We start from the raw sequence: 461,373 nt of genomic DNA on the forward strand, positions 1-461,373 counted from the left end.
CAAAAGCAGGGATAATTTTTTCAAGTTTTTTGGATTTGTATAAAGAAAAAAGAAGAGGGTAGAGGTTTGATTTATAAAAAAGCTCTTTTTTCAGTTTTTTTGTAAAAGCATATTCTTTTTCTTTTAAGTTTGCCACTATGGAAATATCACATTTTTTATAATCGGCGTCTATTAATGTTTTAATATTTTCTTTAAATGTCTTATTATTGCATAGTCTGCTGTAGATTGTTTCGTTACAGACATAAAAGTCTTCTTTTATTCTGTTTTCTTTCATTTTCGAATAAGAATATTTATAAAGATACGGTTTTATTATCTTTTTTATAACAATTGATGTGAAAGTGTTTATACTCCATAAAGCTTTTAAAAGGTCTTTTATGAACTTTCTTTCCGCTTTTAATCTCGGAGAATCCGTATATCCCATTTTTAAAGCAATGTCCCTTTGATATGTCAGCAGTACCGTGTCGATTTTTTTCTTGGCGGCCATATGTAAAAAAACACGGACTTTAAATAAAAACTCAAGAGATGTTCTGTATTCTTTAAAATCTTCTTCGCTGGCATATTTGGGCACGAGATAAGAATTGTTCGGATAATTAAAAATTACTTTATTAATCCAAAGCAGCGTATTTGAATCCCTTATACCTCCAAATCCGTCTTTTATATTCGGCTCCATAGAAATAGGGTATTTTTTGTGTCTTTGCTGCATTTCTTCATATTTGGCAAGGATATATTCTTTTTTGTTGTAGTTTCTTATTTTATTTAGTTCGTTTTGTATTTCGTACCATAAAAACTTGCTTCCGTATATAAACCTGCTTTCAAGCATGGCAGTTTTAATGGTTATATCTTCATTACTTGCGGGAAACAGGTCTTTAAGCTCGTGGACCCTGTGTCCAATTTTAAGACCCAGATCCCATAGCATAGTGATATAGTTTTCTATTATTTCTTTTAAATTGTAACCTTTTATATCTTTATAAACGATCATAATATCGATATCGGAATATATTGAAAGCTGTTCTCTTCCGTATGAACCTAAAGCGATTATTGAAATCGGAACGTTATTCAAAGGCGGCTGAAATTCATGGAATGTTTTTTTTAGAATATATTTATATATCAGACTGACAAATTCGTCCATTTTTTTCGTGTGTTTAACAAAAAAATCTTTTCCGCCTTCAACCTTTATGCTGTTTAGATACTCTTTTATCTCTTTTTTTATGGCTTTTGCTATTTCAAGGTCGTTTTCGGAGGTATAAATGATTTGTTGCAGTTGCATTTTCTCTCCTTTTATGTTATTTTATCGAAAATATTTTATAGTGGAGTTGCAATGAGTGTAATATTGGAAAAAATTTTAGAGAAAAACAGTGTAAGTGCTGAAGAAGCGGTAAAACTGTATGATTTGCCACTTTCTGAAACAGGAAAAGCAGCTCAAAAAATAAGACTGGAAAAATTCGGTAAAAAAACTTATTTTAATATAAACAGACATATCAATCCCAGCAATATTTGTAAAGATGTATGCAAATTCTGTGCTTTTTCCGCTCATAGAAAAAATCCTAATCCTTATACCTTAAGTATAGACGAATGTGTTGAAATAGCAAAAAACGCTTATAAAAAAGGTGCAAAAGAAGTTCATGTGGTTTCTGCTCATAATCCTGAAGTAGGATATGAATATTATATGAATATAGTTAAAGAAATCAGAAAAGAATTGCCCGATATTCATATAAAAGCTTTTACGGCAGCTGAAGTGAATTTTTTCAGTGAACTAAGCGGTAAAAAATATGAAGAAGTTTTAACAGATATGGCGTCTGCAGGTGTTGATTCCATGCCTGGAGGAGGAGCAGAAATATTTGATGAAAAGATAAGAGCTAAAATCTGCAAAGGAAAAGTCAGCAGTGACGACTGGTTTAAAATCCATAAAATTTGGCATAAAATGGGTAAAAAATCAAATGTTACGATGCTTTTTGGGCATATTGAAGAGAGAATTCACAGAATAGACCATATGCTTAGAATTAAAAAACTGCAGGATGAAACCGGTGGATTTAACGCTTTTATACCGTTGGTTTATCAAAGAAAAAACAACTACCTGAATGTAAAGAAATTTTTAACGGGTGTAGAAATTTTAAAAACGATTGCAATAAGCAGAATTTTGCTTCAAAACATACCTAATATTAAAGCATACTGGGTTACTACTACGCTTAATCTGTCGCTTGTGGCTCAGGAATACGGAGCAAATGATATTGACGGTACTATTGAAAAAGAATCTATAAATTCAGCTGCGGGAGCGGAATCTTCAAATGGACTGAAGTTAAACGATTTGGTGAATTTAATTAAGGACAGTGGCTTTATCCCCGTAGAAAGGGACAGCCTGTATAATGAGATAAAAATCTATTAAACGTATTTTTCAATTGTTTCGAGTAAAGTTACAGGCGAAATAGGTTTAATAATAACGTCGTTTGCACCAAGAGACATCGCTTCAATTTTTTTACTGTCGTCAGTAGTTAAAATAATAATCGGTAAATTAATGTATTCAGGTTTCGTTTTTATTTCTTTTAAAAATTCTATACCGTCCATAACCGGCATAACGATATCAAGAAGAATAATATTGATATCGTTGTTTTCTAAAACACTGAAAGCTTCAACACCGTTGCCTGCTTCAATAGCCTCGAAACCTTTTTTAGAAAGTATCTTTACGATCAGCTTTCTGTTAATAGGATCGTCGTCTACAACTAGTACTTTTTTATTCGGCATTGTTTTTATCCTTTAGTTATTACGTTTTGTATTGTTTCCGGTTTAAGATCGGTCAGAGTAATATCCGCTTCTTCAACCTCTTCATCGCCTAAAACAATTATTTTTTTAGGTTCTAGTTTTTTAAGAGATTTTATTAAAAATCTAATTTCGTCTCTTTTATCGAAATTTTCATCAATCATAATAATTGCATGTCTGTGTTTGCTTAATGCTTTTGTTAGTTCTTCAATATTTTCAACCGTAATTATATCATTAATTATATGTTTAATATAACTAGAAAGGAACGGGCTTGTAGTCGCCAATATCACTGAAGATTTTTCTTCAGGCTGTGTTGACTGCTGCACTGATTGCTCCGTTTTGTTTTCAGTTTCTTCTTTTTGTGGCACTTCTTGTGTATGTGCTTCGGTGAAGTGTTTACTAAAATCTCCGTGCGCGACTCTTTCCAAAATTTTAAGTAAAGCATCTTTTGAAATTGGTTTAGAAATATATTCATCCATTCCGGCACCTAGGAATCTTTCTCTATCGCCTTTTAATACGTTGGCTGTAACCGCAATAATCGGTGTATGGTCTATTTCTTCTTCCTGTTCAAATTCCAGTATTTCCTGAGTTGCTTCTAATCCGTCCATAACAGGCATCTGCACGTCCATAAAGATTACGTCGTATTTGTCCGGATTAATTGTATATTTATTAAATGCTTCAAGACCGTTGTTGGCAAGATCGCTTTCAATACCTAAAGATTTTAGTGTTGTCTGAAGCAGTTTTTGATTGATCGGATTGTCTTCAGCTATTAATGCTTTAAGTGAATAAATGTCTTTATGCTGAGGTTTTGCAGCTTGAGTTTTAGTAACGGTTTCTGTCTGTGCTTCGCTGATTGCCTCTAATGCTTTAAATACTTTAGAAGGAACGTTAGGATCGAATATTACAGCTTGGTAATCGAGTTTGTTAATTTCTTCTTTCTTTGCATAAGAAGCTACAAAAATTATCGGAATATTTACTTTTGCAAGCTCTTCTACCGTTTTTCTGTCGCTTTCTTCATAGAATACCATTACACCGTCAAATTTTTCTCTGTTTTGAAGAGTCATAAGCTCGTTTGCGTCATTGACTCCTACTTTTTCAGCTCCGAAATAAGAAAGATATTCTAATGTTGTTTCTTTTCTTAATGATTCGGTAACAGTATTTAAAATAGCGATTTCTTTATGAGCGAAAATATTTTTTGCAAATTTAGGAGTAGGGTCAACTATGTCAAACATAATGTCAAAATAGAATTTTGTACCTTTGTTAAGTTCACTTTCGAGATAAATTTTTCCACCCATCATTTCTACGTAAGATTTAACGATAGTAAGACCAAGTCCTGTTCCTCCGTATTTTCTGGTAACAGATTCGTCGGCCTGTGAGAAAGCATCGAATATTTTTTCTTTTTGTTCTTCACTCATACCTATACCGCTGTCTCTGACTTCAAAGTATATTTTTGCTTTATTGTCTATAATTTTTTCAAGTTGGATTTTAACGTGTATATGACCGTTGTTTGGTGTGAATTTAATAGCGTTACTCAGTAAGTTTGTAAGGATTTCTTTTATTTTAAGAATATCTCCCTTAATTACTGAAGGAATGTTTGGAGAAATTTGAGTTGTAAGTTCAATGTTTTTCTGTGCCGCCGGTGTACCGAACAGTTCAAGAGTGTTTTCAAATTCGTCAACAGCTTTAAAGTCTATTAACTCAAGTGAAACTTTATTACTTTCAATTTTTGAAACGTCAAGAATGTTGTTAACGATCTGTAAGAGGTTTTTCGCACTCTGAGAAATCGTATTAACATAATCTAACTGTTCTTCTGTGAGTTCTGTAGTGTTTAAAAGTTCTAAGAAACCTAAAATACCGTTAAGAGGAGTTCTGATTTCATGCGACATGTTCGCAAGGAATAAAGATTTTGCTTTGGTTGCCTCTTCCGCTTTTTTTACAGATTCCTGGGTGACTTTAATAGCTTCATCCACGATTCTTAACGCTTCGTTCATTCCGTCCGGAGTAGTGATGTCAACTTTAATTTCTTTACCGGTAATCGGAGTTAATGATGTTAATAAGTTAGAAAGTGATTTAATATGTCTTAAAATTGCTCTATGTAAATAGTAACCGATGATTAATAGCAATATTGCGATAACGAAAACGATGATGTTGATGTTTCTCGTTTTTACCGCATTTGAAACAATTTCATGAAGTCTTTTTGTAATATCGTTATTTAAATGGTGAATAGTCTGGTTAAAGAAAGAAATTCTTTTGGTAAATAAGTTAAAGTAGTCCAGTGAGTCAATCGGATAACCGTTAAATTCGCCTGTTAGGTAATATTCCTGGTTGGCTTGTTGTAAGTAGAACATTACCTCTTTGATCGCGTTTTCAATTTTATTAAATTGTTTTCCTTTGTATAATTCTCCTGCAGACTGGTGTTTTAAAACAGAAGTCAACAGAATGTTTGTATCATGGTAATACTTTAATAAAATGTGTTTATATTCTTTTTCACTGATAGGTTCGTCCGCAGTAATATAGTATGAACCAAAACCTCTAATAATACCGGTGTAGTCAACCATTTTTTCGAATTGAAGTTTTAATAAATAGTAAGGTTTTAATTCGTCAGGGAATCTTTTTAAGATTCTACCTTCGGTATTCATAAGCTGTGTTGATAACTGGGTATAGTAATTAAAGAATTCGTTTTTAATATAATTGTCTTTAAAATGATCAATGTTTCTTCTTATTTCAGGCATTTTATTGATAAGAGTAATTATCTGTTTTGTTTCGTTATAAAATTCCGGATTTTTTTTGATGAAGTTTTTAAAATCTCTAATAGAATTGTCAACTAAAACTCTTTTACTTTTGAGTAATTTTTTTGAATTTGGGAACTGCCCTTTTGAAACTGAATAAATAGAGCTCGTACCCCTTTCCTGACCGATGGCAACAAGCATGTTTTCAATTCTTTTTGCCAGTTCCAAATATTTTAAACTTTTTTCCGTTTTAACGTATTTCTGATAACTGTTGTACAGAAAATAACCACTGAATGAGATTAATACCAGTGAAGGTATCCAAATAGCTAATGCTAACAGTTTGGTTAATGACATTTTCATTGTTTAAGCTCCTTAAAATTAATTTTTTTACATTTTGCTCCGATTTTTTTCAATTCTTTTGCAGCTTTTCTGCTTCCGAGTATTTTTGCTCCGCATAAAAGTTTTATCGCTTTATCTTCGTTTTTATCTACACCCCAGCCGTTTAAGTACATGTTTCCGAGTAATGTGAAAGAATTGGCTGAAGGTTTGTTGTTGTCAATAGAGTTGTTAACAAGCTGTTTTAAATAACTGTAAGCTTCAATAAAGAGTCTTTGCGCTTTTTCCGGATCTGCTTTAATGACTTTTTTGGCTTTTCTTACATCTTTAAAAGCTTCAAAGTATAAATTTTGTGCAAACAGATTAACAGATAAAAAAACAGTAAAAATCAGTAATATTTTTTTCATTACATTCCTTTAACTATTTTTTCTAAATCTTCAATAGAGTCGATTTTTGTATTTAATAGCTTTTCGATATATTTTTTGTCTTTTTGAAATTGTGCTTCGTTTTGTGTATTCAGGTATGTCTGTATTGTTTTTAATATAATGTTTTCTACGAATTTGTCAGCTTGAACGTCTGTTGAGTCTTGTTTGTTTTCTTCTTTTTCTTCAGCCTGCTGTTCGGCTAAATTAAGCGATTCGTTTTCAATTAATTTATAAAAATCATCTGTAATTGCTTTGATTTTTTCTATATCCTCATGTGCTTTTGAGAGTTCGTCAAGTTTTTTAAGGACAAGAGCAATTTGTGAGAGTCTGAGATTAAGAGCTGCGCCTTTTAATTTGTGATAGCTTTCATGCAGGTTTGTGTAATCTTTTTTTTCTATAAATTTGTAAATGTCTTTTTTTTCTTCTTTTATTTGTTCAATAAGCTGGTCATGCCAGTTAAGCAGTTCGTTATAATCAAGCCCTAATTCTTCAGAAGCTTTTTTTAATTCTGAAATTATGGCTTTATTAAATTCTTCTTTGTTCATATTTAATATGTTTCTTATTTCTGCAAGATCGTCTTCAAAAGAAATTTCTATAATGCCGTCTTCCGGAACACTGAGTTCAGATTCTGATGTTTTTGCAATTTCTTCATGAGGTATTTCAAATTCTATTTTTTCTTCTTCAATATTAATTAATTTGTCTTTATTTTCTTTTTCTTCTTCGGGTTCAGGTGTTTTTTCTTCCGGAATATTTATTAATCCTATATCTAAAACGTTTTCTTCTTCTTTGTTTTCAGGTTTTTCTTCAGGAATTACAAGGAAATCTTCACTTTTTTCTTCAAATACTTCAGGCTCTTCTTTTTGTTCAATTTTAGGCTCAAATGCAGGTTCTAAATGCTGCTCTTCTAATATTTTAGGTTCAAAATGAGTTTCTTCCGGTTCTTCATATGTTTCTGATAAAGAAGGTGAAGGTTCAGTGATTTCTGTAAAGGCTGTTTCTGAAAGTTCTTCCGAGACAGAAAGATCGAATGTTTTTATATCATCGACTGTCAGCAGGTCTATTTCTTTGACTTTAAATAGATGCCCGTTTAAATTTAAAGGTTCTGACTGAATTGATGAAAGCTCCAGATTTAATGTGTTTACCATTTCAGATACTGACGATAAATCTGTGTTTAAGAGTTTTAACAGTTCTTTGTCAATAGCAGTAATTTGACCGTTTTTTGTAATAATTAACATCATTCTTCCTTTTTTTTCATTTCTTGGTAAAGTTGTTCGTATTTTGTTTTATCAGATTCCGAGACTTGCTTTCTTGTAGATATGTAGCCTATTTTTGTTCCGTTTTCGTCAAAAATAGGTTCTATAAAAACTTCAACCCAGTAATATTTTCCGTCTTTTCTTAAATTTTTTAGAAAACCTCTGAATTTATCGCCTTTTTCTATGGTGCTCCATAACTGTTTAAATATGGATTTCGGCATATCAGGATGTCTGATTATATTGTGGGGTTTGCCTATGAGTTCATTTTTTGAATATCCTGAGAGTTTGCAAAAGGCATTGTTTACATAAGTAATAATACCTTTTAAGTCTGTTTTGCTGATAATCGGTCGGTTTACGACGCCCGCATCTTCGAAGGTTACTTCTTCATTTACTGGAGTTGGTCTCATTATTAACCTTTAATTAATGATATGAAAATGACATTTTTGCTATTTTAACTAAAATTTAGTAAAATGCAAATAAAAAAAGGGATTTTTATGAAGGTTTTATTAATTAAAGATGTAAAAGGTTTAGGAAAAGCTGGAGAAATTAAAAATGCAAAAGACGGATATGCAAGAAATTTTTTAATTCCTAAAGGCTATGCGAAACTTGCAACGGATGAAGTTATAAAAGAATGGCAGGAAGAGCAGAAAAGAAAAGAAGAAGAATTAAAAAAAGAGCTTGCGGCTTTAAATGAATTAAAAAAGAAGATAGAAGACGTTATACTGCATATTAAACATAAATTAGGAGCTAACGGACAGCTTTACGGTGCAATTACTAATAAAGAAGTTGCGGAACATTTACAGCAAAAAGGTATTGAAATAGATAAAAAACATATTGATATGAAACAGATTAAAACTGTTGGTGAATATACCGTTGATGTAAAACTAGGACACGGAATACATGCTAAATTAAAAATTGTTGTTGAGGGTGAATAATGAATATTAATATGGAAGCTACAACCATACTGGGATATAAAAAAGACGGTGTTGCCGTTATCGGCGGTGACGGACAGGTGACGTTCGGACATACTGTTTTAAAAGGCAACGCTACAAAAATCAGAACACTGTATAACGGTAAAGTGCTTGCAGGATTTGCCGGCAGCACGGCGGATGCGTTTATACTGTTTGACATGTTTGAAAAAAACCTTGAAAACAGAAAAGGCGATTTGGTCAAATCGGTTATAGAGTTTGGAAAAGCTTGGAGGCAGGACAAATATCTAAGACGTCTTGAAGCTATGATGATAGTGCTAAATCAAAAACATATATTTATATTAAGCGGCAACGGTGACGTTGTAGAACCGGAAGACGGTGAACTTGCTGCAATTGGAAGCGGCGGAAATTACGCCATTTCAGCTGCAAGAGCTTTGGTAAAACATTCAGATTTGTCTCCTGAAGAAGTCGTAAAAGAATCACTTCATATAGCCGCTGATTTATGCATATATACTAATCATAATATTAAAATATTAAAACTTGAAAAGGAATAGAATGAGTATGACTCCAAAGCAGATAGTTGCGTATTTAGATGAATATATTGTCGGTCAGAAAGACGCTAAAAAGACAATAGCCATAGCTCTTAGAAACAGACACAGAAGAATGCAGCTGCCAAAAGAGTGGCAGGACGATATTATGCCAAAAAACATTCTTATGATAGGTCCTACAGGGGTTGGTAAAACCGAAATAGCAAGAAGAATGGCTAAAATGATGAAACTGCCTTTTGTAAAAGTTGAGGCCAGCAAATATACGGAAGTGGGGTTTGTCGGCCGTGATGTTGAGTCTATGATAAGAGATCTTGTTAATAATTCTATGAATTTAGTCAGAGCAGAAATGGAAGAAAATTCAAAAGAACAGATTGAAGAAAATATAATAGAAGAGATTACGAAAAAACTTTTGCCTCCTCTTCCGAAAAATGCTCCGGAGCAAAAACAAATTGAATATAAGCATTCTTTTGAAAAAATGAAAGAACGCGTTAGAAAAGGAGAAGTCGATCATCTTAAAATAACAATCGAAATTGAAGAAATGCCTGAAGGTGACGATAATCTTCCTCCGGAAATGATTAAAGCTCAGGAAAGTATCGTAAAAATTATAGGAATTTTTAATAAAAACAAAGAAAAAAAAGAAGTTACCGTAAAAGAAGCAAAAGAGCTTTTAAGACGTGAAGCGGCCGAAAAAGTTATCAGTAAGGAAGATTTAAAAAAAGAAGCCTTAAAAAGAGCGGAAAACGGGATTATTTTTATAGATGAGATAGATAAAATCGCTGCAACCGGAAATCAAAGACAGGATCCTTCAAAAGAAGGGGTACAAAGAGATTTGCTTCCTATAGTCGAGGGTTCTACCGTTAATACAAAATACGGATATGTCAACACGGATCATATTTTGTTTATTGCTGCGGGAGCTTTTCATGTAAGCAAACCAAGTGATCTTATACCTGAACTTCAGGGTAGATTCCCTTTAAGGGTTGAGCTTCAGAGTCTTGATGAAGAAGCGCTGTATCAGATTTTGACAAGACCTAAACATTCTCTTATTAAACAGTATCAAAAATTATTAGAAGTAGAAAAAGTTAATTTGGTATTTGAAGAAGAGGCACTTAGGGAAATTGCAAGATATGCTTATCTTGCAAACGAGAAAACAGAAGATATCGGTGCAAGACGTCTACATACTGTAATTGAAAAAGTACTTGAAGATATTAATTTCGAAGCTGATGAATATGCAGGAAAAGATTTTGTTATAGATGAAGCTTATGTTAAATCCAAACTTGACGATATAGTAGAAAGCGAAGAAATTACCAAATATATTTTATAATGAAAGGTTAATATGCCTAAAAGCGGATTTGTCGGTATACTTGGAAAACCGAATGCTGGAAAATCAACTCTTTTAAATTGGCTGTTAGGAGAAAAAATAGCTCTTGTTTCTCCTAAAGCAAATGCCAGCAGAAAAAGAGTAAATGCCATAGTAATGCATGGAGATGATCAGATAATTTTATTAGACACTCCTGGACTGCACGAAAAAGAAAAACTTCTTAATAAATTCATGCTCAAAGAAGCGCTTAAAGCATTGGGAGACAGTGATTTAGTGTTGTTTTTGGCTGATGTGAGGGATGATTTAAGCGGTTATGAATGGTTTTTAGAACTAAATACAAAAAATATCCCACATATTGTGGTTTTAACTAAAACGGACTTGGTTTCAAAAGAAGAAGTAGAAAAGAAAATAGAAGAATATAAGAAAATAGGCAAAGCTTTGGATGTAATTCCTATAAGCGCTGTTGAAGGAAAAGGAAAAGATGAACTTTTGGAAGCAATTGTGAAACATCTGCCAGAACATCCTTATTATTATGACCCGGAAATAATTTCCACCGAACATATCAGAGATATATATAAAGAGCTGATCAGAGAAGCTCTGTTTGAAAAATTAGGCGATGAACTGCCGTATGAAACGGATATTTTAATTGAAAAAATAGAGGAGTTTGACAATTTGGATAAAATATATGCTACAATTATCGTAGAAAGAGCCTCTCAAAAAGGCATGATCATAGGTAAAAAAGGCAGAAAAATCAAAGATATCGGTATTTATGCGAGGAAATTGTTAGAGGATTTCAGCGGTAAAAAGATATATTTGGAACTGTATGTAAAAGTCGTGCCTGGATGGAGCAAGAATAAAAAGATGCTTGAAGAACTTGGATATGAGGTAGAATTATGAAAAAACCAGAATTAAAAAAAATTAATTTTAAACCGGGATTTTTGAAAAAATATGATTATAATATCGATGATGTAATCGGCGTTAAGGGACATGACAGGTTCATTTTATATACAAAGAAAAAATTAATTAGAATTTACAGAGGTTCACTTAAATCCAAAGCTCTTTTATCTACATATATTCCTATTGAACATGCGATATTTTACAGTTTCGAAATAGAAAAAAACGTAATTGAAAAAGTCGATCTTGAACATTTCATTGAAACAAAAGTATATGAAGAGGCGGGTGTAGACGAAACAGAAAAATATATTATTAAATATAAAATAATCGACTCCATGAAAGATGAAAAAATAGTAACAGTAGAGGTTATTATTGTGCCTGCCGGTTTTATCGAAAACGGTTATAAAGATATATTAGATGAAACAGGATACATTGATTATATATCGTTCCCTGCGTTTGCGTATAAAGCGTTATATGATGAAAAGATTATTCAAAAAGCAAACGATCTATTTGTAGTGTTTTTATATGATAAAGTTTTCTTAACATTTTATAATGAAGGAAAACTGTTAAGCATTGTAACTATTTCAGGAGGATTGGATAAAGTTTATGAAGCGCTTGGGAAATTAAAAATCAAAAATTTTGATATAAGTGTTTTTGAAAAACTGCTGACTAAAAAAGGTGTAAACAGTTTTAAGTATACAAATGCTGAAAAAGCGGTTTTGGATATTATACAAGATGAATTTTTATCATTGGTGAATATAGTAAATTCACAGATAGAAAAAATAGGTCTTAAATATAATATTAGTGATATAGACAGAATATTTGTAACTTCAGAATACGGAAACATTGAAGCTTTAAAAGAATATATACAAAAAATCGTTGGAATCGATACTTTCGGATTTGATTTTTATGAAGAGTATAACCTTGACAGACTTTCTGTAAATCCGTTTTTATTTCTTGGAATGCTTGAAGCGCATAATGCTTACAGAAATGAAGATCAGGAATATAACTTTTCTCTTTTCTTAAGAAAGCCTACATTTTTTTACAGACCAAGCGGAAGACTGTTTTTAATTCTTTTTGCATCTATCATAGGTATGGGAATTTATCCGGCTTATTTATATTTTAACGGTATATCGTATGAGAATAAAAACCGTGTTTTACAGTCTGAATTAAGAAAATTAATAGTAGATAATGCAAAACTTAGCGGACAGATTAAAAATCTTAAAAAACAAGAAAAAAATATTATGACTGAACGTGAAAAATACGCAAAGGATATAGCATTTACTAAAAAATTTATTAAAGATATTTATCAGTTTAAATATTCTTATATTCCTAAATCAAGTGAACTTGTTGATATTACTTTACTGATGAATAAAGATAAAGTATATTTAGACCATTTAAATTACGATAACGGTGTATTTGAAATAAATGTTTTTTCTTTTAAGGACACTCAAATTCCTAATTTAATTGATGATTTGGTAAAAAAAGGTTTTAATGTCCAGACTGACGGGGTTACTTATTCCGGTAAAAAATATAAAGCCACTATTAGGATTGTAGAATGAAACTGATAAACAGAATAGACGATTATTTTTATAAAAAGTCTCCTAAAGATACGATGATGGTTTATTTAATGATTTTAGTTGTGATCGGTTTTGTTGTTTTTTATTTTCTTTTGCCTCAGGCTAAAAATTACAGAGATACTCAAATGAACATATATACTAAAACAAAATCTCAGCTCGTGTCACTAAAAACAAAAAGAAATGTTTTAAATGCACAGATAATTACACTCAGAAAAAAAATAAAAAACTTAATTCTTGAAAAAACTGCGCTTAAAAAACAGAAAGATTTTTATGATGAACTGGCAAATCTTTTAGATTTCGTGCAGTTTAATCAGTATAAGTGGGGCGAATTTGTAAAAGATTTAGTTAAAAATGCGAAAAAAGAGGGATTAAAAGTTTTAGGATTTACAAATAAAGTTTATAATAACGATAAAGGTTTGATTAATAAAAAAATGGAAATTAATTTAAATGTAAGCGGTGCATATAAAAACCTGCTTTATCTGATATATCAATATGAAGACTTGAGAGATTTATTAAGAATTGAAGGCATTACTATCGATAAAAACAAAAACTTTGAAGTAAAATTTACTTTATATGGGTATGAAAAATGAAAAAGTTAATATTAATAGCAGGGATCATAGCGTTTATCTATGCTAAAGGGACAACTCAAAAAGATATTTATTTGGATTATACGAATAAAATTATCAATTATGAGTTTAATATTAAAGATTTGAGTAAAGTAAAGAGTCCTTTTTATGAACCTCCTAAATATTTCCCTGGAGCACAGCCGGGAAGTAAAAATGCTCAGATTAAAAAAAGAGTTAAAATTACGCTTCTTTCTGTTTTCGGAGATAAAGCATATATAAAAATACAGGAATATTTAGGTGAACAGCTTATCAAAGTAAGTAAAAAATGGATAAAATTAAATGAAAAAATATATGACTGCAGACTTTCAAAACTTACTGAAACTGATGCAGTGTTTAAATGTAAAGATAAAACTCTTTATAAAACAATAAACCAAAAAATACCTATGTTAAGGGATAAACAATGAAAAAACTAGTACTGATTTTCTTTATGGCGATTTCACTGTTTGCAAATTGTGAAAATAAACTTTTTACATATTCAAACAGTATAAATACACAGGACAGACTAACAATACAGCAGTTTTTGGATCTGTTAGTGACAGAAAAATGCAATATAAATATAGTCTACGGTGATAAAGAATCTAAAGCGGTGGTAAAAGATAAAATGCCTTTTATCAGAGTTAAAAATTATACATTAGATCAGATATTAAATTTAATTTTATCTAAACGCGGGCTATTTTACAGTTTAAATGGAAATACATTAAATATCAGTTATTATAAAACTAAAACATATAAACTTGATTTTATTTCAAGCAACAGGGTAGGCGAGAGTAATTTGGATGCGACAGACAGCAAAGTCAAAAATGAGTATACGTTTGATTTTTGGGATAAGGTACAGGATAATATAGAAACCATATTAAAAAATACTTCAGATGAATATAAACCTCCTATTATTGACAAAGCAGTAGGGTTAATTACTGTAACAGGAACAAAAAAACAGATTGATGCAATAGACAAATATATAAACACAATGATGAACAGACTTACTAAAGAAGTGTTGATAGATGTTAAGATTTACAGTGTTGAACTTTCTGCTTCACATACAACAGGTATCGACTGGTCTCAGCTTTCTATCAGCCTTAATAAAACAAACGTGCCACTAAAAGGAACTTATATCGGCGGAGCACAGTCAGTATTTAGCGACGCTACATTTAATATTGCCGGTTTATTGAATTTCTTGGCACAAAACGGTAATGTAAACTCTTTATCAAACCCTAAAGTTGTTACATTAAATAATCAAAAAGCGATTATCAGTGTAGGTGATACTATTTATTATAAATACGCTTCAAAAGTAACGACAGACGCTAACGGTAATCCGAATACAGAATATACAATTGATAGCAAATTCGTAGGTGTAGTATTGGATATAACACCTCAAATCAGTGATAACGGTAATATTATTTTAAGTATTGCTCCTAGAATCAGCGCATTTAAAGACACTACGCAGCTTAATAATAGTTTAAGAGATATGCCGCCTGATACGTCAGATAAAACAATGTTAAGTATAGTGAAACTTAAAAATAATCAGACTTTAGTACTCGGAGGACTTATTACAAACGATAAGACATTACAGGTTAACGGTGTGCCAGTATTAAAAGAAATTCCTTTAATTAAATATTTATTCTCTTCAAGAGAAGAGGTTACATCAAGAAAAGAGTTGGTGTTTGTTATAACACCACATATAATTAATTTGAATAAGAAAAAAACATTAAGGGATTTAGGCTTTGGCAAACTTAAATAAAGCCAAAGAGGTTTTTAGAGACGTTGTTGACTTAAAATTTTATGTTCCGCTTTCGGCTGTAGAGAAAACAAAAAAAGATCTCTTAAACGCTTTAGAACAGAAAGAAAAAATGATTTTTGTAACGGGTGAAGCCGGAAGCGGAAAAAGTATGATATTAAAATCGGTATATAATCAGTTAAAAGACCAAAATAACGTATTTTATATTTCAAATCCTTATTTAGAGATAAATTCAATTTTGTCTATTTTAAAACAGCTTAGTTTAAACGATTATCAGATTTTTCTTATTGACGAAGCCCAGCTTTTATCTGAAGACACTTTTGAAAATCTTCGTATTTATGCCGATAAAGGCAATATAACTATAGTTTTTGCCACCCATGATACAGATATAAGAAAATTAATGCAGAAGAAGCATTTTCAGACTAGAATAAACTATATTTTAAAAGTAAATAAAGCAAACAGAGACGAACTTGAAAATTTTATAAAAACCAAACTTTTAAAAGCCAATTTAATAGATGTTGCAGAAATGCTTAAAAAGAAAAATTACAATCTTATTTATAAATACACAAAAGGCTCTTTAAGGGCGACTAATCAGCTTATGTTTAAATTATTCGATATTTTAGAATATTTTTATAATAAAAATCCTGATAAAGTTAATTTGGATAATTTATCAAATAAATACATTGAAATGGCTTATATGGATTTTAAGGAGTTTCATGCATAGATATGATGAACTTGAAAAAATGTATTACCGTAATAAAATAAAAAAATATACTTTTATTACGATTTCTGTTTTATTTCTCGCAGCCGGGACATATTTTGGAATTGATTATTTGTCAAAACCCAAACAAAACAAAACTCCTGAAATTAAAGTAGATTTTAAAAAAATAACAAACACAAAACCGGATAATGGATTAAAAGATAAAAATATCACCGTTAATGAAAAGAAAGCTGTTGTTAAAACTGAAAATAAAAAGCCCGTTGAAACAACAGTCAAAAAAAACAATACAGAAAAAAAACACCAAAAGATTGTAAAAAAACAGGCAAACAGTGAATCATTAACACCAAATTTGTCATTTGTCGTGCCAAAAATCAAACCTAACGATATAAACGCCGCAAAAGAACCGGTGCAAAAATTACAAAAAACACAAGTAGTTAAAAAAGAGACGCCGAAGAAAAAGGATAAAGTTACTACTGTTTCAAACAATATACAGGTAATTCCTCAAATTAAAGAAGAGACTATTAATATTAAGGATTTAATTAAAGCTTTTAATAAAGAACCGTCATATGATACGGCAATCGTGATTTCAAATTATTATTACAATAAGAATGATTTGGCTAATGCAAAACTTTGGGCGTTAAAAGCAAATAATATTGATCCTTCAAAATATCAAAGTTGGAAGATGTTTGCACTCATTTTACTTAAAAAAAATGATAAAATAAAAGCTAAAGAAGTTTTGAAAATTTATTTAAACGATTACGGAAATAATGACGAAATATATAAACTACTAAGGAGTATAGATGAATGAGAAAATTTTAAACCAGATTAAATCTTTGCCACCTTTACCAAAAAGCGTATTGGAAATTCAAAGAATCACAAACGACCCTAACTCTTCAATAAGCGATTTGATTAAAATTGTAAAAGAAGACCCAATGTTGACAGCAAACCTGTTAAAAGCAGCGAACTCGCCTTTATACGGTTTTACTAGACAGATTAAAAATGTTGATCAGGCTGTGTCGCTTTTTGGAATGTCAACTGTAAAAGGATTTGCAATTTCTTTTGCTATTAGAAACTCCCTTAAATTTGATTTAAGCGCTTATGGGATTAACGAAACAAAATTCCATGATGTGGCATCACAAAGAAACGCTATTGCAATTAACTGGTTCAAAAGAGACAGAAACAGACTTGATATTCTAGCAACCAACTCATTTTTAATCGATCTTGGTGCCGTGGTTATATCATTGATATTGAATAATGACGGTAAAAGTGAAAGTTTTAAAAATAGACTCGCAAGCGGAGAAGATAGAGAAAGTTTAGAAAAAGAATATGTTGGCGCCACTACTACCGATGTTACGACAGAGATATTTAAACACTGGAACTTCAGTGACGATTTAATTGAATCAATGAGCAATATAAATGATCCAAAAGGAAACTATAAAACTGAAAGCGCAGCTCTTTTGGTATTAAAAACTTTAGTTGACATGATAAAACCGTTTGATGAAGATAGTAAGAAAAAAGCATTTGAACTGGCGGAAAATTACGGTTTAGACACTGAGGCGTTACAGCTTGCTGTTGATCTGGTAAAAGGATAGTATTGAAAGAATTTGCATATAAATTAGTACAGGGTATCGCTTCAAAAGATGTGCCAAGGGATAAAAGGGACATAGTTAACGATTTAATTGCCCTTAGAATCGTCAGTGATTCTAAAATAATTAAATTAAAATCCAAATACAGAATAGGCAAAGTAGACGTAACAAAAAAAGGTTTCGGTTTTTTAATTCCGATCGGCGTTAAAGAAAAAGACTATTTAATAGAAGCGGAGCATTTAAACGGTGCAAGCAGAGGGGATCTTGTTATAGCCGAAAAGCTTTTTAATAAAAAAGGCAGACCTAAAGCCAAAGTTGTATATATTTTAGAAAAAGCTTTCAGTGTAAGTGTGGTTTATCTTACATTTGAATACAAAAATAACAAAAAAATACCTGTATTAAAAAATATAAAAACCGACCTTCAGACTTTTGTAGCCGAAAAGAAAAAAACATTAAAAAAACTGCCCGAAGGTGCAGTGTTTAAGGTTGATAATTATACGAATAAAATTATTGATGTGTTAGGGGTGCTGGACGATCCTTGGGTAGATGAAAAAATATCACTTGCTTTATACAATAAAAAAGAAGAGTTTAGCAAAAAAGCCATTGCGGAGGCAAAAGCTTTTGGAGACTATATCGATAAAGATTTATATCCTCATAGAGTTGATTTGACCCATTTACCTTTTTGTACTATTGACCCTCCTACAGCTAAAGACCATGATGACGCAATCTATTTTGATTTGGAAAATAATGAACTTTATGTCGCAATTGCGGATGTCAGTGAGTATGTTTTTGTAAACAGTAATATTGATAAAGAAGCAAAAGAAAGAGGGTTTAGTATTTATTTTCCTCATAAATCCGTGCCTATGCTTCCGAGAGAACTGAGTGAAAACATGTGTTCTTTAAAAGAAAATGAAGACAGGCTTGCCTTTGTGTTTAAAATAAAACTTAATAATAAAAATGAAGTTGTAAAAGAAGAACTTTTCGAAGCTGTAATTAATTCGAAAAGAAAGTATTCTTATGACAGAATAGATGAATTTCTTGACGGTAAATTTGAAAATACCGATGAAGTAGACACGGAAATACTCAAGTGGCTTATGCCTTTATGGACCAGGGTAAAACAGATTAGAACGAAAAGATTAAAAACAGGTTTGGATTTCAGCAGTGACGAAATAAAAATGACGCTAAACAAAGACGGCCTTATCGAAAGTATTGAGCTTGAAAAAGAAACGCCTTCACATAAACTGATTGAAGACTGTATGCTTTTAGCTAATAAAGCTGCTGCTAAAATGATGGATTTTGGAATATTCAGGGTGCATGAAAAACCTTCAAGCAACAGTATCGATGAACTTTACGAAAGTTTAGGAGCTTTGGGTATAAATGTAGATGTGGATGAAAAAGATTTTGTAAAAGTGGTAAGAGATATACAAAAGCAGGCTAAAATGATGGGTATTGAAAAAGAAGTGGATAAACTTATAATACGCTCTCAGCAGCAGGCCAGATATGATGCTAAAAATATAGGCCACTATGCTTTAGGATTTGAAAAATATACTCATTTTACATCACCTATAAGAAGATATTCGGATTTGACTTTACACAGACTGTTAAAAGCAATATTGAGGAATGATAAAAAACAGATGGAGTATATTCTAAGAAACATTGAAGCTCTTGTTGTGAAAATAAGCGAACTTGAAAGAGAAGCAATGAAAGTCGAGTGGGATTTTTATGACAGAAAATATGCCAGATATGCAAAAGAACATATAAATGAAGTTTACAAAGGAATAATTGAAGATACTGAAATACCTCCGATTGCAAAAATCACGGAAGATTTACTGTTAGGTGCAAGGGTGTTTTTAAAAGATAAGAAAAAATATAATCTGTTTGAAAAAGTGGATATTGAAATAGTGAGTTCAAATATTGCTACAGCTAAAATAAAAGGTAAAGTAAAGTTTAAGGAAATTGAAGAGTAAAGATTGTTCTTTACTCTTTTGATTGATACAGTGTCTGTCACTTTGTTGTTTAATATATGTTGTTTAAATAAAATAAGTATAAAAAAGAAAAGAAGGATTAGAAGCTGTAATCCATTCCGAATGCCATTAATAACGCACCGCCGTCTTTAAATGTACCTACATCATATGTGTGTGTTACTTTATTATAAACTTTTGCATCTCTTGATTTTTGTTTAGCATACAGCATAGAAAAACCTAAGCTCATTCTGTCGTCTACTTTGTATTTTAACCCGCCTGAGAAAATGTTTTTGTCGCTGTCAGGAAGACTGAATTCTATAGTGCTGTTTGGTACAGGCGTGTTGTCATAACTGTAACCAAGCATTGCTGTAAGTTTTTCAGTGCATTGATGTGTAATACCTATTCTATACGTGTTTGCGTTTTTCCAGTCTTTTGGAATAGGTGTACCAAACAGTGCTTCAACTGCCGGATCGCTGAAATCAAAATTTAAATCTTTATATCTTGACCAGAATGTTCTTTCGAATACAAATTCCACAGTTGTTTTATTAAATGTTTTTGCTAATGCTACGTTCAAAGCAGCAGGAATAGGAATTGTAACTTTACCAGGAGTATTGAACGTAATTAAGTTACCGCTTCCACCTAAAAGAGCGTCATTATAGTATCCGCTGGCATCACCTTTAAGTGTTAAGTCTACTTTTGAACGGTATGTCATTGCGAATTTTGTATCTCTATTATCGTTTTGAACTGATAATGCGGCATTCCATCCATAATCTGTAGAAGTTCCGTTAAGATAATAAGAATAATATCCTGCATACATAGCATTGGCTATTCCTTCACTTCTTACAGCTCTCAATCCAAAAGCGAAACCGATATTGTTATTAAATTTATATGCAACCGTAGGGTTGAACTCAACTGTTTTTAACGTAAATTCTTTTGCTCCTGTTTCAGGTGTAGGATCATCCCATTTTTTAGAAAGCCCTGCAGGCTCAGTAATTGAAAAACCGAATCTCCATCCGTTATGATCTCTTGAGGCAAAATGAAATTGAGGTACTAAAAAGTTTTCAGTTCTTGAGTTGTAAACCTGTCCGTTGGAATTTTCAAATTTAACAGAATATAAATGTATATAACTCATTAAGAACTCATAATTGTCTTTATTTGGATTAAATACCATATTGGCTGGGTTGTAATAAGCTGCGTCAGCACCGTGTGCATTTGCAACGTTTGCTGCGCTTAACGCCATACCGTTTAGCGACTGTTCAGGGATTTTGTAACCGTTTGCTAATAATAAACTTGAAGTAATTAATGATAAAGCTAAAATTTTCTTCATTTTCTCTCCTTTTTAATTATTGTATAATTATACAAAAAAGGCGCAAATGTATAAAAAAGATTTTGACAAACTGCCTGAAATTCCAAATTATTGTGTATTTTTCGGAAACAATTTTTATCTTCAGGAATATGAAAATAAAATATTGAAGAAATTTAAGAATGAAAATATATTAAAACTTTATTTCGACGAATACAATTTTGACACAGCTAAAACGCATTTATCAGAATCTTCTTTGTTCGGAGGTAAAAATGTTCTGATAATAAAACACAATAAAATTCCTCCTAATATTGACAAACTTGTAAAATCCGTAAAAGAAAGCTATCTGTTTTTCTTTTACTACGGAAATAAAAAACCGGAAGTTTTCGGTAAGAATTTTGTGAGATTTTTTGAACCGAATACGAGAGATATTATTGAAATGATAAATAGTTATGCAAAAGATTTAAATATCGAAATTACACATGAGGCTAAAATGTATCTGGCAAACAGTGTTGAGGCCATGTTTTTAAAAACTGAGCTTGAGAAACTTGCAAATTATTCTTCGAAAATTTCTTTGGACGATGTAAAAAAATTAGTTTTTGAATACAGGGAAGAGAGTTTTGAAGAACTTTTTATGCTTATATTAAATGGAAAAGAATTTTATGAAAACCTTAATTACTTTTTGGAAACAAATGATTTTAAGCGTATTATTCCGGCACTTATAAAATATATCAAAGATTTATATATGTATAATTTGTATATAAAAAAAACAGGAGCTTCAACACTGGAGGGACTTTTGGGATACAGGCTTCCGATTCATATAAATAATCAAAGAGTAAATTTAGCCATTAAATTTAAAGAAAAAGACTATTATGAATTGCTTAATTTTTTGTTAAATAAAGAATTGGAAATGAGAAGCAGTGAACGAAACAAAGAAGCTGTTTTTTGGGAAGTAATAAGTTATTTGAAAATATTCAGCTCTTTTTAAACATTTTTTTAAGCCTCTGAGCCGCTTTGGTCAGTCCCAGTTTCATTCCGGCAAATCTCATCATTTTTGCCATTTGTTTATATTTGTCTTTTTCATAACACGGGTTAGGGCATTTCCTGCATCTTGGTTTCGGATCATGAGGGCATTCCTGCAGTCTGTGAATGGCATAATCCAGAAGACTGTGACATTCGTCGCATAAATTTGCCGTAATTGACAAATCAAGATCTTTATATTTTATATTGTAAGTTTTTTCATACTGCCCTGTATGTTTTTCACTGCAGTATATCTGAAAAAACTTTTTAAGAGTTTCTACTTCACCTTTAAATTTTTCTGTTGTCATTTAAAACCTTTTTATTTCTACCCAGTAGTCGTCACCGGTTTTTTCTTTGAATTTTTTCATTATATATAATATTTCATAGCAAACATCAATTGTTTTAGGAGGTGTTTTTTCAAAAGAAATTAATGACACCTTGTGTGAAATGTTTTTTTTGTTAAGCATAAACGTTCTGTTGATGAGACTTGTCAGTCTGCTTCCGAATTCAACAGCAGATTTGCATTCCGTGTTTTGCAAAAGCAGTATATAATGATTTTTTGTGTAAGGGATTTTTAAGAAAATATCGGTTTTTCTTATATTGCTCAAGGTTTCTTTTATACTTTTTTCTGACGCTTTAATAATCATTATTGTATATTTAATTTTTTTAATTTCATAAAGATAATTTAGAAGTTCTAAGTATTCATTCAATTTCTTTTGCAGGGAGATAAATATTTTGAACTCTTTTTCATCCAGGAGGTATTGGTTTAGGCTTTCATTTTTTCTTTTATTCATAAGCTGCCTTTAAAGTTTTGTCTGATGGCTTCATAAAGAATGATACCACAACTGACGGCCAAATTTAAACTTCTTCCTTCTTTTGTCATAGGAATAGTTATACAGTTGTCGTAAAATTGTCTTAAAATGTTTTCGTCAATACCTTTGGTTTCGCTTCCGAATATAATATAATCACCCGGTTTAAATTCTGCTTCGAAATAAGGTTTGTCTGTTTTGGTAGTAGCGAAAAAACATCTTGACGTATCGGTGTTTTTTAAAAACTCTTCAGTGCTTTCCCATATGGTAAGATCCAGTTTGTCCCAGTAATCCAGACCGGCTCTTTTGACCGCTTTTTCACTAATATCAAATCCGATAGGTTTTACTATATGAAGCCTGGCTCCCGCATTTACGCAGAGTCTTCCAATATTTCCTGTGTTAGGAGGGATTTGAGGGTTGAAAAGTACAACATTAAACACGATTGGCCCTTTTTATCAGATGCTCGAAAATTTTTGCTACCGATTTAGGTTTTTTTAAAAAAATATTTCTTAGCCTGTCTTTTAATATCTGATATTTTATTTCGTCTTTATCGATTTTTTCATTTTTCATTTTTTATTTTCCATTTTCAGTTTACCCTCAGTCATTTATATTTAGAGAATAATGGTTTTATTGGCATATACGAATATCCTGTCTTCAATTGCTTTTTTAATAGCTCTGCTTAAAACTATTTTTTCTATATCCCTTCCCTGAACTCTCATCTCTTCCCAGTTCATTTCATGGTTGACTCTTGTTACGTCCTGTTCGATAATAGGGCCGTCGTCAAGATTATTGTTTACAAAGTGGGCGGTTGCGCCGATAATTTTAACGCCTCTGTCATATGCCTGTTTATAAGGATTCGCTCCGATGAAAGCCGGAAGGAAAGAGTGGTGGATGTTTATGATTTTATTAGGGAATTTTTCTACGAAATTAGGTGTCAGTATTCTCATAAATTTTGCAAGAATAATAAAATCCGGATTTGTCGGCTGTATTATTTCAAGCATTTCGTTTTCGTGTTCAACCCTGCTTTTGCCTTCGGCTGGAATATAATAAAAAGGGATATTGAATTTTTCCACAAGGTCTTTTAAATTGTCTCTGTTTGCGATGACTCCTATAATTTCGACATCAAGATCACCAGAATACTGTTTTATTAAAATATCGCCTAATGCGTGGGCTTCTTTTGTTGCAAGCAGGAAAAGTCTTTTTTTTCTTTTTTTGAAAATTTCAATATCGGCACAAGGAACAACTTTTAGAATCTCTTTTTTAAGTTTTTCTTTGTCAACCTCACCGGCAATAACCGCACGGAAAAAGAATTTGTTGTTTTCTTTGTCTACAAATTCCTGCTGTGTTTCTATATTGAAATCATTCTCAAAAAGCACTTTTGATATTTTATATACAAGGCCTTTTTTATCATCGCACTGGATTAAAAGAGTATATTTCATTTTATCCCTTTTTGAGTATGATTTTATCATATTTTTTTATTTCCTGCAGTATTGAAAGTCTTGGATTTTCAGGGTTTATCTGTTTTGGCCTGTATTTTTTATCCCATAAATTTTCTTTTTTAATCCATTCTCTGCAGCAGCAGTTGTTCAGTATGCTGAACGTTTTAAGAGGGTATTTAAGACTTAAGGCGTAAAGGAATCTGTTTGTTACCGTTTTGGGCAGTTTTTTTATTTTTATTTCTTTTTTTAATTTATTCGGAAGAGACAGAGATGTTATTAATAAATCTGCTTTTATATTTTTATAATATCTTAAATGATACAGAAAATAACTTTCAATAGGGTTGGTTTTGTATATTTTGGAAAGATGAAAAAATTCTCTTTTTGTAAAAGTGATGTTTAGAAGTTTTCGGGCTATATCCAGAGTAATAAAATAATAAAATCCGTAATACAGGTATTTACTGTTAAACATCTTTTCAAATTCCATAAAAATGCGTTCGCGAGAGAGTTCGTAAAGGTTGAGTTTTCGGCATATATTTACTGTGCCTTTGTCGATTTTAAACTTAAGTCTCGAAGCAAACTGCATGGCTCTTAAAACCCTCAGAGGATCTTCCGCAAAAGATTTGTCGTCAATATGTCTGATAATTCTGTTTTTTATATCTCTGACGCCTCCCCAGAAATCCAGCATCTCTCCTGTATAAATGTTTTTCATTAACGCATTCATGGTGAAATCTCTTCTTTTTGAAGCGGTTTTTTCATCCTGGGTAAGGCTCACTTCAAAACCTCTGTGCCCTGCAGATGTTTTCGTTTCCGTTCTCGGCAGGGATATGTCAAAATTTTTCCATTTATAAACGAAAAAACTTTTTCCAACACCTTTTGCACCTAGTTTTTGCATTAAAACGTCAAATTTCTCCGGAGCGATGTCATATACTTCTATGTCGAATTCTTTTGATTTTATTCCGAGTATTTCGTCACGTACGCAGCCGCCTACTAGGTAAACTCGGGAGGTAAAAGGGGAGAAAAAGTTTTTTAAAAATTCTAAATCTTTAAATTTTTCATTTTTCACTTTTAACTTTTCATTTCTGTGAGAGTTTTTCATCTATTTTTACAAGCAGGTATTCTAAAAAGTTCAGTGTTACATCCAGTTTTACGTCCAAATTTTCAGTATTAGGCGATTGAAGGCCTTCAAATAAAACAAGAATTCTCTCTTTAATGTGTTTTAAAAATTCTTTATCACACTTGCTTGCAGGAGAGAGTTCTTCTTCGCTTATTGCGCTTTCTTCTATTTCCTGAAGAGTTTCCAGTATGGTGTCTTTTAAATCCATAGCAATCCTTAAATTTCACTTAGCCATTGTTCGAAATCATATCTGTTAAGCTGATTGATTTCATTGAATTCTTTCAGTTTTAAAACATTAACGCCTTCAAAAAATTTTCTTTTTTTAAGCCTTTCAATGGCATCAATAATTTCCGGGTCTTCGTTTTCTTTCAGAAGTTCCTCGTAAATTTCAAGGGCTTCTTGTTTAAACCCTTGAGTTTCGAGTATTCTTGCGTAAGTTTTTGTTTTAGTTAGCGGCATGGTCTGCTATTAAACTTCCCATTTCACTTGTTGTAACAACCTCTTTAGCGTCAAATGCAGCCAAATCTTTTGTTCTGTAGCCTTCTTTGAGCACTGCTTTAATAGCGTTTCTGATTTTTTCAGCAGCGCTCGTTTCGTTTAAGAAATCAAGCATCATGGCAGCACTTAAAATTGTGGCAATCGGATTTGCGATTCCCTGTCCCGCGATATCTGGAGCGCTTCCGTGGATCGGTTCGAACAGTCCTACTTTTCCTCCTACGCTTGCACTCGGAAGAAGTCCGATACTTCCTACAATCATACTTGCTTCGTCACTTAAAATATCGCCGAATATGTTTCCGGTAAGGATAACGTCAAACTGTTTGGGATCTCTTACAAGCTGCATTGCCGCATTGTCGACATACATGTGCTCAAGTTCCACTTCCGGATAGTTTTTAGCGACTTCTTCTACAACTTCTCTCCAAAGTTCGCTTACTTCAAGGACATTTGCTTTGTCTACAGAAGTTACTTTTTTGTTTCTTTTCATTGCTTCTTCAAATGCGACTTTTGCAATTCTTGCTATTTCGTCCCTGCTGTAAACCATAGTGTTGTAGGCTTTGTTGTCGTCTTTGTATCTAGGCTCTCCGAAATATATTCCCCCGGTAAGCTCTCTTACGACAGTAAGGTCTACACCTTTGATGACTTCCGGTTTAAGGCTTGAAGCGTTAACTAGTTCGTCAAAAATTATAGCCGGTCTTATATTTGCAAAAAGTCCTAAAGATTTTCTGAGTTTCAAAAGTCCTGATTCAGGTCTTTTTTCTTTTGGAAGGCTTTCCCACTTAGGACCTCCTATCGCACCGAAAAGAATTGCGTCGGAATTTAAAGAGCCTTTAATGGTTTCGTCCGGACACGGATTGTCGAATACGTCTACGGCCGCACCGCCTAGAAGGTATTCGTTATATTCGAAATTAAAGCCTTCTTTACTTGCTACGGCGTCAAGTACTTTTATTGCTTCTTCTACTATTTCAGGGCCGATTCCGTCACCTTTTATAATGGCTATTTTATATGTTTTCATTTGTTTTCCTTTAGCATTTCTTTGGCAAAATTTATAAGCCCTCCGGCTGCGATAAGCTCTTGCATAAATTCCGGAATCGGAGTGAATTTGTAATCTTTTCCGGTGTCAACGTTATGGATAATACCGTTGTCCAAATCTATTTTTACCAAATCTCCTTCATTGATTTCATCACTTTCAAGAAGTTCAAAAATAGGCAGTCCCATATTAAAACTGTTTCTGTAAAAAATTCTGGCGAAACTTTTTGCTATAACCGCCGCAACACCTGCTGCTTTAAGTGCGATAGGCGCGTGTTCGCGGCTTGAGCCGCTTCCGAAATTGTATCCCGCAACTATAATGTCACCAGGTCTTACTTTGCTTGGAAATTCAGGATCTGCGTCTTCCATTACGTGTTTTGCAAGTTCATGAGGATCAGAAGTATTCAGATATCTTGCCGGAATAATCAAATCCGTATCGATATTGTCTCCGAACTTCCATACTCTTCCGGTAATTACATTCATAAAGTTCCTTTTTTTTGCTGAATTTTATCAAAAATGATTATAAAAACGAAATTAGAAAAATATAAAAACAAAACACACGGATAATATTAATATTTCAGGTATAAAGAAAATTAACATTTTTTTTGCAAGTTCTTTTGAAAAAAACAGAACAATAAAAAATTTAGTAAGCGTGTTGCTTATAGATGCCGTTGCTATTCCGACCGCGGCGTTTTGAATACTTAACGAATGTCTGCTAAGTTCGCCAAGAGAAAGTGTAATAGCGTCAACATCGGTAAATCCGGAAATAAACGAAATTATGTAAAGTCCTAAATTTCCGAAATGTCTGTTGGAGTATTCGACAAGTGCGTAAATTACAGCGAATATCAGTGCAAATTTTATCGCTTCACTTAGTTCAAGCGGGTTTTTTTCGAGTTTTTTCAGTGTCGTCTGTATGTTTTCAAGAGATTTTTTATAAAAATAGTAAGAAAACCAGATACCGTAAACAAATGCGGCAGTATAAGGTATTATTATGTATTTTATAATTGCTGGATTTGTTATATATGTTTCTATAAGCACTCTGGCAAACATCAGCGTATTGGCTATAGCTATCGCGGATGCATAGGTGTTTATAGAGCTTTTAGTGTCTTTAAACATTGCTGAAAGAGAAGCGGTAACCGCGGTAGAGCTGATAAATCCTCCGGCGGCCGCAGTGAAAAGTATTCCTTTTTTTTCTCCGAAAAATTTAATTCCCAGATATCCGATAAATGAAAGCGCCGCTATTATGACGGCCATCAGCCACGTTTTATACGGGTTAAACAGTTCTAACGGGCCTACCGGCTTATCCGGAAGAATTGGAAGCAGAATAAATGTCATTATCAATAGAAGAATTCCGGCGTTAATTTCTTTTTGGGTCAGGGTTGTTTCTATTTTTTTCAGTTTTGTTTTAAGATTTAAAATAACAACCGTAATTACGGCAATAAATATTGCGCGCGAGGTCTGGTTGTAAAATACCATAACACCTAAAAGAAAAGTTATAAGAGCTGCAATATGCGTAGTTGTCCCCTGTCTTGAATAATGATAAACCTTTAAAAAATACGCTGCCGTAACTATCAGCCCGAATATAAAAAAAGAAATAAGCAAAAAATATTCTACTTTGGTATTAACCCATGCGGAAATAAATCCGAAAATCGAAATCAGCACAAACGTTCTTGTACCTGCAAAGCCTTCTTCGTTTTCCTGGGAAAAAGAAACGCTTCTTTCCAGTCCGATAATGAAACCTAACACCGACGTAATCAAAAAAGCTTTTAAAATTTCCGTTTGCATTGCAATCCTTTAATATATTATATAAAAATTTTGATAAAATTATGCAAAAAAAGGATGAGTTTGAGAAAAGCCGTAGCGTTTACCGGTCCTAGCAACTCCGGAAAAACAACATTAATAGAAAAAGTGGCGAAGAAGCTTATAAGCTCTTATAAAATAGCCATTATTAAAAACGATCCTTCCGACAAGGCAAAGTTTGACACCGAAGGCAAGGACAGTTATAAGTTTTATCAGACGGGTGCAGAAGTTGTAGTTACATCTCCTAACAGGACAACTTATTTTTCACACAGACAAAAATCCCTTGACGAGATTGTTGAAATGATAAACGATTTCGATATTCTGCTGGTGGAAGGCCTTAAATATCTTCCGCTTCCGAGACTTGCCGTATTCAGAGGCGATGTGGACGATAGCTATTTCAGATATATTAAAGCCGTTGCCGTTGATGAGAGTGTGGATAAAAGTAAAATTCCTTCAAACATAGAAATTTTGGATTTAAACAATACCGATCAGATAATCGAGTGGGTTTTAAACAACGCCGAAGATATTTAAGGAGTTAAAATGACTGAAATTATAAATTCAATCCAAAAAATAGCCGTAGAAATCAAAGACGCTATCAAAACGAAAGATACGGGAAAAGTAGAGTCTCAAAACGCAAGTGGCGACGTTCAGGTTAAACTTGACGTAATCAGCGATGAAATCGTAGAAAAATATCTTTTAAAAACTTCAAGCGTTATCGAAATAATAAGCGAAGAAAAAGAAGACGCAATGCCGGCAAACCCTAACGGCAAGTATTTTGTTGCATACGATCCGCTTGACGGAAGCAGTCTTATTGATGTCGATTTAAGCGTGGGAAGCATATTCGGAATATATAAAGGCGGATACAGCGGTCAGAATATTGTGGCGGCAGCATATGTGGTTTACGGACCTAGAGTTGAAATGGTTGTTGCAAGAGATACGGTAGAACTTTTCAGATTAAATGAACAGACAAACGAGTTTGAATTTGTAAAAGAACTGAGACTTGAGGAAAAAGGAAAAATTTTAGGACCGGGCGGAACTCAGAAATGCTGGTATCCTTATCATAAGGAAATGATCGACAACTTCTTCAAAGAAGGATACAGATTAAGATACAGCGGAGGAATGGTTCCTGATTTACACCAGATTCTGCTTAAAGGCGGAGGACTTTTCGCATATCCGGGTACAACCGACAAACCTAAAGGAAAACTCAGAAAACTTTTCGAAGTGTTTCCTTTTGCATACGTTTACAATAAAGCCGGCGGACTGGCTGTAGACGGAAAAGGTGATCTTTTAGATCTGGACAGTGACGGTTACCATGATACGACACCTTGCTTTTTCGGAAGCAATTATGAAATAACGAAAGTTTTAAAAACATACGAAGGGGCAGACAAATGAGCGACAAGTGCAAAACATATTATTTAACGACACCAATATATTACGTAAACGATATACCGCATATCGGACATGCTTATACAACTATAATAGCCGATATGATTGCCAGATATTCAAGACTTAAAGGGATTGATACTTTCTTTTTAACGGGAACTGACGAACACGGTCAGAAAATTGAAGAGGCAGCTAAAAAAAGAGGAAAAACTCCTAAAGAATATGCGGATGAAATCAGCGGTAAGTTTAAAGCTTTATGGGATGAATTTGAAATAAGCTATGACAAATTTATAAGAACTACGGATGAAGCGCATAAAAAAGGCGTTCAAAAAGCGTTTTTGGATATGTACAAAAAAGGCGATATTTATAAAGATTATTATGAAGGACACTACTGCGTAAGCTGTGAAAGCTTTGTGGCTCCTTCTCAGCTGGTAAATGACGAGCTTTGCCCGGACTGCGGCAAACCTACGAGAATTATTAAAGAAGAAAGTTATTTTTTCAGACTTTCAAAATATCAGGACCAATTGCTTGACTGGCTAAAAAACAAAAAGCCTATTTTACCGGAAGCAAAAGCAAATGAAGTAATAAGATTTGTGGAAGAGGGACTCAAAGATCTTTCGATTACGAGAACATCTTTCGAATGGGGAGTTAAACTCCCTCCTGAAATTAACGACCCTAAACACGTTGTTTATGTATGGCTTGACGCACTGTTTAATTATTTAACGGCACTCGGATACGGCAGTGAAAACGACGAACTTGTAAAAAAATACTGGCCTGCAAAGCTTCATATAGTAGGTAAAGATATTCTTAAATTCCATGCGGTTTACTGGCCTGCGTTTTTAATGAGCATAGGCTATGAGCTTCCGAAAGTTATTGCTGCTCACGGCTGGTGGACAAGAGACGGTGAAAAAATGAGTAAATCCAAAGGAAACGTAATCAATCCTAAAGACGTGGCCGACGCATACGGGCTTGAGAATTTCAGATATTTTATGCTAAGAGAAGTTCCTTTCGGAGCGGACGGCGATTTCAGCGAAAAAGCGTTAATCGACAGAATTAATAACGATTTAGGAAACGATCTCGGGAACCTTTTAAACAGAATCATAGGAATGGCTTACAAATATTTTGACGGAAAAGTAACAAGCAAAAACGTTGAAAAATATTATGCAAACGAGTTAAACGAAGCAAGGGAAATCGTAAAAAACCTTGAAGAGACATATCTTTGGAAAATGCAGATACATAAGTTCCTTGAAGAACTTTGGAAAGTTCTTGCAATCGGAAACAAAGCGATTGATACGTATAAACCTTGGGAACTTATGAAAAACGGCGAAGAGGAAAAAGCGGCTGCGCTTATAGGGCTTATTGCAAACCTTCTTGCAATGACGGCTGTAAACCTTCACGCCGTTATGCCTAAAACAACTCAAAAAATCGCAAAATCTTTAGGTTTTGAAATAAACAGCGAAAGTTTCAAAAACATAATGGAAGGAAAGCTTCTGGATGATTTCGTAATTGAAAAAATACCTCCGCTTTTCCCTAAAATAGAAGAGCCTTTAATGAAAAAAGAAGAAGTAAAAGAAGAAAAACCTCAAAATTTAATCACTATTGACGAATTTTTTAAAACAGAACTTAAAATCGGAAAAGTTGTAGCAGCCGAAGAAGTTAAAAAATCAAAAAAACTTTTAAGACTGGAAGTTGACCTTGGAGAAGGAAAACCGAGACAGATTATAGCGGGAATCAAAGAATATTATAAACCTGAAGAACTGATAGATACTTATGTATGTGTTGTGGCAAATCTTAAGCCTGCAAAACTTATGGGAATGGTAAGCGAAGGTATGCTTTTAGGAGCTAAAGATAAAGAAGGGTTTGCCCTTATAAGACCTGAAAAACCAAAAAAACCCGGAACGCCTGTTAAGTAAGGTGAAGGTTTTAGTCAGGTTAAAGGATGAAGGTGAGTTTTTTAAGTTTAATTCGGATGAAGGATTATTTTGAAAATTGAAACATTAGTAAACTTAACCGGAGGAGAACTTCTTAACTCTCCTTATATCAGCGAAGTCACTTCTTTTACAAACCGTGTTGAAAATGTAGTAAGAGGCGGCTGTTTTTTTGTAACAGATAAAAATGATGTTCAAAAAGCGGTTCAAAGCGGTGCGTATGCCGTTATTTCCGAAGATTATGAAGAAATTACGGATCACGAAATAGCCTGGATTAAAGTCGGTTCAATACAAAAAGCGGTAATTGATATATTTAAATATGAAAATCTGCAGACAAAAATTTACTTTTGTGACGAAATAACGGAACATATACTCGATAAAATGAATTTAAACAAAGAAGTTATTGTTTTGCATACTTATGAAGATCTTTTAAGAGGTATGAATATAAAAGATAAGTATCTCGTAACTTCGGATAAAACGTTTAGAGACCTTTTTTCAAATGTTGAAGTGCTGCTTGCTGAAAATATTGAATTACAGCAGCTCAGCCTTTTTAAATCAAAATATCTTACTGAAGAAATTAACCTCCCTTATGTATATAAGGATGAATTCGCAAGAGCTTTAAAATTTTTTGAAGACCATAATTTAAAATATTCGCTTGAATTTGAACTTGAGAGATTTAAGCCTGTTTTTGTGGATTATAAATTAAGGGAAGTTGAATACGGAGAAAGTGAAAAAGTACTGATTAAAGGCATTAAAAACGACAGGTTTTTTTTCAAAGAACTGAATTATTTAATTGACAATACAAAACACGCAAAAACAGTAATAGTAAACGAAGAAAATAAGAGCGTTCTAAATGAAGGGTTTAATTTTGCAATGCTTGTTGATTATGATGTGGATACGCATTTAAACACAGATGAGGGGAGTCTTTTTTGATTAAAATCACAAAAATAAACACTCTCGGAAAAGGGAAATTTTTAGAACTTAAAGAGGTTTTTTTCGATTATTTCGGAAAGAAAAGAAGATGGGAAGTCTGCTCTTCGCATAACAGTGTGTCAATACTGATTTATAATACCGATCTGAACAGTTTAATTATGGTAAAACAGTTCAGACTTCCTGTATATATGAAAAACGGTGACGGGTATACTTTAGAACTGTGTGCGGGGCTTTGTGATAAAGATAAGCCTAATATAGAGATTGCAAAAGAAGAGGTTTTAGAAGAGTGCGGATATGATGTTGACGTAAAAAATATTCAAAGAATTACTTCCACATGGGCCAGTGTAGGCAGCAGCGCTGCTAGACAGGAGATATTTTATGTTGAGGTGGATGAAAGTATGAAGATAAGCGACGGAGGGGGAATAGACGATGAAGATATAGAAACAGTATTAATTCCCGCCGATGAAGTTTATGAAAAAATATTTGATGAAACGGTAGTTCTGACACCGGGAGCGAAATTTGCGATGCTTTGGTGGATATTTAATAAAGTTGGTAAGTAGATAAGTTGTGAAAATAGAAGGCAGTATAAAAAAGGAGAGGAATGAAGCATATATTCAGGGAATATGACATTAGAGGGATTTTTGAAAAAGACTTAACGGAAGAAATCGTAAAAAAAATAGGATATTTTTTAGGTAAAAAGATTAATGGGGAATATGTTTTTGTTAGTTACGATGCAAGGACACATTCACCTGTTTTACATGACTGGCTTGTAAGCGGTCTTAATTATGCAGGAAAGTCAGTAATAAGCGGGGGTATGCTTCCGACGGGAGCCAATTATTTTGCAAACTTCAGACCTTTATGTATTGAAAATAAAGGCAAAATAAATATTTCCGGGAGTATTCAGATTACGGGTTCACACAATCCGCCTGAATACAACGGCTTTAAAATAACAATCGACAAAGCGCCTTTTTACGGCAGGGATATATATGCTTTGGGTGATGAAATATTAAATAGCGATATAAAAATTGAAGATAATACGAATGTAATTAAATACGATTTGAAATCGGATTATATCGATTATATTTCAAACCAGTTTTCACATTTAAAAGGAATGGATTTAAATGCTGTGTTTGACTGCGGTAACGGTGTAGCCGGTGTGGTTCTCAGGGATATACTTGAAAAAACAGGCATTAAAAATTATGAAATCCTTTTTGAAGAGCCTGACGGAACGTTTCCAAACCATCATCCCGACCCGACCGAAGAAGAAAATCTTAAGGATGTGTATAGTGCACTTAAAAAAAGAAAATACGCTTTTGCTTTTGACGGTGATGCGGACAGGATTGCGTTTTTGGATCAGAAATACAATTATAAAGGCGATATTCTTGCATATTTCTTTGCAAAAAACATGGACAATCCGTATGTTATAAGCGAAGTAAAAGCCACTCAGGTAATGTATGATGAAATAAATAAAATAGGCCGTGCGATAATGTACAAAACCGGACACAGCAATCTAAAAACACTTCTGAAAAAAGAAAACTGCGACCTTGCGGCTGAAGTGAGCGGACATATTTTCTTTAACGACAGATATTTCGGAATTGACGATGCGGTTTATGTTGCATTTAGAATTATAGAGCTTATTAAAGAAAAATTTGATTTTGTAAAAGAATTTGAATCGCTTCCGAAAGTTTATAATACTGACGAAATAAAAGTAAAAACGACAGAGGACAAAAAGTTTAAAATAATCGATCAATTAAAAAGTTATCTGAATGAAAACAAAGATTCGTTAGAAATTAAAGAAATTGTGGATGTGGACGGCGTGAGAGTGATTTTTGAAAACGGATGGGGACTTGTGAGAGCGAGCAATACTACGCCGGTACTGGTAACAAGATTTGAAGCTATGGATAAAAATTCGTTAGAAGAGATTGAAAACAGATTAATGAAATCGCTGGAAAGATTTCTTTAATCTTTTCTTCTGTTTAAATAAAATAAGTGACAGACGCTGATTTTATTGATATGCAAACATTTAGCCTTTCTTTTTTATATATTTGAGCCAATAGATTTAGATTAATTCATAAGAAAAAGTAATGTTATTAAAGTTGATTGACTTACACTCAATTTTATTGTATAATATTGCAATAAAATTCCATATATAGTATAATTCAAAGGAGGGGAGATGAGTAAAAGTTTATATGAAGTGTTAGGTGTTAGTGAAAACGCATCTCAAGATGAAATAAAAAAAGCATATAGAAAACTCGCAAGAAAATATCATCCGGATATCTGTAAAAAACCGGAATGTGAAGAAAAATTTAAAGAAATAAATACTGCATATGAAATTCTGGGAGACGAGGAAAAAAGAAAACAGTATGATCAAATGGGCGATGCTATGTTTAACGGCCAGAACTTCCAGGATTTTTATAGGCAGCATAAAGACGTTGATTTAGAAGAAATTCTTTCTCAAATCTTCGGAGGCGGTTTTAGCAGACGTACAAGCGGAGGATTCGGCGGATTCGGTGGTTTTGACGGATTCGGCGGTTTTGGTGGAGGTTTTGCGCCTGATCTTGATATACATGCCAGAATCCAAATACCTTTTGATCTTGCCATGAAAGGCGGTGTTTACACCATTAATCTGAACGGCGAGAGTATAAAAGTAAAAATACCTGAAGGTATAAAAACAGGTCAAAAATTAAGAGTCAGAGGCAAAGGTAAAACCCTGCAGGGGCATAGAGGAGATTTGATTTTGGAAGTTGAAGTGACTCCTCATCCTGAATGGGAAAGAAAAGGGGACGATTTATACAAAAAAGTCGATGTACCTTTAAAAACCATGATGTTCGGAGGTAAAATAGGAGTTGATACATTCAAGGGACATATTAACGTAAAAGTACCTCAAAACTCAAAATGTTGTCAAAAACTGAGGGTTAAAGGATACGGTGTTAAAAACGGTAATTTATATTTAGAATTAAGACCTGTATTGCCTAAAGTTGAAGAACTTGATGAAGAGTTGGTAAAAATGATGAAAGAAAAGTTGCCTGAATAATCTTTAAAAGGAGGTGAGCATGTATAGTTATGACGAACCGGTATATTTAATAAGCGTGGTGAGTAAAATATTAAACATACATCCTCAGACATTGAGACAATATGAAAGAGAGGGGCTTATTAAACCAAGCAGAACAGAAGGTAAAATGAGACTTTATTCTCAAAGAGATATTGACAGATTAAAACTGATATTATCTTTAGTTAGAGATTTAGGCGTTAATTTGGCTGGAGTGGAAATTATTCTTCAGTTAAAAGAAGAAATTGAAGAGTTGCAAAAAGAAATAGAAAATCTTAAAAAACAACAAGGACAGATTCCTAGAAACAGAAGTGTTGTAATCAAAAAAGAAAATTATCAGCTGATATTAATTCCTACAAAAGAGGATTAAAAAAGATTAAACGGTAAAGTTATAGCTCTTTTAAACAAGGTAAAAGGGGATATTAATATATCTTTACCTATGTCTTCTTTAACTTTTGGATTGTTTATATCTCCTTTTACTATCATTTTTATATTTATACTTCCGTCTTTACCGAATAACAGATAGCTTAAACCTTTACCTATAATAGGGATTTTTTTAAGTTTCATTTTCATATTGGCAGTGATTTTTAAAAACATATAGTTTTTATTAAAATCAATATACCCTTTGGCGAAAAAGTCTAAATTATCTCCATAAATCTTAGCATCTTTTATATAAAGTATTTTCTTATAAAGAAGGTAGTTAATATATCCTTTTCTTATTTTATATCCTTTAGATGAGAATCCTGGTGACGAAAAAGAAAGCAAAGAAGGTATTGTATTTATAAATGCGATTATATTGTTCAAAGATTTAAGTTCTCTGACGATTGCGTTGTTTATGTAAATTTTGCCAGTATAAAAATTATCAGGCGATTTGACCATAATAAAATCAAGATTGATTTTGCTGAAAAAGTCGAATTTAGGCAAAAACGCTCTAAACTCTTCATTTGAAAAATTTTTACCTTCTAATAACAAATAACCCTGTTTTGTGTAACCTTTTACGGAAGAGTGTTTGTATATAGAATGGAAGTTAATGTTTCCGTGTTTATACATAACGGTTGCTGTCTGAGATAAAAATTTATGCTGTTTATACATTAAATTTGCGTTATTTGCATACATTTTGATTGTATAATTGTATTCGTTTGAATCGTTACTGTCTAGAAGAAGTGTTTCTAAAGGATATAGATTAATATCAAGGTTTATCAGTTTAACGTTTATATTGTTGTTTTTGACATTAATATCTATGTTATTGTTAAATATATCAATCTGCTTTTTACTTATGCTTATATTTAAAAATATTTTATTAACAATATTTTTAGACAAATCGGTAATCGGTTTATTTGTATGTTTGTATAAAATTGGGAGTTTTAAAAGCAGATATGTCGTAATGTCCGTAGTATCGGAAAAAGTCATTAAAAGCAGGCCGTTTTTTACAAACTGCTCAAACGGAGTGTATTTTAATACTTTGCTAAGCTGATTAATTATTAACATTTTTTTATCAAAGTCGATGTAAACCGAAGAGTTTTTTGCTCTTAGTGTATTTGTATTAAAATCTATTATTGCGGTTTCGTTATAATCTTTCAGTTTTATTATTTTGTTAATTTCAAAATCCACTTTTCCGTTTATTAAAAGTTTTTCTTTAAGAAAATCAATTAAACCGCTGCCTGTAAATTTTAAAGGCATGTCTTTTTGTAAAAACAGCTGAGCGTTTTGAGTGTAAAAATTCAAGCAGGTATTTGTTATATTTATATCTCCCATAGGCACAAACAGATCAAAATCAAACAGTTTTAATAATGAAAGTTTTGTTTTTACATGAGTAAATGATGAAATTTCTTTTGAAAAATCTATTGTAGAAGTTATATTGTTTTCTCCTGCTATTTGAGTAACAGGAATAGTTATTTTTAAAAATCTGTGCAGTATTTCTTTAATGTTTTTATTAAACAGCGCTTTTGAATGAAATGAGAGTTTTTTATTGACAAAAGAGATCTTGTTTATTTTTACATTGTTGATTTCAGCATTTTTTATATGAAGCGATTTATGTTTAATATCGGCTTTTATATTATGAAGATCGGTTTTATAAGAAAAAACTTTGCCCTTTATTTCATTAGTAAATACATTCATCAGGTTACCGAATATTTTTGAAGATTTCAGATAAACATATCTGTTTTCAAAGCGACCGTTGTCTATTGAATAATAAGTGTATTTGTCAAAAATGTTTAATAGATTGTTTGTCAGAAACAGTCTGTTTTTATCATATTCCGCAATAACGGTTTTAGTCTGCAGGTTTAAATTTTTAGGATTTTTAAAAATCAGCTCGGAATTTAGAAGTTTAAATTTGTAATTTTTATATTTTGCATTTAAAGCGTGGGCGTCTGCTATTAAGAAACCGCTGTGTATATTATAGAAAAGCACCGAATTTTCCAGTCTGACATTATCTAATCCGTATAATTTCGGTATTATGAGCTCTTTTGTGTGTAATTTTACTGTTTTGTTGTTTATTGTGAATTCGCTGTTTTTAGCATTAAGTGCGATGTTTTTGAAATTGATTTTTGCTTTTTTCAAATTTCCTTTTAAATTAAACAGATAATTATTTAAATCGGCATATATTTTTAAATTTAGATCTGATATATCGGTATTAAACAGTATATTTCCGTATGTTATATTTGGTGATGAAAAATTAATATTTAATATGTTGTTTTGCCTCAACAGGGCGTTTAATTTGAATTTGTTGTTATTGCATTTACCTTCACCGTTAAAACTTATACTGTGTTTTTTAAAAAAAATATTTATGACAGTGTTTTCGAAATTTATATCGTATTGAGGTATTTTAAGATATGAAAAATTTATATAAGAATTCTTGATATTAGGATTTATTACTGCTTTAAAATATAAAAACGGAGAATCAAATAAAATATTGTTTTTAATTAAATTGATTTTATTTATGTGAATTTTTCCGTATTCAAGGGAATTTACAGTTATTGTTTGAAATATGTTTAAAAACTTAATAACGGTAAGAGCCGTTTTATGTATGTTAACAACCTGTTTTGTATAATTTTTGGAGTTTTTTATTTTAATATCATTTATTTTAAGTACAATTTTATTATCTATTTTAAAAAAAACCGATTTGATATGAATATTTTTAATATTGATATTGTATAAATAAATACCTTTAAAAAGGGAAATGAAAATTATGAATAAAAATAACATTATTGTAAAAATTATAGCTTTTATTGAAGTGCTGCTTGTTTTCACTGTTTTTATCCTTTTTTACTTAACACGAACGGTTAAAACCGACAGGGTCGTACATATACCCAGCGGCAGTGTGAATTATACAATAAAATCATTAGAAAAAAGAGGATATAACGTAGGGTTTATTGACAAAATCGTTTTATATTTATTAGGTTCGCCTCAGGCCGGATGGATAGATTTAAAAAGCGAAAAACTTACGAAGTTAGATTTTTTATACAGGCTTACGACTTCTAAGGCGGCTTTGGTTAAAGTGACGATAATTCCCGGAGAAACAACCTATTATATTTATAAACTTTTAGAAAAAAAACTAAAACTGAAAAACATAAACTGCGGTTTTGACGAAGGCTTTTTAAAACCTGACACTTATTTTCTGCCTATAGGTATGAAAAAAAGGAGGGTTTGCGAATATTTAAAAAGAAAATCGCTAAATTATCACAAAGAAATAAGTAAAAAAATTTTTGGAAAATTTGAATACGATAAATATAAAAAATATCTGATCATCGCCAGCATTATTCAAAAAGAAGCTGCAAATACGGATGAAATGAAAAAAGTAAGTTCCGTTATTTACAACAGACTGAAAAAACATATGAAACTGCAAATGGACGGAAGTTTAAATTACGGAGAATATTCCCATCAGCCTATTACGCCTCAAAGAATAAAAAACGACAATACAAGATACAATACATATAAATTCTACGGCCTGCCTCCCGAGCCCGTATGCATTCCGAGTCCCGAAGCGATAATAGCCGCTATTTTCCCGGACAAAACCAAATATCTTTATTTTTACAAGTGCGGGAAAAGACATCTTTTTGCCACTACTTACAAGCAGCATCTGAGAAATATTAAAAGATGTAAAAAATAGTAAACATATAAGACCTTTATTGTTTACTTTTCGTAACACTGTTAAGCAATGAAAATAAAAAATTGTTACTTTTCGTATAAAAGGTGATAAAATTTAAACAATAAAAAAATAAAAGGAGATTACATGGCAAACAATCCTACAATCGTATGGACAAAGATTGACGAAGCGCCATACTTGGCTACATTCAGCTTACTTCCGATTATGGAAGCGTTTACAAAAGATGCTAACATCAACTGGGAGCTTAGAGATATTTCACTTGCAGGAAGGGTGATTGCAGAATTTTCTGATATGCTGCCTGAAAATTTAAGACAGTTTGACGAGCTTGCATATCTAGGTGATTTAGTAAAAAAACCTGAAGCAAACGTTATTAAACTTCCGAATATTTCAGCTTCAGTACCTCAATTGGTTGCAACTGTTAAAGAACTTCAGTCTCAAGGTTACCCTCTACCAGATTTTCCTGAAGAGCCTCAAAACGCAGAAGAAGAAAAAATTAAACTTAAATACCTAAAATGTGTCGGTTCAAACGTTAACCCGGTACTAAGAGAAGGTAACTCTGACAGAAGACTTGCAGAGCCTGTTAAAAATTACGCAAAAATGCATCCGCATAGCATGAAACCTGTAAGTCCTGATTCTAAATCTTACGTATCTCACATGGAGAAAAAAGACTTCTATGAAACAGAACAAAGCTTTACAAGCGACAAAGACCAGACTGTAAAAATCGTATTCGAAGACAACAATGGAAACAAAAAAGAACTTAAAGAAGTTCCTGTAGAAGCTGGAGAAGTATTCTCAGCTGCGACTTTAAACGTTAATGAACTCAGCAAATTCTTTGAAAAAGTAATCAACGAAGCAAAAGAAAAAGACATTCTGTTCTCTTTACACGTTAAGGGAACAATGATGAAAGTATCTGATCCTACTTTCTTTGACTATGCGATCAGAGTATATTACAAAAAACTTTTCGACAAATTCGGTAAAGAACTTGAAGAAATCGGATTCAATCCAAGAAACGGTTTAGCTGATTTATACGCAAAACTAGATAAATTGCCTGAAGATAAGAAAAAAGCTATTCTTGACACAATCGATGAAATCTATAAAGAACAGCCTAGACAATATATGGTTGATTCTGACAACGGTATTACAAACCTTCACAGACCAAATGACGTTATTGTTGACGCATCTATTCCTGCGACAATCAAAAACGGACTTAAAGGTTGGGGACCTGACGGTGAAGTGGAAGATTTAGTAATTACTGTTCCTGACAGAACTTACGCAACTATGTACAAAGAAATCGTAGCTGATATCGTTAAAAACGGACAGTTCGACCCTACTAAAATCGGTACGGTTCAAAACGTAGGTCTTATGGCTAAAAAAGCTGAAGAATACGGAAGCCATGACAAAACATTCTTCGCGCCGACTGACGGTAAATTCCTTGTACTTGACGGTGAAGGAAACACACTTTTCACTTTCGAAGTTGGAAAAGGTGACGTATTCAGAGCATATAGCGCAAAAGATATCGCAATTAAAGACTGGATCAGACTTGCTGTTGAAAGAGCAAAAGAAAGCGGTCTTCCAATTGTTTTCTGGCTTGACAGCAACAGAGCACATGACGCACAGCTTATCAGAAAAGTTCTAAAATATATGCCTGAATATGATCTTGAAGGTGTAGAATATTATATTATGGCGCCTCAAAAAGCTATGAGATATACTCTAAGAAGATTTAGAAACGGTGAAGGTACTATTTCTGTAACAGGTAACGTATTAAGAGATTATTTGACTGACTTATTCCCGATTATCGAAGTTGGTACAAGTGCAAGAACATTATCAATCGTTCCGTTGCTTGCAGGTGGTGGACTATATGAAACAGGTGCTGGTGGATCTGCTCCTAAACATGTTGAGCAGTTCATTAAAGAAGGTCACTTAAGATGGGATAGTTTAGGTGAATTCTTAGCAACTGTTGAATCATTAAAACTTGCAAGAAAACAGGGTGCAAACGAAAAATCTGAAATTATCGCAGATGCTCTAAACAGAGCAGTAGGTAAATATCTTGAAAACGACAAAACACCGAAAAGAAAAGTTGGTCAGCTTGACAACAGAGGAAGCCACTTCTACTTAGCTAAGTACTGGGCTGAAGAGCTTGCAAACTGCGGTGACAGCGAACTTGAAGCTAAATTTAAACCGATTGCGAAAGAGCTTAACGCAAACGAAGAAAAAATCTTAGCTGAAATAGCTGAAGCTGAAGGTAAACCGGCTGACATCGAAGGATATTATCATCCGAACGAAGAAAAAGTAGCTAAATACATGAGACCAAGTGAAACATTCAATAAAATTATAGATGCTTTAAGATAATCCCTTTTGGGATTATTTTCCTTTTAAAGGTTAAAAATGTCAAATAAAGTATCAATAGTAGGTGCAGGAAACGTAGGAAGTATTGTTGCTTATTCTCTTGCAATGCAAGGGCTTGCTCATGAAATTATTTTGGTCGACAGAGATACGGACAGGGCTAAAGGTAAAGCGCTTGATATGAGCCATGCAGCAAGTGCCGTGAGAAGCCATTCCATTGTAAGAGCTGCTGAAAGCTATGAAGACGTAAGAGGAAGTAAAGTTGTCGTAATTACGGCAGGTTTTCCAAGAAAACCCGGAATGACAAGAGAAGATCTTTTATTCAAAAACGCGGAAATTATGAGAGATGTTGTAACTCAGGTAAAAGAAGTGGCTCCCGATGCGATTTTGATTGTTGTGTCAAATCCTCTTGACGCTATGACTTATACAGCTCTAAAAGTTTCCGGTTTTCCTAAAAACAGAGTAATCGGAATGGCTGGAATTCTTGACAGTGCGAGAATGGCTTATTTTATTTATGAAAAATTAGGTTACGGCGCCGGACAGATCAGAGCGAGCGTAATAGGCGGGCATGGCGATTTTATGGTGCCTCTTCCGAAATATTCGACTGTAGCGGGTGTGCCGCTTAGCGATCTTTTAAGCCAAAAAGAAATCGACGAAGTTGTTGAAAGAACGAAAAAAGCAGGTGCCGAGATTGTAGGATACCTTAAAACGGGAAGCGCATATTTTGCGCCTGGTAAATCAACTGCTATTATGGTTGAAGCGATTCTTAAAGACTCTAAACAGATATTCCCTTGCGCAGCATATCTTGACGGTGAATACGGATATAAAGACATTGTAAACGGTGTGCCTGTAATGATAGGTAAAGACGGTGCTGAGAAAGTTATAGAAGTAACTCTTGATCCTTGTGAAAAAGAGCTTTTCAGAAAAAGCGTCGGTGCAGTAAAAGAGATGGTGGATATATTAAATAAAGACTTTTTAAAGGAAGAAAAATGAGAGTAGTAAAATATGACGATATCGTAAAATCAATAAGAGATATGATAATCTACTCAACGACTCACTTGGCTCCCGATATGCTTGAAGCGTTAAAAAAAGCATATGAAGAAGAAAAAAGTGAAGTGTCTCGTGCCGTACTTAAACAGCTTTTAGAAAATGCTGAAATTGCAGAAAAAGACTGGAAACCTTTATGTCAGGATACCGGTCTTGCAATTTATTTCGTAAAAGTCGGAGAAGACGTAAAAGTTGAAGGCGGAACTCTTAAAGATGCTATTTACGAAGGAACAAAAAAAGGTTATGAAGAAGGATATTTAAGAGCTTCTACTTGTGACTGTTTTACAAGAGCCAATCTTAAAGACAAAGCCGGATATAACCTTCCTCCTGTAATTTACTTCGATTTAGTTCCGGGTGATAAAATCGAAATCGAATATGCCGCTAAAGGAGGAGGAAGCGAAAACGTATCACGCGCTACTGTTTTAGCTCCTGCTCAGGGTAAACCGGGAATTAAAGAATTTGTTAAAAAAGTTGTAAGCGACGCAGGTCCGAACCCTTGTCCGCCGTTAGTAGTAGGTGTAGGTATAGGCGGAAGTTTTGATATGGCGGCTGTTATGAGTAAACATGCGCTTTTCAGAAGCATCGGTACTGAAAACCCTGATCCGGAAATGGCTGAGTTTGAAGCTGAGCTTAAAGAAGAACTTAATAAACTCGGAATCGGTGCAATGGGTATGGGCGGTACTCAGACTGTACTTGCTGTGCATATTGAAACATATGAAAACAGAATGTGTCATATTGCATCACTGCCGGTTGCTGTAAATATCCAATGTCACAGTTCTAGACATTCTCATATAACTATTTAAGGAGAAACAATGGCTGAATATAAATTAAAAACTCCACTTACTGACGAAGACGTAGAAAAATTAAAAGCCGGAGATATTGTATATCTTACCGGCGTAATTTATACTGCTAGAGATGCGGCTCATAAAAGACTTGTAGATTTAATAGAAAAAGGAGAAGAACTTCCGTTTGATTTGAAAGGAAGCGTAATCTATTTCGTAGGTCCGACTCCTCCAAAACCGGGTGATCCTATCGGAAGTGCAGGACCAACTACTAGTTACAGAATGGACAGTTATTCTCCTATTCTTATCGAACACGGACAAAAGGGAATGATCGGTAAGGGTAAAAGAAACGAAGCTGTAAAAGAAGCATGCAAAAAATATAAAGCGGTATATTTTGGTGCTACAGGAGGTGCAGGAGCACTTCTTGCACAAAGAATAAAAAAAGCGGAAGTTATCGCATATCCTGAATTAGGTCCTGAAGCGATAAGAAGACTTGAAGTAGAAGATCTGCCTGTTGTTGTCGTTAACGACTGTTACGGTAATGATTTATATGAACAGGGCAGAAAAGAGTGGGAACAGAAATAATTCATTTATAATATTTAAACTATTGAAAGGAGATTAAATGAACATACATGAATATCAAGCAAAAGAGATATTTAGAAAATACGGCGTTCCGACACCAAGAGGAGGAGTAGCGTTTAGCGGTCCGGAAGCCAGAAGAGTAGCTGAAGAGCTTGGCGGAAACCTTTGGGTTGTAAAAGCTCAGATCCATGCCGGCGGTAGAGGTAAAGCCGGAGGTGTTAAGCTCGCTAAAAGCCTTGAAGAAGTGGAAAAAATTGCTGAAGAAATGCTTGGAATGACACTTGTTACTCATCAGACAGGTCCTGAGGGTAAAGTAGTAAAAAAAGTATATATTGAAGAAGGTGCTGATATTAAAGACGAACTATACCTTGGTATGGTACTAGACAGAGCCCTTGAAATGCCTGTAATGATGGCTTCGACTGAAGGTGGTATGGAGATTGAAGAAGTAGCGGCAAAAACACCTGAAAAAATCATTAAAGTAGCAATTGACCCTGCAATAGGATTCCAGCCTTTCCATGCTAGAAAACTTGCATTCGGTCTTGGTCTTCCAAAAGACGAGCAAAGAGAATTTATTAAATTTGCAAGCGCGTTATATAACGTATATATGGATAATGACGCTGAAATGATAGAAATCAATCCTCTAATCAAAACTGGTGACGGTAAATTTTTAGCACTTGACGCTAAAATGGGATTTGACGACAACGCACTTTATAAACATCCTGAAATTGCTGAAATGAGAGACTTAGACGAAGAAGAGCCTACAGAAGTGGAAGCTAAAAAATACGGACTAAGCTATATTAAACTTGACGGTAACGTTGGATGTATGGTTAACGGTGCCGGACTTGCAATGGCTACAATGGATATTATTAAACACGAAGGCGGAGAGCCGGCAAACTTTTTAGACGTTGGTGGTGGAGCTAACCCTGAAACAGTTGCAAAAGGATTTGAAATTATTCTTAGCGATCCTAACGTTAAATCAATTTTTGTAAATATCTTCGGTGGTATCGTTAGATGTGACAGAATTGCTAACGGTATTTTACAGGCTACTGAAAAAGTAGAAGTAAACGTTCCTGTAATCGTAAGACTTGACGGAACAAATGCAGAAGAAGCTGCAGAAATTTTAAGAAATGCGAATATTAAAAATATTATTCCTGCTGAGAATCTAAAAGACGGTGCTAAAAAAGCTGTTGCGGCTGCGAAAGGAGAGTTATAATGAGTATTTTGGTTAATAAAGATACGAAAGTAATAGTGCAAGGGTTTACCGGTAAAGAAGGTACTTTCCACGCTGAACAATGTATGGCATACGGGACTCAAATCGTAGGTGGTGTTACACCAAATAAAGGCGGAATGACACACCTTGGAAAACCTGTATTCAATACTGTTGAAGATGCTGTAAAAGCTACTGGTGCTACTGTTAGTATGATTTTCGTTCCGCCTGCATTCGTTGCGGACGCTGTAATGGAAGCTGCAGATGCGGGAATCGAACTTGCTGTAATTATTACAGAAGGTGCTCCGGTTAAAGATATGATGTATGCAAAACATTACGCACAGAAAAAAGGAATGAACACAATCGGACCGAACTGTCCTGGTATCATTACTGCTGAAGAGTGTAAAATCGGGATTATGCCTGGTAACATCTTCAAAAAAGGTAATGTCGGTCTTATTTCTAAATCTGGTACATTAACTTACGAAGCAAGTAACCAGGTGGTAAAAGAAGGATTCGGTATCACTACTGCTGTTGGTATCGGTGGTGACCCTATAATCGGTCTTAGTTATAAACAACTTCTTCCGATGTTTGAAGCGGATCCTGAAACTGAAGCAATCGTAATGATTGGTGAAATCGGTGGGGATCTTGAAATTCAGGCAGCTAAACTTATTAAAGAACAGATTAGCAAACCTGTTGTAGCGTTTATTGCAGGACAGACTGCTCCTAAAGGTAAAAGAATGGGGCATGCCGGTGCGATTATCAGCGGAAGCAAAGGTACTGCGGCAGAAAAAATGGCAGCACTGGCAGAAGCCGGTGTATATGTAGTTGAATCTCCTGCAGATATCGGGGCAACTGTTGCAAAAGCTCTTCAGGAGAAAAAATAATCTTCAAACCCTTTTTTTGGGTTTTTATCTCTTTTATTTATCTTATATTTACTTCTAAAATACACAATAACGTTAAGAATGGTAATATTTATTGTTTTTTTTAGATTAGAGCATCATGTTTTTTACTAATTATTTTTTTGTTTTATTATCAAGCTGTTTATATGTAACATTTTTACACAATAATATAGGTTGTTATTTTTATTAAGAGTTTTTTAGTGTTAATTTTGGTATTATATATAACGTAAAGAAACGCTAAAGGAGTTTATATGGCATTAAATGTAGATTTTAAATTACCTGCTCCGGAAAATACGCCGGTATGGGTTGATGAAAGTAAATGTAAAAGTTGTGAATTGTGTGTTGATTTCTGTCCTACGGGAGTTTTAGAAATGGTACCTGATCCGCATAATATTTTAGGACAAATGGTAAAAGTAACACATCCTGAATATTGTATCGGATGTAGAGAATGCGAACTTGAATGTCCGGATTTTTGTATTTTTGTAGCAGAAAGAGATGAGTATAAATTTAAAAAATTAAATGAAGTTAAAAAGTTAAAAGGAGAAGCGTAATGCCAAGAGAAGTAGTAAGTACAGGAAACCAGCTGGCAGCTAAAGCGGCAATTGATGCTGGATGTAGATTTTTCGGTGGTTATCCAATTACGCCGTCAAGTGAAGTTGCTCATGAAATGAGTAAATTACTGCCAAAAGTTGGCGGACAGTTTATCCAAATGGAAGATGAAATCGCAGGTATTTCAGTGGCACTCGGTGCTAGTATGAGCGGTGTTAAGTCTATGACAAACACATCAGGTCCTGGTATTTCATTAAAAGCTGAGCAGATAGGTTTAGCATTTATTGCTGAAGTTCCGCTTGTAATTACAAACGTAATGAGAGGCGGTCCGTCTACTGGTCTTCCGACAAGACCTCAGCAGGGTGATATTCTTCAGGCACAGGCTCCTACACACGGTGATTATCAGTCAATTACATTATGTGCCGGAAGCTTGGAAGAATGTTATACTGAAACTGTAAGAGCATTTAATCTTGCAGAAAGATTTATGACTCCGGTATTCGTGTTACTTGACGAAACATTAGGTCATATGGTTGGTAAAGCCGAACTTCCTGATCTTGAAGAAGTTCAAAAAAATATAGTAAACAGAAGAGTATATGAGGGTGATCCAAAAGATTACAGACCTTATGACGTGCCTCAGGATGAACCTGCAATTCTAAATCCGTTCTTTAAAGGATACAGATACCATATTACAGGACTTCATCACGGACCTACAGGATTCCCTACAGAAGACGCTAAAATGTGTCAGGATTTAATTGACAGACTGTTTAATAAAATCTTGGCTCATAAAGATGAGATTGAAAGTTATGAAGAATTTATGCTTGACGATGCTGATATTGCAGTAATCGCATACGGAAGTGTGTCACTTTCTGTAAAAGAAGCAATTAAAGAACTAAGAAAAGAAGGTATTAAAGTAGGACTGTTCAGACCTATCACTATGTGGCCGTCTCCGGAAGAAAAAATTGCGGAAGTTTGCAAAAAATTCGACAAAGTTCTTGTAACTGAAATGAACAAAGGTCAGTATATTAAAGAAATCGAAAGAGTAAGCGGAAGAAGAGATTTCGAAACTCTATTCAAAGCAAACGGTAGACCTATATCTCCGGCAGAAATAAAAGCAAAATTAAAAGAAATGGTATAAGGAGCAGATAATGGCATTTAATTACGATTATTATTTAAGAACAGACAAAATGCCAACACTATGGTGTTGGGGATGTGGTGACGGTATTATTATGAAAGCAATGATCAGAGCTTTCGCTAAACTAGGATGGGATAAAAACGATATCTGCGTTGTATCTGGTATCGGATGTTCGGGAAGATTTTCAAGCTACATCGACGCAAACACTGTTCATACGACACACGGAAGAACTGTAGCATACGCAACAGGTATCAAACTTGCAAACCCTGATAAACACGTAATCGTTGTTGCTGGTGACGGTGACGGACTTGCAATCGGAGGTAACCATACAATTCACGGATGTAGAAGAAATATTGATCTAAACTTCGTATTAATCAATAACTTCATCTACGGTCTTACAAACAGCCAGGTTTCACCGACTACTCCAAAAGGTGCTTGGTCTGTAACAACTCAGTATGGAAATATTGACCCGACTTTTGACCCGGCGGAACTTGCTAAAGGTGCTGGTGCTACATTTATCGGTAGAGAAAGCGTTGCTGAAGCTCAAAAACTTGAAAGACTTTTTGTAAAAGGTTTCCAACATAAAGGATTCAGTTTCTTTGACGTTCATTCTAACTGTCACGTAAACTTCGGTAGAAAAAATAAATTAGCTCAGGCTAAACAAAATATGGACTGGATTGAAGGTAACTTAATGCCTAAAAACAAATGGGATAAACTAAGCCCTGAAGAGCAATATGAGCTTAAACAAAAAGGTGTAAAACCAAGAGGAATCTTACATCACGTAGAAGAGCCGGAATACTGTGAAGAATACTACAAACTAATCGACAGAGTAAGGGGCAACTAATGAGAAAACAATTAAGATTTACAGGGGTTGGAGGACAGGGTGTCCTTCTTGCTGGTGAGATTTTAGCAAGAGCTTACGTAAAAGCTGGAAAATACGGAGTTCAGGTAGGTACGTATACTTCTCAGGTTAGGGGAGGGCCTACTAAAGTTGATATTATTCTTGATGATGAGCCTATTCTTTATCCGTATGCGGTTGACGGTGAAATTGATTTCATGTTAAGCGTTGCTGATAAATCATATCAGTTATTCAAAGACGGTGTAAAAGACGGAGGAATTATTGTATATGAGCCAAATCTGGTTTATCCTACTGATGAAGATAAAAAAAGATGGAATATGTATCCTATCGAAGTAATTACAATCGCAAAAGAAAAAGTAGGAAACGTAATTACACAATCAGTTGTAGCGCTAGCAATTGCTACAAGAATGAACAATCTTGATCACGATCTTGTATTCCAGGCAATGATCGAAACAGTTCCAAGTAAAGCTGTAGAAGTAAATAAAAAAGCTTTTGAATTTGGATATCAAGCGGCGGAAGAGGCTTTAAAAACTAAAGCTTAATCTTCTTCCTTTTTATTTATTTGATATGTTATAGTGTCTGGCGCTATAGTTGATGGTTGATGGTTGATGGTTGATGGTTGATGGTTGATGGTTGATGGTTGATGGTTGATGGTTGATGGTTGATGGTTGATGGTTGATGGTTGATGGTTGATGGTTGATGGTTGATGGTTGATGGTTGATGGTTGATGGTTGATGGTTGATGGTTGATGGTTGATGGTTGATGGTTGATGGTTGATGGTTGATGGTTGATGGTTGATGGTTTTAAAGTGACAGACACCATATATTTTAGCGGTGTAGTTAAAAATTATAAGAATTATACTCGTATTTGTGTTAAATTATTTATTAGTATTAAAGTAATTAAAGTTAAAAAAGAGTAAAAGGATTATTTTCCTTTTACTGCGTCAAGCGCTCTTTGGAGAAGCTCTGCATGATAAACTTCCTGTCTTGATATAAACAGTAAGAAGTTACTAAGCTCATCGTTTCCGATTTTTTCCGCTAAAATCAGGCACTGTTTTTCAGCGTCCATTTCTTCTTCGATGTTTTCTTTCAAAAACTCTACTATTCCGATATTTTCATATTTTTCATGAGGAATAGGTCTAGGAAGCGTTAATACTCCCATTTGGCTTGCAAGTTCTGCAAATCTTCTTAGATGATAAATTGAATCGTATGCCAAGTCTGTAAATGCCGAATTTGCGTCTACTTCGTTTGAGTGGACTTTTAAATAACTGTAAATGGTAATAAGTTCGTATTCTTTGAATGTTTCTTCCATTAGGAAAAACACTAGAGCTGCTTTTGCGTTTTCTTCAAGATCTACTCCAGGCAGTTCTTTTGACTGATTAAATGCTGTAACAGTGCCTTCAAGATCCAGTTTTTTAAGCTGAGCTAGGAAATACTCGTCGTCGTTTTTAAATCTGTCTGTTGAAACTGTTTTGATTTCTTCATAGCTTCTAAGATTTTCTTCTAAATCGTTGATAAGCACTTCAAGCAAATCCTCTTCGCTTTGCACCTCTATTTTTTTGATTTCTTCTTCTTTGAAATCCATGTCGAATTTAACACCGGCTTTTACGGCATCTGCCATAGCCCATACCATGTGTCTGTATTTAAATACCGCAATGTCTTCAAGAAGCTTTTTTGCGCTCTGTTCTTTTACCATTACGGCAGCATAAATAAATTTGATAAAACTCTCATGCTGAAATCTGATTAATCTTTGCATGCTAATCCTTTTTTGTTTTAGTATATCCAATGGAGTAATAAAAAAAATTGATTTAAGTCAACTTTTGATGATTTAGGATATATTTTATCGCATTTTCATAACTTTTGGTGTTTGCTCTGCCTTTATACGCAATGTCGAAGGCTGTCCCGTGGTCGACTGACGTTCTAAGTATAGGAAGATTTAAGCTTACATTTATACTTTCATCAAAATAAAGAGCTTTAAGCGGTGCAAGTCCCTGATCGTGATACATGGCAATATACCTTCCTTTACCCGAAGAAAAAGCGGTATCGGGAACAAGAGGGCCGTAGTAGAAGTCTTTATTAATTATTTTATTGGCTTCTTTTATTGCAGGCAAGATCTCTTTAATTTCTTCATCACCCAACACCCCGCCGTCACCGGCATGTGGATTGAGCCCGAGTACACCGACTTTGTGAAAATTAGTCGAATTGTAAAAATCAATGAAAAATTTTATTAAATTTTCTTTTTTAACTCTTTCGGTCACATTTTTTAGCGGAATATGCTCGGTAAAGAGCGCCACATACATCTCTTCACATCCGAGCATCATAATAGCGTCTTTTTTAAAAACATCTCTTAAGACTTCAGTATGGCCTTTGTATTTAATTCCGGCTTTCATCCAGCTTTCTTTGTTTATAGGAAGCGTGGTAATCGCATCTGCTTTTTTATCTTTTGCCAGATTAACAGCCGCCATGAAGCTATCAAACGAATATTTTCCGGCATCTGCATCCACGGTTCCGGGTTTTATTTTAAAATCTCCTTCGACTTCAAAGATTTCAAAATCGTTCGGAATTGGCATATTAAGCAGTTTTGCAGCTTTTTTTAACATTTTTTCGTTAATGCAATATACCGGTTTTACCCATTGTTTTATCGTGTTGTGTGCTTTCAGGGCTATTTCAATTCCTACTCCGTTTAAATCACCTATACTAACTGCGATTTTTTGCATAAATTCTTGCCTTTTCGAGATCATCTTTTGTATCTATTCCGAAACTTTCGGTTTTTACCTTGATCATTGCTATTTTTTTACCGTTCTCAAGCACTCTTAACTGCTCCAGCTTTTCAATATGTTCAATAACACCGTTCATTGTTACAAATTCGTCAAGACTTTTTTTTGTAAATCCGTAAATACCGATATGTCCATAATACTGATGAGGAACGTCGTCGCGGTTATACGGTATTTTGCTTCTTGAGAAGTATATAGCGTCCTCGTTTTTATCCATTATTACTTTTACTAAATTAGGATCACTAGCGCTAATTTCGTCTATTTCTTTATAACAGCTCACCATCGAAAAATCCCTGTTTTTGATTTCTAATAGTTTTTCTTTCACCGCGGTTAATATTTCAGGCTCTAAAAAGGGCTCGTCTCCCTGCATGTTGATTACTATGTCATTGTCTTTGAGTTCCAGTATATCCGCCGCTTCTTTTATTCTGTCGCTTCCGCTTTTATGCCTGTCGCTTGTCATAACGGCGTTAAATCCGTATTTTTTGCATATTTGAATAACTTCTGGCGAATCCGTGGCTATGCATACGTCGTCCGCCTGTTTGGCAACTTCGGCGCACCATATTATCATCGGCTTGTTATTTATCTCGGCAAGAACTTTATTAGGAAGTCTGCTAGAGGATAAACGGGCGGGGATTATTATCATAATGAACCTTTTTAGTTATAATTTTACAAAAAAAAAGGCAATAAATGATTAATAAAATAAAAGAAAAAGTAAAAAGTTCAAAGAATATCGACGAACATAAAAAGGGTGTTATACTTGAAAAAATAGACGAATGGAGAAATGAAGATAAAGCTATGGCTCTTATTCCGAATCTTTTGATGAAATATTACGAAAAAGACATCAAGCCTATTTTAGACGAATTAGGACTTAGCAGTTAATGATCCTGTATCAGCCGAAAAACGGATACTGTTACAACAGCGACACTATGTTCTTATATGACTTTATTTCCGGCTTTAATATAAAAGGAAAAGTACTGGAAGTCGGAGGAGGCTGCGGTGTACTGGGACTTTTGATTAAAAGAGATTTTCCTGAAATTGAGCTTAGTATTGTTGAAAAACAGAAGGTTATGTTTGATTTTATCAATAAAAATATAGATGAAAATTCTTTGAAAGCGAATGTAATAAACGGCGATTTTCTTACATACGAATTTGATGAAAAGTATGATTTTGTCATTTCAAACCCTCCTTTTTATCAGGGAACGTTAAAAAGTGAAAATGAAATTATAAAAACCGCAAGGTATGAAGAATCTTTGCCTATGAAAGAGTTTTTTAAGAAGGTAAACGGAGTTTTGAAAGAAAGAGGGGAATTTATTTTTTGCTATGATGCAAAACGAATTGATGATATAATTTCAAATATTCCAAAACCTTTAAAAATTACGGATATAAGGTTTATGTATCCGAGATTGAACAAAAAGGCCACCCTGGTTATGGTAAGGGCCAAAAGACACGCCAAATCAATGGTAAACGTACATCCGCCTTTAATAGGTTTTGAAGGTGAGAATTATTCCAAAGAAGCAGCGGAAATATATAAAAAAGCGGCAACGAAAAGTATAAAAATTTAAATGAAAAGTGAAAAATGAAAAATGAAAAATTAATTTCAAAAGACGGATTTTCATATAAATTCGACCCTGAAGCCTGTAAAGAGTGCGAAGGCAACTGCTGTATAGGGGAGAGCGGTTATATTTGGGTGAGTCCGCAGGATATTAAAAACATTTCCGAATTTTTAAATATTGACGAAGAGCTTTTTAAAAAAACGTTTTTAGTGAAAGTCGGCTACAGATATTCACTAAAAGAAAAACCTTATAAAAACGGTTATGCCTGTGTTTTTTTTGAAAACGGTTGTAAAATATACAGTGTTAGACCTCAGCAGTGCAGGACGTTTCCTTTTTGGGATTATTATAAAAACAGAATTGAAGAACTCCAAAAAGAGTGCCCTGGAATAATTTTATCGGAAGAGACAAAATGAAAAAGGTCAGATTAGCTTTCGGATTAGTTTTACTGCTGCTGATTACGGGCTGCAGCGTAAAACAGCCGCCGGTAGGTAAAAAAGTTATTCCCGATGAAGACAACTATATTATAAAAGCTTTATTCTATGAAAATAACAATAAAGTGGACCAGGCGGTAAAAATATATAAATTTTTATATGAAAAGACAGACAAGCCGGTATATTATGAAAAAATGATAGAAGATCTCTTTTATCTGAAAAAATATCAAAAGGTAATCGCTTTAAGCGACAAATATTTGAAAAAAAGTTTTGATAAGAAAATTTTTATGTATAAAATTTTTGCTTTGCTTGAATTGAAAAAAGTAAATGAAGCCAAAAAAGAGCTGTTGACGAAACTTAATAAAAAAGACGATTTCTTTTATAAAATGATGGCGTTTATTTATTTAAAAGAGCATAAATACGCACAGGCGGCCCAGTATTTAAAATCCCTGTACGCCATGACACATGATAAACAGACGCTTTTACAGCTAGTCGATATTCTTATAAAACTTAAAAAATACAATGAGGCCTTGGCATATTTAAGAACTCATCTTGATATGTACGGATGCGAATATGACATATGTTTAAGACTTGCAATTATTTACAAACAGACTTACGATTATTCAAATCTTGCGACAATATATGAAAAAATGGGCAAATTTGACAGAAAATATCTTATGTTTGCTCTTAGAATATATCTTGATAACGGAAATTACAAAAAAGCTCTGCAGCTTATAAACAAAAACAATTTAGGCGACGAATACAAACTGATCGTATATGAAACAGCGAAAAATTACAAAAAAGCCGCTTTTTACGCAATGAAACTGTATGAAAAAACAGCAAAGCTTCCTTATCTGTTAAAATACTGCACTTATTCATATGAGGCAAATCCTACAAAAGCGACGGCTAAAAAAATTATTCCTAAACTGAAATATTTGCTTAAATTTTATCCGAGTGCATATTTGTACAATTTCTTGGGATATATCATGATTGATAATAATATAAATGTAAAAGAAGGTCTGAAATATGTTCAAAAAGCGCTTGAACTTCACCCTGACAACGAAGAATATATAGATTCTCTGGCATGGGGTTATTATAAACTGGGAAAATGCAAAGAAGCGCTTGAAATTATTCAAAACGTGCACTTAAAAGATAAAGAAATATTAAAACATAAAATTCTTATTAAAAAATGTGTAAAGGCTGAGAATGATATTAGAAAAAATCATAAATCAAACAAAAAAAGATCTTTTAAAAAGAAAAAATAAAGAAGATTTTAATAAGTGTCTTTCATTAAAAAGAGATTTTAGAGATGTTAAAAAAGCTTTAAAATCCACTTCGGACAATCCTTATAGAATTATTGCCGAAGTTAAGAAGGCCAGTCCTTCAAAAGGAGTTATAAGAGAAGATTTTTCTCCTGTGGAGATAGCAAAAGAATATGTTGAGGTGGCAGATGCGATGAGCATACTTACCGAACCTCATTTTTTTCAGGGCAGTTTGGAGTATTTAAAAGCAATTAATGAATTTTCTACAATTCCGCTTTTAAGAAAAGATTTTATAATAGACGAATTTCAGATAGCCGAAGCATACGCGGCGGGGGCTGATTTTATTTTGCTTATAGCAAAAGCGCTTAAAACGGAAGAATTAAAAAAACTGTTTGATTTTGCAAAAAATACGGGACTTGAAGTTTTATTTGAAATTCATGACGAAGCGGATTTGCAAAAAGCTCTGGAGGTTGGGGCCGATATTATAGGATTTAATCACAGAAACTTAAAAACATTTGAAATGGATATGGATTTAAGCAAAAAGCTTATACCTTTGCTTCCGGAAGGTGTTATCGTAGTGGCTGAAAGCGGAATAAACGATTTTGACACGGTAAAAAAACTTTCAAAAAACGGTGTGGACGCATATCTTGTCGGAGAGCATTTTATGAGACAGGACAACATAAAAGAAGCTGTTTTAAAACTTAAAGGAAAGATTTAAAATTACGGAACGGTTTTTGCTCTTATTCTTAAAAAAGGCCGTTTGAATGAAAAAATATCTGTTTTTAGCCGGATTAATCGCATTCGTTTTTTCAGGGTGCGCTTCACATCCTATGGACCCGACGATTAATATGAAACCTCCTAAGTATGTAGAACAGATGCCGAGTATGGACAGTGATATTCCAAGAAACGATCCGGGTTCTCTTTTTACCAACAGCGACAATCTTTTTTCTGATACAAAAGCTATGAAAGTAAACGATATAGTTACGATTGTTATTACTGAAGAGATCAAACAGTCTACTCAGGCAAGTAAAAAACTCAGCGAAGCAAACACCGATAACGGCGGACTTTTTGATGCGGGGCTTAGCGGCAGCGTTAATATAGGAGGTAAAGAATACAGAGTCGGAAAGACGGGGCTCAGTCTTAACTTGCCGTCTATGAATTCCGACAGATCTTTTCAGGGAAGCGGTTCTCAGCAGAGAAACGAAAGTTTTGAAACGACTATTACGGCAAGAATCGTTAAGGTGTTAAAAAACGGTAATTATTTTATAGTGGGTCACAGAGAAATATACGTTGACGGTCAAAAACAGATAATAGCGATAAGCGGCGTTATAAGACCTGAAGACATAGCGGCGGACAATACTATAGATTCCAAATATATTGCCGATGCAAAAATAGAATATAAAACCGAAGGCGATATTAAAAGATATACCGAACAGGGATGGTTTGCCAAATTCTGGAGCGCTATAGCTCCTTGGTAGGATTAGTCCAGAATATAGTTAGTTAAAGCATCGGCCAGTAAAAAATCGTAAGAATAAATTCTTTTTTCTTTTTTTAAAAGTTTGTTTTCTTTTACTAAAATCCCGGCTCTTTTTTTCTCTTGGGAATTTAAAATATCTTCATCAAATCCGATTATTGAGCGAAGTCCCAAAAATACTTTTTCTTTTTTTATATCATTATCGGTTAAATATTCATATTGGTATTTTGTCGGATCTTTCAGATATTCATGCACATCGTTTTGCGTATAATACCTAAAAATTCTCCATTCTCCATTTTCCATTCTCCATTTCTTAAATCCCACGGCTCCTGCGCCGATTCCAAAATATTCTTTTCCTTCCCAGTATCCTAGATTGTGTTTGCATGGGGTTCCGAAGTTTGATATTTCATACTGGCGGAATTTTTCTTTTATTTTATTTATAAACCATATTTCAAGCTCTTCATCGTATTTGCGTTTTGAAAAATCCCCTTCCCATTTGGTGTTTTCTTCAATAGTCAAAGAGTATGCGCTTAAATGTGTGACAGGCAAGCTAAAGGCGGTATTCAGGTCTTTTGTAAGCAATTCTTTTGTATCCAGCGCCGTTGAGTAGATCAAATCTAGATTAATGTTCTCAAAGCCTGCTTTTTTTGCGTTTTGAATTGCTTCTAAGGCTTGAGAGGGAGAATGGTTTCTGTTTAAAAATTTTAATTTTTCTTCGTCGAAGGTTTGTACCCCGAAACTTATTCTGTTTACTCCCAGGTTTTTGATATCTCTCAGCCATTCGTATGATGTGTTTGGATTGCATTCTATTGTAATCTCTTCGACATTTTTCAAATACGGGGAAATAAGCCCGAAAAGCCGCTCATAAAATCCTACATCCATTGTTGAAGGCGTTCCGCCTCCGATAAACACTGTTTTAAACTGTGTGTCCGAAGATATCTCATGTAAAAACTGGGTTTTTAATGCACTGAAATATTCTTTTTTTAAATGATTTATATTTGTGTATGAATTAAAGGCGCAGTAGTTGCATTTGCTGTCGCAAAAAGGGATGTGAATGTATAATAATGTAGAATTGAGAGTTGAGAATTGAGAATTATTAAATTCTTTTTCTTTTTCACTTCTTAAATTTTCCATTCTCCATTCTCCATTCTCAATTAATTCGTTATAATTTTACTAAAAAAAGGTGATGTTTTGAAAAAATATAGGCCAAATGTCGCTGCTGTTGTTCTTTCTTCAAAATATCCCGAAAAAGTGGAAATTTTAATAGCCAAAAGAAATGATGTTGATGCGTGGCAGTTTCCTCAGGGGGGAATAGACGAGGGAGAGAGCGAAAGAGAAGCGTTGTTAAGAGAACTTAAAGAAGAAATAGGTACAGACGAGGTTGAAATTTTGGCTGAAATGCCTGAATGGCAAAAATACGATTTTCCTAAAAGAATAGCTAAAAAAATGTATCCGTTTGACGGACAGAAACAGAAATATTTTCTTGTTAAATTAAAACCGAATGCAAAAATAAACCTGGATACGGAAATACCGGAGTTTGAAGATTATAAATTTGTAAACGTAAACGAAGTGTTTGATTATGTGAAATCATTCAAAAGGCCTGTATATAAGATCGTACTTGATTATTTTAAAAAGCAGGGGCTATTATAAGAAAAGGAGATAAATGTTAGTAGTTCAGAAGTTTGGCGGTACAAGTGTCGGTGATTTAGACAGAATACAAAATGTTGCAAATATAGTAAAAAAATATGCTGACGAAGGAAACCAGGTAGTTGTAGTAGTTTCCGCAATGGCGGGAGAAACTAATAAATTATTGGATTTTGCCAATCATTTCAGCAAAACTCCTCCCCAAAGAGAAGTAGACCTTCTGGTCAGCAGCGGTGAAAGAGTTACAAGCGCTCTTTTAAGTATTGCCCTTCAGGCTATGGGAAGAGACGCAATCGCTTTAACCGGAAGACAGGCGGGGATTAAAACAACAAGCGATCATACAAAAGCCAGAATTATGGATATTGATCCGAGCAAAATGCAAAAACACCTTGAAGAAGGTAAAATAGTAATAATTGCCGGTTTTCAGGGTATTAACGAAAACGGCGATGTTACCACACTCGGAAGAGGCGGAAGCGATTTGACGGCTGTTGCTATCGCTGGAGCGCTCAATGCGGATAAATGTGAAATATATACCGATGTTGACGGAATATACACTACCGATCCTAGAATAGAGCCTAAAGCAAAAAAAATAGACATGATTACATATGATGAAATGCTTGAGCTTGCTTCTTTAGGAGCGAAAGTAATGCAAAGCAGATCCGTTGAGCTTGCTAAAAAACTTAATGTGGATATAGAAGTTAAATCATCATTTAAACCAGAAATAAAAGGAACATTAATTACAAAGGAGACACCTGATATGGAGAAAGTTTTAGTTAGCGGTATAGCCCTTGATAAAAACCAGGCGAGAGTCAGTATTTTCGGAGTTGAAGACAGACCGGGAATAAGTGCGGAAATTTTCGGAAAACTTGCGAATAAAAACATCAACGTCGATATGATAGTTCAAAATGTGGGAAAAGACAATAAAGCCAACCTTACTTTCACAGTACCTCAGACAGAACTTGAACTGACAAAAGAAGTTCTTAAAGAATACGAAAACAAATCAGAATCAATCGAATATGACGATTCAATTGCCAAAGTCAGCGTTGTGGGAGTAGGAATGAAATCACACAGCGGCGTTGCGGCTACGGCATTTAAAACACTGGCAGATGAAAACATAAATATACTTATGATCAGTACAAGCGAAATTAAAATTTCAATGATTATAGATGAAAAATACGGAGAATTGGCAGTCAGAGCGCTGCATTCAGCCTATCAACTGGATAAATAATGGATATAAATCATTACACCTTAAAGCTTATAAGAGATAAAAACATCAAATGGATGGAAGAAAAGAGGCTTGAGTGGGTGCCTCTTGTTTCCGATTTTATTTCAAACGTAATTGAAGGTAAAAGCGTACTTTTAATAACGGATTATAAGCGCAAATGGTTTAGTGATTATCTTATTAACAAAATTAATAATTTTCAGGATTTCAAACCGTCGTTTATTCCTATTTACGATCTTCAAAAGCTTGTTCCTCAGCTCGAACACGCCAGGACGGACGAGCATTACGAAATGATTGAGGATATGCTCTCTATCAGTTTTAACGACAATTATATTTTCTGGTATATAGGTGTTGAAACGCCGAAACTCAGATTTGCAAGAAACAAACCGGATTCGTTTTTCTGGATTATGGATATGGATCTGCATAAAAATTTCTTTTTAAAATCTCTTGACGAAAATCTTGATAAAAAGCTGCTTGATCTGGCCGATATACTGAATGAAACACTAAAAGCCGCTATTTTCGGAGAGGTTGAAGTTTGAGCAAAATTATCATAACGGATGATTTTGAAAAAGCAGTAGAAGAGATAAAGCCTGACGAAACTGTAATAGTAAATGAACTGAAAGTTGAAGACATAGCGAAAATAAGGGATTTTGCTTATATTGCCAGCAGAAATAAAAAAACTATTTTAATTGCGGCTGAAAAATATTCTTCCGTATCTCAAAACGCACTTCTTAAACTTCTTGAAGAACCTCCTAAAAATATAGAATTTATACTGCTGGCAAAGTCGAAATACGCTCTTTTAGATACTATAAAATCCCGTCTTGTAATGGAAAAAAGAATTTATAACACCGTATTAGATTCAGATATAGATATTTCAACGATAACTAACGATAAAATTTTGGAAATTTTAAAAAGCGATTTGGATGTGTCTGAAATTAAAGCTTTAATTTATAAAATAATAAAAGAAAAAAATCTAAACGAAGAGCAGATGGAAATACTAGGCAATGCGATAAAAATGCTTGAATTGAATATTGACAAACAGGCGGTTATATCATTGATAATGCTCAGTATCAAGGAGAGGTTTTGAAAATATATAAATTAAACAGAGATACCGATCTGGGAAATTTATTAAAAAAAATAGGCGTAGATAAACCCGGAATAGAAATTATGAAAAAGAAAAAATGCGAAAATCTTTTTTTTATCAAAGACATAAGCTGCGGAGCCGCTAATATTTTAAAACAGGATGCTTTAAGCATAGGGGCGGAGCTAGCGGTTCCTATGGGTGTGCCTAACTGTAAAAGCGATAAATTCGACGCTGTTTTGATGTGTAATAAAAAACAGCTGGAAATCCTTGCTAAAAAAGAGCTTGCACAGCCTTTTAAATTAAAAGAGCTTGCCAAAAAATTAAAAGAGTTTATTAATCTTCCGAGTTTTCCGGTAAAAATTATGGGTGTGGTAAACGCAAACGACGATTCTTTTTTTGAAGGCAGCAGATTTCAGGGTACGCAGGCCGTAAAACAGATTGAGAGAATGATTCAAAAAGGTGCTGAAATTATAGATATTGGAGGTGTCTCAAGCAGACCCGGAAGCGTATATCCGGGTGTAGAGGAAGAATTAAAAAGAGTAAAACCGATAATCGATGAAATATATAAATCAAAACTGTATGAAAAAGCGGTTTTCAGCATTGATACTTTTGAAGCGGATGTTTTGGAATATGCGCTTGAAAGAGGATTTAAAATAGCAAACGATATAACCGGACTTGAAAGCGACGAATATGCAAAAGTAACGGCTAAATATGATGCAGCAGTGGTAATTATGCATAAAAAAGGTATTCCGGCCAATATGCAGGACAATCCCTATTATGAAAACGTTATTTTGGAAGTTGACGAATTTTTCACTGAAAGAATTGAAAAAGCAAAAAGTTTCGGAATTAAAGATATTATACTGGATGTCGGAATAGGGTTTGGCAAAAGGCTTGAAGACAACCTGGCTTTGATTAAACATATGGAACATTTTCTCCATTTCGGGTATGAACTTTTAATAGGTGCTAGCAGAAAGAGTATGATTGATATGATCATGCAAAAAGAGGGCGTTTCTACCGTTCCGGCCGACAGGCTTCCGGGAACTTTAATTATTCATACAGAAGCTGTCAGAAACGGTGCCAGCATAGTCAGATGCCATGACGTAAAAGAGCATTTGCAGGCTTTAAAAGTATATGAAGCAATCAGGGGTTTTGATGTATAGAAGACAGATAGAAGTACTCGGCGAAAACAATCAGCTTTTACTTTCCCAAAAAAAAGTGCTTATTGTAGGATGCGGCGGACTCGGAAACATTATCGCTACAACGCTCGGATGTATAGGACTTGAAAAGATATATCTCGTAGATTATGATGAAATCGAAATTCATAATATTCACAGACAGTTTCAGTTTACAAAAGACGATGTAGGAAAGAAAAAGGCTGATGTCCTTGCCGAAAGAATCGGCAGATGCGGCACCGAAGTGGAAGTTATACACGGATATTTTGATGAAAATATGGATTTGAGCGTTGATATTGTATTTGACGCAACGGATAATTTTGAAGTCAGAAAAAAAATAGATCTTTTTTCTAAAAAAAGAAATATTCCCTGGATATATGCAAGTGTGGAAGAATGGCACGGACAGGTAGGTGTGTTTAAAACCACTTCTTTTGAAATTTTCGCTACAAAAGAGCATAATGTAAAAGGACAGCTTCCTCCTATGGTTAACCTAATTGGATCATTGTCTTCAATGCTCGGACTAAAAACACTTATAGATCAACAGGATGAAATATTATATTATATTGATTTCAGGGAAGATTTGGAGATTAAGAAATTTAGATTTTAAAAACTTGATACCAGTAACAATTTTAAGTTTTTTTGTTTTTAGTTTCTTTTTCTTCCAGAACTTCAGAAAGATTATCCGCTTTGCTTATTTGTTCAAGCAGCATGCTGTTAAGTTTTGAAGACAACTCAAATATATATTTTTTGTCATTAGCTATTATTTTATCTATATCAACGTCAAGTCCGTCAATTACATCTTTCATAATTACATCCAGCGAATGCAACCCTTCAGGGTTTTTAGGCTTTGCAAGTTTTTGATACAGTGTTTCTTTAAACATCGTTTCAAGCTCTTTTTTATCTTCTTCGGTTAAAAATTTCATATTAAGGCTCTCCCACAAGTTTTTTTACGGCGTTTTTTATCCTTTTTTTCTGGATTTCAATTTCTTTTAATAATATCAATTATATCCAATTTGTCTAAAAAGTTTCAATACGTCAGTTGTTTCGGTTAAATTAATTAAACTTCAAAATTAAAGAGTGATATTGATCAGGAATTAGATTTTATTACAATTGTCAAACTAAGAAATAAAGAGAGTTTTTTAGAAGAGACTTTAGGCAAAGAGAAGAATAGAGTGTTTATTTAATTAAAACCATTCTCCTATTTTTCGTCCTATCAACGGGTCGAACAATGCAGAAAAAAAGAGAAACAGTACAATTTGTATTGCGCTGATTTCAATATTATTCATTAATTAATTCCCTCATTTGAATAATTGCCTGTTTAAGTCCTAAGAATACGGAATTTGCAATGATACTGTGACCTATATTAAGTTCAACGATCCCTTTTATATCAGCTATCGGTTTTACGTTTTGGTAATTAAGCCCGTGTCCCGCCGCTACTTCAAGCTCAAGTTCGTTTCCGAGTATTGTTGCGTCTTTAAGCAGTTTTAATTCAAGTTCAAGTTCTTTTTTCAGTGTTTTTCTATCCATATTTTCAAAAACATTAAAAGTGGTATGGTTTATGTTGGTATTTAACGCCAAATGCATGTTTGCGTATTTGCCCGTATGAAGTTCTATCATTTCAGCACCGATTTCGGCTGATTTTTTTATCTGTTCAAAATCCGGATCTATAAACAGCGATACTTCAATATCGTTTGCATGTAATTTATCGATTGCGTTTTTAATTTCTTTTTCAAATTTAATTACGTCAAGTCCGCCTTCGGTTGTAACTTCTTCTCTTTTTTCAGGTACGAGTGTGGCGCGGTGCGGTTTTAAAGTGCAGATAATATCTATGATTTCGGGATTGATAGAACATTCCATATTTACCGGTAGGAAGCTGTTTTCGCATATTCTTTTTGCGTCAAAATCGGTAATGTGTCTTCTGTCTTCCCTTAAATGGATAGTTACCTGGTCTGCTCCTGCTTCTTTTAAAATGTGCAGAGCCATTAAAGGATCGGGTTCGTTAATTTTGCGGGCGTTTCTGAGAGTGGCGATATGGTCGATATTGATTCCGAGTTTCATAAATATCCTTTTTTAAATTTTGTTATAATTTTATCAAAAAGGAATTAAATGAAGTATTATATCGGAACCGACCATGCCGGATTTGAAATTAAGCCTTTTGTAATAGAATATTTGGAAAAAAAAGGTATAGAGGTAGAAGATTTAGGAACATATTCTACCGAAAGCGTGGATTATCCGGATTTTGCTCATAAAGTAGCCGAAGCTGTTTTGGCTAATCCCGGAACAATGGGGATTTTAATCTGCGGAAGCGGAATTGGAATGAGTCTTGCTGCAAACAAACATAAAGGTATAAGAGCGGCTCTTTGCCATGATTATTATACAGCTGCAATGGCCAGAAGACATAATAATGCAAACGTTTTATGTTTCGGTGCAAGAATTGTAGGACTCGGAGTAGTAGAGTCTATTCTTGACGCATGGATTGAAAACGAGTTTGAAGGCGGAAGACACGAGAGGAGGGTCAAAAAAATTGATATTTAACTGGATTTTTTTAACAACGGTTATCGTTGTTATTCTTTTTTTGACTTTTAGAATGTTTTATTACAAACATTTGTATGAAAAGTCGGAAGAAAGACGTAAACAATTAAAAAGTAATTTAATTGACGCGGAAATATTAATTAAAAAGTACCAGATTCAGCTTCAGAGATCTTTAGGAAACTTAGAACTTTTGGATGATGAGGTTACTAAACTTAAAAACGATTTAAAATCGGTAAAAAGCAGAAACGCTCAAATGAGAACGGAAAACGAGCAGCTTAAACGTAAAATCAGAGAGCTTGAAAATAAAATCGAAGCTTTACTCTAATTTCATATTTTTTATCAGGTATATCAATAAAAGCGGAAGCAATATTACGTTTAAGAGCAGTTTGGCTAAATATAATGAGGCAAGATTAAGCATTGCATTTATAATCTCCTGCGTATGAGCTATATAAAAATGCGCACTCTCCTGTATTTCTTTAAGTGAATTCTTTGTATCGTTTATAGTATTTGATATTTTATCCCATATACTGTTTTGGGACTGTATATTTTGAGGTTCTATTTTTTTTGTATAAGGTTTAAGCGTCTGTATGTTTTTTGTGATATTAGGTTCGAAATAATATTTGTCAAAATAAGAAGATATAACTGCGCTAAACGGCAAAAACAGTCTAATTAAAATAAAAACAATTAGAGTATTTTTAAGAATTTTAGATTTATAAAACAGGTTAAGAAGCGCTAAAATAATAATTATTAACGTAAATACCGGAAGTTTTGAAAGTTCGTATATTATTTTTTCACTTCCCAGCGCCCAAAGAGAAAGGGTTAACAAATCGGAAAATCTCTCAGTGGCATCGTTGATAGGATCAAGCGCCTGTCCTAATGCCAGATTGCCTTCGATTCCGACTCCGACCGTTACCGAGCTTTCCTGAATAATGGAAACGGCTGCGTTTATGCTTCTTGTAACAGCATATGTTACAGCCGACTGTTTAAGAGATGAATTTAGATAACTGTTTGTGATTTTGTCGTATAGAGGAACACTTATAACTGTCAGTATGGCTAAAAGAGAAAGAAATAGAGCCTGTTTGTTTATTTTTTGCAGCAGCTCATTCATTTTTTCTTAGGCCTAAAAGCTGTCGGACTTTCTATATAATCTCCGCCGATCAGGTCTATTGCGTAAGGAATTGCGGGCCATACGGCTTCAAGGTTTTCTCTTATTGCTTTGGGAGAACCCGGGAGGTTTAAAATAAAGCTGTTTTTAACAACTCCCGCTGTACCTCTTGCGAGTATGGAAGTCGGAACATATTTTAAAGAATGCATTCTCATAAGCTCTCCGAAACCCGGAAGCTCTTTTTCTAGAACTTCTTTGGTCGCTTCCGGAGTTACGTCTCTTGGTGCAGGACCGGTGCCTCCGGTCGTGAGAATTAATGAACATTTCTCTTCTACCGCTTCTTTTAATGTTTTTACAATCGTTTCATAATCGTCGGGTATAAGTTTATAAACTGTTTCGAATTCGTTTGTTATGTTTTCTTTTAAAAAGTTTTCAATTTCTTTTCCGCTTTTATCTTCATATATTCCGGCACTTGCCCTGTCGCTCATTGTAATAATTGCGATTTTTAACATACAAATCCTTTTTTTGTAATTATATAATATATTGTTGAATAATTTTGTGTCTGTCACTTGTTATTGAAAAGTGAGGAATTATTCCTCACCTTCTTTGTCCGCAGTCTCTTTAACAGAGTTTTTTGCAATAGTTTCAAGATTTGAGTTGATTTTGAATATTACCATGATAATTTCAAGATATATTCTTACAGTAACCGCTCCTATAACGATAATAAGCAGTCCGCTTACAAAACTTTGGAACGTGAAACCGTAGTAACCCCCAAACATTTCAGCTATACCGCCGATAAAAACACCTAAAAGCATAAGCCAGTAAATAACTGTAATCGCAGTAGGCGTTATAAATCTGTTAAAGAAAAAAAAGTCTTTGATATTCATTTTTCATCCTTTCCCCTTTAATTAGCAAGGATGAAAGTGTAACATAAAATATGGAAGTTTAATGAGGAAAGAGAAAAAGAAGATTATTCAGCGTCGTAATCGATGCCTTCTTTTTCTTTAAGCATTTTAATAAGGTGCTGTCTGTAACCTTCAACCCATTTATCAATGTCGTCAACTTTGATTCTTGCAACTCCTGTTTCAAGAGCCGCTCTTGCAACTGCTGCAGATTCGTCAACGAATACTCTTCTGTCAAAAGGTTTTGGAAGGATGTATTCTTTTCCGAATGTTAAATCAGCTCCACCGTAAGCGTCTTTTACGTATTTAGGAACAGGTTTTTTAGCCAGGTCTGCTAATGCATGACATGCTGCAATTTTCATTTCCATGTTTACTGCGCTTGCGTGAGTATCAAGAGCTCCTCTGAAGATGAAAGGGAATCCAAGTACGTTGTTAACCTGGTTAGGGTAATCGCTTCTACCTGTCGCGATAATTAAGTCGTCTCTTACTTCTAAAGCAAGTTCAGGTTTGATTTCCGGATCAGGGTTTGCCATTACGAATAACATTGCGTTTGGTGCAAGTGTTTTAACCATGTCCTGAGTAATACAGTCAGCCACTGAGTTACCGATAACAGCGTCAGCGCCTTTAAGTGCGTCAGCTAAAGTTTCGATGTCTTCGTCAACCGCCCAAGGCTGTTTATATTTATTCAGATCGTCTCTTCTTGTAGTTACCGCACCTCTTGAGTCAACTAAAACGATGTTTTTAGCTCCCATTGCTTTGTACATTTCTGCTGCTGCCAGACCGGCTGCACCCGCACCTAAAATAACGATTCTGATGTCTTCGAATTTTTTACCTGTAAGTTCGCATCCGTTTAGAAGCGCTGCTGCAGAAATAATTGCAGTACCGTGCTGATCGTCGTGGAATACAGGAATATCGCATCTTGCCTGAGATTCTTTTTCAATATCGAAACATTTTGGAGCTTTGATGTCTTCTAGGTTGATACCTCCGAATGTAGGTGAAATAGCTTCTACTACTTTTACGATTTCTTCAGTTTCGTGAACTTTTAATTCAATATCGAATGCGTCAATATATGCGAATTTTTTGAATAATACTGATTTACCTTCCATAACAGGTTTACCTGCTACAGGTTTAAGAGTACCAAGTCCTAATACCGCAGTCGAATCTGAAACAACGGCTACAAGGTTTGCTTTGTTTGTATATTCATATGCAAGGTTTTCGTCTTTGTCTATTTCAAGACACGGAATTGCAACTCCAGGTGAATATGCGATTGATAAGTCTTTTGAGTCCCTTACCGGTTTTGTGACTTCGATTGCAATTTTACCAGGGACAGGTTTGGCGTGGTATTCTAATGCCTCTTCTTTAGTGAATACTGGTTTTGACATTTCGTCTCCTTTTATATTTTTGTTACAATTATATTCAAAAGTTACAAATATTTACAATTTTTATATTTTATTAAACGGCAAGTGTTACAAATCGTAAAGGAAAAAAATGATAATAGATACGCATACACATCTTGATAATGCCAAATTTATGGATGATGTCGATGAAGTAATCAAAAGAGCGGAGGAAAACGGCGTAAAAAAGTTTATAATTCCTGCCGCCGATCCGGCTGATCTGCCAAGAGCGATAGAGCTTGCAGACAAATATGATGAAATATATTTTGCGGTAGGATTTCATCCTGTTGATATAGATAAATATGATGAGAAACTTATCACCTGTTTTATAAACCATCCCAAATGTGTAGCGGTTGGTGAAATAGGGCTTGATTATCACTGGGTAAAAGAAGAGGAACAAAGAAAAAAACAGATAGAGATGTTTCACAGACAGATAGAAATTGCCAAAGAGTATAATAAACCTATAATAGTTCATATAAGGGAAGCCACTGAAGACAGTCTTAAAGTATTGGAAGAACATCCTCAAATCAAAGGAGTGCTTCACTGTTACAACGCTGCGGAGCAGCTTTTGAAGCTTAAAGACAGGTTTTATTACGGAATAGGCGGTGTTATAACATTCAAAAACGCCAAAAAACTCATAAACGTGTTTCCTAAAATTCCTAAAGACAGGGTGGTTATAGAAACGGATGCGCCTTATCTTACTCCGCATCCTTTCAGAGGAAAAAGAAACGAGCCTGCGTATACGGTTTATGTACGAGACAAAATTGCCGAACTTTGGGATGTTGAACCTGAAGAGGTTGAAGAAATAACAACAAAAAACGCAAAGGAACTTTTTAATATATGAAAAAGATTATTTTATTTTTAATGCTGTCTCTTTATTTAACGGCCGATGTTGTTACGAATAAAAACATACAGGTGCTTAATGCGTTAAACATAAATGATGAATTTGTCGAGAACAGAAGCCTGCAGAGGCTTTACAAAGAGTATGCAAAAAAGAAAAAAGAGTATTTTTTAAACGTTCTTCAAAACGGTTACGATTATCTGCCTTTAATTAAACAGTCTATTATTAAAAACAACCTCCCAAAAGAGCTTATATCGGTAGCAATGGCGGAAAGTTATTTAACTACATCTGCAAGGTCGGATAAAAAAGCTATAGGTTTGTGGCAGTTTATGCCCCAGACTGCAAAAAGATACGGTCTTAAAATTGACGAATATGTCGACGAAAGAAAAGATCCGGTCAAATCGACTGAAGCAGCCGTAGAATATCTGAGTTATCTTCACCATTTTTTCGGAAAATGGTATCTTGCGATAATGGCTTACAATGCGGGAGAAGCGAGGGTTGTCGAGGCGGTCGTAAGAGCAAAAGTAGATAAACTCTGTTTAAAACTCGGGAAAAAATGCAGACATGATAAAACTATTAGAAAATACAGACAGATCATCAGGGATTATCAACGAAGAGGCAGATATGCTTTCGGAAAACTTTATGAACTTTATAAAAAGCTTAGTTATATACATATCAGTCTGAATGATCTTTTAAGATATCAAAAAGGTTTAAAAAGGCAGTATCTTCCTAGGGAAACGAGGAAGTATATTTTAAAAATCATAGCTATGTCGTTTTTGTTTAACAGTGACGACTTTATACAGTATACGAATGCGTATCTTCTAAACAGCGGAGTGGTTTCAGACTTGAAAAGGGTTGAAGTGCCGGCGGGTACGTCACTTTATTATGTTAGTAAAATATTAAACGTGCCTTACAGGGAAATAAGAAAATATAACGAACATCTGAATTATTCGTTTACTCCGCCTTATAAATATTATATTTATATTCCGTATAAAAAACTGGCCATGTTTAAACTTAAATTTCATCCTAAACACTATTTTATGGTTTACAGGGTTAAAAAGGGAGATACTTTAATTAAAATTGCAAGAAGATTTGATACTAAAGTAAGATTTATTAAAGATTTTAACAGACTCGGACGATTTTTGCATATCGGTCAGAGGCTTGTTATTCCGTTAAATAATATTTATGTAAAATACAAAGTAAAAAGAGGCGATTCACTTAGAAAAATAGCAAGGGAATTCGGAATCGATTATAAAAAAATAATAAGGGTTAACGAACTTAAAAGCACAACAATCAGAGTAGGACAGATATTAAAAGTACCACAAGGACTGAGATGAAAAAAACGCTTTTATTAACGGCTGCAACTTTAGTGTTATTTACGGGATGTACAGAAAGATACGTAACCGAAGTATACAGCACGCCAGGAGTAAAAAAAGGCACACAAAAAGTTTACAGTGTAAACGGCAACGTATACTATCCTAAAAAAACGGTGCCAATAGGCTGGACTCAGACCGGAATTGCCAGCTGGTACGGGCCTAATTTTCACGGGAAATATACCAGTAATGGCGAAATATACAATATGTACGCTTTTACGGCCGCACATAAAACGCTTCCGATGGATACTATGGTAAAGGTTACCAATCTTAACAACGGCAAAAGCGTGATTGTAAGAATAAACGACAGAGGGCCGTTTGTAAAAGGGAGAATTATAGATTTGAGTTATGTCGCGGCGAAACAGATAGGTGTGGACAGAACCGGAACTGCACCTGTCAGGATAACCGTTATAGGATTTAAAGGTAAAAATTACGTAAACGGATATATGATTCAGGTTGGAGCGTTTTTACATAAAGGCGGAGCGGAATATACGGCTCAAAAATACAGGGAGTTAGGATATAATACGAGTGTCTTAAAAAAAGGCGATTTTTATAAAGTATTTATAGTAGGATTTAAAACATATTCGGAAGCTAAGAGATTTAAACTGTCTCATAAATTAAACGGATTTATCGTAGGAGAATAATATGACGGAAATAAAAAGAGAAACAAAAGAAACTAAAATAGAAGTAAAACTTGAAATTAACGGAAGCGGAAAATCAAATATTTCAACAGGCGTAGGGTTTTTCGACCACATGCTTGAAGCTTTGGCAAAACACAGCGGTATGGATTTGGAAGTGTTTTGTGACGGAGATATATATGTAGATTACCATCATACGGTTGAGGATGTGGGTATCGTAATAGGAGAAGCGCTGTTTAAAGAAGTGTATCCTATTGAAAATATAGAAAGATACTCTAATGCGGTGGCAGTTTTGGATGAAGCGGCCGTTGAAGTGGATATGGATATAGGAGGCAGAGCGTATCTTGTATATGAAATGCCAAGGGAAGGCGCTATTAAGGACTTTGATTTGGAACTTGTTGAAGAATTTTTTAAATCTCTTGTATTTAACTTTAAAATAGCTGCACATATTATATATAAAAGAGGCACAAACAAACATCATATTATTGAAAGCGCGTTTAAAGCGTTTGCCGTGGCTCTTAGAAGAGCGCTTGCTTATAGAAAAAGCGGGATTCCTTCAACAAAAGGCGTATTATGATAGAGCTTATCGTAATAGACGTTGACGGAACTCTTACAGACGGTAAAATATACTATTCAAACAGCGGAGACGAAGTAAAAGCGTTTAATATAAAAGACGGACTTATGATTAAAAGCTGGAATCGGCTTGGTAAAAAAAGCGCTATTATCACCGGAAGGGTTTCGAATATAGTTGACAGAAGAGCGAAAGAGCTTGATATTACATACGTAAAACAGGGTGTAAGAAATAAAAAAGAAGTTCTGGATTCAATAGTTGAAGAAATGGGGATTTCATATTCGGAAGTAGCCGTTATTGGGGATGATATGAATGATCTCTCAATGCTTAGACTCGTTAAAAAATCATTTGCGCCTTATGATTCTAATCCGTATATTTACGATTTTGTAAATTATCCTCTGAAAAAAAACGGAGGAGAAGGAGCTGTTGCCGAAATGATAGAGTTTTTGTTAAAAGAAGAAAAACTTTACGATAAGTTTTTGGCGTTATGGTAAAAGCAGTTTCTTTTGCCGTATTGGTATTTGGAATTATGCTGTATCCGTTATTAATGGGAGAGTATAAAACCACTCATACGGTTAAAGCCTCTGCAAAGCTTCCGGATGTCGAGTTTAATAAAGGGAAGTTTTATATATATAATGGTGAACTTCAAAAAGAAGGCAGTTTTAAAAAACTTGATATGTACAAAAAAAATTACATTGCGTATGATTTAAATGTTAAAGATTTAGTAAAATTAGAAGACTATAAAGCGGACAAAACGGTATTCGAAGACGATTTGGTTACCGGATATAATGTCTGGTATAAAAACAAAGATATAGAATTAATTACAAATTTAGCTTATTATAATAAAATAACGAAACTTTTAAGCGGCGGTAAATTTAAACTTTATTCAAAAGATTTTAGAGGATACGGTAAAAGTTTCAAGGTGGACGATAAAAAAAATCTGTATGCCAAAAATATAATATATTATTTAAAGGTTGAAAAATGAAAAAACTTTTTTTAATGTTGATACTTGTTATAAGTTTTGTAAGTGCTGAGGAGCTGAAAGTAACAAGCAAATATTTCCACTATGATATGGCAAAAAAAGAGAGTGTGTTTAAAGGCGACGTTAACGCCACAAAAGGAAAAGACAATATTCAGGCTGAGGAGATGATTGTTTATTTTGATAAAAATAAAAAACCTCAGAAATTTGTCGCTATAGGAAATGTCAGGTTTGTAATAGCACTTGATAAAAACTCAACATACAAAGGCAGAAGCGACAAGCTTGTATATCAGCTTCACAACGGAAATATAATATTAACAGGCAATGCCAAAATAGTTAAACTTGAAACAAACGAAAGCGTAAAAGGAAACAGAATAGTACTTAACAGATTTACTAAAAACGCAGAAGTAACCGGAGGTAAAAAACCGGTAGAAATCATAATAAAGGTTAATGAGTGAAAGTAAAATTTATAACATCGGCACCGTCGATTAATGAAGCAATTGATCCGAATTTTACGGAAGTTGCTCTTCTTGGACGAAGTAATGTGGGTAAAAGTAGCTTTTTAAACGCTTTTACCAATCAAAAAATAGCAAAAACATCCCAAACACCGGGAAAAACCAGACTGATTAATTTTTTTGAAGTGGAAGACGAAGGTAAAAAATACGTTTTGGTTGATCTTCCCGGATTCGGATATGCAAAAGTCAGCAAATCAATGCTGAAAGACTGGGGCAGAAATCTTGATGAGTTTTTAAAAAACAGATTTAATATAAAGCTTTTTATACATCTAAGAGACGCCAGACATCCGGATCTGGATATTGACAATAATGTGGATGAATATATAAATTCATTTAAAAGGAAAGATCAGCAGCTTTTGACGGTCTTTACAAAAATAGACAAATTAAAACAGAGCGAACTTGCAAAGCTGAGACAGAAATATCCTGACGCGCTGTTTGTTTCGAACATGAAAAAAAGAGGTTTTGACAAAGTTAAAAACAAAATTAACGAAATTCTGTGGGGTAATATATCAAATGAATGATTTAGTAATTAAAAAACCCACATTAAGAGAAATAATAGATATACAAAGCGTACTTGAACCGTATGTAAAAGAAGGTATTATTTTAAGAAGAGATGATGATGAAGTCGCTACCAATATACGTTCCTATACGTTGATTTACGATAAAGAAAAGCCGGTTGCTGTTGCTGCGCTGCATATTTTTTCTCCTTTTTTAGGGGAAATCAGATCTTTAGGAGTTGATAAGGATTATCAGGGAAAAGGGATAGGGAAGCTGTTGGTAAGCAGGCTTTTAGAAGAAGCAAAAAATATCGGACTGAAAGAAGTGTTGGTTTTGACGTATAAAAAGGAATTTTTTGAAAAAATCGGTTTTATCGAAATTGAAAAAGAAGCTATTCCGGATAAAAAAATATGGGCGGACTGTATAAAATGCAAATTTTTCCCCAACTGCAACGAAACGGCTCTGATAAAATACTTGTAAGACTGCTGTTAATTTACTTTGTAAATTTTTTCAGCAGTTTTACGCCGTTTTTTCCAATAATGCTTGGAGTTTTCCTGTTTTGTGAAAATTTTTTTATGGCTCTTTTGTTTATTGTTCTGTTTTCACTTTTTCATAATTTTAATCTGCTGTTTTTCAGTATGCTTATGCTGTTTATAAAATTTGTTTTGCTTGAAAGACTGAAAGATATTGTTGATTTTCATTATCAGGATGCCGTTGCGCTTTTTATTGTGTATTTGGCTTTGGGAATATATTTAAGAAACTTTGCGAACATCGAAACTTCAATGCTGTTTATCTACTTAATTTATAATTATGCGTTTGATTTGATAGCAATAAGGCTTTTAAAATGCGAACTAAAATCGTATTAAGTGTAATTTTCGCATTTTATATGCTTCTGATATACAGGGTATACGACCTTAGTATCAAATCAAATGAAAAATACAATAAACTTTCTTTGCAAAACAGGGAAAAAGAGATTTTAATACCTCCCGTTAGAGGTGTTATATACGATAGAAACGGCAAACCTATCGCTTATAACGAGCTGAGGTTTGACATTGCTTTAAAGCCTCATTTGAAAGATAAAGAACTTCATGATGCAATTAACGAGCTTGAAAAAACTCTAAATGACATAAATGCAACAAAGCTTCTTGAAATTTACAAAAAAGAAAATTCTCCGTATAATCATAAGCCTATAGTATTGGTAAAATATGTCAGTGAAGATAAAATTTACAAAGTGCAGCCGTTTTTGAGTCTGGACGACAACATTATTATTACACCTAGCTATTTAAGAAAATATCCGTATAAAGACGTGCTTTCCAATGTTTTAGGATATGTGTCAAAAGCCACTGTTAAAGACCTTCAAAGAAATAAAACGATTGAGCTCACACAAATTTCGGGTAAAAGAGGGATTGAAAAATATTATGACAATATTCTGCAGGGAACGCCTGGCGAAAAGACGGTGATAGTAAATGCAAAAAACGAAATATTAAAAGAAATTGCTTATAAAAAGCCTGTTTCCCATTCTCTTAAATTAAGCATAGACACCCAGCTGCAGTCCATGATTTATAATATGCTTAAAAAACAGAATAAAAAAGGCGCGGTGGTAGTGATGAGGACAAACGGGGAGATACTTGCCCTTGTTACTTATCCAAGTTATGACAATAATCTGTTTGTAAAAGGTATTGATTATAAAACATGGCATAAACTTCTGCATGATATATACCATCCTCTTTTAAATAAGCCCGTAAGCGGTCTTTATCCTCCCGGTTCTACCGTTAAGCCTGCCGAAGGTCTGATTGCTGCGGCCAGCGGAAAATGGAATCCTTGGAAAAAAATAGACTGTCCCGGATATATAGAAATCGGAAACAGAAAATTCAGGGACTGGAAACCGAGCGGACACGGTATGACGGATCTTGTAAAGGCTATTAAAAGAAGTGTCGATACATACTATTATCAGCTTGGTCTTAAAATTGGAATAAATTATCTGGCAAGCCATCTTAAAAAGATGGGATTCGGTCATAAAACTGGAATAGATCTGCCTAATGAAAAAGCCGGAATAGTGCCGGATAAAGAGTGGAAAATAAGAAAATACCATCAGCCGTGGTTTATAGGTGAAACGTTAAATGCGGTTATCGGACAGGGATATTTTCTGGCTACGCCTTTACAGGTGGCGGTTGATACCGCTTTAATTGCAAGCGGAAAGCTTCCAAAACCTTTTGTTGTAGAGTATATAGACAATAATAAAACAAAACCCGTATTAAAAGATGTGCTTACGAAAAGAGAAAAAAGATATCTCGGACTTGTAAGAAGAGGAATGTGGGCGGTTTGTAACGCACCCGGAGGTACTGCTACTAGACATATTACAACTAAGGTAACCATTGCAGGTAAAACGGGAACGGCACAGGTGTATTCTATACCTCAGGAGGTTAAAAGAAGAAAAAGAGAAGACGAACTTGCCTATTTTCACCGTTCACATGCGTGGCTTACCACATTCGGACCTTACAGACACCCTCAGGTGGTCGTTACTGTTTTAATAGAACACGGAGGCCATGGGGGCAGCGCAGCTGGAGGTATTGTAAGTAAAATTTACGACTTTTTGGTAAATAAAGGATTTATTAAAATAAAATAATTAAATTAGATATTTAGCAAATTCCTGTTTGTCTTTTTTAACACCTTTAAATATTTCATCTCCTATAATGATATCCCCGTTTTCTTCTCTGGTATAACTTACCATCATATCCGCCGCAGTTTTTTTAATTTTTTCCGGCGCATCATATTGTATAAGTCCTACCGGACCCGGAAATCCTTTTGTGTACATTTTTTTGAAAAGAGAGCCGCTGTAGTTTTTAAGTACCGGATTTTCTTCCGCTTTTCTGGAGATAATAACCTTAAATCCGTCTATATTAAAGTGTCTTCCGACTTTTAAAACATCTATTTCATCAGGTGTTAAATTTAGTGTTTTTGAAAAATCCTTTAATCTTTTGGAAAAATTGACGTCGGTAAGCAGGCAGCCTCCCGCAGGACTTTCGAAATGTTCCAGACCGTATTGTTTTGCCAGTTCGAGCTGAATTTTTCTGTCTCTTCCGCTTATTGCCAAAAGTTTCTCCCTATCAACCCATCCTTCTTTTTCAGGAACGCTTGGAGGAAGCAGCTTGGCGCTAAGAGGTCTTAGGACAAGTCCTTCTGCGTTGGCCAGTTTGTTTACGGCGTTCATTGCGGGGAGTCTCTGGCTCATAGGCCTTTGTCCCACAACTTCTCCGCTTATTATGAATTTGGCATCTGTTTTTTGCATATATTCTTTAGCGACTCTTATCATGTTGGCATGGCAGTCGATGCACGGGTTCATATTTTTACCGTAACCGTATACAGGGTTAAAAAGAATGTTTTTAATATAATCTTCTTTAGTGTCCAGTATTGTCAGTTTTATACCGAGTTCGTCCGCAAGTGTCTGCAGGTCTTTGATTTTGTTTTTATTGCTTTCAAATCCTACGTCAATATATACGCCTTCTACTTCAATATTCTGGTCTTGTATGAGTTTTATTGCCAGTGCGGAGTCCAAACCCCCGCTAAACAGTGCTATCGCTTTCAACTAATTCTCCTTTTTTTAACTGTAAAACTTTATAGTTTAGTATTTTTAATTTATGCATTTTTTCATCTGTTGGAAGGTTTGACGTTTTTAATTTCAGAATTTTATTCTGATAGTACGGAATCAGCAGTTTTATTATCTGTTTTTTTAATGCTTCCATATCCAGGCAGAGTATGTCTTCACGCAGCACAATATCTAAAAGCTCCGGATCGTCAAATTTTTCTTCGTAGACGAGTTTTAATTCTTTTTGATGTGTTTTAAATACGTCTGTGCTTAAATATTCAACGATTTCATCCATTATATGAGGATTTTCGTAAAGAGTTTTGATAATAGACGCTTCAGCTACTTCTATCCTCTTGTTCTGGGAAGAAACGCTTTGGCCTGAAGACCTTACGCTTAAAAGTTTTGGGTTAATCTGTAAAAACTGGGAAGCTTTTATTATAAAACTTTCCCTTATAATTTCAGGAAGTGTAAAAATGTATTCTTTAAGCTCGTCAACGGCGGCCTTTTTTTGAACCGGATTTTTTATATCGTATTTCTGTATTGTATAACTGATAATAAAGTCCAAAAACGGTATGGCTTTTTCAAAATATATGTTTAAATCGTCTCCGTTTTTAACTACATCCGCCGGATCCAGTCCTTGAGGGAAAAGAATCACTCCGCCTTCAAAAAAATTTTTAAACAGGAGTTTAGATGCTTTCAAAGCCGCGTTAATTCCCGCATTGTCATTGTCGTAAGAAAGAAGTATTTTGGAAGAAAGCTTTTGAAGCTGCGGCAGATGCTCCTGCGTAAGAGCGGTACCCAGTGTCGCTATTGCGGTATTGTATCCGGCCTGATGAAGCATTATTACATCCATATATCCTTCTACGATAATAGCCTGTTTTTTTCTTAAAATGTGTTCTCTTGAAAAATTAAGACCGTAAAATGTTTTTGATTTATTGAATATTTTCGTATTTGTAAAGTTAATGTATTTTGCAGGATGGTTTGATATTGTCCTGCCTCCCATTGCGATAATTTTACCGCTTGGGGAAAAAATAGGGAAGGTGATTCTTTCTATCAGCCTTGGATATTCCCCGTTTTCGGACAGAACTCCTAAATCTTTTAATTCTTTTATATTTAAATTCGCATTTTTAAAAAACTGGAACTGCTTTTTGCTGTCCGGTGCGTATCCGAGTGCGAATTTTTCTATAGTCGAATCTTTTATTCCTCTGGTTTTGAGATATTCGTAGGCAGTTTTATTTTTATAGAGCTCCTGGATATAAAAAGAGTTTACTTTTTCAAGTACATCCGTTCTGACAAAAGAAGAGCTTTTGGAATATTCGAGTTTGAAGTTGTACATACTTGCCAGTTTTTCCAGTGCTTCCGGGTATGAGAGCTTTTCAATGTCCATGACGAATTTAATTGCGTCTCCGCTGGCTCCGCATCCGAAACAGTGATATATCTGTTTTGCCGGGCTTACTATAAAACTCGGTGTTTTTTCACTGTGAAAAGGGCACAGGGCTGTATAGTTACTTCCCTGTTTTTTTAATTGGACATAATTGCCTACTACATCAACAATATCGACGATACTTTTTAGGTTTTCAATTGACTCTGGTTTAATCATAATGAAATTATAGTAAAATTTTACTAAAAGCAGTGCGAAGGAGCATTATGGATTTTAGAGATCCTCTTTTTAGCGTTATTATGTTTTTCGTAATCGTATTATTAAGCGTACTGATTACAATGGCGCTGGGAAGATTGAGGGAATATTACAGGGAAAAAAAGCTTAATGAGTTTTTAAAAGATTTTGAATATATAAAAATAGAAAACTTAAAACTGGACGAAGCATCAATAGATGCGTTGTATCTGTTGGCAAAAGCTTATGAAAAAGAAGGCGATTTTGAAAAATCCCTAAAAATATATCTTTGGATAAGTAAAAATATAAACAGTACTGAAATATTAAGACATATTGCCACTCTTTATTACAAAGCAGGTTTTTTGGAAAAGGCCAAAAAAACGGCATATCAGATTTTGTCTACAAAACCGAGAGATATAGAAACGCTCAAACTTTTACTGCTTATAGATGAGAAGCTTGGAAATCTTAATGAAATTATTAATGTGCTTGAAATATTTGAGGAACTTGAAGTCTCTTTAAGCGAAGAAAAAGCTTTTGCTCTTTTAAAGCTTGCTTTAAACGATAAGTGCAATATTGAATTTTGTAAAGAAATAAAAAGTCTGGATGATATATATAAAACCTATCCTTTTATACAAAGAGAATATCTCAAAACGCTGTTTAATAAAGAGCCTGAAAAAGCGTATAATGAAATTCCGGAAGATAAGGTTTATGAATATCTTGATCTGTACTGGCACAGAAACGATATACCGGATATTCCTAAATTTTCAAATGTTTTAGCAGCAAAGCATCTTAAAAAATGTAATAAGCAGGGACCTTTTGAAATAGAAATTTTAAAACAGGTAAAAAAAGATTTTGCGGATTTGGAATTTGAATATGTATGCTCAAACTGCAAAAAAGTATTTCCTCTTTATTCTACGAGATGTCCAAACTGCCATAAACTTTTTAAACATAAACTAATGTTCAATATCGTGGAAAAACAGGATTTAAAAAATATAGAGTTTTAGGTACACCTGTAAGCCGGGTTCTGTTTATGAGAGTATTTATCTAGGCGCACACCTTACGGTGCCGCTCATGCGAAGGGTAATGATGCAAGGCTTTACCATCCCTTCTTGCTGCGGGGCGGGTTTACCATGACGGAATATGTTGCCATATTCCCGGTGAGCTCTTACCTCACCTTTTCACCCTTGCCTGTGGCTAAAACGCCCATCGGCGGTTTGTTTTCTGTGGCACTTTCCCTCGTCTTGCGACGGCAGTCCGTTAGACTGACCCCTGCCTTGCTGCAGCCCGGACTTTCCTCTGGTCTCCCAGCACTCTCTCGGTGTACCTATATATAATTATATCAAAATTTACTGCCGCATATATATTCACAGTCTTCTAAAATTTTTGCTTCATGAATTTCTCCTGCAGGTACTTTTAACACATCTCCTTTTTTTAAGCGGTATGAGTTTTCTTTTGTATTGATAGTCATTTCGCCTTTTAACATAACTCTTATTTCTTCATAAGGATGAGAGTGCCAGTCGTAATATGTGCCTTTGGAATCAGACCATATAAATATGTTTTTGTAACCGTCTTTTTCAAGGTTGGCGACTGTTTTGTCAATATCCATAAAATCTCCTTGAAATTTTTAAAATTTTACCTAAAATACGACAAAACTCTTGACATTAAAAAATAATTTTTATACAATTTCAACACCTCAAGCGATGGGCTGTCGCCAAGTGGTAAGGCAGCGGACTTTGACTCCGTCATTCGGAGGTTCGAATCCTCCCAGCCCAGCCATTTTTTTGACGCGGGGTAGAGCAGCCTGGTAGCTCGTCGGGCTCATAACCCGAAGGTCGCAGGTTCAAATCCTGCCCCCGCAACCAAAAATTAATCAATATGGTGTCTGTCACTAAAAGAAAGTCAATAATGATATTTTTAACTTTTCTATCCAGTCTGCTAACTTTAAATATATATGCTTATCAAAGCAACTATCCGTTTAAAAATCTCCTGAAACAGTCCGTAAAGCTGCAGGCTCCTACAAGCAGATATAATCCTGAATATTCAATAGGTTACGGAAAATTCAAGCCCAGTATCAATAACAAATATTTTGTTTTGGATAAAAACAGAATAGTGTTTAAAGTGTGCGGTAATCATAAAAGAAGCGAGTTTCGTTTTAGAAAAGAATGGAAAACGGATAACAAAAACGGTGTTTTTTTACATGTATTGTGTAATGTATATCCTGTAAACTGTAACAGGGAATTTACTTTTTTACAGATTCATGCTGATCCAAAAAAGTCAAAAGCTCCTAATAAACCTCTTTTAAGAATAGTTTGGATTAAAAAATACAAAAATATAAAAAACGGAATATGGGCCGTAATAAAAAATAAAAACAGCTATTCAAAAATATATTTAGGTGTTTTACATAATCCTTTAAATATAAAAGTTGAAATCAAAAAAAATATTTTAAATATTTATTATCAAAAAAAATTAAAAGTACTGAAAGACGTTTTTTACTGGGAAAAGTATTACAGCTATTTTAAACTTGGGGTATATAATCAGTGCGAAGGTTGCAGCATAAGCGAATTTTATGAAATTGACACTAATACCATATTCTCTCAAGATAAAGCCCGTTAGGCGGTGCTAAATGCTTGGATATAAGCTCTTTTTTCGAAAGCTGTTTGTCTAAATCGTCCAATGTTAAAATGTTTTCGTTTATTTTCAGTATAAAATCCACAATAAGTCTTATCTGTCCTCTTAAAAAGCCGTTTCCGGCTATTTTAATTACAGTAAATGATTTATATTTGTAAATTTTCGTTTTGTAAATTTCTCTTATATATGAGTTAACTTCACTTCCGGTCTTGGCAAAATACTCAAAATCGTGTTTTCCTTCAAAACGTTTAAGGGCCTTTTTTATAAGCGGTATATCTATTTTTTGAGGATAATAAGTTATGTAATCTGAAGTATGAGGTGAGTAAACATGTGATAAAATGTATCTGTAGCTTCTTTTTTTGGCGTCAAATCTTGGATTAAAGCCGGCATTTGCAAATTCAAGTTTTTTAATATGGATATATGGGTGCAGGATTTTATTTAAAGAATTTTTAAGTTTGTTAATTTCCCAAAAGTCTGGGGCGTCGAAAGCAATTATCTGGTTAAGGGCGTGAACTCCTCTGTCAGTCCTTCCTGCATGTGTTACGGCTGAAGATATGTTTAGTTTTTGTAGAGAATTTTCAATTTCTCCCTGAACGGTGATTTTGTCAGGCTGTTTTTGCATACCGTAAAATTTGCTTCCGTCATAGCTGATAGCGGCTTTTAGTTTTAAAATGGCGTTTTCCTTTTAAAAGCGATATAACCTGAAATAAAAAACAGAATACTGATGAGTGTATTTATCCACAGCGATGACGTCGTTTTCGTAACAACTAAATATATTACAAGCAGGGCAATGGCAAATACCAGAGACCTGTTTTTGTGTATTCTGGAGTGAAAAAACGAAATAGGGGGAATAAAAAATATCAGACTGACAGGCAGCAGTGCAAAAGGAAGATAGAATCCGAAAAGTTTTTTAAACTTTTGAAAATATTCGGAGAATCTGAAAATCGAATAGTTGCTTTTAGGGATTTTTTTATTTATATACATAGTATCGAAATTTATTATTGCGTTTTTATCAAACGAATAAACGTTTCCTTTTTCAAGCTCAAAAGTCAAGTAGCCTTTGTCAGTTTTTAAATCGGCGTATTTTGCAAGGATTAACTGATTGTTTTTATTATTGTATAAAATAAGATTTTCGTATTTTTTAGCTTTTTTTGATGTTGTGAAAATGTTCCATTCTCCAAATTTTTGGGATATTTGAGATGTCTGGAAGTTAAACCTTGCTTCTTGCTGTTTTTGTGCTTTGAAATTTTTAAAAGCTATTTTTGCATAAGGAATGGAAACAAAGAGAATAATTAGATTTATTACAGTTAATAAAACTGAAAAATAAAAAAACGGTTTTAAAAGTTTAAACGGCTTCACTCCCAGTGAAAATAGCGCTACAAGCTCCTGTGTTTCGCTGTGTTTTGAAAAAAGTGAAACTATTGAAATAAAGAATGAAATAGATAATGCTATAAACAGGACTTTCGGAAGGGAAAGCATATACATTTTAAAAAGTTCCGCAAACGTTATGTGAATGTTTGAAGTGATATTTGCTATGGATATGATAATAACTATTGACGTAATTAAAAACAGAATCAGAAATATCATTAAAAATATCGGCCAGAAGCCTGATATAAGATATTTTGAAAGTCTATCCATATATGTTGCTCCATAATAATTCAAAATATCCGTTGAATATCCAGACGATAAATGTGCCTAACGCCAAAAAAGGTATAAAAGGCAGTTCAAAATCATTGTTTTTAATTCTGTTGTAAATTGAAGGCAGTATAGCTAGCGCCGAACCTATAAAAATAGCGATTAAGGCAAGTTTTACCCCCAAAAGCGCTCCCATAGTTCCCGCTACGATAATATCTCCCTCGCCCATTGCTTCTCTTTTTATAATATATGACACATAATATCTGATTAAACTCATGCCTCCCATTAATATCAATGCGTTTGTGAAATTGTTTAAAATATCGGTTGAATTAAAAAACGCTAGTGTTAATGCAAGCAGATTAAGTGAATCGGGTACCGCTTTATAGTCAAAATCTATCATACTCAGTGCCAAAAGAGTTGAAAATACGGCAAAATTAATAATAAAAAATATATTTAAACCGGTTTTGTAATAAACAATTACGGCTATTATGCCTGTCAGCAGTTCTATAATAGGATAACGCACAGAAATTTTTGCTCCACATGAAGCACATCGGCCTTTTAATATAAGCCATCCAATTATTGGAATGTTATGCCAAGGCTTTATTTTTGTGCCGCAGGCCGGACAGCTGCTAGGCGGCGATATTATGCTTTTTTGTTTAGGCAGTCTGTAAATGACTACATTTAAAAAACTTCCTATACAAAGTCCAAATAAAAAAACAAATAAAAGTTCAATATTCTCCATATTACATCTCCAGTTTTATATTCCGCCGAATCTTCTTTCTCTCAGGTGAAACGATTTTATAATTTTATCAAGTTCTTCGGGTGTAAAATCCGGCCAAAGAGTATTTGTAAAAAACATTTCGGCGTAAGCGCACTGCCATAACAGAAAATTGCTAAGTCTGATCTCTCCGCTTGTTCTTATTAAAAGATCCACGTCTCTGCTTATGTCCAGATTGTTTTGTATGTTTTCTTCTGTAATTTCTTCGTTTTTGTCTATTAATTTTTTAACGGCTCTTGTTATTTCGTTTTTGCTTCCGTAGTTTAACGCCAAAATTTGCGTAAGTTTTTTATTGTTTTTCGTTTTTTCTTTTGTGAGTTCGATTCTTTTTTTCAGTTTGTCGGAAAATTTTGAAATATCGCCTATTGTTTCAAATCTGATATCGTTTTTAATATATGTTTCAAGCTCTTTTTCCAGATAATTTTCCAGAAGTTTCATTAAAAATTCTACTTCCATTTTGGGTCTTTTCCAGTTTTCAGTAGAAAAAGCGTATAGCGTTAAATAGGATATTTCGTCATTCTGTGCACAGTATTCGGTGATTTTTCTGACCGTTTCGGCACCTTTTTTATGTCCTTCTATTCTTTTTAAACCTCTATTTTTCGCCCATCTCCCGTTTCCGTCCATAATGATAGCTATATGCATATATTAAACCTTTAAATTTAATAAGTTTTCAGAAAAATTATATAAAGGCGACACTTCTTTTTTGTATAAAAACAGTTCCAAAGAAAGCTCGTCTTTATATAAATTTATTAACTGCAGTGTAGCATTATAAGGTGAATAAACCGTTAACGAGTTTTCTGTTATCTCACCTTCGAGTTCCCCTAAATGATTGAATATTGCATAAAATTTTACCTTGTTTTTTGAGTATTTATACTGCATTAGGGCTTTTTTTTTCTCGTTGATTATTAAATGGTGGATTTTCTGTTCGTAAGCCATTAACATGTTGGTATAAAATATAAATTCAAATTTTGACACGGAATTTGACAAATGCTGTAAAATTTCCTGTTTTCCGAATGCATGCAGTGAGCTGTTTTCTTCGTTTGTGTTTTTTATTTCCAGTTTTTCCATCATTTCAAGCAGACGGGGCAGTTCTTTTAAATTGCTTATCTGCAGTCTGTTTTTGTTTTCTTTTATTTCGGCGAAATATTTTTTTCCGATAAGCAGGGGAATGGAGCTTTTTGTTTCGATTTCTCTGTTTCCGAGTTTAATAAGATATCTTATGGGATTGATCTGTTTTTTTACTTCTATTTTTACAGGTAGAGTTGCATTAAACTCTTTAATTTCTTCGAGTCTGTTTACAGCTTTGAGAATTTTGCCGAGTTTAGATATGTTTAACGGCATCGGCTATCTTCAAAGCTATGTTTTCTTTAGTGTCCTGCGTAAAAACAGTTTCCGAATTATTGGTGATGAAAATTATTTCGTTTTCATCGCTTCCGAAATCGTTTTTTGTAAGAAGATTCAGGCAAATGGCGTCAAGATTTTTCTTTTTTAAAGAGTTTTTTGCGTATTTGACTGCATTTTGTTCGTCTCGTTCCGCTTTAAAACCTATTTTTTTGAATTTTTGATCTTTCAGACTTTCAAGAATATCGATATTCTTGTTCATTTCCAAAATCATTTTTTCACCTATTTGCTCTTTTTTAAGTTTGCCGGAAGTGTATGAAGGTTTAAAATCTGAAATTGCGGCAGCCATAATTAAATAGTCGGGATCGGAATTTAATATTTCCCTGTAATAATCCTCTGCGCTTTGAACTTTTATCTGTTTTATTTCTTTGGTGATATTATGTTCTTTACTTGAGATAAGCGTTACGTCGGCTCCTTTTATATAAAAGGCTTTAGCCAAAGCTTCTCCCATTTTACCGCTTGAAAAATTGCTTATAAACCTTACATCGTCAATTTTTTCTATACTTCCGCCTGCTGTTACGGTTACTTTTTTATTTTGCCAAAATTCGTCTTTGTTTAATTCCCTGAGTGCTCTTAAAAATATCTCTTCCGGCTCGGCCATTTTGCCTATTCCTTCGTCGCCGCACGCAAGAAGTCCCGCATTTGCTTCAATTATATTTAGCTTTTTGAAACTTTCCTGGGTTGTTGGATGATTATACATATTTGTATTGGCGGAAGGAGCGAAAAGCACCGGTGCCGTACATGCCAGATAAGTCTGTAACAGCAGATTGTCCGCTATACCGTTTGCTGCTTTGTTTACTGTATTTGCAGTTGCGGGCGCTATTATATAAATGTCGGCCCATTTTGCATAATCAATATGATTCATTTCGCTTGACCAGTCTTCGTTTTGTTCTATTAAAACTTTTTGTCTCGTTAAGGTTTCGAATGTAAGGGGTGATATAAATTTTGCGGCCGCCTGTGACATAACCACCCTGACACTGTCGCCGTTTTTCACAAAGAGTCTTATAAGCTCGCATGTTTTATAAATAGCTATGCTGCCGGTTACTCCGATAAGAATATTCACTTCTGTCTCCCGAAAAACTTGTAGTAGAAGTTTTTAATTATTTTAAGAGGGGCTCTGCTGATTGCAAGAGAGCCTTTTTTTATGTCTTTGTTTACCGTGCTGCCCGCAGCAATCATTACATCGTCTTCAATTGTTACAGGAGCTATAAGCTGTGTATCGCTTCCGACAAATACGTTTTTGCCGATTTTCGTTTTGTATTTGGCTTTACCGTCATAATTGCACGTGATTGTTCCGGCTCCTATATTCGTACCTTCATCTATTTCACTGTCTCCGAGATAGCTTAAATGGCCGGCTTTTATACCTTTTAATTTAGAAGCTTTAACTTCTACGAAATTTCCTATATGTGTGTCTGTGAGTTCGCTTTTAGGCCTGATTCTCGCCATCGGTCCTACGCCGCTTTTTTTTATAACCGCTTCTTCTATTACGCTTAAAGGTCTGATTTCGCTTTCGATTATTACGCTTTTTTTAATTACACATCCGTTTCCTACCTCACACTCTCCCTCAAAACTTGAATAAGCGTCTATATAAATTGTATCCGGCAGATGCATTATTACCCCGTTCTGCATCCAGAAGTTTTTTATTCTCCTGCACATTATCTCTTCCGCGTGGGCAAGGTCTTTTTTCGAATTTACGCCTTTGAAGTTTTCTTCATTAACTTCGACTGCTTTTATTGTAAGGGCGTCTTTTGAAGCCATTTCGATTATGTCGGTTAGATAATACTCTTTTTGTTTATTGTTGTTTGAAAGTTTTGGCAGATATTTTTCTAAAACCGCTTTTTTAAACAGATATACTCCCGCATTCACATAAGGAATTTTGAGCTCTTCTTCGTTTGCGTCTTTTTGTTCGACGATTTTTTGAACTTTTCCTTCTTTTATTACTACTCTTCCGTAACCGTCGGGATTATCCAGTTTCATTACGCTCATGACGATATCCGCGTCAATTTCTTCGAATTTTTTTAGCTCTTCGGCTTTAATTAGAGGCATGTCGCCGTTTAATACCAAAACCTTATCTGCGCTGAGCGGCACTTCTTTAACCGCTCCGCCCGTTCCGGGAAAATTTTCAAGGTCCTGTTTTATAATATTTACCGGATATGCGTTTACGGTCTCGCTTACTTTGTCAAACTGGTGGTTTAATATAATGTCTATTTTATCTGTAAGTTTTAAACTTTCTTCTATAATGTATTCAATCATACTTTTGCCGCATAGCTTATGAAGCACCTTTGCAGTGGGGGATTTCATACGCGTTCCTTTACCTGCGGCTAAAATAATAATTTGAAGCATACAAATTTCCTTTTTTTGTTATAATTATAGCAAAAAAGGCTATTTTAATGGATTTAGCAAGTGTTATCGGGCTAGTAGGAGCGCTCGGTTTAATTATTGCCGCAATGGCAATGGGGGTGGGTATAGGTCCATATATCGACGGTCAGTCGGTGTTAATCGTTGTGCTTGGGTCAATTATGACGCTTTTTATTGCAAACAAAATGGAAATGATGACCAAGTTTGCAAAAGTTTTTATGATTGCCATCAAACCAAGCTATCAGCCAAATTACGAAGAATTGATTAAAAAACTTGTTGATTACGCCACACAGGCAAGACGCGACGGTATACTTTCACTTGAGCAGGCCGCCGCTAACGAAGAGGATGAGTTTCTGAAAAAGGGTCTTTCAATGGCCGTAGACGGAAACGAACCCGATACGATCAGAGAACTTTTGGAAATTGATCTTGAACAGATGGATGCCAGACATAAAAAGATGGCATCGATTTTTAACAGCTGGGCAGGTCTTGCCGGTGCGATGGGGATGATCGGTACCCTGGTCGGTCTTGTTGCGATGCTTCTTAACATGTCGGATCCTTCTGCGATCGGTCCGGCGATGGCGGTTGCGTTATTGACAACGTTATACGGTGCGATGATCGGGAATATTTTCGGAGGACCTATAGCCAATAAACTCGGACTTAGAAATGATGACGAAATACTTGCTAAAACAATGATAATTGAAGGAATTATGTCGATTCAGGCCGGAGACAATCCAAGAACGCTGGAAGCAAAACTGTTAAGCTTCCTGCCGCCGGCACAGAGAAAGTCACAATTTGAATAGGAAAATTTATGGCTAAAAAATGTAAGTGCGAATGTCCTGAGTGTATGCCCGAATGGCTTGCTACGTTCGGGGACTTGATGAGTCTTCTTTTATGTTTCTTCGTTTTGCTTCTCTCAATGTCTACGATGGATGCCAAAAAAGTTAAAGAAGCTATAGGTTCTTTAGCCGGGGCATTGAGCGTATTAGAAGGCGGAACACAGACAGAAATCAGCAGAAACAGAATTCAGCAGGCTACTCCTATTGAAAGAAACGAGGAAACTGCTCAGACCGTAAATAAACTTTCACAGGCTATTGCTGAATTTAAACAGTTTACAGCGGGAGGCAAAGGGCCGGCTATCACTCTTGAAGAGGGAGAAGAAGGCTTTTTCATAAGACTTCCTGCAGATATTACGTTTAAACCCGGAAGCGCGCAGATTACAAATGAGGACAGTCTTCTGTTTTTGAAAAGAATCGCGCTTATCATCAAAGAATATCTGCCTAAAAACATCGAAATTCAGGTAAAAGGTTTTACCGACAACGTTCCTCCTCCCCCAACGTCTCCTTATGCGGACAACTGGGAGCTGAGTGCGGCCAGAGCTTTAAGCGTTCTTAAAATATTAATCAAAGACGGTGTAAATCCGAAACAGTTGAGTGCCGCCGCATACGGGGAATATCATCCTATAGCTGCTAATGCGACACCGCAGGGAAGGGCTAAAAACAGACGGGTGGAAATATGGTTCTTCTCGAAGAAAAAACAAAATCAAAGTAAAATTGAAAAATCCGTATTAGACAAAGTTAAAAAATAGGAACGGCATGAAAAAACTATTCTTTTTACTGATTCCTATATTGATATTTGCGGCTGCGCCGCAGATTCCAACCGTTAATTTGTCTCTGACGGCACCGGAAACTCCTAAACAGCTGGTAAGCGTTTTGAATATTACCATTCTTTTAACTTTACTGGTGTTGGCTCCGAGTATTATACTTGTTATGACCTCTTTTGTGAGGCTTCTAGTAGTATTCGGTTTTTTGCGTCAGGCATTGGGGACTCCTCAGTCGCCGCCTACAACCTTATTGGTTTCTCTGGCTTTGGTATTGACGTTTTTTATTATGGAACCTTACGCAAAACAGGCTTACAATAACGGAATAAAACCTTATACTGAAAAGAAAATCGGCTATGAACAGGCTTTTGAACGGAGTATCAAGCCTTTTAAAACGTTTATGATTAAAAATACCCGTGAAAAAGATTTGGCTCTTTTTTTCAGAATAAGACATCTTCCAAATCCTAAAACGGTAAATGACGTGCCTTTGACTATTCTTGTTCCGGCTTTTATGATAAGCGAACTGAAAACGGCGTTTGAAATAGGGTTTTTGATATTTTTGCCGTTTTTGATTATAGATATGGTGGTAAGTTCCATTTTAATGAGTTTGGGTATGATGATGCTGCCGCCTGTAATGATATCGCTGCCTTTTAAAATACTGGTATTTATATTGGTGGACGGCTGGAATCTTATAGTGCTGGGGCTTGTCAAGAGCTTCCATTAGAGTGTTCATAAAAAATTGAAATTTAATAAAGGAGTAAAATGAACTGCAGCAGTTTTGGAAAATGCGGAAGCTGTGTACTTTGGCAAATGCCTTATGAAGAACAGTTAAAAATGAAAAGCGGACAGTTAAAAGAGCTTTTCAGTGAATTTGATATGCCCGAACTTGAAGTAGTGCACGGAAGCGACGAACATTTCAGGGCCAGAGCCGAATTCAGGGTGTGGCACGAGGGTGATAAGAGCTATTACGCTATGAGAAAAAGAAAAGAAGACGGAAGAGGTGTAATTCCGATAGAAGAGTGTAAAATAGTCGATAAGGCCATTTACGAGGTGATGACGCCTCTTTTAAATGAAATAGAAAAAAATGACAATTTAAGATTTAAACTTTATGAAATAGATTTTTTAAGCAACTCCAAAGGCGAGCTTATCGTAACGCTTATTTATCACAGAAAAGTTGATGAAACCATAGCGGAGGATATACAGAAGCTTAAAGACAAGTTTAAAAATATAGATTTCATAGTCAGGAAAAAAGGAAGAAAGTATGTTTTTGATAAAAACTATTTAATTGAAGAGCTTAATATCAATTCAAAAATTTACAAATATAAAATAATCGAAAACACTTTTTCACAGCCTAACCGGCAGATGAATCAGAAAATGATAGAGTGGGCAATGAGAAACTCGGAAGACTTAAGAGGCGATTTGGTTGAACTTTACTGCGGTAACGGAAATTTTACCATTCCGCTTAGTGAGAGGTTTAACAGGGTAATAGCCACTGAAATCAGTAAAGAATCAATTGAAGCGGCAACTTATAATGCGGAAATTAACGGAAGAGGGAATATAACTTTTCTTGCTATGAGTGCGGCTGAATTTTCAAAACTGTATAAAGACAAATCGCCTTTAATCACCAAATATGATTTAAAAAACGTTTTAATAGACCCTCCCCGTGCCGGGCTTGATGATAAATCCAGGGAATTTGTAAACGAATTTGACAATATTATATATATTTCATGCAATCCTGAAACCCTTAAAAGAGATTTGCAGACACTCTCAAAAGGCAGAGAAATAAAAGCTTTTGCCTTTTTTGACCAGTTTCCGTATACAAACCATGCCGAATGCGGCGTTATTTTGCAAAAAAGATAATTATGGCAAATTTGATAGATTTTAAAGATTTAATAGGGGAACTGTTTTTAATAGGTCTTTTTCTTTCACTTGCACTCGGTGCCGTTATTGCCGGAAAAATTCTGGATAAAAGGAAACGTATGAAAATACTTGTCGTGGGACTGGGCGGAGTCGGAGGATATTTGGCGTATAAACTGATAAAGTGCGGATATGATATCAATGTATACGCTACTGAAAAAACAAACGAAAAAGTCAAAAAAGAAGGACTTAAAATAATAGATGTCGATAAAGAAGATACCGTTTACCCGAGTGTCGGCATCGACGGGATTTACGATATTATTTTTATTACGGCTAAATCATACAGTCTTGATGAGGTTATAAATGAAATAGAAGGCCATTATCATAAAAACACCAGAATAGTTCCTATATTAAACGGAATAGGGCATTTTGAAAAATTTAAAAATATCGGGGCTAAGATTGTAAAGGCCTGTATTTATATTCTTTCGAATAAAAAAGACGTTAACGTTATTTATAAAAAAACACCGCTTTTTTATATGTGTCTTGAGAATGATGAGATATTGAAAAAAGTTTTTGAAAAATGCGATTTGAAAATCAAATTTTCAGACAGTATCGATAAAGACATATGGAAAAAATATCTCTTTATTTCAACGTTCGCGACACTTCAAAGTTATTATGACAAACCTACCGGCTGGATTATGGAAAATAAGCGTGAAGAGGTAGAAAAATTTTTGGATGAAGTAATAAATATAGCAAAGAGTTACGGTATAGATTTAAGTTCTGAAAAAGAAAAAGTTATCAATCAGGCGCTGAATATACCGTATGAAAGCAAAATGAGCATGCAGATCGATTATGAAAAAGGTAACAAAACGGAAGTAGACAATCTTACCGGTTTTCTTGCCGAAAAAAGCGATTTTATTAAAAAATATTACGATTTTTTGGCTAAATAGTTTTCTATAAGTTTTTTTGCCACGAGAGAGTCTATCCTGCCGTCTTTTTTATGTTTTATAACACCTTTAATTTCTTCTTCCACTTCCGCACTTGTATAACTTTCATCAATAAAAACGGTACTGCCGTTAAAATCCAAAAGCGAAACGAAGTGTTTTATTCTTCTTTGCATCTCTTCGTTTGTCATTGGCAGTCCAACTACCAGCACATCGGCTTTATATTCGTTTATTTTATCCATAACTTCTTTTGCCGCCTGATTTCTGTTTTTTCTTATGACAGCAGGCAGGGGCACAACAACGCTTCCGTTTGAAAACGCCACTCCTATACGTTTTAATCCTACGTCAATTCCAATAATTTTTTCCATATTTCAGCCTTTTGATCTGGTTTTAATCTTGCGTTTAACGGACTGGGACTTGGCAGGTATAATGGAGAATTGAGAATTGAGAATAGAGAATTTTTAAAATGTTTTTTTATTACGTTTTCCGCAGTTCTTGAAGTTACCGCAACTTTTTGTATATTCGTATATGTTTTTAGTAAGTTTTCAATATTACACGGTTTGATTATTTCCAGATTATCATCCCTTGAGTTTCCCTCTTTTCTCACACATTCGCATACTGCGTCCCAAAGGGCTATTTTGTGTTTTTTTAAAATTTCGATTTTTTCTCGGATGTTTTCAGGTTTTTTATCATTAAATATAATAGACAGTATATCCCAAAACTGGTTTCTAGGATGAGAATAGTAGAAATTGTTTTCAAATGATTTGATAGACGGAAACGTTCCTAGTATCAATATTTCACTGTCTTCAAAAACAACAGGTTTAAAAGGATGAATTAATTTTTCATTCTCCATTCTTCATTCTCCGTTTTCAGTTAAAATAAACTTTTCCGTTTTTTATTTCTATTTCACCGTTAAGTTCCATTTCATAAATTTTGTTTCCGAACCTGTTCAGAGCTTCGTTTAATGATAAAATGTCTGACTTTTCATCAATTCCCAGACTTTTACAAAAATCGTCCAAATCCCATATTACTTCGGCAAAACCTTTTTTTGCAAGATATCTTGTGCCGGAGCTTTCGTTTAAGCGCTGCGGTAAAACATATATTTTTTTATTATATTTCTGAGCCCATTCGAAACTTCTCATACTTCCGCTTTTGAGTTCCGCTTCCGCAATTATGACAAAATCGCTTATTTTTACAATAATTCTGTTTCTTTGTAAAAAAGTATGTTTAAAAGGAGAAAAGTTTTTTTCGTATTCGCTTATCGCAAGGCCGTTTTCATAAATGTTTTTAATAAGTTCCCTGTTTGATTTGGGATAAATTATATCAAGTGAAGAGGGTGAAACGAATATCGTATTGGGATACGCTCCTTCATGTGCCGCTTTGTCAATTCCCAAAGCGCCACCGCTTACAACAGTGTATATTTTTGAAAGTTTTCTTGCTAATAGTTTTACTGTCTCTTTTGAATATCTGCCGGCTCTTCTGCTTCCGACTATTGCGACTTTAGGTTTGTTTAAAAGTTCAATATTGCCTTTGTAGTACAGTTCAAAACCCGAATATTCTATTTTATTTTTTGGCAAGTTCATCAATATATACCACGTCTATGTTTTTAAGTAAATCCGTTGAATTTTTAAGTGTCTGCAGGGTTACGGAATGAGGATGTCCTATTGCTATGGCGTAACCTCTTTTTTTTGCGATTCTTATAGCTTTTTTAAGCTGGTTGCGTATATATTCAGGATTTTCTTCATTGTCCAAAAATATATTTCTCGAATATAATGGTATACGGTAGGTTTTGTCCGCAATTTGAGATTTTGAATACGGTGTTGTTTTCGAATCGACAAATCCCAAATGCTCAGTTTTTAAAGCCCTGAAGAGTTTTAGCATCGCTTCTTTGTTAGCGGTAAACGTGCTGCCTGTATGATTATTTATGAATTTTGCTTTTGGAAAGTCTTTTTTGACTTCTTTTATTCTGTTTAAAATAGTTGCGTAAGAATCGTTTATATTTAGAGTTTTAGGTTCCGGTTTGTTGAAGTGTATCGCTTCTAAAGGAAGATGAATCATATAATGGGAAAATTCTTTAGCGTAAATTGCCGTATTCGGATGTCTGTTTGTGGGAGGAAAAAACGAAGGCGTAACATGAAAAGGTATCGCTTTGATTTTATTAACCTGGCCTTTAAACGAAACATCGTCAATTATTATTACAAGTTTGGGCTTGTTCGAAACAGGAATAACGGGCTGAACTGTTTCTTTAGGAGGAAGTATTACCGTCGTATTGTGGGCTTTTTTATAGTCCATTATTTCTGACGGAACTGAAGCAGATGCGTTTTCTTTTTTTATTTTTGTCTGTGATTTTAGCTGTTTTATTTTTTCCTGAAGAATTTTTATGCTGTTTTGTGTTTTTTTTAGCTCTTTTTCGTAATTTTTCTGGGTATATACTATTCCGACTATAAAAGCGCTTAGTGAAAAAATAATTAGTATCAGAAAATAAATTATGTATTTAAGATTAAAAGAAGACTTTTTTGAAGTCTTTTTCTTTTTTCTATGAGTTTTTTTCATTTGTTAAGGATTATTTCCACTTCCAGAGTTTCTATGTCCTGGTTTGAGTTTGATTTAATGTGGACATCTTTTACGTTAAGGTATTTTTTAACGACATTGATTAAATCTTTTTTCATTTCATCAAGATTGTCGATTTTGGTATTTGCTCTTTCATAAGCAAGCATCATCATAAGTCTGTCTTTTGCTACGTCTTTTGATTTTTTCTTTTTGAATATGTCAAAAAAACTCATTTGAAAAGTCCTTTTAATTTGCCTAAAAATCCTTTTTTAGTTTTTAAATCTAAAAATTCGACTTCTTCTCCCTCAATTCTTTTTGCAATTCTTCTGAAAGCTTCTCCGACGATTGATTTTTCATTAAGTGCGATAGGTTCACCCAGGTTAGTCGATTTTACAATATCTTCGTCATCAGGAACGACACCTATAAGAGGAAGTGCGAGTATATGAAGCACGTCGTCAATTGAAAGCATTTCTCCTTTTTCCACAAGTTCGGGTTTTATTCTGTTTACGATTATATGTTTTTGAACTTCTTCGCCTTCCTGGGCTTTTTTGCTTTTTGCGTCTATTATACCTATAACCCTGTCTGCGTCCCTTACCGAAGAAATTTCAGGAGTCGTAACTATAAGTGCCCTGTCAGCAAGATAAATAGAATGTTCAAATCCGCTTTCAATCCCGGCAGGGGAATCTACCAAAATGTAATCAAAATCTTTTTTAAGCTCTTCAATCAGTTTTTCGACTTTTTCTTTATTTAGGACATTTTTGTCTTTTGTCTGACTTGCCGGAAGGAAGTGTAGATTTTGTGTTCTCTTGTCTTTAATAACAGCTTGTGCAAGATTGCAGTTTCCTTCCATTACGTCTACCACATCATAGACAATTCTGTTTTCAAGTCCTAAAATCATATCCAGGTTTCTAAGTCCGATATCGAAATCGACCGCTACGACTTTTTTGCCGAGTTTTGCCAACGCCGTTGCGATATTCGCAGTGGTTGTCGATTTTCCGACTCCGCCTTTTCCGCTTGTAATAGTAATAACCTGTGCCAAATTTTCTCCTTTTTTGTAACTTACAAAATCTACTTTATAAACTTTGTAAGTCCCAAAAGGGAGAGAAATTAGTTTTTAGTAGGGTCTACTATTTTGTTTTTAGTAATCCAAGGCATCATTTCTCTTAGTTTTTTACCTGTCTGTTCAAGAAGGCTGTTTTCTGTAAGCTGTCTTTCAGCGTTCATTCTTACATAACCCGCTTTTCTTTCAAGAATGAAGTCTTTAGCGAATTTACCGTTTTGGATTTCTTTAAGAATTTCTTTCATTGCTTTTTTGCTTTCTTCACCGATTACTCTAGGCCCGCTTACGTAGTCACCGTATTCAGCAGTATTTGAGATTGAATATCTCATGTTTGCCATACCGCCTTCATATAATAAATCAACGATTAGTTTAAGTTCGTGAAGACATTCGAAATATGCCATTTCAGGAGCGTATCCAGCTTCTGTAAGTGTTTCGAAACCAGCATTGATAAGAGCAGTTACACCGCCGCATAGAACTGCCTGCTCACCGAAAAGGTCAGTTTCAGTTTCGTCTTTGAAAGTTGTTTCAATAATTCCTGTTCTTCCTCCGCCGATTGCGCTTGCGTAAGATAGAGCCAGTTTTTTAGCTTCTTCACCGCCTTGATATACAGCGATAAGATCAGGAATACCGCCGCCTCTTACGAATTCGCTTCTAACAGTGTGACCCGGAGCTTTTGGAGCTACCATAATTACGCTTAAGTCTTCTCTTGGTTTAATTTGACCGAAATGGATATTGAATCCGTGACCGAATGCGATTGTTGCGCCTTTTTTAAGATTCGGTTCGATTTGAGAGTAGTAAATATCCGCTTGAATTTCATCAGGAAGAAGAATCATTACAACGTCAGCTTCTTTTACTGCTTCATCAACAGGAAGTACTTTAAACCCTTGAGCTTCAGCTTTTTCCCAAGATTTGCTTCCTTTTCTAAGACCTACTACTACGTCAACGCCGCTGTCTCTTAGGTTAAGTGCGTGAGCGTGCCCCTGGCTTCCGAATCCTATCATTGCAACTTTTTTGCTTTTGATTATATTTAAATCACAATCTTTGTCATAATACATATTTAGTGACATACTAAATCTCCTTTTTTTTGGAATTATAGCAAATAATTTGATATAATTGATTGTTTTAATAAAGGAGATGGTTAATGAGAAAAATAATAATACTTATACTTTTTTTAGCGTCATTATTTGCATCTCAAAATGATCTTAAAAATATGTCTTTGCTGCAGCTCTTTAATAACAAATATTATTCATATATATGTGATAAAAGATGGATTTTTATCAATAAATACAATAATAAAAGGGAAGATCTTCTTTCGCTGGTAGCATATGCCTGCTTGAAAAAAAGATATCTTACACCGGCCCTTGATTTGGCTAAAGTATTGAAAGTTACTAAAGAAGGGCGTAAAAACGCTACATATATTGTTACACTTTTTTTAATGAAAAAACTGATTATGCAGATAATTGACGATGATTTAAAAATAGGCAATATAAAACTTCCTAAAATTACGGATAACAGTTTAGGAAAAGCATTCGGTCTGATAGAAAACGGCTCTTTTAAAAGGGAAAAGAACACTCTGGAAATTAACGTCAGTAAAAATACTGTATATAAAGTATGGATAAGTCATAATAATAATGTTGTAATAGATACGATTTATAACGGCGAACTTAAAAATAGGGAGTATTATTGGTGAAAGCTGAAGAAAAATGGTTAAAAGAAAAAATAATCTCTGAAGAACAGTATAAAAAGGCGCTGGAGTATCAGCAAAAACATCCCGCTAAAAAATTTGTAGATATTTTATTTGAACTCGGATTTATTTCCAAAAAAGACTATCTTGAGCATGTTTCTAAACAGATGGGTATAAGATATATTGACGATTTGGAGCATGTAAGGCTTAGGGATATTAAGATACCTGTTAACATATTAAAACAGACCATGTCCGTTCCCGTTGAAGTTAAATACGATAAAGTTGTTGTCGCAATGGCTGACCCTCTTGACTGGAACGCACAGGCTCTTATAAAAAGATTTTTCCATGATAAAAATCTTGAAATAGTTTTAGGATTTAGGGACGATATCAGAAAAGTTATTAAAAAAGTAGAAGACAGGGAAAAAGTAAGAGAAATTTTAAATGATATAAAAAAAGAGCTTAAAGGGCAGGAAATAAAAGGCGACGAGTCCGCTATAATGAGGCTCATTAAATATATTATAGTAAGCGCAATAGAAAGAAACGCCAGTGATATTCATATAGAAGCGGAAGAAGGTGAAGCTGAAGTTAGAATCAGAATATTCGGTACTTTATATGAATTTTTGGATTTTGACGAAGAGATATTTTATGCAATTAATTCCAGAATTAAACTTTTAGCCGGTCTTGATGTAAGTGAAAAAAGAAAACCTCAGGACGGTTCTTTTTCAATGCAGTTCGGTAAAAACAAATTTGACTTCAGGGTGTCAACGCTTCCGACTATATGGGGTGAAAGCATTGTTATAAGGATACTCGATAAAAGAAGTATTTTAAAAAGAATAGATGAGATAGGTATAAGTGATAAAAATTTAAGTTTGCTTAAAAAAGCATTGTCGCAGCCTAACGGTATTTTCCTCGTTACCGGTCCTACAGGAAGCGGTAAATCTACTACATTATATGCTGCGTTAAATGAAATAAACAGTACCGATAAAAAAATAATTACTGTTGAAGATCCTGTGGAATATAAATTAAAAGGTATTCAACAGGTGCAGGTAAATCCTAAAGTAGGTTTGACGTTTGCCGGAGCTTTAAGAAGTATCCTAAGACAGGACCCTGATATTATAATGATTGGGGAGATTAGGGACCTTGAAACACTTGAAATTGCAATTAAAGCGGCAATGACAGGGCATTTAGTATTATCAACACTGCATACAAACGACGCTGTCAGCGCCGTTAACAGAATGATAGATATGGGAGCCGATTCGTTTTTGGTTGCAACAGCATTAATCGGAATAGAAGCTCAAAGGCTTGTAAAAACTATTTGTCCACACTGTAAAACAACGTATAAACCTGCCGATGTATATCTTGAACCTATAAAAAATATTTTGCCTAAAGATTCCGTTTTTTACAGAGGAAAAGGGTGTGAAAAGTGCAATATGACAGGATATGCGGGAAGAACGTTAATAACAGAAGTGTTTTTAAACGATGAAAATCTTGAATCGATGATATCAAAGAAAAAAGAAAAACTAGAACTTTTACATTATCTCAGAGGAAAGGATTATAAAACAATGTTTTATGACGGATTATTAAAGGCTTTGAAAGGTGTTACTACATTAGAAGAAGTATATAGGGTGGCTAAGCTATGAGATACTATAAAATAACATTTTTATATAAAGGAAATCAGCAGGAAGTGATTTTAAAATCTCTTAACAAAGCTGAAGCGATAATTGACGGTAAAAAAATAAATAAAGGTCTTCTTGTAAAAATAGAAGAAATACCTATGCCTTTGGAAGAAAAAATTAAGGTTGCAAAAGATATTTTTAAATCCAAAATTTTAAGAAAAAAACTTAATTATCCGTCGTATATCTCCTCCATCAGACAGCTGTCCGTATTGATAAAAGCAGGTATATCTCTTAAAGACGCGTTGGAAGATATTGCGAACAATACAAAAGACGCTTTAATTAAAGAAGTGTTTTTAAAAGCTGCGGAAGCGATTGACAGCGGTAAATCTTTATCAGACGTATTTGCGGAATATGAAGAGTACTTAGGTGGTATTTCTCTTGCAATGGTAAGACTGGGTGAACAGACCGGGGATTTGGTTATGGCGCTTGAAAGTCTTGCACAGATTTATGAAAACATGTATGAAAACAGAAGAAAAATGGTAAAAGCATTGCGTTATCCGGTTATTACGCTGTTTGCCATTGCTGCAGCATTCACGTTTTTGATTTTGGTTGTTGTGCCGAAATTTAAATCTATGTTTGATCAGCTGCATGCTCAGCTGCCGCTTCCGACTATTATGCTTTTAAAAACCGAAGATATTTTATCTAATTACGGATTTGTAGTTTTAAGTGTATTGATTATAATCATTGTAGCTGTTAATTTCTTTTATAAAATTTCTTTAGATTTCAAATATAAAGTAGATAAATTATTATTAAAAACATATTTAATTAACAAGATTATTTTATATTCATCTTTACACAGATTTTTAATGACTATGGCATCACTTTTGAAAAGTGGTATTCCTCTTGTGGACGCTTTAAAAATCAGTGAAGGTATTATTGCAAATGAGGTAATAAAAAGAAAAATTCAAGAAATTATTAAAGGAATTAATCAGGGTAGAAGCTTTGCTGAAATGGTTGCAGAGCAGGATTTAGTTAACTTTGTTGCTTTAAGAATGATCAGTGCAGGTGAAGAATCAGGGGAGCTTGATACAATGCTCGAGAGCGCAGCCGGATATTATGAAGACAGATTCCAGGATATTATTGATAATATGCAGGCTGCAATTGAACCGATTATGTTAACGGTAATAGGTGCATTGGTACTTTGGATTGCTCTTGGAATATTCCTACCTATGTGGGATTTGGCAAACGCCGCCAAAAATATTTAGTTTATTTTTCAAACTCTTCTAAGAGTTCTTCTTCATCTTTTGTATTCATTTTATAATTTTTATATTTAGGATCTTTAGCAACTTTATCTAAATCTTTTTTTAATTTATTGTATTCTATTTTTATATTCATTATTGCTGCGGCAACGCCCCAAAAAACTCCAAGCCATAAAGTCCAGGTATAGCCTGTCCATTTTTTTAATAATATTCCAATGCCTATTCCCATTAATATTGCTACGACAATGGAAATACCAAGAGAAAGCTTTTCTGCCCCCTCTACGGTTTTACCGAATTTTCCTTTTTTATGTTGTTTGTCATTCATTACAGGCTCGGTGCGATTTCTTTATATGCATTTAGTGTTGCTTCTATATCAGAATCTCTCATAACTGTGCATATAAAACCGGTTTCATATGCGCTAGGAGCAAAGTAAAAACCTCTTTTTAACATTTCGGAATGAAATTTTGCATATCTTTTTGTATCGCTCTCATTCACGTCGTCAAAGTTTTTAGGTTTTTTTGAGTTAAAGAAAAACCCAAACATGCTTCCTACAACGTTTGTCTGAATGTCTATACCGTTTTCTTTTGAAATTTCTTCAAAGCCGTTCATTAATTTTTTGGCTTTGGCTTCAAGGTCTTTATAAAGATCAGGATTTGATTTGAGTTTTTTAAGCATCGCAAGACCCGCATTCATGGCTACTGGATTTCCGCTGAGTGTTCCGGCTTGATATATCGGACCTTCAGGGCTTAACTGCTCCATTATTTCTCTTTTGCCTGCGAATGCCCCTACAGGCATTCCTCCTCCTATAACTTTGCCGAATGTTACAATATCCGCTTCTATACCGTATACATCGTAACTTCCTCTGAGACCTGCTCTAAAACCGCTCATTACTTCGTCAAAAATAAGTACCGCGCCGTTTTTAGTACAAAGTTCTCTAAGTTCTGCCAAAAACTCTTTTTCAGCCGGAACCAAACTCATATTTCCTGCAATAGGTTCTATAATAACACATCCGACGTCACCGTTTTCGAAACATTTTTTTACACTTTCAATGTCGTTGTATTTTGCAAGAAGCGTGTGTTTTGTAAAATCAGCCGGAACTCCGGGACTTGACGGTGTTCCGAATGTTGCCGCGCCGCTACCGGCACTTACTAAAAGCGAATCGCTGTGTCCGTGATAACAGCCTTCAAATTTGATAATATCGTCTTTACCGCTAACTCCTCTAGCAACCCTGATTGCGCTCATTGTAGCTTCCGTTCCGCTGTTTACGAATCTGATTAAATCCAAATGAGGGAAAAGATCAAGAACTTCTTTCGCAAGTTCCACTTCAACCGTTGTAGGTGCTCCGAAACTTACGCCTTTACTTACGGCATTACATATAGCACCTTCTATATCTTTATCGCAGTGACCGAAAATTAACGGTCCCCAGCTTTGAATGTAATCAAGATATCTGTTACCATTAATGTCAAATATATATGCGCCTTCTCCTTTTTCAATAAAAGGAGGCTCGCCGCCTACGCTTTTAAATGCTCTAACGGGAGAATTGACTCCTCCTACGATATATTTCTTAGCTTCTTCAAAAACACTCATCTCTATCCTTTTTATTTAATATTTGCTAAAATTATACAAAAAAAGGTTGCTTATGAAAATAGACGAAAGTTTGGTTAAGAGACTTGAAACACTTTCAATGGTGGAAATAGAAGACAAAACGGCAATGGCGAAAGATCTGGCTGAAATAGTTGAGTTTGTAGAAATGTTAAACGAGCTTGATACAGACGAAATAGACGCTACTTTTTCAACATTAAATAACCCGACCTATTTGAGAGAAGACGAACCTGTAAAAAATGATGTTATTGATGAAATATTAGAACATGCGCCAAAAGCGAAGGATGGTTTCTTTATTGTTCCTAAAATAATTGAATAAGGTAAAAATTATGGCACTTACATACTCCCTAGAACAGCTTTTAAAAAGTATTAAAGATTATAAAGCTTCGGATCTGCATTTAAATGTAAATGCGGAGCCGATGCTTAGGATTGACGGAAAACTAACACCTCTTAATCTTCCTAAACTCGATAAAGAAGATGTAATTGAACTTTGTTATTCTGTTCTAACAGAAAAACAAAAAGCTGCACTTGAAGACCAGTTAGAACTTGACTTTTCTTTTGAAATTCCTAAAGTTGCAAGATTCAGGGCTAATTACTATTTTGAAAGAGAAAATTTAGCGGCAGCATACAGGATTATTCCTGAAAAGCCTTTTACTTTAGACGAATTACACGCTCCTGCAATTTTCAAAAGAATAGTAAGAAGGGAAAAAGGACTTATTCTTGTAACAGGTCCAACAGGAAGCGGTAAATCAACGACCTTAGCGGCAATGATTAATGAAATTAACGAAACATTTGCAAAACACATTATTACAATTGAAGATCCTATCGAGTTTGTGCATGAACATAAAAAATCACTTATTTCCCAAAGAGAAGTCGGAAGAGACACGAAAGCGTTTTTAAATGCTCTTAGAGCTTCACTTAGGGAAGACCCGGATGTAATCTTAATCGGGGAGATGAGAGATAAAGAAACTATCGGCGCAGCAATTACTGCAGCTGAAACAGGACACCTTGTGTTTGCTACATTGCATACAAACTCTGCCGTTCAGACAATCAATAGAATTGTAAACGTATTCCCTGCAAACGAACAAGATCAGATAAGAACACAGCTTTCAATGGCTATACTTGCAGTAATTTCACAAAGTTTGCTTCCGAAGATAGGAGGAGGAAGAATTGCCGCTCATGAAATCATGATTAACAACCCGGCAATTGCAAACCTTATCCGTGAAAATAAAATTCCTCAGATTTATTCGCAAATGCAGCTTAATCAGGGTGCTACCGGAATGCAGACTATGAACCAGGTTCTTGCTGAATATGTAAGACGCCACATTATAGATAAAGAAACAGCTATGGCTTATACTACTAAACCGGAAGAGCTTAGAAAACTTATAGGCGTATAATGAAATTAAAAGTAAAAAATGAAAAGTGATCAACTGATTAATAAGGATGTATTGGTATCCTCATACGATTATAACCTGCCTGAAAATTTAATAGCCAGATATCCCGTAACTCCCCGGGATAGTGCCAAACTTCTCGTTTATAACAGAAAAACTGACAAAATTACACATACCGTGTTTAGAAATATACTTGATTTTGTGGGTGAATCTCATTTTATATTTAATAATACTAAAGTTATAAAAGCCAGAATTTTCGGAACAAAAGAAACCGGCGGAAAGGTTGAGCTTCTTTTAAACAGACCTTATAAAGACGGTTATCTGGTATATATAAGAGGGAAAGTGAAAGTCGGAACAAAACTTTTTTTTGATAAGGGACTTATGGCAGAGGTCGTTGAACTGCTTGATGACGGAAGCAGGGTGGTGAAGTTTAAAGTGAAAAGTGAAAAATGTAAAACTGAAAAAGAAATTGATTTTTTACAGTTAGTAAAAATTCTTGAAGAAATAGGGCATGTTCCGCTTCCTCCGTATATTAAAAGAGAAGATGAAAAAATAGACGAAAAAGAATATCAGACGGTATTTGCACGTAAAGTTGGAGCGGTTGCCGCTCCTACGGCAAGTCTTCATTTTACAGACGAGCTTTTAAATAAAATAGATAAAAAATCATATTTGACCCTGCATGTGGGAGCCGGTACGTTTAAACCGGTGGATGTGGAGGATATTAGAGAGCATAAAATGCACAGTGAATTTTTTGAAATACCGGAAGATACCGCAAGGATGCTTGATGGCAGTGAAGAGATAGTGGCAGTCGGAACGACCGTTACAAGAACGGTGGAATATTATGCAAGAACGGGTAAACTCTCAGGCGAGTGCGATCTGTTTTTAAACCCTCTGAATCCGCCAATTAGAGTAAATCATCTTCTTACAAACTTTCATTTGCCAAAATCTACTCTAATTATGCTCGTAGCTGCATTTATAGGAAGAAAAAAAACTCTTGAGCTATATGAAGAAGCCATAAAAAACGAATACCGTTTTTACAGCTACGGAGACGCAATGCTCATTATATGAATGTACAATGAAAAGTGAAAAGTTTAAATCACTTTTCACTTTTCATTTTTAACTTTCAACTATCTTATCTACCCACATACTAAAACTAAATTCATCCAATGCACCCATGGCTCTGTCTATTTCCACTCCGTCTTTTAAAGCAACAATTGTAGGAATACTTCTGATTCCAAACTGCATGGCTGCCTGCTGGTTTTTGTCTGTGTTGACTTTGATAAACTGGGCCTGAAGAGGAAAACTTCCTGCCACTTTATTAAATATAGGTGCAAACATCTGGCACGGACCACACCATTCAGCCCAAAAATCAATTATCACAGGAACTGTTACAGAGTTTACTATTTTTTGAAACTCGTCGTAACTGTCTACGGAAATGGCTTTATTCTCAAGCAGATTTCCTTTGCATACTCCGCATACCGCTTTTTTATATTCGTCTTTTTTAGGTAATTTATTTAAACTTTTACAATGTGGACATGCAATAACTATATTACTCATTCTCACTCCTTTATCAAAAAACTTTAGCGCTATTATATAAACTTTCGTATCAATTGTCAAATAAATTTGGTATAATTCTGTTAAGTTTAACTTTAAAGTTAAACAATGACAGCTGAAAGCTTATTTTGCTTAACAACGTTTAAATTTTGCTAAAAATTGCAAACAGCTATGGCTGCCCTTCGGGTAGGTGCAATTTTTTATATGCAAAAATTTTCACTAAATTTCGCAACGCTGTCATTTGTTTACTTTTACGTTAATGTTTATATAAGGAGATAAAATGTTCGGATTTAAAAAAGAACTAAAAAAATACGATTTAAGCGATGTTGAAAAATTCCAATACGCAAAAATTGTAACCGATAAAGGCGATATCTGGGTAAAACTTTTCCCTGAAGCTACGCCTAATACGGTGGCAAACTTCGCACATCTTGCAAAAGAAGGATTTTACGACGGACTTAAATTTCACAGAGTTATCCCGGGCTTTATGGCTCAGGGTGGATGCCCTAATTCAAAAGAAGGAGCATCAGGAATGCCAGGTACCGGAGGTCCGGGATGGGCGATAGAGTGTGAAACAGATGCTCCGAAACAAATTCACAAAAGAGGCTCCCTTTCAATGGCTCATGCCGGAAAAGATACGGGAGGCAGCCAGTTTTTTATCTGTTTTACAGACTGTCCTCATCTTGACGGGGTTCATACGGTATTCGGCGGTATAGAAGAGGGAGATGAAGAGAGTTTTAAAGTACTTGATTCAATCAAAAAAAACTATGAAATCAAAACTATAGAAATTTATGAAAAAAAAGATTAATTTAAGGATAAAGTGACAGTTTTTTTGCTGTCATTTTATTTAGTGTTTAATGTAACTGTATAAAACTTTGGATCAGATCTTTTATAACTGCAATATATATTTCTATAATTAGACAAATTGTAGTTTAAAAAAACAACCGGAAAACAACTTTCTCTTACCGAACCTTATCAAAAAAAACGTTCAACAAACATAAGGTGCCTGACACTTATTATTCATTTATTATTTTCTTCTCTTTGACTGTATTGTGTTTTATAATAATTTTATTTTTACAAATTACAAAGCAAAAAAGAAAAAAAGTTAAAGTTTGACGATTTTAGCTCCGTATCCCCCCATGTGCGGAGGTGCGTCGTGAAACTCTTTCACAAGAGGGTGGCCTTTTAAAAGCTCCGTAATTCCTTTGGCAAGGATTCCTTTACCCATTCCGTGATAAATCCATACTTCTTCGAGTCCTGCAAGAGCAGCGTTATTTAGATACTCTTCGGTTTTTTCAATCGCTTCTTCAAGCCTCATACCGTGAAGGTCGAGTTTAATGTCGACTTTGGAGGCTTTGGGTTTTATAATCTGTGCTTTTGCTTTTTTAGGTAGTCTATACGGCTCAAGGCTGTTTTTTGGAATCCAGAGTTTTTTACCGTCTATGTCTACAAGGGCGTTTTTGCCTTTTATATCGAGTATTTCCCCTATACTTGTAAAGTATTTGACTGTGTCGCCGACTTTAAATTCTTTATTAATTTCGCTTTTTTTGACTTTTATATTTGAGCGTATTTTGTTAGCTTCGTTAAGGGCCCTGTGTGCGTCTTTTACGGATTTGGCCCTTATGGCTTCTTTTGCTTTTTTAATTGCTTCATTGTATTCTTTTAAAAGGCGGTTTTTTTCTTTTTCTATGGTTTCGTTAAATTCTTCTTTTTGGCGGATCAGAGATTCTTTTAGAAGTTTAACGTCTTCAAGTTCGCTTTCAAGCTCTTTGATTTTCTGTTTTTGTTCGAATTCAAGAGCTGCCGATTTTTCTATAAGTACATCAAGTTTTTCAAGATCGTCCGAATATTCTTTTTTGGCTTTTTCTATGATGTTAAAAGGAATTCCATGTCTTTTTGCCGTTTCAAACGCGTAACTTTTACCGATGGTCCCTTTTATAAATTCATATGTCGGTTTTTGGTTTTTTTCATCGTAAATTGCTGCGAGAAGCTCTACTTCTTCATTTTGTGCAAGAAGCGTCGCAAGGCGTTTGTGGTGGGTTGTAATGACTATTCGGTTTTTTTTCATAATTTCTTCAATTATCACCTTAAAAAGACTCGCCGCCTCATTGGCGTCGGTTCCGAGTTCAATCTCATCCACGCCTATCAGGTAATTTTCTTTGAAAAAGACTTCTTTAAATTCTTTAATTCTACCCGCAAACGTTGAAATGTCGTTTTTTACGTTTTGCGGATCGTCGATTATCGGTTTTATCTCTTTAAACGAAGGAATTACGGAATTTTCCCTGATTTTCATAGGAAGCAGGTGTTTTGCCATATAAGCACTGCTCAGGATTGATTTTAAAAGCATTGTTTTACCCCCGGCGTTTACACCCGTGATAATCAGCACCTGCTTGTCCCATTCAATGTTTATAGGTTTACATTCGTTAAGGGCAGGGTGGCAGAAGTTTTTCAGCACCATTTTTTTGGTTTTGCTTGGCAGTATAAATTCAAGATTTTCGTTTTTAGCCATAAAAATACGGGCCTGGATGTGGTCGAATTTGTCAAATTCGCGGTTTATAAATTCTAAAAACTTAGTCCATTTTCTTAGTCTGTTTGAAAACTCTTTTGCTATTTCATATAGTATCTCTTCTTTTTGGCTTTTGAGGTTGTCTTCTTTTTCTTTTAGTTTTTCTATGGTTTTCGGGAAGATGTAAAAAAATCCGCTTTGGCTTCTTCCGAGAATTTCGGCGTTTATTACTTTATTGTATCCACCTCTAACTAAAAGTGTTTCTTCACCTCCCTGGACGTGTATCTGTTTGTCTACCAAAAACGGCTCAAGTTTTTTTGAATTTATATATTTGTATAACTGCTGGCGGATTTGGGCTTTTAGATCTTTTATACGTTCATTTATCATATCGAGTTCTTCAAAGCCGATTACCTCGCCTTTTTTATCGTAATGTTTGTCTATTTCAAGAATGTCCTGAGGGATTTCGATTTTATCGAACCACTCACTCAGATCCTGCCAGTTTCTTGTTTTGAGGTAAATAAAATAACGTATGATTTTCAGAAATTCAAAAATCTGGTCGTGTTTAAGCACACCGAATTTTTTAAGATGCATTATCTCCGTATCGAGGTTTTTTACACTCGGAGGAGCATTAAAATCCCTGTTTTGCAGTTTTTGGAGGTATTTGTAAAGTGATTCGATACTTCCCTGGATTTTATAATCCTTCTCCCTTGCAAAGAGGGATGTGAGTTTGTTTATGTATTCGACTAAGTCTAATTTGTTTATCATATGTTACCTTACAAAATTTATATAATCGTTTTTATATTTAACGTAATTTTCAGCGTTTTTATATATATTCGCCACTTCTTCATCGGTAAGCTCTCTTACAACCTTGGCGGGAGAGCCTAAAATCAGGCTTCTTGGCGGGAATTTTTTACCGCCTGTAACTAAAGCTCCGGCTCCTACTATTGATTCGTCTCCGATTTCGGCTCCGTCAAGGATTGTGGCACTCATACCTATAAGGCATGCGTTTCCGATTTTACAGCCGTGAAGCATTACGCGGTGTGCTATTGTTACGTCGTCGCCTATAATAGTCGGAAAACCGTCTCCTATTTTCTTTTCTTTTTCATAATGCGTTACGTGTATCATACTCATATCCTGAATGGATGTGCGTTTTCCGATTTTAATATAATGCACATCCCCTCTTATAACACATCCGAACCACACACTAGAATCTTCTCCGATTTCCACATCACCGATAATATCGGCACTCGGAGCTATCCATGCGGTTGTATGGATTTTAGGAAAGTCGTCTTTATAGCGTAAAATCATCATATCTCCTTATTTTATTTTCTTAAGCTCTTCAATTTTATCCCTCAGCATTGCTGCTTTTTCAAATTCGAGTTCTTTTGCGGCTTCGTTCATTTCTTTACGTAATTTTGCAATAATAGCTTTTTTCTCTTTGGCCGGAATTTTATTTTTGTTTTTCAGCTCTTTGGCTATTGCTTCGTATCCTTCTTCTTTTAGTGATTTGTCAAGTTTTCTAATTGTACTTTTCGGAGTGATTCCATGCTTTTTATTATATTCTTTTTGTTTTATACGTCTTGTGATTGTGGTTTTGATTGCTCTGTACATTGAGCCTGTGATTTTGTCTTTTATTTTTTCAAGTACATTTAGGTCGTCATCAAGTACTACAGGCTCTTCAATTTTTCCTGCAAACATCAATACCCGTCCGTTTACGTTTCTTGCCGCTCTTCCCATTGTCTGAATAAGACTCGTCTCACTTCTTAAAAACCCTTCCTTATCGGCATCAAGGATGGCTACAAGGCTTACTTCCGGAAGATCCAGACCTTCTCTTAGGAGGTTGATACCGATTAGCATATCGAATTCACCCGAACGAAGGCCTCTTATTATTTCATTTCTTTCCACCACGTCAATGTCAGAGTGCATATATTTAACTTTCAGTCCCATTTCAAGATAATATTTTTGAAGCTCCTCCGCCATTTTTTTGGTAAGAGTCGTTACAAGTACCTTTTCTCCTCTTTTAATTACTTCTTTGGCTCTGTCAAAAAGCGTTGCCACCTGGTTTTGGCTTGGAAGCAGCTCCACAATAGGATCAAGAAGTCCGGTAGGACGGATGATCTGTTCCGCCACGCATGTTGATATTTCAAGTTCGTATTCTCCGGGAGTGGCTGATACGAAAAGATAATGAGGGGCTTTATTTATAAATTCGTCAAATTTATAAGGTCTGTTGTCAAGCGCACTTGGCAGTCTGAATCCGTACTCCACCAATACTTCTTTTCTTGCCCTGTCACCGTTGTACATCCCGCGAAACTGAGGAAGGCTTACGTGTGATTCGTCCACTATTACAAGGTAGGGTTTTCCTTTTATTTCAAAGTAATCAAGTAAAGAATACGGGGTTTCTCCCGGTTTTTTGCCTGTAAGGTGTCTTGAATAGTTTTCTATTCCTTTGCATGTTCCGGTTGTTTCAAGCATTTCAAGATCAAACTCCGTTCTTTGTTTTAGCCTTTGGTGCTCTATTATTTTTCCCTGTTGTTCAAATTCTTTCAGTCTTTCGCCCAGCTCTTTTTCTATAGACTGTATGGCTTCAGCCAGTCTGTCGGCACCTACGATAAACTGGTTTGCGGCGTAGATTGTGATTTCTTTTAGGTCTTGCAGTTTTTCGTTTGTCATATAATCAATCGTATATATTCTGTCTATTTCATCTCCGAAAAATTCGACTCTTATTACGTCGTCTTCAAAATATGTAGGGAATATGTCTATTACTTCGCCGTTTACCCTGAAGTTTCCTCTTTCAAAATATTTGTCGTTTCTGGTGTAACCCATACTAAGAAGCCTCATCATAAACTGACGCTGGTTTATTTCATCGCCAACAGCTATTTTGGCTACCATTTTTTTATACTCAATCGGGTTACCGAGTCCATATAGGGCCGAAACGGATGCGACCACTATAACGTCGTCATATTCTAAAAGAGAAGCAGTTGCGCTGACTCTCAACCTCTCAAGTTCCGCGTTTATGGAAGAGTCTTTTTCAATAAAAAGATCCTGTCTCGGAAGATAGGCTTCAGGCTGATAATAATCGTAATAACTTATGAAGTATTCCACGTGGTTTTGAGGAAAAAATTCTTTAAATTCTGAATAAAGCTGTGCGGCAAGGGTTTTGTTGTGCGTAAGTATAAGGGTCGGGATTTGAAGTTTTTGAATGATGTTTGCCATTGTAAACGTTTTACCGCTTCCCGTAACACCTATTAAAGTATTGTATCTGTTTCCTTGCTTTATACAGCCGCTTAATTTTTCAATTGCCTGAGGCTGGTCGCCTGTAGGTTTGAAGTTTGAGTTTAATTTGAACAAAACGCTCCTTTTTATTATAATTGTGTTACTTAAGTTTGATAAAATTATATAAAAATAAAGGATAAAAATGGACCTACTTGGTAAATTAAATGAAAAAATAGATAATTTATTGAAAAAATACGAAGAACTGCAACAGGAAAACGAAAACTTAAAACTTGAACTTGAAAATACAAAAGAAATGCTTGCCGAAAAAGATACGGAACTTTTGGAATGTAAAGAAAAAATGGCGCTTAAAGAAATAGAACTTGAAGAAGTTGTAAGCAAAATTGAAGCAATTCTCGGCAAATGAAAAAAATATCCCTCTCGGTTTTAGGTGAAAAATTTGAAATAGAACTTGAGGATGAGTTTTTTGAATTTGTAAAAGAAGATCTGTTAAAAATTCAGCATCCGACCCCTAAAGAACTTCTTTTTTTGGTTTTAAAAAACAAAAAAGAAATTTTTGAAGTAAATAAAAAGATAAAGGATTTAATCTCTAAATTGGAGCAGAAATGAAAAAAGCTTTTACATTATTAGAAATAATATTTGTAATAGTTATAATTGGAATATTAGCCGGAGTTGCCGTACCGAGGTATTTTGCATTAGGACAAAAATCACATGAGGCAGTATTGATTTCTTTCGTAAAAACATTAAACAGGACAACTGGAGAAGATTTGTGGTCTAAAAGCATAAGTGAAAATAAAAACGGCAGTATTACACATCTTGAAAACAGCGAAGGTTATCAGTTCTTAAGCAGGTATATTGAAATTCCTCCAGAAGTTAATGCGTCTAGTATTGATTTGACAAGGTGTGGCAATGAAACATATAACACTGTAATGACAGCGGATGTAAAAGTTGCCGGAGAAGAATATAATATTACATGCAAAGACGGTACGGCTAAAAGTGCCCCTTACTTTAGATTAATAAGACTCAAAGACGGTAAAATACTTGTAAATCGTTAAAAATAATATTAAAATGAATATTGTGTGACACAAAAATGATATTTATTAAATAAAAGTTAAATAACTAACAAATAGTTGACAAATTTTCAATTTTATATGATATAATTGTAATAAATAAATTAAAGGAGTTTAAATGAAAAAAGCATTTACGATGATTGAACTGATTTTCGTTATTGTTATCTTAGGTATTTTAGCAGCAGTTGCATTACCGAAATTTTTAGGTGTAGCTCAACAGGCACATGAAGCAAATTTAAAATCATTTGTCGGTACATTAAACAGAACTGTGGCACCTACATTATGGAGTGATTCTATTAGTAGTAGTCATGATGGTAATATATCATATACTGCTTTACAATATGATAAAAATAATAATCCAGATGGTAATCTTACAAAATACATAGATATACCAAAAGAAATTTTAAAAATGGATTTATCATATTGTGATAGTACAACTTCATACAAAATTGTTGGAGATGCAGATAAAAATGTTGCAGGAAAAGATTATTTTATTGCATGTATAGGTGGTAATGCTAATCAGGCACCAAAATTTATTCTTTTAAGACAAACTGCAGGTACTGCACCAGCTAATTTAGGTGATGCCAATTCAACTGATATCAATTCTACATCAACAACTGCTTCATTTACTGGAACAAGTACTAGTGAAACAGGTACAATCTTAAAATAAGGGCTTTTGCTCTTATTTTAAATAACTTGAAGGTAGAAAATGAGAAAATCTTTTACGATGCTAGAGCTTATTTTTGTTATAGTTGTGATTGGAATACTTGCAGGAGTTGCAATCCCGAGATTGTTTAGCGGTGTAAGCGATGCCGAGATTGCAAAAGTAAAAACAGACGTAGCTACTATACGTACCGCAATATCTACTAAATACGGTAAAAACGTAATGGAAGGTAATGATGTATGCCCTACATTGGAAACTTCTACTACAGATAATCAACTTTTTGAAGGAATTTTAACTTATCCTATTAAGCAAAACAGCGGAACTGTAAAATGGGATGGTAACGGAACAGATTATAATGTTTCACTTGATGGTGGAAAGTTAGTAATCAAATTTCATTATGACAACAACACTGCAGATAACTGTAAATTCTCATGTGTGTCTAATTGTGATAAAATAGGTGAATGAAATATTATGACATAGCGGTTATAAATACTCCGAATACTTTTACTTACCAGTCTGAAAATGATTTAAATACAGGTGACGTTGTTGAAATTAAAGTTAGAAACAGAGAGGCTTTGGGATATGTGATAAAAGAAGTCCAAAAGCCTGATTTTGACTGCAAAGATGTTATATCTAAAATATATTCGTTTTCTCCGAATAAACAAAAAATCATCGATTTTATTTTTAAATACTATTTTGCTCCTCTGGGGGAAGCGGTGGGACTGTTTTTTATAAGTGAAAAATTAAAAGTGAAACATGAAAAGTTATGTATAAATGTTGATATTAATTTAACTGATAAACAACAGGAAGCATTGAAGTTTTTACAAAAAGAGGATGTTTCAATTCTTTTCGGTGATACCGGAAGCGGTAAGACGGAAATATATATTAAATTAATTGAAGAAGTGCTACACGGCGGTAAGCAGGCGCTTTTTTTACTCCCGGAGATTGCAATTACTTCACAGATGGAAAAAAGGCTTAAAAAATATTTTGGAAACAGCCTTGCCGTATGGCACAGTAAAATAACAAAAAAGAAAAAACAGCAAATCCTTTCCGGAATAGCAAAAGGTGAGATTAAAATTGTGGCGGGTGCCAGAAGTGCTCTGTTTTTACCACTTGAAGAGCTTGGATTAATAATCGTCGACGAAGAACATGACGACAGCTATAAAAGTGAACAGACTCCAAAATACAACGCAAAAGATCTTGCAGTATATTTCGGTAAGGTTTACAATGCCAAAGTGGTACTCGGAAGTGCGACACCTCTAATCAGTGATCTTTATAAATTTCCACATTTCAGACTGAAAGGAACGTTTTACAATACTAAAAAAACAAGATATTTCAGAAGCAGTTTTGATGATTTTACCATACAAAAAATAAAAGAAACAATTAAAAAAAATAAACAGGTTATAATATTCCTTCCGACACGAGCAAATTTTAAATATATGATATGTGCCGAGTGCGGCAAGGCTGTGAAATGTAAACATTGTGACGTGGCAATGAGTGTTCATAAAAACAAAAGGGCGCTTGTCTGCCATTACTGCAATTACAGTATGCATATTCCCTCAAGCTGTGAATACTGTGGAAGCGTGGAGTTTATAAACGAAAGAATGGGTACGAGTGAATTTTTGGAAGTTTTAAAAGAGATTTTCCCAGATGCCGTTATAGAAAAATTTGACAGGGACGTTATTACTTCCAAATCCAGAGTTGATAAACTGCTAAAAAGATTCGCAAATAAAGAAATAGATATTTTAATAGGTACACAGATGCTCAGTAAAGGCCATGATTATCCGGATGTTGCGCTCTCAATCGTGCTTGATATAGATTTTGTGCTTAACAGTGCAGATTACAGAGCAGGGGAGAGAGCATTTGCCCTGGCACGCCAGGTCGAAGGTAGAGCCGGAAGAAAAGAAGACGGGGAGGTCATTATTCAGACGCTGAATCCCGAATTTTTTGACAGAAGCTATGAGGAATTTTATGAAGAAGAGATACAAAACAGAAAAGATCTCGGATACCCTCCGTTTAACAGACTTATAAAAATAGAATTTCAGGACAAAGACAAAATAAAAGCCAAAGAAAAAATGGATAGGTTTTTACTCTGTCTTGGCAACAGGTCTGAAATTGTTGGATTCGGTGAAGCTCCTATATTCAAAATCAAAAATATATACCGATACCAGGTACTGCTTAAAGGCAAAAACCTTCATAAAATCATATATCCGTGTGTGGATATTAATGAAATGAAAGTGGATGTAGATCCGGTCAGCTTTGTTTAAGCTCTTCCGGATTTACTGCTACTTTGTAATTAGGATCGTCTTCTTCGTATGTGCAGTAAGGACCTGCGACTTTGAGGAGTTTTTTACACTCATTACTTAAGTGTCTGATTGTAAGTTTTTTGCCGTTTTCCAGATATTTTTTGGTGATTTTGTCTATGGCTTCAACGCCGCTTGAGTCTTTAACACGTACGTTTTTAAAATCCATAACTACTTCGTCAGGGTCGTTTTTAACATCAAAGCTTTCTATAAAACTTTTTGCACTTCCGAAAAACAGAGGGCCTTCAAATTCATAAATTTTTCTGTCGCCTTCCATTTTTGTTTTGAAATAAACTTTTGCGTGTTTCCATGCAAATACAAGTGCTGATATAATAACTCCGCTTATTACAGCCACCGCAAGGTCTGTAAAAATTGTGATCAGAGTTGTGGCTATTAAAACGAATGCGTCTTCTTTGGGCATTCTTTTGAGTCTGTCAAAACTTGCCCATTCGAATGTTGCAATACTTACCATAAACATAATTCCGACAAGCGCGGCAAGAGGAATCTGTTCTATATATTTTGCTAGTGCCACGACAAACAGAATTAAAAGTATGGCTGCAAATGCGGCACTGAGTCTTCCTCGCCCGCCTGATGTGTAGTTGATTACACTCTGTCCTATCATTGCACATCCCGCCATTCCACCGAAAAGTCCGCATGTTGCGTTTCCGGCTCCTAGAGCTATAGCTTCTTTGTTTCCGTTTCCTCTCTCACCGCTCATTTCTTCTAAAACCTCTAAAGTAAGAAGAGATTCGATAAGTCCTACAAGTGCCATAATAATTGCATACGGCAGTATAATTTTTAATGTCTCAAGATTAAGAGGTGCAACTGGGATGTGAAAATGAGGAAAACTTCCGCTGATGTGTGCTAAATCTCCTATTTTTTTCGTATCAAGGTTAAATATAAGAACAAGCGCCGTAACCGCAATTATAGCGCCGAGTCCCGCAGGGATGGCTTTTGTAAATTTAGGTAAAAACCACATAATTGCCATGGTCAATGCTACCAGAATATACATTATAGGGCCTTCATTTTTAAACATGGGAAACTGTGCCATGGCTATAATGATTGCCAGCCCGTTTACAAATCCGTAAACTACAGGCATAGGTACAAGACGTATAAATTTTGCAAGTTTAAATACACCTACAAGAATCTGAATAATTCCGGCAAGCACTGTTGCCCAGAAAAGATATTCAACACCGTGCGTTGCAACAAGAGAAACCATTACAACCGCAACGCTTCCCGTAGCGCCGCTTATCATTCCGGGTTTTCCTCCGAAAAGAGCTGTAATCAGACCTAAAATGAATGCAGTATATAAACCTACAAGAGGAGAAACTCCGGCTATGATACTGAATGCAATTGCTTCCGGGACAAGTGCTATTGCCACGACTGTTCCGCTCAGTAACTCGTTTTTTGTATTTTTTGCGTTATAATTTTGTAATATCTTAGAAAACAAGTATAATCCTTTTAAATTTTTCGAGGCGGAATTATAACATATAAGGTTGGTTAAGTTGTTGAGGTTAGAGAAGTTTTGAAGTTAGTTAAGTTTCAGAAGTTTATTAAATTGATGTAATTTAGCTTTACATATAAAATTAAATAACCTTAACAACCATAATAACTCTTAAAGGAACAAAATGTTTGAAAAAAAAGGCGAATATTACACCAATAAAGACGAAAATTTTTTAAAAGAGTCTGATTTGGTTATATACTGGAACGCAAAACCCAAAAAACTGATTAAAAATTACGCGGTAATAGGCGGCAGCGATGAGCATTCTAAAGTTGACGTACCAAGAGCCGATAAGGATCTGGCTTTGCTGCTTGCAAGGCTTGCTTATGTATTTAAGATATACGACGACAGGCTTGAAGATTCGGAAGAATTTGAAGATTTTGTAGATGTATTAAAAGGAGTCAGAGTTAAAACTCAGATCAAAAAACATCTGACTACTCTTGAAGAAATAAGCGGTGTTTTATATTTAATGGACAATTCAGAAAAAATAAGTATTATTATCGAAGAAATTGAAGAGGAAGAATTTGAAGCGTTAATGAGTTTTTTGGTGATGATGGGATTTTTTAGTAATAAAATAGGTATATTTTCAAAAAAAGACATATCCTATTATGATGAATTTTATTTTTATGAATAAGGAGAATTAATGCAGTATCTGTTAAATACATATTCCAGGTTTGATATATCTTTTCAAAAAGGACATAATGCGACACTCTGGGATGACAAAGGCGACAATTATATAGATTTTACCAGCGGTATCGGAGTTGTAAGCGTTGGACACGGCAATGAGAGACTTTCGCATGTTATTTGCGATCAGGCGAAAAACATAATCCATATATCCAATTTATATAGAATAAAACCGCAAGAAGAGCTTGCCAGAGAAATTGTAAACAAAAGCGGTATAAAAGGAGGGGTGTTTTTCTGCAACAGCGGAGCCGAAGCAAATGAAACCGCACTTAAAATTGCAAGAAAATACGGCGAAGTTAACGGAGAAATTAAAAGATATAAAGTAATTACGCTTGAAAATTCGTTTCACGGAAGAACAATTTCAACCTTAAAGGCTACGGGACAGCCGAAGTTTCATCAGTATTTCGGACCTTTTCCGGACGGCTTTACGTATGCAAAAGACATAGCTGATATTGCCAACAAAATTGATGATAAAACAGTTGCCGTAATGATAGAACTGATACAGGGTGAAGGAGGAGTTAATCCTTTTGACAAAGATGAAATTAAAAAACTCTCAGAGTTTTTAAAAGAAAAAGATATTCTGCTGATCGTAGATGAAGTTCAAACGGGAATTTACAGAACGGGGGAATTTCTAGCAAGCAACTTATACGGTATAAAACCTGATATTGTCACCATGGCAAAAGGTCTGGGTGGCGGAGTTCCGATCGGTGCGGTATTAACATCTCATACTGACGTTTTAAAGCCTGGAGACCACGGTAGTACATTCGGAGGTAATTATCTGGCTACAAGCGCCGCTTTGGAGGTTATAAAAATACTTGATGAAGAAAAAAGAAACGGAAAGCTGGATTCGACGATTGAATATTTTGAAAATAAAATGCTTGAAATGGCAAAAGAGTATCCCGATATATTTGACGGGGTCAGCGGATACGGGCTAATGAGAGCACTCAGGGCGAAAAACTCTCAAATCAGAGACGATATAGTGAAATTGGCATTTGAAAACAGACTGCTTGTTTTAAAAGCCGGCGATAAATCCGTAAGATTTTTACCTCCTCTGACTATTTCCAAAGAGGAGATTGACGAAGGTTTTGACAGATTGAAAGACGCAATAAATAAAATATAAAACGGAGAAGAGGTTTGAAAATTACTAAATTCGCACTGTTAATTTTTCCAATGTTTTTATTTGGAAACAGTCTGTTAAACGATTTAAAAAAACAGGAGCTTAATTACGATAAACAATATTCAATTCAGGACAGTAAAGATACCGAAAAATCATGGATAAATCCTTTAATGCTGCAGTATTCATATTCCAAAGACAACAGCATCGGCACGATTACCACTACAAAGACGTTCGGCATATCGGTAAATCAGCCTATTTTTAAATCAGGAGCGATATATTATTCGATAAAATATGCCAAAAACGCAAAAAGTTATAATTTAGGCAATGTCGAGCTTCAAAGAAGAGAGCTTATAAAACAGGCTCTCGATTTGGCGTATGACTATAAAATCAATCTTATTAATGAAGAAATAATCAAATTAAACATTAAAAACGCAAAAATAGATATACAGAAGAAAAAGGAAGAGTTTTTAAACGGCGTAGGAGATTCAACGCTTTTAAACAATGCTGTACTTACTCTGAATTCTCTGAAACTGAATTTAGAAGATCTGCAGATGAATTCAGACAACTTAAAATATTCGTTTGCTAACATTTCCTCACTTAATATTGATACGTTGAAGCTGCCTCAATTCAGAATTATTCCGATAAACAAGTATATTAATCACAATCTAGATTTAGTACAGCAAAAAAGACTTAAAAAAGTAAAAAAAGATCTATATAAAATGCAAATAGGCAACCAGCTTTTAAGTGTAAATCTGAATGCTTCACTAAACTGGCAAAAAGTTGATTACAAAGACAGTTCTCCTATACTGCAGGACAGTTCAAGCGACTATTACAGAGTCGGACTCAGTATAAATATGCCAATAAGTTTTAATGCGTTAAATAAGATAGAAAAAACAAAACTTGATTATCTTAAATCCCAAATTTTGATAACTGATAAAAAAAGAGTTTTGATTAATCAATATAACAGTATAATAAGACAGGTTAATGCTATAAATAAAAAAATAAAAATATATAAAAGCAACATAAAAATATACGAAAGTCTGATAAACTCCACACTGGATTCCATAGAAGCCGGAAATGCAACCAGACTTGACCTTGAGATTTTGCAAAATTCTAAAAAAACAATGTATTTAAATATACAAATATTAAAACTTCAAAAACAAAAACTGCTGTTAAACTTGTATTATAAACTTAATAATTTCTCACTTTCTTTTTGATTTCTTTGCCGTTAAACGGCCGTTATTGTAACGGCTTGTAACACTGAAGGAGTATTCACACAAAATTTATCCTATTTAATATAAGTTTTCGTTATAATACTAAATATTTACAAAATTAAAGGAGTGATATGAAAGTTGATGTTTTAATTGTCGGTGCTGGCGGTGCCGGACTTTATGCCGCATTAAGCGCGGCAGAAGAAGCCAAAGGAATGGAAATAGCAGTACTTACAAAAGTTTATCCAACAAGAAGCCACACGGGAGCTGCTCAGGGTGGTGTTAATGCCGCACTTGCTAATGTAGACCCGACTGACAGTGAAGAGCTTCATACATTCGATACTGTAAAAGGAAGCGATTATCTTGCTGATCAAAAAGCAGTTAAATACATGTGTTTTGAAGCTCCTAGAATTATCAGGGAAATGGAACATATGGGAGTTCCTTTCAGCAGATTAAACAACGGAAAAATTGCTCAAAGACCGTTTGGAGGGGCAAGTAAAGACAGAACATGTTACAGTGCCGATAAAATGGGACATGTTATGCTTCATACTCTTTATGAACAATGTATAAAACACGATATTAAGTTTTTAAATGAATGGTTTATGTTAAATCTTGTGCATGACGGAGAGAGACTTCAGGGTGTTACGGCAATAAACATTGCAACGGGAGATATTCAGTTTATTCATGCCAAAGCCGTTATCCTGGCTACCGGAGGGCACAGTAGAATTTATTGGGGGTATACTTCTAACGCTTTAGGATGTACCGGAGACGGAACGGCTGCTGCTCTTAGAGCCGGGCTTCCTTTAAAAGATATGGAATTTTTACAATTTCACCCTACAGGACTCAGAAAATCGGCAATTCTGGTATCTGAAGCGGCCAGAGGAGAAGGCGGACATCTTTTAAACAATAAAGGCGAAAGATTTATGAGTAAATACGCTCCTGAAAAAATGGAGCTTGGGCCTAGAGATTTGGTTTCAAGAAGTATTATGACCGAAATCAGAGAAGGCAGAGGATTTAAAGACGAAGAAGGAAGAGAATACGTACATCTTGACCTTACTCATCTCGGTGAAGAAAAAATTAAATCAAGACTTCCTCAGATTAGAGAACTTACAATTGATTTTGAAGGTATAGATCCTATAAAAGAACCTATTCCTATTAAGCCTACTGCTCACTATGCAATGGGCGGAATCCATACTGATGTGAGATGTGAAACTCCTATTGCAGGTATTTACGCAGCAGGTGAAGCACAGTGCGTAAGCGTTCACGGTGCAAACAGACTAGGAGGAAACTCGCTTCTTGATATTGTTGTATTCGGTCACGTGGCAGGAAAAGAAGCGGTAAGATATGCTGAAGGTACGGACTTTGCAAAAGGCGGTGCTTCTAAATTGGAAGAAGACGTAAAATTTATACAAGAGCTGTTTGACAGAGAAAGCAAAGAAACGTTAGGCGATCTAAGAGATGAGCTCGGAGAAATTATGTTTAGACATTTCGGTGTATTCAAAAACGAAAAAGAGATGCAAGAAGGTTACGATAAACTTAAAAACCTTATTGAAAGAGCCAATAAAAACCTTGCCGTTGAAGATAAATCAAAAGTTTTCAATACTGATTTACAGAGTCTGCTTGAATTTTATAATTTACTTGAAATTGCAGATGTGCTTGCTTATGCGTCATTACAGAGAAAAGAATCTAGAGGAAGTTTTTACAGGGATGATTATCCAAAAAGAGACGATGAAAACTTTTTATATCACTCAATGATAACTAAAAACAGCGACGGAAGCTTTAAATATGAAAAAGGTGAAGTCGATTTAAGTATTTACGAACCGGCTGAAAGAAAATATTAATGGAAAATTGAGAATGGAGAATGGAGAATTTTTAATTCTCAATTCTCAACTCTACATTCTCAATTTATAAAGTGGTCTCCCGGGCGGGATTCGAACCCACGACCTTCGGATTAGGAATCCGACGCTCTATCCTGCTGAGCTACCGGGAGGGAGTAGAATTATACCAAATATTTTATAAAGGATTTTAAATGGAAAAAATAAAATATGTAACAAAAGTCAAAAGATATAATCCTGAAACAAACGAAAGTTACTGGCAAGATTTTGAGGTTGAGGTTGAAGACAGTTTAACCGTTCTTGAACTTTTAATGTACATAAAAGACAAAATAGACGAAAGTCTGACATTCAGAGCATTTTGCAGAAGTGCTATCTGCGGCAGCTGTGCAATGATTATTAACGGGCGTGCAGGGCTTGCATGTAAAATTCAGGCAAAAGACAAAATTAAAAACGGTGTTATAAGAATAGAACCTTTAAATCATTTACCGATTGTAAAAGACCTGGTGGTTGATCAGGACCCGGCATTTAATAAACTTAAAAAAATTAAACCTTATCTTGAACCAGATCCTAAAAAAGTTCCTGATAATTTAAAATGCGAGTCTTTAGTTACTCCTGAAGAATTTGCGAAATACGATAAACAGACTGACTGTATTTTGTGTATGGCATGTTATGGGCAGTGTAATGCGCTTGAGGGTGAAGAGGCATATTTAGGGCCGTTCCAGCTTACAAAAGCATTCAGATTTATAATGGACAGCAGAGACGGTGTGGATGTGGAAGAAAGAATTAAGCTTGTAGAAGATGCAGGAATCTGGGACTGTGTACAGTGTCAGATGTGTTTAGCCGCATGTCCTAAAGGAATTAAACCTGGAGAAGATATACTCGAACTTAGAAGAATAGCTAAAGACGTAGGTGAAGACAATATTGCTACAAGAAGAGCAAAAGTATGGTTTGCTAACGTATTTGAAACTGGTCAGATTGACAAATGGCATTTACCTGAAGTTGCTTTCGGTGATGAAAAAGGTGAAGCTATAACCAATAAACTGGAAGAAGAATTTAGAAACAGAGGTATGAAAGAAGAAGAGTTCGGTCCTCAGCCTTTTGACGGTATTAAAGAATTTCAGAAATTTATTAAAAAACTTGAAAAGGAACTGTAATGAAAAAAATAGGTATTTATCCGGGATGTTGCTTTCAAGGAGCAGATATACATAATTATGATATAACGGAAGATTTTTTAGAAAAAATGGGCGTTGAGGGCGTTTTACTTGAGAGAAGCGCATGCTGCGGAGGCGGCGTTATTGATGAGACAAACAAAATGATAGTTTACGGGTTAAACGCAAGAAATATCGCTTTAGCTGAAGAAAAAGGCGTGGATTTATATACGCCGTGCAATACATGCTATATGATTATTGCAAAAACAAAACTTGCGCTTGATTCAGATCCGGAATTAAAAGAAAAAATAAATAAAATTTTGGCAGACGAAGGTCTGGAATATAAAGGTGAGGCTAAAATTTATCATACATTGAATTTAATTAGAGATTTTATAGGAATGGATGTGTATAAAAGCAAAATTCAAAGAAAACTCGGCGGTGTAAAAGTGGCTCCATATTACGGGTGTCATGTTCTTGCGCCTGATGAAGTTGCACTAGACGATCCTGAAAATCCTACTGTACTTAAAGAAATACTTGAGCCTTTAGGTGTTGAAATTGTAGAAGGTTATCAGCATGAACAGACATGCTGCGGATACCATGCAAGATTTACAAATCCTGATCAGAAAGAAAGACTTGCAGTAAAGCCTCTTGACGGTGCGAAAGAAGCGGGTGCAGATATAGTGACTACTCCTTGTCCTCTTTGTCATAAAGCGATGGATGGTTATGAAGAGCCTATTTTACAGGTTACTCAGCTTATAAACGTTGCTTGCGGGTCATCTCCTGAAGACGCTTTCTGGAATCTGAACAAAACGGAAGTTAAAATTTCTATAGGATAAGAGCTTTTGCTCTTTTTCTTTTTGTCAAATATAGTGTCTGGCGCTAATTGATTTATTTCTTTTATCTTATCTTTATATAATTTTTTTAAGTTATTCTGTTAATTTAAAATAAAATATATAAGTTTTAATAACTAAATTTGATAATATTCGATCAAAAAGGATTAACGATTCGTTACGACATAATTGAAAAAATCGGAGAGGGGAACAGGGGAGAAGTTTATAAAGCAAAACTTGAAGACGGAAGGATAGCCGCAATAAAATGGGCAAAAAATTATGAAATAGACAAAGAGTGGGAAATTCTTAATTTTCTAAACGGATTATGTGCTCCAAAACCGATATACAGGGGAAAACGTTATTTTATTATGGAGTATATTGACGGCAGGCCTTTAAAAGAATATGTCGGAAGCAAAGAATATTATGAAGTGTTAAAAAACGCATTATACAATGCTTATCTGCTTGATGAAAAAGGTGTTTTTCACGGACAGCTCGGCAGATATTATCATATTTTAAACACGCGAACGGGTGTAAAGTTTATTGATTTTGAAAGAGGCGTCTTTACACAAAATCCTAGAAATTTTTTGCAAATTATCGGATATTACTTGTTTAGGGATAAAAAATATGATAAAAAATATCTGAATTTAATCGTAGATCTTTACAAAAAAAACAGAAAAAAAGCGTTAAATAAAACAATAAGGCTGATGGATGAAAGTTAATATAAAAAGATTTTTAAACGGTAGAGTGTGGTTTGAAAATTTTGAAGTTGAATACAAAGAAGACGAGACAATACTTGAACTGCTTGACAGGACCAAAGAAATAGACAGAAGTATTACATATAGGAGTTTTTGCAGAAGCAGCATATGCGGTACATGTGCCGTGAAAGTAAATGATAAAACAGTACTTGCCTGCAAAACTAAAGTAAAAGATTTTATAGAACATGATGAAATCATTATAGAACCGGTTGACAGAAGCAGAATTATAAAAGATCTCGTAGTCGATCACAGTTATATAGAAAAAGCTATAAAACAAAACAAACTCTGGTTTGAAGATGAAATAAGAAGTGATCAGGAAAATCTGCAGACACCGCAGGAGTTTCAAAAATATGAAAAACAGACAGACTGTATATTGTGTATGGCGTGTCATTTTGAATGTGAAGCTCTTGATTATACACCGGACTTTGCGGGTCCATTTATATTTACAAAATACTTCAGATTTGTATTTGACAGCAGGGATAAAAAAGATATGCAAGAACGAATTGATTTAGCAAAAGATAGCGGTCTTTACAGTTGCATAAACTGTCAAAAGTGTGTTATGGTGTGTCCGAAAGGGATTGCAAGCGCTTTTGATATAAAAATGTTACAAAATTCTGACAAATCTTACAGCGAACCCTCATTCAGTCCGGAAAATTCAATGTTTTTTTAATTTAATTTTGTCATAATTATGTCACATTTGATATATAATTTCATTAAAAAAAAGGATGATTATGGCTGTTCGACCGCACGTTACTCCCAAATGGGAGGAAATAACATTTGAAGAAGAAGGACTGGATGCCAGGGCTCTTGTAACGAGAACGGATAAAAACGGTAAAATTACTTTTGCTTCAAAAGCATATAGAGATATGACCAAATATTCAAAAGACGAACTAATCGGAGCTCCCCACAGTATTGTAAGACATCCTTTAATGCCTGAAGCAGCTTTTAAAGATATGTGGGACACTATTGAAAGAGGAGAGCACTGGAGCGGGCTCGTTATGAATTTAAGGAAAGACGGAAAACACTATTGGGTGGAAGTTCATGTTGACCCTATTGACAGCAACGGAAATGTTGTAAGTGAGCCTGGAAAAATAGCAGGTTATGTTGCTATCAGAAGAGAGCCTACGCGTGATGAAATAAATGAAGCTTTAAAATTATATAAAGCAATGAGAAAAGCTGAACTTTTAGAAAAACTTCATTTAAAAGACTGGGAAAAAGAGCTTCTTAAAAAATTATAATATCAGACATCTGTCATATTGGCTTTATATACTTACATATAAAGTCAATAAGGATGGATTATGTCAAGAACACCAACAACTCCGATTTGGAGAGAAGTAAGGTTTGAAGAAGAAGGTTTTGACGCAAGAGCTCTGGTAACAAGAACAGATACGAGAGGTGTGATAACGTTTGCTTCAAAAGCGTACAGGGGAATGACGGGTTATTCTAAAAATGAACTGGTTGGAAGAAGCCACAGTATTGTAAGACATCCGTTTATGCCCAAAGCCGTTTTTAGAGATATGTGGGATACAATCAAAGAGGGGAAGCATTTCAGCGGACTGGTTATGAATATGAGAAAAGACGGAAAATACTACTGGGTTGAAGTAAGAATTGACGCAATTGACGCGAACGGTAATATTATCAGTTCAATGGCTTCGGTAGGAGAAAACGTACAAAATGGATATAATAACAAACAGATACACGGATATGTGGCTATAAGAAGAGAACCGACCAGAAGCGAGGTTAAAGAAGCCACAGAATATTACAAGCATTTGAAAAAAGAAGAATTAAAAAGTAAAATGTATTTAAAAGAATGGGAAAAGGAAATATTGAAGGTTTTATGAAAGAAGAGTTTTTTATAAAAAACATAAATTCCAAATACATCGGAGACGATGCCGCAGTAATACGAAATCAGGTAATAGCTAGCGACTCTTTTTTTGAAGACATACATTTTAAAACAGAATGGATGAGTCTTAAAGATATAGCTGTTAAAGCCAGTCTGGTAAATATTAGCGATATTGTAGTAATGAACGCTAAGCCTAAATATGCCCTTTTAAACATAGGTTTTCCAAAAAAGTATTCACTTCACGATATTAAACAGTTAACAGAGGGTTTTAATGAGTGCGCCGAAAAATACGGGTATGAAATAATTGGCGGGGATACGATTAGAAATGACAAACTGGCAATTTCTATGACTTTTATAGGAGAAAGTAAAAAACCTGTCTACAGAAAAGCAAAGCTTAATGAATTTGTAGCTTTTACTGGAACTTTGGGCAGTGTTAGAAAAGATTTGAATATTCTTTTAAGAGGCGGCAAGGTTCCTAGAAACTCTAAATTTATAAAACCTGTATTACGGAATAAATTTTTTTATAAGGCTGCTCCTTATATTACTTCCGCTCTTGATATAAGCGACGGACTTTTTAAAGAGCTTGAAAGAATTTCAAAAATATCAAAACTCGGATTTAAATTTTTTTATAATATAGATAAAAAAACAGGCTGCAGCGGAGAAGAATATGAAATACTTTTTACTTTTAATAAAAAACAGTTGCCAAAAATTTTAAATATTGCTAAACTAACAAGAACTAAAATTACAGTTTTTGCCGTTACAAAAAGAGGCACATACAGAAGCAAATGCAGAGAAAATCATTTTTAAGGTGAACAATGAATATATTTAAATACGCTTTTTCGGATCTGTTTGACTCAAAAATAATTAAATATTCATTCGCTCCTCTGTTTTTAAGCGTTATTTTTTGGGGAGTGGTTTTTTACTTTTTTTCAGGAAATATTGTAAGCATAGTTCATACCTATATTTCTTATCTGCCTTTTGGGGAGAGTATTAACAACATACTTGCCGGAGTGGGTTCAACAATAGTTTTGATGTTTTTGTATTACGAATTGGTTATTTTGAGTATAGGCGTATTCAGTTCGTTTTTTGTTGATAAGATAACTTCCAGAATAAATGAAAAATATTATAATCTGCCGCAAAAAGAGACCAGTATTATTGAAGGTGTTTTGGTGTCGTTAAAAGGTATGCTGAATTTTATTATATTTTTCATACTGACTTTTTATCTGCTGTTTATTCCTGTTGTAAATATTTTTTACCAGGCCTTTTTATGGTCTCTGGCTATTAAAAAGCCTTTAGTTTTTGACAGCAGTGCAATGTTTTGTGATTATAAGGAATTTGAGAGAAAAAACAATCTTAAAATCTGGTCTTTGATTTTTTTTACTTCATTTATATATTTTGTACCGATACTGTCTTTTTTCGGTTATACGCTTCAGCTTATTATAATGACTCATTTTGTATTGAACAAGTGTAAAAAAAACTCTTAAGGGAAAATAATCAAAAAAAATTTTCTTTTGCTATAATTTCGAATTAATATTTGAAGGGCAAAAATGATATATTCACATTCTCCCATAAACTTCCACTTTAATAAAAATTCAGAAAATTTTTTTGTTGAAGAAATTCCTCTTTATTCATTTGATCATACAGGTGAATGGTTAATGCTTAAAGTAAGAAAAAAAGACGCTACTACTAATGAAGTTGTGAGCCAGTTTTCCAAACTCGGCATAAATAAAAGGGATATAGGTTACGCCGGTCTTAAAGACAAAGACGGATTAACTGTCCAGTGGTTTAGCGTCCCTAGAAAAATAAGAGCTAAAATAAATGAATTTTCCCATCCAAAAATAAAAATAGTAGAGCAGGATTTGCATAGAAATAAACTTAAAATAGGACATTTAAAAGGCAACAGGTTTTTCGTAAGACTGAAAAAAGTCCTTCCCGTTGACGCTAAGAAAATAGAAAGAGTACTTATAGATATTAAAAAATACGGAATTCCAAATTTTTTCGGTTATCAGAGATTCGGTAAATACGGAGATAATTTTGAACAGGCGAAAGAATTTATTTTCGGTGACAGATATATTAAAGACAAAAGACTTCAAAAACTGCTTATAAGCGCCTATCAGTCAAAGCTGTTTAACGACTGGCTGATGGAAAGGATAAAGCTCAGCAATATCTTTGATATGAAAGAAGACGAGCTAAAATTTATGGGATATGAAAAAGAACTTATTAAGTTTATAAAAAAACAAAAACATCCGTTTAAACTTCTTCCGGGCGATGTAATGTGTCATTATCCTTTCGGAAAAAATTTCTATCTTGAAATTTTGGAAGATACTGAAAGGTTTTATAAAAAAGACATTGTTCCTACAGGTCTTCTGCCAGGTAAAAAAGCACTCCGTGCCAAAGATTACGCAAGAAAAATTGAAGAAAAATACGACGAACTGATTCCTGCAAACGGAGACAGAAGAAGTGCCTGGATTTTCCCTGAAATACTGGAAAAAACATATATAAAAGAAAAAGCCTGGTATGAATTTTCTTTTATTCTTCCTAAAGGAAGCTATGCTACCGTATTGGTTGAAATTCTTAAAAACGGTATTACCGATAATTTGATTACTTATAAAGGAGAAAAATGAGTTTACCCCGTTTAGCTACTACCGTTGCAACGGCAAGTGCTTTTATTTTAGCGGTGTCTAAGGTTATTGTCGGAGTAATGACAGGAAGCGTTGCTGTAATTGCCAGTGCGATTGATTCTCTTCTTGATATGGTTATCAGTATATTTAATAATATTGCAGTCAGAGTAAGTGAGAGTAAACCTAACAGCAGGTTTAATTACGGAAAAGGTAAAATAGAGGGTTTAGCGGCGCTTTTTGAAGGGCTGTTTATCAGTGCGAGCGGACTTTATATTATATATGAAGGTATCAGAAAAATAATAGATCATGAGCCTATAGTGAAAATTGACTATTCTATTTATGTAATGGTATTTTCAATGATTGTTACTTTAGCTTTGGTCAGTTTTTTGGCTTACGTAGTAAAAAAAACTAACCATTTAGTTATAAAATCCGATCTTTTGCATTATAAAACGGATTTAATTACCAACGGTGCGGTTTTAGTATCACTTTTGATTGTTAAACTTACAGGCTGGTATTATATTGACTTTATTTTGTCCATTTTAATAGGAATTTATATTATTAAAGAAGCAAGTGAAATTGTAAAAGAAGGTTTTGAAATACTCCTTGATGTTTCACTGGATTTTGAAACTGTAGAAAAAATAAAGGAAATTATCAAAAAAGAGCCTTTAGTGCTTGATTACCACTGTTTAAGAACTAGAAAAGCGGGGCATAGAAATTTTGTAGACGTGCATTTAGTTCTGACTCCGGATATGAAATTGAAACTTGCCCATACAATTATAGAAAATGTTGAGGAAAAAATAAGAAAAATCGATCCGGATAAAAAATGGATTATTAACATTCATGCAGATCCGTATGACGATTCGCATATTAATAAACTTCTTGAGGAGTGTGAGTGAAAATAAAAAATATTGAATGCCATCATAACAGTGATATAAACGTAATGGAGTTTAAGGATATAAAAAACAGCACTATTAATGATGTTTCTAAAATTTTTACAAAAAACAAAACAGACGTATTAGTGATTACAAAAGAAAAAAAACCGTATTATATATTGACGTCAAGTGATATTATTGACGCTTTGGTTGCGCACTTTGACAATATTCCTCTAAGCGATTATATTGAAAGATGCCCAAAAAGTCTGATAACGGTGTCTGAAGAGGAAACTGTGTTTGAAGCTTACAGACTTATGAGAAGTTATAAAATACACCATTTGATTGTTATTGACGAAGACGGATATTTTAAGAAAATAATTAATTTTTATGATTTTGCGTCATATCTTACTGAAATGGCTTTAAAAGACGAAATGACGGGATTATATAATAAGAGGTTTTTTGAATTTATTATAGACAGGTATAAATCGGAGGATATGGAAGTAGGAATTATCTTTTTAGATTTAGATAATTTTAAAAGAATTAATGATACTTACGGACATTTGTTTGGAGACGAGGTGATTAAAAAAGTAGCAAATGTAATCAAGCAGTCTATAAGAGATATTGATTATGCGTTTAGATTCGGAGGTGACGAATTTGTAATAATGATTTTTGCAGATTCGGATGTTTTATCCAAAGTAGCTAAAAGAATTGTTAACAAAATACGTAATGCAAATATGAAAAACGATATAAAACTTGAATGTAGTTTGGGATTTGCTCACAGACCAACCGACAGTGAGGATTTAGAAAAAGTTTTAAAAATTGCCGATAAAAGAATGTACGAAAATAAAAAGGCGGTTAAGAGTTAAGAACCTCTACCGCTTTTAGCATTTTTATTCCCGCTTCGTTTACGCTGTTTCTTCCCAGATATTTAGCTTCTCTAGCCGCGATATAAGCTTTGTCGAAAGTTTCTTTGCTAAGACCGGAAGCTTTTACCGCTTTTTTAATATTCTCAGGCAATATTCTGATTTTTTGTTCTTTTACATACATGCTGCCAGTATCGGCAATAGCTTTTACAACTCTATATATAGTCGGGTTAATTGGTGCTCCGAATCCTTCAGGCACTCCGCTCATTGCATCGTCCATTAATTTTCCGTATTCAGTTTCAATAATATGACCGTCAGGCATAACTTCAATAAAGCCTTTCGCTTCAAGCTTATCGATTGCTTCTAATATTTTTCTTTTTTCGTCTTCGTTTTTACCTTCAAGGATATTTTCACACGCTATTCCGGCATCTGGAATTATTTTAAAGATATCCATTTCGTATCTTGTCATAAACGGCATTTTTTCATGTGTTGCAAGCTCTTCATATAAAAGACCGGATTTGCTAGGTTCATATGTTCCAAGAATTCTTTCTCGTCTTGCTTCTTCTACCCATTCTCTATTAGGAGCACTGAAAATTTTATTAGAGATTGCAAGTGTTTTAACTGACCAGCTGTGAATTGCTCTTTCATCAAAATTTTGGTCTTGTAAAACTTTTTCACCGTTTTCAGTTACGAAATAAACAGCTTTGCCTTTTTCGTCAACACCTTCTGTAATAAGATTAAACGCTTCAAGTGAATATAAATATTCTCTTAAATCAAAGTTATCGTCAAACCATTTTTTCTTATCACTCAAATCTTGGAATTTTTTAGCGATTTCCTGTTTTTTCTTAGGCATTTCATCAAGTTTTCTTCCGTATTTTTCGATAAGTTTTTTGTATTCTTTTACTTTTCTGTCGATAAGTTCCGCTTTAATTTCATCGAATGTAGGTGTTTCTTCAGGGTTTTGAGTTGTTTTTTCTTCCCATATGTATTTTATTGTTTTAAGTGTTTCAATTTCTTCTTCTGAAATTGCAAATGTTTTTAAAGGTTTTTCAGTTTGGTCTTTATAGATTCTGTAAACTTCAAGAGCTTTTTCTCCGGCTTTTGTAAGCTGATCTACGTCGGAAACATAACCTAAAGCTTCAAGGTTTGCAAGTGAATCGATGTCGATTTCTTCTCCGTCGGCAACTTTTGCAATATCTTCTAAAATTGAAATATCAAGTACGCTTCCTTCGGCTGCCCAGCCTCCGTAAGTTAATGTTTCTTTTACTGCCTGTCCAAGTTCAGTAAATGTAAAATATTCTCCGACCGGAATTGAATAAGCTATTAGTCTCATAGCTTCAAGAAGATCTTTTTTATTACCTTCTACAGGTAAATAATGGGCATCAGTCGGACCCATAGGTGATTTTCTTATATATTCAGCTAACTTAGCGTCAATTACAAGTTCAGGATTTGTGATTTTATATGCTTCATATAAATCAAGAGCTTCTTTAGTTAGTTCGCCGTTTTGGGCAAAACCTCTTTTTTCAAGTTCGCTGTTTGAAATTGATGTAGTTTTGTTGTTGTTTTTTACTGCAGCATCAATCATAGCGATTATTTCACTGCTTACCCATTTTGCATCATTGTCTATTTGTATATTCTCCTTAACGCTGTTTAGAACGTTTGCTATAATGTTACCAGAATAAGTTAGTTCAATTTGTGCAGGTGTAGGGAATCTCACTATTCCGCTTAAATTTAACTCTTCTATTGCTTCATTGTTTAGATTTTTAACATCTAAAGTTTTGCTTTTACTGTTTAATAAGTCCAGTATTATATTTATTGAATGATTTTTTATAATCATCTTGCGCCTCCTGTTATTAATTTTTGAAATTATACAAACTAATTTAGTTTTAGTCAAGTAGACTAAATAATTTTAAACAAACTTTTTATTATGTTTTGTTATAATTCTGTTTGTAATACTTATACGGGGTGGGGTGTAATGAAAAAAACAGTGCTTTTGTTATTTTTTGTAAGCGTCTATGCATATAATACTTTATGGATTTATACGAATTTAAATTGTGACAGACCTATAGAAGAGTTAAAAGTAGGGTATCAGAAATATCATCCTTCTTACAGGATTAAAATATTAAAAGCTCCATTAAATGTATTAATAAAGAAACTTGAAACTCAAAAAAAAGCTGATATGTTTATTACGGACAATATTAATTACGTATATAAACACCCGGAGCTTTTTGATATATATTATAAGAAAATAGGTATTAAAAAACTTGCAATACTTTCCCTTGAGAGTAAAATAACTACTTTAAATATAAAAAAAAGGCAGCTCTCAATAGGATTTGTTTCTAACAGAATTTACAATATTTTTATGAATGTATTAAAAAAATCTAAGGGTAAAAGATTTTATCTGGAAGTTAAACTATTTAATAAAAAATATTTTTATCTAAATTCTACTCAGTGTAAAAAAGCATTATTACATGGTAAAGTAGATGTATGTATCGATTGGATAGGTACTGGTTTTTGGAACAAAAATAAAAAAATAAAAGCAAACGTAATTAACAGTGATTTTTATAATAAACACTATGTTTATGCGGTAATTACTAAATATTCAAAAAATAAACTTATAGCAAAAGAATTTATTGATTATGCAGAAGAAAGATTTAAAATGATAGGAAAAAGAAAATCCGGAAGTAAAATTATGAGTTTTCTTTCGCCGGATTTACCGCTTTAGCAATTAAAATTGATAGTCCGTATAAAAATAACAGCGGTGTTGCCATTGCCAGCTGACTGAATAAATCAGGAGGTGTTAATACTGCTGCAACTATAAATATTATAACAACGGCATATCTTGAGAACTCTTTTAAAGTCTGATCGGTTACTAAACCAAGCTTAGCCAGGAAGTAAGTAATAACCGGCAGTTCGAATGCTATACCGAAACCAATCATAATTTTAAGCGCTACACTGACATATTCGCTGATTTTAAGCATAGCGACAAAATCTTTTCCTCCGAAGTTTATTAACACTTTAAATCCTATAGGGAAAACAACGTAATAAGCAAACGCGGCACCTACAACAAACATAATAGTTCCGAATACTACAAACGGAATTATTAGTTTTTTTTCGTTATCATAAAGTCCCGGAGCGACAAATCGCCATGTATGATACAGTATTACCGGCAGGGTAATAAAAAAAGCTGTATATAATGAAACTTTAATCGCAGTTGTAAAAGGCTCCACGATATTAGTAAAGATCATTTCAGAATCCGCTTTTGTTTTAATAACGGCAAAAGCAGGATGAGCTATCCATAAAAATATCTGCTTCCAATAAATGAAAGCTATTATAAAAATAACAAAAAAACTGATTGTTATTTTAACAAGCCGAGATCGCAGCTCGGCTATGTGAGGTTTGATTTCCTCAAGCATTTACTTCTTTTTCTTTTTGAGATTCAGTTGTGTTAGCAGTTTTTTCTTCGATTTTTTCAGTTTTTTTAACGTCTGCCTCTTCTTCACCTTCTTTTACAGCATCTTTGAAGTTTTTGATACCTTTACCTAAACCGCTTGCGAGTTCCGGAATTTTTTTCCCTCCGAATAATAGTAATACTACCAATAAAATTACGATTACTTGCCAAGTACTTACACCCATGTTAGTCCTTTTTTAGAGAATTTTAGCATAAATTTATGAATAGGTGTTAAAGTTTGATAAAATTTTATTATATTTTAATTTAATTAACGAATACTTAATAAGTACTTAATAAGGAATTAATATGAAACTGGCGGTATTTGATTTTGATTCGACGTTAATGGACGGAGAAACGATAGACTTTTTAGCCGAACCACTGGGACTTAAAGAAAAAGTGGCTTCAATTACCGAAATGGCAATGAGGGGAGAATTGGACTTTTTTGAAAGTTTAATTATGAGAGTAAAACTCCTTGAAGGGCTTGAAGAAAAAAAGGTAAACGATATTTGTCACTCTTTACCTTTGATGCCGGGAGCTAAAGAAATAGTAAAAGAACTTAAAAAAAGAAATGTTACGGTTGTGTGTTTTAGCGGAGGTTTCAGAAATGCTACTTCATATGTTAAAGATCTGATAGGACTTGATGCGGACTTCAGCAATGTTTTGCATGCAAAAGACGGTGTACTTACCGGACTGGTCGGAGGAGAGATGATGTTTAGCCACTCAAAAGGCGATATGTTACAAAGAATTCAGAACATATTGGGAGTTAACGAAGATCAGACTATGGTGGTAGGTGACGGGGCAAACGATCTTAGTATGTTTAAACATGCTAAAACTAAAGTGGCGTACTGTGCAAAAGAAGTGTTGAAAAAAGAGGCTAATATTGTTATTGAGGAAAAAGATCTTACAAAAATATTAGAGTTCATTTAATTGGATAATTTAAGTAAAATTATAAAAATATTAATAGGAAGAAAAAGGGCGGGAAATTAAAAAACAAGGAGCAGAAATGAGTACAAGTATTTGGGTTGATTATCTTGACAGGGAGTTTTTGGATACCACATTTAAAGAGTGGGTTAATAGCGGGCTGGTAAACGGATTGACCAGCAATCCGGCGATATTTGCAAATGCGCTGAAAAAAGATATTTATAAAGAAGATTTTGAAAGACTCAAAGGAAAATCAAGCAAAGAGATATATGAAGAAATCGCCGTAAAAGACATTCAAAAGGCATGTGATATATTAGAACCGTTATATGATGAAGGAAATGACGGTTATGCCAGTATCGAAGTAGACCCTAGGCTTATTAACGATACAAGAGGAACAATAGACGAAGCGTTAAGACTGGTTGATAAAATACAAAGAGATAACGTAATGATAAAAATTCCTGCCAACGAAGCCGGAGTAAAAGCCATGGAAGAGCTAGCTAAAAAAGGAATAAATATCAATGCTACTTTAATATTTTCTCCTAATCAGGCGATGCAGGCGGCTGAAGCTATCAGCAAAGGCCCAAGAACGATTGACGGCGTTATTTCTGTATTCGTAAGCAGATTTGACAGAAAATTAAATCCGGTTTTAAAAGAAAAAAACCTTGCACAGGACAGAGTCGGATTTTTTAACGCAATAAAAATTTATAACCAGATAGAAAATATGAATATGCCAAACATTAGAACGCTTTTTGCATCTACCGGAGTTAAACAAGATTATCTTCCTGCCGATTATTATGTAGAAAACCTGTATCTTCCGCACAGCGTTTTAACATTGCCTTTGGATGTAATAGAAGCTATAAAAGATAAAGAGCTGGAAGAAAGTTTTCATTTTCAGACTAAACATATTGACGGTTTTTTCAGCTTTTTGACACCGGCCGGAATCAATATGCAAAAAGTGTATCAGGAACTATTTGAAGAAGGGGTGGAGGCATTTGAAAAAGCATTTGAGGATATGCTTAATTCTATTAAGGAATAAATATGACAAGAGAAGATTTAAATAAATACCTGCACGCTTTAATTAAATATGACGGAAGCGACTTGCATGTCAAGGCAGGGAACGGTATTAAAGCCAGGGTTCAGGGTAAACTGGTTACAATGGAGTCTCCGTTTTTAAAAAGGGAAGATGTTATTGAACTGTTAAAAATAATATTAAGAAGCAGGTTTGACGAGCTTGTAAAAAACAAAGAAATAGATTTTAATTATAAACTGAATGAAGATTACAGATTCAGGGGAAATGCATTTTTCCAGATAGACGGTCCTTCTATTGTATTCAGGGTAATACCTAGTAAAATACCCACTATAGAGAGTCTGAAATTTCCTCCGGCTTTACATAAATTTGCCCAAACAGAAAGAGGGCTTGTGCTTGTTACCGGGGTTACGGGAAGCGGTAAATCTACTACTCTTGCTGCAATGATTAATGAAATAAACGAAACTAGATCTAAGCATATTATAACGATTGAAGATCCGGTAGAATTCGTGCATAAAGACAAAAAATGTTTAATCAACCAAAGAAGTTTAGGAGAAGACACACTAAGTTTCAGCAAAGCTCTTAGAGCGGCTTTAAGGGAAGACCCGGATATTATTCTCGTTGGTGAGATGAGGGACAGAGAAACAATTGAAATAGCGCTTCATGCCGCAGAAACCGGACATTTGGTGTTCTCAACCCTGCATACTCTTGATGCAAAAGAAACTATAAACAGAATTATCGGGGTGTTTCCGGTAGAAGAGCAGGACAGGATAAGAATGGTGCTGGGATCAGTATTAGAAGGTGTCGTGTCACAAAGGCTTGTACCGACTGTAGACGGAAAAAGAACGGCTGCTATGGAAATTTTGGTTAAAACACCTAGAATTAAAGACCTGATTTTACAAAAAAGAGACAACGAATTAAAAGACGTAATAGAAGAAGGTAAAAAAACATACGGAACACAAAGTTTCGATCAGCATCTTGTCGATCTTGTTATACAGGGAAGGGTCAGCGAAGAGGTTGCGCTTGATTATGCGACAAGCAGGGACGACTTTATACTTAAACTTAAAAAAGCAAAACTTGAAAGCGGTATGGAAGTTATTGAAGAATCAAAAATCGGACTTAAAGACGGTTGAAAAATATAAAAATTTAGATATAATTTCAGTTCTAAAAAAATTAAGGAGAAAATATGCTTGAAGGAATTATCAGAGAGAGTACCTCAAAAGCTGAAACTAAAAAGCTTAGAAGGGATGGTTATCTGATTGCTAACATTTATGGTAAAGGTCAGGAAAACATAAATGCTGCATTCAAAACAGGTGACTTCATTAAATACTTAAGAAACAAAGAACATTTGGTGTTCCCTGTAAAAGTAGGGGATAAAGAAGTAAAAGTTGTTGTTCAGGAATATCAAAAAAACCCTGTAACTGGCGAAATTTTACATGTTGACCTATTAATGGCTCAAGACGGTGTAAAATCATATTACCATGTTCCGATTAAAGTTAAAGGTACGCCAATCGGTCTTAAAAACAAAGGTGTATTAATTTATCACAGAAGAAGAATTAAAGTTAAAGCCGCACCTGAGAATCTGCCTGATTTCTTCGAATTAGATATCAGCAATCTTGATGTGGGTGACAATATTCTTATCAGAGACATTGAAATGCCTGAAGGTGTTGAATGTTACTTAAACCCTTCAATTCCGGTTGTAGGTGTAATTAAGGCTAAATAATTTAAACGGCTTTTGCCGTTTCTTTCTTTAACTACTACATAAAGAGGTTGTATGAAACTCATTATCGGTCTGGGAAATCCAGGAGAGAAATATAAACTTACCCGTCACAATATCGGTTTTTTAAGTATTGACTATTTGATTGAGCAGTTTAATGCCAGAAAGATAAACTCTTCATTTAAAGGCGAACTTTATAAATCTGCAGATTTTTTACTACTTAAACCTATGACATATATGAATTTAAGCGGTGAAAGCGCGGTACTAGTAAAAAATTATTATAAAATTGATAATGAAGATGTTATTGTCATACATGACGATATAGATTTGAAAACGGGAGCTCTTAAATTTAAAAGAGGCGGTTCTCACGGCGGACATAACGGACTTAAATCTTTAGACCAGCATATCGGAAACGATTATTGGAGAATAAGAATAGGAATCGGAAGACCGGAAAGAAAAGAAGAAGTTGTAAAATATGTTTTAAGTAATTTTACGGAAGAAGAGCTTGAGTGTATGAAATCTCTTTTTCCAAAAATAGCTAAAGCCGTTACTGAAATAGACAAAGCGGCGAGTAAATATACTCAAAAAGAGTGTTAATGTTTTTTATTTTTATTTTAAAAAAATATTTAAAAAATTTTTTACTTATACTTTTTTCATTATCGTTTTTTTTCGTTATTGTAGATCTTATAGCAAACTATTCCAGACTGCCTGATTCTTCAAACCTTCAGGTCTTATATGTATATTATATTATGCTTTACAGTTTTGATATGTTTTATGCCCTTGCTCTGGTTTTTTCTTTTATACTTACGCTGTATTATATGATTAAATTTAACGAGCTTGTAAGTTTTTATTCGTTAGGTTTTACAATAAAAAAACTTTTAAAGCCTTTTATGTTTTTCGCCGTTGCTGTTTTTGCTCTGTTTTTGGTATTAGACAGCGGAAAATTTGCATATGTAAGAGAATATGCGAATTTTATATTAAACAATAATAAATACAGCAGTACGAATCTTTTTATTAAATATAACGATAAAGTTGTATATATAAAAAAAATAGAACCGATTTTGAAACAGGCGGACGATATTAAGGTTTTTTATTTAAAGGGAAGAAAAGTCACCAAAATAATTTCTGCTAAAAAAGCTCTGTTTAAAAATGATGTCTGGTATGCCAAAAAGGCTAAAATCACATATTTAAACGATAAAAGAATTGTTAATCTGGTAGATAATGTCTATTTTCTGAAAGATTTTAAACCAAAAATAATTTCAAATTTAAAAAATCTTAATTCTATTTCGTTTTATGACGCGTTTATTGCTATAAAACTTTTTAAAGACATAAACGTCAATACACTGCTTTCAATTGTCTTTTATAAAGTTTTTACCGCTTTGAGTCTTATTTCACTTTTGATAATTTTAATGTTTAAGACTCCCGTTCATCAAAGAGTTTCTAATGTCTCTTTATTTTTGGTAAAATCCGTTTTTTTAACTATTTTTACATGGGGAATTCAGCTTATGATATATAAATTTGCAAAACAGGGAGTATTGTCGCCTTATGTTTTGGTGATTCCTTTTGCGGTACTGTTTAGTTACGGAATATTTTTATTATATAAGGAGAAATAATGAATTTTAAAGAACTGGCTAATAAATACGATACGCCTCTTTATGTGTATGATTTTAATCATTTTGAAAATCAGTTTAATGAGCTTAAAAATGCATTTAAAGGCAGAAAAAGCATCATTTCTTATGCTGTAAAAGCAAATTCGAATTTAAGCGTTATTAAAAAGTTTGCATCACTCGGAAGCGGTGCGGACTGTGTGAGTATCGGAGAAGTAAAAAGAGCTCTTTTAGCAGGTGTGGATAAATATAAAATTATATTCAGCGGAGTCGGAAAAAGAGACGATGAGATTGAAGAAGCTTTAAAACTTGATATTTTAATGATTAACGTAGAAAGTGAAGCTGAACTGCAAAGAGTGGAAGAAATTGCGGAAAAACTCGGTGTCGTTGCAAGAATTTCAATAAGGGTAAATCCGAATATAGATCCTAAAACACATCCTTATATCTCTACAGGGCTGCATGAAAATAAATTCGGAGTCGATTTGGATACGGCAAAAAAAATGTATCTTTTCGCTAAGAATTCAAGATCTTTAAATCCGGTCGGAATACATTTTCATATAGGTAGCCAGCTTACAGAACTTGAACCGATTAAAGAAGCAAGCCAGATTGTGGCCGATCTGGTAAGAAGTCTTAAAGCTGTAAATATCGATATTAAATTTTTTGATGTTGGCGGAGGACTCGGCATTAAATATAAAGACGAAACGACAATCAAGCCTTACGATTACGCCCAGGCTATTTTATCAACACTTAGCGGACTTGATCTTACGATTGTCTGTGAACCGGGAAGATTTCTTGTAGGAAACGGCGGCTGGTTTTTAACAAAGGTTTTATATGAAAAAGTCAACGGAGATAAAAGGTTTGTTATAGTAGACGGAGCTATGAATGATTTAATAAGGCCTTCGCTGTATAATGCGTATCATAAAATAGAAGTGTTAAGCGAAAAAGACGGAGAGCTCAGCAGGGCAAATCTGGTAGGTCCGATTTGTGAAAGCGGGGATTTCTTTGCCAAAGATATAGAGATTCCAAGCACTAATCCTGGAGATCTTGTAGTTATTTACAGCGCCGGTGCGTACGGTTTTACAATGAGCAGCAATTACAATACGCGCCCGAGAGCCGCAGAAGTTGCAGTGGAAAACGGAAAAGACAGAATTATCAGAAGAAGGGAAACTTTTGAGGATTTAATTGCCTGTGAAATAGATTATCTCTGATACAGGAGGGGGAATGGAAGGATTTTTTATTGATGTTCAGGGGACGCTGATAGACGATAAAAACTTTCTTCCTCTTCCCGGAAGCAGAGAATTTTTAAAATATTTAAACAGTAAAAAAACACCTTTCGTTTTAATTACAAATAATACAAAAAAGCCTTCTGAGGAGTTTATCAGTTATTTAAAGAATTTAGGATTTGAATTTGAATATTATATTGACCCTTTAATGGTTGCAGGGGAATATATTCAGAATAAAACAATCGCTCCTTACGGACAGGAAAAATTCGTAAAAATCATGAAAAACAGCTTTAATCTTGATTATAAAAATCCGGATGCCGTAGTACTCGGGATTAAACTTTATGACAACGAAACAATTAGCGGTATAATTGAAAAACTGTTAAACGGTTCGGAATTAATAGGTATGCACCGTACATCTTTGTATTCTTACAATTCCAAACGATATCCAGGGCTTGGCGCTATACTTGAAATGCTTAAATATGCTACCGATACGGATTATGTAACCGTAGGTAAACCCAGCAGGGAGTTTTTTGACAGGGCTAAATCGTATTTAGGCCTAAATTATGATAAAATTACCATTATTAGCGATGATTTAAAAGGGGATTTGATACCTGCTAAAAAACTGGGTATGAAAACGGTATTGGTTTTAAGCGGAAAAATTAAAAGTGAAAAAGAGATAAATCAAAAACCGGATTTCATATATAAAAATTTAAAATTTTTACTGGAAAATTGGAGAAAGAATGGAAGATAAACTACTGCAACTCAGAAATCAGATAGATTCTATAGATAATGAAATTATCAGACTGTTAAACAAAAGAATGGAAATCGTAAAGAAAGTAGGGGAACTTAAAAATACAAGCAACGCTCCTGTCTACAGACCGGAAAGAGAAAAAGAAATTATTCAAAGACTTACAGAACTTAGCAAAAAAGAGGGCGGAATACTCGGATATGATGAAATAGAAGCCATTTTTCTTGAAATTTTTGCAATCAGCAGAACTCTTGAAAGAAAAGAAAGAATAGCTTTTTTAGGACCGGTAGGAACATATACGCATCAGGCGGCTGAAAGCAGATTCGGAGCTAATGCAAAATATCTTCCTCTTTTGAATATCGAGGCTGTATTTAAAGCGGTGTCTAACAAAGAAGCCAAATACGGAGTAGTTCCTATAGAAAACAATACTGAAGGCGTTGTAGGAATTACTCTGGATTCTTTAAAAAAATATAACGTTAAAATAGTTTCTGAAATATGTATGGATATACATCATTCATTTGCATCATGTCAGGATGATTTAAAAAATATAAAAAGAATCTATTCCCATCCGCAGGGTTATAACCAGTGTCTTAATTTTCTTGAAACCCACGGACTTTTGGATATAGAATTCATTCCTACCGAATCTACTGCAAAAGCTGCTCAAATGGCTGCAGAAGATAAACAAAGCGGTGCAATATGCTCTAAAATCGCTGCAAAACTTTATAATGTGCCGTTGCTTTTTGAAAAAATTGAAGACAATTTGGCCAATAGAACGCGCTTTATTGTTATCAGCGATTTTAAAACTCAAAAAAGCGGAAACGACAAAACAAGTGTAATTGCAAAAACATCTCATAAATCAGGGGCTCTTTTTGAACTTCTTAAAAAATTTAAAGACAGGGAAATTAATCTTTTAAAAATAGAAAGCAGACCGAATAAAGACGATACGTTTAATACATGGTTTTATATTGATTTTGAAGGGCATATTGATGATAAAAGTGTTCAAGATTTGATTGACAGCGAAGAAATGATATGGCTCGGCAGTTATTTAAGGGACTGTTAGAAATTTATAATAAATTTATTTAGTGAAATTTAAGGAGATTTAATGTTTGAAAAACTGAAAGATTTAAAAACATACGAAGCCGGAAAGCCGATAGAACTGGTCGTAAGGGAATTTGGAATAGAACCTAAAGATATAATTAAACTGGCAAGCAATGAAAATCCTTACGGTCCTCCTCCTAAAGCAATTGAAAAAGTAAAAAATCTGGCTTCGGAAATGCACAGATATCCTGATGACAGTTTTTTTGAGTTAAAAGAGGGACTGAGTTCAAAATTTAACATATCTGCGTCTAATATTATTATAGGTGCAGGAAGCGATCAGATTTTAGAATTCGCCGTTCATGCTGTCTCCCCTAAAAAGGTTTTAATGGCGGGTATTACGTTTGCAATGTATGAAATATATTCTAAACAGGTTGGAGCTCAAATTTTAAAAACAAAATCTATAACTCATAATCTGGAAGAATTTTATGAAATATATAAAGAACAAAAACCGGAAATAATTTTTCTTTGTGTGCCTAATAATCCTTTGGGAGAATGTATTGACGCAAAAGAAGTGTTTGATTTTATAGAAAAAATTGATGAAAACACTTTAATAATTGTAGACGGAGCATATCAGGAATTTGCCGCTTATAAAGATAAAGATAAAGAAATTAAACCTGAAGATATACTTAAATACAAAAACGTTTTATATACCGGAACGTTTTCCAAAGCATACGGTCTTGGCGGTATGAGAGTAGGATACGGCATTGCGAATGAGTATATAATCGAAAATCTTCATAAATTGAGACCTCCTTTCAATATAACAACCCTAAGTCTGGCAGCTGCGATAGAAGCATTAAAAGATGAAGAGTTTGTTAAAAACTCAATAATAAAAAACTTTGAAGAGATGGAAAAATATGTCAGTTTCGCAAAAGAAAATAATTTAAAATATATAGACAATTATACAAATTTCATTGTTTTATATATTAAAAATTCAACACAAATTGCTGAAAATTTATTAAAAAAAGGTATAATTGTAAGGAATATGGCCAGTTACGGATTTGAAGCCTTAAGAATTACTATAGGTACGCCTGAACAAAACGATAAATTATTAAATACATTAAAAGGTATGATTAGTTGAATTTTGAAGAACTTTTTAGGCAAATAATAGCATTTGCAAAAAAATTAAACAAAAGACAGAAAATTGTAATTATTGCCTCGATTGTCGCATTAGTGGCAATTATCTCTTTTTTGATAGTATTTAATACAAGCTCTTCTAAAATAAAAACAGGTTATGCGATACTTTTTGACAATCTTTCTTCCAAAGACGCTGCATTAATTGTACAATACCTTGAAAAAAAACATATACCATATGAAATACCTGAAGACGGAGTTATTGAAGTTCCTAAAAATGTCGTACAGAAAGTCAGAATAGATGTTGCCGCACAGGGACTTCCTAAAAGTTCTAAAGTGGGATTTGAGCTTTTTGATAAAAATAGTTTCGGAATTACTGATTTTGAACAGAAAATAAAATATCTAAGAGCTCTCGAAGGCGAGCTTGGCAGAACTATCGAATCTTTGGACGCGGTAGAAGAAGCTACTGTTAATATTGCCCTTCCTAAAGAGAGTGTATTTGTAGAAAACCAGACTCCTCCAACCGCTTCGGTAGTTATTAAACTTAAGCCGAATATGATACTTACTCCAAAACAGATTCAGGGAATAAAATATCTTGTAGCTGCTGCCGTTCCTAAATTAAAGCCTGAAAATGTAAAAATAATAGACCAGTACGGAAATCTTTTAGGAGAAAATGACGAACTTACACAGAATAACGAACTGTTAAAAGCGGAAATAGCTTATAAAAAAAGAATGGAAAAAGCTTTAGAAAACAATATCGTATCGATTTTAGCACCTGTGGTTGGCGGAAGAAATAAAGTAGTCGCAAAAGTTAATCTGGATATCGATTTTTCCCAGGTTAAATCAAAATCCACAATTTATTCTCCCGACAATGTCGTAAGAAGCGAGCAGACACTGGAAGAAAGCAGAATAGGATATAAACCTAAACAGGTCGGAGGTGTGCCTGGTGCGGTAAGTAATGTCGGACCGGTTCAGGGGACAAAAAATCAAAACGTGAAAGATAAATACACTAAATCAGAAACAACTACCAATTATGAAATATCAACAACTATTAAAGATGTAAAAGAGCCTCTTGCAAAAATCAAAAGAATAACCGCTGCTGTTGTAGTAGACGGACATTACAAAGTTACAAAAGACGGAAAAAAAGAATTTGTTCCTCTTTCAAAGCTCGAAATCGCAAATATAGAAAACTTGGTTAAAAACACTATCGGTTACGATCCGAAAAGAGGAGACAGCGTAAGTGTAAGCAGTTTTCAATTTAACGGAGCATCAAACGGCAATGCTCCGACATCGAAAGTAGGGCAGATTATGCAGACAGTGGAAATGTATTTAGGACCGTTTAGTGTAGTATTGAAATATCTGTTTTTAGCATTGGTTCTTTTTGTGTTTTATAAAAAAGTAATTACACCTTTTACGCAAAAAATGCTTGAAGTTGAGATTGAAGAAGAGCCGGAGTATGTTAGGCCTGAAATAGAAGTTAATGAAGAGGAAGTTGAATCTACTTATGATAAAATAAAAGAATTAAAAGAAAAAGTTGAACAGCAGCTTGGTATTTCAAGCGATGTTAATGAAGAAGAGCTGAAATATGAAGTCTTGCTTGACAGGATAATTAAAATGACTGAGGAAAAAACCGAAGAAGTTGCAAAAGTATTAGAAAATTTAATTAAAGAAGAAACGCATGAAGTATAAGGATTTATAATGGCACTTTCGGCACAGCAGCAGGCTATTCTTGACGAATTGTCAATGCCTGAAAAAATTGCGATCTTGCTTATTCAGTTAGGAGAGGATTTAACTGCACAGATTTTTTCGTATATGGATGTTAACGCAATTACTGAAATATCCAAATATATTGCCACCGCTAAAGCAATAGATAAAGCCATAGCTGCAGCGGTTTTAGAAGAGTTTTATGTTATTTTTCAGTCTAATCAGTATATTTCAAGCGGCGGTATAGAGTATGCTAAAGAAATTCTTTATAAAGCCCTCGGACCTGAAGAAGCTAAAAAAGTTCTAGATAAACTTGCTAAATCGCTTCAAAGCGAGCAGACTTTCGGTTTTTTACAAAAAGTAAAACCGCAGCAGCTTGCGGATTTTATAGTTAATGAACATCCTCAGACAATTGCACTTATACTTGCGCATATGGATCCTACCAGTGCTGCGGAAACTTTAAGCTATTTTCCTGATGAAATAAGAGCGGAAGTTCTTATCAGAATGAGTAATTTAGGAGACATTTCTCCTCAAGTGATTAAAAAAGTAAGTGCAATTCTTGAAACAAAACTTGAAGCTCTGACCGGTTATAAAGTTGAAATCGGAGGAGTTAGATTCGTTGCGGAAATATTTAACAGACTTGGACAAAAAGCAGCAAAATCAACGCTTAAATTCATTGAGCAGGTTAACAACGAACTTGCCGAAGAGATTAAAGAAAAAATGTTTACATTCGAAGATATTCTTAAACTTGACAATAACGCGATTCGCGAAATATTAAAAGAAGCTGATAAAAACCAATTAATGATTGCTTTAAAAGGTGCTCCTGAAGAGCTTAAAGAAAAATTTCTTGCAAATATGTCTCAACGTGCCGCTGCGGCATTTGAGGAAGAAATGCAGTTCTTAGGCCCTGTAAAAGTCAAAGACGTTGAGGCTGCACAAAGAAGTATCGTTGAAATAGTACAAAAACTTGCCGAAGAAGGCAAAGTATCAGTCGGAGCGGAGGAAGAAGTAATTGAATAGGATAGTAAACGGCGAAGCGGTGGAAAGACATATAATAAACCAGTATACATTTAAAAGTTTTGACGATAACGATGAAAGTGAAGAAAAAAGCATTCATAATTCTAAAAACGAAAATCAGCCGCAGCAGACAAATATACATAATAATGAACAAAACACACAAAATAATAACGATGAAGTGATTGAAAAACTTCTTCAAAAAATAGAAGAGCTCAGTAATAATATCGTAAACATTCAGACTAATTTTGAAAAGCAGCTTAATGAGTGTAAACAGCAAATAGAATCAGAGAAAAAAAAGGCGTTTGAAGAAGGATATAAAAAAGGTAAAGAAGACGCTTCTTCCGAAGTATCTAAAGAAATTGAAGAAAAAATAAAACTTCTCCAGGATTCGGTAAAAAAAGTAGATAAAATAAATGAAGTTTTTGAAGAGAAAATTCTTTCAATTGAAAAAGAGTTAATTTCGGTAGCACTTGATATAGCAAAAGAGGTTATTCAAAAAGAAGTTAGCGAAAATTCCAAAGAAATTGCATATAATCTTGCAAAAGCTTTAATGGAAGACATTAAAGATGCTACTAAAATAAAAATAAAAGTAAATCCTAAAGATGCAAAATATTTAAAAGAACAGGATTTACAAAATGTGGAAATAATCGAAGACGACGCCGTAAAAGAAGGCGGTGTTGTGATTTTAAGCGATATAGGAAATATTGACGCTCAGATTTTACAAAGATTTAAAGCAATAAAAGAAGCGGTATTGGAAGGTAATGAATGATAGATGTGAAACATAAAAGTATTCCGGAATTAGAAGAGACGGCACAGAAAATTAGGGAAAGAATTCTTGAAGTTGTTTCTAAAAAAGGAGGGCATTTAAGCTCTACGCTAGGAGCCGTGGAACTTATTATAGGGATGCATTATGTTTTTGATGCAGAAAAAGATCCTTTTATATTTGATGTTTCTCACCAGGCGTATGCCCATAAACTTTTAACTGACAGATGGGAAAGTTTTGATACGCTCAGACAGTTTGGAGGAATCAGCGGTTATACCAGACCTAGTGAAAGCAGATACGATTATTTCAGTGCGGGCCATTCTTCTACATCAATATCCGTGGCGGTCGGCGCCGCTAAAGCTATTAAATTAAAAGGAGAAAACAGAACTCCTGTAGTGTTAATCGGGGACGGGGCAATGAGCGCCGGTATGGTTTATGAAGCTTTAAACGAGCTTGGTTTTAGAAAATATCCCGTAGTTATAATTCTTAACGACAATGAAATGAGCATAGGCAAACCTATCGGGGCTTTAAGTAAATATTTAACAAGGCTGAAAGCCGGAAAACTGTATCAGGGCTTTAAAGAAAAATTTAAAAAATTTTTGGATTCTGCACCGAAAGACGTTAAATACATGGCTAAAAAAGTAGAAGAGATGTTTAGCGTTCACGGAGTTTTTTTTGAAGAAATGGGACTTGAATATATCGGGCCGATTGACGGGCATAATTTAGAAGAGGTTATTGAAACACTTCAAGTCGCAAAAAGTCTTAAAAAACCGGTAATAGTACACGCAAAAACCGTTAAGGGTAAAGGTTATAAGCAGGCGGAAGGATATTATGAACACTGGCACGGAGTAGGGCCTTTTGATTTGGAAACGGGAGAGCCTCTTAAAAAATCTTCTCTTTCCGCAACAAAAGTGTATTCTAATAAACTTCTTGAAATAGCTAAAAAAGATCAAAAAGTCGTCGGAGTAACAGCCGCTATGCCAAGCGGCACCGGAATGAAAGATCTGATGAAAGAATTTCCTGAACGTTTTTGGGATGTTGGTATAGCAGAACAGCATGCGGTAACGTCAATGGCGCCTTTGGCAAAAGAAGGGTTTAAACCTTTTGTTGCAATATATTCAACTTTTTTACAAAGGGGATATGATCAGATAATACATGATGTGTGTCTTGATAATTATCCTGTAAGATTTGCAATTGACAGAGCCGGAATAGTCGGTGCGGACGGAGAGACTCATCAGGGTGTTTTTGATATCGGGTTTTTAAGAATCCTCCCTAATATTACGCTTTTTGCGCCTAGGGATTTTGAAACACTTAAAAAAGCTGTGGAATTTGCATACGGTTTTGATTCCGGGCCTTGCGCGTTCAGATATCCAAGAGGCGCTTTTTTATTAAAAGATGATGTTTTCAAAGCTTCTGATTTTGAACTCGGAAAAGGCGAAATTTTAATCGATAACGACAAAATTATGCTGATAGCATACGGTAACGGAATCGGAAAAGCATACAGGATTCATGAAATTCTCAAACAGCAGGGATTAGAGAGCGGAGTGCTGGATTTAAGATTTGTAAAACCGTTTGACAAAGATCTTCTAAAATCTTTAAAAGCAGACAGATGGTATGTAATCAGCGATAACTCAAAAGAGGGCGGAATTGCTGAAATGCTTAGCGATTTTGCAAATGCGGAAAATATAAATGTTAAAATAGAAAGTTTTGAATACCCTGATGAATTTATTCCGCACGGAAATGTTGAAGAAGTGGAAAAACTTTTAAAAGTAGATGCTCAAAGCATAGCGGAAAAAATCAGGGCTGAAAATGGCTAAAGCAGTACTAGGAGGAGGATGTTTCTGGTGTCTTGACGCAGTTTTCAGACAGGTAGAAGGCATTAGAAATGTAACAGCCGGATATGCGGGAGGCAGACGTCCTGATCCAAACTATGAACAAGTCTGTACCGGTGTTACCGGGCATGCGGAAGTTGTTGAAATAGATTATGATGAAAATAAAGTTGATTACGAATACCTTTTAGATATATTTTTTAACATACACGATCCTACCCAGTTAAACCGTCAGGGAAACGATGTCGGTACACAGTACCGTTCGGTTATTCTGTATTTAAACGATGAACAAAAACAAAAAGCTTTGAAAAAAACAGAAGAGTTAAGATCCAAAGGAGTAAATCCTGTAACGGAAATTAAAAAACTTGACAAATTTTATCCTGCGGAAGAATATCATCAGAATTATTTCCAGAAAAATCCACAACAGCCTTATTGTGTGTATGTAGTGGCGCCTAAGGTTGAAAAATTTTTAAAGATGGAAAATGGAAAGAAAAAAAGTTAAAGAATTTAAAAGCACAATTTCTTATATTAAAATTAACAATAACGGAGCTTTGATAGTCGATAAGGAAAACAGGGTTTACGTTTACGACTCTTCATTTAAACTTATTAACGGATTTAAAATAAAGCTTCCCGAAAACAGACCCGAAGAGAATACAGTTTCGTGTGATGAGGAGTTTAATTATCTTTTGCTTTCCGTAAGCGGATATCCTCTTACCTTTTGGAACATAAAAGAAAAAAAACTTCTCGGTAAATTCGAATGGCATAAAGGAGACGTTTTATCTGTTGAAATAGGACAAAATTATTTTGTAAGCGGAGGAATAGACGGTAAAATTTATCTTTATTCTATTGAACTTTTAAAAATGGTATCCAAGATAGCAAAGCATAAAGATTTTATAAGCGATATTGCGTTCGGAGAAGATAAAATTTACGCAACGGGCTATGATAAAGCCGTTTTGTTTGTCGACAGTTCGTCTTTACGCAAAACTGTCAGATTTTTACATCTTAAAAAAGCTCTGAAAATCGAAAATAAAAATTATCTGATAAGCGCTTCGGAGTTTTCTGACGTTATAAAATGGGACAGGGATACCTGTGACGATACCGACAGAGTTGATTTATATAAAAAGTTCAGAGATTTTGCGCTTTATGATAATTATATTTTTGTTCTTACCGATTCAAAGGTTGTCTTATATGATTTGAAAAACGAAGTACTTGTCAATGATTCTTTTTTTGAAACCGATTCTCACAAAATTGTTGTATATAACGACAGAATGTATCTGGCTTCGGGAAATATTCTCGAAGAAGTGTGTTTAACCGACGAAAAAGAGCTTTTAGATACCGTTTTATCCGAAAATTATAAAAAAGCATATGAAATGATAGCTTTAAATCCTTTTTTAAAGAAAACCAAAGCATATGAAAAACTTGAAAAACTGTATATTGCAACTATTAAAAAAGCTATGAAATATTATGAAGAAGGTATGAAACAAAAAGCCCTTGAGCTGTTGAAGCCTTTTAGTGCCGTACTTCAAAAAAGAGAAGAAATAAATAAAATAATTACTCATTATGAAAACATACTTAAATTTGTAAAAGCGTTTGAAAACAGAAATTTTGCACTGTTTTATCAGCTTGCAAATCAGTTTGAAATGTTAAAAAACACGAAATATTACATGCTTGCTGAAAAAGAGTGGGAAGAAAGGTTCGAAAAGGCAAAGCAGCTTGCATCAGAAGGCAGAGTGTCGGAAGCGAAAGAAATACTAAAAGATTTTATTCCCGTTCCTCAGAAACTGAAACTCATTAATCTGCTACTTAAAGAAGCCGGTCTTTTCAGACTGTTAAAAGAAAAAATAGCCAATAAAGATTTTAAAGGATTCTTTGCAATAATAAAAGAACATCCGGAGCTTAAAGATACCAAAGAATATAAATCGGTAATTGAATATGGTGAAAAGCTTTATAATATGGCTGTTAAAGCCCTGGAGGAAGAAAATTTTAAGTATGTTTTAAAAATATGCACCGTATTGGAAGATATTGAAGGTTATGAATTAAAAGCAAAGGAACTGCTAAACAAGGCACAGGTATCGCTCGAGTTTTTAAGACTGTTTAACGAAGATAAAAACAGGGCATTTGAACTGGCAGAAAAATATCCTTTTTTGAAAAAATTAAAGGTCTACAGAGTTTATGAAGAAAAATGGCAAAAAAAACTTCTTAACGCTGAAAGAGAGGCGTTTAAAGGCAAAATAAAATCAGCTTTAGAGGAATTAAAAGAGTATGAATATATAAAAACGAAAAAACCTAGAATAACGAATATGATTAAAAGCGCATACTTGAATTATATAAAACACTCTAAAGACAAAAATGCAATTGAGAAATATATAAAAACATTCGGTAGGGATGAAGAAATTAACAATTTTTTAAAACAGGGTTAAATTAAATAAGTAATGGTACCGGCGGTGGGACTCGAACCCACATGGGCAGAGCCCATCGGATTTTGAGTCCGACGCGTCTACCAGTTCCGCCACGCCGGCAAGGACTGAAATTATATCGATAATTTATTTAAAATTCAAGAAAAAAATGTATTTTGATTGTTTAAAGAAAAGAAATTAGAATAAAAAAGAAAAAAAAGAACTTATTTGTTTAAAAGTTCTTTTAATTTTTTACCAACTTTGAATTTTACAGATTTAGTTTCAGGGATTTTAACTTCTCTGTTAGTACCAGGAACTCTAGCTACTCTTGGAGCTCTTGTTACAACTTCAAAACTTCCGAATCCGATAAAACTAACTTTTTTACCTGCTTTTAGAGCTTCTTCCATTGCTTCGATAGTAGCATCTATAACTGCGTTTACATCTTTTTTGCTAAGACCTGACTTTTCTGCTACCGCTGCGATTAATTCTGACTTTTTCATTTTTCCTCCTTTTTAGTTGGGTACAAAAAATTTTACTCTTTTTTTTTACCAAAAATCAAGTGTTTTGGGCATTTTTTGCTATAATTTTGTTAAAAAAGGTACAAAATGAATGCCTGTGAGCTTCCAAGCGCCAAAAAAAGCGATAAAAATTTATGCGAAGTCTTAAAAAACGCGAAAACGATAGTTGTGGTAGGGCTCTCTCCAAAAGAACACAGAGCATCTAATCAGGTTGCAAAATATATGCAGGAAAACGGTTATAAAATAATTCCTGTTTATCCGAGAGAAGAAGAAATTTTAGGTGAGAAAGTATACAGAAGTCTTGATGAAATTGATTTTGAAGTGGATATTGTAGATATTTTCCGTAAAGGGGAAGATACGCCTCCTATTGTGGAAAAAGCGGTAAAGCTGCCGGGAATAAAATGTGTTTTTCTTCAAGAAGGCGTCGCAAACGAGAAATCTAAAGAAATCGCCGAAGAAGCCGGTGTGTTTTATGTTGAGGACAGATGTATAATGGTTGATCATATCAGATGTAAGAAAGAAGGATTGTTATGATACCTTTTGAAGAAATAAAACAGGCTCACAAAAGAATAAAAAAAGTAGTTTATAAAACACCTTTTGCGTATGCTCCTATACTTTCGCAAAAAGTCGGAAACGAAATATACCTTAAAAAAGAGAACTTACAGATTACCGGAGCTTTTAAATTAAGAGGGGCTTTTAATAAAATAGCTTCTATTCCGGAAGAAAAAAGAAAAAAAGGCGTTATTGCCGCAAGTGCCGGAAATCATGCGCAGGGTGTCGCTTTCAGTGCTAATTATTTTAATGTTCCCGCCATTATCGTAATGCCTGAAGCTACGCCGCTTACAAAAGTAACGGGCGTTAAAGAGTTCGGAGGGGAAGTTGTACTTGCAGGTAATAATTACGACGAAGCTTATGAGTATGCGGTAAAACTGGCCGAAGAAAAAGGGCTTGAGTTTATTCATCCTTTTGCGGACGATAAAGTTATTGCAGGACAGGGAACAATCGGAATAGAGATGCTAGAACAGGTGCCTGAGCTAGATTATATTATCGTTCCTATAGGAGGAGGCGGATTAATCAGCGGAATTGCAAGTGCAGCAAAACAGATTAATCCCCATATAAAAGTTATCGGAGTTACCGCGGAGGGTGCGCCGGCTATGAGGCTGAGCTTCTTAAGCGGAAGCGTTCAGGACACCACTTTTGTGAAAACGATTGCTGACGGTATAGCGGTAAGGGATACCAATCCTAAAATGTTTGATCTTGTAAGGGAAGTGGTTGATGACATTGTTGAGGTTGACGATGAAGAAATCGCAAATGCGATTCTGTTTTTAATGGAAAGACAAAAAGTTGTCGTAGAAGGTGCAGGAGCTGTGGGAGTAGCGGCTTTACTGCATCATAAGATTAAATTTACCGCTCCTAAAAAAGTAGGCGTTGTGCTGAGTGGCGGTAATATCGATGTGACAATGATTAATCTGATTATAGAAAAAGGTCTGTTAAAATCACACAGAAAAATGAAACTGATTATCAGACTGGTTGATAAACCGGGAGCTCTTCAAAGACTGACTGAAATACTTGCGGCCGAAAAAGCGAATATAGTGCAAATAGGTTATGACAGAACGGATCTTAATCTTGCTATCGGAGATGCAAACGTTACAATAGCTCTTGAAACAAGAGGTCTTGAGCATCAGGAGGCTATTAAAAGAGCCCTTCATAAAAACGGTTATAAATTTGTAGTCGAATAGAATGATGGAAAATATCAGAATAAGGTAAATTCATATAGATAATTATAAAAGGAGAATTAATGAGTAAATATGAAGTTGTAATAGGTCTTGAAGTTCACGTTCAGTTAAATACTAAAACAAAGATTTTCTGTAACTGTGCCACCAGTTTCGGAGACGAGCCTAATACCAATACGTGTCCGACGTGTTTGGGACTGCCGGGGGCTCTTCCTGTATTAAATAAAGAGGCTGTCAGAAAAGCTGTAATGTTTGGAAAAGCGGTAAATGCCGAAATTAATAAAAAATCTATTTTTGCAAGAAAAAACTATTTTTACCCAGACCTTCCAAAAGGCTATCAGATAAGCCAGTTTGAGATTCCTATCGTAGGCAAAGGAAGTTTAACCATTGAAGTTAACGGTGAAACGAAAGAAATAGGTATTACAAGAGCGCACCTTGAAGAAGACGCCGGTAAAAACATACATGACGGCGATGTGAGTAAAGTTGATTTAAACAGAGCCGGAACGCCGCTTCTTGAAATAGTCAGCGAACCGGATATGAGAAGCAGCGATGAAGCTATCGCTTATCTTAAAAAACTTCACGCTATTGTCAAATACCTTGGAATCAGTGATGCGAATATGCAGGAAGGCTCATTCAGATGTGATGCCAACGTATCTGTAAGACCTAAAGGCCAAAAAGAATTCGGTACAAGAGTTGAAATTAAAAACATCAACTCATTCAGGTTTATTAAACAGGCGATTGAATACGAAATCGAAAGACATATTGAGGCGTATGAATATGACGAATACGAAGACGAAGTAGTACAGGAAACCAGACTGTTTGATTCTAAAACGGGCGAAACAAGAAGTATGAGAGGAAAAGAAGAATCTGCAGATTACAGATATTTCCCGGATCCTGATCTGCTGCCTCTTGTTGTTCCGGATGAGTTTTTTGATATTGAAATACCGGAACTTCCTGATGAAAAAAAAGAAAGATACATGAAAGAGTTCGGTCTAAAAGAATATGATGCTGGGGTTCTGACTTCAGAACCTGAACTGGCTGCATATTTTGAAGACCTTGTTGAAAGAGGATGTGAACCTGTTATGGCAAACAACTGGCTGGCAGTCGAGCTTTTAGGAAGACTGAATAAGGCCGGATATGCAATAGAAAATTCTCCTGTAAGCAGTGAAAAATTAGCAAAACTTATATTGAGAATTAAAGACAACACCATAAGCGGCGCAGGCGGTAAAAAAGTTCTTGATTTACTAATGGAAGAAGAAATAGAAGTTGATGTCGCAATAGATAAACTCGGATTAAAACAGGTAAGCGACGAAGGCGCCATAGAAAAAATGGTTGATGAAATTTTGGCGGCTAACGAAGATAAAGTGGCTGAATATAAAGCAGGTAAAGACAAACTGTTCGGTTTCTTCGTAGGACAGGTTATGAAAGCGAGCCGCGGAAAAGCAAATCCTCAAGTTGTAAATAAAATACTTAAAAGCAAGCTGTCTTGAGATTGAAAGAATACATTGTAAAAGCCCTTGTGGCTTTTGCTTTTTATATTGACAGTAATACCAGATATAAAAAAATCAAAGGCTTTTTCAGGCGTTTAATGAACGATGACGATTATACGCCAAAGAAGTTTTTTGATTTTTTTATGCTTTTTTTGGTTATTACAAGCGTTGGCATACTTTTATATGATATTAAACACGATCTCAATCCGTGGGTTGAAGAGTTTGACTTTTATGTTGTAACTTTTATATTTGCGATAGAATACCTTATAAGGCTTTGGGTATATAACGACACGCATAAAATCATTATTGAAGAGTATGAAGAATCCACTTTTTTAGAACGGGAATTTTCTCTTAAAAACGTAATAAAAAAAGCGCTTTTGAAAAAATGGGAATATATTAAATCTCCTTTTGCAATTATAGATTTTCTTGCAATTCTTCCCGGATTCAGAAGTTTAAGAATATTAAGAATTTTTGTTATTTTCAGACTGTTTAAAATATTGAGATATACGAAGAGTATTAATACTTTTATTGAGGTTTTGGCCAGTAAAAAATTTGAACTTACAATATTATTGCTGGCTGTAGGTTTCGTAACGTTTATAGGCGGTGCGGTCATATATGTTTTTGAAGCGCACATAAATCCTAAAATCGATACAATATTCGATGCGATATACTGGTCTTTAATTACCATTTCCACCGTCGGTTACGGAGATATTACCCCGGTTACCCAGGAGGGGAAAGTTCTTACTATGTTTTTAATCATAGTAGGTATCGGATTTATCTCATTCTCCACATCAATTATAGCTTCCGCTTTTACGGAAAAACTGAACGAACTTAAAGCGGACAGGGTTTTTAGAAAAATAAAACATATGGAAGACGTATATCTTATATGCGGATATTCTAACGAAGCGGAAATTCTTGCGGAAAGATTTAAAAAAGACAATATAGATTTTGTTGTGGTGGATATGGATGAAGACAGAGTTGAAAAATCTTCCCATAAAGGATATATTACATTAAAAGGCGATATTACACAAAAGACATTTTTACAGGTGCTTGATTTCAGCAAAATATCAAAAATATTCGTACTTACAAATAACGACATCAGCAACTCTTTTATCGTATTAAGTGTAAAAGCTTACAGCAAAGGAGCTGAAATTATTGCTCTGGCAAACGACGAAAGAAACGTAAGCAAAATAAAAAAAGCAGGAGCGAATCACGTAGTGGTTCCGTCTACCGTTACCGCTTTACTGACTGCGGAATATATAGGAAATCCTATTACTTTTGAAGTGATTGATGCGATTTTAACTGAAAGAAGAAATGCTATTATTGATGAAATTATTGTTATTAAAGATTCTATTCTTGACGGTAAACTTGTAGGAGAAATTGATTTTGACAAGTATAAAATTATTCTGTTCGGGGTATTAAAAAGGAACGAGTCTCCACTTCTTAATGAGACCTTGCAGATTGAAAAAGGCCATTTTTATTTTAACCCTCCTTTTGATTTGAAACTCGAAGAAGGAGATATTCTGGTTGTAATGGGTTACAGTGTGAGTGTGAATTACTTTAAATATCAGATTGAAAAGAGTAGTATATGAGAATAGCTATATTCGGATTTGACGATTTTGGGGAAAGAGTAGCAAGATTTTTAAATAAAAAAGATATCGTTATTGTGGTTTTGGATGAAAAAGAAGAAGCAAGAGCCAGGGAAAAGCTTTACGACGTAGTAAAGCTTCACAATATTGACGATGATGAAATTGCTAAAATAGAAGAGTTTGATATAGCTATAGCTGTTCTTCACGATGAAGATAAAAACCTGTTTTTATGTCTTACGTTAAGAGATCTGTTTCCTGATAAAAAGATAATCGCTAAAGTTGCAGACAAAGACAATGAATATAAATACAGACTTGCAGGAGTTAGCAAACTGATAAATCCTTACGAAGTTACGGCAAACAGAATTATGACTATACTGAAAAAACCTTTAACCCTGAAAGTTATAGAAGAAATAATTTTTCAGGACAACAAGCTCTCTTTTGCCGAAATAGTGATACCTCCTAATTCTTTTTTAGAAGGTAAATATATTAAAGATATATTTAAAGATATTTCTTCGTTATACAATCTGTTAATTATCGGTATGGTTGACAAAGAGCTTTCAGACAACGTGCAGTTTGTTACAAAAGGTTATAACCATAAAATAGACGAGGGCGATATTTTGGTTGTGGTCGGAGACGTAGAAGAAATTGAAAGATTTAAAAATGATCTTGAATTATTTCAACACGGAGGTATGATATGATATCCGTTATAGGTGCTGGAGCCTGGGGCAGCGCTTTATATTATGCAATTAAACAGGTGGTTTCTGATGCAGTAATCACTTCAAGGACGAAAAGAAATATTGAAGGTTTCGTTGATTTGGACAAAGCGCTGGAAAATGAATATATTTTAATAGCTATCGCTGCTCAGTCGATTAAAGATTTTTTAAAAAAAGTTGATCTTTCTGATAAAAAAATACTCGTAGCCAGCAAAGGAATAGATAACGAAAAACTTAAATTTTTAAATGAAATTTTTGAAGAATATGTGTCTCCTGAAAATCTCGCTTTTATTTCAGGACCTTCTTTTGCAAAAGAAGTTAAGGAAAACAAGCCAACGGCTCTTGTAATCGCTTCTAAAAATACGGATTTGGCTGAAAAATTTAAAACATTTTTCCCTAGATTTTTAAAAATATATATTGATGACGATGTGGCAGGCGTAGAAGTTGCCGGAGCATATAAAAACGTGATAGCCATAGCCAGCGGGATATGCGAAGGGCTGAATCTGGGGTCTAATGCAAAAGCCGCGCTTTTAGCCAGAGGACTTGTGGAAATGGACAGATTCGGAGAAAAGTTTGGAGCAAGAAAAGACACTTTTTTAGGTGTGGCCGGTTCGGGAGATCTGTTTTTGACAGCAAATTCCACTATGAGCCGTAATTACAGGGTAGGACTTAATCTTGCCAAAGGAAAACTTCTTAATGATATATTGGATGAACTTGGAGAAGTGGCTGAAGGGGTGTATACAACAAAAGCGATTTATAAACTGGCAAAACTGAACGAAGTTTATACGCCTATAGCAAACGAAGTATATAAAATTATTTATGAAAATAAAGAACCGTTAAAATCATTAAAAGATTTACTGAGCTGATCCCGTAAAAGGGAGAAGAATTATTATTATTGTGCTTTTTTAACTGCACCCGCAACTATTGAAAGAATAATTCCTGTCGCAATAACGCACATAGAAATTGCTATAAATCCGCTAAATCCCATTTTTTCTCCTTTTTTTAGTTTCGATTATTATAGCAAATAATGTGAATATGTGAATAATTTTTGTTAAAATTTGCTAAAAAAAGTGAAAATAATGAGGCTTGATCAGTATTTGGTAACAAATGAATATACATTTAGCAGAAACAAGGCGCAGGAAATTATAAAGAGCGGATATGTAAAAGTTAATGATAAAATCATTAAAAAACCGTCATTTAAAATTGACGAAAACGATAAAATTGAAGTTGTGCAAAATGACGGATACGTTTCAAGAGCCGCATATAAACTGAAAAACTACCTTGAAAAACACGGTATTACTTTTGAAAACAAGTATGTATTGGATATAGGTTCAAGTACCGGAGGATTTACGCAGGTTGCTTTGGAAGCGGGTGCTAAAAAGGTAGTAAGTGTGGATGTAGGAAGCGGTCAGCTGCATAAAACGCTTAGAAATAACCCTAAAATAGAACTTTTTGAAAACACCGATATAAGAGAGTTTATATATAATGAAAAATTTGACGTTGTTGTGAGTGACGTCAGTTTTATTTCACTGCTTAAAATTACTGAAAAAATAGATACACTGGCAAAAAAAGACATTATACTTCTTTTTAAACCGCAGTTTGAAGTAGGAAGGGAAGCCAAAAGAGATAAAAAAGGCGTTGTTACCGATATGAAGGCTGTAGAATCTGCCATGATTAATTTTGAAAATGAATGTAAAGAGCTGGGCTGGGAGCTGATAAGAAAAGAAGAGTCTAGTATTAAAGGAAAAGAAGGAAACACTGAATTTATATATCATTTCAAAAAAGTTTGATATAATCGCACAAAAAAGGTCTAATTTTGATAAGCAGATATCCTACAAGGAAAATAAAAGTCGGAAACGTCGAAATAGGAGGAGATGCTCCTATTTCGGTGCAGTCAATGACCTATTCAAAAACAAAAGATATAAAAGCTACTCTTGAGCAGATTAACAGGCTTTATTTTGCGGGTGCTGATATCGTCAGGGTAGCAGTCTTGGATAAAGAAGATGCAAACGCTTTAAAAGAAATTAAAAAAAACTCTCCCCTTCCGGTTGTAGCGGATATACATTTTAATTACAAGCTGGGACTTAAAGCCGCTGAAGTGGTAGACGCTCTTCGTATTAATCCGGGAAATATAGGCGGAAAAGAAAGAGTAAAAGCAGTTGTCGACGCATGCAGACAAAGAAATATTCCTATAAGAATAGGTGTTAATGCCGGAAGCCTTGAAGATCATCTTGAAAACAGATACGGCCAAACGCCTAAAGCCATGGTTGAGTCTGCTTTATGGCATATTAAATTTCTGGAAGATCTTGATTTCAGGGATATAAAAGTTTCACTAAAAGCCAGCGACGTTCAAAGAACGGTTGAAGCATACAGGATGTTAAGACCTCTTGTCGAATATCCTTTTCATTTGGGTGTAACCGAAGCCGGAACCAAATTTCATGCAACTATTAAAAGCGCTGCCGCGTTTGGCGCTTTGCTTCTGGAAGGCATAGGCGACACTATGAGGGTATCAATAACCGGAGAGCTTGAAGAGGAGATAAAAGTAGGCAAAGCGATATTGAAAGATTTAGGACTTTCAAAAGAAGGGGTCAATATTATTTCATGTCCTACCTGCGGGAGGATAGAAGTAGACCTTCCTCCTATTGTTGAAGCAGTGGAGGAAGCTACCAAAAATATAAAAAAACCTCTTAATCTTGCGGTTATGGGCTGTGTGGTTAACGCCATAGGAGAAGCAAAAGAAGCGGATGTTGCAATAGCCTGCGGCAAAGGTTACGGGCTTATTATTAAAAAAGGCGAAATAATAGGCAAATATAAAGAAAGTGAACTGCTTGAGAGGTTTTTGGAAGAAGTAAAAAAGGAGAGTGAATGAGCGCAACTACTATGATATATATCGTGGGGCTAAGTATTGCCTCTATGGCATTTATTTTTATTTTTATGCTGCTTAGAAAAATAGAAATTACGGAAGAGAGAATTCTTAAAATATTAGGCGAACATGCGGAAGAGATTAAAAAAGCGAAAAACGACGAGGAGCTTAAAGAACTGATAAGGGCACTTCCTAAGAAAAAAAGAACAAAACTAAAAACTCTTTTTGAATCTCAGGATCTGTATGATGCCGTTAAGCATATTAAAAAACACGTATTAAAAACTACTGACCGGGAAAATGGAGACGTAAATCAGGATTAGCCAAAACTTCGTCGATTACAATTTCGTAATCTTCTTTTGCGTTTTCGAGCATTTTGAATTTTTCTTCGTTTTCAGATAAAATAACACCAATATCAATAGGGTTTTTTGTGGCTTTAAGATTTTCTATTAATTCTTTGTCATCCGTTTGGATATATATACTTCTGTATTGCAAAGTTGCCAAAGAATCTTTGTAAGGATAAGTGATTTTTAAAATCATTAAAAACCTTTTTTTATAATTTTAACATAAATGCTATAAAAGGAAAAATAGTGGAACTTTACAACCTGGATATAGAAAGAGGGATACTGAGCGCCATATTGTTTGACGGGAAAATATATGAAGATGTGGCGTCTATTCTTAAACCTTCCGACTTTTATCTTCCTTTTCATCAGAATATTTTTGCGGCGATGGAGGATCTTTCTAAAAAAGATTATCCGATTGATGAAATATTTTTAAGAGACTATCTTACTAAACAGAATAAATTTGATGAAGAGCTTTTCTTGGAAATACTCGGAACGGCTCCTATTGAGGCTGTCGAAGCTTATGCGAGGGAAATTAAGGATCTTGCGGTTAAAAGGGAACTTATACATCTTTCCAATGAAATTAAAAAAACAGTTTTGGAAGACGATAAAAAAGCTATTGAAGAAGTAGAAGAAATACAGGGCAAACTCTTTAGCATCGCAACTTCCAATCTTGCCGGAGATTTTAAAAATTCACAGGTTATTATAGATGAAACGCTTGAATATATCAAAGCCCAGGTAAGCAAACAGAATAAAATCGTAACGGGACTTGATACGGGTTACGTTGAACTTAACAGAATGACAAGCGGTTTTGGAGAAGGTGATCTGATTATTTTAGCCGCAAGACCTTCTATGGGTAAAACGGCTTTGGCTTTAAATCTTGCTTTAAATGTATTAAAACAGAATAAGGGCGTGGCAATATTTTCACTTGAAATGCCGGCCGACCAGCTGATGCTCAGAATGCTGAGCTCAGCCGGGAAAATACCGCTTCAGGATTTAAGAAGGGGGAATCTCGATGACAATGAATGGAGCAAGCTTACGGCTGTTGCAGACGAATTAAGCGAAAAACCGCTGTTTGTAGATGACGAAGGTAATGTAAATATTCATACCATCAGAGCAAAACTCAGAAAGCTTAAAATTCAAAATCCGGAACTCTCTTTGGCAATAGTGGATTATCTTCAGCTTATCAATTCGGATTTAAAAGAAAGGCATCTGGCAATTGCTGAAATTTCAAGAAGCCTGAAACTTTTGGCAAGGGAGCTTCAGATTCCTATTATTGCGCTCTCACAGCTTAACCGTTCACTTGAAAGCAGACCTAACAAAAGGCCGATGCTGAGCGACCTTAGAGAATCAGGCGCAATTGAACAGGATGCCGATATAATCATGTTTATATACAGAGACGACGTTTATAAAGCGATGGAGGCGAAGCAGAAACAAAAAGAAGCAATGGAGCAGGGAAAGGCCGTTCAGATAGAGTTTAAAGAAAAAGAAGTTGAAGACGCCGAAATAATCATCGGTAAACAGAGAAACGGGCCGACGGGCACAGTCGAAATGCTGTTTCATAAGAATTATGTACTGTTTACAGATAAAGTCAGTGAAGTACAGGAAATTCAAATGAGCGAGGCTCAGATAGAAATACCTTCCATTTAGGGAATAGAGAATGATATATGGAGATTTTGTCAAAGACAGATAGATTAAAACCGCCGCTTTTTGCGGTATATTTTAAAATTACGCGATATTTTTCAGAAAATAAATTTTTAATTTTGGCTGCTGTTATTCTTATAACGGTCAGATTCCAGATCTCTTTTTTCAACTATCTTGATTTTAAATATCATAAGGTTCAAAATATAAACGCAAATGTGGTTAATCAGTATAAAAAACAAGGAAAAAGAGGCGATTATTATGTTTTGAAGCTTAGAAACAGAACGCTTAGTTTTTATACAACATCCAAAGAAGATTTAAAAAATCTGTTAAACGAAAAACTCTCTTTAAGCATTATAACGTCTAATATAGCTTTTAGCGGTTTTATGTTTACCTTTTATGCTCCGAGTTTTAATATTAAACTTCTGCCGGTTTCAAAGGCTGACGAATATATAGAAAAACAGCATCTGAGAAAAGAAACGGCAGATATTTTTAAGGCTCTGTTTTTGGGAGAAAGTATCACTCATAAAACGAGGCAGGAGCTGAGCACTCTGGGTGTTTCGCATTTAGTAGCGTTAAGCGGTCTGCATTTAGGCTTTTTGTCCGTGTTTTTGTATGTTTTTTTGACTCCGTTTTATAAACTGTTTCAAACACGTTTTCCATACCGGAACAGATTTGCGGATTTGGCCGCGGCTGTTTTTGTTATTGAATTTTTATATCTGTATATTACAGGATTTCCGCCTTCTCTTATCAGGGCGTATATACTTGAAATTGTTGTGTTTTTATATGCTTACAATCTTCAAAACCCTTTTTCCCTGAAAGTATTGATTACAGTGTTTTTTCTTTCTTTAATAATATTCGGAAGCAAAGTTTTCAGTCTCGGCTATTTTTTGAGTATATTGGGGGTGTTTTATATTTATCTGTTTTTCAGATATTACAGGCCTACGTTTATAAATTCTCTTATTTTGAGTTTTTATATGTTTTTGAATATGTTTGTTGTTTCGCATATGTTTTTCGGAAATTTCAATTTATACCAGCTTTTTTCTCCCGTTATAAACATACTGTTTACCCTGTTTTATCCTTTTGAAATTTTTCTGCATATGATAGGTTTCGGGGGAGTGTTCGATTCTGTTTTAGAAAAGTTTCTTCATTTTGGAGATTGCTTTGTAACGGTGAAAATCCCATTATGGTTTGGGCTGTTTTTTATATTGGGAAGTGTTTTTGCATTTTTTTCAAAAAGGCTATTTTATGGTATAAATCTGGTATCATTATTAATAATATTTTATGCTATAGGAGTATATGTTGTATAAATTTAAGACAGTAAAAGAATATGTTGAATATTTTGAAAAATTGATAGAAAAAGAACGTCTGGCGGAAAAAGAGTTTCATTTAAACGAGATAAAAAGGTTAAGCGGTAGCGAAAGACAAAAAAGAGGCCGTGCGGTGTTAGGGCTTAGAATGAAATACGTCGGAGAATTTCTGGATTTTAAAATATACAGATTTAACAGAAACAATATGCCCGAACATCAGATTAAAGCCGGAGATATTGTGCTTATAAGCAAAGGAGAACCCCTTAAGTTTAACCAGGAGGCGACTGTAAGCGGTGTTGGAAGAAATTTTATAGAAGTATATTCAAAAGAACCGATATTCCGTTCAAAACTTTACAGACTTGATCTGTTTGTAAACGATATAACTTTTAAAAGAATGAAAAAAGCGCTTGAAAAAATTGAGAATGGAGAATTGAAAATTGAAAATGGTGAGGAAATACTGCTCGGTAAAAAAGAGCCGAAAGTTGAAACGGTTGACGAAAAAAGCGATATTTTAAACGAATCTCAAAACATAGCGCTTAGCAAATCCATAAATTCAGACGTTTTTCTTATACACGGACCTCCGGGAACCGGTAAGACTACAACTCTTGCGGAGGTGATCAAAAAACATATAGGCAAAAAACTGCTTGTTTCCGCCGACAGCAACGTAGCTGTTGACAACCTGCTTGAGAAACTCAGGGAATATAATGTCGTAAGAATTGGACATCCTGCGAAAATGGATTCTAAACTTATGAAATATTCGCTGGATGTAAAAGTTAGACGCGATAAAAGATATAAAGAGGTTGAAAAAATAATTAAAAAAATCGATGATTTGAAATATCTGCAGGATAAAAGATATAAAAAACCGACTCCCGGAAGGAGAAGAGGTTTAAGCGATGAGGAAATATTAAAATATGCAAAAGAGGGCAAAGGGGCCAGAGGAGTACTGAAAGAATGGATGAGGGAAATGGCCGAATGGCTTAAAATTCAGAAGAATATAAATAAACTGTACGATCAGAAAAACGAAATAATCGAACAGATTATGAATGATGTTTTAAATAACGCTGAAATAATTTTTGCTACAAATTCGGCATGCGGAGGAGAATTTCTGGAAAACAGGGATTTTGATACGGTATTTATAGACGAAGCGGCTCAGGCGATGGAGCCTAGCAGCCTGATACCTTTTATTAAAGGTAAAAGTGTAATATTTGCAGGAGACCACAAACAGCTTCCTCCTACTATTTTAAGCAATGACGAAAGACTGAAAATAAGTATGTTTGAAAGATTCAGCGCTTTATATCCGAATGTTTTACATACTCTTGAAATACAATACCGTATGAATGAAAAAATAAATGAATTTCCAAGCTGCGAGTTTTATGAGTGCAAAGTAAAAACTTATGAAAAAATTAAGGATATAACGATAAAAGATCTTAATATCCAGCCGAGTGAAATGTACGGGGAGTATATACCGGCTGTATTTATAGACACATGCGGCAAATTTATGGAAAAAAACAAAAAAGATTCACCCTCAAAATACAATCCGAAAGAAGCTGAATTTGTAGTTTCACTCGTTGAAGAGTTTTTGAAAAACGGTGCTAATGAAGAGCATATAGGGATAATTACTCCGTATAAAGACCATGAGGAATACATAAAAAATTTAGTTAAGAGTGAAAAATGTAAAGTAAAAAGTGATTTGCTGGAAGTTAAAAGTGTTGACGGATTTCAGGGCAGGGAAAAGGAAATAATAATATTAAGTTTAGTCAGGGCAAATGAAAGAGAGGAAATAGGCTTTTTAAAAGATATAAGACGCTTGAACGTAGCGATTACCAGAGCAAAAAGAAAACTTATCATTATCGGAGACGCTAAAACGCTGATTGTCAGCCAAACTTATAAAAATTTGATAGAATACATAAAAAGCAACGGAAAATATATCACTTTAAAATGAAAGACGGAAAATGAAGGTAGAAATAACAAAAGAGGCTTTTAACAAGCTGAAAAGAAGAGTGCCCTGGATATATAAAAACGAAATAGTTTCAATACCTGAATGCGATAAAGGCAGTATAGCCGATCTTGTTTATAAAGGCGAATATGCGGCAACGGCGTTTGTTAATCCGAAAAGTAAAATTACGGCAAGGGTTTTGAGCTTTGAAAAAGTAAACATAGACAGGGAATTTTTCAAAAGCAGAATAGAAAAAGCGATTGAAAAAAGAAAAAACGGACCTGTTAAAAACGGTTTGTGGAAAATTAACGCAAGCACTACTAATGCTTTAAGACTTATTCATTCGGAAGCGGATTTTCTGCCGGGTCTTATAGCAGATAAATACGGAGACAATCTTGTTGTGAGTTTTACCACTGCGGGTATGGATAATTTTAAGGGAGTAATACTTGAAATACTGATTGAACTGTTAAATCCTAAAGGCATATATGAAAAGGCAGATAAAATCAGAGAAAAAGAAGGGCTGGAAGTTATTTCCCATACCATATACGGCAATGTAGATAATGAATTTATAATAGAAGAAAATGATAAAAAATTTTTGACAAACTTAAAAGAAGGACAGAAAACCGGATTTTTTCTTGATCAAAGAAAGAACAGATATTTAGTAGGGAAATTCGGGAATAAAAAAACACTGGATCTGTTTGCCAATGCGGGAGGATTTGGGATTTATGCAAATGCCAAATATACTAAATTCGTAGAAATTTCGGCACTTGCCTGTTCACAGATAGAAAAAAACTGTGAATTAAACGGAGTTGAGAATTACGATATTATTAAAGCGGACGTTTTTAAGTTTCTTGAAAAAGAAAAAGAAACGTATGATCTGATTATTATAGATCCGCCGGCCTTTGCTAAAAATAAAAAAGCGAGAAACGGGGCTATTAAGGGCTGGAAATATTTAATAGTAAACGCTTTAAAACTGCTTGAAGACGGAGGCTGTCTTGCACTTTTCAGCTGCTCACATTCAATAACTTCAAAAGATCTGCTGGATTTGGCGTTAAGCAGCAGTATTATTGATAATTCTTATTTGTCGGTTATGGAATTTTTAAAACAGGATTATGACCATCCTTATGTTTTGAATATACCGAATTCGCTTTATTTAACGGGAGTACTTTTAAGGAAAACAAAATGAAACTTTTATTTATCAGGCATTCTCTGGCAATGGAAAGGGAAGAGTTTAACGGACACGACTTTGAAAGGCCTTTAGTAGAAAAAGGTATAAAAAGAGCTAAAAAATTTTTCAAACATATAGAAAAAATATATCCGGAAATTGATTATATCATAACTTCTAAAGCCCTGCGCGCAAAACAGACTGCGGAAATTTTAAAATCTTATTACCCTAATGCTTTTTTTGAAGAAACTGCTTTGCTGTATCCGGGTGCGGGTATGATTGAACTTAAACAGGTTTTACAAAATAAAGAGGGTGTGGTGGCTATAGTTGGACATGAACCTGATCTTAGTAATTTCGTAAGAGAACTTATGTATGCGCCTAATTTAAAACTGAAACTCAGAAAACCTTCTCTTGCAGAAATAGAAGAGGGGGTTTTAAGGGCTCTTTTTCAATACAGACACTTTAAGGACGAAAATGCTTGAAAAATTAAAAAACGACAAATTCAGTGAAATAGCACTCTATTTTCTTTTTAAATCATATGATAAAAAAAGTTTAAAAGATTTTTTAAAAGAATACGGTCTGGAAAAATATGCTGAATTTTATGATGAATTTCATAACGCAGATATTTCTGAAGAAGAGTTAATGAAATATTTTGACGGCAATTATGAAAAGCTTTCACGTGAGCTTGCTTTGTTTTTTGCTCCTTTTTTACCGGAAGATTTTGTTTTAAGCAAAGATTTAGAAAAATTAAGACAGGAGCTTAATTCTGTTTACGGGAATGAAATAAGCGAAGCTATAATAAAAGCATTGGAGATTTTAAGTATGCTTTCTTATCCGGAAGATTTGGAAGAAAAAGAATATTTATTAAAAGAGGTTTTTAAAATAATGATACTGCTTTCTAAAATAATGATGTTGTTAAAGGACGGTGATGAAGTTAAGTGATCTGCAAAAACATATAAAAATTATAGACGAGCCTTTGGATATTAATCTTGAAATACCGCATTTGGCTTATATAGAAGCAAAAAAAGAAAATCCTAAAATACTGATGTTTACAAACCCTGTGGAAAACGGCAAAAAGTTTGATATGCCTGTTGTTATGAATATTTTTGCAAACGATGAGGTTGTAAGAGAGATATTTGGAAGAGACCTTGATGAAATAGCAGGTGAGATTGAAAGTCTTATTAAAATGAAACCTCCTAAAACACTTAGTGAAAAATTAAAAGCATTCGGAAAGCTGTTTGCAATTAAAAACACAATTCCAAAAACCATTAAATCCGGAGAGTGTCAGTACAGAGTATACCGGGGAGACGCCGCAAAACTTTCTAATCTTCCGATACTTAAAACATGGGAGCTTGACGGCGGGAAATTTATCACAATGGGACAGGTTTATACCAAAAGTCTTGACGGAAGTGTCAGAAACGTGGGAATGTACAGACTTCAGATATATGACGATAAAAGACTCGGACTGCACTGGCAGATACATAAAGACAGCGCACACTTGTTTTGGGAGTATAAAAAGGCAGGCAAAAAAATGCCCGTTTCAGTTGCAATAGGAGGGGATCCTCTGTGGACATGGTGTGCTACTGCGCCGATGCCTCCCGGGATATTTGAAGTAATGCTGTACGGATTCGTAAGACGCGAAAACCCTAAACTTGTCAAATGTATAAGCAACGATATTGAGATTCCAGCGGATGCGGATATTGTAATTGAGGGATGGTGTGACCCTAAAGAAATGGAAATAGAAGGAATGTTTGGAGACCATACCGGATATTATACGCTTAAAAAGCCGTTTCCGGTTATGCATGTAGAAACCATTACAACTAAAAAAGACCCTGTGTTTTATGCAACTGTTGTCGGAAAACCGCCTTTGGAAGACAAATATATGGGTTATGCGACAGAGAGAATATTTCTGCCTCTACTTAAAACCACTTCACCTGATTTAATTGATTACGCAATGCCTGAAAACGGGGTTTTTCATAACTTAATTCTTTGTAAAATATCTCCTAGATATCCCGGACACAGTATGCAGGTAATGCACTCTTTGTGGGGTGTCGGGCAGATGAGTTTTGTAAAACACGCGGTTTTTGTAGGTGAGGATGCGCCTGAACTTAGAGATTATGAAAACATAACAAGATATATACTTAACAATCTGGATCCTGAAAAAGTGCTTATAAGCAAAGGTGTTGTAGACGAGCTTGACCATTCAAGCGTAGAAGAACTTGTAGGCGGAAAGCTTGGAGTGGATGCAACGGCTGAATGTAAAGTGAAAAGTGAAAAGTGCAAAGTTTTAAGTGATGAAGAATTGTTTGAGAAAATAAAAGCGCTTGATGAGAGTGTGGAGGAAATTAAACAGTATATGACGGATACCAAAAATCCGGTATGTGTGATCAAATTCAATAAAACAAAGCCCGCAAGGGAAATTTTCGATAAGTTAAAAGAACTCAAAGAGCATTTAAGAATCGCGGTGTTTATCAATACTCCTGAGACGTTTAATCCGTATATGCTTGTATGGAGGGTGACTAATAATATCGATGCCCTGAGGGATGTATGGATTGAAGAAATCATAGGGATTGACGGGACAAACAAAAGTAAAATAGACGGATTTAACCGTGAGTGGCCGCCAGATGTCGATATAACACCTGAAGTTATTGAAAAACTAAAAGAAATGAACTTAATAGACGGAATATCAGAAGAGGATTTAAAAAAATATCAGGTTATTGAATAATCGTTTATTACTTTATGTAATAAAATTGACAAAAAAACGTAAATAAATTGTAAAGAAGCTGGGGTCTTGTGATAAAATTACAACAAAAAGAGGTGTATATGGATTTAGGCAACCTTTTTTTATTTAAAGGTCTCAGCGACGAGCAGATTAAAGAGATAGAAAAATTCACAATCGTAAAGAATTTAAAAAAAGACGAAATAGTCTTTTATGAAAAAGAAAATCCTGCGTATCTTCATCTTCTTATCAGCGGAAGTGTAAGAGTGTATAAAGTAGACAATAAAGGCAATGAGCTTGTAATACATAAATTTCTGCCCGTGTCTTTAATTGCTGAACTTGCAAATTTCGAAAATATGCCTTATCCCGCCAACTGTGCAATGGATGAAGACGGAATTATTTTAAAAATAGAATTTGAGCCTTTCAAAAAATTTATGAAAAACGGAGATGTCTGTTTTTCCATAATGAGTTCTCTTCTTAAAAAAATGAAATTTTTAGACGATCTTATTCAGGATAATCTTATCCTTGATACCGAAACAAAAATAGCAAAGTTTATATATGACAATGATGAAATGTTCGGAGAACTTAAACAGCACAGCATTGCCAGTCTTTTGAATATAAAACCTGAAACATTAAGCAGAAAACTTAAAAAATTTAAAGAACTCGGAATAATTGAAAATACCGGAAGCAAGTTAATAGTAAAAGATAAAGAAAAAATAAAAGAATTTTTTACATGGTAGCGTTTACCATTTTGAAAAACCCTGCCGTAACCGTATCAATTGTGTTAATATGATTTTCCAGCCAAGGTATAAACGCCTTTGTTAAATAATCTTTAAGATATTCAGTGTCATTTAGTCTGCTTTTAAGTTCTGTAAGTTCGTTTAATATTCTTTCATGCTCCATTTTATGAGGAACAATGGCAAAAAAATTGTATTTTTCCATAAGTTTTTCTTCAAAAGCAAAATGTTCTTTTACGTCATTTAAAAATTCTTCATAAGCTTTTTCTACGTCTTTTCCGTTTATGATAGCGTCATACAAACTGTTTACATAGTGAAGTTCTCTGTTGTGTATTTCGTTCATCGGTTCAAATGCAACCGGGTTTACTTTTTCTATGAGCATACTAATACCTTTTTGTCGTAATTATAGTATAAAAAGAGGCACAAAGGCCCCACAAAGGAGGGAGAAAAATTAAGAAGCAAGTTCTTTACCGAAATCTTTGTGAATATCACCGCTGATTACACCGAAGTTAAAGTTTTCAACTAAGAAGTTAACGATAGCTTCGTCGGCAAATTGAGGAGCGTTTGGCCCTATTAAAATATCTTTTATTCCAAGGCTTAATAATGCTAAAAGAATAATAATAGCTTTTTGCTCCATCCATAGAAGCGCGATTGATACAGGAAGATCGTTTACGTCTTCTACACCTAAAGCATTAGCAACTGCAAGAGCGATATGTACCGCACCGTTTGAGTCGTTACACTGACCAAGGTCGATATATCTTGGAATGTCAGTACCAGGTACAGTTCCGAAATCTACGTCGTTGAATCTGAATTTACCGCAGCTTGATGTGATAATGATGTGATCTTTAGGAACGGCAAGAGCCAGCTCTCTGAAGTAGTCTCTTTTTTTACCAGGTGCGTCACATCCTGCGATAACCCATACTCTTTTAAGTTTGCCTTCTTTAATAGCATCAAGAACTTTTGCTCCGTATGCGTCAAGAACAGTTTTGTAGTGGTGACCTGTTACAAGTTTTTCGTCACTGTCGAAACCTGTAATATCAGGCAGTTCTAAAGTCTGATCGATTAGCGGATCAAAATTATCGTTTTCGATTTTTTTAGCGCCTTCTATACCTACTATTTTATAAGTATAAAGTCTGTCGATATAGTTTTGTACTTTTTTAGATTTTTCAGGCGGCACGATACAGTTAGTATTTACTACACATGTTCCGTTCCATTTGCTGAATATTTCAGTCTGGTCAAACCAAGCTTTACCAATATTACCTTTTAGGTTTTTGAATTTTTTAAGATGAGGATATCCGTGTGCAGGAAGCATTTCAGAGTGAGTATATACGTTGATTTTATCACTTAATCCTCTTTCTTCTATTCTTTTTAGAAGTTTTTCAAGCATATCAAGGTTATGTCCTGAAACAAGTATACCTTTACCTTCGGCTTTGTTTTGAGTAACTTCAACTGGTGCCGGGATTCCAAGCGCTTTTGTATGAGCTTCACTTAGTAGGTCCATAACTTTAACACCCGCATTACCGACTTTCATTAGCTGCTGAATATGCTCGTCAAAGTTGAAGTTTACGTTTGTAAGCGTAAAATATAAAGTTTCAGAAATAACGTCGTCAATTTCTGTAAGAATTTGTCTTTCATCAGGATTGTTCATATCTATAAGTTCTCTTGCGTGCTCTCTGTACGCAGATAGACCTCTAAGACCGTATGTCATTAAATCCTGAAGTCTTGATTTTGTAGATGTTTTACCGCAAACACCTTTGCTTTCACCATGGACACCGCATCCGCCTGGTGCGCTCATTTCACATTGATTACAGAAAAACTGTAAATCACATGAATTATTTTTAGTTTCTTCTTTTTTTCCGAATAAACCGAACATTAGTACTCCTTAAAATTTTGTTACAGGAGTATTTTAGTCTTTTGGAAAGTTTAATGCATTGACTGCGGTCAATGAATCTTAAGATCAGAGAAATTTATATTAATTGTGTTGAATTTTTTGATATTGAAATTTAATCTTGTTAGGTAAGAAATAATAGCAACGCTTACACCCGTTGCGACAACAACATTGTAATCGTTTGTTATTTCAAGGGCTAAAACAATGGAAGTTAAAGGAAGTTTCATAAGCACTCCCATAAAAACGGCTGCCCCGATCGCAGCAAAATAAAAAGGTTCTATTTCTATATGCATTTTAAAAACAATTTCTCCAAACAGATATCCGACCAAAGCACCGATACTCATCAAAGGAACGAACATACCTCCTATCGCATTTGAATATATGGAAAAAGACGTGGCGAAAATTCTTAACAAAAGCAGTTCAACGATAAATATAATAGGAATGGTTTTTTCACTGTTTATAAGAAGTGTGACGATATTATGGCCTGTGAAGCCCGCGTACGGGCTTATTATCAGAATTAAAGCTATTACGCTTCCTCCAATGATTGCGAAAATGATGTCTTTGAATTTGCCGAATCTGTTAAAAAGTTTTAAATTTAAAACATATAGAATTTTATCTTGAAGAGTTAAATACAGATAAATAAAAAACGTTATAAACGGAATAAACGCCGCGGTCAGATATATATACCTGTCGTCTATTATTCTTCCGGCAGAATAGACGAAAGTAAAAGAATCGAGATATTTTACGGAAATGGTAAAAGCGCTCAGGCTTCCGACAATAATAAAAGAAATATAGCTTTTTACAAAATTATATGCAATACTTTCTATCGCAAACGCTATACCTGTGATCGGTGATACGAAAATTGCCGCAATACCGCTGCTGGCTCCTACGCTTATTAGAGGTTTTATAAGGTTTGCGGGAAATTTTAGCAAATGGTGGATTTTATAAGCGATCATAGCTCCTATAGCGGCTGAAGGACCTTCGTTACCCATTGAAAACCCGCTTCCGATTGAAATGGCTGAAGCTATAATCTTTAAAAAAAGATTTTTAATGGTGATCATTTCTTTTTCTTCACTTACGATTTCCGCTATTTCGCTTACTCCGTATTCTTTAACACTTTTGTCAAAAGAGATTATAAAATTTACAATTAAAATGGATATAATAGGAATTATAAAAACATACCATACCGGCAGATTAGGGATAGTGGATATAGGATCGCCTTTATAAAGTATTCTTGATATTATTTTTGCAAGGAGATCATATATAACGACAAAAATACCGCTTAAAAATCCGGTTAAGATTGATGCTAATAAAAAATCTCTTAAAAGGGCAAACTTACTTAAAGGCGCTTTAAAAAGTTTTATGATTTTTGTCATCATATTTTCCTTTTTACGTAAGTGTCAATTATAACAAAAATAAATAACGTTGAAACAAAAAAAAGGATAAAAATGATAAATATGATTTATAAAAAAAGCTGTCCGAGATGCGGAGGGGATATTTCGTCATATAATCTTGAAGCGGGAGTTTTTTGCGACAAATGTATGCAAGATTTACGAACCGACAATATAGCTGACATTGAAAACTGTGATATTATGAAAAATTATGAGCTTTTTTGTAAAGCAAGGCTTGAATTTAAAGAATTTGAGCTGTTTTTTAAAAATAAAACAGGCAATATATTAAATCCTGTTCAGCGGATGTGGGCAAAAAGATTTTTTCTAGGCAGTTCTTTTGCTCTGCTGGCGCCTACGGGAATAGGCAAAACAACATTCGGACTGCTTTTAAGCGCGTTTGTTAATAAATCATACATAATGTTCCCAACTAAACTGCTGGTTAAACAGGCTTTAAATAAATATAAAGAATGGGGAATAAACGCACTCGCATATACCGGTAAAAAAGAAGAAAAAGAAAAAATTAAAAAAGACGAATACGATATACTGATTACTACTACACAGTTTATGTATAAAAACAGATCTATTATAAATAAAAAATTTGATTTGATATTTGTAGACGATGTGGATTCTATTTTAAAAAGCGGAAAAAAAATTAACGACATACTGCTTTTGTTAGGCTTTGATGAAAAAACATTGGAAAAAACACTTGCATTAATAAAAGAAAAAAAATACGATGAAATTAAAAAATTAAATAAAAAAAGCATTTACGGAAACCTTATCGTATCATCGGCCACGGCTAATCCAAAATCAAAAAGAGTTCTTCTGTTTAAATATCTTCTCGGATTTGAAATAAGCAGACCTTCTTTTAATTTAAGAAATATCGAGGATTTGTACGAAGAAGAATGTTCATGGGAAAAATCTGCAAAATGGATAAAAAAACTTGGCAGAGGCGGTTTGGTGTTTTTGCCGGGAAGCGAAACAAAAGAAAAACTTAATGATTATATAAAATACCTGCAGGAGCATGATATAAAAGCATATTCATATGAAGAATTTGAAGAACATTTGGAAGAGTTTAAAGAGGGCAGATGCTGTTTTGCAGGATTTGCCAGTTACAGGAATCCTCTGGCCAGAGGTCTGGATCTGCCGGAACACATAAGATATACTTTATTTACAGGTGTGCCTAAGATGGTGTTTGATTTAAGCGAGACAAATTACAGGGCTTTATATTTTATAATGATTGAACTGCTTTCTGTATTGGCTGAGAGCGGAATATCAGATGAAGATATGGAAAAAATAAAATATGCGCTTGAATATCTGAAAAAGTATGTGTTTATAATTAAACCTTCAGGATCTGCAGAAGAAAAAATAGCCAAAATAACTGAACAGTTAAGGGGACTTATACAAAAATACGGCAGTTTGATAAAAAACTCTAAAGAAATTAATTTTGACGGAGAAAAAATAATAATAGCCGATGTTACAGGGTATATTCAGGCCAGCGGCAGAAGCAGCAGGTTTTATAAAGGACATTTGACTAAAGGGCTCAGTCTGGTACTTATTGACAGCCAAAAAGCGTTTTATTCTCTTCAGAAAAAACTAAAATGGTTTGGAAATATAGAGTTTAAAAATATTAAAAACGTTAATCTAAAACAGTTAATAAATGAAGTGGACGAAAGCAGAAAAGAGAATTTAAAAACAGCTTTTAACACTGCTTTTGTGATAGTTGAATCGCCTACAAAAGCCAAAACAATAAGCGGGTTTTTCGGCAATCCTTCAAAAAGGATAATAAATAATACCGCAGTATACGAAATTTTGCTGGAAAACAGGGTTTTGCTTATAGCTGCAAGCATAGGGCACGATTTTGATTTGGTTAAAGACGAAGGAGTATGGGGTGTTAAAGATTTTGTCCCTATATATGAAATTATAGAAAATAAAGAAGAGATTTTAAAAGCATTTAGAATAACTTCTTTTGAAGCTGCAGAGATATATGTCGCAACCGATCCTGACAGAGAAGGGGAAAAGATAGCTCTGGATTTGACGCTTAGTAACAAACCGTATAATAAAAACATAAAAAGAATGGAATTTCACGAAATAACCAAAACGGCTTTTTACAAAGCTTTAAATAATCCAAGAAATATAAACTTAAATTTTGTAAAAGCCCAGCTTTTAAGAAGAATAGCAGACAGATGGATAGGTTTTAAAATTTCGCTTTATTTACAAAAACTGCTTAAAAATAGCCGTTTATCCGCAGGAAGGGTTCAGACTCCGGTGTTAAAATGGATATGCGACAGAACGGAAGAGCTTAAAGAAAAAATTTTTACCGTAAGAATAACTGTTGATAATATAAACATAGATTTTGATTTTGACAAAAAAGAAGAAGCGGAAAAGTTTCTGATTTCTTTAGGAGAAAAAATAGAAATTAAAAAAATATCGTCGCAAAAAGAAGAACTGTTTGAAAGACCGTTTAACACTTCTTCTTTGTTGAAAGAAGCTTCGCAAAAATTGAAGTTTTCACCTCAGACCACTATGAAACTTGCACAGGATCTTTTTGAAAAAGGATTTATAACATATCACAGAACAGATTCTCACAGAATTTCCGATCTTGGAATATTGATAGCAAAAAGCTATATATCGGATAATTTCGGAATAGAGTTTTTTAAGCCCAGAAGTTTTGAAAATATCGGAGCTCATGAAGCCATAAGAACGACAGCGTCAATGGATATGAATGATCTGAGAGTTTTTATTCTTCAAAAGGGAATTGAGCTTTCAGACAGACATTTAAAACTGTATGATCTTATATTCAGGAAATTTATCGCTTCACAAATGAAAGAAACAACTGTTTTAAAAGAAACATTTTTAATTGTCACTCAGCAAAAAGAGTTTATAACTCAAATTCTAGAAGACGGTTTCAATCTTGTTTATCCTATTAAAACAGTGAAATTTACTGAAGGTGAAAAGGAAATTGACAAAACGCTTTTAAACAAACCGAAAGTAAAACCTTATACTTATGCAGAAATAATTGAAGAAATGAAAACGAAAGGAATAGGAAGACCTTCTACTTATGCCGTTATAATAGAAAAACTTCTGGAAAGAAAATATATAACAGAAAAAAAAGGTTATATTTTTTCTACCAGACTTGGCTTTAGGGTAATAAAAGAAATTTTTGAAAGCAAATATCAGAAATTTGTAGATGAAAAATTTACTGCTGCTCTTGAAGCATCGATGGATGAAATAGAAAAAGGGGAAAAAAGCTATGAAGAGGAAATTAAGAAGATTTTTTCTTTACTCTTTTAAGTTTTTCGATACCTTTTAAATCTTCTTCATTCCATTGGTAATATGTACCGAATACTCTGTCCCAGATATCTGTTGTAATACCGTGGTTCAAAAGCGGTTTTTTGTGGTGAACGAAATGAAACTCCTGCATATATCTCCAGTAGTGGCTTGTAAATTCGCGTCTGTGCATAATGTGATGCATGATTCCATAGTTAAAATAACCTAAAGCCATACCTCCGACTATTGCGAACGCATCGCTGCTAGGCATGAAAAAATGGAAAAGCCATGCAAAAAACGAAGCAATTACCGCACTCATAAAAAACGGCATAGCGTCATAACTAAACGGGTTTTGGTGATGATGCGCATGTCCTTCTATGAATACTTTAAAAGGATGATTTTTATGAAAAAGCCATGCATGAACGGCGTATTCTAGGAATGTGAAAAATATCACTCCCACAATAAAAAGCGCGATGCTTGCCCATATGTCCGTTGAGTAATATATACTCAATCCTAAAAAAACGACTGCCGTTAAAAAATCCACACATAGACTTAAATAATAGTTCCATTTAGAGGCCGTCATTTTTAAAATTAAATCTTTCATTTTCCTCTCCTTAAGCTTAACTTATAAGTTAATATAATCTAAAATTATATCAGAAAAAAGTGCCAATTTGATATAATTAAATAAAAAAAGGACATAAATGTATGAAAATAGAAAAGGTGCCGGAAAAATCCTTGCTAAGAGGCTCAAAAAACTGCAGGAAGAGGGTAAAATCAAAGATCCTGTGGTAGTAGCTCTTCCAAGAGGAGGAGTCCCTGTAGGCGTAGAAATAGCAAAAGAACTTAATGCGCCTTTGGATCTGCTTTTTGTAAAAAAAATCCCTGCGCCGGGTAATGAAGAACTGGCTATAGGCAGCGTAAGTGAAAACGGAATTATGTTTGTAAATGAAGCTTTGGTTTCAAAATTTGGAGTTGATGAAGATTATCTCAGGGAAAAAGGTATAGAAAAAATTCAGGAAATGGCAAGGTTAAGAGATAAATATAAAAAAGAGCCTGTATTACTGGAAGGTAAAGACGTTATTTTGGTAGATGACGGTATTGCTACGGGAGCCAGTATGTATCTCGCCGCACAGAGTATAGTAAGAGATATGCCTAATAACATCATTATTGCAGCACCGGTGGCGCCAAATGACGAGCAGGTTTTGAATATGCTGCAGAGTGTGTCTCATCATTTGGAGATTTTAGAAACACCTAATATGTTTATGAGCGTAGGCAAATGGTATGACGATTTTCATCAATTAAGCGATGAAGAAGTTCAAGAATTGCTTAAAGAAGTAAAATAGCATATTTGCTTTTTTCAGCCGTTTAGAGTTATAATATAAAAAAAGGAGGCTGAAATGGCAAAACTTACACAGTTTGAAAATGAAGTGGTCGGAAGATTTAAAGAGGCGTTAAATTTTAATAAAGAAAAAGAGGCACTTGCAAATATTGATTTGCATAAAACAAGAGAATTATTAAAAGAAGTAGGAGCCGTTTTACTTGATGTTACGCTTCCGCATTTAGTGGATCCTCAAAATGCCGAAGAAGCCGGAATAGTTAATGCGTATTATACTCCTTACCCGGAATTTGCGGATTATATAGATATATTGCCTGATGATAAAACACAGCCGATTATTGTAGCTTGCAGAAAAGCTTTTTTTGCCAGCAGAATAAAAGGTCTTTTAGATATACTGGGATATGAAAACGTTTATGTAATGACCGATGACATTAAATATCTTATAGAAGCACATTTAGCTCATACGGAAGGATAAACTTTCCTTCCGATATTAAAAGAAATTAATAAATTTATGTTTTTTGTTTATATAGTGACAGACACTTTTTTTGTAAAATAAAGGAAAAGGAGTGAAGAGACTTATTTTTTACCTCTTACATACCCTTCAATAATAAATCTAAGAGCGTTTAGTTTAATAAACCCTTCAGCGTCTTTTTGATTATATACGCTGTCTTCTTCAAATGTAGCGAATTCAGGACTGAAAAGTGATTTTGGTGATTTTCTTCCCACTACCGTTACGTTTCCTTTGTAAAGTTTAAGTCTTACAGTTCCTTCACAGTTTTCCTGAGTCTGGTCGATCAGTTTTTGTAGAGCTTCTCTTTCAGGACTAAACCAGAATCCGTTGTAAATAAGCTCAGCATATTTAGGCATAATTTCATCTTTAAGGTGAGCTTCGCCTTTATCAAGTGTAATGCTTTCAATTGCTCTATGGGCTTTTAGAAGTATTGTCCCTCCCGGAGTTTCATAGCATCCTCTGCTTTTCATTCCCACAAATCTGTTTTCAACTATGTCAAGTCTTCCGATACCATGTTTTTTACCGTATTCGTTCAGTGTTTCAAGAATTTGTGCAGGTGTCATTCTCGCACCGTTAATTGCAACCGCGTCACCTTTTTCGAAATCGATTTCGATATATTCAGGCTTGTCAGGAGCTTTTTCAGGTGATACCGTCCATCTCCACATATCTTCTTCAGGTTCCGCCCAAGGATCTTCCAAAATACCGCCTTCGTATGAAATATGAAGAAGGTTTGCATCCATTGAATAAGGAGATTTTTTGCCGTGTCTGTTAATCGGAATACCGTGTTTTTCCGCATATGCAAGCAGTTTTTCGCGGCTGTTAAGATCCCATTCTCTCCAAGGTGCGATTACTTTAATATCAGGTTTTAATGCATAATATCCAAGCTCAAATCTTACCTGGTCGTTTCCTTTTCCTGTCGCACCGTGCGCTACGGCTTCAGCTCCTACCTGTTTAGCGATTTCGATCTGTCTTTTTGAAATAAGAGGTCTTGCGATTGAAGTTCCAAGCAGATATTCACCTTCATAAATCGCATTTGCCCTAAACATTGGAAATACGTAATCTCTAACAAATTCTTCTCTTAAATCTTCGATAAAAATATTTTCAGGTTTTACACCTAGTTTTATTGCTTTTTCCCTAGCTTCTTCTACTTCCTCACCCTGTCCGATGTCAGCCGTGAATGTTACAACTTCCGCATCGTAAGTGTCCTGAAGCCATTTAAGAATGATACTTGTATCAAGTCCTCCACTGTATGCCAATACAACTTTCATTGAATTCCTTTAATTTTTTTCAAATTATACTAAAAATTAATTCTCCATTCTCCATTATCAATTCTCAATTCATAAAATATTGTATAATTTGACAAAAAAAGGGACGTTTTGAGAATAGACAAGTTTTTAAATGCGGTAAATATCGTTAAAAGACGCTCAATTGCCGATGAAATGTGCAAAGAAGGGGTTGTTTTTATCAACGGTAAAAAAGCTAAAAGCGCAAAAGACGTAAAAGTGGGTGATACGATAGAAATTCACTACTTAAGCGGAATTAAAAAATACGAAGTTTTACAGATTCCAGAGACCAAAACGATTCCAAAAAGTAAAAAACACGAATATGTTAAGGAGATTTGATGAGATGGAGTAGATTTTTTGCCTATACACAAAAAGAAGCACCAAAAGACGCAGTGGTTGCAAGCCACAAATATCTGGTAAGAGGCGGTTATATCAAGCAGGTTGCAGCCGGAATATACGATTTTGCGCCTCTTGGAAAAATGGTGCTTGATAATATCAGGGATATCATCAAAAGAGAAATGGATGCTTCAGGAGCGCAGGAAGTAATGCTAACATTTGTGACTCCTAACGAACTTTGGGAAGAGACCGGAAGGGCTAAAAAATACGGAAAAGAATTACTAAGAATCAAAGACAGAAAAGACCAGAGTTTCGTACTTGCTCCTACAAACGAAGAGAGTGTGGTTGATCTCGTTAGAGGAACTGTTAAAAGTTATAAACAGCTGCCTGTAAACCTTTATCAGATAAACCTTAAATTCAGGGATGAGGCAAGACCGAGATTCGGGCTTCTTAGAGGGCGTGAATTTATAATGAAAGACGCATATTCGTTCCATGCTACCGAAGAGGATTTGGACAGGGAATTTAATTTAATGGAAGAGACGTATAAAAATATTTTTACTAAACTGGGACTTGACTTCAGAGCCGTATGGGCGGACAGCGGAGCAATAGGCGGAAGCGGATCTAAAGAATTTATGGTGCTTGCGGATACTGGTGAAGATGACATCGTAGTATGCAGCAAGTGTGACTATGCGGCAAACATAGAAGTGGCTACAAGAAAACATGAAAAAAGAGAAAACCCTGTAAAAACGGAAGTAATTGAAGAAGTACATACTCCTGATATGAAATCTATTGAAGATGTGTGTAATTTTATAGGTGTTGATCCGTATTTCAGTATAAAAGCGGTTGTTAAAAAAGCTATATATGATGACGGGAAAAGTGAAATTATTGTCTTTTTCGTAAGAGGAACCGATACGCTGGAAGAAACCAAAGCTACAAATGCTGTAGGTGCGCTTGAACTTGTGGACGCAAGCGAGGAAGAACTTGAAGCTGTGGGACTTGTACCTGGATTTATCGGACCGTTTGGGCTTCCAAGCAACGTAAAATATATAATCGACGATGATTTAAGAATGGCCGAAGAGCTTGTATGCGGTGCAAATAAAAAAGACTATCACATCAAAGGCGCCGGGCTTCTTGATGCGAATCTGCTCGGAAACCTCACTGTATATAGGGATATAGCCGCTGTAAAAGAAGGGGACAAATGTCCAAAATGCGGAGCTCCTTTGAAAATAACAAAAGGAATTGAAGTAGGGCATATTTTTAAACTTGGAATCGTTTACAGTGAGCCTATGAACGCTACATTTTTGGATGAAAACGGTAAAGCTAAGCCGTTTATCATGGGATGCTACGGAATAGGGGTCAGCAGACTGATTTCCGCCGCAATAGAGCAAAACCATGACGACAAAGGGATTATCTGGCCTAAACAGATTGCTCCTTTTGTGGTTGATATAATAGTAGGGGATGTTAAAAAAGACGAGCAGTTAATTTTTGCTGAAGATTTGTATGATAAACTGACAAATGCGGGAGTTAAAACGATACTTGACGACAGAGCAGAGAGATTCGGGCCTAAAATTGCGGATTTTGAGCTTGTGGGATTCCCTGTATGTGTTATTGTCGGAAAAAAACTTAAAGACGGTAAAGTGGAAGTAAGAAATAGACGCACGGGCGAGAAGTTCGAGGTTGAAAAAGAGATGGCACTTGAGAAAGTGATGGAGATTATTAATCGCTAAAAAATTTCTTTTTTAGCGGAAGGATTGTTATGGGACTAATATATTTTTTGGTGTATCTTTTTTTGGAGATACTTTTTTCTTATGAGTTTGCAAAAGTTTTTACGCCTTTCGGGCTTTTTTTGGAAGTTCTTGTAACTGCGGTTGCCGGTATTACTATCATTAGAACCCTTAATTTTTCTATGTATGAGAGTATGCAGCGTGTTATGCGTAGGGAAATCAGCGAAGAAGAATTTATTTCAATAGGGCTTTTTAAGTTTATCGGTGCGATTTTACTTTTTATTCCGGGTGTTTTCAGTGATATGGTCGGGCTGTTTTTAATGTTTGAACCGTTTGCTAAATGGTTTGCAAAAAAATTCTTAAAAAGTAACACTGTTTATCATGGAACTCATTATTACAATGACGATTCTGATATTATAGATGTGGAAATAATAGAAGAAATCCCGAAAAAGGATTAAGATTTAAAGTTATTTACTTCTTTTAAAAGATTTTTAGTAATTAAATCAAGTCTGTTAACGATCTGATTTAATTCTGCTACTGCTTCTTCGCTTGTTAAGGCCTCTTTATTCAGATTGTCAATAATTTTGACCATTTCTTTTATAGACGCATAGATTTTTTCTGTTTCTTCTTTTGCTTTTTCCGATATGCTGATTGTCGTGTTAAGTTTTTCCATACCGTTATTTGATTTTTCTATCAAGCTGCTGGCTATATTTGAAAGCTTTTCGGAGTCTTGAGCATTGTTCTGTATTTCATTTTGTGTTTCCATAATCCCCTGTACAATAATGCCTATAGCACTGTCTATTTCGCTGAGACTCTTTTGGGTTCTCTCAGCCAATTTTCTTACTTCATCCGCTACTACGGCAAAACCTCTTCCATGTTCTCCGGCTCTAGCAGCTTCTATTGCGGCGTTTAGAGCGAGAAGATTTGTCTGATCCGCTATTTCTTTAATTATTGTAATGATTTCTTTTATCTGGTTTGACTGATCGGCAAGCATTGTTACTTTATTGGAAATTTCAAGCTCCTGGCTGGAATTGTTTTGAATGCTTGAGACTATTTCCTGCAGAGATTGAGCAAGGTCTTCAAGTACTTTTTGGGTGTTTTTGATGTCTTCCGATGTTTTTAAAACACTCTGTCTTGTTGTTTCTATATCTTCTTCGATATTGCCGGTGAAAGATTTTGCGTCGTTTAGAAGCTTGGTCTGCTGTTCAATGGAATTTTTAACTTTTTTCGTAACGCTGTCTGTCTGTTTTGTAATAGATACTGTCTGTGAAATCAGATTTTTTAACGAATTAATAATATTTTGAAGTTTTTCTAAAAATTTATTTATATTTGAAGATACGGTTCCTATTTCATCGTTAGAATCTATTTTTATTCTTTTTGTAAGATCACCTTCGCCCTGTGCGAGATCTTCAACTCTTTCGTTTAATTCTTTAATAGGTTTCGCAACGCTTTTTGAAATTATAATCATTAAAATAACTACAATCAGTATGTCGATTATAAGCATTGCCACAAGCTGGTAAATTAAACTTTTTTCGCTGGTTTTTATTGCGCCCTGTATTAAATTTAAGGGTTTACCGAGAATTGCGTATGCTACTGTGTTTCCGCTGAAATCTTTGATCGGAATGGAAACGCAGTAATATTTGTCTGTTTTTATGATTTTTTGAAGCGTTTTGTTTTTAAGGTCGTTGTAAAACGACTCGTCATAAGCGCTTTTTTTCAAAGCCATTACATAATTGTTCATAATTTCAGGAGCGCTTTTTAAAAATTTGGCTATGTTTAGATATTTTTTATTAAATATAATTAAAGTGTATATATGCTGTTTTTTTAAATCTTTGGCAATTGAATTTAAACCCTGCATAAATTCAACGCTTCCAATATATCTGTTATCGTCAAAAACCGGTGAAAGACCTCTTAGAACCAGTCCGGCTCTTCCTAATTCAATGGCAACCAGAGGTTTTTTATGTTCTTTTACCCAGACGATTGTTTTTCTGAATCCGCTTAAGTCATCTCCGTATTTATTCGGTTTCCATACCCTCAAAAAAGAATGCAGATCAGCTGTGTGTATATGTATTTTTATATTTTTGAATTTTGTATATTTTTTATATTCTTCTGTTAGTTTTTTAAGATCTTTCAATGCAATTTGTCTGTCGCCAGTTTTTAAAGCTTCTATTACGGCGGTATTCTGAGCTATTGAAATTGCGTTTGTGATTCCGACATCTTTTTTTGCTTCCATTTTAAGCTTAAAAAGACTTATCAGATCTTCTTTTGTGCTTTGAAATACTTCTTTTTTAATATTCTGCGTGGAGTTATAACTGATTATTATCATAATGACGATACCGATTATAATAGCGGCTATTAGAGGGTAGTGGATTTTTTTGGATATAGAGAGGTTTTTAAAAGACATGTTAAGCCTTTGGTTTTTACTTATAATTTTATTATAGCACGTTTTTTGCTTCATTGACTGCAGTCAATGGATAAAAAAACTTTTTTTGTCTTTTTATGTGTAAAAAATAAACACTCATTCATTAAATTTAATTATATCTGCACATTCTCTTAATTTTCATTTAAATTCGTTTTAAAATATGAATGATTAATCATTTTAAAGGAGTGAGAGTGGAAAATATTGTGTTTTTATTTCTCCTTGTGATTCTCGCACTCAAAATATTTGCTTTAACAAACAAAGAAAATGTTAAAAAGTCGTTTGTTGTTGCAAGTATTGCTGAGCTGTTTTATCTGGGAGTCGCAATTATTTCAAACAGCGCATTAAGCGCTGCGGTACTGCATATTGAATATCAGACGGTATTCAGAATTTTGGCGTTTTTGATGCTGTTTGAATTTTTTGCTTTTGCAAAAAGCGAAAAATTAAGCGATCTTGCCGGTGTAGGATTCGGCTGGAGCGGTGTAGTGTTCGGTTTTGCGATATTCGGCAGTTTGGGAGTGTCTTTAATTACTTCTAAACAGTTAATTCTAAATGCTTTTTCAAGTGCGGGGATGTTTGAGCTTGGGTATATGATTGTTGTAATCAATATCGTTCAGGCAGTTTATTTAATGTCCCTTTTTGAAACTATTGTATTTAAAAAAGGTGAAAAAACTGCAAAAATCACAAATCTGCTGCCTGTAGGTATTTTTACATTAGCGGGTATTGCGGTGTTTGTACTGCCTCAGGTTTATTTGATCATACCTAAATTATTCGGAAACATTAAACCGTTTACTTTGAGTTTCGGGTTTGATTTCAGCGGAATCAGAGGTATTTTTGCATTAATATTTGCTTTTATTGCATTTATTGTATTTTTATATTCATTCGATTATATACAAAAACATAAAAAATTCTATTATTCGGCTTTAGCCGTACTTTCAATTGCTTTAATAGAAGTTGCTCTTAGCGACAGTTTTGAAAGTTTTTATCTTTTCTGGGAGCTTATGACGATTTCTTCTTATCTTTTAATTATGCACAGCAGGGAAGATGCGGCGATTAGTGCTGCAAAAATATATTTTGTAATGTGTATCGGCGGTGCATATCTGTTGCAGCTTGCATTTTCTGATTTTTATGCGAACGGTATGGAGTATTTTACTGACGTTTCCGCCGTTTCTTTAAATATCGGAATACTTATGCTTCTAGGTTTCGGTGTAAAAGCTGGTATTGTGCCTCTTCATAAATGGCTGCCGGCAGCGCATCCGGAAGCTCCAAGCAGTATTTCCGCGCCTCTTTCAGGTATTTTAACAAAAGCGGGTATTTTTGGAATTATTACATTAATATACGTATTTAACTTCAATTCACAGATTTTTTCTTATTTGTTAATAGGTATCGGTCTTGTGACTCTTTTTTACGGTGAAATTAAAACTCTTTTTGAAAAAGACATTAAAAGACTGTTTGCGTATTCCACAATCGGTCAAATCGGTGAAATAGTTACTGTGCTGGGACTGATGAGCTCTCTTGCTCTCAGCGGCGCTCTTTATCATATAATCAACCATGCGGTGGTAAAAGACCTGTTGTTTTTAAGCGCCGGTCTTTTAATTATGAGCGCAGGTAGCAGAAACCTTGACGATTTAAAAGGTATCGGTAAAAAAATGCCTCTTTTGGCGTTTCCTCTCGGTGTAGGCGTTTTTGCAATAAGTGCATTTCCTCCTTTTGGGAATTTCAATTCTAAATTTTTAATGATAAACGCAAGTATGCAAAGCGACAATTATCTTGTTGCGTTTGGATTGATTATAGGTGCGGTTATCGGGTTTATAGGTATGCTCAGGGTGTTCAGATTTATCTTTTTATTAAACCCTGTCAGAGAATTTAAAAAAGTAGGGGGACTTAAACTCTGGGTTGTCTATTTACTGGCGTTCGTGTCTTTCCTTTTAGGTGTGTTTCCGAAAGAAGTGTTAAGTTTCATCAGTTCGGCTATTTATCAGACTCTGGCGTTAAACGTAAACACTCCTGATTTCGTGTTAAATCTGCCTTTAAGCGTAATAATTATGACATTGGGCGCTATTGTGGTGTTTTTCTTCGGTAAAACAAGTAAAAACGCAGGTATATTGGCGGCAAGTTTTTCGTTTATAGCGCTTCTTGAAATTTTCACTCATAAATTCAGTTTCGGTGTGTTTTTTGCCGGGCTAGTACTGTTTATGGCCGTACTTAATTTTACTTATGCAATACAGTATATGGACCACTCTCATAAACCAAACAGATTCTTTGCTAATTTTATGGTTATGATAGTAGGGATTTTAGGAGTGGCGCTGGCTAAAAACATTTATAATATGTTCTTTTTCTGGGAAATTATGGGCGGATGGGCTCTGTATATCGCACTTGTGCATGAAGAAGACGATTATTCGATAAGGGAAGCCAGCAAATATCTCGTATATAATTTTGCCGGTGCGGGAATACTTATGATAGGACTGTCCGTAATATTAAAATACGGAAACAGCTGTCTGGTATTTAAAACAATTCCTTTAACACATGAGGTTATATTTGCCATCAGTCTGCTTACAATCGGTTTCCTTGCCAAAGCGGCACAGCTTCCGATAAGAATAGATTATCAAATGCACCCTAAACCGGCACCGACTCCGATAAGCGGATATATTTCTTCCACAATGTTAAAAACAGGTCCTTTTATGCTTGTTAAGATGTTTTATTTCATAATTGCAGGAGCTGTTGCAATAAGACTCGCAAGTATTGGCGTAATCGGGCATATAGCTGCAACTGTGGGTGTTGTTACTATCTTGATGGGAGCGGCTTTCGGACTGCTTACTAACTCTATGAAAAGACTTCTTATTTTCTTAACGGTTGCCGAGATAGGATATATCATAGCCGGTGTGTCTCTTCTGACTAACGACGGTTTGGCGGGAGGACTTTTACATCTTGTAAATCATATGTTCTTTAAAGATCTGCTTTTCTTAAGTGCGGGAGCGATTTTCTATAAAACCGGAATTGACAACCTTGACGAAATCGGAGGGCTTGCAAGAAAAATGCCTATTACGTTTTTGACGTTCCTTGTAGCTGTGTTTTCAACAGCCGGTGTGCCTTTATACAGCGGTTTCGTTTCAAAATGGATGATTTATCACGCTCTTTTACAAAAAGGGTATGTATTCCTGGCCGTCATGACGCTTCTCGGAAGTATTATGATTTTGCTTGTGTTCGTTAAATTCCTGCATTCGGCGTATTTCGGTAAAGTTGAAAAAAGATTTATGAATGTCAGCAGGGTCGATTTGTATATGGCGGTTCCTATGGGAATACTTGCTGTTTTAAATATTCTTTTAGGTATTTTCCCTTCAATAATGCTTAAACCTATAAACATGGTGCTTGAAGGATTCGGATTTAATCCAATTTCATATACTTTGGCTTCTGTAAGTATCGGAGCCGATACGCTAAATATGGCAGACCTGTCAGTTTATCTGATAATAGCCATTATTATAGGCGGATCGTTAATTATGTATTTTGGCAGAAAAGAAAGAAATACGCATATATTCCTCTCCGGAGTCAGAGATTTGAGCGAAAGCGAAATTCATCTGCATTCACAAAACTATTACGAGCCGTTAATAGTGCTTATCTCTTCTATTATTAGAGTAACCAAAAGAATATTCGGTTTAAAAGGAGGTTACGTTGAACGCTAATTTAATAAACTTTTTTGTTTTTCCGGGAGGACTTTTTGCGGTGTTTTTAGGTCTTATACTTATCAGTATAGAAAGAATTTTGGTTGCAAGGTTTCAAGGACGTGTAGGTCCGGTTTTTTATCAGAATATAATCGATATTATAAAACTGTTAAATAAAGAAACGCTTATACCTAAAGACGCAAAGGATTTTGTATTTAAATTTGCGCCGCTTTTCGGATTTTCGGGAATGCTTGTTCTTGTTTACTTTTTACCGGTTCCCGGTGTATACGAAGGCGTAAAGGGTGATTACGATTTAATTATACTTATTTACTTTATGGCGCTTCCGGCTATTTCCCATATTCTGGGAGGTGGTGCATCAAGCTCTCCTTATGCGGCTATCAGTGTAAGTAGGGAGCTGAAACTTATGCTTGTTTACGAGTTTGTATTTATTATTATAGGTCTTACATTGGCAATATATGTCGGACACGGAAGCGGTGAATTTTCTCTTAAAAAAATAATGGATTACCAGATGCAGCACGGCTATTTCCTTTTTGACTGGAAACTTTGGCCTGCGTTTATTGCGTTTTTAATATTTGTTCTGGCTACTTTAGAAGTGCCTCCTTTTGAAGTTGCGCACCATAACCACGCTGATATTATGGAAGGTTATTTAATCGAATACAGCGGAGCTCCTCTTGCTCTTTTTGAAATTACCGATGCGTTAAAAATCGTTGTTTTAAGCATAGTGTTTCAGATATTCTTTTTCCCGAGCGTAATAGGGGGAGATGTCGTTATTAATTTATTGTGGTTTGTTGTTAAAACGCTTTTCCTTGTCGGATTTATAGCGTTGGCACATGCCTCTTTGGCATCTTTCAGAGCGGACCAGGAATTTAAATTTTTAATTAAAGTGCCTGTAGTGTTGGCATTTACATCACTTGTTTTAGTAATTCTTTCTGTTAAAGGATTAATATGAGTATTATAACCAGAAGTCCCTTTTTATTCAGAATAAATACGGGGAGCTGTAACGGATGTGACGTGGAACTGGCCACAACGGCTATGATTCCTAGGTATGACGTTGAAAGACTTGGATGCAGATATACAGGAAGCCCTAAACATGCTGATATTTTACTTGTTACCGGTCCAATTACAGCCAGAAGCAAGCCTTATCTGCTTGAAGTTTTGGATGAACTTCCTAATCCTTTTGTTGTAGTGGCTGTGGGAACGTGTCCTACAAGCTGCGGTATATTCAGAGATTCATATGCTATTGAAGGACCGCTTGACAAATATGTAAGAGTAGACGTAAACGTTCCGGGATGTCCGCCCAGACCGCAGGCTATAATTGACGGTGTCGCCAAAGCGCTTGAAATCTGGAAACAAAGAATAAGGGGTCAAAAATGAGCGGATTTTTAAAAATTGCTATAAGAAATCTATTAAAAGGTCCGACAACAGACCCTTATCCGTTTGGGCCTACATTTATACCGGATAAATTAAGAGGTAAATTAAGCGTAGACGCGAAAGCCTGCACCGCCTGCGGGACATGTGAGGAAGTGTGTCCTTCCGGTGCGATACATATAACAAAAAACGATAACGTATACGTACATACGACATGGTACAACACATGCTGTTACTGCGGGAACTGCGAATTTTTCTGTCCTACCGGGGCAATAAAACTGAGCAATGATTTTCATACTGCAAACACGGAAGAGGAGAAATTTAAATTTATTACGGTAGCTACGGTGCCTGAAGTAAAATGTGAAAAATGCGGAGAATATTTTATGGCGCCAAGCTATGAACTGCTTGAAAGAGCATATCCTAAAGTAAACGACAGTATTAATAGATTTTTAACACTATGTCCTAAGTGCAGACAAAAAGAAGCTTTTGAAAGGTTGCATCAATGAAAGAAACGTTAAAAAGAAAAGTAAAAGCGGAAATAAAAGAAAGACTCGAACCCGGTAATTATGAATTAAGAGAAGAGGTTGATGAAAAAGGAAACATTCAGCTTTGGCTGAAACTTCATAACAGAAAAGACATACTGCACGTTGCGCAGCTTGTAAAAGATTTCGGAGGAAGATGCGTAATTATAAGCGCATATAAAAAAGACGACCATCACGTGCTTGTATATCATCTGGATATAGACGGAATGCTTTTAAACGTTGAAGTAGAACTGTTTGATAATAAAGTTGATTCTATTACGCCTATTTTAGATTCCGCAAACTGGACTGAAAGAGAGTTTAAAGAAATGTTCGGAATAGAGCTAATAGGACATCCTAATCCAAAAAGACTGTTCCTTGACGAAAGTATAGCCGAGGGGATTTTAGGCGAATATATGCCGCTTTCTCAGGCGATGAACGGAGCGGCAACCTGCTGTATGTGGGAAAAAATTGAAAGTGAAAGGCATAATGATGAAAACTAAGATTCCTATTGGTCCGTTTCATATCGGTCTTGAAGAGCCTATATATTTTAAAATCGACCTGAAAGGTGAAACGGTTGAAAACGTAGATATGATAAACGGTTTTGTTCACAGGGGTATAGAATACCTTGCAATGCAGAAAAACTTTTTTCAAAATCTTATTTTAACTGAAAGGGTATGCTCTCTTTGTTCGAACAACCATCCTTTTACATATGTTATGGCTGTGGAAAAAATAGCAGGGATTGAAGTAAGCAAAAGAGCAAACTATTTAAGAGTCGTAGCGGACGAAGTAAAAAGAATAGCATCGCATATGTTTAACCTTTCAATGCTGGCACATCTTGTGGGACATCATTCTCTTATGACCCAGACAATGGAAGCCAGGGAAATTATGCAGGATATTAAAGAGTCTATCTGGGGCAACAGAATGGATATGAGCGCCAATACTTTAAGCGGTGTTAAATATGATTTGGATGAAGGACAGATTGAATATATCTTAAGAAGACTTGACGAACTCGAACCGCAGGTTGATGAGCTTATTGATATTTATTTCAACAATAAAATCGTAAGAGCCAGAACGGTCGGTGTAGGTGTTCTTCCTAAAGAAGACGCTTTGAGACTCGGTGTTACAGGCCCTACTGCAAGAGGCAGCGGAGTAAATAACGATGTAAGGGATAAAGCGCCGTATGCGGCATATGACGAACTGAAAGTAAACGTAATGCTTGAAGAAGACGGTGACGTTCATGCAAGAACAAAAGTAAGATGGAGAGAAGTAAAAGAATCAATAAGACTGGTGAGAGTTGCTATAACTAATCTGCCTGAAGGCCCTGTCGTTACTCAAAAGAGACCTCATATTCCTGCAGGCGAAGCGGTTACAAGAAGCGAAGCCCCTAGAGGTGAACTTATTTATTATCTAAAAACCGACGGCTCTCAAAAACCGGAAAGAATGAGATGGAGAGTTCCTACTTATATGAATTGGGAGGCTCTCAGGGTTATGATTCCGGGTAATAAACTGACTGACGTGGCTGTAATATTTAACAGTATAGACCCGTGTATTTCATGTACTGAAAGATAAGGTGAGTTTTGAAGTAGATAAGTGGATAAGTAGATAAGTGGGTAAGTTGTGAAGCAGAAATAATATAAAAGGAGAATAAATGGCTAATAAATTTATATTTGCAGACGCTACAAAGTGTATAGGATGTCTCAACTGCGAGCTTGCGTGTGCGGCAAGCCATATGGGAGTGAGTCTTGAAGAAGCATATGATATGGGGCTTAAAGGGATTGATCTTATTCATAGAAACACAGTAATAAAACATGCGAATCTTACGGCACCTATGCAGTGTATGCAGTGTGAAGACGCGCCGTGTGTGAATGCGTGTCCTATAGATATTATCAAATATGAAAATAATTATGTAAAAATTTATGAAGAAGACTGTATAGGGTGCAGAAGCTGTGCAATGGTGTGTCCGTTCGGAGCGATTGTAATGGCTCCTAGCGAATCTACCAACGTAACGGGACTGGTAGCTCTTAAATGTGATTTATGCGGAGGAACTGAGGGTGAACAGGCGTGTGTAAACGTTTGTCCTACGGATGCTTTGAGCCTTATAGACTATACGGAATACAAGGCCAGAAAACAAAACGAGGCATTTGAGAGATTAAATCAAAATGCATGAGTTATCCGTCGTACAGTCTATGATGAAAATAGTCGAAGAAGTCAGTAAAGGTAAAGAAGTTACCAAACTTGTAGTGAAAATTGGGAAAATGAGCGGTATTGAACCTCATTTTTTAAAAGAAAGCTTCGACTTTTTCAAAGAAGGAACTGTTTGCGAAACAGCTGAAATGGAAATTATAGAAGTAGATGTAAGAATTAAATGTTTCGGCTGCGGAAATGAAAGTGACATTAAAGGTTTTGATTTTCACTGTCCCGTATGCGGCAGCGAAAAAACAAAAATTATCGCCGGAGAAGAGATGCATATAGAATATATAGAAGTGAAGGAGTGAAAATGAAAAAAGATTACACAAGAATTCCTAAAAAAATACAGAGAAAAAGAGATGCAAAAGAAAGAGTAAAGGATTTTGATCCTATTTATCATGAATTCAACACCGAAGAAGCGACAGAACAGGCAAAAAGATGTATTACCTGTCCTGTTGACGTGTTAAGAGGGCTTGAAAGTGAATTTAATTTTTGCAGAACAGGGTGTCCTTTAAACAACTATATTCCACAGTGGATAAGGGAAGTAAAAAAAGGAAATCTTAAAAAAGCGTTTGAATTAAGTAATGAAACGTCTCCTTTTCCTGAGGTAATGGGAAGAGTCTGTCCTCATGACAGTCTGTGCCAGGGTGCGTGTACTATCGCTAAAACGGAACACGGCAGCGTTGCAATAGGCGCAATTGAAGTGTTTATAAGCGAAGAAGGATTTAAACAGGGGCTTAAACCTTATTACGGAGAAGATAAAAAAAGAAAAAAAAGAGTTGCCGTAATCGGAAGCGGGCCTGCAGGAATGAGCTGTGCGACTTATCTTTTAAGAGGAGGGGCCAATGTGGAAATATTTGAAAAATCAGACAGACCCGGAGGGCTTTTAACGTACGGTATTCCGAATTTCAAACTTCATAAAGACGTAATATTCAGAAGATTTAAATGGATGGAAGACGCCGGACTTAAACTTCATTTGAACACTCCTATTTTAACGGAAGAGGATTTTGAAAAACTTGTTGACGATTTTGATGCCGTATTTATAGGTGTGGGCGCTCCTAGCGGCAGGGGTGCGAGGATGGAAAACGAAGACGCAAACGGAGTGTATCACGTAATGGATGTGCTCACTCATGCACAAAAAAGAGTATTCAAAGATTTTGACGAATGTATATTAAAAGACAAAAAAGTCGTTGTTCTAGGCGGCGGCGACAGTGCAATGGATGCCGTAAGAACGTCTGTAAGAAGCGGTGCTAAAAAAGTTACTTGTGTATACAGAAGAGATGAGGCAAATATGCCCGGAAGCAAAAAAGAAGTGATTAATGCAAAAGAAGAGGGTGTTAATTTTATGTTTTATACTGCTCCAAAAGCCGTAAAAGTTGACGAAAACAACAATGTTGTGGGAATAATCTGTCAAAAAACCGAACTAGGGGAGCCTGATAGTAGCGGCAGAAGAAGAGTTCAGGTTGTAGAAGGGAGTGATTTTGAAATTCCTTGTGATATAATTATATTAGCCCTTGGTTTTGATAACGTAAAATTTGCTTGGTACGAGCATGCGGGTATCGAAACCGACAAATGGGGATGTCCGAAAGTAAATGAAAGATATCAAACCACAAATCCGAAAGTATATGCCGGCGGAGACGCGGTAAGAGGCGCGGATCTCGTTGTAACGGCTGCAAGAGACGGAAGAGACGCGGCATATGCAATTTTAGAGGATTTGGGATTAAAGGATTAATATGGTAGCAGTATATAAAAGCGACGTAGTAATTGTAGGTGCGGGACTTGCGGGTCTTGCCGCCGCAAGAGAACTCGTTAAAGCCGGTAAAAGTGTTACCGTGCTTACCAAGCTTCATCCACTGCGTTCACATTCCGGTGCGGCGCAGGGCGGTATTAACGCGGCGCTCGCGGATGATGACGATGTGGAACTTCATAAATTCGATACGGTTAAAGGTAGCGATTATCTTGCCGATCAGGACGCGGTTGAGCTTATGTGCGAAAAAGCGCCTGAGACAATCAGATGGATTGAAAGAATGGGTGCGGTGTTCAGCAGACGTGAAGACGGAAGAATAGCCCAAAGGCCGTTTGGTGGGCAGAGTAGACCGAGAGCTTGCTTTGCAAAAGACAGAACGGGACTTACTCTTTTACAGACCATGTATGAACAGTGTGTGAGAGAAGATGTTTTAATGCTTGATGAATGGTATGTAGCCGATGTGTTATATGAAGACGGAAAGGCGTACGGAGTCGTTGCTTATAACTTAAGAGATCTGACTCCCGCCATATTTAACGCAAAAGCGGTAATGTTTGCAACTGGAGGATACGCAAGGGCGTTTAAGGTAAATTCAAATGCTCACGCAAATACCGGAGACGGTCTGTCAATTTTAGCCAGACGCGGTATTCCTCTTGAAGATATGGAATTCGTACAGTTTCACCCGACAGGGCTTGCCGGAAGCGGAATTTTGATGAGTGAAGCGGCCAGAGGAGAAGGCGGAAGGCTCTTTAATTCCAAAGGTGAGCGTTTTATGGAAAAATACGCTCCTGAAAAAATGGAACTGGCTCCCCGTGACGTGGTAAGCCGTGCGATTATGAAAGAGATAATCGAAGGAAGGGGTGCAAAAGAGGACCCTTTTGCGGTATATCTTGATCTAACACATTTAGGGGAGAAAAAAATCAACGAAAGACTGCCTGAATTAAGAGATTTGGCATTAACGTTTTTAGGACGGGATATGGTTAAAGAGCCGATTTTAATTGCGGCTACGGCGCATTATTCTATGGGAGGAATTCCAGTCGACATTAACGGACACGTTAAAAAATCTGCTACAGAACTTACCGAAGGTCTGTATGCTGCGGGCGAGTGTGCGTGTGTAAGCGTTCACGGGGCAAACAGACTCGGAGCAAACTCTCTTCTTGAAGCACTTTTCTACGGAAGATGGACGGGACAGTCTATTCTTAACGATTTGGATAAAATTGAGTTAAGAGAAGCAAACGCAAAAGAAGCCGAAACCATGCTAAATGAAGTTAAGGGGCTTTTAAATTCAAACGGGGAAGAAAAAGTTTCTCATATAAGAAACGAGCTTCAGGAAACCATGAGCACAAAAGTAGGTGTTTTCAGAGAAGAAGCTACAATGCTTGAAGCAAAAGAAAAACTTAAAGAATTAAGAAAAAGATATAAAAATATCAAGCTAGACGACAAAGGCAAACTTTACAATACGGACCTTCAAGAAGCAATAGAACTTGGCCATATGCTTGATTATGCGATGTTTATAGTTGAAGGCGCCATTAACAGAAAAGAATCTCGCGGAGCGCATTACAGGGAAGATTATCCTAAGAGAGACGACGAACAGTTTTTAAAACATACTTTTGCATATTTAAAAGATGATGAGGTTGAAGTTGAATACGCTCCAGTAAAAATTACTAAATTCGAGCCTCAAGAAAGAAAATATTAAGGATTAAAGATGAAAGTAACGTTTAAAGTATATAGATATAATCCGGAAACAGATGATAAACCTCATTATGAAAAGTATGAACTTGAACTGAAAGACGACGGAGTTTTACTTGACGCTCTTAATCAGATAAAATGGGAAATTGACGGAAGCCTTAGCTACAGAAGAAGCTGCAGACACGGTATATGCGGAAGCTGTGCCGTTAAACTCAACGGTAAAAACGTTCTTGCGTGTAAGACAAGTATAAAAGAAGCCGTTGAGATGTTCGGCAGCACTTTAATTGTAGAGCCGTTAACCAAAAACAAAGAAAAAGTAATAAAAGACCTTGTGATAGATAAAAAAGATTTCTGGGATAAAAACGCAAAAGTAAAACCGTATTTGATTGCCGAAATAGACGAACATCCTGAAAGTGAAAATCTTATAAAACCGGCTCTTTTAGAGTTAATTGAAGAGGCGGATTACTGTATTGCATGTGGATGCTGTTATTATACGTGTGAAAGTATCAGGGCTAATAAAGATTTCTTAGGTCCTCAGGCTCTTGCAAAAACATACAGATTTACGGCTGATGTAAGAGATCAGGCTAAAAAAGAAAGACTTGAACTTGTTGATAAACTCGGAATCGGAATATGGGACTGCGTAAAATGCCAGGGATGTATAGAAGTGTGTCCTAAAGGAGTCGATCCGTTTACGAAAATCACACATCTTCATAACCAGGTATTTGAAGAGGGAGTGGCTAAAAGAAACGTTGCTACCAAACATGCTGAAGGATTTGTGCATTCTATTAAAAAACACGGAATTCTCGATGAGGGAATGCTTGTACTTTACAGCGAGGGTGCAAATGTTGTGCGTCATATGCCTGAAGCAATTTCAATGTTCATGAAAGGCAAAATTAAACTGCCTTGGCAAATGCCGAAAAGTGAAGGTCTTGATGAGATACAAAAACTTATCGAAATATCTCAAACTCACGAGTTAAAGGATTAATATGAAATATGCACTATATACGGGATGTACGGCAAAAGAATCGACACCGGAACTTTTAAAATCCACACTTGCCGTTGCAAAAGTACTTGGTATAGAAATAGAAATATTAAATGAAGCCAGCTGCTGCGGGGCCAGCCATCTTCAGGATTTTGACGAATTTTTATCACTTGTGCTGAATGCCAGAAACATCTGCCTTGCGGAAAAAAGAGGGCTTAAACTCGTGACGCTTTGTAATACATGTCAGCTAATGCTTGAAAACACTAAACAAAAGCTTGACAGTGATGAAGAAGTTAAAGCCAAAGTTAATGAAAAACTTGCGGAAGTAGGATACAAATATACCGGTGAATCAAAAATTCAGCATTTTTTATATGCGATTCTGGAAGATGTGGGTCTTGAAGAGATTTCAAAACATGTAAAAAAACCTCTTAATTTAAAAGTTGCCCCTTTTTACGGATGTCATATTATAAGACCTTCGAAAACGCATGACGGGGCAAATTTAAATGAAAATCCGTTTAAACCGAATGCAATTGAAAGTCTGATAAAAGTATTGCTGGGAGAACCTGTGGATTATGCGATGAAAACAAAATGCTGCGGTTTTCACGTTGATTTGCAAAACACTCCTGTGAGCGAAAAACTTACAGCAAGCGCTTTAATAGACGCTAGCGAAAGCGGTGCCGAAATGATGGTGACTCCATGTCCTTTATGTCACTTAAATCTTGACGTAAAACAAAAAGCGGCTGCAAAAGAAGCCAATAAAGAATTTAATATGCCTGTGCTGCATTTGCCGCAGCTTATAGGGCTTGCTTTTGGAATAGAGCCTAAAGAACTGGGATTACATCATCACGTAACGCCTGTTGAGGTTTAAAAATAAGAGGAGAAAATTTTTCTCCTTGTTTATAATTCGTTTTAATACATTTATTAAGTGTCTGTCACTGTATGCTATATATGTGTATATGATTGTTGATTTATAATGTTTTTTTAATTAGTTTAAATTAATATTTATATTATATTAAAACATTCATTTTTATAATGAATGCAAAAAAGAAAAATCAAGTTTATTTTTTTTCCTTGCATAAATGCCTGTTTCTTTTAAAGATATCTTTCATTTTTTCTATATCTTTTTCTTTAGAGTAGATGTGTTTTAGCATAAGTTTTTCACACTTATTATCGAAATTTATTTCAAAATCTTTGAAAAACTCTTTGTAATCACTGCATTTTTTTATGACTGCATTGTGATATATCAGATGTGATAAAGAGAGCAAAAACATTGAAAAGAAAAAGAATACGATACTAAATACTCTTATATCAAAAACATACGGGATTGCTTGAAAAGCAGTGATTACCATTAAGGCCAGTGAAAACAGCACCGCGCCAATATAGTATCCTCTTTCGCTTGTAATTGCGAATAGATAATTATTCATATTTTTTTCAATTTTAGAAATTTTAACTAAATTATATATTGCAAAAGCCGTAATTATTATGCTTACTGCAATTAATGTGTAATATATCATTTAAATAACCTTTACTTGATTTTTTCCGTGCTGTTTAGCAAGATACAAAGCGCTGTCAGCTTTTTTGAACAGTGACTTTATGTCATCCTGAGAAGAGATCTGTTTGCATGAAACTCCAAAACTGCAGGTAACTTTATCAACTTCCATAAAATTGCTGTGTTCTATTTTTTCTCTTAAGTTTTCAGCAATTTTTTCTGCAGTATTAATGTCTTCAACATTGTTTGGTATTATTAAAAACTCTTCACCTCCCCATCTGATGAAAATGTCGTCTTTTCTTAGATTTTCTTTTATGATTTCAGCTAAAATCTGTAAAACGATATCACCAACCAAATGGCCGTTTTTATCGTTTATCTGTTTAAAATTGTCAATATCAAGTATAATAAAACAGACTTTTTTATTTATAAGTTTCGGAAGAAGCTCTTTTAGATATTTTCTGTTATATGCTTTTGTAAGTTCGTCTGTATATATTTTTTTGTTTATTTCTGAAATGTTTTTGAAAGTAATGATTTTATGGTTTTTATCGGCGTTTTTATAAGAAATTTCGTAGGTTTTGACTTTATTGTCGAGTTCAATATTTACAATTGAGGGTTTTTCATCAAATATAAGATCAATTTTTAAATTTTCTTCCAGATCGTCAAGGGTTTTATAATCTCCGAATTCACTGATAAAAGTAGAGTTTTTTAATTTAATGTCATTGTCTTTTGCGAGTATAACGGCATCAGTCTGTTCTTCAAAGATTTTATTCAAGAGCTGCAGATTTTCTTCCGCTTCTTTTTTATGTTTAATAATTTCAGCTAAAAAGTTTAGTTTTTGATACAGCTTTTTTTTATCTACAGGCTTTGTGATATATCCTTCAACGCCTAAATCGATAGCCTGTTTTAAAAACTCTATATCGGTGAATGCCGTCAGTAATATTATATATGCGTCAGGGTTTATTGATTTTATTTCTTTAGCCATTTCAAGTCCGTCCATCTGCGGCATTTTAATATCGGACAGAATGATGTCAGGATTGTGTTTTTTATATAATTCCAGCCCTTCTTTTCCGTTTTTTGCTATATAAACCTCTTTAAATATTTTATTTAAAATTACCAAGAAACTTTCTCTGACACTGTCATCGTCTTCAACATACAGACAGGTCAGTTTTTTTAAATAATCATTTGGTTTGATCTTCATTTGTCGCCTCTTTGTATTTGATGTTGTTTTCTTTTAATTTTAGCATAAACCATTCATAAATTTCTTTTGCATTTTCTCCTGCAAATGAAATTTCACTGGTATAATCCAGTTTCGGCAGTGTAGAAAATTCTACTTCTTTTGGAATTTTTTTCATAATATCAAGCATTTCGCTTTCTTTTGCATAAGCAATTAATGTATAGCGTTTCTTAATTTCTTTTTTTGGTAAAAATTTTTCAATGGCTTCTTTTGTCATAGGATGGGCCATTTGAGGAAATCCAGGCATAAAAAAATATCTGTTTTTGATATTAAAACCAGGAAATCCGTTAACAGGATTGTTCCATAAAGGTTTTGCATCTTTTGGCCAGTATGCTAAAAGATATTTTTTGCTATTGTCTTCATTAGTAAATTTTCGGTCAATGATATTAACGAAATCTTTATTATATTCCATTTTATTGTCTGTAAAAATTTTTGCCGCAGTTTTTCTGGTAAAATCATCAGGCGTTGCGCCTATGCCTCCATAGCAGAAAAGCATAGAATCAGAGGTGTTTTTTATTAAAGAAAAAATATTTTCAAGCAGGTTTGGATCGTCTTTTACGGTAAAAGAGGAAAAAAGTTCATAGCCTCTTTGTAAGAGGGCGTCTCTTAAAAATTTGAAATGTTTATCTTCTCTCCTGCCGTTTAATATTTCGGTACCGATTATTACCTGAAAAATTTTCATTAAATTCCGGCTTTTTCTTTTATTACCTGTTCCATTTCGTCAACTATTTCTTCAATGGTTCTTTCACCGTTGATTTTAATAAGTTTGCCTTGAGACGTATAGAAATCTTCGATTTCTTTTAACGGTTCTAAAAACACTTTCATTCTGTTATTGAATACTTCGACATTGTCGTCAGCCCCTCTGGCTCTTCCTAAAACTCTCTCTCTTGCAACGTCTTCGCTTACTTCAACTTCTATAACGCTTACAAGTTCTATGTCTTTAGAGTTTTTAAGCATTTCGTCAAGCGCTTTCATCTGTTCAACGCTTCTTGGGAAACCGTCTATTAAAACGATATCTTTAGGCGCTTTTTCAATTGCGCTTTTAATTGTGTTGATTACGATTTCAAGAGGTACGAGATTTCCGTTGTCAATATAGCTTTTTATTGTTTTTCCTAGTTCGCTGCCGCTTGCCACTTCCGCTCTTAGTAAATCACCTGTAGAATAGTGAACGATTTTATCAGCGTTTCTTTCAGCTATAAGTTCCGCATCAGTAGTTTTACCGCTTCCAGGTGCTCCGATTATTAAAAACAGTTTTTTCATTATCTCTCCTTTGTTTTTTTTTATTATATTATACCACCAGCCATCAGCCATTCACCGTTAACTATCAACTCTCAACTATTAACCACTAACTATCAACCATCAACAATCACAATATCGGACATTCAAATTTTTTAACATAAATTTTTTTGGTCATTCCGCGTCCGAGAGCCAGTTTTCTTCCTTCTATATCAACTTCAATAGGGCCGAAAAGAGATTTGTTTATTATTTGCCCTATTTGACCTTTACTGATTCCCAGGTCGCTGAGTCTGTGTTTAAAATTACCGCATGATTTATCGAATCCTACAATTTTAAACACGTCACCTTTTTTTAAATTTGCCAGAGTTAAATTTGTAACTTCGCTTATTTTTTTATTCATTTTCCGCTTTTGGTTTTTTTACTCTGATATGAAGCTCTTTAAGCTGTGTTTTGTCGACTTCACCGGGAGCACCTGTTAAAAGACACTGTGCTTTTTGTGTTTTAGGGAATGCTATTACGTCTCTGATGTTGTCAGTTTTTGTCATAAGCATAATAACCCTGTCAAGCCCTAAAGCAAAACCTCCGTGAGGAGGTGCACCGAATTTAAGTGCATCAAGCAGGAAGCCGAATTTTTCACGAGCTTCCATTTCATCAATTCCAAGCATTTTGAATACTTTTTCCTGAATTTCCTCTTTATGGATCCTGATACTTCCCCCTCCGATTTCATAACCGTTAAGAACAAGGTCGTATGCAATAGACTGGATATTTTCGAAATCTTCTTCATCCCATGTATCCATATCCGGCATAGTAAACGGATGGTGAAGCGGAGTAGGGTTGCCGTTATCATCTTTTTCGAACATAGGGAAATCTACAACCCATGTAAATTTATATTCGTTTTCGTCGATTAATCCCATGTCGTTTGCTATTCTTACTCTTAGTCTTCCCATGTAATCGAGAACTGTTTTCTTATCACCCGCACCGAAGAATATAATGTCACCTGTTTCAGGTTTTAGTTTGTCTATCATTTTGTTTAGAGATTCTTCGCTCATAAATTTAACGATAGGACCTTTAAGCTCTTCTTCTTTTACCTGAATGTATGCAAGACCTTTTGCGCCGAATTTTCTGACATAGTTTTCAAGTTCTTTTAGCATTTTTCTGCTGTAGAAATTATCTCCGCCCGGAACTTTAAGCGCTTTAAATCTGTTATTTTTCTTATCTTTAGCAATAGTGCTGAAAATTTCGTTGTTTGAATCGATAAATTCGTCTATTACGTCTACCATAGGAAGGTCGAATCTTAAATCAGGTTTGTCGCTTCCGTATTTCTCCATAGCTTCGGCGTAAGTCATTCTTGGAATCGGAAGAGACACCTCAACGCCTGCCACTTTGAAAGCTTCTTTAATCATACCTTCGATTGCTGCGATTACGTCATCTTCTTCAACAAAGCTCATCTCAACGTCCACCTGTGTAAATTCAGGCTGTCTGTCTGCTCTGAGGTCTTCATCCCTGAAACATTTCGCGATTTGGTAATATCTGTCAAATCCCGCAACCATTAAAATCTGTTTAAAAAGCTGAGGAGACTGAGGAAGTGCGTAAAATTCGCCCGGATGGATTCTGCTCGGTACCAGATAATCCCTTGCACCTTCAGGAGTGGATTTAGTAAGAATAGGTGTTTCGACGTCTATAAATCCGTTTGAATCAAAATAGTCTCTTATTGCTTTTGTGACTTTGCTTCTTAAAATGAAAGTATTTAAACTGTTCGGGTCTCTCAGGTCTAAATATCTGTATTTAAGTCTAAGCTCTTCGTTTACGCTTTTGTCACCGATTTGGAAAGGTAAAACTTCGCTTTTGTTTTCTATGATAATTTCTTCGGCTACCACTTCGATTTTTCCTGTTTTCAGTTTAGGGTTTTCAAGGCCTTCGCCTCTTAATCTAACCAGTCCTTTTACTTTTAAAACATATTCGTCTTTAATCTCTTCCGCAACTTTGTGTGCTTTTGTACTGTCTGCCGGATCTGCTACCACCTGTACAATCCCGCTTTTGTCTCTAAGGTCGATGAATATAACTCCACCGTGGTCCCTGTGAGAGTTTACCCATCCTACAAGCTCAACTTTCTGACCAACAAGGTTTTCATTAACTTCGGCGCAATAATGAGTTCTCATTAAATTCCTTTTTTAGGCGCAATTATACCAAAATGTGCTATAATTTTTGCAAAGGATAAAAATGAAGGAAATAATACTTACGGTTTTTGTATTATTATTGGATTTTATGTATCCGGTGTTAAGTAAAAAACTGAAAATTTTTCTTTTTAAAAACAGAAAAAAACTTTCTTTCCGGCTTTTTTATTCCCGCGTAAATAAGATCGGTATTCCTCTGTTAGTGCTTTTAAATTTTAATGTTTTGACGTTTTGGCTTAAAAAATTTAACATTGCTTATGAAAATGCCGCTTTTTATATTAATCTTTTTCTGATTGCATGGGCTTTTTACGAAGTATTTAAATACATCGTATATACGATTATTTCTATAAAGCTTGCCCAAAAAGCCAATGTGAGGCGGGAGCTGTTTTTGCTTGTAATAAACCTTACGAAAGTGTTGCTTGTTATTGTGGTTTTCGTAATGATTCTGTCTCATTTGGGTGTTAATCTTACAGCAATAGTCACTTCCTTGGGTATCGGCGGTGTAATCGTAGGTCTTGCCGCCAAAGATACACTGAGCAATTTTTTTGACTCTATCCGGCTGGTAAGTGAAGACGCATTTCACCAGGGAGACTGGATTGAGACTAAAGATTTTGAAGGGTTCGTTACCGAAATAGGGCTGACTGCAACCCAGATAAGAACGTTTGACAATTCCCTTATAACGATTCCTAATTCCGTTTTGGCTAATCAGTGGATTAAAAACTGGTCAAGAAGAATAATCGGAAGACGTATAAAATTTTGGATTAAAATCAAATACACTACCGATACCAAAGAGCTAAACAGAGTTATTCAGGAAATCAGAACGATGCTTGAACATCATCCTCAAATCGTTACCGATAAAAAGATAGCTTTTCAGCTTAGAAAAAAAATGATGAAAAACACACTTTTTTCCATTGAAGACAAATACGGTGTAAGAAAAACACTTTTGGTATATCTTGACGAATTTGACGATTATTCTATGAATATACTTGTTTATGCCTTTTCAATTACGGTGGACTGGGAGAAATGGCTGAAAGTAAAACAGGACGTGCTGTATAAAGTACTGGAGATTATTAAAAATTCAAAACTTGAACTTGCTTATCCTACATCTGTTATATTTCACGACAGCAGGGATAATCTATGGAAAGAATAATTAAAAAGTATATTAAAAAACAAAATGAAAAAAATCTGCATAATTTAAGAATCGAGTGCAGGAAAAAGCTCTCTTTTTTACTAAAAGATGGACTGAGCGATGAAGGCTGCGAAAAAATATTAAAAAAATCTTCAAAGCTTAGAGATACGGATGTTATGCTCAAAATTTGCAAGAGTAAAAAGATTTTTAAAATATTAAAAAAAAGAAGAAAAAAACTAAATAAAAAATTTTTAAAAGTTCTTAAAACCGTAAAATTCAACGAAATAAAAGCAGAAAAACCCGTTAAAACCGACTTGGATACATGTAAAGAAATATTAAAAAAGAGTTTTTTAATAAAAAACGACAAACAGCTTCATAAACTGAGACTGAAAATTAAGGCGTGCAGATATACAAACAAAAAATATGAAAAAGAATTTAAAAAGATACAGGATATGTTGGGCAAAGCCCATGATTATTACAAATGCGAAAAAATATGCAAAAAAATGAATAAAAACTTTCTTTATGCATATATTAAAAAGAGAAAATTTATAATAAAAGCGGAAAAGGCCAGAAAAGAAATTCTTTCTATTCTGCCGCGCTAATTCCCATTCTTTTGCTTCTTTCCATCGCCTGTTGTGCCAGATATCTGTCGCCGAATTTTTCAAGATTGTCAAATTCCTGTTCAAATCCTTCGAAATGTCTTTCTTCATCGGCAATGATGGATTCGAAAATCTGTTTAGTTCCGGCATCTCTTGCCTGAGTGCATTCAACGGCAAAATCATTATACATTTCCATTGCCTCCTCTTCGCTTTTCATAGCCCATTCGAGCATTTTATGCGGTTCTCTTATATGTTCGACTTCATGAGCCGGTTTCATCTCGATTTCCCCACCTAAAAAGAGAATTCTTTCAGCGAATCTTTCGGTATGCAGCATTTCGTCTATTGCGGTTTTTTTAAATATTCCTGCAAGCAGGTCATATCCCAGATCATCCAGAATAAAATGAAAATACATATACTGGTGTATTGCGCTCAGTTCTTCAGCTACGGCTTTATTTAATAGTTCAATTGATTTTTTTTTGTCCATGTTAATTCCTTTTTTCTTATTATAGCATAAATTTATTAAATAATAATTTTTTTCCAATATATAATTAAAAATAATCATACTTATAAATTGGTATAATTAGAGAAAAAAAAGGCATGCTTTGAAAGCGGGATTTGTATTAAAACCGGTGGTTGACGATAATTTAAAACATCTCTATTTTAAAATAAAAGAAATTTTTGAAAAAAAAGGTATAGAAGTTTATATTGATATGGTTTCCGCAAAACTGATAGGCATACTCGGAATGGATTTTGAAAAAATGTGCCAGAGTGTTGATTTTCTTGTAACTTTAGGAGGTGACGGCACTCTTATTTCGGTTGCGAGGAGAAGTTATAAGTTCGATAAGCCGATTTTGGGAATAAATGCAGGCAAACTCGGATTTTTGACCGATATCAATCCAGACAATATTGAAGCGTTTTTGGATAAATTTTTAAAAGGAGAATACAGGGTTGATGAAAGAATGGTTATAGAAGTAAACTATCTGGATACAAAACTGTATGCATTTAACGATGTTGTGATAAGTAAAGACATAATATCATCTATGATTCATATAAACGTAGATACAAATGAGTCCCATCTTAACAGATATTACGGTGACGGTCTTATTATATCTACTCCTACGGGAAGCACCGCATATAATCTCAGCGCCGGAGGACCTGTGGTTTATCCTTTGACCGAAGGTTTTATATTGACTCCTATCTGTCCGCATTCATTGACGCAAAGGCCTCTTATACTTCCCAGCCATTTTGAAATAGAATTAGAAGTCGAAAACAACAATGCCAAACTTATAATAGACGGACAGGAAATTTTTGATATGAAGGGTAAAATAAAAATTAAAAAAGCATCCAATCCTGCAAAACTAATTCACAGAACCGAGAGGAATTATTTTGAAGTATTAAGGGAAAAACTTAACTGGGGAGACGGAAAGTAAATGAAAAGTGAAAAGTTAAAAGTGAAAAGCTGGAGGATTTTTAATGATTGAAAGGGTGTATCTTAAAGAATACGTAACGTTTGATGAGGTTGAGCTTGAGTTTAATGAAGTCGAGCTTGAGTTTAGTAAAGGTCTTATCGTTTTCACCGGTCCAAGCGGAGCGGGTAAATCTGTTTTAATGAGAGGTATTCTGTCTATATTCGGGTATTTTGATTTAAATGCGAAACTTGGGGAAGCAGTCGTTGATAATGATGTTGATTTAGAAAAGTACGGGCTTGAAAATGACGACGTTTTAATTTTTAAACAGATTAAAAAAAATAAAAACAGGTTTTTTATAAACAATCAGGCCGTAAGTAAAAAAACGGTCAAAGAGATTGCTGATATTTTTATAAATTATCTTTCTTTAAGAGAAATAAAAGAGTTTGAAAACGAAAATATTATAAGTGTATTAGATAAAATGATCAAAGATAAAAATTATAAAACGCTGATTAAAGAATACAGAGAACTTTTTTATAAATATATGAAAAACAAAAAAGAACTTGAAACTTTGAAATCTTTAGAAAAAGAGGCAGAAGAAAAAAAAGAGTTTTTAAAATTCGAATTGGAAAAAATAGAACAGATTGATCCTAAACCCGGGGAATTTGAAGAACTTATGCAAATCAAAAAAGATTTAAGCAAAGTTGAAAAAATAAAAGAAAAAATTTTTGAAGTTGAAAGAATATTTGATTTTGAACACGGTGTTTATGAATTGCTTGAAATGAGCGGGGTTGAGAGCGAATTTTTTTCAAACGCAATGAATGAACTGAGAATTGCAATAGATAAAGCTCAGGAAAAAGCCGAGTATCTAGAAAATGTTGATATAGAAGAAGTTCTTGAAAGGCTTTCAAATCTGCAGGAGCTTATAAGAAGATACGGCAGTATTGATGAGTGTCTTCAGGCTTATGAGAAAAAGAAAAAAGAACTCAACGAACTTGAAAATCTCAGTTTTCAGAAAGAAGAGCTGGAAAACAGTATTTTGAATTATGAAAGAGAGCTGCTGCTTTTAGCCGGAAAAATTTCCGCAAAAAGAAAAAAATCCGCCGAAGAGCTTAAGAATAAGCTTAATTATTATCTTGAAAAACTGTATATGCCTAAAGCGGATATTGTTTTTAATGAAACTGAATTAAATTCGCTGGGAAAAGATAAAGTGGAAATAATAGTAAACGATATAGATATAAATACAATTTCAACAGGAGAATTTAACAGACTCAGAGTTGCGCTGCTTGCGAGTATGCTTGAATATGAGGATAATGAAAAAACTCTTTTTTTAGATGAAATAGATGCAAATTTAAGCGGTGAAGAAAGTATGAGCGTAGCCGAAGTGCTTAAATATCTGTCAAGTAAATATCAGATCTTTGCCATATCGCATCAGCCACAGCTTGCAAGTAAAGCGAATAAGCATTTTCTTGTTGAAAAAAAAGAAGGCAAAAGTATCGTAAAAGAACTTACTTTTGATGAGAGAGTTCAGGAAGTTGCCAGAATAATAGGGGGAATTGAAAAATCGCAAAAAGCCGTAGAATATGCCAAAGAACTTTTAAAGGATGAAAATGGTTAATATACTTTTACAAAAAATAAAAGAGCTTGAAACGGAACTGCTTAATATCAAACAGAAAAATTCGGAAACAAAAGAGCTTATTACTTCTTTGTGTAAAGAGTGTAAAATAGAAAAATCAAAAAAAAGCGAATTTAAAAAGAAGCTTCTTAAAATAATTTCAAATCTTGAAAATGTACATATCGAGAAATTTTATGATGAAAATAATGCGTTAAAATATACCAGTTTTATAGAAATTGCAAAAAACATAAACAGCGGGTTTTTAGTAATTGTAGATGCCGATGTGAGCGAAGAAAAGAAAAAATTCATTTTAGGTTTTTTAATAAATAAAATATCACCGTTTTTTACACTGCTTGATAATAAAATCATTGGAATAATAGATGAAAAACAGTTAAAAGAGATAAGGGCTTTGCATAAGATACCTTTTTTCAATTCACAAACCGGCGAATTTACAGAAATTGAAATTTACAAGGTTGTTTTTGATACGGACGAATTTAACGCTTTAAGTATTGAAAAAGCAAAAAAAATATTTGACGAACTGCGTATCAGGCCGAGTTATAAAAACAAACATTATATTGAATATTCTTTAATAAAAAATAAGGTAATTGATTTTGAAAAAGAAGAGCTAAATAAACAAAAACAGAAATTTGCATTTGTATTTGATGAAAAATATCCAAATTTGGAAGTTATTTTAAAAAGAGAAATAAAAAACATTCCTTTTATATTAGCTGTACTTGAAAGAATAGATGAAGAAATGGAAGATATTAAAAAATCAAAAGGTATTGAAAATATCGTAAACAGAATGCTAAACTTCATAGAAATGAATTTACCGGAAGAGGGGATTTTAGAAGAAGTTAAGTTTTTAAGACAAAGACTTTCTTCTTAATTTTAGAAAAACAAGAATAATTTTCATTAAAGTAGGGGAGAAGGGTGAAAAGAGTTAATATATATAAAAATTTGTTTGAATTGCTGCTTGAAGATTATAATGAATATAAAGAAAAAAAAGATTATCAAAATCAGTTTCGCACAGGAATGGATTTTTTAGAATCATCGATAAAATTTTTTGCAGTTTTGAATATTTCGGTATTAAAGTCTTTAGACAAAGAAGCGTTTGAGAAAATAATAGTTAATAATCTCAAAGAAAAACCTTCTTTAGGTGATTTTAAGAGCTTGGCCGTTTTTCCTTTCGGTAAAAAAATCAGATCATCGGAATATTTGAAAAATGAATTTTATTTATTTTTGGAAAACATATTTAAAAAAGAAAAGATAAATTTAGAAATTGATACGATATATTCCTTAAAAGGTGAAGAAAATAAAAAAATAAAACTGCAAAATCTTTTTAATCTTTTTGAGCAGTATCTTGTAAGTTTCAGAAATCACTTTCAAGGGCATTCGGCCTCATTCAGAATTAAAGAAGAAAATGAAAAAGAACGACTTTACATTGAAAAAACAATAAATGTTATAGGTCAGATAGTTGATAAATTAAATAACCATCTTATAAAAGTGTTTGAAAATATATATTTCAAACAAAACGGATTTAAAATAACTGCAGAATTTAAAAATATTCAAATAGACCTTTTACCTCTTATTGCGTATATTCCTTGTAATAAATATTCATGTTGTCTTGATGATAAATGTAATAATAAAAAAGTAAGAGTTTTCTTTTTCAATGAAAAAGATATTAGTAAAATTAATTTTTTGGATTATGGGTATAATCATTTTTACAATATAAAAGATTTGGCGGATAATGAATTTATTCAAGAGATTGAAAATCTTTTGTCTTTTGTAGGTGACTTTAGAAAGAAACAGGTTATATTTGAAGAAGTAACCAATGAAACTAAACATTTAAATCTTTTGGATAATTTTGTCGGAAGAGAAGAGGAACTTAAAAAACTTAAATCTCATATATTCAGCAATATCTCACAGGCAACGTTTACTTATATTACCGGAAAACCAGGTATAGGTAAATCGGCACTTGTCGCTAAACTTGTGCAGGAACTAAAAAAAGAAACTGGTAATTTAGAAACTTTTATTTTCTACGCTCAAAGTTCAAATATGGGAGGAAGCAGAGAAGAAGAGCTTAATACAGTTTATTCTAAAATAGAAAGTGTAATTACTGCAGTTTTGAATTTAAAAGGACTTAAAAACGACTCAGAGAGTGTAGCTGACAAGTTTGATGTTTTGTTTAAAATGTATGAAAAAAATGCAAATAATCCTCTTTTGATAATAATGGACGGACTTGATGAATTTAAAGACTGGCAATATATAATTGAAAATATTCCTATGAATTTTTCAAAAAATATTCATTTAGTGTTTACAAGCCGTGATTATTCCGAGATGAAATCCGTGATAACCAAAAAAGCGGCTGATTACAGTTCATCAATTGTCAAATATAAAGAAAATGACAGGTATTACTTACAGCTTGATAATTTAAAACCGTATGAAGTTGAGGATTTGATTTCTATAGCACTTCCGAAAGAGATTAAAAAAAGAGAAGATTATAATGAAATCATCCAAATAATAAAAGAAAAGTCCGAATCACTTCCTTTGTATCTTGATTATCTTATGACTACACTTAAAAATTCCAAAATAAAACTTGAAAAGTTTAAAAAATGGAGTAAAAAACTTCCTGAAGGTATCGACGAGTTTTATAATGATTCTTTTAACAGGGCTTCAAATACGGCAATGAAAATATTGAAGTTTTTATATTTAACATTTCAGAATGTTTATAAAAGGGATATAAAAGTAATATTTAAAGATTTGAATATTATTAAAGACTATAAAGAATTTGAAAAAGCATTTAATGAAATAGAAATATTTTTATATGAAACTGATGGAAAAATCGGGTTTTATCATCAATCTGTAAGTGATGCGATAGAAAAATATTTAAACGACAACGACGAACTTTTTATACTTGAAAATGAAAAAATCAGGGAAATTTTATACATCAAACCAAGAAATAAATATATATATTTGGATAAAAGAAGTGAAACTTTTACATTGCTTGAAACGGTTATCAGATATATAAAAGGTTTTGATGAAGAAGATATAAAAGATTTGCAACACTTTTATAATAGTCAGTTTTATCATATGTATTATCAATATATACATTTTAAAATCTATCAGTCACTGCTCGGTTTTGATGATGTAAAAAACGGAAATTATTACAATCTGGTAAAAAAAACCGGTGTCGATCATAAAATAAAGCAAGAAATTGAAGAGTTTTTAAAATTATTTGACAGTAAGCAAAATAAATTTTTATTTGAAATAAAATATGCTTATGAACTTTCTTTTCTTATTAAAAATTACAAAAAAGTTTTGAAATATATGGAATTGTATCAGGACTATATTTATGATAAGTTTTTTGAAATTGTATTAAATATTAATAAACCCGAGTATATTAGAGAATTTATAAAACACAAAAACGATTGGATAAACAACATACCTCAAGAACTTAAAGATTTTTTTATAGAAATCATAGCCAAACAAGAGCATTTATCAGATGAGTTTGTTGAGGTTATGGAGTTTTTGGATGATGAGTATAAGGTTAAATTGATTGATAAGATAGATGTTGAACTAGCACTTGGAATTGTGGAAAAGATAAAGGATAAAAAAATTGATAAAAATGCCATAAATTTGAAAATAATAGAGAATAAAATTAAAAATATATTAGATGAAGGTTATAAAAACGAAGCATTAAAAAAAGTTATAAAGATTGATGATATAGAAAAAATAATCAAAAAAAATAATAATATAAAAACATTGAATAAATTATTGCAATATTTTTTTGATGTTAATGCATTGACACAAAAAAAAATTATTACAATGTTGATAAATAATAATTTGTTACATGAAGCATTTATTGTTGCAAAACATGTAAGAATAAAAAAAATTAAATTAGAACTTTTATTAAATATTGCAAAAAAAACTAAAGATATAAAATTATTAAATGCAATTTTAGAAAGTATAAAGACATATGAAAAAAATGATGAAGAAGAATTTGTTAAAGAGATTTTAATAGAAGTTTTATTAATAAAATTTCGGCATATAAAAAATTATAATATTTTAAATGATATTAAAATATTAATTAATAAAAATATAAAAAATGAATATACTAAGTGGAGATTTTTATTGGATATAGCACAAATAATTAATGACCAAAAGATGATGCTGAGTATTTTTGAAAAAATTGATGAAAAAATACAATCTATAAGTAAAAGTAATTTCTATTATAGTGATTTAATATATGATGAATCATATGAGTATATACATTTACCATTTTCAAAATTATTAATTAAAGTTATTCAAATATTAATTCGACAAAGTGCACTTGATATTTCTTTGTCCCTGGTAAATATTATTTCTATAGAAAAATATCGTTTAGAAGCATTGTCTATAATAATAAATAATGTTAAAAAAAAGGAAGAAGTTAAAAAAATTATAAATATAATTAAAGATTTTGATTTTGGAGAAGAAGATTATGTATACGAATCAAAAACTTTTGAAAATTTATTAAATAAAATCTACTTTTTCGGTATGTTTTATGAATTTAATAATTTTATAAACAGTATTAATCAAAAAGAAATACAAGTATTATTGTTGTTAAAAATGGCTCAAATTACAAAAAACAAACGTTTATTTAAAAGAGCGTTTTTATTAATAAAAGAGATGGATAATGAAATTAAAAAATATCATATTATTTTAAAAATTATTAAAATCATGATTGAACAAGGTTTTATTAAAGAAGTACTTGTTATAATTAATAAAATATATTTACATAATATTAATAGAGATGAATTATATTATTTGGTGATTAAAAAGATAATAAATCAACAAACAATTGAAAATATTTTATTACTAATTAATAAAATTGAAAATTCACAAATTAAGTTAAAAAGCTATTCAAGTATTATAGAATATTATAACAGAGAAAAAAAAATACTAAAAAATATATTTAAATTCATTAAAACTCATATTAAAAATAATGAATTAAAAAAAAGAAGATTTATAAATGTAAAATCAATTTTTAAAGAGAAAAAATTAAAAAGTTCGAATGTAAATAAAAATTGTGAAATTATAAAACAAAAAAAAGAATCTAAAAGCTCTGATGATATTATGAAAAATATTGAAATTATTATTTATTCTATTCATCAAAATTTAAAAAAATATATAAAAATTGAAAATGATTTATTAAAGGCAGAGAAAAAAAATAATTTAGAATTATATGAGAATATTCTAATTAATAGTATTAATGAAATTAATAAATTTAATATAAAAGAAGTAGATGTTGAAGATTATTTTTCAATGATTTTTAAAGTAATTAATAAAATTACAAAAGAAAAATTTATAAATAAAACTTTAGAAATTTTTGATAAAAGTGATGATGTTATTTTTATAATTGATGAATATATTGAAAATTATGATAATTTGAATGGTGAAAATGATAACAATATTGTTTGTATGGATATAAAAGAGTATAAATTAAAAATATTAATTCAAATTGCAAAAAAAACTAAAAATATTACATTATTTAACAAAGCCTTTAAAAAGATAAACGAATTTTCTTCTGAATACGTCAAAGAGTTTTATTTAAATGAAATTATAAGTAATTTAATTGAAATTAATTTAAAAGAAGAAGCATATAATGTTTTGAATAAAATTAAAGAAAAAGAAATTAAAATAAAATTATTATTTAAATTTGCTTTATTAACTAATGATAGATATTTAATTAAAGAAATATTATTAAATAATAATGAAATATTATATATATTTGATTATAATAATTTAATAAAAATAATGTTAAATTTTAATGATGAAGAAATATTACATTTAGCAATTAAATATATAGTGCTAATTATTATAACTAAAGAAAAAATTGGAAATACTTATGAGTTGTTAAAAAAGACATTAGATTTATTCAAAAGCAAACAAAATTTAATAATTTTTTCAAATATTATTGAAAATCCGTTATTACAAATTGAATTAATTAGAAGAATACATATATTAGAAACGTTGGATGTTGTTTCCATTTTATCACCTGAAGATGTTCTTGAATATTTTGAAATTACTGAAAGTAAAAAAAGTGGACTTGATATAATTATCGAAGAAACTAAAGAAAAACTTAAAAGTATGGATAAAAAAGAACAGAGAAACATTATTAGGGCGTTAAAAGAGAAATTTTTATCCGATGAAACGATTTTAAATGAATTTATAGAAAAATACGGGGATAAGTTTGATATTGAAGACAGGGACGATTTTATAGAAGAGTTTACTTTCGGTAATTTTAAAAAAGTATTTATTGAGGAATAAATATGACCAGACAGGAACAGATAAAATATATAGGTAATAATTCGGTAATATCACAATATAACGATAAATTGAATTTTCTTTCTTATTTTATAATCCCTCTTCCTCAAAGGTTTTATGAAAGAGGTATTTCAGCTGATGAACTTGAAAAGAGCGGATGGAGAATTTTGAATAATGAAAATAGGAGTTTGGATCCTTTAAATGAAATAAAAAAATATATTTACGAAAGCATGATTCCGTCAGTTGATTTAAAAAAATTACAGAAATTTAAACCTAATCTGCTTTTAAGAAAAGAGTTGGATAACAAAGAGTATTTTATTAATACTCAAACAGACGGTAAAAAAATTAAGATATTAATCAGCGAAATTGATGTGTGGATTTTAGATGCTAATATTGCTTTTTTTGTTTTAAAGTTTGAACTACCAGTTGAAAACAAAATATCTTTAAATGAAATTTCTTGTATGGTTAACAGAAATTTGAGGGATTTCAGGGATTTAATGGTTGAAAATAATAATATTAGGGTTAAATATCAAAAAGAAGTGTCAAATTTTATAGATTGGATATTTGAACTCACCAAAACAGGTGAAAAAACATTTTTAAACATTGAAAAAAATGATTTTGAAAGGTATGAATTTTATCCGATATACAATTCATCATATTATGCAAAAATGTTAACCGCTGTTCATGTTGATATTGATGAAGAAATATTAAAAAAAATAGAATCTGACTATGAGGAGGAACTGAAAACTATAGAAATTGACGGAACGGGTGTAATAGAAGAGGTACCTTTTTTATTGGCCACAACTTCAGAATTTTATCCACAAAAATTGTGGGAAGCGAATGAAAGCTATATAAATGAAACTGTCAGTAAAGGCGGAATAAATATATGGAAATACTGGTCCGGTCTTGCTGTTAAAGATTCATTAGCGTTTTTTTCGATAAACGAAGGTGGAGGCATGATTGTATCAGCTTGCAGGAGTGTTAATTATTTTATTTATATTTTAAATTTATACGTAAATTACAGGGTTAAATTACTGGAACATATGCTTATAGAAAATAAAGATTTTATTGATATTGAGAGTGACCTTAAAAAACTTGAAGAAGTGCAAAAATTGCACAATATGTTTATGAGTGAAGAAATAGCAGTTAAATTTCAGCCTAATGAAATACATAAATCAATAATGAAAGGTCTTGAGACAAAAGAGCTTTTCGATGAAGTAGAAGACAATATAAACAAAACTTATCAGCGAACAAAAGACAATACTGACATTCTTGTAGGTATAGGTATGGGGTTTGTAGGTATTGCGGGTACTTTTTTGTCAAAAGAGTGGCTTGTGAAAACTTTTAACGAACATCCTTTTGTTTTTTCATCCGTAAGTATATGTCTGATGGCTGCGATGTTTGCAATGATAATAAAAAGAAAATTAATTTATAAAAAAATTGCAGAGTTTAAAAAAAATATTTCAATAAAATAAGGAATAAGAATGAGTGAAATTTTTTTTAATGAAGATATGTTTGATGATTTTATGGATGATGATTTTGAATCTATTTTTGATTTTGTATCAACGGAAGAAGAATCCGAGGCGGTTAAATTGTATGAAAATAAAGATATTGAAGGTTTGAAAAATTTTATAGATAAATTAGAAAAAAAATATAGTGAGGAAAAAATAATTTTTTTAAAAGCACTTTATGCTAATTTGGCCGGAGATGTAAAAGAAAAAGAACTGATGATTAAATCATTGGAATGCTATGAATCCGGAGAATTAGAATACAATGCGGCAATAGCGGTTTATTTGGCAAATTTTTTAAAGAAATATTATAAAGATAAGGAAAGTCTGGAAAAAATAAATTCATTTATTATAGATCAGATAAATAAAAGACACAATGATTTTATTTTAATCGAAATGTCTAAAAAAATTGTATTTATTGTTTTTGACGCATTAAACTGGCTTAAAAATAATTTAGAGTTAAACAAGAAAGAAATTGTAATGTTGAACTGGTTTGTGTTGAAATTTATTAACATTTATTATCGATTTTTAGTAAATAATATGACTGATAAAGAAAAAAAAGTTTATTTTAATAATTATCTGAGAATTATATGGGAATTAAGGGATTACTTAAAAAAAGAAAATGAAAAACTATTTTCACCTATTTTTGAAGGAGTAGTTTGGAGTAAAATTAATTTTTTTTCAAAAAATGATGAAGAAATAATAAAAAATATAATGAAATTAGGTTTGGATAAGTCTTTAGCCGAAGAAATCTATATGTATGTTAAAGAAAATGAAGAAAACTATGAAGACTGGTTTTAAAGGAATATAATGAATAATTTAAAAAATTTCAAAGATAGATTTGATGATTGTTTTTTTGAAGATATTATTGATGAAATGAAAAAATTCAAATCTTCTTTAATTGTTGAAAAAAAGTTTAATATTAATAAACCAAAAGAAAATAATAAAGAATTTATAAATTATAATCCTTTAGAAATATCAAAAAAGCTTAAAAAAGTTCTTCCTAAATATATTTTCGGACAGGATCATGTTGTTGAAAAAATAGTTGATTCTTTTAAAAATAATTTGATAGATACAAAGGGTCCAAAAGCTACGTTTTTATTTTTAGGACCTCCTGCAACCGGTAAAACATATTTGGCACAGACAATAGCTAAAATATTTGAAGGGTATGAGTTTAGAGTTTTTGATATGGGTCAGTTTACCAGAGCTGACAGCGGTATGACTTTGTATGGAAGTGATTTTAAGTTTGCAAATTCTAAGCCCGGTTATTTGACTGATTTTGTCTTGAAAAACCCGAAATCCGTTATAGTTTTTGATGAAATAGAAAAAGCTCACAACAGTATTCAAAATGCTCTTTTACCAATATTTAACAACGGTAAACTTGTAGACCAATGCGGATGGGTGGAAAAAGACGGACAATATATTCCTTTTGACGGAGAAAAATCCAGAACTGATAAAAAATATCCCGCTTTTCCTGAAATACAGGAAGTGGATTTTAGTGAAACTGTTTTAATATTTACATCAAACGTAGGTAAAGAGCTTTATAATTCTAATTATTTTTGGGATATAGTTAAAGATGATTATAATAAAGCCGAACAGATGATTATCGAATCTCTGCATAAAGAAACAAAACTGGAAGAAGGGAGAGAAGTCCCTGCAATTACGCCACCGTTTCTTTCAAGACTAACAAGCGGGGAACTTTTATTGTTTAAAAAGTTAAATTTTGAAAATCTAATAAAAATAGTAAAAGAAGTATTAAACAAATACAGAATTCTTGTACTGGAAAAATATAATATATTTATTGAAGATCTGAGTGATGTTGTTTATACGTTATTACTTCTGAGTTATGCACCGAGAATTGACATAAGAAGACTTAAAAGCAAAATAGGAAGTGATTTTTTTGATTTGATTAGCGATTTTATTGTTGATAATAACTTGGAATTAAATGTAAAAAGAGAAGTAAAAATAGATATTTCAGAAAGTGTGAAAAAATTTTTTTATAATGAAATTTTACCTTTGACGAAAGAAGACATAATTAAATTTATGTTTCGAAAAAACCTAACACTTAGACTTAAAAAAGAAGTTGAGTTACACGGTAATGTTTTTATATACAAAATTACAAATGCCAGTTTTGAAAAAATAAAAAAAATGAGTGATTATGAAGATACGATTGTTTTTGAAATACCTAATGTCGGCTTTGATGACATAGCAGGGCATACAAAAGCAAAAAAAAGATTAAATGAAATTGTCAGACTGTTAAAAAGTCCTAAAAAACTGAAAAGTTTAGGAATTGATATACCGAAGGGAATACTTTTATACGGACCTCCGGGGACAGGTAAAACTATGCTTGCCAAGGCTATGGCAAAAGAATCCGGTTTGCCGTTCTTAGCTACAACAGGAACTGATTTATTAAATCTTGAAACAATTGACAAAGTTTTTGATACGGCAAAAGAATATGCGCCAAGTATAGTATTTATTGATGAGTTTGATGCAATAGGTAAAAGGGGAGTCAATCAGGGTAGAGAAATAATAATTAATAAATTATTGTCAAAAATAAACGGATTTGATGATATTGAAGATGTGTTTATTATAGCGGCAACAAATTATCCTGAAAATATTGATCCTGCTTTGTTAAGGTCCGGAAGGATTGATTTGAAAATTGAAATAAAAGCGCTTGATAAAGATGCAAGGAAATATTTTATAGAAAATATCATAAACAATTATAAATCAGAAGGTGAGTTTAATATTGAAAAACTTGTTACATTAACTACGGGAATGAACGGATCAGATCTGGAAAAGGTAAAAAGAGAAGTCGGGCTTGAAATGTTAAGAAACGGTAAAGAATATTTAGACGAAAAACTTTTAATTGAAATGATTAATACTGTAAAGTTTGGTGAAAAAATTGAAGATATAGATATAAGTAAAACACTTAAATCTACAGCAATACATGAAGCCGGACATGCAGTAATAAGTAAAATATTAAAACCTGAAGTAAAAATAGAACAAATTACTATTACTCCACGCAGTAAAGCGCTTGGTTTTGTTGCATATAATAATGAAGGTTTTTTTAAAAATCTAAGTAAAGAAGATATAAAAAAAGAACTACAAATCTTATTAGCAGGAAGATATGCGCAGATAAAAAAATATGGGATGGCAGGAATTGACAGTGGTGCAAGCAATGATTTAGAAAAGGCTACCAATCTGGTGTATATTGCAATTACAGAATTTGGTATGGATGAAGAAGTTGGTAATGTAAATTTATCAAATTTAAAAGATTTAAAAATAAGTCTGGATGAAAAAATTAGAGACAGAGTTTTAGTTTGGATAAAAGAGGCTGAAACGGAAGTTCAAAAGTTGATTGACAAAAATTGGGACAAAATTGAAAAAATTGCAAAAAAATTACTTGAAGAAGAAATACTTGATGAGGATGAGTTTTTAAAACTTTTGAATAAGTAAAAAATATGAAATTTATTAATGGTGCGACGGGAGGGACTCGAACCCTCACGGGCTAACGCCCACAAGGCCCTCAACCTTGCGTGTCTACCAATTCCACCACCGTCGCGCGGATTGAAATTATATCAAAATGATCTGTTATGTTCAATAGTGTTAAGGCTTTTTGCGTGTTTTTATTAAAGATGTGTTTTAATGTTTGAATTTTAAGTGTTGTTATAATTAAAAATAGAAAAAGTAAAATAAAAAAATTGATAATAGTGACAGACACTAGATGTTGTAAAAAATAAAAAAACCCGAAAAAGGGTTTTGATATTAACCTAAGAACGGGTTAGCGTAAAGTGCGATAAGTGCAAGTACAAGTGCGTAAATAACTTGCGCTTCGATCATCGCTAATGCGATGAACATTGTACCCATAAGTTTACCACCCATACCAGGGTTTCTTGCTGTACCAGCGATTGTTGCCGCAGAAGCGTGCCCCATACCGATTGCACCACCAAGTGCTGCAAGACCAAGACCTACAACAGCTGCTACTACGCTGTATGCTTTAATCATTGTGTCACCATCTGCTGCGAAAGCAAATGCTGCGAAAATTGCCATAAGAGCTACGATTTTTTTCATGTTTCTTCCTTTTGTGATATTTTATTACGCCACGTCCGTTCGGCTTGCGTATCCCTACTTAACACGTAACGCATTGAAATTATAACCAAAAATTTTGTAAATATTAATAGTTATTTAATATTTTTTAAAAAATTCCTTATTCTTTCTGCCGCAGTTTCAAGTTCATTAATATTTTTGGTGTATGCAATTCTGATAAAGTTATTAAAATCACCGAAATCAATTCCCGGAGTTGCAGCGACTTTAGCATCTTCAAGCAGAGTGTTGCAAAATTTAAGTGAATTGTCTGAGTATTTACTTATATCACACCATAAATAAAAAGCTCCTTCAGGTTTTGCTATAGGAAAAAGATCTTTTAGTTCGTTATATAAAAAGTCTCTTCTTTTTTGAAATTCGTCTTTTACTGTATTGAGATGTTGATAGTCAAAAGCTTCCAACGCTGCATACTGAGAAAGCGTAGGGGCAGATATCAGGATATTCTGAGCAATTATTTCCGCATTCCTTTTAAATTTCTCCGGCACTATCATCCATCCGATTCTCAGACCCGGCATACAGAAATATTTGCTAAACCCGTTAATAACAATGGCGTTTTCGTTATATTTCAGTGCGGTTGTGTAATCATCCGAATATACCAGTCCGTGATAAAGTTCATCGCTAATAAGAAGCTTGTTTTCGTTTTGACAGTAATCACATATGCTTTTTAAATCTTCTTTAGAATATAACGTACCTGTAGGATTGTTTGGCGAAGATATCATAAGCGTATCGAAATTGTACCTGTTTAAATCTTTAGGGTTTAATTTGTATTCCGGAAAGCAGGTAGGGATTTTAATGAATTTTTTATTTTCAAGCTCAGCAAAATTTTCATAGCAAGGATATCCAGGAGTAGGGGTGGCAATAATTTTTGAAAAATAAAAAGCTATTAAAAACGCTGTAGATGTTCCGGTGGTTACTATTATATTTTCAGGATTTACTTCAACGTCATACATAGTTTTATAATGTTCCGATATTTTTTCTCTTAGTTTTTTTAGTCCTTTTGCTTCGGTGTAAAAAAAACTGTTGTTTTTAACTGACATTTCGAGTGCTGATTTTACTTTTGGAGAGGGCAGAAGGTCGGGTTCTCCTATTTCTAAGTGGATAACATCTTCGAGCTCCCTTGCTTTTTTCAAAATATCCATAACTATAAACGGTTTCATTATATGCCTTTTTTGTATAATTTTATCAAAAAGGATATAAATGGATTATATAATACTTGCAAGTATGGGTTTTTTTGCCGCTTTAACTCCCGGACCTGATATTTTTTATGTCATACGGCAGGGACTGTGCAAAGGGAGAGTTTCCGCGTTTTTGGCCGTTGCAGGTATTTTAACCGGTAATATAGTCTATCTGACACTTGTTGGAATAGGGCTTGGCAGTATTGGTCATAATCCGTATTTTCAGATGACAGTAGGAATTTTAGGCGGAATATATCTTTTTCGTATTGCTGTAGCGGTGTTTAACGAAAAAGTCCATATTGAAAAAAGATGCGACAATTATAAAAAGTTTGATATTTACAAACAGGCTCTTTTTTTAAATCTTTCAAATCCCAAGGCGATGATATTTTTCGCAGTAGTAATAACACCGTTCATGAGTAAGAATGTTATGTTAAGTCTGGTGAGTCTTTACGCAGGTATTTCTGCAGCTTTTTTAACAGCGGCCTATTTTAGCTCTAAACTGAATATTGAAGAAAAAATTATGAATGCGGTAAATAAGATTTCAAGCGCTCTGTTTTTGTTTTTTTCAGCAAGCTTATTCTATACGGCATACAAAGCTTCTTTAGCCGTTTTTTAATTTTTTCCTTTTTTTAACTGTTGTTATTTTAATATATTAGCTTAAAAAAATATTTCAGTGTTTTAAAGTTAAGTTATCTTTGTAAAATATCATGAATAATGCGATTAAATAAACTTGACAAAGTATATATCAATGTTGTATAATTTTGAAAACTTTTAAGGAGGAAAAAATGGCAGAAGTAAAAAAAGAAAATAAAGTAGCAGAAAACAAAGAAGTTACTAAAAATGTAGAGGAGGCAAAAGAAAATTACGTTGATGAAAGAGTGCAAAAAATAACAAAAGAAGCTACAGAGGCGATTAATGCAGTTGTAAAAGTAGTTGAACTTCTTGATAAAGAAAATAAAGAAGAAGTTTTGGAACAAATAGAAAAAGTTCTTGGCAAACTTGAAGTACTGGTTGCTAAAGATCCGACACTACAGGCTGTACCTGTGGGAGTAAGACAGGAAGTTGTTGATTTTCCGGGAACGGTTGAAGATGTTGAACTTGCAAAAACAGAAGTTGTTGCGTTAATTAAAAAGGGAGAAGTTGCGTTAGCGAGAGATATTATGTTAAATCTTGCAAGTGAACTGGATATCTATATAACAGCATTACCGATAGGGACATATCCGGTAGTTATAAAAGCAATTATTCCTTTAGTGGAAGAAGGTAAATTTAAAGAGGCTAAAGCGTTGATTGTTGAAGCGCTTGAAACATTAATTATTGAAAAAGTAGTAATTCCTTTACCGATATTAAGAGCTGAAAAAACTATAATAAAAGCCAGTGAAATGACAAAAGAAAACGATAAAGCAAATAAAGAAGAATTAAGCAAACTTCTTGAATATGCAAAAGAACAGCTGTTACTCGCACAGGCTTTAGGATACGGCAAAATTGAAACTGACTATAAAGATCTGTTCGAAGAAATAGAGAATATTGAAAACAAACTTAAAGGCGAGGAAGGTACAAAAGGAATTTTTGAAAATCTTAAAACAAAATTAAGTTCATTTATGAGCGGATTTAATAAAGTAAAAAATCCTACACAGATGCCTACAAAAAAAGAAGATAATAAAGAAGACATTAAAGACGAGAAGAAAAATCAATAAAACGGCACGTGAGGCTCGGCATATTTTTGCTTAGCCTCTACCTGTACAATTTCGTTTTCCCAAGGTTTTAACGTGTTTGAAATAATAAGGGCGGTAAGTTTATTACCGTAAACACATCCGGTGTCTATACCTGCTGAATTTCTTTTTATATTAGGCTCTTTAAACGGAGAGTGTCCGTAAACTACAAAGCCTTCATGGCCGTTATAAACGTCGGCCCAAAATCTTGCATTGGGATTATTATGGTTTAGCGGTAGAAATTTACCTTCTTCATTTACATCTCTCATAAACAAAAGCAGAGTCATTAAATTAAGTTTCGGATTGTTTAGATACAGCCTGTTGCTTATTCCTGCATGAATAAGAGTCAGATGGTTTAATTTCAAGAAAAACGGCATTGATTCTATAAAATCAAAATCTTTTTGTTTTAATTGAGGATACACTTTTTGCTGATCTTCATCCAAAACAACTTTTCGTCCCCAGTGTTTGCGAAGATGTTTGTATTCATGGTTGCCCATGATGGAAAATATATTGTTTTTTTGAGCATATCTGAGAGATTCTACGGGAAAAGGGCCTTTGTCTAAAATATCACCAAGACATATTTCAAAAGAATTTTTGGGAATGAGCCGTCTAAGCTCTTCCCATTCTTCAAGGCATCCATGAATATCGCCATAGATAACGTATTTCATGTTACTTTATTGCATGTGCGTAGTTACAGGCGTCTTTATTTCCAAGTTTACAGGCTTTATTTAAGAGCTGTTTTGCTTTTGCAGGATCTTTTTTTACTATTTCGCCTTTGTAATAGTAATATCCGAGGATAGTGCAGCTGTCGGTATCGTTTAAAGAACATCCCTTTTCATAATATTTAAGGGCTTTTTTTATGTTTTTTTGAGTTCCGAAACCTTTGTTGTAAAAATAGGCAACCATTCCGCATGCGTAAGCGTCATTTTTATTGTCACATCTTTTTTCAAACCCTTTTAAAGCCTGGGCATATTTACCCTGAAGAGCCAGTTTTAAATCAGGGTCTTTAGTTTGACCGTGATTACTCGCAAGAGCAAATACAGATAATAGAGATATTAATAATATTTTTTTCATTTTAATCCTTTTGTTTTTTTTGTTGTTTGTCTAAATACATCAGTTTATCGGCTTTTTTTATTAGATCGAATTTATTTTTGCCGTCATCCGGATATACGGAATATCCGATAGATACGGATGTCTGTATTAATAAAGAATCTATTTTTATCGGTTTTTTAACCGCATTATTTAATTTCATTATTATTTCTGAAATATTTTCTTTACTGACATCAGGCAGCAGCACTACAAACTCGTCACCGCCTATTCTTGCAATTATATCATTTTTTCTCAGAGAATTTTTTACTCTTTTCGCTACTATTTTCAGTACTTTGTCACCTATGTCATGTCCGTAAGTGTCGTTGATGGGTTTAAAATTGTCAAGGTCTAAAAACAGGATACTGAATTTTTTATTTTTCTTGCAGCTTTCATTTAAAATTTCTTCAAATTTTTTATCAAAAGATGCTCTGTTTAATAATTCTGTAAGCTGGTCTGTATATGCTATGTTTTCTATACTTTTTTGCTTGGCATGGAGTTTTTTTTGTAATGTGTTTATCTTTTTTAAAATAACTGCGGTAAGGATAATAATTAAGAAAAACAGAGGTATTATGAATTTTAGATACTGAAATAATGCGTTTTTATATTCTTTTTCGATATCGTCAATATATATGCCGCTGCCCAGTATCCAGTTATAATGAGGGATTTTGATTATATATGATAATTTTTGAACAGTCTTATTTGAATCAGGTTTTTTCCATTTGTAGATTATATAGCCGTTATCTGCTTTTTTAACGAGAGAGACCATTGCGGTAAATAAGTTTTCATTATTTAGTTTTTTTACCGTATTGTTATATTCTATCATTGTGGCACAGTCGAACTGTTTTGAGGTTAATGTTTTTCCGTTCAGGTTTTTGTCTAACGGGTGTATTACCATTTTTGGCGGCAAGGTATCTGTAATTATCCAAAAATAGTTGTTTTTTTCAAATCTCAAACTGTTTATTAACTGTTTGATCAGCTTTTTTTTCTGTTGGTCCGGAATAGGCAGTTTTTGATAGTATTCAATAGCCGAAAAAGTAGTTTGGACAATGTTTTTTATTGATTTCTTTTTTTCATTGTAAATTTTTTCTTTTAAAAGAGTAATATTGTAAAAACTGATTACAGCGATTGAAGAGACAAATATGGCTATTAAAATATATATAAGTTTTCTTATATCAAAGCGCATTTTAGTCCTTAGAGTTTATTTATTTGTATCTCCCGGCCCGGGAGCTTAGTTCATCCTCAGGCTATGCAGCCGAAACCGTCGTCGTCATCCTCAAATTCGTGGGAATGTGCAGTTTCTCCGGAAATTATACTTTCTTTATATGCTATAGTATCGTCGTTTAGAATAATGGAATAATATATTTTACTGGTGTTTCTTATTGTATTTATAGTGCTGCAGTATGTTTCAAGAGAACTTAAAACCCATCTTCTTGCAGTCATGGTATCGGCGTTTGAATTAAATTTATATATAAAATGAAATTCGGTAAATATTTTTGGAAATGTGTCTTTTCTTTTGTATTCTATGTCAAGTTCGAAATTTGAAAGCTCATAGCCTTTGTTTTTTGCCATTTCCACCACGTCATATGCCGAGCAGTTGCCAAGACCCGTTATAAACAGATCTATGGGAGTGTATTTTTTCGGGTCTATTATAATTATGTCTTTGCCGTTGCTTGCTTCATATAAATGGTCGTTGAGATGTCTTATTTTAATCATCTGTTTCCTTTAAAAACTTTTCGAAATATTTAATCTGCTCTTCCACCCTGTTTGGTGCTGTGGCACCTAAACTCTGTCTTGAGTTCATAGAATTTTCAAGGCTTAAGTCCACATCGTTTCCGATTCTATCGTCAATGCTTTTTAATTCTTCCGCACTTAAATCGCTTAAATCAACGCCTTTTTCTTCGGCAAGCGCAACGGCGCGCCCGGTTATATGATGCGCCTCTCTGAACGGAATCCCTTTGTTTACAAGATAATCGGCAAGATCCGTTGCAGTCAGATGCCCTTTTTTGCAGGCTTCGTACATTTTTTCTTTATTTACTTTCATAGTTTTGAGTGTTTCATTTAATATCGTAATAGAAATCAAAGCTGTCTTAACGCTGTCAAATACTCCTTCTTTGTCTTCCTGGGTATCTTTGTTGTATGCCAGAGGAAGTCCTTTCATAACCGTTAAAAGCGATACAAGATTTCCGTAAACCCTGCCTGTTTTTCCTCTTATAAGCTCCGGAACGTCCGGATTTTTCTTTTGAGGCATAATTGAGCTTCCGGTTGAATATTCGTCGCTCAGCGTAATAAATCCGAATTCGCTTGTTGACCAGATAACAAGCTCTTCGCTTATTCTGCTTGCGTGCATCATCAGTGTAGAGATGTTAAAAAGGATTTCAAGTGCGAAGTCCCTGTCGCTTACCGTATCAAGGCAGTTTACGGTAGGTTCGTCAAAGCCCAATTCCTTGGTCGTTTCGTGTCTGTCAATAGGATGCGGCGTTCCGGCAAGTGCGGCGCATCCAAGAGGATTTTTGTTGTTTCTTTTATAACTTTCAATAAATCTTTCATAATCTCTTTTAAACATACTTGCATATGCCAGCATATGATACGCAAAGCTTATAGGCTGTGCGTGCTGAAGGTGAGTCATACCCGGAAGGAGGGTGTTTTTGTGCTCTTTTGCGATATTTACGAATGTTTCGATTAAATCTTTGATTTTTTGTGCAATATCGATGTTTCTTTTGAGTGTCCATCTTCTGAAATCAACGGCCACCTGGTCGTTTCTGCTTCTTGCCGTATGCAGTTTTTTGCCGGTGTCGCCTATTATTTCGATAAGTCTTTTTTCGATGGCCATATGAATGTCTTCATCGGCTATATCCCATTTAAATTCGCCGTTTTCGATCTCTTTTTTGATTTGAAGAAGGCCTTCTTTTATTTTTTCGGCTTCTTTTTCGGTTAAAATGCCTTGTTTTGCAAGCATTTTAGAATGCGCTATACTTCCTTCAATATCTTCGATATAAAGCTCTTTGTCAAAAGGAATTGAAGCATTAAACTCGTCCAATATTTTTGCAGTGCCCGTGCTGAATCTGCCGCCCCAGAGTTTCATATATTTTACCTTTTTTGGTAGAATTATATCAAAAGCATAAAGGCTTACAATGATTAATACTAACGTAAACTCCCTGCAGGCACATCAGACACTGATGGACATAAACGCAAACAACGTAGCGAACGTAAATACCGAAGATTTCAAAGCAACGGATGCTCATATTGTGGACAGACTTGAAATCAGTGCCGACACTTCGCAAAGCGGAACCGATTTAACTAAAGAATTAACAGACCAGATAGTAATAGAAGACGGATTTAAAGCTCAGATTCCTGCAATAAAAACACAGGATGAAATGACAAAAACGCTTCTAGATATTAAAGCTTGAGCGTATATTTAAAAAAGAGGGGAAAATGAACAAAGAACTTATTAAACTGCTTTTTTCAACCGCGTCTATAGAAAGATGGAACGATCTGCCGCGTCCCGTTAAGTTTATAGAGCTTGACAAACAGGCGCACAGAATGATTATAGCTTACATTTTGGCTCATTTTGAAGACGATGTCGATTTTTACAAACTTATACATTTAGGAATAGCTGGCATACTGTACAGAGCCGTGCTTACGGATCTGAAATCTCCGGTATATCACTATTTGAGAAAGAAAAAAGGCAAAGAGCTGGACGAGTTCGTACTTAACAATCTAAAAGGGCTGGTTGATGAAGAGTTGGAATATTATGTTAAGATATTTAATTCCGACAGCTCCAAAGAAAAAAGAATTCTTTCGGCATCGAGCTATTTGGCGAGCAAATGGGAATTTGACATGATTTACAATTTTGCGCCGGATATTTACGGAATGAGGGAAATAAAAGAAAATATAGAAAACGAACTTGAAGATTACTACGACCTCGAAGGCGTAAAAGTCCTCTCTCTTAAAAGAAAAAGTTATGATTTTATATCTCTTTGCGGTAACCTTAGATTTCAAAAAAGATGGGCAAACACTCCCAGGGTTCCTGAAACTTCTGTTCTTGGACATATGCTTTTTGTCGCTATTGTGGCTTTTTTGCTTACAAAAGAATACGGGGGAAATAATTATAAAATTTATTATAATTTTTTTACGGGACTTTTTCATGATCTGCCCGAAGCTCTTACAAGAGACATTATAGCTCCTGTTAAACATAACGTCCAGGGGCTTGACGAAATACTTAAAGATTATGAAAATTTTTTAATTGAGGAAAAAATACTGCCGCTGGTGCCTAAAAACGTAAGAAACGAATTAAAAATTTTGATAACCGATGAGTTTGCCAATAAACTTATTATTGACAATCAGGTGAAAAAAGTCGATGTTGCGGAAGATCTGCTGGGAATGAGAGGAATAGACGGAAGTTTAGTAAAAGTAGCCGATCATTTTGCCGCTTTTGTTGAAGCTTATATGAGTATCAATCACGGAATTAAGTCTGCCGAACTGTTAAAAGCGGTAGATACATTAAGCAATAAATATAAAAATTCAAAAATATACGGTATTGAGCTTTCGAAATATTTTAGTGAAGGATTTTTAAAATGAAAAAAATTTTCTTTTTATTGATCGCGACTTTTTTGTTTGCCCAGAATATTGAAACATATTTATACTCTGTAAATGTCGATTACAGGGAATATGACTCAAACGGCGCATATCTTGACGGAGAATCAAACAGTTTTGGAGATCTGAACGGAATAGGGGTTAAATACCATAATGCATATGCCAATATCAAATATTATATTAAAGGAGAGTATGCGTACGGATCTACGATATATGACGGTCAGACATGGTCCGGAACACCTCTTACCCTGAAAAAAAACAATGCCTGGATATTAAATATACAAGCGGCACTTGCACCAAGAAGAAGTCCGTTATATATTGGAGTCGGTTACAGAGGATGGGACAGAGGTTACAGTGATTATCCCGGGGATTATGACGAGTATTATTACTGGCCGTATATGAGTTTTGGATACAGTTATGTTTTTAAAATCAATAAACTTTTTGTTTTGCCGGAAATTGAATACCAGTATGCAATTAATCCAAAACTTGACGCTAAAATCGGAAGCGGGGCAACTCTTGATTTAGGTACAACTACAGGTTACAAGGCTGAATTGAAATTTGGTTACGTTTATAACAATCTGCTTATTACATGTTTTTACAGATATCAGTTTTGGCATATAAGTCCTAGTCAGCCTGCAGTTATAACGTTAAACGGAAGCCAGGTTACTATTTATGAGCCTGAGAGTTATACGAGAAACCAGTATCTAGGTATAGGAGTGTTGTTTAAATTTTAATAAGGAGAAAAACTCCTTATTTTAAAATACAGCTGTTCACTACTTCTATAATTGCTTCTACTACTTTCGGATCTTCCAATGTTGAAGTATCTTGTGTGATAGGTTCGCCTTTTGCGATTGCCCTTAAAATTCTTCTCATAATTTTACCGCTTCTTGTTTTAGGAAGTCCCGGTACGAATGCGACTGTGTCTACTTTTGCGATGGCTCCGATTTCTTCTTTTACTATTTCATTGATTTCTTTGATTATTTCCATTTCTTCCGCAACGGTGTCTTCGCCTTTTAATACAACATATGCAAATACGCTTTCACCTTTTATTTCATCCGGTCTTCCGACAACGGCAACTTCCGCAATCAGAGGATGTTTTTTGATAGCAGCTTCTATTTCTGCGGTTCCGAGTCTGTGTCCTGAAACGTTTATAACGTCGTCAACCCTTCCGGTAATCCAGATATAGCCGTCTTCGTCGTACATTGCTCCGTCACCTGAGAAATATACCGGCTCTCCGAATTTTTTCGCAGTTGAAAAATAGCTTTTGACGAATCTTTCAGGATCTCCCCAAATAGTTCTTATCATACTAGGCCAAGGTTTTGTAATACACAAAAGACCCTTTTCATGTGCAGGCATTTTTTCACCTGTTTCATCAATAATTTCAGCAAAGATTCCAGGCAGAGGGAATGTTGCGCTTGCCGGTTTTACCGGTGTTGCAGCCGGAAGAGGGGTAATCATGTGTCCTCCCGTTTCTGTCTGCCACCATGTATCTACAATTGAGCATCTTCCGCCACCTACCACTTCATAATACCATTTCCATGCAGGAGGATCGATAGGCTCTCCGACAGTTCCTAATATTCTCAGTGAACTCAAATCGTATTTTTTAGGTTCGTCAGGTCCCATTTTGTTAAGAAGTCTTATAGCCGTAGGAGCTGTATAGAATTGGTTTACTTTGTATTCTTCTACCATTTTCCATGCTCTTCCGCTGTCAGGATATGTTAATACTCCTTCGAACATTAAAGTCGTTGCACCTGCAGCCAGAGGTCCGTATACGATATACGTGTGTCCGGTAATCCATCCGATATCGGCCGTACACCAGTATGTGTCGTTGTCTTTAATATCGAATACCCACTCCATAGTAAGCTGCGCCCATAGGATATATCCTGCGGTTGAATGCTGGACGCCTTTCGGTTTTCCTGTACTTCCGGAAGTATAAAGTAAAAACAGAGGGTCTTCGCTTTCCATAATTTCTGCCGGACATTCGTCGCTTTGATTTACAATTAAATCGTTATAGCTAATATCTCTGCCTTCCACCCATTCAATATCTTCATTGTTTCTTTCCACTACTATTACTTTTTTAACTATGTCCACGCCTTCAAGAGCTTTGTCAACAGTAGGCTTTAGCATATACGGGCTTCCTTTTCTGAATGCCCCGTCTGCCGTTATTACGACTTTTGCTTCTGCGTCAAGAATTCTGTCTTTAAGTGCTTCCGCACTGAATCCTCCGAATACAACGCTGTGTATTGCACCGATTCTTGCACATGCAAGCATTGCAAAAGCGGCTTCAGGAATCATAGGCATATAAATTACTACCCTGTCTCCTTTTTTTACGCCCAACGATTTTAAAAGGTTTGCAAATCTGTTAACTTCTCTGTAGAGTTCTAAATAAGTAATAATTCTTTTTTCTCCGTTGTCGCCTTCCCAAATAATAGCGGCTTTATTTTTTTTAGAATCGAGATGTCTGTCTATACACTGATATGCTACGTTTAACTGTCCGCCGACAAACCATTTGTAAAACGGAGCGTTAGATGTGTCTAACGTTTGTTTGAAATCTTCAAACCATGTGATTTTTTCACGGGCGAGTTTTGCCCAGGTTCCTTCGTAGTCTTTTTCGAATTCTTCTACCATTTCCCTGTATTCGCACATATTTCTGAATACGGGGTCTTTAAACATTTCTTTTTTTGGATAATATACTTCATTTAACATTCATGCTCCTTTTACGCTTTTTTATTTATAATAATGTAAAAGTTGAATATTGATATAGCAGTAATCGCGAATTTAATTTTCGCTTAAAGATGTTGTGTAGATTGGTAACATTGAAGTTATAAAGTAGTTAAGTGGTGAAGTAGTGAAGGCTTTTATATTTTCCCTTCACAACTTACCTATTTATCAGCTTTTCTGCTTACTTATAGTTGTCGATAGCTTTTTGGATAAGTTCTATAGCTTTGTCTCTTCCTTCATAACCTGTAACTTTTACCCATTTTCCAGGTTCAAGGTCTTTGTATGTTTCGAAAAAGTGTTTAATTTGGTTAAGTTCGATTTCAGGTAAATCGCTTAAATCGTTTATTTTAGCCATTTTAGGGTCAAGTTTAACAGTCGGCACAGCTACGATTTTTTCATCTTTACCGCTTTCGTCTTCCATAATAAGTACGCCGATAACTCTTGATTTTATAACTGTCCCAGGAACAACGCTTTCACTTGAAATAACCAATACGTCAATAGGGTCTCCGTCATCTGCCAAAGTGTTAGGAACAAAACCGTAATTTGCAGGATAGTAATTAGCTCCGTATAGAATTCTGTCTAAAAAGATTGCTCCGCTTTCTTTGTCAAGTTCGTATTTAATATTGCTTCCCTGAGGGATTTCAATTACAGCATTTACATATTCTTCAGGATTTCCGGGTTTGATTTTACTGATGTCCATTTGTTCTCCTTTTTTTTGTGACATTATATCAAGATATTTGATTAAATAAATTCCGGCAATATAAATTATCCAGTTGATATAAATCCATAAAAACAGAAACATTAAAAGAGAAATCGAACCGTATATGGTTGAATATGTTTTATTTATAAGTACGTAATAAATAAAAACGTTTTTGGATATTATAAAAGTCATTGAAACCATAAAAGACGCAAGAAGAGCGGATTTGGTGGTTTCGTTTTGAAGCGTCATTTTATAAGAAAGGAAAAAAGTAAGCCATATAATTATAAAAGGCGCCATTTTGGCGAAGTTAATCCATGAGGTATAGCTAGATTTGTCCAGGAAAAACTGCAGTTTTATAGAAATAAACATCGCCGCCGCGAACATAATAGGGAACAGGGTAAGCATTGTCCAGTAAAGTTTTATTTTTTCCCACAGGTTTCTTTTTTCCTGCCCGAATATTTTTGAAATTATCGTTTCGTAGTTGTCAAAAAACAGTATGGAGGTAATTAAAACGTAAAAACCTCCGAGTATACCCATTTTAGATGAATTGGATAGAAAGTTTTTAAGATATACGGAAATCATTTCCTGATTAGTCGGAAGAAGGTTTGAACTGATAAAATGTTCCAGTTTAGTATAAAAGTCTGCAAAAAACGGTGTGCTTGCAAATATTGTAAGCACGATCAGAATAAGCGGCACAAGGGAAAAAATAGTATAAAAACTTAAAGCTGCCGAATACAGAGTTATATTGTTAACAGTGTCTTTTAATTTTTTAAAATCGATTGTTTTAAGATATTTTAAATAATTCTCAATTCTCAATTCTCAATTCTCCATTTCAAGAGCTTCTTTTTTTTCCTCAAGCTCAAGATATCTTTCAACTTTATTATCGTATATTTTTTTAATTTCTTCAAGTTCTTCGCTTAAAGTCACAAGCCCTTTTTCCTGATAACAGTCGGGATTTGCTAGACATTCTTCAATTTCAGCTATTGCAATTTCAAGCTCTTCTATCAGTTTCGGAAGTTCTTCGAGCTCTCTTTGTTCTTTATAAGAGAGTTTTTTCTGTTTTCTGTTTTTCGGTTTTTGTTTTTCTTCATTTTCCATTTTGCGTTTTACATTTTCAATTAATTTAATCTCTTTTTCTATTTCCAGATATTCCGTATAAGGGATATGGCTCTCTTCTACTATCCCGTCGCCTTTAAAGATAAACATTTTTTTTGCCAGTTTGTCTACGAAATATCTGTCGTGGCTGACGAAAATCACGCTTCCTTCGAAATCTATCAGATATTCTTCCAAAATATTAATGGTCGGAATATCCAAATCGTTCGTAGGCTCGTCTAATATAAGCACGTCAAAGTCTTTGGTAAAAAGCAAAGCCAATGCGACTCTTGTTTTTTCACCGCCGCTTAAAACTCCTATTTTTTTGCTCAGGTACTCCGGAGGAAACAGGAACTCTCTTAAATATCCGTATACATGTATGTTTCTTCCTTTTACGTTAACATGGTCTCCGCCCTGCGGACAGAACGTTTCTATCAGATCTTTATCGTCGCTGAGCATTGATTTTCGCTGGTCCAGATATCCGATTTTAACGTTTTCGCCGATTTTTATAATACCGCCGTCAGGTTTTTCTTCACCTATTAATATTTTTAAAAGTGTGGATTTTCCGCTTCCGTTTTTACCTACTATCGCAATTTTGTCTTTTTGCAGTATACGCGTTGAAAAATCTTTTATGAGCAGTTTGTTTCCGATACTTTTTGTCAAATGTTCTATTTCGAACATTACTTTTTTACGGTTTATTTTTTCTTCTTCTTTTGAAAGAAGTTCTCGTTTGAGCTGCATTTCAATCTGTCTGATTTCACTTCTGTCCTGTTTTACTTTATCACGCAGTTCGAGTACTCTTTTTTTTCTGCCTTCATTTCTTTTAAGTCTTGCCTTAACGCCACGGCTTAGCCATTCTTCTTCTCTTTTTAGAAGTCTCAGTTCGTTTTCGTATTCTTTTTCTTTGGCTTTAAGCAGCTCTTCTTTTTGACGGATATAATCTGCATAACCGCCTTTGAAACTTCTAAGTCGGCAGTTTTCCAGTTCCACGACCCTTGTAGCGATTCTGTCTATAAAATATCTGTCGTGGCTGACTACGATAAACGTATATTTTTCCTTTAGCAGTGTTTCTTCCAGAAATTCCGTCATATATACGTCAAGATGGTTTGTCGGCTCGTCTAAAAGCAATACGTCGGGTTTTTGAAGAAGTAAGGATGCAAGGGCCACTCTTCTCTGTTCTCCTCCGCTGAGAAGCGAAATGTCTTTATTTTCATATTTTTTAAGATCAAATTCCTGCATTATTCTTTCAATTCTGTCGTCAAGGTTCCATGCATTGTGAAAATCAAGGAATTTGCTGATTTTATCCATTTCGCTCTGAATAGTTTTGTTATCAGGGTCTGCGGCAAATTCTTCTGTTAATTTTAAATATCTCTGATAAGCTTCTTTAAATTCGGTCAGTTCGTTTTCAATGGCGTCTCTTACTGTAAGATTTTCCTGGAATTTAGGAGTCTGAAGAAGTCTTTTAATTTTAATTCCGTTTTTGGTAATTATTTCTCCGCTGTCGGGTTCTATGGTTTTGTCTATTATTTTCATAAGTGTGGATTTTCCGCTTCCGTTTTTACCTATAAGGGCGACTCTTTCGCCTTCGTCTAAATGAAATTCGACATTACATAAAATTTTCTGAGCTTCAAATTTTTTACTAACATCCAAAAGGTCTATTAAAGCCATTTTGTTCCTTGTTTGTTTTGTTGTGAAATGATACCAAATTGTAATTTAAATAAATTATACTTCCGGAAATATAAAAAAAGGAGGAAAAATGAAAATCGACGTTATGACTGTTGCGGCGGCAACACTTCTTATTGCAAGTTTAAGCTTGTTTCAGGCCGTTTAAACCTGAAATGTAACTCTTTTTCACTTTGAAGAGCAGTTTTTGCCTCTCGTTTAAGTTTACCTCAAAATTTTTTGTATAATTAATTTATTGAAACAAAAAGGGGATTTATTTATGTTTAATACCGAGCGTATTTTAGAGGCGGAAAGGATAAAAGAAGATTTCGACAAATTAATGGATAAACTTATCAAGAATCTAAAAAGAGAAGAAAAAATTTTACTTTTATCCGATAAAAGGCAGAGAAAAGAGTACGACGAACTTCAGGAAAAATTAAAAGAAGTTCAGAAACTGCAAAAGGCGCAGCAGGAGTTAATTGATTCTTTTATTAAACTTATAGCCGAATCAATTGACGCCAAAAGTGAATATATGGGCAGTCACTGTGAACGGGTGCCTCAGCTTACGATGATGCTGGCGAAGGAAGTCAGTAAATCAAAAGATGTGGATTTTGAAATTAAAAACGAGGATGAAGAGAGGGAAATAGCGGCGGCGGCGTGGCTTCACGACTGCGGAAAAATAATCACTCCCGAATTCGTAATGGATAAAGCCGTAAAACTCGAAACCGTTTATAACAGAATACATGAAATAAGAACAAGATTTGAGGTTATAAGAAGAGATCTTATTATTGAGGCAAAAGACAGGATTATAAACGGTGAGGATAAAGAAAAAGTTGATAAATGGCTTAATGAGGAACTGCAGAAACTTCATGAGGATTTTGAATTTATAGCCGAACTTAATATCGGGGACGAAGATCTGGATGAAGAAAAAATAGAAAGACTTAAAGAAATTTCACAAAGAACATGGTACAGGTATTTTGACGACACAATCGGTATATCCAAAGACGAGAAAAAAAGAATTTCCAAAGAAGAACTTAATCAGGAACTTCCGGTAAAAGAGTCTCTTTTAGCGGATAAGCAAAGACATATAATAAAAAGAAGCAAAAAAGAAATAGAAGAGTTTAAGAAATACGGATTTAAAATCGAAATACCTGAAAACCTTTACAATCTGGGAGAAATTTATAATTTAAGTATAAAAAAAGGAACTCTGACAAAAGAAGAATATTTCAAAATTCAAGAACACGTTATTATGACGATAAAAATGCTTGAAAGTCTTCCTTTCCCTGAAAAATTAAAAAACGTGCCTCTTTATGCAGGAGCTCACCATGAAGCTTTAGACGGAACGGGATATCCTAGAAGACTAAAAGGCGATGAAATTCCTATACCGGCAAGAATTATGGCCATCGCAGATATTTTCGAAGCGTTGACTGCGAAAGACAGACCGTATAAAAGACAGAAAAAACTTTCTGAAACTATTGAGATTCTTGTTTCAATGGCATTGGCAGGAAAGCTTGACAAAGATATTTTAAGGGTGTTTTTAGAATCGGGACTGTATAAAAAATACGGAGAAATGTATCTTTTAAAAGAAAATTTCGATGAAGTCGATATTGACTCGTATATTAAAAAACTGAAATAATTAAACGATTTAAAGTTTTAAAAATTTTTTATATAATAATATTTATAATCTAAAAAGGAAAGAGATGGAAAAGTTATATATACCTGCTACAAAATATACTCCGGAAATATCGCTTGACCCGGAAAAAGGGCTAATAGAAATAAAAGGGAAATCATATCCTGAAAATACGTTTGAATTTTACGAGCCTGTAATCAAATGGATTGACGAATATCTCAAATGCTGCGTAAAAGGCGATATCACGGTAAATATGGAAATTATATATTTTAATTCCAGCACATCAAAACTGTTTTTTGATCTTTTTGATCTTTTTGACGAAGTAAAAGATAAATATAACATTACAATCAACTGGATATATGACGAGGAAAATGAAAGTGCGGAAGAAGCCGGTGAGGATTTTATAGAGGATTTTAAGGATCTGAATATAAATTTAATTAAAAAATAAGGTTTTTCCTATGATGGAAGACAAGCTGTTAGACGAAATAGAGCAGGCTAAAGAAAATTTTAATAAACTGCTGGACAAAATAGCCAAAGATATAAAGCGGCATAATAAAATAATGCTAAATGCCGATAAAAGGCAAAGAAAAGAGTATGACGAACTTCAGGAAAAATTAAAAGAAGTTTTAAAATTACAGCAGGCTCAAAAAGAACTGATTGACGCTTTTATAAAACTTATTGCCGAAACAATTGACGCTAAAAGCAGATATACCGGAGGCCACTGCAGAAGAGTTCCGGAAATAGCAATCAGACTTGCGGAGGAAGCCAGCAAAAGCGACAAGTTTGAATTTAAAATAGAAAATGAAGAGCAAAAAAGAGAAATATCGATAGCCGCATGGCTTCATGACTGCGGGAAAATCGTTATTCCCGAATATGTAATGGATAAGGCGGTAAAACTTGAGACTATATACAACAGAATTCATGAAATACGCATGAGATTCGAAGTTGTATACAGGGACCTGGAAATTGAAGCTTTAAAAAGAAAATTAAAAGGTGAAAATCCGGAAGAAGTCGATTTATGGTTTTCTGAAGAGACGGAAAAATTAAAAGAAGAATTTGAGTTTATTGCTCATATGAATATAGGCAATGATTTTGTTGACGATAAAGATATCGAAAAACTTAAAAAAATTGCAAACAGAGAATGGTTAAGATATTTTGACGACACCATCGGTCTTAGCGAAGACGAAAAATCCAGAATTAGTGAAGAAGAACTGAAAGTAAAACTGCCCGTTAAAGAGAAACTTCTGTCCGATAAAAAAAGACATATAGTAAAAAGGTCAAAAGAGGATATAGAAGATTTTAAAAAGCACGGGGTTAAAATGGAAATTCCGGAAAATTTATATAACTGCGGCGAAGTATATAATTTGAGTATTAAAAAAGGAACGCTTACAAAAGAGGAAATATTTAAAATACAAGAACATGCCGTTAGAACTATTAAAATGCTTGAAAGCCTTCCTTTCCCTGATGATTTGAAAAACGTTCCTCTGTATGCCGGTGCTCATCATGAAACTTTAGACGGAACGGGATATCCGAGAAAACTAAAAAACGGTGAAATCCCTATACCTGCCAGAATAATGGCTATTGCGGATATTTTTGAAGCGTTAACTGCGGACGACAGGCCATATAAAACTCCAAAAAAACTTTCAGATGCGGTAAGAATATTATCCGAAATGGCAAAAGAGAATAAAATTGACAAAGATCTGTTTTTGCTGTTTTTAACCAGCGGGGCATATTTAGATTATGCAAAAAAATATCTGAAACCTGAGCAGATTGATGAAGTTGACGTAAAGTATTATGAGGAAATGTTCGGTGAATGATAAAAATTTAATATTATTAGAGGAAATCGAAAAAGAATTATTAAACAATAATAATCAGAACGTGCATGAAAAGCTTCCGGATTTTTTAAAAAAAACAAAAAAAACGCTTCAACGCTACAATAAAATTTTAAATCTTTCCGATTCGCAACAGTTTGAACTTCTAAAATTAAAAGAAAAATTAGAAAAAACCAATTTTCAATTAAAACTGCTTTTGGATAATGCCAACGAAGGTTTTTTATATGTAAACGGAGATTTGAAAATTGAACCGGTATATTCCAAAGTTGTTAAGAATATTTTTGAGTATGATATTTCAGGAAAATACATTTACGATATCTTGTTTGATAAGAAAAATTTTTATAAAGAAGTATTATCGGAAATATTAAGTTCTGACGATTTAAAAGCCGAGGTTTTACTTTCTTTGCTGCCTAAAGAAAAAGAGATAAACGGTAAAATTATCAGTATTGAGTATAAAAAACTGGAAAACGGTTCATTTATGATTGTTTTAAGAGATATAACTGAAAAAAAATATCTTCAGCAGCAGGCCAAAGAGGAAAAAGAAAAATTAAAAATGATAGTTGAGGTGGTTTCCTCGATAGAACAGTTTTTGGAAATAAAATTTGAATACGACGAATTTGTAAAAAGCCTGGATTATTATCTTAAAGACATGTCTGCATTTAAAGCCAAACTTCATACGTTTAAAGGGCTTTTTGCACAAAAGCATATGAAACACGCGGTTAACAAAATTCATTTTATTGAAACACAGATAGACGCTGACAATACAGAATATATATCCGCTTTAACTTACAGAGAACTTACGGAGCCGGTCGAAAAAGACATAGAAGAAATAAAACGTATTTTAGGAGACGACTTTTTTGAAAAGTTTAATTATAAATTTATTGAAAAAAAACGTTTAAAAAAACTTTATTCCAAAGCACAGCAGCTGGGTACGGATGTAAATATCCTTACTGAATTAAAAGAGCTTATGTATTTTAACGTATATGAATTCGTAAAACCTTTTAACAGTTTAATAAACGATTTAGCCGAAAAATACAATAAAAAAATAAAGTTTATTTATGAGTGTGATCTGTTTTTGCCCGATATATATAAATCTTTTTTTATGTCTCTGGTACATGTGTTCCGAAACAGCGTTTATCACGGGATCGAAGATGAATACGAGAGAATGGAAAATGGTAAAAACACCGAAGGAACGGTAAAATTTAAAGCGGTAAGAAACGGAAAAGAGATTATCGTCAGCATAAAAGACGACGGCAGAGGAATAGATACAGATAAAATTTCTAAAAAAGCCGGGAGAAAAGTTACAGACGAGCAGATAGCTGAATATATATTTCAAGAAGGCTTCAGTACTAATGAAGAGGCGGATCTGGTTTCAGGCAGAGGGGTGGGACTTTACAGCGTTTATGAAGAAGTTAAAAAATTAAACGGCTCTGTATTGGTTAAAAATAAAATAAACGACGGAGCAGAGTTTATTATCAAACTCCCTTTTATAGAACATGAACGCGAAGAGCTGATTTTGGATGTTTTAAGCGAGGAATTGAAAAATCTGTTTGGAGAATGCAGGTACATTACTGAAAAATACGAATATAACGCCAAATATAAATGCGATGAATTCAGCAGCAGTATTAATTTTAAAGGCGATGCGGAAAATATGATTTTTATTCAATGTGACAGCAAAGGTGTATATGAAATAGCTAAAACTGTTCTTTACGGAAATATTGACAGCAGTGTTATTGAAGAGCATAAAGAAGATGTCTTAAAAGAAGTATTAAACATATTAGCCGGAAAGGCTATCAAAACTTTGCAGGATTATAATATCAATGCTGATATCAGTACTCCTTTTTTTTATGAAAAAACGTTTAAAGCATATAAAAAAGATATCGTTTTTTCAAACTTTTCAATATCAATAGGAATAAAGGTGTGAAATGGCGAGGGTTTTAATTGTAGACGATATAAAAATAATGAGATACAATTTAAGTAAAATGTTAAAAGAACTGGGTCATACCATAGTGGCCGAGGCAGACTGTGCTCACGCAGCTGTGGAAGCGTATAAAAAATATAAACCCGATCTGGTAACTATGGATATAACAATGCCTATGAGAAACAGAATGAAAGACGGAATTGAAGCCGTAAAAGAAATTTTAAAACTGGATAAAGACGCCAAAATAATTATGGTTACTTCTCACGGTGAGGAAGAAATGGTTATAAATGCGATCAGAGCGGGAGCAAAAAATTATATTTTAAAACCGTTTACTATTGAAAAACTGCAAGAAGTGTTAAATAAAATAGGACTTGAAGAAAATGATTAGACTGTTAGTCGTCTTTTTATTTGCGGTGAATATTTACGCCGATGTAAATATAACTCTTACAAAACTGTTAACAAATACTATCCATGATCTGCAGATAGAAAGGGCAGATGCGTGTGACTATGTATTTGAGAAATCTGAAAAAAATTTAAAGAAATATAAAATTTCCATTCAAAATACAGATAAAACACTTAAAATATTGAAAAGTTATATTGAAAAAAAAGATTTAAATATAAAATCAGATCTTACAAACTTAAGGTTGATAAGAAAAAAACTGCTTAATTCAAACGCTAAATGCAAAGATGTTTTTTCTTATTATACGATGACGGTATCACAGTTTTTGGATCTTCTTTCCAGAATCAGCGAATATTCCAATTATAAAAACCTGCTTTATCAATATTCTATTTTGATGATGTATGAAGAAAGTATATGGGAGAAAAAGCTTGAAATTAAAGCTTTTTTAAAATTAAAAGATATAAAAAAAATCAGTAATTTTTATCTTTCTTCTTCCACAAAAGAAAAAATTTTTTATGACGTTATTGATAAAACGCTTACGCGTAAATTATTTAAAGAATGGCACAGTTACAATAACAGTTCTTATTTTAATAAACTCTCCGAGCTCGAAGCCAGGATATTTAAAAAAATAAAAAACGAAAAAGAAAATATAGATATTGCCACTTACGAAAAACTTATAACTTTAAAGATTAAAAATATACAGCAGCTGGAAAGGGATTTTTTAAATATCATCATTAAAAAAAGCCGAAAAGAGTCACTTTTTAACGATAAAGAAAAAGAATTTATAATTCAGCATAAACAGATACGATATGTATTTGACCCTAACTGGAAACCTTTTGAGTTTAAAGATGAAATCGGTGAGCACAGAGGAATAATTGCGGACATTATAAAAATTATCAAAGCCAAAACAAACTTAAATTTAATTCCTGTAGCAACTGACAGCTGGTCTGAGGCGAAAAAACTTGTTAAAGAAAAAAAAGCCGATATGTTCAGCGCAATAACAGAAAATAAAAAAAGAAAAAAATATTTAAATTTTACAAAGCATACCATTTTTTCATATGATGCCGTGCTGATTGGCAGAAAAAACGGCAAAAAGCCGATTGAAACTTCTAAAATAGGTATAAAAAGAGGATATGTTTTAACCGACTATATAAAACACCATTATCCTAAAGCTGAAATTTTTTATTTTAACTCCCTTAAAGACGGTTTGAATGCTTTAAGAAACGGAAAAATAGATTATTTCGTTAATAATATTATTATTGCCAAATATTATATTAACAAACTCGGATATAACGATTTGAAAGTTGCAAAAAAACTGAATTATAAATTTAAACTCAAAATAGCTCTTAGAAAAGACGAGCCTAAAATTATTTTAAATATAATAGACAAAGCGTTAGGAACCATCACAAAAGATGAATTAAACAAAATTTACGATAAATGGATTAATTATAACGATAAGACTTTGCAGATTTCTGATAAAACGTATTCTTTGCTGGATGTGCTTCCTTTAAGGCAAATGCTGATAATAGGCGTGTTTTTAATACTCGTACTGCTTATTATGCTGAATTATTTTAAAAAGAAAAAAAATATTGCTTTAGGTGTAAGCGTTTTTGCATTCGTAGGCGTGTTTTTGTTTTTTATTATTTTAATTACCGTAATTTCTGTTAAGAATCTTGAAAAAATTAAAAAATCGGAACTTTCTTATTCTTTAAACACTATTTTAAACACCACTCATGAAGCTTTGAGGAAAATACTGCTTTCACAGGAAGATTATTTGAATATGATTTTGCAGAACGATTCTATCCAAACACTTGAAAAAATAAAATATCTTGATTTTGTTAACGGATATATTGTTATAGATCCCAGTTATCATGTTTTAAACAGCAGTTTCGATATAAGTGTAATTGACAATAAAAATTTTATTCAAGGTATAAAAAAAGCCAAAGAGTACGGATACAGTCTGATTTTCCCTGTAAAACAGTCAATCAAACCTCTGCAAAATATATTTTTTATTAAAACCGTATATAAAGATTTTGTGCCTGTAAGATATATTGCGGTGGCAATAAATAAAAATATACTTCAGTCAGTTTTGGAAAAAGGCAGAATGGGGCAAAGCGGAGAAACTTATCTTGTAAATACACATAAACAGATGGTGTCGCAAAGTAGATTTGATAATGAGCTTAGAAAATTGGGGCTTTTGAAAAAAGGGCAGAGTTCGTTTTTGAATATAAAGGTGGACACTTTAGCCTCCAGAAGCGCTTTGAAACACATTAACGGCATAAATACCAGCGGGTATAAAGATTACAGGGGAATTAAAGTTTTCGGGGCGTGGGAATGGGATAATGATTATAATATAGCAATAATTACCGAAATTGACGAAAAAGAAGCAATGCAGTCGTTTTTAAATACAAAAACTACAATTTATTATGCTCTTTTCAGTGTAGTTTCATTTGTGATTATTTTGATGGCTTTTATTGTATGGTTTACAAATAAAAGCAAAAAAGAGCTTGAAGAGAAAAATATCGAGCTTGAAAGTTTTAACGTAAAACTTGAAACTCTGGTTAAAGAGCGCACCAAATCCTTAGAAGAAGCAAAAAGAGAGATAGAAATCATACATAAACATACACAGGAATCCATTGAATTTGCTTCAATGCTTCAGGATGCCCTGATACCTCATGAAGAAGAGTTAAAAAAATGTTTTGAAGACAGTTTTGTGATTTGGAAACCTAAGGATATCGTCGGCGGTGATATATGGCTGTTTGAAAAAATAAGAGATGGCGAATGCATTTTAATGCTTATCGACTGTACAGGGCACGGAGTTCCGGGAGCATTTGTAACAATGATCGTAAAAGCAATCGAGCGTGAAATAATATCTAAATATAAAGAGAGTGATTTGGATGTTTCTCCTTCGTATATATTAAGCTATTTTAACAAAACAATTAAAAAACTTTTGAAACAAGAAGACATTACTAGTACTTCAAATGCCGGTTTTGACGGAGGGGTTTTATATATAAACAAAAAGAAAAATATTATTAAATATTCATCTGCCAAAACACCGCTGTTTATAGTGAAAGATGAAATAGAAGTTATCAAAGGGGACAGATATTCCGTAGGATATAAGAAAAATGATGCTGATTTTGTCTATAAGGAATTTACTTTTAATATTGAAAAAAATATGTTATTGTACTTTACGACAGACGGGTTTTTAGATCAGTTGGGCGGAGAAAAATGTTTCCCTTTTGGAAAAAAAAGATTTAAACAGCTGATTATGGAAGTGAAAGATTTACCGTTTTCGGAACAGAAAAAGCTGTTTATAAAAACATTGGAAGAATTTATGAAAAAATGTCAAAATAACGAACAAAATGACGACATAACTCTAGTTGGTATGAAATTATAAGGAGAGGGAATGCTTAATATGAACGCATTAGAAAAAATATTAGAAAAAGACGGCATAATTTTTTTAACATACGGCGGGACACTGACGCAGTCTTTGATAGTGGCAATGACGGAAGCTTTGGAAAAAGAAACTGAAAATGCCGAACTTTCGATGGGGCTTGCAAGTAAAATTTTTACCATATTTATTGAGCTTGCCCAAAATATGATGAACTATTCAAAAAGAATGAATAAAGAAGGCTTTGATCCTAAAGGACTGATTTTAGTAGGAAAAACGAAAGACGGGTATTATTATGTATATGCGCAAAATATCGTAAATAAAGACGATAAAGATAAAATAGAAAAAAAGCTAAAAAAGATTATTTCATTAAATAAAGAAGAAATCAAAAAGCTGTACAGAGAAGCCAGAAAAAGCGGTAAAGACGCTCATTCAAAAGGAGGCGGGATAGGGTTTTATGAAATTGCCAAAAAAAGTGAAAAAATAGAATACGGATTTGTTGACGCAGGCGATGAAATGTATTACTTTCAGTTTAAGGCGGTTATCGGAAAAGCGTAATTTTCTGCTTCTGAAAGATCTTTTTTAATCTGGTTTTTTAATGCTTCGATACTTTCGAATTTCTTATTTTCCCTTAAAAATTCCAAAAATTCAATTTTAACGGGTTCGTTTACAATACTATAATCTTGATTAAGAATATGCGTTTCAATGCTGAATTTGTTATCTGTGGATCTGATACCTATAAATGTCAAAGACGGCTTTGAATCTGTAAGCGTAATATAAACGCCTTCTTTGGGAATTAAATAGTTTTTGACGGGAGTTATATTTATTGTCGGAACCAGCTCTTTGCCTCCTAATCCCTGTCCTTTGATTTGCCTGCCTTTTATTTTATATAGGTGTCCTAAAAATTTTGTCGCTTTTTTTATGAGACCTTTTTTTAAAAATTCTCTTATTATTTGAGAATGTACGCCTATTCCGTCTATTTTAACCTCTTTTATTACTTCTACGGCGAAATGTTTTTTTAAAAGAGAGGCATCTCCTTTTCTTTCTTTTCCGAATTTAAAATCTTCTCCTATGACTACTTTTGCGGTGTTTAAATTTTTTAAAATATTTATAAATTTTTCCGCTTCAAGATTTTTGATTTCGTTTAAATTAAAAAAATGGCAGGGAAGGTCGGTATATTCGCACCTGTCATCATCCGGGGTGAGGTTACTTCCTTTTTCGATAACAATGAGCTTTTGCGCTTTGGATATCAGGGCCTGATGCCCTACGTGCATTCCGTCAAATCCTCCTATTGTAACTGTCATGCGTAAAAGTCTATTTTATGAGTTGTCTTAGTATCGTTTGAGTTTTGCTGGTTTTTTTCCTGTTCAGCTTTTGAAGCTATCAAATCAGCCGTTTGCGCAACTTTCAAATCCTGAGGACTTGGGTCTGCGGGAGCTAGAGCCGCGGCTTTTATCTGCTGCATGTTTTTAATTGTTTCATCCGGTGTTTTGCCTTTTACTATTTTAATCGGAACCTCTCCGCCAACGGCGTATTCTTTACCGTCGGGACCTTTTACGGTAGTATAGCTCGGAGCACCTGCAAATCCGCCTCCGGCAGCCTGATGGGCCATTTCGTGAGCTCTGACTTTACTGTCGGTTGCCTGCAGTTTTGAAATTTCCTGCTGAATTTTTGGGTCTGTTATAATGTTTTCGGTTTTTTTGTTATCAAGCGGTGCAGGTGTTACAGTGTAGCTGTTTCCTCCGATTGCATTAAGAACTATTTTTATCTCCTTTTATATAATCCGATATACTGTGCCGTAGCAAAAACATATGGTCTAATTTTATCTAAAAACTCTCTGATTGTTAAGTCAGGATTAAGCAAGATTTTTTTATTTAAAGCCACTGCCGTGATAATATATCTGTGGGTCTGGCCTTTTGGTGGACACGGACCTCCGTATCCGATTTTTCCAAAACTGTTGATTCCCTGGTATCCTATATTTGTAACGGATGTTTTAGGTAGGTTTTGGGGGATTATTTTAGTGTTCGGTTTTATGTTGTATAAAATCCAGTGTGTAAACACTCCGTAAGGCGCGTCCGGGTCTTGCATAATTATGGCCAATTCTTCAGCGTTTTTAGGAACATTAGAAATAATCAAAGGTATAGATATATCTTCCCCGTCACAGGTGTATTTTGCAGGTATAAACGAATTTTGTTTAAAAGCAGGAGAGTAGATATTAAACGCAAAAAGTAAAGACGAAATAAAAATTATCATTTTTTTCATTTGCGGCCTTTGATTGTTTTTGTTATTATATAATAAAGGAAAAGAATGTACAGATTAATAGAAGTGGTCATTGCCAAAAAAGACAATGAAAAAATAGAAAATATTCTTAACAACAGAAATATTCTGGATTATTGGCGTGAAGAGAGCTATCAGGATAAAATAATATATAAAATCCTCACAAAAACGGAATATTCCCAAATATTAATTGACAGACTGCAGAAAAATTTTTCAAAAGACGACAGATTCAGAATAGTCGTTCTGGATGTCGAGGCCACCGTTCCCATTGAAGAAAAAAAGAGTTTAAAAAAAATAAAAATAAGCAGGGAAGAGATATATTCTAAAATAATCAGTTATTCGGAAATAAATTATATTTATGTCATTATGATGATTCTCTCAACGGTAATAGCGGCATTTGGAATAATAAGCAACAACATACCCGTTATTATAGGTGCAATGGTTATAGCGCCTCTTTTAGGTCCGAATATTGCAATATCGTTCGCAAGCGTAATTGGAGACGTGGAGCTTGAAAAATCCGCATTTAAGGTATTGTCTGCAGGCGTTATGATAGCATTCGTTTTTTCTTTTTTAATAGGGCTTTTTTATCATTTGGATATCAGCAATCCCCAGATAATTTCAAGGGTTTCTTTAAACGTTACGGAAATAGTTATTGCCGTAGCGTCAGGTCTTGCCGGCGTTCTTGCTTTTACCGCGGGAGCTTCTGAGAGTCTGGTAGGTGTTATGGTTGCGATATCTTTGCTTCCTCCTGTGGTTGCTTCGGGACTGCTGTTTGCAAATGCGGATTATTTTTATTCCCTTAAAAGTTTTATGCTTTTTTTGGAAAATTTTGTAAGTCTTAATCTTGCCGGTATACTGATGTTTACTTATCAGGGTATAAAAGCAAAAAACTGGTGGGAAGAAAAAAAAGCCAAAGAACACAGAAAAAAGGCTATGTTTATATGGGCTCTTTTACTGTTGGTGCTTGTATTGATTATTTATCTGGACAGGTTTTATTTTGAAAAAATTTAATAATTTCTTTTGCGTCTTTTTCGTTTAAAATATCTTTAAGATCTTCAAACGAGGCTTTTTTTATGTTTTCAAAACTTCCGAAATAATTCAAAAGTTTTGTCATTTTAGCCTTTCCGATACCTTTAACCTGTAAAAGATCTATTTGGGTGTCTTTTTTGCGTTTTGTTTTTCTGTGGAATTCTATGGCGAATCTGTGCGCCTCATCCCTCAGCATTTGTAAAAACTGCAACCTCTTATCGCTTTCACTGAGTTCAAGTTTATCAATATTTAATTTTTCACTTTTCACTTTTAACTTTTCATTTATAAAATATATTTTATCCTTCGCCTTACCTTTGGCCCTGTGTGCTTTTGCGTCGATTTTTTCTTTGGATATCGCAAGTACGTCGATGTTTGCTCCGGTTGAATCAATAATTTCTTTGGCAAGGTTCAGCTGCGCCTTTCCGCCGTCTATCAGCCACAGATCAGGAGGAGGGGATTTTTCAAAACTTTGCGTCCTTCTTGTGAGAAGCTCTCTCATTTGAGAATATTCGTCTTTTCCTTCAAGGTGGTAGTGTCTGTAGTCGCTCTTTTTGAATTTTCCGTCTTCCCATACGACCATCGCTCCGACCGTCGCTTCACCCTGCATGTGCGATGTGTCGAAGACTTCTATTTTATATGGCGTGTTTTGGAGGTTGAAGAGAATTTTCAGCTCATCCAAAACGGAGTTTTCTTTTTGGTTTTTGATAACTTCAAGAGCATTTAGTTTGGCAAGTTTGATAAGGCTTTTTCTCTCTTTGGTGGTAGGGGTTATGATGCTAATCTTTTTGCCGAATTTTTCGCTTAACACCTGGCTTAGCCACTCCCTTTCTTCAAAGTCGTCACCAACTAAAATCTTACTTGAGGTAAAAGGTGTTTCGGTTGAATAAAATTCAAGTATCGCCCTTGTGTATATTTCTCCGATTTCCGGGACTGTTTGTGAATTAATTACCGAATTGCTGCTGGCTACCACTTTTCCCTGACGTACGAATATTCTTATAACAACCGCTTTTTTATTGAATATTTCAACGGCAAATATATCAAGATCTTCCAGTTTTGCCAGATCCACATGGGAATAAATCTCTGCACTCTCTATCGATTTGATCCTGTCCCTTATTTCGGCAGCTTCTTCAAACTGCAGGTTTTCGGCGTATTTTTGCATTTTTTGGTTTAGTATTTGAAGTATTTTTTCTTTGTCGTGTATAAGCTCTATAGCCTGATCGACATATTTCATATATTCGTGGCTTGTAATTTTGCCCTCACACGGGGCCAAACATCTTCCTATCTGATGATACAGGCACGCTTTGCCGCTTTTGAGGCAGCTTTTGGACTGAACGAGAGGTATTTCTTCGTATATTGTTTTAAGAATTGCAGACGCACCGCTGCTGAACGGTCCGAAATATTTGATGTTCTTGCCTTTTACGACCTTGCGGGTAATCTGCGGCATCGGAAAAGGCTCGTCAAGATCTATATAAATATACGGGTATGTTTTGTCATCTCTGAGTAATATATTATATTTAGGCTTAAGCTGTTTGATTAGAGAGTTTTCAAGTATAAGTGCGTCGTTTTCACTCTCCACTACGATATAGTTCAGATCTTTTGCCTCGCTTATCATTTTATAAATTCTTGGAGATAAATTGTCCGCAGGTCTGAACGGATTAAATCTGAAGTAGCTTTTTACACGTTTTTTAAGGCTTTTCGCCTTTCCGATATACAGAAGTTTACCGTTTTCGTCAAAATACTGATAAATTCCGGGCTGATCGGGTAAGGATTTGATTTTTTCACTAAATGACAAGGCAGGCCTTTTTTAGTGAAATTATAATAAAAAAGCAAAATCTTTTACATTTTGTTTTTTGATATGGCTGTAATTATGAGAGTGTTTGAAATTTTTTTAAGTGCTTTATCTGTAGTTACTAAGAATTTAAAGGTTTTGTGTCAGTCCACATAAAATATAGAAAAGCAATTATTGAGGCAAAACCTATTATATATATTAAAATTTCTAAATTCATTCTGCGTCCTTTAATTCTTTAAGATACTCTTTATACTCTTGTGTCAAATATGTAAGCCTTTTTATAGACAGAATTATTCCTAAAAAGCCTGAAAGTACCAATCCAAAAACTATAATGTTTACATTTAATTTATTTTGAGAAATACTGAATATTATTCCTATAATTGCTGACACAATAGCAAAAAGTACATATCTCCAAAATCTTAATTTCTCTAACAGTAAATCAAGTTCTTTTTGTAAATATTCTTTATTTCCCAAGTTAATGCCTTGTTTTTAATAATTATAACAAAAAAAGGAAGAAAATCAGTTTCTTCCGAATGCTCTTTTGATGATGTTTTCATCAGGTTTTGTCAGAGCAGTTACTATTAGAAGTGTAATTGTAGATAAAGGAAGAGCAATTACAAGCGCATCGACAAACGCCCATTTGCTGTGTCCGAGAATTGAATTAACTCCGAAAAGCGCTTTTGCCAAACCTAGTGATTTAGCTTCTTTAAAATGACAGAAAAGAAGCCAGAAAGACGATACGAAAAATCCGACAAGCATACTTGCTATTGCCGCAGGTTTTGTGATTCTTTTACTGAAAAGTCCGAATATAAAACTCGGTAAAAATATTGAAGCACATAATGCGAAGAATATCGCCGTACTTCTTGCGATAATCGCTGGAGCTTTTTGGAATTTATATGCCAAAAACACTGAGAATAAAATCACTATAACAATACCGATTTTAGTCCAAAGAGTTGTTTTTTCCTTGTCTGCTCCAAGGCTTTCGAATATATCTCTTCCGACAGCCGTACCCATTGTATGGAACTGGCTTGAAAGTGTTGACATTGCAGCTGAAATGAGTGCAAACAGGAATATGAAACTAAACCAGTGAGGCATTGCGCTGTTTATGAAATGAGGAATAACTTTTCCAATACTTCCTGCCGCTTCCAGAGCGTTTTTGCCTCCCATATGTTCAAAATACCATGCATTTGTAAGGCTTCCCACTATAAAAATAACACCTGTCATTGCTAAAATAAACACGCCTCCGACAAGTACGGCGCGGTTAAGTTCTTTTTTGCTTTTTACTGTCATAAATCTGACTATCAGCTGAGGCTGAGCAAGAACACCGATACCTACACCGAGTGTAATTGTAGTAATAACAAACAGCCATCCAGGAGACATGAATACCGGCATTTTATTCCAGCCTTCAAATCCCCAAAGCTGTGATAATTTCATCATAAAATCGCCGCTTCCCGGAACAAGGTCTTTTAATGAAACGCCGCTTAGTCTGTCTATTACTGTTATTTGCCAAACGTGATCAAGCTTTGCAAACGCAGCGTCGATTCCGCCGAGCGAGCTTACAACCATTACAATTAAAAACACCATAGCTATAAACATAATAGTTCCCTGAAGGGCATCTGTATACATTACCCCTTTAAGCCCTCCTGCAAGAACGTATGCAGTAATAATCAGTGAAAATATAAGAAGAGCGATGTGGTAATTAACACCGAAATAAACGCTTAAAAACTGAACACCGCCGATTAATACCGCAGTTGCGTAAAGCGGCATAAACGCCAAAATAATTACAGCCGCGAATATCTGAATAAATTTAGAATCAAATCTTTTTCCAAGAAATTCAGGAAAAGTATGTGCGTCAAGTCTTAATCCCATCTTTCTTGTAGGGTTTCCGATAAATACAAACGCAATAAATACACCTACGAAGATGTTAAGAAAAGTAAGCCACAACAGTGAGTTGCCAAGCCATGCCGCAACACCGCCGAATCCGACTATTGCGGCAGTCGAAATAAACGTTGCACCGTAGCTTAAAGCCATCACGAAAGGGTGCGTGTCACGCCCTGCAAGCAGGTAGTCTGTTGATGTTTTAGTTTTTGAATAACCCATCCATCCAAGCCATCCTACGGCTACAAGATAAAGGATTATTATTGCAATTTCTAAAAAACTCATAATAACTCCTCATTAATCTCTTTTTCTTCTTCGGCCCATTTAGCAAGTAGGACTTCATTACTTTCCTCATCACCTTTGTTCCAATTGATAATTCCGTATACTACACACAGTAAAGCGCTAAGTATTGTCAGCCAGAATGCAAGACTGACACCTGTGTCAAAATGCGACATTTTTACTCCTTTTTATTGTCATGTCAATTAAATTTTACCTAAATTTTTCATTGTTAAGTAAAAATTAAAAAAATTTTTGATATTATTGTTTAAATTCTACACAAAGGTGAAGTATGAAGTTGACATTAATGGGAAATGAAGCGATTGCTTACGGGCTTTTGCATTCAAATACTAAAATGGTTAGCGGTTATCCGGGTACTCCCTCGAGCGAGATACTTACAACCGTACAGAAAATAAAAAAAGATCTGCCTGTATACGCAGAGTGGGCTACAAATGAAAAAGTAGGTTTTGAAGTCGCATATGCCGGAGCGATAGCCGGTGTAAATGCTGCAGCCACTATGAAACAGGTGGGACTTAACGTGGCCAGCGACGCACTTATGAGTGCAAGTTTTATAGGAAATAAAGGCGCGTTTGTTCTAATAGTGGCAGATGATCCCGGATTTAACTCATCACAGACAGAACAGGACAGCAGAGAGTTTGCAAGATTTGCGAGAATACCGGTTATTGATCCGGCTACTCCTCAGGAAGCGTATGATTTTACAAAACTTGCAAGCAAAATTTCAAAACATTTTGAAATACCTGTAATGTTAAGAACCGTTATGAGGGTTTCTCATTCAAGGGAAATCGTAGAGATTGACGGTAATTTTGAATATAAAGATACTGAAGGAAATTTTGAGCGTGATATACCGAGATGGGCGGCTGTTCCGAGAGCAGGAAGACTAAAACAGGCATATGAGCAGTTAGACAGAATAAATAAAATAAGGGAATATAACTATAATGAACTGATAAAGCCTAAAATTAATAACCTTAAAGGTACGGAAAATTTAATCATATCAAGCGGTACCGCTTACGGATACGTAAAAGAGGTTCTTGAGGAACTGGGGCTGAATATAGATCTTTTAAAAATAGATATGCCGTATCCTCTGCCTGTGGATAAACTTAAAGAGCTTGTTAAAAAGTATAATAAAGTCCTTGTGGTGGAAGAAACTTATCCTGTAATAGAAGAAGAGTTAAGAAGCGAGAATGTTTACGGCAGAATGAGCGGGCATATGCATCAAATTGATGAAATGAACAAAGAAAGGGTGCTTGAGGCACTTACTAAAATAGGATTTTATGAAGGTAAAAATATTTATAAACCCGTATTTAGCGTAGAGAATGCTAAAACAAGAAAACCGAATCTGTGTCCGGGATGTCCTCACAGGGACGTATATTTTGCAATCAAAAAAGTATTCAGACCTAAAAAGTCGATTTATCCTTCCGATATAGGGTGTTATACACTCGGAATAAACCTGGACGCTATTGATACGGTTTTATGTATGGGCGGAAGCGTTTCAATGGCTCACGGATTTGCAATTGCCGATAAAAATAAAACGGTAATCGCGACTATCGGAGATTCTACTTTTTTCCATTCCGGCACGGCACCTCTAATCAACGCCGTATATCAAAAAGCAAAATTCATACTTGTAATACTTGATAACTCAACTACTGCAATGACAGGACGCCAGACTACTCCTGAAAGGGCTACAAGCGGAGAAGTTGATATTAAAAAAGTGGCCGAAGGGTGCGGCGCGGAAGTAATGGAATACTTTTACAAGCCTGATATAAACGAAACGATTAATTTCTTTAAAGAAGTGAAAAAAAGATTCGAAGAAACCGACAGACCTCTTGTGGTTGTAAGCAGACAGTACTGTGTTCTTGATAAAGAAAGAGCTACGCAGTTTCTTCCGGGTATTTTCGCTACCGTTGATGAAGAGAAATGTGTGGCTTGTGATGTGTGTACGACTCAATACGTATGTCCTCCTATGGCTTATAATGAAAGAGGTAAAATAGAAATCGATCCACTTCTTTGTATCGGGTGCGGTGTATGTATAAGCGGAATATGTCCGACAGACGCATTTATCCCAAGAAAGGATGAAAAATGAAATATCAGATAGTAGTTGCGGGATTCGGAGGACAGGGAGTTGTCTTTTTGGTTAAGGTATTAAGTATATGCGCAGGTAAAAAAGGATATAAATTTTTAGGAACAGAAAATCACGGAATGAGCCAAAGGGGAGGAAGTGTAAGCTCTCACATTAAAATAGGAGATTTTTACAATCCTTTGATAGACCTTGCCCAGGCTGATCTACTTATAGGGCTTGACAAGGATGAAGCAATACTTAATCTTCCGTATTTAAAACGGGGAGGGAATGTTGTAGTAAATGCCGATGAATTTCCGAAAATTGACGCAAACGTATTTGCGGTTGACGCAAACAAATTGGCGGAAGAGGGTGTTTTTGACGCAAAGGGGCTAAATGTCTTTATGCTAGGTCTTGCCCTTGCGAGGGTAAAAGATTTTCCGTTTAGCGTTGATGAGGTAAAAGCGGCGATTGAAGAGATAAATCCTAAATTTGCGCCTCAAAACTTTGATATTTTAGAAAAAGCTCTTGAATATGGAAAAAATTAAAACATTTTTTGCAGAAGGGGCAGATTTTTCTAAAAATATAGGAATAGAGCTATTAGAAGTCCACTGGGGCTATGCAAAGGCCAAGTTGAAAATAACGGAGTTTCATCTTAATCAGGCGGGTGTGGCACACGGCGGGGCTATATTTACCCTGGCCGATTTCGCCTTTGCAGTTGCTAGTAATTCATTCGGGAAAGTTTCACTTGCAATCAATACCTCAATATCTTTTATACATGCAGGAAAACTCGGAGATGAGCTTATTGCAGAAGCAAAACTTGTGGATGAGAGCAACAGACTCGGAACTTACGAAGTGATAATAACAAACGGTGAAAAGAAAATAGCGTTTTTTACAGGTACTGTATATAAAACTAAAAAAGACGTATTGGAAGAAATATAGTTGCGGTTAAATAAAATTTAAAAGGAGTGTAAATGATCTGGAATAAAATAGAAAGTGCGAAAAGAGAAGATATAGAAAAAGTACAGCTGAAAAGATTAAAAGAAGTTGTTACAAGGGTGTATGCGCTGAGTCCATTTTACAAGCAGAAATTTGACGAGCTCGGAATTGCGCCGGATGATATCAAATCTCTTGAAGATATTCAAAAACTTCCGTTTACGAAAAAACAGGATTTGAGAGACAATTATCCGTTTGGACTTTTTACTGTTCCTATGAACGAAGTTGTAAGAATTCACAGTTCTTCCGGAACAACAGGTAAACCTACAGTTGTGGGTTATACCGAACATGATATGGAAGTATGGGATGAAGTAATGATGAGATGTCTTTCAATGGGCGATGTTAATTCAAAAGACGTGTGTCATAACGCTTACGGATACGGACTGTTTACGGGAGGGCTCGGATTTCACGAGGCTGCCCAGAAAATAGGAGCGGCTATTGTGCCTGCCAGCGGAGGGTTTACCGACAGACAGCTTATGCTGATGCGTGATTTCGGAGCGACAGTATTATTCGCAACACCTTCATTTGCACTGCACCTGGCGGAAAAAGCAAGAGCCGCGGGGCCGGATTTCAGAAAAGATTATAAACTAAGATGCGGGTTTTTCGGTGCTGAACCTACCAGTGAAGGGTTAAGAAAAGAAGTGGCTGAAGCCTGGGATATTGAATATTACGAAGTTTACGGACTTAGTGAAATTATAGGGCCTGGTGTCAGTTGCAGCTGTAACAAAGGAAGGGGACTTCATATAAACGAAGATCATTTTTATCCGGAGATAATAGATCCTAAAACGGGAGAAGTGCTTCCTGACGGAGAAGAAGGAGAGCTTGTAATTACGACTTTGACAAAACAGGCGCTGCCTATTATAAGATATAGAACCGGTGACATTACCAAACTTTACAGGGAACCTTGTGCGTGCGGCAGAACAACGGTAAGAATGGAAAGCGTGCTTGGGCGTGCGGATGATATGCTGATTATCAACGGTGTAAACGTATATCCTTCACAGGTTGAGCATGTTATAGCAAATACGGAAGGTGTTACGCTGAATTATCAGATAGTAGCGGATAAAAAGGGACACCTCGACAAACTTGAAATATTAGTGGAAGTGAGTGACGATATTATGATGGATAATGTTGCCGCTCTTGAGAAAATCAAAAAAGACCTGCAGCAGGCTTTATTAAACAATCTTTATATAAATGCCAATATTATTCTGGTTGAGCCTAAAACAATAGAAAGAAGTATGGGTAAAGCGGTCAGAATCGTTGATAAAAGGAAATAAAATGAAACAGATTACTATTTTTTTGGAAAAAAAACACGGCAAATTAAAAGAAATTACTTCGGTTTTGGCTGAAGCCAGCGTGTCTATTAAAGCGGTGGATTTGGTGGAATCCAGTGATTTCGGACTTTTAAGGGTGATTACGGATGATATCGTAAAAGCCTGCGAAGCAATTGAAAAAAGCGGTTTTTCTTTAACACTTACGGATGTGTTAAAGGTTGAAATTGATGATGAAATCGGGGCGCTCAGCAGGGTGGTAGGTCTTTTCAGCGACAACGGAATAGACATTGAGTACTGCTATACACTTAACAGTGAAATGAAAGGAAGTTTTATTTTTAAAATAAACACTGCTCTTTTAAACAAAGCAAAAAAGCTGCTTGAAGAGAATTCAATTTCTTTTGAGTAGCTTTTTTATTTCTTCAAATTTTTCTTTTATCTCTTTTTTCTTTGCTTTAATTTCAAAATTTCCGGCGGGTTTTATGTAGAATTTATATATTTTAGACGGTTTAGGTTTAGGTGAGTATTTGTAATTTGTAATTATCTTTGAGGGTTTTATATTCGTACACATATTTGCGCTGTGCATTGTTTTTATAATTGAAAATATCAGGTTTCTGTTGTAATACAGTTCCTGTTTTACCGCCTGGTGCGATACATTGATGAATAAAATTTCGCCTTTTAACTGTAAGGATGTTATATATTTGTTGTATTTTGGGGGCAGTAATGATATAATTTTTTTTAAACAACGTTTTTGTTGAATTTTATCCGAATAAGGACTAAGTATATGGTTTATTATTTCATTCGCTTTTTTCATGTCGTAATTATAGCGTTTTTTTTGGCCGGATGCGGATATAAAGCAGATCCGGTATGGCCGGGTACGAAACAGAATAAAGAAGTGAATCAGAGCGATTTGAAAATTATAGATATTAACAATACCATTAATATAAAATAAGTGAGGCTATATGAAATTTGATGCAGTGGTTATAGGCAGCGGTATTGCCGGAATATGGTGTGCTAAATTTTTAAATGAAAAAGGTTTTAAAACACTGATAATAACAAAAAACCAGGTATGGGACGCTAACAGTTTTTATGCCCAGGGAGGCGTAACGATGGCTTTGGACGAAGAAGACGTCCCTCTACATATTGAAGATACGCTTAAAGCCGGGGTTTTTCATAATAAAAAAGAGATGGTTGAGATTTTAAGTAAACTTTCTTTAAAGCTTAAAGAAGAAATAATGAATTACGGTTTTGAATTCGATCCGGAAATCACAAAAGAGGCCGCGCACAGCGTAAGCCGTGTTTATCACGCCGGGGGAGACGCAACCGGAAGAGAGCTTCACAAGTTTTTATTAAAAAAAGACAACAGTTTTCTTATTGATGAAACCGTGGTTTTTGATCTTTTGATAAAAGATGACACGGCTTACGGCGTATCTGTTTTAAGAAAAGGGGAAAAGTTTAATATTTATGCCGACAATGTTATTTTAGCCAGCGGAGGGATAGGGGCGTTATACAAATTTGATACTAATGCAAGAACTATATCCGGAGATATGCAGGGTATTGCCGTTGAAAAGGGAATTAAACTCAGAGACATGGAAATGACACAGTTCCACCCTACAGTGTTTATTGAAATGAAAACATCCCAAAAAATGCTTCTGACAGAAGCGTTAAGAGGTGAAGGTGCCCATATTGTAGATGAAAACGGTGAAAGATTTGTTTTCGAATATGACGAGAGAGGGGAATTGGCCGGCCGCGATATAGTAAGCCGAGCAATTTTTATGCATCAGCAAAAAGGGCATAAAGTATTTCTTGACGTAAGTATGTTTGACGAAGAATTTTTTAAAAACCGTTTTCCTACTATATATAATAAACTCAGAGATTACGATATTAACGTTCCTTATGAAAAAATACCTATATCACCCGCTTTTCATTATTTTATGGGAGGTATTGAAGTAGACTGTAATTCAAAAGTCCCGGGATTTATGAACCTTTATGCGGTAGGAGAAGTTGCAAACACAGGGGTTCACGGTGCAAACAGACTTGCAAGCAACTCGCTTCTTGAATGTTTTGTATTTGCCAGAAAAGCGGCTCAAAATATAATAAAAGAAAACTTCAAAACTAAAAAGACTGATTTTGACATAAATAATGAAGAACTGTTTAAGGAAAAAGATAAATATTATAAAAATCTTTTAAGAGAGCATATGTGGAAAAATGTTGGTATAATACGTAAAGAAAGCGGCTTAAAAGAAGCTCTCGATTTTATAGAAAAAACAATTCCGGAACTCGGAAGACTGGCAAAACTGAGATTTTATACGGCGCGCGAAATCGTCAAAGCTGCGCTGGAAAGAAAAAAATCTTTAGGAGCACATTACAGAAAGGATGAACATGCATGAAACATTGATTCATGATTTTACGCATACTTGGGTTGGTTACTTAGTTTTAATGATTTTTGTGTTGGGGTATTACTTTATTGCTACTGAGGAAAAGTTTGAAATAAACAAAGCCAAGCCGGCGTTGTTTATCGGTACTTTTTCTTTTATGCTTATCGGTATTTATTTTGCGATTAACGGGCTTGACCCTACGCCTCTGCATCATGAGATGCAAAAACTAATACTGGAAATTGCTGAAATTTTCTTCTTCTTATTTGTTGCAATGACCTATATTGAGAGTCTGATTGAAAGAGGTGTTTTCGATGCTTTGAAATACAGGCTTATTTCCAGAGGCTACAGTTACAAAAAGCTGTTTTGGATTACAGGTACATTAGCTTTTTGGATTTCACCGGTTGCAGATAACCTTACTACGGCTTTGATTTTATCTACCGTTTTATACACGATAGATAAAAAAAATATCAATTTCCTGGTTCCGGGAGCTATTAACATCGTTGTTGCCGCTAATGCCGGGGGTGCATGGTCGCCGTTCGGTGATATTACTACATTGATGGCTTGGACAGCAGGAAAAGGTAACTTTATAGACTTTATCGCTTTATTCCCTGCCGTATTTTTCGGATGGCTGCTTACAGGATGGCTTTTGAGTATGTTTGTTCCAAAAGGCGAACCTCATTTTGATGCGTTAACTACTCCAAAAGTTGAAATGAAAGTTGGAGGAAAAGCCATTATATGGCTTGGCGCTTTAACTATTACCATTGCGGTATTAGGGCATATATTCCTACATTTCCCTGCAATGTGGGGTATGATGTTCGGTTTGGCACTGTTACAGCTTTATACTTTTTATCATAAAAGAAAACATAAAGAACATATTAATATTTTTGTAAATATGGCAAAAGTAGAAAACGATACGCTTTTATTCTTCTTTGGTATCTTATCAGCGGTTGGAGCGTTATATTTCCTAGGCTGGCTGATTTACGTTACTAAACTGTTTGATTTAATAGGACCTACATGGGGTAATATCGGTGTCGGATTTATCAGTGCCATAATTGACAACGTTCCGGTAATGGCTGCGATTCTTAAAGCAAATCCGCCTATGGGACATGATCAGTGGATGCTTGTGACTATGACTGCCGGTATCGGTGGAAGCTTAATCAGTTTCGGTAGTGCCGCAGGTGTCGGTGTTATGGGTAGAATGAGAGGTATTTATACATTCGGAAGCCATATGAAATATGCATGGACTATTTTGGCCGGATATATATTAAGTATTGTTATATGGTACTTCCAGTTTGAAATTCTAAAATTCTATTAATCCCTCTTTTTCTCTTTTTACCATTATAAATAGTTGATTAATTTGTTACAATTACATTAAAAAAGGAAATATATGCAAGTTGAAATATTAATACTTGATTTTGGCAGCCAGTATACTCAATTAATAGCGAGAAGATTAAGAGAAGAGGGTGTTTACAGTGAAATAGTTCCTTATTTTGACGGTTTGAAAGCCGCTAAAGAGAAAAAACCGAAAGGTATAATTTTCAGCGGCGGGCCTGCTAGTGTATATGAAAAAGATGCATACAGGGTAGATAAGGAAATATATGAGCTCGGTCTTCCTATTTTAGGTATATGTTACGGAATGCAGCTCATTACCGTAGATTTTGGCGGAGAAGTTGTAAGAGCGGATCATCATGAATACGGTAAAGCTGAATTATTTATAGATGAACCGCATAAAATATTTGAAGACTTGCAAAATCCTACTGTAGTTTGGATGAGCCACGGAGACAGAGTTGAGAAACTGGCTCCCGGATTTAAAAGAATTGCACATACTTCAAATGCTCCTTATGCGGCAATAGTAAATGAAGAAAAAGAAATATACGCTATTCAGTTTCACCCTGAAGTAACTCACAGTGTTGAAGGGCAGAAAATCTTAAGAAACTTCGCAAGAAACGTCTGCGGTGTTACAAGTAAATGGGATATGGCGCACTTCGCAAAAGAACAGATTAAAAAAATCAGAGAGCAGGTGGGTGACAATAAAGTTATATGCGCTCTAAGCGGTGGTGTTGACAGTTCAGTTACAGCAGCGCTATTACATGAAGCTATCGGTGATAAACTTGTTCCTATTTTTGTTGATACCGGACTTCTTAGAAAAAATGAAAGAGAACAGGTAGAGCATGCGTTTAAAAACGTACTTCATGTGCCTTTAATTACTGTAGATGCAAGAGAAAAATTCTTAAGCAAACTAAAAGGCGTTGTTGATCCTGAAGAGAAAAGAAAAATAATCGGACATACGTTTATCGAAGTATTTGACGAAGAAGCAAAAAAACACAAAGACGCTAAATTCCTTGCACAGGGAACACTGTATCCTGACGTAATTGAAAGTGTAAGTGTAAAAGGTCCTTCTAAAACAATTAAATCACATCATAATGTTGGCGGTCTTCCTGATTGGATGCAGTTTGAGCTTATAGAGCCGTTAAGAGAACTTTTTAAAGACGAAGTCAGAAAATTAGGTCTTGAGCTTGGTCTGCCTAGCGAGCTGGTTTACAGACATCCGTTCCCTGGACCTGGACTTGCGATAAGAATTATGGGTGAAGTGAATGAGGAAGATTTGAATATCTTAAGAGAAGCGGACGCGATTTTGATTCAGGAACTTAAAGCATGGGGACTATACAATGATGTATGGCAGGCGTTTGCTGTACTTCTTAACGTAAGAAGCGTCGGAGTAATGGGCGATAACAGAACTTATGACAACACGGTTGCAATCAGATGCGTAAGTTCGACAGACGGTATGACGGCAACGTTTAGTCATCTCCCGCACGATTTTCTTGAGAGGGTAAGTACTAGAATTATCAACGAGGTTGACGGAATAAACAGAGTAGTATACGATATTTCAAGTAAGCCTCCTGCAACAATAGAGTGGGAATAATTGAAGTGAAAAGTTAAAAGTGAAGAGTGAAAAATTACCTGTATATCTTTTAACTGATCAGAAAATTGACGGTGTATTGAATTATCCGGTAATCAAAATAAATTTTCTCTCTCCCTCTTTTTCTTTTGAAAATACTGATTATCTTATTTTTACTTCTAAAAACGGTGTAAGAGCAGTGGATAAATTGACGGATGAATGGAAAAATTTTCCGTCTTTGGCAATAGGAAAAGCAACAGCTGCTGAAATAGAAAAACTTGGCGGCAGGGTGGAATATATTGCAAAAAACGCATACGGAGACGAGTTTGCTAAAGAAATTAATCAAAGATATCAAAATAAAACCTTCCTTTTTTTCAGGGCAAAGAAACTGGTCTCAAATATCGAAAAAGAGTTTATAAACAATACTTTAAAAGAAGTGATAATTTATGAAACATTGTGTAACAGACCCGATACCATATTAATAAAACCTTCAGTAGTGATATTTACTTCTCCTTCAACCGCAAACTGTTTTGCTAAAATAGAAAACTTTGAAAACATATTTGCAGTTGCGATAGGCAAAAAAACCCAAAAAGAACTTTATAAATATATAAATAAAGTATACGTTGCGAATAAACCTTCAATTAATGAATGTATTAAACTTGCAAAATCCCTAAAAATAAGGTAAAATTAAACATATAAAAGTTCATTGAAATTCTTCAGATTTGCTTGATTTTACTCAGACTTTCTGATACAATTCCGCTCAACCTGGGAGGTGTCGCTACCCGCACATTTTGGGGCCCTACAACCAATTTTATGGAGGAGACGGTAGGGTCGGGGTGTGCGGCGGCTTATGCCGCCCCTAAACCTGCCCTCCTATCCTCAAACGTGTGACTTGGCGGAGCCCAAAGTCACTGCGTGAACGCCCTCCCGGGTCTTAAAAAGTTTCTTTTTTACCATATTTAATATATGATATAATAAAGAAAAACATTGAGGCTTTTTATGGTAAAATTTAGAAACAGTATCGTATTCAAAGTTCTTCTTCTCATTATAGTTATGCAAAGTATAATATGGATATGGATTGCTTCGTCAATCAAATCGCACCAGTCTAATATACTAAAAACTCTTAATACTCAGCAAAAACAGTTTGTTGTCAGTTTTATAGAAGAACAGAAACAAAAAACAAAAGAAAAAACGCTTTATAATTTAAAAAAACTAATAAATTTTTCCGCAACTACATTAAGCTATTCTTTATTTAACTACCAGGAAGAAGCTGCTAAAAAAGTTGTAAAAGACGTGTTGCTGGAAGATGATGTCATAAAGGCGGTAATTATTTATGACACTGTAGCCAGAGGCGTTTTTTTATCAGCTTACAAAGAAAACGGTAAAAAAGTTTTTTCTTCAGCACCTTTGCCTCCTAAATTAAAAAAATATAAATTTATAAAAAAAGAGCTTATTTATAACAACGAACCGATAGGCTATGTGAAAATTTACTATGATTTGGGTCCTGTACTTAAACATCTAAATGAAATAGAAAAAAAAGAGCTGGCTCTTGTAAATGAGAAATTTAATAACATATACAAAAGCACTCTTCAAAAAGAGAAAATATTACTGTTTTATTTTATAATTGCGGCTCTTTTTACTATTGTGGTGTTAGTGTTTACTTTGAACGAATTTATAAACAAACCTTTAAAAGAGATAAGAAAAGGTCTTAAAAGGTTTTTTGACTTTTTAGGCGATCCTAAACTCTCAATTAAATCGATTAAAATAAACACTAAAGACGAATTCGGCGAAATAGCGGAATTTACAAATAAAGGCATTGCCGTCAGTTCAAAACTGCACAGAGAATTGTCAGAACTTATGAATGTTATTAATCAGTATGTAATAATAAGCGAATTTAATGAAAAAGGCGAAGTGATTGACGTCACGAAAGCTTTTTGTGAAACTTGCGGATATTCAAAAGAAGAACTGCTTAATAACAAACACCAACTGTTTAAAAACGTAAGATTAAATGAACTGATTGAAAAAATAAATAAAAACGGTTCTTGGAACGGGGAAGTGAAATGCGTCGCCAAAAGCGGTAAAGAATACTGGCTGTATTCACATATGACTAAAAAATGCATGTTTGATAACGAAGACTGCAAATATATTATGATTTCATACAATATTACCGACAAAAAAGAACTTGAAGAACTGAAGAATCATTTAGAAGATCTTGTAGAGCAAAAAACAAGTAAAATAAAAGCGCTTCTTGATATGACGGAAGAGAGTATAAGATATGCTTCTTTAATACAAAAATCGATTCTTCCGTCTGTAAAGGCGTTTGATAAATCGTTTGAAGATTATTTTATTATATGGGAACCTAAAGACGTGCTAGGCGGAGATATATACTTTTTAGACGAAGTTAGAAAAAATGAGTTTTTATTAATGGTTATAGACTGTACGGGACACGGTGTACACGGAGCGTTAATGACAATGCTCGTTAAAGCCATACAAATGCATATAATAAACGAGTTAAGTCTTTCGTCCAAAAAAATATCCCCTTCAGAAATTTTGACACAGTTTAATATATCCATAAAATCTATATTGAAACAGTATACGAAAGATTCAAACTCCAATGCCGGATTTGACGGTGCTATAATTTATTATAATAAAAATGAAAATATTTTGACTTTTACAAGTGCAAACGTTCCGTTGTTTTATTTAAACGAAAAAGGAGAAATTGAAACAATAAAGGGCGACAGACGTTCTGTGGGAGATGTATATACCGATATTAATTATAAATACAAAGAGTATGACATAAAATTATTTAACGGAATGAAATTTTATGTAACTACCGACGGATTTTTAGATCAGATAGGTGGTGAGCGCGAATTGCCGTTTGGTAAAAAAAGATTTAAACAGCTTATTGAAAAATATCATAACAGTAAGTTTGAAATTCAAAAAGAACTGTTTTGGGAAGAATTAAAAAAATATCAAAAAGACGAATTGAGAACCGATGATATTACGGTAATAGGATTTCAGATAAAGAGGGGGTAAAAAATGAAAATTTTGCTTGCGCTGATTATGTTTGTAAGTTTATATGCTAAAGATGTGATACATATATGTGACGACGGTGCTGAATGGCCGCCGTTTGTATTTTATAAAAGAGTGGACGGAAGAGTTGACAAAAGCAAGATAGTAGGTGCTTTGGTTGATATGTATAACGTTATGTTTAAAGATTTGAATATGACGTATAAACTTGACCTGGTGCCCTGGAAAAGATGTACCTATCTGGTAAGTCATTATGCAAGGGCAAAAAAATATATTATTTTTCCGGGGCTGTATTCTGAAAAAAGAGCAAAAGTTTTGTATATAACAAAACCTATTTATACGACGCATCAGGTTATATGGTATTCTAAAAAAAGATTTACAAAAAAAGAGATATTAAATAAAGTAAAAAACGATATCAATTCTTTAAGAATTTGTGATGTTAACGGATATAATACCGCATTTTACTATACCGTTTTTAATCTTGATAAAAACAAAACCATTAATCAGGAAGCCACTAGTCAATGTGCCGTTCTTAAAAAGATATCGGCAGACAGATGTGATATAATGGTTGCTTCAAAAGAAGCTGTTTTAGGTTATGAAATGATTGGTAAATGTAAAATTCCAAAAGACATATCTTATGTGGCTTATCCTAAATTAAAAGTTTCTAAATTCAGACTTTTTATTTCTAAACAGTATCCTAAAGCTAAAGAGCTGTTGAAAGAATTAAACAGTGAAATAGAAAAACTGGATAAAAGCGGATTAAGAAAGAAAATACTGCAAAAATGGCTTAAAGAAAAAGAATAAAGTTTAATTACCGAATTCTTTTTCTATTTCTTTATCAAGTTCTTTTTGCGCTTTATCCGCTTGAATCTGCTGCCATAAAGCTTCCTGGTTATGTAATGATGACTTGATTACCTCTTTTGCTTTTTGTGCGTTTAAAGGAACTCCTACAAGCACATATAATGTTTTGTCAGGTGCAATCCACATATTAAGCTGTTTAGAGCCTATAAGAGTCTGTTTTGCCAACTGTTTTGAAACATACTGTGTCGCTTTCTCAACAGAATCTGTATTTGCCCCGGTAGTCGCCATGTAATTTTTGAACATGTTTTTAACTTTAATCTGAAGCTGTTTTGCTATTTCGTCTCTTGCTATAGCCATAGCTTCGCTTCTTTGAAAACTGAATCCCAACGGGGTCGGTTTAGCGCTTCCGACTGCTGTTACGTAATCTTTAATATCTCCGCCCGTGCATACCCATTTAGGAGCTTCCGTGTTTTGAATCACACATTCGCCGCTGACCTGCGGGGTTGTGGGTTTAGGAGCTTCTTTTGAGGAACAGCCGAGAAAAAGTAAAGCAATACCAGTAGCTAAAATTATTTTTTTCATCCTAAATCCTTTTTGTGAAAATTATAACACAATTATCTAATATAAACTTTGAGTTTAAGAACGGTTGATATTAAATACATATAATGTTCAAAACTTTGAAGGATTATTATGAAAGTATTAAAATATGCCGTTTTGACAGTAATTGCAGCAGGAGCCGGACTGCTGTTTTATAAAAAGGTTTATATTCCGAAACATACATTTAAAACGACAACCGTTCAAAAAGCGGATATGAAAGTTAAAATCGAAGGCGTAGGAAACGTCGGAAGCGAAAACATATATAAAGTAAGCGCTGTTTTCGGCGGCAGGGTTAACGATTTTAATATTTCGGTAGGTGAGTATGTAAATAAAAACCAGCTGATAGCAAAAATCGACAGTGTTGATTTGAACAAACAGATTCAGTCCATTAAAGAAAACATAAAAGTAATTAAAGCAAACATACAAAGCTTAAAAGCCGATAAAGAATCTTCTTATAAAGACTATCTGTATCAGGAAGACGTACTCAAAAAAAACAGAAAGCTTTATCAAAAAAAAGCGATTTCCGAGCTTGAATATAGAAAATATCTTACAAACAGAGATGTTGCCAAGCTTAAAGTGAGTTCGATCGGACAAAAAATAGTATCGCTTCAAAATCAGATCAAACAGTCGGAAGCGAATATAGCCGCTCTTGAAGAAAAACTTAAAAGATATACAATCAAAGCTCCGGTTAGCGGATATGTTACTAAAAAATATATATCCAATCATGATGTGATCGGCAATTCCCAACCTATAATAGATGTTGTTTCTCCAAAAGATGTTTGGGTTGATACTTTTATCGATACCAGAATCAGCGGCGGAGTTAAAATAAACGACAAAGCGTTTATTCATCTCCGTTCAGGAAAAAATCTTAAAGGATACGTCTATAAAATAAATCCGGTAAATAATGCCGTTACAAACGAAAGGGAAATATTTGTAAAATTCAACAAGACTCCCGTTCCGTTTTATCTTAACGAGCAGGCGATCGTAAATATTAAAACGGCAGATCTTAAAAATATGAATACAATTCCGGCAAAAGCCATTGCGTTTTATTCTCAAAAAGAGGGCGTATGGATTCTTAAAAACGGAAAAGCTCATTTTATTCCCGTTAAAATATTAGCCCGTTCAGGGAATAAAGTTGCGATTGATAAAGGCGATATAACGGTTATTATTCCGGATCCGAAAAAGAAAACGTTAAAAGAAGGGATGAAAATATATAATGATTAATCTTGCTTTTAAAGACATAAGCCATTCTTTTTCCAAGTTTATAATTACGGCTATGAGTGTCGGGATTCTTCTTGGAATCGTAATCGTAATGATCGGCCTTTACAGAGGGATGATATATGACGCAAAGGCTTTGACGAATGATTTAGATGTGGATATCTGGGTTGTCCAGCAGGATACGCTCGGCCCTTTTGCGGAAACTTCAAAAATACATGAAGATTTAAAGAACAGAATTTCTTATCAGGAAGGTATCAAGTCCGCTGAAGCCATAACATTTCAAAACGTTCAAATGTCAAACAGATACGGAAGTTTTAAGGCTATGATAGTGGGATATGATCCGTTTGGAAAAATATCCGCCGTAAATCCTGAAAAACTTATTGCCGGAAGAACTCTTAATAAAGAGCATTACGAAATAGTTGTCAGTGACAAAACTCATTATAAACTGGGCGAAAAAATAAAACTCGGAAGGGATTATTATACGGTTGTGGGTATTACGAAAGACACCGTCTCAAACGGAGGGGACTATCTTGTGTTTGTCAGTCTCAAAGACGCTCAGATACTTCAGTTTACATATACCAACGAAAGAATAAGAAGCGATGAGAAACGCGGTATAAAAGGCACAAACCCTCATCTTGTGAATGCGATAATAGCTAAAGTAAAACAGGGGTACGATCCAAAAGAAGTAGCCAAAAGAATAGAGGAAAACACCCACAAATCCGTATATACCACTCCGCAGGAGCTTGTTTTGCTGCTTCAGAGGGTAATAAAAAAGTCCTCAAAACAGATAGGTACTTTTACGGTTATTCTGATAGTAGTATCCGTGGTTATTATAGCGCTTATTATTTATACGATGACGCTTGAAAAAATGAAAGAACTTTCAATTATGAAATTAATAGGGATACCAAATTCAACCATAGCTTCGATGATTATTCAAGAAACGGTTATTTTGGGAGTTTTGGCTTTTATTTCCGGAAATATTTTTGCGCATATGATAAGCGGACGGTTTCCGAAAAGAATTGTTTTGCTTTGGAGCGATTCGTTTATGCTGTTTGTAATTATTCTGATATTTTCGATTTTCGCGTCTTTCTTCGGGATTTACAAAGTTATGAAAACAGACCCAACGCAGGCGATAGGAGGATAATGTGTCAGTTGCGATTAAAGTAGAAAAACTGGTTAAAAAATTCGGACAGGGAAGCAGTGAGGTAGTTGTAATAGACGGAGCGGAATTTACACTTAATAAAGGTGAATTCGCAGCTCTTGTTGCTCCAAGCGGTGCCGGGAAAACGACGCTTCTTATGATGCTCGGATGTGTGCTTGAGCCTACAAGCGGAATGATTCAAATAGGCGATGAAATCGTATATAACAATAAATGGCTTATTAAAGACGACAGGAAACTTAGAAGAAGCAAACTGGGGTTTATTTTTCAGGCGCATTATCTTATACCGTTTTTGAATGTCGAAGAGAATGTAAGTCTTTTGCCTTATCAAAACGGAGAGCCGAAAAACGTGGTAAAGCCGAGAGTCGAAAAACTGCTGGATTACCTGGATATTTTAGAAAAAATAAAATCAATGCCGAGTGAACTCAGCGGAGGACAGAACCAGAGGGTTGCCATAGCAAGAGCGCTTGCAAATAACCCGGATATTATCCTCGCAGACGAACCTACCGCGGCGCTTGATAAAGTAATGGCTCAAAATGTCGTAAAACTTCTTAAACAGATAACGAGAGAGCATAACGTATCGATTATTATGGTTACGCACGACGAAAGCCTTTTACCATACTGCGATAAGGTGTTGAGTATAGAAGATAAAAAGATAGTGGTAAAAGAGCAATTAAAAGAGCATATTATTTAAGGAGAAATTATGAAAAGTTTAATGAAAACGGCACTGGCGGCAGCGGTGTTTGTAACTGCGTCAAACGCGGTGGATTTAAAAGTACTGATTACCGATACATTGAAAAACAACCAAAATTTAAAAGCGGACAGATATTATCAGGAAGCAAAAAAGAAGTCTTTTCAGAGTGTCAAAAATGTTTATAATCCAAAACTTATGGGCGGTTTAAATTATAACAGGCTGGATTTGGATGTAAGAAACACGCAGGTTGTCAATACTGCTGCGGCTTTTGTCAAATTCAGCATGGACCTGTATGACGGAGGTAAAAACAGAGCTTTAAAAAACCAGAAACTGTATGAATACAAGGCCCAGAAATATCAAAATATCAGCAATGTAAATCAGACTATTTTGAATGTAGTTACTTTGTATTTCAATCTGAAAACCATTAAAGAAAATATTGAAGTTTATAAAGAAAAAGGCAGGGCGTTAAAAGCCCAGTATGAAAGAATAAAAAGCAAATACGACTTAAAAATGGCAACGCAAGAGGATGTTTTAAAATTAAAAAGCGAATATGAAGCAAACCTTTATACTATTGAAGAACTGAAATATCAGAAAATGCAGCTTATTAAAAATATAGAGCTTTACAGCGGTGTAAAAGTTTCTGATCCGCAAACGGCCACAATTCCGAATATAAATATAAAATATTCCACTACCAGCGATATTAAAGCTTTAGAAGAGAATTTAAAAGCGTCGGAAGAAAATGTCAATATTGCTAAATCTTCTAAAAAGCCTCAGCTGAAAATTGAAGATACTCTAAGTTATTACAGATACAGCGATTATAATGAAAAACTTTTAAGCGATCTGCCTGATAAACAAAATCAGCTGAATATAAGTCTGACGTTTAATATTTTCGACACTTCGACTAAATCGAAAGTCGAATCTTCAAAATATATAAAACTTGCAACTGCCAGCAGGCTTGAATTTGCAAAAAAACAGGCCAAAACCGATTTTGAACTTGCCAGACAGAAATTACTTACACAAAAAGAAAAAATAAAATCCCTGCAAAGTGCGGTGGATATGGCAAACAGCGTATATAATACAATCAAAATCAAATACGAAAACGGACTTGTGGACAATATCACTTACCTTGACGCCCTTAGCAAAAAAATATACTATATTGCACTTTACAAACAGGCTCAAAACGAACTTCAGATTATAAAAATGGAATATTACCTTAAAAGCGGTATAGATTATAAAAAGCTTTTGAGTGTTTTAAAATAAAAGGCTTTTTTATAAAGGAAGTGCCATAAAAGTAGGAGATAATTTTATTTAGTGTATTCTTCTATATAACTGTCCACTTCCTCTTTTATCCATGTAGGACTGATAACTCTCACATTTGGTATCCACATGAGAAGTTTACGGATAATTTCGTTTTCATGAGTTATTTCCAGATAAATCGTTGAAGTTCCGTCATAATTTTTAATTATTTTCTGAGTTTTGGAAATCGGAATCCTTTCAAGATATTTAGTGGCATGTTCATCTGCAAAAAGCTCGACTGTAAAAGGCTCAGCAGTAGGGTCATACCAGATGTTTACAGCTTTATCTAAATTTTTTAAGATATTTTCTTTGACTTCAAAGAATTCATCCGTAACTTCAAGATGTTTTATGCTTTTTATATGATATGCTCTGTATCTGTTTTCATGATTTAGTGCATTTACGTACCAGTATCCTTCGAAGTTTGATATTTTAAGCGGTTTAATATCCATATCGTATATTTCATTATCCATTTTGTATTTCATTTTGATAATTTTTCTGTTTTTAATGGCTTCTTCTATTTTTCTGAAAGTAAAAGGCTCTATTTTTTCAATATCGAGTTTTGAATAAAAGACGTTTTCTTCGCTTATCAGTTTGAGTTGTTTAAGCAGTGGCAAAAGCTCTTTTTCAATCCCTGCGTTTTTGGCAAGGGATTCTATAGCTTCGAAAATCATCTCTTTTTCTTCGTCAATTATATTTTCAAGATAATATTTTCGGCTTTTGCTTTTTATGTTAAACCCGGCGTTTTTTAGGTAGTGTATGTATCTTTGGGCGGAGCGTTTTGAAATTCCGTATAGGTTCTCAATATCCGTTGTGCTTAAGCTTTCACCAGCGTAAAATCTGTTTATCAAATCAAGCAGTATTGAGAGGGTCTTGGTGTATTCTTTTGCCTTCATAAGAAGCCTTTTTGATAATTGTATCAAAAACGACACAATATATTGTTTTTATTTATTATCATTGTAATATAAAAATTTAAAGGTATAAAATGACGCAAAAAGAAATGATGTTTTGGGCGATGGGTAATATCGGGGAAAAACATATTCGATTATCAGTTGATTTATGTGTTTTTAGTAAATTTGATGAAAATCAGCCAAGAATAAAACTTGCAAAGAAAACAAAAGATAACTATATTTTTTTATGCGATATTTATATTGATTCACTTAATGTTGAAGGTGACTGTAAAATCAATAGTAAAGAATTGGAAAAAGTAAAACAATGGGTAAAAGTTAATCAAAAAGTTTTACTTGATTTGTGGTATATGAATATCGACCATGTGGAAGCATTTGAAAATTTAAATATGAGTGTATTTGAAAAAGGAAATAAATGACAGGTATATTTTGGATTATAAACAATAAAATAATTGCTATAAAAATCAGTTTAAATGAAACAGATGAAATAAACGGATTTAAAGACAGCGGGATTTGTTGTTTTGAAGAATGTGAAAAAATGGGATTTGAAACCAATGAATGCGTTAAATTTCCAAGAGGCAGGGTAGTGTATGATATTTATGACAAAAGATATGATATTTTAATCTCAAAAGAGATTATTGAAAATGAATTATATCAGTCAATGATATTAAAAGAGTTTGGAATTGATGATAAATATCAGGTTACAGTCGATGAATATATCCAAAACAGCAAAGAATCTGCAATACTATTTTTTAAAATCAACGAAATAGTAAGAAAAATCGACCCTTTTGATATTGCGTGGGTTAGTTTTGATGAATATTATCCGGAAGTAAATGAAATTATTTCGAAACTTTTGGAAAAAAATGGAAATGAGTTTGAAACAGTCAAAGAAGTTTTTGATAAATGGTTTTTTGAAGATGAAACTAGAATCGAAAAATACAAAAAAATCGCCGAAGAAATCAAAAGGAAAATCAATGTTTGATTATCAAGAATTTAACGAAAAAATAAGAAATGTTTTCAGTAAAGAAGAACTAAAAGAAGTTTTAGAAAAAGCTGCCTGTTATTCGGAAGATGTTATTTATATCAATTTAGACTGCGGAGCTATTGAGATTGCCGCTGATGGGGAAGATTTTGAAATGTTTTTTATGCCAAATGATGATACTTCCGGCAGAAGTATATCCAAAAAAGAAGTGTTGGAAATAGTCAGAAAAGGCAAAAAAGTAGATTTGGTTTGTATTTGTGTTGATGAGTGAAAAATTAAATAAAATGTTACAATTAATAATTATAAAAAAAGGATGAAAAATGGGTAACTGGATAAAAGAAGCTAAAGAACATTTTGAAAAAAACGGTGGTAGAGATTATGTTAAAAATGATGAAAATGATGAAAAACTAATATCAAAATCAAAAGAGATAAATGAGAGATTAAGAAATACATTTGAAACCTTGTTAAAACAACACGAAGAAATTACCTTAAATAAACAAGGCAGTAAATGGAGTGTTCAAGGACAGTCTAAATTAAGAGAAGGTATTTGGTATAGAGCATATTATGAAAAATTCGGTAGAAATTATCCGATTGTTTTAGGTATGTATATCGGTAAAGATGGATTGAATATTTCGATTCAAATTTATAATAATGTTTTAGGCGACTTAAGTTTATCTGAAATGCTTGGAAAAATTATTGAAGAGAATGTAAAAGATAAAGGTTTAGCAAGTAAAGATAGAAACAACGAAAGTGAAAAATATAAAGATTTTGGATTTTTCGGAATTGATAAAGAAGAAGATATTAAAGATAAATTTGAAATAGTTGCAAATGTTTATAAAGAAATTGTTTATAAAATTAATGAAGATTTATTAGATAAAACTCTTGAAAAATTTAATGATTTTTTAAAAAATCCACAAGATATAAAGCATTTAAGTTTTGATAAAAATGGAGAATTTTATAAAAAGAAAATAGTGATAAAGAATAATTTAGAAAAATTCTTAAAAGAATCGACTTATAAAAATTTGGATTGGTGGGATGAAAGTATAAATTCCGCTAATATGCAAGGAAACAGAACAAATCTTATTAAAAAAATTGAAGGATTAACTTTAGATGAGGTAAAATCTTTAAGAGAAGATTATAAATTAGAAAAAATAAGAGATGTTTTTCAAAGCATTTATAATTTAGTGTATGATGAAAAGGATAATATTAAAAATGATTTATCTTTTGAAAAAATCAATGATGAAATAAAGAAAATAGATGGTATGGAAGCTACGGCAAGAGAGCTGGCTTATTATATTCAAATGGAAGAGGATAAAATACCCCTTGTAAATAATATGACAACAGATGTTATAAAACACATAGAAAAAACGACAAATATTTTAAATGGTAAAACAAATTTACAAGAAAAAATTGACATCATCAAAGATAAAATTGAAATTCCGGAAAACTTAGATTTTAAGAGTTATTATGTAATTGATCAGTTTTTTAACTTATTACATAAAATAACTTTTGAAGATGTAAGAAATGCAAAAGATTATAAGGAACTATATCAATATGCATATATATTTGCAAATTTGTTAGGTAAAGCTGATAAAAAGGGGATACAAAAAGATGAATTCATTGGTTTATTAAAACGAGGTAAAAATATAATTTTTTATGGAGCACCCGGAACCGGTAAAACTTATACCATAAGAGAAAATATAGAAAATTTAGTTAAAGACGAATATAAACAAATAACAATTACACAATTCCATCCAAGTTATGGTTATGAAGATTTTATTGAGGGTATTAAACCATCCGGAATTGAGGATAGTGGAAATATGAAATTTGAATTAAAAAACGGAGAATTTAAGGAATTTTGTATAAAAGCACAGCAAGATGAAGAACATTTTTTAAAAATGGAAAAAGAAGATTTTACTAAAGCAATTAATGAATATGGATATTTCTTTTTTGTAGATGAAATAAACAGAGCAGAATTATCAAGGGTTTTTGGAGAGTTATTATATGCGTTGGAATATAGAGGAAAAAAAGGAAAAATAAAAACACAATATTCGTATTTAAACGAGGAAGATAAATATTTTTATATACCTCAAAATTTATTTTTTATTGGAACTATGAATGATGTGGATAGGAGTATTGACAGTTTCGATTTGGCACTTAGAAGGCGATTTGTATGGGTAAAAAAAGAGTGTGATTATGAAGTATTAAAAACAATAATCAATGATAAAAATATCGACAAATATATAAAAGCTTGTAAAGAATTAAATGATTATGTGATTAATATTGATGGTTTAGGTGATAAATATCAAATAGGACATTCTTATTTTTTAGAAATAAAAAATTATATAAAAAATCAAATTACACAAACAAGTATGAATGATTTGTTTGAATATCATATTGAACCTTTATTACAAGAATATTTGAGAAGTATATATGATGAGGAAGACATCAAAGAACATATTTCCAAAATACGCAAAAATTTTAGGTTAAATAATGATAAAAACAGTTGATAATTTTCAAGGTAAAGCAAATAATGATAAAACAAAAAAACAAATTGAAAATATAGATAAAAATGAATACGTTTGTGAAATATCAAAAAACATTAAAACTGATATTCATATAACTTTAAAAGATTATATTTTAAAAAACAATACTTTTTTTTCTTTTTTTGATCAAGAAAAGAGAAGTGTAAAAAACAATGATGATGAATTAATTATTTCTATATTGAAAAAGCAAAATGAAGAATATATTGCACAAACAGGTAATTTTGTAGGAAATTTTAAATGGAACGGTGTAGATATAGAAATAAATTCGAGATTTAATAAAGTTTTTTTAAAAAGAATGTTGAATTTCGCAAATGATATTTTTATGGATAAAGTTGATGTAGCGGGAAGAGAGAGTAAAAATTTAGATATATCTAAATTTATTATTTATTATCTGTTTATACAGAAACTTGAAAAGGCTTTTTTGCTTGGACTTCCAAAAGCGTATAGAACACAAAAACACCATGAAACAAAATTAAAAGGTAAAATTGACATTAATCAGTTTTTAAAAAAAGATATTCCCTTTAGAGGTAAAATATCTTCAACAAATAGAGAACAGCTTGAAATTCATGAAATTATAGATGTATTATATAAAGCCATCGTTTTTATCAAAAAAGATAAATTCAATATAAAAAACATCTCTCACGTTATAAGCCATCTTAAACAAAACAAAAGTAATAATTACGTTTCAAATCAAACAATTAATAAAGCGATGAACTCTAAAGCTTTGTATAATCCTATTTTTGCTCCGTATAAAGAAGTTTTGAAATATGCGAAATTAATAATTAATCATAACAGTATTGATAATAAATACGGACAAGCTAATACATACGGTTTTATTATAAATATTGCTGAATTGTTTGAAATTTATATTACTAAGCTTTTAAGAAACAATTTTCCAGACTGGCAAATAGAAAGTCCAAAAATAGAGCTTTATGAAGAAAACTTTTTTACAAGAAAAATAATTCCTGATATAGTAATGATGAAAGATAATAAAGTTTTAGTTTTTGATACAAAATATAAAAGAATGCAATTTAATGGGAGAAGCGGTTTTGGATTAGGAGATGTTGACAGATGTGATTTTTTTCAAATAAATACGTATATGAGTTATTATAAAAATCAGGAATACAGTGTAATTGCAGGAGGGCTTTTATATCCTTTGGAAAAGGAATATAATAAAAAAGAATGTTTTAGCGATAACTGGCTTGGAAATAATAAAACTAAATTTATAATTGACGGTATAGAGTTGCATGAACTAGAAAAAAAAGAAAAGAAAAAAGAAATACAAGGAATTAACATAGCTAAAAAAATTAAAGAACAAGAAAAAGCATTTCTACAAAGAATAGAAGAATTAATTAGTTCAAGTTATGACACTTAAAAATAAAAATTAAATCAATTTATTATCTCAAAAAACTGCTTCAAAAGTCTATCGGATATCCGGTATCCGTTTGAAAGGGCAATATCTAAAAATTCCTCAATTTCTTTTTTGGATAAACTGCCTTTTTTGTAATTAAGATACAAAATACCTAGAAGTCCAATGATATCAATACCGAGATTTTTGGCTATTTTTCTGCCTTTTTTTTCATCAATTATAAGAGGGAGATTTTTTTCAACCGCAAGGGTAATTGCTTCGCTTTCCCCCTCATCTAAAATTCTTCTGAGGTTGCTTAAAAGTTCGTTTTCGGGAGCTTCAATAATTTCTATAAATTCCGGCAAATCAATATTATTTTTAAAGGTAACTTCTCCGTAAACTTTTTGTGGAATGAAAACTTTTTCAAAAACAGTAAGTAAATCAAGTCTTTTTAAATCGCTTAAAATTATAAGGGTTGTGCTGTCGCTTATAATCATTACAAAAACTTCTTTGCCGTTTTCAAATCGTCTTCAAAATCATAATCGATTACGTTAACACCTAATGAGGATAAAAATTTCATAGCTTCTTTTTTATTCATATTCAAAGATTTCGCAAGTTCGCTGAGTCCGATAAGAGAATTTTGATATGCATCTATTAAAAAGGAAGTTTTAAGCCCTTCGGTTATGATTTTATCATCAAACGATATGGTTATTCCTATCGGTTTGTTTCTTTTTGTGATAATTGTGTATTCTTTGTTTTCAAGCCATTTGGTTATTAATGACGGATTTTTTTGAAGTTCTCTTATTCCTATAGCTTTCATTATTTACCCTTATACTTATATTTATAAGTATTATAGCATAAAAGAGTAAATTTTCAAATACGTCACAATATAGCTTCTTAAAAGGATAAAATTTTTTAAATCCAATTAAGGAGCTCAAATGGTACTACATTCACTGCTTAATAAAATCACTACAGTTGAAAGTTTTTATAAACATCCTAAAAACATAAAAGAAATAGACTTTTTGCAAAAAGAATTTGAGCTTGAATATAAAGAAGCCGTGCTTTTTAGCGTGATACTGAAATTATATTTTGAGAGGAAAAGATTCAGAGGACTTGACGTTGAAGATTTGATGGAATCGCTCAATATCGATGCCGCTTCAAAAGAACATATTGAACTTATAAAACTTTTAAAACATCTTGCTAAAAAAGATGTGATAGTTTTGCAGGACGGAAAAAGATTCAGAGATGATATAAACATAGATGAGAATGTTTTAAATATACTACTTGAAAACAAAAACGAGATGGATGAGATTGATTATAACGATTTGCACAGTGTTTTGGATTATTTGGATAAGCTGTTTGAAAGAAGAGACAACGACACCGTATCGTTAACGAAGTTTTTTAAACTTATTAGAACTGTTATCCAAAGATCAAAGGATTTCAGTTTTTTAACAAAATACAGCAATGATGAGCTTGCACTGTTTTTTAAAGTATTGCTTGAAGAAGTGCAGGGTAAAAGCGGAATTTACGCTTCTACAATTGCCGAAGATATATATGACAGCGTATCCCAAATTTCAAAATTTATGCAAAAGATTTATCAAAACGAATTTTCTATTATGAAAGATAAAATAATTGAAATAAAAGAAGACGGAAGATTTATAAACGATCCGGAAATGGAGGTAAATAAGACTTTTTATTTTAAATTTTTTAAAGTAAAAAAACAGAAAAAAGAATTTACTTCCGCTTTAGTAAAATATTTACCTTATAAAAAAATAAACCAGACTATATTTTTGGATGAAAATATTAAAAAAGACATAGATTTAATAGCCAAAACAATTGATAAGAAAAATTATAAAAATATTACAAAAGAACTTAAACAATACAACCTCTCAAGCGGAATTGTCGCACTTTTTTACGGATATCCGGGAACAGGTAAAACCGCTACGGCTTATTACTTATCAAGAGTATCAAAAAGAGATGTTTTACAGGTAGATATTTCAAACATAAGAGATAAATACGTAGGTGAGAGTGAGAAAAGATTAAAAGCCATATTCAAAGAATATGAAAGAGCAAAAGAAGAATTAAAACACGAGCCTATTTTACTCTTTAACGAAGCGGATTCACTTATAGGGAAAAGAATGAATACCTCAAATAGCGTGGATGTTATGAATAACGCAATGCAAAATATCCTACTTGAAGAACTGGAAAAGTTTGAAGGTATTTTTATAGCAACTACGAATCTGATTGAAAATATGGACGATGCGTTTAACAGAAGATTTTTATACAAAATTGAATATAAAAAGCCTTCACTAAAAGCGAGAAAAAACATATGGCTTAGTAGATTGCCTCAAAGTACTGAATTTATAAATAAAATAATCCATTACGAACTGACAGGTGGACAGATTGAGAATGTCGCAAGAAAAGCACTGCTTGATTCTATTCTTAATCAAAAAGAGATAAAAGTAATAGATATTAAAATTCTTATTGAAGAGGAAGTTGGGTTTAAATCTGAAAATAGTATGAATTTAGGGTTTAAAATATAAAAATTTGAAATTTTGAAAAACGACACAATAAGTTCTAATAAACTTGTTATAATTTAAATGAAAAATAAAAAGGAGAAAGCGATGAATATAAACGGAAGAATGAAAGTTAAAACTTTAAAAGAACAATTTAAGAATGAGTTTGGTTTAACTCTTAGAGTATATGATGGAAGGCAATTTGCAAACGATGATTCAACATTAGCTTCAATAAGAAAAACAGAAACAAAAGGTGGGGAATTAACGGTTAGAAAAAATATGAAAGTTGGAAATTTTGAAAATAAATTTTTTGAAGATTTTGGTATAAAAGTTCAAGTTGCTGGTAGTGATAATAGCTATTTGGCTAATAATGATTTAACTTTAGCAAAAGCTTTAGAAGCAGATGAAAAAAAATTAGAAAAAAAAACAAATAAGTCTAAAATAGATATAAGCAAACAAGAGAATTGTAAAGAAATTAATTTAGATGAGGATAATTCTGAAGCAAAACTTATAGTAATAGAATTTGATATTGAAGAAGATGAAGAAGATACGAAAAGATATAGTCATGGAGCTATTATAAAAAAATTAAATGAAAAAGAGTATCTTGTTGTTGAACTACCAAAAGATACGGAGTCTGAAGGGTGTGGCTATAAACTGAATACTGAATATGTATATATAAATTTAGATAAAAATGCTGCAATAAGAAGTGATGTTCCTGATTGTCCGAGGTCAATAGAAATAATTAATGATGATTATTTAGAATATTTAGATGAAGTTATTGATTGTTGCGAAGCAAGTGATGAGTATATTGAATTAGTAGAATTTTATACTAAATGTGAAGATGATTTCATTGAATTAAGAGAAGAATTATATGAGTGCTTTTTTGAAGAAGAAGATGATGAAGATGTAATTTGTCCACATAATTACATTGTAGCTGGTGCTGAATGCGATGATAATATATGCACATATTTAGATGGAGATAAAGATAAGATTGATAATAAAATTATAGAATTGATATTTTAGATATTAGATGAATAAGTTTACAATAAAAAAATCGTTCGCTATAAGTGCGGGGGCCGGAAGCGGTAAGACTTATACGCTTTCAAGAAGATACATTAATGCATATTTAGGATTTGATTTTTTTGTGTCAAAGAATGAAAAAAGGGAAGTCGAATTTAAGGATAAAGATAAATTTGCCGCCGAAATTGATGAAGTAGTAACTATGACTTTCACTAATGCGGCGGCGAGTGAAATGAAAGAGAGAATTTTCTCTCTTATGAAAAGCATAGTTTCGGTAATTGAAGGAAATGAAAAAGAAAAAAAGAAAAATCAATTAGAGTTTATCGATAGCCTGAGCGATAATGAAAAAAACTACATAAAATCAAGACTGAAAGAGGGACTTACCCAAATAAACAATGCGATAATCACTACGATTCACGGTTTTTCATTAATGATGATAAAAAGGTATGCGGATTATCTGAAAATCAATATCGAAGATATTATTGACGAGCTTGAACAGGAAGAGCTGTTTTTAAAAAGTTTTAATGAATCTTTAAAAGAAAACAAAGAGCTTATTGCGGAAGTTTTGGAAGATTTGTCTCTTTATAAAATAACCACTTACAGTAAAAAATATGTTTTTAACACTAAATTTAAAGAGGGTATTGATAATTTTGAAGATATTAAAGACTTACATAAACTTTATATTGATTTACATAAAAACAACACAAAGAAGAAATTAAAAAAACAAGAATATATGGATTATATTGATGAGCTTGCGAGCGGAAATAATATTACGTTTTTACAATATCTTAAATCTATTAATATTAAAAGCAAAGATTTTTTTGATGAAAACGAAAAAGAAATTGCAGACAAAATCACTAAAAAATTAAGAAAAGATATTGAACCTATTAGCGGAGAATACGAACAGAAATTTTTAACTCACATAAATAATCTCAAAAAATTTCTTCAAAGTGTATATGACAACTATCATAAAAATTTAGGCAATAAACTTGATTTTAATAAAATAATTCAAAACCTCCACAAACTGCTTGAAGTTAAGGAGATTAAATTCAAATACGTTATGGTTGACGAGTTTCAGGATAGTAATTCAACGCAGTATGAAATAGCTAAAAAAATAGCGGATAATCTTTTTATAGTAGGAGATGAAAAACAGGCTATTTATTCGTTTCAAGGCGGTGAGATAGAAGTGTTTAAAAAGGCTAAAAGAGATATAGAAACAGTAGAGGAATTAAACGAAAACAGAAGAAGCGATAAAAATATAATAGAGTTTGTAAATAATAGATTTGAGAAAATTTTAAAAAAAGAGAAACTGCCAATTGATAACGATTTTAGCGCTGAATATCAATCTCTTAAATCGGTAAGCGATAATGAAGGAGAAATAGCGGTATTATATAGCGATTTTGATAAAAAAGAAGATAAAAATCAAAAAGAAGCGGAAAATATCGCTAAATTAATAGGTATGATAGTAAAAGGTGAAATTTATCCTCACATAAAAGAAGAGTATATTGATAAAGGCAAAAAAGCGATTGGAGTGATATATGATTCAAAAACGCACATGCATTATTTGAAAACAGAACTCGAAAAATTAGGAATACCCGCAAAAATTAACGGAGTCGAAGAGTTTTGGGAAGAAGATGAGATTAAAGACATAATGTCTGTTATTAAGGTAAGAAGCTTTATTTTTAAAAATAAACTAAGTAAAACGGATAAATTTTACGTAACGGGAGCGTTAAACGGCAAAATTTATAACAAAACGGATAAAGAAATTAAAGATATTTTAGAAGATGAGGAAAAAATAAAAGAGATATTTGAATTTGACGAAGAAGTCCTTCATAAGTTTATAAGAAAAGTTTTTATAAAAAGCGGAGCGTATAAAAGATACGAAAATTCAAACGCCGCTAAAGCGAACGTGGAAGAGTTGATAAGGGAAGTTATAAATTTAGAGGAAAAGTACGATTACAATGAAAAAGCGATAATCGAAATATTAGAAAATAATTTTTTAAACGCAGATAAAAGAATTGCCGGGTATGAGAGTGATATAGCAAATTCAATTGAGCTCTCTTCAATTCATTATACCAAAGGATTAGAGTATCCGATTATTATATTAGCTCAAGCTCATAAAAACTTAACGCCTAAAAGGGAAGACGGCGTTATAGATACTAAGTATTCGGAAAATCAGGAAACAAAACATTTAATAGGATTTAAAATAGACGACTATAAACCGCTTGCGTATAGAGTGGCGGACTATATAGATAGGCTTAAATTTTACGAGGAGAAAAAAAGGCTGCTTTACGTGGCTCTTACTAGAGCTAAACACAATATCGTTATTTCCACGATAAAAAACCCTCCGGAAAAGAGCTACGCATCATGGCTTGAAGTGGATAAATTAAAAGAAATAGAGTTAAAAGACGTAGCGGTAGAAAAGAAAGAAGAGGAAATTTTAGTTGATTTTTACGAAGGTGAATTTGTAGAAAAGATTAATATTCCGCTATTTAGCGAAAAGTTAAATTTAGGAAGCGCCGTGCATAAAATAATAGAGCTGTATCATGATGATTTAAATGATGAGAAAATAAAAAAAATATGCGACGTCTACGCCGTTGAGTATAGTGAAGTGAATAAAATGATTGAAAGTTTTAAACAAAGTAAGGTATTTGACGAATTAAAAAAAGCTAAAGCAAAAGAGTTTGAGTGGGATTTTGAGGATGAGGAAGGTTATGGAAGAGTGGATTTATGGTATGAGATTGACGGAGTGTGTAAGATTGTGGATTTTAAAACGGGACAAAAGAGCGATTATTCAAAACAGCTTGATAGGTATAAAAGAGCTTTAAAAAATAAAGGATACGATAACGTTGAGACTGAATTGCTTTATTTAGGAGAAAATAATGATTAGTTATTCTAAATTAAGGGGAAGAATATTTAATAAAAAAGCAAAAACTTTAAGCTCGTTAATAGACGATTTTCATCAAAAACATTCGTTAAAAAGGGAAGTTTCGTTTTTAGAGTCAAAATTTATTATTCAAAACATCATAAATAATCTAAACTTAAAACATTTTGATTATTTAAAAGAGTTTGACGAAATAACTTCATTTTTGATAGAAGTAAAAAGAAACGAAGTTGATATTGATAAACTTGAATTTGAAGCGGATAAAAAAAACGAGCTAAAAGTAATATTAAACGATTATAATGAGTTTTTGAAAAATAAAAATTTAGCGGATATGGCGGATATAGAGAAGTTTGTGCTTGAAAATATTGACGAAAAACATGAAGTTGACGAGTTTGAAAAAGGTAATATTCATTTTTTCGATTCAAAACTGCAAAAGAAAATATTTGAAAAAATAAAAGATAAAACTTTAAACGAAACGCTGTCAGATAGCAACACGGAAATGAAAACTCTTGAATGTTTTGACGAGTTTGATGAAGCTGTTAAAGTGTTTAAACTTATAAAAGAGCTGTTAAATAACGGAGAAAAAATCGAAAATATAAAAATATTCGCAACCGATATAGACAAATATTTCAAAATATTCGAAACACTCGCTTACGAATACAAAATACCCGTGTATTCTACGAAAGGAATCGAAATCAAGCGATATAAAAGAGGCAGAAATTACGCAAAACAAAAAGCGGCGCACCTTAAAAAGAAGCTTCAAAATTTAGGAATTGAAATAAGCGAAAAAGAAATAGAAAAAGACATCTTAAACGAGAGATTTTTAATAAAAAACGGAATCGAGATAACCGAAACGAATCAGGTGTTTGTATATGATAACGTAAAGTATCTGTTTTTAGTAGGAGCAAACATTGAGAATTTTCCTCCAAGCAGAAGCAAAAACGTCTTTTTCGTAAAAGATTATGAAAAGCTGTTTTATAAAAACAATCTGTATGAAAGCTCGATAGAGATAGTGGATAGAATGAGAAAAATCGCTCAAAACATTATCGCAACTCATCACGCAAATACGTTAAGTGTTTTATTAGAAGAAAATCCTTTAAATAAAACATTTAAATTTAACTCAATAAGAGAAAAAGTATCTAACTCATACGAAAAAGTGCCGCATGATTTGAAAAAATGCAGTGTCTCGCAAATAAACACTTACACTAAATGTCCTAAACAATATTTTTTTAAGTATGTGTTACACTTAAAAGCTCCACAGGGAGAGACGGAAGAACTTGACGCAATGCTTAAAGGAAGAATTATGCACAAAGCCTTTGAAATTGCGGTAAAAGAAAATATTTTTGATATCGGCACTTTAATACAAAAAGCGTATGAAGACGAGGAGATTAAAAAAGAGCTTACAGGGAGCGTATATGAAGAGCTTTATAAAGTGAGTTTGAAAAAAATATTGAAAAATTTTATACAATATATACAACAAATAGATTTGTCCAACTCGAAAGTTGAGTATAAAATATTTCTTAATGAAAATTTAGAATTGATTGACGAAGAGAATTATCAGCATAACGATATGGAAAATTATTTTTTCAAAGGCGTGATTGACAGGCTTGATATTAACGAAGAAGTAGAAATTGTGGATTATAAATCGTCAGACAGCAAGAAAAAAAGCGATTTTCAAATTAAAGAAGGCAAAATTAAAGACATTCAGTTAGGGTTATATACCTATTGGGCTAAACATAAATTTAACAAACCCGTAAACGCAAAACTAGTTACCTTTAAAAAAGAGATTAAAGAGTTTGTTAAAATGAAAGAGTGCGATAAAGAAAGAGGATATATTTGTTATAATCCCGAATATGAAGAGATACTTAAAAATCAAATTCAAGAGATAGTTACTAAAATAAAAAATGGAGAGTTTGATTATATCGACAATCCCGATTGTGAGTATTGCGAGTTTGAGAAAATTTGTAGGAAAACTAAAAATAATTAATGTTCTTATAGAAGTATAAAAAAACTAGTATATCATCAAATTGTAAAATTTGATATAATGATAAAAAAAGGATAATAATGTGTTGCGTAAATCTTTCAGAGGCGGTTGAAATAGCTTCAAAATTAGTTAATAAAAAAATTACGCAATCAAATATAATGTATTTAATTCAATATGGGATAATAGATAAAATTAATAAAGATAATACTATATATTTAGATAAGAACCAGCTTTTAAATTATTTTGAAAAACAAAAATTAAAAGAGATTGAATATAAAAAAAAACTTGGTGATGAAATAAATTGGTATTTGTCTTTTGATAATTATAAAGAAAGTGAAACCACAAAACATGTTCATAGACTTCATCCGTATAAGGGTAAATTTATTCCTCAATTAGTTGAATATTTTTTAGATACTCATACTGATAATTTTAAAAAAGAAATTTATTTTAATAAAGGAGATATAGTATTAGATCCTTTTTGTGGAAGTGGAACAACTCTTATTCAAGCTAATGAACTTGGTATTCATGCAATAGGGATAGATGTGTCTCCTTTTAATTCGTTTATTACTAATACAAAATTGTCAAAAATAGATATTAAATTATTAGAAAAAGAACTTATAAAAATTAATAATGAGCTTGATAATTTTATTAAAAATAATAATAATGTTGATTTTGAAAAAGAACTTATAAAAGTGTTAAATGAATTTAATAACATATTTTTTCCAGGCCCTGAATTTAAAAAAATGGTTAGGAATAAAGAAATTGACGATAAAGTTTATGGTAAAGAAAAAGAACAAGAATTTTTAGAAATATATAAAAGATTGCTAAATAAATATAAAATTGAAATTAATAAAGAAAGTAATACTAATCGATTTTTAGATAAATGGTATATAACTCCAGTTAAAAATGAAATATATTTTGTGTTTAACTTAATTAAACAAATAAAAAATGAAGAATTAAAAAATATATTATTTTTAATATTAAGTCGAACTATTAGAAGTTGTAGAGCTACTACTCATTCAGATTTAGCGACATTAAAGGAACCACAGTTTACACCATATTATTGTAAAAAACATTATAAAATTTGTAAACCATTATTTACTATAAAAAGCTGGTTTAATAGATATTCAAAAGATACTATTAAAAGGTTAAAAGAGTTTGAAAGTTTACGAACAGATGTGTTTAGTTATTGCATAGTTGGAGATAGTAGAAATATTGATATATTTGAAAATATAAAAGATGAAAAATTTAAAAATTTACTAAAAAGAAAAAAAATAAGAGGTATTTTTAGCTCACCGCCATATGTGGGACTTATTAACTATCATGAACAGCACGAATATGCATATGAACTTTTTGGTTTCGAAAGACAAGATGAACTTGAAATAGGACCTTTATATAAAGGTAAAGGTGAAAAAGCAAGAAAAGAATATGTGGATGGTATTAGTCAAGTATTGATAAATATGAAAAAATATTTAGTAGATGATTTTAATATTTTTTTAGTTGCTAATGATAAATTTAATTTATATCCAATAATCGCTAAAAAAGCAGGATTAAAAATTGTTAATGAATTTAAAAGACCTGTATTAAATAGAGTTGAAAAAGATAGAAATCCTTATAGTGAGAGTATTTTTCATATGAAAAGTGAGTAAAATGGAAATATACAATAAGCTTGAAAAAATAAAACAACATTTAGAAAAACTACATTTAACTTTTATGGAGAAAAATAATTATACAGATAAACATGATTATATGTTATATAAATATAACTATTGTAAATTTGATAAGTTAACAAAGAAAGTATTAAAATATAAAAAAATTAATTCGAATATAATTAATTTAAATTTTAGTGATGAGATTTATCATCAAGTAGATAGACAAATGAAATTAGCAGATATTATTGAATATATATTTTTTTCAAGAGGAATTTATATAATTTTTCAAAATAACACTTTTAAACAAGAAAGAATTAAAGATTATTTAGAATTGATTTTAAGATTTGTTAATTTATTAATGCAATATGAAGTTTTAACTGTTGATAGTAAATTAAGAAAGAAGTTGTTGGAAAGTTTGAAAGAAATAATAAAAGATGATATTGGTTTTAATAAATTAAAAGAATGGGAAGAAGAGGTTGGACTACCATCTCAAGATAAAAACGCTCCGTCAGAATATTTTGATTCTTTGTTGCCAAAAACTGCTGGTGGTTTATGGCATGAAATGTTGGTTTTTGCTTTTATTTTAAAATATGATATTGGATATATTTTTCCTTTACTATTAATTCAAAAACCAATTTCTTTAACAAACAAATTATCACCTCCTGATTTAATTATATTACATAAAAATACATATAGATATTATGGTATTGAAATAGGTAATTTAAAAGAAAGACAATCAGGTGGGTTCATGGCTCCAAGTGGAATACCTGTAATTCCTATTGATACGCTAAATGCAAGAATATCAGACAGATGTCCAATATGTAAAAAATGGATTGGAATATGTGATAAAGTAATAGAAGATTTTTGTAATTTAGGGAATTTAAAAGTGCAAAATGAGATTAGATGTCTTGTGGATTGTAACAAATATTCATTAGATGATAAAATTAATGGGAAATGCCCATATATGAAATTTAAATATAATGGTAAAATTAGAGGTAAAAATTTTTCTTTTGCAGATAATAAACATCATCATTATAGATGTTGTATAAATAAAGGTGAAGATATTATTAATACAATAAAATCTATGGAATATTATGATGATTTAAAAAAAATTAATGAATTATTGCAAAAAAATAATTTAACAGAAGATGAAACAGAATTTATTAATGAAAATTATGAGAAATTAAAAAGAAAATTTAATTTTTTAAAAACTCACTCAGTTTATTATTCTGAGCTTATCAAATTAAAGGAAATGAATGATGGATAATAAAATAAAAGAAAAAATTGCTTTTGAAGTAATAAAAACTTTAATTTCAAGATTTGATAGTTTTCCAGATGATACAACTATAAATAGAAATGCACCATTTCATGAAGCTTTTTTAAATGCTTTTAAAGATAAATTAGAAGAAAAAGTTAGTGATATTCCTTTTATGATAAGTTTGAGTAGTTGGTTGCATGGATTAAATACAACATTAGGACAATCATTTTTTGAAAATGTTGCGCATATTTTAAGTGATGGAGAAAAAAGAAAGTTTAAAGATTGTAAATATTTTGAGGATCAAGAAAGAATAATAAACGATATAATAACAGATCTAAAAAATGAAAATAAAAAACCAAATTTAGAAGAAGAAAATAAGTCAATTTTCTCTATAAAAAAAGGAAAACTAAAAAAAGCTCCTACTTTTACTGCTGATGTTGTTATTATAGAAAATGATTATATTGAAGCTATTGAATTAAAATCTGTTCGCCCTAATGCTGGAGAAATGCGAGGAGAAAAACGAAAAATTCTTTATGCGAAAGCCTGTTTAAAACAAAAATATCCAAATAAAGAAATTAGATACTTTATTGGTTTTCCATTTGATCCTTTAAGGGATAAACCTACAGAATATAACAAACAAAAATTTATGAAACATTTAATTGAATTTGAAAAATATTTTGACAAAAAAGAAGTTTTATTAGCAGAAGAATTATGGAATAGATTAAGTGGTGGTATATCAAACACAATGGAAGAAATTTTAGAAATAATAAATCAAATAGCTAAACCTAATTTTTTAGAAAATTATATGTTTATAAATGATCCTGAAAATTTTGAAAAAGATAAGGAAAAATATTCAGAAATTTTAGAACAATGGTTTCTATTTGATGAATTAGAAATTTTTAAAAATTATTATAAACTTCAAGAAAAAAATCCTCGTTTAATAAATCAAGAACTATTTAAAAGCGGGAAATATAACCAAAAACGTTTAAAACTTTTATATTTACTAGATTCAAATTAATTATATCATAAAATTATAAAGAATTTTAATATTTATATTGGGATAGTAAACAATCCAAAGCCTCAATCGGCTTCGATTTTAATTTTACTTTTGCCTTGATTTTTAGAAATAACGATTTTTTTAGGTATTATCTCTTTTAGTGTATTGACGTGGGAGATGATGCCTATCATTTTTTCGTTTTGAATTTGCATAAGCATATCGAGCGTTTTTGAAAGTGTTGATTCGTCTAATGTTCCGAATCCTTCGTCTAAAAACATAACACCGATATGTTTTTGGGTGCTTATTAAATCGCTAAATCCAAGTGCAAGAGAGAGTGACACTAAAAACGTTTCACCGCCGCTTAATGTGTTTATCGCTCTTTTTTCATTGCCGTAATAGGTATCGATTATTTCAAACTCGAATGCGTTTTTACTAAATTCTTTTTTTGATATTAAATATCTTCCATCAGTTAAATTTTGTAATTTTTCGTTTGTTATTTTTAATAAAGTATCAAGCATATATGAGATTACTATTTTTTCAAGTTTATCTCCGTCTTTACTTCCGAATTTCTCATTTAGAATTTTTAAAAGTTCATGTTCTTTTATTAGATTTTTAATATCTTCATTAATCTTTTTTTTATTATTTTCAAGTTTGTTTTTTTGTGCTTTTTTTTCTTCTAGTCTGCCTAATTCTTTATTTATTGTTTCTATTGATTTTTGAATTGTTTTTATGTTTTCTTCCTCCTTTAAGTCGATGTTGATTTGTTGGATTTTATTTACAATTTCTTTTATTACTTTTTCTAATTCCTGTTTGTTCTCTTTTAAAGAGACTAATTTTCCTTTTTTGGTTGATAGTTTAGGAAAGTTTTTTATTTGTTCAAGCTCATTATCAATATTGTTGTAATCGATGCCGTAATTTTTTAACTCTTTTATGTGTTCTTTGATTTTTTGAAAATTATCAGTATTAAAAGAAGATAATTTATTTTTAAGCTTTTCAAGCTCTTTTATGTTTTTTAGAGTTTCTTCCATTTTCTTTGACGATAAAGAAGTTTTTTCTAAATTATGAACAATATTGCCGCATAATGGACAAGGCTCTCCTTCTTTTAACAAATCGCCGTATTCTTCATGCAGTTTGGCTTTTCTAATTTCTTTTTCATCGATGTTTTGATTGTTGATTTTGCTTTTTAAATTTTCTATTTCATTTTTTATGTTTTCATACTCTTTTTCAGTGTTTTTTAAATTTTCTATTTCATTTTTTAAATTTATAATTGTTTGCAAATTATCGTGTAATTTTTCATATTTTTCATAGTTACTTTCTTTTAATTCTTTGTCGATATTAGCTATTTCTTGTTCAATTTGTGTTAATTTATTTTTTTTGTCTTTTTTTTCTTCTATAATTTTCGCTAATTCAAGTTTTGTTTCTAATTTGGATTTTTCATTTTCTTTATTTTTTATTTCACTATCAATATTTTTATATTCGTTTAATTCATCTTCAATTTTTTCTTTTTCTTTTTCTTTTGTTTTTAAATTTGATGTTATCGTTTGAAACTCCTCATAAATTTTTTGTGATATTTTTCTATAATCTTCTCCGTTAAATATTTTACTTAATATTTGATATTTTTCTTTGTCGTTACCTTTTAAAAAAGCGTCAAAAGCGCCTTGAGCCAACATTATTGTTTTTGAGAATTGTTTAAAATCTAAAGAAAGCAACTCTTCGATTTTTTTATCTGATACGTTGTATTTGTCTTTAACTTTTTTTAATAAATTTTTTTTAGCACCTTTACCGCTTTTTATTGACCATTCAGCTTTGTATTCTTCATCGTATAATTTAAAATAAAGCGTGCTTTTAGCCTCGTTTTTTTCAGAGTTGATAAGCTTTTCTTTGCTGTCGTTTTTATTGATTCTAGGAGTTTCTCCATATAACGCTAACGATATAGCGTCTAAGATAGTGGTTTTTCCGCTTCCCGTAGGTCCGGTTATTAAAAAAAGCGAATTTTCAAATTTTGAAAAATCTATTTCAACCATTCCTTCGAACGAATTGAGGTTTTCTATTATTAATTTTTCAATTATCATTACTTTCTCCTTGTAAAGCTTCTTGTTTAATTTCGTTAAATTTATTTATTAAATTTTCCTTATCGTTATCATAGTCTGATAAATGGGATTCAAGAATTTTGTTTATAATATTCTCAAATCCTTCACTCTCATTTATTTGTAATTGTTGCTCGTTTTGTTCGTTAGTTTTTATTGCTATTCTCGTTATTACGTATTTTTCAGGTTCGATAATGTTTTTAATTTCATTATATTCATCAATATTTTTAACTTCTATATCTACAAAAGGTTTAATTTCATCTTTGTTATTAGATAACTTTTCTAAAATGTTTTTTTTGTTTTTTTCATTTGCTTTAATTCTTATAAATTTTCTAAAAGAGGGTATTTCTTTTGCATCAATTTTTAATTTGTTATTTTCAATGTTAACGATTATTATTTTTTTCTCATCGGGTTCCGAGAAGGAGAGTTTTAAAGGCGAACCCGAGTAATAGATATTTTCTTTTTCTTTGATTTTAGAATGTTTATGTATATGTCCCAAAGCAACGTAGTCGTAACCGTCAAAAACGTCGGATGGAATGGAATCAATATTTCCTATGTTGTATTCTATTCTCTCATTTGCTTCTCTATTTACTTCATAAACTGTAAAATGTCCTGTTGTGATTATTTTTTTATTATTTAATTTTTTTGCTTCTTTTAGTAGATTTTGATAAAAGTTTTTTAATTTTTCATAAAAACTCTCACCTTCAAACGAATATACGATAGATTCTCTTAAAAAAGGAACAGCGACTAATATAAAGTCGTCAAATTCTATTATTTTATGCGTATTGTCAATACCGCCGCTAATTATTTCTATCCCTAAAGCGTTTAATAAACTTTTTGCACTATTAAGTGTATGAGGACTGTCGTGATTTCCGCCGGTTATTATAACTTTCGTTTTATTTCTTAAATCATTCAAAAAGTCATAATAAAAAGATAAGGCTTTATTAGAAGGGAAATGGACGTCAAAAATATCTCCTGAAATTAAGAAAACGTCTATTTTTTCTTTTTCTATAGTATGTAAAAACCAATTTTTTAATTTATTAAACTCATCATATCTGCTTTGTCCGTAAAATTCCTGACCAATATGTAAATCCGAAGTATGCAGTATTTTCATTTTTTCTCCTTTTTATAATTATAATCAAAATATACTCATATAATTAAGTCCTAAATTTTTAACAAAAAGATACATGGAAAAAGAATCGGCTTTTTTGTCTTGTATTTTTTTTATTTTTTTCATTCTTTTTTGTTCCATTACAAACGCTTCCCTGATAGGAGCTTTAAGGAAATTTCGTTTATTTTGCAATGAGTCCTTTTGAGCTAAAACGCTCAGATAATATTCAAAGCACGGGTGTTTGTATAGGATTCTGTTTTTGAAATACGGGTAAAACAGGTTATATTTGTTATTTGCCGAGCAGGATTTAATAACTTTCGGAAGGGTTTTAGAATAGAGTTTTTTGCTTATATGAAGAGTTTTATTTATTTCTCCGTAAGAAGGGATATCAACAATAAGATGATGTTTTGAAACTCTTGAATAATAAGGGTTTGAGGTGTTTAGGTTTTTACCCAATGCGTAAACAATAAGAGACGGCACGTATTCACTGCCCGCATTTTCCCATCCGTTGAGTCTGAGTCTGTATCCGATAAAATGCGAAAGTTCGTGAAGCAAGGCGTTATATATCAGTTTGTCGAATTCCTTTTTTTCTTTTTTGTTTATATATTCTCCGGGATAGTTTAGAACGATATATCCGTTTAGTCGTCTGTTCACAAGGTTTGTAAGTATTCCGTTGTCGAAATAGCTGCAGCTGAAATACGACTGGTTGCTGTCTTTTATAACGATTAATTTCGGATGTGATTTTATAATGTTTATTCCGATATAAAAATTTTCTTTTATAAGCTCTTTTTGTAAATCGTTTAAGACTTCGGTATAAACGTTTTGAATATCTTTTTTAATATATCCGGGTGTTGATTCGGAACTGTCGACAAGTTTAGCGATAATTTTTTGCTCGTGAGAAGCGGCCTGTTTGCTGAAAATGTAAAAATTTACGCTTTCACCGATAAATATACCGATTATCACATAAAAAACGATCTGTTTTATTAGGTTTGTTTTCATTTGCTCTCCTTTTTGAGAGCATTATATACCTTATATGGGGAAAAACATTTCCCCCGTCCTTAAACATTGAATTTTCCGCTGAACTGATTGGCTATATACATAGCGTAATTGTCAGTCATTCCTGAAACGTAGTCGGTTATTTTTAAGAGGTTTTCATAATATGAAGAGTTCTCCGTCGGTCTTTCGTCAACGGAAATAATATCAAGAAGCCTTTGGTGTTTGAAAGACAGGTTTTTTATTTGTTTGACTTTGTCGAGTAGGTATACCGTTTCAACGAGATTGTTCATGATGATACTGATTATTTCGTAAGCACCTATTTCTATTTCCACAACCCTTTTTTGGACGAAAATGTTTTCGAAATTTATTTTTTTTATCGTATCGAATATTTTGTTTAGTTCTTTGTTGTTAAGGTTGTCGATAAGAGAACCTTTATAATTACCTTGCATAAGATTAAGATAATTGTTTTCAAATTCCTCAAATATCATTTTGATAAGAGAATCTATCGCTTTTGCCCGCAGACGGGATACGCGTTTTCTTTTATTCGGGATTTTTTCTATTTCTTTAAGGTAAGAACCGTTTTCGTTTTTTAGTTCTATTATATCGCATAATATTTCTTTTGCTTCGTTGTATGAGATTATCGAAAGTTCCACGGCGTCTTCAAGGTCAAGTATGCTGTAGCATATATCGTCCGCTGCTTCCATCAGATATGAAAGAGGGTGTCTAATATATTCTTCGTTGTTTTTTAATTCCAGATAAGTGAATATTTCTTCAAAGACTTTTTTTTCAGACTGAAAAACGTTAAATTTTTTAACGGCTTTTGGAGAGTCGGAAGTCCAGGGATATTTGACGACACTCGCAAGACTTGCGTATGTAAGTCTCATACCTCCGTTCATATATTTTTCCTCAAGTTTCGTAAGTATTCTGAAACCCTGTGCGTTGCCTTCAAATTTTAAAAAGTCGTGTTTTTCATTTGAAAGATGTTGCAGATATCTCTCACCTTCGCTTTCAAACCAGTGTCTTATAGCAAACTCGCCTGCATGTCCAAACGGTGGATTGCCTATATCGTGAGCCAGACACGCGACCTGAACTACGGAAGCTATGTCGTTCGAGTCGTATCCCTCCGGTAAATCGCCTCTGTTTTTTAAAAATTCTCCGACCATAAGTCCGAGACTTCTTCCCACCGAGCTTACTTCCAGTGAATGTGTAAGCCTTGTATGAACATGGTCGTTTTTTGAAAGAGGGTGAACCTGTGTTTTGTTACCGAGTCTTCTAAACGAATTTGAGAATATTATTCTGTCGTAATCTTTTTGAAAATCGCTTCTTATATCTTCGATTGAAAGGTTTTCTTTCTCTCCGTGTCTTTTGGTGCTTAAAAGTTTATGCCATCTTTTTTTCATAGAGTGCCTTTATTTGATATTAAGTTAATCATTTTTTCAGTTTTTATTATAAACTAAACCTGTTTTTTTATAATTTTACATTAATATTTTTCTCCTTTCTATGTTTATTTAAATTTATTTTAAATGATACACATAAGTAATTAAATAGGAATCTGATTGGTTTGTATGTTTTGTTGAGTTTTATAATTTTCAAAAAAGTCCAGTAAAGCGTTTTTTATTATTAATTCGTAATGTGTTTTTGTGTATTTTTCTTTTTTGTATGTATTTAAAATTAATTCCCTGATTTTTTTCAAAGTTTTTTCATTCAACGAAACAAGTCCCATTTTTTCCAACATTGCTATGCATTTCCCTAAATCTTTAAATGAATTGTTCATTTTTTCCTCCTTAATTTTTTTTCAATCGTATTATAAATTTTAAAAGGGGAAAAAGTTTTCCCCCTTTATGTTGTATATTTTTAAATTAAAAAAAAGGAGTTTAAAATGGAACAACTTAAAGTAATTATCGAAAATATCGGAGAAAACAGTTTAAAGTTTGTTTTGAAAGAGAAAAGAGCACAGTTTTTTTTAACTATTAAAGGCTCGAATAATATAAATGAACTTGAAATAGATTTAAAAAATAAAACAAAAGTATTGGAAGTTTTCGCTTGTCCTAACGATTTTGGCTTGTTTAAAATAAATAAACTGATATTAAAAAACATACCCGATGACGCAAAAATATCTTTATTATTCAATAAAAATCCTGAAAGAATTGTAAAAGTGGAAAATATTGTTTTTGAAAGCAGTTTTTTTGCTTTTAATTATTTTTGGAATAATTTTTACAATATCTTGGACGTAAACACTAAAATGTTTATAAAAATAAAAGATATAAATCCCGATAAGTTACTTGATTTGGTAGAAAAAGCTCTTAAACGCAAATTAACGTCGGAACATAAAATTTTAATAGAAGATTCTTTATATAATGAAATTTTTGAAGAAATTGTATATAATTGGAACATTAATAAAAAAGTGTTTAAAAATTACAAAGAAGCAATGGACGCGGAAAACTTTAAGGTTCCGATTGAGAAAGTCTGTTGTTTTAATTTGTTAAGATTAACGCATAGACATAAAGTAAAAATTAGATATGATAGATAAGTTAAAAACAATATAAAGATTTTGTTTTAAAAAAGGCTTAAAATGAAAATAAGAAGTGTGATTTTAGCATTGGAATTAATTAGAATAATATACGAAAAAGAAGGTGTCACTATAGAAGAATTATTAAATGAACTTAACGAAATTAAAAAATTTAAACAGAATGATAATGAATTAAAAAAATATATAAAAAAACTTTTAAAACCGCCAATAGATTATGGTTTAATAGAAATAGAAAACGAAAAGTATAAATTCACAGAAAGAGCTTACGAATGCATACAAGAAAGTTATAGTTTTGATGAAGTGATATCAATAGTTTTAAGTATTAAGCAAGGTGATTTGTTTGCTTTATTTCCGTTTATTGAAGAAGAACCCGAAAAAGAAATTCCTCAAATACATATGTTTAATTTAACAAATATTTCAACATTAAGTTCTTTACGGGAAAATGAACCGATAGGTTTGCTTAAATTTATTAATGTTTTAATGGAAATGATTGAAATTGAAAAAAGCTTTGATTATACTGATTACGTTAAGAGTATAAATGAGATTGACAAATTGAATGTTGATTTTGAAATAGATAAAAAAGATATTTTAAACAGATTAGGTGAGTTTAAATTTTTTGCTTTAGAAGTTGGTGTTAAAATCAATAATGAAATGGATGAAATAGCAAGTAGTAGTAATTTTTTAGTAAAAATAAATGCTACAAAATTAATGTTTTTATCAAAAAAATACAATATTAATCCTTATGCATTATTTAATTTTTTACTTTTTAAAGAAATAATTAAATTATTCTATATTAAAAACTTTCAATGCAAAGAAAAATTTAATCAAATGTTTTCAATGTTAAAAGCATTAAGCATAATGCCTAAAGAACAAGTAAAAGATGTTTTATATTATTTAAGTTTCGGAAACGAAAAAGAAAAAATATGCTCAGTATTATATTCACCGATTAGTCAAACTCATTTAAATGAAACAATAGTTACAAAAGTGTTATCGTTAAATAAACTGCATTATTGGAAAATGAGAAATTTAGATAATTTTATAGAATTAATGGTAAATAAAAAATATGAAAAAGTTATAGACGAGTTATTTAACGAAGCGTATAAATATACAAAAATTTAAAATTACTTAAGAGATGTTTCATGATATCATCTCAAATAAGATAATTTTAATATTTTATTAAGCTTACCCTCAAAGAAAAATAGTTATCTAAGAGGGAATATAATTAGACATTATGTCTTGTTTTGTTGTTATATTAAATTGTTACTAGTTTTCATAGTTTAGTGTATTGTCACAATTTCATCCAATGTTTCCATTTCTTCATCACTTATTTCCTCTGCTGTCTGGCCAAAGTATTGCATCAGAAAATTTTTTATTGTTTTTAAATAATCATCGTTCAGTTTGTAAGAATACTCTACTTTTATTTTTTTGTTTTTAACGTAATTGTTAAATATCAGATAATCTTTTCCCGGATAATAAATAAAGAATCCTTCTTTTCTCCGATAATCGAAATTAATATACAATTTTTTATCAATATCGATTATTTTTTTCTGATAATAAGATTCTACTTTATTAAGAGCGTTTTGGGAAAAATAAAGGGGTTTCAGTTTAAAAATTTTTTCGTTTACCTGATAAAATCCTTTTTTTAAATCGTTATGTTTGTTTTTGAGTTCTATTTTGGTAACAAGGTTTTCCAAAAGCTCGTATGTTTTAGATTCTCCCATTGCTCCGATTAGGTTGTTTACGCTTTGCGTCGCAAGTATTATTTCAATTTTCGCTTCTCTTAATATATCAACCGGTAAGTGTGTTTCCGAGTTTAAAACTTTTTGTGCTTCATCGATAAAAACGGTAATAGGCGTTTCTTTGTTATCGTTTCTTTCCTGGAAATTGGAAAAAAAGGCGTTTGTTAAAGCGTTAATTTCGTTTTGTCTAAATGAAGGAACGTGTAAAATAATTATTTTGCCGTTTGAAAGTTCATTTAAAATATTCACTCCTTTTTCATCGTTCAAATATTCAATACCGGCAAGGTTGGATATCGGAGCTATTAAAGACATTACGACGCTGGTAAGCACCGTTTTTTCGCTTTTTGAATTTTCAAGGTCTTCATCTTTAGCGATTCTGTCTATAGTTTCATATGCTTTTTTTAATTTTAAAATATTTTTTTTGGTATTTTCGTCTTCATCCTGATAATACATAAAAATATTTGATAGGAGTTTTATTTTCAGTTTTTCTATTTTTTCATATGATGAAGCTATGTCTATTAAATTTTTTAATGTAAATTCAATTGAGGAATCAAAATTTTTTAATGCTTTTAAAGCCAGATAAATTCCCATACCAAGATTAATAGCGCTTTGTTCCCAAAATTTGTCTTTTGGATGGTGCTTTAACATAACGGTTAAAAAATCGCTAAATTCAACTTCATTGAAAACTTCTAAAAGATTAATGGAAATTCCCCACGGTTTGCCTAATTCCAATACGTCATTAAGCCTTTTACATTTGTATGCCATGTATTTAACGCTGAAATGGTAATTGCCTTTAAAATCGTATACAAGTATCCCGTGGTTTCTTTTCACTCTATAATAAAGATTCGGGTTTATGATACCCGTAGTTTTTCCGCTTCCGGTTTCTCCTAAAATTAAAGCGTGCGTAAAATTTTCTTCTATTATATATTTTTCTTTGGTTTGTTGTGTGTTGTATATATTTTCATTTTTAATAAAGCCTATAGTTCCCATTTTTAATCCTTTAAAGCTATGTTTCTTTTTATTTCTTTTTTTGTGTTTATGATATTTTCAGCATATTTAAACAGTTCTTCAATTTTTTTAGTGTCTACTTTTTTTATTTCGGTTTTTCCGTATGATTTGGTAAAGTAATCGTAATAAAACAGATAATTTTCATCATCTGAATTTATTAAATACTGTCCTTTTTTTAATAACACTCTCAATTTTTTGTATATTTTGACTATTTTCTTTTGATACTCTTCTTCGATTTCCTCAAGCTCATCATTATTTACGAATAAATTTTTCAATTTTCCTTTTTTGTCGTTGATCATATATTCGCCTTTTGAAAGTTCGGGTTTGTCTATTCCTTTTAAATAAACTTTTGTTGTCAGATTTGCTAACAGTGTTTCGGTTTGGATGTATCCTATTGCTTTTTTGATATTGCTTATACTTTGAGTGGCTAAAATTACGTCTATTTGACTTTCTCTTAATATGTCTACGGGAAGTTCGAATTTTTCGTTTAAAACTTTTTGTGCTTCGTCTATAAATATTGATACAGGTCTTTTTTCCATAATGAATCTTTTTTTAACGTTTGCAAATACGGCTAAGTTAAGAGCGGCTATTTCGTTTTCGCTAAAAGAACTTACGTCTATACATATTATTTTGCCTTTATTTGCCTCATTAAGTATTTCCAAATTACCTTCGTTTAAAAATTTTTTTGTAGCAATAGTGCTTAATGGTGAGGTAAGGGAACTTATAACAGAAATAAAAGTGGTTTTTACTCCGTCTTCTATTTCCAGATCATCCCCTGCCACCAGATTTATTTGTTCTATGCCTTTTTTTAATTGAATTAATTTACTGACGATTAACGGATAATTGTGTAAGTTTGTTATATTCTCTTGCAAATATTCTATAATGTATTGTTTACTTTTTTCCAATAAATTTTTTATTTCATTTTTAGATGAGGCTAATTTCAATAATTCCTGAAGTGTTTTGTTATATTGTAACTCATCTCCAATCGCCGTAATGATATTAAATATTCCTGTTGCGAGGTTTACTGCAGCATCTTCCCAAAATCTATTTTCATGACTGTGTTTTATAAGTATACGGATAAAAGCATTTAAACTGTTTTCATTAAAATATGAAAGAAGATTTATTTTTTCTCCCCATTGAGGGCCTATAACAACTACATCTTTTAATCTTCCTTCTTTCTTTGCGAAATATTTGACAGTTTTATGATAGTGGCCTTTAAAATCATAAAGGATTATTCCGTGTCCGAGTTTGATTCTTTCATGTAAAACCGGATTAATTACTCCCGTGGTTTTTCCGCTTCCTGTTTCACCGAGTATCAAACTGTGTGTAAAGTCGCAAGGCAGACTTATGTAATTTTGTGCATTTGTTTTTTTGTTTTCTTCTTTTACGAAACCAATCATTTTCCCCTCCTTAGTTTTTTTCGTTTGAATTATAAGCCAAGGAGGGGGAAAAACATTTCCCTGTTTAATTATTTAAATATATGAAAAAAAGGTAATAAGTATATGTTGTGTTATGTATAAAAGAGGTTAGTAGTAATAACAATTAGATAAAGTGCAAATTGCTCTGTAAGTGAAAATCATATTAAAATAGCACACACTTGCTTTTATGGAATTTTGAAGTAATGGCGTCCCCGGCGCGATTCGAACGCACGACCCCCACCTCCGCAGGGTGGTGCTCTATCCAGCTGAGCTACGGGGACATTTAGAGATGAAATTATACAATGTAAAACGGAAAATGTAAAATCATTTCATAATAATTACTGCGGCAATTGCAAAGCCTCCGTCGTGAGATATTGATACGTCGGCCTGTTTTAAATTAAACTTTTCAAGAGTGGATGAAGAAAAACAAGGCTTGCCTTTTTTGTTTTTTATTATTTCTATATCCAAAAAAGAGCATTCCTCTCCTATGCCTGTCCCTAATGCTTTTGAAAAAGCTTCTTTTGCAGCCCAGAAACCGGCTGCAGTATGAGGAGATTTAATAAGTTTTATTTCATTGTCGTTAAGATATCTTTTTAAGGCTTTATCGCCGAATTTATTTATCATATTTTCAATTCTTGAAACTGATATTACATCAATACCGATCATTACTGTATAACAAACTCCGTAAAGTATACGTGTCTTATTTCTCCGGTTGTCAAAATTTCATTAATTTTTCTTTTTATTTCTTCTTTAAGTTTTTCTTTTCCTCTTGAAGTTTGTATTTCTTCAACTGTTTTACTTGAAAGTATTCTTATAATCAAATCTCTGATTGCCGGAAGTTTTTTATCAAGTTCTTTTTGTAAGTCCGGTGAGTCCATTTCAAGGTCTATTTTACATTTTAAGTATCTGTTTGCGTTGTTGGATACAAGGTTGACGATAAACTGGTCTAACGGATAAATAGGACCGATTTCAGCCATGTTTTCTACTTTTTTCTTTTTCTCTATTTTTTGAGGTGCCTGCGGTTGATCAGCTTGAGGTTCATCGTTTCCGCTTAATAGGAAATAAGCCACTAAACCTCCTACAATAAGAAGTATCAGCAGTAACACAATAATAACGATTAAAAGTAATTTACTCCCGCCTTCTTTTTTCTCTTCCTGAGTTTCCTGATTTTCTTTTTCTTCAGCCATTTTCATCCTTTGTGTAAGTTTGTTATAATTTTAGCAAAAAAGGTCTAATTTGATAAGCGACTTCTTTTATATAATCGGTAAAAGTACCATTGATTTTATAGCGGGGCTGGGGAAATTTACCATATTTCAGATAAAACTTCTGCCGCTTCTGTTTAAACCTCCTTTTAGAATCAAGCAGATTTTCGAACAGATAAATTTTATGGGATTCGGAAGTTTGGGGGTTATTTTTCTTACGTCGTTTTTTACGGGACTGGTTGAGGCTGTACAGCTGTATAACGGGTTTCATAAATTCGGAGTAGAGGATTTTATGGGATATACTATTTTTATATCAATTTGTAAGGAACTGGGTCCCGTATTTGCAGCTCTTATGGTGGTGAGCAGGGGAGTCAGCGCTTATGCCGCGGAACTAGGAAGTATGAGAGTTACCGAGCAGATTGACGCTCTTGACGTTATGGCTGTTGATTCAAAACAGTATCTTATTATTCCAAGAATACTCGGAACTATTATTTCATTGCCTCTGCTGATACTGTTTTTTGACGCGGTAGCGAATATAGGTGCTTATCTTATTTCCGTCTATACGCTTGACGTAAACGGTTACACATATATAGAAAACATAAAACAGTTCGGTGATATAAAAGATTTCAGTGAAGGTATTGTAAAAGGTTTGGTGTTCGGATATTTAATTAGCGCCGTTGGTACATATATCGGATATAACACTACAGGGGGAGCCAAAGGAGTCGGTGTTAGTACGACTAAAGCCGTTGTAATCGCATCTATATTAATATTTGTAGCCGATTACGTCGTATCGGCTTTTTATTTAATCTTATGAAGGAATTAATCCTTCATTCTTCTTAAGTAAGCCGGAATATCTAAAGCGTCGCTGTCAAGCTCTATACCGCCTACGACTTTTTTAGTAAATGACTGCATAATTTCGTCTTTTATATCGTTTACAGGTTTTTTCTCAACTTTGCTTTTTTCAAATCCTGTAGCTACGATTGTGACTTTTATTTCATCAGGTGCCAGAGAATTGTCTGTTGTGGTACCGAAGATTATATCAGCGTCTTCGTCAGCTTTTTCGTAAACTATATTCATACCTTCGTCAATTTCAGCCAAAGGATAGTCGTCATGTAATGTAAAGTGAACAAGCACACCCATTGCACCGTCAATTGATAAATTATCAAGAAGCGGTGATTCTATTGCTTTTTTAATTGCGTTAAATGCCGCATTTTCACCCTGATCCTGTCCCATACCCATTAGAGCAAGACCCTGATGAGACATAACAGTTCTAAGGTCGTTGAAGTCAACATTGATATCATTTTCGCCATAGCTGATAACCATATTAGAAATACCGCCTACAGCCTGATATAAAACATCATCTACAAGTGCAAACGCTTCTCTTCTTCCGACTTTTCTGTCGATAATAGTAAGAAGTTTCTCATTTGGAATAACTACGATAGAGTTTGCTTCCTGCTTTAGTTCGGTTGTTCCCGATTCTGCAAGTTTTTTTCTTTTAGGCCCTTCAAAAGGAAAAGGCTTTGTTACGACGCCTATAGTAAGAGCTCCCACTTCTTTTGCTGCTCTTGCTATTACGGGAGCGGCACCTGTACCGGTCCCTCCGCCCATTCCTGCAGATATAAACACCAAGTCTGCTCCCTGAAGCGCTTCTTTTAGCTCTTCATAAGTTTCTTCAGCCGCTTTCATTCCGATTTCCGGTTTCATTCCGGCTCCAAGACCGTTTGTGAGGCGTGAGCCCAGCTGTATTTTTTTATGAGCTTTGCTTGTTTTTAACGCTTGTATATCAGTATTTGCGGCTATTAGTTCCACTCCTTTTATACCTTGAGTGGCGATATAATTTATCATATTGTTTCCGCCGCCTCCGACACCTATTACTTTTATTACCGGTCCGTCTACTGTTTCATTGATTTTGAATAGTTCGTTCATTTTCTCCCCTTAAAATAGATTATTTAACCAAGTTATGAATTTTCTGAATGGATTGATTTTTTGTGGTTTTTGAGATGCGATATTTGCCAATTCCTCCTTTTCATCAACTTGTTTTTGTTCTTTTTGCATTTCATCGTCAAACTGAATATCAAATACGTGTTCAGATTTGAACTGCTGATTTGAATCTTTTTCATATTTGTTGTTTTCACCGTTACCGTATAATAATAAACCTATCACAGTGGCGTATTCCGGAGCCTGAAGATTTTCAACAAGCCCGTTTATAACTTTAGGCTTTCCGACTCTTACAGGATGCCCGTCAAAAAACTGAGACGCAATCTCTTTTACATTATAAAAATTAGTAAATCCTCCGGTTAAAACTATTCCGGCGCCTAGTTTGGCTTTTAGTCCGCTTCTTTCTATTTCTTTGTTTAGAAGTAAAAATGTTTCTTCCACCCTTGCGCTGATAACCTGTGTAATTGTGCTGAGTGATGCTTTTTGTTTTTCGTTTTCGTTTCCTATAACTGAAATCTCAATAAGGTCTTCTTCAGTTTTTATGAGTTCTTCAAAATGTGTTTTAATATATTCGGCTTCGCTAGGAGTAGTGTGAAGCGCCATTGAAAGGTCGCTTGTTATATGATGGCTTCCGACTGCAAGAAAATCTGTATATCTTAAGGCTTTGTTTAAATATATCGCCAAATCAGAAGTAGTCGCTCCTATGTCTATTACTGCAACGCCAAGTTCTTTTTCGTCTTCGTTTAGCACTGCAAGAGCGCTGGCATATCCTGCGTTTACGATGTTTACGATTTCAATTCCTGCCTGTTTGAATGTTTTTTTAAGGTTTTCCATTCCCGATTTTTGAGCTATTATTATATGCAGGGAAACTTCAAGTCTGCTTCCGCTCATTCCCTGAGGGTCTTCTATTTCGCTGAGCTCGTCAACTTTAAAATCATAAGGAATCGCCTGAAGAACAACATAATCGTTTGGTATTGTGGCATTGTATAATGCCGTTTGAATTGCTCTGTTTATTTCTTTAAGTGTTACTTCGTTACCCGGTATGTTTACTATACCGTTGCTTTTGATACTCTGAGTATATGTAGACGAAATAGAAACGATTGCTTTGTTGATTTCTATTCCGGCAATTCTTTTTGCGTCGCTAAGAGCCTGTTTTATAGATTTTGCCGCTTCGTCTATATTTGTGATAGCGCCTTTTTTAATACCTTTGCTTTTTGCTATTCCCACCCCGCTGATAGATAGTTCCTCGTCAACATTTGCAATAATCGCAATTGTTTTGAAACTGCCTACATCAATAGCTAAAATTGATTTCAATGTCGTTCCTTTATTTTACGTAACTTACAATATTGTATTTTGTCATTAAATCTTTAATTAAATCGTCAAGCAGTGCAGCGTTTAAAGTGGCGTCAGCCATAGCGGCAACCTGCTGTTTGTTTTTTTCATATTTAGCTTTATCCAGCAACTTCTGTTCCAAAACTTGATAAACAACGGCTTTTTGAGGGTTTGTAGCCGGAATCAACAGATAATTTTTAGCTTTTTGAAGACTGAATTCTGTAAATAAAAATTCTGTTGCTTCTGCAGGAGAAAGGCCTTTTATTTTATTGGCGTCGTATTTTGTAACAAAACCTGTTTTGTATCCTTTGAAATCTCCTTTTAAAGCTTCTTTTGCGTTGTTTTCCAAAGCCTGAAGCGTTTTAATGTTTAACAGGTCTTTGATTACGTCGGCTTTAGCTTTTTCGAAAGGAAGAGGTTTTGGTTTGATTTCTTCAACAAGTTTTGCGCTTATGTATTCGTTTTGATCGATAAAAGGTTTTACATATCCGTTTTGAATAAGCTGTTTCATTTTGTCTTCAGGTATTATGCTGTTGTTTAATGTTAAAGTCAGCAGTCTGTAGTTTTCAGCGCCTTCTTTAAGTTTTTTATACGCAAGAATTGCGTCTTTTTTAGAAAGTTTCGCAAGATAGTCTCTTTTTACCAGTTTTTTAGCCTGGTCGAAAGTTAAAATTTCACCTTTGTCGTTTTTATAATCGTTTCTGTTTTCGCTGTAGTATTCTTTTAGTTCTTTTTCGGTTGCAACACCTTTTATAGGTGTAGTTACTATTGCGATTTTATACATGGTAGGCGACTGGTATCTGTTTTTGTTTTTTTCCCAGAAAGCTTTTATTTCGTCTTCGCTTAAATTTACTTTTACTGATGATTTGTTGATTATTTTTATTTTTAAATTGTCGCTGTTGTATAACGCGCTTCCGAATGTAAGTTTTAATGTCTCAGAAGGTGTTATGTGAAGAGCTGTAAGAAGTTTCTGAACTAAAAGCTGTTTTCTCAGGTTTGATTCGAATTCTTTTGCTTTTTGGCCTGTCTGTCTTAGGTAAAGCATATATGTTTTTTTGTCTTTGAAATATTTAAGAATCTGTTCCGCTATTTCTTTTTCTGTAACGTACATTCCCAGGTCTTTAGCATACTGTCTGAGTACGCCTTGCTGAATTGCCATTTGAAAAGCCTGTTTTTTTAATCCCATTTTTTCTGCGGTTGCGTCGTCAAGCGTTCCGCCGAGTTTTTTATTCATTTCCTGAAAAAGATTGTTATATATCTGTTGCACATCCTGAATACTCACTTCGGTATTTTTTATTTTAGCCACGGTTGAGCTTTTTCTTCCGAACTGAAACTGTCCCCATCCTACAAATCCGGCTCCTATAAATGCCACTGTAGCTATCCATATAGTTATTACAAGCCATTTTCTATGCGTCTGCATCCATTCGATCATATTTTTCCTTTGTTATAAATTCTAACACGTTTTTTGATATTATAATAAAAAAAAACGTCCTAAAGAAGGGATTTTTGATGAAAAATCAAGAAATTATGCAAAAAGATTTAAAATTCAACTGGCATCCTTGCACTCAGATGAAAGATCACGAATTTTTACCTATTATTCCTATAAAAAAAGCAAAAGGCGTCTGGCTCGAAGATTTTGAAGGAAACAGATATATAGACGCCATAAGCAGCTGGTGGGTTAATATTTTAGGACATTCTAACGAATATATAAATAAAAAAATCTCACAACAGCTTGAAACGCTAGAACACGTAATTTTTGCAGGTTTTACTCATGAAGGAGCGGTAAGGCTCGGTGAGAGACTTTGCAGACTCAGCGGGTTTGACAAGGTTTTTTATGCAGATAACGGAAGCAGCGCCGTGGAAGTCGCCATTAAAATGGCTTTTCACTACTGGAAAAACAAAGGCCAGGTGAGAGAACTTTTTCTGAGTCTTAAAAATTCATATCACGGTGAAACCATAGGCGCTTTAAGCGTCGGAGATGTGGGGCTTTATAAAGATACCTATAAAGAAATACTGATTAAAAACATTACTATCACTATACCTGAAGATCAGAGCGAAGAAGAAGCGCAGAAAGCTTTGAAAGAAGCCGAGAATATTTTCGAAAAACATCATAAAAACATTTCGTCGCTTATAATCGAACCTCTTGTGCAGTGTGCAGGATATATGAAAATGCACTCGCCTCTGTTTGTTAAAGGGCTAAGGGAGCTTTGCGATAAATACAATATCCTGATGATTGCAGATGAGATTGCCGTGGGATTCGGCAGAACGGGCAGTATGTTTGCATGCGAACTGGCCGGAATCAAGCCTGATTTTATGTGTCTGAGTAAAGGACTTACAGGCGGATATCTGCCGCTTAGCGTAGTGCTTACGACGGATGATGTTTACAGGGCGTTTTATTGCGATTACACTGAACTAAAGGCGTTTTTGCATTCGCATTCGTATACGGCGAATCCTCTCGGGATTGCGGCGGCTAACGCCGTACTTGACATTTTTGAAATGAAACAGTGGAAATATGAAGACGGGAAATGGTATTCTGTACTGGAAAGAAATAAGAAATTATCAAAATATATCTGGGACAAAGTGCAAAAGTTCAAAGACCTTCCGAATGTAAAAGATATACGTCAAACGGGGATGATTACCGCAGTCGAAATGATAGATTATCCTTGGCAGGAGAGAAAAGGGCTTAAAGTTTACGAGTTCGGGCTTAAAAACGGAGTATTGCTAAGACCTCTCGGAAACGTGATATATTTTATGCCGCCGTATGTAATTGAATATGATGAAATTGATAAAATGACAGATGTGGCGTATGAGGGGATTAAGAGTATAGAAAATTGATATATAAAGCTGCAGTGAAAGATTATGAAATAAAATATAAATTTTAGATTTTCAATGATAAATTAATCAATATTGTATATAGTTTGAATAATAATTTTAACCGGAGATATAAAATGATAAATATAAAAGAAGCTATTAAAAAATCACTTTTAAATCCAATCAGGCATTTCAGACTAAGATATCTGCCGCTTTTGATGATATATTTTGCTTACGGTGCAAGCGGAATAAGCGGTGTGGCGGAAACATTCTGGGTAAAAGAGCAGTTAAATCTTTCCGCGACAGCACTGGTGAGTTTGGGTGTATGGTTAAGTATTCCGTGGACCATTAAAATGGTATTCGGGCAGCTTGTGGACAGTGTGCCGATACTGGGTTCACAAAGAAGGGCGTATGTTTATATCGGAGCCAGTTTAATAGCTGCCGGGACGGTGCTTTTAATAGGTCTTGCCGGTGATTATCCGTGGGCTAAATTTGCCAGCAAGGAAAATGTGTATATTATTTCCGCACTTTTAAGCGTAATCGGATTTGTTTTGCAGGATGTTGTGGCCGATACTATGAGTACGGAAGTAGTTGACCGTAACCAGCCCGAGGAAATAGTTCAGGAAGAGCTTGCGTATGTGCAGATTTTGGGCCGTCTTGCCATTTCATTTGCCGGAGTTCTTGTGGCCGGTCTTTCAGGGTGGCTTGCTCAGATTTTGTCTTATAAAACTATTTTCGAAATTTCTTTAATTATTCCTTTGATTTCCATTATCGGAGTTACGATAGTAAAACTTGACGTTGCCAAACCAAGCCCCATCAACTGTAAAATTCTCTGCGGCGGTTTGGCTTTTGCCGTATTTGTCGTGCTTATGGGATACGGGCAGTATCAGCACTGGCAAAATCACATAGTTGCTTTTGTATTTAAGTATTCTCAGGAAATTGTATTTTTAGTCAGTTTCAGCGTAATTGTTTATATGCTGTCTCTTCTTTTAAAAGATATAGACCCGAAAACAAAAAGCTTTATTATCAAAACGGCAATTATTATTTTTGTATACCGTGCAATGCCGAGTGTAGGTCCCGGGCTTCAGTGGTGGGAAATTGACATACTGCATTTCGATAAAGCATTTTTCGGAACGCTTTCTCAAATCGGCGCAATTCTCTCAATTCTAGGAATGTGGCTTTTCAGTGATTTTATAGCTAAAAAGCCAGTCCATTATACACTTATATGGCTAACTGTCATTACTACGATACTCTTTTTACCGATTATCGGTCTGTATTACGGTATACCTCAGAGCTGGGGACTTTCTCCAAAAACAGTAGCTGTTATAGACACAGCGGTGGAGTCTCCTTTTGCACAGCTTAGTATGATTCCGCTTCTTACACTCATAGCCATTTATGCGCCGGAAGGCAAAAGAGCTACCTGGTTTGCCCTTATGGCAAGCCTTATGAACCTGGCTCTCACCGCCGGAGGGCTCTTTACGAAATATTTAAACGAAATATTCGTAGTCAGCCGTAAAGTCGTTGAAAACGGACACGTTGTAATGCCTCAGGATTACAGCAAACTTGGAATTTTGATGATAATAGTTACCGTTTTGAACGTTACAATTCCAATTGTTACTATTTATTATTTAATGGTTGTTAAGAAAAAATAATAATATTTATAAAAAAAATAAAATTTAAGCTTAAAATGTTGACGAACATATAACTTTTAGTTATAATACTAAAAAAACTTGAGTAAAGGAGAATAAAGTATGGCAATAATTATGCTTATTTTAATGAACGTAGCGGTAATGGCATCGATTTATTTAACTATATTTTTAATTGAGGCGTTTTTCGGTGTGAGACTGGACCAGGGAACTATCAGCGGACTTTTGATTTTGTCTTTTATAGTGGGATTCAGCGGCGCTTTGATTTCGCTGTTTTTATCTAAATGGATGGCAAAAATGAGTGCGGGAGTCAGAGTAATAGAAACTCCGAGCAATGATGCCGAAGCGTGGCTTGTAAACACGGTGGCCAAACTTGCTAAAGAAGCCGGTATCGGGATGCCGGAAGTAGGTATATTTGACGGGCCTCCTAACGCGTTTGCCACAGGATGGAACAGAAACGATGCGCTTGTAGCTGTTTCTACAAGTCTTTTTGATTTAATGGATACAAAAGAAATAGAAGGTGTGCTTGCACACGAAATCAGCCATATCAAACACGGCGATATGATAACAATGACGCTTTTACAGGGTGTTTTAAATACATTTGTGTTTTTCGTATCGCGCTTGATTGCGAGTATTATTTCACCTAAAGACGAAGAAGGAAATGAAAATCCTTTCGCTTATATGGCTATAAGTTTTGCGCTTGAGATGCTTTTGAGTATATTTGCGACAATGCTTGCTATGTGGTTCAGCAGATACAGGGAATATAAAGCGGATGCTGGAGCCGTAAGACTCGACGGACCGGAAGGGATATATTACGCACTTGCAAAACTAGGACAGATTCCAAAAGAGCAGGTTGCACTTCCTAAAGATATGAAAGCATTCGGAATAGTTGGATTTTTGGATCTTTTCAGTTCGCATCCGCCTATTGAAAAAAGACTTGAAAATATTAAACAGGTTGCAAGAGAGATGGGATACAACATATAATTGAGAATGGAGAATGTAGAATTGAGAATTAAAGAATTTGAAGAAATAAAATCAATAATAATTAAAGCCGGGGAGATTTTCAAAGAGGGGTTTTACTCCTCCAAGGAAATCACCCTTAAAGGCAAAAAAGATTTAGTTACTGAATACGACGTAAAAATCGAAGAGTTTTTAAAAGAAGAGTTTAAAAGATTTGATTATTCTATTATTGCGGAAGAATCCGTTAAAGACAAATTTGGAAATTCCATAATAATCGATCCGATTGACGGTACTACCAATTTCGCACATCAGATACCTCACTGTGCCATAAGTGTCGGGGTTTATGAAAATAAAAAACCGAAATTCGCTTTTGTATACAATCCTGTGCTTAATGAATTTTATACGGCTGTTGCGGGCGAGGGCGCATATAAAAACGGTAAGAAAATAAATGTCAGTAAAAACGATTATTTTCAAAGAGCTTTAATCGGAACGGGATTTCCGTATTCAAGCGCAGACAATACGGAAGATCTCGATCTTGTAATAAACAGGCTTCATAACGTTCTTCCGAAATGTCAGGATATAAGAAGACTCGGAAGCGCCGCGCTGGATCTATGCTATGTGGCGGAAGGTAAATATGAAGGGTTTTATGAAATAAATCTCAAACCGTGGGACGTAAGTGCCGGGATATTGATAGTAAACGAAGCCGGAGGCAAAGTTACAAACGACAGAGGCGGGGAATTTGATATGTTTAACGATAAATGCATAGTCGCTACAAACGACCTGATACATGAAAATCTTCTAAGCCTTCTTTAATCCTGATATATAACGTCTATATCTTTCGGATATGTGGGTATGAATACGGAAGGGGCGATTTTCTTTTCCGACTGGTTTGAAAATAAAATTTCCACTTTGTTTCCTACATCATCGGTGTACCAGGCTTTTTCTAAAGTTTTTCCATATTTAAAATATACTTTTTTGTTTTGAACTTCCGCAACATATTCGTTGTTTTTGATTTTTTTGGCGTTTTTAAGAGCGTTGAAAAGATTGAATTTCGGTTTTTTGGAAATTGTTACCTGCATAAGATCCGGCTCATAGATATACACCCTGTCGTTAATCCAGATTTTTTTTTCGTTCGGGTAGATATATTGCCAGAATACGTTTTTCGAATCAGTATAGATTTTTCCTTTGTATATTAATGTATGGTTGTCCTGCTGAATTTTTTGCGTAAAATCCGCAGAAAAATAGTGAGGAAGTTTTAAAGCAAACAGGTTTAAAATTAACGCTATATTAATTAATATAATTCTCAATTATGAATCTCCATTCTTAAATTAATTTATGTTATTATAACAAAAAACTTTGCAAAGGCTTTTTTTATGGTTAAACACGTATTTAGAAAAATTTTTGGAACAAAAAACGACAGAGAGCTCAAAAAATATTTCGCAAGAGTAAAAGAAATAAACGCTTTAGAAGAAAAATATGAAAAAATGAGCGATGATGAAATTAAAAACGAATTTGAAAAAATTAAAAATCAGATTTTGGAAGAAGTAAAAAACGGAGCCGATGAGCAGGAGACGCTCAATAAATATTTAAACGACGTTTTTGCAATGGTCAGAGAAGCCGGAAAGCGAGTTCTCGGAATGAGACATTTCGACGTACAGCTTGTAGGTGGTATGGTTTTACACGAAGGCAAAATAGCGGAAATGAAAACGGGTGAGGGTAAAACACTCGTTGCTACGCTGCCTGTTGTATTAAATGCGGTGCTTGGCAAAGGCGTACATGTTGTAACTGTAAACGATTACCTTGCACAGCGTGACGCCAACGATATGGGCAGACTTTATGAATTTTTCGGCTTTACTACAGGATGCGTAGTGGGCGGTATGGAAGATTATGAAAGAAAACAGGCATATCAGTGTGACGTAACATACGGAACGAATTCCGAATTCGGTTTTGATTATCTTAGAGACAATATGACGTTTGATATTAACGACAAAGTTCAAAGAGGGCATTATTATGCAATCGTCGACGAAGTCGACTCTATTTTAATTGATGAAGCAAGAACTCCTCTTATTATTTCAGGTCCGGCTAATAAAAGGGTTGAAGATTACGAAAGAGCAGATAAAGTAGCAAAACAGCTTGAAAAAGACAAACATTTTAAAGTTGACGAAAAAGACAAAGTCGTTCTTTTAACGGAAGAGGGTATAAGAAGGGCTGAGGAGCTTTTTGAAGTTGACAACCTTTATACTCCTGAAAACGCAATACTTGCACATCATTTGGATCAGGCTCTTAAAGCGAACTATCTGTTCCAGGAAGGAAAAGATTATATCGTAAGAAAAGGCGAAGTTTTAATAGTTGACGAGTTTACGGGAAGAATTGCGGAAGGAAGAAGATTCAGCGAAGGGCTCCACCAGGCATTGGAAGCCAAAGAAGGCGTGGAAATTCAGGAAGAATCACAGACTTTTGCGGAAACCACTTACCAAAACTATTTCAGACTTTATAAAAAACTTGCGGGTATGACAGGTACGGCTCAGACCGAAGCGACCGAATTTATAGAAATATACGGTCTTGAAGTTATATCTATCCCTACGAACAAACCTGTAATCAGAGCCGATAAAAACGATCTTGTTTATAAAACAGAAGAAGAAAAATTCGAAGCGGTCGTTAAAAAAATAAAAGAACTGCACAAAAAAGGCCAGCCGGTGCTTGTCGGTACTACAAGCGTGGAAAAAAGTGAATATTTAAGCCGTCTTCTTAAAAAAGAAAAAATCCCTCATACGGTGCTTAATGCGAAAAATCACGAAAAAGAGGCGCAGATTATTGCGGAAGCAGGTAAAAAAGGCGCTGTTACCGTTGCTACGAATATGGCCGGTAGGGGTGTCGATATTAAAATCGATGATGAAGTAAGAGAACTCGGCGGTCTTTACATTATCGGTACCGAAAGACATGAGAGCAGAAGGATTGACAATCAGTTAAGAGGACGTTCGGGTCGTCAGGGAGATCCGGGTGAGAGCCAGTTCTATCTTTCTTTGGAAGACGATCTTCTAAGAATATTCGGAAGCGAAAGAATTAAGAATATTATGGACAGGCTCGGAATAGACAGAGGCGAGCATATTGACAGTAAGATTGTTTCGCGTGCTATTGAAAACGCACAGAAAAAAGTTGAAACAATGCACTTTGAAGCCAGAAAACATATTCTTAAATACGACGACGTTGCGAATGAGCAGAGAAAAGTTATTTATGCTTTCCGTGATCAGCTTTTAGATCCAGGGTTTGATATAGATAAAAAAATAGAGGAAATAAGAGAAGAGTTTGTTGAATATATTTTATCTGAAGCCGAGATTTTCCCTCATTCTCTTGAAGAAGATTTTGATTATGATAATTTAATTGCACATCTGAAAGAATACACCGGAATAGAATTTACAAAAGAAGATCTGAGCGGCAAAGACTATGAAACTCTTAAAGAGTATCTGGTAAACAGATTAAAAGAAGAATATGAGAAAAAATTTGCAGAAGCCAGTGATGAGGACAAGAACAGAATTCAAAGACAGGTTATGCTTCAGGTTCTTGATGAGAGCTGGAGAGACCATCTGTATATGATGGATATCCTGAAAACCGGTATAGGATTAAGGGGCTACAACCAAAAAGACCCTCTTGTTGAATACAAAAAAGAAAGCTTTAATCTGTTCCAGGAACTTATTCAAAGAGTTAAAGTGGAAAGTATGAAGGTTCTCCATAATCTTCAGATTGAATATCAGCAACCAAATATTGATCCTGATATTGCGGAGTTTATGAATGCCATTAAGGGTAAAAATATTGACGAAATACTTAAAAACATCCCTGAAATTCCGGAAGAGATGGAACAGGCCGATATGGACGAGATTATGAAACAGCTTGAAAGCCAGACAGAAGCTTTAAAGGCTGAATTTGAAGCGAAACAGCAGAAAAAAAGAGTAAAAAGAAATGATCCGTGTCCTTGCGGCAGCGGTAAAAAATATAAAGACTGCTGCGGTAAAAGTCCTAAATTTTAATAATGAAAAATTAAAAACGGACGTAAAGGCAGAAGAGGTTGAATAAAAAATTCGTTAATTTTATAATTAAAAGATACCTCCGTTTTGACAGAAAACATCCGTTTATATATATCAGCTTTATTCTTGCCTTTTTAGGCATTATGACCGGTGTGGCAACGCTTATGATCGCTATGGGGATAATGAACGGTATGGATAAAGAGTTTGAAAAAAAACTTAAAGTTATGAATTATCCCATTACCGTATATTCTTCTTTGGTAAACGTTGACGACACTCTTCTTCACAGACTTGAAAAAAAATTCCCTAATTTCAAATACTCGCCATATATCGAAAGCAGCGCCGTTATTCAGAAAGGCTCTTTATACGGTGTTATGCTTTACGGTGTAGATTTTAAAAAAGAAGCCGGAATCAACTATATTTTCAAAAACGCCATAAAAGACATTAAAAAACCAGGACTTTTTGACGTAGTAGTCGGAAGCAGGCTTTTTAGCGACCTTGGAATAGTTAAAGGCGAAAAAGTTATTATGATTTTTTCTAAAATGACGCCTCTGGGCTTTGGAATTTCTCCTATACTTAAAAAGGTCAAAGTCGTATCTTACTTCAAAAGCGGACTTATCGCATACGATAAAGGCATAGCGTATATGAATATAAACGGGCTTAAAAGAATTCTTCACCAAAATTATTACAGCGGGATACATATATGGAGTCCTAATCCGTTTAAGGATATAGAAAAAATAAAAAAAGCCGTGCCTCCGGGAGTCGGAGTAATAGGCTGGTGGCAGCAGAACGGAAACTTTTTTGCAGCTTTGAAAATGGAAAAAAGAGCTCTTTTTCTGGTGCTTATGCTTATTATAATAGTAGCGGCTTTAAATATAATAAGCTCTCTTCTTATGATGATAATGAGTAAAAGAAAAGAGATTGCCCTTATGCTGAGCCTTGGCGCCAGCAACAGGGAAATTAAATCTATTTTTCTGAAACTCGGAACACTTATAGGTCTGATGGGAATTACATTCGGCGCAATAATAGGCGGTATAGGTATCTGGATTCTTAAAACGTTTGATATTATCAAGCTTCCGGCTGACGTTTACGGCGTCAGCAGACTGCCTATAGATTTGAGCCCGGTTGATTTCGGACTTATAATATTGGGTGCATTTGTGATTGTGATACTGTCAAGCATATATCCTGCCGTTAAAGCCGGTAAAACCGATGTGCTTGAAACTTTAAGATATGAATAATTTTTCCATTCCAATTTATATATTATGCTATAATTTCGTAAAAAAGGACGTTTTATGCAAGGCGCAATGACCGCTCTTATTACTCCGTTTAAAAACGGAAAAGTTGACGAAGAAACATATGCCTCACTTATACAAAGGCAGATTGACAACGGTATTGACTGGGTTGTTCCGGTCGGAACTACGGGAGAGAGTGCTACACTGACTCATGACGAGCATAAAAGATGTATTGAAATAGCCGTAGAGATTTGTAGAGGGACGAATACTAAAGTTTTAGCCGGGGCCGGAAGCAATTCTACCCATGAAAGTATAGATTTGGCTAAATTTGCCGAAGCGAAAGGTGCGGATGCGGTACTCAGCGTATCTCCGTATTATAACAAGCCTACTCAAAGAGGACTTTACGAACACTATAAAGCTCTTGCAAACGCAATTAAAATTCCTGTTGTTTTATATAACGTGCCGGGAAGAACCTGCAGCAATATAAATGTAGAAACAGCAATAAAACTTTTTAACGATGTTGAGAATATTATTGCCATTAAAGAAGCTACGGGAAGTATAGAAAACGTGGTTGCTCTATGTGCAAACAGCGATATAGCCGTAATAAGCGGAGATGACGCAATAAACTATCCGATAATGGCTACCGGAGGAAAAGGCTGTATTTCGGTGACTTCAAATCTTCTTCCTAACAGAATAGCCGAACTTATACACAGCGCTTTAAAAGGTGATTTTGATACAAGCAGGGCTATCAATGAAGAACTGTATGATATTAACAAAGTTCTTTTTGTGGAAAGCAATCCGATACCGATTAAATACGCAATGTATGAAGCCGGACTGATTCCTAGTCTGGAATACAGGCTGCCGCTTTGTGAACCGAGTGATGAAAACAAGGCGAAAATAAAAGAAGTTTTAAAAAAATATATTTAAAGGATTTTAATGAAGGGTAAAACGTTAGTAATAAGCGGGGCAACGAGAGGTATAGGCAAAGCGATAGCCGAAAGATTTGCAAAAGAGGGCGTTAATATAGCATTCACTTATAATTCAAACCAGGAAATAGCAGAAAATCTTGCAAAAGAGTGGCAGGAAAAATATGGAATTAAAGCCAAAGCGTATAAACTTAATATTTTGGAACCTGAAACATATAAAGATTTATTCAAACAGATTGACGAGGATTTTGACAGAGTCGATTTTTTCGTTTCGAACGCGATTATCAGCGGAAGAGCGGTTGTAGGAGGGTTCGGACCTTTTATGAGACTAAAACCAAAAGGAATATGCAATATATTTACCGCAACTGTCAACGCTTTTGTAGTAGGGGCTCAGGAAGCGGCTAAAAGAATGCAAAAAGTAGGAGGCGGAAGCATAATTTCTCTAAGTTCTACCGGGAATCTTGTTTATACTCCTAATTATGCAGGCCACGGAAGTTCTAAAGCAGCTGTTGAGACAATGGTTAAATATGCGGCTGCTGAGCTTGGAGAATGGGGAATCAGGGTCAATGCCGTAAGCGGAGGTCCTATTGATACGGATGCCCTTAAAGCGTTTCCTAATTATGAAGAAGTAAAAGCCGAAGTTGAAAAAAGAAGCCCTCTTAACAGAATGGGTGTACCGGAAGATTTGGCCGGAATAACATACTTTTTATGTACGGATGAAGCCAGCTGGATAACTGGTCAGACTGTTGTTGTTGACGGCGGAACTACATTCGGAGGAAAGATCGGTTAATGTCAATAATTACTGATGACGGTATCAAACTGTACAGATACGAACTTTGGAAAAAGAGATTAAAAAACGTTCCTAATATATTGGCTTTTATAAGAGTCTTACTGGCGTTTTTGATGTATCTGTTTTTGGTGGACAGAGATATGTTTGCAGGTATTCATCCGAGCTGGATGGACTATTTTGCGGCTTTAATATTTGTAATAGCAAGTATTACCGACTTTTTTGACGGTTTTATTGCAAGAAATTTTGACGCAAGCAGCAAACTCGGAGAAATTTTGGATCCTTTGGCCGATAAAATGCTTATCTTAGGGGCATTTTTGGGTCTTTTGTTTTTACACAGGGCAAACGCCTGGGCGATATATCTTATCTTAGTCAGAGAGTTTTTTATTACAGCTCTTAGAATTTCAATGGCTCAGGAAGGATTAAGCGTAAAAGCGTCTATGGCGGGGAAAGTAAAAACTGTTTCTCAAATGGGGGCTATAGGGTTTTTGCTTATGAACTGGCCCTGTGCAAACTGTCTTTTATGGATTGCGGTTGTTCTGACGCTTTACAGCGGATACGATTATATTAAAGTTTATGTGAAAGCTCAAAATGATTAGTGCGATAATAATACTTTCTTTTTTAATTTTTTTCCATGAATTCGGACATTTTTTAATGGCAAAACTTGTCGGTGTCAAAGTAGAGGTTTTTTCAATCGGTTTTGGAAAAAAACTTGTCTGTAAGAAATTCGGAGAAACCGAATGGTGTCTAAGCGCCGTGCCTTTAGGAGGATATGTCCAGATGAAAGGGCAGGACGACTCAAATCCGTATGTAAAAAGCGACGATCCGGATTCGTATAACGCAAAATCTCCCTGGCAGAGAATTCTGATACTTCTGGGAGGTCCAGGATTTAATTTTTTACTGGCTTTTTTGATTTATCTGTTTATTGCGTTTACAGGATGGACGAAACTCGCTCCGGTAGTCGGTCAGACAATTCCGAATACGCCTGCCGCAAAAGTGCTGAAAAAAGGCGATAAAATTATTGAAATAAACGGAGTAAAAATACGTTCATGGGATGATATATCGCCTTTGGTGCAAAAATATTCCGTATTGCATATGGAAATTCTAAGAAACGGCAGAATTTTTAATATTACACTCAAACCGAAAGTAGAAACGGCTAAAAACGTTTTTAACGAAGAAGTAAAAAGAAAAATAGTGGGAATCGTTCCGAGCGGAGATATTATAAAGGTGCATTACGGAGTTTTGGAAGCGTTTAAAGTGGCGTGGGATAAATTCGTAAGCGATTCAACGCTTATAGTAAAAGGCGTTCAAAAACTTATTACCGGTGCGGTAGGGCTTAATACGTTAAGCGGTCCTATAGGAATAGTGGATATTACCGCAAAAGTAGCAAGTTACGGGTGGCAGCCGTTATTGCTTCTCGCAGCGCTTCTCAGTGTAAACTTAGGGGTGCTAAACCTTCTGCCGATACCGGCTCTTGACGGAGGGCATATAATGTTCAATCTGTATGAGGCTGTTTTCAGAAGAGAAGTGAGCGAAGAGATAATGGTCAAGCTTACAATAGGGGGCTGGATAATACTCGGCTCTTTAATGCTTATCGGTGTTTACAACGACCTTCACAGGTTAATAGGAGGATAAAATGACGTTAGACGAATTAATTCAAAGAGTTGAAGAAGCAAGGCTTAGAAGAAGCGAACATCTTATAGTCCAGATCGTAGCCGTTACAAAATATACAAAAGATACGGAGCCTCTAAGAAAACTTTATAACGAAGGGCAGAGGGCTTTTGGGGAAAACAGGGTACAGGATATGGAAGATAAAGTAAACGCCCTTAGCGATCTGCCTATCGAGTGGCATTTTATCGGCAATCTGCAAAAGAATAAAATCAATAAACTTTTAAAATTAAATCCTTTTATGATCCAGTCAATCAACTCTTATGAACTGGCCGAAGCAATTAATAAAAGAACGGATAAACCTGTAAGATGCCTTCTTGAGATAAACTCGGCAAAAGAGCCTACAAAACACGGTTTACAGCCGGAACTTGCTGTTGAGACGTATCTGAAAATCAAAGAAAATCTTCCTAATATTAACCTTCAGGGTGTTATGACGATAGGCGCGCATGTCGATGACGAAGAAGAGATCAGAAAGAGTTTCAGACTGACATATAAAATATTTGAACAGCTTAAACCTTACGGAGCGAAGATATGCTCTATGGGTATGAGCGGGGATTTCGAAATAGCGATAGAAGAGGGCTCTAATATGATAAGGGTCGGAAGCGCTTTACTGAACTCATATCTATGAAAACAACGGCATCCGTAGTAATCAGGATTATAATCTGGATTATTCTAATATTCGGAGGTATTGCGCTTTCCCTTTATTTGGATTTAAAGTATTTTAAATCCCTTCTTTTTAATCCTTATTTTCATTTTATAACTTTAATATTAGGCTTTTTTGCACTGAAACTTGCTTTCCACGCCGCAGCGGTAGGAGGCAGGGAGCTTAAAAGAAAAGGGAGAGACGGTGATATACCGAGACTTGAAACGAACAGACTTGTGACTTCGGGTATATACGAATGTACACGTCATCCCATGCTATTCGGACTTATGCTGCTGCCGTTGGGAGTAGCTCTTTTTTTAGGGCTTCCGAGTTTTATATTTTTTATCGCTCCACTTGAAGCTTTTTTTATATTTATAATGGTTGTTACCCTTGAAGAAAAAGAAGCATATATAAAATTCGGAGACGATTATCTTAAATATAAAGAAAAAACACCCCTGTTTCCAAAAACAAAGGAGTGTTTTAAAAAGCTATTTTTTGATTAGTTTAACGGTTACGCTTTTATCAAAATATTTTTTAATTTCTTCTACTTTTTCAGGAGTCAGGGAGTTTATTTTCTCTTCATATTCCAAAAGAGGCGTTATGTCTCCTTTTGCGAAATAATCTCCGTAAATATTGCTGACCCCGCTGGAGCTTTCAAGCTGAGTTAAAAAATCCATTTTTGTCTGATTTTTTACTTTGTTCAGCGCTTTTTTGGTTATTTTAGTATTTAGTATCTCTTTTTTAAGTTCTTTTTCTACTGTGTCCGGACTGATACCCGGATTGCATATCGCAAGAGCCAAAAACACTCCCGGATCGATCAGTTCCATATTGTATGCGTATACTTCACTGACTAACGCTTTTTTATTAATAAGTTTTTCTCTTAAAGTTCCGCTTTTGCCTCCGCTTAATATTTCACTGTAGGCGCTCAGGGCAAACTGGTCTTCATGTCTGAAATCCGGAATTCTGTAAGCAATTGCGACTATGTCGACCTCGGTGTCTCTTTTAACGGTTATATGTCTGTCTCCGTCAAGTTCCGGCTCTTTCATATGCACATCCGGGATTTTTTTACGGTTTTTAATATGTGAGAAATATTTTTCCGCTGCGTTGAATACCTTTTGAGGTTCAATATCTCCGGCTACGAGCAAAAACGCGTTTTTAGGCTGATAGTAGGTTTTATGAAAATCTCTGATATCGTTTATTGTCCAGTTTAAAATATCGTCTTTAAATCCTATAGGCGTCCAGTGATAAGGATGGTAAAGATATGTGTTGTTAAACAGTCTGAAATAGAGATACCCGATAGGATTGTTATCCGTTCTCCAGAGTCTTTCTTCATAAACTACTTTTCTCTCGCGCTGAAATTCGTCGTCGTTAAGATTTAAATTTTCCATAACTTCACTGAAAAGCTCAAACGTTTTATCAAGATAAGTGCTGGAAGTTTTTATGTAATAGTGTGTATAGTCAAACCCGGTTGATGCGTTGTCAACTCCGCCCAGGCTTTTTACTATTTTATCGAAATCTCCCTCAGCAAGGTTTTTTGTAGATTTAAAATTCATGTGTTCGAGCATATGGGCTATTCCGCTTTTACCCATTATTTCGTTTCTGCTTCCGACTTTATAAAAAATATTGCTTGTAATTACGTTGGAGCCTTTATTCACAGGAATCGCTATTACATCTAAGCCGTTTTTCAGTTTATGCGTATAGAATTTATGAAGCATTGAACGCCTTTTTTTGTGTTATCATATCATAAAAATTATTAAGGATAAAGAATGTATGATATTTTGGTAATAGGCGGCGGTGTTTCCGGGTTTGTGGCGGCGGTTAACGCCAAAAGGTTTTATCCGGCGAAAAGAGTGGCCCTTATAGAAAAAAATCCAAAAAAACTTATACCTTGCGGGATACCTTATATATTTAACACATACGAAATAGACGATGATTTAATGCATCTTGAAAAAAAACTGAAAAAATTCGGAGTCGAACTAATAAAAGGCAGTGTCGAAGGCGTAAATATTAACAGTAAGATTGTTATGTTAAGTAAAGATGCGGATATTGACAAAACAGGGCAGAAAAAACGCCTGGAATACGAAAAGCTGATAATAGCCACCGGCTCCACACCTCTTATTCCGCCTATTGAAGGGATTGAAAACGCTTATTTTATAAAAAAAGAATACGATTATTTAAAAAAGCTTGTTTCAAAAACAAAAGACGCCGAAAACATCACAATTATAGGAGGAGGGTTTATAGGTCTTGAAATTGCGGATGAACTGAGTAAAAATAAAAACGTAACGCTGATTGAGGCAATGGATTCCCTTCTTCCGAATTCTTTTGACGATGACTACTCTTTGGAAGTAAAAGAGCTTTTAAGCAAAAAAGTAAATATAGTTTTAAATTCAAAAGTTACAAAAATAACGGATAAACACATTTATCTGGATAACGTTGAAATTAAAAGCGATCTTACTATTGTCGCTACCGGATTTAAGCCCAATACCGAAATGTTTAAAAACATTCTTCCTTTAAATGAAAAAGGTTTTATACAGGCGGACGATTATTTCAGGGTTGATAAGGACGTATACGCCGTTGGAGACTGTGTAGAGCATAAAGAGTTTTTTACCTCTAATCCAACTCCTTTAATGCTTGCGTCCACCGCTGCGTTTGATGCAAGGATAGCCGCAGCGAATCTGTATAATCTGAGAATCATCAGACATAATAAAGACGCGCTAAACATCTATTCCACCGTTATCGAAGGAAGAATGTTCGCAGCAGTCGGTATTACTGAAAAAATGGCTAAAAAACAGGGATTTGAAATAATTGCGGCAAAAACCTCGACACCGTCTACACATCCGCCTAAATTTTCACATTCGACTGACGTAAAATTAAAACTTATTTTTTCAAAAAAAGATTTATATCTTTTAGGCGCTCAGATAAGCGGAGGCTTGAACAGTGCGGAATTAATAAATATATTAAGCCTTGCAATACAAAAAAATGCAACGGCTACGGACTTATATACTATGCAGATAGGCACACACCCTATACTGACTCCTCCTCCGACTTTTTATCCGGTTTCGGCTACGGCTGCGGAGGCTCTTAAGGAGTTTTAGGCTTTGGATTTATTCTCAAGTTTTTTAGGAATTTCTATTCCTATTGCTTCGCTTATATGAGAAAAACCGTCTTTTTTCAGGAGTTCTATTAATCCTCTGTTGATTTCTCCTACGATTCCGGGACCTTTGTAAATTATGGCCGTGTAAACCTGTAAAAGAGAAGCTCCGGCTTTTATTCTTTTATATGCTTCTTCGGCGCTGTCTATGCCTCCTACACTTATAATAGGTACTTGTCCGAATACTTCGCCGGCCACAATTCTAAGAACTTCGTAGCTTCTTTGAGCCAGAGGTTTTCCGGAAATTCCGCCTCTTTTTATTTCACTTCCGACCAAATCGTAATTTACAGTCGTATTCGTGACTATTATCCCGTCTGCTCCCGCTAAAACGGAATAGTTTGCAAGATTTATAATCAGTTCGTCTTCCATATCCGGAGAAAATTTAATCAAAACAGGTTTTTGAGTGAGGCTTTTGAGCTCCCCGAACAGATTTGATATAAATTCTGCATTCAGGAGGTCTCTTAAACCAGGAGTGTTCGGAGAGGAAATGTTTACTACAAAAAAGTCCACTACGTCGTTTAATTCTTTTACGAGTATTTTATAATCTTCTACAGCTTTATCTTCCGGAGTCGTTTTGTTTTTACCTATATTGGCCCCTATGGGAAGTATATACGGATATATTTTTTTAAGTCTTTTTTTGATTACCTGAACACCTTCATTGTTAAAACCGTAAGCGTTTTGGACTGCTTCATATTCGATATGTCTCCAGGCTCTCGGCTTTTCGTTTCCCGGCTGCGGTTTGGGAGTTACGGCTCCTATTTCTCCCCAGCCAAAGCCTAAAGCAGGCCAGCCGTATACCATTGTTGCATGTTTGTCAAATCCAGCGGCTACACCTACGGGGTTTTTAAATTCCAGGTTCCAGATTTTCTGATTAAGCATCGGATCGTCAACAAAATTCGCTTTAACAAGAGGATTAAAAAAAAGAGGACATCTTCTTGCGGTTCTGAAAGCCATATCCACCAGATCGTGTGCAAGTTCCGGATCCGTTTTGTAAATCAGGGGTTTTATCATATCAAAAAAACTCATAAGAGACCTTTTTTGTTAAAATTATACATTAAATTTAAAAAAAGGATTAATTTGAACGCCAAAATATACGGTATTCTCGGAAGCGCATTTTTATGTATGAGCTTTATTCCGGCTGTATCGATACTTTTTACCATACTTGGATTGATTTTTCTGGGAATTTCTTTAAATCTGTATTCAAAAGAAAACGAAAAAATATTTAATTATTTTCTTATTGCTTCAATACTCGCGTTTGTGGCTTCCATGCTGTTTTATTTCAAACTCGTCGCCGTAATAACTAGCATGATACTTTCATTGCTGTCGTCAAACCCGATTATTCCGATAACTCTATCAATCATTATCTATTTTAGCGTTTATTACGTTTTGCAGATAATCAGTGCGGTTTATTTTAAAAAAAGTTTTTATCTCTTAGGAGAGTTGTTTAACAATAAACTGCTGAAAACAGGGGGATTGTTTTTGGTGGCCGGAGCCGTATTGAATATTTTTTTCATCGGACTTATCATCTGGACTCTCGGATGGCTTTTGATAATGCTTGGATTTTTTACTATTGAGGAAATAATAGACGCTGAAATTATTGAAGATGTGAAACTGATAGAGAAAGATTAAACTTTCTCCCATACAGTGCCGTTTGGCGTGTCCTGTATCTGAATACCCATTGAATTTAATTCGTCTCTTATCTTATCGGCAAGTTCGAAATTTTTTTCTTTTTTGGCTTCGGCTCTTTTAGAAATAAGTTCGTTGATTTTAGATTTAGTCTCTTCATCTATTCCGGCCTGGAAATATTCGTAAGCATCACTGCCGCCGACTCCCAAAAGAGCGTCGATAAATTCTATATTGCTTAAAATTTTCTGTTTTAAAGCCTTGTCTTTAGGGTTTTTGTCAAGGTTTTCGTTTGCTTCTTTAACGAATTCATCTACAACCGCAAGAGCTTTTGAGATGTTTAAATCATCACTCATGGCTTCAAGAAGTTTGGATTCAAACTCGGCGTCTTGCTGCTTTTTATTAAGTCCGTAAATTCTTTTTTTCAGTCTGTAAAGTTTATCGAGCCTTTTTTTGCTGGCAATCAGGTCTTCTTCGCTGAAATTCAGAGGAGCTCTGTAGTGCGTGCTCATAAGATAAAATCTTAAAACTTCTCCGGGATAGTGTTTAAGGGCATCTTTTACGAAAAAGCTGTTGCCAAGAGATTTACTCATTTTTTCGCCGTTAATCTGAACGAATCCGTTATGCATCCAGTATTTTGCCAGATGTTCTCCGTATGCGCAGCGTGTCTGAGCCTCTTCGTTTTCATGGTGAGGGAAAAACAGATCAGCCCCTCCGCCGTGTATGTCTATTTCATATTCTCCGCTGTAAGCGATATGTTTTTTAATCATTGCGCTGCACTCTATATGCCATCCGGGTCTTCCGCTTCCGAAAGGTGAATCGAAACATACGTCGCCTTCGCCTTTGCATGCTTTCCAGAGGGCAAAATCGGCCGCATTTCTTTTGCCTTCGGTGTCAACCCTGTGCATTACCTCATCTTCCTGGCATTTATTTGATAGTTTGCAGTATTCCGGGTCTTTGCTGACGTCAAAATAGATATCGCCGTTCGGAAGCTGATAAGCATAGCCTTTGTCCAGCAGATGTCCTATCAGATCAAACATAGCTTCAAGAGATTCCGTGGCTTTGGGCTCTATATCCGCCCTTTGCACATTCATGGCTTCCATGTCTCTTAAATAGGAATTTATATAAAATTCGGTAATTTCTTTAAGAGACTGTCCGGTTTTATTCATTTTATTTATTATTTTGTCGTCTATGTCGGTAAAGTTTTTAACAAACGTAACTTTATATCCCAGTGCTTTAAGCGTCCTTCTTAACAGATCAAAACTTATAGAGCTTCTCGCATGCCCCAAATGAGCGTCGTCATATACCGTAGGACCGCATACGTAAATCCTGGCTTCCCCTTCTTTAATAGGTTTAAATTCGACTTTTTGTTTAAGATGTGAATCGTATATTGTCATACTGCTCCTTTAAATATGTGCTAATATCCATAATATTGTTATTCTAAAAACTATAGCGATAATTATACTACTTAATATAACCAAAACCATATAAAAAAGATATTTTTTTTCAAAAAACTCCAAAAATTTATTAAATCCGAACTCTTTTAGAGTCAGTACGAATAAAACCATACCGCTTATACTGCTTGCAAGTGCCAGTCCGTATACTTTAAGAGGGTAAAGCAGTATAATTGAAAGTATGATGTTTACTATGAGCGCATATGCGGAGATTTTAGCGGCTTTTATGTGTCTGTGCGTTGCGTACAGATAGCTCGAAAAGAGTTTGTTCAGACCGTACGGAATCAGCCCCAGCATATACATGATAAGAACTACAGAGGTTATTTCGGCGTTTTTTTCCGTAAACGCCCCGTGTTCGAACAGGAGTTTTATTATTTCTTTCGAGTCAGCTATAGCGACTATTGAAGCCGCAATAAGCAGATAAAACAGAATCCAGAATGTTTTTTTCATTGAAGAAAAAGCGCTTTTTTCTTTTCCCTCGTTAAGCTCTTTTGTTATTTTAGGAAACAGAACCGTTGAGACGGCAATTGCAAAAAGTGCAAACGGCAGCTGAAAAAGTCTGTTTGCGTAGTATAAATAACTTATGCTTCCCGCGGTTAAAAACGTTGCAAGCCAAGTATCGATAAACGAACTTATCTGAGCGGTGGAATTGCCTAGCACTGAGGGCAGAAAATGTTTTTTGAACTGCGTAATATCCTGTTTTTTTCTGCTTTTGGCTCCTATATACAGAAGTTTTAGTATTCTGTATTTTTTTGCTGCGATCACATGTGCGATAACCTGTGCAAAACCTCCCGCTATTACGCCGAAACTCATATACCAGATAATCTGTTCTTTTGGCAGATTCATCGAAAGCAGAAGCGATATGATTATAGATATATTCAGCAGTGCCGTCGAAAAGGCCGTTGTTGCAAAATGTTTCTTATACTGCAGAAGACTTGCAAGAAACGTGACAATAAATATTAAATCCAGATACCAGAAGTTTAACGCTACAAGAGGAGAGGCCAGTTTTTTTGCTTCGGGCGAAAAGCCGTATGCCAGCACGTCTGTTACGATATTTGAGAAGAATGTGACAAAGAGCGATAAAATCAGTATAATTATAAATAATTTTTTAAAAACGAGCCATGCGAATTTCGGTTTGTTTTTAGAAGCGGCATAGCTTGGCAGAAAGCTTTGTGTAAAGGCGCCTTCGGCAAAAATCCGTCTGAACAGGTTTGGAAATTTAAAAGCCACGAAAAAAATATCGGAATAGATATTTGCGCCTAGAATGGAAGCACTTAACAAATCACGGATAAAGCCTAGGATTCTTGAATTAAAGATTCCTATAAAATTAACGATTATATTTTTAAACATAAAACGTATTTTACCAAAAGGATGAGATTGGGTATATTTGATTTTTTGAAAAAGGAAGAAAAAACGGTAAAAAAGGAAGTTCTGCCGTATGTTGTAAGAACGGAAAACGTTAACGAAGCTTTGCTTAAAATATCTGCAAGCAACAACATTCCGCTTTCTTCTCTGGATTTTGACATACTTGATTTTACAACATATATAAAAATCGGAAGCAACAGTGAGTTTGTAGAGCTTGACGATCAGAGCAGGGAACTCGTCCATATGGAAGATTTTTTAATTAATGAAGAGAATGAAATAAAACAGGTATATGAGATTGAAATAAAAAGAGCCGAATTCAGCGATGACTTTGAACTGATCGGAGAAGTGAAAATCAACAGATTTATGACACATGCCGTTTATATTGTAAAACCTGAATCCCTTTTAATTTATAAGCCGGATCTTCAGGAAAGGTTAAAAACCGAACTGAATAAAAAGAAAATCAAAAACTCCATGCTTATTGAACTGTTTGACGACAAAATGAATCAGGACATAGAAAAGGTTGTCGCTAAAATACGTGTTTTGGGCCAGCTGGAACAGGAAGAAGAGATCGAACTGTGTCAGGGGATTGATCCTGTTGAAAATATTGAAGGCAAAGTGATATATCATTATCTTAAAAAGAAAGAAAGTATAAAAAACGAACTTATTTTCCCTGTTAAAACAGGAGATGTGCTTATTGAAATCATTAAACCGATGCAGGGAAGAAACGGAAGGGACTGCAGGGGTAAAATAATTAAAATACCGGAAGTGAGGGAATTTGAAATTCCTAATATTACGTTTAACCCCGAAGAGATAAAAAAAGAAGAAGACGATAAAAAAATCTTATATATCGCCCTTAAAGACGGATATATATACAAAGACGGAGATTCTTATACCATAAAAGACGAGATGGAAATAGCCCAGATAAATCTTCAAACGGGTAACGTCAGCGGTGCTAAAGATTCAAACGTTAAACTCGACGTAAAAGAAAGCGATGCGTTAAAAGAAGCGATTGCAGACAATATGACGGTTGAAACCACCATTCTCATAGTCCGTGGAAACGTAGGAAAAGCTGCTAAAATAAACGCAAAAGAGCTGACCATAGAAGGACAGACTCACCAAAAAGCAAAAATTTACGCCGATAAAGCTTTTATAAATATTCATAAAGGATATGTTGAAGGTAAAGAAATTGAAATCAACAGACTTGAAAGCGGCATTGTAAAAGGGAAAAAAGTAAAAATAAAACAGGCTATAGGAGGTAAAATAGTAGCCGAAGAAGTAGAATTTGAAATAATGGGCTCCCACGTAGAGGTTTATGCTCTGAAACAGATAAAAATAAACAAACTCAAAGGCAGTGAAAACAGACTGATAATTTCTCCTTTGGAAGTTTTAGGCCTTAATGCCGATGCGGATAAACTTGAAAAAATGATAGAGGAAGTGAAAAGAAACCTGGAAATTAAAACAAAAGAATACAATAAAAGAAAAGAAGTTCTGTTAAAAAACAAGCCGACAATAGAAAAATATATGAAAACCTACAAGGAAAACAAAGCAAAAGGCGTAAAGACTTCCGCAGTAATTTTAAAGAAAATAAAAGAATATAATGAATTTAAAGATAAAACGCTTGAACTTAAAAATGAAATTTTACTGCTTCAAAAAGATCTTCAGGAGCTTCACGAAACACTTCAGAACTATCAGACGGCGATATTTAACGCCAAAATTATTTCATGTTCTCCCTGGAGCGCATTTAACAGAATAGAATTTGACATGGTGGAGCCTCCCGTTAAGCTGAGATATGACACCAAAGGCAGCGAAGGGGTTTGCGGGTTTAAATTAAAAGATTACGGAGATACGTATAAAATAGTAAAAATAAAGGTTGATGACAATGATTGCGGCTCTTAGGGGAAAAGTATTTGAAAAAAACGAAGGTAAAATACTGCTTGATGTAAACGGAGTAATATATGAACTTAACGTCAGTATGCTTACTTTTTCTTCCGTAAACGAAGAAGGGCTTTTTTACATAACGGAAAAAATTTCCGAAAATGAATATACGCTTTACGGTTTCACGGATAAAAACGAAAAAAAATTATTTGACAGTCTTATAAAATTAAACGGAGTAGGGCCTAAAGTGGCTCTTGCAATATGCTCTACCTATACTCCGGAAACATTTATGGATATAATTTCAAAACAGGATATAAACGCTTTAAAAAAAGTTCCGGGAATAGGGCCTAAAAGTGCTAAAAGAATATTAATGGAAATGGGGGATTTTGATATTGAAATTCAAAATCCGGTATTAAATCAGGCACTTAACGCTCTTGAAAGCCTCGGATTTAATAAAAACGATGTTTTAAAAGCCTTAAACGGACTTGACGGCACACTTGAAGAAATAATAAAAGAAGCACTGAAAAGATTAAGTAAATAAGGAGAAGTATGAAGTTTGCGGTGTTATTCGGAGGAAACAGTTTTGAACATGAGATTTCAATCGTAAGCGCTATTACGCTAAAAGAAAAAATAAAACAGCACGAACTCGATTTTATATTTATCGATCAGGACAGGGATTTATATTTAATTGAAAAAAAAGATATGAAAAGCAAATATTTTTCAAGCGGAGAATATAAAAAATCTCAAAAAGTCGAGTTTGCAAAAGGCGGATTCAGATATTTTAAAGGCTTCATAAAGAAAGAATATTATGTTAATTATGATGCAGTGATAAATCTTATCCACGGAAGAGACGGCGAAGACGGCAAACTGGCCGGGATACTTGAGTTTTTTGAAATTAAAGCCGTTACTCCAAACACGGAAGCTTCGGCCATCAGTTATAATAAAGTTTTGACGAAGGCTTATGCAAAAGAAATGGGAGTAGAGGTTATAGATTATGAAATAATAGACAGTCCGTCAACCAAATTCGATTTTCCTGTGATTATAAAGCCTGCAAGACTCGGAAGCAGTATCGGAGTAAGTATCGCAAGAAACAGCGAAGAGCTTACATATGCTTTTGACGTTGCTAAAGAATTTGACGATCTGATTATTGCAGAGCCTTTTATTGAGGGCATAAACGAATATAATCTTGCAGGATTTTTAACTGAAAACGGATTTGTTTTCTCAAAAATAGAAAAGGTTACGAAAAAAGAATATCTTGACTTTGAAAAAAAATATATGGATTTCAGCAGAAAAGAGACGGAATTTAAAGAGGTAGATAAAAATATTGAAGCAAGCATTAAAGCCGCTTTTGAAAAAATATACAATACGACTTTCCGAAATGCGTTAATCAGATGTGATTTTTTTGAAAAGGACGGGACTGTTTATCTGAATGAAATTAATCCGATACCGGGAAGTCTTGCCAACTATCTTTTTGATGATTTTGATTCCGTTTTGACAGAACTGGCAAAAAATATTAAAACCGAAGAAAAAATAACTATAGATTATCAATATATAAATAAGATACAAATGGCAAAAGGAAAGTGATTTAAATAAAGGGGTTTTATGACTTACAGATTTATAGTTTCAGGAAGGGTACAGGGAGTCTGGTACAGAAAATTTATACAGCAGAATGCCAAAAAAGCCGGCTTTAAGGGATATGTGAAAAATCTGCCCGACGGAACGGTTGAAGCCGTTGCTGACATCGAAAACGAAGAGAAATTAAAAGAGTTTTTAAATATTTTAAAAGAGGGCTCTCCTTACAGCGAAGTAAAAGATATAGAAGTTGAACCGTTACAGGACCAGAACTTTGATGATTTTGAAATAAGGTATTAATATGTATGAACTTTTTGGATTAATAGTCAATTTTATAACCGCTTATATTTTAGGATTTTATATTATAACCGTATTACAGTGGTACAACTATAAAATCAGCAGGATAATATTTCATTTTCATAAGCCGCTGTGGCATCTGCTGTATTTTGTAATTCCGATAGTTACATATATTGCGGCATATAAGTTTTTTTGGATATATCTGTTTTTCGGTTTGATCCCTTCGCTTCTGATATGGCAAAGACGCGTAAAAGGATTAAACGTTACACAAAGAGTGAAAAGGTTTTTTATATATTTAGGTCTTTTTGAAACACTCAATCTGGTGTTTTTAAACAAGCTTCATTACAATCCCGGAATAGGGGTGCTGGCCGTACTTATATGTGCTGTGGCGGCTTCCGAAATTACCGAATATATTCTGTTTTTAAAATTCAAATCCCAGGCAAAAGAAAAACTCTCCAAAATAAATCCAAAAATTGTTGCGATTACTGCAAGCTATGGAAAAACATCTATCAAAAATTATCTTTATCAGATTATAAAAGACAGTTTCAGGGTGTATAAAACTCCGAGAAGCGTTAACACCATAAAAGGTATTGTTAAAGATATAAACGTAGATATGCCCGAAAATATTGAGATATATATAGCTGAGGCCGGTGCAAGGGAAAAGGGCGATATTTTAGAAATCGTTAAATTTTTGGAAAATGAATATTCAATTTTAGGCAAAATTGGTCCGCAGCATATAGAATATTTTAAAACGCTTGATAATATTAAAAAAACAAAATTAGAGATTTTTCAGACTCCTAAACTCAAAAAAGGTTTTTCATATGAAGTCCCTTATAACGAAAAGGTAGAAGTTATAAAAGATAAAATTAAAAACATAAAAGCAACTCTGGACGGTATAAAATGGGATGTTGAAATCGGAGGCAGGTTATATTCTTTTGAATGTGGCGTATTAGGCGGATTTAATGCCGTAAACGTAACACTTGCAGTATTTCAGGCTTTAGAATTGGGGCTTAGTATTGAAGAAATACAAAATAAAGTGCTAAAATTAGAATCAGTGCCTCACAGGCTCCAAAAAATAGAAGTCGGAGGTAAAATTATTATTGACGACAGTTTTAACGGAAATCTGGAGGGAATGCTCGAGTCTTACGATTTGGTTAGCCGGTATGAAGGTAAAAAAGTTCTTGTTACGCCGGGAATAGTTGAAGCAACGGAAGAACAGAATATTAAACTGGCTAAAAAAATAGACCAGGTTTTTGATCTGGTGATTTTAACGGGGAATATAAATAAAAAAACTCTTTGCAACAATATTACAAGAGCAGATAAAATTGTATTGAAGACTAAGAGAGATTTGGAAAAAATCTTAGCCGAAAACACAAAAGCGGGGGATTTAATACTGTTTAGCAATGATACTCCTGAATATCTTTAAAGGATGAAGAATGTGTGAAAATGTTTATAAATTTACCGATAAATTTATGAATCCGTTTTTTAATCTGACGATGCCTCTTAGCAATCACATAGATTTAGCTATTTTCGGGGCGTTTGTTTTTGTTTTAGTTCTTTCTTTTGTTCCGAAAACGGATCTTTTTATAGAAAAGCTTACTAAGTTTTTTATGATTCTTGCTTCAATCTCATTAATCATACTGACATTAATAGTCAGTTACGACGTTATAGCAAGAAAACTTTTTCATGGCGGAAGTATTGCGCTGCAGGAGCTTGAATGGCACCTGTATGATTTGACTTTTTTATTTGCGATAGCTTATACAATGAGCAGGGACAAACATGTCAGAGTCGATATTTTTTATGACAGATTTTCCGTTAAAACAAAAGCGATTATTCAGATTATAACCGTTTTGTTTTTCGTAGTGCCTTTTGCAACGCTTATTATTGCGGAAGCCATACCTTTCGTACAGATGAGTTATGCAATGCATGAACAGTCTGGCGATCCGGGCGGTCTCGGGTGCAGATGGATTATAAAAAGTACTATGATTATAGGGTTTGTGCTTGTTCTGCTTCAAAGTATTTCTGAATTAAAAAAAGCATATTATAAACTTAGACATTCAAAAGGATAAAAATGACGGGGTTAATATTATTTGCAGTTGCTTTTATTTTGTTAATGCTGGGTATACCTGTTGCTTTTGCATTTGGTGCAAGCGCGGTTTTTGCCGCCTGGATTGATCCTAACGTCGGTCTTCAGGTTTTCGGTCTTCTTCCTTACAGAATATTCGGAAGGATGGACAACGTAATTTTAATGGCTGTTCCTTTGTTTATTTTTATGGGGCTTATTTTGGAAAAAAGCAAAATAGCCGAAAAAATGCTTGAATCGATAGGAGAGCTTTTCGGACCTGTCAGAGGAGGGCTTGCGATAGCCATTGTTATAGTAGGTGCCATTCTGGCTGCCACTATGGGTATTGTTGCTGCCAGTGTTGTTATGATGACTACTATTTCGCTTCCTGTTATGTTAAAACACGGTTATTCTCCTAGACTTGCAGGTGGAGTTATTGCAGCAAGCGGAACACTTGGACAGCTAATTCCTCCTAGTATTGTTTTGATTATTTTGGGTGCGGTTATGAATATCAGTGTGGGAGATCTGTTTAAAGCCGCCGTTATTCCGGGACTGATTGTTGTATGTTTATATATAATGTATATACTTATACTTTCATTTTTTAAACCTGAAATTGCTCCGGCAATTAAAACCGACAAACCATATTCCCAGATTCTTATAGAAGCCGTTAAATCCCTTGTGGCTCCCGCTATTTTAATAGCTATAGTATTGGGGAGTGTGTTTACAGGATTTGCAACACCTACGGAATCAGCCGCAGTCGGTGCGTTAGGTTCTATTATTCTGGCTGTTTTTTACGGCACGTTTAGCTGGGATTTGCTTAAATATGCTGCAAAAGAAACAGTTACGATGACGGGCATGATTTTTATGATTTTAATCGGTGCGGCCGCATTTTCTCTCGTATTTAACGAATCAGGAGCAGGGGATATCGTAACCTCTTTCTTTACGGACGATATATCAAGCAAATATATTTTTATTTTCTTTGCTATGTCTCTGATTTTTATATTAGGATTTTTTGTAGACTTTATTGAAATCACATTTATTATTATTCCTATACTTCTTCCGATTGTACAGGAGTTTAATATTGATCCGTTATGGTTTGCTCTGTTAATTGCGATTAACTTGCAGACTTCGTTTTTAACTCCGCCTTTTGGATTCAGTCTTTTCTTTTTAAAAGGCGCGGCAGGCAATAAAATACAGACAAAAGACCTGTATATTGGGATTATTCCGTTTATATTGTTCCAGATTATTACACTGCTGATAATTTTCTTCTTTCCGCATTTAGTGGAGATATTAGTTAAATAATGGTTTATATTGGCACAAGCGGTTATTATTATAAAAACTGGGTAGGGGAATTTTATCCCCCTTCTATAATGAAATATCACTATTTCGATTATTATGCCAATCATTTCAATTCGTTAGAGTTAAATTCCACTTTTTACCGTTTTCCCAAAATTCAGACAATGAGATCTTGGAAATATAAATTAAAAAATTATCCGGAATTTAAACTTTCGGTAAAAGTCAGCAGAAACATCACCCATAAAAACAGATTAAAAGACACTGACTTAATGAAAGACTTTATCAATAACGTTTCTGTACTTGGTGATAAACTTGGTGTAATATTACTTCAGCTGCCTCCGAGTCTGAAATACGATATATTACTTTTGGAAGAATTTGTGCGTTGTCTTGACGACAATTTTAAATTTGCCATAGAATTCAGAAACGGCAGCTGGTACAGGCTTGAAACATATACATTGCTAAAAAATAAAAACATAGCTTTGGTCTGGCATGATTACAGACAGGAAATAGTTTACAAAAAAACCGCTGATTTTATTTATGTCAGACTTCACGGCTCAAACGGAAAATACAGAGGCAGTTATCCGCAAGAGTTTTTTATTACATTAAAAGAAAAAATAAATAACACACTCAGCTATATCTATTTTAACAATACGGATGATAACAGTGCGTTTAAAGACGCTTTAAGACTGCAAGAGCTTTTAGAATAAAATTTAAGAGAATATACATTATGTTAACAAAATAATATCTCTTTTTTATTATAGTATAGTTTAGTATACTGAATAAACGCTGTTAAATTAATTATATTGATTTTTCAAAACAAAAGAGAGAAAGCCCTTTTTACTGGGCTTCTTGCTGGATTCTTTTCATTGTTCTTTTCATTTGTCTGTAAGTGTTTTGTATTTGTTTCATCTGCTGTTCAAGTTTAAGCGTATCATAATAAGCTTTTTTGTTGGTTTTTTTCATTTCCTGTTTCATCTGTTTGATTTGTTGTTTCATCTGCTGCATTGTCTGAGCCATTTTTTGCATATCCTGCTGAACGGCATTAACTCTGGCTCTGGTTCTTGTTCTGGCTCTTGTCTGAGTTTGCTGAGCTTTTTGTGCTTTGTTCATAGAATTTGAACCAAATGAACCACCCGTAATTGAATCTGCGGACATAACGCCACCGCCCATTCCGGCTGATGCACTACCTGAAGCTGAGCCTCCCATGCCGCCCATACCTCCGCCCATTCCTCCGGCAGCTCCGCCGCCGAATGCGAATAGCATTGATGAGCTTAATAATGCGATACTTAATAGTTTTGTTACTTTTTTCATTTTTAACTCCTTTTTATAAGTTATGTAAAATTATAAATGACAGGAGTTAATGAAAAGTTAATGTTAAAATAATTTATTTAAAAGATCTTTGTTTTCTTCAAGATATTTGTCTATAAGTTTTCTTAATTCTTTGCTTGAATCAGAATGTTTGAGTTTAGCTATTTTTTTAAAAGCTTCCCATTTCGATTTTTCTACTTTAAAATTAGCGTTTTTCATTTCTATCATTATTTTACCTTTAAATTTTCATTATTATTTCATTAATATATATTGTTACGTTATTTTATTTAATTTTAGGCTTTTTTGCTATACTTTCACCAAAAAAAGGGTAAAAATGAACGAAAAAGAAATATTTGACAGAGCCGGAAGCAAATGCGAACTATGCGAAAGCGACAACAGCCTTTCGGTTTATGAAGTATATAAAAGCGAAGATAACGACGGGTACGCCCTGCTCTGCGAAACATGTTTGAGTCAGATCGAATCGCAAAATTACGATGAAAATCATTTTAACTGTTTAAACAACGCAATGTGGAGTGAAGTTCCGGCTGTTAAAATTTTAAGTTATAAAATTTGGCAGGCGCTTGGAAGAAGCGATATGACGGATATGATGTATTTAACCGATGAAGAAATGGCAATAGCGAACAAAACTGAAGAAGTTGTAAAAGATTCAAACGGAAACATTCTAAAAGCCGGTGACAGTGTAAGCGTAATTAAAGATCTTGAAGTAAAAGGTGCCGGTAAAACAATCAAAAGAGGTACTGTAGTTAAAAATATCAGAATGTGTGATGTTGATGGACATGTTTCATGTAAAGTAGACGGTATCGGTCAGGTTTATTTAAAAACAGAATTTCTTAAAAAGATCTGATAGGGCAATCCCCTATTTCAGATATTTATTCGCTATCGTTTTAATTTCTTCATATATCTTGTCAAAATCCGCACTGTAAACCCTGGTATCAAAAACCGTAGTCATCAGATTCGTATCACGTTTAAATCTCGGAACTATCTGCAAATGTATATGATCCGGTATCCCTGCACCCGCGTCAAAACCTAAATTCCATCCCATATTAATACCGTGAGCGCCGAAATCTTTTAATATTTTACAGCCTGTCTGAGCCATTTTTGCTATATGGCAGACTTCTTTTTCGTTTAAATCCTCATAGTTTGATACGTGTCTTAAAGGTATAATCATAAAATGTCCGGGATTATAAGGAAATCTGTTCATTACGAAAAAACATATTTCATCCCTGTAAAAAACCTGGTTTTCTTCATCTTTTTCAGGCGTGTTTGCTATATCGCAAAAAACACATCCTGTCTGTTTTTTGACGTGATATTCTCTTCTCCAGGGAGCATAAAGTCTTTCCATTATTTTCCTTTATATATTATATGTATAGATTATATCAAATGTTACCGAGAAGTTCGTTTATTATTTTTTCCCCTTCTTCTTTTGATATTTCGTTGTTTTTTATTTTATTTTTGATGTAAGTAATTTCATCATCCCTTTCTTTAATTAACATAATTAATTCACTCTGTAATTCCTGGATTCTTTTTTTTAAAGTCGGATAAGTAATACCTAGTTTTTCGGCAAGATCTTTTAAATTGCCTCCGGCCAGTATGAGCTCAACTGCGAGTTTTTGGGAGTTTAAGGACAGTTTTGCAAGAAGAGGGAAAGAAAAACCGCCTTCAAAAACTGTATTGCAGTGAGTGCACTTCAACCGTTCAATTTGAAGGTTTGATTTACATACAAAACATTTTGTCATTTTCGAGCCTTTTAATATTGTTAAAATATTATAGGCTATTTTTTAAAATAATTCAAATTTATTAAATATTTTTTTAAATAATTTAAAACAGCACTATTAGTTAAGCGTTAACATCCCCTATTTTGCTTTTGATTGAATTGATTTTCTGTTTTATTCTGTTAGATTTATTTTTTCTTATATCCATTTTGATTGTTGTATATACCCTGTTGCAGTCGGGTTCTAACTGTTTGTATGCGTTATTGATAACTTCCATGGCTTCCTCCATGGTTTCTACTTCAAACACCGTTCCCATAGGAGTCAGCTGATAGTTTATATCGCTTTCTTTAAACATTTTAATTACCCTGCTTACATATTCACTTACACTCTCCCCCTTGTCTGTCGGGAACATGGCAAATTCCACAAGTACGCTCATTTTTCCTCCTTTAAGATTTTTTCTTGGAAATAACACATTTATATTAGTTTTCTTTAAGTTTAAAACAGCATTTAGTTTACTAATTAACTAAAGAATTTCTAATCTGTATATAAGCTATTAAAAACTCAAAAAACATTCTTAATAGGACTTCACATATTATAAAACACATAATACTGATTATTATTAAATATTGCTTTTGTTTTTTGTTTAGTTTATCGTATGAATATTCTTTTAAAACCGGAAAAATATTTTTAAATATTACCGTTTCAAATATTCTGTTTTTTAAAAACAGTATTGTTATAGGTATTCCGATTGCAAAAAGGTAATAAAAAAATATTAATACTTTATCGCTGATAAACGTTTTGAATGTTAAAAAAGTCATACATATAAACTCTTTTTTTGAAATTATAACAATAATTAAAATTTAAGTTTTACGGGTTATAATAAATAAAAAGGTTTGTTATGTTTATAACAGCAAATTACGTTGATATTGTAAATAAAAAAATTTTTCCGGCCAAAATAACAATAAAAAACGGAAAAATAGAGTTTATTGAACGGATTAAGAATGCTGAAAATTATATCCTTCCGGGATTTATTGATGCTCATATCCATATTGAAAGTTCAATGCTGCCGCCCTCTTCTTTTGGTGAAATAATGCTTTCCCACGGCCATGTCGCAAGCGTAAGCGACCCGCATGAAATTGCCAATGTTTTAGGTTTAAAAGGCGTATACTGGATGATAGAGAACGCAAAAGAGACCGCTTTAAAGATATATTTCGGTGCCAGTCCCTGCGTTCCCGCCACTCCGTTTGAAACCAGCGGAGCAAAACTTGGCGTTGAGGAAATAGAAGAACTGTTCAAAAGGGATGATATTTTATACTTAAGTGAAGTAATGAATTTTCCCGGTGTAATAAACGGAGATAAAGATATGCTCTCAAAGATCGCGCTTGCTAAAAAATACAATAAGCGTATTGACGGTCATGCGCCTGGGCTTAGAGGTGAAAATTTGACGAAGTATATAAATGCCGGTATTCAAACGGATCATGAAGCATTTACACTTGAAGAAGGAGAAGAAAAAATAAAAAAAGGCATGAAAATAATTATAAGAGAAGGCAGTGCGGCTAAGAATTTTGAAGCGTTATATCCTCTGATAGACAAATATCCGGATAAAATAATATTTTGCTCCGATGACAGGCATCCTGACGATTTAATTAAAGGCGATATTAACCTGCTCGTAAAACGTTCCCTTCAAAAAGGATGTGATCTTTTTAATGTATTAAAAGCTGCGTGTATAAACCCGGCACTGCATTACGGCCTGGATGTGGGACAGCTCCAAACTGGCGATCCGGCTGATTTTATTATTGTTGACGGTTTAGAAGAATTTAATGTTTTATCCACATACATTAACGGCAAAAAGGTTTATGACTGTGATAAAGATCTTAAATTTAAAGAAGTTTATCCTGTAAATAATTTTAACGCTGAAAAAATTGCTGATATTGATATTAAATCATGTAAAACATACAATGTAATTGAAGCTGTTGACGGTGAACTTATTACCAAAAAACAGAGCCATAAAGGTTTTGTGCCCGATATTGAAAAAGATATACTGCTTTTTTCAGTTACCAACAGATATAAAAGCACTCCTCCGTTCGTAGCTTTGATTAAAGGTTTCGGTTTAAAAAAAGGAGCCATAGCTTCCAGTGTTGCGCATGACTCCCATAATATCGTGGCAGTCGGAAGCAGCAAACAAGAAATGATCAAGGCAATCAATACCGTTATTGAAATGAAAGGCGGAATATGTGCCGTAGAAGGCAACGAGGTAAAAGCTTTAAAACTTGATATTGCAGGGCTTATGAGCAGTGAAAACCCTTATGACGTTTCGAAAAAGTATACTGAAATACAAAATTTCGCAAAAGAGTTCGGATGTACTTTATCGTCACCGTTTATGACGCTTTCTTTTATGGCACTGCTTGTAATTCCGGAAATTAAATTATCAGACAAAGGGCTTTTTGATGTAGAGAAGTTTAAGTTTATTGATTTATGTATTTCCTGAGGATCTGAAAATCTTTTTCATTATGAGCGTAAATAACCGCTTCGCACTCAAAATCGACATTTCTGGAAAAGAACTCTTTATAAATCTGTATTACTTTTTCTTTATCCAGACCGCCGACGCCTGTGCCCATCAAAGGAAGTACAATTTTACACGGGGCGTATTTTTTTATGATATTTTCAATATTGTAAAGAATTTTTTTAACAGTATCATATGTAGGCGAAGGATCAGGCTTTGAGTAATCCATTACGGCTGCATGAATAGCGTATTTAAATTTAGGATTTCCGGGGCAGGAAGTTACTGCCACTTCGCCCTGCTTTATAGGAGCCTGTTTTTTCATCTCGCTTTGCAGATCTTCCGAGCAGTTCATCCGGAATGCCGCAGAAACGCCGCTTCCGAGGAAAAGATCCTTATTTGAAGGGTTTACGATAAAGTCTGATTCTTTTTCATCAAAGATATTTCCCTGTTTTACTGTTATTTTATACATTCAAGTACTTTTTGTTCAATTATCCGTCTGTTTTTAGCCGCGTCTGTTCCGTTAAAAAAGAAATAATGGTCTCCGTTTAACATAATATAATCAGTATTTAACAGTTCCGCCTGTTTTACAACAGCGGCAGGAGGAACGGCCGTATCTTCTTTTCCTCCGAAAACAAGCGCATTTCCTGAATAATTGGAAAATCTGTCCGTAAAATCTTCATCAACAACATTTTTGAAGGTTTCATACATGTTTTCATTCATTTCTTTTGCGTCTTCGCTTACAAAAAATTTCCTAAAAGAGCTCAAACCTAATTTTTTTAGAAGTTTAAATGTTTTTATTTTTACTCTTACTTTTAAAGGTTTCGGCATTACAATACCCGCACTTGCTAAAAGCACTAAAATTTCCGGGTTTAAAAGTGTTGCGACTTTGCCTCCGAAACTGTGCCCTATTATAATATCTTTCGTTAAACCCAGAGAATTTAAAAATTTATCGGTTATTTCAGCATAGTCGCCGGTATTTAAAATATAATTATTGTTTGTAGATTTGCCAAATCCCGGCATATCTATATATACATGCCTGAATTGCTGGAAATTTTCTTTAAAACATTTCATTATTTCTTTATTGCTTCCCCAGCCGTGCAGAAATATAATGTTTTTGTCTTTTCCTGGATTTATGACATCATAGGCTATTTTAAATTTTTTGCCGTTATGTTCAATATCCCTAATTGCCACTTTTTTCTCCGTATTTCGGTTTGAAAATCAAACTTGCGGAATTTATACAGTATCTGATACCGGTAGGTGCCGGCCCGTCTCCGAATATATGTCCCAGATGTCCTCTGCATCTGCCGCACATTGCTTCGATTCTTGTCATTCCTCCGGTAAAATCGGCTTTTTCCAATACTTCTCCTGTAGAAATGTAAAAACTGGGCCATCCGGTTCCGCTGTCAAATTTATGTTCGCTGCTGAAAAGTTCGGCGCCGCAGCATTTGCAGTAGTATATCCCCGGGCTTTTATTGTCCCAGTATTCATTATTAAACGGCGGCTCGGTGCCTTTTTCACAAATAACCCGTTTTTCAAACTCCGTTAGAGTGTTTTTGCAGTTGCACATATAAAACCTTTGATATAATTTTGAAAATTTTATCCAAAATAGGAGTTAAATGAAAGATTTACAATCTTTAAACAGATTAATTGAAGCGTTCGAAGAACTGCCGAGTATCGGGAAAAAATCGGCCACAAGACTGGCCATAAGCATTGCAAAAGACAAATTCAAAGCCTTAAAACTGATAAACGCCATTGAAGACGTGGTTGCAAATATTAAAGAATGCGAAATATGCGGCAATTTCAGCGAACACGAGATATGCGACATATGCAGCGATGAACACAGGGATAAAACGCTTGCCGTTGTTGAAAATTCAAAAGATATCATTACAATAGAAGAAAGCGGAAGTTATAAAGGATATTATTTTGTCTTAAACCATATTGACGATGAAATCATCGAAAAACTTAAAAATATTATCAGGGAAAAGAAAATCGAAGAGCTGATTTTTGCTTTTCCTCCTTCCGTAGAGTCGGAAGCCAGAAGTCTTTATATAGAAGACAAATTAAAAGATTTAAATATTGAATTTACACAAATAGCCCAGGGTGTGCCTACCGGCGTGCATTTTGAAAATGTGGATGTTAATTCCCTCGCTAAAGCAATTAAACAAAGGTTTAAGCTTTAAAGCATCTTTTACCCATATCTTCCGGGTAGCCTCTTTTTTTGGCCGTTTCTTTAGCTTTTTCGGTAACGGTTTTATCGTCTAAATTTTTTATTTCATCTATTTCAATCTGTTTTTTATACGGCGTATTGAACTTTTTATTTAAATCTTTTACAATCGAATCCGCCATTGACGTAACTGTTGAAGCTTTTACCACTTCACATCTTGCATAATTGTTTTCAAAACTTATTTCAACGGCCCTGAGCTCGGCATCTGTTCCGGGAATCTGCTGGGCGCCGTATAAAGGAACGAAAGTCGGTTTGCTGTTTTTAAATTCAGGTATGAATCTGCTTAAATGTTCAATGGCTTTTTTTGCTCTGCTTTCGGCTTCTTCTTTTTCCCATCCTTTTTCTATTTTCTCTATAAAATGTTTAGGAAGTCTGGGATAAGAGCTGTTTTCACTGCTGCTTACCAGACCGTCTTCAAATAAAGTAATATCTTTCGTCATTCCGTGAAGCTGGAATATTCCGTTTGCGTAAGGGGTAAACTGTCCCATTCCCTGGGGAGTGCCCCGTTTACCGTGAAAGATTATTTCCGGCCATGTAAAATTGAAATTCTCATTTTTTACAACGTAAGCGGCTTTAAATTCCGTCAGTTTTTCTCTTTTAAAGTGTAATTTATCGTCAATTATCCCGCTTTTAAATCCGGCGGCATTAATTAAATAATCAAATTCTTCACCGTTGAGTATCCATTTGCCGTCCGCTTTTTTCAGCTCTTTTACTTCTTCATATTTAACAATGTCTTTAGGTTCTAATATCATTTTGGCTATTGCTGCTAGTCTAAATACGTTTACTCCGTATTCCTGAACCAAAATTACGGGATATTTAATATTATCGAGATTTACGTATTTTGCAAAAGGTATCAGCCATTCGTCTGGAGTTTTAGGCACTTTTGGGAGATCTTTCATTTTAAGTTTTTGCAGGTCTTGTTTATAATATAGTCTGTAATACTCATCAGGCTCGCCTAATACTTTATTTTTAGGATCGTTTTCAATAAGTTTTTTATATTCTTTTTTTAAAATTTCCAGTGTTTCGATCAGATCTTTAGGATTTCCCTCATCATTTTTCGGCACGGCTATTACAGTCGGCCTGTAATCAATCGCCTGCGGATACAGTCTGATAAAATCAATAGATTCTTTTAAAAGAGCAATTTTTTCTTTTAGCGTTATTTCCCTGTATAAATTTCCGCCGGCATGAAGATGGCATATAGGCGGACCGCTTACAAGATCATTTTTTTCGAAAAGAGTAACGTTTATACCTAAACTGTCAAGATACATTGCAATACTGCTGCCCGTTATTCCGCCTCCGATAATTGCCGCTTTCATACAACCTCCGCAAGTTTAGTAAATTCATCAATTATTATGTCAGGTTCAAAAATTTTCACATCTTCACCGTAATTGTATCCGTAATTTACCGCTATGGATTTAATTCCCGCTTTTTTTGCAGCGATTATGTCGTTTTTGGAATCACCTATCATAACTGAGTTTTCAGGTTCAAATCCCATTTTTTCGCATACATACAAAAGAGGAAGAGGAGAAGGTTTCTTCTCAGGCAGACTTTCTCCTCCGATATACATTTCAAAATGTCCGTCAATTCCCAGTGTTTTTAATATTTCACCCACGAATTCATACGGTTTGTTTGTTACTATTGCCTTTTTATTGGGCAGTTTTTCAAGAGTTTCTTTAACTCCTGGATAAAGGGAAGTTTTTACGCATACGCTGTTTTTGTAATGGTTTTTAAAAATTTTTAAAGCTTCTTGAAGCAGATTTTGGTCATTTTTATTTTTTAATGCCCTTTCTATCAGTGTTCTTGCACCGTTTCCCAGATAATTCCTTACTTCATCTTCAGTTACGTTATCAATACCGAGTTCATTGAATGTTTTATTAATTGCTTCAGTTAAATCGGGTACCGAATCTATAAGTGTTCCGTCCAGATCAAATATTAAAAGTTTCAAATAATACCTTTTTTATCTGAAATATTATCAAAATTTTACAGCTGAATGGTAAATCTGGCTCCGCCGTTTTTATTTTCTACTTTTATTTTCCCTCCGCAGTGGTCTTCAATAATTATTTTCGAGATATAAAGCCCTATTCCGGTTCCTTTTTCACCTTTTGTTGAAAAATACTGCTCAAAAATATTATTAATTATTTTTTCCGGTATACCACCGGCAAAATCCTGAATGACAAGAGTTTTCCCGTCAATAATGACTTCTATTATTTTTTCGGATTCGTCAGGATACGCCTCTATTGCGTTTTTAAGAATATTTACTACTACCTGTACTATTTCGTTTTCAAATGTTTCAAAACTTTCAAGGTTTTTGATATCTATATTTATTTTGGTTTTTGTTTTTTGAATGTAGCTTTCAAGCAGGGATAAGGAATATTTTGTTATTTTTTCAAAGTCGGTAACTGTTTTTTCGCTGTGAGGTTTAAAAAAGTTTTTAAAATTATTCATTATTTCATTTAAACTTTCTACGTATTTTTTAATTTTTACAGCCGTATCTTCACAAAACTTCTCATTTAAATCGTTTTTGAATATTTTCAGCTGGATTATTGCAGCCAATGAAGATATTGCGCTGATCGGCTGGATCCATTCATGTGAAATAATCGAAAGCAGCTCTCCCATTTGTGCGTGTCTGGACTGCAACATTAACAGTTTGTCTTTTTGTCTGTTTTTTTCAACTTCTTTTTGTACAAGTTTTTGGAGGTTTTTGTTGATGTTTTTCAGTTCTCTTGTTTTATTTGAAAGCTCTTTTTTGTTTTTATAATATTCTATCCAAAGATCCACTCTTAATAAAAACTCTTCAAATACAAAAGGTTTAGCGAGATAATCGTTTGCCCCTTTTTTTAACACTTCTCTTATTAAATCCGGATTTGCTTCTCCTGAAAGAACAATTACGGGCAAATCAATGGTGTTTGTGTTCTCTCTTACTTTTTCCAGTATATCGACTCCGTGGCCGTCCGGAAGGTTTAAATCCAAAATCAAAAGATCATATCTGTTTTTATTTAAAAGCTCCATACCCTCTTTAAACGTATAAGCATTCCGCACATTATAATTTCTTGGAGTTAATATGTTGTTTAACTGTTTGTTTAAAAATTTAGAATCGTCAACTATTAAAATGTTTCCTTTGTTTTCTTCCGATGCGAATTTTATTATTTTTATCAGTTCCAAAAGAGAGAATTTTAAATTTTTATCTTTGATAATATAATCGAGAATACCGTATCTGAAAAGCTCTTCCCTTAAATATTTGTCATCTATTGAGGAGAGCACTACCACTTTTGCATCAGACATTGAATGCAGTTCGTCTAATAGCTCTATCCCCTCACCGTCAGGCAGATGCAGGTCTAAAATGATTAAATCGTAACTGTTGTTTTCAAGATATTTCCAGCTTTCTTTTAGTGTATATGACTGTGTAACGTCAAATCCCAAAGAAGAAAGTTCTTTTTTTAAAAGATTATTCAACATTTTGGAGTCTTCGATAATTAATATTTTCATTCGTATCCTTTCCCCTTTTTCAAATCAATAAAAATTTTACCCAAATTAACTTAAATGACACAAATATTAAAAAAAAGTTATATCAATCAGTAATTCGTTAAAAGTGTTTTTTGAATTCGTTGAGAGTTTTATAGATTTCTATGTCTCCGAGTCTTTCTTCCGGGATTAAAGAAAGATTTTTAATTTCTTCATATTCACGGCCTATGAGACATATTCTAAAATCAAGATTTAAACCGTATTTTAACGCCCAGACCATAAAAATTTCATTTAATGTACCTATACTGCCCCTTTGTGCAATAAAAATTTCACTTCCTTCAATCAGTTTTTTTAATCTTTCAAAGAGATCTTTTGCAGGAATCCGTTTAGTAAGATACGGGTTTTTAGGTCTTATTTCATCAAAATATTCAAGCGTAACACCGATTACTTCCCCTCCGGCTTCATTGACTCCTTTGCTGACAGCCTCCATCAGCCCTCCGTAACCACCGCATTTTACCTTGTAGCCTTTTTCTGCCAAAAATCTGCCGAGTTCCACTCCCTCTTTATAAAGTTCAGGGTCTTCAACCCTGCTTGCACCGAAAGTCGTAGCTGTTTTCATTATGCCTCCTGTAGTTCATCGCGATGAGGTTTCCAGCATTCGTTAAAAAACCTGTTTTCGCTTTTTAGAGTTTTTTCATCACAGTTTTCGATAATGTTTTCTGCCCATTTTTCTATCAGGGCTTTAATCTCGTCTCCCCATTTCATAAAATATCTGTTATAGTCTTCACTGGTATAAATTTTGCCTCCCACATAAGGCAGTCCGTCAACGGCCGGGAGTTTAAATACCCCAAAAGTTTCTTCGTCAAGCTCTTTTTTACCCTGAAACTGTTTAATGACCTCTTCTTTTTCTTTGGCAATACGCTTTTTATGAGAGAGGTTTTTAAAAATTGCGTATTTTGTAGCTTCTGCAATCCCTATTGCTTCCGCTTTCGGTAAATCAAACCCGAGCTTTAATGCCCTGAATTTCTGAAGTGCCGCCATTTTCGGAAAACGGTTTATTCTCATAACATATCCTTTTTTTATATTATACATCTCTCTGAATGCCGTCAATATAAAACCACTTTCCGTCTTTAACAAACCTGCTTCTTTCATGCATTACATAATCATCAATATATGCCTTAAACTCCACATAAGCTTCTTTTTCTCCGTCAATAAATTCAATAATTTCGAGTTTTTTAAATTCACTGTTGCCAAACTCTTTGACAGATCTTTTCCATTCATTAAGATTTTTTTCAAAGTGCGGTGATTCGGGATGAGTTGTTTTTACTATATAATCAGCATTCCCAATAGCATATGCCGTATATCTGCTTTTCATCAGAAGTAAAGCGTTCGGAGCACTTCCGATTTTGTGCCATTTAAAACAGCACTCTTTATACTTTTTACCGCTTCCGCAGGGACAAGGAGAGTTTTTAGATATTTTCATCAAAATCCTTTTCGTAATATGCGTTTTTCCCTGCGCAGGCTATAAATTCGTTTATAATACTTCCGCCTTTGGCGTATATGATGTTTTCAGGTACATCTTCAGTAAACACAACCCTGTTATGATCAATTTTTTGATTTATCCAATTTAACATAATATTATTACTATTTGGATTAATGTATATTTTTTTATCGCGTTGAAACTGCGAATTAAGCGCTTTATCGTGCTTTGCCGTCACTATCTCAAAGGATTTTTCATTGTATTCAAAATCTTCATTTAAAAATTTAAATTTTCCATTATCCGTAAAAAAACCTTCTTTATAAGGAGGTTTGTCAAATACCTTTTTGCGGTATATTTCATCTCCTATTTTTTCCAAATCGGCATTTAATATTTCGTCGATATAATCATCTTCGCTTTTCAAGCCCTTGAACCCGAATTTATCCATTAAATATTCAGTAAGTTCATATTCTGAAATTTTCTCCCCGCCACTCAAAAATCGATTTGATTTTTGAGTGATAACAAATTCGTGAAAATAACTCCCCCTTACATCCTTTTTCTCAAAAAAATCTTTTGTCGGAATAAAAAGCTTGGCAATTTGAGCGGTTTCATCCATATATTTACCAAAAACAACGGTTGTTTTGTTTTTAATTTTTTGCCATTCATGCCTGTTTGGAAAACTTACAAGAGGATTACCTGCCTGTACAAAAACAACATCATAATCATCAAGGTTTACATCCCACAGCGGCACTTTATTTTTATGATTAATACTGAAAGGGTTGTTTATTCCGTATCCGCTGCTTCCGAGAAACGCCACACCTTTGTCTTCTTTTCCAAAATATCCAAGCATATAAAATAAACTGTCAATTGCCCATGTAGTTTTCCAGCATTCTTTACATTTTGCCGTTCCAAGTCCTGTCAATACTGCGGCGCCCTGCTTTATAACTTCAAAAAGTTTCATTAATTCTTCGTTATTTATTCCACATTTTTTCATTAGATCTTTTCTGTCATATGAAAAGACTATTTTTTTATACTCATCAAAATTATCACTAACTTCATATTGCTCACTTTCAATCACCATTTGAGCCAGCAGTATCGCCAAGTAAAAATCGGTATTCGGTTTTACCTGTATGAAAAGATCTGAATTTTTCGCGGTTTTTGTATTTATGGCATCAATGCTCACGATATACTTGTCTTTTATCATTGGAATAAGATGGATGTTTGTTACATACGGATTTCTGCCCCAGATTATTATGTTTTTAGCGTTTTTAATTATCCATGTCGGAAGTATTAGTGATTTTCCACGTCCTTTAATTATCCCCTCTTCACCAAGCCCGTCGCATGTGGAACCTACGGCAAACGTTGCTCCGTAATTCTCAAAAAAGAGCTTTGTTACGTTTTGCATAATCCCCATGTTACCGGAGCCTTTTACAAAAAGCACTCTTTTTGGATCAGTTTTTTTTAATATTTCAGTTAATTTGTCCAGAGCTTTATTTAACATAATATTTTCACTATTGTATTTCGGAGTGGTTTCGGAAGGGAATTTGAAGTAATTGTTCAGCTTCCAGCATAAATAAGGAGTTATTGAATCCCCTTCAAATTTAACTTTTAATTTTTCATTTTTCACTTTTAATTTGCAGGAGTCCCAGCAGTCAAGCGGACAGAACATAAGAAACCTTTTATTTTATTCTTATTGTACCATTTTCCTGAACGATTTTATCTTCTTTAATTAATTCGTTTACAGCCGATTTGAAGGCTTTTTTACTGACTTTGAAGTACTTTTTAATCTCTTCGGGGTCTGATTTGGTGGTTATTTTCATTTCGCCCCATTCTTTTAGAACTTTATAAACTTTATCTTTAACATCATCTCTTGAGCCGATTTTTTGAAGTGAAAGATCAAGTTTTCCGTCCTCTCTTACGTTTTTAATAAACGCTTTTTTCTTTTGCCCCACTCTTACATCTTCAAATATTTCGTTATCAAAAAGCATTCCCTCATACATGTCATCAACTATACATTTGTATCCGAGAGGAGTTTTTGCGATTACTATTATTTTTACTTCATCGTTAACATCATAGTTTTTTGCTTTTTTGATATGCCTTGATAGTTTAGAATCAAGCATTAATCTGTCAGTTTTTTCGTCATATACGATTTTACCTATTACACTATCGTCCTTGTTCAATTGTTTTTTCATATTTCCAAGCGGCATGAAAAGATCCTTCGGCATTCCCCAGTCTACAAACACACCGAACTTTGCTACGTCCACAACCCTGAATACCCCGAATTCACCGTGTTCGTATCTCGGCTTATCGGTGGTTGCCACGTATCTGTCTTCCGAATCGTTATAAATAAACACTTCTATTTCATCGCCTATATTCATATCATCAGTTATGTATCTGTTAGGAAGTAAAACGGTGTCACCGTCAAGGGCTTCAAGGTAAAGCCCCTGAGGAGTTTTTTTGGAGATTTTTAGTCTGTTTAGTGAGCCGAGTTTAAGATATTCTTCAATCATACGTTAAACCTGAAATGCATTACGTCCCCGTCTTGAACCACATAATCTTTACCTTCAAGTCTCATGGCACCTGCTTCTTTTGCACCCTGCTCTCCGCCGTATTTTATAAAGTCTTCATAGCTTATAACTTCCGCTCTAATGAAACCTTTTTCAAAGTCTGTATGAATTACACCTGCGGCCTGAGGTGCTTTTGTTCCTCTTTTAATAGTCCAGCTTCTAACTTCGATTTTTCCGGCTGTAAAATAGCTGATAAGATCAAGTTTTTCATACGCTTTTCTGATAATCTGATCAAGCCCGCTCTCTTTAGCTCCCAGACTCTCTAAAAATTCATGTCTTTCCTCGTCACTCATATCAACCATTTCTTCTTCAAGTTTTGCACACAGTTTAATTACTTCCCTTCCGTGTTTAGCTGCATATTCTTTTAATGCTTTTACGTATTCGTTATCTTCCGCTAAGCCTTCTTCATCTACATTCGCACCGTAAAAGATCTCTTTGTTTGTAAGGAAGCTAAGCTCTCTTTCTATTACTTTAAACGCTTCTTCGTCTTTTTTAGGGAATGTTTTTACAGGGTTTCCTTCACTGATCCATTCCATCAGTTCATTTGCAAGTTCAAGCTGAGCTTTGGCGTCTTTGCTGCCTTTTGCCTGTTTTTGAAGTTTTGCTATTCTTTTTTCAAGCGTCTGCATATCCGCATATAAAAGTTCCTGTTCGATTATTTCAACGTCTCTTATCGGATCTACGCTGTTTTCTACATGTATAACGTTATCGTCTTCAAAACATCTTACCATGTGTAAAATAATATCCGTTTCTCTAATGTTGGCCAAAAACTGGTTTCCAAGCCCTTCACCTTTGCTCGCACCTTTTACAAGTCCTGCAATATCAACAAATTCGATTGTAGAGTACTGAATTTTATCAGGGTTTACAATTTTCGCAAGCTCTTCGATTCTCTCATCCGGAACCGGTACTATTGCCTTATTCGGCTCAATAGTACAAAACGGATAGTTTTGAGCTTCTGCATTTTGTGTTTTTGTAAGTGCGTTAAAAGTAGTAGATTTTCCGACATTCGGAAGTCCGACAATACCAACTTTCATTAAAATCCTTTTTTGATGAAATTATATCGAAATAAGGCAGTAAATATATGGAAAAGTTAAAGGAAGCTATGGTTATTGGGATGGTTAAGGTTATTAAGGTTTTTTAACTAACCTTAATAACTTAAACAACTTTAAAAACTTATAAATCAAAGAGATTTAAGAAGCGTTATAAACGTATCCACCCCGAAACCGCTTGCGCCGTGAGGGTTGAATCCCCATGGTTTTTCCACAAACGCAGGTCCTGCGATATCAAGATGAGTCCATTTTTCTTTGTTTTCATCTTCAATAAATTCGCTTAGGAAAAGTCCTGCTGTAAGTGCTCCTCCGTATCTGCTTGAAGCAATGTTGCATATATCGGCAATTTCGCTTTTTAAAAGTTTTGGCAGGTATTTGTTAAACGGCAGGTATGCGAAATGCTCACCCGTTTTTTCTCCGGTATTTATGATGTTTTCGATTCTTTCTTTTTCAAATCCCATAACTCCGCATGTATATTCTCCTACACCCACAACACAGGCACCTGTAAGCGTTGCAAAGTCATATATTTCATCAAAATTTTTGATGTTTTCCTGAGCGTAGCACAGACAGTCAGCCAAAACGAGTCTTCCTTCCGCATCTGTGTTTCTGACTTCTATAGTTTTTCCGTTTTTAGCTTTTAGTACATCGTCAGGCTTGTATGCGTTTCCGCCTATCATATTTTCAGCCGCACCGAGTATTGCGTGAACTTCCACGTTTAGACCCAGCTCGCTGATGGCTTTAATTATCCCAAGTACTGTAACAGCACCTGATTTGTCACTTTTCATTGTTACCATAAAGTCACTCGGTTTAAGGCTTAGTCCACCGCTGTCGTAGCATAAACCTTTTCCGACTAAAACGATTTTTCTTTTGGCGTTTTTAGGTTTGTAGGCCAGATGAATGAGTCTCGGAGGATTGCTGCTTGCTTTTGCAACGCTGTAGAATGCATGATATCCGTTTTCAAACAGATAGTTTTCATCGTAAATATTGCATTCAAGTTTGTTTGTTTTAGCTACATCTTCGGCAATACTTGCAAGTTTTGCAGGTGTAAGCTCATCAGGTACCGAATTAATTATATCCCTTACAAAATTAACAGCCTCTGCTCTTACTTTTGCTTCTTTAATAATTTTGTCAAAATCCCTTTTTGAATTAATTGCTATTTTTTTAATCGGATGTTTTGCTTTTTTGCTTTTATATTTGTCAAACTCATAATCCCCAAGCATAAATCCTTCAAAAAACGCAACTAATACATCTTCGTTTTTAGTATTCGGAGGTGTAATTTCCACGCTTTCAAATTTATACTTTTTAAGAGATTTAATTATTGTGGCGGTTGCGGTTTTAATGTTTTCCGGATTAAGTGATTCTATTCCTACATAAATTCTTTTTTTCTCAGGTAAAACCAAAACTTCCCCGTCTTTTCCTTCAAACCCGTATTCTTCAAATTTTTTAGATCCGTCAATTACAATCTCGGCTTTAACCTCGCCTTTTCCTTTTATAAATTCCATATAAACTCCTTATATTGTATTTGCGTAATTATAGTAAAAATAGATTGGTTTGTGCTAATTACTTCAACACCCACGCCGAATTATGTTTTTCAAATCCGATTTTAGGATAAAATCCAATTGCGGCGGGGGCTGAAAGCAGGATAATTTTACAATTTTTATGAAGGGATTTTTTTAGTTTGGAAATAAGAGTTTTTCCTATTCCCTGATGTTGGTAATCTTTATCCACAGCGAGATCTGAAAGATAGCAGCAGTAATGGTAATCCGTAACGGCTCTTGCGATTCCGACTATTTTTTCGCTATCGTAAGCTGTTATTATAATATCTGCGTTTTTAAGCATACCTGTGATAACCTCTATATCATCAACAGGTCTTCTTTCTCCTAAACCGGAACGGTTTAAAATATCTATAAAGTCCTCAACTGAAATTTCAGGCTTTATTTCGTATTCAATCATTTCTGATTAGCCGCTCTTCTTCTTTCTCTTTTCTGGTCTTCAAGTCTGTTTAAATACCAGAGTGTTCCGAGTGCAAATACGGCAAATGCAAGTCCGAAATACCAGTGGTGTTTTAGCCATTTGATAATATTTAGTATTTCTTCTCCGAAAATATAACTCGGAATAATAGTAACGCTTGCCCATACAAATGCGCTTATAAGGTTTATGACTGCGTATTTTTTAGGGTCGTAACCGCTGATACCTATAGCCATAGGAATAATTGTTCTCATTCCGTATATGAATCTTTGTATAAAGATAACCCATCCTCCGTATTTTCGAAGAAGCAGCCTCGCTCTTGCGAATTTAGTCCTATGGGCGTGAAGTTCTTCTAAAACCCATTTTTTATTAAGTTTACCAAGATAAAAATAAATCTGATCTCCCACAAATCCTCCAAGTGCCGCTACGACAATAGAATAAAACAGGTTCATATCTCCCGTGTGAGATAAAACACCGGCCATTACAAGTCCAGTTTCACCTTCGGCAATAGACCAGAAAAATAAAATAATATATCCATATTCTTTTAATAAATGTACGAGGTTTTCTTCTGTAAAAAATTCTTTTATTGTATGAAAGTCAAATCCGTAAAGAAACGTGGCGAAAATGAGGATTAAGAAGAGGTATTTTTTCATAATCAATCCTCAAAATGCAAGATATTTTTTGCCTGCATCATATCTTTGTCACCTCTTCCGGAGAGGTTTACGATTACAAGTTTGTTTTTTATATCTTTTAGTTTTTTTAGATACGCTACTGCATGAGAGCTTTCGAATGCGGGAATAATTCCTTCTTTTTGCGAAAGCCATACAAATGCGTCAAGAGCTTCTTTGTCTGTTATATAATCGTATTTTACATTGCCTTTTTCAAAATGAAACGCATGTTCAGGGCCTATTCCTGGGTAATCTAGACCTGCTGAAATAGAATAAGCTTCTTTTATCTGACCGTCTTCGTCCTGAAGCAGATAGCTCATCTGTCCGTGCAGCACTCCAGGAGCTCCTTTAAGAAGGCTGGCTCCGTGTTTGTCTGTTTCTACTCCCATACCTCCGGCTTCGATACCTATACACTGAACACCCTCTTCTTCAAGAAAGTGGGAGAAAACACCCATAGCGTTGCTTCCGCCGCCTATGCATGCAATTACATAATCCGGAAGCCTGTTTTCTTTATTTAGTATCTGAGCTTTTGCCTCATATCCGATTATTGCCTGAAAATCCCTTACCATCATAGGATACGGATGAGGACCTGCCACTGTTCCAATTACGTAAAATGTGTCTCTTGCGTTTGTCACCCAGTATCTTATTGCTTCGTTCATCGCGTCTTTTAAGGTTCTGCTGCCGCTTTTAACGGCATGTACTTTAGCTCCTAAAAGTTTCATTCTGAATACATTTAGTTCCTGTCTGTGAACGTCTTTTTCTCCCATAAACACTTCGCATTCAAGTCCGAAAAGCGCAGCGGCAGTAGCTGTGGCCACACCGTGCTGTCCGGCTCCGGTTTCCGCTATCACTCTTTTTTTGCCCATTTTTTTAGCAAGCAGTACCTGAGCGATTGTATTGTTTACTTTGTGAGCTCCGGTATGATTTAAGTCTTCTCTTTTTAAATATATTTTGGCGTTAAGCTCTTTGCTTAAATTTTCCGCAAAATAAAGAGGAGACGGACGGCCGATGTATTCCTTAAAATAATAATCCATTTCTTTCCAGAACTCCTGGTCGAATCTTATGTTTTTATAAAATTCTTCAAGTTCCAATAATACCGGCATTAAAGTTTCAGGAACGTATCGCCCTCCGAATTTATCAAAATGCCCTTTATCGTCAGGGTCAAAAATCGGTTTTGGTATATACATATAACTGTCCTTCTTAAAATTTTGAATATATTAATATTTAACCAGGCTGTCTACATTTACACCCAAGTCTTTGATTTTTTGCGCTCCGTCTAGAAACGTAAGCTCGATAATAAATGCGGCAGCTTCAATACGCCCTCCGACTTTTTCGATAAGTTTGACGGCCGCTTCGGCTGTCCCTCCCGTTGCAATCAAATCGTCTATTAACAAAATTTTTGGATTTTTGATGTTTCTAAAAGCGTCAATATGTATTTCTATTTCGTCGAATCCGTATTCCAAAGCATATTTTTCAGCCACAGTAGTATACGGGAGTTTCCCTTTTTTTCTGAGAGGAACGAAACCTTTTTTTATTTTAGCAGCAACTGCAGCGCCGAAAATAAATCCTCTGCTTTCTATTCCGCACACAAAATCTACATTTTTATACTTTTCACTAAAGTAATCTATTACTTCACTAAAAAGCATTCCGTCATTGAGAAGAGTGGTTATGTCTTTAAATAAAATACCTTTTTGTGGATAATCAGGTATGTCTCTTATAGCTTTTTGAACTTTTTCAGCCAGATTCATTAATTCTCCTTGTTTTAAACGTTAAAAAATCAAAAAAGATTTTTTTAACGGATTACTTAACTTTTTCTAAATAATCGCCTGTTCTTGTGTCTACTTTGATTTTATCGCCTTCTAATATATGGCAAGGGACAGTCACTACCGCACCAGTTTCTACAGTTGCAGGTTTTCTGCAAGCGCCGCTTCTGTCTCTGTTGCTGACCGGCTGTGTTTCAACCACTTCAAGCTCAACAGTCTGAGGAAGCTCTACTCCGATAACTTTACCGTTATGGAACAGTACGTCAACGTTCATACCTTCAAGTAAGAAACCTTTGCTTTCTTCAAAGACTTTTACGTCAATAGGAATCATTTCAAACGTTTCATTGTCCATAAAGTAATAAATTTCACCTTCATTGTAAGAGTATTGATATTTTCTTCTTTCCAGATTAGGCTCGTCGGCTTTGTCTCCTGCGTGGAAAGTTTTTTCTATAACTCTTCCGTCTATAAGGTTTTTAAGCTTTGTTCTTACAAACGCCGCACCTTTTCCCGGTTTAACGTGATGATAATCAACGATTTTATAAGGAATACCGTCTAATTCGATATTTAGGTATTTTTTAAGATCGCTCATGCTGTATGCCATTGTTTCTCCTTAACATAATAATTTTACTTTATTTCACCAACTAAATTCTTATCTGCTTCACAACTTTATTATATTTCTGCGTAACCGACGCTAAGCGCTGCTTTTAGGTTTCCGAGTTCTTCTAAAACCTCGTCGTTAACGTCATTGTCTACAATAATTACAGCCATAGCCTGACCTTCTTTGTTTCTTCCGAGTCTGAAGTCCGCTATGTTTATGTTGTATTTAGCCAGAGTCATTCCCACCTCTCCGATAACTCCAGGTACGTCTGTATTTTTGAAGAAGATCATTTTACCTTTAGGCTCAAATTCAAGATCGAAATCTTTAAATTCTACGATTCTAGGATGATCTTCCAGCATTGTGCCGCTGATTGAATATTCTCCGTCGTCAGTAATAACTTTTATGTTTACAAAATTTTTGTAAGTGTCGTTTTTAATTTCTTTTGTTTCGCTTACAATGCCTTTTTCGGTTGCAATAAATTCGGCATTAACGTAGTTAACGTTTTCTGTTATGTTTTGTAAAAGGCCTACTAATGCAAACGTAAGCACGGATTTGTTTTCTTTAGATATGTCTCCGCTTAGATTTATTTTAACTTTTTTGATTGATTTGTTAATAACCTGAGACAGGATATATCCCATTTTTTGTGATAATTCCAAATATTTAATAACCCACTCAGGAGTATTTGCGGTATTGATAGGAAGATTGAGTGCATTTGGATAACTGCTGCCTCTTAATGCTTCAATAATTCCCTGAGCCGCCTGCACTGCGATTCTTTCCTGTGATTCTTTTGTGTTGGCTCCGATATGAGGGGTTACTGATGTGTTTTCAAGTTCGAAAAACGGATGTTCGGTTAGAGGCTCTTTATTAAACACGTCGATTCCAAGCCAAGCTATTTTACCTGATTTAAGTGCTTCTGCAACGTCTTCTTCGTTATAAAGCCCTCCTCTTGCACAGTTGATAAGCACAACGCCGTCTTTCATTTTTTCAATTTCTTTTTTAGTGATCATATTGATCGTTTCTTTTGTTTTAGGCGTATGTATAGTAATGAAATCACATTTAAGAATTTCGTCGAAATCAGTCGTATATTTGCATCCAAGATCCGTCGCTTTGCTAGGGTCGATATACGGGTCGTAAGCAATTACGTCCATTTCAAGGGCTTTAGCTCTGATACCTACCCTGCTTCCGATATTACCGAATCCGATAATTCCAAGTTTTTTACCGGCAAGTTCGATTCCCAGCCATTTTTCCCTGTTCCATTCTCTTTCTTTTTTCAAATTCCAAACGGCGTTTGTAAAACTTCTTGCAGCAGTCAGAAGGTGTGCCATTGTAAGTTCCACAGCAGCTAAAGTGTTTGCGGTAGGAACGTTCATAATAATTACGCCTCTTTTGCTTGCAGCTTCCATATCTACATTGTCAACACCTACACCGGCTCTTACAACCGCTTTTAGTTTTTTAGCGTGAGATAGGAATTTTTCGTCAACAGGAGTCGGGCTTCTTGTAATAACGCCGTCAGCGTCTTCGATTACTTTAAGAAGTTCGTCTTTTGGAGTTTTGCTTGCATCTACAAGCTCAATATCTTTGGCTTTTTTAAGTATTTCAAATCCCGCAGGATGAATCGGGTCACATACTACTACTTTCATTTAGATCCTTTTTATTATTTTTTCTACTTTTATTTTAAAATTGTAACTTTTAAACAGTTTGATTATTCTTTCCGCCTGTGACAGCGATTTGAATAAAATAAAAATTTCGGTTTTTTTCTTTTCCAGCATTGAGTATACAATGCCTTCGTTTTCCAATATAGCTTTTATGTTAAATACGGCATATTCATCGTTTGTGTTAATAACGACTTTATAGAGTACAATATTTTTATACTCTTTAAAATCGATTTTCATGAATAATTCTCTTGCCGGAAACGAATAGCTTTTAAAAGAGAGATTTAAAACATCTCCCTGAGTTTTGATTTTTGTAATATTCTGTTCGGTTGGTTGAATTCTTTTAATCTCCGGCTGTGAAATTTTATCATAAGTAACAAATAAAATTATCGATATTATTGCCGTTAAAATAAAAATTACTATTTTCATTCAGCAAGCTTAACTCTTTCTCCGTTTATTTCAATGATTTTGCCTTTAAAATCATCTCCAATGCTGTATTCGTTATTGTAGTCTTCTTTTCTGACTAAAGCTTCAATATCGCCTAAATCAATAAACATTCCAAAATCGGTGATATATTTTACTTTTCCTTCGACTTCGTCCCCGACTTGATGATTTTCGGCAAACGTATCGTAAGGATTCGGCATAGCGTCTTTTCTTGAAATGATAACTTTGTTTTCTTCAGGAGCTATTGTAATGATTTTGAACTCCATAGTATCGCCGATATTAAAAATCTCGCTTGCTTTTTCGCCTTTTTTGAATGATGCGAATTTATTAGGAAGAAGCGTGCTGATTCCGTCTATTTCAACAAAAGCGCCTACATTGATGAATTTTGTGATAATTCCTTCAACCACATCTCCTACGTTATATTTTTCTGAAAAAATTTCGGCAGGTTTAGTTAAAAGATTTTTTCTTGAAACTCTTAATTTTTCTTCTTCAGGATTGATTTCCACTATTTCAACTTCTATTTCGTCGCCTAGCGTCAGATCGTTTATACCGTCCCAGTTTATTTCGCTGATATGTAAAAATCCTTCAACTCCGTTGCCTAAATCAACAAACGCACCGTAATCGGTAATATGAGAAACGCTTACTTTTACAACATCGCCGATATTAAGTTCTTTTACTTCTTCCCAAGGGTTCGGAAGCGTTCTTTTTATAGAAAAAATTCTTCTTACCGGATCGATAAGTTTAACCTGTACTTCGTCACCTTCGCTGATATACTGGCGATGGTCAATTTTTTTATAAAAAATTTCTTCTTTAGGAACAAATCCGCTTATTCCGTCAACATCGATTACGATACCTTTAGGTTTTACTTTTGTAACTACTGCGTTGATGATTTCATCGCCTTTGCTCTCAAGTTTTGCCTTAATATCGTTTAAATACGCTTTTCTATCTACCACAACCGAGTTTTGTTTGAATTCTTTTACATATGCTTTTACCGTTTTTCCGATTACGCTTTCGTCTTCTTTCAGTCCGCTTAAACTTTTAGGAAGAAAAATTTCCTGTCCGTCAACGTATCCGACAAATCCGCCTTTGATTAATTTTTCAATTTTAAACTCTACCACATCACCGATTTTTAATTCACTCATGCTAATTCCTTTATCTTTGAGATTATTTTTTCAACCAACCATTCAGGTGTAGAAGCACCTGCGCTGATGCCGCAGTGCTTTTTACCTTTAAACCACTCTTTATTTAACTCTTCTTCACTTTCAACCAAGTAGGCTTCGCAAAACTCTTTGGCAATATTATATAACTGTTTTGTGTTTGACGAGTTTTTTCCGCCGATTATTATCATTATATCCGCTTTTTTAGCCAGTTCTTTTACTGCATCCTGGTTTTCAAAAGTCGCATTGCATATTGTATTATAAACTCTCACTTCTTTATAGTTTTGTATTAAGTATTCAGTTATTTTTAAATAATCGTTTATTTTTCTTGTTGTCTGCGCCACGGTAGCTATATGTTCTTTTAATTTTATGTTTTTAAGCTCTTCGGGAGAGAGCACCACAAAAACCCTGTCATGTGTACAATAACTTACGACACCTTTGATTTCGGGATGGTTTTTGTCTCCGAAAACAACAATATCATATCCCTGTTTACTCATTTCCTCTACGATTTCCTGAGGTTTTTTAACAAAAGGACAGGTTGCATCTATTATTTCAACATCTTTTTCTTTAAGTTTCTGGAGATTCTGTTTAGGTATTCCGTGTGTTCTGACAATGACTCTTTTAATATTTTCGTCGATATCTTCTAGACTTTCTATATATTTGACGTTGTAATTTTTAGCAAGCCTGTTTATTTCAAGAGGATTGTGGATAAGAGGTCCTAAAGTTACGGCGTTTTTTGATTCTTCTGCGATTTCGACCGCTCTTTTTACCCCGAAACAAAATCCATAGCTTTTGGCTTTTTCAATTATCATCATCAACCTTATAATCAGCTATTTTGGCAAAAAGTTTGAAAAAATTCGGAAAGGATGTGTTTATACTTTCGGCTTTATCTATTTTCATACCGCAAAGCAGTCCTAATACGGCAAAACTCATTGCTATTCTATGGTCCCCGTGAGAGTCTATTTGTGCTTTTTTCGGAATCCCTCCGGTAATTTTATAACCGTCTTCAAACTCTTCAGCTTCGATTCCGCAAGCTTTAAGCCCGTTTATAACTGTTGAAATTCTGTCTGATTCTTTTACTCTCAGCTCTTTTGCATTTTTTACCGTGCTTGTTCCTTCGGCAACGGCCATCGCCATAGCAAGAGCCGGAAGCTCGTCTATGAGCCATGGAATGTTTTCACTGATTTCTATAGCTTTGAGTTTAGCGCCTTTTACGATTATATCGCCAATAGGCTCGTATTTGTCTTCTTTTAAAACATACTCGATATCTGCGCCCATTTTTTCCAGAGCTTTATAGCTTTCTATTCTTGTAGGATTTAGTGTTACGTTTTTAATGACAGCCGTTGAATCGGTAATAGCGGCAGCAACTGCGAAGAAAAACGCACTGCTCGGATCGTTTGGGACAGTAATGGTTAAAGGGTTTAATTTTTTTTGTAAAGGATTTATTGTAATTTTACATTTTCCGTTTTCAATTGTAGAGTTTAATTCAGCACCCATGCCTTTGAGCATTCTTTCCGTATGATCGCGGCTAAGTATAGGCTCTTCGTAATATGACGGCTTATCTGCGTTAAGAGCGGCTAAAATCATTGCGGATTTAACCTGTGCTGAAGCTATTTTGCTTTTATAGTTAAATGATTTAAGCTTGCCGCCTCTGACGGCTAACGGAGCCAGGTCCCCGTTTTTTCTTCCGTCTATTTTTGCTCCTATGCTTCTTAAAGGTTCGGCAACCCTTTTCATAGGGCGTTTTCTTAAATACTGATCCCCCGTAAGAACAAAAAACCCGTCTATTCCGGCTAAAAGCCCCATATATATTCTGATTGTGGTGCCTGAATTTCCGCAGTATAATACATCTTCGGCTTCTTGGAGTCTCTCAGGAGCTTTAATAGTTATAACATCTCCGTTATCAGTAACTTCGGCTCCCAATGATTTGGCTATTTCTAAAGAATTTAGGGTGTCTTCAGCCCTTAGATAGTTTTGAATAACATTTTCTTTTTCAGTTAAAAGAGAGAAAATCGCACATCTGTGCGAAATAGATTTGTCAGCGTCAACCGTAAACTCTTCTTCAAACTTTCTTCCACCAACTACTTCTAATATCATCTAAGCTTAATTCCTTTATTTTCCAGTGCTGTTAAGATTTTTTCAATTATAGCATTAATTTCATCATCTGTTAATGTTTTTTCACCCTGAATAATAAATCTGATGGTAAGTGAGTTGTTTTCACCCAGATCGTAAATATCTATAGGATAAAATTCTTTCAGTTCTTTAATGTTTAAAGCATCTATTATTTTATACACTTCTTTATATGTAAGGTTTTTATCTACAACAAGACTTAAATCCCTCGTAACTTTAGGAAATTTATTGATGTCTTTTGCCAGTTTCATTTCGCTGCTGAGTTTCATAAGATCTATTTCGGCAAAATAAGTATCTTCAATATCAAAATCTTTTGCAACTTTCGGATGAAGTTTTGCAACAGTTCCTATTGATATACCGTTTTGAATGATTTTTGCGTTTTGGTACGGATGAGCAACAGGGTGCGGATCGTTTTCTACAAGTTCGAATTCTCCGATAACCTGCGCAAGTTTGTCTACCATCGTTTTAAAATCTACGTTTTTAGGCTTACCGTGGTTTAGCGGATTTTCATAATCTTCCTGACCGCTTATTACAAAAGCGATTTTCTGTTTTTCTTCTCTTTTTTTATTGTATACGCTTCCGGCAGTAAACAGATATATTCTTTTATATCCGTTTGATCTATTTCTTGATATGTCTTCAAAAAGCTGCAGTAAAAGCGTACTTCTAAGCGTATCAAGCTCTTTAACTATCGGATTTATTAAATCTAAATGCTCGTCAACAACGTTAAAGCCGTATTTTTGCAGTCTTTCTTTATCGTCAAATACAAAATGCAGTGTTTCGTAAAAGCCTTGAGAGACGGCTTTTTGTTTAATATTGTTTAGAAAATCATGAAATTCGATAATTTCGTTTATTCTGTTAGTTTCCTCAAATTTAAGAGGTTTGGATTTTATTTCGTCAATACCGTATATTCTTAATATTTCTTCAGCAACATCCTGAATGTTTTTAATATCGCTTCTGAAAACCGGAACTTTTATTTTCATATTTTCTTCGTTTAAGACTTCCACGTCAAATTTAAGTTTTTTAAGAATTTCCACAACGGCCTTTTCATCTATATCGGCACCGATAATACTTCTTATTTCCTCTATGTTAAGATTGATGTATTTAGGCTGAATTTCGTTGATTAAATCGATATTTCCTGAATAAACCGGCAGATTTGTTTCTTTTATGAAATAATTTAGCCCGAATTCCAAATCTGGCTCGCTTCCGCGGCTTGCTCTAAAGAAATATTCGTCCGTTTTAAGACCGTTTAAAAACACTATTTCGCTTACATAATCAGGATCTATATAATTTGCGTTTATTACATAATCGTTATTTTCATCAAGTTCTATTTCGTTTTTTACGCCTACAATGTATTTTCCGTTTTTAGTATTGAATATGTCTATGCCTTTTTCGCTTTCAAAAGAGACTTCTCCTGTGTTGCTTAGTACAAGCAGCACTCCCGTGGCGTGCATTGCGTATTTTACAAGTTTGTCACTGTGGTTTTTGGCTTCCACTTCGCAAAGAGCAAGTCTTAAATCGATTTTAAGATTAGATTTAAGCTGTCCGTTTATCGCTTTTAAAAGATGGGATGAGTGTTTGACTTCACTCTTAGTTACGTTGACTAATCTGCCTATACCTTCTTGAAGCTCTTCAAATTTATACTCCTGCTGAAGCAGGTCTATATTCAGTCCGGCACTCAGCTCCCTCGCAATACCGTAAATACTGAAGCTGTCTCCTCTGTTGGCAGTAACGCCTAGCTCGATTACTTCGTCATTTAAATATTTGCCGGCGTATTCACCGATCTTTAGCTCTCCTAAAGAATCGTCCATAATTATAATGCCTTCATGAAAATCAGGAAGCCCTATTTCCCTTGCTGCGCAGATCATACCGTTGCTTTCTACGCCTCTTAATTTTGCTTTTTTAATTTTAAAATTACCCGGAAGCACTGCTCCGACTTTTGAAACAACAACATATTCAGCATTTACAACATTACTCGCACCGCAGACTATTTGAAGAACTTCATCGCCTACGTCAACTTTACAAACATTCAGTTTGTCCGCATTCGGGTGTTTTTCACACTCAATTACCTTGCCTATAACCACGTTTTGAGGAACTTCATATTTCGTATAACCCTCTACTTCCTGACCTATTCTGTTAAGTGTGTCGATTATTTCCTGTGTAGAAATATTTTCTAAATTGATAAATTCCTCTAACCATCTTCTTGTTACTATCATTTAAACTGCTCCATTAATCTAATATCTCCTTCATACATGCTTCTAAGATCGTTAATTCTGTGTAAAAGCATTGCAAATCTTTCGACTCCAAGGCCGAAAGCGTAACCGCTTACATTTTCATATCCCACGGCTTTAAATACGTTAGGGTCTACAACACCGCAGCCGAGAACTTCAAGCCATCCGGTATGTGAACACACTCTGCATCCTTTTCCTTCGCAGAATATACAGCTGATATCAACTTCTGCACTTGGCTCCGTAAACGGGAAAAAACTCGGTCTGAATCTAACCTTAACATCCCCGAACATATGTATAAGAAAACTTTCCAGTATGAATTTCAGATTAGCAAAGCTGACTTTCCCGGCTTCATCGACTACAAGCCCTTCCACCTGATGAAACATAGGAGTATGAGTTAAGTCGTAATCTCTTCTGAATACAGCTCCGGGACTTATCATACGGATAGGAGGTTTTTGTTTAAGCATTGTTCTTATCTGAACAGGCGAAGTATGTGTTCTTAAAAGACTTCCGTCTTTAAAATAAAACGTATCCTGCATATCTCTTGCCGGATGATACTTAGGAAGGTTTAACGCTTCGAAGTTATGAAAATCGTCTTCAACCAAAGGACCTGTTTCGACGCTGAAATTAAGTTTTGTAAAAAAGTCTATAATTTTATTCATTGTTTCAGTAATAGGATGAACCGCTCCCGTTGTTTTAGGCACGAAGCTCGTAACATCAATTTTTTCTTTTTTAAGTTTTTCTTCAAGCAGTTTTTCTTCAAGCTCTTTTTTCTTTTCGGCAATCATATTCAGAGCTTTTTCTTTTAATTCGTTAAGCTCTTTTGCCACTTCTTTTTTCTTCTCAGGCGCAACATTTTTAAGTTCTTTGAACTTTTGTGTAATAACACCGTTTTTACCAAGAAGTTTTATTCTTATTTTTTCAAGTTCTTCAAGGTTTAAAACTTTGCTAATTTCTGATAAATCCACCAAAATCGTCCTTTTATTTTTTAGGTATAATACTACCAAAAAAACAGGAGGCTTTCAATGGATTGTATATTTTGTAAGATTGTAAACGGAGAAATACCTGCAAATAAAGTTTTAGAAAACAACAAATTTATCGCTTTTCATGATATTAACCCTATCGCACCGGTGCATGTACTGATTATTCCGAAAGAACATTTTGCCAAATTTGATGAAACACCTGCGGAACTGATGCCTGAACTTGCAGGATTTATAAAAGACGTTGCGAAAGAGCTTAACATTACTGATTACAGACTGATTACCAACAACGGTAAAAACGCTGGACAGGAAGTATTTCATCTTCATATTCATATGGTTGCCAATCCAAACGGAAAACTGCTTTGGCCTAAATTAGCCTAGCTTTTTTCTTTTTATTTGATAAAATTCCGATAAAAAGGGTCTGAATGAAATATGTTGGAGCACATGTAAGTGCAGGCGGCGGAGTTGAAAATGCCGTAAAAAACGCCGTGGAAATCGGAGCTGACGGATTTGCTTTATTTACAAAAAACCAGAGACAGTGGGTTGCCAAACCTTTAAGCGAAAAATCTATAAACAAATTCAAAGAATTGATGGACGAACACGGTTTCAGCGCCGAGGGAATACTGCCTCACGACAGTTATCTAATAAATCTCGGTCATCCGGAAGAGGAAAAAAGAGAAAAATCATACAATGCGTTTGTAGATGAAATAAGAAGAGTCGAACAGTTAGGTTTAAAATATTTAAACTTTCATCCCGGAAGCCATCTTAAAAAAATAACCGAAGAAGAATGCCTGGATTTAATAAGCGAAAATATCAACAGAGCCATTAAAGATACAGAATATGCCGTGCTTGTATTGGAAACGACTGCGGGTCAGGGAAGCAATCTGGGATATAAATTTGAACATCTTGCTTACATAATAGACAAAGTCGAAGATAAAAGCAGAATCGGCGTATGTATTGATACGGCTCATATTTTTGCTGCAGGGTATGACATAAGAACAAAAGAAGCATATGATAAAACAATGAAAGAATTTGATGAAATTATAGGGTTTAAATATCTTAAAGGTATGCATATTAACGATTCAAAAGCCAAATTCGCAAGCCGTGTGGACAGACATCATTCACTCGGTAAAGGAGAAATCGGAATAGACGCGTTTAAATTTATAATGCAGGATGAAAGAATTGACAATATTCCACTGGTTCTTGAAACGATTGAGCCTGAAATCTGGGCTGAAGAGATAAAACTGCTTAAAAGTTTTGCCGATGTATAAGTATCTGAATATTAAACAGACACCGAAACTAAGCGGTTCCATCGAAATAAGCGGTGCCAAAAACGCCGCACTTCCTATTATCGCTTCAACCATTCTTGCCAAAAACGATGTATTTTTAACGAATGTGCCTGAAGTTGCGGACGTTAAAACGCTGCTTAAACTTTTTAATCTTTTAGGCGCAGAATATGAATTTGAAAACAACAGTTTAAAAATCAATACCGACGGTATAAACAACACAACCGCCGTATATGAGATCGTAAAAACGATGAGGGCTTCAATTCTTGTACTCGGGCCCCTTCTTTCAAGATTCGGAGAGTGTAAAGTTTCGCTTCCGGGAGGATGCGCAATAGGTGCGAGACCTGTTGATCTGCATTTAAAAGCGCTTGAAGCCATGGGGGCGGAAATAAAAATAGAAGGCGGATACATCCATGCGACAGGAAAATTAAAAGGCGCTGACATTATATTCGACAAGATAACCGTAACAGGTACAGAAAACATCGTAATGGCGGCAGCTCTTGCAAAAGGCAAAACAAGGGTTATAAACGCTGCAAAAGAGCCTGAAGTTATACAGCTTTGCGAAATACTTCAAAACGCCGGAGTGGAAATCGAAGGAATCGGAACAAACGAAATAATCGTACACGGAACCGAGGGAGAACTTTTAAACTTTAAAGAAGAAAGAATCATTCCTGACAGAATCGAAGCCGGGACATACCTTGCCGCAGGTGCTATAACAAACTCTCAAATCACCCTTAAAAACGTCATTCCTTCTCATTTAGAAAGCGTCCTGGTAAAATTTTCTCAAATGGGATTTAAACTTGAAGCAACCGAAAATGAAATTACTATTTTTCCAGCACGAAAAATTCTGCCGACAAACATTTCGACAACGGAATTCCCGGGATTTCCAACCGATATGCAGGCTCAGTTTATGGCCATTGCGACTCAGGCTGAGGGAGTCAGCATTATAGAAGAGAGACTGTTTGAAAACAGGTTTATGCATGTTCCTGAACTTAACAGATTGGGAGCAAATATAAAAATTCAAAGTAAAACGGCTACTATTCAGGGTCCTACCCCTTTAGTCGGTGCGGATGTTATGGCTACGGATTTAAGAGCATCTTCAGCTCTCGTACTTGCCGGTCTTATTGCAAAAGGCGAAACAAACGTTCACAGAATTTATCATCTTTTCAGAGGATATGAAAAACTGACTGAAAAATTCAAAGCGTTGGGAGCGCAGGTAGAACTAAAAGACGAGCCTTTACCTTAATATTTCAAAATATATTCCGGCCGCTTCCTTTTTATCAAGTTCTTTTCCCAAGAACAGCTCCATTGCCAAAACTCCCTGATATACAAGCATATCAAGCCCTGTTTTGGTTTTAAGATTATATTTTTTTGCAAGTTTTAAAAAAGGTGTTTCTTTCCCGTATATTACATCTACCGCATATTTGGCGTTTAAAAAAAGATTTTCAAGAATTTCTGCAGGAGCCGGGTAAGTTTCATCACTGAGCCCGGCGCTGGTAGTGTTAATTATAAGGTCATATTCAAAATTTCTAATATTTTCCCATGTATAGTATATTTTATTTTTTTCTTTAAAATAAACAAGTCTGCTTTCGCTTCTGTTTAAAATGTCGGCATGAGGCAATACAAGACTGAGAGCCTTTGCCGTTCCCCCTGCTCCTATTATCAAAACTTTTTTATAATCGAATTCTTTAATCGCTTCCAAAAAACCGGGCGCGTCTGTGTTATATCCGATAATTTTTCCATTTTCTTCTACAAGAGTATTTACGGCTCCTATCTCTTTTGCGATGCCTCTTGTTTCGTCACAAAGTTTAAATGCCCATTCTTTATGAGGAACCGTTACGTTTGCGCCTTTTATCTTAAGCTCTTTGAATTTCTTTATAATTTCTTTACCGTTTTCAAGTTCGTATCTGCCGTAACACTCATTGATTCCTGATTTTTTGAAAAAATAATTATGCATTAAAGGAGATTTGGAGTGAGATACGGGATTTCCGAAAATTAAAAACATCTGAAACCTTTATCTTGTAAGATAGAAATAAAACTCTTCATTGTCAAAATAAAATTTAACCTCAATGGCTTTTTTATCTGCCACAAGAGATTTCAGACCTTCAAGATCGTCAAACACTTTCGGGAGAGTCATATTTATTTCAACATCATGTTTTGCAAATTCCGTTTTTGTATTACCCACTATTATATTTGCAAATTCAGCCACTATATCATGCAGTTCTTCTTTTGTTTTTGCTTCTTCGCCTAAAAGTATCTGTGAAATTCTTTTGGTTAGTTTTTCACTGAAAATAAGTACAACCATTCCGTCAATATCACCGTAAAAACCTAAACTGCTGGCTACATAGCTGCTGCTGGAAAGGTCAAGTTCCATTTTTGTAAGTTCAGGTTTTTCTTTTTTTGCCTCTATTCCGGTCATAAGTTCTACGGTATCAATGGTTGAATTTACAAAGTAAGGCAGCAGATTTACAAGCTCTTTAGTTATTTTTTTCTGTTTTTTATAAATAACGTCCATATTTTTCTTTGCTTCTTCCAAAGCTTCCGATTTCATAAGCTCTTCTTCATCGGCAAAAAACAAAAAGCCGACAACTTCCAGATCAGTGAGCATTTTAGGCTGCACGTTTTTCGCATTTAAACCCACAATAGCCATCAACGCACCGTATTCCGCACTTTCTACGCCTAGTTTGGACAAGAAACTCACCGCATGAATATTAAGCCCCTTGACATTGTTCATATTAAACACAAAAACCCTGAAACCTATACTCAGACTTCTTCTGAAATAATCTATATCAAATTTTTGGGCGATTGAAGTGTCCAAAAAACCGTCAAAATAAAAATACACAATATTGTTTTTTACTATTGCGCTGACTCTGTTTGAAAATTTTGAAATAATACTGTCTTTTATAACGATAGCATCGTCTTTGTTTTTAATGTCTTCTTCGCTGTTGACAGAAATCGGCATATATCCTTTTTTAACCAGATGATAAATTATCAGATTTTTATTTTCATCGTTGTTTATGCAGCACAGGTATATGTCTTTATCAATGATATCATCACTCGTAAACAGTTTTTCAACCTCTTCCGATTCGTATAGATTAAAAAATCTGTTTTCTATTTTTAAAGCCAGATTGTAAACGCTTTTATTCGCGTTAAAAAAGCAGCACTCTATATCTTTTTTGTACAGTGTTTCAAATATGTCGTTTAAAAATCTTATTGCGTTTATATTGGCGCTTACCACTTTTTCAAAATCGATACTGACATATTTTATCTTTCTGCTTTCAAAGCTTTTTATATCGTTTGGAGTGATAATAAGCGAAGCATTGTTAGCATCCAAAAATCCCTGAGGCCTGTAATAGACCTTTGAACCCAAATAACTTTTAACAACCCCCATTTTTCATCCCTTTGTTATAACTCTTTTAATGTAGCGACAAGAGCACCGAGTTTATTATTTACTTCTTTATATTCAAGTTCCGGTTTGCTGTCGGCTACAACACCTGCACCTGCCTGGAATATAACTTCATCGTCTTTAACAAGCGCCGTTCTTATGGTAATAGCCGTATCCATATTCCCGTCAAATCCGAAATACCCAATACTGCCGGCATAATATCCTCTTTTTAAACCCTCATATTTTGCAATTAATTCCATTGCTTTAATTTTAGGAGCTCCCGTCATGGTTCCGGCTGTAAATGTGGCTTTAAACAGATCAAACATGTCATATTGTTTATCCAGTTCGGCGACAACGTCACTGACAAGATGCATTACGTGAGAATATCTTTCGACTCTCATCAGCTCTTCCACTTCAACGCTTCCGGCTTTGGCTACACGCCCCACATCGTTTCTTCCTAGATCCACAAGCATAATATGTTCAGCAACTTCTTTTGGATCGTTTATCATATCCTGTTCCATTTCCAGGTCTTCTTTTAAAGTGTTGCCTCTTTTCCTTGTTCCGGCAATAGGTCTCAAAAGAATCATATCTTCATTAAGTCTGACCATTACTTCTGGCGAGCTTCCGACAATTGCAAAATCGTCAATATCAAGATAATACAGATAAGGTGAAGGGTTTTTGCTTCTCAGTTTTCTGTAAAAAGAAAGTCTGTCTATTTTCGCTTTTACTTTTAATCTGTTCGAAAGCACGATTTGGAAAATATCACCTGCTTTTATATGCTCTTTTGCCGTTTCGACCATTTTATAAAACTGATTTTTTGAAAATACGAATTTAGGCTCCTCTATTATTTCCGCTTTTTTAAGAGGTATATGTTTGTATGTGGAATTAATAACATCTTTTATAATATAAAGATAGTTTTCATATTTTTCTTCATTGATTACAATAGTCATTTCTGAAGATTTATGAGAAAAACCGATAATGATTTTAGGTCTTATCATATAAAAATCAGGAATATTTGTTTCATCTTTCAGGTTTTCCATTGATTTTTTAAGCACAGGCTCGAAAACTTTTACCATATCGTAACCGATATAGCCGACAAATCCATCTACGAAACCTATTTGAAGTTTACGGGAAAGGTTTTTATAGTATTCAAAGTCAATATTTTTGTAATAGTCTTTCATAAAAGAAAAAGGGTCGGTGTTAAACTCTTTTTCTTCTTTTCCGTCATTATAATAAGTTGTTTCGTTTTTATATTTGATTCTTTCTTTTTCTCCGATAAACAGAAAAGTATAATTTCCGTCCGTATTGTTGATAACACTTTCTAAAAGGAACATCCTTTCATTAGGAAAGAGCTGCTTTGCCTGGTTATATATGGCTATAGGCGAAAACTCATCAACTAAAAACTTGTCATAAACCATTATCTGACCTTATAAATAAACGCGTTTTGTGTAATAGTGTTTTTAATTTTGCTAAGCTCTTTTTTTGCTGTATTTTTATCAAACGGCCCTATTAAAATTTTAGTAACTTCTATTTTTTTGCCGTTTTTGATGTAATACGTTCTATACAGTCTGTAACTGTATCCTTCTCTTTTAATAATTTCCAAAAACTTTTTATTAGGTTTTTTATATTTCATTAAAGCAGCCACCTGAACATAATATTTTTTGTCTGCAACAGTTCTTTTTACATGTTTTACAGGTTTTTCAGCTTTAACGGGAGTTTTTGCTTTTTCTGTAACAGGCTGTTCCTGCATATTTTTATTTGTCTGTACGGACTTTGCAGGTTTTTGAGTTTCCTGTGCAGGAGCCGCTTTGTTAGCTTCTTCGCTTTGTTTTTCATTTTTAATCAGTTTATCGGCAAGATTGCCTTCATTGTTGTTTTGCGCTGTATTGTTTTCTTCTTCTATAGGAACTTCTTTAAACATGGTGTCCTGCTGTTTTTCCTGCTTGATCTGAGGAGGAAGCACTACATTGTCCTGTTTTGAAGTCGTATTATTATAAATAGCAAACCCGAGTATCGCAATTATAAATACAAGAAATGCAATAGCACCGTAAATTAAAGGTTTTTTAATATTTTTTTTATTGTCGTTCAAATTTAGTAAATCGTCTTTGTTAGCCATATTGTCTCCTTTTTGCTACATGTGTCTAGCCCACGCAGCTCCTCTTTCTTTTTTATACAGTTCATAAGGCAAATTTAAAATATTAAATTCGCTAGGCAGCTCGTCAGTCGGAAACACCCTCCACTGTTTAGGAAGTTTTGTAGCCAGTTTCATCGATAATGACTTAGCAATTTGTATTCCTTCGTTTAAAGTCGTGTGTCCTTTATGAATATAAAGGTGCAAATGTCCCGGTGTTTTTGAATGATAAGCCGTAAAATTCAAAAAGCCCTCTTCTCTCAGCAACAGACTTGCCCTGTTCCAAAATCTTTCAGGATCTCTCCCGTTATAATCAAACACTATGTTTTCAACTATATTTCTCTGTCTGTTTATTAAATCATGTGCGACTATAATTTTTCTTTCAGCATGCTCATTCATTATCTGAAATGTTAAAGGTCTGTCGATTTTTTCATATTTGTCAAAATATGTTCTGCCTTTATAAACTATTTTATTTACAATTGTACCTTTATATTCATAATAATAGGATTTATTCATTTTAATTAATGAGATATCAACAGTGTAAGCCAATTTCTCTCCTTTTATTATAGGGGAAGAACCCCCGAAAATTAATAAGTAGGTCTGTCGTAAATAACAAATTTACTTGCAAGTTCTTTAAGTTCAGCCGCTACTTTTTCCTGAAGTTCAAGATTGTAAATATCATCAAGAACATCCGCTATTCTTGTAGCTATAAGTCTGAACTCATCTTCTTTCATGCCTCTTGCAGTAAGTGCCGGGCTTCCGATTCTGATACCTGAAGTTACGAAAGGGCTTCTTTTTTCACCTGGAACTGTATTTTTGTTTACTGTAATTCCGGCTCTTCCAAGTGCCTCTTCAGCTTCTTTACCGCTGAATTCTTTATTTAGGAAGCTTACAAGTACCAAGTGGTTGTCAGTTCCGCCGCTTACGATATCGTATCCTCTTTCAAGCAGTACTTCGGCAAGTACTTTTGCGTTAGCTTTTACCTGTTTCGCATAATCTTTCCAGCTAGAATCAAGGTTCATTTTAAATCCGACAGCTTTAGCAGCGATTACGTGTACAAGCGGTCCGCCTTGGATTCCAGGGAAAATTGCGCTGTTGATTTTTTTAGCGTATTCTTCATTGTTTGTAAGAATAAGTCCGCCTCTTGGACCTCTTAATGTTTTATGTGTAGTAGTTGTTACAACATCGCAATGAGGGAACGGATGAGGATGCTCGCCTGCAACAACAAGACCGGCAATATGTGCTACGTCAGCCATTAAAATAGCACCTACTTCATCAGCGATTTCTCTGAATTTTGCAAAATCGATTTCTCTTGGGTATGCACTTGCACCGCAAACGATCATTTTAGGTTTAGTGATTTTTGCGATATCTCTTACTCTGTCATAATCGATTCTTCCGGTTTTTTCGTCAATTCCGTAAGAGAAACTGTGATAATGTTTTCCTGAGAAGTTAACTTTTGCACCGTGAGTTAAATGCCCTCCGTTGCTTAAGTCCATTCCAAGAAGTTTATCAAGAGGTTTTAGAAGTGCAACATATACTGCACCGTTTGCCTGGCTTCCGGAATGCGGCTGAACGTTTGCGAACTCACATCCGAAAAGTTCTTTTGCCCTGTCAATTGCCAACTGCTCAACTAAATCCGCGTATTCGCATCCTCCGTAATATCTTTTGTACGGATATCCTTCTGCGTATTTGTTTGTAAATACGCTTCCCATTGCTTCCATAACTTCAGGAAGTGTGAAGTTTTCACTTGCAATCATTTCGAGGTGATTTGTCTGTCTTTCAAGTTCTTTTTCAATTATTGAATATACGTCAATATCGTAATCTCTTAAACTCATTTATATCTCCTTTTTTATTTTACGTCGTCTTCGTTTTGAATTTCTTTTTTAGGTTTCATAGTCGGGAACAGTATCACATCTTTAATAGAGTGTGAATTTGTTAAAAGCATCACAAGTCTGTCTATACCTATACCTTCACCTGCGGTAGGAGGCATGCCGTATTGAAGTGCTCTAATGTAGTCTTCATCCATTTCCATACCTTCTTCATCACCTTTAGCCTTAGCTTCAAGCTGAGCTTTGAATCTTTCATACTGATCAAGAGGGTCGTTAAGCTCGTTAAATCCGTTAGCTATTTCGCGTCCTGCAATGAACAGCTCAAATCTTTCGGCTATTTCAGGATTTTCGTCGCTTCTTCTTGCAAGTGGAGAAATTTCAATAGGAAAATCAGTTACAAAAGTCGGATCTATAAGTTTGCTTTCTACAAACTCGTCAAAAAGTTCCGCCCATAGTTTTCCTTTAGAATCAATATGCTCTTCAAGCTCTACCCCGGCTTCTTTTAAATATTTTTTCATTGCATCCGCATCTTCAAGTATCTCTTCTGGAACATTTCCGATTTTTACCAGTGCGTCTTTATATGTAATAGTTGTCCAGTTGTCGAAATTAATAGTCATATCACCGTACTGAAGCTGTTTAGGAAGATTTAATTTTTCAAAAAGATAATCAAACAGTTCTTTAGTTAATTTCATTAAATCTTCTTTTGTGTGATACGCCCAGTAAAACTCTATCATTGTAAATTCCGGGTTGTGAGTCTGGTCGATACCTTCGTTTCTGAAGTTTCTATTTAATTCAAAGACAGCTTCAAATCCGCCTACAATCAGTCTTTTAAGAAACAGTTCCGGTGCAATTCTAAGATTCATATCGATATCTAAAGCGTTATGGTGTGTCATAAACGGTCTTGCGTTAGCACCGCCCACAACAGTGTGAAGCATTGGTGTTTCAACTTCCAAAAATCCGTGTTTTAAGAAGAATTCCCTAACCAATGAAACAATTTTGCTTCTTAATAAAAACGTGTCTCTTACCTCTTTATTCATTATCATATCAAGATATCTCTGTCTGTATCTTGTTTCAACATCTGTAAGCCCGTGGAATTTTTCAGGAAGCGGATGTATTGCTTTTGTCAGGATTTTTACATCGTCAGCATGAATACTGAGCTCTCCCGTTTTTGTTACAAACGGATACCCTGTAACTTCAACGATATCCCCTACTTCCAGATTTTTCTTTAAAAGATTGAATTTGTCTCCAAGTTCGTTTTTTGACATATATACCTGTAATATGCCGCTCATATCTTCAATTTTAAAAAATGCGGCTTTACCCATAAGTCTTAAAAATTTAACTCTTCCGGCAACAGTAAATTTTCTGTTTTCGTCGCGTCTGTTTTCTAAATTTTCAACATCTTTGTTTTTTTCTAAAAATTCTGCGATTTTTGTATCTCTTGCGGCATTGTGTCCGTAAGGATTAATACCGGCTTCTTTTAACTTATCAGCTTTTTGCATTCTGAGTTTTACATATTCGTTACTAAACATTCAGTGTATCCTTTGTATGTTTTAGGTATGAAATTTTAACATTTTTCCCCAGTTTTTCTAAATCCTGAGGTGTAATATTTATGATTTTTTTGCCAATTTTAACTAAAACAGGAAATAAAAAACTGTTTTTAGTCACATTCTTCATTTTTTCCCTGATAAACGCAACCTGCCAGAGCATTGCAATTATAATACTTACAAGCAAAAAGAATTTTGCTCCCGAAAAAATAAAACCCAAAATTCTGTCCAGCACTCCAAGAGCGCTTAACTTGAGTATTTTTCCAAGTAAAAATCCTACAAAAACGGCCAACACCCAAAAACCTACAAAAACAACAATAAATCCGACAAGATCAACAGCCGATTTGTTAGGTATGTTAAAAAGATGGTCATTTATATAAATTCCCGTCTGATGAAAAAATTTAGAAGCTAAAAACAGACCTCCGATAATACCTATAAGGCCGGCAACTTCTTTTATAATACCGTTAAAATAGCCCTTTATTGCCAGTATAAGCGTTATAGCTATAATAATTCCGTCAAATATACTCATATTATTCCTTTATTTCATAACCGTTTCTGCTGATTTTAGCCTGATAAAGTGCATGATCGGCTCTTTTGATAATTTCTTCAAACGTATCGCCTTTTTTATGCTGTGTAAGCCCCACAGACACTGTAACATTAATCAAATCCTCTTTATATTTTAAAAGTGTGGCTTCTATTTTTTTCACTATTCTTTCAATAATCGGTCTTACTTGAGCCATTGTCATTCTGTTGAAGATAATAACAAATTCGTCTCCGCCGTATCTGTAAATTTTATTTTCTTTTCTTATAAGTTTTTTAATAATGTTTGCTATTTTAATCAAAACAAAGTCACCTACTAAATGACCGTATTTGTCGTTGATTTCTTTAAAACGGTCTAAATCAAGAATAGCAATTACCAGATCAAGGTTTTTATCTTTTCCTTTTTCCAAAATCAAATTTAAATCTTTATTTAGAGCCTTTCTGTTATAAACCTTTGTTAAAGGATCTATTAAAAGCTCTTTATATGCTTTATCAAGTTCAGATTCAAGTGCATGGACAGTGTCTTCAAGTCTGTTAATTTTTTGAAGTAAATTTGCACTAAACTGCATTATCACTTCTTTTATGTCATCAACCTGCATAGGGGCTACTTCTTCTATAAGACTTTCCGAGTCCTGCTTGATCTCTTTTGAAACGTTGTTTACTTCTTTAATTGTCTGAACTGTTTTATGTAAAATCATTTCATTAAGATCAGGTTCTACACACATGAGTTTAGGATTAAGCTCTTCAAAAATTCCTTCCTGTTTGACTAAAGATATGAAAACATTCTTGTAATAAAGAGGATACGGGGGTTTATGAGCTTTTTTCAACTCTTGCATTGCTTTTTCGGAAATTTTTATTATTATTTCTTCCATTCTTAAACCTTTTTTGTTATTATCGGAAAAAACCAAATTTAATGAATTATACAAAATTATTTGAAAAAAAGGAGTAATTTTGAGATTAACAAAAGAAAAAGCCGTTGAATTGATTAAAAATGAAGACCTGATTACACTTGGTGAAATGGCTTTGGCTAAAAAAAGAGAACTTCATCCCAAAAAAATAACCACATTTATTGTAGACAGAAATATAAACTATACAAACATGTGCTGGGTAGATTGTAAATTCTGTGCTTTTTACAGACACAAAAAAGACAAAGACGCTTATGTGCTTAGTTTCGAAGAAATAGATAAAAAAATTGATGAACTTATTGAAATAGGAGGGACACAGATACTTTTTCAGGGCGGTGTTCATCCTAATCTCAAAATAGATTTTTACGAAGACCTTGTAGAGCACATCCATAAAAAATATCCGCAAATTACCATACACGGGTTTTCTGCGCCTGAAATAGACTATATTGCAAAAATATCAAAAATATCTATTAAAGAAGTGCTTGAGAGATTAAAGGAAAAAGGATTAAGCTCAATTCCCGGTGCAGGAGCCGAAATATTAAGCGACAGAGTAAGAGATATAATAGCTCCAAGAAAAATCGATACCTCTAAATGGCTTGAAATTCATAAAACGGCTCACCAGATTGGTATGAAAACAACAGCCACAATGATGTTCGGAACAGTAGAAACTATTGAAGAAATCGTCGAACACTGGAATCTTATCAGAGAACTGCAGGATGAAACCGGAGGATTCAGAGCATTTATTATGTGGAGTTTTCAGCCTTACAATACAGCACTTTACAATGAAGGAATCGTAACTAAAAAAACATCCTCAAACAGATATTTAAGATATCTGGCCGTTGCCAGACTCTTCTTGGATAATTTCAAAAACATACAATCCAGCTGGGTTACCCAGGGAAGCTATATCGGTCAGCTTGCACTGCAGTACGGGGCAAACGATTTGGGTTCCACCATGATGGAAGAAAATGTTGTAAGAAGCGCCGGAGCACAGAATGCAATGAATCAGCAGGAAATGATAGAACTGATAAAAGACGTGGGGGAAATCCCGGCTAAAAGAAACACGGCATACGAAATTTTAGAAATATTTGACTAAGGGCACTCAGGTTCAAACAGTGTAAGCCTGCGGCTTAACTGTCCGAATTTCCATTCCCTTCTTGATTCTTTAACGAGATTTTTGTCTATATTTGTTATTAAAAGCTCTTCTTTGTTTCCAAGTGAATTTATAAGCTCTCCGTCAGGACTCAATACAAAACTTTCACCGTAAAACTCCCATTCGTTCCAGCTGCCTACCCTGTTTACGCGGGCTACATATACGTTTTTTATGAATGCAAACGTTTTCAAAAGCTCAAACCATCTTTTTGACGAATTAAACGTCCCTACACTCGGAACAATAACCACATCGGCTTTTTTTTCTGAAAAATAATCCCAGTATTTACTGAAATGGGCTTCAAAACCAAACATTGCCCCTACTCTTATATTACCTATAGAAAAAATGAGAGGTTTTGATTCTTTTTTGTCAAAAAAGGAATCTTCATTCCAGTGAGGATAAGGCATTAAAATCTGCTGGTAATAAAACCTTGCTTTGCCTTTTTGAAATCTGACAAGAGATTTATATTTTTTCCCGCTTTTTACAATAATCAAAGGTGCTATTATAGTGATGTTATATACCAAAGAAAGTTTTTTTAACAGCTTAAGCTGATGATTGGACTGCTCTTTTATGAAATTAACCGGAATTTTTTCAAGCTCTTTAAAAAATCTGTTTAAAACATATTCGGGCAGAACAAACAGCTTAGCGCCTTCGGTTTTGGCGATATTTAAATAATAATTCAGTTTGGCTTTGTCAAAAGGCAGTTCGGCGCTTTGAAGAATCGCAATTTTCATTTTACTTCTTGAAACTGCAGTTTGGCTTCTTCAATCATTTTTGTCGCCTCTTCTAAAAGCTTGACGCCTTTTTTATAAAACTCCATAGCTTCATGCAGAGTTATTTCCGGATCATTCAGCTTTTCAAGAAGTTTTTTGGCTTCATTTAGCTTTTTTTCAAAATCCTGCATTAATACTCCTTCAAAATTCAATATTTTATTAAATTCTACTTTTTATATTTACCTTCAAGTATGTCACTGATAATATAATCAAATTTATCCAGTTCAACCAAGAAACTGTCATGCCCGTAATCGCTGTTTATTTCAAAATAATTACATCTGCCGCCGACTTTGTCCATATAGTTTTTAATCTCTTTCATTTCTTCCGGAAAAAACAGAGTATCTCCGCTAAAAGATATTAGATGAAGTTTATCAGAAATATGTGAAAAAGCGTCTTCCAGTGAATTAAAACCTCTGCTTATGTCAAATAACGAAATAGCTTTTAAAATATATATGTAGCTTAACGGATCAAACCATTTAGGGAACATCGCTCCGTTGTATTCAAGGTAGCTCTCAACCTGAAATCTTCCGAAAAGTTCAAACATACCGTCCGTTTTGACATATTCTCTTCCGAATTTTCTTTCGAACGTTTTTGGAGATATATAATTTAGATAACCGATCATTCTAGCAGCGGCAAGACCTTTTAATCCTTTTTCTTTAATTGTTTTCGGATCATAATTGCCGTTTTTGAATTCACTGTCTGCCCTGATTGCTTCCATCATGGATTTATTAATGGCAATTACGTAAGGTTTTGTCTGATACGTTGTGGCTATAGGAATAATGTTTTCACAAAAGCCTGGGAAATCCACGGCAAAACGTAAAGCCTGCATACCGCCCATACTGCCGCCAACAATAGCCTTTAAATGTCTGATACCCAAAGAATCAAGCAGAATTTTCTGCGCTTTTACCATATCTTTAATGGTTATTACAGGAAATTTAAGTCTGTATCTTTCACTGCTTCCCGGCTGTATCGGTGACATCGGAGAGGTTGAGCCGAAACAGCTGCCGATAACATTGGTGGAAATAACAAAATATTTGGTTGTATCTATAGCTTTACCGTCGCCTATAAGTCCATCCCACCAGCCAGGTTTTCTGTCTCCCTCATACATTCCGGCAGCATGATGAGAGCCGGAAAGAGCGTGGGTTATAAGAACGACATTATCTTTTTCTTCATTAAGTTCGCCATACGTTTCATAAATTATCTGCCACGGCTCAAGTATACGTCCGCTTTCTAAATATAAAGGCTTAGTAAATTTGGCTGTTTTAGTTTCAATTTTCATATTGGCCTTTTTTCATGTAATTTTATCATATTAACTCGTCTAAAGGTTTCGGTTTGCAAAAATAAAATCCCTGAAACTCATCAATTCCTATTTTTTTTAGTATTTCAAACTTTTCTTTATCGCTTACAAATTCTGCTATGGTTTTTATATTAAATTTATTGGCAAATTCAACAATAAATTTTACTATTTCATAATACATTACATTGTTGATATTTTTTATTAAAAATGCGTCAAGTTTTAAATAATCCGGTTTAAGATAAAGTATATTGATAAGATTTGAATATCCGCTTCCGAAGTCGTCAATTGCAATTTTTACGCCGTCTCTTTTAACGTGTGTTATAAATTCAATAACCTTATCAAACTGTTCAATACTTTCCGTTTCTAGTATTTCAAATACTATATTTGATATCTGGTGTTTTTCCAACAGAGAATAAATAAATTTTTTCGTTTTTTCATTTGAAATATCCATATATGAAAGATTTATAGACACCGGAATTCCGTTGAATTTATCCATATTTTCAAAAACCTTTTTTATCATAATTCTTGAAAAAGCGTTATAAAGTTTAAATTCTTTTATCAGATCCATAAATTCCGCAGGAGAAATTATTCTGTTTTCGTATTTGATTCTCATTAAAGATTCATATTTTATAACTTCTCCGTTTTTATTCACTATACACTGATAATAAGGAATTATGTCTTCGTTTTCCAATACGACAAGCAGCTGCTGCAGTTTCTGAAGTCTTTCTTTTTGTGCTTCTTGAATGGCTTCGTCATATATCTTATATTTAAGTATTTTATCTTTATAAGCCAGTTTCAGTGCTGTTTCCGCAGTTTCAAGAAGCTTTCCTTTCATAAAGCTGGCTCCGACTGAAAAGTTGATTTTTATATCGTTATATTTAATATCCATTCTAACAATTTCTTTTAAATCTTCTTCTTTAACGATATAAGTTAAACCTATGGCAAACTCGTCGCTTCCTATTCTGTATACATGTTTGTATTTTTTAGTAAGTTCTTTTGCAATAAGCACTAATATCTCATCACCTGTTTCATATCCGAATATATCGTTTAAATCAGAAAAATCATCTATATCAATTAAACATACCGATTTATAATTTTCAATATCTTCAATCAGTTTATTTCTGTTAGGCAGACATGTGAGCCTGTCGTAATAAACCCTTTTCATAAGTTCTTTTTGGGACTGTTCATAGTTGTTTTTAAGTTTTTCATACTGTGAAATAGTCTGTTTCATGATTTTTTTGGAAATAAGATATGCAATAAAGAAACTAACCAGTACGAAAAGCAAAAGAAGAACGATAGTAAATGTCAGCAGTTCTTTAACGTCATTAATAATATCTTCCTGTATAGACTTAATGTCTTTCATAACCTGCGAATAATAAAACCCTTTTACAAAAACGTAATTATAAGGTCTGTAAATCGTAAAATACGAAAATTTTTCTTCTTCGAGACCGGTTTTAGGGTTTTTATAATAGTAGCTGATAAAACATCCGTTTTTTCGTTTAAGACAGTTAAAATACTCTCTTTTATAATACTTGCCTTTAATATCGGATTTGTCCAAGTCCAGCTCTTTGCCTATCAAAGACGTAATAGGATGGTATATAATTACCCCGAATTTTCCTTTTTTGGCAAACCAGTTTGTAATCTGTCCGATAGCTACATAATTTAATTTGTTTTTTTTGTTTATTGTTTTAATATATTCGACAATTTCATTTTTAATCATATTTCTGATAATTCCAAGCCTGTAAGCCACACCGAACCTGCTGCCGTCAGGAAGTATTTTTTCTACAGAAAGATAATCACTGTTTTTATATTTTGATACCAGATATTTATGTCCGTCGACTTTAATGTAACTTTGATACAGTTCAGGGTATGTTATCTGTTTAGAGATAATATAAAAAAACATATTTCTTGTCGCATGCAGTTTTAAAAACTGCTTGCGGTTAGATTTAAAATTCATAAAGTCTTTTTGAACAAGATTTAAAATCTCTTTTAGGTCTCTGTTTGCAGTCTGATAAGTCGACACTCTTATCATATTGACGGCATCGATAATAGAATTCATACTGTTTTTTAAAATCAATTTTTCATTATTCAAAACTGCGTTATTTACTTTCTGAAACTCTTTTTGAGTTAAATCTTCAACAAAAAAAGTATAAAAAATAGTAAAAACTATCAGCCCGAATACAATTAAAAATATTGGTATTAAAAAAATCTGATTAATTAGTTTCCTCAATGGCTTCCTTTAAATCATTAATCAAATCTTCAACGTCTTCAAGTCCGATACTGAGTCTGATTAAACCTTCAGGAACTCCTGCAGCTTCAAGCTCTTCATGCGAAAGCTGCTGATGAGTTGTACTGGCCGGATGTGTTGCAAGAGATTTGCTGTCTCCAATATTTGTGACAAGCGAAAAAATTTTAAGTTTTTTAACTATATTTTTTGCCGTTTCGTAATCAGATACTTCAAAACTTACTATTCCACCCGCATATTTTAAATATTTTTCGGAATAAGGATAATTAGGATCAGACTTTAGCAGCGGATAGTTTACTTTGTTAATTTTAGGATGAGAAGATAAAAATTCTGCAATTTTAAGAGCATTTTTTGAATGTTCTTTTATTCTAAGGTGCAGATGTTCAAGTCCCTGCAGAAGAAGCCATGAATTAAACGGTGAAATAACCGCTCCGTAATCTCTTAAAAGAGCAAGTCTGGCTCTTGAAATAAAAGGATTATCAAATTTTTCATTATATACAAGACCGTGATAACTTTCATCCGGTTCGTTAAATTGCGGATATCTATCGGTTTTAAGCTTATCTTTGGCAAAAGGAGCTTCTATGATACAGCCGGCTATTGCGCTTCCGTTTCCGACAATATATTTACTTGCACTGTGTACTACAATGTCTACACCGAGTTCTACAGGTTTGATTCCGTATGGAGTGGCAATTGTATTGTCGCATATTACAATAACTCCGTGTTTTTTCGCAATTTCAACTATTTTACCGAAATCAGGCACAGTCAACGCAGGATTTGCCACACTTTCTATTAATATCAGTTTTGTTTTTTCATCAATCAGTTCATCAAGTTTTTCCGGAGTGTGTACATTGAAATATTTTGCGCTTATTCCAAACTGTTTTAAAGTCTGTGTATTTAATGTAATACTTCCTCCGTAGAGTTTATCGGAAATAATTACATTATCGCCGCTTTGTACAAGATTTGCTATAGAATAAAATATCGCAGCCATACCGCTGGCGGTTGCCAATGCGTCTATTCCTCTTTCAAGTGCCGAAATTCTTTTTTCAAACACTCTTGTCGTAGGATTTCCTATTCTTGTATAAATATTGCCTTCTTCTTGCAGATCAAAAAGTCTTGCAGCATGATCGGTATCTTCATATTCATACGCAGTCGTCATATAAATCGGCACCTGCATTGTTTTTTGTTTATCTTTTTCATATCCGAAATGCAGTGCTAAAGTGGCGTCTTTCATAAAAAAATCCTTTTTGATAAAATTACCATAATTATACCAAAGGATAAAAATGGAAGATAAAGTTTTCAGCAAACCTATCGAAAAACAGTTTGAATTCGACGAGGAAGTTGCCAGTGTTTTTGACGATATGTTAAACAGAAGCGTACCTTTTTATAAAGAAAATCTGAATCTGCAGATTGATATCTTAAAAAAATTCCTCCAAAACGGAGATAAAGTAATAGATTTAGGCAGTTCTACAGGTACATTTTTAATCGAACTTTCAAAAAAGAAAAAGAATTTAAAACTGATAGGAATTGACAACTCAGATGCTATGATTAAAAGAGCAAAAAACAAAGCAAAAGCCTTCGGATCCGAAGTCGAATTTGTAAACAGCGACTTTTTAAAGTACGATCTTTCAGGAGCCAAAGCCATAATAGCAAACTACACCGTTCAGTTTGTAAGACCTCTAAAACGGGAAAAACTTATAAAAAAAATATATGATTCGCTTGAAAACGGCGGAATTTTTTTAATGAGCGAAAAACTGATTACAGAAAATAAAAAATTAAATAAAACAATGATTGACATATATTATGAATATAAAAAGAAAATGGGTTACAGCGAATTTGAAATAGCCCAAAAAAGAGAAGCGCTTGAAAACGTACTTATTCCTTATACTATGCAGGAAAATATTGAAATGCTGAAAAACGCAGGATTTAAAGAAACGGAAGTAATATTCAGATGGAACAACTTTGCCACATTTATAGCATTTAAATAATTAACCCTCTTTAGAGTTAAAATTTATAGAAACGCTGCCTAATACTTCAAATTTGGCGTTAGGGTCTATTTCTGCGTGTGAGAGCACCACAACGTCAACACCGAATCTTTCAAGAATCTCTGCAAGAGGTTTTCTTATTAACGGATCCACAATTAGCACTACAGGAGCAATGCCTTTATTAAGTATTTCTGCAGCGGCGTTGCTTATTTCTTCAACCAGCTTATTCATCTCCGCCACGGTCAGAATAAACTGCTTCTGCTCACCCTGCTGCTGAAGTTTGTTCATCAGATACTGTTCTGTCTGAGTGTCAAACGTTATCAGTTTAAGTGTGCCGTCTTCACTTTCATAAAGCTTGGTTATTACACGGCTCAGTGAGCTTCTTACATGTTCTACTATTACGTCTATGTTTTTAGTGTATTCGGCAACGTCCGCAATCGTTTCAAGTATCGTAATCATATCTTTAATAGGGATTTTTTCATGTAAAAGAGCTTTTAAAACCCTTTGAATAAGACCAATGTTTGCTACTTTCATTGCGTCGTCAACAATAGCAGGGAAATCTTTTTTTACTCTGTCAAGCAGCGCCTGTACATCCTGTCTGGTTAGCAGCTCTTCGGCATATTTTTTAATTATTTCGCTTATATGGGTAACTATTACGGTTGACGCGTCAACAACGGTGTAACCGTTCATTAAAGCTTCTTCTTTTTTCTCTTCGTCTATCCAGATAGCGTCTATTCCGAATGCCGGCTCTTTTACTTTTTCGCCCTCTATCTCTTCAATAACCATAGGTGTTGACATTGCAAGATATTTGTCAGGGAAAATCTCTCCTTTTGCGACTTCCACGCCTTTAAGAAGTATCTGATACTCCGTAGGTTTTAAATGCAGATTGTCTTTAATTCTGATTTGAGGAACTAAAAAACCAAAATCCTGGGCTATTTTTTTACGCATTGTTTTTATTCTGTCAAGAAGGTCTCCTCCCTGGTTCGGATCGGCTATTTTTATAAGCTGATATCCGATATCAAGCTCCAAAAGTTCCACTTTTAGTATGTCTTCAAGCACTTTTTCTTCTTCTTTTGCAAGCTCTTCAGGAGACTTTTTAGGTTTTTGCTCTTCTTCTTTGGCGGCTTCTTTTTCTTTTTGAGTTTTAGGCTTAGGCGGTGATTTTTTCTTAAATTTGGCAATTAAAGACTGAATCGGATCGACACCTTTTTCGCTTTCCATCATTAAATAACCGGTAATTAAAAACACAGAACCCACAAATATCATGCTTCCAGTAGGAAATCCTGGGATAAATGCCATAAAAAAGAGAATAGTGCCTACTATTATCACTACCTTATAATCCCTGATAAGCTGCTTGATAACACCTTCGGCAAAATTTGTTTCATCTTTTGTAGCACGCGTAATGATAATACCGGTAGCGGTAGACACCATTAATGCGGGTATCTGTCCCACAAGACCGTCACCTACGGTTAATATCGTATATGTTGACGCCGCCTGGGCCAAATCCATTCCCTGCTGGAATACACCGATCATAAATCCGGCGATAATATTTACAAGTGTAATAATAATACCTGCGATTGCGTCACCTTTTACGAATTTGCTAGCACCGTCCATCGCCCCGTAAAAGTTGGCTTCCTGGATAAGCTCCGCTCTTCTTCTTTTAGCTTCCGCCTCGTCTATTAGTCCTGCGTTTAAATCCGCGTCTATCGCCATCTGTTTACCCGGCATTGCATCGAGTGTAAATCTTGCAGCAACTTCGGCAACCCTGGTAGAACCCTGTGTAATAACCATGAAATTGATAATCACCAGAATAATAAAAACTATAATTCCAATTACGTAGTTTCCTCCCACAACGAAATTACCGAATGCCGTAATAATTTTCGACACGGCGTCGGGTCCTTCGTAACCTTTAGACAAAATCATTCTTGTTGTTGCCACGTTCAACGAAAGCCTGTATAACGTAACAATTAATATAATAGTCGGAAAAGTAGTAAAATCAGTAGGCTTTGGAATATATAAACTTAATAACAGTATAAGAACGCCCACAGATAATGAAATAGTTAAGAAAAAATCGAGTATACCGCTAGGAAGCGGTACTATAATGATTAAGAGTATTGCAAAAACAAATGCAACAACACCTAAATCGGTAATTTCGCTAAATACTTTTAATGAGTTTTTAACTTTATTTATCAGATTTCATCCTTATTACGTCGTCTAGCGTATAATGCTGTATTATTTTTAAAAATTCGTCTTCAAGAAAAGAAAAGAAAGGTCTGATAGAACATATGCTTGCCCTTCCCCTCATACAGTCTTTAGGATCACTGGAGCAATAAAACACAAGAGAATTTTTATCTTCCATAACTCTAAAGATATCTATAATTTTAATTTCTTTAGGATCTCTGGCTAAAATAAATCCTCCGTGTATACCTTTAAAAGATTTAACAAAACCTTTTCTAGAAAGTGTCTGTAAAAGTTTTGCCAAAAAAGGTTTTGGTAATTCTGTAATTTCAGCCAAGTGTGTAACATCAACCGGTTTGTCGAATTTTGACAGTTCAACCAGTGCGTGTAATGTATATGCGGTAGATTTAGTAAACAGCAACTTTCATCCTTTTTGTAAAATTATACACAAATTATCTTTTTTAGTTAAACTTTATTGTAAAAATTGCACCGTTTTTTGCATTTGAAGCTTCAAGTTTGCCGTTAAAATATTTTTCAATAATTGTTTTTGACATATATAGCCCTATTCCGCTTCCTTTTACCTCTTTTGTCGTAAAATAAGGATCAAAAATTTTATACATAATTTTTTCGTCAATTCCTCCGCCGTTGTCTTTTATAGATACTGTTTTGTTTTTTGAGTCAATAACAATATCAATTTCGCCTTTTTGAACACCGTTTTCTTCAATTGCGTCTTTTGCGTTGGAAATTAAATTCAGCAGTACCTGCTGAAACTGTGTTTTACTTCCGTATACTTTAAAATCGTCTCCGTTTATTTTTACTTCTATATTTTTTGATTTCAGCTGTTCGTTAATTAATTTTAACGTGTCTTCAAGTGCAACTTTTACGCTGAATAGCGTTTTTTTATTGTCATCTTTAAAGAAATTTCTGAAATCATCAATAGTAGAGCTCATAAAAAATATTGTTTTCATGTTTTTTTCCACGAATTTGTCAAGTGCGTCTTCGTCACATCCGTGTTCTTCCACATATTCAGGAAGCAGCTGAAGATTTATGGCCAGCGTATTAAGCGGCTGTCTCCACTGGTGGGCGATGGCGCCGATCATTTCACCCATTGCGGCCAGTCTCGTCTGGTGTGCAAGTATCTGATCTTTTTTTGATATTTCATCAACAGCTTTTTGAACTCTGTATTCCAATGACTGGTTTAATTCTCTTATCTTTTCGTTGTACTGTCTTAATTTTCTGTTTTTGAATGCCAATACAATCAAAAATATTAAAATCACACCAATAACAGCGATAAACGTAACAATCCACTCTTTGTATATCTCCCAGAAAGTAGTAGGCTTATTGACATATATTGCGTTTTTGTAACCGAGCGAATAAGCATCTATTCCGAATTTTTCCAGATTCTTAACGTTTAAATACATTTTATTTGCTTTTTCAAATGTATAGGGAATGTGTTCAATCGGAACGCCCTGAAGATATTCAAGCACTTTCTTAGCCACCTCTTCACCCTGTGAAAAGGCATCTGTCACTTTACCGCCTATAATATTCGTATTAGGAATGTTTGCAAATATATCGGTGTGTACGATCATAGGATCGTTATATACTTTTGATATCATCTGGGAGGCTATGACATAATTTACATGTCTTCCGTTTAAATGGTAGCTAGAAGGAGTTAAGAGCATCATAACGGAATTTTTATGATAATTTTTCAGCTTATTTAAAACTTCGTTCAGGTCTTTTGTGTTTATAACTATAAATTTGATATTTTTAATGTGTTTAAAAGCATTTAGATACTGTTTTACAACCAGTGTACCTGAAATTGATGCGTCAGATACGATATATACGTATTTTAGATCTTTTTTTATTTTTTCGGCAAATTTTAAATTTTCAAGAGGCTCTTTTTTTTCAAATACGCCGGTATATATGTATTTGTCCAATATGTCCGCAAGACTAAGGTTGTTTACTCCGCAAAAGAAAACTTTGGCATTTTTAAAAAGACCGTCGTTTTTGTATTTTCTTACGAAATTTAATGCATTGTCGTCGGTCGTTATGATAATATCGAATTTGATACCTTTGTATTTATTATTTAAATAATTGTAATAATTATACATTCTTATCGGATTAGGTCTGAAGATTTTCGTATCCATAAATTCTATATATTTTTTTAAGTCTTTTTTACCCCTAAGGGTTTTAAGGATACCTTCAAGCTCTCCTTTAGTCCAGGCAAGCTGTATGGAATATGAGTTTAAAATCAGTACGTTTTTTGCAAAAAGCGACATTACTAAAAATAAAACGGTAATTAATATTCTCATATTTACACTCCGGTTATAAAACTGATGCTAATTTTATCGTAAACAGACATAAATGTAAATTTGCTTTTTTTACAAAAAAGGTGTATACTTTCATTTCAATTCAATGAAAATTGAAAATTTACCAATCAGGAGGCTGACATGGCTTTGGATTCGGCGAAAAAAAGAGAAATTATCGCTAAATTCGGAAATGATGAAAAAGATACTGGAAGTCCTGCGGTTCAAATCGCATTATTGACTGAAAGAATCAATGAAATCAACGAACATTTACAAACACACAAACACGATCACTCAAGCAGACTAGGTTTACTTAAATTAGTTGGACAAAGAAAAAGATTAATGAGATACTTAAAAAGAAAAGATCACGACAAATATCTTGAAGTGATTACAGCTCTTAATCTTAGAGATAGAGTTTAATCTCTATTTCTTTTTTTATATCACCTTTAGGTGTCTGTCACTGATTTACACCTTCCGTTTTCCACATTTTTATTTTAAATAACATTTAGTTTATTTATTAAGAGCTTTTTTTTCGAGTTTATCAAGTTCGTCTTTAAAAGTAATATTTTTGGGCAATATACTTCCGTGGTAATAATCAAAAAGTTTTTTGTGTCTGTTTTTATGAAAAAGAATCTTTTCAAAAAATTCAAAACTTTTTTCTTTATTTTGCGCAACTACAAAATTTTCATTAAAAAGCTTTAATGCGGTTAAAAGATCCGATGTGGTTGATTTTGGATTGTTTGCTATTTTTAACAAATCCTCAAGTGTCAGCTCTTTATTTTTATTTGTAGCGGTTTTCTTTTTGTTTTTGTTTTTTCTTGCGAGATAAAAAATTATCAGCAGGCATAAAAACGTGATAATCCCGAGATAAGCCAGAAATGCCAAAGGCGTACTCGGAAAAACATTCCATACTGTGTCGCTTACAAAAGAGAAAAAAGAAAGTATTTTTTCTCTCAATTATTTAAGTCTTTCTAAAACTGATTTTTCATGTGCGGTAAGTCCTTCGGTATGGGCAAGCAGCGCACATTCTTCTCCCATTTCTTTTATCGCTTCCCTGCTGAATGAAATAATTGATGATTTTTTCATAAATATTTCAACATTCAAAGGAGAATAAAATTTAGCCGTACCGCCGGTCGGAAGGGTGTGGTTAGGCCCCGCTATGTAATCCCCGATAGGTTCCGGAGTATTTTCTCCTAAAAATATGGCGCCGGCGTGTTTTATTTTAGGAAGAAGATCAAAAGGATTGGCAGTAACTATTTCCAAATGTTCAGGGGCAATTTCATTCATAAGATCAATTGCTTCTTCTATTGATCCGGCTATTATTATCGCTCCCCTTTCTTCTATAGATTTTCTCGCTATTTCCTCTCTTTCAAGTTCTGCTAAAAACCTGTACACCTCATCTTTTGTTTTTAAAGCCAGCTCTTCAGAATCTGTAATCATTATAGAACTTGCCATTTCATCATGCTCGGCCTGTGAAAGAAGATCTATAGCCATATAATTCGGTTTAGCTGTTTTATCGGCAATAATACCTATTTCACTTGGTCCCGCGATCATATCTATATTAACTTCTCCGTAAACAAGTTTTTTGGCTGTTGCTACAAATATATTACCGGGACCAGTAATTACATCCACTTTAGGAACTGTTTCGGTTCCGTAAGCCATTGCTGCTATGGCGCTGGCTCCTCCGACTTTAAATGTTTTAGGACATCCGCATATATATAACGCGCCTAAAAGCAGTTTATTCGGTTTGTTTTCAATAACGGGCGTAGTTACCACTATCTCTTTTACACCAGCTACAATAGCCGGTATAACATTCATCAAAAGTGAACTCGGATAAAAAGCCTTACCGCCGGGAACATACACTCCGGCTCTGTCAACCGGTGTGACTTTCTGACCCAATACCGTGCCGTTGTCTTCAAAAGTCAGCCATGTTTTGGGCATCTGTTTTTCATGATACGATTTTATTCTGTCAAATGCCAGGTGAAGAGCGCTTTTTAATTTATCATCTAAGTTTTCATATGCGTTTTTCATCTCTTCTTCAGAGATTTCAAGTTCTCTGTCCGTTTCGGGAGACCATTTGTCAAATTTTGATATATGTCTGAAGAGAGCAATGTTGCCTTCTGTTTTAACTTCGTTTATTATATTTTTAACTATTCCCTCAACATTTTCAATATCCATTTTACCGCGTGTTAATATTTCGTTAAACTCTTTTTCAAACTCTGAAGAAGTTGTTTTTATAATTTTCATAACTTCCCTTTTTTTAAGAAATTGTATCAAATTTATCTCATAAATGTTAAAATTTCAAAAAAAGGCTCTGTATGCAAATCAGTCTTGTCGGCTTTAGTTTTATTCTTATTTTAATCCCGTTAATAATTTCATACAAATTCAGAATAGGCATAGAAAAAGAACTCTTAATAAATTCTCTAAGAGCATTTTTACAACTCACCGCTTTAGGTTTTGTTTTAGGTTTTATTTTTAAAATCACAAATCCTGTTTATTATATTCCTATAGTGCTGGCAATGCTTTTATATTCCGCTTATATAGCCAAAAAAAGAAGCGAATTCAGTTTTAAAGCGGCTTTTTGGTCGTTAACTCTCAGCACGGTTATTATATTGACGATACTTATAGTTTTTAAAATAATTTCTCTTAAACCAAACGAGTTTATACCCATTGCCGGAATGATTATAGGCAATTCTTTAAACACATACACGCTTACAATAGAAAGAATAAGACGCGAACTAGAACTTCAAAAAGAGCTTATCGAAGCATTTATCGCCATAGGAGCCAATATAAAAGAAGCTTTGAAAATAATGCAGCGTCAGGCTATAAAAGCCGCACTTATACCGGTTAACAACATGCTTCAGACGATTGGAGTTGTGGCAATTCCGGGTATTACAACAGGTATGCTGCTCGCAGGTGCCAGTCCTTTGGAAGCCGTAAGTTATCAGATAGTCATTATTTATATGTTAGTTAGTATCAATCTGTTCAGTGCGCTTTTCGGAAGTATGTTCTTTATTAAGCAAAAAGTGCTATAATATAAAAAAAAGGAGTCCGTCATGCAACAACAGGATTTAAAAAAAGAGATCGAAGAATTAAAAGAAATGGTAAAAACTTTAAGTGAAAAAGTAAATAAAAACACTCTGAGCGATTTAATTCCGCAGGAAGAACTTGAAAAACTGGAAAAAATTAAAAATGAGACAAAAGAACTGATTGAAAAATCAAAAATTAAAGAAAACCCTTTAAGTGCGGCTATAGTGGCCGGAATAGCAGGTTTTTTAATAGGAAAAATATTCTGCGGGGACAAACATGAGTAAAGTTACAATAAGTGACTTTTTACTTGCCGTATCAGATTTAATTGAAGCGCAGAGCAATGCTTTAAAACAGGAATGGAGCGAATTTTTTAAAGAAGAGAGAAAAAAGCTGAATTATTTATCGAAAAATTTCGCTTTTTATTTTATTTTTGCCGTTTTGTTTGTATTGGGTTTCAGTGTTTTTTGTTTCGGGCTTTATAAACTGCTGGAAAAATTTATGCCCGATTTTATCGCTCTTTTTGTTATTTCATTTATTTTTTTTATTGCAGCGTTTATATTTGCAAAAAGTATAAAAAATGAATGATTTAGAAAAAGCCAAAGAAAATTTAAAAGCCTTGATGGAAGGCAAAAGAACAAAACGGCTCACGCTTCAAGAGGCAAGGGAAAATCTTATAAAATGCGACCCCCAAATAGATATAGCGCCTGTTTTGTCATCATTAAACAAAGGTGATTATTATCTAGCTTTAAAATTTTTATTTTTAGAACTTGTTACGACGCCGGGCATGATTGAGTTTTTTGCACCCGTTATTGTAAAAATAATAGAAAAGAGAAGTTAGTCTAAATTATAGACTTTCTGTATATGAAGGGCCTTGTCGAATTCATAAATTCTTGGAATACCCGTAGCGATTTCGAATTTAGGAATATCTTCATCACTGATTCCGTCAAGCTCTTTAACCATCCCTCTTATCGTATTTCCGTGAGCTGTAATTAACACGTCTTTTCCTTCTACCAAAAGAGGAGCCACTCTTTCATGAAACGCCTGCATCGCTCTTATCTGATTGTCTTTTAGACTTTCGGTACTAGGAAGCAGTTCCTGAGGAAAGTTTTTATATTTAGGATCAAATCTAGGATGTCTAGGATCGTCCTCGCTTAGCGGCGGAGGCGGAACGTCATAGCTTCTTCTGTAAAGAAGAAATTTTTCTTCACCCACTTCAGCTTTTACTTCATCTTTGTTAAGCCCGGTAAGAGCACCGTAAAACCTTTCGTTAAATCTCCAGTCTTTTATATGATCAAGCCACAGCAGATCAAGTTCTTCTAAAATAATAATCCCTGTTTTAATCGCCCTTTTAAGATATGAAGAAAAACATATATCAAAACTCAAACCGGCTTCTTTTAATCTTTTACCGGCTTTTTTGGCTTCTTCTATACCTTCGGGAGCCAGGTCAACGTCAACCCACCCCGTAAATCTGTTTTGTTTGTTCCATTCGCTTTTTCCGTGTCTGACTAATACAAGTTTTGCCATATTCATCCTTTATGAAAATTAATTTTGGAATTTTATCAAATTTTTTATACCTGCCCTGTTTTTCCATTCGGCTAATTTAATTATAGCTAAATTTATGTCAAACTCCTTGTTTATCATAGGAAAAATCACTTCCCCGTCAACTGCGACAAAAAACATGTCGCTGAATTCTTTTTTATTTTTTCTCTGAATTATAAGATATGTAAGTTCATTGTCTATAGTTCTGGGAATACTTTTATCTATGCAGACACCTATCTGTTCTCTCATAAACGTATTAAGCGATTTCATATAATTTAAGACGATATCTTCCCAGCCGAGTTCATCACCTAATGAGTTGAAAATTTTTAAATCAGTAATTCTCAGTTCTCCATTCTCAATTCTCCATTTATCATTAACCCACACTCCCACGTCATATTCGGAAAGTCTTTGTTTGAACTTTTCAAAATATTCTTCAATATCGGCTGAATAAAACGGGTAATTTGATAAAATTTTAAAAGATATATCGGGACGCAGATATTTTTTATACATTAACTACCTTTTTAAGGAGAATTATGCCAAAAATTTTAATAACAAACGACGATTCTTTTGAAGCGAAAGGACTTGAAGTTTTAATTAACGCCGTAAAAGATTTGGGTGAAGTGTATATCGTGGCTCCGGCTACACATAAAAGCGCATGCTCTCATTCTCTTACGATTACCAAACCTTTAAGATTTATTGAAATAGATAAAAATTTCTATAAGCTTGATGACGGAACTCCGGCTGACTGCGTTTATCTTGCAATGGATAAAATTTTTAAAGAACAAAAACCCGATATAGTATTAAGCGGAATAAACCACGGCGCGAATATGGGAGAAGATGTAAATTATTCGGGGACTGCCGCCGGCGCTTTTGAAGGAGCCGTTCACGGTATCCCTTCTATAGCGTTCTCCCAGGTGCTCAAAAGCTATGACACTCCGCCTACTGAAGTCGACTGGTCAAAAGCTGCAGACGTTGCAAGAGAGCTTACGAAAAAAGTACTCGAAGGAAAAATAAATATTCCGCACAGGCAGATACTTAACGTAAACATTCCCAACACAAAAGAGATAAAAGGATATAAAGTCACAAAACTCGGATACAGACTCTACGGATTCGACGCTCACAAACACCATAACCCAAGAGGCGAGGAATATTACTGGATAGGTCTGCATCCTTTAAAATTCAAAGAAGAAGAAAACAGCGATTTTTTTGCAGTCAAAAACGGCTACGTTTCTATAACACCTTTAAAACTGGACATTACTGCTTACGAAACAATAGAAGAGTTAAAGAATATAAATGTATGAAAAATTACATGTCTTTTTAACAAGGTTCGGGCTTAATCTCAGACATTCGGTAACAAATCCGGAAAAAAACGTTTTTCTTTCAAAACTGACAGATTATAAAACAGGTTTTACCAGCTACGGCAAAGGAGAAAACGAACAAAAAGCCCTTCTAAGCGCATACGGTGAAATGTGTGAAAGAATCATAACAAGAAACTATTTTGAAGAATACTATATCAATAACCTTTATCCGAATATGCACACAGGTGAATTTTTAAATGAAAAGCTTAAACGCCGCTATAAAACGGAAGAAATGGAAAAAGAAGATTTAATCGATTTTAACAGCGACAGTTTTGATATTTTATCAATACCGTTTATTGAAAAATCCACTGCCAAAACCGTCTATTTTCCTATAAACATTCTGCAAAACCTGTATGCGAGCAACGGTATGGCGTTTCATTATGATTTAAACACGGCATATTACAACGCAAAAACGGAAATTATTGAAAGATACGTAAAATTTGACGTTATAAAATACGGACTGCCACTGCCTAAAATAGACCACCCTTTAAATTCTGAAAATATACAGATTTACGACGCAACACTAAACGGTAAATATCCTGTAATGGCTGCCAGTTTTATAGAAGACGGAGAAATAATTCTCTCTTTCGGGTGTGATTTGAACAGGGAAGAAGCTGTAAAAAAAGCCTACCTGGAACTCTGGCAAACGGAAATGAGGGAAAGAGGCAGATTTAACGAAAATATAGAAGAAGTTAAGAACTCTTTTAATCTTTACAGACATTTTGTCAATTTAAGCGGAGACGTTCATGTCAATTTTTTAAAAACCCCTCTGTTTAAAGTCGCAAAATGGGATTTTGATGATTTGGATGTTTTTTCACAAGAAGAATATATTAAAGTATACGAAGCCAATCCGTATTTTGCCCTGCAGGTTATCATACCGGGAATAAGCGAGGTTTACCCTGTTGAAGATATGATTTTTAACAATATAAACCAGGGAAAACTTTATTACAGGGATAAAATATTAAATTACGAAAAATACCCGGAAAATGAAATATATGAAATAATAGACGAGCTTAAATACTCTTTTGCAACCGAAATAGGAGCATTAATCGGTGTAAAATTTAATAACCCGGTATTTGCCGACGATTTCGAATTTTATTATAAAAACCGTAAAAAGCCGGAATTTTCCGAGCAATATATAAATATACTCAATCTTTCAAGGAAACTTCATGAGATATGACAGATGCAGAAAACTTTTTTCTAAATTCGAACATTTGAAAGATTTAAAAATTTTAATATGCGGCGCCGGCGGAGTCGGCGGATACGCCCTTGAATGCCTGTACCGCTCCGGCGTAAAAAATATTACAATAGTGGATTATGATACATTTGACATAACTAATCAAAACAGACAGATAGGCAGTGAATATACCGGAGAAAAAAAAGTGGAAGTTTTAGCCAGACTCTATCCCGGTATAACGCCTGTCGATATGAAAATAACAAACGAAAATATAATGTCTTTAAATATTGGTCATTATGATATTGTTATAGACGCAATAGACGATCTTGACGCAAAAATAGCCTTAATAAAATCAGCTCATCCCAAAATAATCTCCTCAATGGGAGCGGCAAAAAGAATAGACCCTACAAAAATAAGAATAGAAAGCATATGGAAAACAAATACCGACCCACTTGCCAAAAAAGTAAGGGACAGATTAAAAAAAGAAAAATTTAACGGTGATTTTAAAGCTGTATATTCTATAGAAAAGCCTGTAAAATGCGAAATGGGAAGTTTCGTAGGAGTAACCGGAGCTTTCGGATTTGCCTTATGCAGTGAAGTTCTTAAAGATTTTGTATAATGCCTTAAATTAAATTAAACACATTAGGTTTTAATAAATAAAAGCCTGTCATTGCCGAATAATGAAAGTTTTTATTTACATTAATTTAATTTTCGAATTATTTATAAGATTAAAAGTATTAGATAACAAAACAAACTAAAAAAGCATTAAAACATTTTAGTGTCAGACTCAAATAATAAGATAAAAAATTAAGAGGAAAAATCCTCTTAATCAACGATAGTTCCCTGATCTCTGATATCAAGATACCATTTAGGAAGCGTATCAGTCCATTTTCTGACAACAGGGAAATATGCTTTAATATTTTCATATACAGTAGCAAAATCTTTTGACTGGTTAGCATATTTGTTAAGAATTTTGATTGTGGCTTTTTTAGCAGCTTCATTAACATCGTCAGGGAAAACGCCGAGTTTAACGTCATATTTTCCGTTAAGAATGTTTTTAAGCTGAATTGCGTTTTGATATTCGAATTCAGTAAATATTTTACTGTGAAGCATGTTAGCCGCAGCAGTAAGAATAGCCTGATGTTCTTTTGGAAGTCTTTCAAAAGTTCTTTTGTTAAATGTAAGTTCAAGAATACTTCCCGGCTCATGCCATCCTGAATAGTAGTATTTAGCAACTTTATAGAAGCCCATTTTAATATCAAGACTCGGTCCTACCCACTCAGTAGCGTCAATAACGCCTCTTTCAAGAGCGGTGTATATTTCTCCTCCCGGGATATTTACAGGTTTAACACCTAATTCCGCCATAACTTCCCCGCCGAGTCCCGGAATTCTCATTTTAAGGCCTTTCATATCAGCAAGCGATTTAATAGGTTTTCTGAACCATCCGCCCATTTGGTTTCCGGTATTACCGCCTTTAAACGGAATTAAATTATATTTAGCGTAAAGTTTTCTCCAATGATCCATTCCGCCGGCAAAATCAAACCATGAATCAAGTTCGTTTGCGTTCATACCGAAAGGGAATGAACTAAACAGTGCAAATGCGATATTTTTACCTTTCCAGTAATAAGGTCCTGAATGGAATCCGTCAATAAGCCCTTTTGAACATGCGTCAAATACGCCAAGCGCCGGCACTAATTCATTTGCTCCATAAATTTTAACTTTTAAGCTTCCGCCGCTCAGCTCTTTAACTTTATCAGCAAACCAGAGCATATTTGTTCCCATAATAGGAAGCGTCTTCGGCCATGAAAGACAGATTTTAAGAGTTTTAGTGCTTCTAGCATAAAGGTTCGTCGTAAAAGTAGATGCCGCTACAGCCCCTACCCCTGCAGTTTTAAGAAATTTTCTTCTATCCATTTTTTCTCCTTTATAATTTTTAACGTTTCATTTTATCATAATTAACCGGAAATTTAATAAAAAGATAACTTTTACTTATAAAAAAGGGAAAAAAAGAAATAGTTTAATAAAAAATGGCTATTACGGCGTAACTTAAAAAGAGCATTAAGTGAGAAAGTCCCTCAAGATAATTGGTTTCACCGTCTTCGGTGGTTTTCCATACAAGAATAATCGTAAGTATTAAAGCTCCAACCTGAAGCGGGGTAAAATCAAGAGTAAGATTTACACCCACTATCAATGATAAGAATATCAAAGAAGGAACAGTTAAAAGTATGCTGACAGTGCTCGCTCCCATTGCTATGTTTACAACACGCTGCATTTCGTCGTTTTTTGCAGCCCTGATTGCCGTAAAAAGTTCAGGTGCCACTGTTACAAACGCAATCAAAATACCGACAAATCCAGCGGTTAGTCCAAAATTCTGAAAAACTCCTACACCGTCTTTTGCAAAAATTTCCGAAAGTACTCCGATTAAGACTAATAAAAATATCAAAAACCCGATATTAAAAAAGTTTGATTTTTTATCAAAATAATAATCTTCATCTTCTTCATCGTCTCTTTTATATTTTTTTACCCTGCTTCTTTTTTTGAATTTAAAAAAATGCACATGCGTATCCGTCTGAAATTTAAAAATAAAGAAATAATATACTGCAAGAAGAGCGGCAATAATCAAACTTGCGCTGTATAAAGCTTTTTGATCGGAATGCATTGAAATAGTTGTAGGCACCAAAAGCATAGCAGCGGCAACAAACAGTATAGTGGTATAACTAGCCGATGTGTCTTCATTGTGTACCTGTTCTTTAAAGTTAAGCCCTCCAACAAAAACGGCTATTCCCAGCAGAGCGTTTAAATCCACTATTACTGTGGCTATAATACCGTTTTTTACGGTTTCAACAACTTCCGGATGGGTTTTAGCCTCAAGCACAACCATAAATAAAATCAATATCTCAACCAAGACAGCACTAAACGTAAGTATCAGACTTCCGAAAGGCTCACCGAATCTCTCAGCAAGAATTTCCGCTATTTCGGATATTGTAACGGCCAAAGCGCCTATTCCGATTGCAGCAAAAAAAGTAGCGATAACGCTTAATCCCTGTAAATGAAAAACAACTGCCAGCGGCAGTGCACTGAATCCTACAAAAATATCCCAGTATTCTTTAAAAATATGCCTCGTGGGTTCTTCCAAATTAACTCCTTAAAAAATGATTTGCTTTTTTTATTATATAAACGTCACCGTAATTTTTAAAAAATTTTTCAGCCTTTTTTAAAGCGATGATTTTATCAAATTCTCCCAAAAAAATCTCTATTTTTACATTGTTTAACTCTTTTATTATTTCCCAGTCAAAAGTAAACAGATTTAATAAGTCAGATTCGCCGCACTCATAATCCAGATATTTTTCATTAAAAAATCCTGCTTTTTTCAAGAAATTTTCTATATATTTTCGTTTGTCGTTTTTAAATGCTCTTATGTTTAATTCAATTATCTTTTCACTGTATTCAAAATATGCCGGAGAAAAAAGCTGCAGTTTGTCTATTCTGGCATTTTCTTTTACTGCATATGTAAGCGCTTTTTGAGCTCCGTAACTAAACCCCGCTACGGTAAAAGCATTGTCTTCTATATATTCAGAAAAAAGTTTAAATTCGTTTTTTAGGCAAAACCCGTTAAAATATTTCATTTTTCAGTTTTTCAAAATCTTCTTTATGTATTACTTCTTTTTCCAAAAGTACGTGATAAACCGCTTCAATCATTCTTATATTTGAAGCATAAAGCACTTTTACTTCGCTTAAAGCATCATTTAAGATGTTGGCTATTTCGCTTTCGTCAGAAACGATACTTTCTCCCATTGCATAATCTTTTACCATTTTTACGGCAAGTTCCCTTGCTTTTTTTAAATCCAGATGTGCGTTTGAATACTTTTCGTTAAAACGGTCTTCAACACCCACTCTGCCGGCCAGATAAACCTGAATTTTATTCATCATTTCAGTTTTTGAAACTATTTCTTTGTCTTCTTCTTTAAAATCGTCTTTTACAAGGGATATTCTTTCGAAATCAACACTCAGCCATTCGGCGATTACAGCTTTACACGCCTGATAATAGCTTAGTATCTCTTTTTCTTTAGGGTTATATGTCTGAAGTCGTTTTTTACCGACCAAAACTTTGTCTTTAACGGCGTAAAAATCCTCCTCTTCAACAAAATGTTTCCCCTGTTTAAGAGCATATATGCTGGCTTCGTTTACAAGACTGGCCAGCGCCGCCCCGCTGAAACCGACTGTCATTTTTGCGATATTTTCCAAATTTCCTTTAAACGGTTTGTTTTTAAGATGAACTTTGAGTATTTCAACCCTGTCGTTAAGACCCGGCAGTTCTACATAAACCCTTCTGTCAAATCTTCCGGGTCTTAATAAAGCCTCATCCAAAAGTTCAACCTTGTTAGTGGCGCCGATTACAATTACACCGCTGCTTCCTTCAAAACCGTCCATTTCTGTCAAAAGCTGGTTTAAAGTGGCTTCTCTCTCATCGTTTCTTAAATTTCCCCTGCTTTTTCCTATTGCGTCTATTTCGTCTATAAAAATTATACTCGGAGCAGTCGCTTTTGCTTTTGTAAACAGGTCTCTCACCCTTTTAGCGCCTACACCGACGTACATCTGCACAAAGCTGCTTCCGCTTTGATAAAAAAACGGCACACCCGCCTCTCCGGCAAGAGCTTTAGCTATTAACGTTTTACCTACACCCGGAGGCCCTACAAGCAGCACTCCTTTAGGCAGTTCAATTCCGAATGCTTTGTATTTGTCAGGATTTTTTAAAAAATCCACAATTTCTACCAGTTCTTCTTTTACTTCGCTGATTCCCGCGACGTCTTCAAAAGTAACATCGGAAGTAGTGGGTTTTATAACGAAATCCTTTTCAATTCCGGTATCCATCTGCACTTGCACCTGCTGAGGAGGCTGCTGCTGAGCTGGAACCGCTCTTCTGAGCAGTACCACAAGCAGAATAAAAAAACCGAACACAATAATTACGGCTACTACCTGATTAATAAGTGTTTTTATATCAAGCCCGTCGCCTTTTAACGAAGCAAATAAAAGAAGCGCAATAATTATACCCGTTATTACGGACACTATCAGCGTATTTTTATTGGATTTTTGCATAATTTACATCCTTTATGTCATATTCTTCAAAAGTTATCCAGCCGCCTTTAATATTCTGACTGCTTTTAATCAGCATTTTATTATAAAACTGGTCATATCCTTCATAATAGCCTTTTTTATAATTTTCTACGTGGACGACCAAAGGAACTTTGTTTTCTATTCTGAAATTATAATTATTTTTTCTGACTATTTCTTCTATAATTTTAGCACGTTTTTTAGCTACGTCCCCTCTTACATCCTGTTTAAGCTCAGCCGAATGTGTTCCGTCTCTTGGAGTGAATCTGAATACATGTATATGTGTCAGAGGGTATTTTTTAAAATTCTCCAGGGCTTCATTCCAAATTTCTTCGCTTTCTCCCGGATGTCCGACAATAAAATCCGTTCCCAGAGCGATTTTTTCTGCTGCAAGTTTTTCAAAAAGCTCAAGTGTCTGTTTTACCCTGTTTCTTCTTTTCATAATCCTCAGCATTCTGTCGCTTGTATGCTGTAGTGCAATATGAAGATGTCTTTCCAGTATGCCGTTTTTGGTCAAATCTATCAGTTTGTCATTTAACTGGCTAGGCTCCAGACTACCGAGTCTTATTCTTTTAACGCCTCTGATTTTAGAAATTTTTTCTACCAGATCGGCAAGCGTGGTGCCTGTGTCTTTGCCGTAACTGCCCATATTGATACCCGTTAACACAAACTCGCTTATACCGTTTTGAGAAAGAGTTTCTATCTGTTTGAGAATTGTTTTTTCGTCAAGACTTCTTGAATGTCCCCGCACACTAGGAATTATACAGTATGCGCACTCAAAATCGCATCCTTCCTGAATTTTTATAAAAGCTTTTGTTTTTGAAAATGAAGTAATGATTTTTTTGTTTACAAAATCGAAATTTCCTAGTTTCACTCCGTTAAAATCAAGATACCTGTCAATTTCTTCTTTATATTTATGTCCGAGTACACTTTGGACTCTGCCGCTGTTAAAAAGCTCTTCACCCTGAGTATAAGCGGCACATCCGGTTAAAATTATTTTTTTATCCTGCCATTTATTAATATACTGTCTTAAATCCCTGTCGGCAAAATTAGTCACCGTGCATGAATTCACTATAATAACATCAGCCTCATCCTCATTTGCCGCAATATCAGACTGAATTGTGTTTTTCATTATTTCACTGTCGTATGTATTGCTCCTGCAGCCGAATGTTTTAATATAAACTTTCAATTATTTCCTTTTAAATTTGCTGAATATATCATAGCACAAACTCGTCATACTGCATTTAAGTCTGCGCCGTCTCAAAATATAATAAAAAATCGGCAGATAAAACAGATTCAGTACAGTACCCCACGCCAGACCGAAGCCTAAAGCAATTGCAAGAGGCTGCAAAATTGCAGACTGGCCGCTTGGGAAAAACATAAGTGTCAAAAGACCGAAAAACGTAGTAATAGACGTCAGTAAAACGGGTCTAAGCCTGTGCGAAGCGAATTCCAGTATCTCATTTACGCTTTTTGCCCTTTTTATAAAATCTATCATAACGATTCCGTCATTAACCACAACACCTGCAAGACCGACAATTCCTATCATTCCAAGCATAGTCATATTCATATCCATAATCATGTTTCCGACAATAACACCTAAAAACGACAACGGTATTACGGAAATGATAACAAACGGCAGCACCGCAGAATTAAACATAAGCACCAAAACTAAGAATATTAACAGTACAGCCACTATTAAGGATTCTTCCAGATCTTTCATAAACGCCTTGCTGGTTTTGGCGGCTCCCCCTATCAATACGGTAAGCCCTTCTTTTTTAAACTCTTTGAGCAGCGGGTCTACTTTTTTATAAAAATCTGCGGTTGTAATGATTTTTTTGTTTAATGAACCGTATACGGTTTTTGCGGCAATACCGTTGTATTTGTGTATTTTTTTAAAAGCTCTAGTTATTACAAAATCGCAGACTTTATCAAGTTCGATATACTGATTTGTTCCGGGAACCGTAACTCTGAAATTTTTAAGTTCATTATAAGAGTCTTTGTTTTTGTCTTTTAAAATAATTTTTACGATGCCGTCTTTATCAAACGTTTTATCATATTCCGCTTCGCCGAAAAAGCCTCTAAGCTCGTTAAACAGGCTCACCTGCGTAAAGCCGAGTTTCTGTCCGTAAGGATTGATTTTCAGTTTTAACTCATCAGCCCCCAGTTCAGCATCGTCATATATGTTATAAACGCCTTTTATCTTTTTCATAACGTTTTCAAGTTTTTTGATAGCTTTTATTATTTCTTCTTGAGACTTGCCACCGATACTTATTACTATATCGCTTTTGACAATACCCGCCTGAGGCACTATTACGTTAAGCTCGACCATTCCAGGTATTTTTATATGAGAAAAATCTTTTTTAAACATCTGTGCCAGCTGTTGAGCGGTATGAGTCCTGATCTGGTTTTCCACTTTGATGGGTTTAAATATCGGAGCAATATATTTATTATAAAAATCGGTAGGTTTTTTATCGTTTAAATCGACAAAAATATGAAAGTAGTTTGCACCTATGTTTGCTTCTCCTTTATTGTTCATCTGCATACCCACAACGGTAGTAAAACCTTCCACGTCTTTACCCAGATATTTTTTAAGGTCGTTTTCGATTTTTTTAATCGCCGCTGCGGTCTGGGTTATTGTGTAATTGCTTTCAAATTTTCCGTTTACGTAAATCTGACTTGCGTCAAAAGTCGGAAACAGCTGAAATTTTGAATGTTTCATACCTATACCGATTAATACAGGAACGAATATTAAAAAAAACATTAACCCGACATATCTTATTTTGAAAAAGAAAGTAAGCATTTTTTTATAGAGTGCGGAAAACTTATTCCAAAAACGATCTTTTGAACTTTTTTCAACTTTTAATATCTCTTTTGAATGCAGCGGCAGAAACACAAATGCTTCAAATAAAGAAGAAAGAATCAAAACGGTAATCATTATCGGCAGTATTTTCATAAAAACGCCTATTTCGCCTTTTATCAAAAGCATAGGCATAAAAGCCAAAATAGTAGTAGTTGATGAAGCCATAACCGGCCAGAAAACTTCCGAAGTCCCTTCAATGGCGGCGGTTACTTTGTCTTTTCCCATCTGCATATGGCGGTAGATATTCTCGCCCACTACTATAGCCTCGTCGACTATCATACCAAGAGCTATAAGAGCACCGAGCATTGAAAGGAGGTTTAAAGACAGATTCGCATAATCCAGATAAATCATTGCTATCGCAAAAGAAGTGGGAATTCCCATCGTAACGACCAGGGATATTCTCCAGTTAAGAAAAATCCACATAACAAAAAACACCAGTATCAGTCCGAAAATGATATTGCTGACAACCGTATTGAACCTGTTTCTAACCCATTTGCTGGTATCGGTTGAAATACCGAAAGTTACTTCCGGATGTTTTTCATGATATTTCTTAAGAATCTGTCTGATTTTTTGACTGATAGCAATCGCGTCTCCGCTTTCGCCTTTTCTGACATCAATGGTAATATTTGGAATTCCGTCGTATTTGCCAATCTGTGTAGGAGTGGCATACTCTTTTTTTATATCGGCTATATCTTTTAATCTGACTTTTACGTTTCCTACAGTAATTATCATATTCTTAAACTGTTCAAGGTTTTTCGGATACATTGAAATAAAATAGTGTTTTTTGCCTTCTATTTTTCCGACCGGAAATATAGTGGAAACCTGAGAAAGAACATTTATAAGCTGAGATTTGTTTATACCCAGACTTTCTATTTTCTGATTATCAAGTTTAAAATATATATTTTTGTCACTGTCACCACGAATGTCAATCTGGGTAAGGTCTTTAATCTGAGAAAGAATTTTTTTAACGTTGTCGGCGTCTTTAAGCAGCTGGTCTTTGTTTAAAACGTTGCTCGCTACGGATATAAACATCAAAGGAAAAGCTTTTTTTGCAATAGTGACACTCGGTTCGCTCATATCACTTGGAAGGTCTTTTTTTAAGTTTGACGTTATTGTTTTAAATTCGCTCAGGAGCTCCAGTTTATTTGCTCCCGGTTTTAAATTTACGGTTATTGTAAAACTTCCGTTTCTGATAACGCTTTCAACGGATGAAACTTCCTGATAGCTTTTCAGATCGTCTTCTATCTGCGTAACCGCCATTTTATCAAGAGTTTCAGGACTGGCGCCGGGATATCCGCCCTGTATAAGGATCTTATCAAGTGTTGCGGGAGGAAAAAGCTCTTTTGCTACGTTTCTGTAAGCCAAAATAGAAGATATAATCACAATTAAAAAAAGAACATGCGTAAATACCGCATTTTTAATAAAAAATTCTATAAATCTCTTCATATATCCTCTTTTTTGCGGAAATTGTAGCAAAAATTAATTAAGATGGAGTTAATAAAAAATATTAAAAAGTAAGTTTTTCCATTCTGTTTTTGAATTTAATTTTTTCTATTTTAGATGCCAAAAGAGAATTTTCAGCTTTAAGTGAATAATATTCGTTTAGAAGTTTATTGATTTTGACTGATTTTAAATATATTTCCGAAGATATATAAATTTTAGGAAACAAAATCGTAAGAGAAAATACAATTGTAAGAATAAGATTTCTGATAATTGTAGAAGAAAGACTCTCCTGAACTATATAATCTTCTATATTGTCTAAAAGTTCCATTTTTTCTTTTGCGTTTATTTCTGCATTCATCCCTATCCCCTGATAAATTTAAACCCCCTGAGTTTTGCACTTCTGCTTCTCGGATTGATTTTCAGTTCCTCTTTTGAAGCAGTAAGAGGTTTTTTTGTTAATATTTTTCCAAGCTGATGATTTCCGCCGCATTCGCATTTTATAGCCTCCGGCGGGCATATACATTTTTTCGACCACTGCTTGAATCTGTTTTTAACAATCCTGTCTTCAAGCGAATGGAAGGTTATTATACCTAAAATAGTGCCGTTTTTGGCTAAAAATTCGGAATTTTCAAGAATTTTTTCCAATTCATTCAATTCGTTATTTACTTCTATTCTGACCGCTTGAAAAACTTTTGCCAAAGCTTTTTTGTCTCTCAGGCCTATATGTCCTAATATATCGGCAAATTCCCTGTTTGATTTAACAGGTCTTTTGGAAATTATTGCGTTTGCCACTTTTTTATATCTTCTGCACTCTCCGTAATCCCTGAAAATTCTCTCAAGATCCTCTCTGGAATAATAATTAAGAACTTCCCTGGCGCTGAGCTCCTGATTTTTGTTCATTCTCATATCAAGCTCATCGCTTTCAAAAGTAAATCCCCTCTCCGGATTGTCAAGCTGATAGCTGCTGACTCCTATATCGGCCAAAATCCCCGCTACAGGCAGTTCTTTAGGAAGCTCTTTTAATGCTTTTGAAGCTCGTTTATTGATAAATTCAACCCTGTCTGAAAATTTTGAGAGTCTTTTTTTTGCAAAATTCATAGCTTCCGCATCCTGGTCTATTCCAATAAGCTTTATTTCTGGGAACTTTTCAAGTATCGCTTCGCTGTGTCCCCCAAAACCTAAAGTACAGTCTATAAAATATCCGTTTTTAGGCATATCGTCAAACAGTTCGAGTGTTTCATTTAAAAGTACAGGTATGTGAGGTATGTTTAATCCGTTACCGGCATCTAAAGAAGCGTCGGATTTTAGTTTTTCGCTGTTTTTAATAATCAATTTTCATTTCTCCATTTTAAGTTTAATTATAGTATAATTATAGCAAAAAAGGCTAAACTTGGTAGTTTCGACCATATTAGACGAATACAAATTAACAGCTAAAATATTGTATGAAAAAAACATGATGAATTTAGGCATAGGAAGTATTTCCTTAAAGCTTGAGAACGATAAAATGATTATAAACAATCATCATAAATCCATTTACGAAGAAGATTTCTGTAAAATCGTACATATAAACAAAAAAGATCTGTCATGGAAAGAAACGTCTGCGGATATTAACATCCATGCAAGAATTTATAAAGACATCTCTTACGCTAAAACAATTTTAAACGTATTTCCTCTGAACATAATAACATACTCGCTAGAACACACATATTTCAAACCCATTGATTATTTAGGTAGACAAATATTGGACAAAGTTAAAATCATAGAAATAGACGATGTCCAAAAATGGGAAGAAAACAAAGATTTTATTATTTCCAAAAATCTCAGGGATAAAAATATAGTAATAATCAGAGGTTTCGGCGTATATATCATAGCAAGAGACATCAAAGAAGCCATTAAAAAAGCCATTATTCTTGAAAATTCCGCAACTATTTTATTAAACAGCCCTCATTAACACAAGAATCATAAAGGAGAAATATGATAATTTTTGAAAAAGACAACCTCGGAAGAACGGTACTGGAAATAGTGTTTCAGCATTCCGGAAGCATTTATGCGGATGAAGGTGTGGCATATTTTTTATCACATATGCTTAATACAAAAGGCACTACTGCAAAAAAAGAAAAATTTTACAACGACTTGGAACAGGACGCAATAACGCTGAATGTAAGCGTTAATAAAGAATTTCTCACCGTATCGTTAAAATTTTTAAACGAAAAAGAAAAAAAAGCGCTTGGTTTTCTCCTTGAACTGCTGCAGCATCCTAATTTAAACGAAGAGGCATTTGAAAAGTCAAAAAAAGAGATTAATGCAAAAATTCAGAATAAAAAAAACGACAACGATTATATTGCGGCCGTTAATCTTCATAAAGAAATTTTTAAAAACACTCCCGCTTCATATCCGGTGATGGGAGAAAACACCGAAAACATAACTTTAGACAAAGTAAAAGATTTTTACAAATCGCTGTTTAAAAAAGAATATATTATAATCAACGGAGGCAAAGAGCTGAACCTTGACGGACTCACCGCCCTTTTTAAACCGCAAAAAAACAGCCATCTTTTTTTTAAGGCTAAAAAATCGGATAATATTCAGGTATATAAAAATGTGGAACAGAGCTACATTCATTTTGCTTCCAATTTTGACGCGGATTACAATAAAGAGCTTCATCTGGCGAAAATAGCAACCTTTATTCTAGGAGCCGGAGGTTTCGGCAGCAGAATGATGGAAGAAATAAGAGTTAAAAGAGGTTATGCCTACAGCGCATATACAAATAACGTATTTAAAAAATCATATAAGCTTTTAAACGGTTATCTTCAGACTAAAATTGAAAACACGGAAGATTCAATCAAAATAGTCAAAGAAATGATAAACGACTTTTATGAAAACGGAATCACATCCGAAGAACTTACACAGGCAAAACAGTTCCTTATAGGAAGCGAACCTTTAAGAAGCGAAACGCTAAATCAAAGACTGCTTAAAAAATTTAATGAGGTTTATCTTAACCTTCCTGAAAATTACTATGACAAAGAACTTGATCTTATAAAAAACACATCATTAGAAGAAGTCAATTCTTTTATCAGAAGACATCCTGAGATTAAAGAGATCACCTTCTCAATAGTAACGAAAGAATAAAATGACCAAAGAAGATCTGGAAAAACTTAAAAAAATAGGAGTCAAATCTCCTCTTGAACTGGCTCTTATAAAACCGAAAGAATATGAAGACAACCACCTGTATCCATATATTATGTCTTCTCCCCAGGCTTTTGAAGCTGAAATTTTAGAAGTTAAGAAATCTCCGAAAGTAACAAGAATAAAATTTTATCTCAAAAATGTCAATCAGATTATATGGGGTGTCTTTTTTCAGTTTAAAAAATGGCATGAGTCCGTTTTTAAACCAGGCAGCACCGTATATATAAGAGGTGAAGTCAAAAACCACCAAATCGTCCAGCCAAAACCGATTACGAGAATAAACGAAATAACGCCCGTATATAAAACAAATCTCAATATAAGAAGCCTGAGAGCTCTTATAAAAAGATACGTCACAATGGAAAACCTTTCCATTCTTCCAGAAAACATCGCCAAAACACTGTTTTTTATGCACTTTCCCCAGACTCAGGAGCATATTCAGGAACAAAAACTGATGTATGCTCTAAAATGGGCAGAAATTTTTAATTATTTAAACAAACTTAAAAATAAAAAAACAGTTCTTCCCTCTATCGGTCTGAGAGCAGATCCAGAGCCTTTTATAAAATCACTTCCCTTTAAACTTACCGGCGACCAGTTAAAAGTAATAAACGACATAAAAAACGACATATCTAAGCCCACACAGGCTAGACGCGTGGTAATAGGAGACGTCGGAAGCGGTAAAACGGTTGTTATGCTTACAACGGCGTATATGGCTGAAAAATCAATAATAATGTGCCCTACTTCCATATTGGCAAATCAGATATACGAAGAAGCTGAAAAATATTTAAACGGAAAATGGAAAATGAAAAACGGAAAGCCATTTAAAACCGTACTTGTAACACAAAAGAGTAAATTCACTCCAAATGATTTAAAAAATGCAAATTTATTAATCGGAACACACGCTTTACTTTATCAAAACCTGCCTAAGGTAAATGTAGTAATGGTGGATGAACAGCACAGATTCGGAACCAATCAAAGAGCCAGCCTGGAAAAACTGACTTCCGCAGCAGACACGGTTCCTCATTATTTTCAGTTCAGCGCCACACCTATTCCAAGAACGCAGGCTCTTATTATGAGCAGTTTTGTAAATGTGAGTCTTATAAAAGAGCTACCTTTTAAAAAAGACATTGACACCCGAATAATATCAAAAGAAGATTTTAAAAATTTAATAGCCCATATTCAAAACGAAACGGCAAAAGGAAACCAGGTTGTGGTTGTATATCCTTTGGTCGAAGAATCTGAAAACTTCAGTTATCAGAGTATAGAAGAAGGAAAAGAATTCTGGCTTAAATATTTTGACGGAGTATATATTACACACGGCAAAGACAAAAACAAAGAAGACATACTTGTCGAATTCAGGCAAAAAGGGAAAATACTCATTACAACCACGGTTATAGAAGTGGGAATATCTCTTCCGAAACTTACAACGATCGTAATTGTCGGAGCCGAAAGATTAGGTCTCGCAACGCTTCACCAGCTAAGGGGAAGAGTCGGAAGATACGGTCAAAAAGGATACTGTTTTTTATATACCAATGATAAAAACAATAAAAGACTCGAAGCGTTTGCCAAAACTCTTGACGGATTTAAAATAGCGGAACTTGATCTTGAGTTCAGAAAATCGGGAGATCTTCTTGACGGCAAAGCCCAAAGCGGAGAAAGTTTCAGATATTTCGATGAGGTAAAAGACCTGCACATACTTGAAGACGTTAAACGTTGTCTCGGCTAAATCATAATTTCCACCGCTTTTTTCGCATGAATTATAGTGGTGTCTAAAACTCTTATATTCAAATCCTCCTGTTTTACAAGCATTCCTATTTCCGTACAACCTAAAATCACGCCGTCGGCATTGTATGAATTAATGATTTTCAAAAACTCTTTTTTTGATTCTTCTTTCGTAATACCAAGACACAGCTCGTCAAAAATCACTTTATGTATCAGATTTCTGTGTCCTTCAGAAGGAACAATTACATTAATCCCTTTGTTTCTAAGATATCCTACATAAAAATCATCTTCCATTGTAAATTTTGTACCTAACAGTAAAACCGTTTTTAAGTTTTCTTTTATTATCTTTTCCGAAACCGCCTCTCTTATGTCAATTAAAGGTATATTGACTGATTCTTTAACATCTTCGGCTACTTTGTGCATCGTATTTGTGGTTATCATAATAAAATCAGCTCCCGCTTTTTCTAAAGCCTGCGCGGCGTTTGAAAGGATTTCGGCGCTTCCTTTCCAGTTGCCTTCTCTTTGCTGTATGGCGATTTCCTCAAAATCCACACTGTAAAGTATAATTTTACCGCTGTGCAGTCCCCCTAATTTTCGGTTAATTTCCTCATTAATAATTTTATAATATTCAGCACTGCTCTCCCAGCTCATTCCTCCGATAAGTCCGCATGTTTTCATAATAGCTCTCCTAATAAAAATTTTAATAATTATACAATGTATTAAAAAAATATCCGAAGTTTATAATTTTTGTGAGTTCGGGTTATTAATGTATTAATGAATGTTTTACTTCTGAATAAAATAAGTGTTTATACAGCAACATACATAAAAATATTTTGATAATAGTAATTTAACTGTTTTAGAAGAAGTTTAAAAAAAGAGGTTTAGGATGTTATATTATACCTCTTAACTGATAAGTAATATCCCCTGCTCCGAAACCTATAATAAGCCCTTCGTTGATTTCTTTTATATTTTCTCCGGCTTTATTAATTAACATAATATTATTACTATTAGCAATTAGCCGTTTAGCGAATATCGGGTTGTGTTTAGCAAAAAGTGTTTCAAAATCAATTTTTACGGGTTTTTCCCCGGCTTCCCATACAGGCAGAATAACCAGTTCGTCCGCTTCGTTAAAACATTCAATAAAAGCGTCTAAATTGTCAATTGTTCTGCTGTATTTATGAGGCTGCCATATTGCTGTTACTTTATCTATTCCGTTAAGTTTGGCAAATATTTTGGCACTGTGAAGAGTGGCTTTTATTTCAGTAGGATGATGTCCGTAATCATCAATTAAAATAAAGCCTTCACTGTTTTGCAAAATATCAAAACGTTTTTTAATTCCCTGAAAATTTTTAATGTTATTTTGGATTTCTTCCATAGATATAAGTTCATTTGCTGCTTCAATCGCAAGCATAGCATCCAATACAAGATGCTCTCCAAATCCGTAAACTTCAAAATCAAAACCTTTGTATTCAAAAACGGTTTTTGGTTTGTTTTGAATTATTTCATAACGGATATTTTTAGCATCATTGATAGAAACTTTTTTAATAGGAATATCAAGTGTCTTTATAAAATCGTCATCGCCGTTTGCAACTCTTATTTCAGCTTTTTTTAAAAATTCTTCGTAATGTGAATAAAATTTTTCAAGATTATGCTCATAATATTCCATATGTTCAGGCTCTGTATTGGTCACAACGGCTATATACGGATTGGAATCTATGAAACTTCCGTCACTCTCGTCTGCTTCAAATACAAGATAATCACTGTTTTTGTATCGCATATTCGAATGAAAATCTTTACTCTCGGCGCCTATTATCGCATTCGTTTCAGGCAGTATGGAAGCTAAAATCGCAGACGTAGTGCTTTTTCCGTGTGCGCCGCAAACAGATATAACCTTTTTATCTTTTACTACATAAGGCAGAAATTCCCTGCGGCTGAGGGTTTTTATCCCTCTTTTTTTTGCTGCTACTAGTTCAGGATTATCCTTTTTTGCCACTGCCGTGTGCACTACAAGATCCTGATTTTTAATATTTTCAGCACTGTGAGGTATATCTATTTTTATACCTTCTTTTCTTAAAGAGTCGATCAGTTTCGTTTCGGCAATATCGCTTCCGGTAATTTCATGAGATTTTTTTTGCATATACCTTGCCAGTCCGCTAAGTCCTATCCCCCCTATTCCGACAAAATGTATTTTCATCAGCTGCTGAACTCCTCTTTGAATTTATCTCTGTATTTTACTACAAGGTCGTCAATTTTATCATCGAATTCTGTAAAAAACATATCTTTATATACTTTATTCGATTTGACGTATTTTTCAAAAAATTCGTCTAAACCGAGTCCCGCTAACATTCCGATTACAAACATACTGAACATCTCTTTAATCTTTTGATCATCTACAAGATAAACCATATCATATCCTACGGCTTTTGCTTCATCTATTGCCTGTTCGTCCCATAATTCAAGCATATATTCAAACATAGCTCTTATAGCGGCACGCTCTTCCGGATTGTTTACATCCAGGGTTTGTTCTTTTTCAATTTTTTCATTTACCAGTTTAAAAGTATCCTCTAATATTTTTCTGAATACTTCATTGATTTCATCTTCTTTGTTTTGATGAATCAGTTTGTCCAATAATTCATACTGTTTTAATATACTCATAGCAGTTCCTTTAATATTTTTAACGCTTCTTCTGTCGCTTTTTCGTCATAAACGAGCGCGATTCTCACATAGCCTTTACCGGCACCTTCTCTTCCCATAAACCTTCCCGGCATAACTTTTACACCTTTTTTCCAAGCTTTTTTTGTAAACTCAATATCGTCGTCGACTTCAAGCCATATATAAAAAGTGGCTTTTGGAATTTCAACACCCAAAATTTCTTTTGCAATCTGAAAATTCTTTCTGTATTCTTCCCTGAATTTCTCTACATGCGAATCTTCACTCCATGCTTCTTTTGCAGCCATTTGCAAAGGAAGAGGAGAAGCACACCCGACATATGTTCTAAACTGAAGATATTTTTTCAGCAGCTTGGCATCTCCGGCAATATACCCGCTTCTGAGTCCCGGTGCCGAACTTCTTTTTGATATGGAATTAATGGCGAGAATATTTTTAAAATCTTCATTTCCGGCTTTTATACACGCTTCAAGTATTGACGGCGGTTTTTCATCTATATAAAGTTCGCTGTAACATTCGTCACTTAACATAATAATATCACTTTCTAAAGCATATTCAACCCATTTTATAAGTTCATCCATACTCATAACACTGGCTGTAGGATTATTCGGAGTGTTTATAATTATAAAATCTTCATCTCCGTCCAGTTGAGAAAGTGTATTTTTAAAACCGTTCTCTTTTGTCAGAGGAAGATATTTAATTTTACTGCCGGCAGCCACAGCCGCACCTTCATATATCTGGTAAAACGGATTCGGAAAAGCCGTTTTTTTGGGTTTTAAAAACAGAGGAAAGTTAAAAAGAACTTCTCTTGTTCCGAATGTAGGAAGTATCTGATTTTTTTGAAGTACAATATCATATCTTCTTTTTACAAAACCTATAAGCGCTTCTTTCAGACTTTCTTCACCTGCCGTTTTAGGGTATTTATTCAATAAAGCACTGTTGTCGCAAAGCGCTTTTTGAATAAAACGGGGAGTCTGAAACTGTGGTTCCCCTATTGTAAGAATATAATGTCTGTCAGTTTCAGGAACAATTCCCTCTAAAAGTTCATTCAGCTTTTCAAAAGGATATTTTTCAAACATTTCACTCTTCCACTAACGCCAACTCAATTTTAAATCCGCTTTGAGAAAGCACTTTTACTTTTATTTTATCCCCTTCTTTAAAGTCGCTAGGATTTTTACCGTTTAATTTTGATTTATGTAGAAGTCCTTCCACACCGGGAGCTATTTCTATAAACATTCCGAAATCTACTACTCTTTTAATTTCTCCTTCAATAATCTTACCTATCTCAAACTCAGGAGTTTTCGGTCTGTCGTCTTTGCATATAACATTTAAAATATAGTCTTTAGCTCCGTTTAAAGAGTCATGATCATCACCGTATATTTTAACTTTGCCTGTATCTCTGTCAAGGTCTATTGTCACACCGAATTTAGCAATAATTTCTTTTACGGTTTTTCCTGCAGTACCGATTATATCGATAATTTTGTCAGGATCCACCTTAAAGCTTAAAGCTTTAGGCAGTACGTCTTCGTTATATTTTATTTCTTTTGCAGCATTTTCCATAAGCTCTAATATAAACGCTCTGGCATCTCTTGCCTGGAACAGAGCCTGTTTAAGCACATCAAGTGAAATACCTCCGAGTTTTATATCCATCTGCATTGCGGTAATACCGTCGAAAGTTCCCGCAACTTTAAAGTCCATATCTCCGTCATGATCCTCAAGCCCCATAATATCGGTCAATATTGCATATTTGTTATCTTCAGTGATAAGACCCATCGCAATACCGGCGGCCATTTTAAGAAGAGGAACTTTAGCTGCCTTCATCGCAAGAGAACTGGCGCATACAGTAGCCATCGAAGAAGAACCGTTACTTTCAAGTATTTCGCTTACAACCCTTACAGTTTCTTCATATTCAGGATCAATTAACGGTTCAATCGCTCTTTTTGCGAGATTTCCGTGGCCCAGTTCCCTTCTGCTTGGCGGCCCTAATCTTTCAGCCTCTCCTACGCTGAACGCAGGAAAATTATAATGAAGCATGAATTTCTCAAGTTTTTCCTCTTTATCTGTCAGATTGCCGTAAACCTGAGCATCCATATCACCGCCCCTAGTAGCTACGGCAAGCGCCTGAGTCTGTCCTCTTGTAAACAGACAGCTTCCGTGTGCTCTAGGAAGCACATTCGTTTCAATAGATATAGGTCTTATTTCGTCAAGTTTTCTTCCGTCAGCCCTGATTCCTTCATTTAAAATCATACTTCTGACAATTTCTCTTTTAACCTGTTTTACAGCTTTTAATATATTTTCAAATTCTTCTTCTTTATTTAAAGCCGAAGCTATTTTTCTTGCAAACTGTTTTAGAAGATAATCTCTTTCGCTTTTACTTAAATGTTTAATGATTTCTCTCAATTCATTAGAATATTTGCTTCTTATGAGTTCGATGTACTCGCTAATATCTTCTTCTTTTCTTTCTTCAAATTTAACAGCTTCTTTTTTAAACGGTTTTAACGCTTCTTCATATGCTTCCGCGCCTTCTTTAATGGCTTCCTGAACTTTTGCAAGTATTTCTACAAGTTCGTCTTCTTTAATTTCGTTTATTCTGTATTTTACAATTGTGTTTTCTACAGGAACACCGTCAAGCATGATATCGTCAACAGGAATTATTTCAACTTCTTCCTGTCCCTGAGCGGCAAACTCTATCATTAAAAGCTCGTCTTTTGTTCCGGTAACAAACAGATTGAAATCTCCTTCTTCAAGCTGGCTTAATGTTGGGTTTATAATAACTTCGCCTTTTATTCTAGTGGCTCTAACACCGTATACCATTTTTGCAAAAGGCAGATCGCTTAAATACATACATGCAGCCGCCGCATTCATCGCTGCTGTTTGTAAATCACTGTCTTCATCCGCACTTAAAGCCATTACCGTAAGGACGGTATTATATCCGTACTCTTTAGGGAAAAGCGGTCTTAAACTTCTGTCTACGATTCTTGCCGTTAAAGTTTCAAAATCTCCCGGTTTTTGTTCTCTTTTTACAAATCCAGCAGGTATTTTTCCCACAGCATACGCTTTTTCAACATACTGAACCACAAGCGGAACAAAATCTTCTTCCACCATTTCATCAGGATTATACGTAAGCGTAGCAAGCATTACCGTGTTTCCGTCTTCAAACCAGACAGAGGCGTTTGCCTGTTTTGCAACTTTATTTAAAACAAACTTCTGTTTTCTGTTATTAATATTTAATTCTACTTCACAACTCATTATATCTCCTTAAAATAAAAATCTGTATCAATGTAATCTTCTATTTCATAAACAAAATATGTATTATCAACAAGTTTTTCTATAACTCTAGCAGTATCTTTAGCTATTAAAGGCAAAGCCACGTTTATACTTGCCGCTTTTTTCGCTATACAGCTTTTAATCGCACATAAAAGCGTAAGACCTGTGTTAGCTCCTTCGTCTACTAATAGAACATTCCTATTGTGTAATGAAATTATACTCTCTCCGCCGCGAAATTTATATATATTTTGCAAAATTTTTTCTTCATACACCCTTTCGGCTTCACTAAAAATGTAATCGTCCGTAATTTCAAACGATTTTATAAGCTCATCTATTAAAACATAATCTTTAGTCTCACTTATTGCTGCAAGAGACGTCTCTTTGTTTTCAGGTGATTTTATTTCTTCTATAAACAAAAAATCACCTTCAAGAAGCCCCCCTCTCATTGCTATTTCTCTTGCATAAAAGTTTCCTCTTTCACTGATACTGATAATCAGCATATCATCTACCGCATTAATATCTAATATTGAAAGCAGTTTATCCAAAGCTTCCTGTCTGTTCTTGAATTTCTTCATATCAAACCTTAAACTTTTTTAAAAACTCTCCGGGATACTGTTTTAATATCTCATCTTCCGTAAACGAAAATTTATAATTTCTTATATAGTCTTTAAGTATCTCATATGCCCTGTTTATATCCGCAATTTTATCATTTTTTCCGTTAATATCCGGATGGGACTGTTTTACCAGTTTTTTATATTTTCTGTTTACGTCTTCCAGACTGCTTAAAGGCGCCACATTTAATACTTTACAGGCCCACTTAATCTCGTCTACTTTAGAAATGATGAAGCACCTCCGCTTAATATTGTTTTTAAGTCGTTGTCTTTAAATTTAACTCCGACTCCCAAGAAAAACGTTCTGGCATTTGTATTAAGTATATTATCAACACCGCCGATAAACTGAATATGTTTCAAATATAAATATGTACCTTTAAATGTAAGATGAGGATTCGTTCCTCTTACATCGTTAACGGCATTGAAATCATAAATATTACTGCTTAATTTGATTTTATCATGATCCAAGAAATAATCCAGACCGATACCTCCGGTATTTTCTATAATACCCCCTCTAAGAAGCAGATCATCAAATCTTTTTCCGTATTCGGCGCTTATATATACTTTATCTTCCTGATGGTTTAAATTGATTTTTGAAAGATCAGAAAAGTCTTTTGAACTTGTTACGCCTAAGATGTAATATTTTGTCGGAACAGGAAGATATGTTATATAAGCCGACGTTTTAAAATAATCGTCTCTTGCCATATAGTTACTCTGGATATCAACCATAATCTGGCTTTTTGAAAGCGAACTTAAATAATTGTCAATTTTTTTGAAGCTCTCTCCTCCGCTAACAAAGAAATCTTTTGCGCTGGCAACGGCTTCTTTTATACCTTTTTTGTTGTCGTTTAAAATACCGTTGGCATTTTTGCCTAATTTTATATATTCATCCATCAGTTTACCGAGTTTGGCATTAATAATATCGCCTGTTTTATTAAACTTAGTAACAAGCTTATCGGTTTTATTCATTATGTCGGGAAGTTTTTTATTTAAAGTAACTCCAGCTTTTTTATATTCCAGTACCAAATCGTTTGCATTGTCTAAAAGCACAGGCAGTTTTTTATCTGTCGTATTCAGAATCGACTTAAGCGTAACAGACGAATCTTTGATATTTGATATTGTTTCTTTTAAATTTTTTATTGTTTTTTCATCCAAAGTCCTGTTAAGTTTTCGTATTAACACCTTAACATCATTTACCGCTCCGTTTATGTTTGCCATTACATCATCCATGGAAACCGTATTGACATATTTTGTTATTACAGCTCCGGGCTTATAATAAGTATAACTCTGAGATGGAATGATTTTTACATATTTTCCGCCTAAAAAATTATCCTGAGCAAGTGTAACTACGGATCCTTTAGGTATTTTTACATTTTTATTTATTAAAAGTTTCAGTTTTACTATATTATTATCAAGCTGTAAATCTTCAACAGTTCCTATTTCAACACCTCTCATTTTAACTTTGGCTTTTTTTGCCAGTCCGCTTGCATCACCTATCAATGCATATAAAGGATACCCTTTTTTATTAAAATCCTGCAGACTGTTAACCTGAAGGGTTAAAAATATTAAAGACAACAAACCTAAAAATATAAAAATCCCCACCTTTACTTCATTCCTCATTTGTTTCCTTTAAATACAAAAGTTTGATTGAGACCGCCTATAGGTTTCAATTCAACGTTTATGGTAATAATGTTATCCTGTCTGTACGAAATTCCGTTTTCTTCAAGAATCGGAATACGTGACTGTTTAAAACTCAAATCGTAATCCCAGCACTTTTTATTCAGTTTTACACCTAAAAGCCAGTATTTTCTGTATTTATTGTTTAAATCGTAACTGTACTCTGTGTAAACTTTTTTATATTTGCTGGTATTGTAACTCGCCCCCAAAGTTATGGATTTAGATATGTTTTTCTGATATACATGTGAAATAAACCCATAAAACGGATTATTATTATAACTAATTTTGAAATTATTATAAGTTACATCCCTGTTTTCAATTGAGTAGCGGTTATTTTCATCAAATGTATAATTTCCGATTTTAAGATTAAATATATTTTCAAGATCAGAATATTTTTTCAAATCAAGATAATATGTATCGTTAAGCGTATGAGTCAGACTGAAAAAATCGTTTTCTATAATCTGAAACAGATTAAAAGAAACATAATTTTGCAAATCCGGAACATTCATCAAGTCGGTATATATAGTAGATTTGGAATAATTTTTTATATTAACAAGCAGTGACGGAGATAAGATATGTATGTAGTCTCCGCTTACTTTCGTTAATGAAGTATACAGTTTAAACTGGGTTGAAAGATTCGTATATTTTGATTTCAACGAGCTTGTCTGATAATAAAAACCGTAACCCGAACTTAGAGTTTCCGTAATTTTAAACTTAAGATAATCGTCAAATAACGAAATATTATATGATACAGGGAAAAGCAAGTCCGCCAAAACAAAATTAGAACCGACTTTTCTGTAATAGTTATAGACATTTACATCTAAAAGATTCAATAATCCGAAATTTTTACTTAAAAATTTATGAAAATTAAGCTGCGGAAGTATCTGCCATGTAGTGTCATTGCTTAGCTTTGTGGTATCTATAAAGTATTTAAAATAAGACCCTAGAAGATAATCTTCGTTTGTTACAATATAATTCAGTTCCGATGTTATAAGTTTATCGGAAAGATAAGTATCGTTAAATTTATAATTGTATGCGTCAAGATAAAAATAGTCTACGTCATTAGCATATTTTAAATCCATATATAAAGCGTCCCTGTTTCCAAAAACACCGTTTCTTTCATATTTAATGTTATAACCGTAATGTTTTTGATAAGCCAGATTGTTTGCTATGTAATAATCTGTATCGTCTCTGAAAATTCCTGCTTTTATACTTCCTTTTGAATGCGATGAGTCAACAAATCTGAAAATCGCATAAACTCCCTTGCCTCTGAGAGTTCTTATTGTAGGCGTCACTTCTAAATCCGTGTTTACAGAAGTAACGAAATATATAGGCTGTGAATACAAAATACCCTCATTCTGAGAATATCCGATATAAGGTCTTAAAAGACCACTTCTTCTGGTTTTATCAAAATTAACATAAAAATAAGGCAGATACAGTACCGGAACTTTATTTATAACAAGTACGAGATTATAAAGTTTTAAGGATTTGTTTTTTCTGTTGTATTTGGCTCTTGTGGCTTTCATAAACCAGTCGGGTTTTTCTACACAGCAGGTTGAAAAATATATTTTTTTAAAAAAAATATTTTCATTTTTTGAAACAGAATGTTTAGCTACAATCCATCCGTCCATAGATTTGTCGTAAAAAAAAATATCATTCATTGTAATATTTCTGGAACTGTAAGCAATTAAAGAATTAGCTAAAATAGAAGATCTGTTTTGATACGAAACATACACCTTACCGGTAAGTATAATCTTCCGTTTATCGGTAATAAGCCCGTTTTGTGCCTGAATTATAGAGTTATTGTAAATAATAATAGGATTTTTAAGTTTAATGGTGTTGTTTGAATCTACTGCTTTCGTAGCAAATATTTTCACATCTGCAAATAAAAAAGAAAAAACAGAAATAAATAAAAAACTAATCCTCAACAGCAACGCATCGTCCTACTATGTCGTGAATGGCCCTGTTTAAAGGATCAACTATCGCATAAGCCATGCCTAAATAAAAAAACATTTCATCAAAATTTCTTACTACGCTTCTGACAAAAGACCTCATCCAGGAAGGATTGTCAAGGGTCTGCACATCTACCACCCTGATTTTAACAATCATTTTTCCTATAGTTTTACCGTAAAGCGCAATAAATATCCAGTGATATAACGTATAAGCAACAAAAATATACCCGAACAGCTCGTTCGTAAGCATAAGTACCTGTTCATAAGATTTTGCATGTGCAAACTGTGAAGAGAAAGCAAAAACGATTATAAGAGATATCAGCAGATCGTCAATAGTCATTGCAATCGCTCTTTTAGTAAGAGAAGCTTTTTTAAGGCCTTCTCTTTCAAGTCTGTTAATTATTTCTTCCATCCGTTTCCTTGTTTAAATTCTTTATCCTTCACAACTTATCCGCTTCACAACTTATCCACTTATCTATTTGCCTATCGCCTGATACGCAATGTCGGTTCTGTATTTTTTACCGTCAAAATGTACTTTATCTACGATTTTATATGCTTCGTCCCTTGCTTCTTTCACATCTTTTCCAAATCCGACGCAAACAAGCACTCTTCCGCCGGTAGCCATAAGTTTACCGTCTATTTTTTTGACTCCAGCATAAGATATATAGCCGTTGCAGCCGCTTAAATCATCAACGGTTATTTCAGCCGGCTCGCTGCTTGAATAAGGGTAGTTTTTAGATGCGCATACAACGCCTACGGCCACCATATCTTTTATTTTTACATTGATTTTATCAAGCTGTTTCGTAGCCCCGTTATAAAACATATCATAAACGCTGCTGTCAATTAAAGCCATCAGTTCCTCACACTCAGGATCCCCGAATCTTACGTTATATTCCAATACATAAGGTTCGTTATCGACTATCATAAGCCCTATAAAAAGCACACCTTCAAACGGAGCGCCCTCTTCTTGCATACCTTTAAGAGTCGGTCTTATAACCCTTTCTTTAACTTTTTCATAAAGCACGTCATCAACAAGCGGAGTCGGAGCATATGCGCCCATCCCTCCCGTATTAGGTCCTTTGTCTCCGTCAAGCAGTCTTTTGTGATCCTGAGCCGCAGGAAGAAGCACAAAATCTTTTCCGTCGCAGATAGCAAACATACTTAACTCATATCCGTCAAGAAACTCTTCAACGATTACTTTTTTGCCCGCTTCACCGAAGGCTTTACCGCTTAGCATCTCTTCAACTGTTTTTTTAGCCTCGTCTTTACTTTCGGCAATAATTACCCCTTTACCCGCACAAAGTCCGTCAGCTTTTACAACGATAGGCAGCTTTTCACATCTGTCGATAAACTCATACGCTTCATTTTTATCAGATGTTTCGATGTATTTTGCAGTAGGTATATTGTATTTTTTTAAGAAATTTTTCATATAAACTTTGCTTCCCTCCAGTCTGGCCGCATCTGCACTCGGTCCGAAAATAGTAAGACCGTGCTTTTTAAATACGTCAACTATTCCGTTTACCAGAGGATCTTCAGGTCCCACGATAGTCAGGTCGATTTCGTTTTCTTTAGCCCAGTTTGCAAGCTCTTCAAAGTCTTTAATATCGATATTAGTTGCAAATTCGTCAGTCGCACCGTTTCCCGGAGCATAAAACAGTTCAGCTTCGTCTTTCATAAAATAACCGATACTGTATTCTCTACCTCCGCTTCCTATTATCAAAACTTTTTTCATTTATAAGCCTTTTTTACGAAATTATATCAAAGATTAATACGGATTTTGAGGCGTTCTTAACTGATGGCCCGTTACAATCGCGTAAACAACCGGCCAAATTAAAATCAATATAAGCACAACAGCAAACACCACCGCCCATTTATTTGTTTTAGCTTTGTTTTTCAGGCACTCCATATCCGGAAAAGAAACGCCTCCGCACCTGTCAACGTCCATAGAAAATTTATTCAGATATAAAAAGTAATAACAAAAACCTCCTATAAGAGAGTTTATTACAACCATACCCGGAAGATAAAAATATCCTACCATTAACGAAACAATCAAAACCGCAACAGCTTCCACATAAGCGTGTCTGTAAAGAAGATAAAACCAGCCGAATAAAAATCCCCAAAGATTAAATTTAGGTTTGCACTTTCCAAGTCCTTCGTCATTCATAATCTCTTCAAATATAGCCTCATCCCTAGGAGTTAAATTAGGATAAACCTTTTTTAAAATCTCCATGTACCTCTGTTTCATAATCTGCCTTTCATAAATGTTTTATAATAATCGTAAACAGCCAAAAAAAGACCCCCCCACTATAGGAGAAAGCAAAAGTGAAAGTATAAAAAAAATCCAAAAATTATGGCCCAGCCTAAAAGCAAAATATCCTACAACACTGGATAAAACAATCAGATTTATAATATAAAATATCAACATAACTGCCTTTTTTTAGTAAAATTATAATAAAAAAGGCTCGAAATGACTATAGAAGTGCCAAAAAGTATCGATTTAAATGTTAAAAACTCGGAAAGCGTACAAAGACTTGCCCATTCTTCCGAAAACGGAGGAGTATGCAGCATATTAATGATACCTACCATTAAACCGATTTTTGATAAACTTCATTTAGCTTATAATTTGAAAAGAGCAAACGAATCGGATTTTCAGCTTCTTGTTGCAATCGAAGGAATTCATGAAAACAGACTGACAGACATATCTATTTTAAAAGATAAAGGCGCAAGCGCCATTTATATTAATTCCGATGAAGACATGAACCTGCTCAAAAGAGTTTTCGAATATGCGGAATTTCTGAATATTCCTATATTCGTAAACTGTAACAATAAAGCCCTGAGCAGCGGGGTAATGCATGACAGCGAAATAGCGTATTCGCTCGGTGTAAGCGGAATACCTTCATATTCGGAAAGTGCGGAAGTGGCAAAAATCTACGAACTCTCACGCCATTTTAAAGCAAAAGTCATATTTCAGGGCATTACAACACAAGAATCTATAGAAATTTTAAAAAACAAGCCAGAAAACATCTACGTTGACGTATGCATCGACAATCTTTATTTCTGTGATGAAAACCTGAAAGATTTCAATTCTCTTTACAAAACATTTCCTCCTTTAAGAAGCAGTAAAGATAAAGACGCCCTGCTTGAAGCCTGTGAAAAAGAAATTGTTGATTTTATATCTTCAAATCACATTGCGGCTAATTACAAAGACGTGCCGTTGGAAGAAGCGGAATTCGGTATAAGCAAACTCGATATTTTCAGCCAGCTTGCATACTCCCTGCCTCTTCCTGCCGATACGGTTACCAGACTTGTTTCACACAATCCCGCCAAACTTTTTAATATAGAAATCAAACAGACCGTAAAGCTTCAAAAAGGTGAATTCGAGGTAGACACTTCAGCTTTTGCCAGTAAAGGGAAAAACTGTCCTTATAAAAAAATAAGCTGGCAGATAGTTTAGTCAACAAAACTAAACTTTCCTTCCAAATTTCATTTACTTTTTCACTCCTTTATGGTATAATATATAAAACAAAGGAGTGCCCATGCAATATTACGAACCTCTTGAAAATGGTAAAATAAAATGTCTTTTATGCAGGCACCACTGTATTTTAAAAGAAGGACAGGCAGGTATATGTGGTATTAATATGAATGAAAACGGGTCACTTAAAAACCTCGTATACGGGCATCCTTCAAGTATAAATATTGATCCCGTTGAAAAAAAGCCTCTTTTTCATTTTTTACCGGGAAGCGATATTTTATCATTTGGAACTGTGGGATGTAATTTTAAATGCCCTTTTTGTCAGAACTGGCAGATTGCCCATACCGACAACGTAAACACATCCGTTTACGTATCGCCTGAACAGATGGTAGGCCTTGCGCTTCAATACAATACAAAGTCAATCGCATACACATATAACGAACCGAGCGTATTTTATCCTTATGCAAGAGATGTAGGAATATTAGCAAAGGAAAAAGGGCTTAAAAACGTTTTCGTAACAAACGGATTTGAAAGCGTGTATGAAATTGAAGATATGAAAAACTGGGTTGACGCATGCAATGTGGATCTAAAAAGTTTCAAACCCGAATATTATAAAAAAGTCTTAAAGGGGAATTTAGAAGACGTAATGGATACTATAAAAAGACTGTATGACGCCGGAATATGGCAGGAAATAACTACTTTGATAGTACCGGGAGACAATGACAGTGACGAAGAACTGACTCAGATAGCCGAATTTATTGCAGGCGTAAGTACGGATATCCCGTGGCATATAAGCAGATTTCATCCCGACTATAAGGTTACAGATAAAGAGCCTACACCTATGACAACAATGGCTAAAGCATATGAAATAGGCAAAAAAGCCGGGCTTAAATACGTATATTTAGGAAATGTAGCTCTTCCTGTTATTACATACTGTCCGAAATGCGGAGAAGAACTGATAGTAAGAAGCATTTACAGGGTCGAAAAAAACATTTTGAATATTAATGAATACGGTGAAGCTTCCTGTCCTAAATGCGGAGAAAAAATTAAAGGAGTATGGAAATGAGAAAAGCGGTAGTAAAAGAATGGTACGGCGGTACATGCGAAGCCGTTACCGATTATATCAGAAGATTTAATATGATTTTAGATGAAAATGTCGATGCAGAAAAAGCAAAAGAAATTTTTTCTTTAAAACCAAAAGCGTTAATAGTTCCGCATGCCGGATGGGTTTACAGCGGATTTACCGCCAATTTTGCATACAGAATAGCGCAAAACACAAAACCTTCGTCAATAGCGGTTATAGGCCCATCACATAAATTTGCATTTGACGGTATAAGCGTAACGCTTGAAGATTCGTATGAAACGCCCTGCGGCATTCTGCCTGTAAACGTTCAGCTTTCAAAAGAGCTTATAGAGAATTTCGGAGTACAGAATTTAGAACACGTTCATACAGAACATTCTACAGAAGTGCAGATGCCGTTTATTTATCATTATTTCGGAAACAGCGTGCCTGTAATAGAAATGGTTTATTCAAACTATTCTCCGGAAAAATTAAAAGAAATAATAAAGTTTTTAATTGCAAACAACGTTTTAGTCGTTATCAGTTCCGACTTAAGCCATTATTATGATATAAAAACGGCTAACGCCCTTGATTACAACTGCTTAGAAGCCGTGGCGGAACAGGATGTCAATAAATTGAAAAACTGTGAAGCATGCGGTAAAATCGGAATTGAAGCCATGATTTTAGCAAGTGTTGAAATAAATTTGGCCTCTTTCGTGGTGGATTACAGAACCAGTGCAGATGTCAGCGGAGATGAAAAACAGGTAGTTGGATATATGAGCGCAATTTTTATTTAATATAATTTTTTGTTATAATTATAAATGTTAACTTCCACACAAAAGGAGGTTATATGGCAAGAGGAAAATTTAAAATGAAAAGAAAAAGAAGAAGAGTTTTATATACTAAATAACTTCTTTTTCTTTTTTAAAAATGAGTTATTATGAAAGATTTATGCAAACAGTTAATCTCAAATGAAGATTATAAAATACCGGAATTTGAAAAAATACACATCTCCTTTGAAAAAGAGACTCAAACTTTTCATATATATTCCAAAGAAAAACTCCCGATAACCAAAATCAGCAATATATTCCAAAACTTCAATATTGAGATATTGGATTCCGTATCATTTGTAAACGACGGCATATATGTATATAAAATAAAAACAAATATACAGCATACGGATACTTTTTTTAAATATAAGCATATTTTTCTTGAAATATTACAAAAAGCGCTTTTAAACGAAATATACACCCTTTGCAAACTGTATTATATGGCGTGGGAGGGTTTTACCCTTAGAGAAATATCTCTTTTAAGAGCTCTTATCAAATATCAAAACCAGCTTTTTTACGAATTTAATGAAAATCTAATTATTTCTGCATTATTAAATAATTCAAAATTAACGAAATATATTATAAATTATTTCAAAGACAGATTTTCAACAAAAGACCTTTCTTTAGAAAAAACCATATCCGAAGAGATTAAAAAAATAAAAAATTTAAACGAAGACAAAATATTCAGAGTTTTATTTACCATCGTAAAAAACACATTAAGAACGAATTATTTTTTAAACAAAGAAACGATATCGTTTAAAGTCAACACTCAAAATTTCAAAAATATTTTATTCGGAATGCAGCCTAATATAGAAAGCTACGTTTATCATAACGATTTCAACGGAATACATTTAAGAATGAGCAAAATAAGCCGGGGCGGCTTGAGATGGTCAGACAGGCCTCACGATTTCAGAGAAGAGATAAAAGACCTTATGATAACCCAGGAAGCCAAAAACGCCCTTATAATTCCCGAAGGCGCAAAAGGCGGCTTTGTTATATATAAAGACGGTGTAAGCAAAAACGAATTTAAAAAATATTATTCTCTTTTTATCGATGCCCTGCTCGATCTTATTGATGTGGGAGATGTCGATCTGGTTAAATACGACGATAATGACTTTTACTTTGTCGTAGCGGCGGACAAAGGCACAGCTTCCATGAGCGATACCGCAAATGAAATAGCAATAAAAAGAGGCTATTTTTTAAAAGACGCTTTTGCAAGCGGCGGAAGCACCGGATATTCCCATAAAAAACTAGGAATAACGGCAAAAGGCGCAATACATACAACCGGCAGATTTTTTATAGAAAAAAATCAAGATATATATAAAGACAGACTAAGCGTAGTCGGTGTGGGTTCCATGAGAGGAGATGTATTCGGCAACGGTATGCTTCTTAACAAAAATTTTCTGCTTATAGGGGCAATCAGCCATAAAGAAATATTTATAGATCCTAATCCCGATCCGAAAACCGCATATAAAGAACGAAAAAGACTTTTTGAAAATTCTTTAAGCTGGAGCGATTACGACAAAAGCAAAATAAGCAAAGGCGGAGGAGTATTTAAAAGAGACCAGAAATCTATTAAACTTTCTCCTGAAATAAAAAACCTTCTCAATACTAAAAAAGACGAAATGAGTGCGGAAGAGCTGGCCAAATCCCTGCTTAAACTAAAAGTGGACATGCTCTATTTCGGAGGAATCGGCACATACGTCAAATCTTCGGATGAACAGAATATACATATCAGCGACAAACAAAACGCAAACATAAGAATCAACGCCAACGAAATCAAAGCCTATGCGGTATGTGAAGGAGCAAATCTTGCACTTACCATGCCTGCAAGATACGAATATGCCCTTAACGGAGGAAAAATAAACCTTGACGCCATAGACAACTCTGCAGGAGTCAATACTAGCGATTATGAAGTTAACTTAAAAATGATACTTAATATGCTTGTAGACAAAGGCAAAATAAGCGAAAAAGATAAAATAAAAGTATTAAAAGATATCGAAAATAACGTAATAGAAAAAGTGCTGCTCAATAACTTTCATCACGCTCTTGTACTTTCTCTTGAAGAAAGAAGGGTTTATAAAGAAAAACTTATAAAAGTTTTAGAAGTTTTGGAAAAAAACACAGACTATTTTAAAAGAAAAAATTATTCCATTCCTAAAAACAGCGAAATAGAAACCGTTTATTATAACGGCAAAGCAATAAGGCCAGTACTGGCAATTATTATGCTTTACAGTAAAATATTTGTAAAAAAATATATCTTAAATTCCAACCTTCTCGAGTCAAATTATTACGACAAATTTTTAAAACAATATTTTCCTGAAGAATTTTTAGAAAAATTTGAAAACGATATAATGCATCATCCTTTAAAAAAAGAAATTATCGCCACACAGATTGCCAACAATATTATTAACGCGCACGGTATTGATTTTATCAGCAATTTTCATGAAAAATCTTTTAAATATAAAATAGAAAGCTATCTGATAATGAACGAACTTATTGATGCGGACAAAATCAGAATAGAAGCATTGAAAATCAAAAATATAGAAAAACAGTATGAAACTCTGATAGATATAGAAAAAACAATAAAATTTGCGGTTAAATGGATGGTCAAAACACTCGAAAACAGTTCTGTAAAACCATTATTGTTCATTACTTACAAAGACGAAGTTAAATCAATAATAGGAAACGGAAACGAACTTGAATTATATGAAAAATGGAAAGATTTTTATAAATTCTTGCCAGCCATGTTTATGATAAAACACGAATACAACCTCGAACTCAAAACCATACTGGAATTATTTAAATTAATAATCACAAAATTCAAAATAAATAAAATTTTAAAAGAGATTAAAACAACAAAACCTAAAAACAGAATAGACAAAAACCTTAAAGAAGAGATAGAAAGATTAATCGAATATTTCGTTATTACATTCGCAAAAGAAGTTATAAACTCAAATAAATTCGACTCTTCTTCTTTGAAAAAATCATTTCAAACATACATTTCCAGAAAAAAAGACGAATATGAAGATATCATAGAAGAAATAAACGGGATTAAAAAAGAGAAAAAATCTCTAGTACTTCTCTCCCATATAGCAAATTCTTTAATACTGCAATTGTTAAAGTGATTTAATTATCCTGCTTGCCATTGCCATATCGATATCGCCTCTGGCTTTTAGCCTTTTCATAATTTCACCCATATTTTTACCACCGATTTCTTCTACTATCTCTTTAATAATTTTAGTTGTTTCTTCTTCACCAAGCATTTTAGGAAGGAAACTTTCGTAAATTTCAAGTTCTTTTTTTGCTTCTTCCATTCCGGCTTCTATAGATTCTTTAGCCATTTTCGCCAATTTTTTTGCAGCTTCCTGAATATGTTTTTCGCTAACTTCTTCGCCTTTTTCTTTAGCTATTTTCTGTGCGCTGTCAACAAGCATCATTAAAGCATTTGCTTTTGTTTTGTCTTCTCTTTTTGCTTTCATCATCATTTTTTTAAGTTCAATTATTGTCATTATCGCTCCTTTGTTTATTTTCCTACGCAAAAGCTTCCGAACATTTTATCAAGCATCTCGTCATATTCGAAAGGTTTTGTAATTTCGCTTATAGCTTTAATAGCATCCTGTATATGATAACTGAAAAGTTCGAGCTCTCCGGTTTTTAAAAATTCATTAGATTCTTCTATGGATTTAACGGCCTTTTCTACGGCTGATATCTGTCTTGCCGAAATAAGGATATGTTCATCCTCTCCGCTGTAATTGTCAAGAAGCTCTTTTAGTTTCGCAATTAAAGGAGATATATCTTCTTTTGCAGATATTTTAACACTCGGAAGAGAGCCGAATATACCAGTATCGAAACTGATACCTTTATCAATTTTATTAATTATTACAATTACGTCTTTATTGCTGTTTTTGATTAAATTTAGAATTTCTTCATCTTCTGAATCAAATTCTCCGGCGTCAAATACAGCCAGAACTATATCAGCTTCTTTTATTGCTTCTTTGCTCCTTTGCACGCCTATCTTTTCTATTTCGTCTTTAGCGGCTCTTATTCCGGCCGTATCAATAATTCTGATTAAATGTGAGCCTATTTGGATATCTTCTTCTATCGTGTCTCTTGTCGTTCCTGCAATGTCGCTTACAATTGCCCTTTGCTTATTTAAAAGAGCATTTAAAATAGAGCTTTTACCAACATTGGGCTTACCTATGATAGCAACCTTATAGCCGCTAAGCATTCCTTCTCTTCGTTTGCTGGCTTCTAACGTATGGTTAAGCAGTTTTTTTATGGTATCAAGTCTCTGTTCTATTTCATATCCTAAAGTTTCAGGCAGATCTTCTTCGGCATAATCGATAAAGACTTCTGTATAAGCCATTATTTCTACCAGTTTTTCTCTGACTTCATTAACAAATTTAGCAAGGTCACCGTCAAGCTGCCTTGATAAAAGTTTTGCTCCCTCTCGCGACCTTGTTTCTATAAGTTTAGCAATCGCCTCAGCCTGTGAAGCGTCTATTTTACCGTTTAAAAAAGCCCTTTTAGTAAATTCGCCCGGCATTGCCGGTCTGGCACCGTAATTAAACAGCGTTTCAAGCACCAGCCTGCTGACAACAACTCCTCCATGACATTGAAACTCTACTATATCCTCTCCGGTAAAAGAATTAGGAGCTTTAAAATATATAACAAGCCCTATATCGATAAGGTCATTGTTATTGTCATACAATTTTGAAAGTGTTGCGATTCTTGGCTGAAGATTTTTTTTTGTAAGTTTTTTTGCAATATCTAGAGCATTGTCTCCGGAAAGTCTGACTATTGAAATGGCGCCGACGCCGTTAGGCGTGGCTATTGCCGCTATCGTTTCCATGTTTTTCACCTATAACAACAAATTTTTCACCGTTTCTTTCTTTTATGGCAACATATCTGTCAGGAAATTCTTCTCTTAATATTTCAAGTGCGATAAAAGCAAGTATTCCGTCAAAAGGTTTTGTTTTGCCATAGCCTCTTTCTTTAACCCTTTCAATAAAAGGCACCAAAAAGCTTCTTAACATTTCTTCCTGGGTTTTTAAAAACTCGGCAATTTCAAGTCTTACTTTAAATCCGTATTTTTGGTTTATCCAGCTGTAAAGCATAAAATTCAGCGCATTGTATCTGTATCCTTCTTTTCCTATAAGTAACGCTGCGTCTTCCCCGTCGATTTTAATATATACGGTTTCTTCATCGTATTTACTTACTTCAAACGTGTCAAGATTAAAACAGGACTTAGAAAAAAGGTATTTTAAATGTTCCTGTATTTCAGGAATAACATCATCAATATCTCTTTGGATGTTTTCTTCAACTTCTATAATGGCGGTCTTTGAAAAAAGGCCGAAAAGGCCGCGGCTAGGATACTGGATTATTTTTACCTCTAAATCTGTAACTGAACAGTTTAGTTTTTTAGCAGCTTCGTAATAGGCGTCTTCAAGAGTTTTTGCCTCTACTTTCATTTTTTAGCCTTTGAAGCCATAATTCTGTTAATTAACCACTGCTGAGCTATTGACAATATGTTATTTGTTGTCCAATATAATACCAGCCCTGCAGGGAATGTAGCCATCATAAATGTAAAAATAAGCGGTAAGAACTTAAATATTTTTTCCTGCATTGGGTCTTGGAAATTTGTAGGAGTAAGTCTTTGATGAATATACATACTCACACCCATTAACACAGGTAAAATAAAATACGGATCCATAGCGCTTAAATCGTGAATCCATAAAAATGAAGCGCCTTTTAATTCAATTGCATATAATAAAAGCTTGTAAATACCGTAAAATACAGGTATTTGAAGAACTAGCGGCAAACATCCTCCAAGAGGATTTGCACCGTGTTCTTTATAAAGTTTCATCATATGCTGCTGAAGTTTTTGAGGGTCTTTTTTGTATTTCTGCTGTATTTCTTTCATTTTAGGAGCAAGCTCTTTAAGTTTATACATGCTTACCATTCCCTTATATGTTAGAGGGAACAGAACAAGTCTTACCAAAATAACGAGTAATATAATTGCAATACCCCAGTTTCCGACTATTTTATAAAAGAAATCCAATACGAAAAACAGATTTTTTGCAAAGAATGTACCTACTCCGTACTGAACTACATCTACAAGCTGAGGATTTATAGCTTTTAAAGTATCTACGAATTTAGGTCCGATATAACCTATAAAATCTCTGTTGTCGTCAGCTTTGATAAAGGCAACAGGATTTTGTTCATTATCAGGCTGAATTACAACGCTGTAAGGTTTTTTTGAAAACAGAAGTGTTGTATAGTATCTGTCGAACTCTGCAGTTACAATGGCATTATCTATAGTTTCAGTTTCTGCGTCTCCGTCCTTTACAATTGTAAGGGTGCCGTCGCTTTTCTTAACAACCAGACCGTGAATAGTAAGTTTGTCTACCGCAACATTCGGTCTGTATCCCGGAGTAACATAATATATAGCCGGTTTGGAAAGTTTAATTTTTACATCATAATGCCCGTCTGGATAAAATGTAATTATTTTTGTGAGCTGTAATGTTTTTAAGTTTTGCGTAATTGTCAATGTCTGAGGTTTGTTATTTAAAACAATACTGCTTTTATCGGCTTTTACAGGTACTGTGAAAGCCAGTTTGTTAAGCTGCTGATTTTCAAATCTGATTTCAAGAGGTTTAGGCAGTTTAGAGTTAACAAGCTGTAAATGTTTACCGTTTTTTGTGTTAAATTTATTTTGTTTAAGTTTAAAACTGCTTATTCTACCTAAAGAGTCTATTTTGATTTCAAAATTTTTAGAAGTTATTGTAGCAACCGTTTTTATGTTTTGCTGTTTTTTAATTTGTGTTTTAATTGTTTCGTTTGAGTTTGTTTTAGTGTTTGTGACAGTTTTTTGAGTTTTATTCTGTTCTATCTGCGCTGCAGCTTTCTGATTCGGTGTTAACACGAAATAATCATATGCAACAAAAAACGCAAAAGATATGACTGTAGCAATTAATATTCTTTTTAATTGTCCGTTATTCTCCATATTCGACCTTTATTACTATATATTGATCTTTTTTATTAGTAGGTACAAGCCAGTATTTTAATTTAGGCTTTTTAATAAAAAAGGTTGTTTTTATTTTTCTTTTAACAACAGGGAAATCTATACCGCCTTTAAATAACTGGTTACACGTTAAAAAGCGTACAGTTGATTTAAAAACAGCCCTTAAAAAAGTATCGTTTTCTAATTCAATTTTTGCATATTCTGAACAGCTAGGATAATATCTGCAATTATTGCCCAGCAAGGGACTGATAAACAATTGATAAAAACTAATTAATTTTAGTGGCAAGTTTTTTAAACTCTTCATAAAGTTTTTCAAAATCATATTCCGATATGTCTTTTTTGGCAACTATTGCAAATCCGCCATTGCTTAACAAATTATAGGCAATGTATCTGATTCTTCTTTTTATTTTATTTCTGATTACCGCTTTTTTGGAAATTTTTTTAGAAACTATAGGCGACACTTTTAAAGTGTCGGAGGGAAGATAATACAATAAAAAATTATCGCTATAAAATCTCTTCCCTTTTTTCAACACATCTTTTATTTCTTTTTTATTTAAACCGCTAATCTTTTTCTACCTTTAGCTCTTCTTCTAGCTAATACTTTTCTTCCGTTTTTAGTCTTAAGTCTGGCTCTGAACCCGTGAGTTCTTTTTCTTCTGATTTTACTTGGTTGATAAGTTCTTTTCATTTATTCTCCTTTTTTTTGACGGAATTTTAACAAAAAAATCAATATAATCCTAATTTTCCGTCTTTTCTTCTATAAATAACTCTTTTTTCTCCTTCAGTATCTTTAAATACCATAAAATATAAACCTGAGTTTTTAAATTCTTCTTTTGCTTCGTCAATTGTAAGAGGTTTTTCAATATCTAAAGGCATTTCTACAATTTCATCCTGCTCGTCTTCGACAATCAGCTCTTCGATTCTGTCTTTTTTACGATAATCGGTGATTTTATCGTGATATCTTCTTAGAAGTTTTTCAAGTTTGTCTTTCGCTTTGTCAAGTGCGGCATACATATCTTTATCTTTATAATGTACTACTGCCGTACCTTTATCAGGAATATTCATAATTATTTCCACTGTAAAGAAATCTCTTTTATCTTTTTCAATTGTTACAATTGAATGTAAAATTCCTAAATTATATTTTTCTACTTCGCTTACTACTTTTGAAATATGGTCTTTCATAGCTTCAGTAAGCTCTACATTCCTACCAACTATTGTTACGTTCATGGTACTCCTTTCTAATTAAATAACAAACTAACCGTTTGTTATTTAAATTATAACCTATATATTAAGGATTTTGAAGAGTAAAACGAACTTTTCTTATGTGAAAATTTGGATTTTTAGAAGCAACGGTTACATATACCAGTACGCTGCCGTTTGTATCCGCCGTTTTAATTTCACTGCATTTACACCCGCTCCATATTGCAGAAGAACAGTTACCGTCTATAAAATAATGATATGTGACGTTTATATCAAATAGATTATCACTCATATGTATTTTATTCAGGCACTTGTTTGTTGAATTTATTTCATGCCCCTGCAAAGCAAGTATTGCGTATTCCGTGGCGCTTTTGAGCATTAAATTTGCTCTTGTATCCATAAAACTTCTTGATACGTGTACATTTGAAGCTGAACTGAATTTAAGAATCATTACACCTATTATAGACATAACAACAATAAAAACTATCGTAATAATCATACTGAACGATTTTCTCAAAATACCACCTTTTCTTTACATAATGTAAGATTGTAATCAGTCAGTTTGGCACTAGGAGCGGTTATACATAAATACAGTCTGAGAACCCCTCCCTCTTCTTTAAATTTAAACTGCGTTACGTGTGTAGCCAAAAGAGTGCTGTTTCCATCCATATACATTTCCGAATTCCAAGGGAAATAATTAAATCTTAGAGTCAGGTTATAATCATGTGTAGCCGCATTATAAACAGGAACTATGGCCATTGCTCCCCTAACGATATAATAACCTTCATATACTGTTGTCGAGTTAGATTCGCTAATCGCCTTTAAAGCAAGTTTAGTATCGGATGTCGCATTAATATCAAACACCCTCGTGGCACTGTGTCCGTAATAACCGTATGAATTGTTTATATCGTCAAAATCCCCTCTTCCGTCGCTGCCGCTGAATACCAGCACGTCAAACCTGTCATTAAATACATTGCCGGAATTAGGAACACCCCAGTCGTTAATCCATGCCTGGTCAATCTGTTGAACTACCGTAAAATTGCTGTCCGGAGTGGTTATGTTGTATTCATCTCCGTTTCCGGTTTTCGTATCTTTTAAATCGACAAAACCGCTCCATCCCGGCTGCACATATTTTTTAGCCGGATTCCACATTCCTCTTTTTGAATACAGGGAAGTATAAAGCCATTCTATTACCGGATATTTATAACTATTAGCAGGTGTAAGACTGCTAATGGCTATAAAATTTTTATTACCGTTCGTAATACACTGATTGGTCGTCGCATTACATTCTACGGCTATTACACTGTTTTTGATTCTGTTTTCAAGTTTTGAAGCTATAATGTTAAGAGTCATATCCGTTTTTAAAGCCAGCTTGTTCAGCTCTTTGGTTTTTATATAGCTTTGAAAGGTGTTTTGCAGTATTTCTATAGATATAGTCCCTAAAATACCTAATATAACTATAACAATAATTAATTCCATTAAGGTAAATGATTTTCTCATCTGCTTATTTCCTCTAAAGATAAAAATTTGCTCGCACCGATGTTTGAAGTCGGATATCTTAACGTAATATTTGTATCCCCTACTTTACACCATACCGTAATAAGTTTTATGTTCGTATTGCTTGCAGGCGCCGAATAATTAAAACTAAAATTCATATCCTGGTCCGAATAATCCGCATTATCGCTTATATATTTAACATTAACGTTTATAACGTAATTCAAAAAATTTTCATGATATCCGTTAAAATCGTCAACATCGTCATAAGTGGAAAGATCGTTAGCGTTTTCTCCGGGATCAAGACCTATAGCGGAAGTAGTATAATTTGTGCCGCTTCTTAAAATATTGTTATTGAATTCAGCCTTTGCTACTCTACTCGTTTTTCCTGCGTATAATGAGGAATGATTATTTAAAAGCTCGCTGTCTCCGCCTGTGGCGTTCAAATCTTTATAAAAATTATCGCCCACGGTATTGTTTTCGTCAAAATATCTTGCGTTTATTAATGAAAGTACGGTAAATTCCTGAAAAAACACCTCTTCTTTCATTACCTGTTTATTTGCTCCGGTCATTGTCTGAAAAATAAAAGGGAATGTAGTCATTACTATTCCCAAAATAATAATCGATACTAATACCTCAAAAAGAGTAAACCCTTTAGATATTTTTAGATTTTTCATAAGTGTTTTTTACTGCCTTTATTATTTTCCCTCTTACGCCTTCGTTTTCAAGAGTATATATACCTTCAGCCGTTGTTCCTTTAGGAGACATTACGGAGTCTTTAATTTCGGCAAAATTATCCTCAATTGAAGCAAAACTTTTAAACAGTCCTTTTGTCAACTCCGCAGCTTTATCTCTTTTAAGCCCTATATAAACACCTCCGTCACTAAACGCTTCCGCAATTATTGCAAGATAAGCCGGTCCGCTTCCGATAATTGCAGTGGCCATATCTATCTCATCGTCATTTTCCATCCATACAACAGTGCCTATTTTGGAAAATATTTCTATAGCAAGTTCTTTTGCTTCGGAATCTCCCGTCAAAGCGGTAGTTGAAGCTTTATATTTTGCTGCAACATTAGGCATAGCTCTTATATAGGCTTTTGCTTTAATCCTTTGCAGATCCAGAAGACTTTTGCCTGCAAGTATAGATATAAGTACATCCGCCTCTCCTTTTAGCCTCATAGATACTTCCTGTAGCGCGTAAGGTTTAACGGTAAGCAAAACCGTTTTGCCTGTGATATCAAAACCGTCAAGTTCATAAAAAGCGCATCCGAATTCTTCAGCGAACTTCTTAAGCTTTTTCGTATCTCTTCCGACAACGGCAAATTCCATTTCCCCTTTTAAGCCGGAAGCGATAGCCCTGGCCATTGAACCGTATCCGAGTATATATATCATTCTTCGCTCTTTATAAAGTTTTTTAAAGGTTCGGTCAGTCCGTATCCATATTTTTCAAGAATAATCTGTCCCATTTTATTTTTATCAAGGTTAAAAATCAAAGGAGCGGCAAAATTAACAGTTGATTCTAAAAACGGTTTATTCACTATCATTATATTCAAAACAAGAAATTTGCTGTTTTCGTCAAGTTCTAATATTTTCTGTTCTTTTTCGCTTATTTCAAAATCATAGTCTTTTCTGACTAAAAACGGATTTATTAACGTAAATGCAATATTATCGTTTTTAAGTGTATAAAAATTATCATCTATTTTTTCTAATTCGAATTCTTTTATATTTTCGAATCCGAGTACCGGTAAAACAACTTCAAACTTCATTTTTTTCCTTTTTTAAATGAATCAAGCAATTGATATTCCTAATTATATCACAAAAAAAAATTTTATTATTTACTTTAAACGCCTTAAATCTTAACATCTAAACTATTTATAGTATAATTGCACGAAAAAAGGATTTATTAATGAGAGAATATAATCCTCACGATATTGAACAGAATTTTTATAATTTATGGGAAAATAAAGGTTTTTTTGAGGTAGATTATTCTAAAAAGAAAAATTTCTGCATCGTAATGCCCCCTCCTAACGTAACAGGAAGCCTGCATATCGGACATGCCCTGACATTTACACTGCAGGATATTATGGTCAGATACAAAAGAATGGACGGTTATGCCACTTTATGGCAGCCCGGTACCGACCATGCGGGAATTGCTACACAAAATGTTGTAGAAAAACAGCTTCTTGCGGAAGGGATTACAAAAGAAGAAATCGGACGTGAGGAGTTTTTAAAAAGAGTCTGGAAATGGAAAGAGTATAGCGGCGGAACAATCACCAAGCAATTAAGACACCTCGGAGCTTCTCCTGCATGGAGCAGAGAACGTTTTACAATGGATGAAGGTCTTCAAAGAGCCGTAAGGGTAGCATTTAAAAAACTGTATGAAGAAGGCCTTATCGTAAAAGGCAACTATATGGTTAACTGGTGTCCTAAAGACGGGGCGCTCAGTGACATAGAAGTGGAATACGAAACCCATAAAGGCCAGCTTGTACATATAAAATACCCTATTAAAGACAGTGACGAATTTGTAGTAGTTGCCACTACAAGACCGGAGACGTATTTTGGTGACACAGCTGTTATGGTAAACCCGGAAGACGAAAGATACAAACATTTAATAGGCAAAAAAGTAATCCTTCCGCTTGTAAACAGGGAAATTCCTATTATTGCGGATGAATACGTAGATATGGAATTCGGGACAGGATGTGTAAAAGTTACTCCCGCACATGACCCGAACGACTACGAAGTAGGACTCAGACACAATCTTGAAATTATAAAAGTATTCGACGAAAAAGGTATCTTAAACGAACATGCCCTTGAATTCAAAGGCCGCGACAGAATAGAAGCCAGAGAAGACATTATTAAAAAGTTAGAAGAAAACGGATTTATCGAAAAAATAGAAGAGCACACACACCAGGTCGGACACTGCTACAGATGTAAAAGTGTAATTGAACCGTATGTTTCAACTCAGTGGTTTTTGAAAAAAGAAGTAGCGATCCCTGCGATTGAAGCGGCAAACAGAGGCGATGTGAAGTTTCATCCGAAACAGTGGAAAAACAACTACGACGCATGGATGAGGGAGCTCAGAGACTGGTGTATAAGCAGACAGCTTTGGTGGGGGCACCAGATTCCTGTATATTACTGCGACGAATGCGGACATGAGTGGGCAAGCGTTGAAGAACCAACAGAATGTCCGAAATGTAAAAGCAAAAATTTTCATCAGGACCCTGACGTACTCGATACTTGGTTCAGCTCAGCACTCTGGCCATTCTCAACACTCGGATGGGAAAACGGCGAATGGGGCAAAGGCGAAAAATGGATGCCTGAAGACCTTGAAAGATTTTATCCAAACAACCTTTTAATTACCGGGTTTGACATTCTTTTCTTCTGGGTTGCCAGAATGATGATGATGGGTACGCATTTCCTAAAAGACGTGCCGTTTAGAGACGTATACCTGCATGCTCTCGTCAGGGACGAACACGGACAGAAAATGTCTAAATCTAAAGGAAACGTAATAGACCCTCTTGAAATGATTGAAAAATACTCAGCAGACGCGCTTAGATTCACTCTGGCTATTCTTGCGGTCCAGGGAAGAGATATTAAACTCAGCGAAGCTAAACTGATTGAGAGCAGAAACTTTACAAACAAATTATACAACGCTGCAAGATTTTTAAAAATGCACAGGGATAAATTTGAAGATCTGGATAATACCGAGATTAAAACAGACCTTGGAAAATGGATGCTTTACAAACTAAATGAAGCCACAAAACAGGTTAGACGCGAGCTTGACGAATACAGATTTAACGACGCAGCCATGACGCTTTACAGATTCTTATGGCAGGATTTCTGCGACTGGGGAATCGAGCTTAGCAAAGTAAGCAAAGAGTCAATTACAGAGCTTGGAAGCATCTATAAAGAGGCAATGAAACTTCTTCATCCGTTTATGCCGTTTATTACAGAGTTTTTATATCAGGAGCTTTCACTAACAGATATTGAAAACAATTCTATTATGCTAAAAGATTTCCCTCAGGTTAAAGAAATTGAAAAACCGGCTGATTTTGATATGATTATCGAAGCAATCGTAAGCCTCAGAAGAATCAAAGCCCTTACGGGTGCGAAAGAGATCAAAAAAGCATATGTATTAGCCGACCTTCCGGAACTTGCAAAAGAATACATTAAAAAGCTTGCACGTGTAAACGAAGTTGAATTTGTAAATTCTCAAATTCCAAACGCCATAAGAGATATAAGCGACAATCTCGAAACTATGGTCAGCAAAGAGGAAGTGGACATTACGCCTCTGATTGAAAGACTCACCAAACAAAAAGAAAAACTGAATAAAGAAATAGAAAAACTTGAGAAAAAACTTGCAAATAAAAACTTTGTAGAACGCGCTCCTCAAGAGGTTGTAGAAAAAAACAGAAACGAATTAAACGAATTTAAAGAAAAACTTCAAAAAATCGAAGAAGAATTAAGGAAATTAAATGACTAAAAAAACAGCCCTTTTGATACTCCCTTTTTTATTTTTAGGATGTTCTACAAAAAACGTAACCCATTCTCAAAATCTTACAGCGCTTAGCTGGCATTACAAAATTTATAAAGATATACAAAACTCAAACTTAGACCAGGCCGATGAGGACTTTATTTCATTAGAAGCCGAACATCCGGCTTCCATTTATATAAAAACGGATCTGCTTAACCTGTATTTAGCACACCTTGCAAACAAAGAATACGACCTTGCAAAGTTTTACATAAACGAATATGAAAAACGTTATGCTTCCCCTAAAGAAATTCCGTGGATAGAATATCAGAAAATAAAACTAAACTATTTAAGCTATACGAACGCATACACAAACCAGGAAAAATTACTGAATATTATCACTATGTGTAATAATTACCTTTTAAACTATCCCGATTCAAGTTTTGCGCCGGAAGTATCTACTGTTTTGGCAAAAGCCGAATTGACAAATAAATATTTAGATGATAAAATAAGTAAACTATATAAAAAACTTGACAAACCAAAAGCTTCAAAACTTTACAAAGTAAAAATTCCAAAAGATTCAAAACCGCCGGTTATTCCATGGTATAAAAAACTATTTTATTGGTAAGGAGAAAAATTGACATTAGAAAATTACGCAAAGCTGCCTAGTATAATACCCGTTTTAAAAGAAAAAGAATTAATATATCCTTTTATGATTATTCCTATATTTTTAGAAGACAAAAACGATATTATTGCCGCTCAAAAAGCTATAAACGATCATTCTTTACTTTTCGTTTCGATAAATGACGATATCGGAACATACGGAACAATAGGTACTATTATAAGAAAGGTTACACTGCCTGAAGGCAGAGTCAAAATCCTTTTTCAGGGTCTTGTCAGAGGAAAAATACTTGAAATTACTGACAAAAACCCAACAATGGCTTTGATAGACAAAGTCGAAGCGCATACCGACGCAAGTAAAAAAGAGATAGGCGCCCTGCTCGAAACGCTTAAAGAACATATAATAACATTAAGCGACTTAAGTCCTTTTTTCCCTAAAGACTTTATCAAAATAATAGACAACAACAGCGATGCGGACAGAATTATCGATATAATCGCCAGCTCTTTAAAACTGCCGGTAGAAAAAGGATATGAGCTCTTTAAAGAAACGGATACACACGAAAGACTTGTAAAATTAATTCATTTTATTCTTGAAGAAATTGAATCTATAAAGCTTAAAAACGAACTATCCAAAAAAGTAATGGAACAGGTCCAGGAAGCCAACAGAGAGCACCTGCTAAAACAGCAGCTTAAACTAATTCAACAGGAGCTCGGAATTACAAACGAGCTTGAAGAAGAAATAAAAGAATATTATGAAAAGCTTGAAGAGCTTAAGCCACATATGCCTCAAAACGCATACAAAGAAATCAAAAAACAGATTGACCGTCTAAGCAGAATGCATCCGGAAAGCGCTGAGGCTACCACCACTCAAAACTATATAGAATGGGCTCTTGAAATTCCTTTCGGAAAATACGCAAAAGAAGAATTCAGTATAGAAGAGCTCAAAAACAGACTGGATACCGACCATTACGGCCTTAAAAAACCTAAAGAAAGAATAGTCGAATATTTTGCCTCTAAAGAGCTTGCAAAATTAAGAGACAACGAATTTAACGGTGCGATTTTATGTTTTGTAGGCCCTCCGGGGGTAGGTAAAACCTCACTGGCAAATTCAATAGCAAAATCCCTCGACAGAGAGCTTGTAAGAATTGCTTTAGGAGGACTTGAAGACGTCAACGAACTCAGAGGCCACAGAAGAACATATATTGGCGCAATGCCGGGAAGAATCGCTCAGGGACTGATTAACGCTAAACAGATGAATCCCGTAATGGTTTTAGATGAAATTGACAAAGTCGCAAGATACAGAGGGGACCCTACCGCAGTGCTGCTTGAAATTTTAGACCCAGAACAAAACAGCGCGTTTAGAGACCTTTATCTGAATTTTGATCTGGATTTGAGCAAAGTGCTGTTTATCGCCACTGCAAACGATCCTAGCACAATTCCGGGTCCGCTTAAAGACAGAATGGAAATGATTTTCGTAGGAAGCTACACTCCTCAGGAAAAATTCGAAATTGCAAAAAGATATCTGATTCCTCAAGAGCTTAAAAAACATTCTCTTAAAAAAAGCGAAGTAACAATAACAGACAAAGCGCTTGTGGAAATAATTGACAAATACACCAAAGAAGCAGGAGTCAGAAACTTAAGACGCGTAATTGCAAAAATAATGAGAAAAGCCGCTTTAAAAATCATTCAGGGTGAGAAAAAAGTCAGAATAAGCATTAAAAATCTTGAAGAATTTTTAGAAAAAGGCTATTACGGTATCGACAGCGTCGACAAAAAAGACAAAGTAGGCGTGGTAAACGGCCTTGCGTGGACTCCTGTGGGAGGAGATGTTTTAAGGGTTGAAGCCGTTAAATACAGAGGCAGAGGACAGGTTATTTTAACCGGTCAGCTCGGTGACGTTATGAAAGAATCGGCTCATATAGCCTATACCCTTATTAAAGTTTTAATAGACAATAAAAAATTAAAAGTCGCAGAACGCTCAAAAGATCCGATTTACTCAAAATACAATATCCATATCCACGTGCCTGAAGGCGCCATTCCGAAAGACGGCCCAAGTGCGGGTATTACAATGACTACCGCAATTGCAAGTCTGTTTACAAACAGAAAAGTAAAAGCGGACGTAGCAATGACGGGCGAAATAACCCTGACCGGAGACGTGCTTCCAATAGGCGGCCTTAAAGAAAAACTTATAGCCGCATATAAAGCTAAAATAAAGAAAGTTCTTATACCTGAAAAAAATTATCAAAGAGACCTCGACGACATTCCGGAAGAAGTTAAAGAAGGACTGGAAATAATTCCTGTTAAAAGAATTGAAGAAGTATTACAAAATGCACTTACATAATGGAAATTAAAAATGAAAAAACTTTTATTTCTATTTATTCCTTTTTTTCTTTTTGCTTCTGTAAAAGAAGAAATTATAAAGTTTTACAAAAACCATTACCCTTCTATTGAAATAATATCTGTTAATTTTAACAAACATCTGCCTAAACATTATAAAAAAATCAGTTTCAGACTGGCAAACTATAAACTGCCCTCTTCTACCGTAATTATTGACGGAAAATATTATTTTTACAACATAAAAGCTTTTATAAAAGTGTATGTAGCAGTGAATGTAATAAGAGTCAATCAGCCTATTCTTCCAAATGTTGAACAAAAAACAATAAAATTCAGAAACTTTTATTCACAGCCCCTGACCAAAATCACACCTGATTTAGTCGCATCTAAAATTATTTCCAAAAATTCAGTAATAAACAAATCAAATACAAAAATAAGACCCACCGTCCTTGCGGGACAATCGGTAAGTGTATTGTTTGAAGATAAAAATATTGAAATTTACGCAAAAGGAACCGCTTTGCATGATGCAAACGCGGGAGAGCTGGAAAAAGTAAAAATTAATGGTAAAATATATGAAGGAACAGTCGATAAAAACGGAAACGTTATAATAAAATAAACAAGGCCATACATGAAAATATTAGTATGTATTAGCGGAGCAAGCGGTGTAAATTTAGGACTTAAATTATATAATCTCATCCCTTCCGAACATGAAAGATTTTTAGTCCTCAGCGAAAATGCAAAAACTGTATTTGAAAAAGAAGAAAATATTTTCTTAGACAATGATATTGCCGCTGCTCCGGCAAGCGGCAGCTTCGGAATAGACATTACGTTTGTCGTGCCCTGCAGTATGAACACTCTTGCAAAAATAGCTTTAGGCATAACTGATAATTTAATTACCAGAAGCGCTCAGGTGGCTATTAAAGAGAAAAAAAAGCTGATTATCGCACCGAGAGAAATGCCTTTTAGTGAAATTTATCTTGAACACATGCTAAAACTCTCTCGTTTTCAAAATGTTATAATTGCACCGCCTGTACTGGCATATTATAATAATCCGAAATCAATAGAAGATATTGAAATGTTTATGATAGGCAAATGGTTTGACCTTGCCGGAATCGATAATAATTTATTCAAAAGGTGGAAATAGTGTATACAAAAGCGATTTATCCGGGCACATTTGACCCCGTCACAAACGGTCATTTGGATATTATAAAAAGAGCCTGTAAAATGTTTGATAAAATTATAGTCGCCGTTGCAGACAATAAAGACAAAAACACAATGTATTCTCTTGAAAAAAGAGTGGAACTTATGAAAAAAGCGACTGCCGATATGCCTAAAATAGAAGTGGACAGTTTTAATTCCCTGCTGGTAGATTTTGCAAAAGAAAAAGAGTGTAAAATAATTATAAGAGGCTTAAGGGCGGTAAGCGACTTTGAATACGAACTGCAAATGGGCTATGCCAACAAAAGTCTCGACAGTGAAATTGATACGATATACCTTATGCCTAATCTTGAAAACGCTTTTATATCTTCCAGCGTTGTGAGAAGTATTTTAAAATATAACGGTGACGTATCCCACCTCATACCTAAAGAAATTATTAAGGATTTATAATGTATATTGCTATAGAAGGAATTGACACTGCCGGTAAATCTACGCAGATAGAACTGTTAAAACAAGAATATGAAAAAAACATCATTTTTATTAAAGAACCCGGGTTTACAAAATTCGGTGAAAAAATAAGAAATATAATTTTTAACGACAGCATATCTAAAAAAACGGAACTGTTTTTATTCCTGGCAGACAGGGCAGAAACGGTAGAGACGGTAATTAAACCTAATTTAAATAAAAAAATTATAAGCGACAGAAGCGTAATAAGCGGTATTGCATACGCAATGGAGTTTTTTGATTTTAATATGCTTGTAAACCTTAATAAATTCGCTACAGACGGAATATTCCCGGAGCTTGTTATAATTTTAAAATTAGATAAAGAAACATTGTCGTTCAGACTTTCTCAAAAAAATCACGACAATATCGAAAAAAGAGGAATCGAATATCTGTTAAATATTCAGGACAATATGGTAGAAGCCTGCAACAGACTGGAAATTCCATATCTGCTGCTAGATGCTTCAAGACCGGTAGATGAGATCAATTTCAGGATAAAAAAGGTGATCAGTGAGTATATGGACATTGATTAAAAAGGATTTTGAAGCCGTCAAAAACAGAGACCCGGCTTTTAAAAACAAAGTAGAACTTTTATACGCATATCCGGGAGTATGGGCTCTTGTAAATTACAGAATTGCCAACAAAATATATAAAAAAGGCTTTAAAAGATTTGCCCGCTTTATTATGTCAATAAATCAGTTTTTGACAAATATGGATATACATCCCGGAGCAAATATAGGAGAAAATGTATTTATAGACCACGGCATAGGTGTTGTAATAGGAGAAACCGCCATTATCGGCAACAACGTAACGATTTATCAGGGTGTTACATTAGGAGGTGTAAGTCTTAGTCCCGGCAAAAGACACCCTACCATAGAAGATGACGTAACAATAGGAGCAGGCGCAAAAATACTCGGAAATATAACTATAGGAAAAGGCAGCAAAATAGGTGCTAACTCCGTTGTGGTAAAAGACGTGCCCCCTTATTCAACCGTTGTAGGAATCCCTGGTAAAATAATAAAAAGACAGGATTATTCGCCTCTTGCGCATAATAAACTTCCCGATATAGAAAAAGAACTTTTTGAATACTTAATGGACAGAATTAAAGTGCTCGAAGAAGCGATTACAAACAATGATAAAGACATCATAGAAAAAGATGAAGAAATAGAGAAAAAATACAGAGATTATCTTGAAGCGCTAAAATATAAGTAAAAACGTTAGAACTTATTTCGTTCTACGTTTTTAAGCATCGTATCGGCCATTTCTTTTACTTCATCAGCCACATTGTCAACTTCTGAAACAAGGCCTTCCATTTCATGGGTTTTTTGATTAACTTCTTCGATTTTTGCAGTAGCTGCGGAAATCTCGTCAGTCTGTTTAATTATAGCATCGCCTATGCTCGTAATAGACTGCGTAAGAATATTAATATTCGCATCAATTTCGCTTAAAGATTTTTGCGTTTTTTCAGCCAGTTTTCTTACTTCATCGGCAACAACGGCAAATCCTCTACCGTGTTCCCCTGCTCTTGCGGCTTCTATTGCGGCATTAAGTGCAAGAAGATTTGTCTGGTCTGCAATTTCCTGAATAACATTTACAACGTTTTTAATATCCTGAGACTGATCAACAACCGTTCTTGTCTGATTTGAAATATCAATAATTTCATTATTCAGATTTTGCATTACCGCAGATAAATTAGAAAGTTCTTCAGATGAATGTTTGGCGACTTCTTTTAAGTGATCCATTTTTTGTTTTAATTCAGTAGATTTAAGTGTCAGAATTTCACCGTTGTCTTTATTTATTTTTAAAATATCCACTATTGTATCAATAACACTGTTAACGGCAATCTCCACTTTGCCTATTGCATCCTGGATTCTTTTAGTAAAATCTTTTTTCATCGCACTGTCAAGCACAACAACTGTTTTATTAACATCAACACCGATTATTTTTTCCAATGCATCCTGCATTTCGTTAAATAACACTCTTACTCTTTCAAGTTCAGGATTTGCTGCTTTTTCAGTAATTCTGCCTTCTAAAACGCCTCTTTTCATTTTTTCAACTTCTCTTACCAGACCGTTGATCATATTAGCGTCCTGCATTAGATTCTCTTCTATTTTTGATATGTTTTCATTAATATTTTTAGCCATAATGCCAAACTCATCGTTCGTTTCTATATCTATTTTTTTTGCTTCATTTGTTTCTCTGTTTAAAAATTTAAAGAATTCCAAAAGCCCGTTTTTAAGCTTTTCAACAGATTCAACTAAATTTCTAGAAATAGATACACCGATGTATAAAATAAGAATTACCAGCAATAATGTCAATACACTGATAGTAATAATGAAAACATAAGTTTTAGAGATAACTTCTTCAATGTTTTGTAATAACTGACGACCGATTTTATCGGCTATTTTTTTAAATTCATTTATTCTCTGAGTTGAAATTTTAATCCAGTCCGCAACGCTTATCTTATTGATATGTTTTCCGTTACTGAGAGTTTTAAATGCGTTAATAGCCGGAGAATCATTTACTTTTACGATTTTATCAAGCTGTTTTATACTCATTCCCTCTTTGTATGCTTTTACTACTTCAGGCAATCCGTGGTAATATTGTGTAAATACATCGTGTATTTTTTTAAGCTCGGCTTCTTCAGTTTTAGAAATTCCGTATTTTTTATACTCCTGGATTTCTTTTAACAGCTGTTTATAGTCTCTGTTGAATCTTTTTTCATACTTTTCTTTTCCTCTTAAAACATAATTTTTAAAATTATGAATCAGTCCGCCGTATCCGGCCAAATCTTTCATTTTAGAAACTATCGCTAGCTTAAGAGGTATAACCTGAAATTCTTTTCTGATTTCTTCAACCTGTTTTGATATACCTTTTGTCTGTTCGCGAATATCTCTGAGCTCTTCTAATATATTCTCCTGATTTACTATTGTAGAATTCCATGCCGTTAAGATTTTCTGATTCAATTTTCCCGTACTTAACATATAAGCTATATAAGCTCTTTCTTTCCCCGCATTTTCCGTTAACCATAAAATCTTGAAATATTTATTCATTTCATCACTTAATTTTTCATTTATGTAATACTTCAAAACTTCATCTTTAGTTTCTAAAAACGCTTTATTTATTTCAGAATAATATTTTATTTCATTTAAAACATTAACCTGCAGGTTGTCAATTTTTCTTCTCATTTCAGGAAGTCTGTCTAAAAGTTCAAAAGCTTCATCATATCTTTCATATATATGAATATCAAGTTTTTTTAATTTGATTTTTTTAATATAATGTTCTAATTCAGCGATTCTTTTATCGGTAACTTCTCTTTGCTGTTTAAGCTGAATAGCGAATTTTTTACCGTTGTTTGCAATATAAGCGGTACTTAAACCTCTTTCTTTTTGAAGCTCAACCAAAGCATTTGACATATAATTAACAGTTAAAACGACTATTTTTTGATAAATTTTCTGTTCATTTAACTTTGAATACTGGGAATAAATTAAATAACTTGCCAATAAAATAACAAATATTAACGGCACTCCTACCGCTATTAGTAATTTCTGTCGTATACTGAGATTTTTAAACATTAAAAGCCTTTTTTAAGATTAATTTTATCATATTTTAGTCTAATTGTAAATTTTTTCTATGGTATCTCTGCACGATATCAGGATCCGGATGCAGCGACACTTTTGCGTCTTTTTTACCGTCATACGGTATTTGAGAAAGCACATATCTTATACTTTCAAGTCTTGCTGTTTTTTTGTCGTTCGAATTAACAATAATCCACGGCGAATAACTGGTATGAGTTCTGCTGAACATTTCCTCTTTGTAATGGGTTATCTCGTCCCACAGTTCCTGGGCTTTTTTATCAACGGGTGAAAGTTTCCACTGTTTTAAAGGATTTTTCATTCTTTCTTCAAATCTTTTTTTCTGTGTTTCTTTTGAAATACTGAACCAGAATTTAATCATTATTATTCCGTCATCGATTAAAGCATGTTCTATCTCAGGTACTTCCATCATGAATTTTTCATACTGTTCAGGAGTACAGAATCCAAACACCGGCTCAACTATCGCCCTGTTATACCAGCTTCTGTCGAAGAAAACAACCTCTCCCGGATCCGGAAGATGTTTGAAATATCTCTGAAAATAAAACTGGCCCGTTTCAACTTCTGTAGGCTTAGGAAGTGCCACTACTCTGTATTTACGAGGATTCAAATGTTCGGTAAATCTTTTTATGGCCCCGCCTTTTCCTGCGGCATCACGCCCTTCGTAAATTATCATCACTCTTTTTTTATTTTCGAAAACCCAGTTTTGCAGTTTAATTAATTCTATTTGAAGTCTTATCAGTTCTTCTTCATATTCCACATCTCTTAAAACTTTTCGCAGTTTCTTTTTTCTTACAAGTCCTTTTAAACCCGTTTTTGTTCGAAGTTTTCTAAAAGCTTCTTCCAAAAAATCAAGTTTTTTCTGCAACTCTTCGTTTTTAATTTCTTTTTTTAAATCGTTAATCGTATTGAACAGTGTTTTCATGTATTGCCTTTTATTTAATTTTATAATAATAAATCGGCAAAATCAAAAAAATATTATATAATTATGGTAAAAATATAAGGGTTAAGAATGTTTAGCAAAAGAATTGAAAAACTCTCTCCTTCTCTGACTATAGCCATATCCCAAAAAGCCAGAGACCTTAAAGCATCCGGAAGGGACGTCCTTGCTTTTAGTGCCGGAGAACCAGATTTTGACACTCCTGAAATAATAAAAAAAGAAGCTATAAAAGCAATAAACGAAGGATTTACCAAATATACTGCCGTTGCCGGTATTCCAGAACTTTTAGAAGCGATAAAAATAAAATTAAAAAGAGATAACGGGCTTGATTATTCAACAGACGAAATCATTGTCAGCAACGGCGCAAAACAGTCTTTATACAATATTATGGCCTGTCTTATTGAAAAAGACGATGAAGTAATAATTCCTGCACCGTACTGGGTTACATATCCCGAACTTGTCAAATACCACGACGGTGTTCCCGTTTCAATTCATACAACTGAAGAGACAAATTTCAAAATAACCCCTGAAATGCTTAAAAAAGCAATTACACCAAAAACAAAAATGCTTATTTTAACTTCTCCTAGCAATCCTACAGGAGCTGTTTATTCTAAAGAAGAGCTTTCGGCTCTTGCGGAAGTGCTTAAAGACACAGATATATGGGTCGTAAGCGATGAAATGTATGAAAAACTTATTTATGAAGGCGAATTCTGTGCAACTGCCAGTATAAACGAAGACATGCTTCAAAGAACCATTACGGTAAACGGCTTAAGCAAATCTCACGCAATGACAGGATGGAGATTCGGTTATCTTGCAACAAAAAATAAAGATTTGGTAAAAGCAATGACCAAACTCCAGTCACAAATGACTTCAAATATTAACTCAATAACACAAAAAGCGGCAATACCAGCTCTTTTAGGAAAAGCTGATAACGATGTTGAAATGATGAGAAAAGAATTCAAAAAAAGAAGAGATTTCGTATATGAACAATTTAATAAAATCCCTGGACTAAGTGCCGCAAAACCTCAGGGAGCTTTTTATATTTACGTTAACCACAAAGAAATAATGGAAGAGTCAATGGCATTTGCATTAACACTGCTTGAAGAAAAAGGTGTTGCCGTTGTTCCTGGTATAGGTTTCGGAAGTGAAGGATATTTCAGATTTTCATTTGCAACAGATATTGATACCATTAAAGCGGGTATTGAAAGAATATCGGAATTTGTAAAGGGACTAAATGATTAGACACGTTGTGCTTTTTAAAACCAAAGAAGGGGCTCCTTTGCCTCTTTTTAAGGAAAAAATAGAAAACTTAAAACACAAAATACCTGAAATTCTTGATATAAATGTAGGTCTGGATATTAAGTTTGACCCTAATTCTTCCGATTTCTGTGTAATAACGGACGTAAAAGACGTAAAAGATTTAGAAGCTTATGCAAATCATCCGGACCATTTAGAAGTAATATCTTTTATTAAACCATATATAACGGAAAGGAAAGTAGTAGACTTTAAGGTATAAAAATGTTAATCAGATTAAAAAAAAGAGGCATGACCGCCTCAAGCCCTATTTTAGTTTTATTAATTTTAATATTATCCATAACTCTTTTTAACGGATATCTGCTTACTAAATCCTTAAAAAACTCTATTTACCAAGATGCTTTTTTAGTTAATAAATTAGGCCAAATTAGAGGTTCAATACAAAGATACGCCAAACTCAAACTGAACAACATATCAGCCGATTTCGTTAAAGAACAGATAGAAAACGATTTTAATATTATTAACCAGTTCGTTAAACAAAATTATATACCTGATGCTAAAAAACCTCATTTTTTGTATCTTTTAAAAAAAGTAAAACATGACTGGAATGAAATCAAAAAAGAAAAAAGCAAAGAATCTATTTTGATAACCAGCGAAAACTGCTGGAATGAAGCGAACAATCTTACCAACTATGCTGAACAGGTGTCCGAATACAAAAAAAACAAGCTTCTTAAAAAAGTGACTTACATTACTCTTGCAACCGCATTTTTGATACTATTGATAATATTCTTCGTATATTTTATGATAAAAAAAGGTCTAGAAAAAGAAAAAATTATTGATCCTCTTACTAAACTGTACAACAGAAGACATTTTATTGATAATTTTAACTATTTTATTGATCTCTATGAAAGATATAAAAGACCGTTTTCAATTATTTTTCTGGACATTGACAATTTCAAACAGATAAACGACACATACGGCCACCAAAAAGGTGATGAAATATTAATTAACCTCTCAAAACACATAATGCATGAATTAAGAAACACCGATCTGGCTTTCAGATACGGAGGCGAAGAAATAGTAATAATTCTTCCTGAAACAGAGCTTTATGAAGCTTATCAGATAGCAGAAAGACTGAGAGAAAGCATCAAAAACAAAATAAAAATAAAATCAAAACCGGTAACTGTAAGTATGGGCGTCGGAACTTATGACGGAGAAGGCATGTTCTCATTTATAGAAAGAGTTGACGAAGCGGTTTATGAAGCAAAAAGAAAAGGAAAAGACAGAGTTATTATCAGTAAATAATTCAGCTGTTTTTATCTTTTCTCAAATCCATAAAAACATAAATACTTGCAACAACAATTACCCCTCCGAGTAAAAAAAGGCTGCCGTAAACCACCTCTTTATGAGCGCTCTCTCCGGTCCCGAAAAGATAACCTATCATAAGCATAAAACCTACCCAGATTAAATTGGCACTGTAAGTCAAAGGTATAAACCAGCGAAGAGGCATATGCGAAAGCCCGGCAGGAATTGAAATATACTGTCCAAGTCCCGGAGTAAGAGGTGCCAAAAAAGCGGAAATTTTTCCGTGTCTTTTCCAGAATTTATTGACTTTTTCTATAATCGGCTTATCTTTTAAAAGTTTATTTACAAGATATTTAGCTAAAAAATAGTTTATAAGAGCTCCTGTCAAAGAGCCTAAAGAGCCTACCAGCCATAAAAGCAGAAGATGTTTTTGTCCGGTAGCCGCCAGATATCCTGCAGGCAGCAGTACCAATTCACTCGGTACAGGTATAAAAGTACCTACAAGCAGCATATACACATATACCCCCAAATATCCGATGGAATTACAAAAATGTACTAAAAAATTCACTATTTCATTAAACATTACAACCTCACAATTCAATTATTACCGGAACGTGATCCGAAGGAGTAGGTTTTCTTTTTCTTCTTACCGACGTAAGTATTTCGACATTAGACACTTCTTTTGCCACGGCGGGACTCAGCAGAAAATAATCAAGCCTCATACCTTCATTTTTATATACTTTGGCGCCTCTGTAATCATAGAAAGTATAAACTCTTTCATTTTTATGAAATTCTCTGATAACATCTATAAATCCCATATTTAAAAGTGTATTTATCATAGCTTTTTCTTCAGGAAGAAAAGTAACCTCCCCTTCCCATATTTCCGGATCCCATACATCCAAATCGCTAAAAGCCACATTCATATCTCCGCATAAAACCACTTTATCTTTATTTAAGTCAAATTTTTTTAAAAATTCAAACAGTTTTTCATAGAAATACATTTTATATTCGAATCTTTCACCGTAATTATCCCCTAAAGGCACATATACGTTTATAATATGTATATCGTCTATAAGAGTATACAAAAATCTTGCTTCTTCCAATTCTCCGTCGAAACCTTTTTGATATTTTTCTATAGGGAGCCTGGAGCAAGTTGCAACTCCGTTTAATTTTTTCTGTCCGTGTATTACACATTCGAAGTCATTATCGATTTTAGGAAATTTTTCCTCTTCTACTTTAATTTCCTGCATGCATAATATATCAATTCCGTATTCATTAATTAAATTTTGAACAATTTCCAGTCTGCTTCTTATTGAATTAACATTAAACGTGCAAATTTTCAACTTTCATTTCTCCATTTTATATTTTAAAGTCCCATTTTACCGGGATTAAGTATTCCGTTCGGATCAAATGCGTTTTTTATTTTTCTGAAAAGATTCAATTCCGCTTCGCTGAAAGCAAGTTTCATAAAAGGCGCTTTGCTTAGACCGATTCCGTGTTCTCCGCTTAGTGTTCCTCCAAGGTCAACAACCAGCTTAAATATTTCCTCGACAGCCTCATACCCTCTTTTTACCTCATCTTCTTTGCTTCCGTCAACCATTACGTTTACGTGAATGTTTCCGTCACCTGCATGTCCGAAACATGGAGCTAAAACGTTATATTTTTCAGCTATTGCGTATATACCGTTTAAGGCATCCGGAAGTTTGCTTCTAGGAACTGAAATGTCTTCATTAATTTTTTTGGTTCCATACATTGTAATAGACGGAGACGCATTTCTTCTTGCATACCATATTTCATTTGCTTCTTCATCGTTAGCGGCTATTTTAAATTCTTTAGCCCCTTCTTCTTTAAAGCTTTTTTCAAGAATCTGAAGCTGATAGTTTATTTCTTCTTCAACATTGCCGTCAACATCGCCCACTAACAGAGCTCCGGCCCAGTCAGGCAGATTTACTCCAAGTTTTTCCCTAAGCGCTTTTACGACTAATGCATCCATAAATTCCATTGCTACTGGCATTGCCCCGCCTGCAAGTGATTTATATACGGCATTCATCGCCTGTTCTACGTTTTCAAAAATACCCATATAAGTTTTTTTAAGTTTAGGTTTAGGAAGAAGCTTCATAGTGATTTCCGTAATTACCGCAAGCGTTCCTTCACTCGCAATCAATATCCCGGCCACATTATAGCCCGCAACGTCTTTAATCGTTCTTTTCCCGGCTCTTATGATATCTCCGTTCGGAAGCACCGCTTTAAGACTCATTACATAATCTTTTGTAAGACCGTATTTAGCCGCTCTCATACCTCCGGCATTTTCGCTTACGTTTCCTCCGATTGTAGAATAGTCCATACTTGCAGGATCAGGAGGATAAAAAAGTCCTTTTTCTTCTACTGCTTTTTGCAAGTCGGCGTTAATTACACCCGGCTGAACAACAGCGACCATGTCTTTCTCATCAATCTCTAAAATTTTATTCATGTATTTTTCCAAAGCAAGAACGATACCTCCGTTTACCGGAAGAGCGCCTCCTGTAAAGCCGCTTCCCGCACCTCTTGGAACGATAGCTATTTTATTATCGTTACAGTATTTTAGAACTCTGCTCACTTCCTCTTCATCGGCAGGAAACACAACCGCATCGGGCTCATAATGCTCTTTAGTGGCGTCATACGAATACGCTCTTAAATGAGGCTTGTCAATTTTGACGTCTTCTTCACCGACTATGTTTTTTAAAAATTCAATATGTTTTGCATCTATCATATTATTCCTTTATAAGACTTTTATAATATGCGATAATATTTTTGCCTTTTATATCGAATTTAGGATATGTTGTAAAAAATATTTCTTTATATTTGGCATTAACACTGCCGTATTTTTTAACGGCATAAAAGCTGTTTGCGTCCACTTCGTATATTTTATCCAATACGAATATAATTCTCCCTATATTCAGTTTTTTTGCAAAATTAATAAAATTCTCCCTGCTCGGTATACCTTCTAAAAACGCCGCAAAATTATCAGAACTGATAACGGTAGCGTTTTTATATTTTTCTTTCATTTTTAAATATTCAAGCTGATTAGGGGCAATAATCAAAATTCTGTCATAATCTTTGGCAAGAAGTATTTTATCTCCCTTTTTAGGTAAAACAACCGGAAGTGCAAAAGCGTCGTTTTTTAATTCCTTATAAACCAAAAGCTTAGCTTTTTTTCCGTAGCATACAGCTCTCGCACATATTATGTTTTTCCCGTTATATGGACAGAGAACCACACCGCTTACGCCTTTTTTTACATATTTGTCAAGCGTGGCAACATCAGAATTTACATTGGTAATAGTTACATCATAAGCATTTAAAAGTACCGCGAACATCAAAAAAACAAACCATCTCATAGGCATTCCTCTTTTTTGATACAATTATATCAAAAAGGACATTAATGAAATATGATATTTTGGTAATCGGAAGCGGAATTGCCGGAATGATGGCTGCGATTGAAGCAAAAGAACTCGGAAGCAACATTGCAATCGTTACAAAAAAATCACCAATGGCCAATAACTCTTTTATGGCTAAAGGCGGAATCAACGCAGCGCTTAACAATATGGAAGACGGAGACTCTATAGAACACCACATACAGGACACGTTAAAAGGCGGTGTCGGAATTGCCGATGAAGAAGCCGTAAGAATATTCTGCGAACAGGCTCCTCAGGTAGTAAGAGAACTTCACAGAAGATTTAAAGTGCCTTTTAATACACTCCCAAACGGCAAACTGGCCCAAAGGCCTTTTGGCGGAACGAAATTCAAAAGAACAGTCTACGCTGCAGATGCAACCGGCCCGGCTATTATGAAAGCGTTAAACAAAGCTCTTAAAGATTTAGGTATAGACGTAATCAAAAACCACCTTGCCGTCAATCTGCTGGTTAAAGACGGCAAAATAGCGGGAGTTACGTTTCTGGACGAAAAAACAAACGAACTCAAAGCCGTTCAGGCAAAAGCCGTAATCGTTGCAACCGGAGGGTATGCAGGATTATATAAAGGATATACGACAAACGTTAACGACGCAACCGGCGACGGCGTAGCAATGGGACTCAGAGCCGGCCTGGAAGGAATGGATATGGAATTCATTCAGTTCCACCCTACCGGACTTGAAGGCAGCAATTATCTGATTAGCGAAGCCGCCAGAGGAGAAGGAGGAAAACTGGTTAACAGCGAAGGCAAAGAATTTGTCGACGAACTTAATACCAGGGATTTCGTAACAAGAGCAATAGTAAAACAGCTCCAAAAAGGAAAAAAAGTTTATTTAGATTTAACGGACATACCTGAAGAGATTATTAACACAAAACTCGTGAACCTGAAAAAAAGAGTAAAATCTCTAAAAGGCATCGATATAGCAAAAGAGCCTATCCCTATCACTCCTCTTGCACACTACACAATGGGAGGTATTAAAACAGACACGTACTGCTTTACAGACATTGAGGGTCTGTTTTATGCGGGAGAAGCCGGAAACAACGGTGTTAACGGTGCAAACAGACTTGGAGGAAACTCTCTTAGCGAAGGTGCGGTCTTTGGAAAAATAGCCGGATACCAGGCCGTAAAATATTCTCACAGACAAAAAACATATGTTGATCTGCCAAAAGAACAGATAGAAAAAGACAAAGAACTTCTTAACAGATTACAAAACACTAAAATTGACACTAAGGAAATGAAACATAAATTAGGAGACCTTTTATTCCAAAAAGTAGGTATTATAAGAAACGGCTATCAGCTTAAAAAAGCTCTTGAAACTCTTAATGATATGAAAAACAATCTTCAAAGCGAAAAAGACTCTTCTATCCAGGAAAAAATTGAACTTATAAACGGTATAGACATAGCAACCGCCATTGCAAAAGCCGCACTTGACAGGGAAGAAAGCAGAGGCGCTCATTTCAGACTTGATTACCCTGAAAGCGACCACGCGTTTTTACATCATACATATACAAAACTCAACTAATAATTTCTCTTATTCTTTCTTCTTTTTCAATTAAAAGCTCTTCGATAGTTTTAGGCATAGCAAGATAATATCCCTGCAACAGATCCACACCTGATTCTTTTAAAAAGTCCATAGTTTCTTTATCTTCCACAAATTCCGCCACCAGATTCAAATCAAATTCTTTTCGAAACCCTGCAATTATTTTTATCGCTTTTTTAAGATATTCGTCGCTTTTTATACCTTTTACCAGAGTTCCGTCAATTTTAAGCACTCTTATCATATTCTTTCTCAAAAGATTTATAACAAGCAGTATAGACGAATAACCGCTCCCAAAATCGTCTACGGCAAAATATGTATCGTTTTTTTTATGTATTTTTTCAATTAATTCCAAATTTTCCACAAAACGCTGTTCTGTAAGTTCCAAAACAATATCAACATCTATTTTTTTTATTACCTGATACAGTTTTTTTATATATTTTTCATTTTTTAAAGCTTCAAAAGAGATATTAAGAAAAATTCTGTTTGTAATCTGTTTTATTAAATGCTCTTTTTCCAGTATTTTATCCAGCACCACTATATCAAATTCGGCTATTTTATTCATTGCATATATGTGGTCTATAAACATTCCGGCCGGTATAAGTTTTCCGTTATCAGATATTCTGCCTAAAACTTCCAAAGAAAACACCGTATTGTCTTTTGAATTAAAAATCGGCTGAAACATAACGTCTATTTCTTTTTTTTCAATTTTTTCTTTGATAAATTTAATATCAATTTGATTTTTAATCCACTCTTCAAGATGATTTTCTTTATTGTTTAAAATTATATTTTTATGTTCTTTTTTTGCTGCTTGTTTTAAAAAACGGAAATAATTAATTAAATCTTTTATTTGTATCTGTGTGTATTTATCTAATTTAATACCGAATATTGCTCCGTCAAAATTTATTTTTTCACCGTTTATATCAATTGTCTCACAAATTATATCGTGTATATGGTCTATTTCTTTTTGAAAAATTTCAAAATCGATATCGGTTCCTATAAAATAAAAGTCATTACTTGAACCTTGTATGAGCAAGAAGTTTTTTTTATCTTTATACAGGTTATGAAGCTTGTTAAATAAGACTATTTTAGCGTTGGTAACGGTATTTTCATTAAAAACACTATTCATTGTTTTTAGATTTTTCAAATCTATAACCGCAACAAACAATGTTTTGCTTTTGACTAAAATTTCAATTAAATCGAAAAAACTTTTCTCCGTATTGGTAAATGTAGCCATATATAGTTCGTTTAATGTATTATAAAATTTTAAAATCTGTTCTTTTAAATCCCTAAAAACAAAATACGACTCGGCATAATACCCTCTTTTATAAAAAATATAAAAAGAATTGGCCAGAGTGTGTATTAAATTATGAAGATCATGAATATAAACACATAAATTAACATCAAGACATATCATTAAAGATTCCAGATATGAAAGATATTTCTTAAATTTACAATTTTTTGCTTCAACGAGAGGAAAACTGTCCAAATCATCATTTTTGACGGAAACAACTATTTTTTCAATCCACTCTTCATGGGCCTTAAAAAGTAAAAAATCATGCTTTTGTTTTTGCAGTAAAAGCGTTTTTAAAGAAGATATTTCTTTTTTTATATAAACTTTGGCAGTTATATTTAATAATTTGTTTAGTTTTCTTTTAATTTCATTATCTTTTATTTCCTCTTTAATAAGACCAAAAGAACGGTAAACTATTGAATAAGGAAGTTTCATTTCCTTATAGAAGTTATAACACACTTCTTCATCTATAGTTTCTGAAGAGAGATATTCTTCCAATATACCGGAGACTCGCTCTAAATCATCGGCATTATAAGAATTTTTTACTATTTCGTCGTTTAACAGTTTCTGTTTTAAAAGTTCGCTTATATTCATTTTAACACCTAAAAAGACTAATTGATCTATTATTATACTCTTTTTATGTGTCTTTAATGTGTTTTAAAAAAAATAAGAAAAATCAAATCTGTTCGATTTTGATTTTATCCGTTTTGAAGTGTTTTCTTAATTCATCCTCAATGGCAAGAAGCGTAACGCCTCCGCTTGCGCATGTCGCACACGCTCCCATGTATCTTATATATACTTTCGTAATTCCGTCTTCTTCCCTGATATCGACAAGTTCGAGGCTTCCTCCGTCCATTGCAAGCATAGGTTTGATTTTCGTATCCAAAAACTCTTCAATCGCTTTTATTTTTTTAATCAGGCTCATTTTTTCAAAATCTTCCGTTTCGGCAGCCTGTTTTAAGTTTTCTTTTTTCATCTGTTCCTGAACTTCTTTAATGATATCTACAAGATATACCGGTTTTTCTTCATGTCCTCCCGGTGCTACGCAGCTTTTGCAGTATTTACCGGCATCAGTGTATTTCTGAAGTTCTTCAACGGTTTTGACATTGTGTTTTCTTATAATATCTTCTATTTCTTTTCTCGTAACCCTTGCACATTCGCATACAATCTCATTGTCTCTTAATTCGTCCGCGTTTTTACCTTTGTATTTTGCTGCGGCTTCAATAATTACGTCATACGCCATTACGCTGCAGTGCATTTTCTGAGGAGGAAACGCAGGCGTGTTCGGATCGTCCCTTAAAGCTTTTTCAACGTCAAGATTTGTTATTTTCATGGCTTCGTCCACCGTTTTTCCGATAGTAAGCTCCGTCATCATATCAGAAGACGCTATTGCGGTTCCGCATCCGAAACTTTTAAATCTTGCGTCCACTATTTTATCGGTTTTAGGATCCACCAGCCAGTAAAGCCTTACTGCGTCCCCGCACGCTTCGCTTCCGAAATCGGCAACCACAAGCTTAAGTCCTCTTTTTTTGGCGTCTTCTTCGGTAAATTCTCCGAGATACTTCGGATTGTTCATTCTTTCGATTACTTTATTCGAATACTGCTCCCACACGTTTCCTGTTATTAAATCGTTTCTTCCCATTTTGTCTCCTTGTATTTATAAGTTATTAAGGTTTTAAAGTTTTTAAGTTTCTAATTCTCAATTCTACATTCTCAATTCTCAATTTATTTAGGCGCCACCTTGGCGTAAGTCATTGATATAGCTCTTAATCTCTCAACAATTCCCGGAAGTTTTTCAATCACGTAATCTATTTCTTCTTCCGTAGTAAAACGGCTGAGTGAAAATATTATCCCCGTATGCGCTATTTCAGGATCTTCACCCAGCGCTTCGAGGACTTCGCTTCCCTCAAGTCTTTCACTCGAACAGCTGCTGCCCGTTGCTGCATATATTCCGTTAACGTTTAAATCCCAAAGCATGGATTCACCCTCAATTCCTTTGAAAGAAGCAACAACCGTATTAGGAAGTCTGTATTTTTTATCCACATAGCTTTTTGTATCAGGAATTTTCAGTATCGCTTCTTCCAGTTTATCCCTTAATTTTGCAACTCTCGTATTCATTTCATCAAGATGTTCGTTAGCCAGCTTAAGAGCTTCGGCCATGGCTATCATACCGTTGAGATATACGCTTCCGCCTCTTTTTCCACCCATCTGGTTTCCGCCGTGAATAAGGTTGACGTAAGGAGCCTCATCTCTGACATAAAGCGCTCCTACTCCTTTAGGACCGTGAAATTTATGAGCTCCGAATGTAAAATAATCAACCCCGAGATCCCTTACGTTTACTTTTACTTTTCCGATAGCCTGAGCACCGTCACAGTGAAAAGGTATATTATATCTTCTTGCAATTTCGCTTATTTCCTTAATCGGCTGAATGGCACCGCTTTCGTTACTAGCTAATAGCACACTGATAAGCGCCGTATCTTCTCTTATTGCATTTTCAAGCTCTTTAGGATCGATTCTTCCGTTTTCATCCGTATAAAGATAAGTAACTTCCATACCGAGTGTTTTGGCATATGCGCACGGGGCTTTAATTGACGAATGTTCACTGACAGTGGTAATGATATGCTTTTTACCGTTTCCTTTAAGATAGGCGTCAATAAAAGTCTTTATTACAGTATTGTTACCTTCGCTCGTTGACGAAGTGATAATAATATCGTCTTCGTCTGCCGCGCCAATCCCAGGATATAAAATATCATACGCGTCGTTCATCGCTTTTCTGGCTTCTATTCCTAATTGATAAATAACGTTTACGTTTCCGAACAAATCCGTACTTTTACAGTAAACATCTTTAACTTTATCATCCATAGGAGTAGTTGAATTGTTATCTAAATACACCATCATATCGACACCTTTAAATATTTTTGATTAATTTTACCTAAAGAGGGAAAAAAAAGATTGATATATATCAAGATTTTTTAAGAAGTCTGCTTAATACGCCCTGAAGTTTAAGCCACTGTTTGTGAGGCATTAACGGAAACCCTGAATAAACACCCGGTTTTTTGATACTTTTAGACACTCCTCCTCTTGCCGCAATAGTTGTAAAATCGGCAATTTCCAAATGTCCGGCCGTAGCAGCCTGTCCGCCCATAATTACATTTCTTCCGAGCTTGGTACTGCCCGCCAGACCTGACTGCCCGACCATTATAGAGCATTCACCGACTTCGCAGTTATGTCCAATCTGAACGAGATTATCGATAATAGTGCCTTTTTTTATAATAGTTTTACCGAACACACCCCTGTCAACGGCCGTATTTGCACCGATTTCAACATCATCTTCTATTTCAACATATCCTAAATGATATATTTTTACATGTCTGCCGTCTTTCGTATGAGCATATCCGAAACCATCACTTCCGATAACAGTGCCGGCATGTATTCTTACGTTGTTTCCGATTTTGGTGTCTCTGTAAATGGTAACATTAGGATAAATAACGCAGTTTTCGCCTATATCAACATCGGGGCCTATTACACATCCCGGCATAATTACCGTATTTTTACCGATTCTGGCACCTTTTCCGAGTGTAACACCCGGATGTACTTTTGCACTGAACGCCACCTGATAGCCTCCGTCTTCCCAAGGCTCTTTTGCAAAAAGCTTTGTTAAATAAGCCAGTTTCAAATACGGTTCATCCGTAATAAGCGCTATAGTATTTTCAGGAAGCTTGCCGGCATCTTCTTTTCTGATTAAAACGGCCGCCGCTTTTGTATCAGGAAGATACTTTTCATATTTAGGATTTTCTAAAAAGCTGATTTCCGTCTCACCGGCATCCTGAAGTGTATTAATTCCAGTAATTTCAATATCTTTATCACATTGTAAATCCAAATATTTAGCTATTTCTTTTAATGTATATGTTTTTTTGGACTGATTTCTCTCGCACATTATAAACCTTTTCAATTTTTTTTATTATACAATAAATATAATTATCAACTATTCTTACATATGTAATTTTATTTAGAAAACAATAAATAATAAACCGTCAGTTTCTCAATTTATTAGCGCCAGACACCAATATAAACAACAAAAAAGCAAAACGTTATCTTTCGATAACGCTTGCCCCGCTTCTTACTATCTCAATAGGTTTATATTTTTTTATCGCTTTTAAAAAGTTGTCAATTCTCGCAGGTCTGTCAACTACGCTGACTATTACGTGTTTTTCACCCACATTGCTTATACTGCCGTTATAACATCTTGCAAGAGCGTCTATGTCTGCCAGATGGTTTTCTATAGGGAACTTGACCATCGCCATTTCTTTTTCTATAAAATCGTCGCTTTCTATTACCTTATATACGGGAATAAGCTTATGAAGCTGTTTGACTATCTGTTCAAAAACTTTCGGATCGCCTTCGCTCACTATTGTCATTCTTGAAAATTCGCTGCTGGGAATTGGCGCAACCGTTAAAGACGTAATATTATACCCGCGCCCTGCGAACATATTTACTATTCTGGCCAATACACCGTGTTCGTTTTCGACTATTACTGATATTATTCTTTTCATTTGTCTTCCTTGAATATAAGCATATTTTTAAGCGGTGAATTAGGCGGTACCATCGGTAAAACGTCTTCACGCCTGTCAACCTGAACGTCTATAAACGCTACTTTTTTCGCTTCAATAGCTTCTTTGAGGGCTTTTTCAAACTCATCTTTTGTTTTAACCCTGAAGCCGATTCCCCCCATACTTTCAGCAAGTTTTACAAAATCAGGCTGAACGTCGCTTAGGTCTGTTTCACTTAGCCTGTCGTCATAAAACATTGTCTGCCACTGTCTTACCATTCCGAGATAATTGTTGTTTAATATAATATTTATGACAGGAAGTTTATATTTGTAGCCCGTAAGAACTTCCTGAATATTCATCATTATACTTCCGTCACCCGTAAAGTTTATTACAAGTCTGTCTTCAACCGCTCTTTTAGCTCCAAGCGCTGCAGGAAAACCGAATCCCATAGTTCCCAGTCCTCCGCTTGTTAAAAGCTGTCTAGGATATGTAAACGGATAGAACTGTGCCGTCCACATCTGATGCTGTCCGACATCCGTGGAAATAACAGTATCCTCCGGAGCTATTTCACCCGCTTTTTGTATAGCCCACTGAGGTTTTATAACAGTGTCGTCGTCATTATATTTTAAAGGATAAAGTTCCTGATATCTGTTTAAAACCTCTCTCCATTCTTCATATCTTTCCGGCTCTATACTCTCTATAAGCAAAGGCAGCATATCTTCTAAAACATTTTTCAAATCACCCACTATAGGATATTTGGTATTAACTACTTTTCCGATTTGGCTCGGGTCTATATCAATATGTACGATATCGGCGTTTTTTGCAAATTCGTCGAGTTTGCCCGTAACCCTGTCGTCAAATCTGGCTCCTAGTGAAATAATCAAATCCGCATCGTTCATAGCCATATTAGCGGCGTATGTACCGTGCATCCCAACCATTCCTAAAAGATACGGACAGTCATAGCGTAAAACACCTCTGGCCATCAACGTTTCAACGGCAGGTATTTTTGTAAGTTTTACAACTTCTCTTACCAGTTCGTACGCTCCGCTTAAAACAGCCCCTCCTCCTACGTAAAATACAGGTTTTTTAGCTCTTTTTATCGCGTCTACGGCTCTTTTAATCGCTCTTTTGTTTCCTCTGTATGTCGGTTTGTATGTAATTAATTCTATTTTTTCCGGATATTCAAATTTTGTTTTCGCTACGGTTACGTCTTTTGGAATATCGATATGAACCGGTCCAGGCCTTCCGCTTTTAGCCAAATAAAACGCTTCTTTCATAATAAAAGGAAGATCTTTTACGTCTTTAACCAAAAAATTGTGTTTTGTTACGGGTCTTGTCACACCGACTGCGTCAACTTCCTGAAAAGCGTCAGTTCCAATTGCGGTTGTAGGAACCTGTCCTGAAATAATCACCATAGGAATAGAATCCGTATAAGCAGTGGCAATTCCTGTTATGGCGTTTGTAAGCCCGGGTCCGCTTGTTACCATGGCAACGCCTACTTTTCCGCTTGCCCTTGCATATCCGTCAGCCATATGAACAGCGCCCTGTTCATGTTTGGCTAATATATGCTTAAATGAATTTTGCTTATATATTTCATCATATACATTCATAATAGCCCCGCCGGGATACCCGAAAACAACCTCTACGTTTTCCTTAATAAGACTTTCTATTACAATTTGAGCGCCGGTCAATTTCATTAAAAAACCTTTTTGTCGAAATTATAGCAAATTAGCTGTTATTTTTATTTTTCTTTCATTTTAATTTGAATTATTCTTTTGAAATACAATTTTATACCGAATATTATTATTTATTTTTTTCACACTCTTCTATGGCAACGCCTTCTCTGAGCCCGTCGTCACAGACCACACATTCTTTGAATTTCGCAATTTTGAATATTTCTTTAAATATATAAATACCGCTGATAATCAAATCCCCTCTTCCGACTCCCACAAGTTCTTCTCTTTTTTTCATTTCCATTTTCATTAGTTTTTCAGCCCAGTAATCCAGATCCTCCATAGTAACTATAGTGCCGTTAACCCTGCTTCCGTCGTAAGTGGAATAGTTCATTCCGAGTTTCAAAGCGGCAAGCGTTGTAGGCGTTCCGCTGCTCGCAACGAAAAGTTTAGGTTTTCTTAATGTATTAAAAGCAAAGTCAAGAAAGTTTTTAATATCTTTTACTTTCTTTTTAACGGCAAATTTAATGGCTTCGGGAGTTTTATGTTTTTGTGTAATGGTTACAATTCCGAGCCTGAAACTCTCACTTACGATGTTTTCTTTATTTTTAACGGTAATTTCGGTACTTCCTCCTCCGATATCCACCAAAAGAAAATGATTGTAATTAACATAATCACATTTCTCCAGACATTTTTCAACTGCTACGGCGGTATATTCAGCTTCTTGCTGAGGAGAAATTATTTCAAATTCTATTCCGGTTTTTTCTTTAATTTTTTCCAGTACATAATCTTTGTTTTTGGCCGCTCTTAACGCTTCAGTCGCAACGGCTCTGATTTTTTCGTTTTCAGACATATTAAATCTCTGCTTCATATCGTTTATTGCATTAATAACTCTTTGTATTGCTTCATCCGTTATACCGTCCGTTTTAACAAGTTTATCGGCGGTTTTGACTATTCTTTCGAATTCGTCCAGTTTGGTATGAGTCGCACAGTCGTATTTAACGGCTCTGATTGTGTTGCTGCCTAAATCTATAGCTACCACTTATTCTCCTTATCATTTATTATTTGTTTAACAAAATCAGCCAAAACGGCATTTCACTGCTATTTTCTGATCTGGCCGTTTCCGTATATTTTATATTTATATGTTGTCAAATCATCAATTCCCATAGGACCTCTGGCATGAAGTTTATTGGTCGATATTCCGACTTCCGCACCGAAACCGAACTCTCCTCCGTCCGTAAATCTTGTTGAAGCGTTTACGTATACGCACGCGCTGTCAACCCTGTTTAAAAACTCTTCGCTGGCCGTATAGTTTTCAGTGATTATAGAATCACTGTGGCCTGAACCGTATTTTTCAATATGTTCAATCGCCTCGTCAACCCCTCCGACTATTTTTATAGAGAGAATTTTATCTAAATATTCAGTATTCCAGTCTTCTTCATCCGCTTTATTTATATTTATAACTTCCAGTGTTTTCTCACATCCTCTAAGCTCTACACCCTCTTTTTCCATCTCTTTTTTTAATTCTGGAAGTATTTTATCTTTTATATCATTATCAATTAAAAGCGTTTCAACGGCATTACATACACCCGGGCGCTGAACTTTTGCGTTTACGCAGATTTTTACCGCTTCTTCGATATTAGCGTCTTTATGCACATAAATATGACAAAGCCCTTTATCATGTTTGACTACGGGCACTTTTGAATTTTCGCTTACAAATTTAATCAGTTTTTCCCCGCCTCTAGGAATTATCAAATCAACATATTTATCTTCCTGGATAAGTTTATAAACACCTTCTCTGGAATAATCCGGAAGCAGTGAAACCGCTTCTTTGGGAAGAGAATTTTTTTCTAATACGTTTTGTAAAATATTTATTATTGAAATATTTGAATGCATGGCTTCCTTGCCGCCTTTAAGAATACATGCGTTTCCGCTCATAAAGCATAGCCCCGCGGCGTCGCTTGTTACGTTAGGTCTGCTTTCATATATAATTCCTATAACTCCGATAGGTATTTTTACCTTTTCAATTCTAAGACCGTTGTCCAGCTTCCATCCGTCTATGATTTTACCCACAGGGTCTTTAAGCTTAGCAATATCTTTTAACGCTTCAGCCATGGAGTTTACTCTTTTTTCATCAAGCAAAAGTCTGTCTATTAATGCGGATGAGAGATTGTTTGATTTTGCAAACTCAAGGTCTTTTTTATTTTCTTCAATAATCTCTGCCGCGTTTTCAATCAAAGCTTCAGCCATTTCATTTAATACTTTTCTTTTTACATCACCTGTAAGGGTGGCAGTTACTCTGGACGCCTCTTTTACTTTTTGTAACACATCAGTCATCTGCTTCCTTTTTTATATAATATTTT

462 protein-coding genes, 6 tRNA genes, 1 other RNA gene and 2 pseudogenes (1 of these 471 only partly in view) are annotated in these 461,373 nt (G+C 34.2%); 256 read left to right on the forward strand and 215 right to left on the reverse strand.

The annotated features are described in order from the left end of the window. A protein-coding gene (locus ACZ5EP_RS01100; RefSeq protein ID WP_464509094.1) for a [protein-PII] uridylyltransferase family protein crosses the window boundary here: on the reverse strand, positions 1-1,267 show its 5' portion. 1,181 nt of this gene lie to the left of the window's left edge; 1,267 of the gene's 2,448 nt are visible here — the first part of the coding sequence; its start codon is at positions 1,265-1,267; its stop codon lies beyond the left edge, outside the window. 51 nt (positions 1,268-1,318) lie between these two features. Here ACZ5EP_RS01100 and mqnE point away from each other — a divergent pair, with 51 nt between their 5' ends. Beyond that, entirely contained in the window at positions 1,319-2,383 is a 1,065-nt protein-coding gene (gene mqnE / locus ACZ5EP_RS01105; RefSeq protein WP_464509095.1) for an aminofutalosine synthase MqnE, read from the forward strand. Here the strand turns inward: mqnE and ACZ5EP_RS01110 are convergent. Genes ACZ5EP_RS01110 through ACZ5EP_RS01130 form a run of 5 tightly spaced genes read right to left on the reverse strand, consistent with a single transcriptional unit; the run spans position 2,380 to position 7,904 of the window. Continuing rightward, positions 2,380-2,739 carry a response regulator gene (locus ACZ5EP_RS01110; protein WP_127681102.1) on the reverse strand — a complete coding sequence of 120 codons (360 nt, stop codon included), beginning with the start codon at positions 2,737-2,739 and terminating at the stop codon, positions 2,380-2,382. The genes mqnE and ACZ5EP_RS01110 overlap by 4 nt on opposite strands. A gap of 5 nt (positions 2,740-2,744) precedes the next feature. Continuing rightward, entirely contained in the window at positions 2,745-5,843 is a 3,099-nt protein-coding gene (locus ACZ5EP_RS01115; RefSeq protein ID WP_464509096.1) for an ATP-binding protein, read from the reverse strand. Continuing rightward, entirely contained in the window at positions 5,840-6,226 is a 387-nt protein-coding gene (locus tag ACZ5EP_RS01120) for a hypothetical protein (protein ID WP_464509097.1), read from the reverse strand. Before ACZ5EP_RS01120 ends, ACZ5EP_RS01115 begins: the two co-directional genes overlap by 4 nt. After that, positions 6,226-7,479, reverse strand: a complete 1,254-nt coding sequence (locus tag ACZ5EP_RS01125) for a hypothetical protein (RefSeq protein ID WP_464509098.1) — start codon at positions 7,477-7,479, stop codon at positions 6,226-6,228. The genes ACZ5EP_RS01120 and ACZ5EP_RS01125 overlap by 1 nt, the downstream gene beginning before the upstream one ends. Continuing rightward, entirely contained in the window at positions 7,479-7,904 is a 426-nt protein-coding gene (locus tag ACZ5EP_RS01130; RefSeq protein WP_127681094.1) for a PAS domain-containing protein, read from the reverse strand. The genes ACZ5EP_RS01125 and ACZ5EP_RS01130 overlap by 1 nt, the downstream gene beginning before the upstream one ends. Before the next feature lie 87 nt (positions 7,905-7,991). Here ACZ5EP_RS01130 and rplI point away from each other — a divergent pair, with 87 nt between their 5' ends. The 12 genes from rplI to ACZ5EP_RS01190 are packed head-to-tail and all read left to right on the forward strand — an operon-like array spanning position 7,992 to position 19,401. After that, complete coding sequence (gene rplI / locus ACZ5EP_RS01135; RefSeq protein WP_464509099.1) at positions 7,992-8,432, forward strand: 50S ribosomal protein L9; 441 nt, start codon at positions 7,992-7,994, stop codon at positions 8,430-8,432. Continuing rightward, entirely contained in the window at positions 8,432-8,980 is a 549-nt protein-coding gene (gene hslV / locus ACZ5EP_RS01140; RefSeq protein ID WP_210402409.1) for an ATP-dependent protease subunit HslV, read from the forward strand. The genes rplI and hslV overlap by 1 nt, the downstream gene beginning before the upstream one ends. Position 8,981: 1 nt before the next feature. After that, positions 8,982-10,295: an HslU--HslV peptidase ATPase subunit gene (gene hslU / locus ACZ5EP_RS01145; RefSeq protein WP_464509100.1), complete on the forward strand. Its 1,314-nt coding sequence runs from the start codon at positions 8,982-8,984 to the stop codon at positions 10,293-10,295. Between the two features lie 12 nt (positions 10,296-10,307). Further along, complete coding sequence (era, locus tag ACZ5EP_RS01150) at positions 10,308-11,189, forward strand: GTPase Era (RefSeq protein WP_464509101.1); 882 nt, start codon at positions 10,308-10,310, stop codon at positions 11,187-11,189. Beyond that, positions 11,186-12,748, forward strand: coding sequence for a hypothetical protein (locus ACZ5EP_RS01155; RefSeq protein WP_464509102.1), 1,563 nt, complete (start codon positions 11,186-11,188; stop codon positions 12,746-12,748). Before era ends, ACZ5EP_RS01155 begins: the two co-directional genes overlap by 4 nt. Continuing rightward, positions 12,745-13,356, forward strand: a complete 612-nt coding sequence (locus ACZ5EP_RS01160) for a hypothetical protein (RefSeq protein ID WP_464509103.1) — start codon at positions 12,745-12,747, stop codon at positions 13,354-13,356. Before ACZ5EP_RS01155 ends, ACZ5EP_RS01160 begins: the two co-directional genes overlap by 4 nt. Beyond that, positions 13,353-13,796: a hypothetical protein gene (locus tag ACZ5EP_RS01165; protein ID WP_464509104.1), complete on the forward strand. Its 444-nt coding sequence runs from the start codon at positions 13,353-13,355 to the stop codon at positions 13,794-13,796. The genes ACZ5EP_RS01160 and ACZ5EP_RS01165 overlap by 4 nt, the downstream gene beginning before the upstream one ends. Beyond that, complete coding sequence (locus tag ACZ5EP_RS01170; protein WP_464509105.1) at positions 13,793-15,130, forward strand: type II protein secretion system D protein; 1,338 nt, start codon at positions 13,793-13,795, stop codon at positions 15,128-15,130. The genes ACZ5EP_RS01165 and ACZ5EP_RS01170 overlap by 4 nt, the downstream gene beginning before the upstream one ends. Then, on the forward strand, positions 15,114-15,851 hold the full coding sequence (locus ACZ5EP_RS01175; protein ID WP_464509106.1) for an ATPase, T2SS/T4P/T4SS family: 738 nt from the start codon (positions 15,114-15,116) through the stop codon (positions 15,849-15,851). The genes ACZ5EP_RS01170 and ACZ5EP_RS01175 overlap by 17 nt, the downstream gene beginning before the upstream one ends. Next, on the forward strand, positions 15,844-16,656 hold the full coding sequence (locus tag ACZ5EP_RS01180; protein ID WP_464509107.1) for a tetratricopeptide repeat protein: 813 nt from the start codon (positions 15,844-15,846) through the stop codon (positions 16,654-16,656). The genes ACZ5EP_RS01175 and ACZ5EP_RS01180 overlap by 8 nt, the downstream gene beginning before the upstream one ends. After that, on the forward strand, positions 16,649-17,440 hold the full coding sequence (locus ACZ5EP_RS01185; RefSeq protein WP_464509109.1) for an HDOD domain-containing protein: 792 nt from the start codon (positions 16,649-16,651) through the stop codon (positions 17,438-17,440). Before ACZ5EP_RS01180 ends, ACZ5EP_RS01185 begins: the two co-directional genes overlap by 8 nt. 2 nt (positions 17,441-17,442) lie before the next feature. After that, positions 17,443-19,401 carry a ribonuclease R family protein gene (locus tag ACZ5EP_RS01190; protein WP_464509110.1) on the forward strand — a complete coding sequence of 653 codons (1,959 nt, stop codon included), beginning with the start codon at positions 17,443-17,445 and terminating at the stop codon, positions 19,399-19,401. 97 nt (positions 19,402-19,498) lie between these two features. On the opposite strand, the gene ACZ5EP_RS01195 is transcribed toward ACZ5EP_RS01190, so the two are convergent. After that, positions 19,499-20,725, reverse strand: coding sequence for an OmpP1/FadL family transporter (locus ACZ5EP_RS01195; RefSeq protein WP_464509111.1), 1,227 nt, complete (start codon positions 20,723-20,725; stop codon positions 19,499-19,501). Between the two features lie 46 nt (positions 20,726-20,771). On the opposite strand from ACZ5EP_RS01195, the gene holA reads away from it, so the two are divergent. After that, positions 20,772-21,689, forward strand: coding sequence for a DNA polymerase III subunit delta (holA, locus tag ACZ5EP_RS01200; protein ID WP_464509113.1), 918 nt, complete (start codon positions 20,772-20,774; stop codon positions 21,687-21,689). Here holA and ACZ5EP_RS01205 read toward each other — a convergent pair. The 11 genes from ACZ5EP_RS01205 to ACZ5EP_RS01255 are packed head-to-tail and all read right to left on the reverse strand — an operon-like array spanning position 21,676 to position 28,392. After that, on the reverse strand, positions 21,676-22,029 hold the full coding sequence (locus ACZ5EP_RS01205; protein ID WP_464509114.1) for a nitrous oxide-stimulated promoter family protein: 354 nt from the start codon (positions 22,027-22,029) through the stop codon (positions 21,676-21,678). The two genes, holA and ACZ5EP_RS01205, sit on opposite strands and share 14 nt — an antisense overlap. Then, positions 22,030-22,515, reverse strand: coding sequence for a hypothetical protein (locus tag ACZ5EP_RS01210; protein ID WP_464509115.1), 486 nt, complete (start codon positions 22,513-22,515; stop codon positions 22,030-22,032). Continuing rightward, a complete protein-coding gene (locus ACZ5EP_RS01215; protein WP_127681062.1) occupies positions 22,512-22,970 on the reverse strand; it encodes a tRNA (cytidine(34)-2'-O)-methyltransferase in 459 nt (152 codons plus the stop codon). Before ACZ5EP_RS01215 ends, ACZ5EP_RS01210 begins: the two co-directional genes overlap by 4 nt. Beyond that, positions 22,963-23,100 (reverse strand): flagellar M-ring protein FliF, encoded by a 138-nt coding sequence (locus ACZ5EP_RS01220; protein ID WP_127681060.1) that lies wholly within the window; start codon positions 23,098-23,100, stop codon positions 22,963-22,965. The genes ACZ5EP_RS01215 and ACZ5EP_RS01220 overlap by 8 nt, the downstream gene beginning before the upstream one ends. Before the next feature lie 41 nt (positions 23,101-23,141). Continuing rightward, positions 23,142-23,969, reverse strand: coding sequence for a formyltetrahydrofolate deformylase (gene purU, locus ACZ5EP_RS01225; protein WP_127681058.1), 828 nt, complete (start codon positions 23,967-23,969; stop codon positions 23,142-23,144). Between the two features lies 1 nt (position 23,970). Then, a complete protein-coding gene (locus ACZ5EP_RS01230) occupies positions 23,971-25,032 on the reverse strand; it encodes a tRNA nucleotidyltransferase/poly(A) polymerase family protein (RefSeq protein ID WP_464509116.1) in 1,062 nt (353 codons plus the stop codon). A 10-nt stretch (positions 25,033-25,042) separates the two neighbouring features. Then, positions 25,043-25,291, reverse strand: a complete 249-nt coding sequence (locus ACZ5EP_RS01235; protein WP_464509117.1) for a CiaD-like domain-containing protein — start codon at positions 25,289-25,291, stop codon at positions 25,043-25,045. 8 nt (positions 25,292-25,299) lie between these two features. After that, positions 25,300-25,542, reverse strand: coding sequence for a tetratricopeptide repeat-containing protein (locus ACZ5EP_RS01240; protein ID WP_464509118.1), 243 nt, complete (start codon positions 25,540-25,542; stop codon positions 25,300-25,302). After that, positions 25,529-26,593 (reverse strand): 3-isopropylmalate dehydrogenase, encoded by a 1,065-nt coding sequence (gene leuB / locus ACZ5EP_RS01245; protein ID WP_127681050.1) that lies wholly within the window; start codon positions 26,591-26,593, stop codon positions 25,529-25,531. The genes ACZ5EP_RS01240 and leuB overlap by 14 nt, the downstream gene beginning before the upstream one ends. Further along, positions 26,590-27,090 carry a 3-isopropylmalate dehydratase small subunit gene (gene leuD, locus ACZ5EP_RS01250; protein ID WP_127681048.1) on the reverse strand — a complete coding sequence of 167 codons (501 nt, stop codon included), beginning with the start codon at positions 27,088-27,090 and terminating at the stop codon, positions 26,590-26,592. The genes leuB and leuD overlap by 4 nt, the downstream gene beginning before the upstream one ends. Before the next feature lie 51 nt (positions 27,091-27,141). Beyond that, positions 27,142-28,392, reverse strand: coding sequence for an MgtC/SapB family protein (locus tag ACZ5EP_RS01255; RefSeq protein ID WP_464509119.1), 1,251 nt, complete (start codon positions 28,390-28,392; stop codon positions 27,142-27,144). A 54-nt stretch (positions 28,393-28,446) separates the two neighbouring features. Between ACZ5EP_RS01255 and mobB the strand changes: the two genes are divergently transcribed. From mobB to ACZ5EP_RS01295, 8 genes are all read left to right on the forward strand, one after another. Then, entirely contained in the window at positions 28,447-28,938 is a 492-nt protein-coding gene (gene mobB, locus ACZ5EP_RS01260; protein WP_464509120.1) for a molybdopterin-guanine dinucleotide biosynthesis protein B, read from the forward strand. 9 nt (positions 28,939-28,947) lie between these two features. After that, positions 28,948-29,799 carry a class 1 fructose-bisphosphatase gene (locus tag ACZ5EP_RS01265; RefSeq protein ID WP_464509121.1) on the forward strand — a complete coding sequence of 284 codons (852 nt, stop codon included), beginning with the start codon at positions 28,948-28,950 and terminating at the stop codon, positions 29,797-29,799. Continuing rightward, positions 29,796-31,703 carry a methionine--tRNA ligase gene (gene metG, locus ACZ5EP_RS01270; protein ID WP_464509122.1) on the forward strand — a complete coding sequence of 636 codons (1,908 nt, stop codon included), beginning with the start codon at positions 29,796-29,798 and terminating at the stop codon, positions 31,701-31,703. The genes ACZ5EP_RS01265 and metG overlap by 4 nt, the downstream gene beginning before the upstream one ends. A gap of 69 nt (positions 31,704-31,772) precedes the next feature. Further along, entirely contained in the window at positions 31,773-32,651 is an 879-nt protein-coding gene (locus ACZ5EP_RS01275) for a hypothetical protein (RefSeq protein ID WP_464509123.1), read from the forward strand. Next, on the forward strand, positions 32,648-33,211 hold the full coding sequence (locus tag ACZ5EP_RS01280) for a hypothetical protein (protein WP_464509124.1): 564 nt from the start codon (positions 32,648-32,650) through the stop codon (positions 33,209-33,211). Before ACZ5EP_RS01275 ends, ACZ5EP_RS01280 begins: the two co-directional genes overlap by 4 nt. 41 nt (positions 33,212-33,252) lie before the next feature. Continuing rightward, the gene (locus ACZ5EP_RS01285; protein WP_464509125.1) at positions 33,253-34,614 is read left to right on the forward strand and encodes a phosphomannomutase/phosphoglucomutase; all 1,362 of its coding nucleotides are present in this window, start codon (positions 33,253-33,255) and stop codon (positions 34,612-34,614) included. A gap of 210 nt (positions 34,615-34,824) precedes the next feature. Beyond that, positions 34,825-35,685 (forward strand): DnaJ C-terminal domain-containing protein, encoded by an 861-nt coding sequence (locus tag ACZ5EP_RS01290; protein ID WP_127681032.1) that lies wholly within the window; start codon positions 34,825-34,827, stop codon positions 35,683-35,685. Positions 35,686-35,704: 19 nt separating this feature from the next. Then, positions 35,705-36,070 (forward strand): heat shock protein transcriptional repressor HspR, encoded by a 366-nt coding sequence (locus ACZ5EP_RS01295; RefSeq protein ID WP_464509126.1) that lies wholly within the window; start codon positions 35,705-35,707, stop codon positions 36,068-36,070. On the opposite strand, the gene ACZ5EP_RS01300 is transcribed toward ACZ5EP_RS01295, so the two are convergent. Next, entirely contained in the window at positions 36,067-38,904 is a 2,838-nt protein-coding gene (locus ACZ5EP_RS01300; protein WP_464509127.1) for a hypothetical protein, read from the reverse strand. The two genes, ACZ5EP_RS01295 and ACZ5EP_RS01300, sit on opposite strands and share 4 nt — an antisense overlap. Here ACZ5EP_RS01300 and mltG point away from each other — a divergent pair. The 11 genes from mltG to ACZ5EP_RS01355 all read left to right on the forward strand — a co-directional run bounded on the left by mltG (position 38,888) and on the right by ACZ5EP_RS01355 (position 49,747). Then, positions 38,888-39,808 carry an endolytic transglycosylase MltG gene (mltG, locus tag ACZ5EP_RS01305; protein WP_464509128.1) on the forward strand — a complete coding sequence of 307 codons (921 nt, stop codon included), beginning with the start codon at positions 38,888-38,890 and terminating at the stop codon, positions 39,806-39,808. The genes ACZ5EP_RS01300 and mltG overlap by 17 nt on opposite strands. 123 nt (positions 39,809-39,931) lie before the next feature. Beyond that, the gene (locus ACZ5EP_RS01310) at positions 39,932-42,154 is read left to right on the forward strand and encodes an NADP-dependent isocitrate dehydrogenase (RefSeq protein WP_464509129.1); all 2,223 of its coding nucleotides are present in this window, start codon (positions 39,932-39,934) and stop codon (positions 42,152-42,154) included. A gap of 36 nt (positions 42,155-42,190) precedes the next feature. Next, entirely contained in the window at positions 42,191-43,141 is a 951-nt protein-coding gene (mdh, locus tag ACZ5EP_RS01315) for a malate dehydrogenase (RefSeq protein WP_127681022.1), read from the forward strand. Next, positions 43,138-43,998, forward strand: a complete 861-nt coding sequence (locus tag ACZ5EP_RS01320; protein WP_464509130.1) for a fumarate hydratase — start codon at positions 43,138-43,140, stop codon at positions 43,996-43,998. The genes mdh and ACZ5EP_RS01320 overlap by 4 nt, the downstream gene beginning before the upstream one ends. A gap of 9 nt (positions 43,999-44,007) precedes the next feature. Further along, positions 44,008-44,562, forward strand: a complete 555-nt coding sequence (locus ACZ5EP_RS01325; RefSeq protein WP_127681017.1) for a Fe-S-containing hydro-lyase — start codon at positions 44,008-44,010, stop codon at positions 44,560-44,562. A 37-nt stretch (positions 44,563-44,599) separates the two neighbouring features. Next, positions 44,600-45,772, forward strand: a complete 1,173-nt coding sequence (sucC, locus tag ACZ5EP_RS01330) for an ADP-forming succinate--CoA ligase subunit beta (protein WP_127681015.1) — start codon at positions 44,600-44,602, stop codon at positions 45,770-45,772. Beyond that, positions 45,772-46,650 (forward strand): succinate--CoA ligase subunit alpha, encoded by an 879-nt coding sequence (gene sucD / locus ACZ5EP_RS01335; protein WP_464509131.1) that lies wholly within the window; start codon positions 45,772-45,774, stop codon positions 46,648-46,650. The genes sucC and sucD overlap by 1 nt, the downstream gene beginning before the upstream one ends. Before the next feature lie 266 nt (positions 46,651-46,916). Beyond that, entirely contained in the window at positions 46,917-47,216 is a 300-nt protein-coding gene (locus ACZ5EP_RS01340) for a 4Fe-4S binding protein (RefSeq protein WP_127681011.1), read from the forward strand. Further along, complete coding sequence (locus tag ACZ5EP_RS01345; protein WP_464509132.1) at positions 47,216-48,349, forward strand: 2-oxoglutarate synthase subunit alpha; 1,134 nt, start codon at positions 47,216-47,218, stop codon at positions 48,347-48,349. Before ACZ5EP_RS01340 ends, ACZ5EP_RS01345 begins: the two co-directional genes overlap by 1 nt. A gap of 10 nt (positions 48,350-48,359) precedes the next feature. Then, on the forward strand, positions 48,360-49,190 hold the full coding sequence (locus ACZ5EP_RS01350) for a 2-oxoglutarate ferredoxin oxidoreductase subunit beta (protein ID WP_127681006.1): 831 nt from the start codon (positions 48,360-48,362) through the stop codon (positions 49,188-49,190). Beyond that, positions 49,190-49,747, forward strand: a complete 558-nt coding sequence (locus tag ACZ5EP_RS01355) for a 2-oxoacid:acceptor oxidoreductase family protein (RefSeq protein WP_127681004.1) — start codon at positions 49,190-49,192, stop codon at positions 49,745-49,747. The genes ACZ5EP_RS01350 and ACZ5EP_RS01355 overlap by 1 nt, the downstream gene beginning before the upstream one ends. A 382-nt stretch (positions 49,748-50,129) precedes the next feature. On the opposite strand, the gene ACZ5EP_RS01360 is transcribed toward ACZ5EP_RS01355, so the two are convergent. From ACZ5EP_RS01360 to kdsB, 3 genes are read right to left on the reverse strand one after another with little or no spacing between them, the layout of a single operon-like run. Further along, positions 50,130-50,960: a 4-hydroxythreonine-4-phosphate dehydrogenase gene (locus tag ACZ5EP_RS01360; protein WP_464509133.1), complete on the reverse strand. Its 831-nt coding sequence runs from the start codon at positions 50,958-50,960 to the stop codon at positions 50,130-50,132. Positions 50,961-51,012: 52 nt separating this feature from the next. Beyond that, positions 51,013-51,921 (reverse strand): 4-hydroxythreonine-4-phosphate dehydrogenase, encoded by a 909-nt coding sequence (pdxA, locus tag ACZ5EP_RS01365; protein WP_464509134.1) that lies wholly within the window; start codon positions 51,919-51,921, stop codon positions 51,013-51,015. Next, complete coding sequence (kdsB, locus tag ACZ5EP_RS01370) at positions 51,902-52,621, reverse strand: 3-deoxy-manno-octulosonate cytidylyltransferase (protein ID WP_464509135.1); 720 nt, start codon at positions 52,619-52,621, stop codon at positions 51,902-51,904. The genes pdxA and kdsB overlap by 20 nt, the downstream gene beginning before the upstream one ends. Positions 52,622-52,665: 44 nt before the next feature. On the opposite strand from kdsB, the gene ACZ5EP_RS01375 reads away from it, so the two are divergent. From ACZ5EP_RS01375 to ACZ5EP_RS01400, 6 genes are read left to right on the forward strand one after another with little or no spacing between them, the layout of a single operon-like run. Then, the gene (locus ACZ5EP_RS01375) at positions 52,666-52,857 is read left to right on the forward strand and encodes a hypothetical protein (protein ID WP_127680996.1); all 192 of its coding nucleotides are present in this window, start codon (positions 52,666-52,668) and stop codon (positions 52,855-52,857) included. Beyond that, entirely contained in the window at positions 52,857-53,540 is a 684-nt protein-coding gene (locus tag ACZ5EP_RS01380) for a tRNA1(Val) (adenine(37)-N6)-methyltransferase (protein WP_464509136.1), read from the forward strand. The genes ACZ5EP_RS01375 and ACZ5EP_RS01380 overlap by 1 nt, the downstream gene beginning before the upstream one ends. 14 nt (positions 53,541-53,554) lie before the next feature. Continuing rightward, entirely contained in the window at positions 53,555-53,944 is a 390-nt protein-coding gene (locus ACZ5EP_RS01385; protein WP_127680992.1) for a YkgJ family cysteine cluster protein, read from the forward strand. After that, positions 53,941-55,227 carry a tetratricopeptide repeat protein gene (locus ACZ5EP_RS01390; RefSeq protein ID WP_464509137.1) on the forward strand — a complete coding sequence of 429 codons (1,287 nt, stop codon included), beginning with the start codon at positions 53,941-53,943 and terminating at the stop codon, positions 55,225-55,227. Before ACZ5EP_RS01385 ends, ACZ5EP_RS01390 begins: the two co-directional genes overlap by 4 nt. Next, positions 55,169-55,942 (forward strand): indole-3-glycerol phosphate synthase TrpC, encoded by a 774-nt coding sequence (gene trpC / locus ACZ5EP_RS01395; protein WP_464509138.1) that lies wholly within the window; start codon positions 55,169-55,171, stop codon positions 55,940-55,942. The genes ACZ5EP_RS01390 and trpC overlap by 59 nt, the downstream gene beginning before the upstream one ends. 46 nt (positions 55,943-55,988) lie before the next feature. Continuing rightward, entirely contained in the window at positions 55,989-56,702 is a 714-nt protein-coding gene (locus tag ACZ5EP_RS01400) for a flagellar basal body L-ring protein FlgH (RefSeq protein ID WP_464509139.1), read from the forward strand. Positions 56,703-56,704: 2 nt separating this feature from the next. Here the strand turns inward: ACZ5EP_RS01400 and hemW are convergent, their stop codons facing one another. Next, positions 56,705-57,832, reverse strand: a complete 1,128-nt coding sequence (gene hemW / locus ACZ5EP_RS01405) for a radical SAM family heme chaperone HemW (protein ID WP_464509140.1) — start codon at positions 57,830-57,832, stop codon at positions 56,705-56,707. 57 nt (positions 57,833-57,889) lie between these two features. Between hemW and ACZ5EP_RS01410 the strand changes: the two genes are divergently transcribed. From ACZ5EP_RS01410 to ACZ5EP_RS01435, 6 genes are read left to right on the forward strand one after another with little or no spacing between them, the layout of a single operon-like run. After that, a complete protein-coding gene (locus tag ACZ5EP_RS01410; RefSeq protein WP_127680984.1) occupies positions 57,890-58,348 on the forward strand; it encodes an RNA pyrophosphohydrolase in 459 nt (152 codons plus the stop codon). A 13-nt stretch (positions 58,349-58,361) separates the two neighbouring features. Beyond that, entirely contained in the window at positions 58,362-59,570 is a 1,209-nt protein-coding gene (locus ACZ5EP_RS01415; RefSeq protein WP_127680982.1) for an aspartate kinase, read from the forward strand. After that, positions 59,570-60,103, forward strand: coding sequence for a HobA family DNA replication regulator (locus ACZ5EP_RS01420; RefSeq protein WP_127680980.1), 534 nt, complete (start codon positions 59,570-59,572; stop codon positions 60,101-60,103). Before ACZ5EP_RS01415 ends, ACZ5EP_RS01420 begins: the two co-directional genes overlap by 1 nt. Further along, entirely contained in the window at positions 60,100-60,651 is a 552-nt protein-coding gene (locus ACZ5EP_RS01425; RefSeq protein ID WP_464509142.1) for a DNA polymerase III subunit delta', read from the forward strand. The genes ACZ5EP_RS01420 and ACZ5EP_RS01425 overlap by 4 nt, the downstream gene beginning before the upstream one ends. Further along, positions 60,648-61,808: a dihydropteroate synthase gene (gene folP / locus ACZ5EP_RS01430; protein ID WP_464509143.1), complete on the forward strand. Its 1,161-nt coding sequence runs from the start codon at positions 60,648-60,650 to the stop codon at positions 61,806-61,808. The genes ACZ5EP_RS01425 and folP overlap by 4 nt, the downstream gene beginning before the upstream one ends. Continuing rightward, positions 61,801-62,427 carry a HesA/MoeB/ThiF family protein gene (locus tag ACZ5EP_RS01435; protein WP_464509144.1) on the forward strand — a complete coding sequence of 209 codons (627 nt, stop codon included), beginning with the start codon at positions 61,801-61,803 and terminating at the stop codon, positions 62,425-62,427. Before folP ends, ACZ5EP_RS01435 begins: the two co-directional genes overlap by 8 nt. A gap of 22 nt (positions 62,428-62,449) precedes the next feature. Here ACZ5EP_RS01435 and ACZ5EP_RS01440 read toward each other — a convergent pair whose 3' ends face one another. Both ACZ5EP_RS01440 and ACZ5EP_RS01445 read right to left on the reverse strand, forming a co-directional pair. After that, complete coding sequence (locus ACZ5EP_RS01440; protein ID WP_464509145.1) at positions 62,450-62,743, reverse strand: hypothetical protein; 294 nt, start codon at positions 62,741-62,743, stop codon at positions 62,450-62,452. A 355-nt stretch (positions 62,744-63,098) separates the two neighbouring features. Then, on the reverse strand, positions 63,099-63,878 hold the full coding sequence (locus ACZ5EP_RS01445; protein WP_464509146.1) for a pyridoxine 5'-phosphate synthase: 780 nt from the start codon (positions 63,876-63,878) through the stop codon (positions 63,099-63,101). A 48-nt stretch (positions 63,879-63,926) separates the two neighbouring features. Between ACZ5EP_RS01445 and rpiB the strand changes: the two genes are divergently transcribed. Both rpiB and ACZ5EP_RS01455 read left to right on the forward strand, forming a co-directional pair. After that, positions 63,927-64,355, forward strand: coding sequence for a ribose 5-phosphate isomerase B (gene rpiB / locus ACZ5EP_RS01450; RefSeq protein ID WP_464509147.1), 429 nt, complete (start codon positions 63,927-63,929; stop codon positions 64,353-64,355). Further along, positions 64,345-64,677, forward strand: coding sequence for a hypothetical protein (locus ACZ5EP_RS01455; protein WP_127680966.1), 333 nt, complete (start codon positions 64,345-64,347; stop codon positions 64,675-64,677). Before rpiB ends, ACZ5EP_RS01455 begins: the two co-directional genes overlap by 11 nt. On the opposite strand, the gene ACZ5EP_RS01460 is transcribed toward ACZ5EP_RS01455, so the two are convergent. The 4 genes from ACZ5EP_RS01460 to ACZ5EP_RS01475 all read right to left on the reverse strand — a co-directional run bounded on the left by ACZ5EP_RS01460 (position 64,669) and on the right by ACZ5EP_RS01475 (position 67,741). After that, positions 64,669-65,460: a hypothetical protein gene (locus ACZ5EP_RS01460; RefSeq protein WP_464509148.1), complete on the reverse strand. Its 792-nt coding sequence runs from the start codon at positions 65,458-65,460 to the stop codon at positions 64,669-64,671. The two genes, ACZ5EP_RS01455 and ACZ5EP_RS01460, sit on opposite strands and share 9 nt — an antisense overlap. Beyond that, positions 65,457-65,969, reverse strand: coding sequence for a molybdopterin adenylyltransferase (gene mog / locus ACZ5EP_RS01465; RefSeq protein WP_127680962.1), 513 nt, complete (start codon positions 65,967-65,969; stop codon positions 65,457-65,459). Before mog ends, ACZ5EP_RS01460 begins: the two co-directional genes overlap by 4 nt. Before the next feature lie 78 nt (positions 65,970-66,047). After that, a complete protein-coding gene (locus tag ACZ5EP_RS01470; RefSeq protein WP_464509149.1) occupies positions 66,048-66,344 on the reverse strand; it encodes a DUF4282 domain-containing protein in 297 nt (98 codons plus the stop codon). A gap of 83 nt (positions 66,345-66,427) precedes the next feature. Beyond that, positions 66,428-67,741 carry a malic enzyme-like NAD(P)-binding protein gene (locus ACZ5EP_RS01475; RefSeq protein ID WP_464509150.1) on the reverse strand — a complete coding sequence of 438 codons (1,314 nt, stop codon included), beginning with the start codon at positions 67,739-67,741 and terminating at the stop codon, positions 66,428-66,430. A 106-nt stretch (positions 67,742-67,847) separates the two neighbouring features. On the opposite strand from ACZ5EP_RS01475, the gene ACZ5EP_RS01480 reads away from it, so the two are divergent. From ACZ5EP_RS01480 to mrdA, 11 genes are read left to right on the forward strand one after another with little or no spacing between them, the layout of a single operon-like run. After that, positions 67,848-68,597, forward strand: a complete 750-nt coding sequence (locus ACZ5EP_RS01480) for a TatD family hydrolase (RefSeq protein WP_464509151.1) — start codon at positions 67,848-67,850, stop codon at positions 68,595-68,597. Next, positions 68,594-69,931, forward strand: a complete 1,338-nt coding sequence (locus ACZ5EP_RS01485; protein WP_464509152.1) for a lytic transglycosylase domain-containing protein — start codon at positions 68,594-68,596, stop codon at positions 69,929-69,931. Before ACZ5EP_RS01480 ends, ACZ5EP_RS01485 begins: the two co-directional genes overlap by 4 nt. Further along, complete coding sequence (locus ACZ5EP_RS01490) at positions 69,928-70,611, forward strand: septal ring lytic transglycosylase RlpA family protein (protein WP_127680954.1); 684 nt, start codon at positions 69,928-69,930, stop codon at positions 70,609-70,611. Before ACZ5EP_RS01485 ends, ACZ5EP_RS01490 begins: the two co-directional genes overlap by 4 nt. A 1-nt stretch (position 70,612) precedes the next feature. After that, on the forward strand, positions 70,613-71,182 hold the full coding sequence (gene hisB, locus ACZ5EP_RS01495; RefSeq protein WP_127680952.1) for an imidazoleglycerol-phosphate dehydratase HisB: 570 nt from the start codon (positions 70,613-70,615) through the stop codon (positions 71,180-71,182). Next, entirely contained in the window at positions 71,179-71,670 is a 492-nt protein-coding gene (locus ACZ5EP_RS01500) for a KdsC family phosphatase (protein ID WP_127680950.1), read from the forward strand. Before hisB ends, ACZ5EP_RS01500 begins: the two co-directional genes overlap by 4 nt. Continuing rightward, positions 71,664-72,161, forward strand: a complete 498-nt coding sequence (locus ACZ5EP_RS01505; RefSeq protein ID WP_464509153.1) for a hypothetical protein — start codon at positions 71,664-71,666, stop codon at positions 72,159-72,161. Before ACZ5EP_RS01500 ends, ACZ5EP_RS01505 begins: the two co-directional genes overlap by 7 nt. Then, positions 72,158-72,613, forward strand: coding sequence for a lipopolysaccharide transport periplasmic protein LptA (gene lptA, locus ACZ5EP_RS01510; protein ID WP_464509154.1), 456 nt, complete (start codon positions 72,158-72,160; stop codon positions 72,611-72,613). Before ACZ5EP_RS01505 ends, lptA begins: the two co-directional genes overlap by 4 nt. Beyond that, positions 72,610-73,191 carry a ribosome biogenesis GTP-binding protein YihA/YsxC gene (gene yihA, locus ACZ5EP_RS01515; RefSeq protein WP_127680944.1) on the forward strand — a complete coding sequence of 194 codons (582 nt, stop codon included), beginning with the start codon at positions 72,610-72,612 and terminating at the stop codon, positions 73,189-73,191. The genes lptA and yihA overlap by 4 nt, the downstream gene beginning before the upstream one ends. Continuing rightward, on the forward strand, positions 73,184-73,648 hold the full coding sequence (locus ACZ5EP_RS01520; protein ID WP_464509155.1) for an N-acetyltransferase: 465 nt from the start codon (positions 73,184-73,186) through the stop codon (positions 73,646-73,648). Before yihA ends, ACZ5EP_RS01520 begins: the two co-directional genes overlap by 8 nt. A 59-nt stretch (positions 73,649-73,707) precedes the next feature. After that, complete coding sequence (locus tag ACZ5EP_RS01525) at positions 73,708-74,034, forward strand: hypothetical protein (protein WP_168175721.1); 327 nt, start codon at positions 73,708-73,710, stop codon at positions 74,032-74,034. Continuing rightward, a complete protein-coding gene (mrdA, locus tag ACZ5EP_RS01530) occupies positions 74,013-75,794 on the forward strand; it encodes a penicillin-binding protein 2 (protein ID WP_464509156.1) in 1,782 nt (593 codons plus the stop codon). Before ACZ5EP_RS01525 ends, mrdA begins: the two co-directional genes overlap by 22 nt. Here the strand turns inward: mrdA and ACZ5EP_RS01535 are convergent, their stop codons facing one another. After that, positions 75,795-76,754 (reverse strand): argininosuccinate synthase domain-containing protein, encoded by a 960-nt coding sequence (locus ACZ5EP_RS01535; protein ID WP_464509157.1) that lies wholly within the window; start codon positions 76,752-76,754, stop codon positions 75,795-75,797. Continuing rightward, complete coding sequence (gene dnaG, locus ACZ5EP_RS01540; protein ID WP_464509158.1) at positions 76,732-78,354, reverse strand: DNA primase; 1,623 nt, start codon at positions 78,352-78,354, stop codon at positions 76,732-76,734. The genes ACZ5EP_RS01535 and dnaG overlap by 23 nt, the downstream gene beginning before the upstream one ends. Before the next feature lie 47 nt (positions 78,355-78,401). Here dnaG and ACZ5EP_RS01545 point away from each other — a divergent pair, with 47 nt between their 5' ends. Further along, complete coding sequence (locus tag ACZ5EP_RS01545; protein ID WP_464509159.1) at positions 78,402-79,370, forward strand: tetratricopeptide repeat protein; 969 nt, start codon at positions 78,402-78,404, stop codon at positions 79,368-79,370. Here ACZ5EP_RS01545 and rnpB read toward each other — a convergent pair. Both rnpB and ACZ5EP_RS01555 read right to left on the reverse strand, forming a co-directional pair. Next, an RNA gene (gene rnpB / locus ACZ5EP_RS01550) (RNase P RNA component class A) lies at positions 79,364-79,693 on the reverse strand. The genes ACZ5EP_RS01545 and rnpB overlap by 7 nt on opposite strands. A 12-nt stretch (positions 79,694-79,705) precedes the next feature. Further along, on the reverse strand, positions 79,706-79,972 hold the full coding sequence (locus ACZ5EP_RS01555; RefSeq protein ID WP_464509160.1) for a cupin domain-containing protein: 267 nt from the start codon (positions 79,970-79,972) through the stop codon (positions 79,706-79,708). A 95-nt stretch (positions 79,973-80,067) separates the two neighbouring features. Here ACZ5EP_RS01555 and ACZ5EP_RS01560 point away from each other — a divergent pair. The 3 genes from ACZ5EP_RS01560 to ACZ5EP_RS01570 all read left to right on the forward strand — a co-directional run bounded on the left by ACZ5EP_RS01560 (position 80,068) and on the right by ACZ5EP_RS01570 (position 80,979). Next, a tRNA-Gln gene (locus ACZ5EP_RS01560) sits at positions 80,068-80,142 on the forward strand. Between the two features lie 9 nt (positions 80,143-80,151). Continuing rightward, a tRNA-Met gene (locus ACZ5EP_RS01565) sits at positions 80,152-80,228 on the forward strand. A 43-nt stretch (positions 80,229-80,271) separates the two neighbouring features. Further along, complete coding sequence (locus ACZ5EP_RS01570) at positions 80,272-80,979, forward strand: polysaccharide lyase family 7 protein (RefSeq protein WP_464509161.1); 708 nt, start codon at positions 80,272-80,274, stop codon at positions 80,977-80,979. Here the strand turns inward: ACZ5EP_RS01570 and truA are convergent. Genes truA through glmU form a run of 7 tightly spaced genes read right to left on the reverse strand, consistent with a single transcriptional unit; the run spans position 80,945 to position 87,151 of the window. Beyond that, positions 80,945-81,616, reverse strand: a complete 672-nt coding sequence (gene truA, locus ACZ5EP_RS01575; RefSeq protein ID WP_464509162.1) for a tRNA pseudouridine(38-40) synthase TruA — start codon at positions 81,614-81,616, stop codon at positions 80,945-80,947. The two genes, ACZ5EP_RS01570 and truA, sit on opposite strands and share 35 nt — an antisense overlap. Positions 81,617-81,660: 44 nt before the next feature. Then, entirely contained in the window at positions 81,661-82,632 is a 972-nt protein-coding gene (locus ACZ5EP_RS01580) for an LptF/LptG family permease (RefSeq protein WP_464509163.1), read from the reverse strand. Continuing rightward, positions 82,625-83,371 (reverse strand): prepilin peptidase, encoded by a 747-nt coding sequence (locus tag ACZ5EP_RS01585; protein WP_464509164.1) that lies wholly within the window; start codon positions 83,369-83,371, stop codon positions 82,625-82,627. The genes ACZ5EP_RS01580 and ACZ5EP_RS01585 overlap by 8 nt, the downstream gene beginning before the upstream one ends. A gap of 15 nt (positions 83,372-83,386) precedes the next feature. Then, positions 83,387-84,049: a di-trans,poly-cis-decaprenylcistransferase gene (locus tag ACZ5EP_RS01590; RefSeq protein ID WP_464509165.1), complete on the reverse strand. Its 663-nt coding sequence runs from the start codon at positions 84,047-84,049 to the stop codon at positions 83,387-83,389. 3 nt (positions 84,050-84,052) lie between these two features. Beyond that, a complete protein-coding gene (locus ACZ5EP_RS01595; RefSeq protein WP_464509166.1) occupies positions 84,053-84,748 on the reverse strand; it encodes a hypothetical protein in 696 nt (231 codons plus the stop codon). Then, positions 84,729-85,871 carry a bifunctional phosphopantothenoylcysteine decarboxylase/phosphopantothenate--cysteine ligase CoaBC gene (gene coaBC / locus ACZ5EP_RS01600; RefSeq protein WP_464509167.1) on the reverse strand — a complete coding sequence of 381 codons (1,143 nt, stop codon included), beginning with the start codon at positions 85,869-85,871 and terminating at the stop codon, positions 84,729-84,731. The genes ACZ5EP_RS01595 and coaBC overlap by 20 nt, the downstream gene beginning before the upstream one ends. Then, positions 85,868-87,151, reverse strand: coding sequence for a bifunctional UDP-N-acetylglucosamine diphosphorylase/glucosamine-1-phosphate N-acetyltransferase GlmU (gene glmU / locus ACZ5EP_RS01605; RefSeq protein WP_464509168.1), 1,284 nt, complete (start codon positions 87,149-87,151; stop codon positions 85,868-85,870). The genes coaBC and glmU overlap by 4 nt, the downstream gene beginning before the upstream one ends. A 47-nt stretch (positions 87,152-87,198) precedes the next feature. Between glmU and ACZ5EP_RS01610 the strand changes: the two genes are divergently transcribed. From ACZ5EP_RS01610 to ACZ5EP_RS01630, 5 genes are read left to right on the forward strand one after another with little or no spacing between them, the layout of a single operon-like run. Continuing rightward, positions 87,199-87,966, forward strand: coding sequence for a motility protein A (locus tag ACZ5EP_RS01610; RefSeq protein WP_127680805.1), 768 nt, complete (start codon positions 87,199-87,201; stop codon positions 87,964-87,966). Positions 87,967-87,974: 8 nt separating this feature from the next. Continuing rightward, positions 87,975-88,751, forward strand: a complete 777-nt coding sequence (locus tag ACZ5EP_RS01615) for an OmpA family protein (protein WP_464509169.1) — start codon at positions 87,975-87,977, stop codon at positions 88,749-88,751. A gap of 7 nt (positions 88,752-88,758) precedes the next feature. After that, entirely contained in the window at positions 88,759-89,487 is a 729-nt protein-coding gene (gene fliP, locus ACZ5EP_RS01620) for a flagellar type III secretion system pore protein FliP (RefSeq protein ID WP_127680801.1), read from the forward strand. Positions 89,488-89,525: 38 nt separating this feature from the next. Then, positions 89,526-90,623, forward strand: coding sequence for a tRNA (uridine(54)-C5)-methyltransferase TrmA (trmA, locus tag ACZ5EP_RS01625; RefSeq protein WP_464509170.1), 1,098 nt, complete (start codon positions 89,526-89,528; stop codon positions 90,621-90,623). Between the two features lie 2 nt (positions 90,624-90,625). Beyond that, positions 90,626-91,570, forward strand: a complete 945-nt coding sequence (locus ACZ5EP_RS01630; RefSeq protein ID WP_464509171.1) for a ketopantoate reductase family protein — start codon at positions 90,626-90,628, stop codon at positions 91,568-91,570. Here the strand turns inward: ACZ5EP_RS01630 and ruvX are convergent. The 7 genes from ruvX to ilvC form a co-directional block, all read right to left on the reverse strand. Next, a complete protein-coding gene (ruvX, locus tag ACZ5EP_RS01635) occupies positions 91,549-91,932 on the reverse strand; it encodes a Holliday junction resolvase RuvX (protein WP_464509172.1) in 384 nt (127 codons plus the stop codon). The two genes, ACZ5EP_RS01630 and ruvX, sit on opposite strands and share 22 nt — an antisense overlap. Beyond that, positions 91,905-92,417 (reverse strand): DNA-deoxyinosine glycosylase, encoded by a 513-nt coding sequence (locus tag ACZ5EP_RS01640; protein WP_464509173.1) that lies wholly within the window; start codon positions 92,415-92,417, stop codon positions 91,905-91,907. Before ACZ5EP_RS01640 ends, ruvX begins: the two co-directional genes overlap by 28 nt. Before the next feature lie 16 nt (positions 92,418-92,433). Next, positions 92,434-93,147 (reverse strand): DNA-processing protein DprA, encoded by a 714-nt coding sequence (locus ACZ5EP_RS01645; RefSeq protein WP_464509174.1) that lies wholly within the window; start codon positions 93,145-93,147, stop codon positions 92,434-92,436. Next, positions 93,128-94,117 (reverse strand): divergent polysaccharide deacetylase family protein, encoded by a 990-nt coding sequence (locus tag ACZ5EP_RS01650; protein ID WP_464509175.1) that lies wholly within the window; start codon positions 94,115-94,117, stop codon positions 93,128-93,130. Before ACZ5EP_RS01650 ends, ACZ5EP_RS01645 begins: the two co-directional genes overlap by 20 nt. After that, positions 94,114-94,347: a cell division topological specificity factor MinE gene (minE, locus tag ACZ5EP_RS01655; RefSeq protein ID WP_127680790.1), complete on the reverse strand. Its 234-nt coding sequence runs from the start codon at positions 94,345-94,347 to the stop codon at positions 94,114-94,116. The genes ACZ5EP_RS01650 and minE overlap by 4 nt, the downstream gene beginning before the upstream one ends. Next, positions 94,344-95,153 (reverse strand): septum site-determining protein MinD, encoded by an 810-nt coding sequence (gene minD, locus ACZ5EP_RS01660; RefSeq protein ID WP_127680788.1) that lies wholly within the window; start codon positions 95,151-95,153, stop codon positions 94,344-94,346. Before minD ends, minE begins: the two co-directional genes overlap by 4 nt. A gap of 68 nt (positions 95,154-95,221) precedes the next feature. Further along, positions 95,222-96,241, reverse strand: a complete 1,020-nt coding sequence (gene ilvC / locus ACZ5EP_RS01665; protein WP_127680786.1) for a ketol-acid reductoisomerase — start codon at positions 96,239-96,241, stop codon at positions 95,222-95,224. 74 nt (positions 96,242-96,315) lie between these two features. Here ilvC and ACZ5EP_RS01670 point away from each other — a divergent pair, with 74 nt between their 5' ends. From ACZ5EP_RS01670 to ACZ5EP_RS01680, 3 genes are read left to right on the forward strand one after another with little or no spacing between them, the layout of a single operon-like run. Further along, entirely contained in the window at positions 96,316-96,864 is a 549-nt protein-coding gene (locus ACZ5EP_RS01670) for a hypothetical protein (RefSeq protein WP_464509176.1), read from the forward strand. Further along, the gene (locus ACZ5EP_RS01675; RefSeq protein ID WP_464509629.1) at positions 96,861-98,498 is read left to right on the forward strand and encodes a GspE/PulE family protein; all 1,638 of its coding nucleotides are present in this window, start codon (positions 96,861-96,863) and stop codon (positions 98,496-98,498) included. Before ACZ5EP_RS01670 ends, ACZ5EP_RS01675 begins: the two co-directional genes overlap by 4 nt. Then, the gene (locus ACZ5EP_RS01680) at positions 98,495-99,739 is read left to right on the forward strand and encodes a type II secretion system F family protein (RefSeq protein ID WP_464509177.1); all 1,245 of its coding nucleotides are present in this window, start codon (positions 98,495-98,497) and stop codon (positions 99,737-99,739) included. Before ACZ5EP_RS01675 ends, ACZ5EP_RS01680 begins: the two co-directional genes overlap by 4 nt. A gap of 1 nt (position 99,740) precedes the next feature. Here ACZ5EP_RS01680 and ACZ5EP_RS01685 read toward each other — a convergent pair whose 3' ends face one another. Together ACZ5EP_RS01685 and hemL are read right to left on the reverse strand one after the other, a co-directional pair. Continuing rightward, positions 99,741-100,058, reverse strand: coding sequence for an AtpZ/AtpI family protein (locus ACZ5EP_RS01685; protein WP_127680780.1), 318 nt, complete (start codon positions 100,056-100,058; stop codon positions 99,741-99,743). Beyond that, positions 100,058-101,320: a glutamate-1-semialdehyde 2,1-aminomutase gene (hemL, locus tag ACZ5EP_RS01690; protein WP_464509178.1), complete on the reverse strand. Its 1,263-nt coding sequence runs from the start codon at positions 101,318-101,320 to the stop codon at positions 100,058-100,060. The genes ACZ5EP_RS01685 and hemL overlap by 1 nt, the downstream gene beginning before the upstream one ends. A gap of 52 nt (positions 101,321-101,372) precedes the next feature. On the opposite strand from hemL, the gene gatC reads away from it, so the two are divergent. From gatC to queA, 3 genes are read left to right on the forward strand one after another with little or no spacing between them, the layout of a single operon-like run. Continuing rightward, positions 101,373-101,654 (forward strand): Asp-tRNA(Asn)/Glu-tRNA(Gln) amidotransferase subunit GatC, encoded by a 282-nt coding sequence (gatC, locus tag ACZ5EP_RS01695; RefSeq protein ID WP_127680776.1) that lies wholly within the window; start codon positions 101,373-101,375, stop codon positions 101,652-101,654. A gap of 10 nt (positions 101,655-101,664) precedes the next feature. Further along, on the forward strand, positions 101,665-102,732 hold the full coding sequence (locus tag ACZ5EP_RS01700) for a type IV pilus twitching motility protein PilT (RefSeq protein ID WP_127680774.1): 1,068 nt from the start codon (positions 101,665-101,667) through the stop codon (positions 102,730-102,732). 18 nt (positions 102,733-102,750) lie between these two features. Then, positions 102,751-103,794, forward strand: coding sequence for a tRNA preQ1(34) S-adenosylmethionine ribosyltransferase-isomerase QueA (queA, locus tag ACZ5EP_RS01705; RefSeq protein WP_464509179.1), 1,044 nt, complete (start codon positions 102,751-102,753; stop codon positions 103,792-103,794). Between the two features lie 48 nt (positions 103,795-103,842). Here queA and trxC read toward each other — a convergent pair whose 3' ends face one another. Beyond that, positions 103,843-104,283 (reverse strand): thioredoxin TrxC, encoded by a 441-nt coding sequence (trxC, locus tag ACZ5EP_RS01710; RefSeq protein ID WP_464509180.1) that lies wholly within the window; start codon positions 104,281-104,283, stop codon positions 103,843-103,845. Between the two features lie 277 nt (positions 104,284-104,560). Here trxC and ACZ5EP_RS01715 point away from each other — a divergent pair, with 277 nt between their 5' ends. Beyond that, positions 104,561-105,085, forward strand: coding sequence for a peptidylprolyl isomerase (locus tag ACZ5EP_RS01715; RefSeq protein ID WP_464509181.1), 525 nt, complete (start codon positions 104,561-104,563; stop codon positions 105,083-105,085). A gap of 297 nt (positions 105,086-105,382) precedes the next feature. Here ACZ5EP_RS01715 and ACZ5EP_RS01720 read toward each other — a convergent pair whose 3' ends face one another. From ACZ5EP_RS01720 to uvrB, 3 genes are read right to left on the reverse strand one after another with little or no spacing between them, the layout of a single operon-like run. Then, positions 105,383-107,548 (reverse strand): endonuclease MutS2, encoded by a 2,166-nt coding sequence (locus ACZ5EP_RS01720; protein WP_464509182.1) that lies wholly within the window; start codon positions 107,546-107,548, stop codon positions 105,383-105,385. 3 nt (positions 107,549-107,551) lie between these two features. After that, positions 107,552-108,091 (reverse strand): gamma carbonic anhydrase family protein, encoded by a 540-nt coding sequence (locus ACZ5EP_RS01725; protein WP_464509183.1) that lies wholly within the window; start codon positions 108,089-108,091, stop codon positions 107,552-107,554. A 9-nt stretch (positions 108,092-108,100) separates the two neighbouring features. Continuing rightward, positions 108,101-110,131: an excinuclease ABC subunit UvrB gene (gene uvrB / locus ACZ5EP_RS01730; RefSeq protein WP_464509184.1), complete on the reverse strand. Its 2,031-nt coding sequence runs from the start codon at positions 110,129-110,131 to the stop codon at positions 108,101-108,103. A gap of 67 nt (positions 110,132-110,198) precedes the next feature. Here uvrB and ACZ5EP_RS01735 point away from each other — a divergent pair, with 67 nt between their 5' ends. The 6 genes from ACZ5EP_RS01735 to ACZ5EP_RS01760 all read left to right on the forward strand — a co-directional run bounded on the left by ACZ5EP_RS01735 (position 110,199) and on the right by ACZ5EP_RS01760 (position 114,015). After that, positions 110,199-110,420, forward strand: a complete 222-nt coding sequence (locus tag ACZ5EP_RS01735) for a hypothetical protein (RefSeq protein WP_015902682.1) — start codon at positions 110,199-110,201, stop codon at positions 110,418-110,420. Further along, positions 110,417-110,623: a hypothetical protein gene (locus ACZ5EP_RS01740; protein WP_127680762.1), complete on the forward strand. Its 207-nt coding sequence runs from the start codon at positions 110,417-110,419 to the stop codon at positions 110,621-110,623. The genes ACZ5EP_RS01735 and ACZ5EP_RS01740 overlap by 4 nt, the downstream gene beginning before the upstream one ends. Continuing rightward, entirely contained in the window at positions 110,620-111,069 is a 450-nt protein-coding gene (locus tag ACZ5EP_RS01745; protein ID WP_464509185.1) for a prepilin-type N-terminal cleavage/methylation domain-containing protein, read from the forward strand. Before ACZ5EP_RS01740 ends, ACZ5EP_RS01745 begins: the two co-directional genes overlap by 4 nt. Positions 111,070-111,202: 133 nt before the next feature. Continuing rightward, positions 111,203-111,754: a type II secretion system protein gene (locus ACZ5EP_RS01750; protein ID WP_464509186.1), complete on the forward strand. Its 552-nt coding sequence runs from the start codon at positions 111,203-111,205 to the stop codon at positions 111,752-111,754. Between the two features lie 39 nt (positions 111,755-111,793). Continuing rightward, positions 111,794-112,213 (forward strand): type II secretion system protein, encoded by a 420-nt coding sequence (locus ACZ5EP_RS01755; RefSeq protein ID WP_464509187.1) that lies wholly within the window; start codon positions 111,794-111,796, stop codon positions 112,211-112,213. Then, positions 112,210-114,015 carry a primosomal protein N' gene (locus ACZ5EP_RS01760; RefSeq protein WP_464509188.1) on the forward strand — a complete coding sequence of 602 codons (1,806 nt, stop codon included), beginning with the start codon at positions 112,210-112,212 and terminating at the stop codon, positions 114,013-114,015. The genes ACZ5EP_RS01755 and ACZ5EP_RS01760 overlap by 4 nt, the downstream gene beginning before the upstream one ends. On the opposite strand, the gene ACZ5EP_RS01765 is transcribed toward ACZ5EP_RS01760, so the two are convergent. After that, positions 114,002-115,501, reverse strand: a complete 1,500-nt coding sequence (locus ACZ5EP_RS01765) for a SulP family inorganic anion transporter (RefSeq protein ID WP_127680752.1) — start codon at positions 115,499-115,501, stop codon at positions 114,002-114,004. The two genes, ACZ5EP_RS01760 and ACZ5EP_RS01765, sit on opposite strands and share 14 nt — an antisense overlap. Positions 115,502-115,679: 178 nt before the next feature. Between ACZ5EP_RS01765 and ACZ5EP_RS01770 the strand changes: the two genes are divergently transcribed. The 4 genes from ACZ5EP_RS01770 to ACZ5EP_RS01785 all read left to right on the forward strand — a co-directional run bounded on the left by ACZ5EP_RS01770 (position 115,680) and on the right by ACZ5EP_RS01785 (position 120,405). After that, a complete protein-coding gene (locus tag ACZ5EP_RS01770; RefSeq protein ID WP_127680750.1) occupies positions 115,680-116,186 on the forward strand; it encodes a hypothetical protein in 507 nt (168 codons plus the stop codon). A 9-nt stretch (positions 116,187-116,195) separates the two neighbouring features. Then, entirely contained in the window at positions 116,196-117,356 is a 1,161-nt protein-coding gene (locus ACZ5EP_RS01775; RefSeq protein WP_127680748.1) for an aspartate aminotransferase family protein, read from the forward strand. A gap of 14 nt (positions 117,357-117,370) precedes the next feature. Next, on the forward strand, positions 117,371-118,570 hold the full coding sequence (locus ACZ5EP_RS01780; protein WP_464509189.1) for a TolC family protein: 1,200 nt from the start codon (positions 117,371-117,373) through the stop codon (positions 118,568-118,570). Positions 118,571-118,698: 128 nt separating this feature from the next. Continuing rightward, positions 118,699-120,405, forward strand: a complete 1,707-nt coding sequence (locus ACZ5EP_RS01785; protein WP_464509190.1) for an FAD-dependent oxidoreductase — start codon at positions 118,699-118,701, stop codon at positions 120,403-120,405. Between the two features lie 72 nt (positions 120,406-120,477). On the opposite strand, the gene ACZ5EP_RS01790 is transcribed toward ACZ5EP_RS01785, so the two are convergent. Further along, a tRNA-Arg gene (locus ACZ5EP_RS01790) sits at positions 120,478-120,554 on the reverse strand. 39 nt (positions 120,555-120,593) lie between these two features. Here ACZ5EP_RS01790 and ACZ5EP_RS01795 point away from each other — a divergent pair. The 11 genes from ACZ5EP_RS01795 to ACZ5EP_RS01845 all read left to right on the forward strand — a co-directional run bounded on the left by ACZ5EP_RS01795 (position 120,594) and on the right by ACZ5EP_RS01845 (position 129,334). After that, positions 120,594-121,553: a succinate dehydrogenase/fumarate reductase iron-sulfur subunit gene (locus ACZ5EP_RS01795; RefSeq protein WP_464509191.1), complete on the forward strand. Its 960-nt coding sequence runs from the start codon at positions 120,594-120,596 to the stop codon at positions 121,551-121,553. Continuing rightward, on the forward strand, positions 121,553-122,383 hold the full coding sequence (locus ACZ5EP_RS01800; RefSeq protein ID WP_127680740.1) for a CoB--CoM heterodisulfide reductase iron-sulfur subunit B family protein: 831 nt from the start codon (positions 121,553-121,555) through the stop codon (positions 122,381-122,383). Before ACZ5EP_RS01795 ends, ACZ5EP_RS01800 begins: the two co-directional genes overlap by 1 nt. A gap of 137 nt (positions 122,384-122,520) precedes the next feature. Then, the gene (locus tag ACZ5EP_RS01805) at positions 122,521-123,096 is read left to right on the forward strand and encodes an RIO1 family regulatory kinase/ATPase domain-containing protein (RefSeq protein WP_464509192.1); all 576 of its coding nucleotides are present in this window, start codon (positions 122,521-122,523) and stop codon (positions 123,094-123,096) included. Then, a complete protein-coding gene (locus ACZ5EP_RS01810) occupies positions 123,086-123,802 on the forward strand; it encodes a succinate dehydrogenase/fumarate reductase iron-sulfur subunit (RefSeq protein WP_464509193.1) in 717 nt (238 codons plus the stop codon). The genes ACZ5EP_RS01805 and ACZ5EP_RS01810 overlap by 11 nt, the downstream gene beginning before the upstream one ends. A 61-nt stretch (positions 123,803-123,863) precedes the next feature. Continuing rightward, on the forward strand, positions 123,864-124,370 hold the full coding sequence (locus ACZ5EP_RS01815) for a PAS domain-containing protein (RefSeq protein ID WP_127680734.1): 507 nt from the start codon (positions 123,864-123,866) through the stop codon (positions 124,368-124,370). A gap of 60 nt (positions 124,371-124,430) precedes the next feature. Then, a complete protein-coding gene (locus ACZ5EP_RS01820) occupies positions 124,431-124,973 on the forward strand; it encodes a PAS domain-containing protein (RefSeq protein WP_464509194.1) in 543 nt (180 codons plus the stop codon). Further along, a complete protein-coding gene (locus tag ACZ5EP_RS01825; RefSeq protein WP_464509195.1) occupies positions 124,943-125,782 on the forward strand; it encodes a thiamine-phosphate kinase in 840 nt (279 codons plus the stop codon). Before ACZ5EP_RS01820 ends, ACZ5EP_RS01825 begins: the two co-directional genes overlap by 31 nt. A gap of 8 nt (positions 125,783-125,790) precedes the next feature. Next, positions 125,791-126,459, forward strand: a complete 669-nt coding sequence (locus ACZ5EP_RS01830) for an EI24 domain-containing protein (RefSeq protein ID WP_464509196.1) — start codon at positions 125,791-125,793, stop codon at positions 126,457-126,459. Positions 126,460-126,522: 63 nt separating this feature from the next. Beyond that, on the forward strand, positions 126,523-127,599 hold the full coding sequence (gene truD, locus ACZ5EP_RS01835) for a tRNA pseudouridine(13) synthase TruD (RefSeq protein ID WP_464509197.1): 1,077 nt from the start codon (positions 126,523-126,525) through the stop codon (positions 127,597-127,599). Further along, positions 127,596-128,492 carry a cation diffusion facilitator family transporter gene (locus ACZ5EP_RS01840; protein ID WP_127680723.1) on the forward strand — a complete coding sequence of 299 codons (897 nt, stop codon included), beginning with the start codon at positions 127,596-127,598 and terminating at the stop codon, positions 128,490-128,492. Before truD ends, ACZ5EP_RS01840 begins: the two co-directional genes overlap by 4 nt. Then, positions 128,489-129,334, forward strand: a complete 846-nt coding sequence (locus tag ACZ5EP_RS01845) for a diguanylate cyclase (RefSeq protein WP_464509198.1) — start codon at positions 128,489-128,491, stop codon at positions 129,332-129,334. The genes ACZ5EP_RS01840 and ACZ5EP_RS01845 overlap by 4 nt, the downstream gene beginning before the upstream one ends. On the opposite strand, the gene ACZ5EP_RS01850 is transcribed toward ACZ5EP_RS01845, so the two are convergent. After that, positions 129,324-131,168, reverse strand: a complete 1,845-nt coding sequence (locus tag ACZ5EP_RS01850) for a DUF505 domain-containing protein (protein WP_464509199.1) — start codon at positions 131,166-131,168, stop codon at positions 129,324-129,326. The genes ACZ5EP_RS01845 and ACZ5EP_RS01850 overlap by 11 nt on opposite strands. Positions 131,169-131,306: 138 nt before the next feature. On the opposite strand from ACZ5EP_RS01850, the gene ACZ5EP_RS01855 reads away from it, so the two are divergent. Continuing rightward, a complete protein-coding gene (locus tag ACZ5EP_RS01855) occupies positions 131,307-132,056 on the forward strand; it encodes a substrate-binding domain-containing protein (protein WP_464509200.1) in 750 nt (249 codons plus the stop codon). On the opposite strand, the gene tatC is transcribed toward ACZ5EP_RS01855, so the two are convergent. Both tatC and ACZ5EP_RS01865 read right to left on the reverse strand, forming a co-directional pair. After that, complete coding sequence (tatC, locus tag ACZ5EP_RS01860) at positions 132,022-132,747, reverse strand: twin-arginine translocase subunit TatC (RefSeq protein ID WP_127680715.1); 726 nt, start codon at positions 132,745-132,747, stop codon at positions 132,022-132,024. The genes ACZ5EP_RS01855 and tatC overlap by 35 nt on opposite strands. Next, on the reverse strand, positions 132,740-132,967 hold the full coding sequence (locus ACZ5EP_RS01865) for a Sec-independent protein translocase subunit TatA/TatB (protein ID WP_464509201.1): 228 nt from the start codon (positions 132,965-132,967) through the stop codon (positions 132,740-132,742). The genes tatC and ACZ5EP_RS01865 overlap by 8 nt, the downstream gene beginning before the upstream one ends. A 121-nt stretch (positions 132,968-133,088) precedes the next feature. Between ACZ5EP_RS01865 and serB the strand changes: the two genes are divergently transcribed. The 16 genes from serB (at position 133,089) to ACZ5EP_RS01945 (ending at position 149,927) form a co-directional block, all read left to right on the forward strand. Further along, complete coding sequence (serB, locus tag ACZ5EP_RS01870; RefSeq protein ID WP_464509202.1) at positions 133,089-133,709, forward strand: phosphoserine phosphatase SerB; 621 nt, start codon at positions 133,089-133,091, stop codon at positions 133,707-133,709. 76 nt (positions 133,710-133,785) lie between these two features. Beyond that, entirely contained in the window at positions 133,786-134,739 is a 954-nt protein-coding gene (locus ACZ5EP_RS01875) for a transaldolase (RefSeq protein ID WP_464509203.1), read from the forward strand. Between the two features lie 2 nt (positions 134,740-134,741). Further along, positions 134,742-135,863: a type IV pilus twitching motility protein PilT gene (locus ACZ5EP_RS01880; protein WP_464509204.1), complete on the forward strand. Its 1,122-nt coding sequence runs from the start codon at positions 134,742-134,744 to the stop codon at positions 135,861-135,863. Between the two features lie 53 nt (positions 135,864-135,916). Continuing rightward, positions 135,917-136,453 carry a 50S ribosomal protein L25/general stress protein Ctc gene (locus tag ACZ5EP_RS01885; protein ID WP_127680705.1) on the forward strand — a complete coding sequence of 179 codons (537 nt, stop codon included), beginning with the start codon at positions 135,917-135,919 and terminating at the stop codon, positions 136,451-136,453. A 51-nt stretch (positions 136,454-136,504) separates the two neighbouring features. After that, entirely contained in the window at positions 136,505-137,044 is a 540-nt protein-coding gene (gene pth, locus ACZ5EP_RS01890; RefSeq protein WP_464509205.1) for an aminoacyl-tRNA hydrolase, read from the forward strand. After that, a complete protein-coding gene (locus ACZ5EP_RS01895; protein WP_464509206.1) occupies positions 137,044-138,060 on the forward strand; it encodes an LptF/LptG family permease in 1,017 nt (338 codons plus the stop codon). Before pth ends, ACZ5EP_RS01895 begins: the two co-directional genes overlap by 1 nt. Continuing rightward, positions 138,060-139,262 (forward strand): diaminopimelate decarboxylase, encoded by a 1,203-nt coding sequence (gene lysA / locus ACZ5EP_RS01900; protein WP_464509207.1) that lies wholly within the window; start codon positions 138,060-138,062, stop codon positions 139,260-139,262. The genes ACZ5EP_RS01895 and lysA overlap by 1 nt, the downstream gene beginning before the upstream one ends. A gap of 13 nt (positions 139,263-139,275) precedes the next feature. After that, positions 139,276-140,028, forward strand: coding sequence for an HAD-IIA family hydrolase (locus ACZ5EP_RS01905; RefSeq protein WP_464509208.1), 753 nt, complete (start codon positions 139,276-139,278; stop codon positions 140,026-140,028). Then, positions 140,018-141,085 carry a prephenate dehydratase gene (gene pheA, locus ACZ5EP_RS01910; protein WP_464509209.1) on the forward strand — a complete coding sequence of 356 codons (1,068 nt, stop codon included), beginning with the start codon at positions 140,018-140,020 and terminating at the stop codon, positions 141,083-141,085. Before ACZ5EP_RS01905 ends, pheA begins: the two co-directional genes overlap by 11 nt. Before the next feature lie 42 nt (positions 141,086-141,127). Next, positions 141,128-142,201 (forward strand): histidinol-phosphate transaminase, encoded by a 1,074-nt coding sequence (gene hisC / locus ACZ5EP_RS01915; RefSeq protein WP_464509210.1) that lies wholly within the window; start codon positions 141,128-141,130, stop codon positions 142,199-142,201. Beyond that, on the forward strand, positions 142,198-143,883 hold the full coding sequence (gene fliF / locus ACZ5EP_RS01920) for a flagellar basal-body MS-ring/collar protein FliF (RefSeq protein WP_464509211.1): 1,686 nt from the start codon (positions 142,198-142,200) through the stop codon (positions 143,881-143,883). The genes hisC and fliF overlap by 4 nt, the downstream gene beginning before the upstream one ends. Positions 143,884-143,892: 9 nt before the next feature. Further along, positions 143,893-144,918, forward strand: a complete 1,026-nt coding sequence (gene fliG, locus ACZ5EP_RS01925) for a flagellar motor switch protein FliG (RefSeq protein ID WP_464509212.1) — start codon at positions 143,893-143,895, stop codon at positions 144,916-144,918. Then, positions 144,911-145,684, forward strand: coding sequence for a flagellar assembly protein FliH (gene fliH / locus ACZ5EP_RS01930; protein WP_464509213.1), 774 nt, complete (start codon positions 144,911-144,913; stop codon positions 145,682-145,684). The genes fliG and fliH overlap by 8 nt, the downstream gene beginning before the upstream one ends. After that, positions 145,681-147,495 carry a 1-deoxy-D-xylulose-5-phosphate synthase gene (gene dxs, locus ACZ5EP_RS01935; RefSeq protein ID WP_464509214.1) on the forward strand — a complete coding sequence of 605 codons (1,815 nt, stop codon included), beginning with the start codon at positions 145,681-145,683 and terminating at the stop codon, positions 147,493-147,495. The genes fliH and dxs overlap by 4 nt, the downstream gene beginning before the upstream one ends. Beyond that, positions 147,488-148,009 (forward strand): peptide-methionine (S)-S-oxide reductase MsrA, encoded by a 522-nt coding sequence (msrA, locus tag ACZ5EP_RS01940; RefSeq protein WP_464509215.1) that lies wholly within the window; start codon positions 147,488-147,490, stop codon positions 148,007-148,009. The genes dxs and msrA overlap by 8 nt, the downstream gene beginning before the upstream one ends. Next, on the forward strand, positions 147,990-149,927 hold the full coding sequence (locus tag ACZ5EP_RS01945) for a hypothetical protein (RefSeq protein ID WP_464509216.1): 1,938 nt from the start codon (positions 147,990-147,992) through the stop codon (positions 149,925-149,927). Before msrA ends, ACZ5EP_RS01945 begins: the two co-directional genes overlap by 20 nt. A 13-nt stretch (positions 149,928-149,940) precedes the next feature. On the opposite strand, the gene ACZ5EP_RS01950 is transcribed toward ACZ5EP_RS01945, so the two are convergent. Both ACZ5EP_RS01950 and ACZ5EP_RS01955 read right to left on the reverse strand, forming a co-directional pair. Next, positions 149,941-150,026, reverse strand: a tRNA-Leu gene (locus tag ACZ5EP_RS01950). 101 nt (positions 150,027-150,127) lie between these two features. Further along, positions 150,128-150,403 carry an HU family DNA-binding protein gene (locus ACZ5EP_RS01955; protein WP_127680679.1) on the reverse strand — a complete coding sequence of 92 codons (276 nt, stop codon included), beginning with the start codon at positions 150,401-150,403 and terminating at the stop codon, positions 150,128-150,130. Positions 150,404-150,508: 105 nt separating this feature from the next. Between ACZ5EP_RS01955 and ACZ5EP_RS01960 the strand changes: the two genes are divergently transcribed. From ACZ5EP_RS01960 to ACZ5EP_RS02000, 9 genes are all read left to right on the forward strand, one after another. After that, positions 150,509-150,955, forward strand: coding sequence for a CoA-binding protein (locus ACZ5EP_RS01960; RefSeq protein ID WP_464509217.1), 447 nt, complete (start codon positions 150,509-150,511; stop codon positions 150,953-150,955). Beyond that, on the forward strand, positions 150,952-152,160 hold the full coding sequence (gene ilvA, locus ACZ5EP_RS01965; RefSeq protein WP_464509218.1) for a threonine ammonia-lyase: 1,209 nt from the start codon (positions 150,952-150,954) through the stop codon (positions 152,158-152,160). Before ACZ5EP_RS01960 ends, ilvA begins: the two co-directional genes overlap by 4 nt. Before the next feature lie 59 nt (positions 152,161-152,219). Continuing rightward, positions 152,220-153,644 (forward strand): Asp-tRNA(Asn)/Glu-tRNA(Gln) amidotransferase subunit GatB, encoded by a 1,425-nt coding sequence (gene gatB, locus ACZ5EP_RS01970; RefSeq protein WP_464509219.1) that lies wholly within the window; start codon positions 152,220-152,222, stop codon positions 153,642-153,644. Positions 153,645-153,646: 2 nt separating this feature from the next. Beyond that, positions 153,647-155,236 carry an ion transporter gene (locus ACZ5EP_RS01975; RefSeq protein ID WP_464509220.1) on the forward strand — a complete coding sequence of 530 codons (1,590 nt, stop codon included), beginning with the start codon at positions 153,647-153,649 and terminating at the stop codon, positions 155,234-155,236. Further along, positions 155,233-155,931 carry a potassium channel family protein gene (locus ACZ5EP_RS01980; RefSeq protein WP_464509221.1) on the forward strand — a complete coding sequence of 233 codons (699 nt, stop codon included), beginning with the start codon at positions 155,233-155,235 and terminating at the stop codon, positions 155,929-155,931. The genes ACZ5EP_RS01975 and ACZ5EP_RS01980 overlap by 4 nt, the downstream gene beginning before the upstream one ends. Then, positions 155,928-156,812, forward strand: a complete 885-nt coding sequence (locus tag ACZ5EP_RS01985) for an NAD(P)H-dependent glycerol-3-phosphate dehydrogenase (protein ID WP_464509222.1) — start codon at positions 155,928-155,930, stop codon at positions 156,810-156,812. The genes ACZ5EP_RS01980 and ACZ5EP_RS01985 overlap by 4 nt, the downstream gene beginning before the upstream one ends. Positions 156,813-157,025: 213 nt before the next feature. Continuing rightward, positions 157,026-157,736 carry a 23S rRNA (cytidine-2'-O)-methyltransferase TlyA gene (gene tlyA, locus ACZ5EP_RS01990; protein ID WP_464509223.1) on the forward strand — a complete coding sequence of 237 codons (711 nt, stop codon included), beginning with the start codon at positions 157,026-157,028 and terminating at the stop codon, positions 157,734-157,736. A gap of 26 nt (positions 157,737-157,762) precedes the next feature. Continuing rightward, positions 157,763-158,815: a flavodoxin-dependent (E)-4-hydroxy-3-methylbut-2-enyl-diphosphate synthase gene (ispG, locus tag ACZ5EP_RS01995; protein WP_464509224.1), complete on the forward strand. Its 1,053-nt coding sequence runs from the start codon at positions 157,763-157,765 to the stop codon at positions 158,813-158,815. Beyond that, a complete protein-coding gene (locus ACZ5EP_RS02000; RefSeq protein ID WP_464509225.1) occupies positions 158,812-159,129 on the forward strand; it encodes a 4-hydroxy-3-methylbut-2-en-1-yl diphosphate synthase in 318 nt (105 codons plus the stop codon). The genes ispG and ACZ5EP_RS02000 overlap by 4 nt, the downstream gene beginning before the upstream one ends. On the opposite strand, the gene ACZ5EP_RS02005 is transcribed toward ACZ5EP_RS02000, so the two are convergent. Further along, a complete protein-coding gene (locus tag ACZ5EP_RS02005) occupies positions 159,092-159,346 on the reverse strand; it encodes a hypothetical protein (protein ID WP_127680658.1) in 255 nt (84 codons plus the stop codon). The two genes, ACZ5EP_RS02000 and ACZ5EP_RS02005, sit on opposite strands and share 38 nt — an antisense overlap. Before the next feature lie 50 nt (positions 159,347-159,396). On the opposite strand from ACZ5EP_RS02005, the gene ACZ5EP_RS02010 reads away from it, so the two are divergent. The 8 genes from ACZ5EP_RS02010 (at position 159,397) to ACZ5EP_RS02045 (ending at position 168,658) form a co-directional block, all read left to right on the forward strand. Further along, positions 159,397-160,797: a replicative DNA helicase gene (locus tag ACZ5EP_RS02010; RefSeq protein WP_464509226.1), complete on the forward strand. Its 1,401-nt coding sequence runs from the start codon at positions 159,397-159,399 to the stop codon at positions 160,795-160,797. A gap of 113 nt (positions 160,798-160,910) precedes the next feature. Further along, the gene (locus ACZ5EP_RS02015) at positions 160,911-162,098 is read left to right on the forward strand and encodes a ComEC/Rec2 family competence protein (protein ID WP_464509227.1); all 1,188 of its coding nucleotides are present in this window, start codon (positions 160,911-160,913) and stop codon (positions 162,096-162,098) included. Next, positions 162,088-164,040 carry an IGHMBP2 family helicase gene (locus ACZ5EP_RS02020; protein WP_464509228.1) on the forward strand — a complete coding sequence of 651 codons (1,953 nt, stop codon included), beginning with the start codon at positions 162,088-162,090 and terminating at the stop codon, positions 164,038-164,040. The genes ACZ5EP_RS02015 and ACZ5EP_RS02020 overlap by 11 nt, the downstream gene beginning before the upstream one ends. Positions 164,041-164,050: 10 nt before the next feature. Continuing rightward, a complete protein-coding gene (locus tag ACZ5EP_RS02025; protein WP_464509229.1) occupies positions 164,051-165,220 on the forward strand; it encodes a class I SAM-dependent rRNA methyltransferase in 1,170 nt (389 codons plus the stop codon). Then, positions 165,217-165,681, forward strand: a complete 465-nt coding sequence (locus tag ACZ5EP_RS02030) for a SixA phosphatase family protein (RefSeq protein WP_464509230.1) — start codon at positions 165,217-165,219, stop codon at positions 165,679-165,681. The genes ACZ5EP_RS02025 and ACZ5EP_RS02030 overlap by 4 nt, the downstream gene beginning before the upstream one ends. Beyond that, positions 165,674-166,141, forward strand: a complete 468-nt coding sequence (locus ACZ5EP_RS02035) for a hypothetical protein (protein WP_464509231.1) — start codon at positions 165,674-165,676, stop codon at positions 166,139-166,141. Before ACZ5EP_RS02030 ends, ACZ5EP_RS02035 begins: the two co-directional genes overlap by 8 nt. Further along, positions 166,128-167,924: a menaquinone biosynthesis decarboxylase gene (locus tag ACZ5EP_RS02040; protein WP_464509232.1), complete on the forward strand. Its 1,797-nt coding sequence runs from the start codon at positions 166,128-166,130 to the stop codon at positions 167,922-167,924. The genes ACZ5EP_RS02035 and ACZ5EP_RS02040 overlap by 14 nt, the downstream gene beginning before the upstream one ends. 68 nt (positions 167,925-167,992) lie before the next feature. Continuing rightward, positions 167,993-168,658 carry a Crp/Fnr family transcriptional regulator gene (locus ACZ5EP_RS02045; RefSeq protein WP_246831047.1) on the forward strand — a complete coding sequence of 222 codons (666 nt, stop codon included), beginning with the start codon at positions 167,993-167,995 and terminating at the stop codon, positions 168,656-168,658. Here the strand turns inward: ACZ5EP_RS02045 and ACZ5EP_RS02050 are convergent. The 3 genes from ACZ5EP_RS02050 to ACZ5EP_RS02060 all read right to left on the reverse strand — a co-directional run bounded on the left by ACZ5EP_RS02050 (position 168,648) and on the right by ACZ5EP_RS02060 (position 171,919). Beyond that, a complete protein-coding gene (locus tag ACZ5EP_RS02050; RefSeq protein ID WP_464509233.1) occupies positions 168,648-169,037 on the reverse strand; it encodes a bacteriohemerythrin in 390 nt (129 codons plus the stop codon). The genes ACZ5EP_RS02045 and ACZ5EP_RS02050 overlap by 11 nt on opposite strands. Before the next feature lie 69 nt (positions 169,038-169,106). Next, positions 169,107-170,528, reverse strand: a complete 1,422-nt coding sequence (gene hcp, locus ACZ5EP_RS02055) for a hydroxylamine reductase (protein WP_464509234.1) — start codon at positions 170,526-170,528, stop codon at positions 169,107-169,109. A gap of 68 nt (positions 170,529-170,596) precedes the next feature. Then, complete coding sequence (locus ACZ5EP_RS02060) at positions 170,597-171,919, reverse strand: chloride channel protein (protein WP_464509235.1); 1,323 nt, start codon at positions 171,917-171,919, stop codon at positions 170,597-170,599. Positions 171,920-171,991: 72 nt separating this feature from the next. Here ACZ5EP_RS02060 and rgy point away from each other — a divergent pair, with 72 nt between their 5' ends. Beyond that, entirely contained in the window at positions 171,992-175,225 is a 3,234-nt protein-coding gene (gene rgy / locus ACZ5EP_RS02065) for a reverse gyrase (protein WP_464509236.1), read from the forward strand. On the opposite strand, the gene ACZ5EP_RS02070 is transcribed toward rgy, so the two are convergent. Then, entirely contained in the window at positions 175,197-175,805 is a 609-nt protein-coding gene (locus ACZ5EP_RS02070) for a sterol desaturase family protein (protein ID WP_464509237.1), read from the reverse strand. The genes rgy and ACZ5EP_RS02070 overlap by 29 nt on opposite strands. 97 nt (positions 175,806-175,902) lie before the next feature. Between ACZ5EP_RS02070 and ACZ5EP_RS02075 the strand changes: the two genes are divergently transcribed. Both ACZ5EP_RS02075 and ACZ5EP_RS02080 read left to right on the forward strand, forming a co-directional pair. After that, a complete protein-coding gene (locus ACZ5EP_RS02075) occupies positions 175,903-176,544 on the forward strand; it encodes a phosphoribosyltransferase (RefSeq protein ID WP_464509238.1) in 642 nt (213 codons plus the stop codon). Positions 176,545-176,598: 54 nt separating this feature from the next. Next, positions 176,599-177,012 (forward strand): rhodanese-like domain-containing protein, encoded by a 414-nt coding sequence (locus tag ACZ5EP_RS02080; RefSeq protein WP_127680630.1) that lies wholly within the window; start codon positions 176,599-176,601, stop codon positions 177,010-177,012. 101 nt (positions 177,013-177,113) lie between these two features. Here the strand turns inward: ACZ5EP_RS02080 and ACZ5EP_RS02085 are convergent, their stop codons facing one another. Beyond that, positions 177,114-178,316: an argininosuccinate synthase gene (locus ACZ5EP_RS02085; protein WP_464509239.1), complete on the reverse strand. Its 1,203-nt coding sequence runs from the start codon at positions 178,314-178,316 to the stop codon at positions 177,114-177,116. Positions 178,317-178,424: 108 nt separating this feature from the next. Here ACZ5EP_RS02085 and ACZ5EP_RS02090 point away from each other — a divergent pair, with 108 nt between their 5' ends. Genes ACZ5EP_RS02090 through ACZ5EP_RS02100 form a run of 3 tightly spaced genes read left to right on the forward strand, consistent with a single transcriptional unit; the run spans position 178,425 to position 180,849 of the window. Continuing rightward, the gene (locus tag ACZ5EP_RS02090) at positions 178,425-178,670 is read left to right on the forward strand and encodes an RNA-binding S4 domain-containing protein (RefSeq protein ID WP_464509240.1); all 246 of its coding nucleotides are present in this window, start codon (positions 178,425-178,427) and stop codon (positions 178,668-178,670) included. Continuing rightward, a complete protein-coding gene (locus ACZ5EP_RS02095; RefSeq protein ID WP_464509241.1) occupies positions 178,670-180,394 on the forward strand; it encodes a proline--tRNA ligase in 1,725 nt (574 codons plus the stop codon). The genes ACZ5EP_RS02090 and ACZ5EP_RS02095 overlap by 1 nt, the downstream gene beginning before the upstream one ends. A gap of 29 nt (positions 180,395-180,423) precedes the next feature. Continuing rightward, on the forward strand, positions 180,424-180,849 hold the full coding sequence (locus tag ACZ5EP_RS02100; RefSeq protein ID WP_464509242.1) for an FxsA family protein: 426 nt from the start codon (positions 180,424-180,426) through the stop codon (positions 180,847-180,849). A gap of 161 nt (positions 180,850-181,010) precedes the next feature. Here ACZ5EP_RS02100 and ACZ5EP_RS02105 read toward each other — a convergent pair. After that, a pseudogene (locus ACZ5EP_RS02105) lies at positions 181,011-182,540 on the reverse strand (methyl-accepting chemotaxis protein); the annotation flags it as partial. 464 nt (positions 182,541-183,004) lie between these two features. Here ACZ5EP_RS02105 and ACZ5EP_RS02110 point away from each other — a divergent pair. The 12 genes from ACZ5EP_RS02110 to ACZ5EP_RS02165 all read left to right on the forward strand — a co-directional run bounded on the left by ACZ5EP_RS02110 (position 183,005) and on the right by ACZ5EP_RS02165 (position 195,849). After that, positions 183,005-186,490 (forward strand): complex I subunit 5 family protein, encoded by a 3,486-nt coding sequence (locus ACZ5EP_RS02110; RefSeq protein ID WP_464509243.1) that lies wholly within the window; start codon positions 183,005-183,007, stop codon positions 186,488-186,490. Further along, on the forward strand, positions 186,480-187,439 hold the full coding sequence (locus ACZ5EP_RS02115; protein WP_127680606.1) for a respiratory chain complex I subunit 1 family protein: 960 nt from the start codon (positions 186,480-186,482) through the stop codon (positions 187,437-187,439). Before ACZ5EP_RS02110 ends, ACZ5EP_RS02115 begins: the two co-directional genes overlap by 11 nt. Then, positions 187,436-187,864 (forward strand): NADH-quinone oxidoreductase subunit B family protein, encoded by a 429-nt coding sequence (locus tag ACZ5EP_RS02120; protein WP_127680604.1) that lies wholly within the window; start codon positions 187,436-187,438, stop codon positions 187,862-187,864. The genes ACZ5EP_RS02115 and ACZ5EP_RS02120 overlap by 4 nt, the downstream gene beginning before the upstream one ends. Further along, positions 187,861-188,364 carry a 4Fe-4S binding protein gene (locus ACZ5EP_RS02125; protein WP_464509244.1) on the forward strand — a complete coding sequence of 168 codons (504 nt, stop codon included), beginning with the start codon at positions 187,861-187,863 and terminating at the stop codon, positions 188,362-188,364. The genes ACZ5EP_RS02120 and ACZ5EP_RS02125 overlap by 4 nt, the downstream gene beginning before the upstream one ends. Then, positions 188,361-188,879 carry an NADH-quinone oxidoreductase subunit C gene (locus tag ACZ5EP_RS02130; RefSeq protein WP_464509245.1) on the forward strand — a complete coding sequence of 173 codons (519 nt, stop codon included), beginning with the start codon at positions 188,361-188,363 and terminating at the stop codon, positions 188,877-188,879. Before ACZ5EP_RS02125 ends, ACZ5EP_RS02130 begins: the two co-directional genes overlap by 4 nt. After that, positions 188,869-189,948, forward strand: a complete 1,080-nt coding sequence (locus ACZ5EP_RS02135; protein WP_127680598.1) for a hydrogenase large subunit — start codon at positions 188,869-188,871, stop codon at positions 189,946-189,948. The genes ACZ5EP_RS02130 and ACZ5EP_RS02135 overlap by 11 nt, the downstream gene beginning before the upstream one ends. A gap of 79 nt (positions 189,949-190,027) precedes the next feature. Further along, positions 190,028-190,546 (forward strand): 4Fe-4S dicluster domain-containing protein, encoded by a 519-nt coding sequence (locus ACZ5EP_RS02140; RefSeq protein WP_464509246.1) that lies wholly within the window; start codon positions 190,028-190,030, stop codon positions 190,544-190,546. Next, complete coding sequence (locus tag ACZ5EP_RS02145; RefSeq protein ID WP_464509247.1) at positions 190,539-190,874, forward strand: hydrogenase maturation nickel metallochaperone HypA/HybF; 336 nt, start codon at positions 190,539-190,541, stop codon at positions 190,872-190,874. Before ACZ5EP_RS02140 ends, ACZ5EP_RS02145 begins: the two co-directional genes overlap by 8 nt. Positions 190,875-190,876: 2 nt before the next feature. Further along, the gene (locus tag ACZ5EP_RS02150) at positions 190,877-192,298 is read left to right on the forward strand and encodes an FAD-dependent oxidoreductase (RefSeq protein ID WP_464509248.1); all 1,422 of its coding nucleotides are present in this window, start codon (positions 190,877-190,879) and stop codon (positions 192,296-192,298) included. Position 192,299: 1 nt separating this feature from the next. Continuing rightward, positions 192,300-194,006 (forward strand): FAD-dependent oxidoreductase, encoded by a 1,707-nt coding sequence (locus ACZ5EP_RS02155; protein WP_464509249.1) that lies wholly within the window; start codon positions 192,300-192,302, stop codon positions 194,004-194,006. Positions 194,007-194,015: 9 nt separating this feature from the next. Further along, positions 194,016-194,984: a succinate dehydrogenase/fumarate reductase iron-sulfur subunit gene (locus ACZ5EP_RS02160; protein ID WP_127680588.1), complete on the forward strand. Its 969-nt coding sequence runs from the start codon at positions 194,016-194,018 to the stop codon at positions 194,982-194,984. Between the two features lies 1 nt (position 194,985). Then, a complete protein-coding gene (locus ACZ5EP_RS02165; protein ID WP_127680586.1) occupies positions 194,986-195,849 on the forward strand; it encodes a CoB--CoM heterodisulfide reductase iron-sulfur subunit B family protein in 864 nt (287 codons plus the stop codon). A gap of 190 nt (positions 195,850-196,039) precedes the next feature. Here the strand turns inward: ACZ5EP_RS02165 and ACZ5EP_RS02170 are convergent, their stop codons facing one another. The 6 genes from ACZ5EP_RS02170 to aspS all read right to left on the reverse strand — a co-directional run bounded on the left by ACZ5EP_RS02170 (position 196,040) and on the right by aspS (position 201,099). After that, positions 196,040-196,495: an adenylate kinase gene (locus ACZ5EP_RS02170; RefSeq protein ID WP_464509250.1), complete on the reverse strand. Its 456-nt coding sequence runs from the start codon at positions 196,493-196,495 to the stop codon at positions 196,040-196,042. Next, on the reverse strand, positions 196,496-197,668 hold the full coding sequence (locus ACZ5EP_RS02175) for a GGDEF domain-containing response regulator (protein ID WP_464509251.1): 1,173 nt from the start codon (positions 197,666-197,668) through the stop codon (positions 196,496-196,498). Continuing rightward, a complete protein-coding gene (locus ACZ5EP_RS02180; protein WP_464509252.1) occupies positions 197,649-198,386 on the reverse strand; it encodes a competence/damage-inducible protein A in 738 nt (245 codons plus the stop codon). The genes ACZ5EP_RS02175 and ACZ5EP_RS02180 overlap by 20 nt, the downstream gene beginning before the upstream one ends. Further along, positions 198,386-198,964 (reverse strand): adenylate kinase, encoded by a 579-nt coding sequence (locus ACZ5EP_RS02185; protein ID WP_127680578.1) that lies wholly within the window; start codon positions 198,962-198,964, stop codon positions 198,386-198,388. Before ACZ5EP_RS02185 ends, ACZ5EP_RS02180 begins: the two co-directional genes overlap by 1 nt. A gap of 106 nt (positions 198,965-199,070) precedes the next feature. Continuing rightward, positions 199,071-199,340, reverse strand: a complete 270-nt coding sequence (locus tag ACZ5EP_RS02190; RefSeq protein ID WP_127680576.1) for a FeoA family protein — start codon at positions 199,338-199,340, stop codon at positions 199,071-199,073. Continuing rightward, complete coding sequence (gene aspS, locus ACZ5EP_RS02195; RefSeq protein ID WP_464509253.1) at positions 199,333-201,099, reverse strand: aspartate--tRNA ligase; 1,767 nt, start codon at positions 201,097-201,099, stop codon at positions 199,333-199,335. Before aspS ends, ACZ5EP_RS02190 begins: the two co-directional genes overlap by 8 nt. Positions 201,100-201,160: 61 nt before the next feature. On the opposite strand from aspS, the gene ACZ5EP_RS02200 reads away from it, so the two are divergent. Beyond that, on the forward strand, positions 201,161-202,264 hold the full coding sequence (locus ACZ5EP_RS02200) for a mechanosensitive ion channel family protein (RefSeq protein ID WP_127680572.1): 1,104 nt from the start codon (positions 201,161-201,163) through the stop codon (positions 202,262-202,264). Beyond that, positions 202,252-202,845 carry a CHAD domain-containing protein gene (locus tag ACZ5EP_RS02205; RefSeq protein WP_127680570.1) on the forward strand — a complete coding sequence of 198 codons (594 nt, stop codon included), beginning with the start codon at positions 202,252-202,254 and terminating at the stop codon, positions 202,843-202,845. The genes ACZ5EP_RS02200 and ACZ5EP_RS02205 overlap by 13 nt, the downstream gene beginning before the upstream one ends. Here the strand turns inward: ACZ5EP_RS02205 and ACZ5EP_RS02210 are convergent. Beyond that, complete coding sequence (locus ACZ5EP_RS02210) at positions 202,829-203,326, reverse strand: bacterioferritin (RefSeq protein ID WP_127680568.1); 498 nt, start codon at positions 203,324-203,326, stop codon at positions 202,829-202,831. The two genes, ACZ5EP_RS02205 and ACZ5EP_RS02210, sit on opposite strands and share 17 nt — an antisense overlap. 118 nt (positions 203,327-203,444) lie before the next feature. On the opposite strand from ACZ5EP_RS02210, the gene ACZ5EP_RS02215 reads away from it, so the two are divergent. From ACZ5EP_RS02215 to ACZ5EP_RS02245, 7 genes are read left to right on the forward strand one after another with little or no spacing between them, the layout of a single operon-like run. Further along, entirely contained in the window at positions 203,445-204,272 is an 828-nt protein-coding gene (locus tag ACZ5EP_RS02215) for an NAD(+)/NADH kinase (RefSeq protein WP_127680566.1), read from the forward strand. A 43-nt stretch (positions 204,273-204,315) separates the two neighbouring features. Continuing rightward, the gene (locus ACZ5EP_RS02220) at positions 204,316-205,866 is read left to right on the forward strand and encodes an AAA family ATPase (RefSeq protein ID WP_464509254.1); all 1,551 of its coding nucleotides are present in this window, start codon (positions 204,316-204,318) and stop codon (positions 205,864-205,866) included. Further along, a complete protein-coding gene (locus tag ACZ5EP_RS02225; protein ID WP_127680562.1) occupies positions 205,859-206,749 on the forward strand; it encodes a hypothetical protein in 891 nt (296 codons plus the stop codon). Before ACZ5EP_RS02220 ends, ACZ5EP_RS02225 begins: the two co-directional genes overlap by 8 nt. Before the next feature lie 44 nt (positions 206,750-206,793). Continuing rightward, a complete protein-coding gene (locus ACZ5EP_RS02230) occupies positions 206,794-212,172 on the forward strand; it encodes an ATP-binding protein (RefSeq protein WP_464509255.1) in 5,379 nt (1,792 codons plus the stop codon). A gap of 2 nt (positions 212,173-212,174) precedes the next feature. Further along, entirely contained in the window at positions 212,175-213,644 is a 1,470-nt protein-coding gene (locus ACZ5EP_RS02235) for a hypothetical protein (protein ID WP_464509256.1), read from the forward strand. A gap of 9 nt (positions 213,645-213,653) precedes the next feature. After that, entirely contained in the window at positions 213,654-214,478 is an 825-nt protein-coding gene (locus ACZ5EP_RS02240) for a hypothetical protein (RefSeq protein ID WP_464509257.1), read from the forward strand. 9 nt (positions 214,479-214,487) lie between these two features. After that, a complete protein-coding gene (locus tag ACZ5EP_RS02245; protein ID WP_464509258.1) occupies positions 214,488-217,133 on the forward strand; it encodes an AAA family ATPase in 2,646 nt (881 codons plus the stop codon). Between the two features lie 19 nt (positions 217,134-217,152). Here the strand turns inward: ACZ5EP_RS02245 and ACZ5EP_RS02250 are convergent. From ACZ5EP_RS02250 to ACZ5EP_RS02260, 3 genes are all read right to left on the reverse strand, one after another. Continuing rightward, a tRNA-Leu gene (locus tag ACZ5EP_RS02250) sits at positions 217,153-217,239 on the reverse strand. Positions 217,240-217,442: 203 nt separating this feature from the next. Next, positions 217,443-217,748 carry a F0F1 ATP synthase subunit C gene (locus tag ACZ5EP_RS02255; RefSeq protein WP_123351882.1) on the reverse strand — a complete coding sequence of 102 codons (306 nt, stop codon included), beginning with the start codon at positions 217,746-217,748 and terminating at the stop codon, positions 217,443-217,445. 110 nt (positions 217,749-217,858) lie between these two features. Beyond that, a complete protein-coding gene (locus ACZ5EP_RS02260; protein ID WP_464509259.1) occupies positions 217,859-218,938 on the reverse strand; it encodes a pyridoxal phosphate-dependent aminotransferase in 1,080 nt (359 codons plus the stop codon). Between the two features lie 40 nt (positions 218,939-218,978). Here ACZ5EP_RS02260 and ACZ5EP_RS02265 point away from each other — a divergent pair, with 40 nt between their 5' ends. Next, positions 218,979-219,572 (forward strand): LysE family translocator, encoded by a 594-nt coding sequence (locus tag ACZ5EP_RS02265; protein ID WP_464509260.1) that lies wholly within the window; start codon positions 218,979-218,981, stop codon positions 219,570-219,572. A 169-nt stretch (positions 219,573-219,741) separates the two neighbouring features. Then, a complete protein-coding gene (locus tag ACZ5EP_RS02270; protein WP_464509261.1) occupies positions 219,742-220,650 on the forward strand; it encodes a YfdX family protein in 909 nt (302 codons plus the stop codon). Here the strand turns inward: ACZ5EP_RS02270 and ACZ5EP_RS02275 are convergent. Genes ACZ5EP_RS02275 through argH form a run of 5 tightly spaced genes read right to left on the reverse strand, consistent with a single transcriptional unit; the run spans position 220,644 to position 224,836 of the window. Next, complete coding sequence (locus ACZ5EP_RS02275) at positions 220,644-221,333, reverse strand: metallophosphoesterase (RefSeq protein WP_464509262.1); 690 nt, start codon at positions 221,331-221,333, stop codon at positions 220,644-220,646. The genes ACZ5EP_RS02270 and ACZ5EP_RS02275 overlap by 7 nt on opposite strands. 1 nt (position 221,334) lies before the next feature. Further along, a complete protein-coding gene (locus ACZ5EP_RS02280) occupies positions 221,335-221,739 on the reverse strand; it encodes a tetratricopeptide repeat protein (RefSeq protein WP_464509263.1) in 405 nt (134 codons plus the stop codon). Between the two features lies 1 nt (position 221,740). Further along, positions 221,741-222,937 (reverse strand): diguanylate cyclase domain-containing protein, encoded by a 1,197-nt coding sequence (locus ACZ5EP_RS02285; protein ID WP_464509264.1) that lies wholly within the window; start codon positions 222,935-222,937, stop codon positions 221,741-221,743. A gap of 56 nt (positions 222,938-222,993) precedes the next feature. Further along, positions 222,994-223,467: an OsmC family protein gene (locus tag ACZ5EP_RS02290; protein WP_464509265.1), complete on the reverse strand. Its 474-nt coding sequence runs from the start codon at positions 223,465-223,467 to the stop codon at positions 222,994-222,996. Beyond that, a complete protein-coding gene (gene argH, locus ACZ5EP_RS02295; protein WP_464509266.1) occupies positions 223,460-224,836 on the reverse strand; it encodes an argininosuccinate lyase in 1,377 nt (458 codons plus the stop codon). The genes ACZ5EP_RS02290 and argH overlap by 8 nt, the downstream gene beginning before the upstream one ends. 49 nt (positions 224,837-224,885) lie before the next feature. Here argH and ACZ5EP_RS02300 point away from each other — a divergent pair, with 49 nt between their 5' ends. Genes ACZ5EP_RS02300 through ACZ5EP_RS02310 form a run of 3 tightly spaced genes read left to right on the forward strand, consistent with a single transcriptional unit; the run spans position 224,886 to position 227,081 of the window. Then, positions 224,886-225,161: a flagellar basal body rod C-terminal domain-containing protein gene (locus ACZ5EP_RS02300; RefSeq protein WP_464509267.1), complete on the forward strand. Its 276-nt coding sequence runs from the start codon at positions 224,886-224,888 to the stop codon at positions 225,159-225,161. 25 nt (positions 225,162-225,186) lie between these two features. Further along, positions 225,187-226,332: an HD domain-containing protein gene (locus ACZ5EP_RS02305; RefSeq protein ID WP_464509268.1), complete on the forward strand. Its 1,146-nt coding sequence runs from the start codon at positions 225,187-225,189 to the stop codon at positions 226,330-226,332. Beyond that, entirely contained in the window at positions 226,329-227,081 is a 753-nt protein-coding gene (locus ACZ5EP_RS02310; RefSeq protein WP_464509269.1) for a hypothetical protein, read from the forward strand. The genes ACZ5EP_RS02305 and ACZ5EP_RS02310 overlap by 4 nt, the downstream gene beginning before the upstream one ends. Before the next feature lie 16 nt (positions 227,082-227,097). Here ACZ5EP_RS02310 and acs read toward each other — a convergent pair whose 3' ends face one another. The 4 genes and pseudogenes from acs to abc-f all read right to left on the reverse strand — a co-directional run bounded on the left by acs (position 227,098) and on the right by abc-f (position 232,528). Then, positions 227,098-229,053, reverse strand: coding sequence for an acetate--CoA ligase (gene acs, locus ACZ5EP_RS02315; RefSeq protein ID WP_464509270.1), 1,956 nt, complete (start codon positions 229,051-229,053; stop codon positions 227,098-227,100). Positions 229,054-229,249: 196 nt separating this feature from the next. Then, positions 229,250-229,768: an inorganic diphosphatase gene (gene ppa, locus ACZ5EP_RS02320; protein WP_127682138.1), complete on the reverse strand. Its 519-nt coding sequence runs from the start codon at positions 229,766-229,768 to the stop codon at positions 229,250-229,252. A gap of 87 nt (positions 229,769-229,855) precedes the next feature. Next, positions 229,856-230,464, reverse strand: a pseudogene (locus ACZ5EP_RS02325) (YihY family inner membrane protein); the annotation flags it as partial. 123 nt (positions 230,465-230,587) lie between these two features. Beyond that, positions 230,588-232,528: a ribosomal protection-like ABC-F family protein gene (gene abc-f / locus ACZ5EP_RS02330; protein ID WP_464509271.1), complete on the reverse strand. Its 1,941-nt coding sequence runs from the start codon at positions 232,526-232,528 to the stop codon at positions 230,588-230,590. 274 nt (positions 232,529-232,802) lie between these two features. On the opposite strand from abc-f, the gene ACZ5EP_RS02335 reads away from it, so the two are divergent. The 7 genes from ACZ5EP_RS02335 (at position 232,803) to ACZ5EP_RS02365 (ending at position 242,254) form a co-directional block, all read left to right on the forward strand. After that, positions 232,803-234,158 (forward strand): HD domain-containing phosphohydrolase, encoded by a 1,356-nt coding sequence (locus tag ACZ5EP_RS02335; RefSeq protein WP_464509272.1) that lies wholly within the window; start codon positions 232,803-232,805, stop codon positions 234,156-234,158. Positions 234,159-234,222: 64 nt separating this feature from the next. Beyond that, a complete protein-coding gene (locus ACZ5EP_RS02340; RefSeq protein WP_127680530.1) occupies positions 234,223-234,600 on the forward strand; it encodes a DUF1987 domain-containing protein in 378 nt (125 codons plus the stop codon). Positions 234,601-234,610: 10 nt separating this feature from the next. Next, positions 234,611-235,969, forward strand: a complete 1,359-nt coding sequence (locus tag ACZ5EP_RS02345; RefSeq protein ID WP_464509273.1) for an HD-GYP domain-containing protein — start codon at positions 234,611-234,613, stop codon at positions 235,967-235,969. Beyond that, the gene (locus tag ACZ5EP_RS02350; protein ID WP_464509274.1) at positions 235,962-237,908 is read left to right on the forward strand and encodes an ATP-binding protein; all 1,947 of its coding nucleotides are present in this window, start codon (positions 235,962-235,964) and stop codon (positions 237,906-237,908) included. The genes ACZ5EP_RS02345 and ACZ5EP_RS02350 overlap by 8 nt, the downstream gene beginning before the upstream one ends. A 1-nt stretch (position 237,909) precedes the next feature. Then, positions 237,910-238,293, forward strand: a complete 384-nt coding sequence (locus tag ACZ5EP_RS02355; RefSeq protein WP_464509275.1) for a response regulator — start codon at positions 237,910-237,912, stop codon at positions 238,291-238,293. Continuing rightward, complete coding sequence (locus ACZ5EP_RS02360) at positions 238,286-241,702, forward strand: transporter substrate-binding domain-containing protein (RefSeq protein ID WP_464509276.1); 3,417 nt, start codon at positions 238,286-238,288, stop codon at positions 241,700-241,702. The genes ACZ5EP_RS02355 and ACZ5EP_RS02360 overlap by 8 nt, the downstream gene beginning before the upstream one ends. A 9-nt stretch (positions 241,703-241,711) precedes the next feature. After that, entirely contained in the window at positions 241,712-242,254 is a 543-nt protein-coding gene (locus tag ACZ5EP_RS02365; protein WP_464509277.1) for a SiaB family protein kinase, read from the forward strand. Here the strand turns inward: ACZ5EP_RS02365 and ACZ5EP_RS02370 are convergent. The 3 genes from ACZ5EP_RS02370 to ACZ5EP_RS02380 all read right to left on the reverse strand — a co-directional run bounded on the left by ACZ5EP_RS02370 (position 242,224) and on the right by ACZ5EP_RS02380 (position 243,958). After that, positions 242,224-243,000 (reverse strand): bifunctional riboflavin kinase/FAD synthetase, encoded by a 777-nt coding sequence (locus ACZ5EP_RS02370; RefSeq protein ID WP_464509278.1) that lies wholly within the window; start codon positions 242,998-243,000, stop codon positions 242,224-242,226. The two genes, ACZ5EP_RS02365 and ACZ5EP_RS02370, sit on opposite strands and share 31 nt — an antisense overlap. After that, positions 242,997-243,308 (reverse strand): putative metalloprotease CJM1_0395 family protein, encoded by a 312-nt coding sequence (locus ACZ5EP_RS02375; protein WP_464509279.1) that lies wholly within the window; start codon positions 243,306-243,308, stop codon positions 242,997-242,999. The genes ACZ5EP_RS02370 and ACZ5EP_RS02375 overlap by 4 nt, the downstream gene beginning before the upstream one ends. Positions 243,309-243,460: 152 nt before the next feature. Then, positions 243,461-243,958 carry a YbhB/YbcL family Raf kinase inhibitor-like protein gene (locus tag ACZ5EP_RS02380; RefSeq protein WP_464509280.1) on the reverse strand — a complete coding sequence of 166 codons (498 nt, stop codon included), beginning with the start codon at positions 243,956-243,958 and terminating at the stop codon, positions 243,461-243,463. Between the two features lie 45 nt (positions 243,959-244,003). Between ACZ5EP_RS02380 and ACZ5EP_RS02385 the strand changes: the two genes are divergently transcribed. Beyond that, positions 244,004-244,984 (forward strand): TIGR00341 family protein, encoded by a 981-nt coding sequence (locus ACZ5EP_RS02385; RefSeq protein WP_464509281.1) that lies wholly within the window; start codon positions 244,004-244,006, stop codon positions 244,982-244,984. Here ACZ5EP_RS02385 and uvrC read toward each other — a convergent pair. The 4 genes from uvrC to ACZ5EP_RS02405 form a co-directional block, all read right to left on the reverse strand. Beyond that, positions 244,947-246,794, reverse strand: a complete 1,848-nt coding sequence (gene uvrC, locus ACZ5EP_RS02390) for an excinuclease ABC subunit UvrC (protein ID WP_464509282.1) — start codon at positions 246,792-246,794, stop codon at positions 244,947-244,949. The two genes, ACZ5EP_RS02385 and uvrC, sit on opposite strands and share 38 nt — an antisense overlap. Positions 246,795-247,004: 210 nt before the next feature. Beyond that, positions 247,005-247,265, reverse strand: a complete 261-nt coding sequence (locus tag ACZ5EP_RS02395) for a hypothetical protein (protein ID WP_012663793.1) — start codon at positions 247,263-247,265, stop codon at positions 247,005-247,007. A 45-nt stretch (positions 247,266-247,310) separates the two neighbouring features. Then, positions 247,311-248,954 carry a sodium:solute symporter family protein gene (locus tag ACZ5EP_RS02400; protein WP_464509283.1) on the reverse strand — a complete coding sequence of 548 codons (1,644 nt, stop codon included), beginning with the start codon at positions 248,952-248,954 and terminating at the stop codon, positions 247,311-247,313. Then, positions 248,951-249,124 carry a symporter small accessory protein gene (locus ACZ5EP_RS02405; protein ID WP_168175711.1) on the reverse strand — a complete coding sequence of 58 codons (174 nt, stop codon included), beginning with the start codon at positions 249,122-249,124 and terminating at the stop codon, positions 248,951-248,953. Before ACZ5EP_RS02405 ends, ACZ5EP_RS02400 begins: the two co-directional genes overlap by 4 nt. A 113-nt stretch (positions 249,125-249,237) precedes the next feature. Here ACZ5EP_RS02405 and ACZ5EP_RS02410 point away from each other — a divergent pair, with 113 nt between their 5' ends. Genes ACZ5EP_RS02410 through ACZ5EP_RS02430 form a run of 5 tightly spaced genes read left to right on the forward strand, consistent with a single transcriptional unit; the run spans position 249,238 to position 253,692 of the window. Then, the gene (locus ACZ5EP_RS02410; protein ID WP_464509284.1) at positions 249,238-251,046 is read left to right on the forward strand and encodes a thiamine pyrophosphate-dependent enzyme; all 1,809 of its coding nucleotides are present in this window, start codon (positions 249,238-249,240) and stop codon (positions 251,044-251,046) included. Next, a complete protein-coding gene (locus ACZ5EP_RS02415; RefSeq protein ID WP_464509285.1) occupies positions 251,043-251,567 on the forward strand; it encodes a 2-oxoacid:acceptor oxidoreductase family protein in 525 nt (174 codons plus the stop codon). Before ACZ5EP_RS02410 ends, ACZ5EP_RS02415 begins: the two co-directional genes overlap by 4 nt. Then, positions 251,554-251,961 (forward strand): PaaI family thioesterase, encoded by a 408-nt coding sequence (locus ACZ5EP_RS02420; RefSeq protein WP_464509286.1) that lies wholly within the window; start codon positions 251,554-251,556, stop codon positions 251,959-251,961. Before ACZ5EP_RS02415 ends, ACZ5EP_RS02420 begins: the two co-directional genes overlap by 14 nt. A 32-nt stretch (positions 251,962-251,993) precedes the next feature. Continuing rightward, a complete protein-coding gene (locus tag ACZ5EP_RS02425; RefSeq protein WP_464509287.1) occupies positions 251,994-253,289 on the forward strand; it encodes a phenylacetate--CoA ligase family protein in 1,296 nt (431 codons plus the stop codon). A 1-nt stretch (position 253,290) separates the two neighbouring features. Continuing rightward, entirely contained in the window at positions 253,291-253,692 is a 402-nt protein-coding gene (locus tag ACZ5EP_RS02430; protein WP_464509288.1) for an ACT domain-containing protein, read from the forward strand. On the opposite strand, the gene ACZ5EP_RS02435 is transcribed toward ACZ5EP_RS02430, so the two are convergent. Then, positions 253,675-254,097 carry a DciA family protein gene (locus ACZ5EP_RS02435; protein WP_464509289.1) on the reverse strand — a complete coding sequence of 141 codons (423 nt, stop codon included), beginning with the start codon at positions 254,095-254,097 and terminating at the stop codon, positions 253,675-253,677. The genes ACZ5EP_RS02430 and ACZ5EP_RS02435 overlap by 18 nt on opposite strands. Before the next feature lie 148 nt (positions 254,098-254,245). Here ACZ5EP_RS02435 and ACZ5EP_RS02440 point away from each other — a divergent pair, with 148 nt between their 5' ends. From ACZ5EP_RS02440 to ACZ5EP_RS02465, 6 genes are all read left to right on the forward strand, one after another. Continuing rightward, complete coding sequence (locus ACZ5EP_RS02440) at positions 254,246-255,673, forward strand: L-aspartate oxidase (RefSeq protein ID WP_464509290.1); 1,428 nt, start codon at positions 254,246-254,248, stop codon at positions 255,671-255,673. Further along, positions 255,666-256,976, forward strand: coding sequence for a sodium:proton antiporter NhaD (gene nhaD, locus ACZ5EP_RS02445; protein WP_464509291.1), 1,311 nt, complete (start codon positions 255,666-255,668; stop codon positions 256,974-256,976). The genes ACZ5EP_RS02440 and nhaD overlap by 8 nt, the downstream gene beginning before the upstream one ends. 72 nt (positions 256,977-257,048) lie before the next feature. Beyond that, positions 257,049-258,584 (forward strand): glutamine-hydrolyzing GMP synthase, encoded by a 1,536-nt coding sequence (guaA, locus tag ACZ5EP_RS02450; protein ID WP_464509292.1) that lies wholly within the window; start codon positions 257,049-257,051, stop codon positions 258,582-258,584. Between the two features lie 19 nt (positions 258,585-258,603). Continuing rightward, complete coding sequence (locus ACZ5EP_RS02455) at positions 258,604-259,245, forward strand: uroporphyrinogen-III synthase (RefSeq protein ID WP_464509293.1); 642 nt, start codon at positions 258,604-258,606, stop codon at positions 259,243-259,245. A gap of 314 nt (positions 259,246-259,559) precedes the next feature. Then, complete coding sequence (locus tag ACZ5EP_RS02460; protein WP_464509294.1) at positions 259,560-261,596, forward strand: SpoIIE family protein phosphatase; 2,037 nt, start codon at positions 259,560-259,562, stop codon at positions 261,594-261,596. A gap of 3 nt (positions 261,597-261,599) precedes the next feature. Beyond that, complete coding sequence (locus ACZ5EP_RS02465; protein ID WP_127680489.1) at positions 261,600-262,394, forward strand: substrate-binding periplasmic protein; 795 nt, start codon at positions 261,600-261,602, stop codon at positions 262,392-262,394. 3 nt (positions 262,395-262,397) lie between these two features. On the opposite strand, the gene ACZ5EP_RS02470 is transcribed toward ACZ5EP_RS02465, so the two are convergent. Further along, positions 262,398-262,973 carry an LPP20 family lipoprotein gene (locus tag ACZ5EP_RS02470; protein ID WP_127680487.1) on the reverse strand — a complete coding sequence of 192 codons (576 nt, stop codon included), beginning with the start codon at positions 262,971-262,973 and terminating at the stop codon, positions 262,398-262,400. Between the two features lie 108 nt (positions 262,974-263,081). Here ACZ5EP_RS02470 and ACZ5EP_RS02475 point away from each other — a divergent pair, with 108 nt between their 5' ends. The 4 genes from ACZ5EP_RS02475 to ACZ5EP_RS02490 are packed head-to-tail and all read left to right on the forward strand — an operon-like array spanning position 263,082 to position 267,319. Continuing rightward, positions 263,082-264,212, forward strand: a complete 1,131-nt coding sequence (locus ACZ5EP_RS02475) for an efflux RND transporter periplasmic adaptor subunit (protein WP_464509295.1) — start codon at positions 263,082-263,084, stop codon at positions 264,210-264,212. After that, a complete protein-coding gene (locus ACZ5EP_RS02480) occupies positions 264,205-265,350 on the forward strand; it encodes an ABC transporter permease (protein WP_464509296.1) in 1,146 nt (381 codons plus the stop codon). Before ACZ5EP_RS02475 ends, ACZ5EP_RS02480 begins: the two co-directional genes overlap by 8 nt. A 1-nt stretch (position 265,351) precedes the next feature. Further along, on the forward strand, positions 265,352-266,059 hold the full coding sequence (locus tag ACZ5EP_RS02485) for an ABC transporter ATP-binding protein (RefSeq protein ID WP_464509297.1): 708 nt from the start codon (positions 265,352-265,354) through the stop codon (positions 266,057-266,059). A 9-nt stretch (positions 266,060-266,068) separates the two neighbouring features. Beyond that, the gene (locus ACZ5EP_RS02490; protein ID WP_464509298.1) at positions 266,069-267,319 is read left to right on the forward strand and encodes a TolC family protein; all 1,251 of its coding nucleotides are present in this window, start codon (positions 266,069-266,071) and stop codon (positions 267,317-267,319) included. Positions 267,320-267,363: 44 nt separating this feature from the next. On the opposite strand, the gene ACZ5EP_RS02495 is transcribed toward ACZ5EP_RS02490, so the two are convergent. Then, complete coding sequence (locus ACZ5EP_RS02495) at positions 267,364-268,248, reverse strand: helix-turn-helix transcriptional regulator (protein WP_464509299.1); 885 nt, start codon at positions 268,246-268,248, stop codon at positions 267,364-267,366. Between the two features lie 89 nt (positions 268,249-268,337). Here ACZ5EP_RS02495 and ACZ5EP_RS02500 point away from each other — a divergent pair, with 89 nt between their 5' ends. The 5 genes from ACZ5EP_RS02500 to ACZ5EP_RS02520 are packed head-to-tail and all read left to right on the forward strand — an operon-like array spanning position 268,338 to position 273,163. After that, positions 268,338-268,679 carry a hypothetical protein gene (locus ACZ5EP_RS02500; protein ID WP_464509300.1) on the forward strand — a complete coding sequence of 114 codons (342 nt, stop codon included), beginning with the start codon at positions 268,338-268,340 and terminating at the stop codon, positions 268,677-268,679. Next, positions 268,676-269,242 (forward strand): hypothetical protein, encoded by a 567-nt coding sequence (locus ACZ5EP_RS02505; RefSeq protein WP_464509301.1) that lies wholly within the window; start codon positions 268,676-268,678, stop codon positions 269,240-269,242. The genes ACZ5EP_RS02500 and ACZ5EP_RS02505 overlap by 4 nt, the downstream gene beginning before the upstream one ends. Then, positions 269,235-269,513: a hypothetical protein gene (locus ACZ5EP_RS02510; protein ID WP_464509302.1), complete on the forward strand. Its 279-nt coding sequence runs from the start codon at positions 269,235-269,237 to the stop codon at positions 269,511-269,513. Before ACZ5EP_RS02505 ends, ACZ5EP_RS02510 begins: the two co-directional genes overlap by 8 nt. Positions 269,514-269,562: 49 nt before the next feature. After that, the gene (locus ACZ5EP_RS02515; RefSeq protein WP_464509303.1) at positions 269,563-271,752 is read left to right on the forward strand and encodes an McrB family protein; all 2,190 of its coding nucleotides are present in this window, start codon (positions 269,563-269,565) and stop codon (positions 271,750-271,752) included. Beyond that, complete coding sequence (locus ACZ5EP_RS02520) at positions 271,736-273,163, forward strand: 5-methylcytosine restriction system specificity protein McrC (protein ID WP_464509304.1); 1,428 nt, start codon at positions 271,736-271,738, stop codon at positions 273,161-273,163. Before ACZ5EP_RS02515 ends, ACZ5EP_RS02520 begins: the two co-directional genes overlap by 17 nt. A 14-nt stretch (positions 273,164-273,177) precedes the next feature. Here the strand turns inward: ACZ5EP_RS02520 and ACZ5EP_RS02525 are convergent, their stop codons facing one another. After that, positions 273,178-273,633: a PIN domain-containing protein gene (locus ACZ5EP_RS02525; protein ID WP_464509305.1), complete on the reverse strand. Its 456-nt coding sequence runs from the start codon at positions 273,631-273,633 to the stop codon at positions 273,178-273,180. Further along, the gene (locus ACZ5EP_RS02530) at positions 273,633-273,956 is read right to left on the reverse strand and encodes a UPF0175 family protein (RefSeq protein ID WP_464509306.1); all 324 of its coding nucleotides are present in this window, start codon (positions 273,954-273,956) and stop codon (positions 273,633-273,635) included. The genes ACZ5EP_RS02525 and ACZ5EP_RS02530 overlap by 1 nt, the downstream gene beginning before the upstream one ends. 118 nt (positions 273,957-274,074) lie before the next feature. On the opposite strand from ACZ5EP_RS02530, the gene ACZ5EP_RS02535 reads away from it, so the two are divergent. From ACZ5EP_RS02535 to ACZ5EP_RS02565, 7 genes are all read left to right on the forward strand, one after another. Beyond that, entirely contained in the window at positions 274,075-275,679 is a 1,605-nt protein-coding gene (locus ACZ5EP_RS02535; RefSeq protein ID WP_464509307.1) for an ATP-binding protein, read from the forward strand. A gap of 81 nt (positions 275,680-275,760) precedes the next feature. Next, positions 275,761-276,675, forward strand: coding sequence for a hypothetical protein (locus ACZ5EP_RS02540; protein ID WP_464509308.1), 915 nt, complete (start codon positions 275,761-275,763; stop codon positions 276,673-276,675). A 7-nt stretch (positions 276,676-276,682) separates the two neighbouring features. After that, positions 276,683-279,562, forward strand: coding sequence for a UvrD-helicase domain-containing protein (locus ACZ5EP_RS02545; RefSeq protein WP_464509309.1), 2,880 nt, complete (start codon positions 276,683-276,685; stop codon positions 279,560-279,562). Next, positions 279,555-281,543, forward strand: coding sequence for a RecB family exonuclease (locus ACZ5EP_RS02550; RefSeq protein ID WP_464509310.1), 1,989 nt, complete (start codon positions 279,555-279,557; stop codon positions 281,541-281,543). The genes ACZ5EP_RS02545 and ACZ5EP_RS02550 overlap by 8 nt, the downstream gene beginning before the upstream one ends. A gap of 77 nt (positions 281,544-281,620) precedes the next feature. Next, on the forward strand, positions 281,621-283,189 hold the full coding sequence (locus tag ACZ5EP_RS02555; protein WP_464509311.1) for a DNA methyltransferase: 1,569 nt from the start codon (positions 281,621-281,623) through the stop codon (positions 283,187-283,189). 1 nt (position 283,190) lies between these two features. Beyond that, a complete protein-coding gene (locus ACZ5EP_RS02560; protein WP_464509312.1) occupies positions 283,191-284,459 on the forward strand; it encodes a hypothetical protein in 1,269 nt (422 codons plus the stop codon). Beyond that, entirely contained in the window at positions 284,449-285,468 is a 1,020-nt protein-coding gene (locus ACZ5EP_RS02565; protein ID WP_464509313.1) for a TdeIII family type II restriction endonuclease, read from the forward strand. The genes ACZ5EP_RS02560 and ACZ5EP_RS02565 overlap by 11 nt, the downstream gene beginning before the upstream one ends. 62 nt (positions 285,469-285,530) lie before the next feature. Here the strand turns inward: ACZ5EP_RS02565 and ACZ5EP_RS02570 are convergent, their stop codons facing one another. From ACZ5EP_RS02570 to ACZ5EP_RS02590, 5 genes are all read right to left on the reverse strand, one after another. Then, on the reverse strand, positions 285,531-287,519 hold the full coding sequence (locus ACZ5EP_RS02570; protein WP_464509314.1) for an AAA family ATPase: 1,989 nt from the start codon (positions 287,517-287,519) through the stop codon (positions 285,531-285,533). After that, a complete protein-coding gene (locus tag ACZ5EP_RS02575; RefSeq protein ID WP_464509315.1) occupies positions 287,509-288,648 on the reverse strand; it encodes a metallophosphoesterase family protein in 1,140 nt (379 codons plus the stop codon). Before ACZ5EP_RS02575 ends, ACZ5EP_RS02570 begins: the two co-directional genes overlap by 11 nt. Before the next feature lie 24 nt (positions 288,649-288,672). Further along, the gene (locus tag ACZ5EP_RS02580; protein ID WP_464509316.1) at positions 288,673-289,644 is read right to left on the reverse strand and encodes a hypothetical protein; all 972 of its coding nucleotides are present in this window, start codon (positions 289,642-289,644) and stop codon (positions 288,673-288,675) included. Between the two features lie 59 nt (positions 289,645-289,703). Then, positions 289,704-291,041, reverse strand: a complete 1,338-nt coding sequence (locus ACZ5EP_RS02585; RefSeq protein ID WP_464509317.1) for a deoxyguanosinetriphosphate triphosphohydrolase — start codon at positions 291,039-291,041, stop codon at positions 289,704-289,706. A gap of 140 nt (positions 291,042-291,181) precedes the next feature. Next, entirely contained in the window at positions 291,182-291,415 is a 234-nt protein-coding gene (locus ACZ5EP_RS02590) for a hypothetical protein (protein ID WP_464509318.1), read from the reverse strand. Positions 291,416-291,520: 105 nt separating this feature from the next. Here ACZ5EP_RS02590 and ACZ5EP_RS02595 point away from each other — a divergent pair, with 105 nt between their 5' ends. Together ACZ5EP_RS02595 and ACZ5EP_RS02600 are read left to right on the forward strand one after the other, a co-directional pair. Further along, positions 291,521-292,171: a hypothetical protein gene (locus ACZ5EP_RS02595; RefSeq protein ID WP_464509319.1), complete on the forward strand. Its 651-nt coding sequence runs from the start codon at positions 291,521-291,523 to the stop codon at positions 292,169-292,171. A gap of 42 nt (positions 292,172-292,213) precedes the next feature. Beyond that, on the forward strand, positions 292,214-293,290 hold the full coding sequence (locus tag ACZ5EP_RS02600; protein WP_464509320.1) for a hypothetical protein: 1,077 nt from the start codon (positions 292,214-292,216) through the stop codon (positions 293,288-293,290). Positions 293,291-293,448: 158 nt separating this feature from the next. Here ACZ5EP_RS02600 and ACZ5EP_RS02605 read toward each other — a convergent pair whose 3' ends face one another. The 5 genes from ACZ5EP_RS02605 to fliL form a co-directional block, all read right to left on the reverse strand. Next, entirely contained in the window at positions 293,449-294,900 is a 1,452-nt protein-coding gene (locus ACZ5EP_RS02605; RefSeq protein WP_464509321.1) for a type IV secretion system DNA-binding domain-containing protein, read from the reverse strand. A 2-nt stretch (positions 294,901-294,902) separates the two neighbouring features. Beyond that, positions 294,903-296,318, reverse strand: a complete 1,416-nt coding sequence (locus ACZ5EP_RS02610; RefSeq protein WP_464509322.1) for a type IV secretory system conjugative DNA transfer family protein — start codon at positions 296,316-296,318, stop codon at positions 294,903-294,905. A 222-nt stretch (positions 296,319-296,540) separates the two neighbouring features. Continuing rightward, positions 296,541-296,617, reverse strand: a tRNA-Arg gene (locus ACZ5EP_RS02615). Positions 296,618-296,660: 43 nt separating this feature from the next. Continuing rightward, positions 296,661-297,002, reverse strand: a complete 342-nt coding sequence (acpS, locus tag ACZ5EP_RS02620) for a holo-ACP synthase (protein ID WP_464509323.1) — start codon at positions 297,000-297,002, stop codon at positions 296,661-296,663. Further along, complete coding sequence (fliL, locus tag ACZ5EP_RS02625; RefSeq protein WP_127680475.1) at positions 297,002-297,523, reverse strand: flagellar basal body-associated protein FliL; 522 nt, start codon at positions 297,521-297,523, stop codon at positions 297,002-297,004. Before fliL ends, acpS begins: the two co-directional genes overlap by 1 nt. A gap of 49 nt (positions 297,524-297,572) precedes the next feature. Here fliL and ACZ5EP_RS02630 point away from each other — a divergent pair, with 49 nt between their 5' ends. Continuing rightward, positions 297,573-298,352: an MlaE family ABC transporter permease gene (locus ACZ5EP_RS02630; RefSeq protein ID WP_464509324.1), complete on the forward strand. Its 780-nt coding sequence runs from the start codon at positions 297,573-297,575 to the stop codon at positions 298,350-298,352. Between the two features lie 5 nt (positions 298,353-298,357). Here ACZ5EP_RS02630 and ftsZ read toward each other — a convergent pair whose 3' ends face one another. From ftsZ to ACZ5EP_RS02645, 3 genes are read right to left on the reverse strand one after another with little or no spacing between them, the layout of a single operon-like run. Beyond that, positions 298,358-299,464 carry a cell division protein FtsZ gene (ftsZ, locus tag ACZ5EP_RS02635; protein WP_127680471.1) on the reverse strand — a complete coding sequence of 369 codons (1,107 nt, stop codon included), beginning with the start codon at positions 299,462-299,464 and terminating at the stop codon, positions 298,358-298,360. A 9-nt stretch (positions 299,465-299,473) separates the two neighbouring features. Next, on the reverse strand, positions 299,474-300,790 hold the full coding sequence (gene ftsA, locus ACZ5EP_RS02640) for a cell division protein FtsA (protein ID WP_127680469.1): 1,317 nt from the start codon (positions 300,788-300,790) through the stop codon (positions 299,474-299,476). Between the two features lie 10 nt (positions 300,791-300,800). Continuing rightward, a complete protein-coding gene (locus ACZ5EP_RS02645; protein WP_464509325.1) occupies positions 300,801-302,240 on the reverse strand; it encodes a peptidylprolyl isomerase in 1,440 nt (479 codons plus the stop codon). 77 nt (positions 302,241-302,317) lie between these two features. Between ACZ5EP_RS02645 and ACZ5EP_RS02650 the strand changes: the two genes are divergently transcribed. The 4 genes from ACZ5EP_RS02650 to ACZ5EP_RS02665 all read left to right on the forward strand — a co-directional run bounded on the left by ACZ5EP_RS02650 (position 302,318) and on the right by ACZ5EP_RS02665 (position 307,038). Then, the gene (locus ACZ5EP_RS02650) at positions 302,318-303,643 is read left to right on the forward strand and encodes an adenosylmethionine--8-amino-7-oxononanoate transaminase (RefSeq protein WP_464509326.1); all 1,326 of its coding nucleotides are present in this window, start codon (positions 302,318-302,320) and stop codon (positions 303,641-303,643) included. Positions 303,644-303,756: 113 nt separating this feature from the next. Beyond that, positions 303,757-305,271: an MFS transporter gene (locus tag ACZ5EP_RS02655; protein ID WP_464509327.1), complete on the forward strand. Its 1,515-nt coding sequence runs from the start codon at positions 303,757-303,759 to the stop codon at positions 305,269-305,271. Positions 305,272-305,370: 99 nt separating this feature from the next. Then, positions 305,371-306,249, forward strand: coding sequence for a protease HtpX (gene htpX, locus ACZ5EP_RS02660; RefSeq protein WP_127680461.1), 879 nt, complete (start codon positions 305,371-305,373; stop codon positions 306,247-306,249). 6 nt (positions 306,250-306,255) lie between these two features. Continuing rightward, on the forward strand, positions 306,256-307,038 hold the full coding sequence (locus ACZ5EP_RS02665) for an inositol monophosphatase family protein (RefSeq protein WP_464509328.1): 783 nt from the start codon (positions 306,256-306,258) through the stop codon (positions 307,036-307,038). Here ACZ5EP_RS02665 and lolA read toward each other — a convergent pair. Continuing rightward, positions 307,035-307,532 carry a LolA-like outer membrane lipoprotein chaperone gene (gene lolA / locus ACZ5EP_RS02670; protein WP_464509329.1) on the reverse strand — a complete coding sequence of 166 codons (498 nt, stop codon included), beginning with the start codon at positions 307,530-307,532 and terminating at the stop codon, positions 307,035-307,037. The genes ACZ5EP_RS02665 and lolA overlap by 4 nt on opposite strands. A gap of 66 nt (positions 307,533-307,598) precedes the next feature. Between lolA and secA the strand changes: the two genes are divergently transcribed. Genes secA through ACZ5EP_RS02710 form a run of 8 tightly spaced genes read left to right on the forward strand, consistent with a single transcriptional unit; the run spans position 307,599 to position 316,003 of the window. Beyond that, positions 307,599-310,250 carry a preprotein translocase subunit SecA gene (gene secA, locus ACZ5EP_RS02675; protein WP_464509330.1) on the forward strand — a complete coding sequence of 884 codons (2,652 nt, stop codon included), beginning with the start codon at positions 307,599-307,601 and terminating at the stop codon, positions 310,248-310,250. Between the two features lie 38 nt (positions 310,251-310,288). Next, complete coding sequence (locus ACZ5EP_RS02680; RefSeq protein ID WP_464509331.1) at positions 310,289-311,482, forward strand: FtsX-like permease family protein; 1,194 nt, start codon at positions 310,289-310,291, stop codon at positions 311,480-311,482. 54 nt (positions 311,483-311,536) lie between these two features. After that, a complete protein-coding gene (dapA, locus tag ACZ5EP_RS02685) occupies positions 311,537-312,403 on the forward strand; it encodes a 4-hydroxy-tetrahydrodipicolinate synthase (protein ID WP_464509332.1) in 867 nt (288 codons plus the stop codon). 9 nt (positions 312,404-312,412) lie between these two features. After that, on the forward strand, positions 312,413-313,192 hold the full coding sequence (locus ACZ5EP_RS02690; protein ID WP_464509333.1) for an enoyl-ACP reductase: 780 nt from the start codon (positions 312,413-312,415) through the stop codon (positions 313,190-313,192). Beyond that, entirely contained in the window at positions 313,192-313,788 is a 597-nt protein-coding gene (pgsA, locus tag ACZ5EP_RS02695; RefSeq protein WP_127680447.1) for a CDP-diacylglycerol--glycerol-3-phosphate 3-phosphatidyltransferase, read from the forward strand. Before ACZ5EP_RS02690 ends, pgsA begins: the two co-directional genes overlap by 1 nt. After that, positions 313,781-314,824: an RIP metalloprotease RseP gene (gene rseP / locus ACZ5EP_RS02700; RefSeq protein WP_127680445.1), complete on the forward strand. Its 1,044-nt coding sequence runs from the start codon at positions 313,781-313,783 to the stop codon at positions 314,822-314,824. Before pgsA ends, rseP begins: the two co-directional genes overlap by 8 nt. Position 314,825: 1 nt before the next feature. Further along, complete coding sequence (locus ACZ5EP_RS02705; RefSeq protein WP_127680442.1) at positions 314,826-315,485, forward strand: YggS family pyridoxal phosphate-dependent enzyme; 660 nt, start codon at positions 314,826-314,828, stop codon at positions 315,483-315,485. Next, positions 315,482-316,003 carry a methyltransferase family protein gene (locus ACZ5EP_RS02710; RefSeq protein WP_464509334.1) on the forward strand — a complete coding sequence of 174 codons (522 nt, stop codon included), beginning with the start codon at positions 315,482-315,484 and terminating at the stop codon, positions 316,001-316,003. Before ACZ5EP_RS02705 ends, ACZ5EP_RS02710 begins: the two co-directional genes overlap by 4 nt. On the opposite strand, the gene ACZ5EP_RS02715 is transcribed toward ACZ5EP_RS02710, so the two are convergent. Next, complete coding sequence (locus tag ACZ5EP_RS02715; RefSeq protein WP_464509335.1) at positions 315,989-317,215, reverse strand: M16 family metallopeptidase; 1,227 nt, start codon at positions 317,213-317,215, stop codon at positions 315,989-315,991. The genes ACZ5EP_RS02710 and ACZ5EP_RS02715 overlap by 15 nt on opposite strands. A gap of 51 nt (positions 317,216-317,266) precedes the next feature. On the opposite strand from ACZ5EP_RS02715, the gene ACZ5EP_RS02720 reads away from it, so the two are divergent. Then, positions 317,267-318,595 carry an FAD-dependent oxidoreductase gene (locus tag ACZ5EP_RS02720; protein ID WP_464509336.1) on the forward strand — a complete coding sequence of 443 codons (1,329 nt, stop codon included), beginning with the start codon at positions 317,267-317,269 and terminating at the stop codon, positions 318,593-318,595. Here the strand turns inward: ACZ5EP_RS02720 and pyrD are convergent. After that, positions 318,592-319,677, reverse strand: a complete 1,086-nt coding sequence (gene pyrD, locus ACZ5EP_RS02725; RefSeq protein WP_464509337.1) for a dihydroorotate dehydrogenase (quinone) — start codon at positions 319,675-319,677, stop codon at positions 318,592-318,594. The genes ACZ5EP_RS02720 and pyrD overlap by 4 nt on opposite strands. A 51-nt stretch (positions 319,678-319,728) precedes the next feature. Here pyrD and ACZ5EP_RS02730 point away from each other — a divergent pair, with 51 nt between their 5' ends. Then, entirely contained in the window at positions 319,729-320,280 is a 552-nt protein-coding gene (locus ACZ5EP_RS02730; RefSeq protein WP_464509338.1) for a DUF996 domain-containing protein, read from the forward strand. Here the strand turns inward: ACZ5EP_RS02730 and cysS are convergent. Then, entirely contained in the window at positions 320,277-321,671 is a 1,395-nt protein-coding gene (cysS, locus tag ACZ5EP_RS02735; RefSeq protein ID WP_464509339.1) for a cysteine--tRNA ligase, read from the reverse strand. The genes ACZ5EP_RS02730 and cysS overlap by 4 nt on opposite strands. A gap of 9 nt (positions 321,672-321,680) precedes the next feature. Then, positions 321,681-323,078, reverse strand: coding sequence for a murein biosynthesis integral membrane protein MurJ (murJ, locus tag ACZ5EP_RS02740; protein ID WP_464509340.1), 1,398 nt, complete (start codon positions 323,076-323,078; stop codon positions 321,681-321,683). A 21-nt stretch (positions 323,079-323,099) separates the two neighbouring features. Here murJ and ACZ5EP_RS02745 point away from each other — a divergent pair, with 21 nt between their 5' ends. The 8 genes from ACZ5EP_RS02745 to ACZ5EP_RS02780 are packed head-to-tail and all read left to right on the forward strand — an operon-like array spanning position 323,100 to position 330,902. Next, a complete protein-coding gene (locus ACZ5EP_RS02745) occupies positions 323,100-324,989 on the forward strand; it encodes a flagellar assembly protein A (RefSeq protein WP_464509341.1) in 1,890 nt (629 codons plus the stop codon). Continuing rightward, positions 324,973-325,509, forward strand: a complete 537-nt coding sequence (gene ruvA, locus ACZ5EP_RS02750) for a Holliday junction branch migration protein RuvA (protein WP_127680414.1) — start codon at positions 324,973-324,975, stop codon at positions 325,507-325,509. The genes ACZ5EP_RS02745 and ruvA overlap by 17 nt, the downstream gene beginning before the upstream one ends. An 8-nt stretch (positions 325,510-325,517) precedes the next feature. Beyond that, positions 325,518-326,552 (forward strand): D-alanine--D-alanine ligase, encoded by a 1,035-nt coding sequence (locus ACZ5EP_RS02755; protein WP_464509342.1) that lies wholly within the window; start codon positions 325,518-325,520, stop codon positions 326,550-326,552. A gap of 18 nt (positions 326,553-326,570) precedes the next feature. Beyond that, the gene (locus ACZ5EP_RS02760; protein WP_127680410.1) at positions 326,571-326,840 is read left to right on the forward strand and encodes an acylphosphatase; all 270 of its coding nucleotides are present in this window, start codon (positions 326,571-326,573) and stop codon (positions 326,838-326,840) included. 1 nt (position 326,841) lies between these two features. Continuing rightward, positions 326,842-328,263, forward strand: a complete 1,422-nt coding sequence (locus ACZ5EP_RS02765) for a Mur ligase family protein (RefSeq protein ID WP_464509343.1) — start codon at positions 326,842-326,844, stop codon at positions 328,261-328,263. Between the two features lie 10 nt (positions 328,264-328,273). Next, positions 328,274-328,906 carry a TRAP transporter small permease subunit gene (locus ACZ5EP_RS02770; RefSeq protein ID WP_464509344.1) on the forward strand — a complete coding sequence of 211 codons (633 nt, stop codon included), beginning with the start codon at positions 328,274-328,276 and terminating at the stop codon, positions 328,904-328,906. Between the two features lie 2 nt (positions 328,907-328,908). Next, positions 328,909-330,201 carry a TRAP transporter large permease gene (locus tag ACZ5EP_RS02775; protein WP_464509345.1) on the forward strand — a complete coding sequence of 431 codons (1,293 nt, stop codon included), beginning with the start codon at positions 328,909-328,911 and terminating at the stop codon, positions 330,199-330,201. Then, positions 330,201-330,902, forward strand: coding sequence for a DUF72 domain-containing protein (locus ACZ5EP_RS02780; protein WP_464509346.1), 702 nt, complete (start codon positions 330,201-330,203; stop codon positions 330,900-330,902). Before ACZ5EP_RS02775 ends, ACZ5EP_RS02780 begins: the two co-directional genes overlap by 1 nt. Positions 330,903-331,032: 130 nt before the next feature. On the opposite strand, the gene ACZ5EP_RS02785 is transcribed toward ACZ5EP_RS02780, so the two are convergent. Further along, positions 331,033-331,506 carry a hypothetical protein gene (locus ACZ5EP_RS02785; protein WP_464509347.1) on the reverse strand — a complete coding sequence of 158 codons (474 nt, stop codon included), beginning with the start codon at positions 331,504-331,506 and terminating at the stop codon, positions 331,033-331,035. A gap of 63 nt (positions 331,507-331,569) precedes the next feature. After that, complete coding sequence (locus tag ACZ5EP_RS02790; protein WP_168175710.1) at positions 331,570-331,731, reverse strand: hypothetical protein; 162 nt, start codon at positions 331,729-331,731, stop codon at positions 331,570-331,572. Positions 331,732-331,837: 106 nt separating this feature from the next. Between ACZ5EP_RS02790 and ACZ5EP_RS02795 the strand changes: the two genes are divergently transcribed. After that, on the forward strand, positions 331,838-332,368 hold the full coding sequence (locus tag ACZ5EP_RS02795) for a PhnA domain-containing protein (RefSeq protein ID WP_127680400.1): 531 nt from the start codon (positions 331,838-331,840) through the stop codon (positions 332,366-332,368). A gap of 12 nt (positions 332,369-332,380) precedes the next feature. On the opposite strand, the gene ACZ5EP_RS02800 is transcribed toward ACZ5EP_RS02795, so the two are convergent. From ACZ5EP_RS02800 to ACZ5EP_RS02815, 4 genes are all read right to left on the reverse strand, one after another. Continuing rightward, a complete protein-coding gene (locus tag ACZ5EP_RS02800) occupies positions 332,381-332,866 on the reverse strand; it encodes an HIT family protein (protein ID WP_127680398.1) in 486 nt (161 codons plus the stop codon). 34 nt (positions 332,867-332,900) lie between these two features. Continuing rightward, positions 332,901-333,260, reverse strand: coding sequence for a DUF2089 family protein (locus ACZ5EP_RS02805; RefSeq protein WP_127680396.1), 360 nt, complete (start codon positions 333,258-333,260; stop codon positions 332,901-332,903). A gap of 100 nt (positions 333,261-333,360) precedes the next feature. After that, positions 333,361-333,672 (reverse strand): MTH1187 family thiamine-binding protein, encoded by a 312-nt coding sequence (locus ACZ5EP_RS02810; RefSeq protein ID WP_464509348.1) that lies wholly within the window; start codon positions 333,670-333,672, stop codon positions 333,361-333,363. Between the two features lie 79 nt (positions 333,673-333,751). After that, positions 333,752-334,054, reverse strand: coding sequence for a DUF4282 domain-containing protein (locus tag ACZ5EP_RS02815; protein WP_464509349.1), 303 nt, complete (start codon positions 334,052-334,054; stop codon positions 333,752-333,754). A gap of 80 nt (positions 334,055-334,134) precedes the next feature. Between ACZ5EP_RS02815 and ade the strand changes: the two genes are divergently transcribed. After that, entirely contained in the window at positions 334,135-335,724 is a 1,590-nt protein-coding gene (ade, locus tag ACZ5EP_RS02820) for an adenine deaminase (protein WP_464509350.1), read from the forward strand. Here the strand turns inward: ade and ACZ5EP_RS02825 are convergent. Genes ACZ5EP_RS02825 through msrB form a run of 3 tightly spaced genes read right to left on the reverse strand, consistent with a single transcriptional unit; the run spans position 335,702 to position 337,306 of the window. Then, positions 335,702-336,208, reverse strand: coding sequence for a macro domain-containing protein (locus ACZ5EP_RS02825; protein ID WP_464509351.1), 507 nt, complete (start codon positions 336,206-336,208; stop codon positions 335,702-335,704). The genes ade and ACZ5EP_RS02825 overlap by 23 nt on opposite strands. Then, positions 336,196-336,930, reverse strand: a complete 735-nt coding sequence (locus ACZ5EP_RS02830) for an alpha/beta fold hydrolase (RefSeq protein WP_464509352.1) — start codon at positions 336,928-336,930, stop codon at positions 336,196-336,198. The genes ACZ5EP_RS02825 and ACZ5EP_RS02830 overlap by 13 nt, the downstream gene beginning before the upstream one ends. Continuing rightward, positions 336,920-337,306 (reverse strand): peptide-methionine (R)-S-oxide reductase MsrB, encoded by a 387-nt coding sequence (gene msrB / locus ACZ5EP_RS02835; protein ID WP_127680384.1) that lies wholly within the window; start codon positions 337,304-337,306, stop codon positions 336,920-336,922. The genes ACZ5EP_RS02830 and msrB overlap by 11 nt, the downstream gene beginning before the upstream one ends. A gap of 49 nt (positions 337,307-337,355) precedes the next feature. Between msrB and recR the strand changes: the two genes are divergently transcribed. Then, complete coding sequence (recR, locus tag ACZ5EP_RS02840; protein ID WP_464509353.1) at positions 337,356-337,919, forward strand: recombination mediator RecR; 564 nt, start codon at positions 337,356-337,358, stop codon at positions 337,917-337,919. On the opposite strand, the gene ACZ5EP_RS02845 is transcribed toward recR, so the two are convergent. From ACZ5EP_RS02845 to pheS, 22 genes are all read right to left on the reverse strand, one after another. Continuing rightward, positions 337,909-339,279, reverse strand: coding sequence for an FAD-dependent oxidoreductase (locus tag ACZ5EP_RS02845; protein WP_464509354.1), 1,371 nt, complete (start codon positions 339,277-339,279; stop codon positions 337,909-337,911). The genes recR and ACZ5EP_RS02845 overlap by 11 nt on opposite strands. Continuing rightward, on the reverse strand, positions 339,276-339,908 hold the full coding sequence (locus ACZ5EP_RS02850) for a phosphoglycolate phosphatase (RefSeq protein WP_464509355.1): 633 nt from the start codon (positions 339,906-339,908) through the stop codon (positions 339,276-339,278). The genes ACZ5EP_RS02845 and ACZ5EP_RS02850 overlap by 4 nt, the downstream gene beginning before the upstream one ends. Before the next feature lie 35 nt (positions 339,909-339,943). Then, positions 339,944-341,449: a response regulator gene (locus ACZ5EP_RS02855; RefSeq protein ID WP_464509356.1), complete on the reverse strand. Its 1,506-nt coding sequence runs from the start codon at positions 341,447-341,449 to the stop codon at positions 339,944-339,946. Between the two features lie 97 nt (positions 341,450-341,546). Further along, entirely contained in the window at positions 341,547-342,044 is a 498-nt protein-coding gene (locus ACZ5EP_RS02860; protein WP_464509357.1) for an LOG family protein, read from the reverse strand. Then, positions 342,044-342,490, reverse strand: coding sequence for a hypothetical protein (locus ACZ5EP_RS02865; RefSeq protein WP_464509358.1), 447 nt, complete (start codon positions 342,488-342,490; stop codon positions 342,044-342,046). Before ACZ5EP_RS02865 ends, ACZ5EP_RS02860 begins: the two co-directional genes overlap by 1 nt. Before the next feature lie 19 nt (positions 342,491-342,509). Continuing rightward, on the reverse strand, positions 342,510-342,908 hold the full coding sequence (locus tag ACZ5EP_RS02870) for a YchJ family protein (protein ID WP_464509359.1): 399 nt from the start codon (positions 342,906-342,908) through the stop codon (positions 342,510-342,512). Next, on the reverse strand, positions 342,895-344,571 hold the full coding sequence (locus ACZ5EP_RS02875; RefSeq protein ID WP_464509360.1) for a molybdopterin-dependent oxidoreductase: 1,677 nt from the start codon (positions 344,569-344,571) through the stop codon (positions 342,895-342,897). Before ACZ5EP_RS02875 ends, ACZ5EP_RS02870 begins: the two co-directional genes overlap by 14 nt. A gap of 10 nt (positions 344,572-344,581) precedes the next feature. Further along, a complete protein-coding gene (locus tag ACZ5EP_RS02880) occupies positions 344,582-345,412 on the reverse strand; it encodes a CvfB family protein (protein ID WP_464509361.1) in 831 nt (276 codons plus the stop codon). Continuing rightward, positions 345,409-346,503, reverse strand: coding sequence for a redox-regulated ATPase YchF (ychF, locus tag ACZ5EP_RS02885; protein ID WP_015902419.1), 1,095 nt, complete (start codon positions 346,501-346,503; stop codon positions 345,409-345,411). The genes ACZ5EP_RS02880 and ychF overlap by 4 nt, the downstream gene beginning before the upstream one ends. Before the next feature lie 146 nt (positions 346,504-346,649). Further along, positions 346,650-348,020, reverse strand: a complete 1,371-nt coding sequence (locus ACZ5EP_RS02890) for a leucyl aminopeptidase (RefSeq protein WP_464509362.1) — start codon at positions 348,018-348,020, stop codon at positions 346,650-346,652. 58 nt (positions 348,021-348,078) lie between these two features. Further along, complete coding sequence (locus ACZ5EP_RS02895; RefSeq protein WP_464509363.1) at positions 348,079-348,471, reverse strand: GNAT family N-acetyltransferase; 393 nt, start codon at positions 348,469-348,471, stop codon at positions 348,079-348,081. After that, the gene (locus ACZ5EP_RS02900) at positions 348,468-349,139 is read right to left on the reverse strand and encodes a DedA family protein (protein ID WP_464509364.1); all 672 of its coding nucleotides are present in this window, start codon (positions 349,137-349,139) and stop codon (positions 348,468-348,470) included. The genes ACZ5EP_RS02895 and ACZ5EP_RS02900 overlap by 4 nt, the downstream gene beginning before the upstream one ends. Positions 349,140-349,141: 2 nt before the next feature. Then, a complete protein-coding gene (gene trpB, locus ACZ5EP_RS02905) occupies positions 349,142-350,341 on the reverse strand; it encodes a tryptophan synthase subunit beta (RefSeq protein ID WP_464509365.1) in 1,200 nt (399 codons plus the stop codon). 30 nt (positions 350,342-350,371) lie between these two features. Next, positions 350,372-350,902, reverse strand: coding sequence for an adenine phosphoribosyltransferase (locus ACZ5EP_RS02910; protein ID WP_464509366.1), 531 nt, complete (start codon positions 350,900-350,902; stop codon positions 350,372-350,374). Between the two features lie 52 nt (positions 350,903-350,954). Further along, positions 350,955-351,518, reverse strand: coding sequence for an elongation factor P (gene efp, locus ACZ5EP_RS02915; protein ID WP_127680348.1), 564 nt, complete (start codon positions 351,516-351,518; stop codon positions 350,955-350,957). A 68-nt stretch (positions 351,519-351,586) separates the two neighbouring features. After that, on the reverse strand, positions 351,587-353,155 hold the full coding sequence (gene serA, locus ACZ5EP_RS02920; protein ID WP_464509367.1) for a phosphoglycerate dehydrogenase: 1,569 nt from the start codon (positions 353,153-353,155) through the stop codon (positions 351,587-351,589). Next, positions 353,156-353,596: a hypothetical protein gene (locus ACZ5EP_RS02925; RefSeq protein ID WP_464509368.1), complete on the reverse strand. Its 441-nt coding sequence runs from the start codon at positions 353,594-353,596 to the stop codon at positions 353,156-353,158. It abuts the gene before it with no gap. After that, positions 353,593-354,753 carry a S1 RNA-binding domain-containing protein gene (locus ACZ5EP_RS02930; RefSeq protein WP_127680342.1) on the reverse strand — a complete coding sequence of 387 codons (1,161 nt, stop codon included), beginning with the start codon at positions 354,751-354,753 and terminating at the stop codon, positions 353,593-353,595. Before ACZ5EP_RS02930 ends, ACZ5EP_RS02925 begins: the two co-directional genes overlap by 4 nt. After that, positions 354,750-355,580, reverse strand: coding sequence for a 4-hydroxy-3-methylbut-2-enyl diphosphate reductase (locus ACZ5EP_RS02935; protein ID WP_464509369.1), 831 nt, complete (start codon positions 355,578-355,580; stop codon positions 354,750-354,752). The genes ACZ5EP_RS02930 and ACZ5EP_RS02935 overlap by 4 nt, the downstream gene beginning before the upstream one ends. Beyond that, positions 355,570-356,865, reverse strand: a complete 1,296-nt coding sequence (gene aroA, locus ACZ5EP_RS02940) for a 3-phosphoshikimate 1-carboxyvinyltransferase (RefSeq protein ID WP_464509370.1) — start codon at positions 356,863-356,865, stop codon at positions 355,570-355,572. The genes ACZ5EP_RS02935 and aroA overlap by 11 nt, the downstream gene beginning before the upstream one ends. Next, entirely contained in the window at positions 356,862-359,111 is a 2,250-nt protein-coding gene (gene pheT, locus ACZ5EP_RS02945; protein WP_127680336.1) for a phenylalanine--tRNA ligase subunit beta, read from the reverse strand. The genes aroA and pheT overlap by 4 nt, the downstream gene beginning before the upstream one ends. Then, a complete protein-coding gene (gene pheS / locus ACZ5EP_RS02950) occupies positions 359,108-360,094 on the reverse strand; it encodes a phenylalanine--tRNA ligase subunit alpha (RefSeq protein WP_127680334.1) in 987 nt (328 codons plus the stop codon). Before pheS ends, pheT begins: the two co-directional genes overlap by 4 nt. Positions 360,095-360,148: 54 nt before the next feature. Between pheS and ACZ5EP_RS02955 the strand changes: the two genes are divergently transcribed. The 3 genes from ACZ5EP_RS02955 to murA are packed head-to-tail and all read left to right on the forward strand — an operon-like array spanning position 360,149 to position 362,635. Then, a complete protein-coding gene (locus ACZ5EP_RS02955) occupies positions 360,149-360,484 on the forward strand; it encodes a histidine triad nucleotide-binding protein (protein WP_127680332.1) in 336 nt (111 codons plus the stop codon). Positions 360,485-360,528: 44 nt separating this feature from the next. Next, positions 360,529-361,374 carry a deoxyribonuclease IV gene (gene nfo / locus ACZ5EP_RS02960; protein ID WP_464509371.1) on the forward strand — a complete coding sequence of 282 codons (846 nt, stop codon included), beginning with the start codon at positions 360,529-360,531 and terminating at the stop codon, positions 361,372-361,374. Beyond that, positions 361,367-362,635 carry a UDP-N-acetylglucosamine 1-carboxyvinyltransferase gene (murA, locus tag ACZ5EP_RS02965; RefSeq protein ID WP_127680328.1) on the forward strand — a complete coding sequence of 423 codons (1,269 nt, stop codon included), beginning with the start codon at positions 361,367-361,369 and terminating at the stop codon, positions 362,633-362,635. The genes nfo and murA overlap by 8 nt, the downstream gene beginning before the upstream one ends. On the opposite strand, the gene ACZ5EP_RS02970 is transcribed toward murA, so the two are convergent. The 9 genes from ACZ5EP_RS02970 to ACZ5EP_RS03010 all read right to left on the reverse strand — a co-directional run bounded on the left by ACZ5EP_RS02970 (position 362,627) and on the right by ACZ5EP_RS03010 (position 371,690). Then, positions 362,627-363,394 (reverse strand): shikimate dehydrogenase, encoded by a 768-nt coding sequence (locus ACZ5EP_RS02970; RefSeq protein WP_464509372.1) that lies wholly within the window; start codon positions 363,392-363,394, stop codon positions 362,627-362,629. The genes murA and ACZ5EP_RS02970 overlap by 9 nt on opposite strands. 9 nt (positions 363,395-363,403) lie before the next feature. Further along, positions 363,404-364,780 carry a chemotaxis protein CheX gene (locus ACZ5EP_RS02975; protein ID WP_464509373.1) on the reverse strand — a complete coding sequence of 459 codons (1,377 nt, stop codon included), beginning with the start codon at positions 364,778-364,780 and terminating at the stop codon, positions 363,404-363,406. A 14-nt stretch (positions 364,781-364,794) separates the two neighbouring features. Continuing rightward, positions 364,795-366,192 carry an anthranilate synthase component I family protein gene (locus ACZ5EP_RS02980; RefSeq protein ID WP_464509374.1) on the reverse strand — a complete coding sequence of 466 codons (1,398 nt, stop codon included), beginning with the start codon at positions 366,190-366,192 and terminating at the stop codon, positions 364,795-364,797. After that, complete coding sequence (locus tag ACZ5EP_RS02985) at positions 366,192-366,890, reverse strand: SPOR domain-containing protein (RefSeq protein ID WP_127680320.1); 699 nt, start codon at positions 366,888-366,890, stop codon at positions 366,192-366,194. The genes ACZ5EP_RS02980 and ACZ5EP_RS02985 overlap by 1 nt, the downstream gene beginning before the upstream one ends. A 15-nt stretch (positions 366,891-366,905) precedes the next feature. Beyond that, a complete protein-coding gene (locus ACZ5EP_RS02990; protein ID WP_464509630.1) occupies positions 366,906-367,421 on the reverse strand; it encodes a DUF1882 domain-containing protein in 516 nt (171 codons plus the stop codon). 71 nt (positions 367,422-367,492) lie between these two features. Then, positions 367,493-368,740: a serine hydroxymethyltransferase gene (locus tag ACZ5EP_RS02995; protein WP_464509375.1), complete on the reverse strand. Its 1,248-nt coding sequence runs from the start codon at positions 368,738-368,740 to the stop codon at positions 367,493-367,495. 14 nt (positions 368,741-368,754) lie between these two features. After that, positions 368,755-370,263, reverse strand: coding sequence for a lysine--tRNA ligase (gene lysS, locus ACZ5EP_RS03000; protein WP_464509376.1), 1,509 nt, complete (start codon positions 370,261-370,263; stop codon positions 368,755-368,757). Beyond that, positions 370,256-370,807: a CvpA family protein gene (locus ACZ5EP_RS03005; protein ID WP_127680311.1), complete on the reverse strand. Its 552-nt coding sequence runs from the start codon at positions 370,805-370,807 to the stop codon at positions 370,256-370,258. The genes lysS and ACZ5EP_RS03005 overlap by 8 nt, the downstream gene beginning before the upstream one ends. A gap of 1 nt (position 370,808) precedes the next feature. Continuing rightward, complete coding sequence (locus ACZ5EP_RS03010) at positions 370,809-371,690, reverse strand: GGDEF domain-containing protein (RefSeq protein WP_464509377.1); 882 nt, start codon at positions 371,688-371,690, stop codon at positions 370,809-370,811. 79 nt (positions 371,691-371,769) lie between these two features. Here ACZ5EP_RS03010 and ACZ5EP_RS03015 point away from each other — a divergent pair, with 79 nt between their 5' ends. Next, on the forward strand, positions 371,770-372,816 hold the full coding sequence (locus ACZ5EP_RS03015; RefSeq protein WP_127680307.1) for a dehypoxanthine futalosine cyclase: 1,047 nt from the start codon (positions 371,770-371,772) through the stop codon (positions 372,814-372,816). On the opposite strand, the gene ACZ5EP_RS03020 is transcribed toward ACZ5EP_RS03015, so the two are convergent. The 5 genes from ACZ5EP_RS03020 to ACZ5EP_RS03040 are packed head-to-tail and all read right to left on the reverse strand — an operon-like array spanning position 372,813 to position 378,416. Beyond that, complete coding sequence (locus tag ACZ5EP_RS03020) at positions 372,813-373,604, reverse strand: carbon-nitrogen hydrolase family protein (protein ID WP_464509378.1); 792 nt, start codon at positions 373,602-373,604, stop codon at positions 372,813-372,815. The two genes, ACZ5EP_RS03015 and ACZ5EP_RS03020, sit on opposite strands and share 4 nt — an antisense overlap. After that, positions 373,601-373,774: an exodeoxyribonuclease VII small subunit gene (gene xseB / locus ACZ5EP_RS03025; protein WP_127680303.1), complete on the reverse strand. Its 174-nt coding sequence runs from the start codon at positions 373,772-373,774 to the stop codon at positions 373,601-373,603. Before xseB ends, ACZ5EP_RS03020 begins: the two co-directional genes overlap by 4 nt. A 35-nt stretch (positions 373,775-373,809) precedes the next feature. After that, a complete protein-coding gene (gene metX / locus ACZ5EP_RS03030) occupies positions 373,810-374,922 on the reverse strand; it encodes a homoserine O-acetyltransferase MetX (RefSeq protein ID WP_127680301.1) in 1,113 nt (370 codons plus the stop codon). Between the two features lie 25 nt (positions 374,923-374,947). Continuing rightward, positions 374,948-377,170 carry an EAL domain-containing protein gene (locus ACZ5EP_RS03035; RefSeq protein ID WP_464509379.1) on the reverse strand — a complete coding sequence of 741 codons (2,223 nt, stop codon included), beginning with the start codon at positions 377,168-377,170 and terminating at the stop codon, positions 374,948-374,950. Next, positions 377,154-378,416: an O-acetylhomoserine aminocarboxypropyltransferase/cysteine synthase family protein gene (locus ACZ5EP_RS03040; RefSeq protein ID WP_464509380.1), complete on the reverse strand. Its 1,263-nt coding sequence runs from the start codon at positions 378,414-378,416 to the stop codon at positions 377,154-377,156. The genes ACZ5EP_RS03035 and ACZ5EP_RS03040 overlap by 17 nt, the downstream gene beginning before the upstream one ends. A gap of 49 nt (positions 378,417-378,465) precedes the next feature. On the opposite strand from ACZ5EP_RS03040, the gene cmoA reads away from it, so the two are divergent. Then, positions 378,466-379,170: a carboxy-S-adenosyl-L-methionine synthase CmoA gene (gene cmoA, locus ACZ5EP_RS03045; RefSeq protein WP_464509381.1), complete on the forward strand. Its 705-nt coding sequence runs from the start codon at positions 378,466-378,468 to the stop codon at positions 379,168-379,170. Here cmoA and flhA read toward each other — a convergent pair whose 3' ends face one another. The 3 genes from flhA to ACZ5EP_RS03060 are packed head-to-tail and all read right to left on the reverse strand — an operon-like array spanning position 379,171 to position 383,657. After that, positions 379,171-381,360: a flagellar biosynthesis protein FlhA gene (gene flhA / locus ACZ5EP_RS03050; protein ID WP_464509631.1), complete on the reverse strand. Its 2,190-nt coding sequence runs from the start codon at positions 381,358-381,360 to the stop codon at positions 379,171-379,173. Beyond that, entirely contained in the window at positions 381,350-381,766 is a 417-nt protein-coding gene (locus ACZ5EP_RS03055) for an RrF2 family transcriptional regulator (RefSeq protein ID WP_127680291.1), read from the reverse strand. The genes flhA and ACZ5EP_RS03055 overlap by 11 nt, the downstream gene beginning before the upstream one ends. Before the next feature lie 40 nt (positions 381,767-381,806). Further along, on the reverse strand, positions 381,807-383,657 hold the full coding sequence (locus tag ACZ5EP_RS03060) for a sensor histidine kinase (protein WP_464509382.1): 1,851 nt from the start codon (positions 383,655-383,657) through the stop codon (positions 381,807-381,809). A 138-nt stretch (positions 383,658-383,795) separates the two neighbouring features. Between ACZ5EP_RS03060 and rpsO the strand changes: the two genes are divergently transcribed. Continuing rightward, on the forward strand, positions 383,796-384,071 hold the full coding sequence (gene rpsO / locus ACZ5EP_RS03065; protein ID WP_127680287.1) for a 30S ribosomal protein S15: 276 nt from the start codon (positions 383,796-383,798) through the stop codon (positions 384,069-384,071). Positions 384,072-384,161: 90 nt separating this feature from the next. Here the strand turns inward: rpsO and ACZ5EP_RS03070 are convergent, their stop codons facing one another. After that, positions 384,162-384,608: a hypothetical protein gene (locus tag ACZ5EP_RS03070; RefSeq protein ID WP_464509383.1), complete on the reverse strand. Its 447-nt coding sequence runs from the start codon at positions 384,606-384,608 to the stop codon at positions 384,162-384,164. Continuing rightward, complete coding sequence (gene hisD / locus ACZ5EP_RS03075; RefSeq protein ID WP_464509384.1) at positions 384,609-385,898, reverse strand: histidinol dehydrogenase; 1,290 nt, start codon at positions 385,896-385,898, stop codon at positions 384,609-384,611. 71 nt (positions 385,899-385,969) lie between these two features. Between hisD and ACZ5EP_RS03080 the strand changes: the two genes are divergently transcribed. The 4 genes from ACZ5EP_RS03080 to ACZ5EP_RS03095 are packed head-to-tail and all read left to right on the forward strand — an operon-like array spanning position 385,970 to position 387,519. After that, positions 385,970-386,686 (forward strand): ABC transporter permease, encoded by a 717-nt coding sequence (locus ACZ5EP_RS03080; protein WP_464509385.1) that lies wholly within the window; start codon positions 385,970-385,972, stop codon positions 386,684-386,686. Positions 386,687-386,707: 21 nt separating this feature from the next. After that, positions 386,708-386,965, forward strand: a complete 258-nt coding sequence (locus ACZ5EP_RS03085) for a hypothetical protein (protein WP_127680279.1) — start codon at positions 386,708-386,710, stop codon at positions 386,963-386,965. Continuing rightward, a complete protein-coding gene (locus ACZ5EP_RS03090) occupies positions 386,958-387,266 on the forward strand; it encodes a hypothetical protein (RefSeq protein WP_127680277.1) in 309 nt (102 codons plus the stop codon). The genes ACZ5EP_RS03085 and ACZ5EP_RS03090 overlap by 8 nt, the downstream gene beginning before the upstream one ends. After that, positions 387,259-387,519, forward strand: coding sequence for a hypothetical protein (locus ACZ5EP_RS03095; RefSeq protein ID WP_127680275.1), 261 nt, complete (start codon positions 387,259-387,261; stop codon positions 387,517-387,519). Before ACZ5EP_RS03090 ends, ACZ5EP_RS03095 begins: the two co-directional genes overlap by 8 nt. On the opposite strand, the gene gpmA is transcribed toward ACZ5EP_RS03095, so the two are convergent. Together gpmA and ACZ5EP_RS03105 are read right to left on the reverse strand one after the other, a co-directional pair. Then, complete coding sequence (gene gpmA / locus ACZ5EP_RS03100) at positions 387,516-388,205, reverse strand: 2,3-diphosphoglycerate-dependent phosphoglycerate mutase (protein WP_464509386.1); 690 nt, start codon at positions 388,203-388,205, stop codon at positions 387,516-387,518. The genes ACZ5EP_RS03095 and gpmA overlap by 4 nt on opposite strands. An 18-nt stretch (positions 388,206-388,223) precedes the next feature. After that, complete coding sequence (locus ACZ5EP_RS03105) at positions 388,224-388,730, reverse strand: stationary phase survival protein SurE (protein ID WP_464509387.1); 507 nt, start codon at positions 388,728-388,730, stop codon at positions 388,224-388,226. Positions 388,731-388,753: 23 nt separating this feature from the next. On the opposite strand from ACZ5EP_RS03105, the gene surE reads away from it, so the two are divergent. Genes surE through ACZ5EP_RS03120 form a run of 3 tightly spaced genes read left to right on the forward strand, consistent with a single transcriptional unit; the run spans position 388,754 to position 391,374 of the window. Further along, entirely contained in the window at positions 388,754-389,521 is a 768-nt protein-coding gene (gene surE / locus ACZ5EP_RS03110) for a 5'/3'-nucleotidase SurE (protein WP_464509388.1), read from the forward strand. Next, positions 389,514-390,758, forward strand: coding sequence for a YcaO-like family protein (locus ACZ5EP_RS03115; protein WP_464509389.1), 1,245 nt, complete (start codon positions 389,514-389,516; stop codon positions 390,756-390,758). The genes surE and ACZ5EP_RS03115 overlap by 8 nt, the downstream gene beginning before the upstream one ends. Beyond that, positions 390,748-391,374, forward strand: a complete 627-nt coding sequence (locus ACZ5EP_RS03120) for a tRNA threonylcarbamoyladenosine dehydratase (protein WP_464509390.1) — start codon at positions 390,748-390,750, stop codon at positions 391,372-391,374. Before ACZ5EP_RS03115 ends, ACZ5EP_RS03120 begins: the two co-directional genes overlap by 11 nt. Before the next feature lie 206 nt (positions 391,375-391,580). Here the strand turns inward: ACZ5EP_RS03120 and ACZ5EP_RS03125 are convergent, their stop codons facing one another. From ACZ5EP_RS03125 to rsmH, 8 genes are all read right to left on the reverse strand, one after another. Continuing rightward, positions 391,581-392,669, reverse strand: coding sequence for a TRAP transporter substrate-binding protein (locus ACZ5EP_RS03125; RefSeq protein WP_127680262.1), 1,089 nt, complete (start codon positions 392,667-392,669; stop codon positions 391,581-391,583). A gap of 103 nt (positions 392,670-392,772) precedes the next feature. Next, positions 392,773-393,891, reverse strand: a complete 1,119-nt coding sequence (locus ACZ5EP_RS03130) for a calcium:cation antiporter (RefSeq protein WP_127680260.1) — start codon at positions 393,889-393,891, stop codon at positions 392,773-392,775. Between the two features lies 1 nt (position 393,892). Next, positions 393,893-394,381 carry a pimelyl-ACP methyl ester esterase BioV gene (gene bioV, locus ACZ5EP_RS03135; RefSeq protein ID WP_464509391.1) on the reverse strand — a complete coding sequence of 163 codons (489 nt, stop codon included), beginning with the start codon at positions 394,379-394,381 and terminating at the stop codon, positions 393,893-393,895. Then, complete coding sequence (locus tag ACZ5EP_RS03140) at positions 394,368-395,852, reverse strand: AAA family ATPase (protein WP_464509392.1); 1,485 nt, start codon at positions 395,850-395,852, stop codon at positions 394,368-394,370. Before ACZ5EP_RS03140 ends, bioV begins: the two co-directional genes overlap by 14 nt. Then, entirely contained in the window at positions 395,836-396,999 is a 1,164-nt protein-coding gene (gene mtaB / locus ACZ5EP_RS03145) for a tRNA (N(6)-L-threonylcarbamoyladenosine(37)-C(2))-methylthiotransferase MtaB (protein WP_464509632.1), read from the reverse strand. Before mtaB ends, ACZ5EP_RS03140 begins: the two co-directional genes overlap by 17 nt. 57 nt (positions 397,000-397,056) lie before the next feature. Next, positions 397,057-400,176, reverse strand: coding sequence for an efflux RND transporter permease subunit (locus ACZ5EP_RS03150; protein ID WP_464509393.1), 3,120 nt, complete (start codon positions 400,174-400,176; stop codon positions 397,057-397,059). A gap of 61 nt (positions 400,177-400,237) precedes the next feature. After that, complete coding sequence (locus tag ACZ5EP_RS03155; protein ID WP_464509394.1) at positions 400,238-400,531, reverse strand: hypothetical protein; 294 nt, start codon at positions 400,529-400,531, stop codon at positions 400,238-400,240. A gap of 2 nt (positions 400,532-400,533) precedes the next feature. Beyond that, a complete protein-coding gene (gene rsmH / locus ACZ5EP_RS03160; RefSeq protein WP_464509633.1) occupies positions 400,534-401,388 on the reverse strand; it encodes a 16S rRNA (cytosine(1402)-N(4))-methyltransferase RsmH in 855 nt (284 codons plus the stop codon). Between the two features lie 175 nt (positions 401,389-401,563). Here rsmH and ACZ5EP_RS03165 point away from each other — a divergent pair, with 175 nt between their 5' ends. The 3 genes from ACZ5EP_RS03165 to recG are packed head-to-tail and all read left to right on the forward strand — an operon-like array spanning position 401,564 to position 405,079. Further along, positions 401,564-402,124: a class II aldolase/adducin family protein gene (locus tag ACZ5EP_RS03165; protein WP_127680247.1), complete on the forward strand. Its 561-nt coding sequence runs from the start codon at positions 401,564-401,566 to the stop codon at positions 402,122-402,124. A 23-nt stretch (positions 402,125-402,147) separates the two neighbouring features. Next, positions 402,148-403,299: a M16 family metallopeptidase gene (locus ACZ5EP_RS03170; protein ID WP_464509395.1), complete on the forward strand. Its 1,152-nt coding sequence runs from the start codon at positions 402,148-402,150 to the stop codon at positions 403,297-403,299. A gap of 1 nt (position 403,300) precedes the next feature. Beyond that, positions 403,301-405,079, forward strand: a complete 1,779-nt coding sequence (gene recG, locus ACZ5EP_RS03175) for an ATP-dependent DNA helicase RecG (protein WP_464509396.1) — start codon at positions 403,301-403,303, stop codon at positions 405,077-405,079. Here the strand turns inward: recG and ACZ5EP_RS03180 are convergent. The 12 genes from ACZ5EP_RS03180 to ACZ5EP_RS03235 form a co-directional block, all read right to left on the reverse strand. Continuing rightward, positions 405,076-405,753 carry an aspartate/glutamate racemase family protein gene (locus ACZ5EP_RS03180; RefSeq protein ID WP_464509398.1) on the reverse strand — a complete coding sequence of 226 codons (678 nt, stop codon included), beginning with the start codon at positions 405,751-405,753 and terminating at the stop codon, positions 405,076-405,078. The two genes, recG and ACZ5EP_RS03180, sit on opposite strands and share 4 nt — an antisense overlap. Positions 405,754-405,964: 211 nt before the next feature. After that, positions 405,965-407,269, reverse strand: coding sequence for a UDP-N-acetylmuramate--L-alanine ligase (gene murC, locus ACZ5EP_RS03185; protein WP_464509399.1), 1,305 nt, complete (start codon positions 407,267-407,269; stop codon positions 405,965-405,967). After that, positions 407,269-407,730 (reverse strand): hypothetical protein, encoded by a 462-nt coding sequence (locus tag ACZ5EP_RS03190; protein ID WP_127680237.1) that lies wholly within the window; start codon positions 407,728-407,730, stop codon positions 407,269-407,271. Before ACZ5EP_RS03190 ends, murC begins: the two co-directional genes overlap by 1 nt. Next, positions 407,727-408,821, reverse strand: coding sequence for a succinyldiaminopimelate transaminase (locus tag ACZ5EP_RS03195; protein ID WP_464509402.1), 1,095 nt, complete (start codon positions 408,819-408,821; stop codon positions 407,727-407,729). Before ACZ5EP_RS03195 ends, ACZ5EP_RS03190 begins: the two co-directional genes overlap by 4 nt. A 1-nt stretch (position 408,822) precedes the next feature. Then, positions 408,823-410,991 (reverse strand): polyribonucleotide nucleotidyltransferase, encoded by a 2,169-nt coding sequence (locus ACZ5EP_RS03200; protein WP_127680233.1) that lies wholly within the window; start codon positions 410,989-410,991, stop codon positions 408,823-408,825. Further along, complete coding sequence (locus ACZ5EP_RS03205; protein ID WP_127680231.1) at positions 410,991-411,584, reverse strand: phosphoribosyltransferase; 594 nt, start codon at positions 411,582-411,584, stop codon at positions 410,991-410,993. Before ACZ5EP_RS03205 ends, ACZ5EP_RS03200 begins: the two co-directional genes overlap by 1 nt. Position 411,585: 1 nt before the next feature. Next, entirely contained in the window at positions 411,586-411,804 is a 219-nt protein-coding gene (locus tag ACZ5EP_RS03210) for a DnaJ domain-containing protein (protein WP_464509404.1), read from the reverse strand. Between the two features lie 32 nt (positions 411,805-411,836). Then, on the reverse strand, positions 411,837-413,240 hold the full coding sequence (locus tag ACZ5EP_RS03215) for an MlaD family protein (protein ID WP_127680227.1): 1,404 nt from the start codon (positions 413,238-413,240) through the stop codon (positions 411,837-411,839). Continuing rightward, entirely contained in the window at positions 413,237-415,225 is a 1,989-nt protein-coding gene (locus ACZ5EP_RS03220) for an LPS-assembly protein LptD (protein WP_464509405.1), read from the reverse strand. The genes ACZ5EP_RS03215 and ACZ5EP_RS03220 overlap by 4 nt, the downstream gene beginning before the upstream one ends. Beyond that, positions 415,215-415,661: an RDD family protein gene (locus tag ACZ5EP_RS03225; protein WP_127680223.1), complete on the reverse strand. Its 447-nt coding sequence runs from the start codon at positions 415,659-415,661 to the stop codon at positions 415,215-415,217. The genes ACZ5EP_RS03220 and ACZ5EP_RS03225 overlap by 11 nt, the downstream gene beginning before the upstream one ends. 63 nt (positions 415,662-415,724) lie before the next feature. After that, positions 415,725-416,981, reverse strand: coding sequence for a phosphoribosylamine--glycine ligase (purD, locus tag ACZ5EP_RS03230; protein WP_464509406.1), 1,257 nt, complete (start codon positions 416,979-416,981; stop codon positions 415,725-415,727). A gap of 33 nt (positions 416,982-417,014) precedes the next feature. Next, positions 417,015-417,494 carry a DUF2628 domain-containing protein gene (locus ACZ5EP_RS03235; protein ID WP_464509407.1) on the reverse strand — a complete coding sequence of 160 codons (480 nt, stop codon included), beginning with the start codon at positions 417,492-417,494 and terminating at the stop codon, positions 417,015-417,017. Positions 417,495-417,716: 222 nt separating this feature from the next. On the opposite strand from ACZ5EP_RS03235, the gene ACZ5EP_RS03240 reads away from it, so the two are divergent. The 4 genes from ACZ5EP_RS03240 to ACZ5EP_RS03255 all read left to right on the forward strand — a co-directional run bounded on the left by ACZ5EP_RS03240 (position 417,717) and on the right by ACZ5EP_RS03255 (position 423,739). Then, positions 417,717-418,703: an amidohydrolase family protein gene (locus ACZ5EP_RS03240; RefSeq protein ID WP_464509408.1), complete on the forward strand. Its 987-nt coding sequence runs from the start codon at positions 417,717-417,719 to the stop codon at positions 418,701-418,703. A gap of 82 nt (positions 418,704-418,785) precedes the next feature. Next, a complete protein-coding gene (amrS, locus tag ACZ5EP_RS03245; RefSeq protein WP_464509409.1) occupies positions 418,786-419,787 on the forward strand; it encodes an AmmeMemoRadiSam system radical SAM enzyme in 1,002 nt (333 codons plus the stop codon). Continuing rightward, complete coding sequence (gene amrB / locus ACZ5EP_RS03250; RefSeq protein ID WP_127680211.1) at positions 419,784-420,578, forward strand: AmmeMemoRadiSam system protein B; 795 nt, start codon at positions 419,784-419,786, stop codon at positions 420,576-420,578. The genes amrS and amrB overlap by 4 nt, the downstream gene beginning before the upstream one ends. 143 nt (positions 420,579-420,721) lie before the next feature. Beyond that, positions 420,722-423,739, forward strand: coding sequence for an NAD-glutamate dehydrogenase domain-containing protein (locus ACZ5EP_RS03255; protein ID WP_464509410.1), 3,018 nt, complete (start codon positions 420,722-420,724; stop codon positions 423,737-423,739). Here ACZ5EP_RS03255 and ACZ5EP_RS03260 read toward each other — a convergent pair. The 13 genes from ACZ5EP_RS03260 to fliW form a co-directional block, all read right to left on the reverse strand. Continuing rightward, positions 423,731-424,123, reverse strand: a complete 393-nt coding sequence (locus tag ACZ5EP_RS03260; protein ID WP_127680207.1) for a GatB/YqeY domain-containing protein — start codon at positions 424,121-424,123, stop codon at positions 423,731-423,733. The genes ACZ5EP_RS03255 and ACZ5EP_RS03260 overlap by 9 nt on opposite strands. Before the next feature lie 14 nt (positions 424,124-424,137). Further along, complete coding sequence (gene mnmE / locus ACZ5EP_RS03265; RefSeq protein ID WP_464509412.1) at positions 424,138-425,475, reverse strand: tRNA uridine-5-carboxymethylaminomethyl(34) synthesis GTPase MnmE; 1,338 nt, start codon at positions 425,473-425,475, stop codon at positions 424,138-424,140. Next, positions 425,435-426,085, reverse strand: a complete 651-nt coding sequence (locus ACZ5EP_RS03270; protein ID WP_464509413.1) for a Jag N-terminal domain-containing protein — start codon at positions 426,083-426,085, stop codon at positions 425,435-425,437. Before ACZ5EP_RS03270 ends, mnmE begins: the two co-directional genes overlap by 41 nt. After that, a complete protein-coding gene (gene yidC / locus ACZ5EP_RS03275) occupies positions 426,082-427,620 on the reverse strand; it encodes a membrane protein insertase YidC (RefSeq protein WP_464509414.1) in 1,539 nt (512 codons plus the stop codon). The genes ACZ5EP_RS03270 and yidC overlap by 4 nt, the downstream gene beginning before the upstream one ends. Then, positions 427,610-427,942, reverse strand: a complete 333-nt coding sequence (yidD, locus tag ACZ5EP_RS03280) for a membrane protein insertion efficiency factor YidD (RefSeq protein ID WP_246831105.1) — start codon at positions 427,940-427,942, stop codon at positions 427,610-427,612. Before yidD ends, yidC begins: the two co-directional genes overlap by 11 nt. Beyond that, complete coding sequence (rnpA, locus tag ACZ5EP_RS03285) at positions 427,905-428,171, reverse strand: ribonuclease P protein component (protein WP_246831104.1); 267 nt, start codon at positions 428,169-428,171, stop codon at positions 427,905-427,907. Before rnpA ends, yidD begins: the two co-directional genes overlap by 38 nt. 20 nt (positions 428,172-428,191) lie before the next feature. Beyond that, positions 428,192-428,326: a 50S ribosomal protein L34 gene (rpmH, locus tag ACZ5EP_RS03290; RefSeq protein WP_015901741.1), complete on the reverse strand. Its 135-nt coding sequence runs from the start codon at positions 428,324-428,326 to the stop codon at positions 428,192-428,194. 38 nt (positions 428,327-428,364) lie between these two features. After that, on the reverse strand, positions 428,365-428,865 hold the full coding sequence (gene hpf / locus ACZ5EP_RS03295) for a ribosome hibernation-promoting factor, HPF/YfiA family (RefSeq protein WP_127680197.1): 501 nt from the start codon (positions 428,863-428,865) through the stop codon (positions 428,365-428,367). 61 nt (positions 428,866-428,926) lie between these two features. Beyond that, complete coding sequence (locus ACZ5EP_RS03300; RefSeq protein ID WP_464509418.1) at positions 428,927-429,355, reverse strand: hypothetical protein; 429 nt, start codon at positions 429,353-429,355, stop codon at positions 428,927-428,929. Next, complete coding sequence (locus ACZ5EP_RS03305) at positions 429,352-430,338, reverse strand: prepilin-type N-terminal cleavage/methylation domain-containing protein (protein WP_464509419.1); 987 nt, start codon at positions 430,336-430,338, stop codon at positions 429,352-429,354. Before ACZ5EP_RS03305 ends, ACZ5EP_RS03300 begins: the two co-directional genes overlap by 4 nt. Then, on the reverse strand, positions 430,335-431,009 hold the full coding sequence (locus tag ACZ5EP_RS03310; protein ID WP_464509420.1) for a prepilin-type N-terminal cleavage/methylation domain-containing protein: 675 nt from the start codon (positions 431,007-431,009) through the stop codon (positions 430,335-430,337). The genes ACZ5EP_RS03305 and ACZ5EP_RS03310 overlap by 4 nt, the downstream gene beginning before the upstream one ends. Then, on the reverse strand, positions 430,987-431,724 hold the full coding sequence (locus tag ACZ5EP_RS03315) for a pyrroline-5-carboxylate reductase (RefSeq protein WP_127680189.1): 738 nt from the start codon (positions 431,722-431,724) through the stop codon (positions 430,987-430,989). Before ACZ5EP_RS03315 ends, ACZ5EP_RS03310 begins: the two co-directional genes overlap by 23 nt. Next, complete coding sequence (gene fliW / locus ACZ5EP_RS03320; protein ID WP_127680187.1) at positions 431,721-432,098, reverse strand: flagellar assembly protein FliW; 378 nt, start codon at positions 432,096-432,098, stop codon at positions 431,721-431,723. Before fliW ends, ACZ5EP_RS03315 begins: the two co-directional genes overlap by 4 nt. A 140-nt stretch (positions 432,099-432,238) precedes the next feature. Between fliW and ACZ5EP_RS03325 the strand changes: the two genes are divergently transcribed. The 8 genes from ACZ5EP_RS03325 to cysE are packed head-to-tail and all read left to right on the forward strand — an operon-like array spanning position 432,239 to position 440,629. Next, a complete protein-coding gene (locus tag ACZ5EP_RS03325; RefSeq protein ID WP_464509421.1) occupies positions 432,239-434,815 on the forward strand; it encodes a valine--tRNA ligase in 2,577 nt (858 codons plus the stop codon). Beyond that, positions 434,808-435,431 carry an outer membrane protein assembly factor BamD gene (gene bamD, locus ACZ5EP_RS03330; protein WP_464509422.1) on the forward strand — a complete coding sequence of 208 codons (624 nt, stop codon included), beginning with the start codon at positions 434,808-434,810 and terminating at the stop codon, positions 435,429-435,431. Before ACZ5EP_RS03325 ends, bamD begins: the two co-directional genes overlap by 8 nt. A gap of 9 nt (positions 435,432-435,440) precedes the next feature. Further along, entirely contained in the window at positions 435,441-437,765 is a 2,325-nt protein-coding gene (gene lon, locus ACZ5EP_RS03335; RefSeq protein ID WP_464509423.1) for an endopeptidase La, read from the forward strand. A 12-nt stretch (positions 437,766-437,777) separates the two neighbouring features. Continuing rightward, positions 437,778-438,374 carry a flagellar basal body P-ring formation chaperone FlgA gene (gene flgA, locus ACZ5EP_RS03340; protein ID WP_464509424.1) on the forward strand — a complete coding sequence of 199 codons (597 nt, stop codon included), beginning with the start codon at positions 437,778-437,780 and terminating at the stop codon, positions 438,372-438,374. Positions 438,375-438,386: 12 nt separating this feature from the next. Further along, positions 438,387-438,902: a UbiX family flavin prenyltransferase gene (locus tag ACZ5EP_RS03345; RefSeq protein ID WP_464509425.1), complete on the forward strand. Its 516-nt coding sequence runs from the start codon at positions 438,387-438,389 to the stop codon at positions 438,900-438,902. Continuing rightward, positions 438,902-439,366, forward strand: coding sequence for a pantetheine-phosphate adenylyltransferase (coaD, locus tag ACZ5EP_RS03350; RefSeq protein ID WP_464509426.1), 465 nt, complete (start codon positions 438,902-438,904; stop codon positions 439,364-439,366). Before ACZ5EP_RS03345 ends, coaD begins: the two co-directional genes overlap by 1 nt. After that, positions 439,366-439,950, forward strand: a complete 585-nt coding sequence (tmk, locus tag ACZ5EP_RS03355) for a dTMP kinase (protein ID WP_464509427.1) — start codon at positions 439,366-439,368, stop codon at positions 439,948-439,950. Before coaD ends, tmk begins: the two co-directional genes overlap by 1 nt. Then, positions 439,928-440,629 (forward strand): serine O-acetyltransferase, encoded by a 702-nt coding sequence (gene cysE / locus ACZ5EP_RS03360; protein WP_464509428.1) that lies wholly within the window; start codon positions 439,928-439,930, stop codon positions 440,627-440,629. The genes tmk and cysE overlap by 23 nt, the downstream gene beginning before the upstream one ends. A gap of 5 nt (positions 440,630-440,634) precedes the next feature. Here the strand turns inward: cysE and ACZ5EP_RS03365 are convergent, their stop codons facing one another. After that, positions 440,635-442,992: a methyl-accepting chemotaxis protein gene (locus ACZ5EP_RS03365; protein WP_464509429.1), complete on the reverse strand. Its 2,358-nt coding sequence runs from the start codon at positions 442,990-442,992 to the stop codon at positions 440,635-440,637. Between the two features lie 34 nt (positions 442,993-443,026). Then, a complete protein-coding gene (ppk2, locus tag ACZ5EP_RS03370; RefSeq protein WP_464509430.1) occupies positions 443,027-443,935 on the reverse strand; it encodes a polyphosphate kinase 2 in 909 nt (302 codons plus the stop codon). 87 nt (positions 443,936-444,022) lie between these two features. On the opposite strand from ppk2, the gene ACZ5EP_RS03375 reads away from it, so the two are divergent. Genes ACZ5EP_RS03375 through ACZ5EP_RS03385 form a run of 3 tightly spaced genes read left to right on the forward strand, consistent with a single transcriptional unit; the run spans position 444,023 to position 446,509 of the window. Further along, the gene (locus ACZ5EP_RS03375; RefSeq protein ID WP_464509432.1) at positions 444,023-445,192 is read left to right on the forward strand and encodes a pyridoxal phosphate-dependent aminotransferase; all 1,170 of its coding nucleotides are present in this window, start codon (positions 444,023-444,025) and stop codon (positions 445,190-445,192) included. After that, the gene (locus ACZ5EP_RS03380) at positions 445,185-445,466 is read left to right on the forward strand and encodes a Dabb family protein (protein ID WP_464509434.1); all 282 of its coding nucleotides are present in this window, start codon (positions 445,185-445,187) and stop codon (positions 445,464-445,466) included. The genes ACZ5EP_RS03375 and ACZ5EP_RS03380 overlap by 8 nt, the downstream gene beginning before the upstream one ends. Positions 445,467-445,468: 2 nt before the next feature. Continuing rightward, a complete protein-coding gene (locus ACZ5EP_RS03385; protein WP_464509435.1) occupies positions 445,469-446,509 on the forward strand; it encodes a GGDEF domain-containing protein in 1,041 nt (346 codons plus the stop codon). Position 446,510: 1 nt separating this feature from the next. On the opposite strand, the gene ACZ5EP_RS03390 is transcribed toward ACZ5EP_RS03385, so the two are convergent. The 4 genes from ACZ5EP_RS03390 to ACZ5EP_RS03405 are packed head-to-tail and all read right to left on the reverse strand — an operon-like array spanning position 446,511 to position 449,883. Beyond that, positions 446,511-447,110, reverse strand: a complete 600-nt coding sequence (locus ACZ5EP_RS03390) for a DedA family protein (RefSeq protein WP_246831103.1) — start codon at positions 447,108-447,110, stop codon at positions 446,511-446,513. Then, positions 447,100-447,852 (reverse strand): exodeoxyribonuclease III, encoded by a 753-nt coding sequence (gene xth / locus ACZ5EP_RS03395; RefSeq protein ID WP_464509437.1) that lies wholly within the window; start codon positions 447,850-447,852, stop codon positions 447,100-447,102. Before xth ends, ACZ5EP_RS03390 begins: the two co-directional genes overlap by 11 nt. Before the next feature lie 23 nt (positions 447,853-447,875). Then, positions 447,876-449,258 carry an FAD-binding oxidoreductase gene (locus ACZ5EP_RS03400; RefSeq protein WP_464509439.1) on the reverse strand — a complete coding sequence of 461 codons (1,383 nt, stop codon included), beginning with the start codon at positions 449,256-449,258 and terminating at the stop codon, positions 447,876-447,878. Between the two features lies 1 nt (position 449,259). Beyond that, positions 449,260-449,883 (reverse strand): plasminogen-binding N-terminal domain-containing protein, encoded by a 624-nt coding sequence (locus ACZ5EP_RS03405; protein ID WP_464509440.1) that lies wholly within the window; start codon positions 449,881-449,883, stop codon positions 449,260-449,262. Positions 449,884-449,927: 44 nt separating this feature from the next. Here ACZ5EP_RS03405 and ACZ5EP_RS03410 point away from each other — a divergent pair, with 44 nt between their 5' ends. Continuing rightward, entirely contained in the window at positions 449,928-451,478 is a 1,551-nt protein-coding gene (locus ACZ5EP_RS03410) for an L-aspartate oxidase (protein ID WP_464509441.1), read from the forward strand. On the opposite strand, the gene ACZ5EP_RS03415 is transcribed toward ACZ5EP_RS03410, so the two are convergent. The 8 genes from ACZ5EP_RS03415 to ACZ5EP_RS03450 form a co-directional block, all read right to left on the reverse strand. Beyond that, positions 451,471-453,381: an EAL domain-containing protein gene (locus ACZ5EP_RS03415; protein WP_464509442.1), complete on the reverse strand. Its 1,911-nt coding sequence runs from the start codon at positions 453,379-453,381 to the stop codon at positions 451,471-451,473. The genes ACZ5EP_RS03410 and ACZ5EP_RS03415 overlap by 8 nt on opposite strands. A gap of 82 nt (positions 453,382-453,463) precedes the next feature. Then, positions 453,464-454,429: an iron-sulfur cluster assembly scaffold protein gene (locus ACZ5EP_RS03420; protein ID WP_127680145.1), complete on the reverse strand. Its 966-nt coding sequence runs from the start codon at positions 454,427-454,429 to the stop codon at positions 453,464-453,466. A gap of 83 nt (positions 454,430-454,512) precedes the next feature. Further along, the gene (locus tag ACZ5EP_RS03425; protein WP_464509443.1) at positions 454,513-455,685 is read right to left on the reverse strand and encodes a cysteine desulfurase family protein; all 1,173 of its coding nucleotides are present in this window, start codon (positions 455,683-455,685) and stop codon (positions 454,513-454,515) included. Between the two features lie 64 nt (positions 455,686-455,749). Continuing rightward, positions 455,750-456,724, reverse strand: a complete 975-nt coding sequence (gene lpxD / locus ACZ5EP_RS03430) for a UDP-3-O-(3-hydroxymyristoyl)glucosamine N-acyltransferase (RefSeq protein ID WP_464509445.1) — start codon at positions 456,722-456,724, stop codon at positions 455,750-455,752. A 154-nt stretch (positions 456,725-456,878) separates the two neighbouring features. Next, positions 456,879-457,340 (reverse strand): acetolactate synthase small subunit, encoded by a 462-nt coding sequence (ilvN, locus tag ACZ5EP_RS03435; protein ID WP_127680139.1) that lies wholly within the window; start codon positions 457,338-457,340, stop codon positions 456,879-456,881. Further along, on the reverse strand, positions 457,337-459,034 hold the full coding sequence (locus tag ACZ5EP_RS03440; RefSeq protein ID WP_127680137.1) for an acetolactate synthase large subunit: 1,698 nt from the start codon (positions 459,032-459,034) through the stop codon (positions 457,337-457,339). Before ACZ5EP_RS03440 ends, ilvN begins: the two co-directional genes overlap by 4 nt. Positions 459,035-459,140: 106 nt before the next feature. Continuing rightward, a complete protein-coding gene (locus ACZ5EP_RS03445; protein WP_464509446.1) occupies positions 459,141-460,052 on the reverse strand; it encodes a Ppx/GppA phosphatase family protein in 912 nt (303 codons plus the stop codon). Between the two features lie 59 nt (positions 460,053-460,111). After that, positions 460,112-461,347 (reverse strand): glutamate-5-semialdehyde dehydrogenase, encoded by a 1,236-nt coding sequence (locus ACZ5EP_RS03450; protein WP_464509448.1) that lies wholly within the window; start codon positions 461,345-461,347, stop codon positions 460,112-460,114. Between the last annotated feature and the right edge of the window lie 26 nt (positions 461,348-461,373).

The sequence above is a fragment of the Nautilia abyssi genome (assembly GCF_055388085.1).

What these genes read in the sequence shown, in the direction of transcription:
- hisB (WP_127680952.1), top strand. Translation starts at nt 70,613, where the DNA reads ATGACGGAAATAAAAAGAGAAACAAAAGAAACTAAAATAGAAGTAAAA.
- ruvA (WP_127680414.1), top strand. Translation starts at nt 324,973, where the DNA reads ATGATTGCGGCTCTTAGGGGAAAAGTATTTGAAAAAAACGAAGGTAAA.
- ACZ5EP_RS02705 (WP_127680442.1), top strand. Translation starts at nt 314,826, where the DNA reads ATGACGTTAGACGAATTAATTCAAAGAGTTGAAGAAGCAAGGCTTAGA.
- ACZ5EP_RS03040 (WP_464509380.1), bottom strand. Translation starts at nt 378,416, where the DNA reads ATGAAAGACGCCACTTTAGCACTGCATTTCGGATATGAAAAAGATAAA.
- hcp (WP_464509234.1), bottom strand. Translation starts at nt 170,528, where the DNA reads ATGTTCGGTTTATTCGGAAAAAAAGAAGAAACTAAAAATAATTCATGT.
- ACZ5EP_RS02720 (WP_464509336.1), top strand. Translation starts at nt 317,267, where the DNA reads ATGTATGATATTTTGGTAATAGGCGGCGGTGTTTCCGGGTTTGTGGCG.
- ACZ5EP_RS02985 (WP_127680320.1), bottom strand. Translation starts at nt 366,890, where the DNA reads ATGGCTAACAAAGACGATTTACTAAATTTGAACGACAATAAAAAAAAT.
- ACZ5EP_RS02935 (WP_464509369.1), bottom strand. Translation starts at nt 355,580, where the DNA reads ATGATAATTGAAAAAGCCAAAAGCTATGGATTTTGTTTCGGGGTAAAA.
- ACZ5EP_RS01840 (WP_127680723.1), top strand. Translation starts at nt 127,596, where the DNA reads ATGAGTTTACCCCGTTTAGCTACTACCGTTGCAACGGCAAGTGCTTTT.
- ACZ5EP_RS02565 (WP_464509313.1), top strand. Translation starts at nt 284,449, where the DNA reads ATGATGGATAATAAAATAAAAGAAAAAATTGCTTTTGAAGTAATAAAA.
- ACZ5EP_RS03005 (WP_127680311.1), bottom strand. Translation starts at nt 370,807, where the DNA reads ATGAGTATATTTGACGGAATTATTATAGCTATAACGCTTATACTGGCA.
- ACZ5EP_RS02775 (WP_464509345.1), top strand. Translation starts at nt 328,909, where the DNA reads ATGACGGGGTTAATATTATTTGCAGTTGCTTTTATTTTGTTAATGCTG.
- rsmH (WP_464509633.1), bottom strand. Translation starts at nt 401,388, where the DNA reads ATGCCTAAAAACGGATATTTTATAGACTGTACTTTAGGTTTTGGGGGA.
- ACZ5EP_RS02420 (WP_464509286.1), top strand. Translation starts at nt 251,554, where the DNA reads ATGGAAAAAATTAAAACATTTTTTGCAGAAGGGGCAGATTTTTCTAAA.
- leuB (WP_127681050.1), bottom strand. Translation starts at nt 26,593, where the DNA reads ATGAAAACATATAAAATAGCCATTATAAAAGGTGACGGAATCGGCCCT.
- argH (WP_464509266.1), bottom strand. Translation starts at nt 224,836, where the DNA reads ATGAAACTCTGGGGCGGCAGATTCAGCACGGGCACTGCAAAAATATTG.
- ACZ5EP_RS03385 (WP_464509435.1), top strand. Translation starts at nt 445,469, where the DNA reads ATGTTAATCAGATTAAAAAAAAGAGGCATGACCGCCTCAAGCCCTATT.
- ACZ5EP_RS01390 (WP_464509137.1), top strand. Translation starts at nt 53,941, where the DNA reads ATGAAAAAGGTCAGATTAGCTTTCGGATTAGTTTTACTGCTGCTGATT.
- rseP (WP_127680445.1), top strand. Translation starts at nt 313,781, where the DNA reads ATGATTAGTGCGATAATAATACTTTCTTTTTTAATTTTTTTCCATGAA.
- ilvN (WP_127680139.1), bottom strand. Translation starts at nt 457,340, where the DNA reads ATGAAAAGAATAATATCAGTAATAGTCGAAAACGAACACGGTGTATTG.
- ACZ5EP_RS01115 (WP_464509096.1), bottom strand. Translation starts at nt 5,843, where the DNA reads ATGAAAATGTCATTAACCAAACTGTTAGCATTAGCTATTTGGATACCT.
- rplI (WP_464509099.1), top strand. Translation starts at nt 7,992, where the DNA reads ATGAAGGTTTTATTAATTAAAGATGTAAAAGGTTTAGGAAAAGCTGGA.
- ACZ5EP_RS02460 (WP_464509294.1), top strand. Translation starts at nt 259,560, where the DNA reads ATGGTAAAATTTAGAAACAGTATCGTATTCAAAGTTCTTCTTCTCATT.
- secA (WP_464509330.1), top strand. Translation starts at nt 307,599, where the DNA reads ATGGTTAAACACGTATTTAGAAAAATTTTTGGAACAAAAAACGACAGA.
- xseB (WP_127680303.1), bottom strand. Translation starts at nt 373,774, where the DNA reads ATGCAGGATTTTGAAAAAAAGCTAAATGAAGCCAAAAAACTTCTTGAA.
- ACZ5EP_RS01980 (WP_464509221.1), top strand. Translation starts at nt 155,233, where the DNA reads ATGAGAATAGCTATATTCGGATTTGACGATTTTGGGGAAAGAGTAGCA.
- ACZ5EP_RS02075 (WP_464509238.1), top strand. Translation starts at nt 175,903, where the DNA reads ATGTATGAAAATAGAAAAGGTGCCGGAAAAATCCTTGCTAAGAGGCTC.
- ACZ5EP_RS01265 (WP_464509121.1), top strand. Translation starts at nt 28,948, where the DNA reads ATGACTGAAATTATAAATTCAATCCAAAAAATAGCCGTAGAAATCAAA.
- ACZ5EP_RS02030 (WP_464509230.1), top strand. Translation starts at nt 165,217, where the DNA reads ATGAAACTTTTATTTATCAGGCATTCTCTGGCAATGGAAAGGGAAGAG.
- ACZ5EP_RS01185 (WP_464509109.1), top strand. Translation starts at nt 16,649, where the DNA reads ATGAATGAGAAAATTTTAAACCAGATTAAATCTTTGCCACCTTTACCA.
- mltG (WP_464509128.1), top strand. Translation starts at nt 38,888, where the DNA reads ATGAATAAAAATAACATTATTGTAAAAATTATAGCTTTTATTGAAGTG.
- ACZ5EP_RS03405 (WP_464509440.1), bottom strand. Translation starts at nt 449,883, where the DNA reads ATGAGATGGTTTGTTTTTTTGATGTTCGCGGTACTTTTAAATGCTTAT.
- ACZ5EP_RS03425 (WP_464509443.1), bottom strand. Translation starts at nt 455,685, where the DNA reads ATGATGGTGTATTTAGATAACAATTCAACTACTCCTATGGATGATAAA.
- ilvA (WP_464509218.1), top strand. Translation starts at nt 150,952, where the DNA reads ATGATACCTTTTGAAGAAATAAAACAGGCTCACAAAAGAATAAAAAAA.
- ACZ5EP_RS02220 (WP_464509254.1), top strand. Translation starts at nt 204,316, where the DNA reads ATGATTGAAAGGGTGTATCTTAAAGAATACGTAACGTTTGATGAGGTT.
- ACZ5EP_RS01325 (WP_127681017.1), top strand. Translation starts at nt 44,008, where the DNA reads ATGGCTGAATATAAATTAAAAACTCCACTTACTGACGAAGACGTAGAA.
- ACZ5EP_RS01855 (WP_464509200.1), top strand. Translation starts at nt 131,307, where the DNA reads ATGAAAAAAACAGTGCTTTTGTTATTTTTTGTAAGCGTCTATGCATAT.
- ACZ5EP_RS02200 (WP_127680572.1), top strand. Translation starts at nt 201,161, where the DNA reads ATGAAGGAAATAATACTTACGGTTTTTGTATTATTATTGGATTTTATG.
- rpsO (WP_127680287.1), top strand. Translation starts at nt 383,796, where the DNA reads ATGGCTTTGGATTCGGCGAAAAAAAGAGAAATTATCGCTAAATTCGGA.
- ACZ5EP_RS01945 (WP_464509216.1), top strand. Translation starts at nt 147,990, where the DNA reads ATGGAAAGAAAAAAAGTTAAAGAATTTAAAAGCACAATTTCTTATATT.
- ACZ5EP_RS02440 (WP_464509290.1), top strand. Translation starts at nt 254,246, where the DNA reads ATGAAATTTGATGCAGTGGTTATAGGCAGCGGTATTGCCGGAATATGG.
- lysA (WP_464509207.1), top strand. Translation starts at nt 138,060, where the DNA reads ATGAATTTTAAAGAACTGGCTAATAAATACGATACGCCTCTTTATGTG.
- ACZ5EP_RS02375 (WP_464509279.1), bottom strand. Translation starts at nt 243,308, where the DNA reads ATGGCCCATCAGGCTGCCGGAGGCGGATTTGCAGGTGCTCCGAGCTAT.
- ACZ5EP_RS01220 (WP_127681060.1), bottom strand. Translation starts at nt 23,100, where the DNA reads ATGAAAAATGAAAAAATCGATAAAGACGAAATAAAATATCAGATATTA.
- metX (WP_127680301.1), bottom strand. Translation starts at nt 374,922, where the DNA reads ATGAAAATTGAAACTAAAACAGCCAAATTTACTAAGCCTTTATATTTA.
- ACZ5EP_RS02570 (WP_464509314.1), bottom strand. Translation starts at nt 287,519, where the DNA reads ATGATAATTGAAAAATTAATAATAGAAAACCTCAATTCGTTCGAAGGA.
- guaA (WP_464509292.1), top strand. Translation starts at nt 257,049, where the DNA reads ATGCAAGTTGAAATATTAATACTTGATTTTGGCAGCCAGTATACTCAA.
- ACZ5EP_RS01355 (WP_127681004.1), top strand. Translation starts at nt 49,190, where the DNA reads ATGAGAAAACAATTAAGATTTACAGGGGTTGGAGGACAGGGTGTCCTT.
- ACZ5EP_RS01830 (WP_464509196.1), top strand. Translation starts at nt 125,791, where the DNA reads ATGAATATATTTAAATACGCTTTTTCGGATCTGTTTGACTCAAAAATA.
- ACZ5EP_RS02040 (WP_464509232.1), top strand. Translation starts at nt 166,128, where the DNA reads ATGAAGTTAAGTGATCTGCAAAAACATATAAAAATTATAGACGAGCCT.
- ACZ5EP_RS03090 (WP_127680277.1), top strand. Translation starts at nt 386,958, where the DNA reads ATGAGTAAAGTTACAATAAGTGACTTTTTACTTGCCGTATCAGATTTA.
- ACZ5EP_RS01440 (WP_464509145.1), bottom strand. Translation starts at nt 62,743, where the DNA reads ATGAAATTTTTAACCGAAGAAGATAAAAAAGAGCTTGAAACGATGTTT.
- ACZ5EP_RS01505 (WP_464509153.1), top strand. Translation starts at nt 71,664, where the DNA reads ATGGTAAAAGCAGTTTCTTTTGCCGTATTGGTATTTGGAATTATGCTG.
- ACZ5EP_RS02530 (WP_464509306.1), bottom strand. Translation starts at nt 273,956, where the DNA reads ATGAAAGCTATAGGAATAAGAGAACTTCAAAAAAATCCGTCATTAATA.
- ACZ5EP_RS01195 (WP_464509111.1), bottom strand. Translation starts at nt 20,725, where the DNA reads ATGAAGAAAATTTTAGCTTTATCATTAATTACTTCAAGTTTATTATTA.
- ACZ5EP_RS02410 (WP_464509284.1), top strand. Translation starts at nt 249,238, where the DNA reads ATGAAGTTGACATTAATGGGAAATGAAGCGATTGCTTACGGGCTTTTG.
- ACZ5EP_RS02765 (WP_464509343.1), top strand. Translation starts at nt 326,842, where the DNA reads ATGTATGAACTTTTTGGATTAATAGTCAATTTTATAACCGCTTATATT.
- cmoA (WP_464509381.1), top strand. Translation starts at nt 378,466, where the DNA reads ATGGAAGATAAAGTTTTCAGCAAACCTATCGAAAAACAGTTTGAATTC.
- ychF (WP_015902419.1), bottom strand. Translation starts at nt 346,503, where the DNA reads ATGAAAGTTGGTATTGTCGGACTTCCGAATGTCGGAAAATCTACTACT.
- ACZ5EP_RS02865 (WP_464509358.1), bottom strand. Translation starts at nt 342,490, where the DNA reads ATGAGAATAAACCGTTTTCCGAAAATGGCGGCACTTCAGAAATTCAGG.
- ACZ5EP_RS03415 (WP_464509442.1), bottom strand. Translation starts at nt 453,381, where the DNA reads ATGAATATAAGCGAACTTTTAAAACAGAAACTGTTAAACGACGAAATA.
- ACZ5EP_RS02190 (WP_127680576.1), bottom strand. Translation starts at nt 199,340, where the DNA reads ATGAATAAAAAAATAAGCGAAGTTACAAATTTAACTCTGGCAAATTTA.
- murC (WP_464509399.1), bottom strand. Translation starts at nt 407,269, where the DNA reads ATGAAAATACATTTTGTCGGAATAGGGGGGATAGGACTTAGCGGACTG.
- ACZ5EP_RS01120 (WP_464509097.1), bottom strand. Translation starts at nt 6,226, where the DNA reads ATGAAAAAAATATTACTGATTTTTACTGTTTTTTTATCTGTTAATCTG.
- ACZ5EP_RS01125 (WP_464509098.1), bottom strand. Translation starts at nt 7,479, where the DNA reads ATGTTAATTATTACAAAAAACGGTCAAATTACTGCTATTGACAAAGAA.
- aspS (WP_464509253.1), bottom strand. Translation starts at nt 201,099, where the DNA reads ATGAGAACTCATTATTGCGCCGAAGTTAATGAAAACCTTGTTGGTCAG.
- ACZ5EP_RS02185 (WP_127680578.1), bottom strand. Translation starts at nt 198,964, where the DNA reads ATGAAAAAACTGTTTTTAATAATCGGAGCACCTGGAAGCGGTAAAACT.
- ACZ5EP_RS02160 (WP_127680588.1), top strand. Translation starts at nt 194,016, where the DNA reads ATGAAAGTAACGTTTAAAGTATATAGATATAATCCGGAAACAGATGAT.
- ACZ5EP_RS02955 (WP_127680332.1), top strand. Translation starts at nt 360,149, where the DNA reads ATGGATTGTATATTTTGTAAGATTGTAAACGGAGAAATACCTGCAAAT.
- ACZ5EP_RS01285 (WP_464509125.1), top strand. Translation starts at nt 33,253, where the DNA reads ATGAAGCATATATTCAGGGAATATGACATTAGAGGGATTTTTGAAAAA.
- ACZ5EP_RS03200 (WP_127680233.1), bottom strand. Translation starts at nt 410,991, where the DNA reads ATGAGTTGTGAAGTAGAATTAAATATTAATAACAGAAAACAGAAGTTT.
- ACZ5EP_RS03060 (WP_464509382.1), bottom strand. Translation starts at nt 383,657, where the DNA reads ATGAGAATATTAATTACCGTTTTATTTTTAGTAATGTCGCTTTTTGCA.
- ACZ5EP_RS02070 (WP_464509237.1), bottom strand. Translation starts at nt 175,805, where the DNA reads ATGAAAGATTTAATTTTAAAAATGACGGCCTCTAAATGGAACTATTAT.
- ACZ5EP_RS02870 (WP_464509359.1), bottom strand. Translation starts at nt 342,908, where the DNA reads ATGAAAATATCTAAAAACTCTCCTTGTCCCTGCGGAAGCGGTAAAAAG.
- ACZ5EP_RS03270 (WP_464509413.1), bottom strand. Translation starts at nt 426,085, where the DNA reads ATGAAAGTAGAGGCAAAAACTCTTGAAGACGCCTATTACGAAGCTGCT.
- ACZ5EP_RS01400 (WP_464509139.1), top strand. Translation starts at nt 55,989, where the DNA reads ATGAAAAAATATCTGTTTTTAGCCGGATTAATCGCATTCGTTTTTTCA.
- ACZ5EP_RS02360 (WP_464509276.1), top strand. Translation starts at nt 238,286, where the DNA reads ATGATTAGACTGTTAGTCGTCTTTTTATTTGCGGTGAATATTTACGCC.
- ACZ5EP_RS02345 (WP_464509273.1), top strand. Translation starts at nt 234,611, where the DNA reads ATGATGGAAGACAAGCTGTTAGACGAAATAGAGCAGGCTAAAGAAAAT.
- hisD (WP_464509384.1), bottom strand. Translation starts at nt 385,898, where the DNA reads ATGAAAATTATAAAAACAACTTCTTCAGAGTTTGAAAAAGAGTTTAAC.
- ACZ5EP_RS01905 (WP_464509208.1), top strand. Translation starts at nt 139,276, where the DNA reads ATGGAAGGATTTTTTATTGATGTTCAGGGGACGCTGATAGACGATAAA.
- ACZ5EP_RS02300 (WP_464509267.1), top strand. Translation starts at nt 224,886, where the DNA reads ATGATTAATACTAACGTAAACTCCCTGCAGGCACATCAGACACTGATG.
- fliG (WP_464509212.1), top strand. Translation starts at nt 143,893, where the DNA reads ATGGCACTTTCGGCACAGCAGCAGGCTATTCTTGACGAATTGTCAATG.
- ACZ5EP_RS02890 (WP_464509362.1), bottom strand. Translation starts at nt 348,020, where the DNA reads ATGGAATTTATAAAAGGAAAAGGCGAGGTTAAAGCCGAGATTGTAATT.
- nhaD (WP_464509291.1), top strand. Translation starts at nt 255,666, where the DNA reads ATGCATGAAACATTGATTCATGATTTTACGCATACTTGGGTTGGTTAC.
- ACZ5EP_RS03120 (WP_464509390.1), top strand. Translation starts at nt 390,748, where the DNA reads ATGAGATATGACAGATGCAGAAAACTTTTTTCTAAATTCGAACATTTG.
- ACZ5EP_RS02305 (WP_464509268.1), top strand. Translation starts at nt 225,187, where the DNA reads ATGAACAAAGAACTTATTAAACTGCTTTTTTCAACCGCGTCTATAGAA.
- ACZ5EP_RS01130 (WP_127681094.1), bottom strand. Translation starts at nt 7,904, where the DNA reads ATGAGACCAACTCCAGTAAATGAAGAAGTAACCTTCGAAGATGCGGGC.
- lptA (WP_464509154.1), top strand. Translation starts at nt 72,158, where the DNA reads ATGAAAAAACTTTTTTTAATGTTGATACTTGTTATAAGTTTTGTAAGT.
- ACZ5EP_RS03440 (WP_127680137.1), bottom strand. Translation starts at nt 459,034, where the DNA reads ATGAAATTGACCGGCGCTCAAATTGTAATAGAAAGTCTTATTAAGGAA.
- truA (WP_464509162.1), bottom strand. Translation starts at nt 81,616, where the DNA reads ATGCAAAAACAGCCTGACAAAATCACCGTTCAGGGAGAAATTGAAAAT.
- ACZ5EP_RS03375 (WP_464509432.1), top strand. Translation starts at nt 444,023, where the DNA reads ATGTTTAGCAAAAGAATTGAAAAACTCTCTCCTTCTCTGACTATAGCC.
- ACZ5EP_RS03380 (WP_464509434.1), top strand. Translation starts at nt 445,185, where the DNA reads ATGATTAGACACGTTGTGCTTTTTAAAACCAAAGAAGGGGCTCCTTTG.
- ACZ5EP_RS03095 (WP_127680275.1), top strand. Translation starts at nt 387,259, where the DNA reads ATGAATGATTTAGAAAAAGCCAAAGAAAATTTAAAAGCCTTGATGGAA.
- ACZ5EP_RS03420 (WP_127680145.1), bottom strand. Translation starts at nt 454,429, where the DNA reads ATGGGAAGAAACGATTTAATAACAGGAAACGTGTGGGAGCAGTATTCG.
- ACZ5EP_RS03255 (WP_464509410.1), top strand. Translation starts at nt 420,722, where the DNA reads ATGAAAGATTTATGCAAACAGTTAATCTCAAATGAAGATTATAAAATA.
- ACZ5EP_RS02595 (WP_464509319.1), top strand. Translation starts at nt 291,521, where the DNA reads ATGGAACAACTTAAAGTAATTATCGAAAATATCGGAGAAAACAGTTTA.
- holA (WP_464509113.1), top strand. Translation starts at nt 20,772, where the DNA reads ATGTATAAAAAAGATTTTGACAAACTGCCTGAAATTCCAAATTATTGT.
- ACZ5EP_RS02000 (WP_464509225.1), top strand. Translation starts at nt 158,812, where the DNA reads ATGAGCGCAACTACTATGATATATATCGTGGGGCTAAGTATTGCCTCT.
- ACZ5EP_RS02910 (WP_464509366.1), bottom strand. Translation starts at nt 350,902, where the DNA reads ATGAATCTGGCTGAAAAAGTTCAAAAAGCTATAAGAGACATACCTGAT.
- ACZ5EP_RS03140 (WP_464509392.1), bottom strand. Translation starts at nt 395,852, where the DNA reads ATGCAAAAATCCAATAAAAATACGCTGATAGTGTCCGTAATAACGGGT.
- recR (WP_464509353.1), top strand. Translation starts at nt 337,356, where the DNA reads ATGAAAGATTTACAATCTTTAAACAGATTAATTGAAGCGTTCGAAGAA.
- dapA (WP_464509332.1), top strand. Translation starts at nt 311,537, where the DNA reads ATGCAAGGCGCAATGACCGCTCTTATTACTCCGTTTAAAAACGGAAAA.
- ACZ5EP_RS02980 (WP_464509374.1), bottom strand. Translation starts at nt 366,192, where the DNA reads ATGGTTTATGACAAGTTTTTAGTTGATGAGTTTTCGCCTATAGCCATA.
- ACZ5EP_RS02895 (WP_464509363.1), bottom strand. Translation starts at nt 348,471, where the DNA reads ATGATTGAATACGAAATAAAGCCTGAAATTTCAGTTGAGGACTTTATA.
- serB (WP_464509202.1), top strand. Translation starts at nt 133,089, where the DNA reads ATGAAACTGGCGGTATTTGATTTTGATTCGACGTTAATGGACGGAGAA.
- ACZ5EP_RS01435 (WP_464509144.1), top strand. Translation starts at nt 61,801, where the DNA reads ATGTATAGAAGACAGATAGAAGTACTCGGCGAAAACAATCAGCTTTTA.
- ACZ5EP_RS02520 (WP_464509304.1), top strand. Translation starts at nt 271,736, where the DNA reads ATGATAAAAACAGTTGATAATTTTCAAGGTAAAGCAAATAATGATAAA.
- ACZ5EP_RS02600 (WP_464509320.1), top strand. Translation starts at nt 292,214, where the DNA reads ATGAAAATAAGAAGTGTGATTTTAGCATTGGAATTAATTAGAATAATA.
- ACZ5EP_RS02555 (WP_464509311.1), top strand. Translation starts at nt 281,621, where the DNA reads ATGTGTTGCGTAAATCTTTCAGAGGCGGTTGAAATAGCTTCAAAATTA.
- ACZ5EP_RS01630 (WP_464509171.1), top strand. Translation starts at nt 90,626, where the DNA reads ATGGCAAATTTGATAGATTTTAAAGATTTAATAGGGGAACTGTTTTTA.
- ruvX (WP_464509172.1), bottom strand. Translation starts at nt 91,932, where the DNA reads ATGGAAAAAATTATTGGAATTGACGTAGGATTAAAACGTATAGGAGTG.
- yidC (WP_464509414.1), bottom strand. Translation starts at nt 427,620, where the DNA reads ATGGAGAATAACGGACAATTAAAAAGAATATTAATTGCTACAGTCATA.
- ACZ5EP_RS03170 (WP_464509395.1), top strand. Translation starts at nt 402,148, where the DNA reads ATGATAATTTTTGAAAAAGACAACCTCGGAAGAACGGTACTGGAAATA.
- ACZ5EP_RS02435 (WP_464509289.1), bottom strand. Translation starts at nt 254,097, where the DNA reads ATGAAAAAAGCGAATGAAATAATAAACCATATACTTAGTCCTTATTCG.
- ACZ5EP_RS02825 (WP_464509351.1), bottom strand. Translation starts at nt 336,208, where the DNA reads ATGTATAAAATAACAGTAAAACAGGGAAATATCTTTGATGAAAAAGAA.
- amrS (WP_464509409.1), top strand. Translation starts at nt 418,786, where the DNA reads ATGCAATATTACGAACCTCTTGAAAATGGTAAAATAAAATGTCTTTTA.
- bioV (WP_464509391.1), bottom strand. Translation starts at nt 394,381, where the DNA reads ATGAAATATTTTAACGGGTTTTGCCTAAAAAACGAATTTAAACTTTTT.
- ACZ5EP_RS03180 (WP_464509398.1), bottom strand. Translation starts at nt 405,753, where the DNA reads ATGAAAACATGCGGACTTATCGGAGGAATGAGCTGGGAGAGCAGTGCT.
- ACZ5EP_RS02270 (WP_464509261.1), top strand. Translation starts at nt 219,742, where the DNA reads ATGGCAGAAGTAAAAAAAGAAAATAAAGTAGCAGAAAACAAAGAAGTT.
- ACZ5EP_RS02245 (WP_464509258.1), top strand. Translation starts at nt 214,488, where the DNA reads ATGAATAATTTAAAAAATTTCAAAGATAGATTTGATGATTGTTTTTTT.
- ilvC (WP_127680786.1), bottom strand. Translation starts at nt 96,241, where the DNA reads ATGTCACTAAATATGTATTATGACAAAGATTGTGATTTAAATATAATC.
- ACZ5EP_RS01580 (WP_464509163.1), bottom strand. Translation starts at nt 82,632, where the DNA reads ATGGATAGACTTTCAAAATATCTTATATCAGGCTTCTGGCCGATATTT.
- ACZ5EP_RS02550 (WP_464509310.1), top strand. Translation starts at nt 279,555, where the DNA reads ATGATTAGTTATTCTAAATTAAGGGGAAGAATATTTAATAAAAAAGCA.
- efp (WP_127680348.1), bottom strand. Translation starts at nt 351,518, where the DNA reads ATGGCATACAGCATGAGCGATCTTAAAAAATACCTAAATATCGAATTA.
- ACZ5EP_RS01610 (WP_127680805.1), top strand. Translation starts at nt 87,199, where the DNA reads ATGGATTTAGCAAGTGTTATCGGGCTAGTAGGAGCGCTCGGTTTAATT.
- rpiB (WP_464509147.1), top strand. Translation starts at nt 63,927, where the DNA reads ATGAAGTATTATATCGGAACCGACCATGCCGGATTTGAAATTAAGCCT.
- ACZ5EP_RS03150 (WP_464509393.1), bottom strand. Translation starts at nt 400,176, where the DNA reads ATGAAGAGATTTATAGAATTTTTTATTAAAAATGCGGTATTTACGCAT.
- ACZ5EP_RS01865 (WP_464509201.1), bottom strand. Translation starts at nt 132,967, where the DNA reads ATGGGTGTAAGTACTTGGCAAGTAATCGTAATTTTATTGGTAGTATTA.
- hpf (WP_127680197.1), bottom strand. Translation starts at nt 428,865, where the DNA reads ATGAACGTAACAATAGTTGGTAGGAATGTAGAGCTTACTGAAGCTATG.
- ACZ5EP_RS02135 (WP_127680598.1), top strand. Translation starts at nt 188,869, where the DNA reads ATGAAAACTAAGATTCCTATTGGTCCGTTTCATATCGGTCTTGAAGAG.
- ACZ5EP_RS01885 (WP_127680705.1), top strand. Translation starts at nt 135,917, where the DNA reads ATGCTTGAAGGAATTATCAGAGAGAGTACCTCAAAAGCTGAAACTAAA.
- ACZ5EP_RS02715 (WP_464509335.1), bottom strand. Translation starts at nt 317,215, where the DNA reads ATGCTTCATAAATTCTATACGCATAAACTGAAAAACGGCTTAGATGTA.
- ACZ5EP_RS01740 (WP_127680762.1), top strand. Translation starts at nt 110,417, where the DNA reads ATGAAAAAAATATCCCTCTCGGTTTTAGGTGAAAAATTTGAAATAGAA.
- acpS (WP_464509323.1), bottom strand. Translation starts at nt 297,002, where the DNA reads ATGATCGGTATTGATGTAATATCAGTTTCAAGAATTGAAAATATGATA.
- ACZ5EP_RS03305 (WP_464509419.1), bottom strand. Translation starts at nt 430,338, where the DNA reads ATGAGAAAATCATTTACCTTAATGGAATTAATTATTGTTATAGTTATA.
- ACZ5EP_RS02650 (WP_464509326.1), top strand. Translation starts at nt 302,318, where the DNA reads ATGAAAAATCAAGAAATTATGCAAAAAGATTTAAAATTCAACTGGCAT.
- ACZ5EP_RS02170 (WP_464509250.1), bottom strand. Translation starts at nt 196,495, where the DNA reads ATGATATATTACACATTAATTGCAGTAAGCATAATAATTACGGCTTTT.
- era (WP_464509101.1), top strand. Translation starts at nt 10,308, where the DNA reads ATGCCTAAAAGCGGATTTGTCGGTATACTTGGAAAACCGAATGCTGGA.
- ACZ5EP_RS01720 (WP_464509182.1), bottom strand. Translation starts at nt 107,548, where the DNA reads ATGATAAACAAATTAGACTTAGTCGAATACATAAACAAACTCACATCC.
- ACZ5EP_RS02275 (WP_464509262.1), bottom strand. Translation starts at nt 221,333, where the DNA reads ATGAAATACGTTATCTATGGCGATATTCATGGATGCCTTGAAGAATGG.
- pyrD (WP_464509337.1), bottom strand. Translation starts at nt 319,677, where the DNA reads ATGAGTTTTTTTGATATGATAAAACCCCTGATTTACAAAACGGATCCG.
- ACZ5EP_RS02525 (WP_464509305.1), bottom strand. Translation starts at nt 273,633, where the DNA reads ATGATTATAAGCGACAGCACAACCCTTATAATTTTAAGCGATTTAAAA.
- ACZ5EP_RS02050 (WP_464509233.1), bottom strand. Translation starts at nt 169,037, where the DNA reads ATGCTCATAGAAAAAGTAAACCCGGTTGCATTTGAACCGATGAACGAA.
- ACZ5EP_RS01745 (WP_464509185.1), top strand. Translation starts at nt 110,620, where the DNA reads ATGAAAAAAGCTTTTACATTATTAGAAATAATATTTGTAATAGTTATA.
- ACZ5EP_RS01160 (WP_464509103.1), top strand. Translation starts at nt 12,745, where the DNA reads ATGAAACTGATAAACAGAATAGACGATTATTTTTATAAAAAGTCTCCT.
- ACZ5EP_RS02205 (WP_127680570.1), top strand. Translation starts at nt 202,252, where the DNA reads ATGGAAAGAATAATTAAAAAGTATATTAAAAAACAAAATGAAAAAAAT.
- ACZ5EP_RS01155 (WP_464509102.1), top strand. Translation starts at nt 11,186, where the DNA reads ATGAAAAAACCAGAATTAAAAAAAATTAATTTTAAACCGGGATTTTTG.
- amrB (WP_127680211.1), top strand. Translation starts at nt 419,784, where the DNA reads ATGAGAAAAGCGGTAGTAAAAGAATGGTACGGCGGTACATGCGAAGCC.
- ACZ5EP_RS01165 (WP_464509104.1), top strand. Translation starts at nt 13,353, where the DNA reads ATGAAAAAGTTAATATTAATAGCAGGGATCATAGCGTTTATCTATGCT.
- ACZ5EP_RS01295 (WP_464509126.1), top strand. Translation starts at nt 35,705, where the DNA reads ATGTATAGTTATGACGAACCGGTATATTTAATAAGCGTGGTGAGTAAA.
- pdxA (WP_464509134.1), bottom strand. Translation starts at nt 51,921, where the DNA reads ATGCAAAAAATCGCAGTTAGTATAGGTGATTTAAACGGAGTAGGAATT.
- ACZ5EP_RS02020 (WP_464509228.1), top strand. Translation starts at nt 162,088, where the DNA reads ATGTTGTATAAATTTAAGACAGTAAAAGAATATGTTGAATATTTTGAA.
- ACZ5EP_RS01460 (WP_464509148.1), bottom strand. Translation starts at nt 65,460, where the DNA reads ATGAATGAGCTGCTGCAAAAAATAAACAAACAGGCTCTATTTCTTTCT.
- mqnE (WP_464509095.1), top strand. Translation starts at nt 1,319, where the DNA reads ATGAGTGTAATATTGGAAAAAATTTTAGAGAAAAACAGTGTAAGTGCT.
- ACZ5EP_RS01590 (WP_464509165.1), bottom strand. Translation starts at nt 84,049, where the DNA reads ATGCATATAGCTATCATTATGGACGGAAACGGGAGATGGGCGAAAAAT.
- mrdA (WP_464509156.1), top strand. Translation starts at nt 74,013, where the DNA reads ATGCGAACTAAAATCGTATTAAGTGTAATTTTCGCATTTTATATGCTT.
- ACZ5EP_RS01810 (WP_464509193.1), top strand. Translation starts at nt 123,086, where the DNA reads ATGAAAGTTAATATAAAAAGATTTTTAAACGGTAGAGTGTGGTTTGAA.
- ACZ5EP_RS02405 (WP_168175711.1), bottom strand. Translation starts at nt 249,124, where the DNA reads ATGTCGCATTTTGACACAGGTGTCAGTCTTGCATTCTGGCTGACAATA.
- ACZ5EP_RS01340 (WP_127681011.1), top strand. Translation starts at nt 46,917, where the DNA reads ATGGCATTAAATGTAGATTTTAAATTACCTGCTCCGGAAAATACGCCG.
- ACZ5EP_RS02655 (WP_464509327.1), top strand. Translation starts at nt 303,757, where the DNA reads ATGATAAATATAAAAGAAGCTATTAAAAAATCACTTTTAAATCCAATC.
- msrB (WP_127680384.1), bottom strand. Translation starts at nt 337,306, where the DNA reads ATGTGCAACTGCAAAAACACTCTAACGGAGTTTGAAAAACGGGTTATT.
- pth (WP_464509205.1), top strand. Translation starts at nt 136,505, where the DNA reads ATGAAACTCATTATCGGTCTGGGAAATCCAGGAGAGAAATATAAACTT.
- ACZ5EP_RS03020 (WP_464509378.1), bottom strand. Translation starts at nt 373,604, where the DNA reads ATGAAAATTGCGATTCTTCAAAGCGCCGAACTGCCTTTTGACAAAGCC.
- abc-f (WP_464509271.1), bottom strand. Translation starts at nt 232,528, where the DNA reads ATGGCTTTAATAGACCTTTTGGATGTTAGTAAAAAATTTGAAGCTCAG.
- ACZ5EP_RS01775 (WP_127680748.1), top strand. Translation starts at nt 116,196, where the DNA reads ATGCAGTATCTGTTAAATACATATTCCAGGTTTGATATATCTTTTCAA.
- ACZ5EP_RS02500 (WP_464509300.1), top strand. Translation starts at nt 268,338, where the DNA reads ATGACGCAAAAAGAAATGATGTTTTGGGCGATGGGTAATATCGGGGAA.
- ACZ5EP_RS02710 (WP_464509334.1), top strand. Translation starts at nt 315,482, where the DNA reads ATGAAAACAACGGCATCCGTAGTAATCAGGATTATAATCTGGATTATT.
- ACZ5EP_RS02880 (WP_464509361.1), bottom strand. Translation starts at nt 345,412, where the DNA reads ATGATTGAAGAATATCTTAAACTCGGCTCACTAAACAGACTAAAAATC.
- ACZ5EP_RS02425 (WP_464509287.1), top strand. Translation starts at nt 251,994, where the DNA reads ATGATCTGGAATAAAATAGAAAGTGCGAAAAGAGAAGATATAGAAAAA.
- ACZ5EP_RS01210 (WP_464509115.1), bottom strand. Translation starts at nt 22,515, where the DNA reads ATGAATAAAAGAAAAAATGAAAGCCTAAACCAATACCTCCTGGATGAA.
- ACZ5EP_RS03080 (WP_464509385.1), top strand. Translation starts at nt 385,970, where the DNA reads ATGCAAATCAGTCTTGTCGGCTTTAGTTTTATTCTTATTTTAATCCCG.
- ACZ5EP_RS02310 (WP_464509269.1), top strand. Translation starts at nt 226,329, where the DNA reads ATGAAAAAAATTTTCTTTTTATTGATCGCGACTTTTTTGTTTGCCCAG.
- ACZ5EP_RS02860 (WP_464509357.1), bottom strand. Translation starts at nt 342,044, where the DNA reads ATGAAAACAGCTACGACTTTCGGTGCAAGCAGGGTTGAAGACCCTGAA.
- ACZ5EP_RS03260 (WP_127680207.1), bottom strand. Translation starts at nt 424,123, where the DNA reads ATGACAATAATTGAACTTAAAAAAATGATGATGAAAGCAAAAAGAGAA.
- ACZ5EP_RS01680 (WP_464509177.1), top strand. Translation starts at nt 98,495, where the DNA reads ATGAGATACTATAAAATAACATTTTTATATAAAGGAAATCAGCAGGAA.
- fliP (WP_127680801.1), top strand. Translation starts at nt 88,759, where the DNA reads ATGAAAAAACTATTCTTTTTACTGATTCCTATATTGATATTTGCGGCT.
- acs (WP_464509270.1), bottom strand. Translation starts at nt 229,053, where the DNA reads ATGTTAAATGAAGTATATTATCCAAAAAAAGAAATGTTTAAAGACCCC.
- serA (WP_464509367.1), bottom strand. Translation starts at nt 353,155, where the DNA reads ATGAAAGTAGTAGTATGTGACCCGATTCATCCTGCGGGATTTGAAATA.
- cysS (WP_464509339.1), bottom strand. Translation starts at nt 321,671, where the DNA reads ATGACAATATACGATTCACATCTTAAACAAAAAGTCGAATTTAAACCT.
- ACZ5EP_RS02495 (WP_464509299.1), bottom strand. Translation starts at nt 268,248, where the DNA reads ATGAAGGCAAAAGAATACACCAAGACCCTCTCAATACTGCTTGATTTG.
- ACZ5EP_RS01595 (WP_464509166.1), bottom strand. Translation starts at nt 84,748, where the DNA reads ATGCCGTTAAACATATCTAAACTCGGCAAAATTCTCAAAGCTGTAAAC.
- ACZ5EP_RS01445 (WP_464509146.1), bottom strand. Translation starts at nt 63,878, where the DNA reads ATGAAACTCGGAATCAATATCGACCATATCGCCACTCTCAGAAACGCC.
- ACZ5EP_RS01645 (WP_464509174.1), bottom strand. Translation starts at nt 93,147, where the DNA reads ATGAACTTGCCAAAAAATAAAATAGAATATTCGGGTTTTGAACTGTAC.
- bamD (WP_464509422.1), top strand. Translation starts at nt 434,808, where the DNA reads ATGACTAAAAAAACAGCCCTTTTGATACTCCCTTTTTTATTTTTAGGA.
- msrA (WP_464509215.1), top strand. Translation starts at nt 147,488, where the DNA reads ATGGCTAAAGCAGTACTAGGAGGAGGATGTTTCTGGTGTCTTGACGCA.
- ACZ5EP_RS02900 (WP_464509364.1), bottom strand. Translation starts at nt 349,139, where the DNA reads ATGAAAAAATACCTCTTCTTAATCCTCATTTTCGCCACGTTTCTTTAC.
- ACZ5EP_RS01290 (WP_127681032.1), top strand. Translation starts at nt 34,825, where the DNA reads ATGAGTAAAAGTTTATATGAAGTGTTAGGTGTTAGTGAAAACGCATCT.
- ACZ5EP_RS01985 (WP_464509222.1), top strand. Translation starts at nt 155,928, where the DNA reads ATGATATCCGTTATAGGTGCTGGAGCCTGGGGCAGCGCTTTATATTAT.
- ACZ5EP_RS02575 (WP_464509315.1), bottom strand. Translation starts at nt 288,648, where the DNA reads ATGAAAATACTGCATACTTCGGATTTACATATTGGTCAGGAATTTTAC.
- ACZ5EP_RS02755 (WP_464509342.1), top strand. Translation starts at nt 325,518, where the DNA reads ATGAAGTTTGCGGTGTTATTCGGAGGAAACAGTTTTGAACATGAGATT.
- ACZ5EP_RS01670 (WP_464509176.1), top strand. Translation starts at nt 96,316, where the DNA reads ATGAGAAAAATAATAATACTTATACTTTTTTTAGCGTCATTATTTGCA.
- ACZ5EP_RS03215 (WP_127680227.1), bottom strand. Translation starts at nt 413,240, where the DNA reads ATGAGGAATGAAGTAAAGGTGGGGATTTTTATATTTTTAGGTTTGTTG.
- ACZ5EP_RS02780 (WP_464509346.1), top strand. Translation starts at nt 330,201, where the DNA reads ATGGTTTATATTGGCACAAGCGGTTATTATTATAAAAACTGGGTAGGG.
- ACZ5EP_RS01345 (WP_464509132.1), top strand. Translation starts at nt 47,216, where the DNA reads ATGCCAAGAGAAGTAGTAAGTACAGGAAACCAGCTGGCAGCTAAAGCG.
- sucC (WP_127681015.1), top strand. Translation starts at nt 44,600, where the DNA reads ATGAACATACATGAATATCAAGCAAAAGAGATATTTAGAAAATACGGC.
- ACZ5EP_RS01875 (WP_464509203.1), top strand. Translation starts at nt 133,786, where the DNA reads ATGAGTACAAGTATTTGGGTTGATTATCTTGACAGGGAGTTTTTGGAT.
- ACZ5EP_RS01415 (WP_127680982.1), top strand. Translation starts at nt 58,362, where the DNA reads ATGTTAGTAGTTCAGAAGTTTGGCGGTACAAGTGTCGGTGATTTAGAC.
- ACZ5EP_RS02155 (WP_464509249.1), top strand. Translation starts at nt 192,300, where the DNA reads ATGGTAGCAGTATATAAAAGCGACGTAGTAATTGTAGGTGCGGGACTT.
- ACZ5EP_RS03315 (WP_127680189.1), bottom strand. Translation starts at nt 431,724, where the DNA reads ATGATATATATACTCGGATACGGTTCAATGGCCAGGGCTATCGCTTCC.
- hslU (WP_464509100.1), top strand. Translation starts at nt 8,982, where the DNA reads ATGAGTATGACTCCAAAGCAGATAGTTGCGTATTTAGATGAATATATT.
- trpC (WP_464509138.1), top strand. Translation starts at nt 55,169, where the DNA reads ATGATATTAGAAAAAATCATAAATCAAACAAAAAAAGATCTTTTAAAA.
- ACZ5EP_RS03310 (WP_464509420.1), bottom strand. Translation starts at nt 431,009, where the DNA reads ATGAAAAATCTAAAAATATCTAAAGGGTTTACTCTTTTTGAGGTATTA.
- ACZ5EP_RS01520 (WP_464509155.1), top strand. Translation starts at nt 73,184, where the DNA reads ATGAATGATTTAGTAATTAAAAAACCCACATTAAGAGAAATAATAGAT.
- ACZ5EP_RS03125 (WP_127680262.1), bottom strand. Translation starts at nt 392,669, where the DNA reads ATGGATAGAAGAAAATTTCTTAAAACTGCAGGGGTAGGGGCTGTAGCG.
- ACZ5EP_RS01585 (WP_464509164.1), bottom strand. Translation starts at nt 83,371, where the DNA reads ATGGAGAATATTGAACTTTTATTTGTTTTTTTATTTGGACTTTGTATA.
- gatB (WP_464509219.1), top strand. Translation starts at nt 152,220, where the DNA reads ATGAGTAAATATGAAGTTGTAATAGGTCTTGAAGTTCACGTTCAGTTA.
- ACZ5EP_RS01760 (WP_464509188.1), top strand. Translation starts at nt 112,210, where the DNA reads ATGAAATATTATGACATAGCGGTTATAAATACTCCGAATACTTTTACT.
- ACZ5EP_RS02925 (WP_464509368.1), bottom strand. Translation starts at nt 353,596, where the DNA reads ATGAAAATAGTAATTTTTATTTTAACGGCAATAATATCGATAATTTTA.
- pheA (WP_464509209.1), top strand. Translation starts at nt 140,018, where the DNA reads ATGGAAGATAAACTACTGCAACTCAGAAATCAGATAGATTCTATAGAT.
- ACZ5EP_RS02510 (WP_464509302.1), top strand. Translation starts at nt 269,235, where the DNA reads ATGTTTGATTATCAAGAATTTAACGAAAAAATAAGAAATGTTTTCAGT.
- flgA (WP_464509424.1), top strand. Translation starts at nt 437,778, where the DNA reads ATGAAAAAACTTTTATTTCTATTTATTCCTTTTTTTCTTTTTGCTTCT.
- ACZ5EP_RS02175 (WP_464509251.1), bottom strand. Translation starts at nt 197,668, where the DNA reads ATGAAGATCAAACCAAATGATTATTTAAAAAAACTGACCTGTCTGTAT.
- ACZ5EP_RS02475 (WP_464509295.1), top strand. Translation starts at nt 263,082, where the DNA reads ATGAAAGTATTAAAATATGCCGTTTTGACAGTAATTGCAGCAGGAGCC.
- ACZ5EP_RS01380 (WP_464509136.1), top strand. Translation starts at nt 52,857, where the DNA reads ATGATCCTGTATCAGCCGAAAAACGGATACTGTTACAACAGCGACACT.
- ACZ5EP_RS01320 (WP_464509130.1), top strand. Translation starts at nt 43,138, where the DNA reads ATGAGAGTAGTAAAATATGACGATATCGTAAAATCAATAAGAGATATG.
- ACZ5EP_RS02975 (WP_464509373.1), bottom strand. Translation starts at nt 364,780, where the DNA reads ATGGGGGTTGTTAAAAGTTATTTGGGTTCAAAGGTCTATTACAGGCCT.
- surE (WP_464509388.1), top strand. Translation starts at nt 388,754, where the DNA reads ATGCCAAAAATTTTAATAACAAACGACGATTCTTTTGAAGCGAAAGGA.
- hslV (WP_210402409.1), top strand. Translation starts at nt 8,432, where the DNA reads ATGAATATTAATATGGAAGCTACAACCATACTGGGATATAAAAAAGAC.
- ACZ5EP_RS02580 (WP_464509316.1), bottom strand. Translation starts at nt 289,644, where the DNA reads ATGAAAACAAACCTAATAAAACAGATCGTTTTTTATGTGATAATCGGT.
- ACZ5EP_RS02210 (WP_127680568.1), bottom strand. Translation starts at nt 203,326, where the DNA reads ATGGACAAAAAAAAATCAATTGAACTATTAAATAAAGCCGTAGCTGAA.
- ACZ5EP_RS02770 (WP_464509344.1), top strand. Translation starts at nt 328,274, where the DNA reads ATGTGTGAAAATGTTTATAAATTTACCGATAAATTTATGAATCCGTTT.
- ACZ5EP_RS02025 (WP_464509229.1), top strand. Translation starts at nt 164,051, where the DNA reads ATGAAGGTAGAAATAACAAAAGAGGCTTTTAACAAGCTGAAAAGAAGA.
- ACZ5EP_RS02590 (WP_464509318.1), bottom strand. Translation starts at nt 291,415, where the DNA reads ATGAACAATTCATTTAAAGATTTAGGGAAATGCATAGCAATGTTGGAA.
- lysS (WP_464509376.1), bottom strand. Translation starts at nt 370,263, where the DNA reads ATGTTTAGTAACGAATATGTAAAACTCAGAATGCAAAAAGCTGATAAG.
- ACZ5EP_RS02120 (WP_127680604.1), top strand. Translation starts at nt 187,436, where the DNA reads ATGAGTATTATAACCAGAAGTCCCTTTTTATTCAGAATAAATACGGGG.
- dnaG (WP_464509158.1), bottom strand. Translation starts at nt 78,354, where the DNA reads ATGATTAAACCAGAGTCAATTGAAAACCTAAAAAGTATCGTCGATATT.
- ACZ5EP_RS02085 (WP_464509239.1), bottom strand. Translation starts at nt 178,316, where the DNA reads ATGAAAGTTGTATTGGCATACAGTGGAGGACTTGATACAAGTATCATT.
- ACZ5EP_RS02995 (WP_464509375.1), bottom strand. Translation starts at nt 368,740, where the DNA reads ATGAGTTTAAGAGATTACGATATTGACGTATATTCAATAATTGAAAAA.
- recG (WP_464509396.1), top strand. Translation starts at nt 403,301, where the DNA reads ATGACCAAAGAAGATCTGGAAAAACTTAAAAAAATAGGAGTCAAATCT.
- nfo (WP_464509371.1), top strand. Translation starts at nt 360,529, where the DNA reads ATGAAATATGTTGGAGCACATGTAAGTGCAGGCGGCGGAGTTGAAAAT.
- ACZ5EP_RS01735 (WP_015902682.1), top strand. Translation starts at nt 110,199, where the DNA reads ATGGACCTACTTGGTAAATTAAATGAAAAAATAGATAATTTATTGAAA.
- ACZ5EP_RS01180 (WP_464509107.1), top strand. Translation starts at nt 15,844, where the DNA reads ATGCATAGATATGATGAACTTGAAAAAATGTATTACCGTAATAAAATA.
- ACZ5EP_RS02260 (WP_464509259.1), bottom strand. Translation starts at nt 218,938, where the DNA reads ATGAAACCGTTTATAGTTATGGATATTTTGAAAAAAGCAAGGGAGCTC.
- ACZ5EP_RS01310 (WP_464509129.1), top strand. Translation starts at nt 39,932, where the DNA reads ATGGCAAACAATCCTACAATCGTATGGACAAAGATTGACGAAGCGCCA.
- ACZ5EP_RS02430 (WP_464509288.1), top strand. Translation starts at nt 253,291, where the DNA reads ATGAAACAGATTACTATTTTTTTGGAAAAAAAACACGGCAAATTAAAA.
- ACZ5EP_RS02505 (WP_464509301.1), top strand. Translation starts at nt 268,676, where the DNA reads ATGACAGGTATATTTTGGATTATAAACAATAAAATAATTGCTATAAAA.
- ACZ5EP_RS03410 (WP_464509441.1), top strand. Translation starts at nt 449,928, where the DNA reads ATGAAATATGATATTTTGGTAATCGGAAGCGGAATTGCCGGAATGATG.
- ACZ5EP_RS01300 (WP_464509127.1), bottom strand. Translation starts at nt 38,904, where the DNA reads ATGTTATTTTTATTCATAATTTTCATTTCCCTTTTTAAAGGTATTTAT.
- ade (WP_464509350.1), top strand. Translation starts at nt 334,135, where the DNA reads ATGTTTATAACAGCAAATTACGTTGATATTGTAAATAAAAAAATTTTT.
- ACZ5EP_RS02875 (WP_464509360.1), bottom strand. Translation starts at nt 344,571, where the DNA reads ATGTTCTGTCCGCTTGACTGCTGGGACTCCTGCAAATTAAAAGTGAAA.
- ACZ5EP_RS02760 (WP_127680410.1), top strand. Translation starts at nt 326,571, where the DNA reads ATGACTTACAGATTTATAGTTTCAGGAAGGGTACAGGGAGTCTGGTAC.
- ACZ5EP_RS01475 (WP_464509150.1), bottom strand. Translation starts at nt 67,741, where the DNA reads ATGTCAAAACCAGTATTCACTAAAGAAGAGGCATTAGAATACCACGCC.
- murJ (WP_464509340.1), bottom strand. Translation starts at nt 323,078, where the DNA reads ATGTTTAAAAATATAATCGTTAATTTTATAGGAATCTTTAATTCAAGA.
- ACZ5EP_RS02990 (WP_464509630.1), bottom strand. Translation starts at nt 367,421, where the DNA reads ATGAATAAATCCTATTATTATGAATATAAAGGTACAATTGTAAATAAA.
- ACZ5EP_RS02130 (WP_464509245.1), top strand. Translation starts at nt 188,361, where the DNA reads ATGAAAGAAACGTTAAAAAGAAAAGTAAAAGCGGAAATAAAAGAAAGA.
- ACZ5EP_RS02225 (WP_127680562.1), top strand. Translation starts at nt 205,859, where the DNA reads ATGGTTAATATACTTTTACAAAAAATAAAAGAGCTTGAAACGGAACTG.
- ACZ5EP_RS01470 (WP_464509149.1), bottom strand. Translation starts at nt 66,344, where the DNA reads ATGAATATCAAAGACTTTTTTTTCTTTAACAGATTTATAACGCCTACT.
- ACZ5EP_RS02560 (WP_464509312.1), top strand. Translation starts at nt 283,191, where the DNA reads ATGGAAATATACAATAAGCTTGAAAAAATAAAACAACATTTAGAAAAA.
- ACZ5EP_RS02140 (WP_464509246.1), top strand. Translation starts at nt 190,028, where the DNA reads ATGGCTAATAAATTTATATTTGCAGACGCTACAAAGTGTATAGGATGT.
- ACZ5EP_RS02805 (WP_127680396.1), bottom strand. Translation starts at nt 333,260, where the DNA reads ATGACAAAATGTTTTGTATGTAAATCAAACCTTCAAATTGAACGGTTG.
- ACZ5EP_RS02165 (WP_127680586.1), top strand. Translation starts at nt 194,986, where the DNA reads ATGAAATATGCACTATATACGGGATGTACGGCAAAAGAATCGACACCG.
- ACZ5EP_RS01615 (WP_464509169.1), top strand. Translation starts at nt 87,975, where the DNA reads ATGGCTAAAAAATGTAAGTGCGAATGTCCTGAGTGTATGCCCGAATGG.
- trxC (WP_464509180.1), bottom strand. Translation starts at nt 104,283, where the DNA reads ATGAGTAATATAGTTATTGCATGTCCACATTGTAAAAGTTTAAATAAA.
- fliW (WP_127680187.1), bottom strand. Translation starts at nt 432,098, where the DNA reads ATGAAGTTTGAAGTTGTTTTACCGGTACTCGGATTCGAAAATATAAAA.
- ACZ5EP_RS02515 (WP_464509303.1), top strand. Translation starts at nt 269,563, where the DNA reads ATGGGTAACTGGATAAAAGAAGCTAAAGAACATTTTGAAAAAAACGGT.
- ACZ5EP_RS03365 (WP_464509429.1), bottom strand. Translation starts at nt 442,992, where the DNA reads ATGTTTAAAAATCTCAGTATACGACAGAAATTACTAATAGCGGTAGGA.
- trmA (WP_464509170.1), top strand. Translation starts at nt 89,526, where the DNA reads ATGAACTGCAGCAGTTTTGGAAAATGCGGAAGCTGTGTACTTTGGCAA.
- ACZ5EP_RS02100 (WP_464509242.1), top strand. Translation starts at nt 180,424, where the DNA reads ATGGGACTAATATATTTTTTGGTGTATCTTTTTTTGGAGATACTTTTT.
- ACZ5EP_RS03155 (WP_464509394.1), bottom strand. Translation starts at nt 400,531, where the DNA reads ATGAATGCAGAAATAAACGCAAAAGAAAAAATGGAACTTTTAGACAAT.
- ACZ5EP_RS02180 (WP_464509252.1), bottom strand. Translation starts at nt 198,386, where the DNA reads ATGAAAATTTTTCAGGTAATAATCGGTACCGAAATATTAAACGGCAGG.
- tatC (WP_127680715.1), bottom strand. Translation starts at nt 132,747, where the DNA reads ATGCTTGAGGAAATCAAACCTCACATAGCCGAGCTGCGATCTCGGCTT.
- ACZ5EP_RS02005 (WP_127680658.1), bottom strand. Translation starts at nt 159,346, where the DNA reads ATGATTTTAAAAATCACTTATCCTTACAAAGATTCTTTGGCAACTTTG.
- ACZ5EP_RS02150 (WP_464509248.1), top strand. Translation starts at nt 190,877, where the DNA reads ATGAAAAAAGATTACACAAGAATTCCTAAAAAAATACAGAGAAAAAGA.
- ACZ5EP_RS01385 (WP_127680992.1), top strand. Translation starts at nt 53,555, where the DNA reads ATGAAAAATGAAAAATTAATTTCAAAAGACGGATTTTCATATAAATTC.
- ACZ5EP_RS02370 (WP_464509278.1), bottom strand. Translation starts at nt 243,000, where the DNA reads ATGACAGTTACAATAGGAGGATTTGACGGAATGCACGTAGGGCATCAG.
- ACZ5EP_RS03010 (WP_464509377.1), bottom strand. Translation starts at nt 371,690, where the DNA reads ATGGAAGAAATAATAATAAAAATTTCCGAAAAAGCAATGCAAGAGTTG.
- ACZ5EP_RS02335 (WP_464509272.1), top strand. Translation starts at nt 232,803, where the DNA reads ATGTTTAATACCGAGCGTATTTTAGAGGCGGAAAGGATAAAAGAAGAT.
- ACZ5EP_RS01795 (WP_464509191.1), top strand. Translation starts at nt 120,594, where the DNA reads ATGGAAAAAATAAAATATGTAACAAAAGTCAAAAGATATAATCCTGAA.
- ACZ5EP_RS01205 (WP_464509114.1), bottom strand. Translation starts at nt 22,029, where the DNA reads ATGACAACAGAAAAATTTAAAGGTGAAGTAGAAACTCTTAAAAAGTTT.
- ppa (WP_127682138.1), bottom strand. Translation starts at nt 229,768, where the DNA reads ATGGACATCAGTAAAATCAAACCCGGAAATCCTGAAGAATATGTAAAT.
- mobB (WP_464509120.1), top strand. Translation starts at nt 28,447, where the DNA reads ATGAGTTTGAGAAAAGCCGTAGCGTTTACCGGTCCTAGCAACTCCGGA.
- ACZ5EP_RS02280 (WP_464509263.1), bottom strand. Translation starts at nt 221,739, where the DNA reads ATGAAAAAAATATTATTAATATCTCTATTATCTGTATTTGCTCTTGCG.
- trpB (WP_464509365.1), bottom strand. Translation starts at nt 350,341, where the DNA reads ATGTATATACCAAAACCGATTTTTGACCCTGACGATAAAGGGCATTTT.
- ACZ5EP_RS03235 (WP_464509407.1), bottom strand. Translation starts at nt 417,494, where the DNA reads ATGAAACAGAGGTACATGGAGATTTTAAAAAAGGTTTATCCTAATTTA.
- ACZ5EP_RS01800 (WP_127680740.1), top strand. Translation starts at nt 121,553, where the DNA reads ATGAAAAAAATAGGTATTTATCCGGGATGTTGCTTTCAAGGAGCAGAT.
- ACZ5EP_RS03325 (WP_464509421.1), top strand. Translation starts at nt 432,239, where the DNA reads ATGAGAGAATATAATCCTCACGATATTGAACAGAATTTTTATAATTTA.
- ACZ5EP_RS02795 (WP_127680400.1), top strand. Translation starts at nt 331,838, where the DNA reads ATGAACGAAAAAGAAATATTTGACAGAGCCGGAAGCAAATGCGAACTA.
- glmU (WP_464509168.1), bottom strand. Translation starts at nt 87,151, where the DNA reads ATGCTTCAAATTATTATTTTAGCCGCAGGTAAAGGAACGCGTATGAAA.
- ACZ5EP_RS02690 (WP_464509333.1), top strand. Translation starts at nt 312,413, where the DNA reads ATGAAGGGTAAAACGTTAGTAATAAGCGGGGCAACGAGAGGTATAGGC.
- ACZ5EP_RS02610 (WP_464509322.1), bottom strand. Translation starts at nt 296,318, where the DNA reads ATGATTGGTTTCGTAAAAGAAGAAAACAAAAAAACAAATGCACAAAAT.
- metG (WP_464509122.1), top strand. Translation starts at nt 29,796, where the DNA reads ATGAGCGACAAGTGCAAAACATATTATTTAACGACACCAATATATTAC.
- ACZ5EP_RS03400 (WP_464509439.1), bottom strand. Translation starts at nt 449,258, where the DNA reads ATGATAGATGCAAAACATATTGAATTTTTAAAAAACATAGTCGGTGAA.
- ACZ5EP_RS03115 (WP_464509389.1), top strand. Translation starts at nt 389,514, where the DNA reads ATGTATGAAAAATTACATGTCTTTTTAACAAGGTTCGGGCTTAATCTC.
- ACZ5EP_RS01235 (WP_464509117.1), bottom strand. Translation starts at nt 25,291, where the DNA reads ATGGATTTAAAAGACACCATACTGGAAACTCTTCAGGAAATAGAAGAA.
- ACZ5EP_RS02605 (WP_464509321.1), bottom strand. Translation starts at nt 294,900, where the DNA reads ATGGGAACTATAGGCTTTATTAAAAATGAAAATATATACAACACACAA.
- gatC (WP_127680776.1), top strand. Translation starts at nt 101,373, where the DNA reads ATGAAAATAGACGAAAGTTTGGTTAAGAGACTTGAAACACTTTCAATG.
- ACZ5EP_RS01685 (WP_127680780.1), bottom strand. Translation starts at nt 100,058, where the DNA reads ATGAATGACAAACAACATAAAAAAGGAAAATTCGGTAAAACCGTAGAG.
- ACZ5EP_RS02240 (WP_464509257.1), top strand. Translation starts at nt 213,654, where the DNA reads ATGAGTGAAATTTTTTTTAATGAAGATATGTTTGATGATTTTATGGAT.
- ACZ5EP_RS02415 (WP_464509285.1), top strand. Translation starts at nt 251,043, where the DNA reads ATGAAATATCAGATAGTAGTTGCGGGATTCGGAGGACAGGGAGTTGTC.
- ACZ5EP_RS01480 (WP_464509151.1), top strand. Translation starts at nt 67,848, where the DNA reads ATGATAATAGATACGCATACACATCTTGATAATGCCAAATTTATGGAT.
- kdsB (WP_464509135.1), bottom strand. Translation starts at nt 52,621, where the DNA reads ATGATAATAATCCCCGCCCGTTTATCCTCTAGCAGACTTCCTAATAAA.
- tmk (WP_464509427.1), top strand. Translation starts at nt 439,366, where the DNA reads ATGTATATTGCTATAGAAGGAATTGACACTGCCGGTAAATCTACGCAG.
- ACZ5EP_RS01170 (WP_464509105.1), top strand. Translation starts at nt 13,793, where the DNA reads ATGAAAAAACTAGTACTGATTTTCTTTATGGCGATTTCACTGTTTGCA.
- ppk2 (WP_464509430.1), bottom strand. Translation starts at nt 443,935, where the DNA reads ATGAAAACACTGTTCAATACGATTAACGATTTAAAAAAAGAAATTAAA.
- mog (WP_127680962.1), bottom strand. Translation starts at nt 65,969, where the DNA reads ATGTTAAAAATCGCAATTATTACAATGAGCGACAGGGCAAGTGCCGGA.
- ACZ5EP_RS02255 (WP_123351882.1), bottom strand. Translation starts at nt 217,748, where the DNA reads ATGAAAAAAATCGTAGCTCTTATGGCAATTTTCGCAGCATTTGCTTTC.
- ACZ5EP_RS02480 (WP_464509296.1), top strand. Translation starts at nt 264,205, where the DNA reads ATGATTAATCTTGCTTTTAAAGACATAAGCCATTCTTTTTCCAAGTTT.
- aroA (WP_464509370.1), bottom strand. Translation starts at nt 356,865, where the DNA reads ATGATATTAGAAGTAGTTGGTGGAAGAAAGTTTGAAGAAGAGTTTACG.
- purD (WP_464509406.1), bottom strand. Translation starts at nt 416,981, where the DNA reads ATGAAAAAAGTTTTGATAATAGGAAGCGGAGGTAGAGAATACAGTATC.
- gpmA (WP_464509386.1), bottom strand. Translation starts at nt 388,205, where the DNA reads ATGGCAAAACTTGTATTAGTCAGACACGGAAAAAGCGAATGGAACAAA.
- ACZ5EP_RS01640 (WP_464509173.1), bottom strand. Translation starts at nt 92,417, where the DNA reads ATGGAGAATGAAAAATTAATTCATCCTTTTAAACCTGTTGTTTTTGAA.
- ACZ5EP_RS01755 (WP_464509187.1), top strand. Translation starts at nt 111,794, where the DNA reads ATGAGAAAATCTTTTACGATGCTAGAGCTTATTTTTGTTATAGTTGTG.
- leuD (WP_127681048.1), bottom strand. Translation starts at nt 27,090, where the DNA reads ATGAATGTAATTACCGGAAGAGTATGGAAGTTCGGAGACAATATCGAT.
- ACZ5EP_RS01570 (WP_464509161.1), top strand. Translation starts at nt 80,272, where the DNA reads ATGATATTTTTAACTTTTCTATCCAGTCTGCTAACTTTAAATATATAT.
- tlyA (WP_464509223.1), top strand. Translation starts at nt 157,026, where the DNA reads ATGAGGCTTGATCAGTATTTGGTAACAAATGAATATACATTTAGCAGA.
- ACZ5EP_RS02400 (WP_464509283.1), bottom strand. Translation starts at nt 248,954, where the DNA reads ATGAGTTTTTTAGAAATTGCAATAATAATCCTTTATCTTGTAGCCGTA.
- ftsZ (WP_127680471.1), bottom strand. Translation starts at nt 299,464, where the DNA reads ATGAACGAACTATTCAAAATCAATGAAACAGTAGACGGACCGGTAATA.
- ACZ5EP_RS02285 (WP_464509264.1), bottom strand. Translation starts at nt 222,937, where the DNA reads ATGCGCTTTGATATAAGAAAACTTATATATATTTTAATAGCCATATTT.
- ACZ5EP_RS01360 (WP_464509133.1), bottom strand. Translation starts at nt 50,960, where the DNA reads ATGCAAAGATTAATCAGATTTCAGCATGAGAGTTTTATCAAATTTATT.
- ACZ5EP_RS02145 (WP_464509247.1), top strand. Translation starts at nt 190,539, where the DNA reads ATGCATGAGTTATCCGTCGTACAGTCTATGATGAAAATAGTCGAAGAA.
- ACZ5EP_RS02810 (WP_464509348.1), bottom strand. Translation starts at nt 333,672, where the DNA reads ATGAGCGTACTTGTGGAATTTGCCATGTTCCCGACAGACAAGGGGGAG.
- ACZ5EP_RS02540 (WP_464509308.1), top strand. Translation starts at nt 275,761, where the DNA reads ATGAATATAAACGGAAGAATGAAAGTTAAAACTTTAAAAGAACAATTT.
- ACZ5EP_RS02855 (WP_464509356.1), bottom strand. Translation starts at nt 341,449, where the DNA reads ATGAAAATATTAATTATCGAAGACTCCAAAATGTTGAATAATCTTTTA.
- sucD (WP_464509131.1), top strand. Translation starts at nt 45,772, where the DNA reads ATGAGTATTTTGGTTAATAAAGATACGAAAGTAATAGTGCAAGGGTTT.
- ACZ5EP_RS02845 (WP_464509354.1), bottom strand. Translation starts at nt 339,279, where the DNA reads ATGAAAGCGGCAATTATCGGAGGCGGAATAACGGGCAGCAGTATTGCA.
- ACZ5EP_RS01255 (WP_464509119.1), bottom strand. Translation starts at nt 28,392, where the DNA reads ATGCAAACGGAAATTTTAAAAGCTTTTTTGATTACGTCGGTGTTAGGT.
- ACZ5EP_RS02645 (WP_464509325.1), bottom strand. Translation starts at nt 302,240, where the DNA reads ATGATCGAATGGATGCAGACGCATAGAAAATGGCTTGTAATAACTATA.
- ACZ5EP_RS02585 (WP_464509317.1), bottom strand. Translation starts at nt 291,041, where the DNA reads ATGAAAAAAAGATGGCATAAACTTTTAAGCACCAAAAGACACGGAGAG.
- ACZ5EP_RS02340 (WP_127680530.1), top strand. Translation starts at nt 234,223, where the DNA reads ATGGAAAAGTTATATATACCTGCTACAAAATATACTCCGGAAATATCG.
- ACZ5EP_RS01770 (WP_127680750.1), top strand. Translation starts at nt 115,680, where the DNA reads ATGTTTGAAAAAAAAGGCGAATATTACACCAATAAAGACGAAAATTTT.
- ACZ5EP_RS01555 (WP_464509160.1), bottom strand. Translation starts at nt 79,972, where the DNA reads ATGGATATTGACAAAACAGTCGCCAACCTTGAAAAAGACGGTTACAAA.
- htpX (WP_127680461.1), top strand. Translation starts at nt 305,371, where the DNA reads ATGGCAATAATTATGCTTATTTTAATGAACGTAGCGGTAATGGCATCG.
- ACZ5EP_RS02265 (WP_464509260.1), top strand. Translation starts at nt 218,979, where the DNA reads ATGGATTATATAATACTTGCAAGTATGGGTTTTTTTGCCGCTTTAACT.
- ACZ5EP_RS02035 (WP_464509231.1), top strand. Translation starts at nt 165,674, where the DNA reads ATGCTTGAAAAATTAAAAAACGACAAATTCAGTGAAATAGCACTCTAT.
- ACZ5EP_RS01895 (WP_464509206.1), top strand. Translation starts at nt 137,044, where the DNA reads ATGTTTTTTATTTTTATTTTAAAAAAATATTTAAAAAATTTTTTACTT.
- purU (WP_127681058.1), bottom strand. Translation starts at nt 23,969, where the DNA reads ATGAAATATACTCTTTTAATCCAGTGCGATGATAAAAAAGGCCTTGTA.
- ACZ5EP_RS03225 (WP_127680223.1), bottom strand. Translation starts at nt 415,661, where the DNA reads ATGGAAGAAATAATTAACAGACTTGAAAGAGAAGGCCTTAAAAAAGCT.
- mtaB (WP_464509632.1), bottom strand. Translation starts at nt 396,999, where the DNA reads ATGAAAAACACAATTCAGTCTGATATTGCGGCAAATGAGGATGAGGCT.
- ACZ5EP_RS02380 (WP_464509280.1), bottom strand. Translation starts at nt 243,958, where the DNA reads ATGAAAAAAATGATAATTTTTATTTCGTCTTTACTTTTTGCGTTTAAT.
- ACZ5EP_RS01240 (WP_464509118.1), bottom strand. Translation starts at nt 25,542, where the DNA reads ATGCCGCTAACTAAAACAAAAACTTACGCAAGAATACTCGAAACTCAA.
- ACZ5EP_RS01525 (WP_168175721.1), top strand. Translation starts at nt 73,708, where the DNA reads ATGCTTGGAGTTTTCCTGTTTTGTGAAAATTTTTTTATGGCTCTTTTG.
- ACZ5EP_RS03205 (WP_127680231.1), bottom strand. Translation starts at nt 411,584, where the DNA reads ATGAAGAAATTCAAGAACAGACAGGAAGCTTTGGATAAACTGCTTTCA.
- ACZ5EP_RS01960 (WP_464509217.1), top strand. Translation starts at nt 150,509, where the DNA reads ATGAATGCCTGTGAGCTTCCAAGCGCCAAAAAAAGCGATAAAAATTTA.
- ACZ5EP_RS02060 (WP_464509235.1), bottom strand. Translation starts at nt 171,919, where the DNA reads ATGACAAAAATCATAAAACTTTTTAAAGCGCCTTTAAGTAAGTTTGCC.
- ACZ5EP_RS01700 (WP_127680774.1), top strand. Translation starts at nt 101,665, where the DNA reads ATGGCACTTACATACTCCCTAGAACAGCTTTTAAAAAGTATTAAAGAT.
- rgy (WP_464509236.1), top strand. Translation starts at nt 171,992, where the DNA reads ATGATAAATATGATTTATAAAAAAAGCTGTCCGAGATGCGGAGGGGAT.
- ACZ5EP_RS01490 (WP_127680954.1), top strand. Translation starts at nt 69,928, where the DNA reads ATGAAAAAAACGCTTTTATTAACGGCTGCAACTTTAGTGTTATTTACG.
- ACZ5EP_RS02535 (WP_464509307.1), top strand. Translation starts at nt 274,075, where the DNA reads ATGGTACTACATTCACTGCTTAATAAAATCACTACAGTTGAAAGTTTT.
- minE (WP_127680790.1), bottom strand. Translation starts at nt 94,347, where the DNA reads ATGAGTTTTTTTGACATATTCAAAAAGAAAAAATCAAAAGACGTAGCA.
- ACZ5EP_RS03190 (WP_127680237.1), bottom strand. Translation starts at nt 407,730, where the DNA reads ATGAGTATATTAAAACAGTATGAATTATTGGACAAACTGATTCATCAA.
- queA (WP_464509179.1), top strand. Translation starts at nt 102,751, where the DNA reads ATGAAAAGTGATCAACTGATTAATAAGGATGTATTGGTATCCTCATAC.
- yidD (WP_246831105.1), bottom strand. Translation starts at nt 427,942, where the DNA reads ATGAAGAGTTTAAAAAACTTGCCACTAAAATTAATTAGTTTTTATCAA.
- ACZ5EP_RS01815 (WP_127680734.1), top strand. Translation starts at nt 123,864, where the DNA reads ATGGCTGTTCGACCGCACGTTACTCCCAAATGGGAGGAAATAACATTT.
- ACZ5EP_RS01545 (WP_464509159.1), top strand. Translation starts at nt 78,402, where the DNA reads ATGGATTTTAGAGATCCTCTTTTTAGCGTTATTATGTTTTTCGTAATC.
- ACZ5EP_RS01420 (WP_127680980.1), top strand. Translation starts at nt 59,570, where the DNA reads ATGGATATAAATCATTACACCTTAAAGCTTATAAGAGATAAAAACATC.
- truD (WP_464509197.1), top strand. Translation starts at nt 126,523, where the DNA reads ATGATATATTCACATTCTCCCATAAACTTCCACTTTAATAAAAATTCA.
- ACZ5EP_RS03345 (WP_464509425.1), top strand. Translation starts at nt 438,387, where the DNA reads ATGAAAATATTAGTATGTATTAGCGGAGCAAGCGGTGTAAATTTAGGA.
- ACZ5EP_RS01825 (WP_464509195.1), top strand. Translation starts at nt 124,943, where the DNA reads ATGGGAAAAGGAAATATTGAAGGTTTTATGAAAGAAGAGTTTTTTATA.
- ACZ5EP_RS02235 (WP_464509256.1), top strand. Translation starts at nt 212,175, where the DNA reads ATGACCAGACAGGAACAGATAAAATATATAGGTAATAATTCGGTAATA.
- ACZ5EP_RS01820 (WP_464509194.1), top strand. Translation starts at nt 124,431, where the DNA reads ATGTCAAGAACACCAACAACTCCGATTTGGAGAGAAGTAAGGTTTGAA.
- ACZ5EP_RS01375 (WP_127680996.1), top strand. Translation starts at nt 52,666, where the DNA reads ATGATTAATAAAATAAAAGAAAAAGTAAAAAGTTCAAAGAATATCGAC.
- ACZ5EP_RS02790 (WP_168175710.1), bottom strand. Translation starts at nt 331,731, where the DNA reads ATGATAGAAATGAAAAACGCTAATTTTAAAGTAGAAAAATCGAAATGG.
- ACZ5EP_RS02745 (WP_464509341.1), top strand. Translation starts at nt 323,100, where the DNA reads ATGAGATTGGGTATATTTGATTTTTTGAAAAAGGAAGAAAAAACGGTA.
- ACZ5EP_RS01750 (WP_464509186.1), top strand. Translation starts at nt 111,203, where the DNA reads ATGAAAAAAGCATTTACGATGATTGAACTGATTTTCGTTATTGTTATC.
- fliL (WP_127680475.1), bottom strand. Translation starts at nt 297,523, where the DNA reads ATGGCTGAAGAAAAAGAAAATCAGGAAACTCAGGAAGAGAAAAAAGAA.
- ACZ5EP_RS01350 (WP_127681006.1), top strand. Translation starts at nt 48,360, where the DNA reads ATGGCATTTAATTACGATTATTATTTAAGAACAGACAAAATGCCAACA.
- hemL (WP_464509178.1), bottom strand. Translation starts at nt 101,320, where the DNA reads ATGAGTGTTTTTGAAGAAGCTAAGAAATATATCGTAGGAGGAGTCAAT.
- mdh (WP_127681022.1), top strand. Translation starts at nt 42,191, where the DNA reads ATGTCAAATAAAGTATCAATAGTAGGTGCAGGAAACGTAGGAAGTATT.
- ACZ5EP_RS02930 (WP_127680342.1), bottom strand. Translation starts at nt 354,753, where the DNA reads ATGAGTGAATTAAAAATCGGTGATGTGGTAGAGTTTAAAATTGAAAAA.
- ACZ5EP_RS01725 (WP_464509183.1), bottom strand. Translation starts at nt 108,091, where the DNA reads ATGATTTTACGCTATAAAGACGACTTTCCTAAAATCCATACAACCGCA.
- ACZ5EP_RS01955 (WP_127680679.1), bottom strand. Translation starts at nt 150,403, where the DNA reads ATGAAAAAGTCAGAATTAATCGCAGCGGTAGCAGAAAAGTCAGGTCTT.
- ACZ5EP_RS02470 (WP_127680487.1), bottom strand. Translation starts at nt 262,973, where the DNA reads ATGAAAAAAATAATTTTAGCTACTGGTATTGCTTTACTTTTTCTCGGC.
- ACZ5EP_RS02465 (WP_127680489.1), top strand. Translation starts at nt 261,600, where the DNA reads ATGAAAATTTTGCTTGCGCTGATTATGTTTGTAAGTTTATATGCTAAA.
- rpmH (WP_015901741.1), bottom strand. Translation starts at nt 428,326, where the DNA reads ATGAAAAGAACTTATCAACCAAGTAAAATCAGAAGAAAAAGAACTCAC.
- ACZ5EP_RS02970 (WP_464509372.1), bottom strand. Translation starts at nt 363,394, where the DNA reads ATGTTTTTAATTTTCGGAAATCCCGTATCTCACTCCAAATCTCCTTTA.
- ACZ5EP_RS02490 (WP_464509298.1), top strand. Translation starts at nt 266,069, where the DNA reads ATGAAAAGTTTAATGAAAACGGCACTGGCGGCAGCGGTGTTTGTAACT.
- ACZ5EP_RS03450 (WP_464509448.1), bottom strand. Translation starts at nt 461,347, where the DNA reads ATGACTGATGTGTTACAAAAAGTAAAAGAGGCGTCCAGAGTAACTGCC.
- ACZ5EP_RS01850 (WP_464509199.1), bottom strand. Translation starts at nt 131,168, where the DNA reads ATGATTATAAAAAATCATTCAATAAATATAATACTGGACTTATTAAAC.
- ACZ5EP_RS02665 (WP_464509328.1), top strand. Translation starts at nt 306,256, where the DNA reads ATGGAGAATGTAGAATTGAGAATTAAAGAATTTGAAGAAATAAAATCA.
- ACZ5EP_RS01785 (WP_464509190.1), top strand. Translation starts at nt 118,699, where the DNA reads ATGAAAGTTGATGTTTTAATTGTCGGTGCTGGCGGTGCCGGACTTTAT.
- pgsA (WP_127680447.1), top strand. Translation starts at nt 313,192, where the DNA reads ATGTCAATAATTACTGATGACGGTATCAAACTGTACAGATACGAACTT.
- dxs (WP_464509214.1), top strand. Translation starts at nt 145,681, where the DNA reads ATGATAGATGTGAAACATAAAAGTATTCCGGAATTAGAAGAGACGGCA.
- ACZ5EP_RS02080 (WP_127680630.1), top strand. Translation starts at nt 176,599, where the DNA reads ATGGCAAAACTTACACAGTTTGAAAATGAAGTGGTCGGAAGATTTAAA.
- pheT (WP_127680336.1), bottom strand. Translation starts at nt 359,111, where the DNA reads ATGATAGTAACAAGAAGATGGTTAGAGGAATTTATCAATTTAGAAAAT.
- murA (WP_127680328.1), top strand. Translation starts at nt 361,367, where the DNA reads ATGTATAAGTATCTGAATATTAAACAGACACCGAAACTAAGCGGTTCC.
- hemW (WP_464509140.1), bottom strand. Translation starts at nt 57,832, where the DNA reads ATGGAAAATTTAAGAAGTGAAAAAGAAAAAGAATTTAATAATTCTCAA.
- ACZ5EP_RS02800 (WP_127680398.1), bottom strand. Translation starts at nt 332,866, where the DNA reads ATGGAAAGACTTTATGCTCCCTGGAGAAGAGAATATCACGTCAAAAAA.
- ACZ5EP_RS02545 (WP_464509309.1), top strand. Translation starts at nt 276,683, where the DNA reads ATGAATAAGTTTACAATAAAAAAATCGTTCGCTATAAGTGCGGGGGCC.
- ACZ5EP_RS02095 (WP_464509241.1), top strand. Translation starts at nt 178,670, where the DNA reads ATGAGATGGAGTAGATTTTTTGCCTATACACAAAAAGAAGCACCAAAA.
- ACZ5EP_RS03195 (WP_464509402.1), bottom strand. Translation starts at nt 408,821, where the DNA reads ATGTTTGAAAAATATCCTTTTGAAAAGCTGAATGAACTTTTAGAGGGA.
- ACZ5EP_RS01500 (WP_127680950.1), top strand. Translation starts at nt 71,179, where the DNA reads ATGATAGAGCTTATCGTAATAGACGTTGACGGAACTCTTACAGACGGT.
- ACZ5EP_RS01110 (WP_127681102.1), bottom strand. Translation starts at nt 2,739, where the DNA reads ATGCCGAATAAAAAAGTACTAGTTGTAGACGACGATCCTATTAACAGA.
- ACZ5EP_RS01880 (WP_464509204.1), top strand. Translation starts at nt 134,742, where the DNA reads ATGACAAGAGAAGATTTAAATAAATACCTGCACGCTTTAATTAAATAT.
- hisC (WP_464509210.1), top strand. Translation starts at nt 141,128, where the DNA reads ATGTTTGAAAAACTGAAAGATTTAAAAACATACGAAGCCGGAAAGCCG.
- ACZ5EP_RS02365 (WP_464509277.1), top strand. Translation starts at nt 241,712, where the DNA reads ATGCTTAATATGAACGCATTAGAAAAAATATTAGAAAAAGACGGCATA.
- ACZ5EP_RS03105 (WP_464509387.1), bottom strand. Translation starts at nt 388,730, where the DNA reads ATGTATAAAAAATATCTGCGTCCCGATATATCTTTTAAAATTTTATCA.
- ACZ5EP_RS01715 (WP_464509181.1), top strand. Translation starts at nt 104,561, where the DNA reads ATGTTCGGATTTAAAAAAGAACTAAAAAAATACGATTTAAGCGATGTT.
- ACZ5EP_RS03085 (WP_127680279.1), top strand. Translation starts at nt 386,708, where the DNA reads ATGCAACAACAGGATTTAAAAAAAGAGATCGAAGAATTAAAAGAAATG.
- ACZ5EP_RS02125 (WP_464509244.1), top strand. Translation starts at nt 187,861, where the DNA reads ATGAGCGGATTTTTAAAAATTGCTATAAGAAATCTATTAAAAGGTCCG.
- ACZ5EP_RS02785 (WP_464509347.1), bottom strand. Translation starts at nt 331,506, where the DNA reads ATGAAAAAAGTAACAAAACTATTAAGTATCGCATTATTAAGCTCATCA.
- ACZ5EP_RS02290 (WP_464509265.1), bottom strand. Translation starts at nt 223,467, where the DNA reads ATGATTAAAATAAGACATCTCAACGACCATTTATATGAAGCAAGCAAC.
- ACZ5EP_RS01650 (WP_464509175.1), bottom strand. Translation starts at nt 94,117, where the DNA reads ATGAAAAAAACTCATAGAAAAAAGAAAAAGACTTCAAAAAAGTCTTCT.
- ACZ5EP_RS02385 (WP_464509281.1), top strand. Translation starts at nt 244,004, where the DNA reads ATGTACAGATTAATAGAAGTGGTCATTGCCAAAAAAGACAATGAAAAA.
- ACZ5EP_RS02355 (WP_464509275.1), top strand. Translation starts at nt 237,910, where the DNA reads ATGGCGAGGGTTTTAATTGTAGACGATATAAAAATAATGAGATACAAT.
- ACZ5EP_RS03240 (WP_464509408.1), top strand. Translation starts at nt 417,717, where the DNA reads ATGACTATAGAAGTGCCAAAAAGTATCGATTTAAATGTTAAAAACTCG.
- ACZ5EP_RS01485 (WP_464509152.1), top strand. Translation starts at nt 68,594, where the DNA reads ATGAAAAAGATTATTTTATTTTTAATGCTGTCTCTTTATTTAACGGCC.
- ACZ5EP_RS02815 (WP_464509349.1), bottom strand. Translation starts at nt 334,054, where the DNA reads ATGACTTTTTTAACATTCAAAACGTTTATCAGCGATAAAGTATTAATA.
- lpxD (WP_464509445.1), bottom strand. Translation starts at nt 456,724, where the DNA reads ATGTGCGAGAGAAATCAGTCCAAAAAAACATATACATTAAAAGAAATA.